Source organism: Devosia sp. 67-54, from assembly GCF_001899075.1.
GTDB lineage: Bacteria > Pseudomonadota > Alphaproteobacteria > Rhizobiales > Devosiaceae > Devosia_A.
This window is the reverse complement of record NZ_MKVA01000005.1, coordinates 502,384-944,672: the sequence shown is the minus strand read 5'-3', so window position 1 is coordinate 944,672 and position 442,289 is coordinate 502,384. Positions and strand designations below refer to the sequence as shown.

Here is a 442,289-nt window from a genome sequence, read left to right as displayed (position 1 = left end):
CCGCCCAGCACATCGACTACGTGCTCGCCCGCATCACCGTGGTCGGCGCCATCTACCTGACGGTGGTCTGCCTCATCCCCGAGGTGATCCACAGCCAGCTCAACGTCAGCCAGTTCATCGGCGGCACCTCGCTGCTGATCATGGTGACGGTGACGCTGGACACCATCAGCCAGATCCAGAGCCACCTGATTGCGCAGCAATATGAGGGCCTGGTGAAGCGGTCGCGGCTGGGAGGGCGCAAGCGTTGAGGCTCATACTTCTCGGACCCCCGGGCGTCGGCAAGGGCACGCAGGCCAAGATCCTGGTCGAGCAATTGCATATTCCGCAGCTGTCGACCGGCGACATCCTGCGCCAGGCGATCGCCAGCAGGACGCCGCTCGGCGTCGAGGCCAAGGCCATCGTCGACCGCGGCGATCTGGTGTCCGACGAGATCGTCAACGGCATCGTGTCGGAGCGCATCGACCAGCCCGACTGCGCCAACGGCTTCATCCTCGACGGCTTCCCGCGCACCATCCCGCAGGCCGACGCGCTGGGCGCCATGCTGGAGCAGAAGGGCCTGAAGCTCGACGCGGTGATCGAGATCACCGCCGACGCCGACACCCTGGTCGCCCGCGTCGCCAACCGGGCCAAGGAAACCGGCGGGGCGCGCGCCGACGACGACGCGCAGGTGATCCGCAAGCGCCTCGACGTCTATCGCGAGCTGACCGAGCCGCTGGTCGCCTATTACACGGGCAAGGGATTGCTCAAGACTGTCGACGGCATGCAGCCGGTGAACGAGGTCACGGCGGCCATCCGCCATGCGCTCGGAGCATAGGGCAGGGATCAAATTCGGGCTCTCCGGCAGTTGACTCTGCCGGAATCGGCCAATAGAACCGCGCCAGTCTCAAGGATTTTTGGGCTGGATTCGGTTCCTCGAAACGGGTGAGGGGTCGGAACCGGTCCCTTGTTGTTACACGAACGGCACCTATGTAACGGGATGCCGGCATGAAGGAGAGCAGACGTGGCTCGTATCGCTGGCGTCAATATCCCGACGAACAAGCGCGTGGTTATTGCGCTGCAGTACATCCACGGCATCGGCGACAAGTTCGCCGAGGATATCTGCAAGAAGGTGGGCATCCCGCCCGAGCGCCGGGTCAACGAACTGACCGACGCGGAAGTGATCCAGATCCGCGAGACCATCGACCGCGACTACGTCGTGGAAGGTGACCTCCGCCGCAACGTGGCGATGAACATCAAGCGGCTGATGGACCTGGGCAATTACCGTGGCCTGCGGCACCGCCGCGGCCTGCCGGTCCGCGGCCAGCGCACGCATACCAACGCGCGCACCCGCAAGGGCCCGGCCAAGCCGATCGCCGGCAAGAAGAAGTAAGGACGCTTCGGCGTCCTTTTTGGATAAGGGCGCGGATGCGTCCTTGATGTAGCTGCTGGAACTACGGCAGCGCCGATATCGAAACGAAGGAACAAAATTGGCAAAAGCTGAAGTCGCTCGCGTTCGTCGCAAGGAACGCAAGAACATCACGTCCGGCGTTGCGCATGTGAACGCCAGCTTCAACAACACCATGGTGACCATCACCGACGTCCAGGGCAATACCATTTCCTGGTCGTCGTCGGGCGTCATGGGCTTCAAGGGATCGCGCAAGTCGACCCCGTACGCTGCGCAGGTCGCGGCGGAAGATGCGGCCAAGAAGGCGCAGGAACACGGCATGAAGACCCTCGAGGTCGAAGTCCGCGGGCCGGGCTCGGGCCGTGAATCGGCGCTGCGTGCCCTGCAGGCGGCCGGCTTCAACGTCACCTCCATCCGCGACGTGACCTCGATCCCCCACAATGGCTGCCGGCCGCGCAAGCGCCGCCGCGTCTGATTGGGTTTGGCAACCGGCCGCGCCTCCCCCGGCGGCCGGTGTGCCCTTTTGGTACTTGCGGCCGAGCGGCGGGCGAGCGCCGCACTTTTGAAAGGACGTTACCGTGACCATCCAGAGGAACTGGCAAGAGCTGATTAAGCCGACCAAGCTGGACTTTGTTTCGGGCAGCGACAATTCGCGCGTGGCTTCGGTCGTGGCCGAGCCGCTCGAGCGCGGCTATGGACTGACCCTGGGCAATGCGCTGCGGCGCGTGCTGCTGTCGTCGCTGCAGGGCGCTGCGGTGACCGCCATCCAGATCGACGGCATCCTGCACGAGTTCTCCTCGCTGCCGGGTGTGCGCGAGGACATCACCGACCTCGTGCTGAACGTCAAGGAAATCGCCATCAAGATGCAGGCCGAAGGCCCCAAGCGCCTGACGCTGAACAAGCAGGGCCCGGGCGCCGTGACCGCCGGCGACATCAAAGTGACCGGCGACATCGAAGTGCTGAACCCCGAGCTGGTGATCTGCCACCTCGACGACGGCGCCGAGATCAACATCGAATTCACCGTCAACACCGGCAAGGGCTACGTCGCCGCCGACAAGAACCGCCCGGAAGACGCCCCGATCGGCTACATCCCGGTCGACTCGCTGTTCTCCCCGGTCCGCCGCGTCTCCTACAAGGTCGATGCGACCCGCGCCGGCGAAAGCCTCGACAAGGACAAGCTGACCCTGACGGTCGAGACCAACGGCGCCATCGCGCCGGAGGACGCCGTCGCCTTCGCCGCCCGCATCCTGCAGGACCAGCTCTCGGTGTTCGTGAACTTCGAGGAGCCGACCAAGGAAAAGGCGCAGGACAGCGTGCCCGAGCTCGCCTTCAATCCGGCGCTGCTCAAGAAGGTCGACGAGCTCGAGCTCTCGGTGCGTTCGGCCAACTGCCTCAAGAACGACAACATCGTCTATATCGGCGACCTCATCCAGAAGACCGAGGCGGAGATGCTCCGCACCCCGAACTTCGGCCGCAAGTCGCTCAACGAGATCAAGGAAGTCCTGGCGCAGATGGGTCTGCACCTCGGCATGGACGTTCCGAACTGGCCGCCGGAGAATATCGACGATCTGGCCAAACGCTACGAAGATCACTATTAAGCGCGGCCACTTGGTCGCACGCCCGTCGTGAGACGCCGCCGCTAGGGAGTTACAAATGCGCCACGGAAACACCAACCGGAAGCTGAGCCGCACCGCGAGCCACCGCAAGGCGATGTTCGCCAACATGTCGGCCGCGCTGATCAAGCACGAGCAGATCGTCACCACGCTGCCCAAGGCCAAGGAGCTGCGTCCGATCGTCGAGAAGCTGATCACGCTGGGCAAGCGCGGCGATCTGCACGCCCGCCGCCAGGCTGCGGCGCAGATGCGCGACGAGACCCAGGTGCAGAAGCTCTTCGGCGTCATCGGCCCGCGCTACAAGGACCGCAATGGCGGCTACACCCGCATCCTCAAGGCCGGCTTCCGCTACGGCGACAACGCCGCCGTGGCGGTGATCGAGCTGGTCGACCGCGACACCTCCGCCAAGGGCCTCGATTCCGGCCCGGTGCAGGAGAAGGCGGAAGAGACCGAAGCCGCATAAGCGGCCGCGGCGAACGAATTCTGTGGGCGGTCCGGGGGTCCGGGCCGCCCATTTTCTTTGCCCGCTTGCTCGCGGCGGCCTGAGCGGGTAAGTCCGCGCAACATTAACTTCGGGAGCCGGACATGGCGGCCAGCGACCTCATCCTCGTCACCGGCGCCTCCGGCTTCGTCGGCAAATGGTGCGTGGTGAAGCTCCTGGAAAAGGGCTATCGCGTGCGCGGCACCGTGCGCTCCGACGCCAAGGCGGCGCTGGTGCGCAAGACCGTTGCCGGGCTGGTGGGCGAGGCGGCGGCGGGCCGGCTCGAGCTGGTCAAGGCCGATATCCTCGACGACGCCGGCTGGCCCGAGGCGATGGCGGGCGTCACCGCGGTGATGCACGTCGCCACCATCATCCGCGGCGACGAGCCGAAGGACCCCAATATCGTTATCCGCCCGGCGGTCGAAGGCACCGAGCGGGTGCTGCGCATGGCGCACGCGGCCGGCATCAGGCGGGTGATCCTCACCTCCTCGATCGCGACCGTCGGCTACGGGCATGGCCAGACCAGCGGCCGGCGCGTCTATGACGAGACCTATTTCACCAATCTCGAGGCCATGCGCTGGACCTGGGCCTATTGCGTCGGCAAGACCCGGGCCGAGCGCGCCGCCTGGGACTACGCCAGGGCCAACGGCATGGAGCTGACCACCATCCATCCCGGCGCCATCATCGGCCCGGCGCTGGACGAGGACGCCTCGATCTCGCTGGGCATGGTGTCGGGGCTGCTCGACAATTCGACCCCGGCACTGCCCAGCAACGGCTTTTCCATCATCGACGTGCGCGACGTCGCCGACATGCATGTGGCGGCGCTCGAGCACAAGGAGGCGATCGGCCAGCGCTACCTTGCCACCGCCGAATACATGCCGTTCCCGAAAGTCGCCGCGGTGGTGCAGGAGCTCTATCCCGACCGCAAGGTGGTGCAGCGCACGGTGCCGGACTGGATCATCAAGCTCGTCGCCATGTTCGGCGGGCCGGCGCGCCAGATCATCAACGACATCGGCAACGAGAAGGTGTTCGACGGCCGCAAGGGCGAGGCGCTGATGGGCCACCCCTATATCAGCGCCCGCGACTCCATCCGCGACACCGCCGAAAGCGTCATCCGGTTCGGGCTCAAGCTGCAGATCAGCTGAGGCGCGCAATGGCGGAACCGGGGCAGTCAGGTAACTACAGCCGCAACAGCCTGTCGCTGGCAGCGCGTTTATGCGTCCTGGCCTTGGCACTTGTGGTTGGCCATCTGCTTCCCACGTCGGCGTATGCGCAGGCTCAGAGCAAAACACTTTCGAGCGCAGATCTCGAGATTCTGCTCACAAGATATCCTGCCACAGAGTTGTTTCCTGAATGTGCAGAAGGAGGAACGCGGGCTTGCACATTTGACCTGATTGTTCAGGTCAGAAAACTTGACCCCGGCAGTATACTCCCGCCGCAGAATAATGGTTTGGAGGTGCTACCTGTGCCTCTCTTGAGTGCCGTTCTGTTTAATCTTGATCGAGAGCCAGAGGCCTGTTCGATGGCCAAAATTCTGACGGAACTTTCTAACGAAAAGCGGAGATCATTAGAATTGGGTCAAATTGGCGTTGCTGTGGCCTCATCTCCTGATGTGTCAGTATGTTACGGAGTCAGCTCGCCCGATATTCAGCCAAGATTTGTGCTCTTGTGGGCGAGCGGGCAGATACATGGGTGGCTCTCATGCCACATGCAGCGTCAAACGATCCTAGGCTGCAGGATGTTTCTGTACCCCCCGCCTGCCGATCGGAACACAGAAAACCAAGTCTCCGTAGAAATTGATGGCTTGAGCAAGACCGCCGTTGTTCCGGCCCTCGAACATGCCAGTAAACTAGCAGCAAGAGTCAGCAACCTCGTCGCTGCGCATTCCGGACACACCTACGGGATTTCCAGCACTGACTATATCGCGGATTTCGACGAAGCGACCCGCAATTCATTTAAGTAGGGAGATGCGTCTATTGGGTTTCACAACCAACGAAACCTGCCTGATGCATACCAAGTTCTGCTCTGGCAGGCGACAACTACGCAGCTAGCTGAGCCAATGCAGATCGCGACGAAACAGCGGCGTCAGGCCGCCTGCCGCGGCGTCGGGCCGATATAGCGCGATTTCGGGCGGATCAGCCGGCCCGACATCGCCTGCTCGCGGGCATGCGCGATCCATCCGGCGGTGCGCCCCATGGCGAACACCGCGGTGAACGCCTCGCGCGGGAAGCCGAGCGCGTCGAGCAGCAGGGCGGTGAAGAATTCGACATTGGTTTCGAGCGGCCGGTCGGGCTTTTTCTGCTTGAGCAGCCGCAGTGCGCTGGCTTCGACGGCGAGGGCAAGATCCAGCCGGGGCGACGGCGGCAGCTTGCCGAGCGCCGCCTTCAGCGCGTCGGCGCGCGGGTCGCGCACACGGTAGATGCGGTGGCCGAAGCCCATCAGCCGCTCGCCGCGCTCGAGCATGGCGCCCAGCACCGCATCGGCGTGTTCGGGCGCGCCGACCGCATCGAGCATGTCGAGCACCGGGCCGGGCGCGCCGCCATGCAGCGGGCCCTTGAGCGCGCCATAGGCGGCGAGCACGGCGGAGGTGAGGCCGGCCTGCGTCGAGGCGACCACGCGGGCGGCGAAGGTTGAGGCGTTGAGGCCGTGGTCGGCGACGGTGACGAGGTAGGCGTCGAGCCCCTTGCCTTTGGCGGCATCGACCGTGCCGGACAGCATGCGGATGACGTCGGTGGCGTGCCCCAGCGCCGGGTCGGGGGCGATCGGCGCGTGTCCGGCCTTGAGCCGGATCAGCGCCGGCAGCACCGCGGCGGGGGTGGCGACCAGCAGCAGCGCCGTCGCCAGATCGGTGTCGTCGGGGAGCAGCGCCACCGCGGCGCGCACCCCGTCGAACAGCGGCAGCGTGGCGAGGGTGGGGAAGGTCGGCGACAGCCGCGCAAACGCCTCGGCCCGGGCCGCGCCGAGCGCGCGCGGCGTCACCGGCGTGTCGAAGACCTCGGCGAACAGCATCGCCAGCATCTCCTCGGCGCTGGTGCGGCCCGCCAGCTCGTCCAGCGAATGGCCGCGGATCACCAGCTTTCCGGCGAGGCCGTCGACATCCGAGAGGGTGGTTTCCGCGGCGACCACGTCATCGAGTCCGATGGCCATGAGAGGCTCCTTTTCTTCGTTCCGTCCGCAAGATAGGATCGGCAAGATTGACGTCAATCTTGATGGTATTGATCAATGTGGCTGAGCACCGAGGAGGCGCTGCGGCGGCTGGGCGTCAAGCCGCAGACGCTCTACGCCAATGTCAGCCGGGGCCGGATCAACGCGCGGCCCGACCCCGCCGATCCACGGCGCAGCCTCTATGACGGCGCCGACGTCGACCGCATGGCCCGCCGCCCGTCCGGCCGGCGGCGCGCCGACGCGGTCGCGGCCGGCGCCATCGACTGGGGCGACCCGGTGCTGCCGTCGGCGGTCTCGACCGTCGAGGGCGGCCGGCTGTTCTATCGCGGCCGCGACGCGGTGGAGCTGAGCCGCACGGCGACGCTGGAGCAGGTCGCCGACCTGCTGTGGGGCGGCTATGCCCTGGCCGCGGTTCCGGCCGCCGCCTGTGCCGGCGATACGCCCATCGCCTCGGCCCTGCTGGCGCTGGCCGGGCGGGTGGCGACCGATCCGCCGAGCCTCTACCGCTCGCCCCAGGCGCTGCGCGAGGACGCGGCGCAGGTGCTGGCGACGCTCGCCGATGCGCTGCTGGGGCCGGGGCCCGGCGAACTGCACCAGCGGCTCGCGGCCGCCCTCGGCCGGCCCGGCGCCGCCGACGATCTGCGCTGCGCGCTGGTGCTGCTGGCCGACCACGAGCTCAATGCCTCGACCTTTGCCGCCCGCGTCGCGGTGTCGACCGGCGCGCCGCTGGCGGCCGGGGCGCTGGCGGGGCTCGCGAGCCTGCTCGGTCCGCGGCACGGCCTCGCCTCCACCGCCGTCGCCGTGCTGGCCGAGGAGTTCGACGGCCCGCCGGCCGACCCGGCGCAGCGGCTGCGCGACTGGCTGGGGGAGGGCAGGGTGGTGCCCGGCTTCGGCCACCGGCTCTATCCGCGCGGCGACGCCCGCGCCGCGGCGCTGCTGCAGCGGGTGCGGCTGCCGCCGGCCTTCGCCGCCCTCGCCGAGGCGGCGGGGATCGTGGTGGCCGAGCCGCCCAATATCGACTTCGCCCTGGTGGCGCTGGCCGCGGCGCACCACTTGCCGGTATCGGCGCCCACCACCATCTTCGCGCTGGCCCGCGCCGTCGGCTGGCTGGCGCATATGCTCGAACAGGCCCAGAATGGGGTGTTGATCCGTCCGCGGGCGCGCTATACGGGCATCCGGCCGCCGCTGCGGTGAGTGTGCCCGATGCGGCACAGTCCGACCGCCTCGCCGGACGGGCAGGTTGACTTGTCTCACCACCGTGAGACCCTATTTAACAAGCAGAATCAGGCTGGCGGCCTCGTCGAGGCGTCGAACTGATTGCTGTTTGGGCGCGCATCCCTCCCATCTTCCTCCTGCGCGCCCCGGAAAGGAAAACATATGTCGGACGTCCCCTCCCACGGCGCCGAATTCGATCGCGACCGGGTCTATCCGGTCCTGCCGCTCAGAGACATCGTGGTCTTCCCCGGAATGATCGTGCCGCTTTTCGTCGGCCGGGAAAAGTCCGTGAAAGCCCTCGAAGAGGTCATGCGCGACGACAAGCACATTCTCGTCGTAACCCAGAAGAACGCTCAGGATGACGACCCGAAGCCGGGCGACATCTTCCCCACCGGCACCATCGCCTCGGTGCTGCAATTGCTGAAGCTGCCGGACGGCACCGTGAAGGTGCTGGTCGAGGGGCTCAACCGCGCCACCATCGACCATTACCTGCAGACCGACGAATATTTCGAGGCCGAGGCCACCAAGCTGCTCGAGCCCGAAGGCGATGCCGTCGAGATCGAGGCGCTGGCCCGCTCGGCGCAGACCGAGTTCGAGAACTACGTCAAGCTCAACAAGAAGATCTCGGCCGAAGTGGTCAATGCCGTCAGCCAGATCGACAATCCGAGCAAGCTGGCCGACACCATCGCCAGCCATCTGGTCATCAAGATCACCGAGAAGGAAGACCTGCTGGGCACCGTGTCGGTGGCCGAGCGGCTGCAGAAGATCCTCGGCCTGATGGAGGGCGAGATCGGCGTGCTGCAGGTGGAAAAGCGCATCCGCAGCCGCGTCAAGCGGCAGATGGAGAAGACGCAGCGCGAGTACTACCTCAACGAGCAGATGAAGGCGATCCAGCGCGAGCTGGGCGACGGCGAGGAGGGCTCCAACGAGCTCACCGAGCTCGAGGAGCGCATCAAGAAGACCAAGCTCAGCAAGGAAGCGCGGACCAAGGCCGAGGGCGAGCTCAAGAAGCTCAAGACCATGAGCCCGATGTCGGCGGAAGCCACGGTCGTGCGCAACTACCTCGACTGGCTGCTGTCGCTGCCCTGGGGCAAGAAGTCCAAGATCAAGCGCGACCTGAACTACGCCCAGGAGGTGCTCGACGCCGATCACTATGGCCTCGAAAAGGTCAAGGAGCGGATCGTCGAATACCTGGCGGTGCAGTCGCGCACCGGCAAGCTCAAGGGTCCGATCCTCTGCCTCGTCGGCCCGCCGGGCGTCGGCAAGACCTCGCTGGGCAAGTCGATCGCCAAGGCGACCGGCCGCGAATTCATCCGCATGTCGCTGGGCGGCGTGCGCGACGAGGCCGAAATCCGCGGCCACCGGCGGACCTATATCGGCTCGATGCCCGGCAAGGTCATCCAGTCGATGCGCAAGGCCGGCAAGTCCAACCCGCTGTTCCTGCTCGACGAGATCGACAAGATGGGCATGGACTTCCGCGGCGATCCGTCCTCGGCGCTGCTCGAAGTGCTCGACCCGGAGCAGAACGCGACGTTCAACGACCATTACCTCGAGGTCGACTACGACCTGTCCGACGTGATGTTCGTGACCACGTCGAACACGCTCAACATCCCCGGCCCGCTGATGGACCGCATGGAGATCATCCGCCTCTCCGGCTACACCGAGGAGGAGAAGTTCGAGATCGCCCGGCGGCACCTGATCCCCGAGACCCTCAAGGAAAACGGGCTCGAGGCGAAGGAATTCGTGCTGAGCGACGAGATGCTGACCAAGGTCGTGCGCGACTACACGCGCGAGGCCGGCGTCCGCAACCTCAAGCGCGAGATTTCCAAGCTGATGCGCAAGGCCGTGCGCGCCATCCTGCAGGCCAAGAGCAAGAAGGTGGAGATCACCCCCGAACTGCTCGAGGAGTATCTCGGCCCGCCCTATTATCGCAACGAGAAGGCCGATGCCGAGCCGCAGGTGGGACTGGTGACCGGCCTCGCCTGGACCTCGGTGGGCGGCGAGACGCTGACCATCGAAGCCATCATGACGCACGGCAAGGGCCGCATGACGGTGACGGGCAACCTCAAGGACGTGATGAAGGAATCGATCTCGGCGGCGAACGGCTATGTCCGCTCGCGGGCGGTGGATTTCGGCATCAAGCCGCCGCTGTTCGACAGCCGCGACATCCACGTGCACGTGCCGGAAGGGGCGACCCCCAAGGACGGACCGTCGGCCGGCATCGCCATGGCCACGGCGATCGTTTCGGTGATGACCGGCATTCCGGTGCGCCACGACGTCGCCATGACCGGCGAGGTGACGCTGCGCGGCCGCGTGCTGCCCATCGGGGGCCTCAAGGAGAAGCTGCTGGCGGCGCTGCGGTTCGGCGTCAAGAAGGTGCTGATCCCGATCGACAATGTGCGCGATCTCAAGGAGATCCCCGAGATCGTCACCAAGGGGATGGAGATTGTCCCGGTGAGCCGGATGGACGAGGTGCTGTCGCACGCGCTGATCCGGCAGCCCGAGCCGATCGAGTGGCGCTACGACGAGGAGGCCAAGCCGGCGGCGCCGGTGGTGGCCGATCTGTCGATCGACGGCGACGAGGCCGGAACGATCGCGCACTGACGCTCGGTGCGGCACAAGACATGGAACGGCGCCCGCGGGCGCCGTTCTGCTTTTTGCGGGTCAGCGGTTGTCGAACTCGCTGCGCACCAGCTCGAGGCCGCGCCGCGTGATGCGGTACGGCCCGCCGCCCTGCGACGCCACGGTGCGGCGGCGCTTGAGCTTCCTGAACAGCGCCATGTCGACGATGGGCAGCAGGAAGCCGTCGCGGTTGATACAGGTGATCCGCTCGATGCGGCCGCGGCCGTCCTTGCGCGGCTCGAGCACGCCACCCTGCGCCAGCACGTGCAGCACGCGCTGTTCTTCTCTCGAAATATCCATTGGTGTGAAGACCTGGGACGGGGCCATGCCCCGATTGCGCCAGGCAGCCGTCCGCATCGCGCTGGACGGCGCCTCGTTCCCATCAGCTCCGCCGGACGTTCGACGGAGCCCTAGCAGGTCTCCACAGGGCTGGTCATGTGCAGGCTCCGGGGCAGCCGCGCGAGGGGCGCGACCGCCGATCGGCATCTGCATAGCGCCGGCGCGGGCGCCGCGTCAAATCTACTTCTTGGGCGGAATGTCGGCGGGCGCCTGCGGGCCGGGATCGCCGGGCAGCGACTTGATGTACATGTAGAGCGAACGGCTCTCGAGCTCGTTGAACTCGTGCACGTTGAACCAGGGCATCGGCGGGCCGACGGTGAAGGTCTTGGCGAAGTTGACCCAGTCGTCCTCGCTCATGTTGGCGACGGTGAGCCGGAGGTTCTTGGCGAAGTTGGTGCCCCACGGCCCGTCGTAGCCGACGGGGTTGCCCTTCAGCGCCTTGTCGGGGTCGATCTGGCCGTTGCTCTCGGCATAACCGACGGTGTGGCAATCGTGGCATCCGCCGATGATCGAGACGTGCTTGCCGAAATCGACGGACGGCGAGTCCGCCGCCAGGGCCGCAGACGACAAGCTCGCCGCGGCGACGAGTACAGCCAGTCGAAACATGATTTTTCCCCTCTACTTCAGGCGCTTAGCGCCCGCATCACAGGCTACGCCCGTTCCTCGCCAACAAACAAGTGTCGTGGCGGTTGAAATCGTCGGCGGGGACGTGCAAACCAGAGGGAGTTCTCCGCCTGCGGCGAGTTGCGTCTTGAACAAACCTCCCTCCGATTGCACGACCAAAGAAGACGTGCGCGCCGAGCTCGATCGCATCGACCAGGCGCTGCTGAGCCTGTTCGCCGAGCGCCACGGCTATGTGACGCGCATGGCCGAGATCAAGACCGATCCGCACGAGGCGCACGACCCGGTGCGGATCAAGGCCATCCTCGACAAGCAGCGCAAGCGCGCCGAGGAGCTGGGGCTCGACGAGGACCAGGCCGAGCTGATCTGGAAGACATTGATCGACTGGAACGTGAACTACGAAAAGGGCATTATCGTCGCCCGACGCGGCGCGAAATCCTGATGTCCCTCAACACGCTCATTCGTGGAGCCTTGCCCAGCGAGATCGACACGCTCGCCGACATCGCGTTCATCGCCTGGGAGCGTGACCTGCTGCCCTTCCTCAACGGCGCGGCGGCCTCGCGCAGCGCCGAAAAGATCCGGCTGGAGGCGGCGGTGCGCGACGGCCTCGACCGCGTCATCGTCGCCGAGGTCAACGGCGTGTCGGTGGGCTGGTGCCAGCGCATGCGCGGCCGCGCCTACATCCCGTTCCTGTTCGTGACGCCGCTGCTGCAGAACCACGGCGTCGGCTCGGCGCTGCTGAGGCGCATGGAATCGATGCTGGAGCTCGAAGGGCACGAGCGCATCCAGCTCGACACGCTGGCCGACAATGTGCGGGCGGTGAATTTCTACCAGCACCAAGGCTACCAGATCCTGGCGCTGAAGAGCGAGGGCCAGCCCGGCCGCGAGACGCAGATGAGCGTGCGGCTGGAAAAGCGCCTCGACCCCTGGCACGGGCCCATCGACGACATCGGCTGACCAGATGTCCGCGATCGTGCTCCGCCCGGCGCGCGCCGACGAGGCCGAACTGCTGGGCGAGATCGGTTTTGCATCCTGGGCGGCCAGCGCCTTCGGCCGGAACGATGCCGGACGAACCGACCGGGCGGCGCTGCGGCGGGAGTTCTGCAGCTTCGCGGCGGAGGCGCCGGACACGGTCCTCGTGGCCGAAATGGCGGGCGAGATCGCCGGCTGGGGCGCGCGCGAACATCGCAACCAGGAAATTTCCGACCTCTGGATCGGCCCCGCCTGGCAGGGGCGGGGGATCGGCGCGGCGCTGCTGACCCGGCTCGTCGCCGATATTCGCACGCAAGGCTTCGCCATGGCGGAGCTCGAGACCCTCGCGGCCAACCGCCAGGCCGTCCGGTTTTACGAACGGCACGGCTTTGCCACCGTCTGGCACCGCGAGAAGTTTTCTCCGGCGCTCGGCTATGCCATAGACAAGGTCGGAATGAACAAGAGCCTCGTCCTTTGAGCATCATCGATACGCGTACCCCCAACCCCAAGAGCTTCATCAAGGGCCAGAGCGGCGACTGGGAGGTCATCATCGGCATGGAGGTGCATGCCCAGGTGACCTCCGAGAGCAAGCTGTTCTCGGGCAGCTCGACCGAGTTCGGCCGGCCGGCCAATTCCAATGTCAGTTTCGTCGACGCGGCGATGCCGGGCATGCTGCCGGTGATCAACGAGGAGTGCGTCAAGCAGGCGGTGCGCACCGGGCTCGGACTCAAGGCCGCGATCAACACGCGCTCGATCTTCGACCGCAAGAACTACTTCTATCCGGACCTGCCGCAGGGCTACCAGATTTCCCAGTACAAGGACCCCATCGTCGGCGAGGGCAAGGTGCTGCTCGACATGGGCGAGGGCGCCCCGATCCAGATCGGCATCGAGCGGCTGCATCTCGAGCAGGACGCCGGCAAGTCGATCCACGACCAGCATCCGAACATGAGCTTCGTCGACCTCAACCGCTCGGGCGTGGCGCTGATGGAGATCGTCTCGAAGCCGGATCTGCGCTCGGCCGACGAGGCCAAGGCGTATCTGAGCAAGCTCCGGACCATCCTGCGCTATCTCGGCACCTGCGACGGCAATATGGAACAGGGTTCCATGCGGGCCGACGTGAACGTTTCGGTCAGGCGCCCGGGCGGCGCGTTCGGCACGCGCTGCGAGATCAAGAACGTCAATTCGATCCGCTTCGCCGGCCAGGCCATCGAGTTCGAGGCGCGCCGCCAGATCGACATTCTGGAAGATGGCGGCAGCATCGACCAGGAGACGCGGCTGTTCGACCCCAAGAACGGCGAGACGCGCTCGATGCGCTCCAAGGAGGAGGCGCACGATTATCGCTATTTCCCCGATCCCGACCTGCTGCCGCTGGAGTTCGACCAGGCGTTCATCGACGCGCTGGCGCAGCACCTGCCGGAGCTGCCGGACGAAAAGCAGGCGCGTTTCGTCAAGGAGTATGGCGTGACGCCGTACGACGCGATGGTGCTGACGCTGGAGCGCGAGACGGCGGACTACTACGAGAGCGCGGTCCGGCACGGTAGCGGCAAGCGCGACGGCAAGGCGGTAGCCAACCTTGTGACCGGCGACATCGCCGCCTATGCCAACAGCCAGGGGCTGAGCGCCTTCGAGACGCACATCAAGCCGGCGCAGATCGCCGGCATCGTCGACCTCGTGGCGGCCGGCACCATCTCGTCCAAGGGCGCCAAGGACCTGCTGCAGGTGATCATCGCCGAGGAGCCCGAGGGCGACCCGGCCGAGATCGTCGAGCGGCGCGGCATGAAGCAGGTGACCGATCTCGGCGCCATCGAGAAGGTGGTGGACGAAATTATCGCCGCCAACCCCGACCAGGTCGCCAAGGTGCAGGCCAAGCCGACCATGATCGGCTGGTTCGTCGGCCAGGCGATGAAGGCCTCGGGCGGCAAGGCCAACCCGCAGGCGCTGAACGAGATCTTGAAGAAGAAGCTGGGGCTCGAGTGACGGCCAAGGGCTACTGGGTGGTGCATCTCGATTCAGTGCACACCCTGTGGGCAAGCCGGTGCCAGGGCTGGCGCCAAGGGACGGCATCCGACACGATTTGGCCATTGCTTTGATTGTTCATGATGCCAATTCGCCAGGTCGATCTCCGGCGATGAGCAACTCTACAGAATTGCCGGCGAGCAGGCGCGCCGCAATGCAGAGACCTATCTGCGCGAACTCTATCGCCTCGATCTGAGGATCACGTCGTTCGACGCGACTACACCTGATCGTTTGTGGTCGGCGCCAAGGTTCGCATGGGCAGAGATTGCAAGCCACGATTTCGGGCCGATCGCGTTGGAGATTGCCGTCTGGATCGGCGATGAGCTCGAGGCGCTGGCGGTCTGCACCGGTCACGGTCCTCAGGTAATTGTGCGACATGTCGAAGGACGGCCGGACAGCCATCCTCAACTCAAGGGGCAGCGACTTTGGGTCGTTCTGGAGGTTGCGGCGAACTTCGCGACCTCGCTTGGTAAGCGCGAAATCTGGTGGCACCCCGAAAGAGAGGAGTTCTTAAGGTATTGCGTCGAAACAATCGGAGCTGAGCAACGCGGCAGGCAATGCATGCTGAGGCTGGTGGAATGACATCAAACGCCGAAGATTTGTCCCGTCTCAAGCCGATGCGTGGTTTCTTTGCGATGCTGACGCCGCAGCAGCAGGCGCAGATTCTTGCCTATCGCGGATCGGACGCCGTGGCAGCCATGCCTGCGGCCGCAGAAGCACCCACCCGCTCGCCGGAAAGCAAGTCTTCCACGATCCGCTGACCCTTATTCGTGCGTGATGCCCGGGTCGGGTGTCACGTCGGGGAAGGGCTTGCGCTCGGGCGGGGTTTCATCGGGGCGGACGCCGGGGCGGGGCAGGTTGTCGATCTTGCCGGGCGGTGCGGCGCCGGGCGGGAACTGCGGCACCGGGCCTTCATCGGGGTTGGACGGCGCGGGGTGCGGGTCGGCGTTGCGGGCCATGGCGGGTCCTCCTTCCCGGGCCAAACGGTCCGGGGGGCGAGACGTTCCGGCTCAGGCCGCGGCCGGCCTCCGGCGTTTCACCAGCCTTCCGTCGATGAAGACGAGGCCGAGGAAGATCACCAGGATGCCGGCGACGTGCACGGGCAGGAAGCTTTCGTGCAGCACCAGCACGCCCAACAGGATCGCCGAGATCGGGGTGATGAAGGTGTTGAGCGACAAGTTGGTGGCGCCGACCTTGGGCAGCAGCCAGTAGACCAGAAGGAAGCTGAAGCTGGTCGAGAACACGCCGATGCCGATGAGCGCGCCCCAGGTCTCCGCCCGGGTGATCACCGGCGCGCCGGAGACCAGCAGCGCCACCGGGATCATGATCAGCGCGGCGGCGGTGAGCGAGCTCGAGGCGACGACGGTGGGGTCGATGGCCTTGAAGCGGCGGGCGTAGTTGAGCGTCAGCGCGTAGCAGAGCGTGGCGCCGAGCGCCGCGGCATAGGCCAGCACCTGGCCCGAGGCGCCATTGCCGAACGAGGGCGAGGCCAGCAGCACCGCGCCGGCGAGGCCGACGAGGACGCCCACGATCTTGTTCCAGGTCGCCTTCTCGCCGCCCGGCCAGAGCTGGCTGACGATCACGGTGGTCATCGGCGTCATGCCGTTGATCACCCCGACGATGCCGCTCGCCAGGTGCTCCTCGGACCAGGGGAAGAGCGCGAAGGGGATGGCGTAGTTGATGATGCCGAGGACCACGAGCTGCGCATAGATGCGCCAGTCGGTCGGCGCCGGCCGCCGCAGAGCGAAAAAGAAGGCCCAGCAGATCAGGGCGCCGATGCTCACGCGCCCGGCCGACACCCACAGCGGCGAGATCTCGCGAATAAGGATGGCGTTGAACAGGAACGAGCAGCCCCAGACGGCGCCCAGTGCAATGATGAGCGCCCAGTAGCGGATCGGCATGGTGGTCTCCGTTTGCGCGCAATCTAGGAGCGGGCCGGAGTCGGGTCGAACCGTTTTTGACGATGAGTCCGATCAAATCCGGTGATGCGGTTCAGGGGAAGCGCAGCACCATCAGATGTTCGTCGAAATCGCGCCCGTTGACGCGCAGGGCGTGCGGCTCGGTGCCGTAGCGCACGAAGCCGAGATGCTCGTAGAGGGCGACGGCGGCCGCGTTGCCGGCGGTGACGGCGAGGTGCACCTGCTCGACGCGGGTGCGGGCATGCGCCAGCGCGTATTCGACCACGCGGCGGCCGAGCCCGGCGCCGCGCGCCTCGGGCGCGACATAGACGCCCCAGAGGTCGCCGCGGTGGCGGGTTTTCTCGCGCTCGAGCGGCCGGAAGCCGGCGACGGCGACGAGCTGCCCGCCGGCGAAGGCACCGGCGACATAGACGGTGGCCAGGCGCTCGGCGAAGGTTTCGACCGGCGCGGCGGCTTCGGTGGCGACGTCGGAGCCGAAGGCCTCGGGCGATTCCGCGAGGCCGGCGAGGCGCAGCGCGCGATAGGCGGCGGCATCGGCGGCGCCAAGCCGGCGGAGGACGATATCGGTCACCAGCGGAGGCTCCTCAGAAAGTCGAGCAGGGTGGCGTTGAACGCGCCCGGCCGCTGCAGCGGGGCGAAATGGCTGACGCCGGGCAGCAGCAGGAAGCGGGCGCCGGGGATGGTGTCGGCGATGTACTGCAGGTGCTCGCGCCGGATGAACTCGTCGCCCTCGCCGAGCACCGCCCAGACCGGAACGGCGATCGAGGCGAGGTCGGCGGCGGTGTAGCTGGGCTGCGCCTTCTGCATGATGCCGAGATCGTCGCGCATCGGCTCGAACGCATCGGGCGTCGGCGACATCGCCGCGTAGTCCTTGACGTGCTGGCTGTAGATGCGGCCGATGCGGTCGGTGAAGACGAAGGGCAGGGTGCCGCCGGCATCGACGTTGCAGGCGAAGAAATAGACGCCGGCGGAGCGCTCGGGCGTCTCCCGCGCGAGGACGAGGGCGGTGTCGGCGCCGTCGCTCCAGCCGATGAAGGCGGCGCGGGCGATGCCGAGGTGATCCATGACGGCGCGGGTGTCGGCCGCCATCAGCTCGTAGCTGTAGGGCCGGTCGTCGCGGGTGGAGTGGCCCTGGCCGCGGCTGTCGAGGACGATCGCGCGGTAGCCCGCGGCGACCAGCGCCGGCACCTGGTGACCCCAATTGCCGGCATTGCCGAGGCCGCCATGCAAGAGGATCACCGGCGGGCCGCTGCCGAATGCCGCGTACCAGATGCGGGCGCCCTCGGCATCGACGAGTCCGCTGTCGGTGGCGGCCGGCAGAGGTGGAATGCCGTGGGTCTCGAGGTAAGTGAGGGCGTCGTCGGTGAAGGGCATCGCGGTTTCCGTGCGCAGTCTGCCTTTAGTCGATCCGCCGCCGCAAGGATCGACAAGTCAGAGCGCGATCTCGCCCCGCGCCACCAGGGCCAGGGCCTTGGGATAGAGCTTGTGTTCCTCCACCAGGACGCGGGCGGCGAGGGTGTCGGCGGTGTCGCCGGGCAGGACCGGCACGCTGGCCTGGAGGATGGTCGGGCCCTCGTCCATGCCCGGGGTGACGAAATGCACGGTGCAGCCATGGGTCGTGCTGCCGTCGGCCAGCGCCTGCGCGTGCGTGTGGAGGCCCTTGTGCCGGGGCAGCAGCGAGGGGTGGATGTTGATCAGCCGGCCGGCCCAGCGGGTGCAGAACGCTGGTGACAAGAGCCGCATGAAGCCGGCGAGGCAGACGATCTCGGTTTGCCAGCCGGCGAGGACCTCGTCCATCGCCGCCTCGAAGGCGGGCTTGTCGACATAATCGCGATGCGGGCGCGCCGCCGTCGGGATGCCCTGCGCGGCGGCAGTGGCGAGGCCCGGCGCGTCGGCGACGTTGGAGAAGACGCCGACGATCTCGGCGGGGTAGGCGGGGGCGCGGGCAGCCTCGATCAGGGCGGCCATGTTGGAGCCGCGGCCGGAAATGAGGATGGCGACGCGCTTTCTGGCCGTCACAGGGCGAGCTTGCCGGCGAAGGTGACCGGCTCGCCGGTGCGCTCGGTGACGCTGCCGATGATCGCCGCCTTTTCGCCCTGCTCGGTGAGGTGGGCGACGAGGTGGTCGGCCTCGGACGCGGCGATGGCGGCGACCATGCCGACACCGCAGTTGAAGGTGCGCAGCATCTCGCGCTCGCTCATGCCGCCGACGCGGGCGAGCCAGCCGAAGACTTTCGGCACGCTGACGGCGTCGAGGTTCACATGGGCCGCGACGGTGTCGGGCAGCACGCGCGGGATGTTGTCGATGAAGCCGCCGCCGGTGATGTGGGCCAGCGCCTTGATGCCGATGCCGGCCTTGAGGGCGCTGAGGATCGGCTTGACGTAGATGCGCGTGGGGGTGAGCAGGGCGCCCGACAGCGTGCGGTGCGGATCGAACGGGGCCGGCAGATACCAGTCGATGCCGGAGACTTCGACGATGCGGCGCACCAGCGAAAAGCCGTTGGAGTGGACGCCGGAGGAGGCGAGGGCCACCAGCGCGTCGCCGGCCTGCACGTCGGGCCGCGGCAGCAGCGTGCCGCGTTCGGCGGCGCCGACCGAGAAGCCGGCGAGGTCGTAGTCCTTGTCGTGGTACATGCCCGGCATCTCGGCGGTCTCGCCGCCGATCAGGGCGCAGCCGGCGATGCGGCAGCCCTCGGCGATGCCTTCGACGATGGCCCTGCCGGTGTCGACATCGAGCCGCCCGGTGGCGAAATAGTCGAGGAAGAACAGCGGTTCGGCGCCCTGCACGACGATGTCGTTGACGCACATGGCGACGAGGTCGATGCCGATGGTGGAGTGGTTGCCGGTGTCGATGGCGATCTTGAGCTTGGTGCCGACGCCGTCATTGGCGGCTACCAGCACCGGATCGATGAAACCGGCCGCCTTGAGGTCGAACAGGCCGCCGAAGCCGCCGATCTCGGCGTCGGCGCCGGGTCGCCGGGTGGAGCGGACCGCCGGCTTGATGGCCTCCACAAGGGCATTTCCGGCGTCGATGTCGACGCCCGCGTGCTTGTAGGAAAGCCCGTTTGATGGCAGGTTCGAGGCGTCGGACATGGGCGCTGATGCCGGCTCTTGGGAGGGCGAAATCTGTTCGCGCTGATAGCCGCTCAACCCGCGGGACGCAAGGGCACGACCAGTCGATGACACTCAGAACTCAGGTCTTCGTGTGGGTCGGCTTCACCGTCGTCGTGATCCTGCTGATCTGGCTGTTCCGGCCGATCCTGCTGCCGTTCGTGATCGGCATCGCGCTCGCCTACATCCTCAATCCGGCGGTGGTGCTGGTCGAGCGGACCGGCATCAACCGTGCCTGGTCGGCGGCGATCGTGCTGCTCGGCGTGCTGGCGGTGATCATCGGCGCGCTGCTGGTGATCACCCCGCTGATCGCCAGCCAGTTCGGCGGGCTGATCTCGCTGCTGCCCGGATATGTGAGCGATCTCAACAACCTCGTGCGTTCGCTGGCGCCGCAGCTCAACGAATGGCTGGGCCCGGAACGGGCGGCGCAATTGCAGGCGCAGCTGACGCAACTGATCGGCTCGGGCGTCGAATTCCTCGGCTCGATGACGGCGCAGGTGGCCCAGAGCGGGCTCACCGTGCTCAACACCATCGCCGTGCTGATCCTGACCCCGGTGGTGGCGTTCTACCTGCTGCTCGACTGGAGCGGCATGGTGAAGGGGATCGACGACCTGCTGCCGCGCGAGCATCGCCGCGAAATCCGCCAGGTGCTCGACCAGATCGACCGCTCCATCGCCGGCGTGTTCCGCGGCCAGGGCTCGGTGATCCTCGTGCTGTGCATCTACTACGCCACGGCGCTGACGCTGACGGGGCTCAATTTCGGCCTGGTGATCGGGCTGATGACCGGCCTGTTCAGCTTCATCCCGTTCTTCGGGTTCCTGACCGGGTTCGCGCTGTCGATGGGCATCGCGCTGGTGCAGTTCGCGCCGAACTGGTGGTTCGTGATCATCGTGTTCGTAGTCTACATCATCGGCCAGTTCCTCGAAGGCAACGTGCTCTATCCGCGGCTGGTGGGGCAGAGCATCAACATCAACCCGGTATGGCTGATGTTCGCGCTGTTCGCCTTCGGCTTCCTGTTCGGGTTCCTCGGCCTGGTGCTGGCGGTGCCGCTGTCGGCGATCACCGCCACGCTCGCGCGCTATGCGATCCGCCGCTACAAGGACAGCGCCCTCTATCGCGGCGAGCGGCCGGTGAAGTCGACGGCCGAGCCGGAGCTGGCGCTGACCGCGCCGGCGCCCGAGCCGGCGACCCCGGCCAGGACGCCGCCACGACGGGCGCCGCGCCGCAAATGAGCCCCGACCGCAGCGGCGGACAACTGCCCTTCGACTATGGGCACGAGCCGTCGCATCTCGAGGACGATTTCATCGAGGGCGACGGCAACCGGCTGGCGCTGGCGCATATCCGCGCCTTCCCGCGCTGGCCGCACCCGCTGACGCTGCTCGAGGGCCCGCCGAAGGCGGGGAAGTCGCATCTGGGCCGCATCTGGCAGGAGCGCGCCGGGGCGATGCCGGCCACGCCGCAGAGCGCCGAGGTGCTGGCGCACGCCGCCGGCCGGCAGCCGCTGCTGGTGGAGGACGTCGATCGCGCCGGCTACGCCGAGGCGGCGCTGTTCCACCTGCTCAACCAGTCGATGCGCGACGGCCGGCCGGTGCTGATGACCAGCCGCGCGCCGATTGCCAACTGGCCGTTCGCGACCGATGATCTCAAGTCACGGGCCCGACTCGCCCAGCATTTCACCCTCGCGCTCAGCGATGACATTCAATTGTCACAGATGTTCGTGAAGTTGTTCGGCGACCGGCAGGTGGCGGTGGATCCCAAGGTCGTCGCCTATCTGGTCCGGCGCATGGAACGCTCGCCCGAGGAGGCGGTGGCCCTGACCGACCTGCTCGACCGCATGGCGCTGGCGCAGGGCACTGCCATTACCCGCCGCATCGCTGCCGCCGCGCTGGCCGAGCGCGGTGTCGCGCAGCTCGAACTCGACCTGGAAGGCGACGACGATGAATGAGATGGGGGAAATCCTGCCCGACGAGGCCACGCAGCCGGACATCGAGGCGCTGCGCGTCTCGCCGGCGCGCTTCGTCAACCGCGAGGTGAGCTGGCTGCAGTTCAACATGCGGGTGCTGGAGGAGGCCAACAATCCCAACCATCCGCTGCTCGAGCGCATGCGCTTCGTGTCGATCTCGGCCAACAATCTCGACGAATTCTTCATGGTGCGCGTCGCCGGCCTCAAGGGGCAGCTGCGCGCCGGGATCACGACGCAGAGCGCCGACGGGCTGACCCCGGCCGAGCAGCTCGACGAGATCGCGACGCTGGCCCAGCATCTGCAGCTCGAGCAGCAGGACGCCTGGCAGACGCTGCGCGAGGAGCTGTACGACAAGGACGTGGTGATCCACGAGGCGGCCGACCTGTCGCCCGACCAGGTGCGCTACCTGCAGCGGCTGTTCCGCGAGGAAATTTTCCCGGTGCTGACGCCGATCGCCGTCGATCCGGCGCACCCGTTCCCGTTCATCCCGAACCTGGGGTTCACCCTGGCCTTCGAGCTGACCCGGCCGGGCTCGGTGCAGACGCTGACGGCGCTGGTGCGCGTGCCCTCCAACCTCGACCGCTTCATCACGCTGCCCTCGGGGCTGGCGAGCGAGGGGCGGATCGAGGTGGTGACCATCGATACGCTGATCAACCTGTTCCTGCACAAGATGTTCCCCGGCTACGAGGTCGCCGGCTCCGGCGCCTTCCGGGTGATCCGCGACAGCGAGATCGAAATCGACGACGAGGCGGCCGACCTGGTGGTCGAGTTCGAATCCGCGCTGCGCCAGCGCCGGCGCGGGCAGGTGATCCGGCTCGAGATCGAAAAGAAGATGCCGCGGGCGCTGCGGCGGCAGATTTCCGACCGGCTGGGCGCGACCGCCGCCGACACCTTCGAGGTCGAAGGCTTCCTCGGGCTGGCCGATGCCGCCAAGATCTGCGAGATCGACCGGCCGGACCTGAAATTCACCCCGTACATACCGCGTTATCCGGAGCGGGTGCGCGACTTCAACGGCGATCTGTTCGCGGCCATCCGCGCCAAGGATCTGCTGGTCCACCACCCGTTCGAGAGCTTCGACGTGGTGGCGCAGTTCCTGATGCAGGCGGCGCGCGACCCCGACGTGGTGGCGATCAAGCAGACGCTCTACCGCACCTCGCGCGACAGCCCGATCGTCAAGGCGCTGGTGCTGGCGGCGGAGGCCGGCAAGTCGGTGACGGCGCTGGTGGAACTCAAGGCGCGCTTCGACGAAGAGGCCAATATCCGCTGGGCGCGCGACCTCGAACGCGCCGGGGCGCAGGTGGTGTTCGGCTTCATCGAGCTCAAGACGCACGCCAAGATGAGCCAGGTGGTGCGGCGCGAGAACGGCAAGCTGGTGAGCTATTGCCACCTCGGCACGGGCAATTACCACCCGATCACCGCCAAGATTTATACCGACCTCAGCTACTTCACCACCGACCCGTCGATAACGCGCGATGTTTCTCGCGTGTTCAATTTCATAACGGGATATGCGCGGCCGACCGAGCTGGAGGCGATCGCGGTGTCGCCGGTCAATCTGCGCTCGACCCTGCTGGAGCATATCGGCCGCGAGGTGGCCTTCGCCGAGCGCGGCCAGCCGGCGAGCATCTGGCTGAAGATGAACGCGCTGGTCGACCCCGAGATCATCGACGCGCTCTACGATGCGAGCCAGAAGGGCGTGAAGATCGAGCTGATCGTGCGCGGCATCTGCTGCCTCAGGCCGGGAATCCCGGGCTTTTCCGACAACATCCGGGTGAAGTCGGTGGTCGGCCGCTTCCTCGAGCATTCCCGCATCTTCTGCTTCGGGCAGGGCGAGCCGATGCCGTCGCGGCGGGCCAAGGTCTACATGTCGTCGGCCGACATGATGCAGCGCAACCTCGACTGGCGCGTCGAGGTGATGGTTCCCATCCTCAACAAGACCGTGCATAAGCAGATTCTCGACCGCATGCTGGTGTCGTATCTGCGCGACAACCAGCAGAGCTGGGAGGTTCTGCCGGATGGCTCGTCGCACCGGGTGCCGCTCAAGGAGGGCGAGGAGCCGTTCAACGCGCACAGCTATTTCATGACCAATGCCAGCCTCAGCGGCCGTGGCAGCGCGCTCTCGCGGGAGACGCGCGAAAACGAAGAGAGTGATGATTGAACCAGCTCTGGGGCCATGACGCGGACCCGACGGCGCAGGGGCGCATCCAGGGCGCCAAGCCGGTCGCCGTGCTCGATATCGGCTCCAACTCGGTTCGCCTCGTGGTCTATGAGCGGCACGCCCGCTCGCTGACGCCGCTCTACAACGAGAAATCGTCGTGCGCGCTGGGCCGCGGCCTGGCGCAGAGCGGCCGGCTCGCCTACGAGAACATCGACCGCGCGCTCACCGCGATCCAGCGCTTTGCGCTGGTGGTGAAGCTGATGAAGGCCGGCGAGGTGCATATCCTCGCGACCTCGGCGGTGCGCGACGCCAGCAATTCCGATGCCTTCGTCAACGCCGTCGAGGCGACGATGAACGCGCCGGTGCACGTGCTGAGCGGCGAGCAGGAGGCGCATTTCGCCGCGCTCGGCGTCGTCGCCGGCATCCCCGATTTCACCGGCATCGTCGGCGATCTCGGCGGCGGCAGCCTGGAACTGTCGGCGATCGTCGACGGCAGCGATGCGCGCGGCGAAACGCACGAGCTCGGCGTCATCCGGCTGCAGGACGATTCCGGGCGCTCGCCGGCCAGGGCGCGCGAGGTGGCGCGGGCCCGGCTCGCCAGATCCGGGCTGCTGAGCGGCAAGCCGGGCGGGCAGTTCTGCGCCATCGGCGGCACCTGGCGGTCGCTGGCCAAGATGCATCAGGTGCTGCGCGACTATCCGCTGCACATGGTGCAGCACTACGCCGCCAAGGCCAGCGACATCGCGCGGCTGTGCGACGACATCGTCGACGCCGTGGGGGCGGGCAAGGCCATGCCGGGCGCCGACAGCGTCAGCTCGTCGCGCAAGGAACTGGTGCCGATGGGCGCCGCGGTGCTGAGCGAGGTGCTGCGCGCCGGCAAGTTCGACAGCGTGCTGTTCTCGGCGCTGGGCGTGCGCGAGGGCTATCTCTACGGGCTGCTGCCGGAGGCGGAGCAGCGGGTCGATCCGCTGCTGCAGGGGGCGGAGGAGATCTCCATCCTGCGCTCGCGCTCGCGGGCGCACGCCGAGGATTTGATCGAGTTCACGGCGGATTTCCTCGCCGCCATCCATGTGCGCGAGACGCCGGGAGAGGAGCGGCTGCGCAAGGTCGCCTGCTATCTCAGCGACATCGGCTGGCGTGGCCATCCCGACTATCGCGGCGAGCAGAGCGTCGACCTCGTGGCCTATGGCTCGCTCACCGGCGTCGACCACGCGGCGCGGGCGTTCCTCGCCGAGACGCTGGCGGTGCGCTACATGGGCCTCAAGCACAAGAGCATGAGCCAGTCGCTGATGGCCCTTGCCGGACCGGCGGCGAACATGAAGGCGCGGCTGCTCGGCGCCATCTTCCGCGTGGCCTATCCGATGTCGGCGGCGATGCCCGGCGTGCTGCCGCGCACGCACTTCACCCTGGAGGACGGCCGCCTGCGGCTGCATCTGCCGCAGGACCTGGCGTTCCTGTCGGGCGAGCATCTGGAGGGCCGGCTGGACCAGCTCGCCGGCGTCGCCGGGATCAAGTCGAGCGAGACGATCGCGGGTTAGCCTCGCGCCGCCGCTACCAGGAGACGTTTATGCCGGCGCGGCCGGCCATCGCGCCGCCCGAGCTGCTGCCGAACGCGGCATGGACCTGCACATTGTCGTTCACCGCCATTGCGGCGCTGAGGCCGAGCGCGAACTTGCCCTCGAACGTGCCGACATTGGCGCTGACGGCGAAGGTGTGACCGGAGGTCACGATCGCGGGCTGCATGGCGAGGCTGATCGCCACGCCGTCGATGGCCCGGTCCGCCCGGGCCTGCGCGTCGATCGCCTTGGCGAGGGCCTGCGTGCCAGTGCCCTGCGCGTCGACGACCCCCTGCTGCAGGGGCGACACGCCGTCGACATATTGGCCGGAGATGGTGTTGCCTTGGTCGTCCTTCGCCGGGGTCTTGGTTGCGCCCGTCATGACGTTGAGGCAGGTGTCCGTACCGGGAACGTAGGCCCACTGTGCGCCGAAGGCATCGCAGATCTTTACGAAATCGATTGCCTGCGCTGGCACCGGCGCGCCGAAGCTGCCCGCCAGTATCATGGCAGCAACGATAATTCCCTGAATTTTCATGCCAATGCCCCTGCACGCGTCGAGTCCGGGCATTGAGCCTAGCCGCAAACACCGTTGCGGGCTTGGACGGGGCGACAGCACGGCACGGACTGGACGGCAAACCTCCGCCGGGACGGAGCAGCGCGCCTAGCGGCTCTGGGCGTCGGCGATGCGGGCGTCGGACGGCGTCATGCCGAAGCGCTGGCGGAAGGCGCGGTTGAAATACGACAGATCGTTGAAGCCGCTGCCATAGGCGATTTCGCCGATGGTCCGGCCGGCCTGCCGCGGATCGGCCAGCAGCCGGCGGGCGTGCAGCAGCCGCTGCTCGCGCACAAAATGGGTGAGGCTGGTGTGCTCGTCCGCCAGCAGGGCGCGCACCGTCCGCGCCGAGATGCCGTGCCGGCTCGCCAGCCAGTCGGCGGAGAGGCGATGCAATGTGAGATGGGCGAGGATATCGGCCTTGAGCGCGGCGCATTGCGCGGTACGCAGGGCGCGGGTCTCCGCGCCGCGTCCCGCTGCATCGGTCGTACCGAGACAAAGCGCGGCGAGGTCGTGCAGGTGCAGCGTCACGCTGCGCCCGAGCTCGGGCGCCGCCATGACGTCGCGCCGACGCACCATCTCGGCATAGGCGGTCAGCAGGCGCAGCGGCGCGCTGCGCCGGTCGATCAGCAGCAGCAACCGGTCGTCGAAATGCCGCGCCTGCGCCGCGAACATGGCGCGGTCGAGCCGGATGTTGAGGACGCGCGAGGCGACGTGCCGCTGCAACGTGCCCGGTTCGCCGCGCGTGGTGAGCACGGCCTCGCCGGCCCGCACCGTGCACACACGCCCGGCCTGCTCCCAGGTGCACGCCCCGGAGGCGACGATGGAGAGCACCGGATCGTCGTCGTCCAGCATGGCCGCCGAATGCGTGTTGCGCGCCGCCGAGATGTAATTGCTGGCGACGCTCGCGCCGGGCAGGCGCTGGATGGTGATGTCCATCTCGAGGGCATGGCCGGGCAGGGGATCGATCTCGAAGCGCATGATCTCGCGCGCCAGCACTTCGCGCACCACGTCGAGGCGATCGCGCGCGGCCAGCGCGGTGCTCGAGAAGTGGAGCCGGCGGTCGGAGTTTGCGGCCGAAAGTGCGGGGTCCGTCATCGTTGCGCCCGCACGCTACAGCCGACAGGCGAATGTTTCATCCGGAATCTGGAACCCGGGCCAGGGCCGGCCGCGATCGGCCGGAGCCAGCGTCACTCGCCGATGGCGATCTCGCGGACGCCTTTGCGGGTGGCGGCGAGGGCGATCCTGCCGTGCTTGATGGCGAGGGCCTTGTCGCCGAACAGTTTTCGGCGCCAGCCGCGCAGGGCAGGCACGTCGGCCTCGTCGTCGAGCACCAGCGCGTCGATCTCGTCGGAGGTGGCGATGATGCGCGCGGCGACGCCGTGCTCCTCGCTCACCGCCTTGAGCAGGACGCGCACGAGGTCGCCGACGGCGCCCTTGGGCGAGGGGCCGCGATAGCGCTCGGCGGCGGGCGGCAGCTCGCCCTTTGGCAGTGCTTCGACCTGCTTCATGAGGGCGATGATCTCGGCGGCGGCGGAGGAGCGGCCATAGCCGCGCTGCACGGCGCGCAGCTTGTCGAACGCCTCCGGCGCGGTCGGGCGCTGCATGGCGATTTCGATCAGCGCATCGTCCTTGAGCACACGGCTGCGCGGCTGGTCGCCGTCCTGCGCGCGGCGCTCGCGCCAGGCGGCGAGGACCTTGAGCGCCGCCAGATCGCGCGGCCGGCTGAGCTTGGATTTGAGCCGCTCCCAGGCGTTCTCGGGCTTGACCACATAGGTGTCGATGGAGCGCAGCGTCTGCAATTCGTCCTCGACCCAGTCCCAGCGATGCGTCGCGGTGACCTGCTCGAGCAGCTTCACATAGATGTCGCGCAGATGGGTGACGTCGGCGAGGGCATAGAGCCGCTGCTTTTCGCTGAGCGGCCGGTGCGACCAGTCGGTGAAGCGCGAGGATTTGTCGAGATCGACCCCGGTCACCGAGCGCACGAGGTTGTCGTAGGAGACGCTGTCGCCGAAGCCGCAGACGGAGGCGGCGATCTGCGTGTCGAAGACGTTGCTGGGGACGCTGCCGGAGAGCTTGACGAAGATTTCGATGTCCTGCCGCGCCGCATGAAAGACCTTCACCACCTTGGAGTTGCCGAGGAGGTCGAAGAAGGGCTGCAGGCTGACGCCGTCGGCGAGGGGATCGACCAGGATCGCTTCCTCGGGGGTGGCGGCCTGCAACAGGCAGAGTTTCGGCCAGTAGGTGGTTTCGCGCAGGAATTCGGTATCGACCGTGACGAAATCGAATTTGCTGGCGCGCTTGCAGAATTGCGCGAGCGCGTCGGTCGAGGTGGTCAGCTCCATTGGTCCAGTCTTCATTCAGGCGTCCCGGGACACCGGGACTTAGCCTGTTGCTCTTAGCAGGCCCAAGCCCTTGGCTCCAGAACCGAATTCACGATGATTGCGGTCCGGCGGCGGGCAAAAGCCCCGGAATCTTGACAATCCCCCCCTTGCGTGCGCTTGTCCGGCGCCATTTCGGCCCGACTCCAACGCTTCAAGAGACCTGAAAATGCACCGCTACCGGACACATACCTGCGCAGCCCTGAGCCTGGGCGACGTGGGCAATAATGTGCGCCTTTCCGGCTGGGTGCACCGGGTGCGCGACCATGGCGGGCTGCTGTTCATCGATCTGCGCGACCATTACGGGCTGACCCAGCTGGTGATCGACCCGGATTCGGCGGCCTTCAGGCTGGCCGAGACGGTGCGCTCGGAGTGGGTGATCCGCGTCGACGGCGAGGTCAAGGCGCGCACGCCGGAAACGGTCAATCCCAGGCAGCCGACCGGCGCCGTGGAAGTGTTCATCCGCGAGCTCGAAGTGCTGGGCGAGGCCAAGGAACTGCCGCTGCCGGTGTTCGGCGAGCCGGACTATCCCGAAGACATCCGGCTGCGCTACCGCTTCCTCGATTTGCGCCGCGAGACGCTGCACGCCAATATCGTCAAGCGCACGCAGGTCATTTCGTCGATGCGCCAGCGCATGAACGCCGCCGGCTTTGCCGAATATTCGACGCCGATCCTGACGGCGTCGTCGCCCGAAGGCGCGCGCGACTTCCTGGTGCCGAGCCGCATCCATCCGGGCACCTTCTTCGCGCTGCCGCAGGCGCCGCAGCAGTACAAGCAATTGCTGATGGTGGCGGGCTTCGACCGCTATTTCCAGATCGCGCCCTGCTTCCGCGACGAGGACCCGCGCGCCGACCGGCTGCCGGGCGAGTTCTACCAGCTCGACCTCGAAATGAGCTTCGTCACCCAGGAAGACGTGTGGTCGACCATGCAGCCGGTGATCACCGGGCTGTTCGAGCAGTTCGCCGAGGGCAAGCCGGTCACCCGGGAGTGGCCGCGCATTCCCTATGACACCGCCATCCGCAAATACGGCACCGACAAGCCGGACCTGCGCAACCCGATCGAGATGCAGCAGGTGAACGCGCAGTTTGCCGGCTCGGGCTTCAAGGTGTTCGCCAGCCAACTCGCCTCGGACGACAAGGCCGAGGTGTGGGCCATCCCGGCCAGATCGGGCGGCAGCCGCGCCTTCTGCGACCGCATGAACGGCTGGGCCCAGTCGGAAGGCCAGCCGGGCCTCGCCTACATCTTCTGGCGCAAGGAAGGCGAGACGCTGGAGGGCGCCGGGCCGGTGGCCAAGAACATCGGGCCGGAACGCACCGAGGCCATCCGCACCCAGCTCGGGCTGGGCGAGGGCGACGCCGTGTTCTTCGTGCTCGGCCGGCCGGAGAAGATGTACCGCTTCGCCGGCGAGGCACGCACCAAGATCGGCACCGAGCTGAACCTCGTCGACAAGGACCGCTACGAGCTCTGCTGGATCGTCGACTTCCCGTTCTACGAGTGGAGCGAGGAGGAAAAGCGCCTCGACTTCGCGCACAACCCGTTCTCGATGCCGCGGGGCGGGCTCGAGGCACTGAACAATGAGGAGCCGCTGAGCATCAAGGCGTACCAGTACGACGCCGTGTGCAACGGCTTCGAGATCGCCTCCGGCTCGATCCGCAACCAGGAGCCCGAGACGATGGTGAAAGCCTTCGAGCTCACCGGCAAGTCGCGGATGGAGGTGGAGGAGCAGTTCGGCGGCCTCTATCGCGCCTTCCAGTACGGCGCCCCGCCGCATGGCGGCGCCGCCTTCGGCGTCGACCGCATCGTCATGCTGCTCTGCGGCGCCGAGAATCTGCGCGAGATCACGCTGTTCCCGATGAACCAGCAGGCGCAGGACCTGCTGATGGGCGCGCCGAGCCCGGCGACCGCCAAGCAGTTGCGCGAGCTGCATCTGCGGCTGAATGTGCAGGAGAAGTAGGAGAGCGCCACCGCCTAAGGGGATGGTTAACGGACGTTAACAGTCCCTTAAGCGGGCTTTCGTACCCTCGCGAGGACTCGCGGGGACTCGCTTGAAATCTCGGTACGCCCATATCCTGACGCTGGTGGCGGCGATCCTGGCGTTCGTGCCGGTCATGGGCGTCGACTATCTGCTCGACAACTACGTGCGGGTGCGCGAGCGCGCCCAGATGCAGCAGTCGATCGACGCCATCACCGAGCGCATCCAGGACGGGGCGTATGACGCCATCGACTCGCTGCGCAAGATCCTGGCGAACAGTCCGTCGCTATGCACCCCGACCTTCACCGCCAACGTGCATGCGGCGATGCAGGAGAGCCTGTATCTGCGGCAGGTGCTGGTCGAGGGCGCCGATGGCGCGCAATATTGCGACGCGTTCGGCGCGACGGTGAAATATTCGCCGCTGTCGGCCAGCCTCGCCATCCCCGGCCACACCGAGACCGTGGCGGTGGGCAAACTCGCCGGCCTGTCGCCGCCGGTGCTCAAGATCAGCCAGGCGTTCGGAGCGAGCCGCTCGGTCTCGGTGTTCGTGCCGATCGTGTCGAGCGATACGCGCGGCGTGCTCAGCCGCTTCAAGCCGACGGCGATGGTGCGCATTTCGCTGACCAACGGCACGCCGGTGATGGTCGCCGGCGATGCCGGCCCGTTCGACAACCGCAGGGACACGGAATTCATCTCCACTGAGGGGTTCGCCGGCGAACTGCCGATCCGGGTCGAGGCGGCGGTGCCGTTCGCCATCGTGCGCGCCGACTATGCCGACCTCGACATGATCCTGACCGTCGTCGCCTGCGCGATGAGCGGCGCCTTCCTGGTGCTGGCGCTGCAATATGTGCGGCGCAGCAAGCTGCCGGCTTTCGACCTCGAACGCGCCATCTCCGCGGGCGAGATCAAGCCCTATTACCAGCCGGTGATCAATCTCAGGACCGGGGCGCTGGCCGGGTGCGAGGTGCTGTGCCGGTGGGAGAAGCGCAACGGCGAGATCGTCATGCCGGGGGCGTTCATCGACTACGCCGAGGTCACCGGACTCGCCATCCCGATGACGCTGAGCCTGATGCAGCAGGTGCGGCACGACCTCAACGAGCTGTGCGCCGACATGCCCGAGCTGAAGGTGTCGATCAACCTGTTCGAGGGGCATTTCCGCGACCCGAGCATCGTCGAGGACGTGCAGGCGATCTTCGGCCCGTCGAGCATTTCGTTCCGGCAATTGGTGTTCGAGATCACCGAGCGCCACCCGCTCGGCAATTCGGCGGTCGCCAACAGCGTGATCGCGGGACTGCATGCGCTCGGCGTGCGCATCGCCATGGACGATGTCGGCACCGGCCACTCCAATCTCGCCTACATGCAGACGCTCGGGGTGGACGTGATCAAGATCGACCGGGTGTTCGTCGACATGATCAAGCCGGCAACGCAGCAGGTGCCGGTGCTCGACGGGCTGATCTCGATGTGCCGCGACCTCGGCACCGAAATCGTGGCCGAGGGCGTCGAAACCGAGGCGCAGGCGCTGTATCTGCGCTCGCGCGGCGTGCTGATGGCGCAGGGCTTCCTGTTCGCTCCGGCGCTGAAGATCGGCGCCTTCCGGGAATTGGCGCTGGGCCTCAACGGCAGCGCCCGGCCGGCGCCGGCCGCCCCCGCGACGCAGGTCGCGGCGGCCTGAAGCTGCACCCTTCGGCGCTCTTCCCTTGCTGGCGGTTTAGTGGCACCACACCCTTTGACTGCGAGGGGTTAGCCTATGTCCGACGTGAGTGAGCAGCTTTTGGCCCGCCGGGAGGCGGCGCTGCATTTCCATGAGCATCCCAAGCCCGGGAAGCTCGAAATCCAGCCGACCAAGCCGCTCGGCAACCAGCGCGACCTGTCGCTCGCCTATTCGCCCGGCGTCGCCGCGCCCTGCGAGGTGATCGCCGACGATCCGGAGGCGGTGTTCAAGTACACCTCCAAGGGCAATCTGGTGGCGGTGATCTCCAACGGCACCGCCGTGCTCGGGCTCGGCGCCATCGGCGCGCTGGCCAGCAAGCCGGTGATGGAGGGCAAGGCCGTGCTCTTCAAGAAATTCGCCGGCATCGACGTGTTCGACATCGAGGTGGACGAGACCGACCCCAAGAAATTCATCGAGGTGGTGCGGCCGCTGGAGCCGACCTTCGGCGGCATCAACCTCGAGGACATCAAGGCGCCCGAGTGCTTCGAGATCGAGGAAGCGCTGCGCGAGCGCATGAAGATCCCGGTGTTCCACGACGACCAGCACGGCACCGCCATCATTGTCGGCGCCGCCGTGCTCAACGGGCTCGAGCTTGCCGGCAAGAACATCGCCGAGGTCAAGATCTGCACCAGTGGGGCAGGGGCGGCGGCGATCGCCTGCCTCAACATGCTGATCGCGCTCGGCGCGAAGCTCGAGAACATCTGGGTGGCCGACAAGGACGGCCTGCTCACCTACAGGCGCAACGACGTCAACGACAAATGGCGCGGCAAGTTCTGCCGGCACGATACCGAGGCGACGGCGCTGGCCGAAGTGATCGACGGCGCCGACATCTTCCTCGGCCTGTCGGCGGCGGGCGCGCTCAAGCCCGAGATGCTGCAGCGCATGGCGCCCAACCCGCTGGTGCTGGCGCTGGCCAACCCCAATCCCGAGATCATGCCCGAGGACGCCAAGGCGGTACGCCCCGACGCCATGGTGTGCACCGGGCGCTCGGACTATTCGAACCAGGTGAACAACGTTCTATGCTTCCCCTTCATCTTCCGCGGCGCGCTCGACGTGGGGGCGACCGCCATCAACGAGGAGATGAAGGTTGCCGCGTCCTACGCCATTGCCAAGCTGGCGCATGACCCGGGGCTGGAGGTGTCGCCGACGGGGCAGCCGGCGGTGTACGGGCCCGAGCACATCATTCCCAATCCGTTCGACCAGCGGCTGATCCTGAGGATCGCGCCGGCGGTGGCGCGCGCGGCGATGGACACGGGCGTGGCGCGGCGGCCGATCACGGATTTCGTCGCCTACCAGGACAGCCTCAACCGCTTCGTGTTCCGCTCCGGGCTGGTGATGAAGCCGATCATCGACCGGGCGCAGGGCAAGGGCAAGCGTATCGCCTTCGCCGACGGCGAGGAGGAGCGGGTGCTGCGCGCCGTGCAGGTGCTGATCGAAGACCGGATCGCGAGCCCGATCCTGATCGGCCGGCCGCAGGTCATCGAAAGCCGCATCAAGCGGTTCGGCCTCAACCTCAACGTCGATCGCCTCGAGATCATCAATCCGGAAGACGATCCGCGCTACCGCGACTATGTAGCGCTGTTCCACTCGCTGGTCGGGCGCAGCGGCGTGACCCCGGAGACGGCGCGCACCATCGTGCGCACCAACACCACGACCATCGCCGCCCTGGCGGTGAAGCGCGGCGAGGCCGACGCCATGCTCTGCGGTTTGCAGGGGCGGTTCATCAAGCACATGCGCGACATCCGCTCGATCCTGGGCGTACAGGACGGCATCAGCAATTTGTCGGCGCTGTCGATGCTGATCATGCCGCGCGGGGCGTTCTTCCTGACCGACACCTACGTCAACATCGATCCGACCGCCGACGAGATCGTGGCCATTGCCCTGCAGGCGCGCAGCCATCTCAAGCGCTTCAACATCGAGGCCAAGGCGGCGCTGCTGAGCTATTCCAATTTCGGCTCGCGCGATGGCGACAGCGCCTTCAAGATGCGCGAGGTCTATCGCATGCTGCAGACCATCGCGCCGAACTTCATCGTCGAGGGCGAGATGCAGGGCGACCTGGCGCTCAACCAGGAACTGCGCGAGCGCTACATCCCCGACACCGTGCTGCGCGGCGAGGCCAATCTGCTGATCTTCCCCAACCTCGAAAGCGCCAATCTGTCGATGACGCTGCTCAAGGAGATGACCAACGCGCTGGCCGTCGGGCCGATCCTGATGGGCACGCGGGTGCCGGCGCACATCCTGGCGCCCTCGACGACCAGCCGCGGCATTGTCAATATGGCGGCGATCGCCGCCAGCGAAGCGGTTTCTCTCGACGCGGAGGCCTGAGATGATCCGCCATACCGTGGTGTTCAACCTCAAACATGCGCACGGCTCGCTGCAGGAGAAGGGGTTCCTGCGCGACGCGAGGCTGGCGCTCGAAAAGATCCCGGGTGTCGAGAGGTTCGAGCAGCTTCGCCAGGTCAGCAGAAAGACCGACTACCGCTTCGGCTTCTCGATGGAGTTCGCCGACCGGAAGGCCTACGACGCCTACGACCGCCACCCCAAGCACGTCGCCTTCGTGCAGGACCGCTGGAACCGCGAGGTCGACGCGTTCATCGAGCTCGACTACGAGCCGCTGTGATCGCGTGGGTCGAGGGGGCCGAGGGCGTCGATCAATGCGTAGAGGCGAGGCACGGACGTGTGCAGCGTCACCCAAATCGTGTCGAAATTCAGCTGCTCGTAGTCATGCGCGCTACGGTTGCGCATGGCGCGTATTTCGTTCCACGGCCAATCCGGATGGCCTGCAATGAAGTCCGGGAGGCGTTGCTCGATCCGTGCTGTTCCCTCACCGATGCGGATAAAGCACATGGCAACCGCAGCTTTGGTTTTCTCGTCCCTCAGGAACTCGTCTTTCGATAGACCTTCGACAAAGGCCATCGCGTGCGCCGAAGCGTCCTTCATTACATCGAGATAAACCGCGAGGCGTTCGTCGATCACACCGGCTGCGCCTCTGCGAGCACCTTGTCCTTGAAGAACCGGTGCAGTTCCTGCGGCGTGACCACCTGCACCCGCACGCCCAGCTTCTCCGTCAGTTCTTCCTCGAGTCCGCCCAGATCGAACAGCGTGGCGCCGGGCAGGGCGTCGACCAGGATGTCGACGTCGCTTCCTTCCTTGTCGGTGCCGTGCAGCACCGAGCCGAAGAGGCGCGGATTGGTGGTGCGGTACCGTCCGACCACCTCGCGCACCAGCGCCCGGTTGTTCTCGAAGGCCACGGACGGTTTCATCGCCAGATCTCCTGCCGCAGAAAATAGGCGTCCGGGCCGCGTCCGGCAACCCGGCCCTACTGGAACGCCGTCTCGGCGAAGCTTCTGAGCTTGCGGGAGTGGAGCTTTTCTGGCGGCTGGCTGCGCAGGATTTCCATCGCGCGCATGCCGATCAGCAGGTGCCGGTTGACCTGCGTGCGATAGAAGTCCGAGGCCATGCCGGGCAGCTTCAATTCGCCGTGCAGCGGCTTGTCGGAGACGCACAGCAGCGTGCCGTAGGGGACGCGGAAGCGGAAGCCGTTGGCGGCGATGGTCGCCGATTCCATGTCGAGGGCGACGGCGCGCGACTGGCTGAGCTGCTTGGTGATCTCGGCCTGGTCGCGCAGCTCCCAATTGCGGTTGTCGAAGGTGGCGACGGTGCCGGTGCGCATGATGCGCTTGGTCTCGATGCCCTCCATATGAGTGATTTCGGCCACCGCCTGCTCGAGCGCCACCTGCACCTCCGCCAGCGCGGGGATGGGGACGGTGACGGGCACGTCGGCGTCGAGCACATGGTCTTCGCGCAGATAGGCATGGGCGAGAACGTAGTCGCCAAGTTCCTGCGAGTTCCGCAGCCCGGCGCAGTGGCCAAGCATGATCCAGGCGTGCGGCCGCAGCACCGCGATGTGGTCGGTGATGGTCTTGGCGTTGGAGGGACCGACGCCGATGTTGACGAAGGTGATGCCGCGCGAGCCCGACATCTTGAGGTGGTAGGCCGGCATCTGCGGCGCGCGCCTGGCCGCGACGCCTTCGGTGCCGCCGCCCAGCCGCACATTGCGGGTGACGTGATTGCCCGGCTCGACGAACGCCTCGTAGTCGGGGTGGCCCTCGGCCATGTACTGCTTGGACAGCCGGCAGAACTCGTCGACGTAGAAGCCGTAATTGGTGAAGATCACGAAGTTCTGGAAATGGTCGGCGTCGGTGCCGGTGTAGTGGCTCAGCCGGTACAGCGAATAGTCGACGCGCGGCGCGGTGAAATGCGCCAGCGGGTAGGGGCCGCCCGGCGGCGGCACGAAGGTGCCGTTGGCGATCTCGTCGTCGGTGTCCTGCAGGTCCGGCACGTCGAACAGGTCGCGCAGCGGGATGGGCAGGGCGTTGATCGCCTCGCCGTCGATGCGCTCGTCCGGCGCGAGCGCGAAGTGCAGCGGGATGCGGGTGGCGGATTCGCCGATATCGATGGTGCCGCCATGGTTGCGCAGGATCACCGAGAACTGCTGGATCAAATAGGATTTGAACAGTTCCGGCGCGGTGACCGTGGTGCGGTAGATGCCCGGCGTGTGCAGATAGCCGTAGGCGAGGGTGGAATCGGTCTTGCCGTAGCTGCGCGAGGTGACCTGCACCTCCGGGTAGAAGGCGCGCACCCGGCCCTTGGGCACGATCCCCCGGCTGAGCCCGATCAGGTGCTGGCGGATGAACTCGGTATTGCGGTGGTAGAGCTCGGCCAGATAGGCCCACGCGTGCTCGGGGTTGGTGAAGGCCTTCTGCGGCGCCGGCGGCGGCGAAATGATGTCCATTCGGATCTCGTTGCAACGCCGGCTGCAAAGCTCGGCTTTGCGGTTTTCTCTTAGGGATTTTGTCCCCGCCGGGCAACCGGGCTTACAACTCGGACATGAACATCACACGTCGGTGAGAGGGCCTTTAATTGCCGCGCCAATCGTCCATCTATGCGGTGTTCGCTGGATTTCTGCAAACGACCCATGCACCGGTGAACCGCGAGGCGCCTGCCGCTGCCCCCAAGCCCTCAACAGTGCGGCGGGCGTCTCCACAACGGCCACAGTTCCGGCAACGGGGCTGTGGCCATTGTATTTTGGGCCGGGCGAACCGGAGCGCGTCCCGCCGGATCGGTGAGCCGCCTCAGGAAATGGCACCCGAGGATTCCAGCAGTTGCAGCATCGAGTCGGTTTTGTCCTCGGTGTAGGTGCCGTCGGGTTTCTGCCGGGCGTTGGGGCCATGGTAATTGCCGTCGCGGCCGATCTTCGAGCCTTCGATGTGCCAGGTGTTGTCCTTGCCCAGGAACGAGCCCTTGAGGTGATATTTCCGGTCGTTGCCGAGGAACGAGCCGGCCGGGTGATAATTGCCGTCGCGGCCGTAGAACGAGCCCTTGGCGTGGTATTTTCCATCCATGCCCTTGAACGAGCCGGCTGAATGCATCTTGCCGTCGGTGCCCTTGAAATATTGCGCGGCCGATGCCTGCAGCGACTGCAATTGCTGCAATCCGGCGAGGTTGTCGTCGAGAAAATCGGTGCCCGTGATCGCCATGGTCGAGTCCTGACTGCGTCCCGAAAACGCTAGTCCGGGGCCGTTAACGGAGTGCTAATCCCGGCGCGGCGCGGCGAGTTCGGGCGCGGCGCAAGACCGTTGCAAACCCGGCGCGTTTGGGGCAAACCATCGGCGACTGGCGATGGAACCGTTCCTCGCCGGGACCCCCGCCATGAATCCGGAATTCCACGATGCCGATGAATTTTTCCACTGCCTCCGCGGGCACGTTCGTTCGCATGCTCAGCAATCTGCATGCGGTGATGGACAAGGCCGAGGCCTATGCCGAGGAGCGTAAATTCAGCCCCGACAATTATGTCGCGATGCGGCTGGCGCCGGACATGCTGCCGTTCTCGTTCCAGATCCAGTCGTCCACCGATCGCGCCAAGCTGTTCCTGTCGCGCGTGAGCGGCGTTGCGGCGCCGACCTGGGCGGACACCGAAAAGACCTGGGCCGAGGTGAAGGCGCGGCTGGAGACCGGCCTCGATTTCGCCAGATCGGTCCCGGCGGCGCAGCTCGACGGCACCGAGGACAAGCTGATCCCGCTCAAGGTGCGCGGCGAGGAAGTGCAGTGGCCGGCGCAGAAATACCTGCTCGAAAACGCGCTGCCGAACTTCTTCTTCCACGTGACGACGGCCTACGACATCCTGCGGCACGCCGGCGTGCCGGTGGGCAAGCGCGACTTCACCGGCTGAGTCTTCCGGCCGGGTGGCCGCCCTCAGGAGTAGCGCTCCTCCCGCCACGGATCGGCGTGGTTGTGATAGCCCCGGACTTCCCAGAAGCCGGGGTGGTCGCGCGTCGCGAACTCGATGCGGCGGATCCATTTCGGGCTCTTCCAGAAATAGAGGTGCGGCACCACCAGCCGCACCGGCCCGCCATGCTCGAGCGGCAGCGGGGCACCCTCCCAGCTGTGGACGAGCAGCGCCTCGGGCGAGGCGAAATCCTCGATCGCCATGTTGGTGGTGTAGCCGTCATTGCTGGTGAACAGCACGTGCGTGGCCTCGGGCCGGGGCCGCACCGCGTCCATCAGATCGTGGGTGGTGACGCCGTCCCAATTGTTGTCGTAGCGCGACCACGAGGTCACGCAGTGGATGTCGCTGCGCTTGTGCGTCTGCGGCGCCGACATCAGCTCGTGCCACGTCCAGGTCGTGGGGGTCTCGATGGCGCCGGCAAGGTCGAGCCGCCAGGTTTCGCGCGCCACGTTGGGGGTCTGGCCGAGGTCGAGGACCGGCCAGTTGCGCACCAGATGCTGGCCGGGCGGCAGGCGGCTGTCCTCGGGACGCGAGGTCGTGCCGGTCAGGAATTTCCCGAGCTCGGCCCAGCGCGACTTGCTGCGGGTGAGCTTGCTGTCTTCGGGCGTATCGATCATCGGCGGCTCCGATCCGGCGCCGGCGGGTCAATACTTCTCGTAGAACGCGTTGCCGCCGGCGACCCAGGTGTAGTGCATGTTGGTATAGGGGAAGGTGTAGCCTTCCGTGTGGAAGAATTTTGCGTTTCCGACGCCGGGGTGGCGATAGCCATGCAGCACCCGATCGGCCATCGAGCGCGCCAGAGCGAGGCTGCGGCCTTCCTGCATCGGCTTCCACAGCACGCCGTCGGCGAACTGGTTGGACTGGCCGACCACCCCGCACACGGTGTGCGGATAGGCCGGATCGCTGACGCGGTTCATCACCACCGTGCCGACCGCCAGCATGCCTTCGGCGGAAGAGCGGTTGGATTCGAAATACATGACGCGGGTCATGCAGTCCGACGGCGACAGGAACGCGCCGAACGGCAGAATAGCGCAGCCGCCCATCAGCGGGGCGACCGCCAGGGCGGCGATGACGGGCAGTACGCGAAACAAGACCTGCTCCGGGATCGATGCGATCCCAGCATGCCGGAGCAGGGTTAAGAGGAGGTTCCGAGGCTAGCGGCGGCGCCCGAACAGCAGATTGGCGACGAGGGCGATGCCGATGGCGCCGACAATGATCGGCACCGGGTCGGCCTTGACGGCGCGCCCGACGCGCCTGGCCTGCACCGCCGCGGCCTCGGCGAGCACGGCGCTTTCGCGGCGGCCGTAGTCGACGAGCTCGCCTGCCGCCTCGCCGGCGGCATGGGCGTAGCGACGGGCGCGGTCGCGCATGTGGTCACGCAGGTCATGGGTGCGCTCCTGGGCGAGGCCGGCGTAGCGCTGCGCCTGCTCGCGCAGCACTTCGGCGCCGCGCTGGCGGCCATAATCGGCGACGTCGTGCGCGGTCCGGCCGGCGATGGCGCCGGCGCTGCGGGCAAAATCCTGCCAGCGATCCTGTGCCAGCTCGCCGGCTTCCGCGGCGTTGTGGCGAAGGACATGCGCGAGTTTTCGGGCGTTGCGGTCGTTCAGGCGTTCGAGCCAGGGCATGGAAAGCTCCGGGTTTGTCGTGCAACGCATTGATCTCAGTGGCGGTTCCACTCTTGCGCCGGTCGGGTGGCGCACCATATCGCTGGCATGAGCGACCTGGTGACCACGATGACCACCCCCCATGCCGAGTCCCGGCTGAACCGGCAGTTCGAGCGCATTGGCCGGCAGGTGCCGGCCACGGCCGGATTCCTGCGCTGGGTGCGGCGGCCGCACATGCACCTGGTGCGCATCCCGCTGGCGGTGCTGCTGATCCTGGGCGGCGTGTTCAGCTTCCTGCCGGTGCTGGGCCTGTGGATGCTGCCGCTCGGCCTTCTGGTGCTGGCCATCGACGTGCCGCCGCTGAAGCGGCCGGTCGGCAACGCCATCGTGCGGCTACAGCGCTGGCTGTCGACCACCCGCCGGCGCTGGCGCCGCCGCTGATCACTGCTTTTTCGGCACGTCGCAGCGCAGCACTTCGGATTTGAGGTTGTCGCGGTCGAGATAGGTGAGGTCGATGCCTTCGCCGCTCGGGGCGAAGATCGGCCGCATCTGGATGCGCTCGGTCGACGACTGGCCCTTGGCCGTGCAGCTCATGGTGGCGGTGTAGGTGCCGTCGCCATTGTCGTTGAAGCCGGTGATGTCGCAGCCGCTGCCGGGGCCCTCGAAGCGCGTCTTGCTGATCTTGAGGACCTGCGCGCCGCAATTGGCCGGATCGAGCCCCCAGGTGCCGAACAATGGTGCGAGGTCCTTGTCGCTGGCGGGCTTGCTCTGCGGCGGGGCGGCCGGCGCCGGGGCTGCGGGCGCGGCCGTCGACGGCGCAGCGGAGGGCTGTGCCGGGGGCGGATTGGAGTCGCCGCCGCAGGCAGCCAGCAGGAGCGCCGGAACAATCACGGCCGCGAGGCGCAGATATCGCATGGAGAATCCCTCATTGACCCAGTGCAGCAATGGATAGTCGCAATGAAGGTTCCCGCGCTAGTCGTTGCCGCCGAGCCTGCCGCGCAGGGCCGCGAGGATCGGGCGCTGACCCAGATGCAGCTTGTGCGCCGCCGTCTCGAGGTCGAACCAGCCGGCGCGGTCGATTTCCGGGATGGTGAGCGTTCGGCCGGAGCGGGGCGGCCAGACGATCTCGGTTGTGTTCGATTGGAGCGCCGCCGGGTCGAACTCGCCCTCGAGCGCGAAGGCGACGATGGTCTTGCCGCCCGACTGCCGGAAGCTGCCGAGCGGCAGCAATGCGCCGCCGGGAACGGCGCCGACCTCCTCGGCGAATTCGCGCCGTGCCGCCGCCTCGTGCTCCTCGCCGGCATCGGCGAGGCCCTTGGGAATCGACCAGCCGGCCTCGTCCTTGCTGGCCCAGAACGGACCGCCGGGATGGACGAGGAAGACGTCCACCCTGCCGGCCCGCCGGCGGAACAGCACGATGCCGGCGGAAATCGCGGGCATGGCGCCGGCGCGCCTCAGCGCGCGCCGGCGATGTTGACCATCCAGGACACGCCGAATTTGTCGGCCAGCATGCCGAAGCTGTCGCCCCAGGGGGCTTTTTCGAGCGGCACGAAAACCGTGCCGCCCACGCTGAGCTTGTCCCAATAGGCCTTGAGCGATGCCTCGTCGTCGCCGGACAGCGACACCGCGCCATTGGGGCGCGGCGCGCCCATGCTGGCGGGGGTGTCGGAGCCCATCAGCGTGTAGCCGGCCGGCGTTTCGAGCTGGCCGTGCATGATCTTGTCCTTGTCGCCCTCGGCCTGGGACATGCCGGCCTCGCCGAAGGTGGAGAGCGTCAGCGTGCCGCCGAACACCGATTTGTAGAACTCCATGGCGGCGCGGGCGCTGTCGTCGAAGCTGAGATAGGGGTTGAGCCGGCTGCTGGTCATCGACATCTCCTTTGGGGTGGGGGCCGGACGCTAGCCCGGCACCGTGACGGAGGAAAGGCAGCCGGTCAGGCCGGCTGCGGCGCGGGTGCCAGCCCCGCGGGCTTGCCGGGCGGCGGGAAGGCGAGGGCCATCAGCGCCGCGCCCAGCCCCACGGCGGCCGAGGCGATGTAGAGCCAGTGATAGGTGCCGAAGGTGTCGTAGAGCCAGCCGCCGCCCACCGGCCCGAAGGCCATGCCGATGCTCGACACCATGGTGGCGGCGCCGAGCACGGTGCCCATCATCGACTGGCTGAAATAGTCGCGCGCCAGCACCGAATAGAGCGGCATCACCCCGCCATAGGCCATGCCCAGCACCAGCGCCAGCAGGTAGAAATGCGGCAGCTGCGACACGTAGATGTAGCTGTAGATGCCGGCGGCCTGCAGCAGCAGCCCGCCCAGGATCAGCCGCCGTGCGCCGAAGCGGTCGGCGAGCACGCCGAAGATCAGCCGGCCGAACAGCCCCGACACGCCCTCGACGCTGTAGATGCTGGCCGCCGCCAGCGGCGTGGCGCCACAGATCATGGCGTAGCTGACGGTGTGGAAGATCGGCCCGGAATGCGCCGCGCAGCACAGAAAGAACGTTGCCGCGAGCACGATGAATTGCGGCGTGCGCAGCGCCGCCCCCACCGAAACCGGCTTCGCCGGCTCGGCCGCGGGCGCGCCGGCCGGCAGCTCGGCCGCGGCCGGGGCACGGCGGATCAGCAGCGCCGTGGGCAGGATCACCAGCACCGCGGCGAGGCCGATGGACAGCATCGCCAGGCGCCAGCCATAGCTGCCGATGAGGATGGAGGCGAGCGGCGTCATCACCATCGGCGCCACGCCGCCGCCGACCGAAACCAGCGACACCGCGAGGCTGCGGTGCTTGTCGAACCAGCCGACGGTGGCGGCGATGATGGGGGCGAAGAAGGCGCCGCCCGCGGCGCCGACGAGGCCGCCATAGGCGAGCTGGAAGACCAGCAGATCGCTGGCGCGGCTGGCGATGAACAGGCCGGCGCCGAGCATGGCGGCGGCGATCAGCACCACCGGGCGCGGCCCGATGCGGTCGCTGAGCGTGCCCCACAGGAAGCCGGCGACGCCCATGACCAGAAAGCCGATGGTCATGGCGAAGGAGATGCCGGCATGGCTCCAGCCGGTGTCCTCGGCGATGGGCTGCAAATAGACGGGCAGGGCGAACATCGCCCCCATTGCCACGCAGGTGATGAGCGCGCCCGCCGCGACGATCACCCAGCCGTAACGCGATGCCATTCCGAGATCCTCCACTGGCTAGTGTGCCGTGTTGACGAACGGCGAACCAGCGGATCGACATGCGCCGCGCAATTTTTTCGAGGAGGCTGAGGAGATTGGTGTCCGGCCGGCGGGGAAGAGGGACACCAGACGTATCTGGCCCGAAGAGGTGCGGCCGCCGACCGAACGCATTTAGAGTTGCTTCACAATCGTTAAGATCGCGTTAACGACGTTTGCTTTTGTGCACAGGGCGAGCGGACGCCTCGATACCGCCGTCCGCCTCGGCGGCGAGACGGCGGGTGGCGGCGTTTTCGTGGAAGCGAAGGCGGCCGGCCGGCCAACACGCCCTGCGACAGGCCCGGCAGCGGAGTGGCGCCGGCGGCGGCGGGAGGGCGTCAGGCGGCGGGGGCGGCAGGCTTGACGTGGTAGCAGAAATTGCAGTGGCCGTCGCCGGCCATGCAGGTGGTGGTGCGTTCGAGTTTGAGGCCGAGCTCGTCGGCCATGGCGAAATCGCCGTCGCAGATCAAAAGCTCGCCGAGGTCGCGGGCGCCGATGCGCTGCATGAACGCGGCATAGTCGCAATGTGTAACCTCGTTCCGGAGCGTCGTTTCAGTCTGCTCCAGCGTGGTGAACTCGTAGCGCACGCCCTCGCCGAAGCCGGCGAACTCGGCCGCGAGGGTGTCGATATCGAGCAGGCTCCCGCGCTTCGCCACCATGGCGCGGTTGGACTTGTCGAGCGCCGCGCGCACCAGCTTGTGCGCCTGCTCCCTGCCCAGCGCCGCCTCCATGGCGCGCACCAGCGGAATCTGGGCTTCGACGGCGAGGGTGATGCGCTCGAAGGGGGTGAGGTGGGGCATGAGGGGAGGATAGCGCGATGGCGACGGAGCGCAAGCGGCCGCGCCGGCAATCCTCTCCCCGTTTACGGAGGAGAGGAACAGGTGGATCGATTGCAGGGCCTGGGCTTCGCCCACCTCGATCGTCGTTCCCTGTATTTCCGACATCGTCATTCCCGCGCAGGCGGGAATCCAGACCGGGCTCGCGGACGTCCGAACACTCCGCCTGGAGTCCCGCCTGCGCGGGAATGACGATGTGAAGGACTGCCGGCGTCGGCGCCCGCCGGTCGCCAGCGCTTTGCCGTTTGGCCGCGCGTTAGAAATCGAGGCTACAGCTTGAGCCTGGCCACCGCCGCCACGGCGAGCGCGTTGCCGCTGGCGGCACGCTCCCTGAGCGCGTGGACGAGGCTGTTGTATTCGCCGATGTGGCCCGAGGCCTTCATCAGCGTGATCGCCTTGACGTAGTCGACCGCCACGCATTTCTGGCCCATCAGCGTGCCGTGAAAATACAGCTGCGCCGCATCGGCCATCGCCTGCTTGGAGCTGTTCTGCTTGGCGAGGATGTTCTTGCAGATCGCCGGAATGTCGGCGCCGGGCTTGGCCGCGGTGCTGTAGGCCCCGCCACTGCTGAGGATCTGCCCATGGCTCTTGGCGAGCGCGGGAGTGATGAGGAGAGCGGGGAGGAGGGCGAGGGTAAGGACGAGGCGGAGGGGCATGGCAATGATCCAAGTGAAACTGTGGACCAAAGAACCGCGCGCTCATGACGTGAACAAGATGGCAATGCGGTTATGGTGAACGGCACCGCGAGGAGTTCGACCGGCCGCCACCCGCACGGTTCATTGTGTTTTCGATTGATGAAACCTGTTGAAACCAGTTTGGCAGTTGTCGTGGCTCCCCAGCCTGCCTCAATGCCGCGGGTCACGGGTGTGAGTGCTCGTGTATAGGCTAGAACCACGGTGCCGGCTACTGACGGTAAGAGATGGTAGCTCAAGAAGGATCAATTCGATAGGAGCGTCATTCTAGAACGCGCCAATAATTGTCAATGAAAGCTTCGGCGCCAATGTCGTCCAGTACCAATTGCTTAACCAACTTGAAGTGCGCAGGAAGCTTATTTTCTATTACTTTTAGGTTGGTATTGGACATGCCCTGAGCGGTACCGAAGATGTCCACATGGGACGCTACCTGGGGCAGTACGTCGACGTTCTGTTCTTGAAAGGAAAAGCCGAGAAATATGATGCGAACAGCGTTGTCGAAAGCCGCGGCGATGTCATCAATCACCGCCGAGTCGTACCGCGCCTCGGTGAAAGTGGAGATAGTAGATGCAACATCGAAGAGATTGGCTTTGGAGAGGTCGCCAAATGGAACGGCGCTACTAGCGCCTCTCTGCCAGGGGAGTCTGCCGACTTTTCCATAGACATGGACTATTTGGAGGTTGCTGAGAGCTGAGATCACATCCTGCTCGGAGGCGCGGTAGTATCGCTGTAGCGCGTAAAATAGGTACTGCTCGATGCAACGGTCATAGTTAAACGTAACGATCGCTACGTTAGCAAAAACGCGCTCAATCTCCTCGCGGGGTATACCCTCGGTCACCTTCCTCAGGAATGCATTGAGCCAAGTGTTTTCTGATCTCGAAAAGTCAAACTGGTTGTAGATGTTTGAGCTATCCGGACTGGTTATGTTAGACGTCGCTTCGCGCTCAATGATCGCTTGGCAAATTGCCATCTTTCCCACGAGATTGATGACGGAATCTGCCCTGTGGGCATCGAGGTAGTTATCGATCGATTGAGCGATCGACATCGCTCCTCGTATCTCGCGAGCAGCATCAAGGACTACATTGAGATCAGGCATCTCCAGCCGCTTGTCTCGAGACGCTCGTTCCAGTGTAAAAAAGATCCTGCTGAGATTGCCGGAAACTGTCCGATCGACTTGATACTTCATCAAGGTCGCAATGTCTGACTTCAGCCCAGCGCCAGCAGGAAGTCCGAAGTTGGTGCTCGCACCGGCTCCAACCACAAGAACTGTTCGTCGGCGAATCACTTTTGGACGCCGTTGTGGTATCTAGTCCTCAACTACACCCCGTGGTCGTGCCGCAGTCCTCGCACACCATGCAGTGCCCGCTGACCTTCATGCGCATGCTGTTGCAGTTGCTGCACTGATCCCCCGTGTAGCCCTGCATCTGCGCTTGCGCCCTCAGTTTGCCCGCGTCCTGGCTGGGGGGCGGGGAGGGGATGGGGTCGAGCTCGCCGGCGTTGAAGACGCTGGGGTTGGGGTCGGCCTTGAGGGCGGTGGAGCTCTTGAGCGCCGTCACCGTGCTCTGCTGGATCGAGGCCACCGGGTTGAACTGGGCGTGCGGGCCGCCCTGCACCAAGAGCAGGTTCTGGCCCTGCAGCTTGCCGCGCGTCATGCCGCGTGAAACGACGTTCTGTGCCGGCACTGGGGCGGGGGCCGGGGCACGCACCGCGGCGTCCTCGGCGACGCCCTTGCCCAGCGACATGTTGCCGGCATCGGGATGGACGTGCGCCAGATCCTCGCGGTCGAGATAGCTCACCGCCAGCTCGCGGAACACGTAGTCGAGCAGCGAGGTGGCGTTCTTGATGCGGTCGTTGCCCATGACCATGCCGGCCGGCTCGAAGCGCGTGAAGGTGAAGGCCTCGACATATTCGTCGAGCGGCACGCCGTATTGCAGGCCGAGGCTGACGGCGATGGCGAAATTGTTCATCATGGCGCGGAAGGCGGCGCCTTCCTTGTGCATGTCGATGAAGATCTCGCCGAGCCGGCCGTCCTCGTATTCGCCGGTGCGCAGATACACCTTGTGGCCGCCGACGATGGCCTTCTGCGTGTAGCCCTTGCGGCGCGTCGGCAGCTTCTCGCGGTCGTGCGTGGCGACGATGCGCTCGACGATCTTTTCCACCACCTGCGGCACGCGCGCCGCCTGGCTGGCGGCGAGCAGGGTGTCGACGGCCTCGTCGTCTTCCTCGTCGTCATCGGCGATCAGCGAGGCGTTGAGCGGCTGCGACAGCTTGGAGCCGTCGCGGTAGAGGGCGTTGGCCTTGAGGGCAAGGCGCCAGCTCAGCATGTAGGACTGCTTGCAGTCCTCGACGGTGGCGTCGTTGGGCATGTTGATGGTCTTGCTGATGGCGCCCGAAATGAACGGCTGCGCCGCCGCCATCATCAGGATGTGGCTGTCGACGGAAAGGTAGCGCTTGCCGATCTTGCCGCACGGGGTGGCGCAGTCGAACACCGGCAGGTGCTCGGCCTTGAGCCCGGGCGCGCCCTCGAGGGTCATGGCGCCGCAGACATGGATGTTGGCGGCCTCGATGTCCTTTTTGGAAAAGCCGAGGAAGCTCAGCAGGTCGAAATTCATGTCGCCGAGCTGCTCGGCGGTGACGCCGAGGCCCTTGAGGAAGTCGGCGCCCAGCGTCCACTGGTTGAACACGAATTTGATGTCGAACGCGGCCTTGGTGGCGGCGTTGAGCGCGGCGATCTTGTCGTCGGTGAAGCCCTTGGCGCGCAGCGTGGAGGGGTTGATCGCCGGCGCCTGGTTGAGGTTGCCGTGGCCGACGGCATAGGCCTCGATCTCGGCGATCTGGCTTTCGCTGTAGCCCAGCGTGCGCAGCGCCGGCGGCACGGCGTTGTTGATGATCTTGAAATAGCCGCCGCCGGCGAGCTTCTTGAACTTCACCAGCGCGAAATCGGGCTCGATGCCGGTGGTGTCGCAATCCATCACGAGGCCGATCGTGCCGGTCGGGGCGATCACCGACACCTGGGCGTTGCGGTAGCCGTGCTGCTCGCCGGCCGCGACCGCCTCGTCCCAGACCGAGCGGGCGCGCGCCGACAGCGCCTTGTCCTTGAGCGAGCCGTGGTCGAGCGGCACCGGGTTGACCGACAGGCCCTCATAGCCGTCCGCCTTGCCGTGCGCGGCGGTGCGGTGGTTGCGCATGACGCGCAGCATGTGCGGGGCGTTGCGCTCGTAATCGGCGAAGGCGCCGAGCTCCTTGGCCATCTCGGCCGAGGCGAGATAGGAGGCGCCGGTCATCACCGCGGTGATGGCGGCGCAGATGGCGCGGCCTTCCGCCGAGTCATAGGGGATGCCCGAGGTCATCAGCAGGCCGCCGATATTGGCGTAGCCGATGCCGAGCGTGCGGTACTGGAACGAGCGCTCGGCGATGGCGCGGCTGGGGAACTGCGCCATCATCACCGAGATTTCGAGCACGATCGTCCACAGCCGGCAGGTATGCTCGAAGCGGGCGACGTCGAAGCTGCCGTCGGCATTGCGGTAGGGCAGCAGATTGACCGAGGCGAGATTGCAAGCGGTGTCGTCGAGGAACATGTATTCCGAGCACGGATTGCTCGCGACGATCGGGCCGGCGGCGGGGCTGGTGTGCCACTCGTTGATGGTGGTGTGGAAATGGATGCCCGGATCGGCCGAGGCCCAGGCGGCATAGCCGATCGACTCCCACAGATCGCGGGCCTTGAGCGTCTTGGTGATCTTGCCCGAGGTGCGGCCGACGAGGTTCCACTCGCCGTCGGTCTCGACGGCCTTGAGGAAGTCGTCGGTGACGCGCACGGTGTTGTTGGAGTTCTGGCCGGAGACGGTGAGGTAGGCCTCGGAATCCCAGTCGGTGTCGTAGATCGGGAATTCGATGTCGGTGTAGCCTTGGCGCGCGAACTGGATGACCCGCTGCACGTAGTTCTCGGGCACCAGCGCCTTCTTGGCGTCCTTGACGGCGCGCTTCAGCGCCGGGTTCTTGCCGACGTCGAAGCAGTCGTCGCCATTGCCGTCGCAGTTCACGGCGGCCTTCATGATGGCCTTGAGGTGCTTGCTGACGACCTTGGAGCCGGTGACCAGGGCGGCGACCTTCTGCTCCTCCTTCACCTTCCAGTTGATGTAGGCCTCGATGTCCGGATGGTCGATGTCGACCACCACCATCTTGGCGGCGCGGCGGGTGGTGCCGCCCGACTTGATGGCGCCGGCGGCGCGGTCGCCGATCTTCAAAAAGCTCATCAGGCCGGACGACTTGCCGCCGCCACTGAGCTTTTCGCCTTCGCCGCGCAACTGCGAGAAATTGGAGCCGGTGCCCGAGCCGTATTTGAACAGCCGCGCCTCGCGCACCCACAGATCCATGATGCCGCCCTCGTTGACGAGGTCGTCGTTCACCGACTGGATGAAGCAGGCATGCGGCTGCGGGTGCTCGTACGAGCTCTTGGACTGCACCAGCTTTTTGGTGAAGGGGTCGACGTAGAAATGGCCCTGGCCGGGGCCGTCGATGCCGTAGGCCCAGAACAGGCCGGTATTGAACCATTGCGGCGAATTGGGCGCCACCTTCTGCGTCGCGAGCATGTAGCAGAGCTCGTCGTAGAAGGCGCGGGCGTCGTCCTCGCTGTCGAAATATTTGCCCTTCCAGCCCCAATAGGTCCAGGTGCCGGCGAGGCGGTGGAATACCTGGCGGCTGTCGCTCTCGGAGCCGTAGCGCTCCTTTTCGGGCAGCGCCTTGAGCGCCTTGTCGTCGGGCACCGAGCGCCACAGCCAGGAGGGGACGTCGTTCTCCTCGACTTTCTTCAGCACCTTGGCGACGCCGGCCTTGCGGAAATATTTCTGCGCGATGATGTCGGCGGCCACCTGCGACCAGGTCGAGGGCACCTGCATGCCTTCGAGCTTGAAGACGACCGAGCCGTCCGGGTTGCGGATTTCGCTCGTGGTCGAGCGGAATTCGATGCCCCGATAGGCGTCCTGGTTGGCTTCGGTGTACCGACGATCGATGTGCATAGTCGCAATAGTCCCCAAATTCGCGGGCACGAAGGCCCTGCTGCCGCCGCCACGGCATCCGTCCTGCTTGACGCTTTACTGAAACCTCTCCGTCGCCACGGATCGGCTTTGCCCCGTGCCTCCAGGTGTGTCCGATCTGATGCCGAACTCTTCCGGGAGGACTTGGCCGCGGCGGCCGGAAACGCGACCGTTGCAGCGGGGCAAATTTGTGGTCCGATTCAGAAAAGGCGTCAACGGCGTAAACCGGCAAAACGACCATAGCTAGTGTTGGGCCATGCCGTTTTCGCTAGATTTAGTATAGGCATTGTGAATAGCGGGGACAACCGAAAGCGCCGAAACCGGCGTTCAAACCGCATCGATTCGGCGGCGCGAAAATGCCGCGCCGAGCTCAAAAGCGGCAACCGGAATCCGCGCTAAACCCGGTCAAAATCGAGGCGAATTTTCGACCTCACGCGGCACATGAAGTCGGCGTCCGCGACAGGCACGCCGAGCGGGCCGCACCGGCGAAACCTGTCAAGCGCAGAATTTTCGGCCGGGCTGGGGATAGCGGGGAGGCTGGCCGCGGCCACGAGGGAGGGTGGCGAGCGGAGCGGCAATGCTCCGCGGGACGGCGCTCGCGCTCGTGGCGCTGGCGATGATGGTGCCGGTGGCGCCGCTGGGCCTAGGCGCGGGCGGGGTCAGGTGCTAGAGGCTTGGGCACTGAAGATTCCGGTAGGTTCGCGCATGCCCCAGGGTGGTTGGAAAGACTTCTTCATCGAGATTTTCGCCTGGTGGCGCGGCAACACCTGGGGCACGCGGCTGTGGGCGGCGACGCAAGGCGTCTATGTCGGCTCGGACGAGTTCGGCAACCGCTACTACCGCAGCAAGAAGGCGACCGGCCCCAGCGGCATGGAGCGGCGCATGGTGATCTATGCCGGCGGCTATGCCGAGCCGACCACGATTCCGCCCGGCTGGTATGGCTGGATGCATTACCGGACCAACGAGGTCCCCAGGGACGGCGACTACACGCCGCGCGAATGGGAAAAGCCGCATATCCGCAACTATACCGGCTCGGCGCTGGCGTATCGGCCGGACGGCAGCCTGCTGAACAAGGGCGAGCGCCCCAAGGTCACCGGCGACTACGACGCCTGGTCGCCGGACGCCTGACGCCGGTGCGAGGACTTCTGGCGCTGGTGCTGGTCGCGGGACTGGCGAGCCCCACGGCGGCGGCCACCATCTCGAACCCGGTGGCCTCGTTCTCCGGGCTCGACAAGATCACCGGCCGGATCACCAATTTCGACGTCTATATCAACGAGACCGTGCAGTTCGGCGCGCTGCAGATCACGCCGCGCGTCTGCTACACGCGGCCGCCCACCGAGACGCAGCGCACCAGCGTGTTCGTCGAGGTGGACCAGGTGTCGCTGAAGGGCGGCACCGAGCGCATCTTCACCGGCTGGATGTTCGCAGAGAGCCCGGCGCTCAACCCCATCGACCACCCGGTCTACGACATCTGGCTGGTCGATTGTAAGCAGTCGAGCGACGTGCCGCCGCCGCCCGCAGCGGCCTCCGCCGAGACGCCGGCGCAATAGCCCGCGTCATCCACCAGGCGGTGGACGACGGTCCCGTCGCCGGATGCCATGATCGCTTCGGGGCGCGAACGAGGGACATACCGATCATGGCAATTCCGAAGACATTGGCGCTGGCGGTTGGGCTGCTGCTCGCCGGTTCGGCGGGCGTACTGGCCGATACGCGCACCAACACGCCGGGCGACGGCACCGGCACGGCGTTCGCCGCCGCCTGCGATCCGGGCGAGGCGCTGGTGGGGTTCGACTACAACAATGCCGAGCGGCTGCTGGGCGTCAGCGCCGTCTGCAAGCCGGTGCTGCCCGGCGGGCTCGGCACCGCGCATCGGCTCAAGCAGATGTTCGGCCCCACCGACCAGCATGCCCTGAGTGGCGGCTACAGCTCGACGCGCTGCCCCGACGACATGGTGGTGCGCGGGCTGCAGGTGTTCGTCGGTCTCAACCTGGCGGTCGAGCGGGTGCGGCTGTCGTGCCATGTCGCCTCCGGCAACAAGGTCGGCCTGCTCGTCAAGCCCACCACCTCGTCGGTGGGCACCTATTCGACGGCGTCCAAGAGCATCGACTGCCCCGGTATCCAATATGCCACCGGGCTGCTCGGGACCTACAAGGGCGGCGTGCGCAGCCTCGGCCTGCTCTGCCACGACGACACGCCGGCGGCGGGCCCCAAGGGCGGCGACGGCAAGGGCACGGGGCAGGGTGGCCCGTTCGGCAACGGCCAGGGCGGTCCGTTCGGCAAGGGGGGCGATCACGGGCCGGGGCACGGCCCTGCCGGCGGACCGTTCGGCAGGGGTGGCGGCGACGTGCCGCTGCAGTTCGAGATCCATATCGGCCGCGACGGCGCCTCGCTCGGCGCCAGGGGCCTGCCGTTCGGGCCCGCGGGCGGCCAGTTCGGGCCCAGGGGCAAGGTCCGGGTGCTGCGCGAAGCCTCCACGGTCTATGCCGACCGGCAGGGCACCGAGATCGCCTACCTCGACGCCGGCGCCCCTGTGACCGTGGTGGCCTGCGAGAATGGCGGCAAGGGCTGGTGCCGGATCAGCGGCCCGACGCCAGGGCTGATCTGGGGCGGCGACCTAAAATAGCGGCGGCGGCGGGCCGCCGCGGTCGATCGCCGCCCAGTCGGCGTCGTGCTTGAGGGCGTCCGCGAGGCGCAGTTCGTAGTCCTCGCGGGCGATCTCGATGCCGCCGAAGGTGCGCAGATGGTCGGTGATGAACTGCGTGTCGAGCAGGCGGTAGCCCCCCGCCTTCAGCCGGCCGAGCAGATGCGCCATGGCGATCTTGCTGCAATCGGTCTTGCGGTGGAACATCGATTCCCCGAAGAACGCCGCGCCGATGGAGACGCCGTAGAGCCCGCCCACGAGGTCGGCGCCGTCCCACACCTCGACCGTGTGGACGAAGCCGCGCCGGAACAATTCGCCGTAGAGGCGGCGGATGGCGGCGTTGATCCAGGTGCTGTCGCGGTCGGTCCCGGCGGTGGCGCAGCCCTCGATCACGGCCTCGAAATCGGTGTCGATGCGCACCGAATAAGGGTTGTGTTTCAAGGTCTTGCGCAGGCTGCGCGAGATGTGGGCGGCCTCCAGCGGAATGACGCCGCGGCGCTGTGGCGACACCCAGAAGAGGTCGTCCGAACTGGCGTCCTCGGCCATCGGGAAGATGCCGGCCTGGTAGGCGCGCAGGATCAGCCCGGGGGTCAGATCGACCGCAAAAGGGTCGGTTTTGCGTGACATGGGCGCTCCACTTGCCGTCACAGAGTCATATCGGCGCGACAACGTGTATTGCCAGCGTTCACATTTTATCGCCTAAGAAGGCGCCGTTTTTGCCCCGGAACCAATGCGAGTCCGCCCGCCAATGCCCGAAGCCGTGATCCAGACCGAAAAAGCCAACCTTGAACTGATGAGCGGCAAATCCATGCTGCACATCCTCAAGGATGTGACGTTCAAGGTCGCGGCCGGCGAGGTGACGGCGGTGGTCGGGCCGTCGGGCAGCGGCAAGACCTCGCTGCTGATGATCCTGGGCGGGCTGGAACGGGCAACCACCGGCAAGGTGGTGGTGGCCGGCCAGGACATTTCGACCGCCAACGAGGACCAGCTCGCCATCTTCCGGCGCAACAATCTCGGCATCCTGTTCCAGAACTTCCAGCTCATTCCCTCGATGACGGCGCTCGAGAACGTGGCGCTGGCGCTCGAGATCGCCGAGACCGGCGAGAGTTTTCGCGAAATCCGCGAGCACGCGGCGGCGGCGCTGGCCGAAGTCGGGCTCGGCGACCGGCTGACGCACCTGCCGAGCGCGCTCTCGGGCGGCGAGCAGCAGCGCGTGGCGCTGGCCCGCGCCATGGTGACCAGCCCCAAGCTGATGCTGGCCGACGAGCCCACCGGCAATCTCGACCAGGACACCGGCGCGCTGGTGATCGACCTGATGTTCAACCTCGCCCGCAAGAAGGGCACGGCCATTCTGCTGATCACCCATGACCGCTCGCTCGCGGCCAAGGCCGACCGCATGCTGACCATGAATCACGGCCAGCTCACCGAGACCACCAAAGAGGCCGTCCCGGCATGACCAAGCTCCGCAACTGGATCCGCGTCGCGCTGGTCGACCTGCGCGGCGACCTTCGCCGTTTCGGCATCCTGCTGGCGTGCCTGGCGCTGGGCACCGCGACCATCGCCGGCGTGAGCTCGGTGGGCGATGCGCTCAAGGGCGCCATCCTGCGCGACGCCAACACGCTGATGGGCGGCGACATCCAGGTCAACCGCGCCGACCGCCGCGCCAATCCCGACGAGCTCGCCTACATGAAGACGCTGGGAGAGGTGAGCGAGACGATCTCGTCGAACTCGCGCGCCGACGCCATGGACGACAGCGGCAACACGGCGTTCCTCGACATCTACGCGGTCGACGACCTCTACCCGCTCTACGGCAATGTGGTGAGCCCGCAGCTCAAGCCCGGCGAGAAGCCGGCCGACCTGCTGGCCCTCAAGGACGGCGCCTATGGCGCCATCGTCGATCCGGTGATCCTCGACCGGCTGGGGATCGACCTCGGCGGCCGCTTCACCGTCAACGGCACCCAATTCGAGGCGCGCGGGCTGCTCGGCTCGCTGCCCAACAGCGCCCTGCGCGGCCTGCATCTGGGCCTCACCACGCTGATGTCGGTGGAGGCGGAACAGGCCAATCCCGAGACGCGGCCGCCGCTGCCGGGGCTGCTGACGCAGTACAGCTACAAGATCAAGCTCAACCCCGACCAGGGCGACTACACCATCGCCAAGCCCAAGGTCGAGGCGCACTTCAAATCCGATCCCGAATGGAAGGTGCAGTCGCCCTACGACGCGGCGGGCACGCTGGCGCGCTTCTACGATCTGTTCGTGCGCTTCCTGCTGATCGTCGGGCTGAGCTCGCTGCTGGTGGGCGGGGTGGGCATCTTCAACGCCGTCTCCGCCTATATCCAGGAGCGGCAGCGCTCGATCGCGACGCTGCGCAGCCTCGGGGCCACCGGGCCGCGCATCCTCGTGCACTTCTTCACCCAGGTCGGCATCATGTCGCTGGCCGGCATCGTCATCGGCCTCGTGATCGGCGCGGCGCTGACCGCGGCGGCGCTGCCGGTGCTCGGCCGCATCCTCGCGGTCGATCTGCCGCCTTCGGTCGAATGGCCGGCGCTCGTGACGGCGCTGCTGTTCGGCATCCTCGCCGCCTTCGCCTTCTCCTACATCCCGCTGGTGCGGGCGGAAAAGCTGCGGCCGGCCATGCTGTTCCGCACCGTCGGCACCTCGATCCAGAACCTCAAGACGCGCGAATATTTCGATCCGTGGGTGCTGATCCCGCTGCTCGTCGCCGGGCTCGGCATCTTCGGGCTCGCCTGGTGGACGACGCAGGATCTGAGCCTCGTCGGCTACTACGCCATCGGCGTGATCGCCGCCTACCTGCTGCTGAGCCTCGCCGGGCGGCTGCTGCAAGTCGTGCTCCGCGCCATTCCGCCCCTGCCGAGCGCCACCTTCCGCAACGCCTTCCGCGGCATCTACCGGCCCGGCTCGCCGGCGCCGACGGTGATCATGTCGCTGGGCCTCGGCCTCGCGATGCTGCTGGTGATCGTGATCCTCAGCGTCAATCTGCGCGACCAGCTGCTGGGGCAGGTGACCAAGGACGCCCCGACCTTCGTTGCCACCGACCTGTTCGACGACGAAGTGACGGATCTGCAGGACTTCCTCAAATCGACCGGGCAGGTCACCGAGTTCCAGCACTCGCCGATGATCCGCGCCGCCATCACCAAGGTAAACGGCGTGCCGTCGGACCAGATCCGCGACCGCAAGGACATCTCGGGCGAAGCCGCCTACATGCTGACCGGCGAAATCCTGATGACCTGGCGGCCCGACCTGCCGGCCGATTCCAAGGTCACCGCCGGCGCCTGGTGGCCTGAGGATTATTCCGGCCCGCCGCTGGTGTCGCTGCGCGACCAGGACGCCATCAGCCTCGGCATCAAGCCCGGCGACAAGCTGGAGCTGACGCTGTTCGGCGAATCCTTCGACGTCACCGTCGCCAACCTGCGCGACTTCCAGTTCCAGAGCGGGCTCAACTTCCTGGTGACGGCGACGCCCGGCACGTTCGACGACTTCCCCGGCACCAACCTTGCGACCATCAAGGCCGCCGAGGGCCACGAGAAGGATGTGGAGCGGGCGCTGGCCAAGAAATATCCCGACATCACCTTCCTGCCGGTGGGCGAGGCGCTCAACCAGGCGGCGGGCATTCTCGGCCAGTTGTCGACGGCGGTGAACATCGTCGGTGCCCTGGCGGTGGTCAACGGCCTCCTGGTGCTGGCCGGCACCATGGCGGCGGGGCGCAAGCAGCGCGAGGCCGACGCCGTGGTCAACAAGGTGCTGGGCTCGACCCGCGGCGACGTGGTGAAGGTATTCGCGCTCGAATATGCGCTGCTCGGCGGCTTCGCGGCGCTGCTGTCGATGCTGGTCGGCATCGCCGGCGCCTACGCCATCGTCAAGGGCGCGCAGATGGACGTGGGCTTCGGCGTCAACCCGCTGCTGGTGCTGGGCGTGCTGGCCGGCTCGATCGTGCTGACCATCGTCACCGGCGCGCTGACCACGTGGAGCGCGCTGAGCACGAAGCCGGCGCAGTATCTGAGGTCGATGGGCTGACCCCCTTCGGGGCGGCTATGCCGCCTCGACGCTCACCACCAGGCGCTGGCCGAGCGCGCGCAACGCCTCGTCGAGGGCGGGAAGCTTCGTCGCGTGATACGGATCGAGCATGCGGCGCACCTCCGCCTCGTCCTTGCCGAGCTTGCGGGCGAGAGCCGATTGCGACAGGCCGGACCTCCGGAACGCACTGTAGAACGCCAGCTTCGCCGCGGCCTGCGCGGCGATGGGGACCGGGGCTCCTCCCCGGTAGGAGGGGGGAGGGAGGTCATCCCCGTCCTTCATCCGTCCAAGCAATGCGACTTCCAGCGCATCCGAGGCATTGACGGTCGCCTCCTGCCGCGTCGCGCCTTCCGTCAGCGCCTCGGGAACGTCGGGAAAGCGCACCAGAAAGCCGCCTTCGCCGTTGGCATCGAGTTCGCAGCGATACTCCATCTTCCGTCTCCTAGAGGCCGAGTTGCCGGCGCACGAGGGCCATGTAGGCCGGCGACAACTCGCCCGATTTGAGGGTCGTTTTGGCCACGAGCCGGTCGCCGTCCCGCACCTCGAGCCGGTAATGCGAGCCCTTGCCGAGCTTTTTGTCGACCACGAGCGCAAGGCCGGCCGCGCCGCAATCCTGCTTGAGCTGGCTGATGAACCGGTCCCGCTTCATGCCGTCGCCCCCGCTCGGCTGTGACATGAATATCGGACAAAAATGTCCGAGAGACAAGGGGTGGCGCAATATGTCGCCCCCACCCAGAACGGGTCTCGTGTCGAACTAGTGCTTCATCCCCAGATACTTTTCCAGCCAGTGGATGTCGTAATTGCCCGCGAGAATGTCGGGTTCCTTGATCAGGCGCTGGAACAAGGGGAGCGTGGTCTTGATGCCGTCGACGACGAATTCGTCGATGGCGCGGCGCAGGCGCATCAGGCACTCCTCGCGGGTGCGGCCGTAGACGATGAGCTTGCCGATGAGGCTGTCGTAATAGGGCGGGATGGCGTAGCCGCTGTAGATGGCGCTGTCGATGCGCACGCCGACGCCGCCGGCCGGGTGGTAGAATTTGATGGTGCCGGGCGAGGGCGCGAAGGTGTTGGGGTCCTCGGCGTTGATCCGGAGCTCGATGGCGTGGCCGGTGAAGGTGATGTCCTTCTGCCTGAGGCTCAGCGTCTCGCCCGAGGCGACGCGGATCTGCTCGTAGACGAGGTCGACGCCGGTGACGCGCTCGGTCACCGGGTGCTCGACCTGCAGCCGCGTGTTCATCTCGATGAAGTAGAACTCGCCGTTCTCGTACAGGAACTCGATGGTGCCGGCGCCCGAATATTTGAGCTTGCGCATGGCGGCGGCGCAGATCTCGCCGATGCGGTCGCGCTGTTCGGCCGGCACGGTGGGGGCGGTGGCCTCTTCCCAGACCTTCTGGTGGCGGCGCTGCAGCGAGCAGTCGCGGGTGCCCAGGTGCACCGCGTTGCCTTTGCCGTCGCCCATCACCTGCACCTCGATGTGCCGCGGCTGGCCGAGGTATTTCTCCATATAGACGGAGTCGTTGCCGAAGGCGGCCTTGGCCTCCGAGCGGGCGGTCGACCAGGCGGTGAGCACGTCGAGCTCGGTATGCGCCACTTTCATGCCGCGCCCGCCGCCGCCGGCGGTGGCCTTGATCAGCACCGGATAGCCGATCTCGGCCGCAGTCTTCTTGGCCTCGTCCTCGGTCTTCACCTCGCCCTTCGAGCCGGGGACCACCGGGATGCCGAGCTCCACCGCCGTCTGCTTGGCGGTGATCTTGTCGCCCATGATCTGGATATGGTGCTCGGACGGGCCGATGAAGGTGATCTTGTGCTCGGAAAGGATGCGGGCGAAGCGCGCATTCTCGCTGAGGAAGCCGTAGCCCGGATGCACGGCGTCGGCGCCGGTGATCTCGCAGGCGGCCAGCAGCGAGGGGATGTTGAGGTAGCTGTCCCTGGCCGGCGGCGGGCCGATGCACACGCTCTCGTCGGCCATGCGCACATGCATGGCGTTGCGGTCGGCGGTCGAATACACCGCGACCGTCGAAATTCCCAGTTCCTTGCAGGCGCGCAGCACGCGGAGCGCGATCTCGCCCCGGTTGGCGATGAGGACCTTCTGGAACATCAGTCGATGACCGCGAGCGGCTGGCCGTATTCGACCGGCGCGGCGTCGGTGACGAGGATGCGCGAGACGGTGCCGGATTTGTGCGCCGGGATCTGGTTCATCGTCTTCATCGCCTCGATGATGAGGATGGTCTGGCCCTCCGAGACCTTCGAGCCCACCGACACGAAGGTCGGCTTGCCCGGCTCGGGCGACAGATAGGCGGTGCCCACCATCGGCGAGGTCAGCGCATTGGGGTTGGAGGCGAGGTCGTCGGCCGGCGCGGCGGCGGCCTTGGCGGCGGACCCGGCCGGGGCGGAGGGCGCCGCGGCGGGAGCGGCCATCGCCATGGGCGCCGGAGCGGGCACCATCACCTGCTGCACGCCGGAATTGGCATAGGTACGGGTGACGCGGACGCGCAGATCTTCGCGCTCGATCTCGATCTCGGCCAGGTTCTGCTCGTTGAGCAGCTTGGCGATGGCCTCGATCAGGGCCTGATCTGCCGGAGCGTCCTTGGTCATCGATTTGCCTCCCTTGGGCACGTTTTCTTCTTCGGGTTCGGTTCAGGCGCCCAGCCGTTCGGCCAAAGCTTCGAGCGCCAGCCTATACCCCGCCGCGCCGAGGCCGCAAATCACCCCGATCGCGACCGCAGAAACATAGGAAAAGTGGCGGAATTCCTCCCGCGCATGGATATTGCTGAGGTGGACCTCGATGGTCGGAATGGCGACGGCGCTGATGGCGTCGCGGATGGCGACGGAGGTGTGGGAATAGCCGGCCGGATTGAGCACGATGCCGTGCGCCTTGCCGTAGGCCGCCTGGATCCACTCGCAGATTTCGCCTTCGCGATTGGTCTGCCGGCACTCGACCGTGAGCCCGAGGCGCTTGCCCTCGGCCTTGCACATGGCCTCGATGTCGGCCAGCGTCTGCGTGCCGTAGGTCTGGGGCTCGCGGATACCCAACATGTTGAGGTTGGGGCCGTTGATGACGAGGATACGCTTGGCCATGGTTTCGGCGTTGTGCACTGCCGGGACGTGCGGGTGCAAGCGGACCGTTCAGAATTGCACGGGAATCCGGCTCAGCCGGCCGGAATCGGGGCCGCCGCCGGGCACAATGTGGAGCCGCAGGCGCGCAGATTGGCGATCTTGGCGCGGAGCTGGTCGATGGGGACGGCGCCCGGGATCATCTCGTCGCCCAGGATGTAGGTGGGGGTGCCGCCGATGTTGAGCGCCTTGGCCAGCTTGTAGGTGGCCTGGATGGCGTCGGTGGCCTTCTTGCCGTTCATGTCGAGCATCAGCTCGGCGCGGTTGCCGCCCACCTGCTCGGCCACCTGCAGCGCCTGGCTGGCGCCGACCTCGCCGCGCTCGGCGAACATTTTCCGGTGGAAGTCCCAATAGTTGATCTTCGGATCCTCGCCCACCAGCACGGCGATGCGGGCGGCGTCGACCGAGCCGTCCGAAAGGATCGGGAACTGCTTGAGGATGACCTTGAGGTTGGGGTCTTCGGCCATCAGCGTCGCGAGGTCGGGCAGGGCGCCGCGGCAATAGCTGCAATTGTAGTCGAACATCTCGACCAGCGTCACGTCGCCCTTGGGGTTGCCGAGCACGACGTTGTCGGCGGCCTGATAGATCTCGGCGGCGTGGGCGTCGAGCTGGCTCTTCATCGCCGCGCGGGACGCGACCTGCCGCTCCGCGTCGAGCTTATCGGTCATCCGGGTGAGGATGGTCGGATCGCTCATCAGATAGTCCTCGATGAGCTTGTTGACCGCCGCCGGATCGAGCGCCGCGGCGGCCTTCGGCTTGTCCTGCTGCGCCAGCACTTCGGCGATGGCGGCCTTGAGCTCGGTCTGGTCGGCGCCGCTGCGCAGCAGCAGCGAACCGAGGCCGCCGGCCAGCAGGCCGACCAACAGCACGAGGACAAGGCTCAGGCGCGACATCGAATTCCCTCCGGCCGGCGGATGCTAGCACCGCGACGATAGACACGGCGCCGCGCCGGAAATCAATTTGTGTTGAGAGATTTGACCGGGGACGCTAGGCGAATGCCCTCATCGCCAGCGAAGACGACGAAGTTATGACCAGCCCGACCGCCGCCGGCATGGAGCCGTTCCATGGCCTCGAGATCAACGCGCTGGCCCGCGCGCTCGAGGCAGAGGGGCGCGACATCGCCTTCCTCGAGCAGGGGCAGCCCGCCGCGCCGCCGGCGCCCCGGGTGATCGAGGCGGTGCGCGGCGTGCTCGACGGGCCGCAGCGCTACACGCATTTCGCCGGCATGCCGGCGCTGCGGGCGGCGCTCGCCCGCTACTATCGCGAGCAGCACGGCGTGGCAGTGAGCGAGGACTCGATCATCGCCACCATGAGCTCGTCGTCGGGCTTCATCCTGGCGTTCCTCGGCGGCTTTGCACCCGGGGCCAAGATCGCGGTGACGCGGCCGGGCTATACCGCCTATCTCAACACGCTCTACGGCATGGGCTACCGGCCGGTGGAAATTCCGGTGAGCGCCGCCGAAGGCTGGCACCTGACGCCAGCGGCGATCGCCGCGGCGCATGCGCGTGAGCCGTTCGCCGGGCTGCTGCTGGCCTCGCCCGCCAACCCGACCGGGGCGGCGGTGGATCGGACGCAATTGGGCGAGATCGTCGCCGTTTGCGCCCGGCTCGGCGTGCGCTTCATCTCCGACGAGATCTATCACGGGCTCGACTATCGCGGGCCGTCGGTGAGCGCGCTGGAGTTCACCCGCGACGCCATCGTGATCAACAGCTTCTCGAAATATTACTGCATGACCGGCTGGCGCATCGGCTGGATGGTGCTGCCCGACGACATCCTCAGGCGCACCCAGATCCTGCAGCAGAATCTGTTCATCGCGGCGCCGACGCTGAGCCAGGTGGCAGCGACCGCGGCGCTGGGCGAGCGCGATTATGCCGAGGCGCAGAAGGCCCATTACGCGGCCAACCGGCCGCTGCTGACCGAGGGGCTGCGGGCGCTCGGCTTCGGCGTCGATGAAGGCGACGGCGCCTTCTACGCCTATGCCGACGCCAGCCGCTTCACCAACGACTCGCTGGCCTTCTGCAAGCGCATGCTGGCCGAGGCGGGCGTCGCGGCGAGCCCCGGCGTCGATTTCGACCGGGTGAACGGCGGCCGCTATGTGCGCTTCTCCTATGCCGGCAGCCGCGAGACCATGGACAAGGCGCTGGAGCGGCTGCGGCGGTTCCTCAAGGCTTAGGCCGAGGTTAAGGCCGCCCGGCTAGGCTGCGGGCGATGGAGTCTTCACCGGCATCGACGGGACCCGCGTCGCGCCGCGGCCTGCTGCGCTGGGCGGCGGGGCAGGAGCCGGCGCTGCTCGCGCTCGCCGTCTTCGCGCTGGTGCTGTGGCCGCTCAACCTGCTCAACGACGGCGACACCTGGTGGCATCTGAGCGCCGGCGACTGGATCCTGGCGCATCGGGCCGTGCCGCATGTCGACCCGTTCTCCTACACCTTCGCCGGGCAGCCCTGGGTGGCGCATGAATGGCTGTCGGAGGTGCTGCTCAGCCTGGGCTTTGCCGCTGCCGGCTGGCCGGGCGTGATGCTGCTGACGGCGGCGGCGTTCGGGCTCGCGACCTGGCTGCTGGCGCGGGAGGCGGGGCGGTCGCTGAGCGGCTTGCCGCTGGCGCTGACGCTGCTTGCGGGGCTGGCGCTGTTCGCGCCGCATCTGCTGGCGCGCCCGCATATCCTGGTGCTGCCGGTGATGGTAGTGTGGTTCGGGGGACTGCTGGCCGCCCGCCGGGAACGGCGGCGGCCGGCGTGGGGCCTGCTGGCAGCGATGGTGCTGTGGGCCAATATGCACGGCAGCTTCCTTGCCGGCATCGCGGTGATCGCGCCGTTCGCGCTGGAGGCGGTGCTCGAGGATCGCCGCGCGCTCGGCGGCTGGCTGCTGTTCGCGGCGGCCGCGGTGGCGGCGGCGCTGTGCACGCCGTTCGGCCTCGACGGGCTGCTGCAGCCGATCCGGCTGCTGGCGATGCACAATGTGCAGGGCATCGGCGAATGGTCGCCGCTGCGCTTCGATGCGGTGCAACCGCTGCATGTGGTGGTGCTGGCCTTCGCGGTGTTCTGGCTGCTGCGGCGCCCCCGGATCGGCTGGATCCGCTGGCTGCTGCTGCTCGGCCTGCTGGCGCTGAGCATCAGGACCGAACGGCACGAAATGCTGCTGGGGCTGCTGGGGATTTTGCTGCTGGCCGAGCCGATCGCCGCGGCGCTCGGCCGGACGGGGCGGATGCCGGCCGGCGGGACGGCGTGGGTGCTGCTGCCGGTGGCGCTGCTGGCCACGCTGCGGTTGCTGCTGCCGATCGCCGCGCCGGTGACCGGGCGCGACCCGGCGGCGGCGATCGCCGCGGTGCCGCCCGCGCTGCGGACGCAGCACGTCCTCAACGCCTACGAGTTCGGCGGCTACCTCATCCGGGCGGGCATCGCGCCCTACATCGACTCGCGCGCCGAGCTTTACGGCGACGCCTTCCTCGACCGCTACAACACGCTGCTCGCCGGCCGGCCGGCCGACGTCGCCGCCGTGCTCGCGGACAACGACGTCGGCTGGACCATGCTCACCCCCGGGACGCCGCTGGCGGCGGCGATGGCGGCGATGCCGGGGTGGCACCGGCTCTATGCCGATGCCGTGGCGGTGATCGACGTGCGCGGCGCCGCGCCGGATTAGGCCGCCGGCGCGAACACGCGCAGCCGGTGGCCGTCGGGGTCGGCGGCGGTGAAGGTGTAGCCGAAATCCATGCGGGTCGGCTCCTGCAGGATCTTGAGGCCGAGGCCGGCCCAGGCGTCGCGCGTTGCCGTCACCGCAGCGTCGTTCTCGACCGGAAAGCCGATCTCGGTGCCGCCGGGCAGGGTGGCGCGCGGCTCGACCTCGTCGCGGCTCCACAGCCCGAGCGCGAGGCCGTTGGGTAGCGCGAACAGGGCCCAGCCGGGCGAGGCTTCGACCGGCTGCGCCTCGAGCAATTGGCTGTAGAGCGCGGCGCTTCTTGGCGCGCTGGCGACATAGGCGAGAATGAAGTTCGGGTGGGTCATCGGGGGTACTCCGTGGCTGGAACGCCCCTCTGATGCACCCGCCGGCTGTCAGTTTCTGGCAGCGGCCTCGCGCTGCCAGCGGGCGCGCTCGAGATCCATCTTCTCGCGCCACTCCTTGAGCATCGCGTGGCGGCGGCGCGGCGCGCGCTCGCCGGTGGCGGCCGCCGAGGCGATGCGGTCGAGCCGGAAATGCCGGTAATCCTCGCGCAGCTCGCACCACGCGCCGACCACCTTGTGCTGCTCGAAAAAGCCGATGACGAACGGCCAGATGATGCGCTCGGTTTCGCGCCCGGCATCGTCGCGATAGCCGATCCGCAGCTTGATTTCCTTGCGGATGGCGTCGCGCAGCAGCGACGAGTCGACCTGCACCGGCAGATTGCGGCGGTTGGGCACGTAGAGCGTGCCGGCATCGAGCTCGCGCCGCAATTCGTCGGGCAGCACGGCGGCGATCTTGCTGAGGGTGTTGGCGGCGGCCTGGCTGAGGCGGCGGTCGTCGTCCTGCCGGCGCGCCCATTGCATGCCGATCACCAGCGCTTCCAGCTCGTCAATCGAGAACATCAGCGGCGGCAGCATGAAGCCGGGCTTCAGCACGTAGCCGAGGCCAGGCTCGCCGTCGATCTCGGCGCCCTGGCCCTGCAGCGTCGCGATGTCGCGATAGAGCGTGCGGATCGACACGTCGAGCTCGGCCGCGAGCGTTGCCCCCGACACCGGCGCGCGATGGCGGCGCAGGATCTGCAGCAAATCGAGCAGGCGTTCGGTGCGGGACATCGGGCCAGCATAGCCGGCCGGCTCAGTGCGGGCAAAGAAAAGGGCGGCCCGGAAGCCGCCCCTGTCCGATCAGCCCCCGAAGAAGCCGCGCTGCCACCAGCCGGCCTTCTTGGGCTTTTCGTCGGTTGCGGCGGGCGCCGAGGAGCTGACCACGATCTGGTCGGGCGGCAGCTCCTTCTTCGGGCGCGACGGGCGTTCCTCGAGGAGATCCGGCTCGGGCGCCGCCGCTGCGTCCGCAGCGGGCGCGGGCGCCGGCTCGGGCGATATCACGGCGATCGCCTCGGCGGCTTCGAGCGCCTCCGCCTCGCTGGGAGGCGCGGCCTTGGCGCGGCGCGAGCGGCTGCGCGGCCGGGCGGTGTTCTCGGCGCCATCGGTCACGGCGTCCTGCACCGCGGCGTCGGCGTCGGGCGATTTGCGGCTGCGGCGGGCACGGCGCGGCTTGTCCTCGCCGGCATCCTCCTCGGCCGCGATCACCGTGATCGCCGGCTCGACGCCGGCTTCGGCGGCGATCGCGTCCTGCGCCAGCACGGCGGCGACAATCCGCTCGGCGCCTTCCTCGCTGATGCCCGCGACGCCCTCGGCCGGCGCCTCGGCGCCATTGCCGGCATCGCCGTTCACCACATCGCCGCCCTCGCGGCGGTTGCGGCGGCCACCGCGGCGGCCGCGGCGGCGACGGCGGCGGGAATCCCCGTTTTCGTCATGCGCGCCATTGCCGTTGGCCTGCTGCGGCGCGGCCTCGTCGTCTTCGCCGTCGCCCTCGGCCTCGTCGGAGGCGTCGGCTTCAGCCAGTTGCGCCGGCTGCGGGCGGTCGTTGCGGTCGCCCCGCTCGCGGTCGCGGCCGCCACGGCGGCGGCGGCGACGGCGGCCATTGCGCTCGCCATTGTCGTCGGAGCGCGCCTCGCGGGCCTCGCCGTCCGCTTCCTCGTCGTCCTCGTCCTCGACCGCCTCGTCGTCGATCTCCTCGACGATGGCGCTGTCGACGCGCACATGCTGCGCCTGCGGCTGCTCGCCGGGAATGGCGCGCGCCTCGCCGCGCTCGATGGCGTAGTGCTGCGGGCCGACATGGTCGTCGGCGACGATGGTGATCGAGAGGCCGTATTTGGCCTCGAGATTGTTGAGCGTGGTGCGCTTGGAGTTGAGGATGTAGAGCGCCACGTCCACCGGCACGCGGACGTTGATCGACTGCCCCGGCTTCTTGAGCACGTGGTCCTCGACGTTGCGCATGACCATCAGCGCCACGCTCTCGACCGAGCGGACGAGGCCGGTGCCGTTGCAGGTCGGGCATTTGTGCGTCGAGCTCTCGACCACGCCGAAGCGGATGCGCTGCCGGCTCATTTCCATCAGGCCGAAATGGCTGATGCGGCCGACCTGGATGCGGGCGCGGTCGTTCTTCAGCGCGTCCTTGAGCTTGCGTTCCACCGCCCGGTTGGAGCGGTTCTCGATCATGTCGATGAAGTCGATGACGATGAGGCCGGCGAGGTCGCGCAGGCGGAGCTGCCGGGCGACTTCCTCAGCCGCCTCGAGGTTGGTCTGCAGCGCCGTGTCCTCGATATTGTGCTCCTTGGTGGAGCGGCCCGAGTTCACGTCGATCGAGACCAGCGCCTCGGTGGGGTTGATCACCAGATAGCCGCCCGAGGGCAGGGTGACCTGCGGCGAGAACATCTGGTCGAGCTGGCCCTCGACATTGTACTTCGAGAACAGCGGCTGATCGTCCTTGTAGAGCTGCACGTTCTTGGCGTGGCTCGGCATGATCATCCGCATGAAGTCCTTGGCTTCGCGGTAGGCGTCGTCGCCCGCGACCCACAGCTCGTCGATGTCCTTGGAATAGAGGTCGCGGATGGTGCGCTTGATCAGCGAGCCTTCCTCGTAGACGAGGCAGGGGGCGGTCGACTGCAGGGTCAGCGTGCGCACGCTTTCCCACAGCCGCTGCAGGTATTCGAAGTCGCGCTTGACCTCGGCCTTGGTGCGCGAGGCGCCGGCGGTGCGCAGAATGATGCCCTGGCCCTGCGGCACTTCGAGATCGCCGACGATGTCCTTGAGCCGCTTGCGATCGGCGGCGTTGGTGATCTTGCGCGAGATGCCGCCGCCCCGGGCGGTGTTGGGCATCAGCACGGAATAGCGGCCGGCGAGGCTGAGATAGGTGGTGAGCGCCGCGCCCTTGTTGCCGCGCTCTTCCTTGACCACCTGCACCAGCATCACCTGCCGGCGCTTGATCACTTCCTGGATCTTGTAGGCGTGACGGCGCGGCTGCCGCTGCCGGCGCTCGCGCGTCTCTTCCAGCAGATCGCCGCTGCCGCCCAGCGATTCGACCGGCTCGTTGTTGGCCGGCGCCTGCTCGATATGGCCGGGATCGTCGTCCTCGCCGGCCTCGTCTTCGGCGGCTTCGACCGGCCCGGGCACGGTGGATTGCGGGTCGGCCTCGGCATCCGCCTCGGTGGGGGCGTTCTCGGTCTGCTCGGCCGGATCGTCCTCGGCGCTGTCGACCGGCGCCGACACCGCCTCAACGGCCGGCGCCTCGGCGGCGGCGCTGCGCACCGGCTCGGGCTCGTCGGCGATCTCGGCGGCATGCTCCTCGCGCTCGGCCTCTTCCTCGGCGCGCATCAGCGCCTCGCGGTCGGCGACCGGGATCTGGTAGTAGTCGGGATGGATTTCGCTGAACGCCAGGAAGCCGTGGCGGTTGCCGCCATATTCGACGAACGCTGCCTGCAGCGAGGGCTCTACGCGGGTGACCTTGGCGAGGTAGATGTTGCCGCGCAATTGGCGGCGGCTCTGGGATTCGAAATCGAATTCTTCGAGGCGGTTACCGTTGGTGACGACGATCCGGGTTTCTTCCGGGTGGATGCCATCCACCAGCATTCTCTTGATAGCCATAAAGGGATACTCCAGGCCGTCGCGCGCCAACACTGGGGGCCCGGCGAACCGGGCGCCTCCGTCGTGCGCCATGCGCGGCCACAGGTTTGAGGGTTGAGGCGCGTACGAACGATGCGCCGAGGGGTATGCCGAGGCTGTCGACTGGCTGGGCAGCAATGACAAAAGCGCAAGCGGATAGGGGCATTGCGTCAGGTTTTGTCGACCCAGTGGTCATCCAACCTCTTCCTGTGTGGTCGCCGGAAACCCGGCGTACCGCTCGGTCCGGAACGAACCGAAAACTTGTCGAGGCGGTGGAATCTGCCGCATTCGGGACGTCGATGTTCCATCGTAAGTCCCTCTGCTGCCTTGCTTTCCGGGAACGGCCTACGCCGTGGTCGCGCGGGATGGGGCAGCAGTCCGCCTCAGCAACAGCGTGTAGGACCCTTGCCGCCGGTTGGCAATCGAAAACTCCCCGCTGTAACGAAACCATGAGGTTGTAAGCCGTTCGTGCGTGCGGATCGCTGCCGCCGGCGCCGCAGAATCGCCTAAAGACTCAGCTTGTGTCGCCACAGCCGATATGGGGAGCGCCCACCTGTTGTTCAATTCTGAGGGATCCGCGCGCGCGGGACGCGGACGCCTGCGGATGTGGGTGGCTGCGCTCCTCCTGGCGCTCTGGGCCCCCGCCGCCTGGGCCGCGGCGCGGCTGCCCGACGTGCTCGACGCGCGCGTGACGACGACCCCGGAGCGGGCGCGGCTGATCGTCGACCTCACCGGCACCACCGAATTTGCCATCGCCTCGCTCGATGCGCCCGAGCGCATCGCCATCGACATCAAGGCGCAGACGGTGGCGATCTCGAGCCCCGGCGCGGTCAGCGGCAGCGGCCTCGTCAGCGCCTTCGACACGGTGATGGCGGAAGACGGGCGGGCCCGCACGGAACTGACCCTGGCCCAGCCGGCGGTGGTGCAGCAGGCCTATGTGCTCGACCCGATCGGCGGCCAGCCGGCGCGGCTGATCGTCGACCTGATCCCGACCAGCGATGCGGATTTCAAGCAGCGCGCCGCGGCCGACCTGGCCCGCGCCATGGGTGGGGCCGACCCCGACCCGGCCTCGTCGGAAGCGCCCGCGGCGCCAGCGAGCGCGGCGTCGTCCAGCGTCGCCGCGGTGACGCCGCCGCCGGCCGCCGTGGCGGTGCCGCTGCGGCCCTCGGTCCCCGCGACGGGCGGCAGCCGGCCGCTGATCGTCCTCGATCCCGGCCATGGCGGCATCGACAACGGCGCCAGCGCCCCGAACGGCATCCACGAAAAGGACATCACCCTGGCCTTTGCGCTGCAATTGCGCGACCTGCTCGTCGGCACGGGGCTGTTCGACGTCGCCATGACCCGCGACGACGACACCTACCTGACCCTCAACGAGCGCGTCGACCTGGCGCGGCAGAACAAGGCGGACCTGTTCATCTCGCTGCACGCCGACACCTTCCAGGAGGCCGACATCCGCGGCGCCAGCATCTATACGCGCGACGCGCGGGCGACCGACATCCTCGACAAGGTGCTGGCCGACGGCGAGAACCACGCCGACATCGTCGCCGGCTATTTGCAGCCCGACACCAAGCCGGCGGCGGTCGAGATGCTGGTCGACCTGATGCGGCGGCAGGTGCGGCAGCAATCCTATCTCGCGGCGCAGGACATCGTGAACGCCATGCAGCCCTCGGTGGCGCTGCGGCGCTTCCCGCTGCGGCAGGCCGACTTCTTCGTGCTGCAGGCGCCCGACGTGCCCTCGATGCTGATCGAGCTGGGCTTCATGAGCAACAATGCCGACATCGCCAACCTCGAGAACGTCGACTGGCGCAACAAGGTGGTGAACGCCATCGCGGCCGGGGTGCAGCGCTATTTCAAGGACATCGGCTCCGATCTGGGGGCGCCGCTGACCGCGGCGAGCGGAGGATGACTTCCAGGCGTGGCTCGGCTAAAGCGCGAGGTGTCGTGCGGCTTCGTTCATATTTCCGCCCTTCTGAGATGATTTCCGACGGAGTTCGGGGTGCGCCTCCCGCGCCGCGACTCTTCGGGCTAGGGGTTTAATGTTCCGCATACTGGGCTGGCTGTTCGGCTTCGGCGTGTTCTGCGCACTGGCAGGCGTCGTCGCCGGCGCGATCTATCTCAACCAGATCGCGTCGGATCTGCCGGACTACACCGTGCTCAAGGACTACCAGCCGCCGGTGACGACGCGCATCCATGCCGCGGACGGCACGCTGCTGGCCGAATATGCGCGCGAACGCCGGCTGTTCCAGCCGATCGAGACCATCCCGCCGCAGCTCATCCACGCCTTCATCTCGGCCGAGGACAAGGACTTCTACAGCCATCACGGCATTTCCATCGACGGCGTGGTGCGGGCGCTGCGCGACAATCTGCTGGCGCGCGCCAATGGCGACGATTCCATCCAGGGCGGCGGCTCGACCATCACCCAGCAGGTGGCCAAGAACTTCCTGCTCAATTCGCAGCAGACCTGGGACCGCAAGATCCAGGAAGCCATCCTGGCGCTCAGGATCGACAGCACCTTCTCCAAGGACAAGATCCTCGAGCTCTACCTCAACGAGATATTCCTCGGGCTCAATTCCTACGGCGTGGCGGCGGCGGCGCTGAACTATTTCGACAAGGCGCTGTACCAGCTCGACCTGAGCGAGATGGCGTATATCGCCGGCCTGCCCAAGGGGCCGAACAACTACCATCCGTTCAAGCATCCGCAGGCGGCGATCGACCGGCGCAACTACGTGCTCGACCAGATGCTGGCCAATGGCTACATCACCAAGGCCGAGCACGACCAGGCCGCGGCCGAGGCGCTCAACGTCACGCCGCGCTCGTCCGGCACGCAGCTCTATTCGGCCGAATATTTCACCGAGGAGGTGCGCCGGCAGCTCTCGACCATCTATGGCGAGGACCAGCTCTATGGCGGCGGCCTCAGCGTGCGCACCACGCTCGACCCCAAGTTGCAGGAATATGCGCGCAAGGCGCTGATGGACGGGCTGGTGAGCTACGACCACGGGCACGGCTTCCGCGGCCCGGTGGCGACCGTCGACATCTCCGGCGACTGGGGGCCGGCGGTGGCCACGGTGAAGCCGCTCGACGACGTGCCGGAATGGACGCTGGCGGTGGTGCTGTCGGCCGACGGCAACCAGGACAGCATCGGGCTCAGGCCCGGCAACGACGTCGAAGGCAAGCTGCTGCCCGACCGCAAGACCGGCACCATCAGCACCGCCGACGCCAAATGGGTGGGCAAGAAGTTCTCGACCCTGAAGCCGGGCGACGTGATCTACGTGGCGCCGGTCGCCGGCAAGGACGGCAGCTACGCCATCCAGCAGGTGCCGCAGATCGAGGGCGCGCTGGTGGCGATGGACCCGCGCACCGGCCGCGTGCTCGCCATGGTCGGCGGCTTCTCCTATTCGGAGTCCGAGTTCAACCGGGCGACGCAGGCGCTGCGCCAGCCCGGCTCGGCGTTCAAGCCGATCGTCTATTCGGCGGCGCTCGACAACGGCTACACCCCGGCCTCGGTGGTGCTCGACGCCCCGATCGAGATCGTCAATTCCGACGGCTCGGTGTGGAAGCCCGACAATTACGAGAAGGACTTCCTCGGCCCGAGCACGCTCAGGCGCGGTATCGAGCTTTCCCGTAACGTCATGACGGTGCGGCTGGCGCAGGACATCGGCATGCCGCTGATCACCGAATACGCCAAGATGTTCGGCATCTACGACAAGCTGACGCCGGTGCTGGCGATGGCGCTGGGCGCCGGCGAGACCACCGACATGAAGATGACGGCGGCCTACGCCACCATCGCCAATGGCGGCCGCAAGATCGTGCCGACGCTGATCGACCGCATCCAGGACCGCTACGGCAAGACCATCTACAAGCACGACGAACGCGTCTGCGACGGCTGCAACGCCACCAGCTGGCAGCACCAGAGCGAGCCGCTGATCATCGACAACCGCCAGCAGGTGCTCGACCCGATGACGGCGTATCAGATCACCTCGATGATGGAGGGCGTGGTGCAGCGCGGCACCGGCACCTACGCCAAGCGGCTCAACCGGCCGGTGGCGGGCAAGACCGGCACCACTTCGGACAGCCGCGACGTGTGGTTCATCGGCTTCACCCCCGAACTCGCGACCGGCGTCTATCTCGGCTTCGACAAGCCCAAATCGCTGGGCGCGGAGGCGACCGGCGGCGGCCTGGCGGTGCCGGTGTTCACCGAATTCATGCAGGATGCGCTCAAGGGCAAGCCGCCGACACCGTTCAACATGCCGCCGGGCATGTCGCAGATCTGGATCGACCCCAAGACCGGCGTCAAGGCGACGGCCGGCGGCGCCGCCATTGCCGAGGCGTTCAAGCCGGGCACCGGCCCCAACCTCGTGACCTCGGTGATCGGCGTCAATTCCAACGCCTTCAACGGCATCGGCGACGATGGCGGCGGCGACGACGGCTTCGGCACCCCCGACACCAGCCGCGGCCGGCCGCAACCGCCGCAGAACATCGACGATGGCGGCGGCGACGGCTCGAACGATTCCGGCCGCGGCTTCCTGTTCGGCCGCGGGGGGCTGTTCTGAGCTAGGAGGCCTTGCGAGCGGCTTTCTCGAGGACGTCAGCCATGCGCCGCAGATAGTCGGGACCGGCCTTCTTGAACTGCTCGACCGCGGCCGATGCGACGTCCAGTTCCACGACCGTGCGATCCGGCCGGCGCACTGGCTTGGCGTTCCGCCAGAACTCATCATCGACCGGCAGGGCAGGGGCGTCGTCCGGCACAGGATAGTATTGCCCGGCCGCGATCATCTTTTCGATCTCAGCCATGGTGTAACGCCTGATCTTTTCGTCGCTCATCTGGATTCGACCTTCCACGCCGTGATGATGCGGCACACCTCGCCGCGCATGGTATAGACGACCATCAATCTGTTCGAACCTACCCAGCCCAAAGTCCTGTGGCGCACCTCGCCATAGTCCTTGTGGTTGTCGACCTCCTCGATGCGGTCCACATCCTTGAAGACCTGGGTTGCCAGCACGAAGTCGACGCCGCGAATGCGAATGACCTCGGTGCGCTTTTCCTCATCCCACTCGAACTCCATGGAAAAACATAGGTCCGTGGCCCGAGCAACTCAAGGTTGCGCCCGGCAGCCGGCTCCACTACATGGGCGGCAATCGACCGAAGTGAGTTCGTCCATGCGTGCCGAAACCGAAAAAGCCGTTGTCGAAATCGAGCAGGTGCTGAGCCTGCTGAGGAGGCATCTTTGACTGGGATACTGCGGAAGCCCGGCTCGAGGATCTGAACGCCCGCACGGAATCGCCCGATTTCTGGAGCGATCCCGACAAGGCGCGCGACATCATGCGGCAGCGCGACGAACTCGACGCGCAGGTGGGCGCCGTCAAATCGTTCGCCCGGCAGCTCAGTGACAATATCGAGCTGATCGAGCTCGGCGAGGCCGAGGGCGACGCGGCCGTGGTCAAGGAGGCCGAGAGGGCCATCGAGTCGCTGCAGGACACCGCGGCGCGGCTGCAGGTCGAAACGCTGCTCAACGGCGAAGCCGACCACAACGATTGCTACCTCGAAATCCACGCCGGCGCCGGCGGCACCGAGAGCCAGGACTGGGCCTCGATGCTGCTGCGCATGTACACGCGCTGGGCCGAGCGGCGGAAGTTCAAGGTCGACACCATGGAGATCCACCCCGGCGAAGAGGCGGGGATCAAGTCGGCGACCATCCAGATCAAGGGCCACAACGCCTATGGCTGGCTGAAGACCGAGGCCGGCGTGCACCGGCTGGTGCGGATTTCGCCCTATGACAGCGCCGCCCGGCGGCACACCAGCTTCTCGTCGGCCTGGGTCTATCCGGTGGTCGACGACTCGATCGACATCGAGATCCGCGAGGCCGACCTCAAGGTCGACACCTATCGCTCGTCCGGCGCCGGCGGCCAGCACGTCAACACCACCGATTCGGCGATCCGCATCACCCACGTGCCGACCGGCATCGTCGTCGCCTGCCAGCAGGAGCGCAGCCAGCACAAGAACCGCGCCACCGCCATGCAGATGCTGAAGGCGCGGCTCTACGAGCAGGAGCTGGAAAAGCGCGAGGCGGCGGCCAATGCCGAGGCGGCGTCCAAGACCGAGATCGGCTGGGGCCACCAGATCCGCAGCTACGTGCTACAGCCGTACCAGATGGTGAAGGATCTGCGCACCGGGCACGAGACGTCGAACACCGGCGCCGTGCTCGACGGCGACCTCGATCCGTTCATGGAAGCCTCGCTGGCGGCGCGCGTTGCCGGCTATGCCGATACCGTCAAGGATATCGACTAGCGGCCGATCCCGCCGTCAGCCGGTGACGATCTTCTGCAGCACCTTGCCGGCGTTGAGATAGCGCGCCGGATCGACGGCAGTGTCGGCGCGGCGCACCTCGAAATGCAGGTGGGGGCCGGTGGAGCGGCCGGTCGATCCGACGCGGCCGATGGGCGAGCCGGTCGAGACCGTGTCGCCCTCCTTGACGAGGAAGGCGCTGAGGTGGCCGTAGCGAGTGATGATGCCGCCCTCGTGCGTCACCTCGACGGCGTTGCCATAGCCCGACATCTGGCCGGCGAAGGTGACGGTGCCGGCGCCGGCGCTCATCACCGTGCTGCCCTGCGGCGCGGCGAAGTCGATGCCGGAATGGAAGGCGAGGCGGCCGGTGAACGGGTCCTTGCGATTGCCGAAGATCGAGCTCACCCGCGAATAGCTGCTCAGCGGCTTGTGCACGGGGGCGATGGCGGCGGCGTCGCGCGCCGCCTTGAAGCGGTCGAGCGCGGCGGCGATGTCGTTGGCGTCGTCGATCAGCGACGTGCCCTCGGCGCCGTCGACCGGCGGCAGCAGCGGCCCGCCTTCCGCCGTATCGTCGTCGGGCAGTTTCGGCTTGATGCCGATGGTCGCGAGGGTGCCGAGGATCTGGTCGGTCCGCGTGGTGGTTTCGTCCGAGAGCGCCGCGAGCGCGAGGCGCGACTCGTCCATCATCTTGTTGACGCTGGCCGTGGCCGCCGCGACCTTGGCGTCGGTGTCGCCATCGGTGCCGCCCAGCGAATCCTGCGCCGGGTCGGAGGGCGCGTCGACCGCGGGGGTCGAATCGTCGGCGGCCGGGGCGCCGGCCGGCTCGATGCCGAGTGCTGCGGCCTTGTCGGCGAGCTGCTTCACATATTGATGCTGCTCGGCCAGCACCTCCTGCGTCTGCGCCAGCTCCTGCAACTGCAGATTGATGTCGCCGGTCTGCGCGTAGTGGCGCGACTGCAGGCGGTCGACCTCGAGGCGAAGCTGGGCGATGCGGTCCTCATAGGCGGTCAGCACCGAATCGGCCTTGCCGGCAAAGAGCTTGGCGACGTCGGGCGCCATCAGGAAACCGACCAGCGTCAGTGCGTTGGTGGCCAGCAGCCCGGCAAAGCCGAGATAGAGGACGATGGGGCGGATGGAGAGCCGGCCGTCGGGGGAGGTCGCAACGGGCGCCGCGCCCTTGCCGAACGGCCTCAGGGAAACCTTCGCACGCACCGACCACTCCCACGACGCTAAAAACGCTGGGGACGATCATGGTCTGTTAAGGTTAATAAGGCGAAAAGGGTGCGCCGGCGTACCCTCAATCAGGCGAGGCGGCGAGCTGCCGCGCAGCGTCGAGGACCTTTTGTGCATGACCTTTGATGCGCGACGCTTTGAACACGCCGGCGATGCGGCCATCGGCGTCGATCAGATAGGTGACGCGCAGCACGCCCATGAATTCGTGCCCCCAGAGCTTCTTCTTCTCCCACAGCCCATAGGCCCTGATCGCCGCCAGCCCGGGATCGGCGAGGAGGGGATGGGCGAAGCCGTATTTGGCGCTGAATTTCTTATGCGACTCAATGTCCTGCGGGGAAATGGCGACGATCGGCACGCCGATGTCTCCGAACTGCGGCGCCAGCGCGCTGAACTCCTGGTTCTCGGTGACGCAGCCGCCGCTGTCGTCCTCGCAGTAGAAGGAGACGACCACCGGGTGGCCGCGATGGCGCTTCAGGCTGAAGCTCTGGCCGCGGTCGTCGGGGAGGGTGAAATCGGGCGCCGCAGCCCCCGTCTCGAGCATCGCCATGAGGCCTCCAAGCCCGGCCGGCCGGGCATTTTTCGCACCCAAGTGCCATATTGCAGCCGGACTCGTCGGACAAGAGACTGCGCCTGGAGGATGAGTCCGGGGGCCCCTTCGACTCGCCGTCACCAGCTTTCGGACCATAATTGAAACCAACGCCGCCACCAGGTCAGAGGGTCCGCAGGCGCTCTGTCGCCCGCACCGTCGGCTTGGCCGCCGCGTGGCTGTTCGGCATCCCCTTCGCACTGCTGCTGGCGCTCTACGTCGTGCTGCTGGTGCACCCGCTGCCGCTGCCGTTCCTCGCCGGCCAGCTCCGCAACGTCGTCGTCGCCTCGATGCCCAAGGGCACCGAGCTCGAACTGGGCGACATGGCGCTGGCGCTCGAAGGCTACGCCTGGCCGGTGATCCAGTTTTCGCCGGTGGTCTACAAGGACACCGCTTCGGGCGCCAAGATCGGCATGCAGGCGCTGGAGGTGGGCTTCTCGCCGGTGCGGGCGCTGATCGGCCAGCCCGGCGCCACGGTGACGGTGGTCGGCCCGCACATCCAGATCAACCAGGATTTGTTCGGCCCGCGCCTCGCCGACCTCGAAGTGGTGCCCGACCCCAATGGCGGGCCGGCCACCGTGCGCGTGCTCGAAGGCTCGACGGCGTTCCCCGACGCCGGCATCCACGCCGGCGGCATCGACGTGCGCGGCGAGCAGACCGAAGCCACGCACATGCGCTCGGACAATGACTGGCTGGTGTTCAACCTCGAAGCCGCCGAGGCGGGGATTTCCTCGATCATCGAGCAGGCCGAGATGGGCCGCTTCTCCCGGCTGGTGATCAAGAACGCCACCGTCGACATGAACGACGCCGTCTACGGCTTCTTCCGCACCTTCACCGACATCAACCTCGACATCGCCCCGACGCCCAACGGCAAGGCGGTGGAGGGCAGCTTCTCGGCCAATTTCGGCGGCACCGTCATGCAGGGCATGCTGGAGCGCGTGCTCAACGACAAGGGCGAGGCGCGCATGAAGGTCTCGCTCAACAATTTCGACCTCGCCTCCTTCGCCCCGATGATCAACGACCCCGATTCCATGGTCGGCATCGTCGGCGCCTCGGCCATCTCGCTCGATATCGGCTTCGACGCCAAGACCAGCAAGATCCACGACGGCGACTTCCACGTCGACATGACCGGCACCGATCTGCGCTTCGGCGACAACTACTTCCCCATCGCCAGCAACATCATCGAGGTGCGCTGGACGCCGCAGACCGGCACCTTCGACATGGACGCGGCGGCGCTGACCATGGGCGCGCTCTCGGCCAAGATGAAGGGCGTGTTCAAGCTCGGCCTCGACGAGCTCTACGGCCCGACGGTGGGCATCTCGATGAGCGCCAGCGACATCAAGGTGCAGTCGCCCGAACTCGGCGACACGCAGCCGGTCGAGAACATGAGCTTCAAGGGCTGGTCGGCGCCGCTCTACGGCGCCGTCGGCATCGACCAGGCGATCCTCAGCGGCCCGGACGGCACGCGCATCGAGAGCAAGGGCCGCCTCGACCTGCTGCGCAAGGGGCTCGGCTTCGACATGGCGGTCGCGGCGCAGAACGTCGACGTCAGCGCGCTCAAGGCGATGTGGCCGGATTTCCTCGGTCCCGACGCGCGGGCGTGGTTCCTCAAGAGCGTGGTCGGCGGCAAGCTCGAAAGCGCCAACATGAAATTCGCGTTCCCGGTGGGAACGCTCGACATGAACAACCTCACCAGGATTCCGCAGAACGGGGTGTTCGTCGAAATGGTCGCGGACGGCGTCAAGGTGAAGCCGTTCGACAGCATGGCGCCGATCGAAATCATCGGCAAGACGCGGCTGCAGATGCACGATTCCGAGATCACGCTGGCCGCCGATGGCGGGCAGATCCAGACCAGGCAGGGCAATATCGAAGTCGCCAACGCCGCCGTGGTGATGACCCCCGGCGCCAATGCCGGCGAGCAATTGGTCGAGCTCTCGGGCGACGTGTCGAGCAAGATCCCGGCGCTGTCGGCGATCCTCGCCCAGGTGCAGCCCGATCCGCTGCAGGGCCAGAAGCTGCCGGTCGACATCGACACGCTCGACGGCAACCTCAACGTGCGGCTGCTGTCGACGCTGACGCTCGACGCGCAGATGCAGACCAAGAAGATCGACTACACCATCAACGGCAATGTCGTCGATTTCGGCAGCTCGGCGCCGATCCAGGGGCACTCGTTCAGCGACGGCCAACTGTCCTTCATGGCGACGCCGGCCGGCTTCCGCGTCGGCGGCTCGGCGGCGATCGACGGGGTAACGGCGAGCGCCACGGTCGAGGGCGACCTCAAGGACCCGCGCAACCCCAATACGGTGATCAACGCCACGGTCGACCTCGGCGACCTCGGCAAGCTCGGCTACGACGTCAGCCAGTTCGCGACCGGCAAGGTGGCGCTGCTGGCCAAGCCGCTGTCGGACGGCTCGATCGACGTGGCGGTCGATCTCAAGAACGCCGCGCTCAACATCAAGGACCTCGGGATCAGCAAGGCGGCGGGCGTCGCCGGCAGCGCCTCGGGCAACATCAAGCAGGCGGGCAACACCACCGACGTCAGCAAGCTCCAGCTCGGCTTCGGCGACGTGAAGCTCGAGGGCGGGCTCGAGATCGACGCCAAGAAGGGCCTGCAATCGGCCGAGTTCACCAATTTCGCGCTGAGCCCGGGCGATGCGGCGCAGATTTCGCTGACCCCGATCAATGGCGGCTATGCGGTGCGCGTGCGCGGCGACCAGCTCGACCTGAAGCCGCTGCTCAAGCGCTCGTTCAGCCTCGAGCAGGGCTCGGCCGGGCCGCAGGCGACCAGCTTCACCCAGACCCTCGCCATCGACGCCGAGCTCAAGCGGGCGCTCGGCTTCTACGCCACCACCGCCTACAACATGTCGCTCAATTTGGCGCTCAAGGGCAGCGACCTCAAGAAGGTGAGCCTGCAGGCGCAGCTGACCGGCAATTCGACCGTCTCGGTGGTCACCAACCCGACGCCGGAAGGCCGCTCGATGTCGGTGGTGTTCAACGACCTCGGCACGCTGCTCAGGCTGGTCGGCGTCTATGCGCAATTGCAGGGCGGCGACGGCAGCCTGCTGCTCACCACCGACAGCGGCGCCAAGGTCGACACCGGCGTGGTCAACATCAAGAATTTCGCCATCGTCGACGAAAAGAACGTCGCCAATATCCTCGGCGGCCACCCCGAGGGCGTGCAATTGCTGTCGCGCGGCAACAACCTCGCCTTCCGCAGCGCGCAGGTGGATTTCACCCACCGCGTCGACCGCGTGCAGATCAACAATGCCGTGGTCACCGGCGACAGCATCGGCGGCAGCGGCAAGGGCTTCATCTACACCGACAGCAAGCAGTACGATCTGGTCGGCACGGTGATCCCGATGTTCGGCATCAACAACGCCTTCGGCAAGCTGTTCGGGCCGCTGGGCGGCGGCCCGGCGGGCGGGCTGTTCGGCATCACCTTCCAGGTGAAGGGGCCGCTCGACAAGCCGGACTTCCGCATCAACCCGATGTCGGCGCTGGCGCCGGGCGCCTTCCGCTCGCTGTTCGAATACCGCGCCAAGGAACAGCCCAGGGTCGAATAAGGAGACAGGACGATGGCAAAAGCCCCCGGCAAGAAGGCGGAGCCGACCTTTTCGGCCGAAGAGAAGGCGGCCATGCGCGAATACGCGGCCGAAAAGAAGGGCCAGGCCAAGGGCAGCGCCAATGGCGAGGCCGACCTGCTCGCCAAGATCGCCGAAATGACCGGCACCGACAAAACCATCGCGGAAAAGGTGCACAAGCTGGTGCGCGCCGCCGCCCCGGGCCTGACGCCCAAGACCTGGTACGGCATGCCGGCCTACGCCAACGCCGACGGCAAGGTGGTCTGCTTCCTGCAGCCGGCCGGCAAGTTCAAGGCGCGCTACGCCACGCTCGGCTTCAACGACGCGGCGAAGCTCGACGACGGCAACATGTGGCCGACCGTCTACGCGATCACCAGGCTCACCGCCGCCGAGGAAGCCCGCATCACCGCGCTGGTGAAGACGGCGGTGGGGTGAAAGGCGGCCGACGGTATGAAACCTTCATCCTGCCTGCTATGATGGTGGGGCCTTCTGGAGCAGCCATGCCAAACGTCATCAAGCGCACTTTCAGCCTTACGCAGGAGCAGGCGAAGTTCATCGACGAGAAAGTCGCCTCGGGCAGCTACGCCTCGGGCAGCGAAGTTCTTCGTGCCAGCATCCGGGGCATGCAGGACGAAGACGCCATGGTCGAGCGGTGGTTGCTGGAAGAGGTTCTGCCGACCGTCGATGAAATGGACGCCCATCCGGAACGCCTCGTGCCTGCAGATGAGGCATTCGACCGGATCGAAGCGAAGCTTCGCGCTCGTATCAAAGCGGCCGAGTAGTGCCCCGGCGGCCGGTCGTCCTGGCGCCTCGCGCCGAAGCCGATCTCGACCGCATCGCCTCGTGGATTGCGGACCAGGGAACTCCGCTGACGGCCCTCGACTACGTCACACGCCTGCGCAGCTTCATCACCAGCCTGGATCAATTTCCAGAACGAGGCGTGGACTACAGCCGGTACCGGCCGGGACTGAGGATCATTGCCTTCGAGCGCCGGGTGGTCATCGCCGTCGTCGTCCGCGCGAAGCGAGTCGATGTCCAACGCGTCTTCAGCGGTGGACAGCACTGGCAACGGGTGCTGCGCCTGCCTGAGGACTAAACAGCCCTGAGCAGCGCGTGGCGCTTCTTGCCCGAGCTCAGCTTCAGCACGCCTTCGGGCAGTAAATCGGCTTCGGTCAGGGTGAGCTTGTCGTCGCCGACCGGCTGGTCGTTGAGCCGGATGGCGCCGCCCTGGATGGCGCGGCGGGCGTCGCCATTGCTGGCGGCGAGGCCGGCCCTGACCAGCGCCGCGAGGATGCCGAGGCCGGCCTTGAGCTCGGCCCGCGGCACGTCGGCGGTGGGCAGCGACAGATCGAGCGCGCCGGCCTCGAAGGTCGCCGCGGCGGTCGCGGCTGCCTGCTCGGCGGCCTCGCGGCCGTGCACGATGGCCGTGATTTCGGTCGCGAGGATCTTCTTGGCCTCGTTGAGCTCGGAGCCGCCCAGCGCCGCGAGCCGGGCGATCTCGTCGAGCGGCAGGCGGGTGAAGATCTTCAGCCACTTGCCGACGTCGGCGTCCTCGGCGTTGCGGAAATACTGCCAGAACTCGTACGGGCTGAAGAGGTCGCCATTGAGCCAGACGGCGCCGGACGCCGACTTGCCCATCTTCTCGCCGCTCGACTTGGTGAGCAGCGGCGTGGTCAGCGCGTAGAGTTGCGCCCCGCCCATCTTGTGGCTGAGGTCGACGCCATTGATGATGTTGCCCCACTGGTCGGAGCCGCCCATCTGCAGCACGCAGCCATAGCGGCGGTTGAGCTCGACGAAGTCGTAGCCCTGCATGATCATGTAGTTGAATTCGAGGAAGGTCAGCGACTGCTCGCGATCGAGCCTCAGCTTCACGCTGTCGAAGCTCAGCATGCGGTTGACCGAGAAATAGCGGCCGATCTCGCGCAGGAACTCGACATAGTTGAGCTTCAGCAGCCAGTCCGCATTGTTGATCATGATGGCGTCGGTGGGGCCGTCGCCATAGCGCAGGATGCGGCTGTAGACCTTCTTGATGCTCTCGATGTTGCTGTTGATCTTGTCGATCGTCAGCACCTGCCGCTCGGCCTCGCGCCCGGTCGGGTCGCCCACCATCGAGGTGCCGCCGCCCATCAGGCTGATCGGCCGGTGCCCGGTCTCCTGCAGCCAGTAGAGCATGGTGACGGTGATCAGATTGCCGATGTGGATCGAGGTCGCCGTGGCGTCGTAGCCGACATAGCCGGTGATCGGCCCCTTGGCCGCGAGCGCGTCGAGGCCCTCGGGGTCGGAGATCTGGTGGATGAAGCCCCGTTGGTCGAGGACATTCAGGAAGTCGGATTTGTATTTGGCGGCCATTGCTTGCCCCGTGAATCGACCGGCTCGTCATGAGGGCGGTTGCCGCTCATGAGGACCTCGTCCCGAGCCTTCCGAAGGACGAGGTCCGGGGCGTGTGGCTAGCGCCCCTTGCCCGCCGCGATATCCGCGCGGCGACGGTCGAGATATTCGGCGCAGCGCTCGGTCAATTCGTCGATCTTGCCCTCGAAGAAATGGTTGGCGCCCTCGACGATCTGCTGCTCGATGGTGATGCCCTTCTGCGTCTTGAGCTTGTCCACCAGCTTCTGCACCGCGGCGGGCGGCGCCACGCGATCCTTCTCGCCATGGATGATCAGGCCCGAGGACGGGCAGGGGGCGAGGAAGGAGAAATCGTAGAGGTTTTCCGGCGGCGCGACCGAGATGAAGCCTTCGACCTCGGGGCGGCGCATCAGCAATTGCATGCCGATCCAGGCGCCGAACGAGAAGCCGGCGATCCAGCAGCCGCGCGATTCGCGGTTGAGCGTCTGCAGCCAGTCGAGCGCCGAGGCGGCGTCGGACAATTCGCCGATGCCGTGGTCGAACAGGCCCTGCGACCGGCCAACTCCCCGCGAATTGAAGCGCAGCACCGAAAAGCCGCGTTTGGCGAACATGTAGAAGAGGTTATAGACGATCTGGTTGTTCATCGTGCCGCCGAATTCCGGGTGCGGATGCAGCACGATGGCGATCGGCGCGTTGGGGTCTTTCCCAGGCTGGTAGCGGCCTTCGAGGCGGCCTTCCGGCCCGTTGAAAATGACTTCTGGCATCGGGTCTTTCCGTTGTCCGGGGCGGCGCCCGGAACCGGGTGGTCCGGCTTGACGAATGGGACGCTGCTCCCTAAAAGTAGGCTCGAAAAATCAGTTTAGAATAGTTCCAAACCGGTTTTTCGAAGCCGCAGGCAATGATGCCTGCGGGCGAGCTCGGCGAGCGCTCCTTCTAGAGGAAGCGCCCGCGAAAATTCAAGAAGTTTAGGCGGGTGGGCGCGTTCGGACGCGCCGGTGGCATTCGAATGAGCGTCGGTGTGACATATCTCGACCACAACGCCTCGGCGCCGCTGCTGCCCGAGGCGCGCGACGCCATCGTCGCGGCGCTGGCGCTGCGCGGCAATCCGTCCTCGGTGCACGCCCATGGCCGGGCGCTGCGGGCGCTGATCGACGATGCCCGCGCCAAGGTCGCGACGCTGGCCGGCGCGACGCGCGAGCAGGTGGTGTTCACCGGCTCGGCCACCGAGGCCATCACCCAGGCGATCGTGGGCGGCGCCAGGGCGCTGGACGTGGGCGGCATCGTGGTGTCGGCGGGCGAGCATGCCGCGGTGCTGAAGGCCGCCGAGGCCACCGGGCTGCCGGTGACCACGGTCGGGCTCGACGCCGACGGCCGCATCCGGGTCGAGGAGATCGCCGCCGCGATGGCGCGGGCGGATGCCTTTACGGCGAAGCTGCTGGTCGCGGTGCATCTGGTCAACAACGAGACAGGCGTGGTGCAGCCGGTCGACCGCATCGAGGTGCTGGTCGGCGCCTCGCCGCACTATCTGTTCGTCGACGCGGTGCAGGCCTTCGGCAAGATCGGGCTCGAATTTGCCGCCCGCGCTCCCGATATGATGGCGGTGAGCGCACACAAGATCGGCGGTCCGGCGGGCGTCGGGGCGCTGCTGATGAAAGGCCATGCCGACCAGGTTCGGCTGATTCCGGGCGGCGGGCAGGAGACCGGCCGCCGCGGCGGCACGGAAGCGGCGGCGCTGATCGCCGGCTTCGGCGCGGCGGCTGCTGCGTTCCCGCAGCGCTACTACGCCGCCGACGCCGCGGCGCTCATCGACAGGGCCGAGGCCGGGATCAGGTCGCTGGCGCCCGATGCGGTGATCTTCGGCGCAGCGGCGGAGCGGATCGGCAACACCAGCAATTTCGCCGTGCCCGGGCTCAAGAACGCCGTCGCCATGATGGGGCTCGACCTCATGGGCATTTCGGTCTCGTCGGGGTCGGCGTGCTCGTCGGGCAAGGTCGGGCCGAGCCACGTGCTCAAGGCCATGGGCGTGCCGGCCGGGCTGGGTGAGGCCGCCATGCGGCTGAGCGTCGGCTGGGACTCGACCCAAGCCGGGATCGAGGCCTTCCTCGAAGGATTCAACACGGTGCTGGAGCGGCACCGGCAACGCCGCGGCAGAGCGGCCTAGGGACTGCAGATGGCAGAGACGAACTACAAGGACGCCATTCCGACGCTGAAGGACGAGATCGAGCACGAGACCGTCGAGCAGGTGCTCGCGCTCGATGTCGACAAGTACAAATACGGCTTCACCACCGAGATCGAGACCGATCGCGCGCCGATGGGGCTGAGCGAGGAAACGATCCGCTACATCTCGGCCAAGAAGGGCGAGCCGGAATGGATGCTGGAGTGGCGGCTGGACGCCTATCGGCGCTGGCTGACCATGGACGAGCCGAATTGGGCGCGCGTCCACTATCCCAAGATCGACTTCCAGGACATGTATTATTACGCGGCGCCCAAGAACGCCAACCGGCCGAAATCGCTGGCCGAGGTCGATCCGGCGCTGCTCGAGATGTACGAGAAGCTCGGCGTGCCGCTGAAGGAGCGCGAGTTGCTCGCCGGCGTCGAGCAGCCCAGGGTGGCGGTGGACGCGGTGATCGACTCGGTGTCGGTTGCAACGACGTTCCAGGACGAGCTCAAGAGCCTCGGCATCATCTTCTGCTCGATCTCGGAGGCGATCCGCGAGCATTCCGAGCTGGTGCGGCAGTACCTGGGCTCGGTGGTGCCGCCGTCGGACAATTACTACGCCACGCTCAATTCGGCGGTCTTCACCGACGGCTCGTTCTGCTACGTGCCCAAGGGCGTGCGCTGCCCGATGGAGCTTTCGACCTATTTCCGCATCAACGAGGCCAAGACCGGCCAGTTCGAGCGCACGCTGCTGATCGCTGACGAGGGCGCCTATGTGAGCTACCTCGAAGGCTGCACCGCGCCGGCGCGCGGCGAGCACCAATTGCACGCCGCCGTGGTCGAGCTCGTCGCCCTCAAGGACGCCGAGATCAAGTACTCGACGGTGCAGAACTGGTACCCCGGCGACAAGGACGGCAAGGGCGGCGTTTACAATTTCGTCACCAAGCGCGGCGATTGCCGTGGGGACAATTCCAAGATCAGCTGGACGCAGGTCGAGACCGGCTCGGCCATCACCTGGAAGTATCCGAGCTGCATCCTGCGCGGCGACAACTCGCAGGGCGAGTTCTACTCGATCGCCATCTCCAACGGCTATCAGCAGGTCGACAGCGGCACCAAGATGCTGCATCTGGGCAAGAACACCTCGAGCCGCATCATCAGCAAGGGAATCGCCGCCGGCTTCTCCGACAACACCTATCGCGGCCAGGTGTCGGCGCACGCCAAGGCCAAGGGCGCGCGCAACTTCACCCAGTGCGACAGCCTGCTGATCGGCGACAGATGCGGGGCGCACACCGTGCCCTATATCGAGAGCCGCAACGCCTCCGCCGTGTTCGAGCACGAGGCGACGACGTCGAAGATTTCCGACGACCAGATGTTCTACTGCCAGCAGCGCGGCCTCGACGAGGAAGCGGCGGTGGCCCTGATCGTCAACGGCTTCGTGCGCGACGTGCTGCAGCACCTGCCGATGGAATTCGCCGTCGAGGCGCAGAAGCTGATCTCGGTCTCGCTGGAGGGGAGCGTCGGCTGATGGCGGACACGCTCAGCCCCGTGGCCACGCTGGCGGCGCTGCCGCTGACGCGCAAGGACCGCCGGCCGGGCCAGGGCTCGGACGAGACCAACGTCTCGCGAGCGCTGGGCCTGACGCGGCTGGGCGCGAGCTATTTCGTGGTGCGGCCGGGCGAGGCGGCGTTCCCCTATCACGTGCATTACGGCGAGGACGAGCTGATCTACATCGTCGAGGGCGAAGGCACCTATCGCTTCGGCGACGCCTCCTATGCGGTGAAGGCCGGCGACATGCTGGGCGCTCCCGCCGGCGGGCTCGACCGCGCCCACCAGCTGACCAATACCGGCACGACGCCGCTGCGCTATTTCTGCGTATCGGACCTGCCGCCGGTCAATGTCGGCGACCTGCCCGAGGTCGGCGAGCTGGTGATCAATGTGCGCAACCCGGACGGCACGCAGAGCCGGCCGACGCTCCGCTTTCCACGCCCGGAGAACGCAAGGTGACAAAGCCCGTCGTCAACATCGCCGACCTCGAGCTGGACCGCTGGAGCCGGAGCGAGTTCTATGGCGCCGCGGACGCGCGCATCGGGCCGATGATCGGGCTCAGGGACCTCGGCATCAGCTATTCCGAGGTCGAGCCCGGCCGGTCGAGCTGCCCGTTCCACAACCACCACGTCGAGGACGAGATGTTCATCATCCTCGAAGGCGAAGGGACGTACCGGTTCGGCGCCGAGAGCTATCCGATCAAGGCCGGCGACGTGCTCGGCGCGCCGGCGGGCGGGCAGGACACCGCGCACCAGATCATCAACACCGGCACCGGCGTGCTGCGCTACTATGGCATTTCGACCATGTCGGTTGCCGAGGTCTGCGAATACCCCGATTCCGGCAAGTTCGGCGCCTTCAGCCGGAGCACCCGCAATCCTTACGACAAGGCAACGGTCCGCCACCTCGACCGGCTCGGCAACGGCGTCGAGTACTGGGACGGCGAACCGAAGGCCTGAAGACTGTTGGAGATTTTGACGTGACCACCCCGATGCTCGAAATTCGTAACCTGCACGCGCGGATCGACGACCGCGAAATCCTCAAGGGCGTGAACCTCGTGGTTCCGGCCGGCGAGGTGCATGCCATCATGGGCCGCAACGGCTCGGGCAAGTCGACGCTGAGCTACGTGCTGGCGGGCAAGGAGGACTACGAGGTCACCGAGGGCGAAGCGCTGCTCGACGGCCAGGACATCCTCGGCATGGAGCCGTCCGAGCGGGCGGCGGCCGGGCTGTTCCTCGCCTTCCAGTACCCGATCGAAATCCCCGGCGTTGCGACGATGACCTTCCTCAAGGCCGCCATCAACGCGCAGCGCAAGGCGCGCGGCGAGGGCGAGCTGTCGACCCCCGATTTCATGCGCGCCGTGAAGGATGCCGGGCGCGACCTCCACATCGATGCCGACATGCTGAAGCGGGCGCTCAATGTCGGCTTCTCCGGCGGCGAGAAGAAGCGCGCCGAAATCCTGCAGATGGCGCTGCTGAAGCCCAAGATGTGCGTGCTCGACGAGACCGATTCCGGCCTCGACATCGACGCGCTGAAGGTGGTGTCGGACGGCGTCAACGCGCTGCGCGACCCGTATCGCTCGATGCTGGTGATCACCCACTACCAGCGGCTGCTCAACCACATCGTGCCGGACGTGGTGCATGTGTTCTCCGACGGCCGGGTGGTCGAGAGCGGCCCCAAGGAGCTGGCCCTGGAACTCGAATCCAAGGGCTATGCCGGTTTCGACGAGGCCGCAGCGTGACCGTGCATGTTCCCGTCAGGATCGGGCCGGCCGAGCAGGCCCTGATCGCCCAGCTCAACGCCAGCGGCAACGCCGCGGCCGCCGAGCGGCTGCAGGCCATCGGCCTGCCGACCCGCAAGGTCGAGAGCTACCATTACACCGATCTGAAGATGCTGCTGCGCGCCGTGCCCGAGCTGGCCGGCGCCGAGGCGGCGATGAGCGAGCCGGCGCTGCGCATCGCCGGCGCGCACCGCATTCCCATGACCAACGGCGTCGCCGACATCGCCGGCGAGATGCCGCCGGGCATGCGCGCCACGATCAGCAAGGGCGCGGCGCTGACCGAACGCGACGACGTGCTGGTGCGGCTCAACAGCGCGCTGGCGGCCGAGACGCTGAAGCTCGAAATCCGCAGCCGCATGCCGCAGGTGGTGCATGTCGACCGCCGCACCGAAGGCGAGGCGGCACACATGAACGACAGCGTCCACCTGTTCGTCGCCGACGGCAGCAAGGTCACCGTGATCGAGACGTTTTCGGGCAGCGACGAGGCGCACCTCAACAACCATGCGAGCTATGTCGCGGTGGGCGAGGGCGCCGAGCTGACGCACATCCTGCTCGATCTGAGCGGCGCCGGCGTCACCAGTTTCGCCACCGCCGAATACCATGTGGGCGCGAGCAGCAGGCTCCGGACGCTGACCATCCATGTCGGTTCGGCGCTGAGCCGGGTCAATCTGTTCGCGCGGCTCGAGGGCGAGGGCGCGCATGGCGATTTCACCGGCCTCAACCTCGCGGTCGACGGCCAGCATTCGGACGTGACGCTGGAACTGACGCATGCGGTGCCGAACTGCTCCAGCAAGCCACTGTTCAAGCAGGTGGCGCGCGGCCGCTCCAAAGCGGCGTTCCAGGGCAAGATCGTGGTCGCCCGCGACGCGCAGAAGACCGACGCCAAGCTGATGATGCAGGGCCTGATGCTGTCGGACGAGGCGGAAATCCTCAGCAAGCCCGAGCTCGAAATCTTCGCCGACGACGTGGTCTGCGGCCATGGCTCGACGGTGGGCGCGCTCGACGAGGACTCGATGTTCTACCTGATGAGCCGCGGCATCCCCAAGATGGAGGCCGAGAGCATGCTGGTGCGCGGCTTCCTCGAGGAAGTGCTCGACCCGGTCGAGGACGAGGAACTGCACCTGGTGCTCGAGGGCGTGGTGGAGCGGTGGCTGGGAGGGAACGCGGCGTAGGTTCGAGTCCTGCTCGCAGAGCCACACCCATGAGCTTCGATCTCGCCAAAGTAAGGGCCGACTTCCCGATCCTCGAGGAGAAGATCTTCGGCAACCGGCTGGTCTATCTCGACAGCGGGGCGTCGGCGCAGAAGCCGAACGCGGTGCTCGACAAGATGGACTGGGCGCACCGGCATGCCTATGCCAACGTGCATCGCGGCCTGCACACGCTCGCCAACCGCGCCACCGAAGCCTATGAGGACGGCCGCAAGGCGGCGCAGCGCTTCCTCAACGCGGCGCGGCCCGAGGAGATCGTCTTCACCAAGGGCGCGACCGAGGCGATCAACCTGGTGGCCTCGTCCTTTGCGGCGCCGCGCGTGGGCGCGGGCGACGAGATTGTTCTCACCATCATGGAGCACCATTCCAACATCGTGCCGTGGCACTTCCTGCGCGAGCAGCAGGGCGCGGTGCTCAAATGGATCGACGTCGACGACGACGGCGTGCTCGACCTCGACGCGCTGGAACGGGCCATCGGTCCACGGACGAAAATGGTGGCCGTCAGCCACATGTCCAACGTGCTCGGCACCGTCAATCCCATCGGCCGGATCGTCGAAATGGCGCATGCCAAGGGCGTGCCGGTGCTGGTCGACGGCTCGCAGGGGGCGGTGCACAACGCCGTCGACGTGCAGGCGCTGGGCGCCGATTTCTACGTCTTCACCGGCCACAAGCTCTACGGACCGACCGGCATCGGCGTACTTTACGGTCGGTACGATCTGCTCGCCGGCATGCGGCCCTACCAGGGCGGCGGCGAGATGATCGACACCGTGACGCTCGACACGGTCATCTACAACGAGCCGCCGCACCGCTTCGAGGCCGGCACGCCGCCGATCGTCCAGGCCATCGGGCTGGGCGCCGCCATCTCCTATGTCGAGGGGCTGGGGCGCGACGCCATTGCCGACCACGAGCACGAGGTGGCGGCCTACGCCGCCGACCGGCTGAAGCGCATCAATTCGCTGCGGCTGATCGGCGACGCGCCGGGCAAGGGCGGCATCTTCTCGTTCGAGCTCAGGGGCGCGCACGCGCACGACGTCGCCACCATCCTCGACCGCTACGGCATCGCCGTGCGCGCCGGCACCCATTGCGCCCAGCCGCTGCTGCAGCGTTTCGGCGTCACCTCTACCTGCCGGGCCTCGCTCGCCCTATATTCCGGCAAGGACGACATCGACGCCCTGGTGACGGGCCTCGAAAAAGCACAGAAGTTCTTCGCATGACCGACCAAGCGACCGAAAAGACAGTGGAAATGCCGGCTCCCGTGGCTGAACTCACCGAGCAGAACCGGATCGTGCCCAACATGTCCGCGGCCATCCCGCCCGAAGAGGTCGCGCGGATCACCGCCGACCTGATCGGCGTGCTGAAGACCGTCTACGACCCGGAAATCCCGGTCGACATCTACGAGCTCGGCCTCATCTACAAGGTCGACCTCGACGACGACCGGCACCTGACCATCGACATGACCCTGACCGCACCGGGCTGCCCCGTCGCCGGCGAAATGCCCGGCTGGGTGGAGAACGCCGCCATGTCGGTCGAGGGCATCCAGGGGGTGACGGTCAACATGGTGTACGATCCGCCCTGGGACCAGAGCCGCATGTCCGAGGAAGCGCAGGTTGCGCTGAACTGGTGGTAATTCTGCCGCGGCAGGCGTATATCGGTAAGTGACGATAGACGTAGCGGTTGGCCGGGCGAGCCGTCTTCGGATCGCCTGGACAGAGCAGGAAACGAAAATGCCCCTTCCGATCATGAGCCTCACCGACGCGGCCGCCGAGCGGGTGCGCGAGATCATGGCCGACAGCGACAAGCCGGTGATCGGCGTGCGCGTCGGCATCAAGAACGCGGGCTGCGCCGGGCAGGCCTACACGCTCGACTATGTCGGCACCCCGGTGCCGGGCGACGACCACGTGGTCGACAAGGGCGTCGACATCTATGTCGAGCCCAAGGCGACGTTGTTCCTGCTCGGCACGGTGATGGATTTCGAGGAGGACATCCTCAAGTCCGGCTTCACCTTCAGGAACCCCAACCAGACCGATGCCTGCGGCTGCGGCGAGAGCGTGACGCTGAAGCCGGCGGACCTCAAGGCACTGGCCGAGGCGCGGGCGGCGCATTAGGCGCGCCCGCCGGCCGTTCATCCATTTTCAACCACGTCGACAGATCAGCTGCGACCGATCGCGGCCGGCAGGCATTGCCCTCGCAGTGAATGAGAGGTTGCGATGAAACCTGCAATTGAACCGAACGCCAATATCTCGGACGAAGGCGTTGCCGAATTCCTGTCCCTCGCCCGCTCCGCGAACGTCTTCTTCGACATCGTGCACGACCGGCTGACGGTCCGAGCCGTCAATCCGAACTGGCGCATGTGGGCGCCGATCCGCCATCTGCTCGACGAGATCGGGCCGGCGCGCATCGAAGCCTGCGTGCGGCGCTCTGCCGGCCACGGATACACGGTGCACTGACGGCCGCTATCCCGCGCGCAGCAGCGGCAGCGCCAGATCCTTGCGGAACAGATAGAGCAGGGTGCGCAGCGCCTCGCCCTGCGGGCCGGTGAGGCCCCGGTTGCCGTTGAACGCGTTGCTTGCGTCCTCGTGCGCGTATTCCAGCAGGTGCCGGTGCACGTCCGGCACGGCGAGGCGGTAGCCGGGCATGCCGGACTGGCGGGTGCCCAGCAAATCGCCCTGGCCGCGCAGATCGAGGTCGCGCTCGGCGATCTCGAAGCCGTCCTCGGTGGATTTGATCGTCTCGAGCCGGGCCCGGGCGGTGTCCGTCAGCGGCTCTTTGTAGAGCAGCAGGCAGGCCGAGCGCTGCGTTCCGCGGCCGACGCGGCCGCGCAACTGGTGCAGTTGCGCGAGGCCGAAGCGCTCGGCATGCTCGATGATCATGATCGTGGCGTTGGGCACGTCGACGCCGACTTCGATCACGGTGGTCGCCACCAGGATCTTGGTCTCGTTGCGCTGGAAGCGGGCCATCGCCTCCTGCTTGGCGGTCGCCGACATGCGGCCGTGGACGAGGGCCACCTCGGCGCCGAACACCTGCTGCAGCGCCTTGAAGCGATCCTCGGCGGAGACGACGTCGAGCTCCTCGCTCTCCTCGACCAGCGGCGTCACCCAGAATGCCTGCGCCCCGTCGGCGATACGCGCCTGCAGCCGCTGGATCACGCGGTCGTATTCCCCGATCGACAGCACCGCGGTGTCGATCGGCTGCCGGCCGCGCGGCTTCTCGCGCAGCACGCTGACCGCCATGTCGCCGAAATGCGTGAGCACCAGGGTGCGCGGGATGGGGGTTGCCGTCATCACCAGCAGGTCGGCGTGCCGGCCCTTGTCGCTCAGCGCCAGACGCTGCTCGACGCCGAACCGGTGCTGCTCGTCGACCACCGTGAGGCCGAGATTGTGGAACTCGACCTGCGACTGGAACAGCGCATGCGTGCCCACGACGATGTGCGTGCTGCCGTCGGCGATGCCGGCGAGCACGGCCCGCCGCTCGGCCGCGGCCTGCTTGCCGGTGAGCAGGGCGACCCTGAGGCCCGCCGCCTCGGCCAGCGGCTGCAGCGTGCGATAGTGCTGCGCCGCGAGCAGCTCGGTCGGCGACATCAGCGCCGATTGCGCGCCGCTTTCGGCGACCGCCGCCATCGCCATCAGCGCCACCACGGTCTTGCCGGCGCCCACATCGCCTTGCAGCAGGCGCGACATGCGCTCGGGCTTGGCGAGATCGGCGCGGATGTCGTCGACTGCCATCTGCTGCCCCGGGGTCAGCGCGAAGGGCAGGGACTGCAGGACCCGGCCGGTGATCTCGCCGGTGAAGCTGCGGGCGATGCCGCGCGGCGAGATCAGCGTCGAGCGCACGATCAGCAGCGCCAGCTGGCCGGCAAGATATTCGTCATAGGCGAGCCGCATGCGCGCCGGGCTCCAGAGCTCGCTGTCGCCGGGCTCCTCGGGGGCGTGCATCTTGCTCATGGCCTCGTGGAAGCTCGGCCAGCGGAACTGCTCCATGCGCTCGGCCGCGATCCATTCGGGCAGCTCGGGCAGGGTGGCGAGCACCTCGCGCACCAGCTTGATCAGGGCCTTCGAAGTGAGGCCCTGGGTCAGCGGATAGACCGGCTCGACCAGCGGCATGGCCGCGAACTTGTCCACCTCGAGCACGTAGTCGGGGTGGGTGATCTGCTTCATCCCCTGGAAGAAGCCGATGGTGCCGGCGATGTAGCGCTCCCCGCCCACCGGCAGCAGCTTTTCCACCCAGCCGCCGGTGGCGCGGAAGAAGACGAGCTGGATCTCGCCGGTCTCGTCATGGGCGAACACGCGGTGCGGCCGCGTCGGCATGTTGCGCGGCACCGGCTCGTGCCGGTCGATGTGCAGCTTCAGCGTCGCCTGGTGGCCGACGAAGGTGTAGGCGACCCCGTCCATGCGCCGCCGGTCGATGCTGCCGACCGGCATGTGCATCAGCAGGTCGAGCGCCACCGCCTCGTGCTCGTCGCTGCCGAAATAGCGGTTGAGCAGCGCGCCAAGCTGCGGCCCGACGCCCTTGAACGAGCGCAGGGAGCGAAACAGCGGATCGAGGGCGGGGGGACGCGCCACGCTGGAGCTAGAGGCCGGCCGCCTTGCGCAAGGCGTCGTTCATCCGGCTCTGCCAGCCCGGACCGTCGGCCTTGAACTTGTCGAGCACGTCGGCGTCGACGCGCAGCGAGATGGCCTGCTTGGGGGAGTCAGACGGACGGCGGCCACGACGGATCAGCTTCTCGCCGTCGTAGAGGTCGGCCTTCTCGAACCACTCGTCAGTGAGTTCCGGCGCGTCATCCGGATCAATCCAGGAACTTTCCGTAGCGGACTTTTTCGCGGTCATTTGCTTTCCTCATCGAAATCACGTGCCGTGCGGCGCCCCGCGGCGTCCAGACCACAACCATCATGCGCTCATCCAGGTAGCCGATGGTGACGATGCGCTCCTCGCCGTAGTCGAACCGATCGTCCACGAACCGGTAGTTCGGTCCTTCGAAAATCTCGACCGCCCGCAGGAAATCCAGTTTCCGTTCGCGGAGCGTCTTGTTCCGCTTCACGGGATCGAACGTGATGTCCATATGCCCCTCAACATCGCTCAAGTCAATTATTGTATATACAAAAATGCGGCATTGCCGGACTCCATCCTAGGGCGTAAACAGCCCATCCACATCCCCCGAGACCACCCGCTCATGGCTCCCCAAAACGACGCCGGTGAAGATTTGGCTATGCGCCGCCGGCGCCTGCGCTATCGCGCCTGGCACCGCGGCACCAAGGAAATGGACCTGGTGCTGGGGCCGTTCGCCGACGCGCATGTCGAGCACTACGGGGCGCCGGAACTGGAGCGGCTCGAGGCGCTTATGGACGAGGAGGACACCGACCTCCTCAAATGGGTGATGGGGCAGGAGCCCGCGCCGCCCGATGCCGATTCCGACCTGCTCGAAACCATCATCGCCTACCGGCTGAAGACAGCATGACCGAGATCGCCCGCCCGACCCGCACCATCGTCAACGTCCCCGACGGCATGCAGCCGACGGTGCTGGCGCGCCTCGTCGAGGAGCGGCTGCGGGCCGAGCCCGACGCGCCGGTCGCCGCCGTGTTCGTCGCCCGCGACGGGCGCCGCCTGCAGCGGCTCGAGGACGTGCTGCGTGCCATGCTGCCGGGGCACACCATCCTGACGCTGCCGGCCTGGGACTGCCTGCCTTACGACCGGGTGTCGCCAAACGGCGTCACCCTCGCGGCGCGCATGACGACGCTGTCGGCGCTGAGCGATCCGGCGACGCGGGGCGCCGTCGTGCTGACGGCGGTCAACGCGCTGATCCAGAAGCTGCCGCCGCGCGACGTGGTCGAAGGCATGGCCTTTGCGGCGCGCGCGGGGCAGGTGGTCGACAGCGAAAAGCTGATCCAGTGGGCCTCGCTCAATGGCTATCTGCGCGTGCCGACGGTGCGCGAGACCGGCGAGTATGCGGTGCGCGGCGGCCTCGTCGACCTCTATCCGGCCAGCATGGAGACGCCGCTGCGCTTCGACTTCTTCGGCCGGCAGCTCGAATCCATCCGCACCTTCGATCCGGGCACGCAGCGCACCACCGGCAATCTGCCGGCGATCGCGCTGGCGCCGATGAGCGAAGTGCTGCTCAACGACGAAACCATCAAGCGCTTCCGGGCACGCTACACGGCCAGCTTCGGCGGCAACACCGTGGACGATCCGCTCTATGGCGCGATCAGCGCCGGCCAGCGCTTCCCCGGGCTCGAGCACTGGCTGGCGTTCTTCTACGACCACCTCGACCGGCTCGCGGACTACACCGGCGACGCCCCCTTCGTGTTCGACGACCAGGCGCGCGAGGCGTTCGCCGACCGCCAGGCGCAGGTGAAGGACTATTACGAGGCGCGCGAGACCGCCCGCACCGACAAGAAGCTGGCGACGGCGGGGGCGCCGTACAACCCGGTGCCGCCCGGCGAGCTCTACGAGGTCGACGGCCATCCCTATCGCCTCGGCCCGACGGCGGCGATCCAGCTCTCGGTGTTTGCCCACCCCGACGAGACGCGCACCGAGGACGCCGGCGGCCGGCTGGTGCACAATTTCGCCGCCGAACGGCAGGCCCAGGACGTCAACCTGTTCGAGGCGGTAGTGACGCTGCTCAAGGCCGAGAGCAAGGCCGGGCGGCGCACGGTGATCGCCTGCTGGTCGGACGGCTCGCGCGACCGCATGGCGCAACTGCTGCAGGACCATGGTCTCCGGCATCCGCGCCTCGCCGAGAACTGGCAGGACGCCGTCAGCACCTCGGCGGCCGTCACTGCGCTGGCGGTGCTCCCGCTCGAGAACGGCTTCGAGACGGCCGACCTCGTGGTGTTGTCCGAGCAGGATATCCTCGGCGAGCGGCTGCTGCGCCCGCAGCGGCGCAAAAAGGCGTCGGACGCGCTGACCGAGGCGACGAGCCTGTCGGCTGGCGACCTCGTGGTGCATGTCGACCACGGCATCGGCCGCTTCCTCGGCCTCAAGCAGATCGAGGCGATGGGCGCGCCGCACGATTGCGTCGAGATCCAGTATGCCGGGGAGACCAAGCTCTATCTGCCGGTCGAGAACATCGAGCTGCTGAGCCGCTACGGCTCGGACGGCAGCGACGTCGAGCTCGACAAGCTCGGCGGCGTCGCCTGGCAGGCCAAGAAGGCCAAGCTCAAGAAGCGCATCCGCGACATGGCGGAGCAGCTGATCAAGATCGCGGCGCAGCGCCAGCTCGCCAGGGCCGATCCGGTCGACATCAATTCGGGCGCCTATGACGAGTTCGCCGCCCGCTTCCCCTATGACGAGACCGAGGACCAGCTCGCCGCCATCTCGGCCGTGTTCGACGACATCGCGGCCGGGCGGGTGATGGATCGGCTGGTGTGCGGCGATGTCGGCTTCGGCAAGACCGAGGTGGCGCTGCGCGCCGCCTTCGCCGTGGCCATGTCGGGCAAGCAGGTGGCGGTGGTGGTGCCGACCACGCTCCTGTCGCGGCAGCACTTCAAGACCTTCACGGAGCGCTTCGCCGGCCTGCCGGTCAAGGTGGCGCAGGCGAGCCGTCTGGTGGCCGCCGCCGACCTCAAGGCGACCAAGGAGGGCATCGCCAGCGGCCAGGTCGACATCGTCGTCGGGACCCACGCGCTGCTCGGAAAATCCATCGAATTCAAGGATTTGGGGCTGCTTATTGTCGATGAGGAGCAGCATTTCGGCGTCGGTCACAAGGAGCGGCTCAAGGAGTTGCGCGGGAACGTGCACGTGCTGACGCTGACCGCGACACCGATTCCGCGCACCTTGCAGCTCGCCCTCACCGGCGTGCGCGACCTCAGCCTGCTGGCGACGCCGCCGGTCGACCGGCTGGCCATCCGCACCTTCATTTCGCCGTTCGACCCGATCTCGATCCGCGAGGCGCTGCTGCGCGAGAAATATCGCGGCGGGCAGTCGTTCTACGTGGTGCCGCGCATCAAGGACCAGCCGGACATCGCGGAGTTCCTGCGCGAGCAGGTGCCGGAGGTGAGCTTCGTCGTCGCCAACGGCCAGATGGCGGCGGGCGAGCTCGACGACATCATGAACAATTTCTACGACGGCAAGTTCGACGTGCTGCTGGCGACGACGATCGTCGAATCCGGGCTCGACATCCCCAACGCCAACACGCTGATCGTGCATCACGCCGATCATTTCGGGCTGGCGCAGCTCTACCAGATCCGCGGCCGCATCGGCCGCTCCAAGCAGCGCGCCTATGCACTGTTCACCGTGCCGCCGCAGCGCAAGCTGACCGACACCGCCGAGCGGCGGCTCAACGTGCTGCAATCGCTCGAGAGCCTCGGGGCAGGCTTCCAGCTCGCCAGCCACGACCTCGACATCCGCGGCGCCGGCAATCTGCTGGGCGAGGAGCAGTCGGGCCACATCAAGGAGGTCGGCTTCGAGCTCTACCAGGCCATGCTGGAGGAGGCGGTGGCCTCGCTCAAGGACGGCGCCGAGGCGTATGAGGACGCCAATGAATGGAGCCCGCAGATTTCGCTCGGCATGCCGGTGATGATCCCCGAGCATTACGTGCCGGATCTGCAGGTGCGCATGCAGCTCTACCGCCAGCTCGGCGACCTCAAGGATGCGCGCGAGATCGACGCCGCCGGCGCCGAGCTGATCGACCGCTTCGGGCCGCTGCCCGACGAGGTGGAGGCGCTGCTCAAGGTGATTCTGGTCAAGGCGCTGTGCCGCGCCGCCAATGTCGAAAAGGTCGATGCCGGCCCCAAAGGCGCCGTGATCACGCTGCGTCACAACCAGTTTCCCAACCCGGCCGGGCTGGTGCAGCTGGTGCAGGATCCGGGCATGGCCGTGCGGCTCAAACCCGACCAGAAGCTGGTGTTTTCGCGCGACTGGCCGAACGCGGCGTCGCGGCTCAAGGGCACCGCGGCGATCCTCAATCGCATGGCCAGGCTCGCCGAGGCCGTCGCCGCCTGATCACCAGAATTTGCCCGGCCCGGGTCAAATTGATGCCGAACATCTCCGGCAGTGTCCGGACTATTCACAGCAGCAGGGCGGTCCTCCCATGCAGTGCGGCAACAGCCCGCCGGAGAAAGATTTGGAAAGCCTTCCCGGTCATGTTATTGCCCGAATTCGCCCATTGAAGGGCTCGCAACGCAAGGCGGCCCAAAGAACCGCTGGATCGCTCGGGAACCCCAAGGAATATCGATGACGTTCAAATCGCTTCTCGCCGCCGGCGTGACTATTGCCGCGCTGACGCTTCCCGCGGGCCAGGTCTTTGCGCAGGCCAGTTCGAGCTCGCAGCCGGCCGCGTCGACCGCGTCGTCGCAGCAGCCGCCGGCCGCCGGCGACCAGGCCGCGGCCGCCGCGCCGAACCAGAACTGGCTCAAGATCTGCGACCCCGAGAAGGACGGCAAGCGCGCCTGCATCATGCGCCAGGTCGTGGTGACGCAGAGCAACCAGTTCCTCGGCTCGTTCCTGCTGCGCGACGACCCGGGCCAGGAGAGCCGCCTGCTTGCCGTGGCCGCGGTGCCGCTCGGGGTGCTGCTGCCGTTCGGCGTCACCTGGCAGATCGACGGCGGCAAGCCGGTGCGCGTGCCCTACATGCTGTGCGATCCGCAGAGCTGCGCCACCCAGCTCGTGGTCAACGAGGCCTATGTGAACAGCCTCAAGAAGGGCAGCAAGCTGACGCTGACCGCCAAGAACCGCAAGAACGAGGACCTCGTCATCACCATCAACCTCGCCGGCTTCACCGGCGTCTATGATGGCGAAGCGGCGCTGACCTTCGACGAATTCAACAAGAACGCCTCGGGCGAGGCGGCGCTGGAAAAGATCCTCGCCGACCGCGCCGAGCAGGCCCGGCAGAAGCTGCAGGGCGGCGACGCCAGCTCGAGCGCCTCGAGCTCGCAACCGCCGGCGAAGTAAAGCCAGGACGAGACCGGAAGGTTCAGGGGGCGCCTCGCGGGGCGCCCCTGTCGTTTTCAGCGCACGCCCATGCCGACGTCGAAGGCGGCCTTGCGCAGCGGCGGCACCAGCTTGAGCGCCCACAGGCCGCCGGCCCTGAGCACCTGCGCCGGCAGGAATTCGGCGAGCAGCGAGCGGAACAGCGCATCGACCACCGTGCCGGTGCGGCTGAGGTCGCCGGCGCGGCGGCGGGCATAGTCCTCGCTCAGCCCCCGGGCGAAGCCGGGGCGCGTGAGGTCGGCCGCAGCGAGGCTGGCGGCGAGGTCGGCCACGTCGCGCAGGCCGAGGTTGAGCCCCTGCGCGCCGATCGGCGGGAAGGCGTGCGCGGCCTCGCCCACCAGCACCACGCCGTCCTTGCCGGCGATGTCGACGGTCAGCGTCGAGAGGAGGAACATGTGGGCGGGCGTCAGCAGCTCGATCTTGCCGAACAGGTGCTGCGACTTGTCGGCGAACAGGCGGGCCAGCGCGTCCTTGCCGCTCTGCTGCGCCGTCTTGAGCGTGTCGCGCCGGTCGATCCAGACGAGGTTGGCGCGGTTGCCGCCGGCCGGCACCAGCGTGAACGGGCCGTGCTCGTAGTGGAACTCGACCGAGGCGCCGCCGACCGGGCGCTCGAGCCCGAGGTCGCAGACCAGCGCCGCCTCGGTGAAGCCGTTCTCGCGGGCGCGGAAGCCGGCGCTCTCGCGCACCCGCGATTTCTTGCCGTCGGCCCCGACCACGAGGTCGGCCGTGAGCGTGGCGCCGTCGGCGAGGCGCAGCGTGGCGTGGTCCGCGCCGATCTCGAGGTCGTCGAGCGTGGTTTCGCGGCTGCTGAGGTTGGGCAGCGCGCTCCGCGCCGCCTCGAAGCTCTCGGCGAGCCTGACGTTGGGCAGGTTCCAGCCGAAGGCGGGCAGGTCGAATTCGGCGCTGTCGAACAGCGTTTCGGGCGCCCGGACCAGCCGGCGCGTGCCGTCGATGATGCGTATGCGGGTGAGCGGCTGGCCGATGGCGGCCGGGTCGGGCAGCAGCCCGGCGGCCTTGAGGTAGTCGACCGCCGGCAGCATCAGCGCCGAGGTGCGGCGGTCGGGCGGCCCCTTGGGCACGAGGTGGACGGTGTCGAGCCCAGCCTTGGCGACGGCGACCGCCGCCGCCAGCCCCGCCAGCCCGCCGCCGACGACGACCGCGGTGCTCACCGCGCCGCCGCCAGGCGCCGGACGCGGCCGCTGGGGACGACGAGCGAGCCGCCATAGGAGCCGATGAACAGCGCCAGGAGATAGATCGGCAGAGCGTGCGGCCAGAAGGCGAGCAGCGAGATGGCCGGGCCTGGGCAGATGCCCGACATGCCCCAGCCGATGCCGAACAGCGCCGCGCCGGCCACCAGCGGCGTGTCGATGCGGTTGAATTCGGGCTCGTGGAAGGCGGTGTCGAACACCGGCCGGCCACGCCGGCGGCCGAGGCGCACGGCGACGAACATCACCACCACCGCCGGAACCATCACGAATGCCAGGCTCGGGTCCCAGCCGCCGCGCGGGATGGCGGCAAGATCGAGGAAGCGCAGCACCTTCAGCGGATCGACCATGCCGGAGATGTAGAGCCCGGCGCCGAACAGCACGCCGGCGACGGCAGCCACGGCCAGATAGGGCAGGTTGGACGACTTGGTCATCAGACGATTCCCGTCACGGTCACGGTGAGGATAGCAACAACGAAGAACACGCCCACCGCGACCAATGAGCGCTTCGACAGCCGCGCCAGCCCGCAGACGCCGTGTCCCGAGGTGCAGCCATTGCCGATCTTGGTGCCGAAGCCGGTGAACAGGCCGGCGAGCGCGATCCAGACGATGCTGCCGCCGCCGAACCAGGCCGGCGCCGCCACGAGGCTTTGCGGACGATGGCCGAGGCCGGGCAGCAGCGCCGCGGCGAGGGCGGTGCCGCCGACGAGGCAGGCGAGGAACACCAGCCGCCACACGACCGTCCGCGCCGGCGGCAGCAATTGCCCGAACAGGCCGGAGATGCCGGCGATGCGGCCATTGCCGAGCCAGAGCAGGGCCGCCGACAGGCCGATCAGCACGCCGCCGATCGCCGCCGGAATGGGGGTGAATGTATCCATCGCGGAAAGTCCTTGGGGATTTGCCTTGAAGCGTATCACCCGGACTCTCCGGCAACCAGCGGAGCGGACAGGTGTTTTTTGCGCCTCGCGGCGATGGACCGGAATGGAAATGTGCGAAATGCCGGCCGGGCGAGACTTCCAACGTCCGGGGCGGATACCTAGATTGGAGCACCTTCCCCGGCGGAGCCCCCGATGTTCGACCTGTTGCTCGACCCAAATGCCTGGATCGCGTTCGCCACTTTGACCCTGATGGAGGTGGTGCTCGGCGTCGACAACGTCATCTTCATCTCGGTGCTGGTGAGCAAGCTGCCCAAGGCGCAGGCCGACCGAGCGCGCACCATCGGGCTCAGCCTGGCGCTGATCTTCCGCATCGCGCTGCTGCTGGTGCTGAGCTGGATCATCGCCCTCAGCCAGCCGGTGTTCAGCGCCTTCGGCCACGGTTTTTCGTGGCGCGACATCATCCTGCTCGGCGGTGGCCTGTTCCTCATCTACAAGGCCGTGCACGAGATGCATGCCGAGATCGAGGAGCCGCACGAGCCGACGCTGCAGCAGCAGGCCAAGGCGATGATGTCGGCGATCGTGACGCAGATCATCCTGCTCGACCTGGTGTTTTCCATCGACTCGATCATCACCGCCATCGGCATGGCGCAGCACGTCGAGGTGATGATCGCCGCGGTGGTCGTGGCGGTGGCGCTGATGTTCGTCGCCTCCGGGCCGATCGCGAACTTCGTCGCCCGCCACCCCACCACCAAGATGCTGGCGCTCGCCTTCCTGGTGCTGATCGGCGTGTCGCTGGTGGCCGACGGGCTCGGCTTCCACATCGACAAGGGCTACATCTACGCCGCCATGGGCTTTGCCGTGCTGGTCGAGGGCATCAACATTTTCAGCAAGCAGCGCAAGCTCGCCGCCGGCAGCATCGCCCCCAAGCCGGTGCGGGCCGCCGCCAGCGGCGCCGTGCCGGTCGAAACGCTGACCGAGCCCGACAAGCCCAGGCCGCGCTCCACCCGGACGGGCCGCGCGCAATCGCGGCCGAAATCGGCGCCGAGGAAGAAATCATGAGCCGTGCCATCGTCATCCACGCCAATGGCGGGCCGGAGGTGCTGCGGCTCGAGGCGCGCGAGGTGGGTGCGCCCGGCCCGGGGCAGGTGAAGCTGCAGCAGGCGGCGATCGGGCTCAATTTCATCGACGTCTATCACCGCACCGGGCTCTACAGGATGGAGCTGCCCCTCACCCCCGGCGTCGAAGCCGCCGGCGTGGTGACGGCGGTGGGCGAGGGCGTCGCCGATTTCCATCCGGGCGACCGCGTCGCCTATGCCGGGACGGTCGGGGCCTATGCCGAGGAGCGGCTGATCGCCGCCGACAAGCTGGTGCGGGTGCCCGACGACATCGACTTCGAGACGGCCGCCGCGGTGCTGTCGAAGGCCGGCACGGCGCACTATCTGCTGTTCGAGGCCTGGCCGTTCAAGCCCGGCGATACCATGCTGGTGCATGCCGCCGCGGGCGGCGTCGGCTCGTTCCTGGTGCAGTGGGCGAGCTCGGCCGGCGCCACGGTGATCGCGCTCGCCGGATCGGACGAGAAGGTCGCCGGCGCGCGCGCCAACGGCGCGGCATTCGCCTTCAATTCGCGCGAGGACGGCTGGGTGCGGAAGGTGCGCGAGGCCACCGGCGGCCGCGGCGTCGACGTGGTCTATGACGGCATCGGCAAGGCGACCTTCGAGGCCTCGCTCGACTGCCTGAGGCCGCGCGGGCTGATGGTCAGCTACGGCAACGCCTCGGGGCCGGTGACCGGCGTCAGCCTCAGCATGCTGCAGACGCGCGGCTCGCTCTACGTCACGCGGCCGACCACGGCGCACTATTACGGCGACCCCGAAAGCCTGCGGCGGACCATGGCTCGGGTGTTCGGCGCCGTCGAAGCCGGGCACATCCGCCCCTCGATCAACCAGCGCTTCCCGCTGGCGCGGGCGGCCGACGCCCACCGCGCGCTTGAGGCGCGGGCAACCACCGGCACCACGCTGCTGCTGCCCTAATCTGGACTTGCGCAGCGTCCGCCGCTACATGGGCGGCCACGGGCAGGTGGCAGAGCGGTTGATTGCTCCGGTCTTGAAAACCGCTGGACTTGGCACCTGACGTGCATAAAAGTGAATTTGCTGCAAGGGGTTAGCAATGAACCGGCGGCTGCGCGAGGATCGCGAGTAAGCGTATCATAAGCAGCTCTCCCCTGAGGCGATATGGAAGTGTGGCCGAGTGGTTTAAGGCTCTAGTCTTGAAAACTAGCGTACGGGCAACCGTACCGTGGGTTCGAATCCCACCGCTTCCGCCACGCACCCCAGAACGGTTTCTTGTTTTGGCGACGGCTTCCAACCGTAACGCTTGAGGCGTTTGCGGACGATACACTATGCTGCACCGCATGTTCTCGTGCTTGAATTTGGGTTGAGCAGATTTCAATGATCACGGGAGACTTCGCCGAGGCGCTTGCCGCATGCCTGACGATGGATGCGGTCAAGGACTGTTTCAGGCAGCGGATCGCAGTCCACGGCTATACGGCCAGCGCCTGCGGCGCTTTCCTGCCGGCCGACAACGGGCCGGAGACACATTTCTTCTTTCAGGACTGGCCGCCGGCCTGGATCGAACTCTATGTCCGGCGCAATTTCGTCGCTGCCGACTATGTCGTCGCCGAATCCAGACGGCGCATCGCGCCTTTTACCTGGCTCGAAGCGAAGGCCGAGCGCACCTTGTCGCGCGCCGAACGGGACATTTGGGACACCGCCGCCGAGTGGGGCTGGACGGATGGGTTCTCGGTGCCGATCTACGGGCCGGGCGGCTATTTCGGGCTCGTCACGATGGCCGGCAAGGAACAGCCGATGCCGTCTGCGCTGCGCTGCGAATTGCACCAACTGGCGTTCCTGACGCATGAACGGTGCCGCACCTTGACCGGCGTTGCGCCCGTCGCCGACCCGCAAGCAACCCTTACCCACCGTGAGCTGGAATGCATCCGCTGGGTGGCGGCCGGCCAGACCGATGCGGCCATCGCCAATCTGCTCGGCGTGTCGCAGACCACCGTGCGAAGCCACATCGACCAGGCACGCCGCAAGCTCGGGGCGAGAACGCGCGCGCAGGCCATCGCTCGCCTTGTGCTGAGCGGGCTGTCGTAACCTTCCCTCGGTCGTGGAAACGGCGGGCTTTTTTTTTGGGCCCCCCTCTCATTTCCGAGGAGAGACACATCCCCCTGAAAACCGCATGCTTATCCGCAGTCGATGAAGGCGTGAAGCATCCGGGGTGCATTCGGCGATGAACGGCCGGCCCGGGATCGAAAGTGGCGCGAGGGTTCGCGTGCGTTGTCGCCTCTGCGGATATGCGGTCTTGCCATCGGGGGGCGAATGGCGATTTGTCATGATTACAATGGGGCCGCGCCGCACGCCGGATGCGGCGGCACTGGAATGCGGGCCGATCGCCGCACTTGCGCGCGCGCGGGCGGCACGGCGACGAAACTGATCGGGTATTGGAGGCTCGTCCCCGGACTCCTCGCCGGTACCGCGCTTGCCGGATTCGCCGCGTCATCGCCCGCCTTCGCCCAGACCTGGACCGGCGGAGCCGGGACCATGGACTGGTTCGCTCCGACCAACTGGTCGTCCGGCAGCGTACCCACATCCGCCCTCCCGGTCGTCATCAACAACGGCTCCACGGCGTCTCCCGTGGTCATAAACGCGGCCGGGGCGCAGTCCGCAGGGGTCAAGCTCGGCAGTACCGCCGGCACCGTGGGTGGGCTTCTGGTGACGGGCGCGGGCCGGATCACGGACACCGGCACCTATTTCATCGTGGGCGACCATGGCGAAGGCGCCGTCACCGTCTCGAACGGCGGGCAGGTCACGACCAAGCACACCGTCGTGGCCAACTTTCCCGGCACAGTCGGTTTTCCCGTCACGACCGGCAGAGTGCTGGTGACCGGCGCGGGATCGCAATGGACCGCCACGGAGCTCACCGTTTCCTATGACGCCAATGTGGGCTCCTTCGTGGTCGAAGATGGCGGCAAGCTCCAGATCGTCAATCCGGGCGGCAACGCCATCGTTACGCTGGGGCGTGATTCGACGGCGGCCGACGGAACGCTGACCGTCACCGGCACCGGCTCCTCCTTCGTCATCACGAGTGGCGTGAATTTCAATATCGGATCACCCGGCCGCGGCGTCTTCAACGTTCTCGACGGCGCCTCGGCGGACACGAGCGCCATCGTCAACATCAACAGCAAGAGCGAGGCGCTGGTTTCCGGAACGGGCTCGACCTGGTCGGCCAAGGGCGGCATCAGCAACTCCGGCACGCTGACGGTCACCGATGGCGGCACGCTCGACTCGAACGGCCGGGTCAGCGTGCTGGCCCCCGGCTCGGTGACGGTGACCCAGGGCGGCACCCTCACGGCGACCGAGGTCGAGATACTGAACGTCGGGACGGTCGACAGCGGCGGCACGCTCTCGTCCTCGAGCCGCATTTGGGTGGCCGGCGGCGTCCTGACGGTCGCCGACGGCGGGACGCTGCGCATCACCGATCCGGACCAGGGCATCATCATCGGCAACGGCACGGGGACCTCGGGAACGCTGATCATCGGCGCGGCGGCGGGGCAGCCGGCGGTGGCGCCAGGCGCCGTCGAGGCGCCCTACGTCGTCTTCGAAGGCTCGCCGAATCCGGGAACGCGGACGCTGGTCTTCAACCACAACGCGAACGACTACGTATTCGCGCCCTATATCACTGGCGGGAGCGGCAAAGGTAACGTCATCGTTCAGGCCGGCACCACCACGCTCGCCGGCGGCGTCTCGTCCTTCGACGGCACCATCGACATCTCCGCCGGCGCCACCCTCAAGATCGCCCAGACCGCCGTCCCCTGGTCGCTCCTGCCCGTCGCCACGAAGAACGACGGCACGCTTTTTCTCAACAGCACCGACTATTTCACCGATGCGACCGGCAATATCTCCGGCATCGGCAAGGTGGTGAAGACAGGCTCCGGCTGGCTCACGCTCAAGGGAGACAACGGCTGGACCGGTGGCACCGAACTACAGGAGGGCCGGCTCTATGTCGGCGCGCTGGTCGGGTCCGAACCGCAGGACGGCACGCTGGTCGGCGACGTGCTGAACAATGGCGAGATGATGTTCCGCCGCAAGACGGACTACAGTTTTGGCGGCGCCATCTCCGGCTCGGGCTCCTTCGAGAAGGAAGGCGCAGGCACGCTCACCCTCACGGGCCAGAGCAGCTATGCGGGGCCCACCACCGTATGGAGCGGCAGCCTGGCGCTGGGCGCCGACAACCGGCTGCCGACCACCACGACGCTCCGGCTCCTTGGGGGGACTTTCGACCTCAATGGCTACGCGCAGACCATCGGCGACCTGGGGGGGTTCGCAAGCGGCACCCTCGCCATCGGCACCGGTGCGCTCACCACCGTCACGTCGGTCACTACCACGCTTCCCTCCAGCATCACCGGCACTGGCGACTTCATCAAGCAGGGGTCCGCGACCCTCACGCTCACCGGCACCACCAGCTTTGCCGGCACCACCACCGTAGAGGGTGGCCGGATGCTGGTGAACGGATCCATGGCGGCGAGCCGGGTCGAGGTGAAGTCGGGCACGTCCCTCGGCGGCTCGGGCAGCGTGGGCGATACATTCATCGCCAATGGCGGCACGCTCGAAGGGCGCAGCGGTCAGGTGCTGACGATGGCATCGCTGGCGCTGAATCCGACCAGCCAGATCAACGTGGCGCTCAGCGCGCCCGGCGACACCACGGGGCTGTTCGAGGTCAACGGCAATCTGGTGCTCGACGGAACGCTGAACGCGACCGATTTCGGCGGCTTCGGCACCGGCGTCTATCGCATCTTCGACTATGCCGGCGCGCTGACCGACAACGGCCTCACTGTCGGGACGCTGCCATCGGGGTCGGGAACGGTGCAGACCGCGATGGCCAGTCAGGTCAACCTTGTCGTCAGCGGCGGTGCCGGCGGCGCCACGGAGTTCTGGAACGGCACGCAAATGTCGGCCGACAATACGATCCATGGCGGTAGCGGTACCTGGATCGCCGGCCCGACGAACTGGACCGACGCGAACGGCACGTCCGCCGCCGCCTGGGGCGGCCAGTACGCCATCTTCCAGAACAATCCCGGCACTGTGACGGTGGACAATTCGGGCGGCGCGATCTCGACCACCGGGATGCAGTTCATCGGCTCGGGCTGGCGCGTCACCGGCGATCCCGTCACGCTGAACGGCACGGGCGGCAGCACGTCGATCCGGGTCGGTGACGGAACGCCGGCGGGGGCGAGTTCTTCCGCGACCATCGCCTCTCAGTTGACCGGCGCCAGCCAATTGGTGAAGGCCGATCTCGGCGAACTGATCCTGACCGGCGCCAACAGCTACACCGGCGGCACGACGATCAGCGCCGGCTCGCTGCAGATCGGCGATGGCGTCAGCGGCACGAGTGGCTCCATCGTCGGCAACGTCACCAACAACAGCCTGTTGCGCTTCGGGCGCAGCGACGCCACGACTTTTGCCGGCACGATTTCCGGGTCGGGCATGGTGCAGGTCGTGACGGGGAGCGTCACTCTCACCGCCGACAACAGCTACACCGGCGGCACCAGTGTCCTCGATGGCGCGTCGCTGAGCATCGGCAATGGCGGCACGACGGGGTCGATCGGCGGCCCCGGCTATATTTTCGTCGGCGGTTCGCTCGTCTTCAACCGTTCGGACGATTTGACCATCGGAGGCTCGATGGTCGGCACGGGTTTGCTGCGCCAGATCGGCACGGGCAGGACCGATCTGACCGGCAATTTCAGCAGCTTCACCGGCGCGACCAGGGTCGAAGACGGCACTCTGGCGGTAGACGGTCAACTCGGCGGCACGATGAACGTGCTTGCCGGCGGCCGCCTTGAGGGCGTCGGCACGGTCGGCGACACCACCGTCACCGGCATCATCGCGCCGGGCAATGGCGGGTTCGGCACGCTCAACGTCGCCGGCAACATTACCTTCGACCCGCTGTCGATCTACGAGGTGAAGGTGGATGCGGGCGGACAACATGACTGGATTAGCGCGTCCGGCATGGCGACGATCAGCGGCGGCACGGTGGCGGTGCTCGCCGGCACGGGCAACTATGCGCCCGCAACCCCCTACAAGATCCTCACCGCCAACGGCCCCGGTGGAGTCGGCGGCACCTTCAGCGGCGTGACCTCGAACCTTGCGTTCCTCGACCCGTCGCTCAGCTACGACGCCAACAATGTCTGGCTGACGATGACCCGCAACGCTGTCGGCTTCCAGAATGTCGGCATCACCCCCAACCAGATCGCCGCCGGCGGCGGTGTCGAAAGCCTCGGCCTCGGCAACCCCGTCTACACTGCGGTGCTGGACCTGACGGCTCCGCAGGCGCGATACGCCTTCGACCAGCTGTCCGGCGAGGTCCACGCTTCGCTGCCCACGGTGATGATCGAGGACAGCGGCTTCGTCCGCAGCGCCGTCAACGATCGCCTGCGCGCGGCCTCCGGTGGCATGGGCGCGGCGGTGTGGGGACAGGCCTTCGGATCGTGGGGCCATTGGAACAGCGACGGCAATGCCGCCCGCCTCGAGCGTTCCACCGGCGGCGTCTTCGTCGGCGCGGATGCTCCAATGTTCAACGGCTGGCGCCTCGGTGCGGTCGCCGGCTACAGCCAGACGAGCTTCGCTGCCCGCGATCGGGCAGCGTCGGGGTCGAGCGACAACGTCCATCTCGGTCTCTATGGCGGCACGAGCTGGGGCGATCTCGCCTTCCGCACGGGCGCGGCCTATACGTGGCACGACATTACCACGAACCGCAGCGTTGCCTTCCCCGGCTTCGGCGACAGCCTGAACGGCAAATACGCTGCCGGCACCATGCAGATCTTCGGCGAACTGGCCTATGGCATGGACATGGGCGCTGCCCGGTTCGAGCCCTTCGCGAACCTCGCCTATGTCAACCTGCATACCGATGGCTTCACCGAGAGGGGGGGCGAAGCTGCACTGACCAGCCCATCGGCCATCACCGATGCGACCTTCACGACGCTGGGCCTTCGCGCCTCGACCTCCTTCAGGCTCGGCGAGGCGACCGTCACGGCGAAGGGCACACTCGGCTGGCGTCATGCCCTCGGCGATGTCACACCGGATGCGATGATGCGCTTCGCCGGCGGTGGCGATGCCTTCTCCATCGGCGGAGTTCCGATTGCCCGGGATGCTGCCGTGGTCGAGGCCGGGCTGGACTTCAACCTGTCGCCCAACGCCGTGCTCGGCATCTCCTATGGCGGCCAGTTCGGTTCCGGCCGCACCGACCAGAGCGTCCGTGCCAGCCTCAGCGTGAAGTTCTGACGCATGTGGCGACGCTATCGCGATGATGACCGCACCGTTCGGGTGGCGCTGCCGCACGCCTCCGATCGACAGCCGACCGAGGCACTGGCTCGAACGCTGGCGGCGTTCGAACAACCGGACCGGATCATGCCGCGCGCCGCCGATGATAGGTCAGCGCCATGGCCAGGCACATCGAAAGCTGTTCGGTCGGCAGCGGAGCGGATGGATCGAGCAGAAGAGCCCTGTTGCCCTGAAAGACGAATGCCTCGGCGAACTGCGCGCGAAACGTCTCGACCAGGGGTGTGCGGCAGTTGAACAGCACTGCCCCCATGCCCTCGGTCGATGCCGGCAGGCCGAGCCGGATCGTGCTGCCGCTTCCCGTTGCTTCGGTGAGATAGGCGGGCTCCCCCCATTTCAGCGTCTCGGTCAGCGGCTCGACGCCGCCGGTTTCAGCGGCTGTCGCGAAGATCAACCGCCGCACCTCGAGGAGCTGCGCGCGGACCGGCTCCGGGAACGCCGCGAAGGCCGACGCGACCTCCGCGGGGATGATCGGCACTGCCGGAGCGCCGCGCATCACGATGCCCGCAGCGGCAGGTGGATGTCGGTGACGAGCGCGTTCGGCGCGACCTGCTGCGGGCTGTTGAGATAAGCTTCGAACATCGGGGCATCGTCCGGCTCGTGGCCGGATTGCGGCAGCCACACGCCGAGCAGCCAGCGATACGCGCCTTTCATGTCGGCATAGGGGCCCTGGTAGCGCAGCCGCGCATAAAGCCCGCCGCGGAGCATCGCCTCCTCGATCGGCGGCGCCAGCGCGACGCCATCGGCAACCGGGGAACACGCGCGTGACCGCAGGTCCTCGACCGGCACGAGGTCGGGGTCGTCATAGAACACGGCCATCATCCGCCGATCCGGCGCCACGGCGTCCTGGGCGGCAAGCGCGCTGAACAGCCGTCCCATCGCGCGGTCGATCTGCATGTAGGAGCCGGCATGGGCGATGCTCACGCAGCGGATCGGAGCGAGCGTCTCCATCGAAACCGGAAACCCCGCGCCGTCCTCCGCCAGCAGGGCGGCCCTGAACGCCGCATGGCTGCCGGATTCGCGGTAGTCGGCCGGGCTCTTGCCGTAGGCGTCCTTGAACGCCCGTCCGAAGGCGTCGGCCGAACTGTAGCCGGCACGTCGGGCGATCGCGTCGAGGGCCAGGTCCGAGTTCGCCAGCCGCTCGGCTGCGCGCGACAGCCGAAGCCGGCGGATCGTCTCGGTGATGGTTTCACCGCGCATGGCGGTATAGACCCTATGCCAGTGCCAGGGTGACAGGCAGGCGATTTCCGCCAGATCGTCGAAGCGGATGTCGTCGTCCAGATGGTCGTAGATGTGGTCGATAACCCGGTTCAGTCGGGTCTGATATGCAATTGGTGCTTTCGATGTGTTCATGGCCGTCCAGTTCCGATGCATGAGCACGATGGCACGGGGCGAGCCGACAAATCTTGCGGAGTCTCCCGATTGCCGCACAATGCTGCCGTGGACAGACCGCCCGACCCGCGAGGCTTGACCGATGTCGCAATTGCTCGATCCGCACCAGATCACCGGCGCCTTGCTGCTCGGCGGCTTGTTCGCCCTGGTTGGGCTTGTCCTGTCGGCGCTGGTGCGGCGGCTGTTTCGTGAGGCGCTGCGCTACGATCGTTCGGACCGGATCGACCAGATCACGCTGTCCTTCCTCAGTCACCTGACGATCCTGGTGATCTGGATCGTCCTCGCGACGCTCTATGCGCATCTCATCCCGGCGCTCAACCGCCTCGGGACGGCGCTGCTCGCCGGCGTCAGCCTGGCGTCGGTGATCGTCGGCTTTGCGGCACAGACCACGCTGGGCAACCTCATCGCGGGCATAAGCCTGGTCCTGTACAAGCCGTTCCGCCGCGGCGATCGCGTGCAGGTCGCCGCCCCCACGCAGCACGCGTTCGAGATCGGCGAGGTCGAGGACATCTCGCTCGGCTACACGGTGCTCCGGACGGACGACGGCCGCCAGATCGTCATCGCGAACGGCACCATGGCGCAGCAGACGATGATCAAGCTCGTGCCCGGTACGGGCAATCCGCCTGCCGCGCCGGGAAGCGGCGCCCAGGGCAGCGGCTGACGGTCAGGCCGCCCATTCCTTGCGCAGGATGGCGTACTGCATCGTGTTCTCGTAGATGGGCGCGCCGGCATCGTCCGTGCGGAACGACACGAACTCCTTGAACAGCCCCTCCCGCCGCATTCCCAGCCGCTCGCACAGGCGCTGCGAGGCGAGGTTGTGGTCTTCCACATAGGCGTAGAGGCGGCGCCCCTGTTTGACCCCGAACAGGTAGTCGAACAGGGCGCGCGCCGCTTCGGACGCAAAGCCGGCGCCGGCGACGGCCGGGTTGAAGTTCCAGCCGACCGACCAGGTGTCCGTTTCGTCTTCCGGCACGGCGAACAGGTCGCCGATCAGCCGGCCGGTGTCCTTCAGGCATACGGCGATGTACTCGTCGCTTTGGCTGCGCGTTTCCGCCTCTGCTTCCGCCGCGCGCATGTCCTCGAGCCTTAAGGAGAAAAAGCAGCTCGCCACGGGGTCGTGCAGATAGGCGAAGAGATCGGCGGCGTCGTCCTTGCGGAAGTTTCTGAGGACCAGGCGGTCGGTTTCAATGACGTCCATCGAGGGCTCCCTGTGGTGAAGCGAGCCGGACGTTCGTGCGGCACGTGCTGTTCCGCGTCTCCGGGCTCCGCCCGTCGCGCCGCGTCGGCGTTCCTTGCACCGCCGCGGGCGGCTCGGCAATATGCACCGGCGTTGCCCGTCCGAGAATTGCCGCCGATGCCTTCCGTTGCCGATCTTGTGGACCTGAGCGCGCGCGGCGCGGGCGCCATATCGTGGTGACCCCTGAGCTCAAGCCCACATTGCTGCCGCTCGGCGACCGGGCGCTGCTGGTGCGATTTGCCGAGACGCTGTCGGAGGCGGCCAACCGGGCGGCGATCGCCCTGGCGCGGCGCCTGGCCGCGGAGCCGGTGCCGGGCGTCGCCGAAATGGCGCCGGGGCTGGTGTCGGTGCTGTTGCGGGTGGAGCAGGGGAGCAGTCTCGAGACGGTCCGGCGCGAGGTGATGCTGCGGCTGGGGGGGCCCGAGATTGCGGCGCCGCCGGCGCGGCATGAGATCGCCGTGAGCTTCGACGGCGAGGATCTGGCCGAGGTGGCGGCGGCGCTTCGGCTGACGCCGGCGTCGTTCGTCGCGCGGCACAATGCGCAGCCGCTGCGGGTGCTGGCGACCGGGTTTGCGCCCGGCTTCGTCTATTGCGGCTTCCACGACGCGGCGCTGCTGCTGCCGCGGCGCGAGGCGGTACGGCCGCTGGTGCCGGCGGGCACGGTGCTGTTCGCGGCCGGACAGACGGCGATCGCGGCGACGCCGATCCGCACCGGCTGGCACATTCTCGGGCGGACGGCGTTCCAGAATTTCGATCCACGAAAGCTGCCGCCGACGCGGCTCGCGGCAGGGGATCTGGTGCAGTTCCGGAGAGCGGCGTGAGCGCCCTCACCATCACCCGCGCCGGGCCGCTGGCGACGCTGCAGGATGCCGGCCGCTTCGGCATGCTGGCGCACGGCATCAGCGCCTCCGGTCCGATGGATCGCGGCGCCTTCGCCGCGGCCGGGGCGCAGCTCGAGCGGGCCGGCGCGACCGGCATCGAGATCACGGCGGCCGGCCTCGCCTTTCGCGCCGAGGGGCCGCTGCATCTGGGCTGCGCCGGCGGGACGTTCGGGCTCAGCGTCAACGGCAAGGCGCGAGACTGGCCGGGGCGGCTGGCGCTCGAGGCCGGCGACGTGGTGGAGGTGACGCCGGGGCCGGCGGGCAATTACGGCTATCTGCGCTTCGACCGCGAGATCGAGGTGCCGCCGCTGCTCGGCAGCCGGGCGACCAACCTCACGGTCGGGCTCGGCGGCTTCAAGGGCAGGGCGCTCCGGGCCGGCGACCGCATCGCCTTCGGCGGCGAGGGCGCGGCGGCCGTGGCTGCAAATGCGGTGGCGGGCGAGGGGCCGATCCGCGTGCTGTGGGGGCTGCATGCCGAGCTGTTCGACGCCCCGGTGCGCGCTGCCTTTGCCGGCGGCCGGTTCGCGATTTCGCCCAGTCTCGACCGCATGGGCGTGCGGCTGGCCGACCCCGACGGCGTGTTCCGCGCGCAGCGGCGGCTGAGCCTCGTCTCGGACGCCATCGTGCCGGGAGACATCCAGATCCTCGGCGACGGCACGCCCATCGTGCTGATGCGCGACCACCAGCCGACCGGCGGCTATCCGCGCATCGCCACCGTGGTCAGCGCCGATCTCGACCGCTTCGCGCAATTGCGGCCGGGGGCCGAAATCCGGTTCCGGCCGGTGACTTTGGAGCACGCACGATGACCGCCAGCCTCGATCTCAACGCCGATCTCGGCGAGGGCGTCGGCGACGACGAGGCGATGCTCGACATCGTGTCGTCGGCCAATATCGCCTGCGGCGGTCACGCCGGCGACGACGACAGCATGCGGGCGGCGCTGCGTGCCGCCAGGGCGCGCGGCGTCGTGGTCGGGGCGCATCCGGGCTTTCCCGACCGCGCCAATTTCGGCCGGACCCGCATGGTGCTGCCGCCCGAGGAGCTCGACGCCGCCATCCGGGCGCAGGTGCGCCGGCTGGTGGAGCTGGGCGAGGAGGAGGGCTGGCCGGTGCGCTACGTCAAGCTGCACGGCGCGCTGGCCAACATGGCCGCCGAGGAGCCGGCGGTTGCCGCGCTCTGCTTTGCCGCGGTGGAAGGGCTGGTGAGCGGCATGGCCATCCTCGCCATCGACAATTCGGCGCAGTCGGAAGTGGCCGAGGCGCTGGGCTTCACGACCATCCGCGAGGCCTATGCCGACCGGGCCTACCAGCCAAACGGCCTGCTGGTGCCGCGGCAGATGCCGGGCGCGGTATTGCACGACAAGGCGGCGATCGCCGCACGGGCGGTGCGGCTGGCCGAGCGCGGCGAGATCGTCGGCGTCGACGGCGGGGTGATCGCCACCACCGCGAAATCGCTGTGCATCCACGGCGATACGCCCGACGCGGTCGAGATCGCGCGCGCTGTCAGGGCCGGGCTCGCCGCCGCGGGGGTTGAGATACGGCCGGTAGTGTGAAATAGCCGCGCCCATGACAGCGACCGCAGCCCAGATCATCGACGGAAAATCCTATGCCGAGGGCCTCCGGGCCCGCATTGCCGGGCACGTGGCCCGGCTCAAGGCCGAGCACGGCGTCACCCCCGGCCTCGCCGTGGTGATCGTCGGGCACGATCCGGCGAGCGAGATCTACGTCGCCAACAAGGCCAGGCAGACCGTCGAAGCCGGCATGCATTCGGAAAAGTACGAACTGCCCGAGACCACCTCGGAGGGCGAGCTGCTGGCGCTGGTCGACCGGCTCAACGGCGATCCGAACATCCACGGCATTCTCGTGCAATTGCCGCTGCCCCGGCAGATCGACCCGACCAGGGTCATTCTCGCCATCTCGCCCGACAAGGACGTCGACTGCTTCACCCCGGCCAGCGTCGGCAAGCTGCAGATCGGCCTGCCCGGGCCGGTGAGCTGCACGCCGCTCGGCTGCCTGATGCTGCTGCGCGATTTCGTCGGCAACCTCGCCGGCAAGCACGCGGTGGTGGTCGGGCGCTCCAACCTCGTGGGCAAGCCGATGGCGCAATTGCTGCTGCGCGAGAACTGCACCGTAACCATCGCCCATTCGCGCACCGCCGACCTGCCGGGCATCGTGCGGCAGGCCGACATCGTGGTCGCCGCCGTCGGCCGCCCGCACATCATCAAGGGCGACTGGATCAAGCCGGGCGCGGCGGTGATCGACGTGGGCGTCAACCGCGTGCCGGCGCCCGACAAGGGCGAGGGCAAGACCCGCCTCGTCGGCGACGTCGACACCCAGGCGGCGCGTGAGGTGGCCGGCTGGATCACGCCGGTGCCGGGCGGCGTCGGGCCGATGACGATCGCCTGCCTGCTCGCCAATACCGTCACCACCGCCAGCCTGATCAATGGCTTGCCGCCGCCGCGCGACCTGACGCCTTAGCTCCGCCAGACATCCGCCGCGGTGTTTTCCCGGTGCCGGCGTAAGCAGTTCGGAAACGTCTTTGAGTCCACACTGCACCCGCGAGCTCCCAGAAGGGAGCCTGGGGGCGAAGAATTTGGCCGCGGCGTTGACGGCGATTGATTTGAGCGCGAGCCAGGGCGCGGCGGTGATCGGGCTGCTCGAACGCGCCCGGGTGCCGCCGCAGCCGGCGTTCTACAAGCTGCTCTACGACTACGTGTCGGGCGTGCAGGGGCTGTTCTCCGAGCGCGTGCGCGACATTCTGGCCGAAGGCGACCGCGGCAGCAGCGCCGTGGGCGAGCGGCTCTATGCCGAGTTCGTCGAGCCGTACGAGTCGCACGAAACCGTCGAGCGGGCGATCGCCCGCATCACCGAGCGGCTGCAGACGCTCGACGTGCTGCTGACGCAAAGCGTGCGCGCCTCGGCGGCACAGTCGGCATCGCTGGCACAGGCCTCGGCGCATTTCGGCGCCCCGACCCTCGACACCGGGCTGGTGCGCGACTGGGTCGGGCGGCTGCAGGCGACGCACGAGGCCATGCGACAGGCCAATGTGACGCTGGTCGGCGAGCTGCAGGCGGCGCAGGCCGAGCTCGACGGCACCCGCGCGGACATCGAACGCTCGCGCGAAAGCGTCCGGCGCGACCCGCTGACCGGCCTCGCCAATCGCGGCGGGCTCGACCAGGCGCTGGGCGCCGCCATCAAGGCCCATCACGCCTCGGGGGCGCCGCTCGCCTGCGCCGTGATCGACATCGATCATTTCAAATCGCTGAACGACCGCTACGGCCATCAGGTCGGCGACGAGGTGCTGCGCATCGTGAGCCGGGCGCTGCTGGCGTCGGCGCGAAGCGGCGACGTGGTCGGCCGGCCGGGCGGCGACGAATTCCTCGTGGTGCTGCCGGCGACGGATCTGCCGACCGCCAATGTGGTCGCCGACCGCATCCGCAGCGCCATCGCCGACGCCGACCTGCGCGGCGTGCTGGGGGCGGGAACGCTGGGCGGCATCACCGTGTCGGTGGGCGTGGCGCCGTTCCGGCCGGGCGACAGCCTGCGCAGCCTGCTCGATTGCGCCGACCGCTCGCTCTATGCGGCCAAGCGCCAGGGACGCAACCGCGTGGTGGTCGACCTCGCGGAAGCGGCCTGAGGCCTGCCGCCCGACCGCGCTAGATGACCCGCGCCAGGTGGAAGCTGCGCAGCACCGTGTGGTCGCGCAGGCCGAAGGCCGGCACCGTGCCGGTCTCGAGCCGGTCGATGATGGGTTTGCTGTCCTTGATGGCGGAGGCGTCGACCACCACCGAAAGCAGCGGCCGCTGCTCGCTGCGGGCTCTCTGCAGCAGGTCGAACAGCAGCGCCCGGACGTCGCCGCGGGCGGCGCAGGCGACGCATTCGCTGCCCGGCTGGTGCTCGTGCAGCGCCGGCTCGAGATGCAGAACGCGCGCGCCGGGCTCGACGGCGCCCAGCCCCGCCGGGCTGGTGACGACGGTCACGGGAATGGACGACGCGGTCCGGTCGTAGGGCGTCGCTATCACGACGCCTTCTCCGTCGCCGGGGTGTAGTTGAGGATCTGGCCGAGCCAGCGTTCCACCTCGCGCACCGCCATGCCCTTGCGTCTGGCGTAGTCCTCGACCTGGTCGCGCTCCACCTTGGCGACGCCGAAATAATAGGCCTCGGGGTGGCTGAGATAGAGCCCGGAGACCGACGAGCCGGGCCACATCGCATAGCCTTCGGTGAGCTCGACGCCGATCCGCTGCCGGGCGTTGAGCAGCCGGAACAGCGTGGTCTTTTCGGTGTGGTCGGGCTGCGCCGGATAGCCGGGCGCGGGGCGGATGCCGCGGTATTTTTCGAGGATCAGCTCGTCCGGCGTCGCGTGCTCGTCGGCGGCGTAGCCCCAGAATTCCTTGCGCACGCGCTCGTGCATCGCTTCGGCGAAGGCCTCGGCGAAGCGGTCGGCCAGCGCCTTGATGACGATGGCGGAGTAGTCGTCGTTCTTGCGCTCGAAGCGTTCGGCGATGAGGTGCTCCTCGAGCCCGGCCGTGACCACGAAGCCGCCGATATAGTCCGGCGTTCCAACCGGCGCGACGAAGTCGGCGAGGGCGAGGTTGGGCTTGTCCTTGAGCTTTCCGAGCTGCTGGCGCAGCGTATAGAAGGTCGCGAGCTCCTCGCTGCGGCTGTCGTCGGTATAGAGCCTGATGTCGTCGCCGACGCTGTTGGCCGGCCAGAAGCCGATCACTGCCTTGGGCCGGAACCAGTTCTTCTGCAGCACCTCGCGCAGCATCGCCTGCGCGTCCTCCCAGAGCTGGCGGGCGGCCGGACCGCGTTCCGGATCGTCGAGCACGGCGGGGTAGCGGCCGCGGATTTCCCAGGCCTGGAAGAACGGCGTCCAGTCGATGTAGCGATGCAGCTCGTTGAGGTCGTAGCTCTCGAACACGCGCGTGCCGAGGAAGCTCGGCTTGGGCGGCGTATAGGCCGACCAGTCGGTCTTGAAGGCGTTGGCGCGCGCCGCGGCGAGCGGCAGGCGCTGCTTTTCGGCCTCCGCCTCGGCATGGCGCCGGGCCACCTTTTCGTACTCGGCCTTCACGTCGGCGACGTAGGCCGGCCGCTGCTCCTTGCTGAGCAGCGCCGAGACCACGCCGACGGCGCGGCTGGCGTCGTTGACGTGCACGGTCGGGCCGCTGGTGTATTGCGGATGGATCTTCACCGCCGTGTGCACGCGCGAGGTGGTGGCGCCGCCGATCAGCAGCGGGATGTCGAAGCCCTCGCGCTCCATCTCGGCGGCGACATGCACCATCTCGTCGAGCGAGGGGGTGATGAGGCCGCTGAGCCCGATGGCGTCCACCTTTTCGGCGCGCGCCGTATCGAGGATCTTCTGCGTCGGCACCATCACGCCGAGGTCGATGATCTCGTAATTGTTGCAGCTCAGGACGACGCCGACGATGTTCTTGCCGATGTCGTGCACGTCGCCCTTGACGGTGGCCATCAGGATCTTGCCGGCCGACCTGAACTCGCCGCCGCCGTCCTTGTCGGCCTCCATGTAGGGCAGGAGCTTGGCCACGGCCTGCTTCATCACGCGGGCGGATTTGACCACCTGCGGCAGGAACATCTTGCCCGAGCCGAACAGGTCGCCCACGACGCTCATGCCGGCCATCAGCGGCCCCTCGATGACGTCGAGCGGCCGCGCCGCCTCGATCCGCGCCGCCTCGGTGTCCTCGTCGATGAATTCGGTGATGCCGTTGACCAGGGCGTGGCTGATGCGCTCGGCCACCGGCTTTTCGCGCCAGCTCATGTCCTTGGCCTTGCCCTCCTGCGCGGCGCCGCCCTTGTAGCGTTCGGCGAGGTCGAGCAGGCGCTCGGTGGCGTCGGCGCGGCGGTTGCGGATCACATCCTCGCAGGCCTCCCGCAGCTCGGGGTCGATGCTCTCATACACCGCGAGCTGGCCGGCATTGACGATGCCCATGTCCATGCCCGCCTGGATGGCGTGGTAGAGGAACACCGCATGCATCGCCTCGCGTACCGGCTCGTTGCCGCGGAACGAGAAGCTGAGGTTGGAGACGCCGCCCGAAATGTGGACGAAAGGCAGGGTCTGCCGGATGGCGCGCGTCGCCTCGATGAAGTCGACGCCATAGTTCCGGTGCTCGTCGATGCCGGTGGCGACGGCGAAGATGTTGGGGTCGAAGACGATGTCCTCGGGCGGAAAGCCGACCTCTTCGGTCAGCAGCTTGTAGGCGCGGCTGCAGATGTCGATCTTGCGCTGCTGCGTGTCGGCCTGGCCCTGCTCGTCGAACGCCATCACCACCACGGCGGCGCCGTAGGCGCGCACCAGCCGGGCGGCTTCGAGGAATTTGTCGACGCCCTCCTTCATCGAGATCGAGTTGACCAGCGGCTTGCCCTGCACGCATTTCAGCCCGGCCTCGATCACCTCGAATTTCGAGCTGTCGATCATCAGCGGCACGCGCGCGATGTCCGGCTCGGCGGCGAGCAGGTTGAGGAACTCGACCATCACCTTGGCGGAATCGATCAGGCCTTCGTCCATGTTGACGTCGATCACCTGCGCGCCGTTCTGCACCTGGTCGCGGGCGACCTCGAGCGCGGCGGTGTAGTCGCCGGCGGTGATCAGCTTGCGGAAGCGGGCGGAGCCGGTGACGTTGGTGCGCTCGCCGACGTTCACGAACGGAATCTCCGGCGTCAGCGTGAACGGCTCGAGCCCGGACAGGCGAAGCTGGCGCGGCACCTGCGGCACCTGGCGCGGCTTGTGCCGGGCGGCGACTTCGGCGAAGGCGCGGATGTGGTCGGGCGTGGTACCGCAGCAGCCGCCGACGATGTTGACCAGCCCTTCGCGCGCGAACGTCTCGATCTGGCGGGCCATGAACTCGGGCGTTTCGTCATAGCCGCCGAATTCGTTGGGCAGGCCGGCATTGGGGTAGGCGCAGATGAAGGTATCGGCGACGTCGCTGAGCTCGGCGACGTGCGGCCGCATGGCGTTGGCGCCGAGCGCGCAATTGAGGCCGATGGTGAAGGGCTTGGCATGCCGCACCGAATACCAGAACGCCGTCGGCGTCTGCCCGCTGAGGGTGCGGCCGGAAAGGTCGGTGATGGTGCCCGAGATCATGATCGGCAGCTCGAAGCCGCGCTCGGCAAAGATGCGCTGCGCCGCGAAGATGCCGGCCTTGGTGTTGAGCGTGTCGGTGATGGTCTCGAACAGCAGCAGATCGGCGCCGCCGTCGATCAGGCCGTTGATCGCTTCCGTGTAGGAGGCGGCGATCTGGTCGAAGGTGATGTTGCGATGGCCCGGATTGTTGACGTCGGTCGACATCGACGCCGTCTTGTTGAGCGGTCCGAGCGCGCCCGCGACGAACCGCCGCCGGCCGTCCTTGTCGAAGGCGAGCTGCGCCGCCTCGCGCGCCAGCGTCGCGCCGGCGACGTTGAGCTCGTAGGCGAGCCCCTCCATGCCGTAGTCCGCCTGCACGATCGAGGTCGACGAGAACGTGTTGGTCTCGCAGATATCGGCACCGGCGAGGAAGTATTCGAGGTGGATGTCGCGGATCGCCTCGGGCAGGGTGAGCACCAGCAGATCGTTGTTGCCGCGCACGTCCTTGTGCCAGTCCCTGAAGCGCTCGCCGCGATAGCCGGCCTCGTCCAGCTTGAGCTGCTGGATCATCGTCCCCATCGCGCCGTCGAGCACGAGGATACGCTCCCTCGCGGCGGCCGTGAGGGCGGCGCGGGCATCGGTATGGGGCGGCAGCGGCTTGGTCATGGCGAAATCTGTTCCCTTTGGCGGGCCTCATAGGCCCGGCCGGCGCGTCAACGCTAGGACACGGGATATAAAGATATCTTTATATCAACGCCAGAGGCCGGACAAGCCACGGTTTTTTGCGCTAAGCGGGACGGCGGAAACAGTCTTTCGCGTGTGCACCCCATGACCCCGTTCCTGCTCATTCCCGGCCTCAATTGCGATGCCCGCGTCTACGCGCCCGCCGCCGCTGCCCTGTGGCAGTACGGCCCGGTGACCATTGCCTGCCACCTCGCGGGCGAGGACATGGCGCAGATCGCCGCCGCGATCCTCAAGGACGCGCCGCCGGCGTTTGCGCTCGGCGGCTTCTCGATGGGAGGCTACCTCGCCTTCGAGATCCTGCGGCAGGCGCCGGAGCGCGTGCTGAAGCTGGCGCTGATCGACACCCGCGCCGAAGCCGATCCGCCCGACGTCGCCGACACCCGCCGCCGGCGTGCCGCGCTCGCCCGCGGCGGCAAGTTCCCGCTGGTGGTCGAGCAGTCCTTCCCCGACTCCGTGCACCCCGACAATGTCGCCGAATCGCGGCTCTATTCGCTGCACCGCACCATGGCCGAGGCCAACGGCCCCGGGGCCTATGTGCGGCAGCAGCAGGCGATCCTCGCCCGTCCGGACTCGCGGCCGATGCTGGCCGCCATCCGCGTGCCGACCACCATCATCGTCGGGGAGGGCGACCGGATCACCCCGCCGGCCTCCGCCGAGACCATGCACCGGGGCATTGCCGGCAGCGTGCTCGAGGTCATCCCGCGCGCCGGCCACCTGGCGCTGCTGGAGCAGCCCGAGCTGGTCAACGCCGCGTTGCGCGCCTGGGCCACGCGCTAGATCGGCGCAATTCGACACAAATTAACCCGGCTGCAACCACGATCCCCGATGTTCCGCGAACGTCCCGGCGGTGTTGCTAAAATACCGCCTCGATCGGGGTTGAGGTGCGTTGTTGTCGTTGTCGAGTCTGCGTGGCTGGCGCCTGCTGGCGCTGATTGTCGTGATGGCGCCGGTGATCGCCGCCTGCGCGACCAACCATGGGCACGTCAAGCGTGCCGCCTTCACCTCCAAGGAGTTCGGCGTCGCCGTCTCGCCGCGCGTGACCACGGCGAAATACCCGCCGCGCGGCGGCGGCCGGGTGATGCCCGAAACGCCCTATGTCGTGCGCGGCAAGACCTACAAGCCGGTGGACGGGCCGGGCTATGTCGAGACCGGCGAGGCCTCCTGGTACGGCCAGGATTTTCACGGCCGCCGCACCGCCAATGGCGAAATCTTCGGCGCCTACTACCTGACCGCGGCGAGCCCGGTGCTGCCGATCCCGAGCTATGCCCGCGTCACCAATCTCGAAAACGGCCGCTCGGTGCTGGTCCGCATCAACGACCGCGGACCGTATCTGCAGGGCCGCGTCGCCGACCTGAGCTACGAGGCGGCCTCGCTCCTCGGCTACGTCGACAAGGGCAGCGCCCATGTGCAGATTCAGTATGTCGGGCCGGCGCCGCTCAACGGCGACGACAACCGCATGCTGATGGCCTCGCTCAACACCACCTCGCCGATCGAGCAGCAGGGCGGGGGCGACATCCGCGTCGCCTATGCGGAGACGGCGCCCAGGGCATCCTCGCGCTCCGGCCCGCGCGACCGCGACCCGCTGTCGGGCGGCCTGATCGGCGGCATCGTCAGCCTGTTCGGCTATGCCGAAACGCCGCAGAGCGGCCGGGACATCAACGCCGCGGTCGACGCCGCCAGCGCCATGGCCACCCGCGCCGCGGCGCTCGACGACTGGAAGGCGGCGGTCGACGACGACGCCCGCAAGATCAGGCTCGAGCTCGGCACCTTCAGCGATCCGGTGGCGGCGCTCTCGGTCGAGGAATCGTTTGCCATGCTCGGCGCCGTGGACGAGGACGTCGTCCAGACCGGCGCCCGGCCGGCCACACGCTTGACACTTACCCATCTTAAGCCCGGTGTGGCGCGCAGCGATGTCCTGTCGCTTGCGCAACAACTTGGCCTCACCGACATAGTTCTTTATTAGTCGGACTGCGCCGCGGCGGCGCGTAAGTGATTGGACTCATGCGGTTTCGCTTCGGCCTGACCCTGCTGGCATGGATTTTGGCGATCGGCCTGGTTGCGCCCGCCTGGGCGCAGGAGTTCGACAGCAAGGCGAAATTCGCCGTGCTGATGGACTACGAGACCGGCTCCATCCTCTACGCCAAGAACGCCGACGAGCACCTCGAGCCGGCCAGCATGGCCAAGCTGATGACGCTGGCGGTGGTGTTCACCTACCTGCAGCAGAAAAAGCTCAGCCTCAACGACGAGTTCTTCATCTCCGAGCATGCCTGGCGCGAGGGCGGCGCCTCGTCGGGCGGCTCGACCATGTTCGCGGTGCTCAACTCCAAGATCCGGGTCGAGGATTTGCTCAAGGGCGTCATCGTGCAATCGGGCAACGACGCGGCGATCGCGCTGGCCGAGGGCATCGGCGGCACCGAGCAGACCTTCGCCAAGATCGAGAACCAGCTCGCCAGGCAGATCGGGCTGACCAATTCGAACTTCGTCAACGCCACCGGGCTGCCCGACCCGGACCAGTATTCGACGGCGCACGACCTCGCGATCCTCAGCCGCTACATCATCAAGACCTTCCCGGAATACTATCCGATCTTCGCGATGCCGGAGTTCACCTGGAACAAGATCCGGCAGTCGAACCGCAATTCGCTGCTCGAGGTCGGCATCGGCGTCGACGGCCTCAAGACCGGCCACACCGAGGAATCGGGCTATGGCGAGGTGGTGTCGGCGCCCAATGACGGGCGGCGGCTGATCGCCGTGCTGCACGGGCTCAAGACCATGCGCGAACGCGCCGAGGAGGCGCGCAAGCTGATCACCTGGGGCATGCGCGGCTTCGAGCTGCTGCCGGTCTATGGCGAAGGCAAGGTGGTGGCCTACGCCAATGTGTTCGGCGGCGAGAAGTCGAGCGTCGGCATGATCGGCAAGGGCAAGATCGATCTGTTCGTGCCCAAGGGCTCGAGCAACTGCCCGGCGGCGACGGTGACCTATCGCGGCCCGCTGCGGCCGCCGGTGCAGCAGGGCCAGGAGATCGGCAAGCTGCATGTGTTCTGCGACGGCAAGGAGGTGCAGACCACGCCGCTCTATGCCGAGGAGACCGTGGACCAGGGCGACCTGTTCCGCCGCTCGACCGATGCGGCCAAGCAATTGCTGCTCGGCTGGCTGCCCTGATGCCCGGCGATATTTCGCATGACGCGCGCTTCATCACGTTCGAGGGTGGTGAAGGGGTCGGCAAGTCGACCCAGGTGAAGCGCCTCGTGGCCGCGCTCGGCGACCGCGCCATCGAGGCCAGGCGCACGCGCGAGCCGGGCGGCACGCCCAAGGCCGAGGCGGTCCGCGCCTTCATCCTGCAGGGCCGTTCGGAAGCCTGGGGACCGGGCGCCGAGGCGGTGCTGTTCGCGGCGGCGCGGCTCGACCACGTCAACCAGCTCATTGCTCCCAATCTCGAGGCCGGGCGCTGGGTGATCTCGGACCGCTTCTCGGATTCGACCCGCGCCTATCAGGGGCTGACCGGCGGCGTCGACGTCAAGCTCATCGACGCGCTGGAGGAACTGGCGCTCAACGGCCACAAGCCGGACCTGACCATCGTCCTCGACATGGACCCGGAGCTGGCGTTCCGCCGCGTGCTGGCGCGCGAGACCGAAGCCGTGCTGGCCGAAACCGGCGACCGCTTCGAGAAGGAAGATCTCGACTGGCACCGCCGGCTGCGCGACGCCTTCCTCGACATTGCCCGGCGCAATGCCGAACGTTGCGTGGTGATCCCGGCCAACCAGTCCGAGGATGCGCTGCATCAGGAAATCTGGGACCTGCTGCTGCGGCGCTTTCCCGAGCTGCGGGTCGAGCAGACGGCGTGAGCGGCGAGGACGATCTTCGCGAGCCCGACCAGCTCGCCGGCGTCCCGCTGCCGGAAAGCCGTTCCAGCGTGGTCGGCCACGCCGCGGCGCGCGCCAAGGTCATGGCGGCGCTGGCGGCGTCCCGGCTGCCGGGCGGCATGCTGCTGCACGGCCCGCGCGGTATCGGCAAGGCCACCTTCGCCTTCGACATTGCCCGCGAAGTGTTCGGCCGCACCGGCGACGAGAGCCCCGAGCACGTCGCGGCGCAGATGGCGGCCGGCGCCTATCCGAATTTGCGCGTGCTGCGCAAGGCGCCGCGCGACACCGGCAAGGGCTTCTACACCGCCATCCGGGTGGAGGAGGTGCGCGGCCTGATCGAGGAGGCGCGGATGACGCGCGGCCGCGCCGGCTTCCGCATCGTCATCGTGGACTCGATCGACGACTGCAACCCGTCCTCGGCCAACGCGCTGCTGAAGATTCTCGAGGAACCGCCGCCCGAGACGCTGTTCCTCTTGGTCTCGCACAAGCCGGGCGGCCTGCTGCCCACCATCCGCTCGCGCTGCCAGCAGGTGGCGCTGCGGCCGCTGCCCGATGCCGAGGTCCGCAGCGTGCTGGGGGAGGGGCCGGGGGTCGAGCATGCCGTGGAACTGGCCGCGGGCCGGCCGCGGCGCGGCTTCGAGGCGCTGGCGCTGGGCGAAAATGCCGGGCTCACGGCGCTGCAGGGCTGGCTGCGCGGGCCCGCGAACGGCGGCGCCGCGGTGTATCTGGGCATCGCCGACGCGCTGGCGGCCGACAAGGACGGGGCGGCGTTCGCCTTCGGCCGCGAGATGCTGGCCGACTGGATCGCCGCCGAAGCCCGCAATGCCGCCGGTTCCGGGCAAAATGCCCGGCTTGCCTCGGCCACGGCGCTATGGGACAAGGCCACCGCCGCCTTTGCCGATGCCGACGAGTACAACCTCGACGCGCGGCAGACGCTGGTCTCGATCTTCGACGAGATCAGGCGGCACGCCCAGACCCATCTCGCCGCAGCCCCAGTCCGATGACCCGCAACGCCTATTACATCACCACTGCCATCGCCTATCCGAACGGGGAGCCGCATATCGGGCACGCCTACGAGATGATCGCGACCGACGCGATCGCCCGCTGGCGCCGGCTCGAGGGGCGCGACGTGTTCTTTCTCACCGGCACCGACGAGCACGGGCTCAAGATGGTGCAGACGGCGCAGCGCGAGGGGCTGTCGACGCGGGCGCTCGCCGACCGCAATTCGGCGCGCTTCCGCGAGCTGGCGAAGACGCTGGACATCTCCAACACCGACTTCATCCGCACCACCGAAGAACGGCATTTCAGATCGAGCCAGGAGATCTGGCGGCGCATGGCGGCGGCCAACAATGGCGACATCTATCAGTCCACCTACAAGGGCTGGTACTCGGTGCGCGACGAGGCGTATTTCGACGCGGACGAGCTCACCGACGGGGAGGGCGGCAAGAAGTTCGCGCCGTCCGGCGCCGAAGTGAAATGGGTGGAGGAGGACAGCTATTTCTTCCGCCTGTCGGCCTACCAGGACCGGCTGCTGCAGCTCTACGAGGAGCAGCCCGATTTCATCGCTCCGGCGGAGCGGCGCAACGAGATCATCTCCTTTGTCAAGCGCGGCCTGCAGGACGTCTCCATTTCCAGAACGACGTTCGACTGGGGTATTCCGGTGCCGAACGCGCCGGGCCACGTGATGTATGTGTGGATCGACGCGCTCACCAACTACATCACCGGCGTTGGCTTTCCCGACGACAAGGGCGCGCAGTTCCAGAAATACTGGCCGGCCGACCTGCACGTGATCGGCAAGGACATCATCCGCTTTCACACCGTGTACTGGCCGGCCTTCCTGATGAGCGCCGGCATCCCGGTGCAGAAGCGCGTCTTCGCCCACGGCTTCTTGACGTCGGAAGGCAAGAAGATGTCGAAGTCGCTGGGCAACGTCGTCGATCCGTTCGCGCTGGTGGACGAGTTCGGCGTCGATCCGGTGCGCTACTACCTCTTGCGCGAAGTGTCGTGGGGGCAGGACGGCGACTGGGGCCGCGACAAGTTCGTCAACCGCAACAATGCCGACCTCGCCAACAATTTCGGCAATCTGGCGCAGCGCTCGCTGGCGATGATCGCCAAAAATTTCGGCGGCGAGCTGCCGCCGCGGCAGGAGGGCTCGGGCGAGGACGGCAAGATCGTCGCCGAAACCATCGCCGCCGTCTCGCGCATGGAAGAGGCGATGGTCACCGAGCAGTTGCACGAAGCGGCCACCGAGCTGATCGGCGCGCTGAGCGCGGCCAACCTCTATTTCGCCGAGCAGGCGCCGTGGGGCAGGAAGGACGACCTCGCGCGCATGGGCGCGATCCTCGCCACCACAGCCGACGTGGTGCGCCGCTGCGCCATCGCCGCGCAGCCCTTCGTGCCGCAATCGGCGGCCAAGGTGCTCGACCTGCTGGCGGTGCCGGCCGGCGAGCGGCTGCTGCAGCACGCGCTCGATCCCGACCTTTTCGTTGCGGCCGGCACCAGGCTGCCGCCGCCCGAGCCGGTGTTCAGGAAGTTCGAGCAGGTGAAGGCCGGCTGAAGTGCTGATCGACAGCCATTGTCATCTGGATTTCCCCGAGCTCGCCGCCGACCGCGCCGGCGTCCTGGCGCGCGCCAAGGCCAATGGCGTCGACGGCGTGGTCACCATCTCCACCCGGGTGAAGCAGTTCGCGCAGCTACGCGCGATAACCAGCGAGGATGTCACGGTGTGGTGTTCCGTCGGCACCCACCCGCATCACGCCCACGAGGAGCTCGATATCACCACCGACGACCTCGTCCGGCTGGCCGAAACCCCTTGCTGCGTGGCCATTGGCGAGGTCGGGCTCGACTATCACTACGAGGGCGATCCGGTCGCCCAGGCCACCGGTTTCCGCCGCCACATCGCCGCCTCCAGAATCACCAGGCTGCCGCTGGTGATCCACGCCCGCGACGCCGACGACGACGTCGCCGCAATCCTCGAGGAAGAGATGGAGAAAGGCGCTTTTCCCTTTGTTCTGCATTGCTTTTCCTCCGGCATGGATCTGGCGCGCCGCGGCCTCGCCCTGGGCGGCTACATCTCCTTTTCCGGCATCCTCACCTTCAAGAACGCCCCCATCATCCACGACGTCGCAAAGCTGGCGCCCGCCGACCGCATCCTGGTCGAGACCGATGCGCCCTACCTCGCCCCGGTGCCGCATCGCGGCCGCACCAACGAGCCCGGCTTCGTGCTGCATACCGCCGAAAAACTGGCGGAATTGCGCGGCGTGCCGCTCGACGAGATCGGACGGGTGACGACCGAAAATTTCTACCGCCTGTTCTCCAAGGCGAAGCCGGCGTAATGGCGCGGGCGCAGAGCATCGTCGCCACCATCATGGGGTGCGGCTCGTCGGGCGGCGTGCCGCGCATCGGCGGCGCCTGGGGGGCGTGCGACCCCACCGATCCGCGCAACCGGCGGCGGCGCTGCGCGCTGCTGCTCGAAGGCCGCACCGGCGACAGCCCGCCGACCCGCATCGTCATCGACACAGGCTGCGACCTGCGCGAGCAATTGCTGGACGCCGCGGTCGATCGGGTCGATGCCGTGCTCTACACGCACGAGCATGCCGACCACACGCACGGCATCGACGATCTGCGCGTGCTGGCGCTCAACAACCGCCGCCGCGTCGACGTCTATTTCAGCCACGAGGCCGGGCAGCGGATCGTGCAGTCGTTCAGCTACTGCTTCACCGCGCCGCCGGGCAGCGGCTACCCGCCCATCCTCAACCAGAACGTCATTACGGCCGGCGTCCCGCTGACGGTTTCGGGACCGGGTGGTGACATCGACGTGCTGCCGTTCCGGCAGGAGCACGGCGAGATCTTCTCGCTCGGCTTCCGGATCGGCGATTTCGCCTATTCCTGCGATTTGAGCGGCATCCCCGCGGAGTCGAGCGACGCCGTGTCCGGCCTCGACGTCTGGGTGCTGGACGCCCTGCGGCCGGCGCCGCATCCGAGCCATCTGAGCCTCGCCGAAGCGCTCGAGCATGTCGACCGCTTCCGGCCGCGACAGGCGGTGCTGACCAATTTGCACATCGATCTCGACTACCGCGAAACCGAGCGGATCACGCCCGCCAACGTGCAGCCGGCCTATGATGGATTGCGCATCGATGTCACCTCGGGGCGGGTTCTGTCGTCCAGCTGAGGTACGTGCACATTTTCGCGCTTGCACCACGCTGCGAGGAAACTGGCAGCAATTTGAAGTTTTGCGACAAAACTCAGGCGTTTCAAGATGTTATCGTCACGAACACGAAGATTTGTATCGATACAGATTTTTCCTCGCCACGCGTTGACAGGCCCCGCAAGGAGCGCCGATAACACCCCACGCTTTGCGCTCGGGTCGAGACGACCGAAATTGTGCAAAGCAGGGAGGATTACTCATGCGTTACTTATCGACAGTTGCCGCTATTGCTCTGATGGCGGGTACCGTATCGCTCAGCGCGGGCAGTGGGGCGTTCGCCGCCGGCCTGACCGCGGCAGACCTTGCCGCGGGTGGCGGCCAGGACGCGACGTTCGCCAAATTGTCCGTGCTCGCCGACGCAGTGAAGGCCGGCAAGGGCAAGATCGCCGTGCTGCTGCCCGACACCCAGTCCAGCGCCCGCTGGGCCGGCGTCGACGCGCCGGGCTTCGAAGCCGCCTTCAAGGCCGCCGGCCTGAGCAAGGACGACTACATCATCACCAACGCCCAGGGTTCGCCGCAGACGCAGCAGACCCAGGCCGAGCAGGCCATCACGCAGGGCGCCTCGGTCCTCGTCATCGCCAACCTCGACTCCGGCTCGGCCGCTGCCATCCAGGCAAACGCCAAGGCGCAGGGGATTGTGTCGATCGACTATGACCGCCTGACGCTCAATGGCGATGCCGCCTACTACGTGTCGTTCGACAACGTGGCGGTCGGCAAGCTGCAGGGCGAGGGCCTCGTCGCCGCGATCAAGGATTGGGGCGTCAAGGACCCCAAGATCTTCGAGCTCGGCGGCTCGCCGACCGACAACAACGCCACGCTGTTCGAGCAGGGCTACGACTCCGTGCTGCAGCCGCTCTACGACGCCAAGAAGGCGACCCTGGTGAGCCGCATCCGCGTGCCCAACTGGGACAACCAGCAGGGCGCCACCATGTTCGAGCAGGCGCTGCAGGCGCACCCCGAGATCAACGCGGTGCTCGCGGCCAATGACGGCCTCGGCCAGTCGGCGATCTCGATCCTGAAGAACAACAAGGTTCCGCCCAAGACCGTGCCGGTCACCGGGCAGGACGCAACGCTTCAGGGCATCCAGAACATCCTCGCCGGCTACCAGTACATGACCGTGTACAAGCCGATCTATGAGGAAGTCGCGGGCGCTGCGACCCTCGCCATCCTCGCCCGTGCCGGCCAGACGCCGGACCCGGCGCTGCTGAACGGCGAAGTCGACGCGCAGAACCACAAGACTCCGTCGCTGCTGCTGGTGCCGCAATCGGTGACGGCGTCCAACATCCAGGCCACCGTGATCGCTGACAAGTTCATCGATCCGGCGCAGCTCTGCTCGGGCGATTTCGCCAAGCCCTGCGCCGACGCCGGCATCAAGTAAGGTCCCGAAACCGCGACCGCGCCGCCCGGCTCGTCACAGGCCGGGCGGCTTGCTAGTCTGAGCCAGTTTCGGGGGGGGCCATGGCCGACATTCCTTTGCTTGAACTGCGAGGTGTCAAGAAGCACTTCGCTGCCGTGGAGGTGCTGCGCGGCGTCGACATGACCGTCTATCCGGGCAAGGTCACGGCGCTGGTCGGCGACAACGGCGCCGGCAAGACCACGCTGATCAAATGCCTTGCAGGCATCTATGGCCTCGATGGCGGCGCCATCTTCTGGGAAGGCAAAGAGGTCAACATTCCCAACCCGAAGGCCGCCTCGGCCCTGGGCATCGAATTCGTGTACCAGGACCTGGCGCTCGCCAACAATCTCGACATCGTCCAGAACATGTTCCTCGGCCGCGAGCGGATGAGCGGTCCGTTCCTCAACGAGGAATCGATGGAGGATTTGGCGCGCGAGACGCTGGCCGGGCTCAACGTCACCACCATCAAATCCATCCGCCAGCAGGTCTCGAGCCTGTCGGGCGGGCAGCGCCAGTCGGTCGCCGTCGCCAAGGCGGTGATGTGGAACTCCAAGCTGGTGGTGCTCGACGAGCCGACGGCCGCGCTTGGCGTGGCGCAGACCGCGCAGGTGCTGGCGCTGGTACGCCGCCTGGCCGACCGCGGGCTTGGCGTGATCATCATTTCGCATAATCTCGAGGACGTGCTGAAGGTGGCGGATTCGATCGCCGTGCTGCGCCTCGGCGTGCTGGTGGCGCAGCCCGATAAGACCGACGTGTCGAGCCGCGAGCTGGTCGAACTGATCACCGTCGGACGCTCGGGAACGCGCTTCCCCGGCATCGCCGCAACGCCCGCGGCCGACGCCGCGAACGCCGTCTGAGCCGGGAAGGGGGCCTCATGACCGACAGCAATCCCGCGCCGCAGGCCACTGGATCCGGCCCCGCGCCGATCCCGGCCATCGTGCCGGCAACCGGCAATTTCAGCGACTATTTCGCCAACTGGCTCGCCCGTGTGCGGGCCGGCGACACCGGCGCGCTGCCGGTGATCGCCGGGCTCATCATCATCGCGGTGATCTTCCAGAGCCTCAACGGCAACTTCCTGACGCCGGGCAACCTGGTCAATCTGATGGTGCAGGGCGCCGTCTACATGCTGTTCTCGCTCGGCATGATCTTCATCCTGCTGCTCGGCGAAATCGACCTGTCGATCGGCTTCATCGGCGGCGTGGCCGGCGTGGTGATGGCGCTGCTGACCTTCGGCAACGACGCCTATCCCTGGTATGTCGGCGTCGGCGCGGGGCTGCTTTGCGGCGCGGCGATCGGCTTCATCAACGGTATCATCATCACCGCCATCGGCCTGCCGTCGTTCATCGTGACGCTCGCGGGCCTGCTGGCCTGGAACGGCGTGATGCTGATCATCCTGGGCAATGGCGGCACCATTCCGATCAACGACCAGATGATCGTCAACCTGGCGAACGGGCTGCTCACGCCGACGGCGGGGTGGATCGTCGGCGCCATTCTCGTCGTCTTGATCTGTGGTGACATGATCCTGAGCTACCGCCGCCGCAAGCACGCGACCGAGCCGGTGAGCGTGCTGGTGCTGAAGGTCGCCGGCATCGTGGTCGCTGGGATCGTAGTGATCGCGCTCTGCAACATTGACCGCGGCCGCGGCGCCATCTCCATCCAGGGCGTGCCGTGGGTGCTGCTGATCGTCTTCGGCTTCGCCTGGCTGTGGACCACCATCCTCAAGCGCACCAAGTTCGGCGTCTATGTCTATGCCATCGGCGGCAATGCCGAAGCGGCGCGCCGCGCCGGCATCAGCGTCAACCGTATCCGCGTGACGGTGTTCACCATTGCCGGATTCATGGGCGGCGTCGCGGGCATCATCTACGCCTCGCGGCTGCGCTCAGTGTCCACCAACCTCGATGGCGGCACGCTGGTCTTGTACTGCATCGCCGCGGCGGTGATCGGCGGCACCAGCCTGTTCGGCGGCCGCGGCCGCGCCATCAGCGCCATCCTCGGCGGCCTGGTGATCGCCTCGATCGATAACGGCATGGGCCTGCTGGGCCTGTCGGCGGCGGCACGCTACGTCGTCACCGGCATCGTGCTCGTCATCGCCGTGACCATCGACGCGCTGGCCAGCCGCGGACGTGCATCGTCCGGCCTCGGCTGAGACACTGCGACGATCCGCCGGCAACGCACCGGCGGATCGCATGCCGCGCAGCCTGAGGGGCGAAACTGCTGCGCGGCTTTCGGCGACGCAGAGCGGGCCGGCCCGACGACTTCGCCTAAAGTCCAAAGGATTTCCGGCCATAGCGGCGTCGGCGCAAGTTCCATAATATATATTATGCGAATCGCTGATGTGGGAAGACGGGTTGGTCTTTGCGGCGGCGGCGCGCTAACCTTGCTGCCTCTTCTCAACCGAGTCCGGACTCCTTTTCATGACTGAAGCCGAAATGATCGCGGCGCTCGCCGACGGGCAGCGTCGCGGCACGCACACTGTCGATCCCGCTCCCTATGCCGCGCTGGGTCGCGACGCCGCCAACCGCATCCAGCTCGGTGTGCTCGACGCCGTCGGCGCCAAGGTGGGCATGCTGAAGACCGCCGTGCAGGCCGATGGCGCCGGGGTCGCGTCGCCGATCTATGGGGCCAATGTCGGCCGCAGCGGCATGCGCCTGCCCCTTGCCAACGTGCTCGGCCTGGAGGTCGAGGTCGGCCTGGTGCTCGGCAAGGATGTCGGGCCGGAAACCGACGTCGCCGCCGCGGTGGACCACTACTTCACCGGCATCGAGGTCGTGGGCTCGCGCTTCAGCAATCGCACTGCCGCCGGCGTCAATGGCGGCCTCGCCGACAACATGTCGGCGCTGGGCTATGTGATCGGCGGCGAGCCGCGGCGCCTGAAGGATGCGATCGACGGGCTGACGGTCACGCTGGAGTTCGCCGACAAGCAGATCTACGCGGCGCCCGCCAAGCACGGTTTCGGCACCGTGCTGGCCTCGGTCGTCGCCTATGCCAAGGCGCAACTGCCGCAGCTGCCGCTCAAGGCCGGCACCATCATCACCACCGGGTCGCTGTGCGGGCTGGTGCTGACCGATGGTCCGGGGCATGCGGTCGCCCGGCTGGGCGACGACGTGGTGGAGTGCGACCTTGTCTGAGCTGCCGCCGATGCAGCCGTCGCGCGACATCGGACGGCTGCTCGAGATCATGGCGGCGCTGCGCAACCCCAAGGGCGGCTGCCCGTGGGACCTCGAGCAGGATTTCGACAGCATCCGGCACTACACGATCGAGGAAGCCTACGAGGTTGCCGACGCGATCGAACGCAAGGATTTCAAGGATCTGCGCGAGGAACTTGGCGACCTGCTGCTGCAGCCGGTGTTCCATGCACAGATGGCGGCGGAAGCCAGTTTGTTCGATTTCGGCGACGTGGTGCAGGCGATCACCGAAAAGCTGATCCGCCGCCATCCGCACGTCTTCGGCGAGCAGGCGGCACGCGATGCCGGCGGCGCCAAGGCGCGCTGGGACGACGTCAAAGAGGACGAGCGGGCGAAGAAGGCGGCGGCCAAGGGCGCCGACGCCGGACCGGCTTCGGTGCTCGACGACGTGGCGCACACCCTGCCCGCGCTGTCGCGCGCCGAGAAGCTGACCAAGCGCGCCGCCAAGGTCGGTTTCGACTGGCCGAGCTGGACCGAGACCATCGGCAAGGTGCGCGAGGAGCTCGACGAGGTCGAGGAAACCGTGACCTTGTCGCAGGAAAAAGCACGCATCGCCGAGGAGATCGGCGACCTGCTGTTCGCGACGGTGAACCTGGCGCGGCAGCTCGATGTCGATCCGGAGGCGGCGCTGCGCGACGCCAACGCCAAATTCACCCGGCGCTTCCACTATGTCGAGGCGCGCGCCCGCGACGACGGCGTGCCGCTGGCGGAAGCCGGCCTCGACCGGCTTGACGGCTACTGGAACGAAATCCGCGCGGCGGACAAGGCGCAGGGCTAGGCTGCCTCGATGCGGCCGGCGAAGCGCTGCGCGAAGCTGGCGCGATGGCGCGGGTCGATCCGCACTTCGTAGGTCTGCCCCTCGTCGTCCGGCGCGTCGCGGCCGATGATCTCGGCATGGCCATAGAGCCAGTTCACGTCGGCGCCGTTGGCATGCGGAACGCGCACGCGGAAGGTGCGGCTGCTGCCGGCGAGGACCGTTTCGATCGCCTGCAGCAGCGCGTCGATCCCCTCGCCCGTGGCGGCCGACACCGGCACCGTCGCCGCAACCGAGCCGGCAGGCATCACGTGCTGCAGCACCTCGCGCCGGGCGTCGGGATCGGGCCCCAGCAGGTCGAGCTTGTTCCACACCTCGATGATGGGCGTCTCTTCGCTGGAGACGCCCAGCTCGCCGAGGACCTTCAGTACGTCCTGCGCCTGCGCCGCGGTGTCGGGATTGGCGACGTCGCGCACATGCAGGATCAAGTCGGCCTCGATCACCTCTTCCAGCGTGGCACGGAAGGCCGCGACCAGCGTCGTCGGCAGGTCGGCGACGAAGCCGACCGTGTCGGACAGCATCACCTCGCGGCCGTGCGGCAGGGGGATCTTGCGCACCGTGGTGTCGAGGGTCGCGAACAGCAGATCCTTGGCCAGCACCCCTGCCCCCGACAACCGGTTGAACAGGCTGGACTTGCCGGCATTGGTGTAGCCGACCAGGGCGACGATGGGGAATTGCAGGGCGTCGCGATTGCCCTTCTGCTGCCCGCGGGTGCGCTTGACCTTGTCGAGGCGATCCTCGAGCAGCTTGACGCGATCCTCGAGCAGGCGCCGGTCGCTCTCGATCTGGCTTTCGCCGGGGCCGCCGAGGAAGCCGAAGCCGCCGCGCTGGCGTTCGAGGTGGGTCCAGGAGCGGACGAGGCGGCTGCGCTGGTAGTTGAGATGGGCGAGCTCGACCTGCAGCACACCTTCCCGGGTGCGGGCGCGGTCGCCGAAAATTTCGAGGATGAGCGCGGTGCGGTCCAGGACCTTGGCGCCGGTCTCGGTCTCGAGATTGCGCTGCTGCACCGGGGCCAGCGCGGTGTCGACCAGGAGCAGCTCGATCTCGTCGGCCGCGACGCGGGCCTTCAACTGCTCGACGATGCCGGCGCCGAGGAAGGTCGCCGGGCGCACTTCGCGGACGCGCACCACCTCCACGAACACCACCTCGACATCGATGGCGCGCGCCAGGCCCTCGAACTCCTGGCGCCGCATTTCGATCGAATGGCCGCTCGTCGTGCCGCGAACTTCGGGCACCACCAGCCCCACGCGCGTCGGTGCGACGCGGTGGTCAACAGGTTTGGGGCCACCGGGGCGGCCCTCTTCGGTTTCGTCCGACATGCGCTCTATCTAGTCTTCGACGTGCTCGGGATCAAAGAGCTGGATCGGCGCTCCGGGCATGATCGTCGAGATCGCATGCTTGTAGACCAGTTGAGACTGCGCATCGCGGCGCAGCAGCAGGCAGAAATTGTCGAACCAGGTAATCACGCCCTGCAACTTCACGCCGTTGACCAGAAATATGGTCACCGGGACTTTCTGCTTGCGAACATGATTTAGAAACGCGTCTTGTAGGTTTTGTGCCTTTTCGCCGGGCATTTGTGGCCTCTTGTCATTTTGGCGGTCTCGCCGCCGCCAACACATCCAAGGCCGGAAGGCACATCTGCCCGCCGGTCTCGATGGACTGGTCCGCCCCCCACGCGCGCAATATGGCATATCGGCGCCGGGCTGCCTACCCGAGCCCTCTACAGGCCGAGCGATTTGATCTTTCTGTGGAGAGCGCTGCGCTCCATGCCGACGAATTCGGCGGTCTTGCTGATGTTTCCGCCGAACCGCTCGATCTGCGCGAGGAGGTATTGCCGTTCGAAAACCTCGCGCGCCTCGCGCAGCGGCAGGCTCATCAGATGCGCCGACTCGTCGGTGTCGCCGACCGTGGGCAGCACTTCGCCGATGTCCGAGGGCAGCATCTGCGCGTTGATCACGCCGTTCTCCGGCGGCGCATCCTTGATCAGGATGAGCAGGCGCTCGATGGAGTTGCGGAGCTGGCGGGCATTGCCCGGCCAGTCCTGCGCCTGCAGGACCGCGACCGCGTCCTCGCCGATGGCGAGGCTCTTGAGATTGTGCATGCGGGCGATCTGGTCGATGAACAGCTCGACCAGCGCCGGCACGTCCTCGCGCCGCTCCTTGAGCGGGCTCAGTTGCAGCGGCACGATCGACAGGCGGTGGAACAGGTCGGAGCGGAAGCTGCCGTCCTCGATCAGGTGCGCGACGTTCTGCGAGCTGGCGGAAATGATGCGCACGTCGATGGGCACCGCCACGGTGCCGCCGACGCGGTTGAACTTGTTCTCGACCAGCGTGCGCAGCAGCGACGCCTGCGCCGCCGCCGGCAGCGCCGCAACCTCGCTGAGATAGAGCGTGCCGCCATGCGCCCGCTCCAGCGCGCCGACCTCGGTGCGCAGCGTGCCGGCCTTCTCGCGCGTTTCCCGGCCGAACAGCACGATCTGCACTTCGTCGGGCGAATACAGCGAGCAGTTGATCTCGACGAACGGCGCCTCGGCGCGCGGGCTGCGCTGGTGGATCAGCCGCGCCGCGAGGCCCTTGCCGGACCCGGAGGGGCCGGCAATGAAGATGCGCGAATTGGTGGGCGCCGACTTCTCGATCACCCCCCTCGCCTGCTGCAGCGCCGGCGACGAGCCGACGAGGTCGATCGACTGCGTGCTGGCGCGGCCGCGCAGCTCTTCGACCTCGGATTTGAGCCGCGTCGCCTCCATGGCGCGCTGCGTGATCAGCAGCAGGCGGTCGATCTTGAACGGCTTTTCAATGTAGTCGTAGGCGCCGCGGCGGATGGCCGAGACCGCCGTCTCGATATTGCCGTGGCCCGAGATCATCACCACCGGCATTTCCGGGTGCTGCGTCTGGAACACGTCGAGCAGTTGCAGCCCGTCGAGGCGCGAGCCCTGCATCCAGATGTCGAGGAACACCAGGCTCGGCCGCCGCCGCGCGATTTCGTTGAGGCCGGAATCGGCGTCGTGCGCCTGCCGGGTCTCGTAGCCCTCGTCTTCGAGGATGCCGGCGATCAGGTCGCGGATGTCGTCTTCGTCGTCGATGATCAGGATGTCACGTGCCATCTCAGGTCTTTTCGACCGCCATCACGGGCGGCTCCTCTTGGCCTTCGGGCTGGGGCGCTGCGTCGCCCTCCGCGGTTTGGGCGGGTGGTTCGGAAACCGCGCCGGCGTCCGATGTAGGAAGCGGCAGGGTAAAGGTGAAGCAGGCACCGACGCGGCCGTTGGCGTCGGGCTCGGAATCGATCAGGTCGACGCTGCCGCCGTGCTGTTCGATGATGCGGGCGACAATGGCAAGGCCGAGGCCGGTGCCCTTCTCGCGCGTGGTGACGTAGGGCTCGAGCAGGCGCTGCCGATTTTCCTTCGGCCAGCCCTTGCCGTTGTCGGACACCGCGACGCGCGCCTTGTCGCCCTCGGTGCGGATCTGCACGGTGATCACCGGGTCCTTGATGGCCTCGAGCCCGGCGCCCTCGATCGCCTCGACGGCGTTCTTGATGAGGTTGGTCAGCACCTGCGAGATCAGGCGCTGGTCGAACACCGCCTCGAGCGGCGCCTCGGGCAAATCCATGTTGATGGTGACGTCGGGCAGCCGGACGCTTTCGAGGAACACCGCCGAGCGCACCGTCTCCGACAGGTCGCCGCGGACCGGCTTGGCCTCGGGCATGCGGGCGAAGGACGAGAACTCGTCGACCATGCGGCCGATGTCGCCGACCTGGCGCAGGATGGTGTTGATGGATTTGTCGAACACCTCGAAATCGTCCTCGAGCTTTTTCGCATAGCGCCGCCGCAGGCGCTCGGCGGAAAGCTGGATGGGCGTCAGCGGGTTCTTGATCTCGTGCGCGATACGGCGGGCGACGTCGGCCCAGGCGCCGGTGCGCTGCGCCGACAGCAGGTCGGTGATGTCGTCGAGGGTGACGACGAAGCCCTTGCTCTCGGCCATCGAGCCTTCGCGCGTGAGCTGCACCTGGTAGGTCCGGTAGTCGGGGCCGGAGCCGATTTCGATCTGGTCGCGGATCTGGCCACGGCGCGACGACTTGGCGCGTTCGACCACCGGGCCGAGCGCCGGCACGACCTCGCCAACCTGCTGGCCGATCACCGAGATTTCGTCGCGGCCGAGCATTTCGACGGCGCGCGCATTGAACAGCGTGATGGCGCCGAAGGCGTCGAGCCCGACGATGCCGGCCGACACGCCCTCCACCACCGCCTCGGTAAACTGCCGTCGCTTCTCGTTGGTCTCGTTGGCATGGACGAGCGCCACGCGCTGCGTCTTGAGCTGCTGCGTCATGGTGTTGAAACGGTCGGACAGGTCGCGCAGATCGCCCCTGCCCGGCTGCACCGGCACCTGCACGTCGAGGTCGCCCTCCGAGACGCGGCTCGAGGCGATCATCAGATTGCGGATCGGGTCGACGAAACGGTTGGCGAGCGCGATGCCGATCCACAGCGCCGCCAGCATCAGCACCAGGGCGAGGCCCAGATACATGATGGTGAAGGTGATCTGGAACACCAGGCGGTTGGAGGCGTACTGGCGATACTCGGTGACGTTGTCGTCGGTGAGCCGCATGAACTCCAGCACTTCCGGGTTCACCGGCCGGGCGACGAACAGATAGGTGTTGGTGTAGCTGCGCAGCTTGATCACGGCGCCGATGAGCTGGGTGTCGCCCGGCGAGATCAGCGTCGGCACGCCTTCGACCACATGCGGGATCAGCCCGTCCGGAAGCTTCGGCGCGACGCCCTGCGCGTTGATCTGGGCGCTCATCAGCGTATCGCCGTCGCCGGAAATGAGCTCGGCGAACGGCAGCGAGCGGGTCACGGCCAGCGCGGTGAGGATGCGCTGATACTGTACGCGGTCGGTCTCGAAGGTGTTGCGCGCCTGCTCGAGCTCGCCCGCCACCCAGATCACGTCGTCGCGCAGCACCTGCGCGTGCTCGAGCATGTAGGAGCGCGCAACCTGGCGCGAGCTTTCCACCATGGTCTTGGTGCGCTCGGAGAACCACTGGTCGAGGCCCTGGTTGAGCGAGATGGTGGCCACCACGGCGACGATGATGGCGGGCACCGCGGCGGCGACGGCGAACATCGTCACCATGCGCAATTGCAGGCCGGAGCCCGCCTGCCCGAGGACGCGCGACTGCACCAGCAGCATCGCCTCGGTGACGACCAGCGCGATGACCAGCAGCACCAACAGGCCGTTCGCCACCCAGATGAGGGTCCAGACCTCGGGGGTCGGCTCGATGCTGGTCGCCCCGGTCATGATCAGGAACGAGCCGGAGGCGGTGAGCACCGACAGCACGACGACGATCAGGCCGACGGCGCGCAGGGCCTGCCGGCCGCGCTCGGTGAACAGGGATCGCGATTTCGACGAGGGCTCCTCGGCCGCGCCCGGGATGCCGCTCGTGGCCAGTGCTGTGTCGCTCATGTCACAGACCGTTTCCCGGAAAGCCGCCAAGTCGGCGTAAACTGACCCAATCGCGCCGACCCTTCAAGACAAATGTTGCTGAAATGTGACACTCGAAGTTGCCGCCCGCCGCTTCGCACAAGCGAAAGTGAGCGGCCGGCTGGAACGAAAATGAGTGCCTCGGGTTCGACAAGCACGCGGGCGTCGCGCGGCTTATCAGGTCTTCTCAAATGCACCTAATGAATATTCGGAACTCGGGTGACACTGCCATCTGGCTCGTCGCCCTGCTGGCGTTGCTTGCCTTCCTCGATTCCATCTTCAACTATTTCTGGACCGGCAACGGCATCCACGGCAGCGAAGGCGCGCTGCTGGTGGTGGTGTCCACCTTCCTGATGGGCGCCGCGGCGGTGCTGATCGGCACGCGCCGGGTCCGCGGCTGGGTGCGAACGCTGTTCGAAATCCTGCTGTTCCTCGATTTCGTCGGCACCGCGGCAGCCGCCTACCTGCTCGAAGCCTGGATCCTCCTTGCGCTGGTGGTGCTGGCCTTCGTTGCGTGGATCGCCCACCTCGTCCGTCCTTCCCGTCGCCTGACGCCCAACCTCGGCTAGCCCCATGCTCACCCACAAAATGCTTCCCGCCGTCCTCGCGACGGCCCTCTTCTGCTCATCCGCCGTCGCGGCGCAACCGGGGTCGGTCGCCGCCGACGGCAGCCAGGCCTGGTACACCTTCACCGGGCAGCTGAACGCGCAGAAATACGCCACCGCCGACCAGATCACGCCGGACAATGTCGGCAAGCTGCAGACGGCCTGGCAGATGCATACCGGCGACGTATCGGACGGCAAGGACCCCAACGGTCCCAAGGCCTCGGACTGGGGCGCGACGCCGCTGTTCGTCAACGACACGCTGTACGTGTCGACCGTGTTCGACCGCATCTTCGCGCTCGAGCCGGACACCGGCAAGACCAAGTGGATGTTCGACACCCACGTGCCGCTGGTCGATCCGACCCAGGGCGAACTCAAGAATCGCGGCCTCAGCTACTGGCAGGCCGAAACGCCGGTGGCCGGCCAGCCGTGCCAGAAGATCATCTACCTCGGCACCATGAACGGCAAGGTGTTCGCCGTCGATGCCGACAGCGGCCAGGCCTGCACCGGCTTCGGCCAGAACGGGGTTCTCGACATCAACCAGTGGAACACGGTCAACGCCAAATGGCCGCTGTCCATCCTGCAGCCCCCGACCGTCTACAAGAACCAGCTGTTCATCGGCTGGTCCGGACAGGACTGGACGCAGGCGGTGCAGCCGCCCGGCTCGGTGTTCGCAGTCGACGCGCAGACCGGCAAGCTCAACTGGAAGTTCGACGCCATTCCGCCCGACCTCGATCCCAAGACCGGCACCTCCAACGTCTGGTCGTCCATGTCGGTGGACGAGGCCAACAATCTGGTGTTCATGCCGGTGAGCTCGCCCAGTCCCGACTATTACGGCGGCGACCGCACCGCGCCGATGCCGCTGTCGACCTCGGTGACGGCGCTCAACGCCGATACCGGCGCGGTGGTGTGGAGCTACCAGATCGTGCATCACGACATCTGGGACTACGACACCAATTCGGCGCCCGTGCTGTTCGACCTGCAAAAGGACGGCAAGACCGTTCCGGCCCTGATCCAGTCGAGCAAGCAGGGCTTCCTCTATGTGCTCAACCGCCTCACCGGCCAGCCGATCTTTCCGATCGACGAAAAGCCGGTACCGGCGTCGGACGTGCCGGGCGAGCAGGCGGCGGCGACACAGCCCTGGCCGACGACTCCGGAAGCCACCACACCGGACCAGTTCCCCGGTATCTCCACGCTCGCCGACGTGCTCAGCGCCGGCTATTGCAGCCGCACCATGGCCGGTTTGCGCTATGAAGGGCGCTACACCCCGCCGAGCCTGCAGGGCACCCTCGCCTACCCGGCGACGGCAGGCGGCGTGGAATGGGGAGGCGGCGCGCTCGATCCGACCACCAATACCTATGTGGTCAATTCCTCGAGCGTGGCGCAGATCTACCGGCTGCTGAAGCGCGAGGACTACGACAAGGTCAACGCCGGCCTCAGCATCGGGCAGAAGAACGCCAACGGCTATTTCGCCCAGCTCGGCGCGCCCTACGGCTTCGAGCTGCAGACCTTCCTCAATCCCATGGGCATGCCGTGCTGGAACGGCCCCTACGGCACGCTGTCGTCCTACGACCTCAATACCGGCAAGCTGAACTGGCGCGAGCCGTTCGGCGAGGTGCAGAAATGGGGCTTCTATATGCCCGAAAGCTGGGGCTCGGTGACCATCGGCAGCCCGGTGATCACCAAGAGCGGGGTGATCTTCATCGGCGCCTCGATGGACAGCCGCGTCAGGGCCATCGACCTCAAAAGCGGCAAGGTGCTGTGGAGCTCGACGGTCGAGGCGCCGGCGGTGGCCGAGCCGGCCGTGTACACCTACAAGGGCAAGGAATATGTTGTGTTCGCCGTGGGCGGCAACTCGATCCTCGAGCCCAAGGTGGCCGACCAGCTCATCGCCTACGCGCTGCCGGAGTAAGCCATGTCGCGAGCCTTTGTGCGGGAAGACGGCGGCGGGGCGCCCATCGTGCGCTCTTCCCGCGACGGCGCCGAGAGCACCGCCGAAGTGTATCGCAGCATCGAGCCGGACTTTGCCTTCGAGGTGCGCGAGGGCCGTGGCGGCTTCATGATCGCGCGGCTGCGCCGGGACGGCAGCTTCGACTCCTGGGTCGAGGAATAGGCCGCAGGCTCTCTCAGCCGTTGCGGCGGCTGTGCTTGACGATCTCGATCGAGTGTGCGCGGATTTTCTTGCGCAGCGTGTTGCGGTTGAGCCCGAGCAGCTCGGCCGCCTTGATCTGGTTGCCGCCGCAGGCATTGAGCACCATGGCGATCAACGGCGCTTCGACCTTGTCGAGGACGCGCTGGTACAGGCCGGCGGGGGGCAGCTTCGGCTCGTGGTCGCGCAGCAGTTGCGCGATGTGGGTCTCGACGGCCGCCGAGACGTCGATCGGGCCGGCCGTGGCCGAGACCGCCTGCCGGTCGGAGATGTTGAGCTCGGCCTCGACGATCTCGCGCGAAATGCTCTCGTCGGCATAAAGCGCCGCAAGCCGGCGGACCAGGTTTTCGAGCTCGCGCACATTGCCCGGCCAGGCGTAGCTCTGCATCAGCTTGATGGCGTCAGGGGCGAGGGTCTTCAGCGGCTCGCCGTCGCGCTGCGCCGCCCGCAGGAAATGGGCGACGAGGTCGCCGATGTCGTCGCTGCGTTCGCGCAGCGGCGGCAGGCGGATGGGGACGACGTTGAGCCGGTAGTAAAGGTCCTCGCGGAACAGGCCCTGGCGGATCATCTGGCTCAGGTCGCGGTGCGTGGCGGCGACGATGCGGACGTTGGACTTGATGGGCGTGCGGCCGCCGACCATGGTGTATTCACCCTCCTGCAGCACGCGCAGCAGGCGGGTCTGGGCATCCATCGGCATGTCGCCGATCTCGTCGAGGAACAGCGTGCCGCCCTCGGCCTGCTCGAAGCGGCCGGACTGGCGGGCGGTGGCGCCGGTGAAGGCCCCCTTCTCGTGCCCGAACAGCTCCGCCTCGATCAGGTCGCGCGGGATGGCGGCCATGTTGATGGCGACGAACGGCCCGTTCCGGCGCTTGCCGAAATCGTGCAGGGCGCGGGCGACGAGCTCCTTGCCGGTGCCGCTCTCGCCGGTGATCATCACCGTGAGGTCGGTCTGCATCAGCCGCGCCAGGGCCCGGTAGATGTCCTGCATGGCGGCGGAGCGGCCGACCAGCGGCATGGTCTCGGCCGGCTCCTCGTCCTTGCGCGCCGCCGGTCCCGGCTTCCTGGCGTCGGCGAGGGCGCGGGCGACGACCGACAGCACCTCGGTGATGTCGAACGGCTTCGGCAGATATTCGTAGGCGCCCAGCTCGTTGGCGCGGATCGCCGTCATGAAGGTGTTTTGGGCGCTCATCACCACGACGGGCAAATCGGGCCTGAGCTTCTTGATTTTGGGCATGACGTCGAAGGCATTGCCGTCGGGCATCGCCACGTCGGTGATCAGGAGGTCCCCTTCTCCGCGGCTCACCCAGTTCCACATGGTCGAGAGATTGCCGGTGGGCCGCACGTCGTAGCCGGCGCGGGTCAGCGCCTGGTTCAGCACCATGCGGATGGCGGCGTCGTCGTCGGCGAGCAGGATGGTCTGGCTCATTGGGCGGCCACCTCGGCGGTCTCTTCGGGCATCTTCAAACCTCTTGCGACCGGCAGCAGCACGCGGAAGCGCGTCCGACCCGGGCGGCTGTCGCTGTCGATGACGCCGCCATGATCGCCGACGATCTTGGCGACCAATGCAAGTCCCAGGCCAGATCCGTTGGCCTTGGTGGTGACGAACGGATCGAACAGGATCGGCAGCAGGTCGGGCTGGATGCCCGGCCCGTTGTCCTCGATGACGATTTCGAGCGGCAGCGAGATGCGCTGCGTCACCCCCTGCACCGCGATGCGGATGCCCGGGCGGAACGCGGTGGAAATGCGGATTTCGGCCTTGGGCGTACGCTCCAGCGCCTCTGCTGCATTTTTCACCAGGTTCAGGAACACCTGGATGAGCTGGTCGCGGTTGCCGAACACCGGCGGCAGCGACGGGTCGTAATCCTCGGAGAACGTGATGTTGCGGGCGACGCCCGATTTGGCGAGCAGCTTCACCCGGTCGAGCACGACGTGAATGTTGATGGCCTCGCGCTCGATCGGACGATCGTCGCCGAACACCTCGACGCGGTCGATGAGATCGACGATGCGATCGACCTCGTCGCGGACCAGCCGGGCGAGCGGCAGTTCGTCGGGCGTCACCGACTGCTCGAGCAGTTGCGCCGCCCCGCGGATCCCCGACAGCGGGTTCTTGATCTCGTGCGCCAGCATCGAGGCAAGGCCGGTGACCGAGCGCGCGGCGCCGCGGCTCACCAATTGCCGGTCGATCTTGTCGGCCATGGTGCGCTCCTGGAACAGCAGCGCGACGCGGGCGTCGATCTCGGAGATGGGGCTCGCGAACACGTCGACGATACGGTCGTCGGCGGCATCGCCGAAGCGGGCCGAGCCGACGCTGACGCGATATTCCGTCATCGGCGCGCGCCGCTCCGCCACCGCCTGCGCCAGGGTAACGATGGGCGAGCCGAAGGCGATGAGGTCGTCGAGCCGCTGCCGGCCGAGCACGCTCAGCGAGGCGCCGAAGAACGATTCCGCCGCATAGTTGACGAACACAACCTTGCGGGCTTCGTCGACCACGATCACCGGCTGCGTCAGCGCCTGCAGCACCGAAAGCGGCAGGGTCGGCGGCATAAACCCGCTCATGCCGCTTGCCGCAGCTCGTTGGAAAAGATCGCGCGAACGAGGCCGATGACCTCGGCCGGCGCGGTGCATTCCAGCAGGCGCTTGCGCGTGTCCTTCGGCAACGCCACGGCGGCCGCTTCGAGATACCAGTCGAGATGCTTGCGGGCGGCGCGGACGCCGATTTCGGTCCCGTATTCGCTGAGCACGCCCTCATAGTGCTCGACCACGATCGCCGTGAGCTCGTCGCCTTCCGGGGCGGCCGGCGCCGGCGTCCCGGCGAGCCCGGCGGCGATCTGGCCGACCAGCCAGGGCTGTCCCTGCGCCCCGCGTCCGAGCATCACCGCGGCGGCGCCGGACTGGGCGAGCGCTTCGCGGGCAGCGTCGAGAGAGACGATGTCGCCGTTGACGACCACCGGCACATCGACGGCCTCGACCACCTCGCGCACCGGCCGCCAGCGCGCCTGGCCCTTGTAGAATTGCTGGCGCGTCCGGCCGTGGACGGTGATCATCCGCGCGCCGGCGTTGACGGCGCGGCGGGCGATGTCGGGAGCGTTGAGGCTGTCGTCGTCCCAGCCGAGCCGCATCTTCACGGTGACGGGTCGGGGGGTCGCGCCGACCACCGCCTCCACCAGGCGCTCGGCAAGGTCGGGCACGCGCATCAGCGCCGAGCCGGCATAGCCGTTGATCACCCGCTTGGCCGGGCAGCCGAAATTGATGTCGATGATATCGGCGCCCGCGTCCTCGGCGATCCGGGCCGCGGCGGCCATCCAGCCGGCGTCGCAGCCGGCGAGCTGCACCATGTGCGGCAGCCCGGGCGACGGCATCAGCTTGCGGCGCATGTCGTCGTTGCCGACGCTGAGCGCGCCGCTGGCGATCATTTCCGAGACGACGAGGCCGGCGCCATAGCGGGCGGCGAGCTGTCGCATCGGTCGGTCGGTGATGCCGGCCATGGGGGCGAGAAACGCCCGATTGCGGATCGCCTGATCGCCGATGCTCAAGCCGCAGGCAGGATCACGCAATGAATGCCCCACTTTTGCGCAGTTGGAAGGATTGCGCGAAGAATAACCAAAACGCCGCATTGCGCAACAGGTCAATACGCGCGGCCGGGTCGGCTTGCCCAGGGCGACGTGCCTCGTTAGACCAGCCGCATCACGCCGGAGGCATGCCGTGGGGGCCGACCCGAAAACCATCGCCGTCATCGTGGTCGCCGCCGGCCTCGGCGAACGCATGGGCGGCGCGCCCAAGCAGTACCGGCCGCTGGCCGGCCGCGCCGTGCTGGCCCGCACCATCGAGGCCTTCACCCGGCGGCGCGACGTGACCTGGGTGCTGCCGGTGATCCACCCCCAGCACGCGGAGCGCTACGCGGCGCTCGGGCTCAGCCATCCGCGGCTGCTCGACGCCGTACCCGGAGCGGCGACCCGCCAGGGCTCGGTGCTGGCCGGACTCGAGGCGCTGGGCGAACGCGCGCCGGACCTGGTGCTGATCCAGGACGCGGCGCGGCCGCTGGTGAACGACGCGGTGATCGACGGCGTGCTGGCGGCGCTGGGCGCTGCCGCCCTCCCCGTGGTGCCGGTGACCGACACGATCAAGCGATCGTCCGACGGGCGGATGGTGGACGGCACCGAGGATCGCCGGCAGCTGTTCGCGGCGCAGACGCCGCAGGGCTTTGCCTTCGCCGACATTCTCGACGCGCATCGCCGGGCGGCGGCTGCCGCGGACGACTTCACCGACGATGCATCGATCGCTGAATGGGCCGGCATTCCGGTGACGCTGACCGCCGGGTCGGCGCGCAACATCAAGCTCACCCATCCCGAGGATTTCGAACGGGCGGAGCGGCTCTTGGGAGGCGGCAGCATGGAAACCCGGACCGGCAGCGGCTTCGACGTGCATCCGTTCGAGCCGGGCGACGCGGTGTGGCTGGGCGGCGTGCGCATTCCGCACGGCGCGCGGCTCAAGGGCCATTCGGACGCCGACGCGGCGCTGCATGCCCTGACCGATGCGATCTACGGCGCGCTGGGCGAAGGCGACATCGGCTCGTTCTTTCCGCCGTCGGACCCGCAATGGAAGGGCGCCGCCTCAAGCGTGTTCCTGAAACATGCCGCCGGGCTGGTGGCCGAGCGCGGCGGGCGGCTCGTCAATCTCGACCTCACGATCGTCTGCGAAGCGCCCCGCATCGGGCCGCATGTGCAGGCGATGAAGGCCGCGATCGGCGCCGCGGCCGGAATTGCGCCGAGCCGGATCGCGGTGAAGGCCACCACCAGCGAGCAGCTCGGCTTCACCGGCCGCTCCGAAGGCGTGGTGGCCATGGCGACCGCGACGATCGAACTGCCACGGGAGGACTGAATGCGGCTACCGGACGACATTGCGCAACTGGCCAAGGAGGTCGGCGCCGCCGCGACGGCCAAGGGGGTTACCGTGACCACCGCCGAAAGCTGCACCGGCGGGTTGCTGGCGGGCGCCCTCACCGCCATTCCGGGGGCGTCGGACACGTTCTATGGCGGCTACGTTACCTATGCCAACGAGGCCAAGCTGGCGATGATCGGCGTTCCCTACGGCGTACTGCGCGAATTCGGCGCGGTCTCCAAGGAAACCGCCGAGGCGATGGCGGAAGGCGCCATGCACACCGCCGGCACGCATCTGGCGGTTGCCGTCACCGGCATTGCCGGCCCCGATGGCGGCAGCCGCGAAAAGCCCATCGGCCTCGTGCATTTCGCCGTGGCGACGGCGGATGCGACCCGGCATCTCAAGAAAACCTTCGATCCGAGCTGGAGCCGCGACGAAATCCGGCAGGCCAGCGTGATCGAGGCGCTGAAGCTGATGAAAAAGGCGATCGCATAACCGCGTTCCAAATCGCGCGAACACGCCGCTGCGATTTGGAACCGCCATCGCCGGATCAGTGGCGCAGCAGCGCTGCGGCAGAGACGTGGAACTGCTGGAGCTGGCCGTTGTCGCCCCCGGTCAGGGCCGGGCTGCCGCCGTTGCCGAGGCCGCCATTGGGGCCGCCGTCGGGCCCGGTGCCTTCGGGCGAACCATCGTCGCAGCTGCCGTAATATTTGCAGTCGTCGTCGCCCGGAGGCGAATCCGGCAGGCGGGTGGTGTTGACCTTGGGCAGTTTCGGGCCCGGGTTGGGATTGACGCAATGCGGCGTGCCGTATTTGCAGAGCGCAAAAGCGGGCGTCGCGCCGAAGGCCAGGACCGTGAGCGACGAGGCGATCACGAGGGTGCGGATCATGGACTGCATGGGGCTCTCCATCGATGTGCCGCTTGATTGCGGCATGCGCGGACGATGGAGCCGATGGCTTGAACCGGCACTGAACGGCAGCTTCAGCTTGGTCTGACCCGCGGCAATCCTAGTCGCCGAAGCGGCGGTCGGCCTCCTCGACGAAGGCGTCGAGGATCTCGTCCTGCTTGGCGGCGAAGGCGGCCTCGGCCACGGTGGCGATCAGCGGGTTCGAGAATTTGAAATCGATGTCGAAGCGGATGCGCGTCCCCGCCCCTTCCGGCGTGAAGGTCCATTTGCTGTCGAGATAGCTGAACGGCCCGTCGACCGCCCTGGCGGTGATGGTGTGGGCGCTGCGGTCGGCCGTCACCCGGCTGGTGTAGGACTGCGTCATCGGCCCGAACTGGATCGTCATTCTGGCGAAGCGGACGTCGCCTTCGGCGCCGTCGTCGCGCTTGACCTGCATATCCTTGCAGTTGGGGACGAACTCCGGATAGCTGTCGAGGTCGTTCACCAGGTCGAACATGCGGTTGACCAGATGCGGCACGTGCCGTTCGAGGAACAGATCAGGCATGCTTGGCGAGCCGGGCGGCCTTGAGGGCGGCGAAATCCTCGCCGGCATGGTGGGACGAGCGGGTGAGCGGGCTGGCCGAGACCAGGAGGAAGCCCTTGGTCCTCGCGATGGTGGCGTAGGACTTGAATTCGTCGGGCGCGACGTAGCGGATCACCGGATGGTGCTTGCGCGTCGGCTGCAGGTACTGGCCGATGGTGAGGAAATCGACATCGGCCGAGCGCAGATCGTCCATGAGCTGCAGCACCTCGTTCCGCTCCTCGCCCAGCCCGACCATGATGCCGGACTTGGTGAACATCGTCGGATCGAGCTCCTTGACCCGCTGCAGCAGCCGGATGGAGTGGAAGTAGCGGGCGCCGGGCCGGACCTTGAGGTACTTGCTCGGCACCGTCTCGAGGTTGTGGTTGAAGACGTCGGGCCTGGCCGCGACGACCACCTCGAGCGCCCCCTCCTTGCGCAGGAAATCGGGGGTCAGCACCTCGATGGTGGTCTGCGGCGTGCAGGCGCGGATCGCCCGGATCACCCTGGCGAAATGCTCGGCGCCGCCGTCGATCAGGTCGTCGCGGTCGACCGAGGTGATGACGACGTGGTTGAGGCCAAGCTTCTGCACGGCGTTGGCGACGTTCCCGGGCTCGTTGGGATCGAGCTGGGTCGGCAGGCCGGTGGCGACGTTGCAGAAGGCGCAGGCGCGCGTGCAGATCTCGCCCATGATCATCATGGTGGCGTGCTTCTTGGACCAGCACTCGCCGATATTGGGGCAGCCGGCCTCCTCGCAGACGGTGACGAGGTTGTGCTCGCGCACGATCTGCTGCGTCTCGCGATAGACCGGCGAGCCCGGCGCGCGCACGCGGATCCAGTCCGGCTTGCGCAGCACTTCGGTGTCGGGCCGGTGGACCTTCTCGGGATGGCGCGGGCGGGCGTCCAGCAGGGTGACCACGAAACTCCTTAGTGCCCGGCGATCAGCCGGGCGATGAGCACCACGATGATCGCGCCGACCGTCGAGGTGATGATCTGGCTGAGCCAGATGTTGCTGACAGGCAGCCTGATCTTCAGCAGCGAGAACAGATAGCCGCCGACGAACGAGCCGATGACGCCCGACAGCAGATAGGTCAGCAGCCCGTCGCCGCCGACGATCCAGCTCGCGAGCCAGCCGGCGATGGCGCCGATGACCAGGAATACGATGACGTGGCGCATGGTGTCGTCGCGCAATATCGATCCGCCCTCGCCGCCCTGCCGCTCCGGAATGCCCATGTTCAACCTCTCCTGCACCCGGCGCTGATATCGACATCCCGCCGCTTCGGATCAACCCCGCTCATTTGGCGACGATCCGGGCGATGATGATGACGATGATCGAGCCGATCACCGCGGTGACGAGGTCGTTGAGCCAGCCTTCGAGCGGCAGGCTGGTGTGGGTGAGCTTCAGCACATAGCCGCCTACCAGGGCGCCGATGACGCCGATGACGAGATAGCGCACCAGCCCGCTGCCGCCCAGGATCAGGCTCGCGATCCAGCCGGCGGCAAGGCCGGTGAGCAGGAAGATGACGAGCGAGGTGACTTCAGCCGACATGGTTCGCCTCAGATGTTGAGCGCCCGGCCGTAGGCGTCGAGCACGCTTTCCTTCATCATCTCAGACAGCGTCGGATGCGGGAAGATGGTGTGCATCAGCTCTTCCTCGGTGGTTTCGAGGTTCATGGCGACGACGAAGCCTTCGATCAGCTCGGTGACCTCGGCGCCGACCATGTGCGCGCCCAGCAGCTCGCCGGTCTTGGCGTCGAAGATGGTCTTGACCATGCCCTCGGGCTCGCCGAGCGCGATCGCCTTGCCGTTGCCGATGAACGGGAAGTGCCCGATCTTGAGCTCGCGCCCGGTCTCTTTCGCCTTGGCCTCGGTGAGGCCGACCGATGCGACCTGCGGCTCGCAATAGGTGCAGCCGGGGATCTTGCGCCTGTCGAGCCCGTGCACCTTGAGGCCGGCGATGGTCTCGACGGTGATGACGCCCTCATGCTCGGCCTTGTGCGCCAGCATCGGCGGACCGGCGACGTCGCCGATGGCCCACACGCCCGGCACGTTGGTGCGGCCATGGTCGTCGACGACGATGGCGCCGCGCTCGATCTTCACGCCGAGCTTTTCGAGCCCGAGATTTTCGGTATTGCAGACGACGCCGACGGCCGAGATCAGCGCGTCGCCGGGCACCTCCACCTTGCTGCCGTCCTTGAGCTCGACATGGGCGACGACGCCCGATTTGGACTTGTCGACCTTGGTGACCTTGGCCTCGATCATGAATTTGATGCCGCGCTTTTCGAAGCGCTTCTTCACCTGCGCGGCGATCTCGGCGTCCTCGACCGGCAGGATCTGCGGCAGCAGCTCGATGATCGTGACCTCGGCCCCGAGCGAGCGGTAGAACGAGGCGAATTCCATGCCGATGGCGCCCGAGCCCATCACCACCAGGGATTTGGGCATTGCCTTCGGGGTCATCGCCTCGAAATAGGTCCAGATGCGCTCGCCGTCGGGCTCGATGCCGGGCAGCACGCGCGGGCGGGCGCCGGTGGCGACGATGATATTTTTGGCCTTGTAGGTCCCTGCCCCGAGCGTGGCCTTGGGCGGCGGCACCTGCGGCTGCATGGCGGGCTTTTTGGTCGGCTCGACCTTGATCTCGCCGGGACCGGTCAGCACCGCCTCGCCCCAGATGATGTCGACCTTGTTCTTCTTCATCAGGAACTGGACGCCGTTGTTCATCTGCGCCGCGATCTGGCGCGAGCGCTTGATGGTGGCGGCGAGGTCGACGCCGAACTTGTCGGCGGTAAGGCCGTAATCCTTGGCGTGCGCCATGTGGCCGTAAATCTCGGCCGTGCGCAGCAGCGCCTTGGTCGGAATACACCCCCAATTGGAGCAGATACCGGCCATGTGCTCGCGCTCGACGATGGCGGTCTTCATGCCGAGCTGCGCCGCGCGGATGGCGGCGACGTAGCCGCCGGGGCCCGCGCCGATGACGATGAGATCGTAGGTATCGGCCATTGGGGCCTCCTAGAGTCCGAGGAGCTTGCCGACGAGCGGGGCCAGGGCCTCGCCGATGGCGCGCGTGTTGGCGGCGTCGAGATGCACGCCGTCGTTCGGGTCGGGGCGTGCCACGGTGGACGCATCGAAGAACGCGACCCCCGCCTCCTCGGCGCGCTGCCGGTACCATCTGGCGAACTGCCGCGATTCATCGATCGCCGGCTGGCCGCCGAAATGCAGCAGCATCTCGGGATGCTGCGTGTCGCCGATGTGCGGCGGCGCCACCAGCACGATGGGCATCGCCGCGCCGCAATGCGCCCGGACGATCTCGATCAGCCGCACGGCACCCTTGGACGCCTCCATGGCGGTGCGGCCGAGAAACGGCTTCAGATCGTTGGTCCCCAGCATGAGGACAACCATGTCGAGCGGCCCGTGCGAGTGCAGCAGCGTCGGCAGCACGCGCGCGCCGTTGCGGTCGGCGCTGGTGAACCAGTCGTCGTGCACCGTGGTGCGGCCGCCCAATCCCTCGGCGACCACCCGCGCCTTGCCGCCGAGCCCCGCCTCGAGCCGCGTCGGCCAGCGATCCTCATAGGCATGCCGGGCCCCGCCGGGGATCGGATTGGCGCCATAGGTCAGGCTGTCGCCGTAGCAGAGGATGGTTTTCATGCCAGCATCATCACCGGGGTTTCGATGAGCGCCTTGAACGCCGCGAGCAGCTCGGCGCCGAGGGCGCCGTCGACGGCGCGGTGGTCGCAGGCGCAGGTGACGGTCATGAACTGGCCGACCTTGACCTGGCCCTTGTCGGCATAGACGCGCTCCTCACCGACGCCGACGGCAAGGATGGTGCCGTGCGGCGGGTTGATGACGGCGGAGAACTGCGTGATGCCGTACATGCCCAGATTGCTCACCGAGGTCGAGCCGCCCTGGTATTCATGCGGCGCCAGCTTCTTGTTGCGGGCGCGGCCGGCGAGATCTTTCACCTCGTCCGAGATCTGGCGCAGCGTCTTCTGGTCGGCCGACTTCACCACCGGAGTGAACAGGCCGCCCGGCACCGCCACGGCGACCGCCACGTCGGAGCGCTTGTGGTAGAGGATCGAATCCACGGCCCAGGTGGCGTTCGCGGTGGGCACGCGCTGCAGCGCCATGGCCCACGCCTTGATCACGAAGTCGTTGACCGACAGCTTGTAGACGGGCTTGCCGTCCTTGAGCGGCGCGGCGGCATTGATCTTCTCGCGCGCCTCCATCAGCGCGTCGATCCGGCAATCGAGCGTCAGGTAGAAATGCGGGATGGTCTGCTTGGCTTCGGTGAGCCGCGCCGCGACGGTCTTGCGCATGCCGTCGTTTGGAACGACGTCATAGCTGCCCTCGGGGAACAGCGCCATCACCTGCGCCTTGCTCATGCCGGCGGCGAGCGCGCCTCCGGAAGTTGGCGCAGCCGCGGGGGCGGCCTTGAGCGGCGTCTTGCCGGATTTCGCGGCCTCGACGTCGGATTTCACCACGCGGCCATGCGGGCCGGAGCCGGCGATCGCGGAGATATCGATGTTGGCCTCTTTGGCGAACCGGCGGGCGAGCGGCGAGGCGAAGATGCGGGCGCCGTTGGCATTGGCTGCGCTGCTGCGCGCGATCTCAATGGTTTGGGCAACTTGCGCTCGGGCGTCGACTTCCTTTGCTGGGATGGCCGCTGTACCGGTCGTCACCGGAGCGGGTGCTGCAACGGGCGCCGGTGGCTTCGGTGCCTCAGCCGCCTTCGGCGCCGCAGGCGCCTTCACATCAGCCGCGCTCTCGCCCTCGGTCAGCAGCACCGCGATGACGGCATTGACCTTCACATTGTCGGTGCCTTCCGGGACGACGATCTTGCCGATCTTGCCCTCATCGACCGCTTCGACTTCCATCGTCGCCTTGTCGGTTTCGATCTCGGCGATCACGTCGCCGGAGGAGACGCTGTCGCCCTCCTTGACGTGCCATTTGGCGAGCTTGCCCTCCTCCATGGTGGGGGACAGCGCCGGCATGGTGATGTTGATGCTCATCCTCGCCTCACTCGCCGATGTCTTCGTTCCACACGGACGGATTGTTCCTGATGAACTCCGCCATCATGTGCTCGCATTTGGGGTCGTGGTAGTCCTTCACGGCCACCCCCGCGAGGGTCATGACGTCCTGAAAACCCTTGAAGTTCTTGCTCTCGGCCACGACCACGCGCGAGATGCCGAACTGAATGATCGTTCCAGTGCACATCATGCAGGGGCTGAGCGTGGTGTAGCAGGTGACGTCGCGATAGGTCTTCTGCCGGCCGGCGTTCTGGATCGCGTCCATCTCGCCATGCAGGATCGGGTCGCCCTTCTGCACCCGGCGGTTGTGGCCGCGCCCGATGATCTCGCCATTGCGCACCAGCACCGAGCCGATCGGAATGCCGCCCTCGCGCAGCCCCTGCTGCGCCTCCTCATAGGCGGCATCGAGGAATTTGCGGTCGATTTCGTCCTGCGTGGGCATGATCCTCATCCCCGATACGTCACGGCGTTCACCGCGGCGACGACGTCGTCGACGCTGGGCAGCGCCAGCTTTTCGAGATTGGCGGCGTAGGGCATCGGCACGTCCTTGCCGGTGATGCGGGTGGGCGGCGCGTCGAGATAGTCGAACGCCTCGGCGATGACCCGCGCGGCAAGCTCGGCGCCGATGCCGCCCTGCGGCCAGCCCTCCTCCACCGAGACCAGGCGGCCGGTCTTCTTGACGCTCTCGATGACGGTCGCCGAGTCCATCGGCCGCAGCGTGCGCAAATCGATGAGCTCGACGTCGACGCCGGCGGCGACCAGTTTTTCGGTCGCCTGCGTGGCGTAGCGCATGCCCATCGAGAAGCTGACGAGCGTCACATCCTTGCCGGCGCGGGCGATGCGCGCCTTGCCGATCGGCAGCACGTAGTCGTCGACCTTCGGCACCTGGCCGGTCGAGCCGTAGAGAATCTCGTTCTCGAGGAAGACGACCGGGTTGTTGGAGCGGATGGCGGCCTTGAGCAGGCCCTTGGCGTCGGCGGCCGAGAACGGGGCGACGACATAGAGGCCGGGCACGTGGCTGTACCAGGCCGAATAGTCCTGGCTGTGCTGCGCGCCGACGCGCGAGGCGGCGCCATTGGGGCCGCGGAACACGATCGGGGCATGCACCTGCCCGCCGGACATATAGAGCTGCTTGGCGGCGGAGTTGATCACCTGGTCGATCGCCTGCATGGCGAAGTTCCAGGTCATGAATTCGACGATGGGCCTCAGGCCCGCGAAGGCGGCGCCGATGCCGATGCCGGCGAAGGCATGCTCGGTGATCGGGGTGTCGACCACGCGCTTGGCGCCGAACTCGTCGAGCAGGCCCTGGCTGACCTTGTAGGCGCCGTTGTACTCGGCCACCTCCTCGCCCATCAGGAAGATGGTCTCGTCGCGGCGCATCTCCTCGGCCATGGCCTCGTTCAGCGCCTGGCGCACCGTCATCTCGACCATCTCGACGCCGGCCGGCAGGTCGGGGTCGGCGGCCGGCGTGAAGGCCGGCGCGGCCGCGGCGGCGGGCGCCTTGGCCTCGGCGGGGGCAGGCGCCGGCGCTTCCGCCGTCACCATCGACGGGGTGGCGGAGGCGGCGGGCGGCTTGGGCATCTCCTCACCGGGAGACTCGCCCTCTCCGAGCACGATGGCGATCGGGGTGTTGACCTTCACGCCCTCGGTCCCCTCGGGGATCAGCAGCTTCGACACCTTGCCGCTGTCGACGCTTTCGACCTCCATGGTCGCCTTGTCGGTCTCGATCTCGGCCAACACGTCGCCGGGATTGACGGTGTCGCCTTCCTTGACCAGCCATTTGGAGAGCTTGCCCTCCTCCATGGTGGGCGACAGCGCGGGCATCAGGATGTTCGGCATGATCGGCTGTCCTCAGGCTTCGGCGTAGATGTCGGTCCAGAGCTCGGCGGTATCCGGCTCGGGATCGTTGGTGGCGAAGTCGGCGGCCTCGGTGATGATGGCGCGCACCTCGGCCTCGACCTGCTTCAGGCTGTCCTCGGTGCCGTAGCGCTTTTCCAGAATGCGGTTCTTGACCTGCTCGATCGGATCGTGCTCGGCGCGCATGGTGGTGACCTCGTCCTTGCTGCGGTATTTCGCCGGATCGGACATCGAATGGCCGCGATAGCGATAGGTCAGCATTTCGAGGATGTAGGGGCCCTTGCCCTCGCGCGCGTGGGCGATGGCGCGCTTGGCGGCGTCGTGCGTCATGCGCACGTCCATGCCGTCCACCTGCTCGCCGGGAATGTCGAAGCCCTCGCCGCGGCGCGCGAGGTTGGTCTGGCCCGAGGCGCGCTCGAGCGAGGTGCCCATGCCGTAGCGGTTGTTCTCGATGATGTAGACCACCGGCAGCTTCCACAGCTTGGCCATGTTGAAGCTTTCGTAAACCTGCCCCTGGTTGGCGGCGCCGTCGCCGAAATAGGTGAGGCTGACGGTGTCGTCGCCCCTGAACTTGCTGGCGAAGGCGAGGCCCGTGCCGAGCGACACCTGGGCGCCGACGATGCCGTTGCCGCCGTAGAAGCGGTGCTCGTTGGAGAACATGTGCATCGAGCCGCCCTTGCCCTTGCTGAGGCCGCCGCGCCGCCCGGTCAGCTCGGCCATCACGCCCCTGGCCTCGAGCCCCATGGCCAGCATGTGGCCGTGGTCGCGATAGCCGGTGATCTGCGCGTCCTCGCCCTTGCGGCTGGCCATGGTGACGCCGGTGACCACCGCTTCCTGGCCGATATACAAATGGCAGAAGCCGCCGATCAGGCCCATGCCGTACATCTGGCCGGCCTTCTCCTCGAAGCGGCGGATGAGCAGCATGTCGCGATAGGCGGCGAGCTCCTGCTCCTTGCTGAATTCAGGGATGTTGGAGAGGGAAGCGGATTTTTCCGCTTTCGGGGCGGGCTTGCGCGCCATTCATCGTCTCCGGATGCCGCTTGTGAGCATGGCATTACGCCATCGGCTGCGAGGGTAGCGCAAGGCTTTCGTCGAGCGCAATGCAGTAATTGCAGCAGGAAACGGCGCTATCAGTCTATGCCGCTTTCGATTTTTGGCATTGCCCCAGATTCGGTTGACGTCGCCTGTGAACCGGAGACAGGTTTACCGGTGTTCGGATCGATCATCACCACCATGTCGCCCACCTGCGCCATCGACAGCATCGCCCGCGCCTTCTCGGTGAGAATGTCGGGGTCGAGGCTCTTGGGGGCAAAGAGCGACACCTTGTGGCGGTAGGAGTCGATGGCGGCCGCGAGCCCGCCCGACTGCACCTTCAGCGTGTCGATGTCGGCCAGCATCGTCTTGCGGCCCTCGATGCCGTAATTGCCCACCAGCGCGCTCCAGCCCAGATAGCCCTGGAAGGCGACGAGAGCGGCGGTGACCAGCAACTGGCGCCAGAGCGAGGGACGGCGGAGACGGGTGGACATGGACGACGATGGCCTCGCTGACGGTTGCGGCCATCTTAACACCCCCCGGTTGAAGGGGGATTAATGTGCCGCGCCGCGCCCCCTAAGCGGCTGCGGCGCCAGCGCAATCGAGGTGCTTATGCCAGCGCCCTGAAGGCGTCGCGGCCGGCATAGCGGCCGGAGCTGCCCAGCATCTCCTCGATGCGGATGAGCTGGTTGTACTTTGCCATGCGGTCGGAGCGCGACACCGAGCCGGTCTTGATCTGCCCGCAATTGCAGGCGACCGCGAGGTCGGCGATGGTCGAATCCTCGGTCTCGCCCGAGCGGTGCGACATCACCGTGGTGTAGGCGTTGCGGTGCGCCATATCGACGGCGTCGAGCGTTTCGCTGAGCGAGCCGATCTGGTTGACCTTGACCAGGATGGAATTGGCGACGCCCATCCTGATGCCCGAGCGCAGCCGCTCGGTGTTGGTGACGAACAAATCGTCGCCCACGAGCTGCAGCTTCTTGCCGAGCGCGGCGGTGAGCGCCTTCCAGCCCTCCCAATCGTCCTCGGCCATGCCGTCCTCGATGGTGATGATCGGGAATCTGCCGGCGAGGCCCTCGAGGAATTTGACGTTGTCGTCGGACGAGAGCGTCTTGCCCTCGCCGCTCATCTCGTACTTGCCGGCCTTGAAATATTCGGTCGAGGCGCAGTCGAGGCCGAGCGCCACGTCCTTGCCCGGCTCGTAGCCGGCGGCCTGGATCGACTTGACGATGTACTCGAGCGCCGCCTCGGCGGAGCTGAGGTTGGGAGCGAAGCCGCCCTCGTCGCCGACATTGGTGTTGTGCCCGTCGGCGTGCAGCGCCTTCTTGAGGGTATGGAACACCTCCGAGCCGATCTGCATGGCGTGCGCGAAGCTTTCGGCGCCGATCGGCAGGATCATGAACTCCTGCATGTCGATGGGATTGTCGGCATGGGCGCCGCCATTGATGATGTTCATCATCGGCACCGGCAGCACATGGGCGTTGGGGCCGCCCAGATATTTGTAGAGCGGCAGGTCGGAGCTTTCCGCCGCCGCCTTGGCCACCGCCAGCGACACGCCGAGGATGGCGTTGGCGCCCAGCCGGCCCTTGTTGGGCGTGCCGTCGAGCTCGATCATGGCGCGGTCGACGCTGATCTGGTCGAGCGCGTCGAGGCCCTCGATCTCGGAATAGATCTCGGTGTTGACGAAATCGACCGCCTTGGTCACGCCCTTGCCGAGGAACGGCTTGCCGCCGTCGCGCAGCTCGACGGCCTCGTGCGCGCCGGTCGAGGCGCCGGACGGCACCATGGCGCGGCCGAAGCTGCCATCGTCGAGCACCACGTCGACCTCGACGGTCGGGTTGCCGCGGCTGTCGAAGACCTGGCGGCCGGTGACATCGATGATGGAAGACATTGCCGAAACCTCTGCTGCAACCGATTGCCGCCCTTGTTAGACAAGCCCCGCGACAATCGGAAGGGCTCCGGCGGAATTTTTCGCCCGGTTCCGAGCGGGCATGGCGGAGCGGCCGACGGCCCTGCGGCCTCGGAGTCTGCCCTGCCGCGGGACGGACCGGTCCCGTGGACGGAGTGCGCCGGGCGCCTCCGAGACTGAAGACTGAGTGCGAGGCACCCAGCGCAGCTCCGCGGCGGGATTTTGGGAGCGGCCGGGCGGGAGAGCGCCTTTGAACGCCCTGCGACCCACTGCCGGACCCGGACGGCGCGACCGCCGTCCGCCCGTCTCGCCCACCCGGCCCCTCGTCAGGACCGCCACGGTGGCGGTGGGCGACGGCGACACTGTAGCGCCGCCCCGGGCGAGGCGGACCGGCGGACGCAAAGATTGTTGCAAGCGATTGCGGGGACTGCGGAATCCGGCGCCGGCGGCGGGGATATCGATGTCGATGCCGTACCGTCTGGATCGTTGTTCTTGGGCGCCGCGCGGCGGAAACGCCAAGGGCGGCCCGCGGCCGCCCTCGACGCAAGGCGTCCTGCCGGCTCAGTGCCAGTAGGGCTGGGCCTTGTAATAGTCGTAGGCGCGCTCGCGGATGCCGGCGCCGTCGTTCTTGGTCAGATCCTTGATCGAATCCGCCGGCGCCGCCTCGAGCTCGTCCTTGCTGAGCGGGATCACATAGGCGTCGAGCTCCGGGTCGAAATCGAGGGTCGACCACGGTACCGGATGGAATTTCTCGCCCATGCCGAGCATGCCGCCGAAGCCGACAACGGCGAACATGATGGCGTTCTCGGTCTTGTCGAGGATGAGGTCCTCGATCTTGCCGATGACGTTGCCGCTATTGTCCTTGACCTCGGTGCCGATGACGCGCGAGGCGCGAATGGCGGTGGTATGTCCCGATGCTGTCGGCATTTTTCCGTCTCCTTGAGGATGGATGATGCCGGGGTAACGGGTGGAGTCCGGGGGAGTTCCCCTGCCGCCTCGCCCACGGAGTCGAGCCGGACGCTCACGCCGGCTCACGCGCGGTGGCGGCACGATCACAACGGCGCCAGCGCGACTGGATTTTGCGCCGCGACGCGCCACATTACGGCGACACATGCGGGCGGACGGCTCCGCCTCGCGAGGGAGAGAAGCGATGATGGAGTTGCGCAGGATCGCCAAGGCCGCCATGGCGACGCTGATCGTGCCGGTGGCGGCGCTCGGCATCGGCATGGGGGCGTGGAGCAGCAGCGCCATGGCCGAGGGCCTGTTGCCGGTCGAGGCCCCTGCCCCGGCGATCGACGAGCCGGCGGCGACCGCGACTACCGAGACGGCGGTGTTCGCCGGCGGCTGCTTCTGGGGCGTGCAGGGCGTGTTCCAGCACGTCAAGGGCGTGAAAAGCGCCATCTCCGGCTATTCGGGCGGCACCGTCGACAACCCCACCTACGAGATGGTGGGCAGCGAAACCACCGGCCACGCCGAGGCGGTGAAGGTCGAGTTCGACCCCAAGGTGGTGAGCTACGGCAAGCTGCTGCAGATCTTCTTTTCGGTGATCACCGACCCGACGACGCTCAACTACCAGGGCAACGACCAGGGGACGAGCTACCGCTCGGCGCTGTTCGTCCTCAACGACGAGCAGGCCAAGGTGGCCAAGGCCTATATCGCCCAGCTCGACGCCGCCAAGGTGTATCCGAGCAGGATCGTGACGGAAGTGACGCCCTACAAGAACTTCTTCCAGGCCGAGGACTACCACCAGGACAACGCCTACACGATGAAGGTGAACCCGGGCTATCTGGCGTTCTTCGACGAGCCCAAGATCGCCGACATGAAGGCGAACTTCCCCGAATTGTGGATGGACAAGCCGGTGCTGGTGTTCGCCTCGAACGCCTGAGGCGGCGGGGACGGGATTGAGGCCGGGCCGCGCGCCCGGCCTTTTTGTTTGGCGGGGCGGCGTGGCGGGGCGGCGGTCGCGTGTCTGTCGCCGTCGTCCTTCCCACATTCCTCCCCATCGTCATTGCCGCGAAAGCGGGACTCCAGGCGAAGGTCTCGGACGTCCGTGAGCCCGGTCTGGATTCCCGCTTGCGCGGGAATGACGATGTGGATGGTTTCTCGGGACTGACGATGTGGCGGGGTTGGTCCTGCGTGCGGGGGCTGGTCCCGGCGAGGCCCCTTACAGCAGCGTTTCGATGTCCGGCGCGAGGTCGGCCGGCTGCACCTTGTCGGCGAAGCGGCGGACCGGGCGGCCGTCGCGGCCGACCAGGAATTTCGCGAAATTCCACTCGATGTCGCGGTCGGCCGAGCCCGGCGTTTCGTGCTTCAGCCAGGCGTAGAGCGGATCGGCGGCCGGGCCGTTGACCTCGAGCTTGGCGAACATCGGGAAATCGACGGCGTAGTTGAGGGTGCAGAAGGCGGCGATCTCCTCGGCGCTGCCGGCCTCCTGCCCGCCGAACTGGTTGCAGGGAAAGCCCAGAACCACGAAGCCGCGCGGGCCGTAGTTGCGGTACAGTGCCTCGAGCCCCTCATATTGCGGGGTGTTGCCGCACTGGCTGGCGACGTTGACGATGAGCGCCACCTTGCCGGCATAGGCCGAGAGCGGCTCGGGAGCCCCGCCGAGGCGGGAGGCGGTGAAATCGGAAAGAGTCGTCATGGGGCGGAATCCTGCGGTCAGTCGCTGTCGCGCCGATGCGCCTCGACCAGCTTTTCGGCCAGCGATTTTTCGGCGGCGTCCCGGGCCTTTTCGGCCTTGCTGCGGCCGAACCGCACGCGGTTCTCGGCGGCCTGCTGCTCGCGCTCGGCACGGGATTTCTGCTTGCGGGCGCGGTTGAGGTTGACGATGTCGGCCATGCCGCAAGCTTAGCCGCACGCCGCCGGCGGTCAAGCGCGCCGGTCGAGCTACACCAGCCGGCTCTGGTCCATGGCGGCGGCGATGAAGCTGGCGAACAGCGGGTGCGGCTCGAACGGCTTGGATTTGAGCTCGGGGTGGAACTGCACGCCGATGAACCAGGGATGGTCGGTGCGCTCGACGATCTCGGGCAGCGTGCCGTCGGGGGAAACGCCGGAGAACAGCAGGCCGTTCTTTTCGAGTACCTTGCGGTACGCCATGTTCACCTCGTAGCGGTGCCGGTGCCGCTCGGAGATGCGGGTGGTGCCGTAGATGTCGGCGACGCGGCTGCCGCGGGTGAGCTGGGCGGGATAGGCGCCGAGCCGCATGGTGCCGCCGAGGTCGCCTTCGGCGGAGCGGGTTTCCTTCTCGTTGCCCTTGGTCCACTCGGTCATCATGCCCACGATCGGCTCCTTGGTCGGGCCGAATTCGGTGGAGTTGGCGTTCTTGATGCCGGCGGTGTTGCGCGCCGCCTCGATGCAGGCCATCTGCATGCCGAAGCAGATGCCGAAATACGGCACGTCCTTGACCCGGGCGAAGCGCGCCGCCTGGATTTTTCCGCCCGAACCGCGCTCGCCGAACCCGCCGGGAACCAGGATGCCGTGGATGTGCTCGAGATAGGGCGCGGGGTCCTCGTGCTCGAAGATCTCGCTGTCGATCCAGTTGAGGTTGACCTTGACCTTGTTGGCGATGCCGCCATGCACCAGCGCCTCGCTCAGCGATTTGTAGGCGTCCTTGAGGCCGGTGTATTTGCCGACGATGGCGATGTTGACCTCGCCCTCCGGGTTGTGCAGGCGCGACGACACCTCCTCCCACTGGCCGAGATCGGGCGCGGGCGCGTCGGTGATGCCGAAGGCGGCCAGCACTTCGCGGTCGAGGCCTTCCTTGTGGTAGGCGAGCGGCACGTCGTAGATCGAGGCGACGTCGAGGCCCTGGATCACGGCGCTTTCGCGGACGTTGGTGAACAGCGCCAGCTTGCGGCGCTCCGAGCTCGGGATCGGCCGGTCGCAGCGCACCAGCAGCACATCGGGCGAGATGCCGATGGAGCGCAGCTCGGCCACCGAATGCTGCGTCGGCTTGGTCTTGAGCTCGCCGGCCGAGGGGATGTACGGCATCAGCGTCAGGTGGACGTAGACCGCGTGGTGGCGCGGCAGATCGTTGCCGAGCTGGCGGATGGCCTCGAAGAACGGCAGGCCCTCGATGTCGCCGACGGTGCCGCCGATCTCGATCAAGACGAAATCGTAGTCGTCATTACCCTCGAGCACGAATTCCTTGATGGCGTCGGTGACGTGCGGGATCACCTGCACGGTGGCGCCGAGGAACTCGCCCTTGCGCTCCTTCGAGATCAGGTCGGAATAGATGCGGCCGGTGGTGATGTTGTCGCGCTTGTTGGCGTGCCGGCCGGTGAAGCGCTCGTAATGGCCGAGGTCGAGGTCGGTCTCGGCGCCGTCGTCGGTGACGAACACCTCGCCGTGCTGGGTGGGCGACATCGTGCCGGGATCGACATTGAGGTAGGGGTCGAGTTTCCGCAAGCGCACCTTGTAGCCACGCGCCTGGAGCACGGCGCCGAGCGCCGCGGACGCGAGACCTTTGCCCAATGAGGAAACCACGCCACCGGTGATGAAAACGTACCGAGCCATGGGCCTTCACCTTACGGGCGCGCGCTTCTGATTCGGAAGAGCCGCGAGGCTGCGCCCACAGCCTCGACTCCATCAGACCATTTCGGGCCGGCCCGGACGGCGCGGCCAAATCCAAAAAGAAGAAGGGGATGTCGCCATCCCCTTCCGGTGTCCTGCGGTGGCGCCGCCTTATTGGGCAGGCGCGCTGCTGGCGGCCGGCGCCGCCTCGCTGCTGGCGGGCGCCGGAGCGCTGCTGCTCGGCGGCGCGGCCTCGCTGCTGGCCGGCGCGGCGCTGCTCGCGGCCGAAGCGCTGGCGGAGGGCTCGACGGCGGCGGACGCCGACGGCGCGGCGGTGACGGGGAGCGCGAGGCCGGCATCGGCGGCATCGGACGACGCCGTGGCCGGCGCGGCGGACGAGGTGTCGCCCTGCATCTGGCTCAGCGCGTCGAGCACGGTCGAGGGCTGCGGGCCGGTGCTCACGGCCTGGTCGAGAATGGAGTCGGTGCCGCGGTCGAGCTCGCTCATGATGGTGAGGCCGATGGCGGCGGCAAAGAACAGCGCCGCCAGGATCGCCGTGCTGCGGGTCAGCAAATTGGCCGAGCCGCGCACCGTCATCAGCCCGCCGGCATTGCCGCCCATGCCCAGGCCGCCGCCTTCCGAACGCTGCAGCAGGATCACGCCGATCAGCGCCAGGACGATGATGAGGTAGGCGACGAGCAATACGTTTTGCATAAGGGGACGGCTTTCAGTTCAGAGCCCGCAGCGGTGAGGCGTGCTGACCAAATCGGCGCGGGTCATACACGCCGCGCTCCCCAAATGCCAGCGGCTTGCGCCGATATTCGGGCGGGACGTGGGAATTACGCCGCGGAGATAATGGCGGCGAAGTCGTCCGCCAAGAGGCTGGCGCCGCCGACGAGGCCGCCATTGACGTGCGCGATGGCGAGGATTTCGCGCGCATTGGCCGGCTTCAGCGAGCCGCCATAGAGGATGCGGATCGCCGCGCCGCGTCCGCCGAAGCGCGAAATCAGCTGCTGGCGCAAGGAGTTGTGCATGGCGGCGATATCGGCGGCGGTGGGCGTGAGGCCGGTGCCGATGGCCCAGACCGGCTCGTAGGCGACGACCACGTCCTCGTCCGCCGCCTGGTCGGGCACCGAGCCGAGAAGCTGGCGCGCGCAGACGGCGTCGGCGGCGCCGGCCTCGCGCTCGGCCCGCGTCTCGCCGATGCAGATGATCGGGGTGAGGCCGGCGGCGAGGCCGGCGATGGCCTTGGCCCGCACCAATTCGTCGGTTTCGCCATGGTCGGCGCGGCGCTCGGAGTGCCCGACGATCACCATCTGCGCCCCGGCATCGGCCAGCATGGCGGCGCTGATGTCGCCGGTGTGGGCGCCGGAGGGCGCCGGGTGGCAGTCCTGGCCGCCGAGCACGATGCCGGCCGGCGCGGTGATGCGGTTCATCGGCCCGAGCAGCGTCGCCGGCGGGCAGATGGCGACGGTGCAGCGCGGCGCCGGGCCGGCGGTCAGGCGGCTCGCCAGCGTCTCCACCTCGGACAGCGCCGCGCGCAGCCCGTTCATCTTCCAGTTCCCGGCGATCAGGGGGGTAATATTCTGAGGCACTTGGCGGAAATCCTTGCTCTTGCGCGGCAACAGAGTTTGCCATAACCCCTTCGGGCCGCAACGTCACCGCCTGGATTGCCTGCCAATGCTGAACCTGATGCGCCGTTTCGCCACGACCCTGGTCGGCAAGATCCTGGGTGGCCTGCTGCTCATCGGCATGGCCGGATTCGGCATCTCCAACGTGCTGCTCGACCTCGGCTCGACCACGCTCGCCAAGGTCGGCAACGAGGACATCACCACCACCCAGTTCCAGCGCGCCTACCAGCAGCAGCTCAACCAGTTCGCGCAGCAGACCGGGCAGATGCCGACCTCGCAGCAGGCGCTGCAGATGGGCATTCCGACCGCGGTGATCGCGCGGCTGGCCTCGGACGCGGCGGTGAACCAGCTGGCGACCAGCTACGGCATCGGCGTCTCCGACGCGCAACTGGCCAAGATGGTGCGCGAGGACCCGAGCTTCGCCAACACGCTGGGCAATTTCGACCGCGCCACCTTCCAGCAGGTGCTGGCGCAGAGCGGCTATACGGAAGCGGAATATTTCGACCTGCAGACGCGGGCCGCCCGCCGCCAGCAGATCGCGATGGGCCTGTTCGCCGGCTCGCCGGTGCCCAAGACCGCCGCCGAGCTGCTCAACCGCTACCGCAACGACACGCGCACGGTGGAATATTTCACCCTCAACTCCACCAGCCTGCCCGACATCGCCGCGCCGACCGACGACGACCTCAAGACCTATCTCAAGGACCACCAGGCCGATTTCCGCACCAAGGAGACGCGCACCGCCGACGTGCTGGTGCTGACCCCCGACGCGCTGGCGGCGCTGCCCGACTACCAGCCGACCGAAGACGAGATCAAAGCCGAATACGACAAGACCAAGGACAGCCTGACCACGGTCGAAAAACGCCAGATCCAGCAGGTGGTGCTGACCGATCCGAGCAAGGAGGCGTTCTTCACGCCGGGCAGCAATTTCCTCGACGACGTCAAGGCGGCGGGGCTGACGGCGACCGATTTCGGGCTGCAGGCCAAGGCCGACGTGATCGACCCGGCCGTGGCCGACGCCGCCTTCGGGCTCGCCAAGGCAGGCGATTTCACCATCATCCCCGGCATCGGCGGCAAGCGCGTGATCGGCGTCACCAAGATCGAGGCCGGCGGCACGACCAGCTACGAGGAGGCCAAGCCGGCGGTGGCCAAGAAGCTGGCCATGGCCAAGGCCAAGGCGGCCTATGCGGACATCGAGGACCAGATCGAATCCCTCAGGGCCGGGCTGAAGCCGCTCAAGGAGATCGCCGACCGCTACAAGCTGCCGGTCGCGACCGTGAGCATCACCGCCGGCGGGCCCGAGCTGTCGTCGGTCGCCGCCCTGCCCGCGGCCGACCGCGCCCGGGTGGCGACGGCGATCTTTGCCGCGACCGAGGGCAAGCTGGCGCCGACCGTGGCGGTCAATTCCAACGAGAACATCTATTTCGACCTGAGCAAGGTCGAGGCGGCGCGCGACCAGACGCTCGACGAGGTGAAGGACAAGGTGACGGCCGCCTGGACCGCCGCCAAGACCGACGCGGCGCTCAAGGCCGAGGTCGACGCCATCATGAAGGAGCTCGACGGCGGCAAGTCGTTCCAGGACGTGGCGGCTGAGCGCACGCAGTTCGCGACCATCAGCCAGCCGATCACCCGCGACGGCGACAAGACCAATGTGCTGACCCAGCAGGTAGCGGCGGCGATCTTCTCCAAGGGCCCCGACAGCCATGGCTGGGCCATCGACGGCGACGGCGAATATGTCGTCTACCACGTCACCGACGTGACCCCGGCGCCGGGCGAGGGCGACAAGAACATCAAGGACTTCCTCGAAAATTCCGAGCGCGACGCGCTCTATGCCGAATTCGTCGGCGGCATCCGCGACGAGGCCGGCATCAAGATCAACCAGCAAGCGTTGAGCCAGCTGCTCAACCTTGACCAGCCGCAGTGATGCGATGGCGGGGGACAGCTTCGAGACCTTCGCGACGGCCTATGATGCCGGGCGCTCGCAGATCGTCTTCCGCCGCGTGGTGGCGGATCTCGAGACGCCGATCGGTGCTTACCTCAAGCTGAGCGAGGGGCGGCGCAACACGTTCCTGCTCGAAAGCGTGCAGGACGGCGCCACCAAGGGCCGCTATTCGATGATCGGGTTCGACCCCGACATCATCCTCAGGGTCGAGGCCGGCAAGGCCAGCATCAACCGCAACGCCAATGTGACGCCGGAGGCGTTCGCGCCGCTGGCGACGCCGCCGCTCGAGGCGCTGCGGGCGCTGGTGGCCGAGAGCCAGACCGACGTGCCCGAGGGCCTGCCCTCCACCGCCGCCGGCATCTACGGCTATCTCGGCTACGACATGGTGCGGCTGATGGAGGTGCTGCCCGACAGCAACACCGAAACCCTCGGCCTGCCCGACGCCATCCTGATGCGCCCTTCGGTGCTGGCGATCTTCGATACGCTCAAGGACGAGCTGTACCTGACGGCGCCGGTGTACCGGCGGGCCGGCATCACCGCCAGGCAGGCCTGGGAAAGCGCGCATTCGCGCATCGACGACGCCACGGCGCGGCTGAGCCGCACCCTGCCCTACGCCACCGGCCTGCCCGACCTCGGCGGCATCGCCATCACCTCCAACACCAGCAAGGAGCAGTACGCCGCGATGGTGGCGGCGGCCAAGGAGTACATCCGGGCCGGCGACATCTTCCAGGTGGTGCTGAGCCAGCGCTTCGAGGCCAGATTCGACCTGCCGCCGACGGCGCTCTACCGGGCGCTGCGCCGCACCAACCCGTCGCCCTACATGTACATGCTGGATTTCGGCGATTTCGCCGTGGCCGGCTCGAGCCCCGAAATCCTGGTCAAGGTGGAAAAGGGCCAGGTCACCATCCGCCCCATCGCCGGCACCCGCAAGCGCGGCGCGACGCCGACCCGCGACAAGGAGCTGGCCGACGAATTGCTGAGCGATCCCAAGGAGCTGGCCGAGCATCTGATGCTGCTCGACCTCGGCCGCAACGACGTGGGCCGCGTCGCCAGCATCGGCTCGGTGCAGGTCACCGACAAGTTCTTCCTCGAATATTATTCGCACGTGATGCACATCGTCTCCAACGTGGTCGGCACGCTCGATCCATCGAAGGATTTCGTCGACGCGCTGGCGGCGGGCTTTCCGGCCGGCACCGTCTCGGGGGCGCCCAAGGTGCGGGCGATGCAGATCATCGACGAGCTGGAGACGGCGCGGCGCGGCATCTATGGCGGCTGCGTCGGCTATTTCGGCGCCGACGGCACGATGGATACCTGCATCGTGCTGCGCACCGCCATCATCAAGGACAACACGCTCTACGTGCAGGCCGGGGCGGGGATCGTGGCGGATTCCAAGGCCGAGCTCGAACAGCTCGAATGCGAAAACAAGGCCCGCGCCCTTTTCAGCGCCGCTGAAGAGGCATTACGCTACGCCGGAGAAGCGAGGGTGGGACAGTGACGGGGAGCCGGCTATCTGACGGCCCCTCACCCGCCTCCCCCGGGACGAGCCCGGGGTCGGCACCCTCTCCCCGAAGGGGCGAGGGGACGACAGAACCGAAATTCCCAGTCGGGTCCCCTCGCCCCTCTGGGGAGAGGGTCGGCGCGCAGCGCCGGGGTGAGGGGCCGTGAGCGACGCATGAAACTCCTCATCATCGATAATTACGACAGCTTCACCTACAACCTCGTGCACTTCCTCGGCGAGCTCGGGGCGGAGCCGGTCGTCTACCGCAACGACAAGATCGGCCTCGACGACATCGCCGAAATGGCGCCGGAGGGCATCGTGCTGTCGCCGGGCCCGTGCACGCCCAACGAGGCAGGCATCTGCCTCGCGCTGATCGACCGCTTCAAGGACACGACGCCGATCCTCGGCGTCTGCCTCGGCCACCAGGCCATCGGCCAGGCGATGGGCGGCGAGGTTATCCGCGCCCCCGAGCTGATGCACGGCAAGACCAGCCGCATCAGCCACACCGGCAAGGGCCTGTTCCGCGGCCTCAATTCCGGCTTCGAGGCGACCCGCTACCACTCGCTGATCGTCAGGCGCGACAGCCTGCCGGCCGAGCTGGAGATCACCGCCAGCAGCGAGGACGGGCTGATCATGGGCCTGCAGCACCGGCGCTATCCGCTGCACGGGGTGCAGTTCCACCCCGAGAGCATCGCCTCGGAGAACGGCCACGCGCTCCTGCAGAATTTCCTGACCCTCAGCCGCGATTTCGGCGTGCGGAAGGCCGCGTGATGGACATCAAGGCAGCTCTCGGAAAGATCGCAGCGCGCCAGGACCTGACGGGCGAGGAAATGCGCTCGGTGATGACCGTCATCATGGCGGGCGAGGCGACGCCCAGCCAGATCGGCGCCTTCCTCATGGGCCTGCGGGTCAAGGGCGAGACGGTGGGCGAGATCGCCGCCGCGGTGTCGATCCTGCGCGAAAAGATGGTGCCGGTGGCGGCGCCCGACGACGTGGTCGACATCGTCGGCACCGGCGGCGACGGCGCGGAGACGCTGAACATCTCGACCGCCACGGCGCTGGTGGTGGCGGCGGCCGGCGTGCCGGTCGCCAAGCACGGCAACCGGGCGCTGTCGAGCAAATCGGGCGCGTCCGACGTGCTGCAGGCGCTGGGGGTCAAGATCGACCTCACGCCGGAGCAGATTTCGCGCTGCATCGCCGAAGCCGGCATCGGCTTCATGTTCGCGCCGGCACATCATCCGGCGATGAAGCATGTGGGGCCGTCGCGCGCCGAGCTCGGCACCCGCACGATGTTCAACCTGCTCGGCCCGCAGTCGAACCCGGCCGGGGCGCGGCGCTACATGCTGGGCGTCTACGGCAAGAACTGGGTGGAGCCGGTGGCCGCCGCCCTGCTCGCCAACCGCGCCGTCGCGGCCTGGGTGGTGCATGGCGATGGCGGGCTCGACGAATTGTCGACCACCGGGCCGAGCTTCGTCGCCTCGATCAAGGGCGGGAACCTGACGAGCTTCGAGGTGACGCCGGAGGATGCGGGGCTCAAGCGCAGCACCATGGCCGACCTCAAGGGCGCCGACCCGGCCTACAATGCCGGCCGGCTGCGCACCGTGCTCGACGGCGCGCGCGACCCCTATCGCGACGTCGTGCTGCTCAACGCGGCGGCCGCCCTCATCGTCGCCGGACGCGCCGATACGCTGAAGCTGGGCGCCGACCTCGCGGCGCGCGAGATCGACAGCGGCCGCGCCAAGGCGACGCTCGCAAAGCTGATCTCCGTGAGCAACGGCTGATGGAGGGCTGGACCGACTTCTTCGTGGCCGAGGTGGGCGCCGCTGCGGCGCTCGCCGGCCTGCTGGTCGTCGCCATGTCCATCAACATCAAGGAGATCATGGCCCTGCCGACGCTGCCGCCGCGCGCCGCGCAGACCCTGATCATCATCGCCGCCGCCCTGGTGCTGGCGAGCCTCGGGCTGTTCCCGCGGCAATCGCTCGCCGCCTTCGGCTGGGAGGCGGTCGTCACCGGCATCGTCGTGGCGCTGACCGGCGCGCTCGAGGTGCGCAACCTGTTCGCCCGCCGCGAAAAGGCCGACCCGCTGTTCTGGTCGCTCTATCCGCTGCTGCTGGTGATCATCACCGCCCTGCCCGCGCTGGTGGGCGGCCTGCTGCTCGTCAACGGCGACGAGACTGGCCTCTACTGGATCGCCAGCGGTATCATCATCCCCTTCATCACCACGCTCCAGGGCGGGTGGGTGCTTCTCGTCGAAATCCTGCGCTAGCCATGTCCGATATCCTCACCCGCATCGAATCCTACAAGCGCGACGAGATCGCGGCGGCCAAGGCGCTGCGCCCCTGGAACGAGGTGGTGGCCGAGGCGCACGACGCGCCGCCGGTGCGGCGCTTCCTCTCGGCGCTGCGCGCCAAGCGCCAGCAGGGCGAATTCGCGCTGATCGCCGAGGTGAAGAAGGCGAGCCCGTCCAAGGGCCTGATCCGCCCCGATTTCGAGCCGGCGGCGATCGCGCGGGCCTACGAGCTGGGCGGCGCGGCGTGCCTGTCGGTGCTGACCGACCGGCCGAGCTTCCAGGGCGCGCCGAACTACCTGATCGAGGCGCGGGCGGCGACGCAATTGCCGGTGCTGCGCAAGGACTTCATGTTCGAGACCTACCAGGTGGCCGAGGCGCGCGCCTGGGGCGCCGACTGCATCCTGATCATCCTCGCGGCGGTGACCGACGACGTGGCGCGCTACCTACTCGACGCCGCCGCCGAATGGCGCATGGACGCGCTGGTCGAGGTGCACGACCAGATCGAGATGGACCGGGCGCTGGCGCTCGACGCCGAGTTCATCGGCATCAATAACCGCAATCTGCGGACCTTCGAGACGACGCTGCAGACCTCGGTGACGCTGGCCGGCAGCGTGCCCGGGAGCGTGCATCTGGTCGCCGAAAGCGGCATCGGCAGCTATGCCGACGTGCGGCGGCTGCACGACGAAGCGGGGATCGGCACCTTCCTCGTCGGCGAAAGCCTGATGCGGCAGGACGACGTGACGCGCGCCACGCAATTGCTGCTGTGGGGCGACAAGGGCCGGCCATGACCGAGGCGCTCACCCATCTCAACCACAAGGGTGAGGCCCATATCGTCGATGTGGGCGACAAGCCGGCGACGGCGCGCCGGGCGGTGGCGCGCGCCACGCTCGAGGCCAGGCCCACCACGGTGGCGGCGATCGCCGGCGGCGGCCTCAAGAAGGGCGACGCCCTGGCGGTGGCCCGCATCGCCGGCATCATGGCCGCCAAAAAGACCAGCGAATTGATCCCGCTCTGCCATCCGATCGCGCTCGACCGGGTGGAGGTGGCGATTTCGGCCGAAGCCGGCACCATCACCATCCTTGCGACGGCCGAGACGCACGACCGCACCGGCGTCGAGATGGAGGCGATGACCGCGGCGTCCGTGGCGGCGCTGACCCTCTACGACATGGCCAAGGGCATCGACCGGGCGATGCGGGTGAGCGCCGTCGAGCTCATGGAAAAGTCGGGCGGCAAATCCGGGGATTTCAAGCGGTGATCAGTGTCGACGATGCGCTGGACCGGATCTTCACGCGCATCCCGACGCCGCTGCCCGAAACCGTCCCCCTCGCCCGCGCCCACAAGCGGGTGCTGACGCGGCCGCTGATCGCCCAGCATACGCAGCCGCCGTTCGACGCCAGCGCCATGGACGGCTACGCCGTGCGCGCCGCCGAGATCGTGCCCGGCCGGCCGGTGTTCCTCGCCGGCACCTCGCAGGCCGGGCAGCGCTTCACCGGCATGATGCAGTCGGGCGAGTGCGTGCGCATCTTCACCGGCGCGCCGCTGCCGATCGGTGCCGACGCGGTGATCATGCAGGAGGACGCCACCGCCGACGGCAACCAGGTGGTGTTCCACAGCACGGTGCGGCCGGGAAAATCGGTGCGCCGCAAGGGCTACGATTTCACCGCCGGCAAGGAGTTGCTGCCCGCCGGCGTGCCGCTCAATCCGGCGATGCTGAACCTCGCGGCGTCGGCGAACTACGCCCAGCTCGAGGTGACGCGGCGGCCGCGGCTCGCCGTGCTCGCCACCGGCGACGAGCTGGTGCCGCCGGGCAGCGAGATCGGCCCCGACCAGATCGTCGCCTCCAATTCCTACGGCCTCATCCCCCTGCTCTCCTCCTATGCCGAAAAGGTCGTCGACCTCGGCATCGTCGCCGACGACAAGCGGGCGCTGGAGACGGCGATCCTGGGCGCCTTCGACTATGGCGTCGAAGTGCTGATCACCTCGGGCGGCGCCAGCGTGGGCGAGCGCGACTTCGTGCAGGACGTGCTGCGCGACCTCGGCGTGCAGCTCGATTTCTGGAAAATCCTGATGCGGCCGGGAAAGCCGCTGATGTTCGGCACCCGCGGCAAGACGCTGGTGTTCGGCCTGCCGGGCAACCCGATCTCGGCATTCGTGACGGCGGCGGTGCTGGTGCGGCCGGCGCTGCGGCTGATGACCGGCCATACCGATCCGTTCTGGCCGTTCATGGGCGTGCCGCTGGCGGCGGACCTGCCGCCCAATGGCGAGCGCCGGCATTTCGTGCGCGGCAAGCTCAGCCGCAACGAGGTGGGCTTTCTCGAGGTGACACCGATCGCCGAGACCGACAGCAACCACTCCTCCTCGCTGGCCGAGGCCGACGCGCTGATCGTGCAGCCGGAGAACGACCCCGGCACCCCGGCGGGCGAAATCATCGAGATCATCCCGCTCAACATGCTGAGCTGACGCCGGCGCCGGCAGCCGCGAAGAGTCGACTGGCGGCGCGTCACTCGGCCGGCGTCTTGGGCACCGGAATTTTGGGCACCGGCACTTTGGCCGTGGGCGCCTTGGAGGCTGGGGCCTTGGGCGCCGGCCGCTGCCTGGCGGCGGCTTGCTGGCGCACCGCCTCGACGGCGGCGGCGATGTCGAGCAGGTCGCGCTGCAGCCAGGCGACGATGACCCGCGATTTGTTGCCCATCGTCTCGAACTCGATCGACGGGGCGAGGCCGAGCGCGAACGCCTCGGCCTGGGCGAAGCTCTGGCGCTCCAGCGGCGGCAAGGCGCGCCACAGCTTCAACACCTGCTTGCGGGCCTCGTCCTTGGTCACGGCGACACACTCACGCGCGGAAAAATGAGGCCAGCCCGAGGCGGGCGCCCGCAAGGCTGGCCAGGGTCAGTTAGCGTCGGTCAAAGACCCCGCGCAATCATGGTCTGGCGGTAACACTAACGAAACAAACAAAGACACGTCGCGACTTGCCGGTTTCGGCGCGCTAGCGCGGGCGCGAAAACACGTTGACGACGTTGCCGTCGGGATCGCGCAGCAGCATCGAGCGGTTACCCCATGGCATGTCGGTTGGCGGCATGGCGACGTCGGCGCTGTCGCCGAGGCGCGTGCGCACCGCATCGACGTCGGCCACCTCGAACTCGACGATGGCCGAGCGGTTGGCGGCCGCCACCGCCGCGCCGGCGTTGAAGCGCGCCACCAGCGTCTCGCTGGAGAGCGCGAGGGCGGCGGCGCCGAAGCGGAATTCGGCGAATTCCGGCGCCGGGCGGGAGGGCGTGGTTTCAGTGAGGCGGGAATAGAAGGCGACGAGGGCGTCGATGTCGGCGGTGACGAGGCGGACGGAGGCGAAGTGCATGGAAAGCTCCCTTTGCTGAACAGCGCCGTTCTGGAACGGCATGCTGTCAGGATGCGGCAGTGGCCGACGCGCGCCGCGCCTTAAGCCATTGTTTACCCCGATGTTGCAGAACAGAGCCGGAACATCTATACATCGTTCAGCCTTTGTTCTGATTCCCCAAGGGGGCCGCCGATGCTCACGCGCAAGCAGCATGAACTCCTCATGTTCATCCATGAACGCATGAAGGAGAGCGGCATTCCCCCCTCCTTCGACGAAATGAAGGACGCGCTGGATCTGCGCTCCAAATCGGGTATCCACCGGCTGATCACGGCGCTGGAGGAGCGCGGCTTCATCCGCCGCCTGCCCAACCGGGCCCGGGCGCTGGAGGTGATCAAGCTGCCCGATTCGATGAACCCGTCGCTGGGCGGCCGCAAGGCGCGCTTCGAGCCCAACGTCATCGAAGGCACGCTCGGCCGGGTGGCGGCGCCGCCGGCGCGCAGCGCCCCGCCGATGCCGGGCATGTCGGAAGCGGGCCGTCCGGTCTCCATTCCGGTGATGGGCCGCATCGCCGCCGGCACCCCGATCGAGGCGATCCAGAGCCACAGCCACACCATCGCGGTGCCGCCGGAAATGCTGACCGGCGGCGAGCATTATGCGCTCGAAGTGCGCGGGGATTCGATGGTCGACGCCGGCATCTTCGACGGCGACACCGTGATCATCAAGAAGCAGGATACCGCGGCGACCGGCGAGATCATCGTGGCGCTGGTCGACGAGGAGGAGGCGACGCTGAAGCGCCTGCGCCGGCGCGGCAATTCGGTGGCGCTGGAGGCCGCCAACCCGGCCTACGAGACGCGCATCTTCCCGCCCGACCGGGTGAAGGTGCAGGGCCGGCTGGTCGGCCTGCTGCGCAAATACTGAGCCTGGCGACTACGCGCGCCGCGGGCGTTTGATTTTCGGCAGGTTTTTCGCCCGCCGGTCCTGCTTGCCTGCCTGCTGAAGGTGCAGCGGATCGCCGGTCCATTGCCTCGGCGATCTGCTCTAAGCCTTTGTTCTGGCGTGTTTCCGGACCGGAAAACCATTGCCACTTTTCCTGGAAACGCTCTAGGGTCGCGCCGCGTTTTGGCGGAGTCGGACGGTGGCAGAAGCAGAGTGGGTGGCGGTCGACTGGGGCACCTCGAACGTGCGGGCCTGGGGCATCGCCGCCGATGGCGGACAGGCCTTCGCGGTCGGCGCCGACAAGGGCATGGGCAAGATCGGCCGCGCCGACTACCCCGCGGTGCTCGATGAGCTGATCGGCGACAAGGTCGCCGGCACGGTCGACGTCGTGGTCTGCGGCATGGCGGGGGCGCGGCAGGGCTGGCTCGAGGCCCCGTATTTCGAGACGCCCGCGGACCTGCACCAATTGCTGTCGCGTGCGGTGTCGCCCGAGGGCGCCGACGCGCGCTTCCGCGTCCGCATCCTGCCCGGCGTCTGCCAGCGGCAGGCCGGTTACGAGGACGTGATGCGCGGCGAGGAAACGCAGCTGCTCGGCCTATTGGGGCTGCGGCCGGGCTTCGAGGGCGTCGCCATCCTGCCGGGCACGCATTCGAAATGGGTCGAGATTCGCGGCGGCCGGATCGTGCGCTTTTCCTCGGCGATGACCGGCGAGCTCTACGAGGTGCTGTCGCAGCATTCGGTGCTGAGGCATTCGTTCGCGGGCGACGTCGACGGCGCCGAGATCGAGGCGGGCATCGCCGACGGCATGGCGGCGGGGCTGGCGCAGCCGGAATTGCTGAGCGCGCTGATCTTCCGCACCCGCGCCGCGGGGCTGCTGTCGGGCAAGGGCGCCGACTGGTGCTCGGGCTACCTCTCGGGGCTGCTGGTCGGCGCCGAGATCGGCGGGCACCGCGACTGGCTGGGGCCCGAGCCGGTGCCGCTCATCGGCTCGGCGCGCTTTGCCACGCTCTACGGCACCGCGCTCGCCCGCATCGGCGTCCAGAGCTTTGCGCTCGACGCCGCCGACGCCACCATCGCCGGACTGAAGGAGGCTCGCGCCCAATGACCCGCCAGATCATCGCCATCCTGAGGGGCGTGACGCCGGCCGAAGCCAACGCCGTGTGCGAGGTGCTGCTCGCCGCCGGCATCGGCATCATCGAGATTCCGCTCAATTCGCCCGACCCGCTGGTGTCGATCGCCAATGCCGCGCGCAGCTTCGCCGGCCGCGCCGAGATCGGCGCCGGCACGGTGCTGACGGTGGAGGACGCCGAGGCGGTGAAGGCGGCGGGCGGCCAGTTGATCGTTTCGCCCGACACCAACGAGGCGGTGATCCAGCGCACCCGGGCGCTCGGCATGAAGTCCTATCCCGGCGTGTTCACCCCGACCGACGCCTTCCGCGCCATCCGCGCCGGCGCCACCGGACTCAAATTCTTCCCGGCCGAGGTGCTGGGCACCAGGGGCATCAAGGCGATGCGGGCGGTGCTGCCCAAGGATATGCCGCTCTATGCGGTGGGCGGCGCCAACCCCGACAATTTCCGGGAGTATTTCGAGGCGGGCTGTGCCGGCTTCGGGCTGGGCAGCTATATCTTCAAGCCGGGCATGAGCCTGGACGAGATCGGCAAGCGGGCGCGCGCGGCAGTGGCGGCCTATGACGGGGGCAAGACCACATGACGGACACGGCGGAGCTGTTCATCGACAGCCGGTGCGAACTGGGCGAAGGCATTTTCTGGCATCCGCTGGTCGAACGCCTGTTCTGGTTCGACATCCTCAACAAGACGCTGTTCTCGGCGACCGCCGGCGGCATCATGGTCGACCGCTTCACCTTCGAGGCGACGGTGACGGCGGCGGGGGTGATCGACGCCGACAACCTCGCCATCGCCTCGGCGGCCGGCATCTTCAAGCTGAACCTGTCGACGGATGCGCGCGAATTGCTGGTGCCGCTCGATCCTGGCAGCACCGGCGTGCGCTCCAATGACGGGCGCGTCGGGCCCTCCGGCGCCTTCTGGATCGGCACCATGGGGCTCAAGGACCCGGGCAAGGTGGCGGCCGGCGCGCTCTATTCGGTGCGCGACGGCGCGGTGACCAGGCTGCTCGGCGACCTGCACATCCCCAACGCCACCTGTTTTTCGCCCGATGGCGGCACCGCCTATTTCACCGACAGCGCCACCCGCACCCTCCGCAAGGTGGCGATCGACCGGGACACCGGCCTGCCGAGCGGGGCGTGGCAGGATTTCGCCCGCGTCGAGCCGCCGGCCGAACCCGACGGCGCCGTGGTGGATGCCGCCGGCTATGTGTGGAACGCGCAATGGGGCGCCGGCAGCGTCATCCGCTTCGCCCCGGACGGCAGCGTCGACCGCGTGGTCAGGGTGCCGGTGAGCCGCCCCACCTGCCCCGCCTTCGGCGGCAAGGAGCTGAAGACGCTCTACATCACCTCGGCGCGCGACGGGCTGACGGCCGAGGAGCTGGCGGCCGAACCGCTGGCCGGCGGCGTCTTCGCCATCGATGTGGACGTGCCCGGCCTGCCCGAGAACCTCGTCAGGATCTGAGCCTCACGGCACCCGCCAGGGGCGGTCGAGCGCCGCGATCGCCGGCCGCACCTCGAACGCTTTCCGCCCGGCATCCCAGCGCAGCCAGTGGACGCCGTGCGCCAGCAGTTCCGGCGGATCGATGACGGTGCCGGCGGTGCACCAGGTCGGGGCGGCGATACGGGCGACGATCAGATCGGCGCGGCCGCATTCGTCGGCGAAGCCGGCCGGATCGTCGATGATGGCGTAGCTGAAGCCGACGGCGCTGTCGCCGATGCAGGCGATGGAATCGCAGCTGAGCGCCGCCGGCGTCGCGATCGGGTCGTCATAGGTCGCGCGCCAGACGTCGAGGGCGAAGCTTTTCGCCTTGCCGTCGCCGAGCTCGAGGCCGTTGCCGCCGCGGACGGCGAGCGCCTGCGTGGTGTCGGAGACCAGCACGTCCGGCGGCCGGTCGACGGCGAACAGCACCACCAGCGGCACGGCGAGCGCCGGTCCGGCGAGGCGCCAGCGGTCCTTGAAGAAGGCGAACCAGGCGAGCGCCGCGAGCCCGATCGCCAGCGCCCACGGGGTGAGCAGCGGCGTCGCCCGCAGATGCGCGCTCCAGCCGGCCACCAGCCCGGCCATGTCGAGCATGCGCTCGATCGACCAGCCCATGGCGTCGAGCAGCGGCGCGTCGAGCCCGAACGGCATCGCCAGCACGGCGAGCACCGCCGCCGGCATCATCACGAAGCCGACGAGCGGCAACGTCAGGAGATTGCCGACGACGCCCAGCGGCGAGGTCTGCTGGAAATGGTAGATCGAAAACAGCAGCGTCGCGGCGCCGGCGACGAGGCTGGTGATGACGATGCCTTTGACGTAGCCGGCGGCATGCGCCAGCACGCCGGCATCGCGGTGGCGCGACGAGCGAATGCTCTCATAGGCGCCGATCAGCGCCACCACGGCGGCGAAGCTGAGCTGGAAGCTCGGCCGGAACACGCTGGCCGGATCGGTGGCGACGACGATGATGCCGGCGATGGCGACGTTGCGCATGGTCAGCGCCCGGCGGCCGAACAGCACGGCGCCGAAGACCAGGAGGATCATCAGCGTCGAGCGCAGGGCGGCGACGTTGCCGCCCGAAATGCCGTAGTAGAACACCGCCGCAGCCATGCCGCCGCAGGCCGCGAAGCGCTTCACCGAAATGCGCCGGGCGAGGCCCTCGAAGCTGCCGAGCAGCAGCCGCAGCACCCAGAACACGCCGCCCGCGACGATGCTGAGATGCAGGCCCGAGACCGACAGCACGTGCGCGATGCCGGCGGTCGCCATGGTGGTGCGGGCGGCGTCGGTCACCGCACTCTGGTCGCCATTGATGATGGCGCGGGCGACGCCGGCGGCGGGCTCGGGCAGCACCGCATCGATGCGCGCCGAGATGCCGCGGCGGATGGCGTCGAGCGCGTGCGCCGGCGAGGTGGCGCTGCCCGACGACAGCAGGGTCGGCGGATGGATGGTGCTGCCATAGGCGCCGACCCCATCGAAATAGGCGTGGAACTGCGTGTCGAAGCCGCCCGGATAGACCGGCCCCGGCACCGGGGCGAAGCGGAATTTGCCGGCGATGACGTCGCCCGGCGCCAGATCCGGCCCGCCCTTCACCAGCACCCGGGCGCGGCGGATGGGCAGCGCGCGGTCGCTGCCGGTGGGCGCGATCGATGAGACGATGACGCGATGCTCGCTGGCCGTCTCGCTGACGATCTCGTCGACCTGCGCCCGGTAGTCGCCATAGGCCGGACGCGCCAGCATGGCGGTGCCGAACAGCGCGCCGTGCAGCGGCAGCAGGCAGAGGCCGGCCCACGCCGCCGCCAGCAGCACCGCGACGCGCATCCGCGCCAGCGACGCGAACGCCGCCGCGAGCAGCAGCGCCAGCCCGCCGGCGCCGGCGGCCAGCGCATAGGGATGCATCGGCGGCAGCACCAGGCCGGCGATGAGCCCGCCGATCATGGCGAAGGGCAGCAGCACGAACAGCCGGCGCTCGTCGAGTGCGACAATCGTGCTCGCGGCGAGGCCCTTGAAGCGGCGGCGCGGCGGCGCAACAACAGGCGGCACGGGGGCCGGCGGCGCCGGCCGCAACGGTCGCGCCTGAAGCTCGGGACCGCCGATTTCCAGGGTTTCCGCCATGAGCCCCCCGCCCTTGCGATCCCCGGGGGCCATGCTACACACGGCGCCGCATTCCCGCCAAGGACCTCCATGCCCCAGCCTGCCAGCAAGACCGTCGTTACCCGCTTCGCCCCCTCGCCGACCGGCTACCTGCACATCGGCAGCGCCCGCACGGCGCTGTTCTCGTGGGCCTATGCGCGACATACCGGCGGCCAGTTCCTGCTGCGCATCGAGGACACCGACCGCGAGCGCTCGACCGAGGCGGCGGTGCAGGCGATCTATGACGGGCTGACCTGGCTCGGCCTCGAATGGGACGGCCCGCCGACGCTGCAGTTCTCGCGCGCCGCCCGCCATGCCGAGATCGCCCGCGAGCTGCTGGCCCGCGGCCAGGCGTATTATTGCTACTGCTCGCCCGAGGAGCTGGCCGAGATGCGCGAGACGGCGCGGGCCAAGGGCCTGCCGCCGCGCTACAACGGCATGTGGCGCGACCGCGACCCGTCGGAGGCGCCGGAGGGCGTGGCGCCGGTGATCCGCATCAAGGCGCCGCTGACCGGCGAGATCGTGGTCAACGACCACGTGCAGGGCGAGGTGGTGTTCAAGACCGAGAACCTCGACGATTTCATCATCCTGCGCTCGGACGGCACGCCGACCTACATGCTGGCCGTGGTGGTGGACGACCACGACATGGGCGTGACCCACATCATCCGCGGCGACGACCACCTGACCAACGCGGCGCGGCAGATCATCATCTACAACGGCATGGGCTGGGACGTGCCGGAGATGGCGCACATCCCGCTGATCCACGGGCCCGACGGCGCCAAGCTTTCGAAGCGCCACGGCGCGCTGGGCGTCGGCGCCTACCGGCAGATGGGCTATCTGCCCGAGGCCATGCTCAACTATCTGGCGCGGCTCGGCTGGAGCCATGGCGACGACGAGCTGTTCTCGATCGAGCAGATGATCGAATGGTTCTCGCTCGAGGGGCTGAACAAGGGCGCGGCGCGCTTCGACTTCGTCAAGCTCGAGAACGTCAACGGCCACTACATCCGCGCCGCCAGCCCCGACTATCTCTATGGGGTGATGGTGGACACGGCCAACGAGATCGGCCGCACCACCGACCACGCCGGCCTCACGGCCAACAAGGCGACGGTGCTGGCCGCCCTGCCCGAGCTGCAGCCGCGCGCCAAGACCGTGCTGGAGCTGATCGATCTGGCGCAGTTCATCTATGCGGTGCGGCCGATCGCGGTCGATGCTACCGCCGCCGAGCAGCTCACCGCCGAGACGCGCGGCATGCTGGCCGGCGCGAAGGCCGTTCTAGAGGAGCTTTCCGACTGGAGCGTGCCGGCGATCGATGGCGCCATCCGTGCCTTCGCCGAAGGCCGCGGGCTGAAGCTCGGCAAGGTGGCGCAGCCGCTGCGCGTGGCCCTCACCGGACGCACCGTGTCGCCGGGGATTTTCGAGGTCATGGTGCTGATCGGCAAGGCCGAGAGTCTTGCACGAATTGGTGATCAGGCGAACGCCTGAATCCGCATCCTAATAGGTCAGTGCTATTCACCCATCGGTTGCAGAAACAGGGCAAATGGTCTAGGGCTGAGCCCATAAGCATCCGACCGCATCTGGCCATGATCTTGCTGTCCGCGAGGCCGATGGCCCACAAGGAGAGCACCCCATGTCAGACACCGTCGCCAAACTGGTCATCGGTGACAAAACCTATGAGTTTCCGATACTTACGGGCTCGGTCGGGCCTGAAGTCATCGACATAAGGTCGCTCTACGGGCAGACCGGGATGTTCACCTACGACCCCGGCTTCACCTCGACGGCGGCCACCGACAGCACCATCACCTACATTGACGGCGACAAGGGCGAGCTGATGTATCGGGGCTACCCGATCGACCAGTTGGCCGAGAAGTCGAACTTCCTCGAAGTCTGCTACCTGCTGCTCTACGGCGAGCTGCCGAACGCCGCGCAGATGAAGGATTTCGACAAGCGCGTCACCACCCACACGATGCTGCACGAGCAGATGCATCTGTTCTTCCGCGGCTTCCGCCGCGACGCGCATCCGATGGCGGTGGTGTGCGGCGTGGTCGGCGCGCTGGCCGCGTTCTATCACGACTCGACCGACATCACCGATCCGATGCAGCGCGAGATCGCCTCGATCCGGCTGATCGCCAAGATCCCGACGATCGTCGCCATGGCCTACAAATATTCGGTCGGCCAGCCGTTCGTCTATCCCAAGAACGACCTCGACTACGCCAGCAACTTCCTCAACATGTGCTTCTCGGTGCCGGCCGAAGAGTACAAGGTGAACCCGGTCATCGCCCGGGCGATGGACCTGATCTTCATCCTGCACGCCGACCACGAGCAGAACGCCTCGACCTCGACGGTGCGCCTCGCCGGCTCGTCGGACGCCAATCCGTTCGCCTGCATCGCGGCGGGCGTCGCCTGCCTCTGGGGCCCGGCGCATGGCGGCGCCAACGAGGCGGCGCTCAATATGCTGAAGCAGATCGGCACCCCCGACCGCATCCCCGAATTCATCGCCAAGGTGAAGGACAAATCCTCGGGCATCCGCCTGATGGGCTTCGGCCACCGCGTGTACAAGAACTACGATCCGCGCGCCAAGGTGATGCAGGAGACCTGCCGGCGGGTGCTGGACGAGCTCGGGGTAGAGAACAACCCGCTGCTGCAGGTGGCGCAGCAGCTCGAGCACATCGCCCTGACGGACGAGTATTTCATCACCCGCAAGCTCTATCCCAACGTCGACTTCTATTCGGGCATCATCCTCGAGGCGATCGGCTTCCCGACCTCGATGTTCACCGCCATCTTCGCCCTCAGCCGCACCGTCGGCTGGATCGCGCAGTGGAAGGAAATGATCGCCGATCCGCAGAAGAAGATCGGCCGGCCGCGCCAGCTCTACCACGGCTCGCCCGAGCGCGATTACGTGCCGCTGAACAAGCGCTAAGAGTCTTACGAGACGACGGAGCCGGGTGGTTTTGCCTCCACCCCCAGCCCCTCCCCGCAAGGGGGAGGGGGGGCGATGGAGCCGCAGGCATCGGCGTTTCAGTCGGGCTCCCCTGCCCCTTGCGGGGAGGAGCCGGCGCTCGCCGCCGCTGCGGGCTGACTGGGGACCGCCTTGCCGCCCGGCACGGCCGGCAGGTGCGCCAGCACCCGCTCGGCGGGATCGGTGCGGGGCGCCTCGGGCGCCCCTTTTTCCATGCCGGCGCGGATGCGGGCGAAGCCCTCGCGCTGGCGGGCGAGCGCCGCCTCGTCGGCGAGCAGCGCCTCGAGCGCCGCCAGCACCTCGCCGGAGCGGCGCTGCGGCCCGAGCAGCTCGGGCACCAATTCGTCCCCGACCAGGATGTTGGGCAGCGAGGCGAAGCGGAGCCTCGCCTTGCTGGCGCGGCTCCATTGCGCCCGGTCGGCGACGTAGGTGGTGACCATCGGCACGCCCGACAGCGCCAGCTCCAGCGTCACCGTGCCGGTGACGGCGACCGCCGCGACGGCCTCGCGGAACGCCTGCCATTTGCGCGCCGAGGCGCTGGTGACGAACACCGGCACGTCCCAGGCACGCACCGCGTCGAGCACGAATTCCTCCTCGTGGCGCGGCGTCGGCAGCACGAAATCGGTGATCCGCGGGTGCCGCTTCAGCGCCAGCGTCATCTCTTCCATCAGCGGCAGATGCCGCCGCAGCTCGCCGCGCCGGCTGCCGGGCAGCAGCAGCAGCGGGCCGCGCCCGGGCTGGGTGGCGCGCAGCAGCGTATGCTCGAGCGCGGGATGGCCGACATAGGTGGCGGGCGGCCCGTCGAGCCGCTTCATCACCGCCGGCTCGAACGGCAGCACCGCCAGCACCTCGTCGTAGAGCGGCTTCAGCAGCGGCGCGCGCTCCGGCTTCCAGGCCCAGACGCTGGGCGCGACATAGAGCAGGATGCGGCCGGCATAGCCGCGCTTGCGCAACTGCTCGGCGACGGTCTGGCAGAACACCTGCGAGTCGATGAGCACCACGAGGTCGGGCTCGGCGGCGAGGATGGCGCGGACCGTCTGGCGGATGCGCCAGAGCAGCAGCGGCGCGCGCTTCAGCACGTCCTGCAGGCCCATGACCGAAAGGTCGGACATGGGGAACAGCGATTTGAGCCCCTCCCCGACCAGGCCCTCGCCGCCGACGCCGAGCAGCGTCACCGGCCGGCTGATGCGCAGCCGGCGCACCAGATCGGCGCCGATGCGGTCGCCCGACGGCTCGCCGGCGAGGATGAACAGGCGGACCGGATCAACCATGGCGCAGGCCGACGATAGCGATGCCATGTGCCGCGGCGGCACGGGCGAGGCCCGGCCGGTCCATCAGCAGCGTGCCGCGGGCTTCGACGACGATCACCGAAATGCCGGCGGCGGCGGCGTTGGCGACGGTCTCGGCGCCGATGGTCGGCAGGTCGACGAAGCTCGGCTGCTTCGGCTTGCGCGCCTTGGCGAGGATCAGCGGCGCGCCGGCATTGCCGACCAGCCCCTGCCGGCGCAGTTCGGCCGCGCGAACGAGCAGCGCATCAGTGCCGCCGGCGTCCTCGGCGGCGACCGGCCGGGTGCCGGAGACGACCACGGTCTGGCCGAGATCGATGGTGCCGATGGCGCGCGCCGCGGCCAGCGCGGCCGCCGCCGGCGCGGCGAGCCCCGGCTCGAGCGGCGGGCCGGCGATGTGGCCCTCCGGCGCCAGCAGGTCGGGCGCGATCTCGTGCGCGCCGATCAGCCTGATGCGGTTCATCCTGCAGTAGAGCTGGATCATGCCGGCGAGCCCGACATCGCCGGCGATGCGCGCCACCTGCCCGGCCAGGCCGAAGGCGCCGGCGATGCCCTCGCGCTCGGCGTCGGAAATGTGGACGGCGCCGGCGAGCACCAGATGGGTGGTCGGAAAGCTGCGGACCGCCGCGATCAGGCGCGGCGCCTCGGCCAGCGGAATGTGCTCGACGCGATCGCCCTCGAGGTCGGTGCGGCCGACCAGATCGATGACCTGCAACGTATCGCCATGGCGCCGCGCGGCCTCGGCCATCAGCGGCGCAAGCGCTCCCGACCCTGCGATGAGGGTCAGCCGTCGGGGCATCAGTCCTCGTTGTGCCCGTTGCGGGGCAGCGTCAGCGGATTGTCCTTGGCGTCGATGATGAACTTCACCACGTCCTGCACCAGCACGTCGTTGGGGAAGATCGCCGCGGCGTCGTCGACGCGCTCGCGCAGCGTGCCCTCGACGGCAAAGATCATGCGGTAGGCGGTGCGCAGATTGTGGATCGCCTCGCGGTCGAAGCCGCGGCGCTTGAGCCCGACGAGGTTGAGCCCGCTCAGCTCGGCCGGATTGCCCACCGCCGTGCCGTAGGGGATCAGGTGCTTTTCGACCTTGCTGAGGCCGCCCACGAAGGCATGGGCGCCGATATGGACGAACTGCGTCGCCCCCGAATAGCCGCTCATCACCACGAAATCGTCGACCCGGCAATGGCCGGCGAAGGTGACGTTGTTGGAGAACACCACATTGTTGCCGATGATGCAGTCGTGCCCGATATGGACGCCGATCATGATCCAGCAATTGGAGCCGATCCGGGTGACCATGCCGCCGCCGGCGGTGCCCGGATTGATGGTCACGTGCTCGCGGATGGTGGTGTTCTCGCCGATCTCGAGGGTCGAGGGCTCGCCGGCATATTTGAGGTCCTGCGGGCGGTGGCCGATCGAGGCGAAGGGGTAGATGGTGGAGCGGGCGCCCACGCTGGTGCGGCCGGTAACGACCGCATGCGAGATGAGCTCGACGCCGTCGCCGAGCCGGGTGTCGCGGCCGACGATGCAGAACGGCCCGACCTTCACGTCGGCGCCCAGCACCGCGCCATCTTCGACGATGGCGGTCGGATGGATGTTGTGGGCCATCAGACGGAGGTCCCGGACATCACCATGGCGCCGACTTCCGCCTCGGCGATGAGGGTGGTGCCGACCATCGCCCGGGCCTCGTACCAGCCCATGGCGGAGCGGCGCCGGATCTTCTTGATGTGGTACTCGATCACGTCGCCGGGCCGCGCCGGCTTTCTGAACTTACATTTGTCGACGGTGACCATGTAGACCACGTGCGGGCCGTTGGTCTTGTCGGCGGCGATGGCGATGGCGCCGGCGGTCTGCGCCATGCCCTCGATGATCAGCACCCCCGGAAACACCGGATTGCCGGGGAAATGCCCCTGGAAGATCGGCTCGTTGACGCTGACATTCTTGATGCCGATGGCGGAATTGTCGCCGTCGATCTCGAGGATGCGGTCGATCATCAGGAACGGGTAGCGGTGCGGCAGGCACTGCAGGATCGCGTCGATATCCATCGATTCGAGCGTGGTGGGGGCGTCAGCCGCCGGGTCTTGGAGGTCCACGGTCAATCCTTCTTGCTCAGTCGCCGCAGGGTCGCAACTTCACGCCGCCACTCCCGCGCGTCGACGGCGGGGAAGCCGGCGAGGCGCGAGCCGGGCGGGAAGCTCTTGGTCGCCGTCGCCCGCGCAGCTAAGACGCTGCCGCGGCCGATGGTCAAGTGGCCGGTGGTGATGGCGGCCGCCCCCACCATGACGCTGTCCTCGAGCGTGGTGGTGCCGGCGAGGCCGGACATGCCGGCGAGGAGGCAGTTGCGGCCGATGCGGCAATTGTGGCCGATCTGCACGAGGTTATCGATCTTGGTGCCCTCGCCGATGATCGTGTCGCCCAGGGCGCCGCGGTCGACGGTGGAGTTGGCGCCGATCTCGACGCGATCCTGGATGATGACGCGGCCAAGCTGCGGGATCTTGCGGTTGGAGATGCCGTGGTCGAGCCAGCCGAAGCCCTCCGAGCCGATGCGGGCCCCGGCATGCAGCACGACATTGTTGCCCAGATAGGCGCATTCGACGCTGACATTGGAGCCGATGGTGCAGTTGCGGCCGATGCTGACCCCCGCCCCGATGACGGTGTTGGGGCCGATGACGGTGCCGCGGCCGATCTCGACGCCCGGGCCGAGCACCACGCCGGGGCCGAGCCGCACGTCGTTTTCCGTATAAGGCAGGCTGTCGTGCGGGCCGAGCAGGCCGAGCACGGTGCCGCGGGTGTCGTGCGGGTAGAGCCGGTCGAGCAGATCGGCAAAGCTCAGATGCGGATTGCCGGCGACGATGCCGATGGTGCCGGGCGGCACGTCCGACGACAGCTCGGCGGAGACGATCACCGCGCCGGCGGCGGTGGCGCGCAGCGCCTCGCGATAGTCGGCATGCGCAGCCAGCGCGATATGTTCGGGGCCGGCGAGCACCAGCTCCTCGACGCCGGAAATGGTCGGCCCGTCCCCGTCCGCAAGGTCGGCGCCGAGGCCGAGCGCGGCCAGCAGGGTGCCGAGCGGCGCCGGGCCGGCAAAGCTGTGGAAACGGGTATCGACCATTGCAATTGCGCCAATGAAAAGGGCCGCGGCGCTGAGGCCCCGCGGCCCTCGAACTGTTTCACGCCACCTGGATCAGAGCAAGGTCTGCAGGGTCAGCGCGAACATCTGCGTCTTGTCGTCGGTGGCCTTGGTCAGCACGTAGGCGAAGTCGCCACGCAGCGGGCCGAACGGCGAGTCCCAGATGATCGAGGCGCCGACCGAGCTCTTGAGCGGCTGGTTGATCGACGTCGGATCCACGGCCCCGGAGGCACCCTGCCCGCCGACCACCGCCGCATCCGCCCACACCGAGCCGCTGAGCCCGTAGGTCTCGGGCAGCATCGGGATCGGGAACGTCGCTTCCAGCGAGCCGCCGGCATAGGCGGTGTAGCCGACCGGCTGCGCGCCGATCCGCGGGCCCATGTTGGACGGCTGGAAGCCGCGCACCAGGGTATTGCCGTAGTTGAAGGCTTCCACCGGGTTGAGGCCCGAAGACCCGAACGTATTGATGATGCCCGCCTGGCCCTTAACGCTGCCCACCAGCCCCGCATCGGGGAAGATCGGCATGAAGTAGCGGGCCTTGGCTTCGGTTTTCACGAAGTTGTAGTTCCAGCCCACATATTGCTGCGTCAGCGTGGCGTAGAGGCCCTCCGTCGGGTGCTTCTGGTCGTCGAGCGTGTTGTAGGTCAGCGAGTACCCGACCCACGCCTTGTTGAGCTTCTGCCCGTCGGTGAAGAACGACGAATTGTGGTCCGAATCCGCGATCACCGTCTGGTCGAGGCCGGTGAAGAGCTGGGCCGACAGGTCGCGGGTGACCGGCAGGCCGAAGCGGAACTGCGCGCCGGTCGAGGTCGTGCCGTAGATGTTGGACGAGGTCTCGTCGTTGATGATGTGGTAGGCGTCCACGCCCGCCGACATCTTGAGGCCCATGAAGTAGGGCTCGGTGAACGAGAAGTTGAACGACTTGCCGGTCTGGCTCGCGCCCAGCGAGGCCTTGATGTACTGGCCGCGGCCGAGGAAGTTGCGCTCGGTGACCGAGAGCTCGCCCAAGATGCCCGACGAACTGTCGTATCCCGCGGTGATGCCGTAATCGCCGGTCGACTGCTCGGTGACGTTGATATTGAGGATCACCTTGTCGGCGGCGCTGCCGGGCTGCGCCGACACGTCGACCTTGGAGAAGAAGCCCAGAGCCTCGATGTGCTGCTTGCCGGCCGTCACCATGGCGCGGTTGAAGGGGTCGCCTTCGGCGAAGCCGAGCTCGCGGCGGATGACGAAGTCGCGGGTCTTGGCGTTGCCGGTGATGTTGATGCGCTCGACGTAGAGATGCGCGCCCTCGTCGACGAGGTAGGTCACCCCGAACGTGCCCGTGGCCGGGTCGCGCTCGACGCGCGGCCGCACGTCGGCGAAGGGATAGCCCAGATTGGTCGCTTCCACCGCCATGTCCTGCGCCGACTGCTGCAGCTCGGCCGACGAGAACCGGTCGCCCTGGCGGGTGCGGATGGTGTTGGTCAGATTGTTGGCGTCGAGGCCGGCGATGGAGGTCTCCACCCCGATCTTGCCGAAGGAATAACGGTCGCCTTCGACGATGGTGTAGGTGATGAAATAACCGTTGCGCTTGGCGTCGTATTCGGCGACCGCCGAGGTCACCTGCGCATCCGGGAAGCCGTGGTTGGCGTAGTATTGCTGGATCAGCACGCGATCGACGTCGAGCTGCTCCTGCGTGTAGTTGTCATCGCGCAGCAGCCAGCTCAGCCAGCCCGTCTCGTGCGTCTTGATGATCGATTTGAGGTTCCACGAGCTGATCGAATTGTTGCCGGTGAAGTTGATGGCGGCGATGCCGCTGCGGCCGCCTTCGTTGATGACGAAGACGACGCGGGTGCGGCCGTTGCCGGCCGGCTCCAGCCGGGTGGAGACGTCGACATTGGTGTAGCCGACATCGGTATAGGCCTTCTTGATGGTGGCGATGTCGCGGTCGAGGCCCGCCTGGTCGACGGTGCCGCGGTTCATCAGGTCGATCATCGCCACGAGGTTGGCGTCGGAGAAGCGCTGGTTGCCCTCGAACTGCACCGACGAGACGATCGAGTTCTCGACCACCTTCACCACCACGGTGGAGCCCTGCATGGTGACGCTGACGGACTTGAACAGCCCCGTCGCCTGCAGCGCATCGACCGAGGCGCTGAGCTTGGCGCTCGTCGCCTGCTCGCCGACCCGCACCGCCAAATATTTGATGACCGCGGCGTCGTCGACTTCCTTGTTGCCGATGACGGAGATCCTGGCGACGGTGGCCGCCTGCGCGGCTTCGACCCCCAACAGCGTGCCCCCGGCGCCGACCGGCGCCAAGAACAGGAGCGCCAGCGCCAAGAATGCACTGCGCAGCAGCCGGGTGGGATCGATCATGATTCTAACTGCCTCTCAGACGAAAGGCCGGGGGAATCGCCATGCACAGCCTCCCCCAGCTACTCCGGTTCGAAGCATTTACTGGTTTTTTAACCAAGGGCAAGCCGCAAGGGCTTGTTGCGTTAGCAAAAGCTTGGTCCCCGTGCATTTCAGCAACACCCCGAAAACCAAGGTTAACAGATACTTAGCGAGTCGGGGCCGGGCGGCGGGGGGATTGCCCCGCCCATATGGAGCGACGGGCGCGCGCCTCGCCCGGCGACCTGCTCAGGAGACGTGCCGGAAGGCCTCCAGCAGGGTGTCGTTGAGCAGCGTGAAGATCATCAGGCTGCCGACGATGGCGAAGCCGACGCGAAAGCCGATTTCCTGGGCTTTCTGGCTGAGCGGCCGGCCGCGGACCGCCTCGATGATGTAGTAGAGCAGATGCCCGCCATCGAGCACCGGCACCGGCAGCAGGTTGAAGATGCCGATGTTGAGCGACAGCAGCGCCGCGAGGTTGATCAGCGCCACGATCCCCAGCGTCGCCACCTCGCCCGAGACCTTGGCCACCTTGACCGGCCCGCCCAGCTGCTGCACGTCGCCCCGGCCGACGAAGAAATCGCCCAGGAACGCCGCGGTGCGGTCGACGATGAAGCGAATCTCCTCGCCCGTCATCGCCACCGCCTCGACCGGACTGGGCCGGTAGAGGGTGATGTCGCCCTGCTCGATGGTGCGGCTGACGCCGATGCGGCCGATGCGCTGGGCGTTGCCGAAGCGGTCGGTCTCGACCGCCACGTCGGGGGTCAGCACGATCGTCTTGTCGACGCCGGCGCGCTCCAGCACGATGCGCACCGGGCGCTCCGGCGCGGTCGAGATCAGGCGCTGGAAATCCTCGAAGCCGCGGACGTCGAAGCCGTCGACCGACAGGATGCGGTCGCCGGGCTCGAGGCCCGCCTGCTGGGCGACGCCGCCTGCCACCACGTCGCCGATCACCGGCGGGATGGTGTAGCGGCCATAGCCGAGCAGCAGCGCGTAGAGCACGAGGAAGGTGAACAGCACGTTCGCCAGCGGGCCGGCGACGACCACCGCGATGCGCTGCCACACGTTCTTGTTGACGAACAGCCGCGCCTGCTCCTCGGGCGGCAGGTCCCTGGTCGCCTCGGGATCCGGCATGCTCGCCGCGTTCATGTCGCCGACGAAGCGGACGTAGCCGCCCAGCGGAATCGCCGAGACGCGCCAGCGCGTGCCGTGCCGGTCGTTGAAGCCGACGAGCTCCGGGCCGAAGCCGAGCGAGAAGGTCTGGATGGCGATGCCGTTCCAGCGCGCCACGAGATAGTGCCCCATCTCGTGCACGAACACGATGATGGTCAGGACCACGATGAAGGCGGGGATGGCGTAAAGGACGGGAAGGCTGAGCAAAGGCAGTACTAACGCTCCTGGATCGCGCCCAACGCTAGGCGCCGATTGCGGTCACAGTTGGACATGGGAACGACGACTCGCCGCTCGATTGCCGCTTCCTTCCCGCATTGGCGGCGCGCATTGTAGCGCCATTACCTTGCCGATCCAGAGTTGAAATTATTGCCGTGAGCCAACCGATCATACCGGCTGAAACTGTGTTCGCACGCTGGCGGAAGGACCCCGCCTACGTCGCGGCCTATGATGCGCTTGAAGACGAGTTCGCCCTCGCCGGCGCGCTCATCAAGGCCCGCAGCGACGCCGGCCTGACCCAGGCACAGGTGGCAGAGGCCATGAACACGACCCAGGCCACGATCGCCCGGCTGGAAAGCGGCCGCAGCCCGCCCTCGACCCGTACGCTGCAGCGGTATGCAAAGGCGACCCGCACGAAACTCCGCATCAGCTTCGAGCCCGACTCCGAACCGAAGCGCGCCCGTCCGTGAGCCCTCGCCTCACCAATACAGGAATCCCGCGGCGACGGCCCAGATGCCGCCGTGGGCAAGGCCGATCAGGAACAGGGCCACGGCGCCGAAGCTGACGCTGTCGAGGCGGTCCATGAAGCCGCCATGGCCGGGGATGATGTCGCTCGAATCCTTGATGCGGAAGACGCGCTTGATGGCGCTTTCGGTGAGGTCGCCCGCCTGCCCCACCAGCCCCAGCACGGCGGAGAACACCAGCCCGACGAGCCATGGCGAGTCGGTGAACACCAGCCAGTAGAGGGTGCCGGCGAGGGTGCCGGCGACCCAGCCGCCGATGGCGCCCGACCAGGTCTTGGCCGGCGAGATCATCGGCGCCAGCTTCGGGCCGCCGATGACGCGGCCGACGAAATAGGCGCCGGTGTCGTTGAGGGCGATGACGATGCCGAGGTACCAGCCGGCGACGATGCCGGCGGAGGTGGTGCCGCGCATCCCCAGCACGGCGATCAGCAGCAGGCCGAAGAAGGCGAGCCCCCCTGCCCGCCACGGCAGCACCGCCTTGTCGCCGAAAGTGGCGACGAGCCCCCCCAGCGCCGTGAAGGCGATGACGCCGAGCGGCCCGAGCAGCGGATAGGTGACGGCGGCGAGCGCCAGCAGACCGATCAGCACCATGCCGAAGGGCGCCAGCGGCTGCAGCGTCACCATCTGCTCCCACTCGCGATAGGTGACCCCGACCACCACGGCGGCCAGCGCGGCGAAGACGTAGCCGCCGAAATAGAGGCCCGTGGCGATGACGGCGACGATGATGGCGGCGGACAGCAGGCGGGGCCCCAGATCGGTCCAGGATGGGCCGGAGCGTGCCGGCGGCACCGGATCTGATGGACCGGGTGACGTCACCGCCGCGCCTCGACGCCTCCGTAGCGGCGGTCGCGGCCGGAATAGTCCTCGAGCACCTTGACGAACGCGGCGTCGTCGAAATCCGGCCAGTTCTCCTCGACGAACGCCAGCTCGGCATAGGCGCCCTGCCACAGCAGGAAGTTGGAGAACCGCTGCTCGCCGCTGGTGCGGATGATGATGTCGGGGTCGGGCATGCCGGCGGTGTAAAGGGCGCGCCCGATGGTGTCCTCGGTGATGTCCTCGGCCTTGAGCCGACCGGCGGCGACCAGCGCCGCGATGCGGCGCACCGCCTCGGCGATCTCGGCCTTGCCGCCATAGTTGAAGGCGACCTGCAGCTTGAGGCCGGTGTTCTGCGCGGTGGTGGCTTCGACTTCGGCGATCAGCCGGCGCAGGCCGTCGTCGAGCCCCTCGCGCGCGCCGATGATGCGCACCCGCACATTGTTGCGGTGCAGCTTTTCGAGGTCGGAGGCGACGAAGCGGCGCAGGAGGCCGAAAATGAAGCTGATCTCGTCGCGCGGCCGGGTCCAGTTCTCCGACGAGAAGCTGAACACGGTGAGGTACTGGATGCCGTAATTGATGCAGCTCTCGACCAGCCCGCGCAGCGCCTTGACGCCGGCGACGTGGCCCTCGGTCCGCGGCTTGCCGCGCGCCTGGGCCCAGCGTCCATTGCCGTCCATGATGACGCCGACATGGGCGGGAATCCGCAGTTCCGACCTGGGATGAATGCGCGGCTGCGCGGCGGGCTCGGTGGACATGGTTTGGCCCTCCAGGGCCGGCGGCATAGGTGCAGGCTAAACCTGCATGATTTCCTGTTCCTTAGCGCTGAGCACCTGATCCACCTCGGCGATGGCGGCGTCGGTGGCCTTCTGCACCTGGTCGGATTTGGCACGGCTGTCGTCCTGGGCCATGACGCCGTCCTTTTCCAGCTTCTTGAGCAGGTCCATGCCGTCGCGGCGGATATGGCGGATCGCCACCTTGGCCTGCTCGGCATAATTGTGCGCCACCTTGGTCAGCTCGCGCCGGCGCTCCTCGTTGAGCTCGGGCAGCGGCACGCGGATGGTGGCGCCTTCCGTGGCCGGATTGAGGCCGAGGCCGGAATTGCGGATCGCCTTGTCGACGGCCTGCGCCATCGAGCGGTCCCACACCTGCACCGACAGCAGCCGGGCTTCCGGCACGGTGACGGTCGCCACCTGGTTGAGCGGCATCCTGCTGCCATAGGCCTCGACCATCACCGGCTCGAGCAGGCTGGCGCTGGCGCGGCCGGTCCTGAGCCCCGCCAGCTCGTCGCGCAGCGAAGCGATCGACTTCTGCATGCGCGTTTTCATCTCGTCGAGCGAGAATGTGGGAACCGGTGCCATCGAGCTACTCCTATTTCCTGGGGGTCCCGACCAGGGTCGAACGGACCTTGCCGCTGAGAACCCCCATCAGTCCTTCCTTGTCGTCCAGTGCATAGACCAGTATGGGCAGGCCATTATCGCGCGCAAGCGCGAAGGCCGCCGTGTCCATGACTTTGAGGTTGCGAGCGATGACTTCGTCATAGCTCACGGTTTCATACCGCGTCGCCTTCGGATTCTTCTTGGGATCCTCGGTATAGACGCCGTCGACCTTGGTCCCCTTGAGCAGCACGTCGCAGTCGAGCTCGATGGCGCGCAGCGCCGCCGCCGTGTCGGTGGTGAAGAACGGGTTGCCGGTGCCGCCGCCCAGAACGATCACGAAACCGTCGTCGAGCGCCGCCTTGGCGGCCCGCGCCGTATAGGTGTCGGCCACCGACGGCATGGTGGTGGCCGAAAACACCTTGGACTTGACGCCCTGCCGGGCGATCTCGCTGGAGAGCGCCAGCGCGTTGATGACGGTGCCGAGCGTGCCCATCATGTCGGCGGTGACGCGGTCGGCGCCCCCCGCCGCGGCCGACACGCCGCGGATGATGTTGCCGCCGCCCGGCACGATGGCGATCTGCACCCCGGCCTTGGCGGCATTGACGACCTGCCGTGCCGTCGCATCGAGATTGGCCATCTCGATGCCGAACGACTGGTCGCCGGCCAGCACCTCGCCGGAGACCTTGAGGAGGATGCGCTTGTAGGTGGGTTTGGCCATGCGGGCGCGCCTCGGGATTGGCCGCGCGGGCGATTCCGGCAGCGGCGAGAGATTTAGAGCATAACGCCTTCCGATCCCAGAACGCGCGATGCGGCAAGTGCTTATTTATCGGGGCCTTTTCGAGGATCGTGCGCCCGATAGCAAGAGGCCGGGCAACGGGCCCGGCCTCGACTGGCTCAATGCTTGGTCGGCGGCGTGTCTTTGGGCTGCTGTGGTACGCCCGAGGTCGCCGCCACCTCGGCAGCGAAATCGCTTTCCTGCTTCTCGATGCCCTCGCCCAGCGCATAGCGCACGAATTTGGTGACCTTGATCGGCGCTCCGGCCTCTTTCTCGGCCTTGGCGACGATGTCCTTCACCTTGCTCTCGCCATCGATGACGAAGGTCTGGGCCAGGAGCGTCGCTTCCTCGAAGAATTTCCGCACGCGGCCTTCCACCATCTTGGCGACGACCTCGGCCGGCTTGCCGGACTCCTTGGCCTGCTCGGTGTAGATCTCGCGCTCCTTGGCGACGATCGCCGGATCGATGTCGTCGGACGACACCGAGGCCGGATTGGTGTTGGCGATGTGCATCGCGAGCTGCTTGCCGAGCCCGGCCAGCACGCTCTTGTCGCCGCTCGATTCGAGCCCGACGATGACGCCCAGCTTGCCCATGCCCGGCTTCACCGTGTTGTGCACGTAGCTGCCGATGACGCCGTCCTTGACCTCGACCACCGCCGAGCGGCGCAGATTCATGTTCTCGCCGATCTTGGCGATGGCGTCGGTCAGCTCGGCCGCGACCGAGCGCCCGGTGCCGGGGAACGGCATCTCGGCCAGCTTCTCGACGCTGCCGGCGGCCTCGACCGCGAGCTTGGCGACATTGCCGACGATGCCCTGGAACTGGTCGTTGCGGGCCACGAAATCGGTCTCGGAATTGACCTCGACGATGGCCGCGCGAGTGCCCTCATTGGCCACGCCGACGAGACCCTCGGCGGCCACGCGGCCGGCCTTCTTGGCAGCCTTGGCGAGGCCGCGGGTGCGCAGCCAGTCGACCGCCGCCTCCATGTCGCCCGCCGTCTCCTCGAGCGCTTTCTTGCAATCCATCATGCCCACGCCGGTCATCTCGCGGAGCTCTTTGACCTGATTTGCAGTGATAGCCATTTCGATCACCTTTCCTGCGACCCCATAGGAGATGGGGCCGCGCCTGTCGGTTGAAACTGAACGCTGCCGTGCGTGCGGCTTATTCGGCGGCGACGGTGGGCTCTTCGGGCGCCACGTCGGCGGCCCCGAGGTCGACGCCGCGGCCGGCCGACGAGCGCGAGATGCCGTCGATGGCGGCCTTCGACACCAGCGAGGTGTAGAGCTCGAGCGCGCGGGCAGCGTCGTCATTGCCCGGGATCGGGAAATCGACGGTGTCCGGATCGGAATTGCTGTCGATGATGGCGATCACCGGGATGCCGAGGCGCCGGGCTTCCTTGATGGCGTTGGCTTCCTTGTTGGTGTCGATCACGAACAGCAGGTTGGGCAGATTGCCCATGTCCTTGATGCCGCCGAGATCGCGCTCCAGCCGCTCGCGCTCGCGGTCGAGCAGCAGGCGCTCCTTCTTGGTCAGGCCCTCGACCCCCTCGGCGACCTGCGCCTCGAGCTCGCGCAGCCGCGCGATCGACTGCGAAATGGTCTGCCAGTTGGTCAGCGTGCCGCCGAGCCAGCGCGAATTGACGTAATATTGCGCCGACTGCCGCGCCGCCTCGGCGACGAGCGGCGCCGCCTGGCGCTTGGTGCCCACGAACAGCACACGGCCACCATCGGCCACGGTGTCGGAGACGAGCTGCAGCGCCCGCTGCAGCATCGGCACGGTCTGGCCGAGGTCGAGGATGTGGATGTCGTTGCGCACGCCGAAGATGTAGCGTTCCATCTTCGGGTTCCAGCGGTGCGACTGGTGGCCGAAATGAACGCCGGCTTCGAGCAACTGGCGCATGGAAAAATCTGGCAATGCCATGTGAGGCGGTCCTTTCCCGGTTGAGCCTCCGCGAAGCGATGGAGCCGTTCGGCACCGGGTGGAGCGCTTTGACCATCTAGGTCGCGTCAGCGCGCCGGCTTCGCGTGTGAATTACGCCCGGATCAGGCTGGGCGCGGCGCGGATATAGGGGAATCGGGGACTAAGCGCAAGGCTCCGCCGTGCGGGCTACGGGCCACCGCTGTCCGCGCCGGCCAGGGAACTAGGCGTCACCGCGACCCCCGGGAGATCGCGGACGGCGTCACGCGCGGCCAGCAGCACTGCGCGCCGGGCGGTGTTCGGGAATGTCCGTTTCGCCGGACGCCATGAGCCGCCCACGCCAGAAATCCCAGGATTTGTCGTCGAACCAGCTCGGCTGCGACTGGCGCATGATGGCGGCGAGCATGGCGGCGCCGGCCAGGGCTTCGACGCGCCGCACATCCTCGTAGGTACCGAGATGCATGATCTGGGCGATCTTGCGGGGCGTCGAATGCACATGCCCCGCCACCGGCTCCCACCAGAGGTAGCGGGACGCCAATCGGTCGATCTCGGCAGTCGCTTCCGAGGAAATACCAAGCCTGTCCATGCCGCAATACTAAGCCACGGCGCGTGCCTGCGCCACGTACCGATGCCGACGTGACGTATTCGATCGGACCTTTGCCGGCGTCCCCTTCAGTTCAGCCGTACGTCCACCACACCGTCGAAGCTCTTGATTGCCCCCGCCAGCGCCGGGTTGATCTGCCAGTTGGCGCCGATATCGACCTCATAGAGCTTGCGGCCCTGGTCGCGCATGACCACGAAGGTGATGCGGCCGTTGCCGCCGGGCTTGAGCTGCGACTTGATCGCCACGAGGCATTTTGCGTCGCTGGTCTCGATCTTGAGGGTCTTGCCGGCCTTCTGCGCCGCCTCGTCGATGGGAACGGCCGACATCAGGCGCAGGCTGATGCCGTCGGGCCGTTCGTCGGCCTCGACGTTGAGGATCACCGAGGCGCCGGGCTGCAGCACCCGGCCGTACTGCTCGACCGCCTCGGAAAAGCCGATGACCTCGAAGCTGCCGGAGGGGTCGGACAGCGACAGCATCATCATCGGCGTCCCCTTCTTGGTACGCCGGTCGGCGCGGCTGGCGATGGTGCCGGCGAGCCGGCCGGCGGACAGGTCGCCCTCCTTCACCCCGTGCTCGAAGCGCACGAAGGGCATAATCTTCATGCTCTCGAACAGACCGGCATAGTCGTCGAGCGGATGCGCCGAGATGTGGAAGCCGATGGCGGCCCGCTCCCGTTCGAGCCGCTCGGCGAGGCCCCAGGGCGCGACGTTGGCGGTGAGCCGGATCGGCTCGGGCTCATCGGACGCGAACATGTCCATGATGCCGTCCGACGCGTTGGCGGCGGTGCGCTGCGCCGTGGCGACGATGGCGTCGATCGAGGCGAACACCTGCTCGCGCCGCGGATGCAGGCAATCGAAGGCCCCGGCATTGATCAGCGTTTCGAGCGTGCGCTTGTTGATGATGCGCGGATCGACCCGGGTGGCGAAATCGGCGAGGTCACGGAACGGCGTCGTGCCGCGCGCCTCGACGATGTGCTCGGCCACCGCCTGCCCCACGCCCTTGATGGCGCCGATGGCGTAGAAGATCTTGCCGTCGCGCGCCGTGAACACCGCGTCCGAGGTGTTGACCGACGGGGCGATGATCTCGATCCCGTGCTTCTTGGCGTCCTCGCGGAATTCGTTGAGCTTGTCGGTGTTGCTCATGACGTACGTCATCGACGCCGCCATGAACTCCTGGAAGAAGTGCGTCTTCAGGTACGCCGTCTGGTAGGTGATGTAGCCGTACGGCGCCGAGTGCGACTTGTTGAAGCCGTATTCGGCGAATTTGGCGCAGGCATCGAAGATGGTGTTGGCGAGCGCCCGGGGAATGCCGTTCTGCTCCTCGGCGCCCTTGAGGAAGCGCTCGCGCTGCGCGTCCATCTCGGCCTTGATCTTCTTGCCCATGGCGCGGCGCAGCAAATCGGCCTCAGCCAGGGTGTAGCCGGCGAGCGATTTGGCGATCTGCTGCACCTGCTCCTGGTAGGTGATGACGCCGTAGGTCGGCTCGAGGATGGGCTGGAGCAGCGGGTGCAGGTATTCCACCTCCTCCTCGCCGCGCTTGCGGGCGCAATAGGTGGGGATGTTGGCCATCGGCCCCGGCCGGTACAGCGCCACCAGCGCGATCAGATCCTCGAAGCGGTCGGGCCGCATGTCGACCAGCGCCCGCCGCATGCCCGGACTTTCCACCTGGAACACGCCGACCACGTCGCCCTTGGTGAGGTTGTCGAAAGTCTGCTTGTCGTCGATGGGGATGTCCGTGAGGGCGAATTTGGTGCCGTTGCGGTTGATCATCTCGACCGCCTTCTGCAGCACCGTCAGCGTGGTGAGACCGAGAAAGTCGAACTTCACCAGCCCCGCCGGCTCCACCCATTTCAGCGAATACTGCGTCACCGGCATGTCGGAGCGCGGATCGCGGTACATCGGCACCAGCTCGGTCAGCGGCCGCTCGCCGATGACGATGCCGGCGGCGTGCGTCGAGGCGTGGCGGTAGAGGCCCTCGAGCTTCTGCGCGATGGCGATCAGCTCCTTCACCTGCTCGTCGCCGTCGCGCATCGCCTTGAGCTGCGGCTCCATGTCCAGCGCCTGCGCCAGGCTCACCGGATTGGCCGGATTGGCCGGGATCAGCTTGGAGATGCGGTCGACCTGCCCGTACGGCATCTGCAGCACGCGGCCGACGTCGCGCACCACCGCCTTGGCCTGGAGCGAGCCGAAGGTGATGATCTGGGCGACCTGGTTCTCCCCGTATTTCTGCTGCACGTAGTCGATCACCTCGCCGCGCCGGTCCTGGCAGAAATCGACGTCGAAATCCGGCATCGACACGCGGTCGGGGTTGAGGAAGCGCTCGAACAGCAGGTCGTAGCGCAGGGGATCGAGGTCGGTGATGGTCAGCGCATAGGCGACCAGCGAGCCGGCGCCCGAACCGCGGCCGGGCCCCACCGGGATGTCGTGCGCCTTGGCCCATTGGATGAAGTCGGCGACGATCAGGAAGTAGCCCGGATATTTCATCCTCACGATGATGCCGAGCTCGAACTCCAGCCGCTCCTCGTACTGCGCCACGCTGAAGCGCTCATCGCGCCCGTATTTGTCGAAGCGGCGCTTGAGGCCCTCATGCGCCTCGACCCGCAGCCGCTCCGCCTCGGCCGCGAGGCCCTCCTCCTCCGTCTGGTCGGGCGAGGCGGCGAAGCGCGGCAGGATCGGGCCGCGGGTGCGCGGGCGGTAGGAGACGCGACGGGCGATCTCCACCGAATTGTCGAGCGCCTCGGGCAGGTCCGAGAACAGCGCCTGCATCTCGTCGCGCGACTTGAAATAGTGCTCGGGCGTGAGCTTGCGGCGCTCGGTCTGCGCCACCACCGACCCGGCGGCGATGGCGAGCAGCGCGTCGTGCGCCTCGTAGTCGGCGCGGGTGGCGAAATACGGCTCGTTGGTGGCCACCAGCGGCACGCCGCGGCGATAGGCGTAGTCGATGAGCTTGGCCTCGTTCGACTGTTCCTGCATCCGGCCGTGGCGCTGCAGCTCGACATAGAGGCGGTCGCCGAACAGCGCGCGCAGCGCTTCGAGCCGCTGCTCGGCCTGTCCGTCGAGCCCCTGCGCGAAATACGGATCGATCGCGCCCTCCGGGCCGCCGCTGAGGCACATGATGCCGCGCAGATCGTCCGGATCGAGCCAGTCGAGCTGGGCGGCCGCCCGGCCCGCCTCGCCCTCGAGATAGGCGCGGCTGACGAGGCGCGAGAGATTGGCGTAGCCGTCCTGCGTGCCGGCGACGAGCACGACGGAGCCCTTGCCGAACTGGCCGCGGTCGTGGCTGCGCTCCAGCATGCGGGTGGCGGCCGGCTCGAAATCCAGCGTCAGCTCGGCTCCGAGCAGCGGCTGGATGCCCTTGCCCGCCGCCTTCTCGGAGAATTCGAGCGCGCCGAACAGATTGCTGGTATCGGCAATGCCGAGCGCCGGCTGCTTGTCGGCCTTGGCCAGGTCGAGCAGCGCGCCGAGCTTCAGCGCGCCCTCGAGCAGGGAGTATTGCGAGTGGATATGCAGATGGATGAAACCGGGGCCGGGCATCAGAGGGTCCTAAACCTCCGTGCGGATCGGGCCAGCCCGGAGTGTCTTCAATCCACAGGTCACACGAGTCGGCTGGCCATATCCATCCAGGCCAGCGTCGCACCGGTGAAGCCGCAAAGCGCAACCATCGCCATGGCGTCCTTCAGGAACATCAGCATCTCGACCTCCGTTGTTGCTGTTTTGTTCTTATATGTTCTCAATCTGTTCTGGTCTAGCAACATCGCTGTAACCGTGAATCAACGGTAAATGACCGCCATGAGCGACGCGGCCGGCGACATCGCGTGGGAGGCGGACGGCGCGGTGCAGCGCGCCCGCTTCGTGTCGGCGCGCGGCGGCCCGGCGCCGAACCGCGCCGTCGCAGCCGGCGACGAGACCACCGCCGATGCGGCCTTCCGGCTGGTGTCGCAGGGCACCGCGCTGGTGTGGAGCGGCGACTATCACAACGCCCGGCAGATGCTGCAGGCGCTGGGCCGCCGCATCGACCGCCGGCGCAGGCCCCTGCCCCCGACGATCCGGCGGCCGCCTTCCACGCCTACCGGCAGGCACAGGCGCAGCGCGCCAACCTGCTCGGGCTGCTGCTGGTGCCGCTGCGCGACGGCCAGGTGCCGCTGCGGCGGGCCCCCGACGTGACCCTCGCCGTCGCCGAAGCGGTCGGGCCGCTCGCCGGCGAGGCGGTGCTGCCGCTGCGCGACCTGCTGGCGATGATCAGCGCGCACGAATGGCGCAAGAACGGTGTTCCGATCCGGGCGCTGGGTGGAACGAGGATCCACCCGCATTACGGCGTGTTCCCGCCGACCCGGCAGGACTATGTCGATCTCGTCGGCACGGCGCCGCTGCCCGCCGGGGTGGACGTTGCCTTCGACCTCGGCACCGGCAGCGGCGTGCTGGCGGCGGTGCTGCTGCAGCGCGGCGTGCCGCGGGTGGTGGCGACCGACATTGCCCCGCGCGCCCTCGCCTCGGCCGCCGACGCCTTCGCCCGGCTGGGCGTCGCCGATCGGGTGACGCTGGTGCCCGGCCGGCTCTACCCCGACGGCCGCGCCGCGCTGATCGTCTGCAACCCGCCCTGGCTGCCGGCCCGGGCCGGCACGTCGCTGGAGGCCGCGGTGTACGACCCGGACGGCGCCATGCTGCGGGCCGTCCTCGCCGGTCTCGGGGCGCATTTGCTGCCCGGCGGCGAGGGCTGGCTGATCCTGTCCGACCTGGCCGAGCATCTGGGTCTGCGCGCCCCCGGCGAGCTCGCCGCCATGATCGCCGCCGCCGGCCTGCGCGCCCTCGGCCGGCTCGACGCCGCCCCCTCCCCCAGAGGCGCCCGCGACCGCGCCGATCCGCTGCATTTCGCCCGGGCGCGCGAAGTGGTGTCGCTGTGGCGGCTCGGCACTTCCCCCTGACATCGTCCGTGCTATGACTGCGTCATGCTGAAAGCCGCTCTCGCCTCCCTTCTGCTTATCGCCGCCACCGCGCCGGCCGTCGCCGCGGTCGATCGGGCCACCGCCGTCTCGACACTCGCCGGCCTCTACAATTCGGCGGACGTGTGCAACCTCTCCATCTCCCGCGCCAAGGTCGACGCCTATCGCGACGCCAACGCGCCGTCGGGCGACGCCATGTTCAACGTCGACGTGTTCCAGGCGACGCACGCGCTCTATGCCAAGCAGAAGGACTGGACCAAGGACCAGACCGACGCCTACTGCAAGACCGCTGCCGAGACCGCCAAGACGCTCGGCATGAACCTGCCGTGAGCCAGGCGGAAAAGGCCCGCATCTTCAAGGCGCTGCATCACGGCCCCGGCCTGTTCGCCATCCCCAATCCATGGGACGGCGCCAGCGCCAAGATCCTTGCGGCGCAGGGCTTCAAGGCGCTGACCACCAGCAGCGCCGGCCTTGCTTTCGTCCTCGGCAAGCCCGATGGCGGCGTGACCCGCGAGCAATCGCTGTGGAACGCCAGACTGATCGTCGACTCGGTCGATCTGCCGGTGGCCGCCGACCTCGAGAACGGCTTCGGCCCGCGCCCCGAGGATGCCGCCGAAACCATCCGCCAGGCCGCGGCGGTCGGGCTCGTCGGCGGCTCCATCGAGGACGCGACCAACGCGCCGGGCGCCCCGATCTACGAGTTCAACCACGCCGTCGAGCGCGTCGCGGCGGCGGCCGAGGCGGCGCACAGCCTCGATTTCCCGTTCATGTTCGTGGCGCGGGCCGAGGGTTTCCTCTGGGGCCAGCCCGACCTCGACGAGATCATCCGCCGCCTGCAGGCGTTCGAGAAGGCCGGTGCCGACGTGCTGTTCGCCCCCGGCCTGCCCAGCCTCGACGCCATCCGCACCGTGGTGCAGTCGGTGACCAGGCCGGTCAACGTCGTCCGCGGCGGCCCCGGCCCCTCGCTGGCCGAGCTCGAGGCCGCCGGCGTCCGCCGCGTCAGCACCGGCGGCGGGCTGTCGCGCGTCGCCTACACGGCCCTGAAGAACGCGGCCGCGGAGCTGGCCGGACCGGGCACGTTCGGATGGACCGAAGGGATTTTGTCGACCGGCGCGGTGAACAGGCTGATGACGGGTCAGTGACCCGCCACATCGGGTTTACGCTCTGGATCACCTCTCCCCTGAGGGACGAGGGGACCGACTGCAAGTTTCAGAGCACCAGCGGCTGCACCAGACCGTCCTTGAGCGTCACGATGCGGTCGGCGCGGCGGGCCAGATCGTGGTTGTGCGTGGCGATGAGGCCGGCGGCCCCTTCGTTGCGGATCAGGTCCTGCAGGGCGGCGAACACCAGATCGGAGGTGGCGGGGTCGAGGTTGCCGGTGGGCTCGTCGGCGAGGATCACCTGCGGGTGGTTGGCGGCGGCGCGGGCGATGGCGACGCGCTGCTGCTCGCCCCCCGACAGCTCCGCCGGCCGGTGCGTGGCGCGGTTGCCGACGCCGAGCAGGTCGAGCAGGTCCTGGCTGCGCCGGTTCGCCTCGCTTTGCCCCTTGCCGGCAATGAATTGCGGCATCGAGACGTTTTCGAGTGCCGTGAATTCAGGCAGCAGATGGTGGAACTGGTAGACGTAGCCGATGGTGGTGCGGCGCAGCAGCGTGCGCCCCCGCTCGGACAAGGCGAAGGTTGGGGTGCCGGTGATCTCGATCTCGCCCGCCTGCGGCCGCTCGAGCAGGCCGCTCAGATGCAGCAGCGTCGACTTGCCGGCGCCGGACGGCGCAACGATGGCAACCAGCTCGCCGCTCGCCACGTCGAGGTCGGCCGCCTCCAGCACGCGCACCAGCGTCTCGCCCCTGCCGTAATGGCGGTGGACGCCGCGCAGCCTCAGATGCGGCTCACTCATAGCGCAGCGCCTCGACCGGATCGTATTGCGCGGCGCGCCAGGCCGGATAGAGCGTGGCAAGGAAGCTGAGCCCGAGCGCGAGGCCGGCGACGACGCTCACCTCGGTCACGTCGATCTTGGACGGCAGGCTCGAGAGGAAGAACACCTCGGGCGGAAAGATCGGTACGTTGGTGAGGTTGGAAACGAACGCGCGCAGCGTCTCGGCGTTGGAGGCGACGATCAGCCCGAGCACGAGGCCGATCAGCGTGCCGCCGACGCCGATGGCGGTGCCGGTCATCGAAAAGATGCGCATGATCGAGCCGCGCGTCGCGCCCATGGTGCGCAGGATGGCGATGTCGCTGCCCTTGTCCTTCACCAGCATGATCAGCGACGAGATGATGTTGAAGGCGGCGACCAGGATGATCATCGACAGGATGACGAACATCACCACGCGCTCGACCTGCAGCGCCGAAAAGAACGTCTCGTTGCGCTGCTGCCAGTCGTACAGGATCAGCGGCCGGTCGACCTGCTTCTGGATGCGGTCGCGCACCGCTCCGACATTGTCCGGGTTGTCGATGAAGATCTCGATCGCCGTCGCCTGGTACTGGCGCTGGTAGGCCGCATCGATCTCGGCGTCGCTGGCCTCCGGCCCGGGCGGCGTCACGCCCGGCTTCAGCACGTCCTCGTAGAGCTTGAAATAGCTCTGCGCCTGCTGCATCGGCATGTAGACGTAGAAGCTGTCGAACTCGACCATGCCCAAATTGAAGATGACGTTGACCGGGTAGCTGCGGATCTGCGGCGTCTTGCCGAACGGCGTATTGGCGCCGTTGGGGTTCACGATGGTGATCTGGTCGCCGATGGTCAGCCCCAGCTTTTCGGCGAGGCGCTGCCCGATGGCGACGCCCTTGGACTGGTCCCACTGGTCCCAGCCGCCCAGCACCGCCCCCTGCTTCAACAGCTTCAGCTTGTCGATCGAGGCCGCGGAGATGCCGCGCACCGACACGCCCGCCGATTCCTGCTGGCCGGAGGCGAGCGCCTGGCCCTCGACATAGGGGATGGCGAACAGCACGCCGTTCACCTTCTCGATCTTCATCGCCGTCTGGTCGTAATCGGTGAACTTGGCATCGATCGGATAGGCGGTGAAATGGCCGTTGAGGCCGAGGATCTTGGTGAGCAGCTCATCGCGAAAGCCGTTCATCACCGACATCACGACGATCAGCGTGGCGACGCCCAGCGCGACGCCGATCAGCGTCAGCGCCGAGATCACCGAGATGAAGGTGTCGCGGCGGCGCGAGCGCAGATAGCGCCCCGCCAGCATCCACTCGAAGCGCGAGAACGGGCCGGCGGTGTGGTGCGTGGGCGCAGCCGCGGCGTCGCTCAAACCGTGTTCCGCCTTTCGGGCTCGATCAGGGCCTTGAGCCGGTCGACGGCCGCGGCGACCGGCAGCGTCTCGCGCTCGCCGGTCTTGCGATGCTTGATCTCGGCGTTCCCCTCCTTGAGCCCGCGCGGCCCGAGGATCAGCTGATACGGGATGCCGATCAGGTCGGCGGTGGCGAATTTGGCGCCGGCCGGCTGGTCCCGGTCGTCGTAGAGCGTGTCGAGGCCGGCATCCTGCAGCGCGTCATAGAGCTTGTCGCAGGCGAAATCGGTGTCGTGGTCGCCAGCCTTGAGGTTGATCAGCTCGACCTCGAACGGCGCCACCGACACCGGCCAGATGATGCCGTTGTCGTCGTGGCTCGCCTCGATTATCGCCGGCACGAGGCGGGTCGGCCCGATGCCGTAGCTACCCATGTGCACGGTGACCTCCTTGCCGTCGGCGCCGGTGACGGTCGCCTTCATGGGATCGGAATATTTGGTGCCGAAGTAGAAAATGTGGCCGACTTCGATGCCGCGCGCGCTGAGCTGCTTGTCGGCCGGCACCTTGGCCCGGAACTCGGCCTCGTCGACCATCTCGTCGGTCGCCGCATAGAGCGAGGTCCAGTCCTTGAAGATCGGCGTCAGATCGGAGCGGAAGTCGATGTCGATGGGCGGGATGGGCTTGTGCACGAGGTCGGCGTCGAGGAACACCGCGCTCTCGCCGGTGTCGGCCAGCACGTGGAACTCGTAGCTCATGTCGCCGCCGATGGGGCCGGAATCGGCGCGCATCGGAATGCCCACCAGCCCCATGCGGTAGAAGGTGCGCAGATAGGCGACGAACATGCGGTAGAAGGCCTGCTGCGCCCCGGCGAAATCGAGGTCGAAGGAATAGGCGTCCTTCATCAGGAATTCGCGGCTGCGCATGGTGCCGAAGCGCGGCCGCACCTCGTCGCGGAACTTCCACTGCACGTGGTAGAGGTTGAGCGGCAGGTCGCGGTAGGAGTGCACGAAGGTGCGGAAGATGTCGGTGATCATCTCCTCATTGGTCGGCCCGTACAGCATGTCGCGCTTGTGCCGGTCCTTGAGGCGCAGCATCTCCTCGCCATAGGCGTCGTAGCGCCCGGATTCGCGCCAAAGGTCGGCCGATTGCAGCGTCGGCATCTTGAGCTCGATGGCGCCGGAGCGGTTCTGCTCCTCCTCGACGATGCGAACGACCTTCTCCAGCACCTTGTAGCCGAGCGGCAGCCAGGAATAGGAGCCGGCGGCCTGCTGCTTGATCATGCCGGCGCGCAGCATCAGCTTGTGCGAGACGATCTCGGCTTCCTTCGGAGAGTCCTTCAGGACGGGCAGGAAATAGCGGCTGAGACGCATGGAAACCCCTAAGAAGCCGGTCGACTCGCGGGCATTGGGTGCCCCAGTCAGACCGCATCGGTCAAGCCGTGTCCACCCCGCCGCCGGTCGCAAAATCGTCGCAGAATCTAGGTGACAGCACGTATCCGCCTTGTTAGGCTCTCGCGCAATAAATTACAGGCGGCCTCGAAGTCGCCGGACGTCGACAACGTCAAGGGAGGAGCGCTGGCCGCCGCTTCACTGCGTGCCTAAGACCAGCGTATTGTCGTCAAACTATTCACGGCAGGGCTTCGCGCCCTGCTTTTCTTTTGGACTTGCGCTCAGGCCGCCTCGTCGCGCGGCTGTACCAGCGTCGGCACTGCGCTGACATCGATGTCGCGCTCGGCATGCCAGACGTCGTATCTGAGTTGCAGATTGGCCCAGAGTTGGGGCCCATTGCCCAACAGCTTGCCCAGCCTCAGGGCCGTCGCCGCCGTCACGGGCTTCTTCTCGTTGAGAATATCGTAGAGATGCTGCCGGGAAATGCCGAGCAGCCCGGCGATCTCCTTCCGGCTTCGTCCAAGCGCCGGCAATACGTCCTCACGCAGCAGTTCACCCGGATGCATCGGCGGGCGGTCAGGATCTCGGGCAGCCGGATAGTCCATCGTCACCTCAGTGATATTGCTCGAGGTCGAGCCGGTACACGTCACCATCCTCGAACTCGAATGTCAGGCACCACGGTCCATTGACGTGAATGGAGTAGCGCGTTGGCTCGTATCCATGCAGGGCGTGGAAATCGAAGCCTGGAACCCGCAGCGCGTCCAACGATGCTGCGTCGCGCAGCGCCAGCAACCGTCGCATGATCCTCGCTTGCAACCGCGTGTCGATGTGGCTGCTGCGGTTGGTGGACCACAGCTCCGCCAGACCTTTGCTGCGAAAGCTGCGGATCACGCCTCAATGTAAGCAATCCGCTGACAGGTGTCAACGATCCGCTGACACTAGCGCCAGTACTCCTGCAGCCAGTCGGCGCTGATGGCCCAGAGCAGCAGCGCGGTGACCGGGATGGAGAGCAGCGTCGTCCACAGCACGCGCGCCCACCACATGGGCTTGACCGGCGCGCCCGGGTCGGTGCCGGGGACGATCTCGCCGGCGTCGACCTGGTTGTGCACGCCGAACGGCAGCACGATGAACAGGCACGTCCACCAGACCACGAAATAGATAGCGATGAAGGTGGCGGGAGCGATCATGGCGTGAGCCTATACCCGGTGCACGAACACCGTCACATTGGGCTTTTTGCCCCACCAGGCGCTGACCTCGCCGCGCACCGCGCGCTGCAGCGCGTTGTCGACCACGTCGGGGTCGGCGCGCCGCTTGGGCGGGATCGATTTGAGCGCGCCGTTGACGGTGTTGCGCACCAGCCGGGTCAGCGACTCGTCGTCGTCCTCGACCTCGGGCAGACCCTCGATGGAAAAATCGGGGCCGGAGACGATGCCACCGCTCCGGTCGACCACGACGCTCACCACGATATGGCCGCCGAAACTCAGGCGGCGGCGTCCCTTCACCCCGGATTCCTCGGGGGTGCACAGCACGTTGCCGTCGAGATAGAGCTCGCCGGTGCGCACCTCGCCCGGGAACTGCGTCACCTCGGGGAACAGCCGGATCATGTCGCCATTGCGGGCGTGCACCACGTTGGCGATGCCGTGCTGGCGCCCGAGCGCGGCATGCGCCTCGAGATGCGCCGCCTCGCCATGCACCGGCACCAGCGTCACCGGCTTCACCCAGTCGTAGAGGCGCTTCAGTTCCTCGCGGCGCGGGTGGCCGGTGGTGTGCACCAGACCGTCATGCTGGGTGATGACGTCGATGCCGCGATCGATGAACAGGTTCTGGATGTCGATGACTTCGCGCTCGTTGCCGGGGATGGCCCAGGACGAAAAGATCACCCGGTCGCCGGCGTTGAGGTCGATCGCCGGGTGCTCGCCGCGGGCGATGCGGGCGATGGCGGCGCGCGCCTCGCCCTGGCTGCCGGTGCACAGCACCACGATCTTGTCGCGCGCCAGCGTCTTGAACGCGTCCTGGTCGAGGAACGGCGGCAACCCCTCCAGCATGCCCAATTCGCGCGCGATGGTGGTGATCCGGTGCAGCGCCCGGCCCGACATCACCACCTGGCGGCCGGCCTTTGCGGCGGCGCGGGCGATGGAGATGACGCGCCCGACATTGGAGGCGAAGGTGGTGAGCGCCACCCGGTGCGGCGCCTCGGCGATGAGCGCGGCGAGCGTTGCCGCCACCTCGTCCTCGCTGGGGCTCTCGCCGTCCTTGAGCGCGTTGGTGCTGTCGCAGACGAGCGCGATCGGAATGCCCTCGGCGCCGAGCGCCCGGAAGCGCGCCTCGTCGGTGGGCGGCGCGGCGATGGGACGCGGATCGAGCTTCCAGTCGCCGGTGTGGATCACGCGCCCGACCGGGGTGGTGATGGCGAGAGCGCAGCTTTCGGGGATCGAGTGGGCGACGTTGATCGCCTCGATGGTGAACGGGCCGACGGTGAAGGGCTTGCCCACCTGCATCGGCCGCACCGCGACGTCGTCGACGATGTTGTCGGCGGCGCGCTTGGCGCTGAGCATCGCGGCGGTGAAGGCGGTGGCATAGACCGGCCGGTCGAAGGCCGGCCAGAGATCGAGCACGGCGCCGTAATGGTCTTCGTGGCTGTGCGTCAGGATCAGCGCCAGCACGTCCTCGGCATTGTCCTCGAGGAAGGTCGGGTCGGCCATGATCAGTTCGATGCCGGGCTGCGCCGGACCGGCGAAGGTGACGCCGCAATCGACCACGATCCATTTGCGGCCGCTGGGCGGGCCGAAGCCGTAGGCGGCCATGTTCATGCCGATTTCGCCGACGCCGCCAAGCGGCACGAACACCAGTTCGTCGGGACGGGGTGTCGGCATCAGGCCCTCACAGTGGCGGTCACGCCGAAATGCACGTCGCCGGCCGAGATGGCGATGCGCGAATTGTCATTGGCCCGAACGATCAGCCGGCCGCTCTCATCGATGTTTTCGAAGATGCCGCGCACCACGTCGGTGTCGCGCTTCACCGCCACCTCGGCGCCGATGCCGGCAGCGGCCGAACGCCACTCGGCCAGCACGGCACCGACATTGCGGCCGCCGTTCCACAGCTCGTAGGCGACGACCCATTCCTCCGCCAGCGTGGCGAACAGCGTTTCGGCGCTGGCCGCCAGGCCGAGATCGGCCAGGCTGGTCGCCGGATAAGGCAACCCGGAAGGTGCATATACGACATTGACGCCGAAGCCGATCACCACCGCCAGCGATCCATCGGGCCGCTTGTGCGCCTCGAGCAGGATGCCGGCGAGCTTGGCGCCGTCGGCGAGGACGTCGTTGGGCCATTTGAGCGCGAGACGGTGCCCTGCCCCGTCGGCGCCGTCGATGCCCTGCTTCACTACTCCGGCCGGCAGGGCGGCGATCAGCGCCCGGTTGAGCGCGATGCCGGCAACGAACCCCAGCGTCGCCGCGGCGGCCGGATCGCAGCCGGGCACCAGCAGCAGGCTCGCCGCGAGATTGCCGGAGGGCGTCTCCCAGACGCGGCCGCGGCGGCCGCGTCCCGCGGTCTGCCGCAGCGCCGCGAACCACACATCGCCGGCATCACCGGCCCCGGCCGCGCGCGCCGCCTCGGTGCTGGTCGAGCCGATCTCGTCGAAGCCGAAGACGCGGAAACCTCGCGCCGAGGCAACAGGCCCGAGCCAGAAACTGGCCAATTAGAACAGGCTTCCGGCCGCCGCGTGGGCAGCGTTGTAGAGCGGCGCTCCGACGGTGACGAAATACGTCACCAGCAGGAAGCCGGTCACGGCCATGACGGCGGTGAGTTCGGCCGGCGCAGCCTCGAACTCAGTGGTGGCCTCGTCGAAATACATCACCTTGACGATACGCAGATAGTAGAAGGCGCTCACGGCGCTCGCCAGCACGCCGATGATCGCCAGCGCGAACAGATGCGCATCGATGGCGGCGAGGAACACCTGCCATTTGGCGAAGAAGCCGGCGAGCGGCGGCAGGCCGATGAACGAGAACATCACCACCGCCATGATGGCGGCGACGAACGGCCGCTTCTGCGCCAGGCCGGCGAGCTGCGGGATGGTCTCGACATAGGCGCCGTCGGCAGTGCGCAGCGACAGCAGCACGGCGAAGAAACCGATGTTCATGGTGATGTAGATGGCGAGGTAGATCGCGACGCCCTCGACGCCCACCGCGGTGCCGGCGCTGAGCCCGACCAGCGCGAAGCCGACATGGCCGATCGAGGAATAGGCCAACAGGCGCTTGAGGTTGTTCTGGCCGATGGCGGCGAAGGCGGCCAGCACCATCGAGGCGATCGACAGGAACACCACGATCTGCTGCCAGTCATGCGTGATCGGCCCGAAGCTCACCGTCACCACGCGGATGATCAGCGCCATGGCCGCAACCTTCGGCGCGGTCGAAAAGAACGCCGTCACCGGCGTCGGCGCGCCCTCGTACACGTCGGGCGTCCACATGTGGAACGGCACGGCCGAGATCTTGAAGGCGATGCCGGCGAGCAGGAACACCATGCCGAAGATCAGCCCGATCGAGCGATGCTCGCCGGCGATAGCGCCGACGATCTGGTCGAGCTGGGTCAGCCCGGTGAAGCCATAGACCAGCGACGCCCCGTAGAGCAGCAGGCCCGAGGCGAGCGCGCCGAGCACGAAATATTTGAGGCCGGCCTCGGTGGCGCGGGAATCGTCGCGCTTGAGCGCGGCGACGACGTAGAGCGCGAGGCTCTGCAGCTCGAGGCTGACATACAGGCTCATCAGGTCGTTGGCCGACACCATGACCATCATGCCCAGCGTCGCCAGCAGCACCAGGATCGAATATTCGAACTTGTCGAGGCCGAACGGCTTGGCGGCCGAAGTCGAAAGGATCAGCGTCACCGCCGAGCCGCCCAGCACCAGAAGCTTCATGTAGCGGGCGAAGCCATCGACGATGAAGCCGCCATTGAACAGCGTGCCCTCGGCCGGCTGCCACAGGGCCACGGCGATCACCGCGATCAGCAGCACGATGGAAATGAGCGCCAGGCCGGTCGAGCGCTCCCTGGAGAACAGCACGCCGGCGAGCAGCAGCACCACCGCCCCGACCGCCAGCAGCAGTTCGGGATAGGCCGGCGCCAGGGCCGCGAAGCTCGTAAGATCGGAGGTCATCACTGTTCCCTAGTTCACCGACGCGACGAGCGCCGCGCCGGTGCTGATCGCCTTGCTGAAGTTTTCCGCGACGAGGTTCACCGATGCGGCGGTCGCATCGAGGATCGGCGCTGGATAGAAGCCGAAGAAGATGGTGAGCACGACCAGCGGCACCAGCACGGTGATCTCGCGCGCGTCGAGATCGAGCAGGCCCTTGAGCGACTCCTTGGTCAGCGCCCCGAAGATGATGCGCCGGTAGAGGTAGAGCGCATAGGCCGCCGACAGGATCACGCCGAACGCCGCGAAGAACACCACCCAGGTGTTGACCTGGAAGGTGCCGATCATTGTCAGGAACTCGCCGATGAAGCCCGAGGTGCCCGGCAGGCCGACATTGGCCATGGTGAACACCATGAAGGCGACGGCGTAGCGCGGCATGTTGGAGACGAGCCCGCCATAGGCGGCGATGTCGCGCGTGTGCAGCCGGTCGTAGACGACGCCGACGCACAGGAACAGCGCGCCCGACACGATACCGTGCGAGATCATCTGGAACACCGCGCCGTGCACGCCCATGACGTTGCCCGAGAAGATGCCCATGGTGACGAAGCCCATATGCGCCACCGACGAATAGGCGATCAGCTTCTTCATGTCGGTCTGCACCAGCGCCACCAGCGAGGTGAGCACGATCGCCGCGACCGAGAGCGTGAACACGAACGGCGCGAACTGCACCGAGGCGTCGGGGAACATCGCCAGCGAGAAGCGGATGAAGCCGTAGCCGCCGAGCTTCAGCAGGATCGCCGCCAGGATCACCGAGCCGCCGGTGGGCGCCTCGACGTGGGCCTCCGGCAGCCAGCGGTGGAACGGCCACATCGGCATCTTCACCGCGAACGAGGCGAAGAACGCCAGCCACAGCCAGGTCTGCAGCGCCGGATCGAAATGGAAGGCGAGCAGCTTGCGGATGTCGAGCGTGCCGGCCTGCCAGTACATCGCCATGATGGCGAGCAGCATCAGCACCGAGCCGGTGAAGGTGTAGAAGAAGAATTTGTACGCCGCCTGGATGCGCCGCTTGCCGCCCCAGATGCCGATGATCAGGAACATCGGGATCAGGCTGCCCTCGAAGAACACGTAGAACATCGCGAGGTCGAGCGCGGTGAACACCCCGATGCACAGCGTCTCGAGGATCAGGAACACCAGCATGTAGTCGCGCACGCGGGTCTGGATCGAGTTCCAGCTCGAGATCACCACCACCGGCGTCAGCAGCGCCGTCAGCACCACGAACAGAACCGACACGCCGTCGACGCCCATGCGGTAGCCGATGGACGAGCCGATCCACTCGTAGTTCTCGACGAACTGGAAGCCGGGGTTGGCATTGTCGAAACGCGACCACATCCACAGCGACAGGATGAAGGTCGCGGCGGACACGACCAGCGCCACCCAGCGCGCGGCGGTCTTGCCGCTGTCGCCGGCCGGCACGAACAGCAGGATGGCGGCGCCGAGCAGCGGCAGGAAAGTGACGAGCGTCAGGATCGAGTTCATCCCAGGAGCCCTCCGGCAACGATGGCCCAGGTCAAAAGCAGCGCGATCCCGATGAGCATCACGAATGCATAGGTATAGAGGTAGCCCGACTGCAGGCGGACGACGCGGTTGGTCACGTCCTTGACGCGGGCGCCGAGGCCCTCGACCAGCGTCTGGTCGACCAGCCAGTCGTCAAAGCCCTTCCACAGCGCGTTGCCGATCCAGAAGGCCGGACGCACGAAGATGCGGTCGTAGAGCTCGTCGAAGTACCATTTGTGGAGCAGGAACTGGTAGAGCCCGCGGTTCGACGCGGCGAGCCGCGCCGGCGCGGTGCGGTCCACCATGTACATGTACCAGGCGACGCCGAAGCCGATCAGCATGGCGATGGTCGCCGCCAGACTTGCCAGCACCGGCACGTGGTGCGCGGCCTCGTAGCGCTCGGTCACCACCGCGACGGCGCCGTTGAAGAAATGCTGCACCAGTTCGGGATTGGCGAAGAAATAGCCGGTGAACACCGTGCCTGACAGCACCGCGCCCGCCGCGAGGATGTAGAGCGGCACCAGCATGACGGTGGGGCTCTCATGCGCATGGTCGAAGGCGTGATGCGCATCGTGGCCATGGTCGTCATGCGCCGCGTGGTCGTCATGCGCCGCCGGCGCGTCGTGATGCGGCTCGCCGTGGAAGGTCAGATGGATCAGCCGCCAGGAATAGAAGCTGGTGAAGCCCGCCGCGATCACCAGCGACCAGAAGCCGAAGGTGCCCAGGTTCCCGCCCACCGAATAGGCGGCCTCGATGATGGCGTCCTTGCTGAAGAAGCCGGCGAAGCCGAGCGGCGTGAACGGAATGCCGACGCCGGTGAGCGCGAAGGTGCCGATCAGCATCATCCAGTAAGTGATCGGGATCTTGCGGCGCAGCCCGCCCATGTTCCGCATGTCCTGCTCGTGGTGCATGGCGTGGATCACCGAGCCGGCGCCCAAAAACAGCAGCGCCTTGAAGAAGGCGTGGGTGAACAGGTGGAAGATGCCGACCGAATAGACCCCAGCGCCCAGCGCCACGAACATGTAACCGAGCTGCGAACAGGTCGAATAGGCGATGACGCGCTTGATGTCGTTCTGCACCAGCCCGACCGTCGCCGCGAAGAACGCGGTGATGGCGCCGATCACGAACACCACGCTCATGGCGAAGGGCGAGGCCTCGAACATCGGCGACAGCCGCGCCACCATGAACACGCCGGCGGTGACCATTGTCGCCGCATGGATCAGGGCGCTGACCGGGGTCGGGCCCTCCATGGCGTCGGGCAGCCAGGTGTGCAGCAGGAACTGCGCCGATTTGCCCATGGCGCCCATGAACAGCAGCAGGCACACGACGGTCATCGCGTCGAGATCCCAGCTGAGGAAGTGGATGGTCTTGCCGCTGGCGCCCGAAACGGCCGCGAAGGCCTCGTCGAACCCCAGATGCCCCAGCACCATGTAGGCGGCGAAGATGCCCAGCGCGAAGCCGAAATCGCCGACGCGGTTGACCACGAACGCCTTGATGGCGGCGGCGTTGGCGGCGGGCCGCGTGTACCAGAAGCCGATCAGCAGGTATGAGGCGAGGCCGACGCCCTCCCAGCCGAAGAACATCTGCAGGAAATTGTCGGCCGTCACCAGCATCAGCATGGCGAAGGTGAACAGCGACAGATAGGCGAAGAACCGCGCCCGGTGCGGATCGTCGGCCATGTAGCCAATGGAATAGACGTGCACCAGGCTCGACACCGTGGTGACGACGATCAGCATGACCGCAGTCAGCGTGTCGACGCGCAGAATCCAGCGCAGGTCGAGGTCGCCCGAGGCGATCCAGCGCATGATCTCGACCTTGGTCACGGCGTGCTCGGCCCCTTCGGGCGCGAACCAGTAGCCGAAGAAGGTGATCCAGCTCAGGATCGCCGCGACGATCAGCAGGCCCGTGGTCACGTATTCCGACGTGCGGTGGCCGATGACGCGCCCGAGCAGCCCTGCCACCAGGGCGCCGATCAGCGGAAAGAAGACGATGGCCTGGATCACGAGGGTTAGCCCTTGAGCTGATTGACGTCCTCAACCGCGATGGTGCCGCGGTTGCGGTAGAAGATGACGAGGATGGCAAGGCCGATGGCGGCCTCGGCGGCGGCGACGGTGAGGATCAGCAGCGCGAACACCTGTCCGGCGAGATCGCCCAGCTGCGCCGAGAACGCCACGAAGTTGATGTTGACCGCCAACAGGATCAGCTCGACCGACATCAGGATGATGATGATGTTCTTGCGGTTGAGGAAGATGCCGAACACGCCCAGCGTGAACAGGATCGCCGCCACCGTGAGATAGTGCCCGAGGCCGATGCCCGCTGCGTCCAACATGGCTCAGACCCCCTGCCCCGATTTCACCTTGACCAGCTCCGTCGCCTCGGCGCGCGTGCGCTGCGTCTGGTGCGCGATGTTCTGCCGCTTGACGTTGGCCTTGTGCTGCAGCGTCAGCACGATGGCGCCCACCATGGCCACCAGCAGCACCGCGCCGGCGCCCTGGAACAGGAACACGTAGCGCGTGTAGATCACCTGGCCGAGGGCGCGGGTGTTGTCGACGGCGTGGTCGATCGGCACCGCCGAGGCGCCGCTCACCTGCGGCGCCATCACGAACGAGCCGCCCACCAGCAGCAATTCGAGCAGCAGGATCACGCCCACCACCACGCCCACCGGCGCGTATTGCAGCATGCCCTGGCGCAGCGAGGCGAAATCGACGTCGAGCATCATGGTGACGAACAGGAACAGCACCGCCACGGCGCCGACATAGACGACGATCAGGATCAGCGCCAGGAACTCCGCCCCGGCCAGCATGAACAGCCCGGCCGCGTTGACGAAGACGAGGATCAGGAACAGCACCGAGTGCACGGGATTGCGCGAGGCGATCACCATCAGCGCCGACGCCACCGCGATGATCGAGAACACGTAGAAGAAGAACAGCGCAAGGGTCATGTCATCTCACCTGTACGGCGCGTCCTGCGCGATGTTGCGCGCGATCTCGCGCTCCCAGCGGTCGCCATTGTCGAGCAGCTTGTTCTTGTCGAAATACAGCTCTTCGCGCGTTTCGGTGGCGAATTCGAAGTTCGGCCCCTCGACGATGGCGTCGACCGGGCACGCCTCCTGGCACATGCCGCAATAGATGCACTTCACCATGTCGATGTCGTAGCGCACCGTGCGACGGGTGCCGTCGTTCTGGCGCGGGCCGGCCTCGATGGTGATGGCCTGCGCCGGGCAGATCGCCTCGCACAGCTTGCAGGCGATGCAGCGCTCTTCCCCGTTGGGGTAGCGGCGCAGCGCGTGCTCGCCGCGGAAGCGCGGCGAATACGGCATCTTCTCGAACGGATAGTTGATGGTCTTTTTGGGCGCGAAGAAGTAGCGCAGCGACACCCAATAGGCGACGACGAACTCCTTGAGCAGCAGCCCGTTGATGGCGCGGAACACTCCCATCACATCGCTCCTCCGTGCCAGCCCCAGCCGGTGAGCTGCAGCACCCCGGCGACCACCACCACCGCGACCAGCGACAGCGGCAGGAACACCTTCCAGCCGATGCGCATCAGCTGGTCGTAGCGGTAGCGCGGCACGAACGCCTTCACCATGGCGAAGCCGAAGAACACGAAACAGACTTTCAGGATGAACCAGATCCAGCCGGGCACCCAGTTGAACGGCGGCAGGTCGATCGGCGACGCCCAGCCCCCCAGGAACAGGATGGCGGTCATGGCGCACATCAGCTGGATCGAGATGTACTCGCCGAGCTGGAACAGCAGGTACGGCGCCGACGAATATTCGACCATGAAGCCGGCCACCAGCTCCGACTCCGCTTCCGGCAGGTCGAAGGGCGGCCGGTTCGTCTCGGCCAGCGCCGAGATGAAGAACACGATGAACATCGGGAACAGCGGCAGCCAGAACCAGTCGAGAATGCTGAGCCACGGCACACCCAGCGCGTGCGCGATGCCCATCTGATGCTGCGCCAGCACGATGTCGGACAGGTTCAGCGAGCCGACGCAGAGCAGCACGGTGATGATGACGAAGCCGATCGAGACCTCGTAGCTCACCATCTGCGCCGCCGAGCGCAGCGCGCCCATGAAGGCGTATTTGCTGTTCGACGCCCAGCCGCCCATGATGATGCCGTAGACGCCCAGCGAGCTGATGGCGAGGATGTAGAGGATACCGACATTGATGTTGGCGAGCGCCCAGCCGGCATCGAGCGGGATCACCACCCAGGCCGAGAGCGCCAGCACCGACGTCACCAATGGCGCCAAGAGGAACACGATCTTGTCCGAGCTCGCCGGGATCATCGGCTCCTTGAGCAGGAACTTCAGCAGGTCGGCGAACGATTGCAGCAGGCCGAACGGCCCGACCACGTTGGGACCGCGGCGCACCTGCACGGCGGCCCAGATCTTGCGGTCGGCGAGCAGGATGTAGGCGGTGAAGATCAGCAGCGCGACGAGGAACAGCAGCCCCTTGTAGACGAAGCCGATCTGGTCGCCCCAGCCGAGGACCGGGATGCCGAGAAGGTAGTTGGCGGCGGCGGCGATGAACTGCATGCGCTTACTCCGCCGCCTGCTTGAGGCCAGCCTGGAGCTGCGAGCATTCGGCCATGATGGCCGAGGCGCGCGCGATCGGGTTGGTCATATAGAAATCGCCGATGGGTGAATGAAGCTTGGCCGAGCTGGTCTTGATCTCGCGGCCGGCGAGGTCGCGGATGCCCTCGATGCCGGCCGGCACGATCTGGTCGATCTGCGCCAGATGCGGGAATTCCGCATACATGGCGCGGCGCAGGTCGCGCAGCGAGTTGAACGGCAGCGGCATGCCGAGCACGGCGCTCAGCGCCCGGAAGATCGCCCAGTCCTCCTTGGCCTCTCCCGGCGGGAACACGGCGCGCTCGCCAAGCTGCACGCGGCCCTCGGTGTTGACGTAGGTGCCGGACTTTTCGGTGTAGGCGGCGGCCGGCAGGATGACGTCGGCGCGGTGCGCCCCGGCATCGCCATGCGTGCCCACATAGACCACGAAGGCGTCGCCCATGGCGCGCGTGTCGTATTCGTCGGCGCCGAGCAGGAACAGCACGTCGAGCTTGCCGTCGCCGGCCGCCTTGATCTGGTCGGCCGAGCAGACGCCGCCATTGTGCGGCACGAAGCCGATGTCGATGCCGCCGACGCGCGACGCCGCGTTGTGCAGCAGCGCATAGCCGTTCCAGCCCTCGGCGACCTCGCCCAGGGTCGCGGCCTTGCTGGCGAGCGCGATCACGTCGCGGCCGATCTGCTTGTTCCAGGCGGCGCCATGCGACACGGCGCCCTCGCCCACGATCACCAGCGGCTTCTTGGCGGCCTTCAGCTTTTCGCCGAAGCCCTTGCCGGCGGCGACCTCGGCCAGCACCGAGATGTCGTCGCCCAGATAGTCGTAGGGATAGGTCAGGTCGGCATGGTCGCCGATCACCGCGATCGGCGTGCTGCGCTGCCGCCAGGCCTTGCGGATGCGCGCATTGAGCACCGCCGCTTCCTTGCGCGGGTTGGAGCCGACGATGAGGATCGCGTCGGCCTCCTCGATGCCGGCGATGGTCGGGTTGAACAGATAGGCCGAGCGCGGCATCGACGGATCGATCCCCGACATCGGCGGACGCACGTCGGTCATGCCCGAGCCCATGGCGGTCATCAGCGCCTTGAGCGCGTACATGTCCTCGACGGCGGCGAGATCGCCGGCGACGGCGCCGACCTTGTTGCCCATGCCGGATTTTTTCACCGCCCTGGCGACGGCGGCGAACGCCTCGTCCCACGTCGCCGGCCGGAGCTTGCCGCCGACGCGCACATACGGCCGGTCGAGCCGCTGCGACTTGAGCCCGTCCCAGACGTGGCGGGTCTTGTCGGAGATCCACTCCTCGTTCACCGCGTCGTTGACGCGCGGCAGGAAGCGCATCACCTCGCGCCCGCGGCTGTCGACCCGGATGTTGGAGCCGACGGCGTCCATGACGTCGATGCTCTCGGTCTTGACCAGCTCCCACGGCCGCGCCTGGAAGGCGTACGGCTTGCTGGTCAGCGCGCCGACCGGGCAGAGGTCGACGACGTTGCCGCTGAGCTCGCTGGTCAGCGCCCGCTCGAGATAGGTGGTGATCTCGAGGTCTTCGCCGCGGCCGATGGCGCCCAGCTCGGTGATGCCGGCGACCTCGGTGGTGAAGCGCACGCAGCGGGTGCACTGGATGCACCGGTTCATCGAGGTCTTGACGATCGGCCCCATATATTTGTCTTCGACCGCGCGCTTGTTCTCGGCAAAGCGCGAACTGTCGACGCCATAGGCCATCGACTGGTCCTGCAAATCGCACTCGCCGCCCTGGTCGCAGATCGGGCAGTCGAGCGGATGGTTGATCAGCAGGAATTCCATCACGCCTTCGCGGGCCTTCTTGACCATCGGCGTGTTGGTGAAGATTTCCGGCGGCTCGCCGTTCGGGCCCGGACGCAGATCCTTGACGCCCATGGCGCACGACGCCTGCGGCTTGGGCGGCCCGCCCTTCACCTCGATCAGGCACATGCGGCAATTGCCGGCGACCGACAGCCGCTCATGGTAGCAGAAGCGCGGGATCTCGGCCCCCGCCGCTTCCGCCGCCTGCAGCAGCGTGAAGTAGTCCGGAACCTCGACCAGCTTGCCGTCGACTTTGATATTGGCCATGGCCTAGACCTTCTCCTCGAGCTCTCGGACACGGGCCCGAAGGTCACGTACTTCCAGCTCCACCTCGGCAAGCTGGGTCTGCACGCTATCGTGACGAACGTTTGCAATGGCGGCGGTGCCCAGGGCCTTGGTCGTCGCATCAATCACTTCGCCAAGCTTTCGGTCGACGCCGTCAAAGCGGTGGTCCATCTGGTGCTGCATGCGGTCAAACCGCCGGTCATGTTCGACCAGCTTGTCCTGAATCTGCCTCAAAATCTGGATGACAGCGTCGTCTGCTTCGTTTGCCATCTATCTATCCGCACCTCTGGGATTGCCAGAGCTTGACATGTTCCAGATGCGACCAGTCGAAGGCGTGGTCGCTGTTGCCGTGGGTCTCGAGATGGTCGAGCCGGGCCTTGGCCTCCTCGAGGCTCGGGATGTGCCCCTCCTCGACCGGCCACATCACGAAATGATGCGACTGCATCGGCTGGAACCACTCGGCCTTGCGGTTGTAGAACCGCTTGTGAACGGTGTTCCAGACATATTGCTCGAGCTGCTCGACCGTCTGCCAGACGCTCATGTTGACGGCCATCATCGGGTCGTTCGCATACGGCCTCAGATCGAGCGCGCCATCGTTGGAGCCGTCGCCGACCAGCCGCCAGACGAAGCCCGGCATGCGCTCCGCCATGGCGTTGACCCGCCCCAGATTGTCGACGAAATCCGCCATGCGCGGATCGTCGATCGGGTAGGTCAACCGGCCGATGTTGAGCTCAGCGACGTGCATCAGCGGCTCGGCTCCACCAGATCGAGCCGCGTTTCGATCCGATCCGCACGCATTTCAATTCGGTCCAGCCGACGGTTCACGCCGACCAACCCCTCTTCAACCGAGGTCATGCGAACCTTGAGATCGTGAACGTCATCGCCAAGCCGATCGAGCTTGGTGTCGATGCGGTTGAGCTTCTCGTCCATCCGGCGAAGCATCACGAGCACGATATTGTCCGGGTCATCGGCCATCGCTTACTCCGCCGCCACCGACGGCACGGCGTCGTCATTGTCCGACCGGTAGGTGTACTGGTCGATGCGCTCTTCCATGACGTGGCGGAAATTGCGGATGAGGCCCTGGATCGGCCACGCCGCGGCGTCGCCCAGCGCGCAGATGGTGTGGCCCTCGACCTGCTTGGTCACCTCGAACAGCATGTCGATCTCGCGCTTCTGGGCCCGCCCCTCGACCATGCGCTCCATCACCCGCATCATCCAGCCGGTGCCCTCGCGGCACGGCGTGCACTGGCCGCAGCTTTCGTGCTTGTAGAAGGCGCTGAGCCGCCAGATGGCGCGGATGATGTCGGTCGACTTGTCCATGACGATCACGGCAGCGGTGCCGAGCGACGAGCCGGCCTCCTTGAGGCCGTCGAAATCCATCAGCGCGTGGCGGATCTTCTCGGCGGGCACGCACGGCACCGAGGCGCCGCCGGGGATCACGGCCAGCAGGTTGTCCCAGCCGCCGCGGATGCCGCCGCAATGCTTTTCGATCATCTCGTCGAACGGGATGCCCATGGCCTCCTCGAACGTCGCCGGCTTGTTCACGTGGCCGGACACGCACATCAGCTTGGTGCCGGTGTTGTTCGGCCGGCCGATGCCGGCGAACCAGGCGCCGCCGCGGCGCAGGATCTCCGGCACGACGGCGATCGATTCGACGTTGTTGACGGTGGTCGGGCAACCATAGACGCCCATCGCCGCCGGGAACGGCGGCTTCAGCCGCGGCTGGCCCTTCTTGCCCTCGAGCGATTCCAGGAGCGCCGTTTCCTCGCCGCAGATATAGGCGCCGGCCCCGTGGTGGACGATGATGTCGAAATCCCAGCCGTTGACGTTGTCCTTGCCGATCAGGCGCGCGTCATAGGCTTCCTGCACCGCGTATTCGAGCCGCTGGCGCTCGCGGATGAACTCGCCGCGCACATAGATGATGGCGGTATGCGCATCCATGGCGCGGCTCGCCAGCAGCGCGCCCTCGACCAGATGGTGCGGATCGTGGCGGAGGATTTCGCGGTCCTTGCAGGTGCCCGGCTCGGACTCGTCGGCATTGATGACGAGGTAGTGCGGGCGGCCGTCCGACACCTTCGGCATGAAGGTCCATTTGAGCGCTGTGGGAAAACCGGCGCCGCCGCGGCCGCGCAGGCCCGAGCCCTTGACCTCGTTGGTGATCCAGTCGCGCCCGCGCTCGATGAAGGTCCTGGTGTCCTGCCAGCCGCCGCGCGCCCGGGCGCCCGCCAGCCGCCAGTCGCCCTGGCCGTACAGATTGGTGAAGATGCGGTCTTTGTCAGCGAGCATTACTTCGGATCCTTCCCGAAGACACGGCGGTATTCTTCGACGCCGCCGCGGGCGAGGACGTCTGCCTGCTGCAGCCAGTTGTTGCGGGCGATGCGGCCCTTGAAGCCGGCTTCGGCCTCCACCGCCTCGATCTGCTCCGGCGTCAGCGCCGCGACCTGCCGCCAGGTGGTGATGCCGATGGCGTTGAGCGTCTGTTCGAGCACCGGCCCCACGCCGTTGATCAGCTTGAGGTCGTCTGCCGGCCCGGCGGGGACGTCGAACAGCTTCTTCGGCGTGCGGGTGGATTTGCCGCCGTCGAGCTTGCCGGCCGGCGATTCCGCCCCGGTGGCGTCCTCGCGCATGGCGCGGTTGGGCTCGCCATTGGCGTTGGCGCCGGCATCGGCCTTGACGCGCTCGGCTTCCGCCTTGCCCTCGGAGACCTTGGCCTCGGCAGGCGTGCCCTTCACCGCCGGCGCATTCTCCTCGGAGACTTCGCTGCCCTTGCCCTTGTTGGTGGGCTCGGGTGCAGGAGCAGCCGGGGCCGGAGCCGCTGCGGGAGCAGTCGCCGGCGCCGCGGGCGCGGCCGGAGGTGGCGGCGGCGGGAACGGCTTGTAGGTCCGCTCGGCGGTGGGCCGTTCGAGCAGCGTCGTCGCCCCGCCTTCGGCCGCCGCGAACTGCCGCTTGATCTGCGGGCCAGGCGTCACCGATTTGCCGTTGCCGGCGCGGAAACTCTCGACGATGTGCTCGAAGCTCTCGACCGTCAGGTCCTCGTAGGTGTCGTTGCCGATCATGACCATCGGGGCGTTGACGCAGGCACCCAGGCACTCCGCCTCTTCCCAGCTCAGCTTGCCGTCGGCCGATACCTCGAGCGGGTCGTGCGCGATCTTGTGCTGGCACACATTGATCAGGTCGCCGGCGCCGCGCAGCATGCACGGCGTGGTGCCGCAGACGATGATGTGCGCTTCGCTGCCCACCGGCTTCAGCAGGAACTGCGTGTAGAAGGTCGCCACCTCGAGCACGCGGATGTACGCCATGCCCAGCATGTCGGCGACCGCCTCGATGGCGGCGCGGGTGACCCACCCCTCCTGCTCCTGCGCCCGCCACAGGATCGGGATCACCGCCGATTGCTGGCGGCCGGCGGGATAGCGCGCGATGACCTTCTCCGCCCAGGCCTGGTTCTCGGGCGAGAACGCAAAGCTTGCGGGCTGGACGGCATCGGCGGCGAGGCGGCGGACAGACATGGACTAGTTCACCTCGCAATAGAGGCTAGAGACGAGCGCGGGATTGGTCTTTGCCAAAGCCGATGCCTCGCGTCTTGTTCGTGGGACATCCTCGAAGCTCGCCTGGCACAGGCAGCGTCCATCGCTGAACGAAAAGACATCACCCACGCCCGCCACATCGGCCTGCCCGATCTCTTTGTAGCTCACAGGAAAGAAGCCCTGTGCCGCGACCTTCTGGCAATCCACTGCCAGATCGGCCGCGAGCGCCGGCCCGCAGGCGCAGCAGACGACCAAAGGTACCCCAGCAGCGACAATGTTGCGTGCAATCGCGATCACCGATCGACCTCACCGAAGACGATATCGAGCGAGCCCAGCACGGCGGAGACGTCCGCCAGCATGTGGCCGCGGCAGAGGAAATCCATGGCGCTCAGATGTGCGAAGCCCGGCGCCTTGATCTTGCAGCGATACGGCCTGTTGGTGCCGTCGGACACCAGGTACACGCCGAACTCGCCCTTGGGCGCCTCGACGGCGGCATAGACCTCGCCGGCCGGCACCTTGTAGCCCTCGGTATAGAGCTTGAAGTGATGGATCAGCGCTTCCATCGACTGCTTCATCTCGGCGCGCCGGGGCGGCACCACCTTGCCGTCGGTCGAGGTCACGGGCCCCTGCCCCTCCGGCGAATTGAGCAGCGCGATCACCTGCTTCATGATGCGGATCGACTGCCGCATCTCGTCCATGCGCACGAGGTAGCGGTCGTAGCAATCGCCGTTCTTGCCGATCGGGATGTCGAAGTCGAGCCGGTCGTAGCACTCGTAGGGCTGCGCCTTGCGCAGATCCCAGGCAACGCCGGAGCCGCGCACCATCACGCCGGAGAAGCCCCACTTCCAGGCGTCCTCGGCCGACACCACGCCGATGTCGGCGTTGCGCTGCATGTAGATGCGGTTGCCGGTGAGCAGGACTTCGAGGTCGTCGCAGACCTTGAGGAACGGATCGCAGAACGCCTCGATGTCGTCGATCAGCGCCTGCGGCAGGTCCTGGTGCACGCCGCCCGGCCGGAAGAAGGCCGCGTGCATGCGGCTGCCCGAGGCACGCTCGTAGAACACCATCAGCTTTTCGCGCTCGTCGAAGCCCCAGAGCGGCGGCGTCAGCGCCCCCACGTCCATGGCCTGGGTCGTGGTGTTGAGGATGTGGCTGAGCAGCCGGCCGATCTCGCAATAGAGCACGCGGATCAGCTGACCGCGGAACGGCACTTCGAGCCCGAGCAGCTTTTCCACCGCGAGGCAGAAGGCGTGCTCCTGGTTCATCGGCGCGACGTAATCGAGCCGGTCGAAATACGGCACCGCCTGCAGATAGGTCTTGCTCTCGATCAGCTTCTCGGTGCCGCGATGCAAGAGCCCGATATGCGGATCGACGCGCTCGACCACCTCGCCGTCGAGCTCGAGCACGAGGCGGAGCACGCCGTGCGCGGCCGGATGCTGCGGCCCGAAATTGATGGTGAAATTGCGAACGTCCGCCTCAGCCATGAGAGGCCTCCGGCTGAACGTGAATGGTGAATGGTGAATGGTGAATGGTCACTGCGAAGCGCCACGCTCTAGAGAACGGACAAACTGAACCAGCCGCCTGCCTAGCCGCTCGCTCCGATCGAGCAAGTCGGACAGACCCTCGACGTCCAACATGCCAATACGGGCCGCCAGTTGCGCCTGTGTTTCGAGTTCTTTCAAAGATCCCTGCGCGATCCTGAGGAATTGCACGAAGGAGCGACGCTGCGCCCGACCGAATCCTTCTGCGATGTTCGATGGAATGGAGACGGCGGAGCGGCGCATCTGCGAGACCAGCCCATACGCCTCCTCGCGTGGAAAGGCGCGAGTCAGCGAATAGACCATTTCGGCGATCTCCATCGCTTCCTGCCAGACGATCAGATCGCGATAGTCGCGTATCTCGTTCGTCTGCGTGACCATTCACCATTCACCATTCACCATTCACTGCTTCGCCTTCTCGTCACCCGGCAGCACGTAGTCCGTGCCTTCCCAGGGGCTCAGATAGTCGAACTGGCGGAATTCCTGCGCCAGCTTCACCGGCTCGTAGACCACGCGCTTGCGTTCCTCGTCGTACCTGACTTCCACGTAGCCGGTGGTCGGGAAATCCTTGCGCAGCGGATGGCCGTCGAAGCCGTAATCGGTGAGGATGCGGCGCAGGTCAGGGTGGCCCGAGAACAGGATGCCGTAGAAATCGTAGGCCTCGCGCTCGAACCAGTCGGCGCCGGGGAAGACCGGCGTGATCGAGGGGACCGGCGTTTCGTCGTCGGTGCGCACCTTGAGGCGGATGCGGGCGTTCCTGGTCGGCGACAGCAGGTGGTAGACGACGTCGAAGCGCTCGTCGCGCTCCGGGTAGTCGGCGCCGCAGACGTCGACGATGGAAATGAACGCCGTCCCCGGATCGTCGTGCAGCAGCCGCACCGCGTCGAGCACGGTTTCGCGGTGCAGCCGCACCGTCAGCTCGCCGAAGGCGATGGCCTGCTCGATGATGCGGTCGCCCAAAAGCTGGACAACGCGCTCCTGGATGGCGCTCAGGGTCGAAACATCCCCCATGTTTCGCTCCTAACGCTCGATGGTGCCGGTGCGGCGGATCTTCTTCTGCAACAGAAGCAACCCGTAGAGCAGCGCCTCGGCCGTCGGCGGACAGCCCGGCACGTAGATGTCGACCGGCACGACGCGATCGCAGCCGCGCACCACCGAATACGAATAATGATAGTAACCGCCGCCATTGGCGCAGCTGCCCATCGACACGACGTAGCGCGGCCCCGGCATCTGGTCGTAGACCTTGCGCAGCGCCGGCGCCATCTTGTTGGTCAGCGTGCCGGCGACGATCATCACGTCGGACTGCCGCGGCGAGGCGCGCGGCGCGAGGCCGAAGCGCTCGACGTCGTAGCGCGGCATCGACATCTGGATCATCTCGACGGCGCAGCAGGCAAGCCCGAAGGTCATCCACATCAACGAGCCGGTACGGGCCCAGTTGATCAGCTCGTCGGTGGCGGTGACCAGGAAGCCCTTGTCGGCGAGCTCGTTGTTGATCTCGACGAAATACGGATCGTCCGCGCCGATCGGCTTGCCGGTCCGCGGATCGAGCACGCCCCTGGGGGCCGGCGCGACGAGGGTTTCGGTCAATCCCATTCGAGCGCACCTTTCCGCCACTCATAGATGAAGCCGACGGTCAACACGCCGAGGAAGATCAGCATCGACCAGAAGCCGAACCAGCCCACATCCCTGAACGCCACGGCCCAGGGGAACAGGAACGCCACCTCGAGGTCGAAGATGATGAACAGAATCGCTACGAGGTAGAATCGCGCGTCGAACTTCATGCGCGCATCGTCGAAGGCATCGAATCCGCATTCGTAGGCGGACACCTTCTCGGGGTCGGGGCTCTTCACGGCGACGACGAAGGGGGCGAGGAGCAGGGCCAGGCCGATAACGCCGGACAGGCCGATAAAGATGACTATCGGCAGGTAGTTGCTGAGCAGATCGTTCATTCTGCGCCTATTCGGACGCCGGCGGAATACCGGCCGAAAACGCGTGGGCCAGAGGGCAATGATGGGCCCCGTGGACGGCGCGGTTTCGATGCACCGGGCTTAGCCCACGGCCTACCTCGATTCAAGGAAAACAAAACCTGATGGATTTGCTCATCTTACCATTGCGGGGAGCAGCTTTTTGCGCCTCCGGGGCAAACGAAAAGGCCCCGCTCGCGCAGGGCCTTCCGTGCATGGAATCGACGTCGCAGAAGAGCGTCAGTTGATGTGCCAGAGCAGCCCGGCAGTCGCCTTGGCGGTCGAGGGCAGGCCGCCGAACGCGCCGATGAACTGCAGGTCGCCGCGCAGGCTGAGTTGGTCGGTGAGCGCCATCTCGGCGCCGCCGCCCAGCGCATAGGCCGCCGAGCTGTTGAGGAAGCCGGCGCCCACATCGCCATAGAGCATGGTGTTGTCGGACACGAACCCGCCAATGCGGCCGAGCGCCAGGGCGTCGTAGGCGGTGAAGCCGCTGTTCCAGTACGCGTCGCCCTGGAACTCGACGCCGGCCATGATTCCGTCGCTGACGGCGAAATTGGCACCGACCACCACGCCGAGCGTGCCGTAGCCCGTGCCGCCCGACAGCGCGCCGCCGGCGGAGCCGCCGATATACAGGCCTTCGAAGTTGAACAGCGGGCTCGAATAGATCGGGTCGGCCGGCTTGAGCAGGTCGGCGGCATTGGCCGCCGAAGCCATGACGACCGCCAGTGCGGCGCCCGCCAGAAGTGAGTGCGCGATTTTCATGAGGTGTCCCCTGGAGGTCGGAATTTGGTGCCAGGGATTTTGCGCGACCACAGCTTTGCCGACAATTAGCGACAAAATTTAATTATCTCATAGGCTTAACGAGTGGTTACGACAGCCCGCGCGGGCAAAAGCAAAGGGGCCCCGCCAGCGGAGCCCCTTGCCAAATCGACGCCCGTGGGCGGGATTCTTAGAAGTGCCAGCTCAGACCGACCTTCACGGCCGCCGAATTCTCGGCGGTGTTGGTCAGGTCGAAGTTGTACTGCGCTTCCGCCTTGATGCCGAGATTGTCGGCCACGGCGAACTCGACACCGACACCGGCCGGAACGTACCAGCTGGTCACGGTCCGCGAACCGATACCGGAGAAGGCATAGAGCATCGCGCTGTCACCGAGGAGGCCGCCGACCTTGGCGGTCGCCTGGCCCGAGAAGTTCGAGCCGGTGGAGGCCACAGCTTCAATCTCGCCACCAAGGACGAGGTTGTCCATGAGGGCGTTCACGCCGAAATTGACGCCGAGGCCGAAGGCCGACGGAGCCGATTGGCCCTGGATGAAGGCGCCGATATAGGCTCCGTCCCAGTTGAAGCTGTTGTTCACGACCGGCGGAACCGTCGGCGTGTCGACAACCAGATCGGCAGCGAACGCCGCCGAGGAGAGCACAGCCGTAGCCGCGGTAGCGAGCAAGGCAAGCTTGAGAGAACGCATATCAAAGTCCTTTTACGTGTCTAAGTCGGAACTCGCTTGGGAGCCGCGAGTCACGAGAGCCCTTATTTAACGCCGATATCGTCCGAGCGACACCGCCCCCGCCCCGTTTTGGTCATTCATGTGCCCGATCCGCCACACTTGCCGGAATAGGCAACCTTTTGATTCCTCGTCACAAACCGCGCTCCGCCCAGGCGTAGCGCCACATGCCGCAGATGTGATCAAAGCCCTAGAAGTGGAAATTGGCCCCGATCGTGAACTGGTTCTTCGGATTCGCTCCCGTTACCGGGAAACCGTGAAGATATCGTGCGCCGACGCTGAGATTGTCGGCGAGCGCCAGATCGACGCCGCCGCCCGCCAGCAGATCGGTTTCGGACGGACCGCCCAGCGCCGTGCCCAGACCCACCGCGCCATAGGCGATGGCGTTGTCGGTGAGCGCGATGCCGGCCTTGCCGACGCCTTCGACATAGGCCGTGGTGCCGGCGCCGCCGCCCAGGGCCTGAATCGCCACTTCGCCGCCGACCAGCACGAATTCGAAGCGCGCATTGGCGCCCACGTCGAGGCCGAGGCCCAGCTGGCCGCCGCCCACCGTGCTGCCCTGCGCCACGCCATAGACGCCGGCGTAAAAGCCGTTCCAGTCGAAGCCGGAATCGGCGACCGGCAACGAATCGTTGCCCGAGGTGGGCACCGTCAGCAGATCCACCGCCTGCGCGGCGGGGCTGAGGGCGGCAAGCAGGGCCGCGAGGCTGGCGATCTTGAACAGGCGCATCCTGTTCTCCTTGGATATTCGGACCGACAACGCCGCCTCCTCTGCGGCAGTTCCGTCCCTCGAAACGCTGCGCCGCGCACCGGAATCGCTGGCTTAGAACGACTCTCCAGGCGCGCTGGCGACGTTGAGAATCCTAGGGATTTGTGAGGGCAATGGGTCGCCCGGGCGGCGAGAATGTGGCGGCCCACAGGTGTGGCACGAACGCCACAGATCGGGCGCCGTCGCGCAATCTCTCCAGCACTTTCGGGAAATGGCGCGAGTGACGGGACTCGAACCCGCGACCTTCGGCGTGACAGGCCGACGCTCTAACCAACTGAGCTACACCCGCTGACGGCGAAGCAGAGCCCCGCGCAACGTGGCGTCCGTGTATCGACGCGGTTGGGGCAAGTCAAGCAGGCAACAGGGCCTTTCGGCAGGCGTTCCGCGAGACCGCGATCGAAGGTGGAATGGTGGGCGGTGACGGTCTCGAACCGCCGACCCTCTCGGTGTAAACGAGATGCTCTACCACTGAGCTAACCGCCCGTCCGTGCGACGGCGAGTAACTAGGGTCTCGGCACGAAACCGTCAACGCTTGCGCAAAACGAACGGCCCTGCTGCGCGAGGCACACAGGGCCGCTCGAAATTCGGAAACTCCGACGGATCAGTTGATCGCGTCTTTGAGGCCCTTGCCGGGCTTGAACTTGGCCTGCATCGAGGCCGGGATCTTGATCTCGGCGCCGGTGGCCGGGTTACGCCCGATCGAGGCCTTGCGCTTGGAGACGGAGAACGTGCCAAAGCCGACCAGCCGGACCTCGTCGCCCTTCTTCAGAGACTTGGTGATGGCGTCGAAGACGGCGTCAACGGCTTCCCCGGCCTGGGCCTTGGTGATGCTCGCGCCGTCGGCGACCACGCCGATCAGATCGTTCTTGTTCATAGCGTTTCCTCACAGTGAAAAGCCCGCCCTCTCGGCGAAGCAGAAAGCGCGGCCATTCCTTTGATGATTCCGAGCGAAACGCAAGGAGTTCCGGGCGTTTTGCCCCGTCATGACCGCGCGACGTTAATGGGACGGCAATTTGGTGCGGTCAATCGAAAACGACTGCCGCATGAGCCCGAAACCCCCGGATTCCGGGGTTTTCCACCAAATCAGGCGGGCTGCGGCGCCGGTGGCGGCCGGCGGACGCCCAAAATCAGCGGAATCGCCAGCAGGTACACCGCGACGCCCGCCGCCCAGACGAGTCCGGGCCAGGTGTCGCGCACGCCGAAATACACCGCCGAAAAGAACAGCGGCCCGAAGATCGAGGCGACGCTGACGATCGAGGCCATGACGCCCTGCAATTGTCCCTGCTTGTCGGCATCGGCCTGCTGCGTCGTCAGCGATTGCAGCGCCGGCACGCCGACCCCGCCCAGCGCGTAGAGCGGAAGCACCGCGAACACCACCCAGCCCTGCGTCGCAATCGCCGTCAGCAGCAGCCCGATGATCTCGCAGGCCATGCCGACCAGCAGCGCGTTGCGCTCGCCGAGGCGCCGCGACGCCGGTCCGGGCAGCAGCGCCTGCACCGCGGCATGGAACACTCCGTAGCCGCCCAGCGACAGCCCGACCATAAGGCCGTTCCACTCGAACGCGTCGGTGCCGAACAGCGCCCACACGGTGCCGTACATGTTGCCGACGAAATTGAGGATGAAGAACACCGCGATCAGCGGCAGCAGCCCCTTGAGCGAGAACGCCCAGGCCAGCGGTACCAGCGGATTGAGGCTGCGCAGGTCGAACCTCACGTCGCGCCGGCCGGGCCGCGATTCCGGCAGCAGCAGCAGCGCCAGCAGGAAGTTGAGGCCGTTGAGTCCGGCGGCGGCGAGGAACGGCGCCCGCACCCAGATGTCGCCGAGCAGCCCGCCCAGCACCGGCCCGACGATGAAGCCGATGCCGAACATGGCGTGGAACAGCCCGAAGCGCTGCGCCCGCTGCGCCTCGGGCGTGATGTCGGTGATGTAGGCGGTGGCGATCACCATGTTGGCGCTGGTCAGCCCGGCGATGGCTCGGCCGACCACCAGCATCCACAGCTCCGGCGCGAACGCCATGAACAGGTAATCGATCGCGGCGCCGGCCAGCGACAGCAGCAGCACCGGACGGCGGCCGAAGCGGTCGCTCATCACCCCCAGCACCGGCGCGAACACGAACTGGATCGCCGCATAGAGCGCGTAGATTACCCCGACATAGGGGGCGACGTTGTCGGCATGCGTCACCGTCTCCAGCAGCCGCGGCAGGATCGGAAAGATCAGGCCGATGCCGATGGCGTCGAGCGTCACGGCGCCCAGGATGATGACCAGCGGTTTGTTCACGGGGAGATGCCCTCGACGGCGACGACGTGTCGGCGACATGTCGTTCGGCCGGCGCCGGAAATCAACACACGCCCGGGAGACCGCCGGCCGGTGCCAGCGCCAGAAGCGACAAGTTTATTGTCGTACTGCAAGTATATCCACCGATTCCGCACCGCGGCTCCGGCCCGTTCCTGTTTTGAGTGGCGGACTTCGCTCGCGTGTGTATGGTTACTTCAAGTCTTGGGCACGGCGATGGGGGTCGACATGAACATAGGCTCGAGCACATGGCGTGTGGCGCGGCGGGCCGCCGGGGTGCTGGCCGCCGCCGGGGTGTTTGCCGTGGCCTGGTGCGGCCCGGCACGGGCGGACGGTTTGTCACCCGGCATCGACGCCGCGATTGACAGTGCCCTGGACGAGGCGCTGGGGCAGCCGGACCATTCCCACAATATCGATTCGACCGATATTATCAGCACATCTGACGGCAGCATCCTGGCTTATGCCGGCAAGGTGTCGTATTTCTCTAACGGCACCTATGTGACGGTGCCGTTCACCGGGGAAATGTTCATAACAGCGACCGGGATGGGCTCGGGCACCGCGGCGACCATCCAATGGGATGCGGCGCAGTCGTTTGGCGGAGAAGGCGGCGCCACCGATGTTTCGGGCGACCCCTTCGTCACCGGCTATCTGGATCACGGCGACGGCACCTCCTATCACGCCTTTCGCTACGACACCGAAACCGCGCAAACGCTGGACCTCGGCGCTTTGACGGAGGACGGCACCAGCATTGGCCTCGGCGTCAGCGCCGATGGCGGCGTCGTGGTCGGCGCAGCGACGGTGGACGGCGGCTGGCAGCACGCCTTCCGCTGGACCGCGGCGAGCGGCAGCATGGTGGATTTGGGGTCTGCCTCCGGCGGCGCGCATGACCAGTCGCGGGCGATGGGCGTCAGCGACGACGGGAACGTCGTCTTCGGGGCCAGCGATTTCCAGAGCACGATCCACAGCGGCACGGTTTCGCACGCCTTCGCCTGGACCGTGACCGGCGGCTACCAGGACCTTGGCGTAATCGGCAACAACAATTCCATCGCCATGGCCGCGACGCACGATGGCAGCGTCATCGTCGGCGGCGGCGGCAACCGCGCCTTCCGCTGGACTGCGGCCACGGGCATGGTGGACCTCGGCGCGCCGGAAGGCGCCGCCGGCGCGGGATCGATCGCCACGGATGTCAGTGACAACGGCATGATCGTGGTGGGCGAATACTCCACCTCGAACGATTTCCTCGGCAGTGGCACCAGCGTGGACAATTTCGGCTACATCCTCGGCGCCGACAGCGGTGCCGGCACCATGCACGCCTTCCGCTGGACCGACGCGGCCCAGGGCGGCACCGGCATGGCCGATCTCAGGGCACTGATGATCACCTCGGGCGTCGACATGAGCGGCATCGACCTGGTCACCGCCGACTCCATCTCGGGCGACGGCCAGTACATTTCCGGCCAGATGACCACGGCAGCGACCGGGACCTCGCATACGGTGCCGTATCTGCTGCAATATTGCGACGCGTTCGTCGATGCCTGCACGAGCGGCGTCACCACGCCGCAGCAGCAGACGGTCTCGGTGCAGGAACTGGCCGACGCGAGGGCGGCCGTTTCCGGGCATCTCGACGCCACGGCAGGGCTGCTGCTCGGTTCGCTTGCGCCGGTTTCGGGACCCGCCGACGCCGAATTTTTCGCCGGCGCCGGCTCGATCACCGCCGGCGCCCATGGCCGCTGGGGCGATGACAACGTCATGCTGCTGGGCGGCGTGGCGCTGACGCAGCAGGAATACGGCGCGGTCGATGTCACGCAGGCGCTGGTTCTCGCCGGCGGGCTGCGGCACATCTGGACCGGCGGCGCGCTGCGCCCCTTCGTCGAGGCCGGCGGCTGGGCCGCGCCCGGCATCGCCATGACCTTCAGCCGCGACTATGGCAATGGCGCCACCACCGCGACGGGCACGGGCAGCACGTCGGGCCTTGCCGCCAGCCTCTACGCCAGGGGCGGCGTGATCTGGGCGCCGGCTGCCGGCAACGAGCTGGTGCTGGCCGGCGCCTATCAGCACAACTGGCTGCGCACCGACGCCTACACGGAATCGTCCGTGGGCAATCCGTTTCCGGCCACGTTCTCGGATGGCGCGCTGGCGACGGACATCCTCAAGCTGTCGCTCGCCTGGACCACCAGGATCAACGAGTCGCTCGATCTGACGCTCACGGGCGCGCTCGGCCACGCTTTTGCCTCCGGCCAGGTCGACGGAACGATGGCCGGCGGCGGCACGGTCGCGACCGCGGCGCAGGACTATACCCTCGCGGAAGTCGGCGCCCGCATCGGCTACAAGATGAACGACCAGCTCAGCCTCAACGGCTTCGGCTTCGCCAGCACCGGAACCAGCATCGGCACGCATTTTACCGTCGGCGGCGGGCTGTCGTTCAGGTTCTAGCCGGCCACAACCCGGCCTCATGCCGCCGCAGGCGCCGCCCGCCGTCGCCGCGACAGCCAGCCGAGGACGGGGATGGCGGGCAGATAGAGCGCCGCCGCCACCAGCCACACCGCGCCGGGAAAGGCCGGCGCCGTCAGCGCGAAGACCGTCGTTCCAATCAGCGGCCCGGCAATCGAGGTGAGGCTCTGGGCGCTCGCCAGCACGCCCTGCAATTCGCCCTGCCGGTCCTCCCCGGCCTGCGCCGACATCAGCGATTGCAGCGCCGGCAGGCCGACGCCGCCGAGCGCCGACAGCGGCGACAGCGCGAACGCCATCCAGCCCTGCGTCGCAAAGGCGAAGCCGAGGAACGCCAGCACGTCCGCGCCGATGCCGACGATCATCGTGCCGCGGTCGCCCAGCCGCCGGCTCAGCGGCCCGGTGACGAACGCCTGCGCCAGCGTGTGGCAGATGCCGAAGGTGGCGAGCCACAGCCCCACCGTCACCCCGTCGAAGTGGAACTTGGCCTGGCCGTAGAGCACCGCGATCGTGCCGGGGATGTCGCCATTGATGGCGAAGATCAGGAACAGCGCGAGCAGCGGCGCCAGCGCCGCGAAGCTGAACGCCCATTTGAGCGGCGCGAACGGGTTGAGCGTGCCGAGCTCGAATGTCTCGCGGCTGGGCGTCCGGCTCTCCTTCAGCACGGTCAGCGCCAGCACGAGGTTCAGCGCGTTGAGCCCGGCGGCGGCGAGGAACGGCGCGCGCAGGAAATACGTGCTCAGCAGCCCGCCCAGGATCGGCCCGACGATGAAGCCGACGCCGAACGCCGCGCTCATCCAGCTGAAGCGCTGCGCCCGCTCCTGCTCCGCCGAGATGTCGGCGATGTAGGCGCCGGCGACCGACATGCTGGCGCCGGTGATGCCGGCGATGATGCGGCCGGCGACCAGCACCCAGAGCGCCGGCGTGAACGCCATGATGAGGTAGTCGATGGTGGCGCCCGCCAGCGAGGCGATCAGCACCGGCCGCCGCCCGATGCGGTCGCTCAGCAGCCCCAGGATCGGCGCGAACAGGAACTGCATCGCCGCATAGGCCGCGATGATCACGCCATAGATGGTCGAAACCTCGCCATGTCCGGTGAGTTCGTCCAGCAGCGAGGGCAGGATCGGAAAGATCAGTCCGATGCCGACGGCGTCGAGCGCCACGACGCCGATGATGACCAAGAGCGAGCGGTTCATTCCCGCCTCCTTATCAACGATAAAGAAATTTATCGGTGATAAAGTTCCTTATCGATGATAAGTCAAGGCCCATGGCGATCGAACGCGAAAAAATTCTCGATGCGGCTTTCTCCCTGCTCGACGAAGCAGGGCTCGACCGCTTCACCACCCGCCGGCTGGCCGAGCGGCTGGGCGTGCAGCAGCCGGCGCTCTACTGGCACTTCGCCAGCAAGGCGGCGTTGCTCGATGCGCTGAACCACGAAATGCTGCTGCGCTTCCACAGCCGTCGCGTGCCGCGTCCGGACGAGCGCTGGGACGAGTTCACGCTGGCCTATGCCCGCGGCTTTCGCCGTGCCCTGCTCGCGGTGCGCGATGGCGCCCGCATCAACACCGGCGCCCGCCCCACCGACGCCGATTTCGCCGACTACGAACGCCAGCTTGAGCTCTATGTCGCCGCCGGCTTCACCGCCCACGAGGCGCTGGCCATCGCCCTCTCGGTGACCCGCTACGTCGTCGGCTATGTCCTCGAAGAGCAGAACGAGCGCGAGCGCGCCGAAACCGAGCCCGACGCGGTCGGCGACCCCCTCCAGGAAGTCGCCGCCTTCCCCCTGCTCGCCGAAGCCATGCGGCCATTGATGCGCGGCACCGACATCGACACCGAGGCGGTTTTCGAGCGCGGCCTCGCCTATCTGCTCACCGGCATCCGCCTCACGCTCGCCGCCAAGGCGAAGCCCGCCTCCGGCAACGGCTCAAAAGCAAAGCGTCGCAGCGCCCGCTGAGATCGATTCGAGCATGCCGGCCGCCCGGCGGTCAGTGCCGCGTGACGCCGCTCAGCGTCGCGGCGATCACGTCCCATTCGGCCTTGACGTTGGGGGCCGAGCGCTTCTTGCCGGCGCGGCGGTACCAGTAGTCGGCATTGCCCATGTCGGCCTCGATCCAGTGCAGCAAAGCATGCACCCAGTCGAACTCCATGGTGCCTTCCATCGCCTGCACGATGGCGTGCGCCTGCTCCCATTCGGGGCCGACGCGGAACTCGCCCTTGCGGATCCACCACAGCGCCTGCAGCGGCTTCGACATGTCCTTGGGCACGTCGCGCCAGTCGGCGGTCGAAAAGATGTCGGCTTCGGCCATGCTCACCACCACCGCTCCGGCGCGAACACCGTTCCAGCCGAGCGTTCCAGCACGCGGCCGGCGGCGAACAGCGTCTCCTCGTCGAACGGCCTGCCGATGAGCTGCAGGCCGAGCGGCAGGCCGCTCGCATCCTTGCCCGCCGGCACCGCGATGCCGGGCAGCCCGGCCATGTTCACCGTCACGGTAAACACGTCGTTGAGGTACATCTTCACCGGGTCGGCGTTCATGTCCTCGTCGCCGACGCCGAAGGCAGCGCTCGGCGTCGCCGGCGTCAGGATGGCGTCGACGCCGTCGGCGAAGGCGTGCTCGAAATCGCGCTTGATCAGCGTGCGCACCTTCTGCGCCCGCACGTAATAGGCGTCATAGTAGCCGGCCGAGAGCACATAGGTGCCGATCATCAGCCGCCGCCGCACTTCCGCGCCGAACCCCTTGGCGCGGGTCAGCTCGTACATGTCGGTGATGTCCTTGCCGCTGACGCGCAGCCCGTACTTCACCCCGTCGTAGCGCGCCAGGTTGGACGAGGCTTCCGCCGGCGCCACGATGTAATAGGCCGGCAGCGCGTATTTGGTGTGCGGCAGCGAGATGTCCTTGACCGTCGCGCCCTCGGCCTTCAGCCAGGCGATGCCCTGCTGCCACAGCGCCTCGATCTCGGGCGGCATGCCGTCCATCCGGTATTCCTTCGGAATGCCGATGACGAGGCCCTTGACGCCGCGCTCCACCGCTGCGGCGAAATCCGGCACCGCACGGTCGACGCTGGTCGAGTCTTTCGGGTCGAACCCCGCCATCGAGGTCAGCATGATCGCCGCGTCCTCGACGGTGCGGGCAATCGGTCCGGCCTGGTCGAGCGAGGAGGCGAAGGCGACGATGCCCCAGCGCGAGCAGCGGCCATAGGTCGGCTTGATGCCGACGGTGCCGGTGAACGCCGCCGGCTGGCGGATCGAGCCGCCGGTGTCGGTGGCCGTCGCCGCGGCGCACAGCCAGGCGCTCACCGCCGCCGCCGAGCCGCCCGACGAGCCGCCGGGCACGAGCTGGGCGTTGCTGCCGCCGCTGCGCCAGGGGTTGATCACCGGACCGTAATACGAGGTCTCGTTGGACGAACCCATGGCGAACTCGTCCATGTTGAGCTTGCCCAGCATCACCGCCCCGTCGCGCCAGAGATTGGCGGTGACGGTGGATTCGTATTCCGGCCTGAAGCCGTCGAGGATGTGGCTCGCCGCCTGGGTGTGCACCCCGCGGGTCGCGAACAGGTCCTTGATGCCGAGCGGGATGCCCTCGAGCGGCCCGCCCTGCCCCTTGCCCAGCTTTTCGTCCGACGCGGCGGCGCCGGCCCGCGCCTGCTCGGGCGTGGTGGCCACATAGGCGTTGAGCTTGGGGTTGGCCGCCGCGATCGCGGCCAGATAGGCATCGGTCAGCTCGGCGGAAGAAAAACTCTTGTCCCTCAGCCCCTTGCGGGCGGCGGCAAGCGTCAGCTTGGTAAGATCGGTCAACTCTGATGTCTCGTCGGAGAAATTCCCGCCTGACCTAGCGTCTTAGCGGGTTGCGGGCAACTCTGCCGTGGCGAGCCGCTTCTCGTAAAAGCGCGACCACGGGCTGTCCGGATAGTCGAAAAACGCGCCCCGCCGGCTGAAGCCGCCGCGCTCGTAGAGGCGCCAGGCCCCCTCGAATCCGGCGCCCTCGCCGGTTTCAAGCAGCAGCAGCGCGACGCCCTTCTGCCGGGCGAGCGCCACGATCGCGTCCAGCAGCGCCGAGCCCACCCGCCGGCCGCGCACCGAGGGGCGCGTGAACATGCGCTTCACCTCGGCCTCGCCATGGCCGGCGAGCTTGAGGGCGCCGCAGCCGACGGCGCCCCCCGCCTCGTCGCGCGCCACGAACACCGTGGTATCGGCGCCGGCCATCTGCTCGACGGTCATCTTGAACTGGAATTCGGGCGGCGACAGCGGCAGCAGATGCGCGCTCAGCTCGGCGACGAGGTCGCGGACGTCGTCCTGCAGCGGCGTTTCGACGGCGATGCGGACGGTCACTCGATGACCTTGGGCACCATGAAGAAATTGTCCTCGCTGAGCGGCGCGTTCTTGACGATCAGCTCGGGATAGCCGCCGTCGGTCACCTTGTCCTCGCGGCGCCGCAACTGCATCGGCGTCACCGAGGTCATCGGCTCGACGCCCTCGACGTCGACCTCGCCCAATTGCTCGACGAATCCGAGGATGGCGTTGATTTCGCCCTGGTATTTCTCGACCTCGTGCTCCTCCACCCGAATCCGGGCGAGGCGGCCGATGCGCTTGACGGTTGCGGCGTCGACGGACATGCAAAAGCTCCTGATTGGCCGGTTCTTAGCCGCGCTCAGACCTCGACCGCAAGCCCCGGCTCCAGCGATACCAGCCCGGCGCCGTCGAGATGCTCCGACAATTGCGCGATGGCGACGTCCAGCGTCTGCTCGTCCACCGCCAGCGCCACCAGCCGTGGCCGCGCCACGTCCAGCAGCACCGTCGCCTCGGCGATGAACGAGTCGCGCGCCGCCGTCAGCACGATCACCGCCTCGTCGGCCCAGCGTCCGAACTGCGGCGGCTGGCCCGAACCGAGGATCACCAGCGGCGGCTCCCCCGCCGCCGCGATCAGCAGCGCCGCCGGGCCGATGCCGTGGATGTCGAGCGGCGGCACGTCGTCGATGCCGCGCGCCGCCGGCCGGTTGCGCCAGAACGCCGGGTTGATCTCGGGCACCTGCCCCAGCGTCACCACCTGGTCGGCGCCGGCCAGCAATTCCCCCCGGTCGACGCCGGCAGGCGCCGCCGCGGCATCCACCACCACGATCTCGCCGCCGATATAGATCCGCAGCGTCGTTCCGCCGAACCATGTGAGCTTCACCAGGCGGCCCTGCGGCGTTCGAGCAGGTAGCGCGTGGCCAGCGCCACCAGCTTGGGGATCGGCTTGTCCTTCCGGTAGTCCGCAATCAACCGCCGCGACACCCCCAGATGCGCCGCCATGCCGTCGAGCGACATGTGCATCTCGTCCATCGCCTCGCGGAACTGCGCATTGTCCAGCGCCGCCTCCGCCAGCCGCTCGATCCACACGGCGGAAAGCTCCGCACCATCGGGCCATTCGAGCGCGTTGCCGTCCTCGTTGACGGCCAATTGCCGAAACAGATCGTCGTCCGTGCGAAGCCGCTTGAATAGGCGCAGATTGGCCAGCGCCGGAGCGATATCCACCACGATCGGAACCGAGCTACCCCGCCAGAGCAGCCGAACATTTCGCTCTTCCAGCGGCTCCGCCCATGAAATGCGCGGCAGCGGGCGGCCGACCTCAATCCAGTCATCTGCCTCATCTGCTATTGTATCTTCGCCAAGCATCGATCAAGTCCTCGCGGTGTTGGCTGGCCCACTGCAAAGCCCGCCTTGCGTCACGCCCCCTGACCTTGCCGGCCAGCACCCGAAAATCCGCCATCCTGACAAGGGCTTCCCCGTCCGGCGTGATAATGTGAAAATGCGGTGGCGCGTGGTCGTCGCCGAAAATCTGTATCTTCACATTGCCGAGCACAATGATGGTCGGCATCGATCAATCCTCAAAATAGTGCACTACGTGCACCAAAACAAGTGAAGTATGGACAGTCCTGAAACAGGCGCAGATTTGCCCAACCTCCCTCCTGCGGGCAAGCTGCTCGGTCTCGACCTGGGCACCAAGACCATCGGCGTCGCGGTGTCCGACGCGCTGCGCTACACGGCGACGCCGCTCGAGACGATTGCGCGGACGAAGTTCACCGTCGATGCGGCCCGCCTGCTCGAGCTCATCGCCGACAACAAGGCCGTGGCGCTGGTCCTCGGCCTGCCGCTCAACATGGACGGCTCCGAGGGCCCCCGGGCGCAGTCCACCCGCGCCTTCGCTCGCAATCTGAGGCAGAAGACGCCGCTCCCCATCGCCTTCTGGGACGAGCGGCTGTCGACCTCGGCGGTCACCCGCATGCTGATCGAGGCCGACACCCGCCGCGACCGGCGAGCCGAAGTGGTCGACAAGCTCGCGGCCAGCTACATCCTGCAGGGTTATCTCGACCGGCTAAGGATAAGTCCCTGAGCCGGGTTGCCCCACTTGGCCGCGTGCGCTAGACCCCGCCCGCATCGAGGACCGGAGCGAATGAGCACTCCAGCAGGTAACGGCCGGCGACCCTTTCCCCACCGCAACCTGCTCGGCATTTCCGATCTCAGCCCCTACGAAATCGTCGAACTGATCGACCGCGCCGAGGCGATGATCCCGGTGTCGCGGCAGCAGCGCAAATCGCTGCCCACGCTCAGCGGCAAGACGCAGATCAATCTGTTCTTCGAACCCTCCACCCGCACCCAGGCCAGCTTCGAGATCGCCGGCAAGCGGCTCGGGGCGCAGGTCACCAACATGTCGGTCAAGACCTCGTCGGTGACCAAGGGCGAGACGCTGGTCGACACCGCGGCGACCCTCAACGCCATGCAGCCGGACGTGATCATCGTCCGCCACCCGGCCTCGGGCGCGGTGGAACTGCTCAGCCAGAAGGTCGGCTGCGCCGTCATCAATGCCGGCGACGGCGCCCACGAGCACCCGACCCAGGCGCTGCTCGACGCCCTCACCATCCGCCAGCACAAGGGCCGGCTCGCCGGGCTGACCGTCGCCATCTGCGGCGACATCGCCAATTCCCGCGTCGCCCGCTCGAACCTGCTGCTGCTCGGCGCCCTGCAGGTACGCACCCGCGTGATCGCCCCGAAAACCCTGCTGCCGCGCGGCATCGAGGCGCTGGCGACCGAGGTGTTCACCGACATGCGCAAGGGGCTCGAGGGTGTCGACGTGGTGATGATGCTGCGCCTGCAGCACGAGCGCGCCGCCGGCCGGCTGATCCCCTCGGTGCGCGAATATTACCGCTTCTACGGCCTCGACGCCGACAAGCTGAGCCTCGCCAAATCCGACGCCATCGTCATGCATCCCGGCCCGATGAACCGCGGCGTCGAGATCGACCCGGCGATCGCCGACGGCCCCCGCTCGGTCATCACGCACCAGGTGGAGATGGGCGTCGCCGTGCGCATGGCGGTGCTCGATGCGCTGCTCGCCGACCCCACGCAGGTGGCCGCATGACCGCCCCCCTCGTCATCGCCAACGCCCGCATCGTCGATCCGGCCAGCAACACCGACCGCAAGGGCGCGCTGCTGGTCGCCGACGGCCGCATCGAGGGCCTCGCCGAAGGCGCGCCGCAGGGCGTGCCCGACGGCGCGACGCTGATCGACGCCCGCGGGCTGGTGGTCGCGCCCGGCCTCATCGACATGCGCGTGTTCACCGGCGAGCCCGGCCACGAATACCGCGAAACGCTCGCCACCGCCGCCGACGCCGCCGCCGCCGGCGGGGTCACCAGCTTCGTGCTGATGCCCGACACCACGCCCGTGGTCGACGACGGCGCCATCGTCGATTTCATCGTCCGCCGCGCCGCGGCCACCGCCAGGGTCAATGTGCTGCCGGCAGCGGCGATCACCCGCGGCCTCGCCGGCGAGGAGATCACCGAATTCGGCCTGCTGCGCGAGGCCGGCGCCGTCTGCCTCAGCGACGGCCGGCGCTCGATCCAGTCCGCCGGGCTGATGCGCGCCGCCATGACCTACGCCGCCAATTTCGACCTGCCGATCGTCCACCACGTCGCCGACGCCTCGCTCGCCGGCGAGGGCGTGATGAACGAAGGCACGCTGGCGACCATTTCCGGCCTCAAGGGCATCCCCGCCGAGGCCGAGACCATCCCGCTCGCCCGCGACCTGCAGCTCGCCGCGCTCACCGGCGTCCGCTACCATGCCGCGCAGGTGTCGACCGCCGGCGCGCTCGAGCTCGTCGCCGCGGCGAAGCGGCGGGCCAGGGTCAGCGCCGGCATCTCGATCAACAACCTCGCGCTCAACGAGAACGACGTTGCGCCCTACCGCACCTTCTTCAAGCTCTCCCCGCCGCTGCGCTCCGAGGACGACCGGCAGGCGATGATCGAGGGGCTCAGGGCCGGCACCATCGACGTCATCCACTCCGCCCACGATCCGCAGGACAGCGAAGTGAAGCGCCAGCCCTTCGCCGAAGCGTCCGAAGGCGCCATCGGGCTCGAGACGCTGCTGGCCGCGGCGCTGCGGCTGGTCCATTCCGGCGACGTCGAGCTGCTGACCCTGCTGCGCGCCATGACGCAGCGGCCGGCCGAGATCCTCGGCCTGAGCTCGGGACGGCTCGCCATCGGCGCCCCCGCCGACATCATCGTGATCGACCCCGACTATCCGTGGGTCGTGGCCGAACAGGACATCGTCTCGCGCTCGCACAACACCGCCTTCGAGGGCGCGCGAATGCAGGGGGCGGTGATGCAGACCTTCGTTGCGGGCCGCTCCGTCTTCCGCCATGCTCAGTGGCCGGAGGGGGACGCATGACCGGATACATCCTCGCTGCCATTGTCGGCTATCTGCTCGGCTCGATCCCGTTCGGGCTGCTGATCACGCGGGGCGCCGGGCTCGGCGACGTGCGCAAGATCGGCTCCGGCAATATCGGGGCGACCAACGTGCTGCGCACCGGCCGGCGCGAGCTGGCGGCGGCGACTCTCGTCCTCGACGCCCTGAAGGGCGCCGCGGCGGTGCTGGTCGCCCGCTATTTCTGGCCGGGCGACGCCGAGCTGGTGGCGGCCCTCGCTGCCTTCCTCGGCCATTGCTACCCGGTCTGGCTCGGATTCAAGGGCGGCAAGGGCGTCGCCACCATGATCGGCGTGCTGCTGGGCCTCGCCTGGCCGGTGGGCCTGATCTTCTGCGCCGTGTGGCTGGTCATCGCCCTCGCCCGCCGCCTGTCCTCGCTGTCGGCGCTGACCGCGGCGGTGACCGCCCCGATCTTTGCCTATGTGGCCTGGCTGATGGAGTGGACCGCGCTCGACGGCGTGCGCTTTGCCGCCACCGCCGCGGTGATCGCCGTGCTGCTGATCTGGAACCATCGCAGCAATATCGGCCGGCTGATGGCGGGCACCGAGCCCAAGATCGGCGCCGGAAAGCAAGCCGCCGGGCCGGGCTGATGGCGGGCCCGGCGGGCAAGAGGCTGACGCCGTCGCAGAAGATCGCCTGGCTGCGGCTGATCCGCACCGAGAACGTCGGCCCCGTCACCTTCCGCCAGCTCGTCCATCGCGCCGGCTCGGCCGAACAGGCCCTGCGCGACCTGCCTGGCCTCGCCTCCCGCATCGGCATCGGCTCGCGCATCCCGACCGTGGCCGAGGCCGAAGACGAGATCGCGGCGCTCGACAGGCTCGGCGGCCGGCTCGTCGCCAGCGGCGAGCCCGACTACCCGCCGCTGCTCGGCTACACCGCCGGGGCGCCGCCGCTGCTGTCGATGATCGGCGGCGACGGGCTCGAGCTCATGCGCACCGTCGCCATCGTCGGCGCCCGCAACGCCTCGGCGGCCGGCCAGCGGATGACCGAGCTGCTGGCCGGCGATCTGGCGGCGCATGGCTATGTCGTCGTCTCCGGCCTCGCCCGCGGCATCGATGCGGCGGCCCACAAGGCGTCGCTCGGCCCCGGCACGGTGGCGGTGCTGGCGGGCGGCGTGGACCGGCTCTATCCCGAGGAGAACATTCCGCTCGCCCGCGCCATCGTCGAACATGGCGGCGCGCTGCTGAGCGAGATGCCGCTCGGCTGGCAGGCGCGGGCGCAGGATTTCCCGCGCCGCAACCGCATCGTTTCCGGCATGTCGCTGGGTGTCGTCGTGGTCGAGGCGGCGAAACGCTCCGGCTCGCTGATCACCGCGCGCCTAGCGCTCGAGCAGAATCGCGAGGTGTTCGCCGTGCCCGGTTCGCCGCTCGACCCGCGCGCCGAAGGCGCCAACCATCTGATCCAGCAGGGGGCGCGGCTCGTGACCTCGGCCGACGACATCATCGAGGCGCTGCGCGAGGCCGACCCGTCGCGCGCCAGCCTGCTGGAACCCGAATGGCAGCCGGCCCCCGGCGAGGCCATCCTCGATGCCGAGCCGGGCGACAGCGAGCGCGACCGGCTGATCGACGCGCTGAGCGTCACCCCCATCGCCGTCGACCAGCTCATCGCCACCACGCGCCTGCCGGTCGGCGCGGTGCAGACGCTGCTGCTGGAGCTCGATCTGGCGGGCCGCCTCGAATGGTCGGCCGGGCAGCTGGTGGCGCTGCGGCCGTGACCCACGGTTTTCTTCCCCTTTAGGGGAAGGCCGCGGGGGCTTCGGTCCGCCGGTTGACAGCATCCGCCGGCTTCACCATTTTGCGCCGCGTTTGAAGACCCCTCGAAAGCGTTGCGGATGAAACTGGTCGTCGTCGAAAGCCCGGCCAAGGCAAAGACAATCAACAAATATCTGGGCAAGGATTATGAGGTCCTCGCCAGCTACGGCCATGTGCGCGACCTGCCGGCCAAGGACGGCTCGGTGCTGCCCGACGACGATTTCGCCATGAGCTGGGAGGTCGACACCGCCTCGCGCAAGCGGCTGAGCGACATCGGCAATGCCTTGAAGGACGCCGACGAGCTGATCCTCGCCACCGACCCCGACCGCGAGGGCGAGGCCATCTCCTGGCACGTGCTCGACGTGCTCAAGCAGAAGAAGCTGATCAAGGACAAGCCGGTCAGCCGCGTGGTGTTCAACGCCATCACCAAGAACGCCATCACCGAGGCGATGAAGAACCCGCGCAACATCGATGTGCCGCTGGTCGACGCCTACCTCGCCCGCCGCGCCCTCGATTATCTCGTCGGCTTCACCCTGTCGCCGATCCTGTGGCGCAAGCTGCCCGGCTCGCGCTCGGCCGGCCGCGTGCAGTCGGTGGCGCTGCGCCTCGTCTGCGACCGCGAATCCGAGATCGAGAAATTCAGGCCGGTCGAATACTGGTCGGTGCTGGCGAAGCTCATCGAAAAGGGCAAGGGCTTCGAGGCCCGCCTCTATTCCGTCGACGGCAAGGTCACCGACAAGCTCGACGTCAAGACCGGCGACGAGGCCGCGGCGCTCAAGGCCGCCATCGAGGCGGGCCGCTTCGAGGTGCGCTCGGTCGACAAGAAGCCGACCAAGCGCAATCCCTATGCGCCCTTCACCACCTCGAGCCTGCAGCAGGATGCGAGCTCGCGGCTGGGCTTTTCGCCGAGCCGCACCATGCAGCTCGCGCAGCGGCTCTACGAGGACGGCGTCATCACCTATATGCGAACCGACGGCATCGACATGGCGCCCGAGGCCATCGCCGCGGCGCGCAGCGCCATCGAGAAGAGCTTCGGCACCGCCTACCTGCCGAACACACCGCGCATCTACCAGAACAAGGCCAAGAATGCGCAGGAAGCGCACGAGGCCATCCGTCCCACCGACATGTTCCGCCAGCCCGACAGCGTCGGCGATGCGGACCAGCGCAAGCTCTACGGCCTGATCTGGCGCCGCACTCTGGCGAGCCAGATGCGTCCGGCCGAGATCGAGCGCACCACCGCCGATATCGCCGTGAATGCCCCCGGCCGCGACATCGTGCTGCGCGCCGTCGGGTCCGTCGTGACCTTCGCCGGCTTCCTCGCCGTCTATGGCGTCGCCGCCAAGGAGGACCGCGACGACACCGACCAGGACGACGACGACCGCGAGCTGCCGCCGCTGAGCGTCGGCGACACGCCGAAACTCGACGAAGCGGTGATCGAGCAGCACTTCACCCAGCCGCCGCCGCGCTACACCGAAGCCAGCCTCATCAAGAAGATGGAAGAGCTCGGCATCGGCCGCCCCTCGACCTATGCCGCCACCATCTCGGTGCTGCAGGACCGCAATTACGTGCGGCTGGAAAAGCGCGCGCTGGTCCCCGAGGATCGCGGCCGCGTCGTCACGGCCTTCCTGCAGAGCTTCTTCGCCAAGCTGGTGGAATACGGCTTCACCGCCGACCTCGAGGAAAAGCTCGACCAGATCTCGGCCGGCCAGTTGCGCTGGAAGGACGTGCTGCGCGATTTCTGGCAGGACTTCACCCGCCAGACCGACGAGATCAAGGATCTGCGCGTCTCGCAGGTGCTCGATGCGCTCAACGAGCTGCTCGCCGACCACATCTTCCCGCCCAAGGCCGACGGCTCCGACCCGCGCCGCTGCCCCAATTGCGGCACCGGCCAGCTCTCGCTGAAGCTGGGCAAGTTCGGCGCCTTCATCGGCTGCTCGAACTATCCCGAGTGCCGCTACACCATGCAGCTCTCTGACGCCGCGACCGGCGCGGCCGAAGCCACGCCCGGCGACGGCATACTCGGCACGGACCCCGAAAGCGGCCTCACCGTGTACTTGAAATCGGGTCGTTTCGGCCCATATGTCCAGCTTGGCGACGGCAGCGAGCCGAAGCGATCCTCCCTGCCCAAAGGCTGGACTCCCGATAGCCTGACGCTCGAGCGAGCGCTCAAGCTGCTGGCGCTCCCCCGCGCGGTCGGCCTTCACCCGGAAACGGGGAAGCCGATCAGCGCGGGCCTCGGCCGCTACGGTCCCTTCATCCTGCATGACGGCACCTACGCCAACCTCTCGGACGTCGACGAGGTGTTCACGGTCGGTCTCAACCGCGCCGTGGACCTGCTGGCGCAGAAGGCCGCCGGCGGCGGCCGCTTCGGCCGCAACAAGACGCCGATCGCCGCGCTCAAGACCTTCGAGCACGCCGACGGCGCCATCTCGGTGCGCGACGGCCGCTATGGGCCCTACGTCAACCAGGGCAAGGTCAACGCCACCCTGCCCAAGGAATTGAAGCCCGAGGACGTGACGCTCGAACAGGCGCTGGCGCTGCTCGCCGAGCGCGCCGCCAAGACCGGCGGCCGCAAGCCGGTCCGCAAGGCCGCCGCGAAAAAGGCGCCGGCCAAGAAAGCGACCGCCAAGAAGGCCCCCGCAAAGAAACCCGCGGCCAGGAAGGCCGCTGCAGGAACGAAGAAAGAAGACGCCTGACCGCAACATTCGTGTGGTTGGGCTTCGCACGATGACAAAGTCTCCCAAACCACAACCCAAACCGAAGCCGGCCCGGCGCTACCAGGTCGGCACCCTGCCCTCCCGCGAGGCCGTCCTCGAAGCGATGGCCAGCCGGCCCGACCTCGACGGCAAGCGCGACCTCGCGAAATATTTCGGCATCCATGGCGACATGCGCACGCCCTTCAAGCTCCTGCTCAAGGAGCTCGAGGGCGAGGGCCACATCGCCCGCACCCGCAAGACGCTGCGCCGCACCGCGGCCCTGCCGGCGGTGACCGCGCTCGACATTCCCGCCGACGCCGACCCCGACGACCTGCACGCCTTTCCCGCCAACTGGAACGACGAGGAGGGCGAAAAGCCCCGCGTCCGCCTCGAGATCGGCAAGACCACCCGCGTCGTGCCGGCGCCCGGCGACCGCATCCTCGCCCGCATCAGCGCCGGCGACGGCCCGCTGCCGCACTACACCGGCAAGCCGATGAAGATCCTCGACAAGCCGCGGCGCGGCCAGATCGGCATCGTGCGCATCGACGATGGCGGCGCCCGGCTGGTACCGGTCGACCGCAAGCTCAAGGAGATGCGCATCGACGGCGGCGACCTCGGCGAGGCCCGCGACGGCGACCTGGTGGAGGTCACCAGCAAGGCCAGCGGCCGGCTGATGATCCCCAAGGCCAAGGTGGTCGAGGTGATCGGCAATCCGCGCTCGGAAGGCGCGGTCAGCATGATCGCCATCCACAACCTCGACATTCCCTACCGCTTCCCCGCCTCCGTGCTGAAGGAAGCCGAGGAGGCCAAACCCGCCACCCTCAAGGGCCGCGAGGACTGGCGCCACATCCCGCTGGTCACCATCGATCCGCCCGACGCCAAGGACCATGACGACGCCGTGCATGCCGAGCCCGACCGCGATCCGAAAAATCCCGGCGGCCACATCGTCACCGTCGCCATTGCCGACGTCGCCGCCTATGTGCGCGCTGGAACGGCGCTCGACCACGAAGCCTATCTGCGCGGCAATTCGGTGTATTTTCCCGACCGCGTCGTGCCGATGCTGCCCGAGCGCATTTCCAACGACCTCTGCTCACTGAAGCAAGGCGAGAGCCGGCCGGCGCTGGCGGTCAGAATGGTGTTCGACTCCGAGGGCCGCAAGCAGAGCCACGGCTTCCACCGCGTGCTGTTCCGCTCCGCGGCGCGGCTCAGCTACCAACAGGTGCAGGCGGCGATCGACGGCCGCCCCGACGACCAGACCGCGCCGCTGCTCGAGCCCATCCTCAAACCGCTCTACCGTGCCTACGAGGCGATGGTGCGGGCCCGCGAAAAGCGCTCGCCGCTCGACCTCGACCTGCCCGAGCGCAAGATCGTGCTCGACGCCCGCGGCATGGTCGCCGACGTGCGCACGCCCGAGCGGCTCGAAGCCATGCGGCTCATCGAGGAGATGATGATCGCCGCCAACGTCGCGGCCGCCGAAACGCTGGAAAAGCGCAAGACCGCCCTGCTCTACCGCGTGCACGACGTGCCCAGCCGCGAAAAGCTCGACGCGCTGCGCGATTTCCTCGGCTCGCTCGACCTGAGCTTCAGCAAATCCGAGGCCGTGCGCACGCAGGATTTCAACCGCGTGCTGGCCCGGGCCCGCGCCGCCGGCAAGACCGAGCAGGTCAGCGAGATGGTGCTGCGCTCGCAGGCACAGGCGGTCTACGCGCACGAGAACCTCGGCCATTTCGGCCTCAACCTCGACCGCTACGCCCACTTCACCTCGCCCATCCGGCGCTACGCCGACCTGATCGTCCACCGCGCGCTGATCGCGGCGCTCGACCTCGGCAAGGACGGGCTCAGCGACGGCGAGATCGCCCGGCTGCCCGCCATCGCCGAGCACATCTCGGCCACCGAGCGGCGCGCCATGCTGGCCGAGCGCGAGACCTCCGACCGGCTGCTGGCCGAATTTCTGGCGGCCAGGATCGGCGCCGAATTCACCGGCCGCATCTCCGGCGTCACCCGCTCCGGCCTGTTCGTGCGCCTCGCCGACACCGGCGCCGACGGCTTCATCCCCGCCTCGACGCTGGGGCACGACTACTACCGCTTCGTCGAGCAGATGCAGGCGATGGTGGGCGACCGCACCGGCGAGACCTTCCGCATCGGCGACACCGTCCGGGTGCGGCTGCTGGAGGCGGCGCCGGTGGCCGGCGCGCTGCGTTTCGAGCTCTTGAGCGAGGGCAGCCGCGTCAAACCGTCATCTGTCAAACGCGCCGCGAAGCGGCCATCTCGAAGCTACGGCCCGCGGGGTCGAAAGAGGTAGCAATGCCCGTCACCATCACCGATCCCGAGCATCGCAACGTCGGCCAGGCCATCATGAACGGCATGCGCCTGCGCTGCCCGCATTGCGGCAAGGGCCATCTGTTCCGCGCCTATCTCAAGGTCGCCGACCATTGCGACGTGTGCGGCGAGGAGCTGTTCCACCACCGCGCCGACGACATGCCGCCCTACATCGCCATCCTGATCGTGGGCCACCTGATCGTCGGGCTGATGCTCGAGCTCGAGCTGCACTGGACGGTCGAGCCCTGGGTGTACCTCGTCACCATGGTGCCCGCGGCGATAATCCTGCCGCTGCTCCTGCTGCCCTCGATCAAGGGAGCGATCGTCGGCCTGCAATGGGCCAACCGCATGCACGGCTTCGATCCGGCGCAGCGCCAGCCCGACCCGGCGCTCCCCACCTATCCCTGAGCCGCCGCCGGCCGCCCGGCCGCGCTTGACAATCGGCCTCAAATCCGTAGTTTGCGCGCAAATTTCAGGGCTTTGGCCCGCTCTTCCCCAAGGATTCCGTCATGGCCAAAGCCGCCTCCATCAAGATCAAGCTCGTGTCCACCGCCGACACCGGCTTTTACTACGTGACCGAGAAGAACTCGCGCACCCAGACCGAAAAGCTGAGCTTCAAGAAGTACGACCCGGTCGTGCGCAAGCACGTCGAGTTCAAGGAAGCCAAGATCAAGTAAATCTGCCCCCCATCGGCAGCATGAAAAAGAACCCCGCGTCCGAGACGCGGGGTTTTCGTTTGGGTGCATGGGAGGAATTAGTGGCCGATCCGGAGTGGGTGCCGAAGAGGCCTCACAGCAGCTCCGGATCGGCCGCCCTACGGAACTCAGGAGTTGCGGCGGACCTGAGGTGAACCGTAGGGATTTGTGGGATGAGGTTCGTGTCTCATCTCGTTGGCGGCACCCTAGCGGAGGCCGTTACAAACTCAACCAAACATGTCGGGATTAGTGAAACAGTAACCTTACCTGCCGCGCATTTGTGTCAAATGCGGCAGGACGCCCGGCTCAGGCGGCGTCGAACACCACGCGGTTCCGGCCCTCGCGCTTGGCGCGATAGAGCGCCACATCGGCGCGCTTGAGGAGCATTTCGGGCGTGTCGAGCTCGTGCTCGTTGAGCGCCACGCCCACCGAGCAGGTGACGCTCAGCGGCCGCATGGCCGAGGTCTCGAAGCCCCGCTCGGCCACCGCCATGCGCACGCGCTCGGCCACGCCCTGCGCCTGCCGGTAATCGGTGTCGGGCATCAGCACCACGAACTCCTCGCCGCCGAAGCGGCAGGCGAGATCGACGCCGCGGATGTTGCGCTTCAGCCGCTGCGCGAACTCCTTGAGCACCGCGTCGCCGATATCGTGGCCGTGCGTGTCGTTGACCGACTTGAAGAAATCCATGTCGATCAGCATCACCGCCATGTCGCGTTCCTGCTCGCGCGCCTTGTCGAGCATCAGCGCCAGGTGCCGGTCGAAATAGCGCCGGTTGTAGAGCCCGGTGAGCTCGTCGGTCACCGCCAGCGCCAGCGTGTTGGTGACCGTCTGGCGCAGCTCGGCGGCATAGCGGTTGCGCCGCACCTGCGTACGCACCCGCGCCGCCAGCTCGTTGCGCTCCACCGGCCGCATGATGAAATCGTTGACCCCGAGGTCGAGGCCGCGCACCACGCGGGCGCGGTCCGCCTCCTCGGCGACCAGCAGGATCGGCAGCGTGCGGGTCTGCTCCAGCGTGCGCATCTGCGAGCAGACGCGCAGCGGGTCGAAGCCGCCGAGCGCCATGCTGACGATGGCGATGTCGTAGCCTCCCGTCGCGACCTGCAACGCGGCGTCGGCGGGCGTGGCGAGCAGGTCGACCTGGTTGGTCGGCACCAGATAGCCGCGGATGCGCTCGGCGCTGCGCGGATCGGTATCGACCAGCAGCACCTTGCCACCCTGCGCGTTGGCCGCGTCCATGGCGCGCATCGCGTCTTCGATGGCGATCTCCTCGCCGGTCTGCGCCCGGGCGCGCAATTCGTCGGTGAGCGCCTTGAGGCGCACCAGGCTGCGCACGCGCGCCATCAACTGCACGTCGTCGACCGGCTTGGTGAGGAAGTCGTCGGCGCCCGCCTGCAGCCCCTTCACCCGGTCCGACGGCTGGTCCAGCGCGGTGATCATCACCACCGGGATGTGCGCCATCGCGGGGTCGGCCTTGAGCCGCGCGCACACTTCGAAGCCGTCCATCTCCGGCATCATCACGTCGAGCAGCACGATGTCGGTCTGGCCCGCCGCGGCGATTACCAGCGCCTCGCGGCCAGACGCCGCGGTCTTGACCTCGAAATATTCCGCCGTCAGGCGCGCTTCGAGCAGGCGCACATTGGTGGGAATATCGTCAACGATCAGCACGCGCGCTGTCAAAGACCGGCCGCCCCTCGACGCAAATGACAAACCAGGAGTGAGGCCCGAAGGACCTAATTGGCCGGGCCAATGTAGCGCGCAATCGTTTCCAAAAAGTGAGGCACCGAAATGGGTTTGGAGATGTAGCCCTCGCAGCCGCCCTGCAGGATCCGCTCCTCGTCGCCCTTCATGGCGAAGGCCGTGACGGCGATCACCGGGATCGACTGCAGATCGTCGTCTTCCTTGAGCCATTTGGTCACCACCAGCCCCGACACTTCCGGCAGCTGGATGTCCATCAGGATCAGATCGGGGTGGTGCGCCCGGGCCAGCCCGATCGCCTCCATGCCGTTGCGCGTCTGGATGATCGAATAGCCGCGCGATTCCAGCAGATCGTTGAAGAGCTTCATGTTGAGCTCGTTGTCTTCGACGATCATCACGGTCTTGGGCATGGAATGGGCCTTCAGGCGCAAGGGCACTGTGTTCTGCCCCATGGCTCGGGTAACATCAACCGGCTTACGAAACCCGTAACGGACCGCCGCCTTTGCCGCTCAAAGCCTCCCTTCCGACCGCCCGCGAGCTCGCCGATCTCTGCCTGCAGCACCTCGCTCGCGATCCCGAGCAACTTGCTGAATTCATGATGCAATCCGGATTGACGCCGGATCAGCTGCGCAAGCTGGTCGGCACCGACGGCTTCGCCCGCGGCCTCATCGACTACGTCGTCGCCAACGAGCCGCTGCTGCTCGCCATCGCCGCCGACGCACGACTTTCGCCCGAGGCGATCATGCGCGTCTGGGGCAAGCTGCACGCGGCCGAGCACTGAGTCGGGCGATGCTGCAGGCGCTGTGCCGGAATTGCGGATGGATCGGGGAGCGCGACACGCCCCCCGCGCGCTGCCCGCAATGCGGCTCGCCGCGCCTCGTCGCCCATGCCGAGCTGACCGCGCTCAGCATCGCCCATGTCGACTGCGACGCCTTCTACGCCTCGATCGAAAAGCGCGACGATCCGAGCCTCGGCGACAAGCCGCTGATCGTCGGCGGCGGCACCCGTGGTGTCGTCTCCACCTGCTGCTACATCGCCCGCCAGTCCGGCGTGCGCTCGGCCATGCCGATGTTCACGGCGCTGAAGCTGTGCCCCGACGCGGTGGTGATCCGCCCGAACATGGCCAAATATGTCGGCGTCAGCCGGCAGATCCGGGCGCTGATGGACAAGCTCACGCCGCTGGTCGAGCCGCTCTCCATCGACGAGGCGTTCCTCGACCTCTCCGGCACTGCGGCCCTGCACCGCGCCTCGCCCGCCGAGGTGCTGGCGAAGCTGGCGCGCGACGTCGAATCGACGCTCGGCATCACCCTCTCGATCGGGCTCAGCCACAACAAATTCCTGGCCAAGACCGCCTCCGACCTCGACAAGCCGCGCGGCTTCGCCGTCATCGGCCGCGCCGAAACGTTGGGCTTCCTCGTCGGCCAGCCGGTCGACCTGATCTACGGCGTCGGCAAGGTATTCGCCGAGACGTTGCGCCGCGACGGCTTCGACACCATCGGCCAGTTGCAGCAGACACCGCCCGAGGACCTGATGCGGCGCTACGGCGAGACCGGCGCCCGCCTCGCCCGCCTGTCGCGCGGCGAGGACAGCCGCGCCGTCAGCATCGACGGCGAGGCAAAGACCATCTCCGCCGAAACCACCTTCAACACCGATCTCAGCGACTTCGACGGGCTGTCGACCGAGCTGCTGGCGCTGTCCGAGCGCCTGTCGGAGCGGGTGAAGGCCAGGAACCTCGTCGGCGACACCGTCACGCTGAAGCTCAAATCCGCCGGATTTCGCTTGCGCACGCGCGCCCGGCACCTGATGATTTCGACGCAACTTGCCAGCGTGCTTTACGAAACCGGCCTGCAGCTCCTGGCCCGGGAGGTCGACGGCACCGCCTTCCGTCTCATCGGCATCGGCCTTTCCGGCCTCGGCGAGGCGGACGGGCGCGATCCAACCGACCTGGTCGAACCGGGCGTGGCGCGCAAAGCCGCGGCGGAACGTGCTATGGACCTCGTACGGACTCGCTTCGGCAACGATGCGGTGATCCGCGGCAAGCTCTACGACCGGCGCAAGCCCAGGGCAAACGAAGACAAGATCGAAGAAGGCAAAAGCAGATGACCACCCCGCTCGAGAAACTGAGGCAATACGGCTACGAACTGCCGCAACCCAAGGCGCCGGTTGCGAGCTACGTGCCCGTCCGGCGGGTCGGCAACCTCCTCTACATCTCCGGCCAGATCTCGATCGACGCCAACGAGGTGGTGATGGAGGGCCTGCTCGGCGACACCATGAACGTGGTGCAGGGCGGCAACGCCGCCGAACTCTGCGCCGTCAACGTGCTGGCGCAGATCGTGCACACCGCCAATGTGCGGCTGGAAGACGTGGTGCAGATGGTCAAGCTCACCATCTTCGTCGCCTCGGCGCCGGATTTCCACGAGCAGCATCTGGTCGCCAATGGCGGCTCCAACCTGATCATCGGGGTGCTGGGCGACAAGGGCAGGCATGCCCGCTCCGCCATCGGCGTCCCGAGCCTGCCGCGCGGCGCGGCGGTCGAGATCGAGGCGATCGTCGAGGTCGCATGAGCACGCTGTTCCCCCGCCCCATCGCGCACCGGGGCCTGCATGACCGCAGCAAGGGCGTGATCGAGAATTCGCGCTCGGCCTTCGCCGCTGCGCTCGAGCAGGGCTACGCCATCGAATGCGACGTGCAATTGTCGAGCGACGGCGTGCCGTTCATCTTTCACGACGACGAGTTCGACCGCCTGACCGAGGCCACCGGCCGCTCCGACGCCCGCCCTATCGCCGAGGTGAAGACTCTCACGCTCAAGGGCAGCAGCAGCGGCGACGTGCCGCCGCTGTTCACCGAGTTCCTCGACCAGGTCGGCGGCCGCACCCAGCTCCAGATCGAGCTCAAGCAGCAGAAGGACGCCGCCGGCACCCGGGCGCTGGCCGCCACCGTCGCCGCCGCCCTCAAGGGCTACACCGGCCCCTACACCATCGAATCCTTCGATCCCAACCTGCTGATGGCGATGCGGCGCGAGGGCATCGCCGCGCCGCTCGGCATCATCACCTACGGCTATGACGAGCCGAACTGGGACCCCAGGCTCTCCGGCTGGCAGAAATTCGTGCTGCGCCACCTGCTGCACTGGCCGCTGACGCGCTTCGACTTCATCTCCTGCCGCAACGTCTCGCTGTATCTGCCGGCGGTGCGCTTCTTTCGCGCCCGGGGGATGGAAGTGACGGCCTGGACCATTACATCCGAACAGGCGGCGACGGCCTCGCGGCGCGGCGCCGACCAGATCGTGTTCGAAGGATTCCTGCCGGCAATTGCCTGACACCCTCACAGCGACGATCGCCGGCTCTGCCTCCGAGATCGACGCGAAGGTCTGGAACGGGCTGGCGGCCGCCACCGATCCGCATGCCAACCCCGTCCTCGACCACGCCTTCTTCGTCGCGGCCGAGGAGTCCGGCTCCGCCACCCGCCGCACCGGCTGGCAGCCGCGCCACCTGCTGCTGCGCGACGGCGACGCCGTCATCGGCCTGCTGCCGATGTACGAGAAATCGCATTCGCAGGGCGAATACGTGTTCGACCACGGCTGGGCCAACGCCTTCGAGCAGGCCGGCGGCCGCTACTATCCGAAACTGCAATGCGCCGTGCCGTTCACCCCGGTCACCGCCCCGAAGCTGCTGACCGCCACGGCCGATCCGGCGGTGAAGCAGGCCCTGCTCACCGCCGCCGCCGGCTTTGCCGAACAGCGCGGCATCTCGTCGGTGCACGCAACGTTCGTGCCCGAGGCGGAAGCGGCGCTCGCCGCCGACGCAGGCTGGCTGCTGCGCACCGACACGCAATACCACTGGCACAATGCCGGCTTCGCCTCGTTCGACGACTATCTCGAGACCATGTCGTCGCGCCACCGCAAGGTCACCCGGCGCGAGCGGCGCGAGGCGGTCGAAGGCCTCGCCATCCGCTGGCTCACCGGCGCCGACCTCACCGAGGCGGTGTGGGACGCCTTCTTCGAGTTCTACCAGGACACCGGCAGCCGCAAATGGGGCCGGCCCTACCTCAACCGCCGCTTCTTCTCGATGCTGGGCGACGCCATGGCCGACCGCGTGGTGCTGATGTTCGCCTATGACGGCAGCCGGCCGATCGCCGGCACGCTGTCGCTGCTCGGCGGGGACACGCTCTACGGCCGCTATTGGGGCGCCACCGAGAACATCCCGTTCCTGCATTTCGAGCTCTGCTACTACCAGGCCATCGACTTCGCCATCGCCCACGGCCTGCAGGTGGTCGAGGCCGGCGCCCAGGGCGAGCACAAGCTGGCGCGCGGCTACGCCCCCACCACCACCCGCTCCGTCCACTGGATCGGCCATCCCGGCCTGCGCGACGCCATCGACCGCTTCCTCCGCCAGGAACGCGCCGCGGTGCTGCGCGAACAGGAACAGCTCAGCGCCTACACCCCGTTCAAGCACGGCGACTGACGCATCGCCCCCCACACATCGCGTCCCCCGCACCTACCGCAGCACGTGCCGAAAGCCGCCCGTCGGAGGCTTGCCCCTCACTCCCCCGGGCGGATGTCCGTGTGCTCCTTCGTCGCCGGCTTGCCCGCGAACGTCACCCAGAAGAAGTTGAGCGTATAGGTCAGCGCCGTGCGGAACACGCCCTCCTCGGCCAGCCGCCGGCCCGAGGTCAGCATCTTCAGCTTGAAGATGAACTTGACCTTGCCGACCTTGCTCAGCCGCACCGCGACGTCCGTGTCCTCGCCGTAGAATTTGATCTCGCGGTTGTAGCCGCCGGCCTTGATCCAGGCGTCGCGGCGGAACACGAAATTGCCGCCCTGCACCACCGATCCGACCCGCAGCACGTAGCGGTTGACCCAGTAGATCAGCTTGGTGAGGCCGTAGAACATGGCGATGAGGAAGCGGTTCCAGGCGCTGAGGTCGTAATAGACGTAAGGGCCCGAGAGGCAGACCAGCCTGTCGTCCTTTTCGAACTCGGAGAACACCACGTCGAGCCAGCCGGGCGGCACCATGGTGTCGGCGTCGATATTGGCCACCAGTTCCGCCGTCGTCGCCTTGAAGCCGCCGTCGCGGGCCGACACCAGCCCCTTCTGCTTCTCGTCGACCACCCGCACCCCGGCATAGGCGCCCGCCACCTCGGCGGTGCGGTCGGTGGAATTGTTGTTGACCACCACCACGTCGATGCCGGTGCGGCCGCTGCGCTCGATTTCGGCGAGCACCGACTCGACGCATTTGCCGATCAGGGCCTGCTCGTTGTAGGCCGGGATGACGAAGGCGAGTTGCATGGCTCAAGCTCGAAATGGCAAGTTGCGGCCCGTCGGCCCCTCAGGGCCACATAGACTGGCCCTGCGATAAGGGCAACCTTTGGGCCGGAAGGTCGCGCGCGGCAATGGGATCAGGCAGTTGAACCTTGGAAATATCGGCGTCTGGGACGTGCTGGTGTGGATCGTCCAGGGGGTGGTGGCGTTCGCCATCTCCACCTTCATCTTCGACACCATCCACTGGGCGCTGCACCGCTGGAGCAAGTCGCGCTTCGCGCTGCTCAGGACCTTCGCCTCCTGGCACCACGTCCACCACCGCTTCCTCGACGGCAAGATGCAGGTGCACGCCGATCTCGCCATGACCAATTTCTGGGCCCATCTGCTGCCCGAATTCCTGACCTCGGCCGCCGGCACGGCGCTGTTCTACCTGGTCTTTCACTGGATTCCGGTAACCGCGGTGCTGGCGCTGCATGTGTGGAATTTCATCAACAACATCCGCACCGAGGGCATGGACGCCAACCACATGTCGATGGATCGCGTCAGCGGCCGGCAGAGCCTGTTCAAGGTCAATGCCGCCTACCACGCGATGCACCACATCACGCCCGACAATTTCTATTCGTCCTACCTCAACGTCTTCGACCTGGTGTTCGGCCGCTCCTGCACCATCCGCCACCGCCGCTTCCTGATCACCGGCGCCTCGGGCGCCTTCGGCTCGGCGATGAAGGCGAAGATCGAAGCGCTCGGCGGGCTGGTCGAGACGGCGCGGCACGGCGTCGATTTCGCCGCCGGCGACGTCGAGCGCATGCGCCCGAAGCTCGAGCACGCCGACGTGTTGATCCTCGCCCATGGCGCCAAGGGGCCCGAGGCGTGGGACGCCAACTACACCACTTTTGCCGAGCTCGCCGACCTGTTCATCGCGCTCGGCAAGGACCGGCTGGTGCCGCCCGAGATCTGGGCCGTCGGCTCGGAAGCCGAGTTCCATGGCGATATGGGCCAGGCGGATCTGGTGGACTACGCGGCGAGCAAGCGGGCCTTCGCCCGCCGCGCCCTCGGCTACTACCGCAGCCCCGACGTGCTCTACCGCCACATCGTGCCGTCGGCCTTCACCTCGGCCATGGGGCCGGGACCGATGTCGGCCGATACTGCCGTCCGCATCGCGCTCTTCTTCATCCGCCGCGGTTTTTCCTACGTGCCGGTCACTTTTACCACGCTGGCGCTGTGGAATTACTTCCGTTTCATCCGGCAAACGCCCGATCCGGCGGCGGTGCAGCCCCGTGTCGCCATTGACTCGGGCAGCGGGAGATAGTTTTTCCTGTCGCAAGGGCCATATGTAGGGCCTTGCGGCAGAACTGAACCATTCATGGCGAAACGCATAGCTATCGCGACCATCGGCACGCTGGGCGACGTCCAGCCCTTCGTCGCTTTGGCCATGACGTTGAAAAAGCGCGGCTATTCGGTGGTCATCGGCACCTCCGACGACTTCGAGCCGTTCGTCTCCGGCCACGGCATCGAGTTCTTCAGCCTCGGCGGCGACGTGCAGGCCTTCCTGCGGCAGGCGCAGTTCGACAGCGCCATGACCAAGAGCCTCATCCTCTACGCCCCGATGCTGCTGCGCGACGGCCAGAAGGTGCTGCGCGAGGCCGGCAAGCGCGCCTGGCTGATGGCGCAGGACGCCGATGCGATCGTCTTTCAGAACAACACCACCTTCTGCATCGACATCGCCGAGGCGCTGCGCATTCCGGTGCTGCTCACGGTGTTCCAGCCGCTCAACCCGACCAACGAATTTCCGTATTTCGAGTATGGGCTCGATCCGGTCGACCCCCTGCTCTACCGCTTCAACCGCGAGCCCTTCGCCAAGAGCCCGGCCTTCGATCCGCTGATCAACAGGCTGAGCTACACCGTGCAGAAGGTGCAGCAGACCTATTGGGACCTGCCGCGCGACCGGCTGCGCCGCTATCTCGGCCTCAGGCCGAAAAAGCGCGGCGGCTTCCGCGGCTCGCTGCGCGGCGAGCCGCTGCCGACGCTGCACGCCTATTCCGGCTCGATCTCGCCGGCCCCCGGCGACTGGCCGGAGAGCAACATCATCACCGGCTTCTGGCGTCTCGAGGACAGCACCGGCTGGACGCCGCCGCCGGCGTTCCTCGAATTCCTGAGCAAGGGCGACAAGCCGATCTATCTGGGTTTCGGCTCGATGTCGTGGGGCGCCCAGCGCAACACCGAGATCGTCGCCCGGGCGCTGAAGCAATGGGGCGGCCGCGCCGTCATCGGCAAGGGCTGGGGCGGCGTCCGCGAGGACGCGCTGCCCGATACCGTGTTCGTGATCGACCGGGCCCCGCACACCGAGCTGTTCAAATACGTCAAGGCGGTGGTGCATCACGGCGGCGCCGGCACCACCCACACCGGCCTCTACGCCGGCCGGCCGACCTTCGCCGTGCCGCAATTCTTCGACCAGCCCTATTGGGGCCGGCTGATCTACGAGCTCGGCGTCGGGCCGCAGCCGGTGCGGCTGCGCAAGCTGACGCCGCAACTGCTCGCCGGCGCGCTCGACGATCTCGCCTCCACCCCCGCTTATGCGCGCGCCGCCCAGGAGCTCAGCGACAAGCTCCGGCTCGAGGACGGCACCAACCTCGCGGTCGACGTGATCGAGGAGGTGATGGCCGAAGATGGCCGCGTGCCGCGCAGCACGCAATTGATGGGAGCCGCCTCGTGACCGACTACGACCCGCAGAACATTTTCGCCAGGATCCTGCGCGGCGAGATCCCGAGCACCAAGGTGTACGAGACCGACCATCTGCTGGCCATCATGGACGCCTTCCCGCAATCCCGGGGCCACGTGCTGGTGCTCCCTAAAACGCCCTCGCGCAACATCCTCGACGCCGATCCCGCCGCGGTGGCGCAGGTCGCCGCCGAGCTGCCGCGGCTCGCCCGGGCGGTCAAGGCGGCGATGCGGGCCGACGGGCTGCGCGTCGTGCAGTTCAACGAGGCGCCGTCGGGGCAGACCGTGTTCCACCTGCACTTCCACCTGATCCCCATCTACGAGGGCGTGGAGCTCGGGCGGCACGCCGGCGGCGGCCCGGCCGACGCCGGCGAGCTCGCGACGCAGGCGGCGGCCATCGCCGCGCAGTTGGCCTCGTGATTTTTCCCGATATGGCGTTTCGGCCGAGTCATGGTATTTTCGTGATAACTGATGTAATAAACATCAGGATGTCCGGACTGAACCTTACTTCTGCGAGTTCAAGCAGCATCGCATGATGACCTCCGGCCAGCTTCGCGCCGCCCGCGCCCTTCTGGGGATCGACCAGAAGACGCTGGCGGGTCTTGCCGACGTCTCGCTTCCCACCATCCAGCGGATGGAGAGCAGCGACGGCGTGGTGCGCGGCACGGTCGAGACGCTGACCAAGGTGATCGAGGCCCTGCACCGGGCCGGCGTCGACCTGATCGGCGACAATGCGCGCAGCGAAGCAGGCGGGCGTGGGGTTCGGCTTCGGGAACCGCCCCCGAAACCCTGATTGACCGCGCGTCAATCCACGACGACCACCCTCCGCGATGATCGCCGCGCCCTTTATGAAGGCCGTGTCATGGTCCCTGCGTCGACCCAGCGTCTCGAACCGCCGAGAGCTGCCGATCTGTTCACCCCCAAGCTCATCACCGTGCTGCGCGAAGGCTACAGCCTGTCGGATCTGCGCGCCGACGTCATCGCCGGGCTGACCGTCGCCATCGTCGCGCTGCCGCTGTCGATGGCGATCGCCATCGCCTCCGGCGTCACCCCCGAGCGCGGCCTCTACACCGCCGCGGTCGGCGGCTTCCTGATCTCGGCGCTCGGCGGCAGCCGCTTCCAGATCGGCGGGCCGGCGGCGGCCTTCACCGTGCTGGTCGCCGGCTGCGTGGCCCGCAACGGCGTCGACGGCCTGTTCCTCGCCACGCTGATGGCCGGCGCCTTCCTGCTGCTGATCGGCGTGCTGCGGCTCGGCAGCTACGTCAAATTCATCCCCTACCCGGTCACGGTGGGCTTCATCTCCGGCATCGCGGTGATCCTGTTCATCGGCCAGATCGGCGACCTGCTCGGCCTGCACATGGCCAGCAATCCCGCCGATATCGTGCCCAAGCTCGAAGCCATCGGCGCGGCGCTGCCGACGCTGAATTCCGCCGCCGTCGGCGTCAGCATCGGCACCGTGCTGGTGATCGTCGGCCTGCGCCGCTACGCCCCGCAGTTTCCGGGCATCCTCATCGCGGTGGTGCTGGGGGCGCTGGTGGTGGCGCTGCTGAAGCTGCCGGTCGAAACCATCGGCACCCGCTTCGGCGGCATCCCCAATTCGCTGCCGGCGCCGCACCTGCCCGCGATCTCCGTGGAGAAAGTCATGGCGGTGCTTCCCGACGCCGTCTCCTTCGCCCTGCTGGGAGCCATAGAATCCCTGCTCTCGGCAATGGTCGCCGACGGCATGACCGGCCGCCGCCATCGCTCCAACATGGAGCTGGTGGCGCAGGGCATCGCCAACATGGCCTCGGCCCTGTTCGGCGGTATCTGCGCCACCGGCACCGTGGCCCGCACCGCCACCAACGTCCGCTCCGGCGCCCGCAGCCCCCTCGCCGGCATGTTCCACGCCGTGTTCGTGGTGCTGTTCATGGTCGTCGCCGCGCCGCTCGCGAGCTTCATCCCGCTCGCCGGCCTTGCCGGCGTGCTGGCCGTGGTCGCCTGGAACATGATCGAGAAGCCGGCCTTCGCCGCCCTCGTCCGCACCTCCTGGGGCGACGCCATGGTGCTGCTGATCACCTTCGGGCTGACCGTGGTGCTCGGCCTCACGCCGGCGATCATCGTCGGCTTCGCGCTCGGCGCGCTGCTGTTCCTGCACCGCATGGCGCAGTCGGCGGGGGTCGAGGTGCATGTCCCGCCGATCGCCGAGGACGAGCCCGACGAACCGGGCCGGCCGCGCTACGACCCGGCTGCCTCCACCGATCCGGACGTCGCCGTCTACCGCATCACCGGCGCCTTCTTCTTCGGCGCCGCAGCGAGCGTCGGGGCTGTGCTCGACCGCATCGCCGACCGCCACAAGGCGCTGGTGCTCGATTTCTCGGCCGTGCCGTTCATCGACTCGACGGCCGCCAACACCATCGAGGGGATCGCCCGCAAGGCCCGGCGCAGCGGCGTCCGGCTGCTGATCTCGGGCGCCGGGGCCACGACCGCCGCGACGCTGGCGGCGCACGGCGTGCGCGCCCCCGAGGTCCAGTACGTCGCCTCGATCGATGCCGGCCTGTCGGCGGCCCACGCCGCCATCGCCGCCGCCTAACAAAACAAAGGGCCGGGATCGCTCCCGGCCCTGGCAAATTTCGAGCGCGCGCCCGTCAGCTCTTTTCGTCGGCCTTGGCCGGCTTCTTGGCGACGGCCTTGGGACCCACCAGCGCCTTGGGCTTAGCCGGGCGCGGCGGCGCCGCGACGAGCTCGAGCTTGGCGTCGGGGCCGATGCCAACCACCGCCACCGTGACGGTGCCGCCATTCACCAGCTCGCCGAACAGCACCTGGTCGGCCAACGGTTTCTTGACGTGCTCCTGGATGACGCGGCCGAGCGGCCGCGCGCCCATGCGCTCGTCATAGCCGCGCGAGGCCAGCCACTCCGCCGCCTCGGGCGTCAGGTTGATGGTCACGCCACGCTCGGCGAGCTGGCCCTCGAGCTGCAGCACGAATTTTTCGACCACCTGCCGCACGATCGCCGGCGGCAGCGGCGCGAACGAGATGATGGCGTCGAGCCGGTTGCGGAACTCCGGCGAGAACATGCGGTTGATCGCGTCCTCGTCGTCGCCCTGCTCGCGCTTGCGGCCGAAGCCGATCGGCGATTTCTGCAGTTCCATCGCGCCGACGTTCGACGTCATGATCAGGATGACGTTACGGAAGTCGACGGACTTGCCGTTGTGGTCGGTCAGCTTGCCGTGGTCCATCACCTGCAACAGGATGTTGAACAGGTCGGGATGGGCCTTCTCGATCTCGTCGAGCAGCACCACGCAATGCGGATGCTGGTCGACACCGTCGGTCAAAAGGCCCCCCTGGTCGAAGCCGACATAGCCCGGCGGGGCGCCGATCAGCCGGCTGACGGTGTGGCGCTCCATATATTCGGACATGTCGAAGCGCAGCAGCTCGACCCCGAGCGTATCGGCGAGCTGCTTGGCGACCTCGGTCTTGCCGACGCCGGTCGGGCCGGTGAACAGGTACGAGCCGATCGGCTTTTCCGGCTCGCGCAGGCCGGCGCGGGCGAGCTTGATGGCCGAGCTGAGGGCGCTGATCGCGGCGTCCTGGCCGAACACCACGCGTTTCAGGTTGTCCTCGAGGCCGGCGAGCAGCTCGGTGTCCGACTTGCTGACCGATTTGGGCGGGATGCGGGCCATCGTCGCGATGGTGGCCTCGATCTCGGGCACGTCGATCAGCGTCTTGCGCTCCTCGGCGAGCAGCAGCATCTGACTCGCCCCGGTCTCGTCGATCACATCGATCGCCTTGTCCGGCAGCTTGCGGTCGTTGATGTAGCGAGCCGAGAGCTCGACGGCGGCCTTCAGCGCGTCGTCGGTATATTTGAGCTTGTGGTAGTCCTCGAAATACGGGCGCAGCCCCTTCACGATCTCGATCGCGTCGGAGATCGTCGGCTCGGCCACGTCGATCTTCTGGAAGCGGCGGACCAGCGCGCGGTCCTTTTCGAAGAACTGCCGGTACTCCTTGTAGGTCGTCGAGCCGATGCAGCGCATGTTGCCCGAGGCCAGCGCCGGCTTCAGCAGGTTGGACGCATCAAGCGCTCCGCCCGAGGTGGCGCCGGCGCCGATCACGGTGTGGATCTCGTCGATGAACAGGATGGCGTCGGGGTGCTTTTCGAGCTCCTTCATCACCGCCTTCAGCCGTTCCTCGAAATCGCCGCGATAGCGGGTACCGGCGAGCAGCGAGCCCATGTCGAGGGCATAGATGGTGGCGCCCTTGAGCACCTCCGGCACCTCGCCTTCGACGATCTTGCGCGCGAGGCCCTCGGCGATGGCGGTCTTGCCGACGCCGGCATCGCCCACATAGATCGGATTGTTCTTGGAGCGCCGGCACAGCACCTGGATAGTGCGGCGCAGCTCCGGATCGCGCCCGATCAGCGGATCGATCTTGCCGGCCTTGGCCTTGGCGTTGAGGTCGACGCAGAAATCGGCGAGCGCCGACGACTGCCCGTTGCCCTGGCGCTGCTGGCCGCCGCCCTCCTCGCCATGCGCGCTACCCTGCCCGTCCTCGGCGCCGCGCACCGAGCGCTGCTCGTTCGGCCCGGACTTGGTGATGCCGTGCGAAATGAAATTGACCGCGTCCAGCCGGCTCATATCCTGCTGCTCGAGGAAATAGGCGGCATGGCTCTCGCGCTCGGCGAAGATGGCGACGAGCACATTGGCCCCGGTCACCTCCTCCTTGCCGGACGACTGGACGTGGATCACCGCGCGCTGGATCACGCGCTGGAAGGCGGCCGTCGGCCGCGCGTCCTGGCCGTTGGGCACCACGAGGCTGTCGAGCTCCTCGTTGATGAAATCCTCGAGATCGCCCTTCAGCGCCTCGACGTCGACGTCGCAGCCATTGAGCACGGCGATAGTGTCGCGGTCGTCGGTCAGGGCCAGGAGCAGGTGCTCGAGCGTCGCGAACTCATGCGCGCGCTCGCGGGCGAGGTTCATCGCCTGATGCAGAGCCTTTTCCAATCCGCGGGAGAAAGAGGGCATATGATGTTCCTATTGCTTTTCCATCACGCACTGCAGCGGATGCTGGTTCTTGCGTGCCGTATCCATGACGCGCGTGACCTTGGTCTCGGCCACCTCGTATGGGTAGACGCCGCACTCCCCTACGCCCTTGTTGTGGACGTGCAGCATGATGCGCATGGCGTCTTCGCGTGACTTGTTGAAGACGTCCTGCAGGACGAGAACGACGAACTCCATCGGGGTGTAGTCGTCGTTCAGCAGCAGCACCCGGTAGAGATTGGGCTTCTGCGTCTTGGGTTTGGTTCTGGTGATGGTGCCGGTGTCGTAGCGCGACCCACCCTCGCCCTGCCGATCATCGCGCGCCGCCTTTGGCGGCTGGCCCGGTCCAGCGACGGTCCGGGTCGTCTGATCGGAGAAAGAGCTAGGGCGATCGAAACGACGCAGCATGGTGGAGCCATTATGTAGGCAAAAGACACCCGGTGTTAAGGGGGGCCGTTCCTCCCCATCCGGGCAGGTCGAAACCCCTGTTTTCACAATCTGTTGCCGATGGATTCAATTGCTGCGGCATTTTACCCATTGGTAAGGGCGCGCCCCTATTCTGCCCCAACCGAAGGTGATGGCGCAGGGCTTGGGGGAAGCCGCGTCAGCCCTCGTTTCAGTTGCCAAGGAGGGCCAGAAGGCCCCGTTTGTTTGGAGTACCGGGGTTGGCTTCCCAAAGGGTCTATGATGTTTCGCGCCGTTCCCTGTGGCGCGCCGTTGCAGCAGTTTTCATCGGCATTTTCCTCCTCGCGCCCAGCGTCGCCGAGGCCAAGGCGCCACGCGCCTATGCCGGCATCGTCGTCGACGCCAAGTCGGGCAAGGTGCTCTACCAGAGCGACGCCGACGAGTATCGCTACCCGGCTTCCGTCAGCAAGGTGATGACCCTCTACATCCTGTTCCAGGAGCTGGCCGCCGGGAACATCAAGCTCACCGACAAGATGCCGGTCAGCAAATGGGCCGCCTCGGCGCAGCCGACCAAGCTCGGGCTGCGCGCCGGCTCGACCATCACCGTCGAGAACGCCATCAAGGCCATCTGCACGCTCAGCGCCAACGACATGGCGCGCGTGGTGGCCGAATATATCGGCGGCAGCGAGAGCAATTTCGCCAAGCGCATGACCGCGACGGCCCGGGCGCTGGGCATGTCGCGCACCACTTATGTGAACGCCTCGGGCCTGCCCGACAGCCGCCAGATCACCACCGTGCGCGACCAGGCGATGCTCGGCATCGCCATCTACGAGCACTTCCCGAAATATTACGAGTTCTTCCAGACCAAGAGCTTCAAATACGGCAAGCGCACCTACGGCAACCACAACAACCTGCTCGGCAAGAACGGCATCGACGGCATCAAGACCGGCTATACCGGCGCCGCCGGCTATAACCTGCTGACCGCCGCCCGGACCGACGGCCACCACATCGTCGTGGTCGGCTTCGGCTTCGGCTCGGCCGGTTCGCGCGACGCCAAGGTGCGCAGCCTTGTCAACGAATACCTGCCGCAATCGCGCTCCGGCAGCTATCTCGAAGCCGCTTTGATTCCGACGCCGGGCCGCAAGGGTTCGATGGCGATCCCGCCGCAGGATGCCGACGTGCAGGTCGCCTCCGCCAGCCCGGTGGTGCCGATGCCGGCGCCCGCATTCCGCGGCGCCGACGACGAAGCGCCGGCCAATCCGCAGATCGGCATCGGCGACGTCGACACCGTCGACAGCACCACGGTCGCGAGCCTTGCCCCCGAGCCGATCGAGCGCCCCGTGGACCTCGGCATGCCGCCCGCCGTGCAGGCCGTCAACGCCGCCGCCGGCGCTCCCAAGCGCAAGACGCTGGGCGACGTGGTCGGCGCCTTCACCGACAATTACTCGCTGGGTGCCGCGCCGGCCCCGCTGGGCCAAACCCGTCCGTCGGCGCCGCTGATCCCGCCGGTCGGCATCGGCCGCGACGGCCAGCCCGTCGACCTCATGACCTCGGGCAGCATCTCGACTGAAGCCGCCGTCGCGCCGCAGAGCGATGCCGCTCCGCAATCGCTCGGCTTCGACAAGGCCTCGACGCAGGTCGCCGAGGCGGCGCCGCAGCAGCCGATGCCCGCCGCTCTGCCGCAGGGCTGGATCGTCCAGATCGGCGCCTCGCCGACGCAGGACGGCGCCAACGGCCTGCTGCAGTCGGCGGCCGGCAAGGTCCGCTCGCTCGGCAAGCTCCAGAGCTTCGTCGAGCGCTTCGAGAAGGACGGCCAGATCTATTTCCGCGCCCGCTTCGGCGGTTTCTCCGGCCAGGGCGCGGCCAACGACATGTGCAAGCAGCTCAAGCAAGCCAAGATGAGCTGCCTCGCGATGCAGAGCTGAGGCGATGCATCGAAAGAGGTAGCCGAACCGGGAAGCGCGTTTGTGGCCTGTGTATGGAGTAGCCCAAATGAGCGACACGTCGAGCCTTACCGAACTAGCCCGCTTCGTGGGCCAGTCGCAGCTCGCAGACGCCTCCGCCAATCGCCAGGCGGTCAATGACATCGTCAACCATCTCAGCCGGCGGCCCGCCAGGCAGCGCGTCTCCGACCTGCTGTCGGTGGTGCTGACGCTGTCGGCGCGCACCCGGCGGATGATCATGCCCCCGGTCGAAGTCGACATCGACGTCTTCGGTCCCGGTGGCCAGCGCGCCGTGCGTATTTTGCTGCCCGCCACGGGCTGACGGCGAACCGGCACGTTCTCCGGGGCGGCCAGCGGCCCCTCACACCGGCAAGTGAGCTGAGCTTAGGCGCTGAGGCGGTCGGTCCGGCCGGGGTCCGGCAGCCGCCGCAGCGTGGACGGCTCGGCCACCACCACGCGATTGCGGCCGCGGGACTTGGCCTCGTAGACGGCGGCATCGGCCGCCGCCAGCAGCACCTCGACATCCACCGCGAACTGCGTCGCCGCAATGCCGATGCTGACAGTCGCCACCGCCGCCCCGTGCGCGGTCTCCACCGTGCAGGCGGCGACCGCATTGCGGATGCGCTCGGCCACGTTGATCGCCTCCTGCAGCGAGGTCTCCGGCAGCACAAAGCAGAATTCTTCGCCGCCCATGCGGAACAGCTGGTCCGACGGTCGCACATTGGCCTCGGCCACGTCGGCGAAGGATCTCAGCATGCGGTCGCCGACCTCGTGGCCGAAGCGATCGTTGACCGATTTGAAGTGGTCGAGGTCGAGCACCAGCAGCGCCATCGTGCTGCGGATGCCGGCGCGGCGCCGGTTCATGCGCGTCGCGAAATCGGCGAAGGCGCGCCGGTTCATCAGGCCGGTCAGCGGATCCGACAGCGCGAAGCTGCGCTGCTGCGCTTCGCGCCGCTCCAGCGTCATGGCGAGGAAGAACACCGCCGCGAAGGTCGCGTGGCCGAAGATCAGCCAGAGGAAAACCGCGAGCCAGATCGGATCGACCGGCGCGACCCCGAAGGGGAACGGCGCCCAGGGCGCCGCCACCACGCGGATGGCCATGAATACGGTGAAGCTGGCAAGGACGGCAAAGGTCGGCCAGCGCGAGGCGAGCGTTTCGTCGCGGTGACGCCAGACCTCGAAGGCCATCATCGCCGCCAATGCGCCGATCATGAGCGACGCGGCGACGATCCGCGCCACCATGCTGGTGACGAAGGCCGGGATGAAACACAGGCCGATCCACACCAGGCAGAGCAGCAGCAGGCGGCGCAACGCCGGCCGGCGGCCCTCGAAGACGCGGATGCCCTGCCAGAGCGAGCCCACCGCGAACAGGCGCGCGGCATTGCCGATGGCGATGGCAGTGAAATCGGTGTCCCAGTGCGGCAGCATGTAGACCAGCGCCGCGGCGCCGCCGGCCGCGAAGGGGAAGCTCCACCACAGGAGCTCCGGCGTGTTGCGATGGCGCAGCCAGACGACGAAGAACACCCCGCCCAGCAGGATGAGCAGCGACGATCCGGCAACAAGAAGAGTGAAGCTGTCGAGCTGCACGCACGGCTCCAGGGCGATTCTCTAAAGGCTAGCGTGCAGGTCTTTAACGAATCCGAAACCGGGAGCGGCAACCGTCAGGTGGTGCCGGCCATATGCTCGAATTTCGGCGTGGCGCCGGGCGTCATCGTTGCCGCCACCGCCCGCCGGGCGGCGACGCGATCGCTGATGGGCAGCTTCAGCGCCTCGACCAGTTGCCGGTATTCCTGCCGCGCGCTCAGATGCGACATCGACGGCAGCCCGCCCAGCAGTTCCTCGTCCAGCGGGTCGAACACCGTGAGCCCCATCGGGAACAGCGAGCGGAAGATGACCCGCTCGGCGATGCCGTCGGCCACGCGGCAGCCGAGCCGCACCGCGATCTTCTCGATCGCCGACTGCACCAGCCGCATCGAGCGCGACGACAGCATGGAGATGCGGTTGCGCACCAGGATCCAGTCGATGGTGCGCCCGTCGATGGCCAGCCGCTCGGTGCGCGCCCGCTGCACCAGCCGCGAATAATGGCTCATCTCGCGCGGATCGCCCGTCACCGGATCGACATGCGCCATCACGTCGAGATCGATCAGGCTGTCGTTGAGCGGCGTGATCAAAGTATCGGCCAGCGAATGCGCCAGCCGCGTCAGATGCGTGTCGAACCCCGGCGTGTCGACGACCAGGAAGTCGGCCACCCCCTCGACCTCGACCACCGCCTGGCGGAACAGGTCGAATTCGAGCTTGTGGTTCTCCTTGATCGAATCCGATTTCGTCAGCGGCAGGTGGAAATGCGTGGTGTGCGGCAGCGTCAGGTCGCGCGCCTGCGCCCAGTTGCGGCGGTTCTTGACGTAGTTGGTGAAGGTCTGCTGCCGGCTGTCGACGTCGATCGAGGCGACGCGAAACCCCTGGTACATGAGGTAGACGGCAAGGTGGAAGGCGGTGGTCGACTTGCCCGACCCGCCCTTCTCGTTCCCCACCACGATGACATGCGTGCCCGTGCGCCCCATGCGGCCTCCATGTCTCCGGCGACGGAATCTGCGGCGAAATCGTGATTTGGTTCAAGAGGCAGTTTCGCCACAAACCGCGGGCCAGCGAACAGTACCGCTGCAATTCACTTGACCGGCCAAAGCGGAGACGAGTCGGCGGCCTCCCCTGCCTTTCTTCAGATCAGGCCCAGCTTGCTCAGCTCCAGCGCCAGTTCCTCGTCGCCCTCCTCGGCGAAGCCGGCGCTGGCGAGATCGGGCAGGGCGTCCTTGGGCGTCAGGTAGCGCCAGCCCTGGAAGGGCGATTTCGGGCGCGGGGTGACGCGCACCATGTCGGGCGCCATGATGATGTCGCAGCAGGCGAGGCCCTGCTCGTCGCGCGCCTCGGCGAGCCTGAGGATCGGCTGCCGGCAGCGGATGACGCCCGAGATCACCCAGTAGATCGAGCCCTGCCCCTCGATCTCGTCGCGTCGCTTGGGCATCGTGCGCGTGCGGTGGACATGCACGTCCTCGCCGTAATCGGCCCCCCACCAATGCGCCCGCTCGCTGCGGTAGGATTCGAGCTCCTCCAGCGTCGCGACGCCGACGCAGAGCTTGATCATGTGCATCATTTCGCGGCGGCCCGTGCCTGGATCACGTCGATCTCGTCGTCCTCGACCACCCACGGCTCCTTGATCGCCTCGGCAAGCCACTCCTGGAACGCCGGCAGCCCGTAGATCGCCTCGACATATTCCATCGCCGCGTCGGAGACCGGCAGCGCGTAGGTGCGTATGCGCGTCGCCACCGGGGCGAACATGGCGTCGGCGCCGCTGAACTTGCCGAACAGGAACGGCCCGCCGGACTCGTCGGTCAATTCTCCCCAGATCTGCTCGATGCGGCGCAGGTCGGCCGCCACGGCATCGGCGTCGACCTTGCCCGGATGGCTGGCCCGCAGGTTCATCGGCGCGAGGTCGCGCAGCGCCCGGAAGCCGCCATGCATCTCGGCCGATACCGCCCGCGCCTGTGCCCGCTTCAGCCGGTCGGACGGCCAGATGCCCTTGGCCGGATATTTGTCGTTGAGATATTCGATGATGGCGATGCTCTCGGGCACCACCGCGCCGCCATCGACCAGCACCGGCACCCGCCCGGTCGGCGATTTCCGGCGCAGCGTCTCTTTCCAGCCCTCGCCGCTCAGCAGCACCAGCTCCTCGTCGAACGGGATGCCGAAATGCTTGAGCACCAGCCAGGGGCGCAGCGACCAGCTCGAATAGTTGCGGTTGGCGAAGATCAGCTTCATGGCAGGGATCCGAAGACACGTATCCAGAGGGCGGCGAGACCGAGAAAGCCGAAGAACCCGACCACGTCGGTGACGGTGGTGACGAACACCGACGAGGCCACGGCCGGGTCGACCTTGAGCTTGCTCAGCCCCAGCGGGATCAATACGCCGGCCGAGCCGGCAGCGATCATGTTGACGATCATGGCGAGGCCGATGACCAGGCCGAGCCCGGGGTTGAAGAAGCGCAGCCAGGTCAGCAGCCCCATCAGCAGCGCAAAGATCAGCCCGTTTAGGATGCCCACCAGCATCTCGCGGGCGATCAGGCGGCGGACCTTGTAGCTGTCGAGCTCGTCCATCGCCAGCGCCCGCACCGTCACCGTCATGGTCTGCGTGCCGGCATTGCCGCCCATCGAGGCGACCATCGGCATCAGCGCGGCGAGCGCCACCATCTGCTGGATGGTGGCGTCGAACAGCCCGATCACCATCGAGGCGAGTACCGCCGTCACCAGATTCACCACCAGCCAGGTGGCGCGGCCGCGCACCGTCTTCTGCACGGTGTCGGAAATCTCCTCGCCGCCAACGCCGGCGAGCAATTGCATGTCCTCGGTCGCTTCCTCGTGGATCACGTCGACGATGTCGTCGATGGTCAGCACGCCCACCAGCCGCTTGCTCTCGTCGATCACCGCGACCTCCACTAGGTCGTAGCGCTCGAAGGTGCGCGCGGCGCGCTCCTGGTCCTCGGTGGCCTGCACCTCGATGACGTTGCTCTGCATCAGATCGCCGATGCGGACGTCGCGCTTGGCCCGCAGGAATTTGTCGAGGGCGACGATGCCTTCGAGGCTGTAGGACGGGCTCACCACATAGATCTGGTAGAACTCGTCGGGCAGCTCCTGCTCGGTGCGCAGATAGTCGATCGTCTGCCCCACCGTCCAGTACGGCGGGATGGCGATGAAATCCGTCTGCATCAGGCGGCCGGCAGAATCCTCGGGGAAGTCGAGACTGCGCCGCAGGTTCAGCCGCTCGAACGCCGGCATCTGGGCGAGGATGTCCTCGCGCGCCGGCGTGTCGATGTCCTCGAGGATGTAGACCGCGTCGTCGTTGTCGAGCTCGGCGACGCCGCGCGCGACGTCGGCGGGCGGCAGTTCCTCGATCAGGTCGGTGCGCACCGACTCGTCGACCTCGGTCAGGGCCGAGAAGTCGAACTTGTCGCCCAGCAGCGTCACCAGCTTCAGCCGCTCGCCGGCGTCGAACGCCTCGAGCACGTCGCCCATGTCGGCGGCGTGCAGCGGCGCCGTCAGCGCCACCACGGCGTCCTTGTCGTCGGCCTCGAGCCGGGCCCGCAGCCGCGCCAGCCAGGCCGGATTGACCTGGTCGTCGGCGCCGCGCAGGTCATCCTTCCCGCCCTCGGGCTCCTTGGCGTCGGCGGTGGCGGGATCGCTGGTCATGGCGGCGGTGTAGCCAATCGAACCTCGATGCGCCAGACTTGGGCATGGCAAAGTCGGCAGCGAAAACTGGCGGCGGCGCGCCCGGCGCGGAAAGCCAAATGACGGGTCCGCCGGGCCCTTCCCGCCCGCCGAATAGTGCTTGTGACATCGGGAATCGTTTGCTACACGCTGCCTCGCTTCGCCGACGGCGTGGCCCCTACCATGGCGTGCGGTCGTGGCGGAATTGGTAGACGCGCAGCGTTGAGGTCGCTGTGCCGCAAGGCGTGGAAGTTCGAGTCTTCTCGACCGCACCATGATCTCCCGCGGAGATCGTCCCAAAACTCAGGATTGCGGTGGCCGGCGCCGGCAGATCAGCCGAGCTTGAACACCTTTTCGGTCACTTCGACCGACAGATGCCCGTCCTCGACCCGGATTTCGCCGTTCGCCACCAGCGTGTTGTTGGCGTAGATCTTCAGCGGATCGTGCTCGGTGCTGTTGAGCTCGATGATGGCGCCCCGGCCCATGCGCAGCAGGTGGTGGATCGGCATGATGGTCGAGCCGAGCTCCACGGTGATATCGACTTCAATCTGGTCGAGCGTATTCATATATAGACCTGACTTGCCTCCGCTGAATCAGTGCGGAGGGCCTCTTCGGAGCATCGGCCGGGCATGATTACCGAAGCGTTAACCTGCGTTGGGCCGGAGCGGCTGCGGCGCGCCGACGCCGCTCCCGTCGACTGGGTCGTGGCCGACGCTCCCGTCGACTATCCGTTCGCGCTGCAGGCCATGAAGGACCGCGCCGCCGCCATCGCGCGTGGCGACGCGCCGGAGTTGGTCTGGCTGGTCGAGCACCCGCCGCTCTATACCGCCGGTACCTCCGCCGACGCCGGAGACCTGCTCGATCCCGAGCGCTTTCCGGTCTACGAGGCCGGGCGCGGCGGCGAATACACCTATCACGGCCCCGGCCAGCGCGTGGCCTATCTGATGCTCGACCTCAGGGCCCGCGGCCGCGACGTGCGCTGCCTGGTGCAGGGGCTCGAAGGCTGGATCATCGATACGCTCGCCGGCTTCAACGTCACCGGCGAATTGCGCGACGGCCGCATCGGCGTCTGGGTCCGCCAGCCGGGCCGCCCCGGCGGCGAGAGCAAGATCGCGGCCATCGGCGTGCGCGTCAGCAAATGGGTGACGACGCACGGCATCGCCCTCAACGTTTCCCCCGATCTCGGCCATTTCGCCGGCATCGTGCCCTGCGGCATTGCCGACCGCGGCGTCACCAGCCTCGAGGATCTGGGGCAATTGGTATCGATGCCGGAGGTCGATGGCGCGCTCCGAACCGCGTTCGAACGGCGTTTCGGGCCGACCGTGAGCCCCGCCGCTGCCCCGCAAGCCCTTGTCACGGCGGCCTGAGGCCCTCATCTTGAGGGCAGTTTCACGAATCCCGCGCCGCTGGAGTGCCGAACATGACCTCCGATGACCTTCGCCGCATCTTCATGGGCTCGACGCTGTTCCGGCTCGACACGGTACTGTCGCCGCGGCTGATCCCCGTGCTCTACGTCACGGGCCTCGCCACCTTGCTGATGTGGGCGGTGACGCATCTCGTCCTCGCCTTCGCCAGCAGCTTCGGCGACGGCCTGTGGAGCCTGCTCGAGATCGTGGTCTATGGCAGCTTCGGCCTCGTGATGCTGCGCACCGTGTGCGAGGCGCTGCTGGTCTGGTTCAAGGCCAACGAGGCGGCGGCGGATTCGGTCAGCCGCACGCGCATTTCCACCTCGCTGCTCGAGGACGTGCGCGACGCCATCCACGAGATGGCCGACGAGGAGGACGAAATCGTGGACGTCGACGATTTGATCACGCCGGCGACGGACCCCGCCCCCGACGTCGAGATCACGCCGCCCCGCGGCCCCCGCCGCACCGCCCGGCGCACACCGTCACCGAAGCTTTAGGCCTTTCGCCTGCCGATGAGATTGTCGAGCGCGAAGGCGCCCGGCCCGGCGAACACCAGCAGCAGGAAATTGAAGCAGAACAGCACCGCGACCTCGCCGCCATTGCTGGCGGGAAAGATCGTGTGCGTGCGCCCCACATCCATCCACCAGAAGATCACGGCGCACTCGCCGGCGACGATGAAGGCGATCGGCCGGGTGAGCAGGCCGAGCACCAGCGCCAGGCCGCCGAAGGTCTCGAGGATGCCGGCCACCAGGAACAGCGTCTGCATCGACGGCGGCATGCCACCCTCCGCACCGCCCGGCGCGGTCCCGCCGGTCGGCGGCTGGACGCTGGACGCGATGCTGGACATTGTCTCGGCCGCATTGCCGAGCGCCGCGCTGGCCGCGTCCACGGCGCTGCTCGCCGCCGAACTCACGGCGTCGGCGCCCTGCTGCAGCGCCCGCGCCGCCGTCCGCCCGGCGCCGCCAGCGCCCCCGGGCGCGCCGAAACGCTCCATCGGCGGAAAATGGAACAGCTTCTGGGTGCCGTGCTCCATGAACACCAGAGCGGTCACGATACGGAAAATCCCGAGCATCCACAGCGTATATTTGGCGAGAGGCGTGGTCATGACGTCACCTGCTTTGTCGACATCGCATGTGCTAGCCGGCCTTCGCGGCCCCGAGTAGCGCCGCAACGCAGAATTGAGCGTTCGCGATCGATTGCCATCTAAAATTGCCGTAAGGTTGCGCCGCGCACGCCTGCCCTGCCTCTATCGCAAACTGCCGATCATTGCTTTTGCGGGGTTTTGCGCTATATCGGCGCCCCAATGACCCAATCCGCCCCGAAAATCGGCCTCGTCAGCCTCGGCTGCCCGAAGGCGCTCGTCGATTCCGAACGCATCCTCACGACGCTGCGCGCGCAGGGCTACGAGTTCAGCCGCGACTACGCCGGCTCCGATGTCGTCATCGTCAACACCTGCGGCTTCCTCGACAGCGCCAAGCAGGAGAGCCTCGAGGCGATCGGCGAAGCGCTCAACGAGAACGGCAAGGTGATCGTCACCGGCTGCCTCGGCGTCGAGGAGACGCTGATCCGCGAGACCCACCCCAACGTGCTCGCCGTCACCGGCCCGCACCAGTACGAATCCGTGGTCAACGCCGTGCATGCACATTTGCCGCCGGTGCCCAACAAATTCGTCGACCTCGTGCCGGAAGCCGGCTTGCGCCTGACGCCCAAGCACTACGCCTATCTGAAGATTTCCGAGGGCTGCAACAACCGCTGCTCGTTCTGCATCATCCCGCAGATCCGCGGCGACCTGAGCTCGCGCCCGCTCGCCTCGGTGCTCTACGAAGCCGAACGGCTGGTGAAGTCCGGCGTCAAGGAGATCATGGTGATCAGCCAGGACACCTCGGCCTACGGGGTGGACGTCAAATACGCGCCGAGCAAGTTCCACGGCCGCGACGTCACCGCCAAGTTCCAGACGCTGGCCGAGGAGATGGGCAAGCTCGATGTCTGGACCCGCCTCCATTACGTTTACCCCTACCCGCACGTCGACGCGGTGATCCCGCTGATGGCCGAGGGCAAGATCCTGCCCTACCTCGATATCCCGTTCCAGCACGCCTCGCCGAGCGTGCTTAAGGCCATGCGCCGCCCCGCCAACCAGGTGAAGACGCTCGAGCGTATCAAGGGCTGGCGCGCCCTCTGCCCCGACCTCACCATCCGCTCCAACTTCATCGTCGGCTTCCCCGGCGAGACCGAGGAGGACTTCGACTTCCTGCTCGATTGGCTGGAAGAGGCCGAGATCGACCGCGCCGGCTGCTTCAAATACGAACCAGTCACCGGCGCCCCCGCCAACGACCTCGAGGGCATCGTGCCCGACGAGATCAAGGACGAGCGCTTCGCCCAGCTCATGGAAGTGGCGCAGGGCGTATCCACGGCGCAGCTCGCCAAGAAGGTCGGGCGCACCATCGAGGTGCTGGTCGACGACGTGCGCCCCGCCGAGGGCCGCGCCATCGCCCGCAGCAAATGGGACGCGCCCGATATCGACGGCCAGGTGATCATCGACAACGCCCAGGGCATCAAGCCCGGCGACAAGCTGGCGGTCACCGTCACCGGCTCGGACGAATACGACCTCTTCGCCGCCCCTGTCGGCGTCGACGCAAGGCAACCCGCACTGGCCGGCTGATGTACCGCCCGCCCGCCTTTCGCGAAGATCGGCTGGAGGTGCTGCACGCCCTGATCGACTCCCACCGGCTCGGCACGCTGGTCACGCACGGGCCCGGCGGGCTCGAGGCGAACCTCGTTCCATTCACCCTCGATCGCTCGCGCGGCCAATCCGGCGTGCTGCGCGCCCACCTCGCCCGCGCCAACGAGCAGCGCCTGGCCCTTGCCGGCGGCGCCGAAGCGCTGGTGATCTTCCAGGGTCCCGAAAGCTACATCACGCCGAGCTGGTATCCGTCCAAGGCCGAGCACGGCAAGGTCGTCCCCACCTGGAACTACGTCGTGGTGCAGGCGTGGGGCACGCCGGTGGTGATTGACGATCCAGCCTGGCTGCGCGCCCAGATCGGCGAGCTGACGGCGGCGCAGGAGGCGGCTCGCGCCCATCCCTGGGCCATCGACGATGCGCCCGCCGCCTATATCGACGCCCAGCTCAAGGGCATCTTCGGCCTCGAAATCCCCATCGCCCGCCTCGAAGGCAAGTGGAAGGCCAGCCAGAACCGCCCCGACGCCGACCGGGCCGGCGTCGCCGACGGCCTCGGCGCTGCGGGCGCAACCGACATGGCGGCGCTGGTGGCGAGGCGCTAGGGGGCCGGCGGCTTCACCGGAAGCTGCTGCCCGGGCGTCGACTGTGAAATGGCCAGTTCCGCGTCGGTCATGTCGGCGGGGATGTCGGCGAACAGCGGCGTCGACAGATAGCGTTCGCCGGTATCGGGCAGCATGCAGAGGATGGTCGAGCCCGGGGCGGCCTTCTCGGCGACTTTCAGCGCCGCCGCGAAGGTGCCGCCGGCGCTGATGCCGACGAAGATGCCCTCCTTCTGCGCCAGCGCCCTGCTGGCCTTGATACCGTCGCCGCCCGGCACGCTCACGATTTCGTCGATCAGCCCGCTTGCCACGGCATCGCCGGTGATCTTGGGGATGAAATCGGGGCTCCAGCCCTGGAACGGGTGCGCCTTCCACGCCGGGTGCCGGGACGCGGGCGAGCCGTCGGCATTGCGCGCCTGCTTCTCATGCGAGGTGAGCATCGGCGCCGTCTCGGGCTCGGCCACCACGATCCGCGTCTCCGGCCGCTCCTGCTTCAGCACGCCGGCGACGCCCTTGAGCGTGCCGCCGGTGCCGAACCCGGTCACCCAATAGTCGAGCTGCTCGCCCTCGAAATCGCGCAGGATTTCCTGCGCCGTGGTCTTGGCGTGATAGGCCGGGTTGGCGTCGTTCTCGAACTGCCGCGTCATGAACCAGCCCTTGGCGGCGGCCAGTTCCTTGCATTTGTCGATCATGCCGGTGGCGCCCAGCGCCGCCGGCGTCAGCACCACCTTGGCCCCAAGGAACCGCATCAGCCGCCGGCGCTCCACCGAAAAGCTCTCCGCCATGGTGACTACCAGCGGATAGCCCTTGGCGGCGCACACCATGGCCAGCCCGATGCCGGTATTGCCCGAGGTCGCCTCGATCACCGTCTGCCCCGGCTGCAGCGACCCGTCCCGCTCCGCTGCCTCGATCACCCCCAGCGCCAGCCGGTCCTTGACCGAGCCGAGCGGATTGAACGCCTCGACCTTGACGTAGAGCGTCACGCCCTTGGGTGCGAGCGCATTGATCCGGACGACCGGCGTATTGCCGACTGTGCCGAGGATACTGTCGTATTTCATGTTGCTCTCCGCCGCTGCGACGCCCTCGCGCACAAATCTAGTCCCTGCGGCGGGGCAAGGCCAGCGGGGCTTGTCGTGGCGCTAGGTCGAATCGACATTCAGGTCATCCAGATCATAGCTGCAGCGAGGTGGATGAAGGCGAGGAAGTGGGTGGCGCGTCGGTCGTAGCGTGTAGCGAAGCGTCGGAAGTGCTTGAGGCGGTTGAAGCAGCGTTCGATGCGGTTGCGGCACCGATAGATGATGCGATCATGCGGGATGAGTGTTGAGCGGGAGCGGGTCGAGGGGATCACCGCCTCGGCTCCCACATCGGCGACGAGGCTGCGCAGGGCGTTGGTGTCGTAGGCCCGGTCGGCGAGCACGGCCTGGCAGGTGAAGCCTTCGAGCAGGGCTGGAGCGGCCAGGATGTCGTGGCTCTGGCTGGGCGCAAGCAGAAAGCGGAGTGGGCGACCGAGCGTGTCGCAGATCATGTTGATCTTGGTGGTCAGTCCGCCTCGGGAACGCCCCAGAGCCTGGTCCGAAGCCCCCCTTTTCCAGCCGCCGCCTGCTGATGGGCGCGCACCAGAGTGCTGTCGAGCATCAGATACTGATTATCCCGGTCGCGGGTGAGATCGTCGAAGACGCGCTCCCACACCTTAGCCCTGGACCAGCGTGAGAAGCGCTTGTGCAGTGTCTTCCACTTGCCGTAGCGCTCGGGCAGATCGTGCCAGTGCGCGCCTGAGCGCAGCACCCACAACACTCCGTTCACGAACAGCCGGTTGTCCGCTCCACTTCGGCCCGGATCGCCGGCCTTGCCAGCCAGCAGCGGCTCGATCCGCCGCCATTGTGCATCGCTCAACTCATACCGCTTCGTCGCCATCCTCAGTCTCCGCAAATCGCGGACACCTATGAATCACGCATCCCAGCACAACGGAATCCTGAATGTCGATTGGCGCTAGTTCGACCGCTTGGCAACGTAGACCACGCCCGGCAGGTCCTTGAAGTGCGCATCGCAGGTCAGCAGGTCGGCGCGATGCTCGCTCGCGCTCGCATAGATTATGGCGTCGGCGGTCGACAACCCGTGCAACGCGCACATCTCTGCCGCTATGAGCGCGATAGGAGTATCCAGCGGCACGACAACGCACCGCTGGGTCAGGGCAACAGCCCTGTCCGCAATTGCCTCGCCCCGCTCCCGAACCAGCCATTTAGACAATTCGAGTTGCACGATGGTGGGGACGATCCATTCGGCCAGCGGGGGAAGCTCAGCTTCCAAGGCCGCTCCCGTCGGCGAGTCGAGCAGCCACTCGATCCAGGCCGACGTATCGACAGTGCGCATCAATAGCGATCTTCGCGATCGCGGTACCCGGTCGGATCGGCGCCTCGGGCAATGCCGCGCAACTCCTCAAGTGTCGGGATCGGCACCAGCACGACTCCTTTGCCGCGCGGGATGAAGGCAAATTCCTGGCCCGCCCGCCACCCGTTTTCCTCCCGAACGGACTTCGGAATTGAAATCTGGAATTTGCTCGACAAACGGGTTGTGTTGCGGGCCGTCATACGTCGCCTCCATCGATGGGCACAACGTAAGAATATGACCTGTCGTCTTCAAAAACAAGAACGCCGGGCAACAGGTGCCCGGCGCTCATCACTTTCTGTCGGCAAGTTGCCTCAGGCGCTGGTCGACAGCGCCTCTTCCTTCTTGCGCTCCGAGTAGATGTAGAGCGGGCGGGCATCCTTGTTGTTCACCACGTCTTCCGAGATCACCACCTCTTCGACGCCGTCGAGCGAGGGCAAGTCGAACATGGTGTCGAGCAGGATGCCTTCCATGATCGAACGCAGGCCGCGGGCGCCGGTCTTGCGCTCGATGGCGTGCCGGGCGATGGCCTTGAGGGCGTCCTCGTGGAAGGTCAGCTCGGTGTCTTCCATGGCGAACAGCCGCTGGTACTGGCGCACCAGCGCGTTCTTGGGCTCGGTCAGGATCTGGATCAGCGCCGGCTCGTCCAGGTCTTCGAGGGTGGCGATCACCGGCAGGCGGCCGATGAATTCGGGAATGAGGCCGAACTTCACCAGATCCTCGGGCGCCACTTCCTTCAGCACGTCGCCGACGCGGCGGTCACGCGGGTCCTTGACCGTGGCGGCAAAGCCGATGCCAGAGCCCTCGGAGCGGGCCTGGATGATCTTTTCGAGGCCGGCGAAGGCCCCGCCGCAGATGAACAGGATGTTGGTGGTATCGACCTGCAGGAATTCCTGCTGCGGGTGCTTGCGGCCGCCCTGCGGCGGCACCGACGCCACGGTGCCTTCCATGATCTTCAGCAGCGCCTGCTGCACGCCCTCGCCGCTCACGTCGCGAGTGATCGAGGGGTTGTCGGACTTGCGCGAGATCTTGTCGACTTCGTCGATATAGACGATGCCGCGCTGCGCCTTCTCGACATTGTAGTCGGCGGCCTGCAGCAGCTTGAGGATGATGTTCTCGACGTCCTCGCCGACATAGCCGGCTTCGGTGAGCGTCGTCGCATCGGCCATCGTGAACGGCACGTCGAGGATGCGGGCCAGCGTCTGCGCCAAAAGCGTCTTGCCGGTGCCCGTCGGGCCGACCAGGAGGATGTTGGACTTGGCCAGCTCCACGTCCTGATTCTTGGCCGCGTGGTTGAGCCGCTTGTAGTGGTTGTGCACGGCGACCGACAGGTTCCGCTTGGCGCGTGACTGGCCGATCACGTAATCGTCCAGCACCTTGTAGATTTCCTGCGGGGTCGGCACGCCCTCGCTGGACTTCACCATCGAGGTTTTGTTTTCCTCGCGGATGATGTCCATGCACAATTCGACGCATTCATCACAGATGAACACGGTCGGTCCAGCGATCAACTTGCGAACTTCGTGCTGCGACTTGCCGCAGAACGAGCAATACAGCGTGTTCTTGCTGGATTCGCCGGTGGAAGTATCTTTGGACATCCGTCACTCCTCGGGGGCCTTGCCCCCGCCAACCCGCGCTGGACTCAAGCTAACGCGCGAGACTTAAACAATATGTTGCCGGGTCGAGCTTAGCGGCCGATCCGGCACCCCACAATTGCCCTGTCGACACAGTCCCGTGTCGCATCGCGATAGGCTTAACACCGACGATTTTACTGAGCGTCGGGCGCCGCCCGCTTCTCGTAGATCGCATCGATCAGTCCGAAATCCTTGGCCTGCTCGACCGTGAGGAAGTTGTCGCGCTCGAGCGCCTGGTGGATGGTGTCGTAGTCCTGCCCGGTGTGCTTGACATAGATCTCGTTCAGCCGGCGCTTCAGGCGCTCGGTGAACTGGGCATGGATCAGGATGTCCGTGGCCTGGCCCTGGTAGCCGCCCGACGGCTGGTGCACCATGATCGAGGCATTGGGCAGCGCCGCCCGCATGCCCTTTTCGCCCGCGCACAGCAGCAGCGACGCCGCCGACGCCGCCTGCCCGACGCACAGCGTCGCGACCTGCGGCCGGATGAACTGCATGGTGTCGTACATCGCCAGCCCCGCCGTCACCACGCCGCCCGGCGAGTTGATGTAGAGGCTGATCTCCTTCTTGGGGTTCTCGGATTCGAGGAACAGCAATTGGGCGATCACCAGGGAGGACATGTTGTCCTCGATCGGCCCGGTCACGAAGATGATCCGCTCCTTGAGCAGGCGCGAATAGATGTCGAAGGCGCGCTCGCCGCGGTTGGTCTGTTCCACCACGGTGGGCACCAGGTAATTGGTATAGGTATCGACGAGATCTCTCATTTTTCCAGATGCCCCTGAGCTGAATGCCGAATCGGCGCGCGATTGGCCGAGGTGAGACGAGCCGGTGTTAAGGCGCGGTAAAGGCAGAGATAGGCGGGACTGTGGCGGCCAGCAAGGGCGGTCACACCAGCGTACCTAACAGGCCAAATTGCCTCCCCGATGTCAGTTTACGGAAGCGGGGCAGTCTGCAAATGTGGTGCAGTAACCTTGGGGAACCTTCAATGAAACATCTCGTCCTGCTCGCCGCCGCGGGCCTGATGCTGGCCACGGCCATGCCGGCCTTCGCCGCCGGCTCCAGCGACACCGACAGCCTGAGCCCGAAAAACGCGCAGCCGCCGAACACCGCCTCCAGCGCGCCGGAAGACGACAATTCCAGCGCGCCGCCGGAGGACAATACCCAGCCGCCCGACACCAGCGCGCCGGCCGGTGACAACGTCACCGCACGCGACCCGCAGAGCGTGCTGACGGCGCTGAGCAATCTCGGCTACCCCGGCAAGCTCGAAAAGATGGATTCCGGCCGGACCTCGATCGCCGTCCGGATCTCAGGGCTCAAGACCTATATCGACTTCTACGATTGCGACGACAACCTGGCCGATTGCTACACGCTGCTGTTCAACGTCGCCCTCGATCTCAAGAAGGGCACCACGATGGACAAGGCCAACGAGTGGAACAGCAAGCAGATCACCGGCCGTGTCTGGCTCGACGACAACAAGGATCCGACGCTGGATTTCGCCTTCTCGACCTTCAACGGCGTGTCGGAGGACACGTTCGAGCAGAACGTCAAGCTCTGGGACAAGAAGATCAGCGATCTCAAGGAATTCTTTAACTTTTGATCCGGAGCACCAATCCGATCGAACCGCCGGCGGCGTCCCTTGGGGTGCCGCCGATGCCTTTGGGGGCGGGCAGAAACCGGTCAGCGGGGCAGTTGAATTCGCCACGCGCCCCAATATCCTCGGCGCATGAACCAACACGCCCCCGCCTTCGCCATTTCGGCCACCGACCGGCGCGCCAGCGCGCGGCCGCGCGACGCCGCCTTCTACCAGAACCCCTACGCCTTCTATTCGGCGCTGCATCTGGGGACGCCGACCTTCCTGTGGGAGGACTATGGCCACTGGTGCTTCACCGGCTTCCGCGAGGTGAACGCGCTGCTGCGCGACAAGCGCTTCGGCCGGCAGATCCTGCATGTGGCAAGCCGCGAGGAACTGGGCTGGCCGCCGCCCAAGGACCACACGGCGGCGTTCGACCTGACCGAGAAATACTCGCTGCTGGCGCTGGAGCCACCGGCGCACACGCGCCTGCGCAATCTGGTGAACCGTGCCTTTGTGTCGCGTAATGTCGCGCAGCTGCGCCCGCGCATCGAGCGGCTCGCCAACGAGATGATCGACCGGCTCGAGCCCGAAGGCGGCACCGAGCTGATCCGCAACTTCGCCGCGCCGATCCCCGCGGTGGTCATCGCCGAGATGATCGGGCTGCCGGCCGAGATGGCGCCGCAGCTCCTCAACTGGTCCAACCGCATGGTCCAGATGTACATGTACGGCGTCACGCGCGAGACCGAGCTCGACGCCAACCGCGCGTCCGAGGACTTCATGGCCTATCTGCGCGAGGTCATCGCCGAGCGGCGCACGGCGCCCAGGGAAGACCTGCTCACCCACATGCTGACCTCGGAGGTCGATGGGCAGAAGCTCAGCGAGGACGAGGTGATGTCGACCGCCATCCTGCTGCTCAACGCCGGCCACGAGGCGACGGTGCACACCACCGGCAATGCGGTAAAGACCATCCTCGAAAGCGGCCGCGACCCCAAAACGCTGTTCGCCACGCCCGAACAGACCGAAGCGACGGTCGAGGAGTGCCTGCGCTTCGACGCGCCGCTCCACATGTTCACCCGCTATGCACTCAGCGACGTGACGCTCGACGACGGGCAGAGCTTCAGGAAGGGCGAGGTCATCGGCCTGATGCTGGGCGCCGCCAATCGCGACCCGACGCGCTTCAGGGACGCCGACAGTTTCGATCCGTTCCGTACCGACGGACAGAACGTCAGCTTCGGCGCCGGCATCCATTTCTGCATCGGCGCGCCGCTTGCCCGCATCGAACTGCAGGTGGCGCTGTCGACGCTGTTCCGCCGCCTGCCGGGGCTCAGGCTGGCCGCGCCGCCGCGCTACAACAACGTCTACCATTTCCACGGACTGGAACGGCTCGACGTCGTTTGGTAAGCTCTCCGTATTTCAGGAGACCTTATTATGCTTCGTATTTTGATCCTCGCGGCGTTTGCCGCCATGCCTTCGCTCGCCCTTGCACAATCGCAGACCGGCCCCGAGCCGGTGGCGGCGCGGTGCCTGCTCGGCAGCAAGACCTTCTCGCCCGGCGCCACCATCCGCGCCGGCGCGACCGTCGAAACCTGCAACCCGGACGGCACCTGGGCGGCGACCGAAAAACCGGCCGCCGGCTGCTTCTTCGCCGACTCCTTCTATTCGGTGGGCGCGACCTCGTCGGTCAGCGGCAACAAGACCATGACCGCCACCTGCAAGCCGGACGGCACCTGGAGCACGGCCTCCGCGCCGGCCGCCGGCTAGAGCGCCGCCAGCACGTCGGGGATCAATCCCGGCAGATCCTCGGAAATGAGGCCCGGGCGGCCGAAGCGGCTGCCCGCCTCGCCATGCACCCACACCGCCGCGGCTGCCGCATCGAAGCCGGCCATGCCCTGCGCGAGGAAGCCGCCGACGATGCCGGCCAGCACGTCGCCCGCGCCCGCGGTGCCGAGGCCCGGCGGCGCGTTACCGTTGATCGCCGCCCGCCCGTCGGGCGCCGCGATCACCGTGTCGCTGCCCTTGTAGATGACGATCGCCCCCGACCGCCGCGCCGCCCCACGCGCCCGCTCGAGCTTGCTGCCGGGCAGCTCGCCGAACAGGCGCGTGAACTCGCCCTCGTGCGGCGTCAGCACCACGGGCCGATCGGCTCGCGCCCTGATTGCCTGGAACAATGTTTCAGGGTCGTCCTTGAACACGCTCATGCCGTCGGCGTCGATGACGACCGAGGGGACAAGCTCGAGCGCGGCAAGCACATGCTCGCGCGTCTCGGGCGTGACCCCGGCCGCCGGGCCGATGACCAGCGCGTTGACCTTGCCCGCGAGGATGTCGCGAAACTCGGCGAGCGAGGCGAACGGCTTGAGCATGATGGCCGTGACATGCGCGGCGTGAACCATCAGGGCGTCGCGTTCGCCGACAAGTGTAACAGCCCCCGCCCCCGCCCGCAGCGCTGCCGTCGCACTCAACCGCGTCGCGCCCGTCTGCAGGGCGCCACCGGACACGACGACACAATGGCCGCGGGAGTATTTGTGCGCCTCGCGCGCGACGTGCGGCACCGACCACAAATGCGGGCCATTCTCATGCGCCGTTGAGCGAATCTCAAGCAGCACCGACGCCGGAATACCGATCTGGCGCAACACCATTTCGCCGCACAGATCGCGACCCGGCGCGAGCAGATGGCCGGGCTTCCGCCGGAAGAACGTCACGGTGCGATCGGCCCGCACCGCCACGCCCCGAATAGCGCCACTGCCGCCATCGACCCCCGACGGCACGTCGATCGCCACGACTGGAACGCCGCTCTCGTTGACCCGCCGGATCGCCACCGCCATCTCGCCGGTGACGTCGCGGTCGAGCCCGGCGCCAAGCAGCGCATCGACCACGAGGCCTGCATCGTTCAGGTCGAACGACACTGTCTCGCCCCAGCGCGCGGCGTTCGTCGCGGCATCGCCCTTGAGGCGGGCACGATCCCCCAGCAGGCAGACACCCACCGGCCAACCCGCCTCGCGCAATTGCCGCGCCACCACGAACCCGTCGCCGCCATTGTTGCCGGGGCCGCACAGCACCAGCACCGGGCGCTTGCCGTAGCGGTGTAGAATTTCGTTCGTCACCGCCCTGCCCGCATTCTCCATCAGCACCAGCAACGGCGTTCCCGCCGCCTCGGCAAGACGGTCGGCGCGGGACATTTCGGCAGGAGCGAGGAGTTCGTGCATGCCACGGTCTTACCGCGAGTATCAGCCTCGCGAAAGTACGCGCAGTCGGCGCTCCTCTCCCGCTTGCGGGGGAGGGGAGCTCACTGCAGCCCCCTGCCCGCTTCAACGCCCCTGTATGAACTCCAGCCGGTTGCCCACCGGGTCGTGCGCGTAGAACCGCCGCACACCGGCAATGGCGTCGTCGAACGCAACGCTGACACCTGCGTCCTGCAGCGTCCGCGCCAGGCCGTCCAAATCTTCGACCGACAGCGCCGGATGCGCCTTGCGGGCCGGCCGAAAATCCTCCTCCACGCCGAGGTGCACCTGCCCCGCGCCGATGTCGAGCCACAGCCCGCCGCGCGCCGCGAGCGCCGGCGGCTTGTCGATTTCGCGCCAGCCAAGCAGCCCGCAATAGAACGCCCGGCAGACAGCTTCGCTGCCGCGCGGGATGGCGAGTTGCACATGGTCGATCCGCATCGGCCGCCTCCAAATGAAAAGGCCGCCCGGAGGCGGCCTTTGAGATAAGTCACCAACCTCAGTGGTCGTGATGATCGTGGTCGTCGTGGTGATGCTCGTCCGGCACGTCGTCGCCTTCGTCCTGGATGATCTTTGCCAGGTCCTCGCGGCTCATCGGTTTGTCGGTCTGCGTCGCGATGCCGGCGATGTAGTCGACCACCTTGTTCTCGAACACCGGGGCGCGCAGCCCGGCCAGCGCCTGCGGGTTCTTGCGGTAGTAGTCGTAGACCTGCTGTTCCTGGCCCGGGAAGCGGCGCACCTCGGCGATCAGCGCCTGCTGGTGCTCGTCCTCGGTCACCTCGACCTTGTTGGCGTTGCCGACTTCGGCCACCACCAGCCCGAGGCGCACGCGGCGCTCGGCGATCTTGCGATACTGCTCGCGGGCTTCCGCTTCGGTCGTTCCTTCGTCCTCGAACGACCGGCCGTGATCGGTCACCTCGTGCTCGACCCGCTGCCAGATGGTCTCGAACTCGGCATCGACGAGCTGCTCCGGCACCGCGAATTTGTGGCCTTCATCGAGCGCATCGAGGATCTGCCGCTTCACCGCCTGCCGGCTCATCGAGGCCAGCGCCGCCGTCATCTGCTCGCGCACCGCGGTGCGAAGCGCCTCGAGGTTCTCGAGGCCCAGCCGCTGGGCGAATTCGTCATTGAGCTCGCCGGCCATCGGCGCGTCGATGTGGAGGATGGTGACGTCGAAGGTCGCCTTCTTGCCCTGCAGCTCGGCATTGTTGTAGTCGGCCGGGAAGGTCACCTGGACCTCGCGCGTCTCGCCCTTCTTCATGCCCACGAGCTGGTCTTCGAAGCCGGGGATGAAGTCGCCCGAGCCGACGATCAAATGCGCATGGTCGGAACTGCCGCCCGGGAACGTCTTGCCGTCGATCTTGCCGACAAAGGACAGGCCGAGATTGTCGCCCTGGGCGACGACGCCGTCGTCGGGCTTGGGCTCGTAGCCGCGGTTCTGGCGGAACACGCGCTGCATTTCCTTGCTGACGTCCTCGTCGGTCACCTCGACCACCGGCCGGTCGAGCTTGAGCGTCGAGAAATCCATCAGCGTGACAGCAGGAAGCACCTCGTAGCTCACGTCGAAGGCGAGGTCGGATTCGCCGTCCAGCACCTTGTTGATGGTGCCCTGGTCTTCCGGCAGGTCGACCTTGGGCTGCGTCGCGGCGCGCTCGGACCGCTCGGTCAGCGCATTGCCCACAGTGGCGTTGATGGCGTCCTGCATCACCTCGGCCATCGCCGATTTGCCGTACATCTTCTTGAGATAGGTCGCGGGCACCTTGCCGGGGCGGAAACCCTTGATGTTGGCTTGGCTCTTGAGTTCGCTCAGCCGCGTCTCGAGGCGGCCGGTCAGGTCGCTCTTGGGGATGACCAGGCTCAGCTTGCGCTTCAGGCCTTCATTGAGGGTTTCGGTGACCTGCATTCAACAATCCGTTCCAAATTCCATCGGGGGCCGAAGGCAGGGATGTTTCGCCAAACTGGTGCGGGTGAGAGGATTTGAACCTCCACGCCTTTTGGGCGACGGAACCTAAATCCGTTGCGTCTACCAGTTTCGCCACACCCGCAACCGCCCATCGGCCGGGCTGGCTGCATCTATATGATGTTCCCAACCCAGTCAAAGCCTGAAAACCCCTCAGCTCCAATCGAGCAGCGAGCGGTGGCAGCCGACCCCGGCGATCATGCCGCCATGCATCGCGCCGTTGATGCTGTGGCGCGGCCCGGCCAGGTCGCCAGCGGCGAACACCCCGGGCACCGTGGTCTGGCCCTCGTCGTCGACCTTGAGATACGGCCCGAGCGGCGCCTCCAGCGTTTCGGCCCCCAGATCCTCGTGCAGCCGCGCCGACGGCAGCACTCGCGGATGCGCCAGCATGGCGTCGAGCCCGACCTCCCGGCCGCTTTCCATCCGCACCGCGCGCAGCCGGCCCGCCTCGTGCAGGAAGGCCGCCACCCTGCCCTCCAGCACGCCATTGCCGCGGGCCTTGATCCGCGCCTCCACGCCGTCCGGCAGATCGAGCCCGTTGGTGAACAGCGTCAGCGTGTCGGTCCAGTCGCGCAGCAGCACCGTCGCATGCAGCGACGCCGGGCTCGAATACAACAGCCCCAGCCGCCCGCCCGCCACCTCGTAGCCGTGGCAATAGGGACAGTGGATCACCGTCTTGCCCCAGCATTCGGCAAAGCCCGGAATCGCCGGAAGCTGGTCGGCGACGCCATAGGCGAGGATGATCCGGCGCCCGACGAGGCTCTCGCCGCCCGCAAGGCGCACCACGAAGTCGTCGCGCACCCCGCCAATGCCCACCGCCTCGGCCGCGACGTGCCGGGCCGTCGGATAGGCCAGCACATTGGCCAGCCCGGCACGGCGGATGTCGAGCGGCGGCACGCCATCGAAGCCGAGGACGTTGTGCGCCGCGGCCGCGTAGCGGTTGCGCGGCTGACCGGTGTCGACGAGCGTCACCCGCCGCCGCGCCCGCACCAGATGCATGGCCGCCGTCAGTCCCGCAAAGCTTCCCCCGATGATGATCGCGTCGTCCATACCGTCCTCGCAGCGTAATGTTATTACATGCCGCTATCGCAGCGACCGCCCGAGGTCAACGCCCGCGACTGCGCATTCCGTTTGCACGGCGCAATCGGCTCGGGCGACGTTTTGCCAATTTCGCCGGCACATTGCACAATGTTTGGGCGGCACAGCAGCAACCGGCGTGACTCGATTGCTGAGAATATTCGCCTAACCGACTGCAACATCGAGAAAAACCAACCCCCTGCGGACGCTGGCATGGCCCGTGCATGCTGATCGGCGACACCCGCAAGGGTCGAAGTGGAGGCCTGCATGAAGAAGATCGAGGCGATCGTAAAGCCGTTCAAGCTGGATGAAGTGAAGGAGGCGCTGCAGGAAGTCGGGCTGCAGGGCATCACCGTCACCGAGGCCAAGGGCTTCGGCCGGCAAAAGGGCCACACCGAGCTCTATCGCGGCGCGGAATACGTGGTGGATTTCCTGCCCAAGGTGAAGATCGAAGTCGTGTGCCCGGACGAGTTCGCCGACAAGGCGATCGAAGCCATCCGCACCGCGGCGCAGACCGGCCGCATCGGCGACGGCAAGATTTTCGTCTACTCGATCGAGCAGGCCATCCGCATCCGCACCGGCGAATCCGGCGACGACGCGCTCTGAGCGCCCTCGCCCAATCACACCAGGACTTTCAACGGGGAAAACCATGACTACTGGCAACGACATTCTCAAGCGGATCAAGGACGAGGGGATCAAGTACGTCGACCTGCGCTTCACCGACCCGCGCGGCAAGCTGCAGCACGTCACCTTCGACCAGACCATGATCGATGAGGACATCTTCGAGGAGGGCACGATGTTCGACGGCTCCTCGATCGCCGGCTGGAAGGCCATCAACGAGTCCGACATGGTGCTGATGCCCGATCCGAACTCGGCCTATCTCGACCCGTTCTTCGGCGCCTCGACGCTGGCCATCAATTGCGACGTGCTCGAGCCGCTCACCTACCAGCCCTACAACCGCGACCCGCGCACCACGGCCAAGAAGGCCGAGGCCTACGTCAAATCGTCGGGCCTAGGCGACAGCGTCTATTTCGGCCCCGAGCCCGAATTCTTCATCTTCGACGACGTGAAGTATTCCAACACCACCTACAAGGTCGGCTTCGAGGTCGACTCCTCCGAGCTGCCCACCAACAACGACGCCGACTACGAGATGGGCAACCACGGCCATCACATCGGCCTCAAGAAGGGCTACTTCCCAGTGCCGCCGCTCGACAGCGCCCAGGACATGCGCGGCGAGATGCTGGCGGCGATGGGCGCCATGGGCGTCACCATCGAGAAGCACCATCACGAGGTGGCCTCGGCCCAGCACGAGCTCGGCATCAAGTTCGCGCCGATCATCAAGTCGGCCGACGACGTGCAGATCTACAAATACGTGATCCAGCAGGTGGCGCATGCCTACGGCAAGACCGTCACCTTCATGCCCAAGCCGGTCTATGGCGACAACGGCTCGGGCATGCACTGCCACCAGTCGATCTGGAAGGACGGCAAGAACCTGTTCGCCGGCGACCAGTATGCCGGCCTCAGCATGGATGCGCTCTACTACATCGGCGGCATCATCAGGCACGCCAAGGCCATCAACGCCTTCACCAACCCCAGCACCAACTCCTACAAGCGCTTGGTGCCGGGCTTCGAGGCGCCGGTGCTGCTCGCCTATTCGGCGCGCAACCGCTCGGCTTCCTGCCGCATCCCCTTCGGCCAGTCGCCCAAGGCCAAGCGCGTCGAGGTCCGCTTCCCCGATCCGCTGGCGAACCCCTATCTCGGCTTCGCCGCCCTGCTGATGGCCGGCGTCGACGGCATCAAGAACAAGATCCATCCGGGCGACCCGATGGACAAGGACCTCTACGAGCTGCCGCCGGAAGAGCTGAAGCAGATCCCGACCGTGTGCGGCTCGCTGCGCGAGGCCCTCGAAAGCCTCGACAAGGACCGCGATTTCCTCAAGGCCGGCGGCGTCTTCGACGACGACCAGATCGACAGCTACATCGACCTCAAGATGACGGAAGTGATCAAGTTCGAGCACACCCCGCATCCGGTCGAGTACGAGATGTACTACTCGGCCTGATCGGCCGTGACATCGCGACGCTCAGGAAGGGCCCGCAGGGGCCCTTTCGCTTTCGGCGGAGCGGTATCGGAAAAGGCACGCCCGGCGCAGGCGCGCCGCGGTCAGACCAGCAGGAAAACGAGGACGAGCGCGCTCACCACGCCCGAACGCGGCAATCGGAGATGGGCAAGCCGGTACGCAAAACTACCAAACCCGGCCTGCAGCCACCCCAGATTCGAAAGCTCGAAAGCATGGCGAGCAGACGGCTCGATACGCAGGCCATCGCTGCTACGCATACGGCTACTCCAGACACAAAAACCGTATGCCCTCCTTGTAGCAGCCCAAGGTTACGGAAGTGTTTGAAAGGCCCGAAGCTTTGGTTAATCGGCTGCCTCGATTTGGGGCAGCGGTCACGCCGTAAGGCCTTGAGCACAAAACAAATCCCGGCCCACCGACAGGTGGACCGGGATGCTGGATCGGATGGCCTGAAGCGTCAGAAGCCGAAGTGCAGCGTGATGCCGACGCCGGGATCGCCGAAGCCCTTGTACTTGAGCGGCGCGCGCTTGATCTTGCCGGTGCAGCGGTCAACCAGCAACTGGTACCAGCTGCCCTTCCAGCTCGCGACCACCACCGCCTGGTAGCCCTTGGACTTCCAGATCTTGACCTTCTTGAAGCCCATGTCCTGCAGCTGCCAGTAGATCTGCTTGTCCGACAGGCACATCTTGCTGTGCTTGTTGCCGTAGTTGAACTTCATGCCCGGGCCGCCGCCGTTCCCGAAGTTGAACGAGAAGCTCACATTCGGCGGCGGCGGGCCCGGCGGGGGCGGCGGAGCGGCCAGTGCGGGCGCGGCGAATGCGCCGAGGGCCAGGGCGACGACGCCGGCCTTGACGGTGGTCATGAGGGTCATGGAGATCTCCTTGGTGGGGCTATTGCGCCGCTCCTTTGCGAAGCGTTGGGCACACCCTAGCGCCGGAGCCGTGAACAAAGCTATGCCGGCCCGTTCATCTGCCGTTCATGTGATGGAGCAGCCCGACCTGTCGTCCACGTGGGGCCTGTTCGCGATGCTGCAAACGGGTCGGCTCCGACCTGCCCACCGGGAACAGAGCGGCAACCTGCGGCTGCGACTATGCTAGAACCAGCGCTGCGATTCGATTGACCGGACCACGATGCCTCCCAAGGACGACCTTTTCGGCGACGCCCCGCCGCCCTCCCCCAAACGCAAGACCGACGAGCGGGCCACCGCCCATTCCTCCTCCTATTCGGCGGCGGACATCGAGGTGCTGGAAGGGCTCGAGCCGGTGCGCCGGCGGCCGGGCATGTATATCGGCGGCACCGACAGCAACGCGCTGCACCATCTGTTCGCCGAGGTCATCGACAATGCGATGGACGAGGCCATCGCCGGCCATGCCAGCCGCATCGAGGTGCATTTCGGCGCCGACGGCTATGTCAGCGTGGACGACAATGGCCGCGGCATCCCGGTCGAGAACCACCCGAAATTCCCGAAACAGTCGACGCTCGAAATCGTCATGACGACGCTGCACGCCGGCGGCAAGTTCGACTCCAAGGCATATGAAACGTCGGGCGGCCTGCACGGCGTCGGCGTGTCGGTGGTCAATGCGCTGAGCGACGATCTGGTCACGGAAGTGGCGCGCGGCGGCGTGCTCTATCGGCAGACCTATTCGCGCGGCAAGCCGACCGGCAAAGTGGTGGAAGTGGGCAAGGTGCCCAACCGCCGCGGCACCCGGCAGCGCTTCCACCCCGACCCGGAGATCTTCGGCAAGGACGCGCATTTCTCCGCGCAGCGGCTGTTCCGCATGACGCGCGCCAAGGCGTATCTGTTCGGCGGCGTCGAAATCCGCTGGTCCTGCGATCCCGAACTCGCCCGCGACGACGTGCCGGACAAGGCGACGTTCCACTTCCCCGGCGGCCTCAGGGACTTCCTCGCCTCGCGCATCGAGGGCGAACAGCGCATCGTCGACGACATCTTCTCCGGCCAGCACGGCAAGCCCGGCAGCAACGGCGCGGTGGAATGGGCCATCAGTTGGAACCTCGCCGACGGCTTCGTGCAATCGTACTGCAACACCATTCCCACCGGCGAAGGCGGCACCCACGAGCAGGGCCTGCGCACCGCCCTGCTCCGCGGCATCCGCTCCTACGCCGAACTCAAGGGCGAAAAGCGCGCCGGCAACATCACCGCCGACGACATCCTGGTGCAGTGCTCGGTGATGCTGTCGGTGTTCGTGCGCGAGCCGGAATTCGTCGGCCAGACCAAGGATCGGCTGAGCTCGCCCGAGGCTACCCGCATCGTCGACAGCGCGTTGCGCGACGCCTTCGACCACTGGCTGGCGGCGTCCCCGCAGCAGGCCAACAAGCTGCTCGACTGGACCATCGAACGCGCCGAGGAACGACTGCGGCGCAAGAAGGAAAAGGAGATCGACCGCCAGTCGGCGACGCGCAAGCTTCGCCTGCCCGGCAAGCTGGCCGACTGCACGCAATCGGCGGCGCAGGGCGCCGAGCTGTTCATCGTCGAAGGCGACAGCGCCGGCGGCAGCGCCAAGCAGGCGCGCGACCGGGCCAGCCAGGCCATCCTGCCGCTGCGCGGCAAGGTGCTGAACGTCGCCGGCGCGACGCGCGAAAAGCTCGCCGCCAACCAGCAGATCGCCGATTTGACGCAGGCGCTCGGCTGCGGCACGCGCGACCGCTACCGCGAGGACGATCTGCGCTACGACAAGATCATCCTGATGACCGACGCCGACGTCGACGGCGCCCACATCGCCTCGCTGCTGATGACCTTCTTCTTCCAGGAGATGCCCAAGCTCATCGACGACGGGCACCTCTACCTCGCAATGCCGCCGCTGTTCCGGCTGAGCGCCGGTCCCAAGGTCGCCTACGCCATGAACGAGGCGCATCGCGACGCCCTGCTGGAGACCGAGTTCAAGGGCAAGAAGCCCGACATCACGCGCTTCAAGGGCCTGGGCGAGATGCCCTATGCGCACCTGCGCGAGACCACCATGGACAAGCGCACGCGCTCGCTGCTGCAGGTGCGCGTGCTGCAGGATCGCGACGACACCCGCACCTCGGTCGACCGCCTGATGGGATCAAAGCCCGAAGCCCGCTTCGAGTTCATCCAGGAAAATGCCGAGTTCGTCACCGACCTCGACATCTGACGATCGCACCCCCACATTAAGCAAACGCTAGGGAATGCCGTTGACTCGCGGGTGATTCCCTCTATGTTCCCGGCCCGTCGGGAACCACTCCGCCGCTCGGCCGCAAGGCCTCAACGCCGGCTTCTCCCAACCCCCTGAGTGGACGAACACATTGCCAGAAGACTTTTCCGGGCTCGGCCTCAGCGCCAAGGTGACTGACGCGGTTATGGCCGCAGGCTACACCAAGCCCACCGAAATCCAGGCGCAGGCGATCCCGCACGTTCTCGAGCGCAAGGATCTGATCGGCATTGCGCAGACCGGCACCGGCAAGACGGCCTCGTTCGTCCTGCCCATGCTGACGCTGCTCGAATCCGGCCGCGCCCGCGCCCGCATGCCGCGCACCCTCATCCTCGAGCCGACGCGCGAGCTCGCCGCGCAGGTCGCCGAGAATTTCGAGAAATACGGCAAGAACCACCGCCTCACCATGGCGCTGCTGATCGGCGGCGTCAGCTTCGAGGACCAGAACCGCGTGCTCGACCGCGGCGCCGACGTGCTCATCGCCACGCCCGGCCGCATGCTCGACCAGTTCGAGCGCGGCCGCATCCTGCTGACCGGCGTCGACATCCTCGTCATCGACGAGGCCGACCGCATGCTCGACATGGGCTTCATTCCCGACATCGAGCGCATCTGCAGCCTGCTGCCGCCGCGCCGGCAGACGCTGTTCTTCTCGGCCACCATGCCGCCCGAGATCCAGAAGCTCACCAGCCGCTTCCTGCGCGATCCGGTGAAAATCGAGGTGGCGCGGCAGAACTCCACCGCCGAGACCATCGACCAGAAGCTGGTGAAGGTTTCCGGCAAGCCGGAAGAAAAGCGCGCCGCCCTGCGCGCCATCATCCGCAGCGAGAAAGACCTCAAGAACGCGATCATCTTCTGCAACCGCAAGCGCGACGTGGCGACCCTCGCCCGCTCGCTGCAGCGCCACGGCTTCTCGGCCAGCGGCCTGCATGGCGACATGGACCAGAAGAGCCGCATGGAGACGCTCGACGCCTTCAAGACCGACAAGCTGCAGCTGCTGATCGCCAGCGACGTCGCCGCCCGCGGCCTCGACATCCCGGCGGTGAGCCACGTGTTCAATTTCGACGTGCCGACGCACGCCGAGGACTACGTCCACCGCATCGGCCGCACCGGCCGCGCCGGCCGCTCCGGCACCTCGATCACCCTCGCCTCCCCCTCGGACGGCAAATATGTCGACGCCATCGTCAAGCTGATCCAGCGCGACATCCCCGAGGTCAAGCTCGACGGCCTCGAGCTCGCCGACGCCGGCGAGGCCGATGCGCACGAGGCGCGCCCGCGCCGCGACCGCCACCGCGGCGGCCGCAAGGCCGACGGGCACAAATCCGCCGACCACAAGCCGCGCGTGCACAAGGCCGAGGACCATCACGCCGAAGCTCCCCGCGCCGAAAAGCCGGAGAAGGCTGCCGACCGTCCGGCGCGCAACGAGGCCCAGCCGCCCCGCCGCACCCCGCCGGCGCCGCGTCCGCCCGGCGGCGGCGCGCAGTCGCCCTTCGGCTCCGACGGCCCGGTGCCGGCCTTCCTGCTGCGCCCCGGCAATGTTCGCTGATCCCTGTCGGATCGAATAGTTGCCGGCGCCAGATTTTGCGTAAATTCGCGCCGGCCGCGACCGGTCTTTTACCGCCCCTTAATTGACTCATCGGAAAACTACCGATGAAGACGATAAGGTCAGAAGACCGTTCGGGGGCACAGTGTCGGAACAGGAATTCAGGCGTGCCCTGGGTTATGCCAACTCGGCAATGGATTTGCTTCGCCGCGGGCAGATCCCCCCCTACCCACAATTCTACGAGCTGCTCTACACTTACGCGACCGGCGTAAATCCCTCGCTCAACCAGCGCGTCAACCAGATCTTCCGCGACGGCTCGGCGACGCAGGAGCTGGCCGAGCGCCTGTACAACGAATTCCTCAAATCGCAGGATGCCAACGAGCGCATCTCCAACGTCTCCGAGCGCATGGCGACGCGCATCGAGGCGGTGCACGACGCCATCGACACCGCCATGGCCACCGCCAACGCCTATTCCGGCACGCTGCAGGCGGCGAGCGGCGACCTCGGCCATGCCGACATGTCGGAAGCCGAACTGCGCACCTTGGCGCAACGCCTGCTCGGCGAAACGCGCCGCATGCAGGACGCCAACCAGGCGCTGGAGCAGAAGCTCGAAGCCTCGCGCGACGACATCGCCGCCCTGCAGCGCGACCTCGACGAGGTGCGCCGCGAGTCGATGCTCGATCCTCTGACCAAGATCTACAACCGCAAATCCTTCGACGAGGGCATGCTGAAGGCCTTCTCGGAGGCCGAGCTCGGTACCGGTTTCTGCCTGATGCTGGTCGACATCGACCACTTCAAGCGCTTCAACGACACCTGGGGCCACCAGACCGGCGACCAGGTGCTGCGCCTCGTCGCCATGACCCTCAAATCCAACATCAAGGGCAAGGACATGGCGGCGCGCTATGGCGGCGAGGAGTTCGCCGCCATCCTGCCCGAGACCGACCTCGAAGGCGCGGTGATCGTCGCCGACAACATCCGCCGCGCCGTGCAGGCCAAGGAATTGCTGAAGCGCTCGACCAACGAGAAGCTTGGCCGCATCACCGCCTCCTTCGGCGTGGCGATGTACCGCGCGGGCGACACGCCGTCGGCGCTGATCGAGCGCGCCGACCGCTGCCTCTATGCCGCCAAGCACGCCGGCCGCAACCGCGTGTTCAGCGAAACCGAGCTCAGGCTCGCCGAAGAGACCGCCGCCGCCTGACGCTCGGCTACGCCGTCGGCGTCAGCGTCACCCCCAGCGCCCGCAGCGCCTGCCAATAGCCGGGATAGGTCTTTCCCACGCAGTCCGGATCGAGGATGGTGATGCCGCCGATCCGAAGGCCCGCGAGCGCAAGGCTCATGGCGATGCGGTGGTCCTCGTAGGTCTCGATGCGCGTCGTGGCGTTGCGCTGCGCCGCCCCGCGCAGCCGCGGGTCGCCGCTGACCACCAGGTCGTCGCCCTCCTCATGCGCGAGGCCCGGCTGGATGCGCGCCAGCTCAGTGGCGAGCGCGCTGATCCGGTCGCATTCCTTGACCCGCAGATTGGCGATGCCGACAAAGCGCACCGGCGTGTCGTTGAACGCGGCCAGCACCGCCAGCGTCGGCACCGCATCCTGCATCTGCGAGCCGTCGATGACGGCCGGCATCTTCGGGAACATGCGGATGAACGCCGCCGCCTTGGCGTCGGGCTGCGTGAATGCCTCCATCGGCACGCCCAGGTCGATGCGGCCGCCGGTCAGCGCCTCCGCCGCCCACAGGTAGGTGGCCGCCGACGCGTCGGGCTCGATGCGGAAATCGGTCGCGGTGTATTTCGTCGGCGCCACGCGCCAGGTGGTGGGATCGAGCTGCGTGACATTGCCGCCGAACGCCGTCATTGCCGCGATCGTCAGATCGACGTAGCCGCGCGCATCGAGATCCTTGCCGGCAAGCGCCACGTCGATGGCGCCCTCGCCGAACGGCGCCGCCATCAGCAGCGCCGACACGTACTGGCTCGACAGCCCCGCATCGATCTCCACCCGGCCCGAGCCGAAATGGCCGTGCCCCTCGATCGTCACCGGCGGACAACCGGTCGACGCATCGGCCTTGATGCCGAGCGAGCGCAGCGCCACGAGCAGCGGCGCGATCGGCCGCTTGCGCATCGCCTCGTCGCCATCCACCACCACCGTGCCGTCGACCAGCGCCACGGCGGCGGTGAGGAAGCGCGTCGCCGTGCCGGCATTGCCCAAAAACAGCGGCTCCGCCGGCGCCGCGAGATAGCCTTCGCTCCGCACCACGAAGCTGGTCGCATCCGGCTCCTCGACGCTCACCCCCATCTGCCGCAGGGCAGCGGCCATCAGCGCCGTGTCCTTGCTCTTCAGCGCCCCCGTCAGCCGGCTCGTGCCCTTGGCCAGCGCCGCCAGCAGCAGTGCGCGATTGGTGATCGACTTCGAGCCGGGGGGCGTGACCCGCCCGACCAGCGGATGGTCCGGCGGCGTGATGGTGAGGGGTGGCGAACTCATGATGCCCGCGAGTTCGCATGTCGGGGGACCGGGCGCAAGACCCCGGCCGAAGGGAGGGGCGCCGCCCCTACTCCACCGTCACCGACTTGGCCAGATTCCGCGGCTGGTCCACGTCGGTGCCCATGAACACCGCCGTGTGGTAGGCCAGCAGTTGCACCGGGATCAGCGCCAGGATCGGCGCCACGAAGCTCGCGACTTTCGGGATGACGATCGTCTCGGCCACGCCCTGGCCGATGCGCGCCTGCCCGTCGGCGTCGGTGACGAGGATGATCTGGCCGCCGCGCGCCGCCACTTCCTGCATGTTGCTGAGCGTCTTTTCCTGCAGATCGTCGGACGGCGCCACCACGATCACCGGCATCACTTCGTCGACCAGCGCGATCGGCCCGTGCTTGAGCTCGCCCGCCGGATAGCCCTCGGCATGGATGTAGCTGATCTCCTTGAGCTTGAGCGCGCCCTCCATCGCCACCGGGAACATCTGTCCGCGGCCGAGATAGAGCACGTCCTTGGCTTTGCTCAGCCCCTTGGCGATCTTTTCGACCTGCGCCTCGGTGCCGAGCGCCGCGCTCACCGCGGCCGGCAGCTCGACCAGCGCCCGCACCATCTCGCGCTCCTGCGCCCTGTCGATGGTGCCGCGCGCCACGCCGGCCGCGACCACGAGGCTCGCCAGCGCCGTGAGCTGCGCCGTCAGCGCCTTGGTCGAGGCGACGCCGATCTCCGGACCGCAGAGCGTCGGAAACACCATTTCGCTTTCGCGCCCGATGGTCGAATCCGGCACGTTGAGCAGGCTGACGACGTGCTGCCCCGCCTTGGCGCAATAGCGCAGCGCCGCCAGCGTGTCGGCGGTCTCGCCCGACTGCGAGATGAACAGAGCCGCGCTGCCGGGCTCGACCGGCGGCTCGCGATATCGGAACTCGGAGGCGACATCGACCTCCACCGGCAGCCGCGCATAGCGTTCGAACCAGTATTTGGCGATCAGCCCGGCGTAATACGCCGTTCCACACGCCGAGATGGTCAGCCTGCTGAGCGTCTTGAAGTCGAACGGCAGGGCCTCGCGCAGCGCCACCCGCTCGGCGCCCATGTCCACGTAATGGCTGAGCGTGTGCGAGATGGTCTCGGGCTGCTCGTAGATTTCCTTGGCCATGAAATGGCGATGGTTGCCCTTGTCCACCAGCAGCGCCGAAGCCTGCGACACCAGCGTCTCGCGCCGCACGATGGCGTCGGCGCCGTCGCGGATGGTGACGCCCCTCGGCGTGATCACCGCCCAGTCGCCGTCGAGCAGATAGCTCAGCCGCGAGGTGAACGGCGCCAGCGCCATCGCGTCCGAGCCCAGATACATCTCGGTCTCGCCATAGCCGACGGCAAGCGGTGCGCCATGCCGCGCCGCGATCAGCAGATGCTCGTGTCCCTTGAACATGAAGGCGAGCGCGAAGGCGCCGCGCAGCTGCTTCAGCGTCCGCGCGACCGCCATCTCGGGGTCGAGCCCGCGGTCGATCTCGCGCGTCACCCACAACGCCACCGATTCCGTGTCGGTCTGCGTCCTGGGCAGATAGCCGTCTTTCGCCAGGTCCTCGAGCAGCTCGCGGAAATTCTCGATGATGCCGTTATGGACCACCGCCACCTTGTCGGTCGCATGCGGATGCGCGTTGGTCTCGGTCGGCGCGCCATGCGTCGCCCAGCGCGTATGGCCGATGCCGATATTGCCCGCCAGCGGCTCCATGCCGAGCTTGCTCTGCAGGTTGCCGAGCTTGCCCTCGGCGCGCCGCCGCGCAATGGAGCCATGTTCCAGCGTGGCGACGCCGGCGCTGTCATAGCCGCGATATTCGAGGCGCTTCAGCGCATCCACCAGCCGTGGCGCCACCGGCTCGACGCCGATGATCCCGACGATCCCGCACATCAGCTCTTTCCCTTCGCGGCCTGCTTGGCCGCCTTCCTGGCCAGGGCCTTTTCCCTGAGCTTGGCCGCATAGCCCGGCTTGTTCTCCTGCCGCGCCCGCGCGAAGGCCACCGCGCCGGCCGGCACGTCGTCGGTGATGACGCTGCCCGAGGCCGTATAGCCGCCGTCGCCGACCGTCACCGGCGCCACCAGCGCCGTCTGCGACCCGATGAAGGCGTTGGAGCCGATGGTGGTCGTGTCCTTGTTCACCCCGTCGTAATTGCAGGTGATGGTGCCGGCCCCGATATTGGTATTTTCGCCGATCGCCGCGTCGCCGAGATAACTCAAATGCCCGGCCTTGGTGCCGGCCCCAATGCGGCTCTTCTTGACCTCGACGAAATTGCCCAGATGCACGTCGGCGCCGAGCTCCGCCCCGCCGCGGATGCGGGCGAACGGCCCGATCGTCGCCCCCTGTCCGATCGTTGCATCCTCGATGTCGCAGAACGCCCGGATCTGGACATTGTCGGCGATCTTCACCCCCGGACCGAACACCACATTGGGGAAGATCGTCACGTCGCGGCCGATTTCGGTGTCGTAGGAGAAGTAGACGCTCGCCGGGTCCTTGAGCGTCACCCCGGCCTGCATGAAATCGTCGCGCCTCAGTTCCTGGAACTGCTGCTCGGCCTTGGCGAGCTGCGCCCGGTCGTTGACGCCCATCACGTCGCGCTCCGGCGCCACCGCATAGGTCACCTTGTGCCCGGCGGCGTTGGCGAGCTCGACGAGGTCGGTGAGGTAGTACTCGCCCGCCGCATTGTTGGGCTCGAGCTTGTCGATGAGAGCCCGGAACACCGGCGCCCGGAAGGCGAGCACGCAGGCATTGCACAGCCCGATCCGCCGCTCCGCCTCGGTCGCGTCCTTGTGCTCGCGGATGGCGAGCAGCCGCTCGCCGTCGGTGATGAGGCGGCCATAGGTCAGCGTGTCCTCGGGCGTGAAGCCGAGGATCGCCGCGTCCCAGCCGGCATCGAGCCGGTCCAGCACGTCGCGGAAATTCACCGCGCTCAGCAGCGGGTGGTCGGCATAGACCACCGCCACATAGCCCTCGGCGTCGGCATAGGCCGGCGCCGCCATCGAGGCGGCGTGTCCGGTGCCCTTGCGCTCGATCTGCTCGAAGAAGCTGGCGTCGGGGCAGAGCCGCCGGACGGCGTCGCGCACCGCCTCGTGCCCCGGCCCAGTCACCACCGCGATCCGGCCGGCTCCGGCGCCCATCGCGGCGCGGACGACGTGGCCGACGATGGGCAGCCCGCCCACCGGATGCAGGACTTTCGGGATCGCCGATCGCATGCGGGTGCCCTCGCCCGCCGCCAGAATGATCGACACCAGGTCAGCCATGCGCGCCCCGTTTCCACATGAGAGTTCGTTCGATTGTATAGCAGCGCCGGGTTGGGAAACCATTACGGCGCCACGATGGTAAAGTAGCCGAGATGGCCGCGATTCGAGCGGTTTCGCGGGATTTTGCATTTGGCGAAGGCGAGCGACCAGTTCCGCTCACGGGACGTGACCTTCTGGGGCGTTTTCGCGCTCGCGGTCTGGGCCGTGGCCGTGCTCGGCGCCAACCTCTCCGCCCTCATTCCCGATGGCGTGCTGGGCGGCCTGCACGCCTCCCGCCTCGACGGCGCCACCCTCAACCAGCTCCGCGCCGAAATGGTGTCGCTGAGAAGCGAGACAACCCGGCTCAAACAGGAGAATAGTGTCCTTGCACAACAGCACGTTCTCACCGAAGTGTCCGGCACCGATCTCGCCCGCCGCCTCGGCGCGCTCGAGCAGACCGTCCCCAACATCCTGGAATCGCTGAACAATCCCCCCGGCGTCGACCGCACTTTGGTCACCGCCTCCACCGGCGCCACGACAAAATCCTTCCCGGTCGAAGGCGGCTCCGTAACCTACACCACCTCCCCGCTGGCGAGCGCCACCGCCCCGGCCGCCGCCACGGAGCAGGCGATGCCCAAGCCGCTGGCGGCCGACGTCGCGCCGGACCCGGCCTCCTTCGGCATCGCGCTCGGCCCGCCGATCGACTCCGATGAAGCCGAGGCCACCTGGCAGGGAATGACCGGCCGGGTCGGCACGCTGCTGATAGGGCTCGGACCGCTGCTCGGCCACGTCGAAGGCGGCAGCGGCCGGCGGCTGGTGGCCGGGCCGATTTCCAGCGAAGCCGACGCCCGCGACCTCTGCGGCCGCGTCGCCAAGGCCGGCATCGCCTGCCAGAGCGTGCCGTTCATCGGCGATCCGCTGCCGCTGCTGAACTGACTGCGCGAAAAGATGGTAGGCCGGGCGGGAATCGAACCCGCGACCATTCGATTAAAAGTCGAATGCTCTACCCCTGAGCTACCGGCCCCTTGGGCGAGAACGTGCACGCCCGAAGTGCGGCGGAACATACTGTTGTCCCGACTTGAGTCAACCGCATAAGGCTGCAACCCCAAGCTGTTGACCTCGTTAGCCCCAAGGATGCGGCGCGCGTCAACCGGACGCGGCGGCAAGGGAAATGGCGCGATTTTTCCGGTTTCTCGCGCCGGCCAACGAAACGGCAGACGAGTCCATGTCCCGCCCGCGCTCGCATCCCTCTAGTTCAGGGTGACCACGATGGCGCCGCGGCGCGTCGCGACCACCGTGTGCTCGTACTGCACGCACAGCGCCGGCGGCCGCGACACCAGCGTCCAGGCGTCGTCGCCGCGCTCGTCGGCGGTTCGGCCGCCCAGCGACAGGAACGGCTCGACCGTAAACACCAGCCCTTCGGTGATGGTGCGGCGCTCGGAGCGATCCGGCCAGGTCGAGATTTCGCGCGGCTCGTCGTGCAGCGTGTCGCCGACCCCGTGGCTCGCGAGATTTTCGATCAGCGTATAGCGGTGCTTGCGCGCAAAGGCGCCGATGGCCATGCCGATGTCGGCGAGCCCGGCGCCGGTGCGCACGGCGCGGATGCCTTCCCACATGGCGCGCTTGCCGTCGCGGCAGAGGGCCAGCAGCTTTGGATCTGCGGCCGGCACCACATAGGACGCGCCGGTGTCGGCATAGACCCCGTCGAGCTCTGCCGAGACGTCGATATTGACCAGATCGCCCGAGGCGACGACGCGCCCGCCCGGGATGCCGTGCGCGATCTCCTCGTTCACCGAAATGCAGGTCACGCCCGGAAAGTCGTAGGCGAGCTGCGGCGCCGAGCGCGCGCCATGCGCCGCGAGAATACCGGCGCCGATGGCATCGAGCTCGGCGGTAGTGATGCCCGGCCGCAGCGCCGCCGCCATGGCGTCGCGCGCCAGCGCGCAGACATGCCCCACGGCCTTGAGCCGCACCAGGTCGTCCTCGCCGGTGACGGTCACTCCGAGACCTTGAGGCTGCGATAGTGCGCGAGCAGGCCCTTGGTCGAGGCGTCGTTGCCCTCGTTCCTGGCGGTACCCTGCACCTTGGGCAGCAGCGCCTTCGCGAGCTGCTTGCCGAGCTCGACGCCCCACTGGTCGAACGAGTCGACGTCCCACACCACGCCCTGCACGAACACCTTGTGCTCGTAGAGCGCCACCAGGCTACCGAGCATCTCCGGCGTCAGCTTGGGATACATCAGCGTGTTGCTCGGCCGGTTGCCGGGGAACAGCTTGTGCGGCGTCAGCGCCTTGATCTGCTCCTTGTCGAGGCCCTGCGCCTTGAGCTCGGCCACCACCTCGTCCTTGGTCTTGCCCAGCATCAGCGCCTCCGACTGCGCCAGCACGTTCGCCACCAGCTTGTCGTGGTGCGGCGGCATGTGCTCGTGCGGATTGGCGGCGATCAGGAAGTCACACGGGATCACCGAGGTCCCCTGGTGGATGAGCTGGTAGAACGAGTGCTGGCCCACCGTGCCGGGCTCGCCCCACACCACCGGGCCGCTGTCATAGGCCAGCGGCTTGCCCTCGAGCGTCACCGACTTGCCGTTGCTCTCCATATCCTGCTGCTGCAGATAGGCGGTAAAGCGGCTGAGCCGCTGGTCGTAGGGCAGCACCGCATGCGTCGCAAAACCCCAGGCGTTGCGATACCAGACGCCGAGCATGCCCATGATGACCGGCAGGTTGCGGTCGAGCCGGGTCTTGAGGAAATGCTGGTCCATCTCGTAGGCGCCCTTGAGGAACGCCGCGAAATTGTCGAAGCCGACGGCAATGGCGACCGGCAGGCCGATCGCCGACCACACCGAATAGCGGCCGCCCACCCAGTCCCAGAAGCCGAAGATGCGGTCCGGCCGGATGCCGAAATCGTCGCACGCCTTGAGGTTGGTCGAGACCGCCGCGAAATGGTCGCGCACCGCGGCGTCGCCCAGCGCCCGGGCGATCCACCCCCGCGCCGAATGCGCGTTGGTCATCGTCTCGTCGGTGGTGAAGGTCTTGGACGCGATGATGAACATCGTCCGCTTCGGGTCGAGCCCCTTGAGCGTGTCGTGCAGATGCGCGCCGTCGACGTTGGAGACGTAATGCGCCCGCAGGTCCGGCCGCGTATAGGGGGCGAGCGCCAGCGTCGCCATGGCCGGCCCGAGGTCGGAGCCGCCGATGCCGATATTGACGATGTCGGTGAAGCTCTCGCCGGTGGCGCCCTTGACCGTGCCGTCGCGCACCTGCCCCGCGAACAGCTTGATGTGGGCGAGCACCTCGCGCACCTCCGGCATCACGTCGCGGCCATCGACCTTCACCGGCCGGTCGCCCTGGTAGCGCAGCGCCATGTGCATGACGGCGCGGTTCTCGCTGACATTGATGTGCTTGCCGGCCCACATCGCCTTGCGGCGCCCCTCGACGTCGGCGGCGCGGGCGATGTCGAACAGCGCCTCCATCGCCTTTTCGTCGATGCGGTTCTTGGAATAGTCGAGCAGGATGTCGCCGGCGCTGGCCGAAAAGCGCCTGAAGCGGTTGGGATCGAGCGCGAACTGCACCCGCATCGGCACCGCCTCGAGGCGCTTGCGATGCTTCATCATGGTGTTGAGCAGCGATTTGCGGGTGGACGCCATGGTCTTGTCCTTCAGTTCAACGGCAGGTCGCCGCGCGCCCAGCCGGCGCGGGTAGCGGCAGCATAGTCGGCGAGCGCGCCCGACGCGATGGCCTCGCGCGCGCCCTGCACCAGCTCCTGATAATAGCCGAGATTGACCTGGCTCAGGATCATGGCGCCGAGGATCTCCTCGGTCTTGACCAGATGGTGCAGATAGGCGCGGGAGAAGCGCCGGCAATTGGCATTGGGCGACAGTTCGTCGAGCGGCCGCGGATCGTCCTTGTGCCGCGCGTTCTTGAGATTGATCACGCCGAACCGCGTATAGGCATGGCCGTGCCGGCCGGCGCGCGTGGGATGCACGCAGTCGAACATGTCGATGCCGCGCTCGATGCCGCCGAGGATGTCGTCGGGCTTGCCGACGCCCATCAAATAGCGCGGCTTGTCGGCCGGCAGCTCGGGCGTGATCTCGCTCAGCACGCGGAACATCGTCTCCTGCGGCTCGCCCACCGCCAGCCCGCCCACGGAGTAGCCGGAAAAGCCGATGGATTTGAGGCCCGCCGCCGATCTGGAACGCAATTCCGCGTCGTCGCCGCCCTGGTTGATGCCGAACAGCGCGCGATGCGGCTGCACCCCGAACGCATCCTTGCTGCGCTGTGCCCAGCGCAGGCTGAGCTCCATCGCCCGCTCCATCTCCGGGCGCTCGGAGGGCAGCGGAATGCATTCGTCGAGCTGCATGATGATGTCGCTGTCGAGCAGCGTCTGGATCTCGATCGAGCGCTCCGGCGTCAGCTCGTAGGCGGTGCCGTCGATATGCGAACGGAAGGTGACGCCCTGCTCGGTGAGCTTCCTGAGCTTGGCCAGCGACATCACCTGGAAGCCGCCGCTGTCGGTAAGGATCGGCCGCGGCCAGTCCATGAACACGTGCAGTCCGCCCAGCGCCGCCACCCGCTCGGCCCCCGGCCGCAGCATCAGATGGTAGGTATTGCCGAGCAGGATGTCGGCGCCGGTCTCGCGTACCTGCTCGGGATACATCGCCTTGACCGTGCCCACGGTGCCCACCGGCATGAAGGCGGGGGTGCTGATCTCGCCGCGCGAGGTATCGATCCGGCCGCGGCGCGCCATGCCGTCGGTGGCCAGCAGGGTGAAGGAAAAGTCGGTCATTGATCGTCCCCCTGCTCCGCGCGGAACAGCAGGGACGAATCCCCGTAGGAATAGAACCGGTACTTGAAGCGGATGGCGTGGGCGTAGGCCGCCTGCATCGTCTCGAGCCCGGAGAAGGCCGAGACCAGCATGAACAGCGTCGATTTCGGCAGGTGGAAATTGGTCATCAGCACGTCGACGGCGCGGAAGCGGAAGCCGGGGGTGATGAAGATGTCGGTTTCGCCGATGAACGGCTTCAGCGTGCCGGTCGCCCGCGCCGCCGTCTCCAGCAATCTGAGGCTCGTCGTGCCGACGGCGACGATGCGGCCGCCCCTGGCCTTGGCGGCCTCCAGCCGGTGCACCACGGCTTCGGTCAGCTCGCCCCATTCGGCGTGCATGACGTGGTCGTCGGTATCGTCGGCCTTCATCGGCAGGAAGGTGCCGGCGCCCACATGCAGGGTAACGCGCTCGATGCCGATGCCCCTGTCGCTCAGCGCCTGCAAGAGCCCTTCGGTGAAGTGCAGCCCGGCGGTCGGCGCCGCCACGGCGCCGTCCACGGCGGCATAGACCGTCTGGTAGTCGGTCTTGTCGCGGTCCTCGGTGTGCCGCTTGGCCTCGATATAGGGGGGCAGCGGCATGGCGCCGTGCGCCTTGATCGCCTCGTCGAGCTCAGGCCCGCCGAGGTCGAACTCCAGCGTCACCTCGCCGGTCTCGCCCTTGCCGGCGACGGTCGCCAGCAGCGAGCCGTCGTCGCCCAGCTCCAGCCGGTCGAGCAAATGCAGCCGCTTGGCCGGCCGCGCGAAGGCGCGCCAGGTCTGGCGATCGACCCGCTTGTGCAGGTTGAACGACACCGAGGCACGGGCCTCGCCGCGGATGCGCGTGCCCCTGAGCTCGGCCGGCAGCACTTTGGTGTCGTTGACCACCAGCACGTCGCCCGGCCGGAGGATGTCGACGAGGTCGGTGACGCGCCCGTCCGCGAGCGGCTCGCCCGGCCGCACCACCAGCATGCGCGCGCTGTCGCGCGGTTCGGCCGGATGCAGCGCGATCCGCTCTTCCGGCAACTCGAAATCGAACAGGTCGACGCGCATCAGCCGGGATCGCAGCTTACGGTCCAGGCGCCCTGCCCGACGATGCGCAGCGTGCCGCCCAGCGCCACCGCGTCAGCCTCGCCGGCCTTGAACAGCTTCAGCTCGGCGAGCTTGCCGAAATCCTTGTCCATGGCGTGGATCAGCACCATGGCGCCATCCTCATAGGCCTGGCCGACCGACACCGGGTCGCCCGGCCCGTTCGCCGGATCGCTGGCCCAGACCTTTTCCGCCGCCGTGATGGTGACGGCCGAAATCTGCAGCACGCCGGTGCCGTCGCCGGCGAGATAGTCGAAGCTCGCGGCGCCGCCGGCGTCGGCGCAATGCACCCACTCCGTCGCCATCGCGGGCGACGCAGCAACCACAGCAAGAAGAGCAATCGATCGCAGCATGAGAGCCTCTAGAGCAGCCGGATCATCAGCGCGCCGACCACCAGCAGGGCGGCACCCACGATGCGGCCGGGGGTGATGCCGTGCATCGGCGCGGCGAGAAAGCCGGTCTTGTCGATCACCAGCCCGGCGAGAAGCTGGCCGGTGACGATGAGCCCCATCACCGCCGCAGCGCCGATCTGCGGCGTCAGCACGATGGTCGAGGTCACGAACACCGTTCCCAGCGCGCCGCCGGCGATGAACAGCCACCAGGCGGGCTGCGCCCAGTGGATCTGGACCTGCAGCGCCGCGGCGGTCGCAAACGTCACCACCGCCAGCACCACCGTGCCGGCGGCGAACGACACGAAGGCTGCCGCGAACGGCAGCCCGAGGTCGCGTCCGAGCTGGGCATTGATCGGCGCCTGCACCGCAATGCAGGCGCCCGAGATGACGCCGAGGAGAACCCAGAGGATGGTCATCGGCTTCACCGCGCGCTCCGCTATTTGGCGTCGGCGGCGACCTTCACCGAGATCATTTTGTCGGGATCGCGCACCGGCTCGCCGCGCTTGATCTGGTCGACGTTCTCCATGCCCTCGATGACCTTGCCCCACACCGTGTATTGCTTGTCGAGGAAGCGGGCGTCGTCGAAGCAGATGAAGAATTGCGAATTGGCGCTGTCGGGGTTCTGCGCCCGGGCCATCGAGGCGGTGCCGCGCACATGCGGCTCTGCGCTGAATTCCTGCTTCAGGTTCGGATATTTCGACGAACCCGTGCCGGTGCCGGTCGGATCGCCGGTCTGCGCCATGAAGCCATCGATCACGCGATGGAACACGATCCCGTCGTAGAAGCCCTCGCGCGCCAGCTTCTTGATGTGGGCGACGTGGTTGGGGGCGAGGTCGGGGCGCATCTCGATGACCACCGGTCCCTTGGTGGTTTCGATCAGCAGCGTGTTCTCGGGATCTTTGATGTCAGCCAATCGCTGGCTCCTTCCTATTTGTAGACGATCTTTGCGGAAATGATCTTGTCGGGGTCCTGGACCTCGCCCGATTGCGGGTCGCCCTTCTTGATCTTGTTGACCGCGTCCATGCCGGACACGACCTTGCCGAACACCGTGTACTGCCCGTCGAGGAAACCGGCATCGGCGAAGGTGATGAAGAACTGCGAGTTGAAGGTGTCCGGATCGCTGGCGCGCGCCGCGCCGACCGTGCCCGGATCGTAATGGAGGTTGGAGAACTCCGCCTTCACGTCCGGCAGGTCCGAGCCGCCCATGCCGGTGCCGGTCGGATCGCCGGTCTGCGCCATGAAGCCGTCGATCACCCGGTGGAAGGTGAGGCCGTTGTAGAAGCCCTGGTTGGTGAGCGTGACGATGCGCTCGACATGCTTGGGCGCCACGTCGGGCAGCAGCTGGATGTCGACGTCGCCATCCTTGAGCGTCAGGATCAAATGCGGAGTGCCGTCCGCCGCCTTGGCGGGAGCAGCGAGCGAGGCGCCGAACACGGCAGCCGCGAGGATGGCCAGGATGCCGAAAATGGCACCGGCGCGCTTGAGCGGTGAGTTCATTTGGATTTGAGTGCTTCCAGAACGTTGGCCGGGACGAATTTCGAGATGTCGCCCCCAAGCTGTGCGATCTGGCGCACGAGCGTGGCCGAGATATGGCGGACCGGCGGCGACGACGGCAGGAACACCGTCTGCAGATCGGGCGCCATCTGCGCGTTCATGCCGACCATCTGCATCTCGTAATTATAGTCGGTGGTGTCGCGCAGGCCGCGGATGATGAGCTTGGCGCCGTGCTGGCGCGCCGCCGTGACCGCCAGGCCGTCGAAATCGACGATGCGCATCTCGGTATCGGTGCGCTTGCCCACCGGCTCGAGCGAGGCCTCGAGCAGCGCCAGCCGGTCGGCATGCGAGAACAGCGGCTGCTTGCTGGCATGCGTGCCCACCGCGACGACCAGCGTGTCGACGAGCTTGCAGGCGCGCTCGATGACATCGAGGTGCCCGTTGGTCAGCGGATCGAACGACCCCGGGTAAAATCCGATCAATTTGCTCACGTCGCCGCCCTCCCCAATGCCCCACGCGGTGTGCGCCGGGGTTCTGTCACGCCCCCGCCGCCAAGGCAAGCAGGCCCGCCTCGCGGTTGGCCGAACGGACGCTCTCGCGGCCGGTCGGCCAGAGCACGGACAAACTGCCGGTTGGCCGAGCAGACGCCCTCGCGGGCGGCTGGCCGGAGCACAAGCGCACTAGCGGCTGAGCGTTGCCAGCCAGATTGCGGCGCCGAGCAGGATCACGCCGGCGACGCGGTTGACCCAGACCAGCGCGCCGCCGGTCATTACGCTGCGCGCACCCACCGACAGCGCGATATAGCCGCTGTCGGTGATGAACGCCGCGCCGATCTCGATCAACCCGAGGAACAGCACCTGCGGCCAGGCCGGGTAGTTGGGATCGACGAATTGCGGGATGAAGGCGCCGAAGAACAGCATCGCCTTGGGATTGCTCCACAACGTGAAGAAACCGGCCGCCACCTGCCGCCACGGCGAGCGCCGCTCCTGCTGGGCGTTGAGCTTGATGCCGCCGCGCGAGGTCAGATAGCCGATGCCGAGATACAGCAGATAGGCCGCGCCGATATACTTGATGACGTCGAACAGCGTCGAGACGAGCCCCGCGACCGCCTGCAGCGCCACGGCCACCACCAGCACCATCGAGAACCGCCCCAGCGCCGCCCCGAGCTCGAACCAGTAGGCGGGCACCAGCCCGCGGGCGAGCGCGGTGCTGACCACGGTCGACACGGTAATGCCCGGCACGGCCACGACGACGAACGCCGCGATCGTGTAGGGGATCAGAACGGAGAGCGCAGGAATATGGAGGATGGCGACGACTCGCGCGGCGGGACGATCGCCTCTAGAGCGTTTCCGGGAGGACTGGCAACGGTTTTCCTGCCCGGACCCGAGCCGGCGAGCGAAACCGCGAAAATAGCAGGACCGTCAGGCCTTCTTGACCAGCGCCAGCCATACGCCGCCGGCCATCAGGAGGACACCCGAGATCCGGCTCAGCAGCCTCACCCGGGCGGCCGACAGCAGGCCGCGGGCGCGGCCGCCGAGGATCGCGTACATCGAATCCGACGCTCCAGCCACCAGCATGAAGAACAGGCCGAGCACCACGACCTGCGGGAACGCGGCGCCTTCGCGGCTGACGAATTGCGGCAGGAAGGCGCCGAGGAAGATCAGCGCCTTGGGGTTCGACCAGATCACCACGAAGCCGTCGAGCATCAGCCGCCGGTAGGACTTTGCCGGTCCGGTCGCGGCGGTGCCGAGCTCGCCCTTGCTCATCAGCATGTTGAAACCGAGCCAGACGAGATAGGCGGCGCCGGCGAGCTTGATCCAGTCGAAGGCGAAGGCCATGAAGCCCATCACCGCCTCGAGCCCGAGCCCGACCACCAGGATCATGGTGACGAGGCCGAGCTGCGTGCCGGCAATGATCGACAGCCCGGCCAGCGTGCCGGAGCGCAGCGCGTTGGCGAGGATCACGGTGACCGTCGGGCCGGGCACGATGGCGAGCACGAAGCAGGCGCCGAGATAGGGGATGAGTGTGGCGAGGCTGAACAAAATGATGCTCCTCAAAGGTCGCGGACATGACGCACCTCATGCGCCGCGATGTCCTCGGATTCGAACCGAAACCCCAGTTTTCGCAATAAGGCAAGCGAGGCGATGTTGTCCGGATCGAGCGTCGCGACGGCACGCGTTACGCCGTAGGCGCCTGCCAGTTCCTCCAGCATGGCCGAGCAGGCTGCGAACGCGATGCCCTGGCGCCAGAACCGCCGGCCGAGCACATAGGCGATCTCCGCCTCGCCGTGCGCCCGCACCGTCGCCTGCACGTAGCCGGTCACCGCGCCGGTCGCGTTCCGTACCACCCAGTTCAGCCACTGTTCCAACCCGTCCGGGGATTGACGGCTTTCCAGCCGGGCAAGCCGTTCGCGCAGCGCTGTTTCGCTCGCCGGCCCCTTGTCGTCGACAAAGCCATAGAGGTCCGGATCGTCGAGCACAGTGAACAGTTCGGCCGCGTGGGCCGCGACCTGCGGCTCGAGGACGATCTCCCCGATCCGCAGGCTGCGCATCAGCCTTCGGCCGGCGCCTCATCCGCCTCGCCGTCGCTGCCCTCGGGTTCGCTGATCCGTTCGACCGACACGACCTTTTCACCCTCGGCGGTACGAAACACCCGCACGCCCTTGGAGGCCCTCTTGGTGAACCGGATGCCCTCGACCGGCACGCGGATCAGTTGGCCGCCATCGCTGACCAGCATGATCTGGTCGCTCTCCTCCACCGGAAAGGCCGCCACCAGAACGCCCGTCTCGTCGATCTTGTCGAGGTCGGTCGCCTGAATGCCTTTTCCACCCCGATTGGAGATCCTGAAGTCGAACGACGACGAAATCTTGCCGAAACCGAGCTCGGTGAGGGTCAGCACGAATTGCTGCGACGCGTCCATTTCCGCATAGCGCTCGACCGACAGCGCGACCTCTCCGCCCTCGTCCTCGATCTCCTCGGCGGGCGTCGGCGCATCGATCTCTGCGGCATCCCCTGTCCGGGCACGCCGATAGGCGCCGTACTGCTTGAGGAAGGTGTTGCGCTCGGCCGGCGTCGCCTCGAAGTGCCGCAGAATCGACATCGAGATCACGTTCTCGCCCGCACCGAGCGTGATGCCGCGCACCCCCGTCGAGTCCCGGCCCTTGAATACACGCACGTCCCCGACCTCGAAACGGATCGCCCGGCCGCCCGACGTCGTCAGCAGCACATCGCTCTCCGCCGAACACGTCTCGACGCCAATGATCACGTCGCCCTCGTCGAGCTTCATGGCGATCTTGCCGTTCTTGTTGATCTCGACAAAATCGGCCAGCGAGTTGCGGCGCACCCCGCCCGAGCGGGTCGCGAACATGATGTCGAGCTTCTGCCAGTCCGCCTCGTCCTCGGGCAGCGGCATGATCGAGGTGATGCGCTCGCCATCGTCGAGCGGCAGCATGTTGATCAGCGCCCGGCCGCGGCCCTGCGGCTCGGCGATCGGCAGGCGCCAGACCTTGAGCTTGTAGACCTGCCCCGCCGACGAGAAGAACAGCACCGGCGTATGGGTGTTGGCGACGAACAGGCGGGTGACGAAGTCCTCGTCGCGCGTCGCCATGCCGGAGCGGCCCTTGCCGCCGCGCCGCTGCGCCCGATAGGCGCTGAGCGGCACGCGCTTGATGTAGCCGCCATGCGTGACGGTCACCACCATGTCCTCGCGGGCGATGAGATCTTCGTCCTCGAAATCGCCGGCGGCCTCGTCGATGCTGGTGAGGCGGGGCGTCGCGAATTCGTCCTTGATGGCCTGCAGCTCGGTGCGGACGATCTCCTGCACCCTCTCGCGCGAGCGCAGGATCGACAGGTATTCGGCGATGTCCTGGCCCAGCCCGTTGAGCTCGTCGCCGATCTCGTCGCGGCCGAGCGCCGTCAGGCGGCTGAGCGTCAGCGCCAGGATGGCCCGCGCCTGCTCGTCGCTCAGGCGGAACGTGCCGCTGTCGCTGATCTTGTGGCGGGGATCGTCGACCAGCGCCATCAGCGGCGCCACGTCGCTCGCCGGCCAGTCGCGCGCCATCAGTTCCTCGCGCGCCGCCGTCGGATCGGCGGCGCGGCGGATGACGGCGATCACCTCGTCGATATTGGCCACCGCCACGGCGAGTCCGACCAGGACGTGGGCCCGGTCGCGCGCCTTGCCCAGCAGGAACCGGGTGCGGCGAGTGACCACCTCCTCGCGGAATTCGACGAAGGCCGTGAGGATGCGCTGGATGCCCATCAACTCGGGCTTGCCGCCATTGAGGGCGACGAAATTGCAGCCGAACGAACTCTGCAGCGGCGTGAAGCGGTAGAGCTGGTTGAGCACCACGTCGGGCACCGCGTCGCGCTTGAGCTCGATCACCACGCGGATGCCGTGGCGGTCGGATTCGTCGCGGATGTCGGAAATGCCTTCGATGCGCTTGTCGCGCACCAGCTCGGCCATCTTCTCGATCATCAGCGATTTGTTCACCTGATATGGAATCTCGGTGACAATGATCGCCTCGCGGCCGCCACGCATCTCCTCGATGTTCGACTTGCCGCGAACGAGGATGGAGCCGCGTCCGGTTTCGTAGGCCTGCCGGATGCCGGCCCGGCCGAGGATCACGCCGGCAGTCGGAAAATCCGGGCCCGGCAAATGCTGCATGAGCTCCGGCACGGTGATGTGGGGATTGGCGAGCACCGCCAGCGTGGCGTCGATCACCTCGCCCAGATTGTGGCTCGGGATGTTGGTGGCCATGCCCACGGCGATGCCGCCGCCGCCATTGACCAGAAGGTTCGGGAAGCGCGCCGGCAGCACCGTCGGCTCCTGGCGCGAGCCGTCGTAGTTCTCGCGGAAATCGACCGTGTCGTTCTCGAGATCGTCGAGCAGCGAGCCGGTGATCTTTTCCATGCGCACTTCGGTGTAGCGCATAGCCGCCGGCATATCGCCGTCGATCGAGCCGAAATTGCCCTGCCCGTCGACCAGCAGCTGGCGCATGGAAAAGTCCTGCGCCATGCGCACCAGCGACATGTACACCGCCTGATCGCCATGCGGGTGATACTTGCCGATGACGTCGCCGACCACGGTCGCCGATTTGTGGTACGGCCGGTTCCAGGTGAAATTCTGCTCGTGCATCGAGAACAGGATGCGCCGGTGCACCGGCTTCATGCCGTCGCGCACGTCCGGCAGCGCCCGGCTCACGATCACGCTCATGGCGTAGTCGAGATAGGACCGGCGCATTTCGTCGGTGATCGAAATCGGGGCGATGTCGGAGGGCGGCACGGCAGCGCCGTCGTCGTCTGGAATGTCGGCCAAGGGGTGCTTTTTCGAGGTCGTTCGAACTGCTAGTGGGTCTATGCGATTCCCCCGGAAAAGCCTAATTCCACGGGGCTTTGGCGGCGATCGAACGCCTGCAATCCACTGCTATCGCATATGGTGCGGAATTGGGCCGTTTTCGAGGCCCACCGGGCCTGTGGGGACAGAAAAAAGCAAGTATTGCGGCCATCGTCCCGCGGACTTGCTGCAACAGCCAGTCCGGAATGCACGCAAACACCCCGCCGCTACCGGGAAACACCGCGCACGGCCTTGTTTACAGCGCTTTTTGTGGTAACGCTCGCCTCGCATTGCGGGGCATGGAGTCAGCCATCCTCGCACCCCTTCTGTCGCCGGGGGGCGAGTCTTCACCCTTGGAGGAACTTTGAAAATGAACCTGTTCGGACCCCTTATGCGGGCGGCTGTGCTCGGCGGCGCCATGCTGGTCGCCGGAGTCGTGCCCGCTCTGGCCGGCCCGGCTGAAATCGGCGCGCTCGAGAAATATCTCGGCACGTGGAACGGCAAAGGCCAGCTTTCGGGCTCGCAGACCCAGCCCGTGAGCTGCAAGATGGCGCTGAGCTCGGGCAATGGCGGCAAGCTCAACTACACCGGCCGCTGCTCGCTGGGCGGCGCCCAGCTCTCGGTGACCGGCACCATCGCCTATTCCGACGCCAACAAGCGCTACGAGGCCGTGATGAACTCCGGCATCGGCGGCTTCCGCGGCGTCGCCGTGGGCCAGAAGAGGGGCGACCAGATCGTGTTCGACCTGAAGCAGCGCGCCGACGACAACGAGGGCAACGACATTTCCATCGCCTCGACGGTGGTGCTGTCCGGCGGCAATTCGCTGAAGGTCGAGTTCCACGCCACCTTCAACGACACCGGCGACAAGGTCGACGCCAACATCCCCTTCACCAAGGCCTGAGCCTTCGGGAAATGCAGATGCAAAGGGCGGCCCCGGGCCGCCCTTTTCGTTTGCGGACCAGTACCGCTCAGAACGGAATGTCGTCGTCCATGCCGCCGGATTCGAAGGCTGGGGCGCTGGCTGAGGGGCGGCGGCCTTCGGAGCGGGCGGGCGGGCTCGAGAAGCCGCCGGACTCCCCGGCATTCTCGCCGCGGCCGTCGAGCATGGTGAGGTTCGAGTTGAACCCCTGCAGCACCACCTCCGTCGAATATTTGTCCTGGCCGGACTGGTCCTGCCATTTGCGGGTCTGCAGCGCGCCTTCGAGATAGACCTTGCTGCCCTTGCGCAGATATTGCTCGGCCACGCGGGCGAGGCCTTCCGAGAAGATCACCACCCGGTGCCACTCGGTCTTTTCCTTGCGCTCGCCGCTGTTCTTGTCGCGCCAGCTGTCGGACGTGGCGACGGAAAGGTTCACCACCTTGTTGCCGCTGGGCAGCGTCCGCACCTCCGGATCGGCTCCCAGATTGCCGACCAAAATCACCTTGTTCACGCTGCCAGCCATAGCTTGTCCTTTCGCTCTTACGCCGCTTCCGTGGAATGCGGCCGGCACTGTATCCGACCGCCCGGCCCCCTCTCAGCCCCGCGGGAGCTTTGTGCACAGTATAGAATGTTCGTATTTTGTTCTCAAGCCGGGGCCAACGTTTTCGCCGCATTCGCCGTGCATTGAGAACTGCGAGTCGATACAATAGTTTCAAGCACGAAAACCCGAGACCACGAGTCAGCTTTGACGACGCAAGACGACTCCGCCGCCCCGCCGCCGCGCCTGATGAACTCGCTGCTGGCGACGCGCGCCGCCAACACCGTGCGCTACTCGATGATGAACATCTTCATCCTCGTGGGCACCTACGCCATGGCGCTGGGCGGCGGCTGGACCTGGACCGGCATGCTTCTGTCCTTCGTGCTCATCGGCTTCGTCGACGAGCTGTTCGGCGATGCCGGCGACAAGGAGGCGATGCCGCCGGTCTGGTACTGCCAGCTCATGCTGTTCCTGACGCTGCCGCTGATCATTTTCACCACGCTGGTGACGCTCAACGTCACCTCGGCCACCGGCATCCCGGTGATGGACGCGCTGTCGCGGGCCCTCGGCATCGACCCGGTCGGCGCCCGCGCCGCCACCGCCACGATGAGCGGCCTCATCGGGCCGGGCGCCTGGGCCAGCCTCGGCATGTATTACGGCGCCGCCGGCGTGAACGTGGCTCATGAACTCGTGCACCGCACCGACAAGCCGTTCGACCGCCTGGTCGGCCGCTGGCTGCTGGCCTTCACCTGGGACACCGGCTTTTCCATCGAGCACGTGCACGGCCACCACCGCAATGTCGGCACCGAGCTCGACCCGGCGACGGCGCGCCGCGGCCAGTACATCGTCCACTTCGTGTTTTCCTCGACCATCGGCCAGTGGCTCGCCGCCAGGCGCTTCGAGGCCGAACGGCTGAAGCGCAAGGGCATTCCCAACACGCTCTGGAACAACCGCTTCTGGCGCGGGCAGTTGATGACGCTGGTGGTGGTCGCCTTCTACGTCTGGTTCCTGGGCCCCATCGGCATCCTCTATTCCGCCTATGCCGGCTTCATCGGCAAGATCTACCTCGAGGTGGTGAACTACATCGAGCATTACGGCCTGGTGCGCATCCCCGGTACCCGGGTGGAGGCGCGCCATAGCTGGGACAGCCACCGGCGCGTATCGACCGGCATGTTCTACAACCTGATGCTGCATTCCAACCACCACGCCATCGCCACAAGGCGCTTCTGGGAGCTCGAGCCGTCCCGGGACGACCAGGCCGTGACCCTGCCGCGCGGCTACATGGCGATGATCCTCTACGCCTTCCTCGGCCCGCCCTTCTTCCGCTACATCAACAAATCGCTGGCGCGCTGGGACCGCGAGCTCGCCAGCCCCGAGGAGGTCGCCTACCTCAAGCAGAAGGGCATCTATCTGGGTGACAGCGCCTAGGAACGCTTGCGCCCTTCGTGTGTTTATCCGGAACGGCGTGCGTCGCGCCGTGGAGACAACAACATGCTCAAATGGGCGCTCATCTTTTTCGTGATTTCGATCATCGCCGGCCTGTTCGGCTTCACCGGCATCTCCGCCGCAAGCGCCGGGATCGCCAAGATCCTGTTCTACATCTTCGTGGTGCTGCTGGTGATCACCCTGATCGTGGCTCTCGCCATCGGCCAGTTCGTATTCTAGCGGCCTGACATCGCTGAGATGGACGTCTCGACCCGGATGCCGATGCCGCACCGGGTCGAGACTGTTCGTGCCGGGCCTAGGAGGGTAGGCCGAGGTTTTTCCGCGCTTCCTGCTCGGTCGGCATATTGCCGCCCGGCGTCAGCGTATCGACGGTCTGCGGGATCGCGGTTGCCAGCCGCTTCAGCAGTTCGTCCTTCGACAGCCCGGTGGCCTGCGTCAGCCGGTCCAGATTGTCGGCGCCGACCGCCTGCTCCACCTGTTGCGGGGTCAGGCCCTGCGTGGGCACGCCGGGCGTCACCCAGGAATCGGCGACCGCACCGTGTCCGGCATCGCGGAAGCTGTTCATCAGGTCCCCGAGCCCGCCGGTGACGGTGCCGCCGCTGCCGAGCCCCGACAGGATCTCGCCGAGACCGCCTGCCGCGCCGGCTCCCGCGGCCGCACCCGAGGCCGCACCCGAGGCGCCCGTCACGGCGTTCTCGATCCCGCCGAGCAGGCCTCCGAGTCCACCGCCCTGCCCCGTCGCGCCGCCGCCGGACGTGCCGCCGCCAGAGGCGCCGCCGCCGAGATTGTTGAGCGCCGCGGCGATCTTGTCGCGGTTCTGGAAACCGGCCACGGCCAACAGGCCGAGCAGCGCCAGCATCGAGGGCATGCCTCTATTCGCCATTTTGTTCTCCCTGGAAATATGTCCGGATCACGCGCGACGCCGCGCGATGAAGCCCCAGACCAGCAGCACGATGACCGCGCCGACAATGGCGCCGATCAGCCCGGCGCCTTCGCCGGGCGCGTACCAGCCGAGCATCTGCCCGAGATAGGAGGCGACGAATGCACCGACGATGCCGAGGATGGTGGTGAGGATGAAGCCACGGGGCTCGTTCGGTCCCGGGACGAGGAATTTTGCGACGAAGCCGGCGATGGCGCCGATGATGATGGTCCAGACAATACCCAATTGACGCTCCTGAAGGGGTAGGTTGACGTGCTTCAATGCCGGTCGGCGCGAAAACGTTCCACGCCGGTCCCGTAGGGCTTGACCGACTCCTTTATGTTCCGCTTATGTTCTCGCCGGCGCGACGGGGTGTGAGATGACAGTCCCGGGGCGTCGTGGTTAGCTTGTGGAAGCGGTCGGCCCTGCCTATTTCTGTGGCTGCGCCTCTCCAGAACCCGAAACACTGACAGATGCTGACGGACCATGCGGCTATGGTCCCGCGCCTGCCGATGGATTGCCCGATGCCCGCCAAATCGTCCCCCGCCCAGAACCGTGAGATCGTGATCCGCGGCGCCAAGGAGCACAATCTCAAGAACATCGACCTGCGGCTGCCCCGCGACAAGCTGATCGTGATGACGGGGCTCAGCGGCTCGGGCAAGTCGTCGCTGGCGTTCGACACGATCTATGCCGAAGGCCAGCGCCGCTACGTGGAGTCGCTGAGCGCCTACGCCCGGCAGTTCCTCGAGATGATGCAGAAGCCCGACGTCGAGCAGATCGACGGGCTGTCGCCGGCCATTTCGATCGAGCAGAAGACCACGTCGCGCAATCCGCGCTCGACCGTCGGCACCGTTACCGAGATCTACGACTATCTGCGGCTGCTGTTTGCCCGCGTCGGCATCCCCTATTCGCCGGTCACCGGCCTGCCCATCGAGAGCCAGACCGTGAGCCAGATGGTCGACAAGGTGATGGCGCAGCCCGAGGGCACGCGCCTCTATCTGCTCGCCCCGATCGCCCGCGGCCGCAAGGGCGAATACAAGCGCGAGCTCAACGACCTGATGCGCAAGGGCTTCCAGCGCGTGAAGATCGACGGCGAGTTCTGGGACATCGAGGATGCGCCCAATCTCGACAAGAAGATCAAGCACGACGTGGAGGTGGTGGTCGACCGCGTCGTGGTCGGGCCCGACATCGCGCCGCGCCTCGCCGAGAGCTTCGAGACAGCGCTGAAGCTGGCCGACGGCATCGCCTTCGCCGAGTTCGCCAACGAGAAGGACGACAAGGGCGAGGCGAAGCGGCTGATCTTTTCCGAGAAATTCGCCGATCCGATCTCGGGCTTCACCATTCCCGAGATCGAGCCGCGGCTGTTCTCGTTCAACAACCCGTTCGGCGCCTGCCCGGTCTGCGACGGGCTAGGCACCGAGCAGAAGATCGACCCCGATTTGATCGTGCCCGACGTCACGCTGTCGCTGCGCGACGGCGCCATCCTGCCCTGGAGCAAGACCAGCGCGCCCTACTACCAGCAGACGCTGCAGGCGGTGACCAAGCATTTCGGCGCCTCGACCGGCACGGCCTGGGAAGAGTTGCCCAAGCAGGTGCAGGACGCCGTGCTGTTCGGCACCGGCAGCACGCCGATCCAGTTCACCTATGACGACGGCTTGCGCACCTACAAGACCAAGAAGGCGTTCGAGGGCGTGATCGGCAATCTGGAGCGCCGCTACAAGGAGACCGAAAGCGCCGGCATGCGCGAGGAAATCGAGAAATACATGTCCTCGAAGCCCTGCCTCGCCTGCAACGGCTACCGGCTGAAGCCGGAGGCGCTGGCGGTCAAGATCGACGGGCTGCATGTCGGACAGGTCTCAGACATGTCCATCCGCGCCGCGGCGGCCTGGTTCAAGGACCTGCCCAAGCGCCTGACCAAGCAGCAGAACCAGATCGGCGAGCGGGTGTTCAAGGAAATCCGCGAGCGGCTCGGCTTCCTCAACGACGTCGGCCTCGACTATCTGACGCTGAGCCGTGGCTCGGGGTCGCTGTCGGGCGGCGAAAGCCAGCGCATCCGGCTGGCGAGCCAGATCGGCTCGGGACTGACCGGGGTGCTCTACGTGCTCGACGAGCCCTCCATCGGCCTGCACCAGCGCGACAATGAGCGGCTGCTCGAAACGCTGCGCCGGCTGCGCGACATCGGCAATACCGTGATCGTGGTCGAGCACGACGAGGATGCCATTCTTACCGCCGACCATGTGGTCGATATCGGCCCCGGCGCCGGGGTCAATGGCGGGCACATCGTCGCCGAAGGCACCCCCGAGGACATCCTCCGGAACAAGAATTCGATCACCGGCCAGTATCTGAGCGGCAAGCTGCAGATCCCGACCCCGCCGGAACGGCGCAAGCCCACCAAGTCGAAGAAGATCCACCTCGACGGCGCCACCGGCAATAACCTCAAGAACGTCTCGGTGGACGTGCCGCTCGGCCTGTTCGTCGCCATCACCGGCGTGTCGGGCGGCGGCAAGTCGACGCTGATGATCGACACCATGTACCAGGCGATGGCGCGGCGGCTGAACGGCGCCCGGGTCAATCCGGCGCCGCATAGTCATCTGACCGGCCTCGAATTCCTCGACAAGATCATCGACATCGACCAGTCCCCGATCGGCCGTACGCCGCGTTCCAACCCGGCGACCTACACCGGCGCCTTCGGGCCGCTGCGCGAATGGTTCGCCGGCTTGCCGGAAGCCAAGGCGCGCGGCTACGGTCCAGGTCGCTTCAGCTTCAACGTCAAGGGCGGCCGCTGCGAGAAGTGCGAGGGCGACGGAGTCATCAAGATCGAGATGCACTTCCTGCCCGACGTCTACGTGACCTGCGAGGTGTGCAAGGGTCATCGCTACAATCGCGAGACGCTGGAGGTGCAGTTCAAGGGCAAGTCGATCGCCGACGTGCTCGACATGACCATCGACGAAGCGACCGAGTTCTTCGCGGCGGTGCCCTCGATCCGCGAGAAATTCGCCACCTTGCAGCGCGTCGGGCTCGGCTACGTCAAGGTCGGCCAGCCGGCGACGACGCTGTCGGGCGGCGAGGCGCAGCGCGTCAAGCTCAGCAAGGAATTGAGCCGCCGCGCCACCGGCCGCACCCTCTATATGCTGGACGAGCCGACCACGGGCCTGCACTTCCACGACATCGCCAAGTTGCTCGAGGTGCTGCACGAGTTGGTCGACCAGGGCAACACCGTGGTGGTGATCGAGCACAACCTCGAAGTCATCAAGACCGCCGACTGGATCATCGACATGGGTCCCGAAGGCGGCGACGGCGGCGGCGAGGTGGTGGGCGTCGGCACGCCCGAGGATATGATCGAGAACAAGCGCTCCTATACCGGCAAGTTCCTGCGAGACGTCATGGAGCGGCGCCCGGCCAAGCAGAAGCGCCCGGCCCGGCAGGCGGCGGAGTAGCCGGCGCGAAACCGGCCCGCCGCCGCGGGATTGCCCGGCGCCGGCAACTGTCCCATGATCCCTCCACATCTGAGGAGGAGCAGACCATGGCATCGACGCTGTTGCCGGCCCGCCCGTCGGGTATCGAGTTCGATACCGCGCACACCGCCGTCATCGTGGTCGATATGCAGCACGATTTCGGCAGCAGGGGCGGCATGTTCGACCGCGCCGGCATCGACATCGCGCCGATCCAGGCCATCGTTCCGGCGGTGGCCGCGGTGTTGGCCGCGGCACGTGCCGCCGGCCTGCCTGTCGTCTATCTCAAGCAGCAACACGCCGCCGACCTGTCGGATGCCGGCTCGGCCCGGGCGCCGCATTTCATCAAGCATCAGCGCATGCAGCTCGGCAAAGCGTTCCCCGCTCCCGACGGCAGCACCGGCCGCGTGCTGGTCGCCGACACCTGGAACACCGCGATCCTGCCCGAACTGGCCCCGCACCCTGGCGACGCCATCGTACCGAAAGCCCGCTACAGCGGCTTCTTCCATACCGATCTCGACGAGCGGCTCCGGGCGATGGGCGTCGATACGCTGATCATCACCGGTGCCACCACCAGCATCTGCGTCGAATCGACGGTACGCGACGCGATGTTCCGCGATTATCGCTGCATCGTGCTCGAGGACTGCACCGCCGAGCCGATCGCCTGGGACACGGCGCGCACCAACCACGAGGCGAGCCTGCTGACCATCGAGCTGCTGTTCGGCTGGATCAGCGACTCCAACGCGCTGATCGAGGCCCTGGCGCCGCGCCGCGCGGCCGCCGAGTAAGTCTTGCGGCGACTTTGCGTCCCGCGGGGCCATACCTGCACCGTATTTTGCATAGCTCGCACGGACAAGATGTCGCCCGTATGACGCTTGCCATGCGCATTTCGCATGGCGCAACTGCCATCTCGCCCATGGACCGCGGCGGCAAATCGCACAATGTTCGGCTGCCCTGCCACCGCTCCGAAGGGTGATTGCGATGTTCGTTCGAGCCGTCTGGCGCCAGCAGCGCCTCATCGATCCACGCCCGACGCGGCGGGAAATCGGCGCGCCGCCACGGCGAAACGTCGACAGCCTTGGCATTTCGGCACCGGATTTCCCGAAAATGACCCGCAGCCTGTTCGATCGGCAGTGCTGACCGATCCATCGGGCGGAAAAGCCGACCTGTTAGCTCGGCAATCTCTTAATTCCCGATGAACGACGCCGAAAAGAGCTATGCGTTTTTGGTACCGCTGTTCTGACCAATCACCCACTGCTCAGACTCCGCGATCGGCACTATCTCAGCACCGTAGCGAGCAGGAAGCATCCGGCCGCTAGCAGAAGGAGAAATGAAATGGGTATTCGTCAGACGTTCAAGAAGTGGGCCGCATATCAGCAGACCGTCCGTGAGCTCACCGCTCTCGACAACCGTCAGCTCAACGACCTCGGCATCAGTCGCGCCGACATCCAGAAGATCGCGCGCAATCATGCGCAGACCCTCTAAGGTCTCGGCGCAGAGCCGCCAGGTGGCCACGATCCGAACGCTCGCTTCCCTCAAGGTAGCGAGCGTTTTGATTCCGGGGCCCGGCCCCGCGATCAGGCCGAGCTTCGTCCGGCCAGCTCCGAATAATCCACCTCGACCCCCAGCCGATACGGCGCCCGCGCCCTGAGTTCGCCGTGCCACCGCGCGACGTTGTCCGGCAGGGCCATGTCGAGATCCATGGTGGTCAGGCGGTACATCGCCGTGCCGGCGACGATATCGGCATAGGTAAGATGATCGCCGGCAAGGAATCGGGTGCGCTTGAGCTGCCCGTTCATGATCCCGAGACAGCTCCCGGTGGCCGCAACGCCCTTGGCGATGGCGCTCTCGTCGCGCTGCTCCGGCGCCGTGCGGTAGAACCTCCAGAACAAGTCGATCCAGGCCGGCTGGAAGGTCGTCGCCGTCCAGTCCGTCCAGCGATCGCAATCGGCGCGGGCGACCGGATCGTCCGGCCACAACCGGCCGGGGCTGTAGCGCGCCGCGAGATAGCGCACGATGGCGTGGCTCTCCCACAGGACGAGATCGCCGTCGCGCAGCGTCGGCACCAGCCCGTTGGGGTTGAGCGCCAGATATTCCGGCGTGCGGGTGCCGCCATATTTGCCGCCGAGCGGGATGTGCTCGTAGTCCTGCCCGATCTCGGCGAGCGCCCAGCGTACCTTCTGGACATTGGCGGACGTCTCGCGTCCCCATAGCGTCATCGCCACGATAATCCTCCCGTTGCGACCATACCGACTGGCTGTTAGGACGGCCGCCATGTCCGATCAACCCATACATATTGTGGGGGCCGGCCTCGCCGGCTCCGAAGCCGCCTGGCAAGCCGCCGAGGCGGGCACGCAGGTCGTGCTGCACGAAATGCGGCCGCACAAGCTGACCGAGGCGCACCTCACGGGCGGGTTCGCCGAGCTGGTGTGCTCCAACTCCTTCCGTTCCGACGACCATGAGCACAATGCCGTCGGCCTGCTGCACGAGGAACTGCGGCGCTGCGGCTCGCTGATCATGCGCCTGGCCGACGCCCACAAACTGCCCGCGGGCGGGGCGCTCGCGGTCGACCGGGTGGGATTTTCCGATGCCGTCACCGCGGCGGTCCGTGGCCACCCCAACATCACCGTCGAATTCGGCGAGGTCGCCGGCCTGCCGCCCCCCGACTGGACCAATGTCATCATCGCCACCGGCCCGCTCACCTCGCGGCCGCTGGCCGAGGCGATCCAGGGCCTGACCGGCGAGGCGGAGCTGGCCTTCTTCGACGCCATCGCGCCGATCGTGCATGGCGAGTCGATCGACATGGACATCGCCTGGAAACAGTCGCGCTACGACAAGGTCGGGCCCGGCGGCACCGGGCAGGACTATCTCAACTGCCCGCTGGACGAAACGCAGTACAACCGCTTCGTCGATGCGCTGCTGGCCGGCGAGAAGCACGTCTACCACCAATGGGAGAATGTGCCCTATTTCGACGGCTGCCTACCGGTCGAGGTGATGGCCGAGCGGGGCCGAGAGACGCTGCGCTACGGGCCGCTGAAGCCCGTCGGCCTCACCAATCCGCGCAACCCGACGGTCAAACCCTACGCCGTCGTGCAGCTTCGGCAGGACAATGCGCTGGGCACGCTGTGGAACATGGTCGGCTTCCAGACCAAGCTCAAATATCGCGGCCAGGCCGAAATCTTCCGGCTCATTCCGGGGCTGGAGCACGCGCAGTTCGCGCGGCTCGGCGGCCTTCACCACAACACCTTCCTCAACTCGCCCAAGGTGCTCGACCGCCAGCTTCGGCTCAAGGCCGAGCCACGGCTGCGCTTCGCCGGCCAGATCACCGGCGTCGAAGGCTATGTCGAGAGCACGGCGATCGGCCTCGTCGCCGGACGCATGGCGGCGGCCGAAGCGCGCGGCGAACGGCTCGAGGCGCCGGGGCCGACCACGGCACTGGGCGGTCTCTTCGACCACATCCTCGGTGGCCATCTGGCAGCCGAGGGCGAGCCGGGGCCGCGCAGCTTCCAGCCGATGAACGTCAATTTCGGCCTGCTGCCGCCGGTGACGGTGAAGAAGCCGGAAGGTCTCGTCGGACGCTGGAAGGCCACGGAGAAGACGCTGGCCAAGCGCAAGGCAATGAGCGACCGGGCGCTGGCGGACATCGCCGCCTGGGCCTGACCGCTCAACCGTTGCGCAGCTTCCACCAGCCCAGCGCGGCGATCTTCCGCCAGTCGGCGAGATCGTCGGTACGGACGAATGGGGCGTCGGGGTCTACACGCCGAAGCTGCAGCCCGAGCACGGCGCGCGGTGCAAATACGGCGCGCAGCGGCCGCGGCAGCGCCGCGGTCCCGGCATCGGCCTTGCGCAGGTGCTCGGCGGCGGTCTCGCTGAGCTTGGTGAGCGCCACGGCGAGCCCGTCCGACGCCTGGCCGGCGAGCACCTCGCTTTCCTTGACGCCGCAGATCTCGAACACCTCCCACGGCAGGAAGATGCGTCCCTGGCTCGCATTGTAGCCGAACGCCCGCAGATGCCCGATCAGCGCATGGGCAACGCCCATATGCCCGGCCGCGTCGCCCGTCTCGACCGGCGCGCCGCCATTGAGGATCATTGCTCCGAGCTGGTAGAGCGCCGACACCGTCTCGCCAGCATAGCCCTCGAAGCTGGCCATGTCGGGCATCGGATCCTGGTAGAGGTCGAAGCGGCGGGCCGTGATCATCCGCGTCAGCGGCGGCGTCGGCAGGCTATAGTCGGCGATCACCGACAGCAGCGCGTCGGCCAGGGGGTTCTGCCGCACATTGCCGTGCCCCTTGCCGGCAAGCGCGTCGGCCCACCATTGCAGGCGGATTTCGCCGGCCGCCGGTTCGCGCGCCCGCTCGCGCACCGAGGCGATGTCGGCGTTGAAGGCGTAGAGCGCAGTGATCGCCTCGCGCTCCCTGGACGGCAGCACCAGCGTCGCGAGATAGCGGTCGCGGTCGATGTCGCGCAGGTAGCGCGTCGCGTAGGCAGCGCTCTCTTGCGTCACCGCGACGACTCGACGGCGATCAGCGCCGCGCCGACCGCCCGGTTCTCGCCCAGCAGGATGTTGTAGGTGCGGACAGCCCCGCCGGTGGCGATCGCCTCGACGATGATGTTGCGCTCCCGCAGCGCCTGCCTGATCGACTTGTCGAACCCGGCGATGTCCATGCCCAGCCCCACCAGCAGTACGTCGATCTGGTCGGCGGCAGCGAACACCGGCTGCAGATTGGCGCGGCTGATTTCCGCCGCGCTCGTCGCTTCCCAGGCATGCATGCCGGTGGGCAGGCAGAGCAGCGAGCCGCGGTGGCTCATGCCGGCAAAGCGGAAGCCGCCATTACCATAGCCCTCGATCACCGCCTGGTACGGGTAGAACCCCTGCCCCGGCTCGGCCATCTAGACGGCGGCGCCGTCGGCGCGCTTCGGAATCTTCGCCGCCTTACTGTCGGCCGGCGTGTCACCGCGCGCCTTGAGCCCGAAATAGATCAGGATCGGACCGCCGATGAACACCGACGAATACATGCCGAAGATCGACCCGAAGGTCATAGCGATGGTGAAGCCGCGGATCGATTCACCGCCGAAGAACACCAGCGGGAACAGCGCCAAGAGAATGGTGAACTGCGTCAGCGACGTGCGCACGATAGTCTGATTGATGCTGAGATCGATCAGCTCGGGCAGCGACATCTTCTTGTATTTTCGCAAATTCTCGCGAATGCGGTCGGAGATCACCACAGTTTCGTTGAGACTGAGGCCGACCAGCGTCAGTACCGCCGCGATGGACGAGGTGTTGAATTCGAGCCCCGCCACCGAGAACAGCCCGATGGTCATGATCACGTCGTGCGTCGTGGTGGTGATGGCGGCGAGCGCAAACTGCCACTCGAAGCGGAACCAGACATAGATCAGGATCGCAACCAGCGCGACCAGCACGGCGATCACGCCCTTGGTGGTGAGCTCGCCCGAGACCTGCGGCCCCACCGTCTCGACACGGCGGATGGAATACTGGTCGCTTTCGAGCGCCGCCGTCACCTTGTTGACCGCGGCCTGCTGCGCCGCGTCGCCGCCCGGCTGCGTCTGCACGCGCACCAGCACGTCCTTGGGCGTGCCGAACTGCTGCACCTGGATGTCGCCCAGTCCGAGCCCCGCGAGGTCTTCGCGAATCTTGCCCGGATCGGCGTCGCCATCGCCGCTCTTCTGCAGCTCGATGGCCGAGCCGCCGATGAAGTCGATGCCGAGGTTGAAGCCCTTGGTGAAGGCCGAGCCGATCGCCAGCAGCGAGATGATCACCGAGAAGACGATCGCGTAGTGCGAAATCTTCATGAACGGCACCTTGGTGCCGTCCGGAATGAAGCGGAAGACCTGGATCTTGATGGTCTTGGGCCGGCGCCAGCGATACCAGGCGCCGACGAAGTAGAGCGTCACCGTGTAGGAGGTGAACAGCGAGGTCAGGATGCCGAGCGCCAGCGTTACGGCGAAGCCCTGCACCGGACCCGAGCCCAGGAAGTACAGCACGACGGCCGCGATGAGCTGGGTCAGGTGGGAATCGATGATCGTGCCCCAGGCGCGCCGGAAGCCGGCGTCGATCGCCGCGAGGATCGACTTACCCGCCTTCAGCTCTTCGCGGATGCGCTCGTAGATCAGCACGTTGGCGTCCACCGACATGCCGATGGTGAGCACGATGCCGGCGATGCCGGGCAGCGTCAGCGTCGAGCCGAGCAACGACAGCGACCCGACGATGAGGACGATGTTGAGCACCAGCGAGATGTCGGCAAAGAAGCCGAACAGCCCGTAGGCGACAACCATGAAGGTCACCACCAGAATGGCCGCGACCACGCCCGCGGTGACGCCGGCATGGATCGAATCCGCGCCGAGGCTCGGACCGACGCTGCGCTCTTCGGCGACATCGAGGGTGGCCGGCAGCGCGCCGGCGCGCAGCAGCACGGCCAGGTCGTTGGCGCTCTGCGGCGTGAAATTGCCGGTGATCTGCCCCGAACCGCCGGTGATCGGCTGCTGGATGGTCGGCGCAGTGATCACCTGGTTGTCGAGCACGATGGCAAAGCGCTTGCCGACGTTCTTGGAGGTGATCTCGCCGAACACGATGGCGCCGTGGGTGTTGAAGCTGAAACTCACCACCGAGCGGCCGGTCTGCTGATCGAAGCCGGGCTGGGCGTTGGTCAGGTCTTCGCCGCCGAGCTCGACATTTTCGTTGATCAGCTCTTCGGGCGGGCCCGCGGCGCCCTCGGCGCTCGGCACGATCTCGTAGCCGGGCGGAATGCCCTGCACCTTGGCCTGCTCGGCCGTCATCGTCGGATTGACGAGGTGGAATTCGAGCCGCGCCGTCTTGGAGATCAGCTCCTTGAGGTGCTGCGAGTCGTTGAAGCCGGGGACCTGCACCAGCACGCGGTCGGTACCCTGCCGCTGGATGATCGGCTCGGTGGTGCCGACTTCGTCGATACGCTTGCGGATGACTTCGATCGACTGCGCGATCAGCGACGACATGCGGTCCTTGATGCCGGCGTCGCTGAGCGTGACGGTGAGCTTGCCGTCCGGCGTCTCGCCGAATTCGAGCTCCTGCGTGCCGCCGACGCCGAGAATGCCGTTGCCGGTCTGCAGCTTCTGCAGCGCCGCCTGCGCCGCCGCCTTCTGCGTCGGATCGGTGAGCTCGATGGTGAGCCCCTTGTCCGTGGTGGTGATGATGTTGCCGATGCCATTCTCGCCGGCGAGCAGTTGCCGGGCGTCACGGCGCAGCGTCTTCAGCCGCTCGGTGACCACCGATTGCTGGTTGACCTGCAGCAGCAGGTAGGACCCGCCCTGCAGGTCGAGGCCGAGCGTCATGCCGTTGTGCGGCAGCCAGCCCGGCCAGGTCGCGGTGGTCTCCTTGGGGAAGAAATTGGGGATCGCAAAGACGATGCCCAGCACGGCGACGAAGAGAATGATCGCGGTGCGGATGGGCGAGAACTGCAACATGCTGGGACGTCGTCCTTACTGGCGGATCAGGAGGCTTTGTTGTCGTTGACCGGGTTGGCGCGGTTGCGCACGTCGGCGACCGAACTGCGCGTCAGCTTGACCCGCACCCCCTGCGAGATCTCCACCTCGAGGTCCTCGCCATCGACCGCCTTGGTCACCTTGCCGACGATGCCGCCCGTGGTCACCACCGTGTCGCCGCGCGAGATCGAGGAAAGCATCGCCTGCTGCGCCTTCATGCGCTTCTGCTGCGGCCGGAAGATCAGCAGCCAGAAGATCACGACCAGCAGCAGGATCGGGGCGAACTGGATGAGCAGGTCGCTCATTCCGCCTGCGCCAGCGGCAGGGGCACCGGTGCTCTGCGCGAGAGCGGGTGTCACGAACATGGTGTACTCCTCAGATGGGTTGTCGGCTTGTCAAAACGCCGCGGTTGATCGCATATAGGCTGCGTTTCCGGCAATGGAACAATCCATCCGGTCAAAAGCGCGCGGACTATATAGTCCGCACCGATTCAATGCAAAGCCGTTCGAAGTGCCGCCGAGGCCATTTCGACGCAGGATTTTCCGAAATGCCTGACGACACCCTCACGCAGATTGCCGCGTCGCTGCAGCGTATCGCCGACCGGCTGGAGGCGATGGCGCCCGCGCCGGAGGCGGCGCGGCCCCTGCTCGGAGCGGAGGATGCGTACCATTGGGAGGCGGCGGAGAACCATCTGATCCCGGTGCCCAAGGTGGCGCGGGTGCCGTTCGGCCTGCTCAAGGGAATCGACAGCGTGCGCGACACGCTGCTTGCAAATACACTACAGTTTGCAAAGGGTTACGGCGCCAATAACGCGCTGCTCTGGGGCGCCCGCGGCATGGGCAAAAGCTCGCTGGTCAAGGCCGTCCATGCAGAAGTGTCAGGTTATCTCGCGCAACGGCTGATCCTGATCGAGATCTCGCGCGAGGACATCGAGTCCCTGCCCCGGCTGATGCGCATGATCGCCGCCGAGGACGCCCGCTTCATCGTGTTCTGCGACGATCTGAGCTTCGACAAGGACGAGACCAGCTACAAATCGCTCAAGGCCATCCTCGACGGCGGACTCGAAGGCCGACCGGACAACGCCCTGTTCTACGCCACCTCCAACCGCCGCCACATGATGCCGCGCGACATGATCGACAACGAGCGCGCGACGGCGATCAACCCCGGCGAGGCGATCGAGGAGAAGGTGTCGCTGTCGGACCGCTTCGGGCTGTGGCTCGGCTTCCACAATTGCGACCAGCCGACCTTCCTCAGCATGATCCGCGGCTATTGCGACGCCTACGGGCTCGAGATCGACGATGCGACCCTGAATGCCCGGGCCATCGAATGGGCCCAGACCCGCGGCGCCCGGTCCGGCCGCGTCGCCATCCAGTTCGTGCGGGCGCTGGCGGGCGAAATGGGCAAGGCGGTGTGAGTGAATGGTGAATGGTGAATGGTGAATGGTGAATGGTAAAGGAAACGGGGCCGAAGCCCCGTCTTACCATTCACCATTTGCCGAGCATCAGCCGGCCAGCAGCGGCACCGGATCGACCGGCGTGGCGCCCTGGCGGAGCTCGAAATGGAGCTGCGGGCGGCTCACCGAGCCGGTCATGCCGACCGAGCCGATATTGTCGCCGCGGCTGACCGTCTGCCCCTTGCTGACGCCGGTCGCCTTGAGGTGCGCATAGGCGGACACGTAGCCATTGGGGTGGCGGATCAGGATGAGGTTGCCATAGCCCTCGACCCCCGAGCCGACATAGATGACGGTGCCGTTCTCGGCGGCGCGGACGGCGCTGCCCTCGGGCGCATCGATGTTGATGCCGGTGCCCTTGGAGGCGATGAAATCGGTGGTGACCTTGCCCGATACCGGCCAGCGGAACTTGTCGGCGCCCGACATCTGCGGCGCGGCGGGCTGCGGGGTCTTGACCGGCGCCGGCTGCGCCGTGGCGACCTGCTGCACCGGCACGGTGGCCGGCGAGGCTTCGGGATCGACCAGCTTGGGATTGGTGATCGCCGCCGTCTTGTTGCCGGCGGGGGCACTCGCGACCGGCCTGGCGCCGAGCGGCGCTTCCACCGGCGCCAGCGACGCAACCTTGGTCGGCACCTGCTTGGCGAGATCGGCGCGGCCCGGAATGATCACCTTCTGGCCGACATAGATCTTTTCGGGCGAGGTGATGCTGTTGGCCTGCATGATCGCCTGCGCGGTGACGTTGTATTTGCGCGCAATGGTGTAGAGCGACTCTCCACTCTCGATCGTGTGGGCGTAAGCGTTGGCTGGAACCACGTTCAGGTTCGAGCTGGACGATTGCGGCGTGCCCAGCGAAGCGAGCTTGGGCGCCGGAGCCGGATTGGCAAGCTGGGGCTGGGCTGACATCGGTTTCGATCCTGTAAGAGGCGGCAAGGCGGACGAGGTGTATCCCGCGGCAACGGGCGCGCTGCCGGTGACGAGGCCACCGGAGCCACCGGAAATATCTTCGGGCGGAACGTAGGGGCCCATGGCGACCTGCGTCTTGGGCGAGATGGGTGAGAGCGCCGTCGGCATGGCCTGCTGCCCGCCGATCGCATTCGTCGGGCCGGTCGAGGCGGTGACATCGCCGCCCCCCATGCCGAGGCCCAGCGACGAACAGCCTGCGAGCGACGTCGCGGCCAACGCCACACCGGCGAACGCGGCGATCCTGAGCGCCTGACCGGCAACACGATTACTCATCAGTCCAACTCGTACGCAACCCATTCGATGGACCGACGATAGGCATTTTAGGTAAAGACGAGTTTAAGGCGCTTGCGTTTTGCGGCGACCGCCGCGCGGCGGATTCAGCGGCGGTTAGGGTTAAGCCGGAGCGGCGTTTCGACGGGGGCGGGGTGGAGGGGCCGGTGGTTGCGGCCCCCACCCTCGGTCCCTCCCCGCAAGGGGGAGGGAGGCGCAGGACCGGCGGGCCCGGATGGTGCAGCCGGGCTCCCTTCCCCCTTGCGGGGGGCAAGATGCGCGGAACTTCGGCGCGGCTACAGGGCGATGGTGCCGTCGAGCGCGGTGGCCAGATCGATATCGGTCGCCTGCAGCGACACCGGCGTCACGGTGATGGCGTTGCCGTGCATCAGCAGGTGGAAATCGTGGCTGGGGTCGAGCGGCTTCGGCGTTTCCGGGATGGCGATGAAGAATTTGCCCGGATTGTCCGAGGGAAAATACCTCATCGGCGAGCGCCTGAAGCGCTGCGTCGGCACCACGCGGATGCCGGTGACCTCGTCGACCGGGCAGAACGGGAAATTGACGTTGAACCACACGCCCGGCCGCGCGCCGGCCTGGATGCGCTCGACCACCCTGGCGCCGAGACGGCGGGACACCGCCCAATCGACGGCGGCGCCCACCTCGTAGTCGACGCCCTGGCTCATGGCGATGCCGATGGCGCCCTGCAGCGCGCCCTCGCGGGCCCCGGCGGCGGTGCCGGAGCAGTTGATGATGTCGCCCAGATTCTGGCCGTTGTTGACCCCCGACAGCACCAGATCGGCGGGATGGTCCTTGAGCAGGAACGTCATTCCGGTGACGACGCAGTCGGCCGGCGAGCCGCCGGGGATGGCGAAGACCCGCGGGCGCTTCTCGATCAGCTCGAGCTCGCGGCCGAAGGTGAAGCGGTGCGCGGCGCCCGACTGGTTGCCGTCCGGGGCGCACACCCAGACGTCGTCGCTGAGCGACCGGGCGATCGCCTCGAGCACGGCGAGGCCGGGCGCGTCGACGCCGTCGTCATTGGTGAGGAGGATACGCAGGCTCATTTGCCGGCGGCCGCGACGACCGTCAAGCCGTTCATGTAGGGCTGCAGCACCTCGGGCACGGCGATCGAGCCGTCCGCCTGCTGATAATTCTCCATCACCGCGATCAGCGTCCGGCCGACCGCCAGCGCCGAGCCGTTGAGCGTATGCACGTGCCTGATCTTGCCGTCCTTGCCCTTGACCCGCGCCTCCATGCGGCGCGCCTGGAAATCGCCGCAGACCGAGCAGGACGAGATTTCGCGGTAACTGTCCTGGCCGGGCAGCCAGACCTCGATGTCGTAGGTCTTCTGCGCTCCGAACCCCATGTCGCCGGTCGACAGCGTCATCACCCGGTAGTGCAGGCCTAGCTTCTGCAGCACCGCCTCGGCACAGCCGAGCATGCGCTCGAGTTCGTCGGCCGACTGCTCGGGCGTGGTGATCGACACCAGCTCGACCTTGTCGAACTGGTGCTGGCGCAGCATGCCGCGCGTGTCGCGCCCGGCGCTGCCCGCCTCCGAGCGGAAGCACGGGGTGAGCGCGGTGAAGCGCAGCGGCAAATCCTCCTCGCGCTGGATCGACTCGCGTACGAGGTTGGTGAGCGGCACTTCGGCGGTGGGGATGAGGGCCAGCCGGCCATCGCCGTGCGGCGTGAAGAACAGATCATCGGCGAATTTCGGCAATTGGCCGGTGCCGTAGAGCGCGTCGTCCTTGACCAGCACCGGCGGCTCGACCTCGATGTAGCCGTGCTGGTCGACATGCAGGTCGAGCATGAACTGGCCCAGCGCCCGCTCCATGCGCGCGAGCTGGCTCTTGAGGATGGTGAAGCGGGCACCGGAAATCTTGGCGGCGGTCTCGAAATCCATCATGCCGAGCGCTTCGCCGGTCTCGTAGTGCTCCTTCGGCTTGAACGAAAAGCTTGGTTTCGGCGGGCGCGCCTTGGCGGCGGTGGCGGCGTTGCCGTTGCGGCCGAAATACTCGACGTTGGCGCTCTCGTCGGCGCCGCGCGGCACCTCGTCCCGCGGCAGGTTCGGCATCACCAGCAGGGCGTTGCGCAGCCTGTCCTCGGCCTCGCGCCGCTCGGCGTCGCCGGCCTGGATCGAGTCCTTGAGCTTGCCGACCTCGTCCAGCAGCGCCTGGGCTTTCGCCTCGTCCTTCTGCGCCTTGGCCTGGCCGATCTGCTTGCTCAGCGCGTTGCGGCTCGCCTGCGCCTCTTCGAGGCGGGTGATGACGGTTTTGCGGGCATCGTCGAGGGCGATCAGCTCGGCGGCGGAAAAGGGCACGTTCCGGCGGTCGTGCAAAGCCGCGTCGACGGCCGCGGCGTTGGCCCTGATCCAGTTGATGTCGAGCATGACGAAAGTCCCGAGAAATGAGGGCTTCTTTTGCGGGAGAGGCGCACCGATGGCAAGAGGGGCGGCGAGCCGTCGGAAGGGGGCGGCCGCTTGCACCGAGCGTGGGGCCGCCCCCTCCACCACGCTTCGCGTGGTCCCCCTCCCCCGTAAACGGGAGAGGAGTCCCGACTGAAAGCTACGCCTTCGCCGCCTCCGCGGCGTCGCGCTGGGCACGCTGCTTTTCCACCCAGCGGACGGCGAAGATGGAGAATTCGTAGAGGGCGTACATCGGGATGGAGAGGCCGATCTGGCTGATCGGGTCGGGCGGGCTGAGCAGCGCCGCGATGGCCAGGATGCCGACGATGGCGTATTTGCGGCCCTTGCCGAGCTGCTTGGAGTTGACCAGCTCGATGCGCGCCAGCAGCGTCAGGATCACCGGCAACTGAAAGCAGATGCCGAAGGCGATGATCAGGGTCATGATGAACCCCAGATATTCGCTGACGCGCGTCTGCATCTCGATCTGCACGTCGCCCGTGGTCTGCTGCATGCCCAAGAAGAAATGCAGCGCCATCGGCGCGACGACGAAATAGACCAGCACCGCCCCGAGCAGGAAGAACACCGGCGTCGCCACCAGATAGGGAATGAAGGCGCGGCGCTCGCGCTTGTAGAGGCCCGGGGCGACGAAGGCGTAGATCTGCCCGGCGATGATGGGGAACGCGAAGAACAGCGCCCCGAACAGCGCCACGTTCATCTGCGTGAAGAAGAACTCCTGCGGCGCCGTATAGATCATGTTCTTGCCGCCGGCCCAGATGAAGGGCTGCACCAGAATGTCGTAGATCGGCTTGGCGACGATGAAGCAGAGGATGAACAGCACCACCACGGCGGCGAGCGAGTAGATCAGCCGCTTCCTGAGCTCGATCAGATGCTCGAGCAGCGGCGCTTCCGAGCCCTTGAGCTCGTCCTCGTCGGCGTCGGGCGGCGGCAGCGCGGTGGCGGTCATGACGCGTCGGCCTTCGGCTTGGGCGTGCGCGGCTTGCGCGGCGCGGCCGGCTTTTTCGGCTTGGCTGGAGCAGCGGCGGCGGGCTTGGAGGCCGGCGTTTCGGCGACCTTCTGCACCGGCTCGGCCGCAGCGGCGGCCGGCGCCTTCCTGGCCCGCGGCTTGCGCGGCGCCTTCGGCTTGGCCGCGGCGATCGCCTCGACCGGCGCCGGGCTCTCGACCGCGGCCGGCGGCTCGCCGGCCCTGGCCGCCATAGCGGGCACCGGCGGGGCGATGCTGCCCGGCCCGGCCGGGCTCATGCCGGTCTTTTCGTGGATTTCGGCGACCACGCTCTCGGCCGCCGGATCCTTGGGCGCGATGGCCCCGGACGGCACCACCGACCCACTCTCGGTGGTGCGGTTGAATTCGCGAGTGATTTCCTGCGCCGTCTGCTTCAGCGGCTCGGTGATCGAGCGGCGAAGGTCGGTGATCTGGTCGAGGCCGGTGGTCTTGTTGAGCTCGCGCTGGAACTCGCTGCCCATGCGCCGGATGCTGGCCACGACCTTGCCCAGCCGGTTCATCACCACCGGCATGTCCTTCGGCCCGATGACGACCAGCGCCACGACGCCGATCACCAGCATCTCAGTCCAGCCGACACCGAACATCAGTCTATCCTGTCAGAGGACGGCGGAGACCCGCCGCTCAGGCGTCCTTGGCTTTTTCGGCCGGGGCGGAAACCGGGGGAGCCTGCACCTGGGCGGTGGTGCTCGTCGTCTCGGGCTCGTCGCGCATTCCCTTCTGGAACGCTTTGATGCCCGACGCGAATTCACCCATCACACCGGAAATCTTGCCGCGGCCGAAGAGCACGACGACCACGACGGCAACGATAATGATGCCCCAAAGTCCTGGACCGTGCATCGAGAGTTCCTTTCACGCGGAGAGTTCAGTTACGCCGGAGGCCCAGAAATAGGTTCAAAGCGCGCCGAACACAAGGATGGGATTTGCCGCAGGGTTACTCCTCGCCCGGCTCGTCCTGGCCCTCGGTGTCGTCGGGATCGAGCGGATCCTCGTCCTCGCGCAGCGGGCCGTCGAAGGGCAGCGGAATCTGCATGTTGGGCGGCAGCCGGTTGCTGAGCAGGCCGGCGCCCTTCAACTCTTCGAGACCGGGCAGATCGGCCAGCGATTCGAGGCTGAAATGATCGAGGAACGCTTCCGTGGTGCCGTAGGTGACCGGCCGGCCCGGCGTGCGGCGGCGGCCGCGCATGCGAATCCAGCCTGCCTCCATCAGCAGGTCGAGCGTCCCCTTGCCGGTGGCGACGCCCCGCACCTCCTCCACCTCGGCGCGCGTCGCCGGCTGGTGGTAGGCGATGATGGCGAGCGTTTCGAGCGCCGCGCGGCTCAGCGGCTTGTTGTCGGTCTGCTCGCGGCGCAGCAGGTAGCCGAGGTCCTCGGCAGTGCGGAACGCCCATTTGTCGGCGCGGCGCACCAGATTGACGCCGCGCGGCCGATAGTCCTCGGCCAGCCGGAGCAGCAGCGCCTCGACGTCGACGCCCTCGCCCAGCTGCGGCGCGAGCTCGGCGACGCTCAGCGGCTCGGCCGAGGCGAACAGCAGCGCCTCGAGGATGCGCAGCGATTTGTCGGCGAGCTCGGGATGCTCGCTCGGTCCGGTTTCGACGGCGGGCGCCGCGTCGGTCTCGAGGTCCGATTCGGGATCGGGCGCGTTGGATGGGTCGGACATCAATTCTCGGTCGGGGAATGGTCGCTCTTGCGGCGGCGCACGAGCAGCGGCCCGAAGGCCAGCGATTGTTGCAATTCTACCTGTCCCAGCCGGACCAGTTCAAGGCTGGAGGCAAAGGTCGAGGCGAGCGCCGTGGTGCGCTCCTCCGGCGTCGCCAGGTACTCGACGAGGTAGGCGTCGAGCGGCACCCAGTCCATGTTGTCGCCGATCAGGCGGTTGAGGATGTCGCGCGCGTCCTGCAGCGACCAGACGTGGCGCTCGAACGGCGTGTAGTCGGTGGGGATGCCGCGCTCGCGCTGCACGGCGTAGGCCTTGAGCAGGTCGAACAGCGAGGCTTCCCACAGCGCCTTGCGGTGGATGGTGATGGGCTCGGGCGCGCCGCGCACGAAAACGCCGGCGCCCAGCAGCGGCCGGTTCATCAGCCGCTGCGCCGCGAGCCGCATGGCCTCGAGCCGCTTCAGCCGGAACTGCAGCAGCGCCGCCATCATCTCGCCGGTCGGCTCGTCGTCGGAAGCGGCCTGCGGCACCATCAGCCGGCTCTTGAGGTAGGCCAGCCAGGCCGCCATCACGAGATAGTCGGCGGCGATCTCGATGCGCTTTTCGCGCACCGTCTCGATGAAGCCCAGATATTGCTCGGCCAGCGCCAGCACGGAAATCTGGCTGAGATCGACCTTCTGCCGCCGCGCCAGATCGAGCAGCAGGTCGAGCGGCCCTTCATAGCCGCCGACGTCGACATACATGACCTCGTCGCCGGACGGCGCCGCCTGCGCGGCTTCGAGCCACTCGGATGTCTGGTCAGCGGTCAAGCGTCGGGTCCACACGCGTCACGGAAAGCGCCAGCCTAGGGGCTGCGCCGGAAAACGGCCGATTCTCCGTTACCCGAGCTTCAGCCCGCAGGAAACAGGCATTCCCGCCGGAGCGGGAATGTTGCTGTGGGTATCTTCTATGCGGCTCAGCCGTTGGTGGCGAAGCAGTCGCCGCCCTGCGCCTTGATCTGGGCGCAGATGCTGGTGGCGTCGGTGAGCGACGAGGTCGGCAGCCGGACGCGCCAGCGCACGCCCTTCTGGCCGAGATCGACCTGCTGGATCACCAGCTTGCCGCCGCCGAACAGCGCGCCGTATTTCGAGGTCATCGAGCGGGCCGACGCCTGCGCATCCGCCTGGCTCGGCTGCGAGCTGAGCTGGACATAGGCCGCAGCACCGCCGCCATCGTCGCTGGCCGCGGAAGTCCTGGCCGGCGACGGCGTCGCCGCGGCAACCTGCCGCGTGGCGCTGGAGGCCGGCGTGCCGCCGAGCAGATCGATCTGGCCGTTGGGCGTCTGCGCCCCGACCAGGGCGTTGACGCTCGAATTGGCGGGCGCGGTGGAGCGCGGCTGGCTGGCGCTGGCCGCTGCATGCACCGGGAACTGCATCGGCACCGGAGCGACGGCGGTCGGATCGATCACCGGCGCGACGTCCGCCACCTGCGTGCTGTCGGACGTGGACGGCGCCAGCGGCTGCGTCGACGGCGACAGCGCCGGCGCGCTGGCCGCGGCCGTGGGGCTGTCATTGCCCAGCAGATTGGTGGATTCGGCGCTCGGGACCGAGGGCACGTTCGGCCGGTCGACCGGCAGCTCCTCGCCGCCGGCGACGGCGTCGTCGCCCGAAACGATGGTGCCGTCCGGACGCACCGTCACGGTCCGCACCTTGCGGTTGGCAAGGCCGTTGTCGTTGTCGCTGGCGACCGGCGTCACGTCGCGCGTGACGCTGGCGGTCGCCTGATCGGTCGACACCAATTGCTCGCTGCTCGGCGTCGGCGTGGCGTTGTCCATCTTGGCGAGAACCGGCGATTTGGCCGCGTCCGTCACCGGCTTGCCGGTGGTGGCCGGCACTTCCTTGACCGGAGTGGTGTCGGCCGTGAGCTGCGGCGCCGTGGCGCCGGTGTTGCCGCCCAGCCGGCCCATGTTCAGCACCCAATAGAGGCCGAGACCGGCCGCCAGCAGCAGCGTGCCGGCGACAGCCATGCCGACATATTGCCTGACCCCGCCCGAAAAGAAGCCGCTGCGCTGCGGCTTCACCTTCAGGCGGCGATACGGGCTCTCGTCGCCGATGCTCGGCTCGACCCGATCCACTTCGGCGCCCGACGCGGCGGCAGCCGCGAGAATGGCGTCCTCGGCCGAACGGGCGGCGGTATCGTCCTTGAGATTGGCGCGGCGCGGCGCAAATTGCGTGGTCAGCGGCGGCACCACCGGAGCGGCCGGCGGCGCCGGCTCGGGATGGGCCGCGATCTCGTCTTCGAGCTCGTCCTCGGGCTCCAGCGACACCTGCGGCGCCACCGGTTGCGGGGCCTGCACGCGCACCGGACCGGGCGCGAGCTCGACGCGGACCGCCTCGCCGATCAGGCTCTCGATCTCGCTCATCGGATCGGACTCGTCGGTGGGCGGCTTCGGCTCGGGCGCCCGCTGCTGCGGGACCGCCAGCGGCTGGCCGGGCTGCGGCTTCATGTTGAGCCCGACGCCGGGCGAAATGGCGAAGCGGTCGCTCTCGGGCGGACGCGGCGCCACGCTGACCGGCTTCAGCGGGATCGGCGTGCTGGCGGCCGGCCGCGCCGCGCCGGGCGTGACCGGCGTGATGCTCGGCTTGGCCGGGGCGGCCGTGACGGGACGGATCGGCGTCACCACCTGCGGGCGGGATGCCTCGGGAGCAGCGTCGAGGTGCTCGGGCTCGCCCTCGTCGGCGTCGCCCGCGGTCTCGGGCTCCTCGTCCTCCATGTCGGCTTCGATCAGCGCCGCGATCGGATCGTCGGCGGCGGGCCGGTTGACCATCGGCGGCGGCCCGGGCTGCGCCTGGGGCGGGATGGCGCGCGGCGGCGTCGAGGACGCCGGCGGGTTCTGCGCGAACCCGAAATCGAAATGGAAATCGCTGCCGGTGGCCGGCGCGGCGGGCGTCGGTTCCGGCTTGGCGACGGACAGCGCCGGACCTTCGGCGAAGGAGCGGTTTTCGCTGACCGGGGTCAGGCTCGAGGGGATGCGGGCCGAGGGCGCCGGCTGCGGCGGCACCGGATCGTGCGCGGCAAGACGCTCCGACAGCGTCGACAGCGGCTCCTGCCGGATCGGCGTGGCGGCGCTGACCGGCTTGCCGAAATCGAACTTGCTCACCGGGGCGCTGGCCGACACCGGCGCCGGCTGGTCCATGCCGGGAATGCGGATGGTGCCGGTGGCGGGCGCCCGGGGCGCCTCGGCCTGCGGCGCCGGAGCGGGCGCGGCCGGCTTCGGCGGAATCGGGTCCATGCCGGGAATGCGAACGGGCATCGCGGCCGCCGGTGCGGCTGGTTGCGGCGGCGTGGCCGCCGGAACGCTGCTCAGCGGCGCCGGTTTCGGCACGGGGGCGACGGCAGGCTTCGAACCGCCGGGAGCAGCAGCCATGAGCTTCGCCAGTTCAGCGATAAGATCGTCGGTTTTATCGGCGGGATCAGACATCTGCTGCGGTCTCGCTGGCGGCATTGACTAGGCTCACGATGTTGTTGACACCCCTGCTCGACCCCCGCCGAGACGCTCGCCAACCATCACACCAATGCGCCCGAATTATGAAAGCTCATCTGGAGCGGACACCCCCAACACCGTGAGGCCATTGACCAAAACCTGCCTGACGGCGCCCACGAGCGCGAGTCGCGCCACCGTCAGTTTCAAGTCCTCAGGGTTAACAAAGCGTAAGGCCCTGTCGTCTTTGCCCTTGGCCCAGAAGGCGTGGAACGCCGCCGCCAGCTCGTACAGGTAAAATGCAATACGATGCGGCTCGTGCGCAAGCGCCGCCGCCGAGACCACGCGCGGCCACTGCGCCACGGCCTTGATCAGCTCGATGTCGGCCGGCGAAACCAGCAATTCCAGCGGCGCCCGGCTCAATTCCTCGGGCGACAGGTCGAGCGCCGGCAATTCGGTTTCGGCGGTGCGGAACACCGAGCAGGTGCGGGCATGCGCGTACTGCACGTAGAACACCGGGTTGTCGCGCGTGTGCTCCTTGACCAGCGCGAAATCGAAGTCCATCGCCTGCTCGTTGCGCCGGTAGAGCAGCATGAAGCGGGTGGCGTCGACGCCCACCTCCTCGACCACGTCGGAGAGCAGCACCAGATCGCCCGAGCGCTTGCTCATCTTGAACGGTTCGCCGTTCTTGAGCAGCCGCACCAGCTGCATGATCTTGACGTCGACCTCTGCCGCGCCGTCGGACACGGCCTTCACCGCCGCCTTGAGGCGGCTGACATAGCCCGAATGGTCGGCCCCGAACACATTGATCATGTGGGTGAAGCCGCGCAGGTATTTGTTGCGGTGGTAGGCGATGTCGGCGGCGAAATAGGTGTAGCTGCCGTCGGACTTGACCAGCGCCCGGTCGACGTCGTCGCCGAAATCGGTGGCGCGGAACAGCGTCTGCTCGCGGTCTTCGTAATCGTCGTCGACCTGCCCCTTCGGGCGGTCGAGCCGGCCCTGGTAGACGAGGCCCTGCTCGCGCAGCCAGGCGAGCGTCAGGTCGATGTCGCCGCCCTGCCCGTGCAGCGTCTTTTCGGAAAAGAACACGTCGTGCTCGACGCCCAGATTGGCGAGGTCGGTGCGGATCAGGTCCATCATCATCCGGAGCGCCAGGTCCTTGACCTTCGGCAGCCACTCGGCCTCGGGCATGTCGAGCAGCTCGCGCCCATAGCTGTCGGCGAGCTGTTCGCCCACCGGCTTCAGGTAGTCGCCCGGATAGTAGCCGGCGGGAATGTCGATGCTTTCGCCCAGCGCCTCGCGGTAGCGCAGGAAGGCCGAACGGGCGAGGATGTCGACCTGCCCGCCGGCGTCGTTGATGTAGTATTCGCGCGTCACGTCGTAGCCGACATAGCCGAGCAGCGAGGCGAGCGCGTCGCCGAACACCGCGCCGCGGGTATGGCCCACATGCATCGGCCCGGTCGGGTTGGCCGAGACGTATTCGACATTGACCTTGGCGCCCTTGCCCAGATCGCTCTGGCCATAGGCGCTGCCCAGCAGGTCGACCGATTTCAGCACCCGGTGCCAGACCGGCGCGTCGAGGCGGAAATTGAGAAAGCCGGGGCCGGCCACCTCGACGCTGTCCACGTCGGGATCGGTCCTGAACTGCGCCGCGAGCGCCGCGGCGATCTCGCGCGGATTTTTGCCCAGCGGCTTGGCGATGACCATCGCCGCGTTGGACGAGAGGTCGCCATGGCCGGGATCGCGCGGCGGCTCGACCACGGCGCGCGCGATCAGCTCGTCGGACGCCTCGGGGTAAAGGGTCTTGAGCGCAGCCGCGACGCGCGCGGCGAAATCGGCGAAAATGTCCATGATCGGTCCGTGATTGGCGGTGCGGAGCCCCTACTCCACCGGCCCCCTGCCGTCAAACAAGCGCGCATGCTCGGCCTCGGCGTAGGGATCGGTCATGCCGGCGACGAAGTCGGCGACGATGCGGGCACGCCCGGCTTCGGAGGCGGCCGCCGCGGCTGCGGCGCCCCAGCGGCCGGGCATGTCGGCCGTGGCGAGATAGCGGTCGAACAACTCCCCCACCAGCGCCTCCGAACGGCGCACCGGCGCCATCACCGGCTCGGAGCGATAGACGCGCTCGAACAGGACGGCCTTGAGCTGCTTTTCGGCGCCGGCCATGGCCGGCGAGAAATGGATCAGCGCCCGCCCGGCATGGCGGACATCGTCGGCCGACCGTGGTGCGACGGCCGCGAGCTCGGCTTCGGCGGTGGCGATGACGTCCTCGATGGCGCGGGTGATCAGCCGCCGCTGCACCTCGTGCGCCTGCCGGCTGCGCTCGATGTCGGGCCAGCGCCCCAGCACCTCGCCCACGATCGGGCCGACCAGCGGCACCTCGGCGAGGTCGGGCAGCGCCAGCAGGCCGGCGCGCAGGGCGTCGTCGATGTCGTGGGCGTTGTAGGCGATATCGTCAGCAATGGCGGCCGCCTGCGCCTCGAGGCTGGCATGAGTATGCGGCAGCAGATCGGCGCCGGGGGGCACATCGTCGACGGCCGGTCCGGCCACCGGGCCGTTGTGCTTGAGGATGCCTTCCAGCGTCTCCCAGCTCAGATTCAGCCCGTCATGCTCGGCATAGCGGTTCTCGAGCCGGGTGACGACCCGCAGCGCCTGGAGGTTATGGTCGAAGCCGCCGAAGCCCGCCATCCTGCGGTCGAGCACGCGCTCGCCGGCATGGCCGAAGGGGGTGTGGCCCAGATCGTGCGCCAGCGCCACCGCCTCGGCCAGATCCTCGTTGAGCCGCAGCGCCCGGGCGATCGAGCGCGCCATCTGGCTCACCTCCAGCGTGTGCGTCAGCCTTGTGCGGAAATGCTGCCCCTCGTGGTGCAGGAACACCTGCGTCTTGTATTGCAGCCGGCGGAACGCGGTCGAATGGATGATCCGGTCGCGGTCGCGCTGGAATTCCGAGCGAGTTGGGCTGTCGGACACGGGATAGAGCCGGCCCCGGCTGCGGGTGGGATCGGCTGCGTAGGGCGCCTGCGCGTTCATTCGGCCCTTTCCATCGGCAACCAACGATATTAGATTGGCAGCATGACCGAGGCCGCAATAGCACCAAATCCCGTCATTCTCACCGATCGCGCCGCGAAAAAGATCGGCCGCGTGCTGGCCAAGCAGCCCGACGGCACGGTGCTGCGCATCGTCGTGGCGGGCGGCGGCTGCTCGGGGTTCCAGTACGAATACAAGCTGGTGCAGGAAACCCCGTCCAGCGACGACCTGGTGCTGGCCAAGGACAATGCCACCGTGCTGATCGACTCGCTCAGCCTCGAATTCATGGGCGGCGCCGAAATCGACTATGTCGACGATCTGATCGGCCAGAGCTTCCAGATCAAGAACCCGAACGCCGTCGCCGCCTGCGGCTGCGGTACCAGCTTCTCGGTCGCGGTGTGATGGCGTAAAGCCTCCCGGCAGGAGGAGCCCATGAACCTGAGCGAACGAGTCAACGCCACGATCGACGCGGCGCTGGGAAGCCGCATCGTCGGCTGCGTGGTGCTGATCCACCAGGACGGCCAGCCCGTCTTTGCCCGCGCCGCCGGCTATGCCGACCGCGAGGCGGGACGCAGGACCGCCGACAACGAGATTTTCCGCCTCGCCTCCTGCACCAAGCCGATCGTGGCCACCGCGGCGCTGGTGATGGCCGACAGGGGGCTGTTGTCGCTCGACGATCCGGTGGCGAAATACCTGCCCTTCTTCACGCCCGAGGCGCCCGACGGCGCGACGCCGCGCATCCTGGTCCGGCACCTGCTGACCCACACCTCGGGCGTCACCTATGACGTGCCCGACGACGTCTCGACCGGTTCCGACCCCGGTCCGGCCATGGGCCTCGCGGAAAATCTGCGCCGGCTGGCCCGGGCGCCGCTCGCCTTCGCGCCGGGAACGACCTGGCAGTACGGCATGTCCATCGACGTGCTCGGCGGCGTGCTCGCGGCGATCAACGGTGACGGCGACGACCTCGAGGCAGTGGTGCTGAAATATGTCACCGGCCCGCTCGGGATGGACGACACCCGCTTTCATGCCACCGATCCGGGGCGGCTGGCCGTGCCCTACGCCGACGGCATACCGGAGCCGTTCCGCATGGCCGAGCCGCAGGCGATCACCGACGAGTTCGCCACCAGCATCTACTCGCCGGGCCGCATCTTCCTGCGCGACCGGCCGCAATGCGCCGGCTCCAGCATGGCTGGCACGGCGCAGGATTTCATCAAGCTGCTGGACGCCCTGGCGGCCGGCGACCTGCTGCGGCCGGCGACACGCGACGCCGCCTTCGCCAACCAGATCGGCAGCGTCGAGCGGCCGCGCGATCCGGGGCAGAAATTCGGCTTCGTCGGCGCCGTGATCGAGGATGCGGCGGCCTCCGGCTGGCACAAGCGCGGCCTTGTCCATTGGGGCGGCGTATGGGGCAACAACTGGATCATCGATCCGGCGACCCGGACCACCGTGGCGGTGATGACCAACACCATGCGCGAGGGCTGCAACGGCCCGTTCCGCGACCAGATCCGCAACGCCGTATTCGGCTGAGGTTGCCGGCCGCCGAGTCGACGTTTACGGTTTCGCCCATGCGTATCGCCACCTGGAACATCAACGGCGTCAAGGCCCGTATGGACGCGCTGCTGCGCTGGCTGCAGGAGGTCTCGCCCGACGTCGTCTGCCTGCAGGAGATCAAGTCGGTCGACGAGGCCTTCCCGCGGCTCGAGATCGAGGCGCTCGGCTACAATGTCGAGACCTTCGGTCAGAAGAGCTGGAACGGCGTCGCCATCCTCAGCAAGCACCGCTTCGACGACGTCACCCGCGGCCTGCCCGGCGACGATGGCGACGAGCAGTCGCGGCTGATCGAGGGGGTGTTCTCGACCGAAAGCGGCGCCATCCGCGTCTGCTGCATCTATCTGCCCAACGGCAATCCGGTGACGACCGACAAATTCACCTACAAGCTGGGCTGGATGGACCGGCTGATCAATTTCGTCGAGGCGCGGCTGGAGTTGGAGGAGCCGTTCATCCTGCTCGGCGATTTCAACATCATCCCGGCCGCGATCGACGCGACGTTCCCGGAGAAATGGGTGGGCGACGCGCTGTTCCGCCCCGAGAGCCACGAGCGCTGGCGGACGCTGCTGAACCTCGGCCTCACCGACGCGCAGCGCGCCGTGAGCGACGAGCCGCACTACACCTTCTGGGACTTCAAGACCTTCGGCTGGGACCGCCAGGACGGCATCCGCATCGACCACCTGCTGCTGTCGCCGCAGGCCGCCGACCGCCTCGACGATGTGCTGGTGCACCGCGAAGTCCGCGGCTGGGACAAGCCGTCGGACCACGTCCCGGTGGAAGCCAGCTTCGTGTTCTAGAACGGCCGTCAGCCGGCCGGGTCGAGCCAGGGGTTGAGCACCGGCACGTGCGCCAGTTCGAAATCCGCCGTGTTGCGGGTGACCAGCGTCAGGTCGTGCTCGAGCGCCTGCGCTGCGAGGATCAGATCAGGCTGCGGAAACGTATGCCCCAGCTTCCGGCCGCCTTCGACGAGATATCGCCATCGCAGCATGGTTTCTTCGCTGACGTCGAGGGTTCGGCCGACGAACATCGGACGAATTGTCCTGTCGACCCACCCACCGATTTCCGCTGCCTGTGCGGCGTCGACCGCCCGCGCGACCCCGTAGCGAAGCTCCGCCATCGTGACACAGGAAATATGCAGGGAATCGAGTCGCTGCGCTGACAGGAACCCAACCACCCGAGCATCTGGGCGGGAACGCCTGAGCTCGGAAACGACGTTGGTGTCGATCAGCCAGCGCGTGATCGCCATCTAGGGAAAGTCGACCTCGCGGACCGGCGCGCGCACTCCTTCGGGTTCAACCATGTCTTCCGGCCATGGGATCGCCCGCAGGGCGGCGACCAGGTCCGCCCCGGTGCGGCCGCGCCCCTGCAGGCGGGCGAATTCCTCGGACGACACCACCACGACCTCGTCGCGGCCGTGCACGGTAACGTGCTGCGGGCCGCTGCTGCGAGCGCGGCGGACCAACTCGCTGAAGCGGGCTTTGGCGTCCTGCAGCATCCAGTGATCGGACTGCGGACCAGTGGGCGATGTGGCACGATTTCTAGTCATACTGACCAGAATAGTGAACTTCAGGCCGGTTGAGAAGATCATCCGACCGCTGCTGTCGAATTTCCGATCGTTGCATCGACCAGCTTGCACATCCGGCAGGAGAGCGAGCCATGGACGATATCACGCGAACCGCCCTCGACCGGGCGTGCCGGTTCGGCATCGGCACCGTCATCCGCCGCGAGCGCGGCAAGTTGGCGGAGCATTTCCCCGACCCGCCGCGGGCGCCGCGCAATCGCGGCGGCATCGCCGGGCTGTTCAGCCGCGCCTGGGGCAGGTTTTCGGGCTAGAGCCCGGCGAATTGCGTGGCGAGCTGGTCGGCCATGCCGACGGCCTGCTTGCGCTCGTCGGGGGTCGCGACCGACATGTCGGCATTGAGCAGGTCGGCAATCCAGCCGGCATCGGCGGTGCCCTGCGCCAGCTGGTTGGCGACCGAGAGCCACATCAGGCCCTCGACGCGGTTGGCCTTGAGGCCGCCGTCGCCGTTGAACAGGATGTCGCCGAGCTTGGCCTGCGCCGGCACGTGCCCCTTCTTGGCCGCCAGCGACAGCCAGCGCGCGCTCTGGATGGGGTTGTCGCCGAGCTCGTTCTTGTCGAGGTACATCTCGCCGACGCGGTACTGGGCGTCGGCATCGCCGAAATAGCTGGCGGCATGCAGCAGGAGGCGGATCGAATAGTCCTCGTCCTTGGGGATGCCCGCCTCGGGCAGGCCGTCCTTGTAATATTCGCCCATCTTGACGAAGGAGTGGGCGACGATATCGGCTTCGACGCCGCGCGGCGCCGTATCGGCGTGCTGGTCGGCGATCTGGGCGAAATAGCCGAAGGCCTTGGCCTTGTCCTGCGCCACGCCCTCGCCGCTCTCATACATCAGCCCGAGCTGCCACTGCGCCATCGGATCGCCGGCGGTCGCCGCATCCTGCAGCGCCGCGATCTGCTCCGCCGAGGAGATGCCGCCGCCGGCGCCGTCCATGGCGCTCGCCATCGCCTGCGCGGCGTCGACCGCGGTGCTGGCATCGGGCATCGGCTGCGCCGGAGCGGTAGCCGCGGGGCCCGGAATATCGGCAGGCGGCAGCGGCGGCTTGTCCTGCGCAAAAGCCGGCGCCGCCCCAAGCAGCGCCGACAACACACTTACGGAAATGAGGGCCGAGGCACCTCTAGATATCCGCATACTGCTCCTTTTCGCCCTTCGCGCCCGGATTGGTCAGCGCCCCGTAGCGCGCCGGCCCCACGAGCTGGGCATACTTCCAGATCGCGCCCGAGCCATATTCGGACTCGCGCGGCGCCCAGCTCGTCCTGCGCCGGGCAAACTCGTCCTCGCTGACATTCACCGAGATTTCCCCGGTGACGGCGTCGAGGGTGATGATGTCGCCGTCCCTGATCAGCGCGATCGGACCGCCGACCGCCGCCTCCGGCCCGACATGGCCGATGCAGAAGCCGCGCGTCGCGCCCGAAAAGCGGCCGTCGGTGATGAGCGCGACCTTGTCGCCCATGCCCTGGCCGTAGAGCGCCGCCGTGGTCGACAGCATCTCGCGCATGCCCGGGCCGCCCTTGGGGCCCTCATAGCGGATGACGAGCACGTCGCCTTCCTTGTAGGTCCGCGTATTGACCGCCTCGAAGCAGGCTTCCTCGGTGTCGAAGACGCGCGCCGGCCCGACGAAGCGCTGGGTCTTGAGCCCGGCGACCTTCACGATGGCCCCGTCGGGGGCGAGATTGCCCTTGAGCGAGACGACGCCGCCGGTGGGCGAGATCGGGCTCCTGGTGGGGCGCACGACGTCCTGCTTGTCGTTCCATTTCACGTTGGCGAGGTTCTCGGCGACGGTCTTGCCGGTCACCGTCATGCAGTCGCCGTGCAGGTATCCGCCCTCGAGCAGCGCCTTCATCACCAGCGGGATGCCGCCGGCCTCGAACAGATCCTTGGCGACGTATTTCCCGCCCGGCTTGAGGTCGCCGATATAGGGCGTCCGGCGGAAGATTTCGCCGACGTCGAACAGGTCGAACGCGATGCCGGCCTCGTGCGCCATCGCCGGCAGATGCAGCGCCGCATTGGTCGAGCCACCGGTGGCGGCGACCGTCATGGCGGCGTTCTCGAAGGCCTTGCGGGTGACGATCTGGCGCGGCCGGAGCTGCGTCTTCAGCAGCTCCATCACCTGCTCGCCGGCGGCGGCGCAGAAGGCGTCGCGAATCTCGTAGGGCGCCGGTGCGCCGCAGCTGTAGGGGAGCGCAAGGCCGATGGCCTCGGCCACCATGGCCATGGTGTTGGCGGTGTACTGGCCGCCGCAGGAGCCGGCCGAGGGGCACGCCACGCGCTCCATCTCGTCCAGCGTCTCGTCGTCCATCTTGCCGACCGAATGCAGGCCCACCGCCTCGAACAGATCCTGCACCACGATGTCGCGGCCCTGGTAGCGGCCGGGCAGGATGGTGCCGCCATAGATGAAGATCGACGGCACGTTGAGCCGGATCATCGCCATCATCATGCCCGGCAGGCTCTTGTCGCAGCCGGCCATGGCGACCAGCGCGTCGTAGCTGTGGCCGCGCATGGTGAGCTCGACCGAGTCGGCGATGACGTCGCGCGACGCCAGCGAGGACTTCATGCCGGCATGGCCCATCGCCATGCCGTCGGTGACGGTGATGGTGGTGAATTCGCGTGGCGTGCCGTGATTGGCGGCGACGCCCTTCTTGACCGCCTGCGCCTGGCGCTGCAGCGAGATGTTGCAGGGAGCGGCCTCGTTCCACGCCGTCGCCACGCCGACCAGCGGCTGGTGAATCTGCTGGCTCGTGAGCCCCATGGCATAGAGGTAGGAGCGGTGCGGCGCGCGCTCCGGCCCTTCTGTCACATGCCGGCTCGGCAGCCGCGATTTGTCGACGTAGTTGCTATCCATCAGTCCACTCCCCTGGCGTCGCCCGCGTTTAGAGCGCTTCCAAACAAGCGCTTATCCGCGCGGCCCGCTAAGGGTGCAAGATCGGAACCGGCCACTCCGGTACGCTGCAGGCTCGTCGCGATCTTCGCCGCTTCGAGCCCCGTTCCCTGATCCCGTCCTCGCCTCCGTTTGGGGAGAGATTGTGGCGTCAGGACCTACCGAATGGTTGCCGGTTCAGCTCCCGTTCAGGATTCGCAATCGCTGTTGCAGGAATGGCACAAATGCCGCCGTGGCCCGGCGGCTACAGCCATTTGCGCGTGCGCATGAACCACACCATGGCGCTGCCGACGACGGCGAGCCCGACCACCACGAACCAGAACGCCTCGGGGCTCTGCGAGAACGGGATACCGGCGACATTCATGCCGAGGAGGCCGGACACCACCGTCATCGGCATGGCGATGACCGTGGCCGCAGTCAGCACCAGCATGGTGCGGTTCATCTGCTCGGCGCGGGTGTCGAGCACCTGCTCGTGCACCAGCGCCGCCCGCTCGGCCAGGATCTGCAGCTCGTCACCGAGCCGGGCGCTGCGGGCCGACGCCTCCCGCAGCCGCGCCCGGTCGCGGGTGGTGAGGAACGACAGATCCTCGATTTCGAGCGTGTTGAGCACGTCGCGCTGCGGCCACAGCAGGCGCCTGAGGCTGATGAGCGAGCGGCGCAGCCGGGTGAGGTCGTTGCGATGCTCGTGGCCGCGGGCGGCCATGATCGCCTCCTCGATGCTGTCGAGCCGGTCGCCCAGATGCTCGACCAGCGGCTCGGCGCGATCGGCGGCCCGCATGCCCATGCGCGCGATCAGGTCGGCGGGGCTGAGCGGCGCGTGCCGCGATTGCTGCCATTGCGCCACGCTCACCAGTTCGGTGAGCTGCAGCTTGCTGGCGATGACCACGCGGCTCTTTTCGAGCCACAGCGCCATGGTCTGCCGGCTGAGGTCGTCCGGGTCGCTTTTCGGCCGCACCACCTTGAGCACCACCAGCGCCTTGTCCTCGAGCACGGTGCAACGGGCGTGCTGGTCGACCGCGGTCAGCCCCTCGGCCGCGGGCGCTTCGAGATTGTCGTGCAGCCAGACGCGGAAGTCGGGCGAGGACAGGCTGCCGGCGATCAGCAGGAAGCCCTTGGCCGGCGGCTCGGCCGCGACGGCCGGGAAGTCCACCGGCTTCACCCCGCCCTTGCCGTCGAAGACGAAGGCGGTGGCGTCGAACTCGGTCGCCTCGCGGACGGTCGGCCTGCTGCGGCGGGAAGCTTTGGCGTCGTCCATCCGATCCTCCGCCGCCGCGCCTAGCTGAGGCGGGCCAGCGCCGCCTTCAGCCGCTCGAGCCGCGCCACCGCCTCGGCGCGCCGCTCGCGCTGTTCCTCGATGACTTCGGGCGGCGCCTTGGCGACGAACTGCTCGTTGCCGAGCTTCTTGTCGATCTTGGCGATCTCCACCTCTTCCTTGGCGATCTCACGCTTGAGGCGGACGCGCTCGGCGTCGAAATCGATGATGCCCTTGAGCGGCAGCGCGAAAGTCGCCTCGCCGATGACCAGTTGCGCCGAGCTCTCGGGCACCTCGTCGCCGTAGGACACCTCACCCAGCCGCGCCATGCGGCTGAGCGCGGCGAGCTGGCCCTCGACACGCGTGCCGGTCTCTTCGCCCGCCCCGACGATCACCAGCGGAATCTTGGCCGCCGCCGGCACGTTCATTTCGGTGCGCACCGAGCGGATGCCGGAGACGACGGCGATCAGCCATTCCACCTCGGCATCGGCCGCCTTGTCCTCGAGGCCGGTGAGCATCGGCCACTCGCTGAGCGCCAGCAGCCGGTCGCGCGGCGGCCCGGACTTGCCGGTCTCGCCCCAGAGCTCTTCGGTGACGAAGGGCATGAACGGATGCAAAAGCTTCAGGATCTGGTCGAGAATGTACGCGGCAGTCGCCTGCGTTTCCTGCTTTTCGGCCTCCGACTCGCCGGTCAGCACCGGCTTGGCGAGCTCGACATACCAGTCGCAATAGGTGCCCCAGACGAAATCGTAGGCGGCGTTGGCGGCTTCGTTGAACTTGTAGTCGCCGATGGCGCCCTGCACGGCGGCCACGGCGCGCGCCGTGGCACCGACGATCCAGCGGTTGAGCGGCAGGTTGACCTTGTTGGGCGCGAACGTCGCCTTGCGCACGCAGCCGTTCATTTCGAGGAAGCGCGCGGCGTTCCACAGCTTGGTGACGAAGTTGCGGTAGCCCTCGACGCGGCTCAAGGCGAGCCGCATGTCGCGGCCCTGCGCCGCCATCGCCGCCAGCGTGAAGCGGGTGGCGTCGGCGCCGTATTCGTCCACCAGGTTCAGCGGGTCGATGACGTTGCCCTTGGTCTTGCTCATCTTGAGGCCGTGCTCGTCGCGCACCAGGGCATGCACATAGACCGTGTCGAACGGCTCCTTGCCCATGAATTCGAGGCCCATCATCATCATCCGGGCGACCCAGAAGAAGATGATGTCAAAGCCGGTGACCAGCACGTTGGTCGGGTAATAGCGGGCGAGCTCGGGCGTCTGTTCCGGCCAGCCGAGTGTCGAGAACGGCCACAGCGCCGACGAGAACCAGGTGTCGAGCACGTCTTCGTCGCGATGCATCGGCACCTTGGAATCGGCGAGCTCGGCGAACGGGTCCTGCGCCTTGCGCGAAGCCCAGACCGACGGCGACTGCCGGTCGCGCTGGATGCGCTCGAACTCGGCCACCGCCTTCTGGAAGCTGCTGGAGCCGAGGCCGGAGGTATGCATCTCGATCTGCCGGCCGTAATAGGCGAGCGCGTCCTTGCGCGCCTGGTCCTCGGTGGCGGCGACGAAGATCTTCGGACCGGCATCGGGCTTGCCGAACTCGGGATCGGTATTGAGCCGCGGCCCGTACCAGGCCGGAATCTGATGGCCCCACCAGAGCTGGCGCGAGATGCACCACGGCTTGATGTTCTCCATCCACGAGAAATACGTGTTCTCCCACATCTGCGGGACGAATCTGGTGCGCCCGTCCTTGACCGAGGCGAGCGCCGGCTTGGCCAGCACCTCGGCGTTCACGAACCACTGGTCGGTGAGGAACGGCTCGATGACGACCTGCTTGGTCTTTTCGTCATAGGGCACCATGATCTTCTTGTCCTCGACCCAGAGGACGGCCCCCAGCTCCTCCAGCGCCTCGAGCACCTTCTGGCGCGCCTCGAACCGGTCGAGGCCGCGAAATTCCTTCGGCGCGTTGGCGTTGATGCGGGCGTCGGGGGTGAAGATGTTGATCGGCTTGAGGTGATGGCGCTGCCCAACCTCGAAGTCGTTGAAATCGTGCGCCGGAGTGATCTTCACCGCGCCCGAGCCCATTTCCGGGTCGGCGTAGTCGTCGGCGACGATCGGAATGCGGCGGCCGACCAACGGCAGGATGGCGTATTTGCCGACCACCCCCTTGTAGCGCGGGTCTTCGGGGTTCACCGCCACCGCCACGTCGCCGAGCATGGTCTCGGGCCGCGTCGTCGCCACCACGATCGTCTCGGTCGAGTTCTCGATCGGGTAGCTCAGGTGCCACATCTTGCCGTTGGTCTCGATGTTCTCGACCTCGAGGTCGGAGATCGCGGTCTCGAGCCCGGGATGCCAGTTGACCAGCCGCTTGGCGCGGTAGATCAGCCCCTTCTCGTAGAGCGAGATGAACACCTTGCGGACGGCCTCGCTGAGGCCTTCGTCCATGGTGAAGCGTTCGCGCGACCAGTCGGCCGACGCGCCCAGCCGCTTGAGCTGGTTGAGGATGGCGCCGCCGCTTTCGGCCTTCCACGCCCACACCCGCTCGAGGAATTTCTCGCGCCCCAGCTCGCGCCGCGACGGCTGCTGCCGCTCCATGAGCTGGCGCTCGACGATCATCTGCGTGGCGATGCCGGCATGGTCGGTGCCCGGCTGCCACAGCACGTCCTTGCCGCGCATGCGGTTGTAGCGGACGAGGATGTCCTGGATGGTGTTGTTGAGCGCGTGCCCGATATGCAGCGAGCCCGTCACGTTGGGCGGCGGGATGACGATGGTGAAGGTGTCGGCGCCCTTGCGCGCCCCCGCTCCGGCCTTGAACGCGCCGGCGTCCTGCCAGGTCTGGTAGATGCGGCCTTCGACGGCGCCTGGTTCGTAAGTCTTTTCGAGCATGATGGTCCAGCAGCAGCGGCCCGCCGCGGTGCCGGGCGGGCGAGAAATCGGGAGTCAGGGTCTAAAGCAAGGCCGGTGGCGCAAAGTCAACAGCCGCCAGCGTTCGGACGGCTACTTCACGCCGCGCGAAATGCGGGCGATTTCCTTTTCCACCATGCGCTCGACCAGCGCCGGCAGGTTTTCGTCCAGCCAGTCCTTGAGCATGGGCTTGAGCATCTCGCGGATCATCGCCTCGACGGTCATGCCGCCGATCCCCATGCTGGCGACGGCGCCGAGCCGCGACATCGCGCCCTGCACCGCCGCGTCGGTGGCGGGCGCCAGCAATTGCTCCGCCATGTCGTTCGACAGCGTCGGGTCGGGCAGCGGCGCGGCCTGCGAGACCGACATCGCCGGGCGCGGCGGCGGAACGGCAGCCGCCTCGACCCGGGGCGACGGCGCGGGCGGCGGCTCCGGCGCCGTTGCGACGGGCGCCGGCTCGGGCGCGCGTACGGGCTCCGGTGCAGGCGCCGGTTCGGGATCCGGCTCGGGCTCGGGCTCGAAGGCCACGTCTTCCGGATCGATCAGTTCCGGCTCGTCGGCGAGGAACGCGGCGGCCGGATCGGCGTCGGCCGGCTCCGGCTCGAACTCGGCCAGCATCGCCGAGAAGTCATTTCTGGCTGCGGCAGGTTCCGGATCGAGCATCTGCGCCGGCGACAGGGCCAGCGGCGCGGCCGGGGCCGGCTGGGGTGCGGACCTCGGCGCGGCGGCGGCCGGCGGCGACATTGCGGGCTTGATCGGCTGCGGCGCCGGCGCAGCGGCGGTGGCCGGCCGGGCCGGCGGCGGCGCGACCGCAGCGTCATCATCGGCAATGATCTGCCTGATGGACGACAGAATCTCGTCCATTGACGGCTCTTTGGTCGCCGGTTTGTTCATCAAGGCCTCATTCGAACACTGGACGAGCGCGCAATCCCGCAAAAACTGCGCTTGATTCGCCACCGGTCACTCTAGGCCGATATGGTGATTTTTGCGACGCAAAGCCTTGGCCCGCCGCGATCTTCCCCAGCCTTTGCGTCCGGATCGGCCGACCCGGACACGGGCGCCGCGCCGTCAGGCGTTGGTGAGGCCGGCCTTGTTGGTCCACACCGTCCAGCCGAAGATCAGCATCGACACCAGCACGAGGATCGAGCCGACGGCGGCGAGAATTTCACCCTTGCCGGTGACGGCCAGGGCGATGCCCGGAACGAATGTCAGCACGCCCAGCAGCGCCGTCCAGAAATGCACCACCGCCAGCGGCCTGGCGGCCGCCGCCGGCACCAGCCGGTAGTAGACCCCGTAGACGGCCATGACGACGAAGCCGACGAGGTTGTTGTGGGCGTGCGCCGGCGCCAGCGTGAAATCCTGCGTCATCGACATCTGGATGCCCCACGCCATCCCCACGATGACGAACAGCGTGCCCAGCGCCAGGAACCAGAACGGCAGCGTTTTCATAGAATTTTCCCCCAAGCTTCCTGCCGCAATGGGCAGGGCGCCTGAGGGCTAGCACCGCGACAGAGTCGGGTAAACGCGCGCTCAGTCGAGCGCGCGCAGTTCTGCCCAGACGTCTTCGACCTTGGCGATGTAGTCCTCGCCGGTCTTGACCTCGACGTTGAGCCCGAGATCGGCGGCGGTGAGATGGCCGGTCGCCGCGACCAGCGCAAACGAGGCGATCACCTTGCTGGCATTGGCCTGAATCAGCCCTTCCTTGACCGACGTCAGCTCGGACTGGGCGTTGAGCACGTCGAGCGTCGTCGCCTGCCCCACGTCGCGCTCCTGGATGGTGCCCTGCAGGCTGAGGTCGCCGGCCGACACCGCCGAATTGGCGGAGGTAATCTGGGCCGAGGCGTTCTGCAGCGTGCTCCAGGCGGTGATCACCGATTCCTTGATCTGGTCGCGCGCCGCCAGCGCGTCGACCTCGCTCTTGACCTGGTTGATGTTGGCCTTGCGGATGCTGGCGCCCAGCGCGCCGCCGCCATAGATCGGCACGGTGAGGCTGAACTTGACGCTCGCCGTCGGCACCGACGGCGTGGTCGCGCCGCCGCCGAACACGGTGGCGCCGAGCGAGCCGGCGGCCGTCAGCGTCGGCCCGAAGGCGGCGTTGGCGGAATCGGAATTGGCCTGCGCCGCACGGATCGCCGCCTTGGCCGAAAGGATGGCGGGATTGGCCGCCACCGCTTCCTTCACCGCCGCATCGACGCTGCGCGGCATCAGCTTGCCGAGGCTGTAGCTCGAGGTGAGGTTGCGCGGCTTATGGCCGACATAACGCTCATAGGTGGCCTGGCTGGTCTGCAGCGCCGACACCGCCGACTGGTACGACGCGGTGCCCTGCGCCAGACGCGCCTGCGCCTGCGACACGTCGATCTTGGTGCCCTCGCCGATCTTCAGCCGGTCGTTGGCGCTGTCGACCTGCGCCTGGTAGAATTTGACGTTGGCCTGGCGCAACTGCACGAGCTGGGTGTTCTGGATGACGCCCATATAGGCCTGCACCACCGCCAGAAGGACGTTCTGCTCGGCGTTCTGCAGCGCATAGCGGCTGGCCTCGGTCAGCGCCCGCGCCGCCTCGATGTCGGCATCGCTCTTGAAATTGTCGAAGATGGTCTGGGTGATGCTGGCCCCGACGGTTCCCACCGGCGGGGGCACCGCATAGCCCGGCACATAACTTTGCGTGACCGAGGCCGACGCCCCGATCGACGGCCGCTGCGCCGCCTTGGCCAGCGCAATATTTTCGGCCGTTGCCTTCACATTGAGCAACGACGACAGGATGGTCGGGTTGTTGAGATACGCACTGGTGAGGGCTTCGCGCAGCGTCTCCGCATGCGCCATCGCCGGCACCGAACACATCACAATTGCTAGCGCGCCCGCCCGCACACTACGAAAGAACACCATAAAACGGCCTCCAGCCCCGGCACCCTATGCCCGGCAGTTGGGTCGCACAACTTTCCGTCGCAAGACCTACCGAAATTTAACAGTCGATTCAGCGCCTGCGTGGTGCATGGGCAACACATGCTAAGCGCCGTTTAGTAAGCGGCGGCGAGGCTCAGAACACGAAGCTGTCGGTGTCGCTCTTGACCAGCGGCGGCAGCCGCCCGTCGAAATCGGCGCGCGCGGCGATCCCCTTGCCCGACTTGGCGAAGAGGTTGGCCACCGGCACCTTGCCCTCGCCGCCGATATAGGCGACGAGCCGCCCCTCGGGCTTGAGCTGGTCGAACAGGGCCTGGGGCACGTCGGCCATCGTGCCCTCGACCACGATCACGTCGTACGGCCCCTGCCCGCTGCCGGCGGTGGTGAGCTTGCCTTCGACGACACTGACATTGCCGGCGCCGAGCGCGGCCAGCGCCTTGCGCGCCGCCGAGGCCAGCGCCGCATCCTCCTCCACGGCGACGACGCGCTCGGCGAGCTCGCCAAGGACGGCGCTCGAATAGCCGGTGCCGCAACCCAGATCGAGCACCAGGTCGGTGCTCTCGATCGTCGCCAGCTGGATCAGCCTGGCGAACGGCGCCGGCGGGCCGAGCTTGCGCGTGGCGCTGATCGGCTGCGCCTCGTCGATATAGGCCAGCGGCCGCCGCACCGGCGGCACGAACAGCTCGCGCGGCACCTGCCCCATCGCCCCCAGCAGCCGCCGGTCGGTGATGCCATGGGTGCGAAGCTGGTTGTCCACCATGAGTTTGCGGGCATGCGCGAAGTCGGTCATCGGAAACGTCCTGCAACGGGAAGAACCCGTGCATAGCGCCGCGCCATCAGCCGGGCAAGGCGCGCCGCTAACCTTGCGGAAACGCCTCGACTGCCATAAACAGCGCCGCGTCGAGGCCACGTGGCGGAGTGGTTACGCAGCGGATTGCAAATCCGTGTATTCCGGTTCGATTCCGGACGTGGCCTCCACTCCTTTTCGCGGATCCGCGATGTCCCCGGCCTTCTCACCAGCGTCAACGCCGCGTGCCGCCGATGTCGCGCAGCCGATCCTCGCCGGCGTGCTGGCGGCGCTGGTGGGCTATGCCAGCACCTTCACCCTGGTGCTCGGCGGCCTCGCCCATGTCGGGGCCAGCCCCGACGAGGCCGCCTCGGGACTGCTGGCGGTCTGCGTCGCGCTCGGCCTGCTCAACGCCATCGTCGCCTGGCGGCTGCGCACGCCGCTGAGCTTCGCTTGGTCGACCCCGGGCGCCGCCTTCCTGCTGACGCTGCAGCCGATCGCCGGCGGCTTTCCCGCCATCACCGGCGGCCTGCTGATGACTGCGGCGCTGATCGTCGCCTGCGGCTTCATCAAGCCGCTGGCGCGGGCGGTGGCGATGATCCCCGCGCCGGTGGCCGCGGCGATGCTGGCCGGCGTGCTGCTCGATCTCTGCCTCGCCCCGATCCGGGCGGTGGGCGAGCTGCCCTGGCTGGCGCTGCCGATCCTCGCTGCCTGGGTGATCGGACTCAAATTCGCGCGCCGCTACGCCGTGCCGCTGGCGGTGGTCGCCACGGCGATCGTGCTCGGAGTCTCGGCCAACCTGCCGCCGGGGGCGCTGGCGGTGGCGCCACCATCGCCGCATCTGGTCATGCCGGTGCTCACGCTCGAGGCGCTGGTGAAGCTGGCGCTGCCGCTGTTCGTCATCACCATGGCGTCGCAGAACCTGACCGGCATCGCGGTGATGCGCGCCAACGGCTTCGAGGTGGCGCCGGGACCGGCCTTCGTTGTGACCGGCATCGCCAGCGCGCTGGTCGCCCTGCTCGGCGGCATCACCGTCAACCTCGCCGCCATCACCGCGGCGCTGATGGCCGGGCCGGAAGCGCATCCCGATCCGGCGCGCCGCTGGGTGGCGCCGGTGGCCTCCGGCGTCGCCTATCTGGCGCTGGCGCTGCTGGCGACGCTCGCCGCCGCCTTCATCGCCGCCTCGCCGCCGATCCTGATCGAGGCGGTCGCCGGCCTCGCGCTGCTGCCCAGCCTCGCCGCGGCGCTCGCCGGCTCGCTCCAGGCCGAGGACTCGCGCCTGCCGGCGATCCTCACCTTCGTCACCACCGCCTCGGGGGTGACCGTGCTCGGCATCGGCGGCGCCTTCTGGGGCCTGATCGCCGGAATCGTGCTGATGCTGGTGCTGCGGCGATGGCGCCCGAGCTAGGCCCTATCGCCGCGGTGATCCTTGCCGGCGGCAAAGGCGAGCGGCTGGGCGGCACCAACAAGGCGCTGCTCGAGATCGGCGGCCGCCCGCTGATCGAGCGCGCGCTTGCTGCGGTGGCGGGGTGCGAGCCGATCCTCGTCGCCGTGGGCCCGACCGGCTTCGCGCCGCCTGCCGGCCGCGCCATCGCCGACCTGCCCTGCGACTATGCGGGCCCGCTGGCGGGACTGGCCGCGGCGATCGACGCGCTGGCAGATACAAGCGCCGCCTGGCTGCTGAGCCTTACGGTCGACACGCCGTTCTTTCCGGCCGATTTCCTTGCGCGGGCCGTGGCGCTCGCGCCGAGGGCGGACTGCGTCATGGGCTGCTACGGCACGCAGGACTATCCGACCAATGCGCTGTGGCGACTCGCTGCGGTGCGCGACCTGCCGGCCGGGCTGCGCGCCGGCACCGCACCGCACAGCCTCAAGCGCCTTGCCGGCGGTTTGCGCACGGCGCGGCTCGACTACGCGGCGCTGCGCGACGACGACCCGTTCCTCAACGTCAACACCCCGCAGGACCTCGCAAATTTAACCCTGCGGGCGGCACGTGCAGATGGCCGGTGAATGCCCCTTGGCAAAGGAAATCAAATCCTCTACACGGGCGCTGCCTTCGGGCCTGCCAATGTTCCGCGATAGCTCAGTTGGTAGAGCAAGCGGCTGTTAACCGCTGGGTCGTAGGTTCGAGTCCTACTCGCGGAGCCAATTTTTCAGGACCCGAGACACAGAATACGTGAGCGTTTTCAATACGCTAAGCTATTGCATTGCGAATTAGGATTGATCCCGCAGCCGGAATTGGAGCACAAATCGGAGCACAAAATGGAGCCCATGAGGGCATCCAGCGAGGCCGATTTGCCAACTGCCAATCACATCGTTCGCCGCCCCGAAAACCAGATTTACGAGTATGTCCGGCGTGTGCCCAGATCGGTTGCGCACCTCGACCGGCGCCCCAAGGTGCGACACTCGCTGGGCACCCGCGATTTCAGCGTCGCCAAGGCGCGCGCCGCCGTCGTCGAGGAAGGTCTCAATCAGTTCTGGTCCGCGCTGCTGCAGGGCGATAAGGCCGTCGACGCCACGGACCGGTATCGCGCTGCGACCAAGCTCGCACACTCGCTGGGCTTTTCTTACCGCACGATGCAGGAAATCCTCAGCGAGGCCAATCCACGCGAGGTGCTGAGCCGCCTCGATGCTGCCCTCGAGCACGACACGCGCGGCACCGAGGGAGCTGTCGAGGCAATCACCGGCACTGCCGAGGAGCCGTCGCCGCGCCTGTCAGACCTGTGGTCGCTGTACGAACGCAACAGACGCGCCTACCTGAGCAGCCTCTCGCCCAACCAGTACCGCAAGCACGAGACGCCCCGGCACCGCGCCATCGACTATGCGATCAAGGTGATGGGCAACAAGGAGTTGCGCTACATCAGCCGCGCCGACGTGATCATGTTTCGCGACTGGTGGGTCGACAAGATGGAGCGCGAGCACCTGCGCGCCGACACCATCAACCGGTCATTTTCCGATCTCAAGGGCATGATCACGGTCGTCGATGAAACGATGCTGTCGCACTTCGGCGACGTGTGGGCCAAGGTCCGGGTGAAGAGCACCGCACGTACCAAGTCCAGGAAGTGGCTACCGTACGACGGCGACTTCATCTGCAAGAACTTCCTCGTCCCGGGCCGCCTCGACGGCCTCAACATCGAAGCGCGCACAGTCGTCTATCTCATCATCGAGACGGGAGCGCGGCCGAGCGAGCTGTGCAACCTGCGCGGTGTGGATTTCGTGCTGGACGCAAAGATCCCCTACATCCGCGTCACCGAGCGTGACGATCGCCGGGTCAAGACCGAGTATTCCTATCGCGAAATCCCGCTGGTCGGCTGCGCCCTCTGGGCCGCGAAAGAATTGATCAAGCAGCAGCCGGCGGGCTTCCTTCGCTACGCCGACAAGGAAGATTACCTCTCCAATGTGATCAATGCCTTTTTGCGCCAGAACAAGCTGCGACCGACCCCGCGGCACGTGCTCTACTCGTTCCGGCACAGCTTCCAGGATCGCATCCTCGCCGCCGGCGCGCCCGACCGGCTGCAGACCGACCTGATGGGCCACGAGTTCGACCGGCCCGACTACGGCGCCGGCGCCTCGCTGAAGCAGAAGCGCGACCTGCTCAACAAGATCAAGTTCCCCTGGCCGCTCGGCGACGTTAAAGCCGCAAACGAAGAGCCCCGCGCCGGCTAGGGCACGGGGCTCTTTGGGAAGCAGGCTCAGCGGCGGGGCGGCGGCGGGCGGTCTGACGGAGGCGGACGCATCGCCTGGTTGAGCAGCATCTGGTTTATCAGGTCCTTGAGCTCACGGAGGCTCGCCTCCACCCGGCCGAGGCCGTCGCTGACCCCGTCCTTGGTGGCATAGCGCTCGGCCACATGCGTCCGGAATTCGGCGAGCGCATCCTCCAGGCCCTTCTCGATCATTTTTGCACGCGCCGACTCGGCTTCGATCTTGAGGTCGCGGTCGGAGAGCTGCTTGCCGATCCAGTCGAGGATCCGCCACGCGACCACCAACACCACCCCATTGCTGCCGATCACCCACAGCAGCGTTTCCCAGCTGACGGTGCCGGTCATTTCGCGCCCTCGCATGCATCGAGCTGCTCGTAGTGCTTTTCGAGCCTGACCGACCAGGTGCCGGTTTCGGGATGTACCCTGGCGTCGGCGCGCAGCGCGGCCACTACCGATGGCGGCGGCGCCTCAAGCTTTGGGCAAACGCCCACCACTTTCGCCGGCCGCACCGTCGTCCAGTCGAGCAGCGGCTTCAGCTCGCCGCTGCAGCCGGTCAAAGGCGTCGTCAACGCTAAGATTGCTATTAGCGATCTCGTCATAGTGCTCCTCGAGCGCATCGGTGTTCTTGTGTTGACGCTGCACTTCATCCTCGCGGCCGCGCAGATATGCCGCGGCCGCGAGGATCAGGTTCACGAGCCAGCCCGGCAGGCTGATGATGCGAAACGACATCGGCCTAGACCTTGTCCGGCATCACGGCGGCCTGCGCCTTGACGGCGGCCGGCATGGTGCTGGCGTCGAGGGTGATGCCAACCTCGCCGAGGAGGGCGATAATCTTGTCCTTGATCGCCTCTTCCCCGCCGGCGAGCCCGACAAGGAAGCCAGGCGCATGCTCGATCACGTAGCGCAACGCCACGGCGACCGCGGCCGATCCGACATTCAGGTCGATCGTCTTGTTCTTGTCGAACCCTTCGATCGCCTGGATGGCGTACGCGATGCCCTGCCGGACAAAATTGGCGATCGCCGCCTGCACCGCGGTGGTCACCAGGGGCCGCAGCCAGTCGGGGAGCATCCGCGCGGCAATGGCGACGAGGCTGGCGACCGCTGCCATCAGAATGGCGCCGGCAATATCGAGGACATTGGTCGTCCAGTTGCCGAGAGGGACCGTGACAATGGTGTCGCCGGCCGGCGTGCCGGCCACAGTCGTCGCCGTTTCCTGTGCGATGGCCGCGAGCGGCGACAGCACGGCGAAAGCCGCGACGGACATGGCAGCGGCAAGCGCCGCCACCCTGAGAAAAGTACGCATTGAAGTCTCCGATGATGTTGAGGTTTTGCCCGGTGCCGCCGGGCGCGGGATTTGTCAGGCCTCGGTCGCGTCGATCGTGGCGCTGATGGTGGTTTCGGGCAGGCTGCGCGTCGGCCGCGGGTAGGTCAGCGGCCAGCGCAGCGTGCCGACCAGCGTCGACTTGGCGATCAGCGCGATGCAGATCGAATTGTTCTGATTGCCGGCCAACGCGTGGAAGTGCGTCTTGTCGTGGCCGACGACGAAGTACACATGGCCGCCGACCACCCTGCCCTTGCTGTCGAGCCGTTTCTTGGTGCCGACGGCGCCCAGCGGCACCATGCCTGCCGGTGCCGGCACGCCCCAGCCCGACCAGTTGAGCGCATAGAACGGGTTGGCCGGCAGCGGCTCGTCGGGCAGCGTCAGTGCCAGCGGCGTCTGCACCGCGTCCCCGCACCATGGCACCATCGCCGGATCGCCGACCGTCGAGCCGTCGCTGTCGAGATAGTCGCGCAGCTTCCGGCCGTCGCGCCGCTCCTGGAGGCCGAGATAGGGCCGCAGGTTTTCGATCCACGGCGGCGTGATGTCGGCGCTGAGCGGCGGAAACGCCGGTGACTTGATGACGATCGCGTTGAGCGCCGCCAGCGTCAGCGGCCCGACGATGCCGTCCGCAATCAGGTCGTGCTTGCTCTGAAACTGCCGCACGGCCGCGATGGTGCGGCGCCCGTAGATGCCGTCGGCCGGGCCCGGATCGTAGCCGAGCGCGGCCAGGCGCCGCTGAATGTCCAGCGTGGTGGTCATGGAAAATCTCCGATGTTGGGATTAAGCGTCCGCCATGGATCGGCTGACGTGGCGGCGGGGTGAGCAGCCCCATAGCTTTGCAGCGGACCTGCCAGGCGGCGGGACGGCGCTGATCTATCGTGGTTTCGGCGCCGACCAGGTCACGCCGGAATGGCGCTGGCGGATCGACATATCGGGCCTATGCGAGACGTCCTACGGCTCCCCTCCGGACGTTCAGGCCTGCGCCGACGAGGTGAACCGGGCGTGGCCGGCCGTAGCCGCCCGCGCCGCTGAGGCCCTCGCCGCACAGGAGGACGAGAAGGCCATCGTGGTGATGATCGAGGCCGGGCTCGACCATCCGGTGTCGATCGAGGCCTTCCAGATCGAAACCTCGTCCAGCGATCGCCTACGGACAATCATGTGGCATCTTCGGCGGCACATTGGGCAGTCCGGCGGGCCGCCCAATCTTCAACCCCTCATCGAGGCGATCTCGGCCGAGCTCTACCGGCGCCGGATCACAGATGCACGCAGGTGAGCACCGCCAGGTTGCGCGGCCGCGTCTCGGCCGCGCCGCTGAGGCCCACCGAAGTGGTGACCGTCACCGAGGTGCTGACCGAACCGGTTGGCGTGCCGGCGCTCACGCCGCTCGAGAACAAGGTCCGCGCTGAACCGGTCGCTTCCGACGAGTTCGGATTGTTGCCGGCCGCGCCATTCACGTCGTCGGTGAAGGTGTAGCTGTGGCTGTGCGGAGGCAGGGCGTTGCCGGTGAAGGTCGACGTCGCCGAGGCCGAGGACGAGGCGCTTGCCGTCACACCGCTGGTGCTGGTCGCAAACGCCTGGCTTGAGCCGAGCAGCCGGCTGGCATCGACGCCGCGGCCGTCGTCCAGCGAGCGCAGGAAGTAGCCGCGCGCGTCCGGGACGGTGAGGCGCTTGTGCGCCGCGAAATCGGCCGCAGCAGATGCCCCGCGTGTGCTCGCGCCCCCGCTCGAGGTGAGGATCGGCGCCACCGATGCGTCGAGCGCCCACATGGCGGCGTAGAGCGGTGCCGTGTCGGCATTGGCGCGGATCGACGCCCCCGAGCTCGCGTCGCCGATGGTGCCGCCATTCGGCTCGATTGAATTGGCAGGGCAGCTCGCCAGCAGATACTGGTCCACATGCCCCGTCGGCACGTCACCCGCGGCCGGCGTGTAGCTGACCACCACGGCGTTCCCGCCGCCCAGGGCGACCACCAGAGCCTTGTCGCCCACCGCGGTCTGGATGCTGCGCCCGCCCGGCAGGATGAGCTGGGTGGCATCATAGGTCAGCGTCGTCGCCCCCGCGAAGCTGATCGTCTTGAGCGTGCCGGTGACGGCGCCCGCGCCCGCCAGCTTGGTGATCGCCGTGGTACCCGTAATCACCACATAGCTCTGCGGGATCGACCACAGATCCGTGGTTGCCGCGCTCGCCAGCGTTCCGGCGCCGCCACCGATCGGCGGCAGCCAGGTCCCGGTGCCATCGTCGAGCGTGCCCTGCACCTCGAACTGCGTGCCGTCGAAGATCTTCGCCACGGCATTGCTGCCGCTGGTGTCGAGCCAGGGCTGGCCCAGCACCGGCGCCCCGGTGCAGTCGTTCCCCGGCGCCGACGAGCCGGCCGACGAGGTGGCCAAGGCCTTGAGCGCCGCATTCGCGCCCGTGACAATGGTGAGGCCTGACACCACGCCGCTGGTCGGCAGGCACAGCGAGGATTGGTCCGCGACCGCGGGCGCGGTCGGCAGCAGCAGGGCGAGCAAGAGCGCCGCTCCAGACAAGAGGCGTTTCATGGCCAGTCTCCAATGATGACGTGGAACGTTATTTCACGATGTGGTGCTGCTGCAGCCAGGTGTAGATCGGCCGCAGCAGCACCATCAGCGCGATGCAGAGGACGACGATCACCTCGGCCCACCCGGGCACGCTCGACGCTACGCAGTCGAGCAGCTGCCCGTCCGTTCCGCCGGCATCATGCTGCACGCAGCATTGGTGCCAGTCCCACGGTCCGAGGCTATCGGGAAACCCGGTGCACTGCCCATCGGCGCTGAGTACCGGAACCGATGGGCCATAGCTTGCTGCCGGCATGGAGCACCTCACTGGAGCACACGCGTGTTGCGGATAAGGGCGGAAGCGACACCGCGAGGCTCGCACCCAAGGCGCAGCGAGCCCCTCCGCTATCATTTTGCCGATTGCGGCGGAGGGCGAGAGGGCGAGACGGTACTACCAGTCAATCGTTCTCGCTGTTCAGGCGGTGGCGACCGCAGCAACGCAAGACTTTTCGGCGATGTTCAACTTCCCGACGCCGATGCGGACGACCCCCGCTAGCAGCACCGTCGCCGCAGGAATATCGGCGAACGCCTCGGCCACGAATGAAGCTGCCGCAAATTCGACCGGCGGATACTTCCAGATCAGGAGCGCCGCCGCCGGGGCAGCCTTCATCGTCAGTCGCATCAATGCGTACGACGCTGATCTCTAGGCGACCCGGGGCGACATTGCCCGGTCCAGTCCCTTTCCGACAACAGCGGTCAGGCGCTCGACCCAGACGAACGGCAAGGCCAGCACCACCACCGCAGCCACGGAGGCAATCGAGATCGCCACCGCGGTAATCTGGTTGAGGAACCCTCCACTTTCCGCCCCGACGATGAGCGTCGAGCTGAGGGTGATGAGCACCGGGAACTGCATCAGGTAGATCGGATAGGACAAACGCCCCACCGACCGGGATGCGGGCGTCGACAGCCATGCGCTAATCCGCTCACTCGATATCACGCCCGCGACGACAGCCGTCGCCGGCAGAACCATCATCCATACCGGCAGCGCCAACCATTGAACGGCGGCGCCGGCGAGGATCGCTATGGCGGAGAAAGCCACGGGCAGCCACCCGTGTGACGGCGCCAGCAACCCCTGCTGCCGCATGATTGCGAGGCAGCCTCCCAGCGCAAATGGTGCTCCCAGCGCCCAGAAATCGCCACCCGCCAGCATGGCGCCGGACATGATGCCCAGGAGCGCCAGGGGCGCGCGCACCACGCGTTCGGCGAGGCACACGAACAGGACCAGGTATGACCCGAGAAGCTCGTACGGCATGGTCCACAGGAACGCGTTGTAGCTGAGCTCCACCGGCACTGGCCAATAGGCCAAGGCCACCGCGAATTCCGATGCGCCGGCCCAAGTAGGCTCAAAATGCAGGAAGTTACCAAGCCAGTCGGGTCGATTGATCGCGGCGCCGGCCGCGAGCATCTGATCGTTGAGCCCGAGCTCGACCGCGATCATCGTCACTCCGACGGCGAACACAATGGGGATGGTCAGCCGGAAGTACCGCTTCACGAGCTGGCGCCGCACGCCCGCCTTGTCGGCGCCCCAGGAGCCGATGGTCAGGACGTAGCCGGTGAGTACGAAGAAGATCGAGACCGCGAGGCGGCCGTTGCAGAAGATGGCTGTCCCAAGGTTGCGGAATTCTGGGAACCGGGCTCCGAACAGCTCCCATATGAAGTGGTAGAGGCAGACCGCGATCGCCGCCCAGCCCCGTAGGCCATCGAGGGCGGTATCGCGCTCAGTACGCATCGGGCCCACGCCAGACGATGCTGAGCAGCAGGACGGTCGCAAGAAGTGGCCCGGTCAGGAACACGATCACCAGCGCGCCAGGCAAATCGCGAAACCTCGGCGGCGCCGACCGCGCGATCCGGCCCACGTCAACCGCGTGCCAGTGCAGGCACAGCAGGCTGACCGGGATGGACACCGCCCAGAGGGCCGCCAACGTGGGCAGGTTCAACACGCCGAAAAAGGCAGTGAGCATCGTCTTGAGCAATTCGGCAAAAAATTCCATTTCGTCGAATGCTTACAGCGGAGCTTTCTCGGTGGCAAATTAGCTCGCACCCAAGGCGCAAGTGCCGCCGCGGGCATCATTCTATCCTCGGCAGCGGAGCGGATGGCTGCGCTGCGCTATTACTACCTGCTGCCGAGCGGCAACCTGCGCATGTTTCCGCGCAGCGCGGCGGACACATCGCGCTTCCTGATCTTGCCCTGGCCCGTGCCGATGCGAGCGACCCCGTCAGTGACCGGCTCATACGGGATTGAGGGAGGCGGATCGGGCGCCGTCGTCGTCGAGGCGGCCAATACCGCTGCCACCGCAATCTATGCTGCGGCCGGGGGAACGACGCAATTTGTCGCGCTGACCAGTCTCGGGGCCGACAGCGACCTCTAGCTCGCACCCAAGGCGCGGTGGCGCCGAGTGCTATTGTCTTTCCGGTCGTCGCTGAGCTTTCTCAGGCGCAGCGCTACTATCGCGTGCTGAGCAACCTCTTGTGGAGTGGCTACGGGGGCGCCGGGTCGGCGGTCGATACAACCTGGATTTTTTCCACGATGCGGATACCGCCCAGTGCGTCAGTCGCCGGAACCTGGGGCGTCACAAACATCGGCCAACCTTCAGTGTGGTCCACATCTATCGCTGGGGTGACGCTCCGCGCACTGCCTTCGGCGACTGCCGCATGCACATTCTACGCAAATACGGCGGACGATCTTGTGGTGTTGGACGCCGACCTCTAGCTCGCACCCAAGGCGCCTCAATCGCTGCGCCGCTGATGCTGCCTGCGTCCGATGAGCGTCGGCGTGCCCTTTGGTTCTACGAGACATTCGAGAATGCCACTGTGTCGGGGTTCTCGACCACCCTTGCAACCGGAGCTATTTCGGTCGCCCCGAAGCGCTTGGCAGCCTGGTCTCTCATCACGCTGGTGACGGGGATACTTCTCGGCCAAAACAGTTCAGTCAGCGCCGGGACAATCTCCAAGCGTCAGAGCACGCTTAACGATGGGGCGTTGCTGTTTACCACCAGCGGGATCGTTCAGGGCTCCGCCTACACGTGGGAGACTGGCAAGATCGCCATCGATGCCGACTTGTAGCTCGCACCCAAAGACTCTCCCACCACCGGGCGCATCAGTTGGCCGGTAAGTCCTTGGCCTGCATCCAGTATTGATCGACCTGCTCGCTCGTGAGCCCGGCGCTCGCGGCCAGCTGCACCAGCAGCGGATCGTCGCGATTGAACGTCTGCACGTTCTCGAACCGCGACCGCGCGATGGCCCGCTGCACGGGGTCGCTGATGGCATCGATCTGCGTCTCCGCCGTGGTCAGCAGACCGGCGATGTCGAGCATCGCCATGAACTGGACGCGGGTGAGCGGATAGTCCTTCGGATCGGTCGACGGCGCCGGCGGAACGTAAGGCAGGATTGTGTTGCCGTCCGCCTCCCAGGCCGCGATCATCTGCCGGTGCCGGTTGGCCATGTCGTCGGGGACCGTCATCCGCTGCCCGTCGATGGTGGCGTCGATCGCCCCATTCTCGGTGTAGCCGTGGACGATCACCTGGTCGGCGAAGGCGGGCCAGATAAGCGCGAGCAGCAGCAGCGCGCTCGCCAGGATGCGTCTGATCATATGGTGTCCTCTTGGTGGTCAGTGACGCCTAGAGATCGGCGTCGAATTTGAAGGCAGGGCCGGCTCCGTAGGTGTTCGTAGCGTCGCCGCTGACGATGCCGCTCGCCACGGTAGCGCGCACCGACGACTGTGTTGCCGTCATGATGCTGCCGGTCCACGAAGTCACGTTGACGCCCGACCCGCCGCCATTTTCGATCTGGCCCAGTCCAAGCGCGGAAAAGGCCGGCACGGTGCGCATCGGCACCGGCATGGGAACCGCAACGTCGGCGAGCGTCGTGGTGTAAACCTGGCCGAAGAAGGCGGTCCCCGCCCCTGAGACGTAGAGATAGCGAAGCGCTCGACCCAGCTCCTCGGCGTAGGGCAGAACGACCGCCGTCTCCGCGGCTACGCCTTGGGTGCGAGCTACAAGTCTGCGTCCGCAATCGCACTGTCCAGGTAGATGTACGATGTGGAGCTACTTCCGGAGGCGTTCTGTGCGGCACCGTAGAGGGTGCCGAAAACTGTCGTCACGTCAAAGCCGACCGGGCTAAAAGCTGAACTTGCGCCGCTGGAGCTCATCGTGGGAATGGTGCGCTTCGCCACCATGAAGGGGATGCTGAAATTGGCCGGATACCCGTTGCCGGTGTTGACCACGTTAAAGGTATTCCGATAGGCGCCGGTGCGTTCGTAGTAGCGCTGCGCTCGACGTAGTTCCTGCTCAACAGCGAGGACTATCCCCTGCGCGCCGTTCGCACCTTGGGTGAGAGCCTACAGGTCCGAGTCCGCTGCATAGTCGGCGCTCGTGTATTGGGTGTTCGAGCTGTGCACGCCGATGATGGTAAAACTGGAAATCGTCACATCATCGGCCACGCTTCCTCCCGAGCTGTCGGCAGGAGTGCCGCCATAAACAGATGCTTTGGCATTCACCGTGACCTTGCCGGCCGTTCCGGCAACGCTCGATCTGATGGACACAGACGGAGTGGTGCGCATCGGAGGGAACGTAGCCAGGGCATACGACCGGAAGTTTCCGCCGCCATCGCTGGTAGCCGTCACTGGCGCGACAAGCTTGGAGCCTGTTCTATATAGCCGGTTGCAACGCTCCCATTCCTCGCTGACGGGGAGAATGATGCCCGGAGGGACGCTCGCGCCTTGGGTGCGAGCTACAGATCGGCGTCGACGGCGGGGATGCCGAAGAAGAAGATCGCACCAGTCGTGGTGCCGCTTGAGACTTTCTGCACCCGGAGTTGCGTGGGCGTGGCCGCATTGATGGTCGGCGCCGATGCCGGAAAACCATTGTTGGCAAGGTCGCTTAACGTAACCGACGGGCTCGTGCGGAGCGGAAACAACCACGCTAGCGAGTATTGATACGTGCCGCTCGTGACGTTGCCCGAGAATATGAACCCATCATTGTAGGTCTGGTAGTACCAAAGGCAGCGAACGCGCTCTGCTTCAATCGGCAGTACTATTGCGGGTGCTGCCGCGACGCCTTGGGTGAGAGTCACATATCCCCCAATTCTGAGGATGTCCGTGCTCGCGGTTGTGCTCCGGTCGTCGCTCCAGGCCATGACTCCAATGTTGGTGGCCGAGGAAGAGATCGAGACGTTTTCGAGCTTGTAGTCGGCCCACGACGTGGTGCCGAGGTTGCAGCTGTAGCCGGCGTAACTCCAGTTGGTGATCAGCGTCGGGTTGGTGCCGGCGGCACCCCAGCTCGAGATCGGGTCCGCCGCGACGCTGTCCGCGGTCCCCGTCCATTGCAGGAGGGCGATGCAGATGTGGCTGCCGCTGTCGAGCAGGCCCGAGGTCGCCTTGAGCGGCATCAGCAGGCTGGCCTTGCCGCCCCTCAGCTTGAGCATGTCCTTGTTCTCGATCGGCGAGAACAAGCCGAACTTGCCGTTGTTGCCCGACCCGACCGTGATTTTGGCCGCGTACCCCGCCCCGACCGGCACGTCCGCGGTGTCCTGCGATACCGACGCGCCGTTGGCGTTCTCCTCCTCGAGCCGCCAGCCATCCAGCGAATAAGCGTTGTCCGTGGTGACCGGCAGCGAGCGCTGCGCGATGGCGAACGATCCATTGCGGGCGATCTGCTGCGCCGCGAGGATCGAGGGATCGGCGGCGATGTTGGCCAACGTGGCATTGTAGGCCTGCACCGTGCTGCCGAGGTCGACATTGCAGGTGCCCGAGGTGGTGATCGTGCCGCCGGTGAGGCCCGTGCCGCAGGTGACGCTGGTCACCGTGCCGCTGCCGCCTCCGCCGCCGCCGGCGAGCGGATAGGTCCACTTGCTGACCCCGTCCGAGATCAGGTCGGCATAGGCGTACTGGCTGCCGAGCACGGCACTGGCGCTGCCGTTGATGGTGTCCGATCCGGCGCGCTGCAGCGTCAGGGTGTTGCTGCCGTTGATGCCGCCGGCCATGTCGGCGACCACCAGGTGCTGGCCGGCATTGACCGAATTCGCGGCCGGCAGCGTCCAGGTCCGCGCCGCCGTCAGGCTGGCCGAGGTGATGACCGACCGGTCGGTGGCGGCGATCGTGTAGTCGCTGTCGCCGTGCGTCGTCGCCTGGTCGATGTTGAGGCCGGACGCGCCGCGCGCTGCCGCCGCCGAGGCCTGCCCCGTGCCGCCATTGGCGAGCGGCAGGGTGCCGGTGACGCCACTGCCCAGCGGCAGTCCGGTGGCATTGGTCAGCGTCGCCGCCGATGGCGTGCCGAGGTTCGGCGTCGTGAGCGCCGGCGAGGTGCCGAACACCAGCGCGCCCGTGCCGGTCTCGTCGGTAACGGCCGCGGCGACATTGGCGCTCGACGGCGTCGCCAGCGCGGTGGCCACGCCGGTGCCGAGCCCGCTGATGCCGGTCGCAACCGGCAGTCCCGTCGCATTGGTCAGCGTCGCCGCCGAGGGCGTGCCGAGGTTGGGCGTGGTGAGGCTCGGCGAGGTGGCGAATACCGCCGCCCCGCTGCCCGTCTCGTCGGTCAGCGCACTCCGCAAATTTGCGGAATTGGGCGTTGCGAGCCAGGTCGCAACGCCGCTGCCGAGCCCGCTCACGCCGGTGCTGATCGGCAGGCCTGTGGCATTGCCCAGCGTGATGGTCGGCGCCGTGCCGAACACCAGCGCGCCCGTGCCCGTCTCGTCGGTAACGGCAGCGGCGACATTGGCGCTCGACGGTGTCGCCAGCGCCGTCGCAACGCCGGTGCCGAGCCCGCTGATGCCGCTCGCGATCGGCAGGCCGGTGGCATTGGTCAGCGTCGCCGCCGAGGGTGTGCCGAGGTCGGGCGTGGTCAGCGTCGGCGAGGTGGCGAACACGGCAGCGCCGCTGCCCGTCTCGTCGGTCAGCGCACTCCGCAAATTTGCGGAGGATGGCGTCTGCAACCAGCTGAGGACATTGCTGCCCAGGCCGCTGAGCGCCGACGAGTTGACGGTCAGCACGTGCCCCGTGGCGTCGATCGAGGCGAGGGTCAGCCACTGGCTGCCGTCATAGATCTTCAGCAGCCGCGGCGAGCTCGAGGTATCGACCCACCATTGGTACGTTCCCGGCTGGCCCGTCACCGCCGGCGCCGTGGTGCCCGAATTGTTGGTCAGGATCGCCGTCAGCGCCGGGTTGAGATAGCTCGACACGAACGTGCCGAAGCTCATCGGCCCGGTGGTCGGGGTCGAATAGGTCGCCTGGGCGCCAATGGCCGGAGTGAGCGACACCAGCGCGACAAGCGCGGCCGCCAGGAGCTTCTTGATCATGATTACCAGCCTTGCACTTCGATGTTGGCGACGCGGTCCTGCGGAGCGCCGCCGTTGAGGATTTGGATCGTCATTCCAGCGGTGCTGAGGTCCGACACCACCAGCTCATCCCCGGCCGTGTTGTTCCACGTCACCTGGTAGTGCGGCAGTGCGTCGGTCCCCGGCCCGGCCTTGAATTCCTTGGCGGTTGCCGAGCCGTTGGGCTTGAAGGTGATGCTCGTGCCCGCCGCGGCGATCGCCAGCCCTGAATAGTGGTCGATCCGGTCGGGAACATCGCCGGTGATGTCGAATTCTGTCAGCGCCGCATAGACCGCATCCGACAGGGACCGGAACGCGGCACGGAGCTTGAAGAAGCGCCCCTCGAACTCGCCCGGCGCAAACTTCTGGTACGGCCCGAACACCGCGCCGCCGGCAAACACGTCGGGCGCGACGAACACGTCGCCGGCGGCGAACACGTCGTTGTCCACGTCGCCCGCGACCGAGATTTCCACCCAGGCCTCTACGAAGGCCGAGCTGCCGGCGCTCAGCACGTCGGGGTTGTTGAGGAAATCCGGATCGTCGAGAACGTTCTGGGTCACCGGCACGCCGACCGCCTTCACCGCGGCGTCGATGCGCATCCGCCGCAGGAAGTTGATGTCGAAGATCTTGCCGGCCGCCAGCTCGTAATAGGCGATCGTGTTGGCGGCATCGGTCTTGAGCACCTCGCCGTCGATCGTGCAGTCGGTCAGCACCCCGTCCCAGCCGTCGGCATGCTCATGCAGCGTCGCCACCACATTGCGCACCAGGATGGCGCCGGCGATCGCGATCGACGACGGCACCGCCGAATAGATGGTGATGCCGGGCAGCGGCTGCGCCTTGGCGGCGATCCAGTAGGTGCCGTTGCCGGCGATCTTGAACCGCGGCTGCGCCAGATTGGGCCCGTAGAGCAGGCCGGTCTCCCAGCTCTCGCCCTTGCGCACCTCGTAGAACACGTCGAGCTTGGAAAACTTGACCGGGTCCCAACTGATCGTCGCCGTGGCATCATCGTAACTGGTCACCACATTCATCACGTTGGGCAGTTGCAGCCCGGCGCCCGACGTGATGGCCACGCGCGCCAGCTCGGCCCATTTCGACGCCGAGCCGTCGGCGAAGATGCAGCGCACCCGGAAGCTCCACGTGCCCTGCAGCAGGCCAGGCAGGAACGTCGCCTTCAGGGGCGCCACCACCGGGCTGCTCGCCGCCAACCGCCAGACCTTGTCGCCGTCGTCGTCGCGATACTCGACCTCGAACGACACCGGCCGCTCGCCCGCCACCGTCTCCCACGTGAGCAGCGCCCCGGTGGCGGTCGCTCCGTCCACACCCTCATAGGCCTCGGTCACCGCAAGGCCGACCGGAGCGGCGGTGAACGGATCGCTCGGGATGGTGATCTGGCTGTCGAAGGCCGGAATGGCGCCCTGGTCGGCCAGCGAGATTTCCGGCGCATCGTCGACCAGCGTCAGCACGGCGGAAAAGTCTGGGCCCGGGCGGATCGACAGCACCCGCAGCACCACCGTCTCGCTGCCGGTCTCGCCGAACATGAACAGATCGCCCGCCGCCGCCGGCAGGTCGTGATGGCCGTCCAGCGTGAGGGTCGTCCGATCGCCGGCATCGGTGATGACCGTGCGCAGGATCGAGGTGCCGTCCGCAGCGCGGAAGCGGATCGAATACGTCTTGTCGGCGACCATGGTCACCGGCTCGTCGAGCGTCACCTGGTCGTTGTCGCCTGCCGTGACGGATTTCACGCGCCCGGCGCCCAATCCCCACAGCACCACGTCGTGCGAGGCCCGCACGCGATCACCGCGCCGCGCCACCAGCCATTCGAAATCGGTGGTGAGCTGATAAGTCTCCGGCCGCAGCCGCGCCTGCGCGATGTGGAAACGGCCATGCCGCCAGATCAGGGCAGGATCGGTGACACCGGGAAACTCGATGCCGCTCTCGAACAGCGTCGCCGCCGTCAGCCCGCCGCTGCCGTCGGCATTGTAGCCGTCGTCATAGACGATCCGCTCGTCCTGCACATATCCGGCCGTCTCGTTGACGAAGCGGATGCGGAAGGCATGCGGCGGATTGAGATAGGCGCGCTGGCTCGAAAAGTCGCGCGAATTGCGCGGCGTGAAATGCTGCACGATCGGCGCGTCCGGCTCATCCCAGATCACGTCGTACATGCCGTCCGTGCGCGTCACCGCGGCGCGGCCGCAGGCCGCGATCGCCTTCAACCGGTCGAGCACGGATCCGGGACTGTCGAAGACGATGTTGCAGCGGAACCCCTTGGCCACGCAGTAGGCCCACCACCGCTCGAGGTTGGCGATGTTGATCCGGCTGTCGGGCTTCGGGCGCGCATTGGCCGGCCCCTGCAGCACATGGCGGAACAGGTCGGGTGGCCAGTTGCTGACCGTGTCGTCGGCCCATGCCGCACCGTTGAACGCCTTGCAGCGGGTGGCCACCATGCCGTTGAGGCTGTCGATCTGTCCGGTGAGCTGCGAGCTCGCCCGGATGCGGATCGCCGAGTGCGCCAGCGGCTTGTCGAAGCTGATCGGCTGGCTGCTGCGAAAGCCCCGCAGCGCCGTCCACACCACCTGCTCGCTCACCTGGTCGGTGCCGGCATAGTCGGTGCTGGTCTTGCTGACCTGCACGTCGTACTGCCCGGCCGCCACCGCGACCCGCAGGCATTGCCGGATCGGGTCGCCCGAACGGCCGGTAAATGTCAGCGTGCCGAGCGGCACCCAGGGGTCGGCGCTGCCGGCCGCGCGCGTGTCGACGCGCAGCTGCACGGTATAGGTCTGCGCCACGCCGTTGCCATCGACGCGCAGCATGCCCGAGGGCGCCACCACATCGACCGATATCACGTCGATGTCGGCCGCGGTCGTCCGCACCTCGGCGCCGCCCGTCGCGGTGATCTCGACGCTCAAATCCTCCTGCACCACCTCGCTCGGATAGAGCGTCACCGGCGCGTCGTCGGGATAGCCGAGCCGCGTCTCGATCTGCAGGTCGTCGAAGTTCTCGATCGGCGTCTCGCCGATCTTGATGCCGCTGACCTCTTTGGGGCCGTAGCCCCAGACCACGAGGCCGATCAGGTATTGGTCGGCGCCGACGAACTCGGTGTACCACTGCGCCCCGAGCTTGGGATAAACCCGGTGCCGGCCCTCGATCTCGGGCACCACGCCATAGGGGTCGGCAACGTTCTGCCCGCCGGAGATCGAATAGGTCGGCGAGCTGCTGGAGCCCACGCTCTGCTGCTTGGCGAGCACCGGCGGCGCCACCGGAAACAGCGCATTGATCGCCAGTTGCCCGCCGATGGTCACCGCCGCCCCGAGCAGCGGGTTGACCGCCGTGGCAAACAGCCCTGCGACCGTCACGGCGGCGCCGAGCACGGTGCGCACCAGCGTGTTGTCGCCGCCGAACTCGGCGACGCTGCGCACGACGACGATGGCGCCGGCCTTCGGCCGCACCCGCGTCCACAGCGCTTCCGGGACCACCCCGCCGTCGCCCAGCGTCACCTCGACGCGGCCGGGCAGGTCCGCAATATTGCGGGCGCGGCGCACCAGTTCGGCGAGCGAACGGCCGAGCGGCACCACGTCGATGCTGCGCCGCTGCTGCAATAGCGGGTGCGGCACGACGATCAGCGTCAGGCCCTCGCCGGGCAGGATGTAGTCCGGCGCGGGCTTCCCCCGTGCCGGCGCCAGAACCTGCATCACATCAGCCCTCGTCAGCCGGAGGTCAGCAGGCGGCGATGCCTGCAATAGGTGGCGCGCGGCAGGCGGCTTGCCGGCTCGATCACGCTGAGGCCATGGAATGGCATATGCAGCAGCAGCCCGCGCCGCACCACGAGCCCGATGTGGTAGCGCCGGCCGATCAGCATCACCGCGCCATCGAACGGCTGCTCCCGCTCCACCTCGATCCAGTCGCCCCGGCCGCCGGAGACGATGGCGGCCGTGGCATCGCGATCCGCCGCCGACGAATAGCCCTCGTCATGGCTGGGCAGCTCGATGCCGGTGCCGGCGGTAAACGCCGCGCGAAACAACCCCCAGCAATCATAGCCATCGGCCGTGCGTCCACGATCGCGCCACGGCAGCCCGACAAATGCCGACCAGTCCATCCGGAATATCTCTCTATCAGAACAGCCCGCCGAACCCGGCCGGGGTGAACAGGCCGGAGGGATACGGCTCGGCCGCGTCGGACTCGGTGCTCAGCGTCAGCTCGACGGTCAGGGCATTGGGCTGCGCCGCCACCAGGTCGAACTCCGGCCAGCTCGCCTCGACCGTGTCCGGCGCCGAGGCCAGCACCAGCTCGATCGTGACCTTCGCCGGCGTCTGTACCGACCGCAGCAGCGGCACGAGCTGCCGGGAAATGTTGTCGAGCACCCACTGCATGGCCGGCACCGTGTCCTCGCTGTCCTCGGGCAGCACCAGCGACATCGGGTAGAACTCGTAGGTGTCGCCCCGGCTGACGGTGCCATAGCGCAACGGGTCGGTGCCGAGCCGGGTCGTCGGATCGCTCGACACCCGGATCGGCGTCTCGAGGCTTTCGTGTGTCACCGTCGCCAGCAGCACCAGCACCTCGCCGGTCCGTTCGGCATGGGCCGCGGTGCGAAACGTCAGCGAGAGCGCGCTCACGGCAACACCTTCGGCGGTTGGCCGAGCGGGCGCCCTTGCGGCCGATCGGACAGAGCACTCACGGCAACACCAGCAACGACATCGTCACCGTCCAGCGATCGCCGCCGATGTTGACACGCGACGGCAGTGCGTTCTGCCGCAGCATCACCAGCCAGTCGTCACCGCCGTCGGGCGCCGGGATCGTGAAGGGCAGCGACCAGCGCGCCAGGTCATCGCGCCCGAACGCCGTCAGGATCGCCCACTGTGCCCCGCTCATCCGCATCGAGCCGGTGAAGCTGTCCGGCACCGCGCTGGAGCGCGGCCGCGACTTGCCCGGACCGGTGTCGGTCGCGCTCATCAACCGGGGGTCGGCGAGCTGATGCTGGTTGCCGGCGATGAGGAATCGCTGCGGCAGCGTCTCCGGCCAGGTTGCGGGCATCTATCGCCTCGTGAGGTCGGGAGTGAGAGCAAACGTCCGCCGCAGGGCCCGGTGGATCGGATTGCCGGGTGAGCTCACGCCTTCGGCAGCTACGCTGTAGACCAGGGCTTTGAGCTGTGCCGCCTCGCCGTCGCGCGTCGCCGTGACGCTGTCGGTTCCGGATCCGGGCATGTGCACGATCTGCACATTGAGGGCGAGCCCGCTACTGCCGCCCTTCAGCGTCACCGGGATGGTGCGGCCATCCGGCAGCGGCACCGCCGCCTCAGGGCCGGCATCGCCGAACAACGCCGGTCGGTCGCTGACACCGCCGCGGGCAAACAGCTTCGGGCCGGTGAGGCCGGGAACATAACCGCCGCCGGATTTGGCGCCGCCGAACAACCCCGCCAGCAGGCTGCCGAACACACCGCCGGGCTGGCCGCTCGTTGCGCTCTGCGTGCCGAGGATGCCGGCCAGCGGTCCGTCGCCCAGCAGCGCCGCCTGCAGCACCGCCTTTTCCATAGTGCTGACGAGGTCGCCGAGCGCGTCCTGCCATGACTCGGTACCATCGATCAGCTTTTCGAAGACCTGCTCGCCGGTCTGCGCCAGGAACATGGTCGCGTCGTTGGTCGCCTTCAGCGCCCGCTGCTGGTCGTAGAGCCGCCCGGTCAGGTCGGCGATTGTCTTTCCTTCCTTGCTCGCGGCATCCACCTTGGCCCGCGACAGATTGTTCGAGATTTCCGCCTCGCGGTCGGTCAGCCCGAGCACGGCAAGCTGCTGGCGCAGTGCGTCCGTCACATCCTTGATCCGCTTCGCGGCGGCATCTGCCGCGGAATTGCGGGGCGCAGGCAGAACGGTCGGGGCGGTGCTTCCGGAAGTGGTCGCCGGCTTGTCCTCATGGCTGCCGCCATGCACGGTGATGGAGACCGGGGGTCGACCCTCCAGCTGATCGATGAGCCCGTTGTAGTCGATATTGGCGCCCGGCGCGGTCAGCGACCGCGCCAAGGTCGCCAGCAGGCCAATGGCCTTGAGCGGATCGCCGCTGGCAATGCCGGCCAGCGCATCGCGCACGCGCTCGAGCCCGTCCGCAAAGGCGCTCATCGCCTCCACTTCCGCCGGGCCCAGAAGCAGCGCGAACCGATCCTTGGCGGCGTCGAGCTTGATGTTGAGCTCGGCGAGCTGCGCCGTCATCGCCCGCGCCTTTTCGACATCCGCCGCATCGAGCGCCGCGCCGAGCCGCTCGGCCTCGTCGGCCGCACGGCCGATCCCGACGCTGCCCTCCGACAGGAGATCGGCCATTTCCTTGCTGCCGCGTCCGAATGCCACCGTGGTCAGGTAGAGCTTGTCCTGCTCGGTGCGCGCGTTCTTCACCAGGTCGGCAAAGGCCTTGAGATCGGTCAGGGTGTCGCCGCTGATCTTCAGGCGGTTGGCGTCGAAAATGTCCTTGAGCGGCCCACCCTGCACCGCCGCCTTGCTGAGGTTCGCCGCGAACGTCTGCAGGCCGTTGTTGAGATCGGCAACGTCGTTCCCCGCCTCTTTGAACGTATCCTGCAGCCCCTGCAGCTTGCCGACATCGAGCCCGATCCGGTCCGCGATGTCGCCGAGTTCGGCGACCTGCTTCACCCGCTCGATGGCGTCGCGGAGCAACTCCATGGCGCCGGCGGCACTCCCAATAGCCGCGAGCGGCCCTAGGAAACTGCGCGTCGCTTCGACGGCGAACTCGCGGCTGTACTCCTTGCCCCACTGGATGGCATTGCTGAGCCGCAGAAGGCCGGCACTGGCCGGCACGCTCGCCGCCTCGATCCGCTTGATCGCGGCCTGCCCCTCGGCGCCGAACGTGGCGAGCGCGCGCTTGGCGAGATCGGCATCTTTGACGGACAGCCGGACGCCAACCTCACGTTCCTTCGCCATCGGTGTCGCCCCTGTCGTTGATGGCCATCATCGCGCCCAGCTCGCACGCCCCGAGCAGCTGCTCGCCGATCGAGGCCTCGACGCCGGCGGCATCGATCTGCCGCCGCAGCCCCTCGGTGTCGATCCACGCCGCGCCGGAAAATCCGCCGCCGCGCCTCATGCGCCAGGCGTTGGCCCGGAACGCTTCCCAAACCACGCGCCCTTCAAGAGAGCGCGGAGCGAACTGATGATACGGGCACTCATGCGTGCGCGTCGTGGCGCAGGCGGTGCCTTCGTCGCGGCAGGCATCGCAGTAGCTTCGTCCCCGCCCCTCTCCGAAATGCCACTCGGCGAGGCGGGAAATCCGTTTCCCTCGAGGTCCACTTCGTGCAGCGGCCCTCGCGCCTCCCTCAGGAAGCGCGCGGCGATCGTCTCGTCCTCGAACAGCACGACGATCAGCGCAGGATCGAAATCGAGATCGGTCCCATCGGCCGAACGCACGTTGCGCCAGTCGCTGATCAAGAGCTCGCCCAGCGAAATCACGAACAACGCCTCGAGGGTCGATTGCTCGCGCTCCGGCTCGCTCAGGTCGGGCACATTGACCACCTGCCCGCCGACCATAGACACGGCCGCGCCAGCATCCTTGAGATCGCTGAGCAGCGCCGCGGCGCGAGCCTGCGCGGCATAGACCTGGTAGATCGTCGCCGGTTCGATGCAGAGCTCGGCGCCGCCGCCGATCTCGATCCACCGCGGCTCGCGGCTGTAGACGAGCCGCAGCATCAATAGGCGGCCACGTCGTTGAACAGCGTCACCGACAGCATCGGCGCCGGCGTCTCGGCATCGTAGGCAGCGCGGAAATTCACCGTCGCCTGGATGCCGCCAGGGCCTTCGACCGGCTTCTTGGCCAGTTCGAAAAACACCCGCGGCATCGAGAACGTCAGTTTCCACGTCGCCGCCGACCGCAGCGCCAGCGAATATTCGATCGCGGCGGGCGTGGTCGTGTCGATCAGGTCGTCGATCGTGTGGTCGGTGCCGAGGCGCAGGTTGAGCGATCCGGTCAGCACGCGCTGCGTCTCGTCGACGCCGTCGATGAACATGTCCGAGCGGATGGTCGCAGCAGCGTCGAGCCCGTTGGAGAAATCGAAGGTCCCGCCCAGCACATTGGCGAGCGCATTGCCCCCGATCTTGACGCCGCCGGTGGCATTGTCGAACGGCCGGAAATCGAAGGCGAGCGGCGCCGCGTCGCGGGCCCCCGCCACGTCCTTGACTTCCGATTGCGCGATCATCGGCAAGGTCATCACCGCCCGGCCGTTGCGCTGCAGCGGCAGCGAAAAGCCGTTGGCCTTGGCGCCCAGAGCGGTCCGCCATTTCGGCGTTGTCAGCTTCGGATGCCCGGTCTGCACCGTGTAGGACTTGAGGTCTTTCCCCGACGCCCAGGTATGAGTGTAGGTGCCATCCTCGTGGTCGGTGGGCGCGGCCTCGGCGCCGAGCGCCATGGTCAGCCAGAACCCTGCCCCGCGTGCGTCGAGCGGCGCCGCGATCGGGCCGCTCACATCGAACGCACCCAGCGACGGGTCGGTGTCGTCGGGGTTGCCGGTGTTGATCAGCTGGTCGGCCTCGAGCGGCTGCGAGCCGCCCAGGCCGATCGACTTGAGGTAGGGCCGCGTATAGACGCCGCCGCCGGCACCATCGCGCGCCGTGCCGTACACCGCCTCGTCGCTGATGAGCGTGACAATATCCGAACCAACCGCGCGGGGCTTGGCCATGACAGTCTCCTGGTGATGGTGGGATGAGTGGTGGGGCGTTCACCCCGCGGTCGTTTCCGACCAGTAGTCGATCTCGATATCGAACTCGGCGCCCGACATGCCGGGCATGCCGAACAGCTCGCGCGGCGCCGCGCTCGGCGGCTGCGGCCGGATGTCGGTAATCAATCCGCCGAGATCCGTGATGCCGGCAATGGCGGCGGCAAGCGCCTGGTAGAGAGTGTCCACGGCCGCGTCGCGGGCCGCGTCGTCGCTGTTGACGACGATGATCTGCACGAACGGCCGCATGGTGAATTCGTACATCGGCGGATTGAGATACGCCTCTGTCTGCTGCGCCGGCGGACCGTCGAGCAGCCGCAGCACCTGGTCGATTGCCTCCGGCAGGGGCGTATTGCGCCCCAGTGCGGGCACCGCCGCCTGCAGCACCGCCTCGAGCGCCACGAGGATTTGCTCACCCTTGCGCGCGGCCATCGGCGTTCCACTCCCGAATGACATTGTCGACGAGCCGGTCGACGGCCTCGCCGTAGGCGCCCTGCGGGTCGACGCGCTTGCTGAGCTGCACCCGCGGCACCAGGAAGAACATCACCACCGTCTCGGCCCGCCCCTCGCGGATCGCCTTGGCCGAGGCCTTGCTGTAGCCCTTGCGCTTGCCGGTGTGCCGCCGCAGCTTGTCCACCACCAAGAGCGAGGCCTTGCCCGGCCGATAGACAAAATGCAGCGGCCCGAACCGGTCTTCGGGGAAGGTCGAGGGCGTCAGCCGGGCGCCACGCGGCCCGCGCGGACAATCGGGCGACGGGATGGCCAGCCAGAACCCGTCATGCGCGGTGATCACCGTCGCCTCGCTGAAGGCTTCGATAATGTGGGGCGCATTCGAATACACCACGCCGGCGGCATCGAGCCCCTTGTTGGGGTAAAACTTGCCGCGCCAGGTGTTGGCCAGGCGCTGCGATCCGAAGGCGTCCAGCACCTGCTGCCGCAGGGCGGTCTTCAGCCAGTCGAGCGTCTGCGAGGTCGCAGCTCTCACGGCTGTGGAACCGCGGTCGATTTCCTCTTCCATCATCTTGGCGAGGTCGCCGGTCAGCGCCGCACCGAGCTGCAGCCGGAAGTCGCTCATCAGCCAGCGACCACGAGGCTGATCAGCACCTCGAACCGCCCGTCGCCGACCGGCTCGAAATCGAGCACGCGATAGACCGCCACGCCATCGTCGATCAGGTCGCCGCGCGTGAGGTTCGGGAACTTGGCCTTGAGCGCCCGCGTCGTGTGGGTGGTGCCGCGCACCGCCTGCCCCGACCACTCTTCCCGCTCGGCCACGATCTCAACACCGAAGATCGCCTGCGAAACCGTCACCGGTCCCGCGGGCGCATGGGTGTAGAGAACGTCCTCGAACAATTCTTCGGCGGCCGCATCGAGCACGTCCTGCACCAGGTCGCGACGCATGTTGACCTCCGCCAAACAGCTGCCGCGCTCCGCAAAATTGCGGAGCGCGGCACGATCTTCAGTTCGAGCTGTGGGCGCGCACCACCAACTCGGGGCGCTTGACCAGAGCCAGGGGGTTCGACTCCGACCACAAATCGATACCCTTCTGGTGGTCGAGCACCTCCGACGACACGAAGATCTGGTCGCCCGGCGCGTTGAGCGTCGACATGGTGTCGGCGGGGGCGAACCAGGTCTTGAAGGTGTCGAGCGTGCCGGTCGGGTAGGCGTAGCCGGCGTTCGCCTCGATCGCCGCTTCGCCGGTCAGCGCACCGTTGACGCGAACCGGGAAGGTGGTCTTGTTCTCGCGCCACATGATGTTGGCGAACTCGAACACGCGGCCCCAATTGCCGCCCAGCCGGTTCCGCTCCATGTTGGCGAGCACGCCGGCCGAGTTGGTCTGCAGCCAGTACTTTTCGACCTTCGGATGCTGGATCAGCTTGTTGAAGAAGCCGCCATCCACCTGGACTTCGATACCGCTCGCGACTTCGCCCTTGAGGTTGGTGATGATGTAGTCGGTCACCTCCTCAGCCTTGGCAATCACGTCGGTTCCGGCAGTGCCCAGCACGAAGTCGACATCGTGCTGCACGATGTTGAACTCGTCGTAGAGGTCGTAGATCACCGCGCCGTTGCCGTCCTTGATCGTCCCTTTCAGGGCGCCCATGCGCACGTATTCGAGGGTGATCGCGTGGTTGTTGCGCAGATTGTTGAGGCGCTTGGCCACCTCGTCGGCCACGGTCGCGGGCCGCTTCATGCGACCCTGCATCACCAGCATGTTCTGGATATCGGCCGGCTTGATCAGGTCGCGGTGCGGGAAGTGCGGCACCTTGAAGAACAGCGTTTTTCCGGTCTCGCGACCGGCCAGGGTGCCCGGCGCGCCGCGCTCGGTCGCCGGAAGCACGACCAGGAGACCGTCCTCCATGCGGATTTCGACCGTGGTCGAGATCACGCCCTCTTCGGAGAACAGGCCCATGACGCGCAACAGGCCATAGGAGTTGGGGATGCGATTGATCTGCTCGGTGAGATCGGTCGCGCTGTAGGGAAAGTTGAAATCGGGGTCCATGCCGCCGCTCCTGGTTCAAGATGTTTCGGGTGGAGAAGATCGGCGGGTGCCCGCCGCGGGTCCTTACATGAATTGGGCGGCGACCATGCCCTGGTCGCCGCCCGTATTCGTCACGCGGTGAAGGGGCGCGTTACTGCACGAGGATGCCTTTGAGCTTCAGCGCTGCGATCGCCGCAGCCTTCTGATCGTCGGTCACCCCGGCGGGCCACACGATGCCATCGGCCTTGATGATGGCCGGGCCCCGCCGCAGCACCAGTGCGGGCGCATCCTCGCCGTCCGGAGCGGTCGTGCGCGCCAGCAACACGCTGTCGACGACGGCGCTGCCGTCGACGGCCGCAGGGTCCCAGTCGACGAGCTTGGTGCCCGTTGCGACGGTGATCGTCCAGCCATCGTTGGCCTTGAAGTCGGTGGCTCCGTCGGCGATCGTGAACTTCACGACGCCGTCAAACGCCACGCCGACGGCACCGTGGCCGATGGCCACACCGTCCGGGCCGAACACTTCGAAGCGGCCACCATCAGCGACAGCCTCCAGCATGATCACGCGATAGGCGCCCGGCACCACGCCGGCGGCAACCGCCGGATTGGCGAGGGTCAGAACGCCATTGCCGACATTGCCGGCGTCGGCCGCAGCCGCAACCGCGGTGTCAGTGCTGAAGCCGAGCAGAGTGCCCAGCTCATACGTCACATCGGCGCCGTCTCCGGCGAGCAGCGTCGCCATTTCTCGGCAATAGTTCTGGCTGACCTCATAGGCCAGCAGGGCAGTCAGCAGCTTGGGCGCTGCCACGGAAAAGGCGTGCATCGCGGCACTCTCCAGGTTTGGGTTCGGGAAAAGAACGGCGGGCAGCCGCCGGGCCGTATACAAACAAGGGCGGCAACCTCTTGCGAAGCGCCGCCCTCAAATCGCGTTCAGTCGCGCTGCCAGCTAGCCGACAGCCTTCTTGCCCTGCCGCGAAAGCATGCGATCGACGGCCGAGCCGAGCTCGGCATCGGCCTTGGCGGCACCGCCACCGGCATCGTTGCCGGGGTTGCGGTCGCGCCCTTGCATCGCATCGCTCAGCGGCCGGGCCTTCGGCGCATCGGCGAGCATGTCGACGGCCTCGCCGTAGCTCATCTTGCCGCTCACCACCTGCTCCGCCAGCCGATTGGCGAGGGCCGCCCTGCCCTTTGCTTCCTTGTGGCGAAGCAACGCGAAGCCGGCCTTGGTGCCGGTCGCCTTGGCGCTCGGCTCCTTGTCCTTGGTCTCGTCATCGCCCTCGTCGTCGGCCGGCTTGTCGGCATCGTCGTCAGCCGGCTTGTCGTCCTCAGCCGCTTCTTCGTCCTTCTTCTCCTCGTCGTCCTCCGACGCGGCCTTGATCGAAACGCCCATTTCGGCGAGCTCCGCCATTGCCGCCTTGTCGCCCTTGGCAGCCTTGTCGCGCAGGGCCGCGATCTGCTCTTTCAGTCCCATGTCACTCTCCGTGGTTGAGTTGGTGCGCCCGGCATCGGATGCCGCCTCAGACCCCGACCCGCTCGGCGCACCGCCGTTGGAATTGGCCAGGGAAGCCTTGAGCGCGGCAAATGCCGCCTCGTCGGTCGCGATATCGTCGACCAGGTGCAGCGCCAGCCCCGACATTTCGGGGTCATCATGGCGCGCCAGGAACCAGCGCGCCTGCAACGCGGCGATGTCGTCGGCCGAAATCCCGCGCCCAGCCGTCACCGTCGCCGAAAAGCGCCGCGCGATCTGGTCGACGACAGCCTGCAGGTGTGCCCGCGCATCCTCGCTGAGCGGCTTCCACTCGGCGCCGTCGGTCTTGCGCGGCGCGCTCTGGATCGCCTCGATCTTGATGCCGTGCTCGGCGTAAAAGCCGCTGACATCGACATGCAGCACCAGCACGCCGATCGACCCCACATCCGCCTCCGCCAGGGCGGTGATGTGGTCGCCGGCCGCGGCCAGAGCGTAGGCCGCCGAGCATGCCATGCGAGCGTTGACCCAAACCGGCTTGCCGCCCGCCTTGGCATTGCCAGCGGCGATCTCGTCGGCGAGGTCGAAGCAGCCATCGACGTAACCGCCGGGAGAGTCGATCCGCAGCAGGATCGCCTGCACGCGATCGTCGGCGCGCGCGGCACGGACGGCGCCGCGGATCTGCGAATAGCCGCCGACCCAGCACCAGCTCCACCAGTCGATGTAGCCATCGGGAGTGAGCACTCCCTGAATGTCGATGATCGCGATGCCCTCGACGATGGCATAGCCTTCGCCCCACTCCACTGTGCCGGCCCAGTCGATCTGGGGCAGCGCCAGCCGCGAGGTATCGATGCGCGGCTCGTTGCCATCATCGTCCTCCATGGCCCGCGGCTTCAGCCCGACCATGCTGAGCGCACGCGACAGCAGGCCGCCACCCGAATGTGGCGCCGGCCGACCATCCATCACGCGCTCGATCAACGCCTGCGCCGCACCACGCTCGAGCAGCAGCACCTGCCCCGGCCGACGCAGGTCGAGTTCGAAGTTTCGCATTTGCTGGCCTTTCGGAGATCGGACCTATTGCTGCGCCGGCAGCGTGTCGGTGGGCGCGATGATGCTGGTGTCGGTCTCGACGCCGCCCAGCTCGCGCATCGCTTCGTTCTCGCGGGCCTGCTGGGCGACGATGTCCTCCCAATCCTGCCCCTGCTCGGCGGCTTCGCGCTCGAGCGTCGAAATCCGGCCCCTGATCCGCAGCGTCGAGGCCTGCGCCTCCTTGACGGGATCGATGAAGCCGCGCGCCGGGCCGATCCAGTCGGCGTTGAGCCAGGCGGCAGGCGCCTCGTAGAAATCGGCGCAGCCCTTGGGCACGTCGATGACGCCGGCATCGAGCGCATCCTCGAGCCACGCCGCATAGAGCGGCACGGCGAAGCGGTAGATCAGGATCGAGCGCAGCCGCTGCACGCCGCGCCACACCTCGTTCAGCGCGGCGCGCGCCGACGAATAATTGGTGCTGCTCCAGTCCATGCTGAGCTGCTCGTAGCTGAGGCCTAGCGACGCCGCGAACGCCTGCAGAAACGCTTTCTGGAACGCCGGGTAACCGGCCGTCTGCCGCGGCTGCGTGTTGAGCTCGAGCCGGTCCGAGGGGAACAGCGTGACGAAGCGTGCATCATCGAGCACGCGCCGCTCGCCATAGAACTTCGCTCGCTGCGAGTTGAAGTCGTTCCAGTCGTTCCCCGGCTGGGCACCGCCGAGCCGATCGGCCGCATACTCCGCGCCGAGCTGCGTGTAGATGGCGCCGACGATGCTGCCGTTGATCGCCGCCGTGCGCAGCTCCGACTCCGAGTAGCGGCTGAGCATCCGCGACTTGACCAGGTTGGCCACCAGCCGCCCGACGCCGCGCGACTGGCCCGGCCGGCGCTTTTCGTAAAGGTGCAGCACCTTGGGCCGCTCCCAGTCGCCGATCCGGTCCCAGCGCTCGATCCGGTCCCACCGGAACGCGGCCGTACTTGCGCTCGATACGTCGGCGGGGTGTCCCTGCCGGATGTGATAGGCCACGGGAGCGTTGTTTTCGTCCTTTTCCACCCCTGCCCGCAAGCGGTCCGTGTCCGGCTGCCCCATGGGATTGGACAAGCGGTCGGGATCGACGATCTGCACCGCGGTGCGGAAGGTCCAGCCGGGCCGTTCGATCCAGCGGAGCACCGCGAGGCCCTCGCCGATGCCGACAAACTCGCGCGCCATGAGGCCGGCCTGCCCCGCGAAGGGCAATTCGCGCTCGGCGTCGCTGCGGAAGATCGGATCGTCGGCAAAAGCGAGCCATTGCGACTGGATTTGCCGCCCGAGCTCATGCGCAGCGTCGGTGTCGATGCCCAGGGCGGCCGCGCGCGGCTTCGGATTGATCCGCAGAGAGCCGCCGACCAGCATATCGACCTGCCGGTCGATGCCGGCCGAGGCCCAACCGTCGTTGCGCTCGACATCGCGCATGCGGCCGACCGAAATCGGCCGGTCGCGGAGCCATTCGGCGTCCGCCGACAGCGACGACGGCATCCAGCCCAGCATCGACGGGTGCCCGAGGTCACCGGCGGCATAGCTGGTACGGGCAGAGCCACCATGCGCGACCGGCCGAGCACTCGCCCCCACCGCATCACCCGCCTGCACCCGCACCCGCGGCTTGGAATTGCTCAATATCGCCTCCCGAAGCCGACATGGATGGGTCCGTTCCCGCTCGCCGTGCCGGTGAGACGCGACCGCATCACCTCGAGGCGGGCGATTTCGCCGTTGATCTCGTCCAACGAGGCGAATTGCTTCTCCACCGACCCGCTGACATAGGCGGTTTTGGTCCGGACGCCGCCCACCAGGCGCGATTGCTTGGCCGCGCGCAGATCCGTGAGCGCCTGGTCGATCTCGGCGAGCGTCATGTCGGCCATTTTCGCCTACTGGTTGAGTTTCGAGAGGGCGTCGAGCCCGTCGGACTGCGGCTTGGCGCGCAACGGCGCCGCCGGCGCCCCATCTGCAGCGTCGCCATCGACTGGCGCCGGCATCGCCACGGCTTTTGCCGAGTTAACGAACATGTCGGCCTGCGCCGGCCGGGTCATTTCGCTAAGCTCGCGGGCGCGAACGTCCCACTGCTCCTCGGACCACGACCACAGTTGCGCAAAGTGCGTCAGCGCATAGGCATAAACCAGGCAATCCAGCCAGTGGTTGGGGCCGCGCTGCTTGAACTCGCGACGCTGTTCGCCGTTCACGATGTATTCCGACGTGAGGTGGCGAAAGTACTGTTCCTCGGTGTCGCCGGGGAAATGGTGGTAGCCTGTCGGGAACCCGGCGCCTCCCTCCTTGGGCACCTTGCCCAGGAACGTTATCAGCGTCGCCTTGATGCTCCAGGTGCCCACCATCCACACCTTGATGCCATAGCGGCGGGCCTTGCCGGCGCTGAGCCCGTGCGTCTGCACCTCGGCGTTCTGCGAGCGGGAGATTGGGTTCTTGCTCCAGCCGTCGTCGCCCTTGACCGCAAGGGCATTGTGACGGCGCCGCACCCATTCGTACACCGCCTCGGCGTTGTAGCCGCTGTCGACCGCGATCATGTCGGCGCCGATGCGCACGCCGCCGAAACTGACGCCATGGTCGGCCACCATGTCGAGCTTGGGCCAGGCGCCGCCGAGCGGCTCGTCGGTGACGCCCGGCAGAAACCCCTGATCCATGTGCCAGGCCTGCTTCCCCGGACCCCACCCGACGAACGCCCAGTAGATACCGTCCGCCTGCACGTCGGCGGTCAGGGTCACGTAGAGCACGCCGGCGGGCAGCGTGCCGCGCCGCCAGTCGCCTTCCTTGCGCGCCGCGATGGTCTCCCACTGCGGACCCTCGCCCTTCGGCTCCCACGCCCGGCCGAGATCGCCGTTTTCGAACGGCTGCCGCTTTTCCGGATCGTCACCCGCCTCGGCCTCGAGCTGGGCGAGGCTGTCGAGCGTGTCGAACGCGTTCATGATGCCGGTGATCGCGTACCCTTTGGCGAGCCGCCCGGTGTGGCGATGACGCCAGACTTCAATCTCGCTCGCCGGGATCGTCTTGGGCGGCACAACGCCATCGGCATCCGGCGCCGTCGGCACCCAGCAGGCGCCGCTTTCCGGCGCCAGCATCCGCGGCTTGTCGCCCTCGTAGTGCTCGGTCCCGCAGGCAGGGCACACCAGATGGCTGCGATAGGGTGGAGTAGCGTTCTTCTGCACATCCTCCCATTCGTAATCCGTCAGCGCCCCGCACCCCCTGCACGCCATGTAGTACCGGCGCATGTCCGACTTCTGGTAGTCGGCGTCGATATCCTCGCCCTTGAACTTCGGCGACGACACGTCGAGCACCTTGGCAAGGCCGAACCGCCGATAGGTCTTGAGGCGCTTGCTGCTCAGTTCCTTGGGGTCGCCCTCGCCGTCGGCATTGTCCGTCCAGGCCGAGCGATCGTCGCGCACCATGAAGCGGATCGAGTGCTGCCGCAGCGACGCGGCGGAATTGGCGCCGGCCAACAGCAGAAAACCGCCCTTGAACTTTGTCCGGTTCGCCTTCGACCCGTCGCCCGCCCGCGATTTGCGCGGCATCACCACGCCGCCCTTCGCCGGCGACAGCACCTTGGTCGCCTCGATCGTGGGCTGCAGCTTCTCCTCGAACCAGTCCTTGGCCGCGATGACGGTCGGCCCGACATACATCGCGGGACCAGGCGTCCGGTGCATCACGAAGCCGAGCCAGTTTTCGGCAACGGCCGAGCCGCCCGACTGGGCTGGCTTGATGATGATCACCTGCTCGCACGGATCGTTGGGCGACAGCGCATCCATCGGCTCGACCAGGTAGTACGCCGTGCTGTTGCGCCATTCGCCGGCGACGGCGCCGCCCTCCGGCACCACCCGGTGGTTCTCCGCCCACACCGACACCAGTTCCTGCGGGTCCGGCATGATGCCCGCCGAGGCTGCGCGATAGACCACTGCGCCGTTACGCCTGATCCGGGTCTCGCTCTCCTGATGCAAGGTCAGCGAAGGCATCGGTCTCGTCGTCCTCGTCCAGGCCGCTCATGTCTTTGGCCGCCGACGCCAGCACGGCGCGAATTTCCGCGCTCAGGATGCCGCGAATGGCCAGAGCATCGGGGGCGCCGGCCAGGCGGTCGGCAATGACGGCCGGCAGCGCCAGGAAGCGGTCGCGAACCTTGCGCATGGCGGTCATTGTGCGGCGCTCGACATCGTCGACGTAGCAGAGCTTGCCCAGCCGCTCGTCGAGGTCGAGCCGCGCGCTCTCGGCTTGGTAGGTCTCGCGGCTGGCGCGCGCCGCGTGATAGCTCCTCGATCCACCCGACGCCGGCGACGATGCGCCCTGCCCGCTGTCGCCGTCGCCCTCCGGCTGTTCCGGCAGCTCGGGCTCATCGGGCGCATCGGGCACTGAGCCATTGCGCAGCGCCTGCGCCGGATCGGTCTCCGTCGCGATGACGCGATTGAGCGCCACGATGTTCACCAGCTTGGTGCCGCGCGGCCCGTCCTTGGTGGAGAGCCGGCCGGCGTCGATCAGTTTCGACACCCGCTTGTGCATCGCGGCGCGCGACACATCGTGCTGCCGCGCCGCTTCCGCGATCGGCACCCAGAGCGTCTCCGTCAACCCGCCGTCAACCGCCCCGAGCACGTCCGTCAACCCCGTCAACCCTGCCAAAAATCCCCAAAACTACCGCACACCTGCGCTAAGACGTCCCGCATGGGTTTGGCGGACGGGGAAGGACCCGCCGGGCCGTCGACCGTCCGCAATTTTGCGGCGCGGCGACGCTCTCACGAAAACGGCGCCGCCCGCGAAGGGCCGCGCCGTAGTGAGGAGGTCAGGAGGAACATCACCGCTGGGAGTGGATGGCTGGATACGCAGAGGTGGCGGTCACCAGTATCGACTGGCTGGGCCATTCGCCGCTCGGGAACCGCGCTCTGATCGAGCGGCCTGCGACGGGTCTCCGGTCATCCAGCGTCGAGGGCTAAGCTGATTTCTCCAGATTGGCAAGAGGCACCAGGACGTTGTGCGCACCTCCCCCGAACAGCAGGTCGAGCGTCACCTTGGCCTGCCTGCCGATCACGTCGTCGACCTTCACGATGTGCCCCTCGAACGGGCCGGCCGTGATCTGCGCCTCGTCGCCGATCTCGAACTCCTTGCCGCTCTTCACGTGCTTCTGCCACTTGGGCGCGATCACCTCGCCGAGGTCGCGCAGGAACACGGCGACCTCGCGCGCCACCATGCGGCGCGGCAGATCATCCCATCCGACAACCCCCTGCACCAGGGTCAGCCGGCGCATGATCGAGCAGATGGCCCGAACCTCGTCGTCATAGTCCGAGGCCTGCCCCGCGCCAAAGCCGACGAACACATAGCGCGGCAGCAGCGAATAGCGCACCTGCGCCTTGCGCTTCACATACCGGTTGATCCGGCGCCACTCGCGCCGGACGGGCACCACGGCCACGATCCCCTCCGCCGTCAGCAGCGCCTCGACATCGAGCTCGCTGCCGGCACGGGTGAGCAGCGCGTACCAGTGCAACCCGGTCGCCAGCATGAACGACAAATCCTTGGGTCCGGCAGTGCGATCCCCCCGATGCCGGACCTTGCCCCGCGGCTGGTCCTTGAGCCGCCGGTCTTCGGCCATATCCCCCAGTTTGCTCATATTCTCCCCTTTGCGAGGTTTAGCGAGGGTTGGTGATTAACCCTCGCAGATAAAAAACGCCGGAAACGCTGGGCCCAGCGAGGGTGGCGAGGGTGGCGAGGGTCCCCTATGTGACATGAGACACAAAATCGCCCGCCAGAACGCCCGCCTAGAACGCCGCTAAAAAGGCACCACCCCGCACCCCTTCCACATATACGCGAGGAACACCCTCGCAAACCTCGCAATAGCGGTGCAAAACCCTGAAATCATTAATGAAAGCCGCCGCGAGGTTTCGCATTTCACCCTCGCTCAACTCTCGCAACCCTCGTATCGCCGCGCGTCAGCGCGGGCGAGGGTTGCGACTGCCTTTTCTCTTTTCCGTGGAGGGGGTTGCGGGGCTTCGGGGTTGAAAAGGCCCGGCTGCCAGCGCTACTCGAACCCCTCGGGTGGCGCCCAGCCGGGGTCATCATCGGCGGCGGGCAGCGCCCGCAGGGTGATATCGGTGTACTCGTACACGCGGCCGGTCTTCTTGGCGTAGCCGAGCTCGCCCAGCCGCTCCCCGAACGTGCGCTGCTTGGCGGCCACCAGGCCATTCGCGGCGCACCATTGCTGATAGCGCTCGAACAGCTTGCCCGCCTGGATGTTGTGGCCGGGGTGCGGCACGATCATCGAGCTGGCGAACACCTCGATATTGTCGCGCTCCATGCGATAGTCCTCGGTGAAGGCCCGCGCCTCCTCCGGCTCGAACGCCATCAGGCTGCTGCCGAGGTAGAGCATGGCGCCCTCGATCAGCCAGTTGAGGATGCCCGAGCGCTCGGCCGCGAAGCGCCGCATCAGTTCGGGGAACTCGACGCGGCTGGGGTCTTTTTCTCCGATCGACACCTTCCAGTGGATGATCGACACGCGCCGCCAGATACCCTTGTCCGAGCCGGTGATCGCCGGCTTGGTGTTGCCCGACAGCACGGCGGTGAAGATCGGCGTGAACTCGAAAAACTCTTTCTGCAGGAACCGCGCCGTCAGCGGGCTGCCGCCCGACATGGCCTTGACCAGGTTTTCCTTGAGCGGCACGTTCTTGGGCAGCTCCTCCACCACCACGAACCGGGTGTTGAACAGCCGCGCGATGTCGGGGTTGGCCTGCTGGCCCTGCCGCTGCTGCCCGTCGCCCGTGATCGTCTCCGGCGAAACCGTCGTTCTATACGTCCCCGCGAGGGCGCCGATGGTTTCGAGCAGCGCGCTCTTGCCGTTGGCGCCGAGGCCGTAGTGGTAGAACAGCTTCTGCGCGCCATTGCCGCCGATGAGCAGCGAATAGGCCAGGCTGACTTTCAGCCAGGTCTGCATCTTCTCGTCGGGCATCATCCGGTCGAGGAACTTCTGGAACTCCGGGCAGGTCGCCTCGGGCGCGTACTCCACATCGGCGATCTTGGTCAGCATGTCCTCGCGGTCATGCGGGCGGATGTCGACGTGGCCGATCTTGCGCGGCACCACGTCGGCGCCTTCCGTGTCCTGTTCCGGATCGTCGATGCGGCTGAACACCAGTGTGCCGTTCAGCACGTTGAACAGCATGTGATTGGCGTCGAGCTTCTTCTGGTCGAACGCCTTGAAGCTCGCGGCCTGCGCCAGCATCGCCGTCGTGCGCCCGGAATTTCCCGAGGAAACCGCAAAATTGCGGCGCTTGCTGCGCCGGCTGTTCAGCTCCTTGCGCAGGGCGGCGGCGCGGCCGATGAGGTCATGCTGCGCCGGCGTCCGGTCGTCGGACTCCACCTTCATGGCGTGCGCCGCGGCATCGAGCAGACGCTGCTGCGCCGGCGTCGCGATGATGTGCGCCGGCTCGAGCTTGATCTTTTCGACCAGCAGCTGGCACAGCCGCCGTGCCTCGAGCTCGCCCTCGTCACGCTGCCAGTGCGTGCCGCGCCAGGTCAGCCACCCCATGCCCGAGACATAGCAGAGATTGGGGCCGAACCATGCGATCAGCCGCTGCGCGTTGCCGGCATCGTTCTGGTCGTAGCCGCTGCATAGCCGCGCGATCGCCGTCTCGACTGCGACCAGCTCGGGCGGCCGCGTATCGTCGGCGACGTCGGCCAGCTCCTCTTCGGTCCAGTTCGGCGCCTCGGCATCCGAGTCATCCCGATCGCCGGCATCCGGCGGCTCGGCCGCGGCCGCTTTGGGGCGCGGCTTGCGCGGCGTCCGCCGCTTTTGCGCGGCCGGCGTGTCACCCGCCACCTTGCTGGGGTCGAAAGGTTCGGCTGTCACAGCCTCGCCCTTGGCCATGGCATCACGCACCCGCGATGTCTTTTTGGTCATCGTGCCCCGTCTTCGCCTCTGCGCTCTGTCCGATCGGCCGCGATTGCATCCGCTCGTCCAACCGCCTGAGGTCCCCCGTCCGCCGCCGCGGTGGTGTCAGTCGCGTCGTTCCCCTCGCCCAGCTCGCGCCGGGCCAGATCGTTCATGTCGCTGTCGCCGTCGGGCGGCGGCACATAGATGCCGGTGAGCGCCGGCAGCTCCGCCCGCTCGAGCCGCGCGCGCTCGCGCAGCAGCTTGGCGCGCCGCAGCCCGCATAGGCTCTTTTCGCGGCTGTGCACGCTGGCATCGTCGCCCTCGCCCAGGAGCACGAATTCCTCCACCCAGTCGGGCGGAATGAAGCATTCGAGATCGTCGAGATCGGGCTCGTCCCAGATCTTGCGGCCGTCGACCTCCATCGGTGCGCCGGCGATGTTGCCGAGGTCGATGCCAGCCCAGTACGCGGTGTCGGGCTCGAACGCGTGCACCAGCGGCGTCAGCGTCGACTCGATCCCCTCGCCCATCACCAGCCGGCGCGCACCGGCCGGGGTGAACAGCGGGATGACGCAACCCTTCTTGCGCCCGCGCACCTTCTTGGTCGGCCGCGGCTTGCCCTTGCCTTCCCTGCCCTCTGCCGGAGCGTCGGGCAGCACCAGCCGTCCCTTCGGCGCCCCGAGGTCGATCCAGGTCATGTGCACGCCGCCGAAGCGGCCGAGCGGGTCGAGCCGCGCATCGAGCGGCGCCGCCTGCAGCCGCACCGGCAGCACGATGTGCGCCAGCATCGCCGGGCCCACATGCAGCGTGCTCCAGCCACGGTTGCCGGTCTCCGGGTTGATATAGGCCTCGGTCCAGGCCAGCTCCGGCGCGCACCGCAGCGCATGGAACATCGACAGCGGCGCCTGCTCCAGCCCGCGGATGTCGAGCGCGCGCCGCGCCAGGTAGTCAAGCACCGGCTGCGCCTCCGGCGCCTCGAGCGGCAAGCCGGCCGACCAGGTGGCGAGCCCGTCGCGCCGCGCCCGCTCGCGATAGGCTTCCGCCGCGCGCTCGCGCCTCGCCAGTTCGGCCGCGCGCTCCCGGCGCGCCCGTTCCGCCTTCGCCTCGTCGATCGGCTCGCTCACCGTGCGGCCGGTCACGATCTCGCAGGCGCGCACGAAATCGACATGCTCGGTGTCCATCACCAGCTTGATCACGCCCTCGCCCGAGATCCCGCATTTGCGGCAGTTGAAGACGTTCTTGACCGTGTTGATCGAAAACCGGTCGACGCCGCCGCCGCCGACGCACTCGGGGTTCGGGCAGGCACCCACCATTTCGTGCCGGCCGCGCAGACCCCACCGCTTCTGGATCGCCCACGACGCGCAGCTGGTCGCCATCGCCTCGTCGCGCAGGGCGGCAAGTTCGGGCGACAGGCTCATGCCGCCGCCTCGGCCGCCAGCGCGTCGAGCACACTGCCGATGATGGTGTGCGGCATCACCCGCACCCGGCCCATCGCCTGCACCTCGCCGCGCCCCATGGCATCGCGCAGCACCTCGATCGGCGCGCCGTACTGCAGCGCGATCGAGATCAGCACCGCCACGTCCTGCCTGAGCGCCGTGGTGCGCTGCGCCACCTTGCCCTTGCCCTTTTCCCGCCCGTCGATGAACACCTCGCCGATGCGGCCGTCGGGATAGCGGCCGATCGACACCAGCAGCGGCTCGACGATCTCCTGCGCCGTCGCCGGCGACCACACATGGTCGACCTCGATCATGTCGCAGGTGCGCCGCTCCTGCAGCCGCAGGCGCCGCTGCGGCGCACAGAGCAGCTTCTGCTCCTCGGTCAGCTCATCCCACATCATCCCGCTTCTCCCAGATAGCTCGCGGCGATCTTGACGGCGCTCACCAGCCCCTCGGCCAGCGTCTGGTTGTCGAGCGCCGGGGTCAGCCGCCGCCGCGATATGTCGTCGACCAGCGCCCCGTCCGGCGCCGGCAGCAGCGACGCCGGGTCGAGCTGCAGATCGCGCAGCATTCGGCGCAGCCGGTCGGCGTGAAACTGCAGCACCTCGCCGGTCATGCCGCCTCCAGCCGATGCGGAAAGCCGAGCTTTTCCGAGGTCCAGTTGAACTTGCTGACCACGGCCGCGCCGAGGTCGATATCGTGGACGAAGGCCAACTCGTCGAGCCGTTGCAACAGTATCCCGCCGCGATCCGCGCCGACTGTCTGCGCCAGCGCCTGGATCGCCGCCCGGCCGATGGCCGACGGCGAACGATCATCGAGATAGGCTGCGGTGAAATTGCGCAGCTCGACGAAGCTCCGATCTCCGATCTGCTGCTCGAACGTCGCATCGTCCCGCGCCATGAACAGGTCGAGATAGAGCACGGTGTCCGCCAGTTCCTCCGCCAGATCGCCCAGCAGCTCCGCCGCCGACCGATGGTTGCCCGGCATCCCGTCCCGCGCGCGGTTGAGCTTCTTGACGACGTTCAGCGTCTCGCCCAGTTCGCCGCCCAGGGCCACCGCCCAGTCGTCGCGCGACCAGCCATGCAGCGGCCGGTTCCACCCGTCCGGGCCCTGCCGCGCCAGGTTGGCGCGGCGCAGCTGCGCAAAAGTCAGTGTGCTCATGACCGCCCTCGACGGTCCAGCCGTTCGAGTTCGGCCAAGATCAGCGCGCCGGCCTTGACGAGGTTGCGGCGGTTCTGCTCGGAAGGCTTCCACCAGCCTGCATCCCACGGCCAGATCATCGGGATCGCGCGGCCCATGGACTGCGCCAGCGTCGTGAATTGCCTTGGCAGGCCGGCGAAGATCGCGTAGGCCGCCGCAGCCCTCGCAAGCTGCCCATCGTCGTGCTGGTCATCGTGCTCTGCCGTCCAGCCCTCAGCGGCGATCTGGCGGCTGCGTTCCATGAGAACATCACGCGCGGCTGGACTAAGCGATACGACATCGACCCGCTCAGCCTGCTCTTCAATGAGTTGCGCAGCCTCGGCCAAGACCCAGGCCGCGCGAGCGTTCTCAGTTCTGGCGGAGAGGCGATATAGCTCGCGTATAACGGCCTTGTTGCCATGCCGGGGGCAGGCCGGATCTTCACCCTGGATTTCCAAACAGGTGCAGGCTCCGCGTTCCTGCCCTGCGACCGCGCCGCTAGTCATTGTACACCCTCCCCGAGCTGCCGCTCGATCTCCTCGAACTCGCGCGCATGCGCGGCGATCTGCTGGGTTTTCGCCTCGATCAGCGTCGCCAGGCTGTCGCGCCGGTCGAGCAGCCGCAGCCGCTCGCGCGACGCCGCCACCTTGGCGCGCGTCGCCTCCAGCCGCTCGCGAAACTCCGGCGAATACACCAGGTGCCGGCGCGGCTCTATTTTAGAACGTGGTTTCACGTGGAACTCCGGTTGCCTGAAATCCGCCGCACGTGTTGATCGCCACCACGATCCAGCTGCACAGATGCACCACCTCGTCGTCCGGCCGCTCGCGGTTCACATCGACCACGCACACCTCGCGGCCCTTGGCGTCGACGATCTCGCCGACCTCCGTCTCGTGCAGCCGCACCGGCAGCGTCACGCCGGCATCGGCCATCAGCTTGACGAAGTCGCCGGTCAGTCGCGGGTTCTCGACACGCAGCTCAGCCATTTCCAGGCCTCCGGGAGCGGGCAGCACGGTCGAGCATGATGGCCTGCTCGGCAGCCAGCGAGATGGTCTTATTGAAGCCGAGCTCTACGAATGCTGGCCCGAGTGCAAACCTGCGCGCTCTGTCGGCGAGTTCGCGAACATCGGCCGGCGTCGCCGGCGCCTCGCCCTGCTCAGATGAAATGGCGGCGCGGTCATCGATCTTCGCCACCGGCTCGGCGCTAGATACTGTGGCTGGGCAGAGTGCGGCGATGACCTTGGCGGCTGCGGCCCGCGCCATTTCCCGGCGTTCGTCGTTGGCGTCGTCGTATGGGACCGATGATACCGACAGAATAATTCGCGCGACTTCGGCAATCGTCTGCTCTGGAGCTCCCGAGACAGGCAGCGCAGCGAGGCGTTCGTTAAAATCAGTCTGAGCGGCGACCTTTGCGGCATCCCAATCCGCGAAGATACCAATGTCCTCGCGGCGATTGCCCAGCCATTCCGAGCGGAGCACCTTCTGTCGATCGGCTCGCAGGGTGATGCGATACTGGAGCCAGAACGGCACGACGTTCGCCCACATTGCTGTGTTGTCGATGCTTTCCCATTCCAACGACACGAGCGCCACCAGCTCGGGTGCCTCTGTCGGGAGGGCGGCGCGGCGGGCGGCGTCCCATCCCAAGCGGCACGCCGAGAGGTCATATTTCGCCCAGCTCTGCTTGGGCAACGAAGCCACCCAAGCGTCGAAGGCCGCATCTGGTGTCGGGTCGGGGCGGTCGCCGGCGCTCGCCACCAAGCGGCGGTTCCATGCGGCGATTGCATCCTCCACGTGCGCAAACTGCGACACGTGCGGCCCCCAACAGGAGACGTTAGCGCACCAGATTGACGCACCGGCGACCAGGGGCGGCTCGCCGCAGAACGGGCATGGCAGCAGTTTGTCGTCGGTGCTCTTCGCTTCAGGCATCATCTTCGGCCTCCTCCGTTTCCAGCAGCCCGAACAGGTCCGGCACCGCCATGTCGCGCGCCATCGCTTCGACGTAGGCGAGGCCGTCGGCGAAGTAGCCGGGGTTGAGCTCGATGCCGATGCCGCGCCGCCGATGCTTGAGGGCGCGATAGGGCACCGACATCAGCCCGCCGAACGGGTCGAGCACCGTCTCGCCGGGCATCGAGTACTGCACCAGGCAGCGGTCGATGATGTCGAACTGCAGCGGGCAGAGGTGCTGCTCGCGTCCGGCCTGCGCCTGCAGCGTGTTCATGCTGAGCATGCGGGCGACATCGCTCCACACGTCGGGATGCCAGCTGTGCGGCGGGATCAGCATGAAGTCCGAAGGCAGCGACGATGCCGCCTCGAGCCCCTCGGCGACGCTGACGTGATGCTCGAAATCGTAGATGCTTCTCACGTTGAAGGCTTTCCACAGCTTGTAGATCACCTTGGCGTCGAGCCCGCGCAGCTCGTCGGGCATCAGCAGCCGGTTGCCGCTGACCCGCATGAAGCCATGTGCATCGAGCTGCCAGCGGCCGCGGCTGTAGCCCTCGGGATTGCTCCAGCCGTCGTCGCCCTCATAGAGCTTCTTGGCCTTGCGCACCGGCACGTCGGCGTAACCGTTGGAATTGTCCGAGGGCCGCTTGCGGAACACCAGCAGGTACTCCGGCAGGCCGTTGCCCATGCGCGAGCCGTCCTTGCACTGCTCGGTCCAGCCCAGCCGATAGGTCTGGTTGTTCTCGCGCACCACGTCGGTGATGATGGTCTTGCGGCTGAGGTAGGCGAAGCCGTGCTTGCCGAAGGCGCGCACCGTGTCGTCGCTGAACGGATAGAGCGTCTGGAAGCCGAGCCCGGTGAGCCCGCCCGGCACGATCCGGTCCTTGACGTGGATGGCGGCGATCCGCCCCGGCTTCAGCACGCGCAGCAGCTCGGGGATCAGGTAGTCCATCTGCGCGAAGAAATGCGCATTGTCGTCGGTGTGGCCGAAATCGGCGTAGTTGGGCGAATACTCGTACTGCGTCGAAAACGGGATCGAGGTGACGATCAAATCGACGCTGTCGGGCGCCATGGCGCGGCATTCCTCGACGCAGTCATTGTTGACCACGCGGTACGCATCGCCCGCTGCCTCGATCCGGGCCACGCCCATGCCGCGCCGCAGGGTCGAGGCCATCGCCGCCTGGCTGAGGCCGAACTCGCGGATGATGCCGGTCATGATGGCGCGCTGTTCGTCGTGCTGGCGCCAGCGTCGTTCGATCAGGTCGCGGATCGGCCGCTCGGCCTCGGTGTAGATGAAGTCGATCCGCACCTCCCGCCGCTGCAGGAACCGATAGCAGCGGTGCACCGCCTGGATCACGTCGTTGAACTTGAAGCCGATGCCGACGAAGATTTCCCAGGCGCAGTAGCGCTGGAAATTGCACCCCTGCCCGGCAATGATCGGCTTGGTGCTCAGTTCCTGCAGCCGCCCATAGGCGAAATCGTTGAGCCGCTGCTCGCGCTCGTCGAGGTCCTGGCTGCCCCACACCGACCGGGCCGAGGGAATGGCGACGGCAATGGCGTGGCGCTCGGCCTCGAGGTCGTGCCAGATCACCCGGTGCGCCCCCGGATCTATCGCGCGCAGCTCCATCAGCTTGGCGATGCGGGTGCCGAGGCTGTCGCGCTTTTCGCGCGCGGCGTCGGGCAGCGACGCAGCGGCGTTTTTGAGCAACCGCTTCTGGCCGCTCTTTTCCTCGCCCGCCGCGCTGTGGTCGCTCGGCAGCTCGTGCCAGTGCACCTGCAGCGCCGGCAAATCGTAGCCCTCGTCGTCAAAGCCGAGATCGCTCGGCCGCTCGACGAACAGCGCCCAGCTCGCCACCCACAGCCAGAACTCGCGCTCCTTGTGCGGGTGGATGGTGAGCGTGTCGGCCTTTTCGCTGTTGCGTTTGAAGAACCGCGTCTTGGCCTGGCCGACATCCATCACCTCGAGGAACGCCGAATAGGCCAGCAGCTCGATGTACTCGTTCGGGCTCGGCGTGGCCGTGGCCACGAACTTGTACGCCAAGCCGTCGAACAGCTTCATGAACTCGCGGAACGTCTTGGTGCCGCCCATGCCGCGCAGGCACGAGGCCTCGTCGAGCGAGGCCGCGGCGAACAGCGTCACGTCCAGCCGGCCGTCGCGCACGCTCTCGTAGTTGGCGAGGTAGAGCCCGCCGCCGGTCACCTGGTCGCTGCGCCGCACGAAGCTCAGCACCGGTGCGCGTTCCGGGTGAAGGTCGAGCCATGCCGCGAGCTCGGCGCGCTGCGCGTCGGTGATGTCGGGATGCTCGCCTGTCGCCAGCGTGCGAGCGTCCTGCAGGAACTCCTGCCGCACGCCAAGCGGCGCCACCAGCAGCACCGCCGCAATGCGCCCGAGGTGCTGCCGCACCAGCCGCATCAGCTCGATCTGGATGAAGGTCTTGCCCAGCCCGAACGCGGCAAAGATCGCCCGCCGCCCGCCGGCGCAGGCCCACTGCACCATCAGCTTCTGGTGCGGCTTCAGCAGCGGGTTGATCTCGCCGAGCTCGACATGGAACCCGCCGACCGGCGCGAACACCATCTTGGCGTCGAGGAAATCGCGATAGGAGAGAGGCAGGTTCATGCGTCTCTCCCCTCATCCAGGATCGCGCCGACCAGATCGTCCTCGACCACGGTCGACAGCAGCCGCGCCACCAGCTGCATCACCGACACCCCGCGCGGCGCCGCCGCACGGCGGAGGCCGGTCAGCGTTTCGTCGGGCAAGAGCTTCGCCAGCGGGTCGTGCGCCAGCGGCTCCAGCCGAAAGCCCGGCGCCCGCGGTGTGCCCCGGCGCTGCGCCGAACGCTCGAGCGCCGCGACGCAGCTGGGGTCGATGCCGATGCGCGCCGCGATGACGCGGCGATCGGTGATACCTTGCTCGCGCAGCGCCAGCACCGCGTCGGTGCGCGAGGCAAAGCCCAGGGTTGGTTTGCGACTGCCCATCGCTCACACCCTCATCGGCATCAGCAGCCGCACCATCGTCCCGTCCTCGTCGAGGATGGTGATCGGCGCCGCCGCATCGATCTGCTTGATCTGCAGCTTGCCGGCGCAGCTTTTCAGAACGTCGCGCAGATACCGGCCGTTCGCCCCGAACGTCACGCCGCCCTCGGGCCAGGCGAACGGCGTCACCACCTTCGACGCCCCATAGTCCAGCGTCATGTTGGCGACCGCGATCAGGCCCGTCGCCTCGTCGCGGCTGAAGCTGATCATCTTGCCGCCCTTGGTGCTTTCAGCCAGGACCAAGGCGCGATCGACGGCACCAGCCAGCCGGTCGGCCGGCAGCTCGAAGCGCGCGACATGGTTGCTCGGCTTCGGGATCACCCGGTCGATGTCGGGATAGGTGCCCTCGACCAGCTTGGCGCGGATCGTCACCTTGCCGGCATCGATCTCGATCGCATTGAGACCGGCGCGGCCGGGCGCGTCCGACAGCACGTCGAACACATTGAGGTTGGGCATGGGCAGGCGCTCGAGCAGGCCGACCAGCTTGATGGGCAGGATGCGCGTCAGCTGTTGCCCCGCGGTGTCGATGGGGTCGTAGGAGCAGAGCGCCAGCCGGTGCCCATCCGTCGCCGCGAGCCGCCGGCCCAGCGGTCCACCCACCTGCCAGGCGACGCCGTTGAGGTAATACCTCGTCTCCTCGGTGGACATGGCCCAGGACACGCGGCGCAGCAGCTCGGCCATGCGCCCATTGCCGAAGATCTCGATCAGCTCGCCGCGCTTGCCCCTGATGTCGGGGAAGCTGTCCGACGCCAGGCCGTCGATATCGTACGACACCTCCTGGAACAGGTCGCCCTGGTCGAGCGACACCTGCACCTTGGTCGCATCCGACGGGTTCGGCCGGATGACCACGCCGTTGCTTCCGGCGAGGCGCGCGATGCTGGCGAGCGGATGCGCCGGCAGGCAGATCGTCCAGTCGGCCGTGCCGCACCCGATCGGCGCGCAGACGACGCTGAGGTCGATATCGAGATCGGTCGCCGTCAGCGTCAGCACCGCGTCGTGGTAGTCGAGCTTCACCATCGCGAGGATCGGATAGGTGTTGCGCTTTTCGACGACGTAGGTGCAAAGCTGCAGCGCCTCGCTGAGCTGGGTCCCGTCGATCCTGACATAGCGCTCGTCCATCATGCCGCCCTCGCTGTGGGTTGCGACCGCGCCGCCCGCGGCCGGTAGTTGGCGGCAACCAGCGCCCGCGCCACGCCGGGGCAGACCGAGTTGCCGATCTTGTGCCGCTGCTCGGTGTCCGACAGCACGCCCTTGCCGTAGGGCGCCGCCAGCACGTAGCGCTCGGGGAAGCCCTGCGCCCGCGCCAGCTCGCGCGCCGTCAGCATGCGCATGCCGATATCGACGACGATGTAGGTGACGCCCCTGATGACGAGGGTGACCAGCTCGCGCTCGTCCCAGCAGCCATATTGCCTGAGGAACGCCGCCACCTGCCGGGCGCGCGCCAGTTGCGCCTCGGTCAGCGGCGGTGTAGCCGCCGCGCCCTCCACCACGCCGAAGCGGTCGCGGGTCGATGCGGTGCGCAGCGGAGTGTCGATCGTCCCGGCGCTCTGCTCGTTGCCGTAGTAGGCCGTCACCAGTGGCAGGGTGACGAGGTTCGCATGGTTGCCTGTCAGCACCGTCTTGATCGGCTTGCCAGGGTCCCCCTCGCCGCCGGCGGTGTTGGAGGTATAGGCGTGCGACAACATTGCCACTGCCAGCGACTGGGTCGAGCCCTTGCCGACGATGGTCGACACGCTCTCGCGCAAATCATGGCCGACGACATCGGTATTGTTCTGCGCCAGATAGGCCACCACCTGCTGCGCCTGCGTGCCGCGCGTCGTGCTGGTCGGGAGCGGCTCGTCCATCGGACGGCCCGGCCGTGCGCCGTCCTGTCCATCGGCGCGCGGGTCGCCATTGTGCTGCGCCAGATAGGCAACAGCCAGATCGCCGCCATTGCCCGTCGGGACCGTCGTCGGCATCGGCTCGTCGATCGCGCGGCTGCGCGGCTGCTGCCCCACCCGCTCGCCATAACGCGGCACCAGGAAGGCCTGCGCCAGCTGGTCGGTGTTCTTGGGCGAGGCCTCCACCGTATGCATGGGCTCGCCCGCCTCGCGTGAGCGCCCGCCATGCTGGCCATGCGTCACGAACGGGACGATCGCGCCTTCGACAAGGCTCAGGCCCGCGCCGCCCGCTGTCACCGAATGGGCAGGTTCGTCGGCGCCGTTGAACGGCTTTTCGGCATTGCGCATCGTCATCACATGCGGAACGACCACGGCGTGCTTGTTGCCCGTCGCTTCGACCGTCGTCAGCGGCTCGTCTCCGCCGAAGCTGCGCCGCCCGCCGCTGTCACCGTGCGACAGGTGAACAACGAATGGTTCGGCCGCATCGAGCGCATAGCGCTTGAAGCCCCTGGCAATCCTCGCTTCCGAGTTCGTCGCCAGCGGCCGGACCAGCCGGATGCCCGTGGCCTTGGTGTAGGCGCGCGCCTCGTCGCGCGTCATCAGGATCGACGGACATGGCAGGTCGAAATCGATGATGTCGGCCGCGACCGGCCACGGCTTCAGCCGGCCCGACGCGACGGCCTCGGACTTCGGATCGCCATGCGTCGGCTCGGGCCAGACGATCGGCTCGCCGTCGCAGCGCATGATGATGTAGAGCCGCTTGCGGATCGTCGGCACGCCATAGTCGCAGGCGCGCAGCTGCCTGAGCTCGACGCGGTAGCCCATGCGCACGAACTTGTTGAGCCAGGTGTCGAACGTCTGCCCCTTGCGTGCCGGGTCGGGCTTGTACACGCCCTCGGCGATCCGCAGCAGCGGACCCCAGTCGCGCATTTCCTCGACGTTTTCGAGGAACAGGATGCGCGGCCGCACCTGTTTGGCCCAGTACGCCACCACCCAAGGCAGGTCGCGCACCGACTTGCTGACCGGCCGGCCACCCTTGGCCTTGGAATGATGCCGGCAATCGGGCGAGAACCAGCCGAGTCCGACGCGGATGCCGTTGGTGACGCGCAGCGCGTTGACCCGCCAGATGTCGTGCGGCAGGTGCAGCGTGTGCGGATGGTTGATCCGATGCATGGCGATCGCCGCATCGTCGTGATTGATGGCGATCGACACATGCTCGGGCACATCCATCCCCTGCGCGATCAGGTCGCCCAGCGCCTGCTCGATGCCTTCCGACGCGCCGCCGCCGCCGGCGAAGCCGTCGACGATCAGCTCGTCCGGCACGGCCTCGCCGCGCGCCGCCGCAAACTCCCGGAAGCTGTCGGGCAGGATCGCGTTCATGCTGCCGCCTGCTGTTCGCTCTTGCGGCCGCGCGGCGCCGACCGGCCCGTACCCTTGCCGGTGAGGCCGAGCTTGAACGACCATCCCTGCACGGTCCCGAGCGGGTGGCCGATATCGTCGGCGATCCGCTGCCACTCGATGTCGGCGCCCCGCCCGGCCCTGAGGATCGGCTCCGCCGACGCCTTGGTGTGATGGCCCTTGCGCTCGCCCTGCTCCGCCACCAGCGCGTCGTAGTCGAGCTGGAGCCCAACCGCGCCGGCGACGATGTCGAGAACCTCATCGACCGCGTCCGACACCGGATCGGGAAGCGCGATCCCCCATTCGTCGAGCTTGTGCTGGAGCCAGTCGGCGCCCGCCTTGGCCGAGCGTCGCGTCACGTCGGAGGTGACGCTGTCCTCCCGATCGTGAATGTCGCGCAGTGTATGCAGCAACTCGCCGGCCGCTGCTGCGATGGCAGCATGAAAATCCGGGTAACTGCCGGCGAACGGTCCACCTCCGCCCGTCGTGGCGAAGCTGTAGTGCACCGACACCGAGAACGTTTCATCTTCCTCATGAAAGACCGCGATCGATGCCGTGTCCCTGCCGCTCAACCCACCGATCTGCTGCGACCACTCGCCACCGAGCGGCGGTACCGTCGGCCCGAGCAGATCGGGCTCGCGCTTGGGCGCCTTCGCCGGCTTGTCCGGCATGGTGTCGCGCAGCTTGTTGAGCGCCAGCAGCATCGGGCGCGTAAAGCCGAACTCGCCGCTCTGCTGGATGAGGCCAAGATCGCGCGCGAACTTCAGCACCTTGTCGGCCGAGATCGAGGCCCCTGCCCCGCCATGCTTCTTCGCCGCCTCATGCGCGAGGTTGCACACCGCCTCGCTGAACAGCGCCAGGTCGGTGCGGCTGAGCGGCGGCGGCAGGTCCGGTGCCTTGGCCGCCTGCACCTTGCGCTTGGCCGCCTTGCGGTCCGCCGCGGCAGCGATCTCGGCCTGCTGCTCCTTGGCCAGGCGGGCCGCCTCGGCGGCATCGGTCACCGACACGCGCCCCTCGTCGACGGCCTGCACCAGGTCGGGCTCGGCATTCTTCAGCACGGCATTCGCCGAGTTGAGCAGCCGCTCCGACACGCCATGTTCGGCCGCCAATTCGGCGTCCGATTTCCGCAATTTTGCGGGATCGGCCACCTGCTCCAGGAATTTCTTGTAGCGCGCCGCGGCCATGGCCCGCTCGCCGGCACTGTCGTGGCGCCGCTGCTCGTTGAGCATCCAGACGCGCTCCAGCGCCTCCTGCGCGGTGCCGTCGAACGCGGTGAACAGGTCCGGGTAGCCGCGCCAGTCGAGCGCCGGATCGACGATGCCGGCATCGACCAGGGCGATGTAGCGGTTGCGCCCGTCGAGGATCGCATCCTCGAACATCACGATCTTGTTGAGCAGGCCCTTGATGCGGATCGACTCGTCGAACTCGTGCCGCTCCTCGCCCTGCAGCATCCGGAAGATGCCGGCGAAACGGTGCGGCCTCGGGCCCGCCTCCGGCCAGGTCAACGGCAGCTCGCTTTCGGGCATGGCGCCACGCGGCGGTTGGCCGAGCGAGTGCTCTCGCGCTCGATCGGCCAGAGCGTTGTCCAATCCCAATAGATCACTCATCACGATCATCCTCACTGTTGGAGACGCGCCCCTCGCGCGCGAGCCGCGAGCGAGCAGAACGGCGCTCTTAAAGGGGTTTGGCCGTTTGAAGCCACCGACCCGGTTGAGGTGCACCCAGATTGCGGCCCAGTAACCGAACATTTGGAATTTGTAGCGAGCGAGCGCATCCCAAGCCTTGCGTTCGGCCTCATCCATTTCCTCGCGGACAGCGCGCCGGGTCAGGTCGGGCGTCATTCGTGCACCGCCGCCTTGATCGCCTCGGCCAGCGCGGCCAGTTCGATCATCAGGTCGCGAATGTCCTTGAGCAGCTGCTGCTTTTCGGCGGGCGTGATGCGACCGTCGCGCTTGGCCGACATGATCGCGGCCACCATGTCGGCATAGTCCTTGGCCGTGCGGATGGTGTGTTCGTCGATCGCATCGCTCGCCCGACCCTCGGGCAGCGGCACCAGCAGGCAGCCGCAGAGGTCGGCCACGGTGCGCAGCAACTGCGTATCGCCGCTCGCCTGCACCAGGTCGACGACAACGTCGATCGGCATGAAGCTTTCGGCCGCCGTCTTGTTGCAGTAGTCCGAGATCGCCTGCTGCTCGACCCGCGTTGCCGCGGCCGCCAGCTTCTGCACCCCGAACGCCTCGCGCACGAAGCTCGCGGTAGAGGCCTTCAGCGCCGCATAGATCTCGGCCCCCAGCCGGCGCGTGCTAGCCATGGCGTAACTCTCCCGAATTTACGCAGTGACGGCCGCAATTCGGCCATGCGAGAACGTCCCCGACGACGGATAAGGGACGCCGCGCGAGCCATGGGAGGTCTCCACACTCGCGCGGCGCTCCGCCTCGGCGCGCCGCAGGAAGAGGACGTGCGCCGGTTCGGAAAGGGGAACAGGAATGGCTGAGGATCGGCCGAGCGTCGAAACGCTCTATGTCGGCCAGGCAATGGCGAACGACGTGCTGTTCAAGCTGCTGCTCAGCGTCAGCACCAATCTGGTGCATACCTCGCCCGAGGAGCGCGAAGCCGAAAGCGCCGACCTGGTGCGGCGCACGCTGAGCGACTACGCCGCGGCGGCCGTGTTCGACGATGCCGTCGCCGGCCTCGAGCCGGGAACCTACGACCGGGACGCCGCGCACCAGATGGCGCTTGACGCGCTCGACGAGGCGCTGACCACCATCCGCACGCGCGTGCTGGGAATGCGGGAATGAGCGCCCCATCACGCTCTCCCCAGCCAGTCGCGCCACGAGACCCACAGGCCCTTGCGGCGGTCGAAGTATTCTGCCGTGCCGGTGGCGCGGCTGATCCGCCGCGGCGCCAGCTCCAGGCGCAGCACCCGCTCGGCCGGCGTGTCGTCGATCGACCGGGCGGCGCGGCGCAGCAGGTCCGCAATTTTGCGGCGCGCGCTCATGGCTCCACCGCCTGGTCCAGCACGAAATCATTGGGCGTCACTTGCCCGTCGGTGATTTCGTAGATGCGACGCTGCTGCTCGACCCGCGGAACGCGCTCGCCGCGTGACCACTTGAGCACGGCCGAAGCCGAGCAATCCTCGATCTTGATTGCCATGTCCTCGGGGGAGAGATTGTGTTGCGACATGTAGAGCGCGAGCTTCATGAGCCCATCTTGTTACCCAATTTGGGTAACATTGCAACCCCATATTGGGGAACGACGCAGCCCAGCGATCACGGCACGATACCCAGCATGGGTAATCGCCTCAGAGCTCTGCGGGATGGACGTGGTTGGACGCTTGATCAAGCGGCCGACGCCATGGGGATGTCGCGATCCGGCTACATCAAGCTCGAGCGCGGCGAGCGAAAACTTACCGACGTTCACATCGACAAGGCGACGCAGATATATGGTGTCCAGCCTTCAGACGTTTTGCCCGAACATACTGTTGAGATTATTGGCCTAGCGGGCGCGGGACCTGACGGGTCCGTGTTGTTCGCGTTGGGCGACCAGAATTTTGGCGAGGTGCCGGCTCCGGCCGGGGCCAGTGAGAACGCCAAAGCGCTAGAGGTTAAAGGGACTTCAATGTACGGCTTGGCAAACGACGGATGGCTTTTGTTCTATGATGAGCGCACCGAACCTCGGGATGAGCACTTGGGCGAACCATGCGTCTGTTGGCTCCCGGACGGCCGGGTCCTGGTGAAGGTCCCTCAGCGCGGCCGAAGTCGGGGCCTCTTTGACCTCGAAAGCACCAATGCACCGACAATGCACGATGTGGCGGTCGATCTGATGGCCCTGATTACGGACATTAAGCCGAGAAGGGCCGCACAGAAATTCATTCGGCGAAATCCCGATGCGGCGGTCAAAGATGTAGCCGTCGGACGTTAGTTACCCAATTTGGGGTTGTGCGATTACCCAATTTGGGTAACAATGGTTTCCTCTCATGGAGGAACCCAGGATGCTCGACACACTCTCCTCTTCCGTCTCGGCTTCACAGACACCCGCCTGGCTGGCGCTCGATATCCCGCACCGCATGGCGCTCGTCATCGAGCGGCGCCGGCACCTGCTCGATGGCACCGTCACAGAGCGTGATTTCGAGGCCGAGCCCGAAACCTGCGACCTGACCGCCGAGGACCTGCACCGCAACATCGGCCGCGCCACCCAGCTCGTCGAAGCACCGGCGGAACTCTCCGTCGCCTATAACCGCGCCCAGCGCCTGACGGCCGCACGCGCCCTCGTCCTCGGCCTGATGCCGCTGGTCGGCGACGTGCACTCGGCACTCCGCCGCCAGGACTTCGGCAACGCCGAGATAGCCGACCTTTGGCCCGACCTGGTGCCGGCCGTCGCCGAGGACTTCACCGTCCGCTGTGGCCAGCCGGTCGAGCGCCGCGCGTCCCGGCAGGCCGGCGAGGTGTTCGGCGTGCCCGAGGCGCCCGGCCTGCCCGATTGGGCCCGCGACCAGCTCGCCCGGAACGCCGAGTAAATGCGCCCCGGCAGGCTCCTCTGGTCGCTGCGGCACGCCATCGCCCACAGCGGCCTCGACCGCGACGATCGCCGGCAGGCCGGCATCGATCGCGATGCGGTCGACGCGATCCAGGCGGCGGCGGTCGATGCTGCCCCGTGGGAACGTCGGGCCGCGCTCGGCGCGCTCTGCGCCATCTACGGGTTCGACGCCCCGCACGAGGTGTTCAACGCCCTGCGCGATATCGTCATCAGCGCCGAGTATTCGCGCACGCCCGAGGTGGCCATCCAGGCCACGCGCGACGCCTACGCCGAGGCCTGCCGGCTGTTCGGCGAACCGATGCCGCCCGAGGGCGACGATGGCGGCCACCGGCCGCGGCGGGCCGCAGCATGATGGTCCGCCGCACCATCCGCGCGCCGCGGCGCCACGGGGAAAACCGCTGGCTGCTCGTGCTCGCCGGCCTCTGGACGCTGGCGGGCCTCGCCGGCGTGATCGCCATCATGCTCGGCCGCGCCCGGGGGTTGTCCCTGTGAGGCACCGTCCCGACATTCCGACCACGGCCGAGTTCGAAAAGAGCCTCACCGCCTGCGCCACGCTGATCCAGCGTGGCTATACCCAGCTGATCCCGTACTACGAGCTGGTCGAGAAGATGCTCGCCGAGAGCCGCGTCCGCGACGCCGCCATGGCCCGCGTCAAAGCTCACTTGCGCAACAAGGCCGCCTGAGCGGCCACCCTCCCCGTCACGCTTTGCGGTCGCACCTCTTCGGACGGGGCGCCGGCCAAACCATGGCTCCGATCGCCGAAAAACTGGCGCACATTCTGGAGCACCTTTGAGCCGATACCGCCTTCGCAGCGCGACAAAACCCCAAGGAAACTCGGGCTCCCGGAGGGGCCAACCCGTGGCTCATACTCCTACTCGCGGAGCCACTTTCCCTCAGACCGGATCGGCCAGCCGACGCAACCGCGTCGGACGAGGTTGGTGCGCCCTCAGCGCTCGCCGTGCCATGTCATGTGCATGTAGATGCCGCCGCGCTCGAGTTCGTCCAGCATCTGCGCCAGCCGCCTGGCCCGCGTCGCCGGCAGCTTGGCGCGCGTGATCCAGCCGACATAGTCGTTCTGCTGGTACGGCGGACGGCGGCGGTAGGCTTCCATCACGCCGCGCGTCGACAGCGCCTGCCGGATGTCGTCAGGCATCGCGTGGATGTCGCGCGTCAGGCGGCTGCGGTCGCTCTCGTCGCTGCTCATGTCGTCCTCAATCAGAACAAACAACGAACATTTTGGCGCGTCAAGCTGCCGCGCGCCGTGGTGACGCGCGGCGGAACTGCGTATCGGAACCACAGCACGATTCAACTATTCACGAGAGCATAGGTGAGCGAGGATCAGCGTTCACCCGAACGGAGGCAGCGTCATGTCGTTTGGCCAGACCGCGGAGCTTCTCGCCCGCATCCAGTTCGCGTTCACCATCTCGTTCCACTTCATCTTTCCGGCCTTCTCCATCGGCCTGGCGAGCTACCTCGCGGTGCTGAACGCGCTGTGGCTGTGGAAGCGCGACACGGCCTACCTCAAGCTGTTCGACTACTGGAAGACGGTGTTCGCCATCGTCTTCGGCATGGGCGTCGTCTCCGGCATCGTCATCAGCTACCAGTTCGGCACCAACTGGGCCCGCTTCGCCGACAAGGCCGGGCCGGTGATCGGCCCGCTGATGGGCTACGAAGTGCTGACGGCATTCTTCCTCGAAGCGGGCTTCCTCGGCATCGCGCTGTTCGGCCGCAAGCGCGTCGGCGACGGCCTGCACATGCTGGCCGTGGCAATGGTGGCCATCGGCACGCTGATCTCGGCCACCTGGATCATCTCGGCCAACAGCTGGATGCAGACGCCCGCCGGCTACGCCACCAATGCCGCCGGCCAGTTCGTGCCGGTCGACTGGTGGGCGATCATCTTCAACCCGTCCTTCCCCTACCGGCTCGTGCACACGGTGCTCGCCGCCTTCCTCACCACCGCCTTCGCCGTGGGCGCGGTGGGCGCCTACCACCTGCTGCGCGACAGCTCCAACCGGCAGGCCCGGGTGATGTTCTCGATGGCGATGTGGATGGCCGCGCTGGTGACGCCGGTGCAGATCATCGCCGGCGACCAGCACGGGCTCAACACGCTGGAGTACCAGCCGCAAAAGATCGCCGCCATCGAGGGCCACTACGACACCACGCCGACGACGCCGCTGATCCTCGTCGGCATCCCCGACGACAAGGCCGAAGAGACCAAATTCGCCATCGAGATCCCGCTGCTGGGCGGCCTCATCCTGGCGCACAACCCGAATGCCTCGATCAAGGGGCTCAAGGACTTCCCGCCCGACCAGCGGCCGCCCGCCCTCATCCCGTTCTGGACCTTCCGCATCATGGTCGGGCTGGGCGTGCTGATGCTGATCACCGGCCTCTGGTCGCTGTGGGCGCGTTACAGAAAGACGCTCTACACCAGCACCTGGCTGCATCGCGCCGCCATCGCCATGGGCCCGTCGGGCTTCGTCGCCGTGCTCGCCGGCTGGTACACCACCGAGGTCGGGCGGCAGCCCTATACCGTCTATGGCCTGCTGCGCACCGCCGACAGCCTGTCCAACGTCGACGCCGAGGCGGTGGGCGCCTCGCTGGTGGCGTTCATCGTGGTATACTTCGTCGTCTTCGGCGCCGGCGTGTTCTACATCCTGCGCACCGTCAGCAAGACGCCCGAGGGCGAGCAGGAGGAGCTGACCGACGGGCCGACACGCGCCGCCGGCATCACCCCGGCGCAGCAGATCGCGGAAGGCGCCAGCCATGGTTGATCTCAGCTTCATCTGGGCCGGACTGATCGCCTTCGCCGTGCTCGCCTATGTGGTGCTCGACGGCTTCGATCTCGGCGTCGGCGTGCTGTTCCTGTTCTTCGAGGACCAGCACGAGCGCAACCTCATGACCAATTCGGTGGCCCCCGTGTGGGACGGCAACGAGACCTGGCTGGTGCTCGGCGGCGGCGGATTGATGGCGGTGTTCCCGCTCGCCTACGCCACGGTGCTGCCGGCGCTCTATGCCCCCATCATCCTGATGCTGCTCGCCTTGATCTTCCGCGGCGTCGCCTTCGAGTTCCGCTTCCGCACCAGGCGCTGGCGGCCGGTGTGGGACTGGGGCTTCGCGCTGGGCTCGATCGTCGCCGCCTTCACCCAGGGCATTGCGCTCGGGGCGCTGGTGCAGGGCATCAAGGTCGCCGACCGCCACTATGCCGGCGGCTGGTGGGACTGGCTGACGCCGTTCTCGCTGCTGACCGGCGTCGCCGTGGTGGTGGGCTATGGCCTCCTCGGCGCCACCTGGCTCAACCTCAAGACCAGCGGGCCGCTGCAGGCCAAGGCGAAGCGCTTCGCCATCTACGCCGGCGTCGGCACGCTGGTGCTGATCGGCGCGGTGAGCCTGTGGACGCCGTTCCTCGACCCGATCTACTTCACCCGCTGGTTCCAGTGGCCCACGGCGTATTTCTCCGCCATCGTGCCGTTGCTGCTGGCCGTCTGCGCCTTCGGCTTGTGGCAGGGGCTGACCGCCGACAAGCACCTGCAGCCGTTCCTCAGCGCGCTCGGGCTGTTCGTCATCAGCTTCATCGGCATTGGGATATCGTTCTACCCATACATCGTGCCGGGCGCCCTCACCATCAAGGAAGCGGCGGCGCCGGATGCCTCGCTCGGCTTCCTGCTGGTCGGCGCAGCGGTGCTGGTGCCGATCATCCTGATCTACACCGGCTATGCGTATTGGGTGTTCCGCGGCAAGGTCGATCCGAACGAGGGGTACCATTGATGGCGCCCCTCGCCTCGCGGCTGATGTGGTTCGTCGGCCTGTGGTTCGCCGGCGTGCTGGCCGTGGCCGTGGTCGGCTATGCCATCAAGCTGATGCTGGGGCACTAGTGCGGCGTCAGATCGAGTAGCTCGGCCCCCAGCCGAACACCCGCTCGAACAGGTCCTCGGCCATCTTCTGCGGCGTTTCGGTGGCGCCGTGCAGCACGATCTCGGCATGCTCGGGCGGCTCGAACGGGCTGTCGATGCCGGTGAAATTCTTGATCTCGCCGCGCCGGGCCCGGGCGTAGAGGCCCTTGGGATCGCGCGCCTCGCAGACGGCGAGCGGCGTATCGACATAGACCTCGGTGAAGCTCACATCGCCGGCGATCTCGCGCGCCAGCCGCCGCTCGTTGCGGAACGGCGAGATAAACGAGACCAGCACGATCAGCCCCGCATCGGCCATCAGCCGCGCCACCTCGGCGACGCGGCGGATGTTTTCGACGCGCGCTTCCTCGGTGAAGCCGAGGTCCTTGTTGAGGCCGTGCCGCACATTGTCGCCATCGAGGATGTAGGCGTGCTTGCCCTCGGCCGCGAGCTTCTTTTCGACGAGGTTGGCGACGGTGGATTTGCCCGAGCCGGAAAGCCCGGTGAACCAGACGATCGCCGGCTCCTGCCCCTTCATCTCGGCGCGCACCTTGCGGTTCACGTCGAAACTCTGCCAGCTCAGATTCTGCGCCCGCCGCAGGCCGAAATCGATCACCCCGGCGCCGAGCGTCGCATTGGAGATGCGGTCGATCAGGATGAAGCCGCCGGTGAGGCCGTTGCTCGCGTAGGAGTCGAAGGCGATCGGCTTGTCGGTGGCGATGGTCAGCGTGCCGACCTCGTTGAGCTCCAGCGTCTTGGCGGCGCTGTGCTCCAGCGTGTTGACGTTGGTGCGGAACTTGAGGTCGGTGATCGCCGCCGGCACCTGCTGCGTGCCGAGCTTCAACAGATACGAGCGGCCGGGAATGGCCGGCTCCTCGTTCATCCAGATCATCCGCGCCTGGAACTGGTTGGAGAATTCCGGCGTCTGCCCGGGATGCGCCAGCATGTCGCCGCGCGACACGTCGATCTCGCGATCGAGGACGAGGGTCACGGCCTCGCCGGCCACCGCCTGCTGCAGATCGCCATCCATGGTGACGATGCGCGTGACCTTCGCCGGCTTGCGCGACGCCGCCACCAGCACGTCGTCGCCGACCGCCACGACGCCGGAGGCGACGGTGCCGGCAAAGCCACGGAAATCGAGGTTCGGCCGGTTCACCCATTGCACCGGAAAGCGCAGCGGCTTGCCGGCCCGGTCGGACGCCACCTCGATGGCTTCGAGATAGGGCACGAGCTGCGGCCCGCAATACCACGGCATCGCCGCGGACGGCCCGAGAATGTTGTCGCCCCTGAGCGCCGACACCGGGATCGCCACCAGCGTCTCGAAGCCGAGATCCCGGGCGAAGGCGCGGTAGTCCGCCTCGATGGCGTTGAAGACATCGGCGTCGTAGCCGACGAGGTCGATCTTGTTGACCGCGAGGACGACGTGCTTCACCCCGATCAGGCTGAGGATGAAGCTGTGCCGGCGGGTCTGCGTCAGCACGCCCTTGCGCGCGTCGATCAGCACCACCGCGAGGTCGGAGTTCGACGCCCCCGTCGCCATGTTGCGCGTATATTGCTCGTGGCCCGGCGTATCGGCGACGATGAACTTGCGCTTGTCGGTCGAAAAGAACCGGTAGGCGACGTCGATGGTGATGCCCTGCTCGCGCTCGGCGACCAGACCGTCGACCAGCAGCGAGAAGTCGATGCCTTCATCGCCCACCTGGCGGTTGCGGCTTTCCTTGCGCAGGCTTGCCAGCTGGTCGTCGAGGATGAGCTGGCTGTCGTAGAGCAGCCGGCCGATCAGCGTCGACTTGCCGTCGTCGACCGACCCGCAGGTCATGAAGCGGAGCAGGCTCTTGCCCGTCTGCTGCGCGAGCCAGCGGTCGAGGTCGGTATCGGCGGACCGGAAGGGCGCGGGGGCGTTCATCAGAAATACCCCTCCTGCTTCTTCTTTTCCATCGAGCCGGCGCTGTCGCTGTCGATCAGCCGGCCCTCGCGCTCGGAGGTGCGCGAGGCCTGCATCTCCATGATGATGGAGGGCAGGTCGGCCGCCGTGGAGCGGATGCCGCCGGTCAGCGGGTAGCAGCCGAGCGTGCGGAAGCGCACCATCTCCTCGTGCGCCGTCTCGCCCGGCTCGAAGCGGAAGCGCTCGTCGTCGACCATGATCAGCGTGCCGCTGCGCTCGACCACCGGCCGCCGGCGCGCGAAATACAGCGACGGAATCTCGATCTGCTCGGCGTAGATGTAGGTCCAGACGTCGAGCTCGGTCCAGTTGGAGATGGGAAAGACGCGCATGCTCTCGCCCGGCGCGAGGCGGGTGTTGAAGATGCGCCAGAGCTCGGGGCGCTGGTTCTTGGGGTCCCAGGCATGCTGGGCGTTGCGGTGCGAGAAGATGCGCTCCTTGGCGCGCGACTTCTCCTCGTCGCGGCGGGCGCCGCCGATCGCCGCGTCGTAGCGGCCGGCATTGAGCGCCTGCCGCAGCGCCTGCGTCTTCATGATGTCGGTATGGCGCGCCGAGCCATGGTCGAACGGGTTGATGCCGGCGGCGAGGCCCTCGGGATTGGTGTGCACGATCAAGTCGAGATCGTGCTCGCGCGCCATGCGGTCGCGGAAGGCGATCATCTCCCGGAACTTCCAGGTCGTATCGATGTGGAGCACCGGGAACGGCACCCGCCCGGGAAAGAACGCCTTGCGCGCCAGGTGCAGCAGGACCGAGGAATCCTTGCCGATCGAATACATCATCACCGGCCGCTCGAAGCTCGCCGCCACCTCGCGCAGGATCTCGATGCTCTCGGATTCGAGGGCCTTGAGGTGGGTGAGCGGCTTGGCTTCGGTCATGGCCGCGGGAAATACGCTTTCGGCCCAAGGCGGGCAAGCAAGCAAAACGCGCCGCGGACGGCCAGACGGAATGTCGTTTCTACTGCCGGCGGCGAAAGCAGAAATCGTATGCCGACTGGGGCTTTATCGCTTGTTCCTGAGACGGAGCCTTTCTACAAGCCCTTGCATGAGCAAGTACCGCGACGTCCTTTCCGCCATCGGCAACACTCCGCTGATCCGCCTCAACCGCGTTTCCGACGAGACCGGCTGCGAGATCTGGGGCAAGGCTGAGTTCCTGAACCCAGGACAATCGGTGAAGGACCGGGCGGCGCTGTTCATCGTGCGCGACGCGCTGGACAAGGGCCTGCTGCGCGCCGGCGGCACCATCGTCGAGGGCACCGCCGGCAATACCGGGATCGGGCTGTCGCTGGTCGCCAACGCCATGGGCTTCAAGTCGGTGATCGTCATCCCCGACACGCAGAGCCAGGAAAAGAAGGACGCGCTGACGCTCTTCGGCGCCGAGCTGATCCAGGTGCCGGCCAAGCCCTACAAGAACCCCAACAATTACGTGAAGCTCAGCGGCCGGCTGGCGGACAAGCTCAACGCCGAGCTGCCCAATGGCGCCATCTGGGCCAACCAGTTCGACAATGTCGCCAACCGCCGCGCCCATATCGAGACCACCGGCCCCGAAATCTGGGAGCAGACGCAGGGCAAGATCGACGGCTTCATCTGCGCCGTCGGTTCAGGCGGCACGCTGGGCGGCGTGTCCATGGCGCTCAAGCAGCGGAACAAGGATGTACAGATCGGCCTCGCCGATCCCGAGGGCGCAGCGCTTTACAACCACTACGCCCATGGCGAGCTCAAATCGTCGGGCAGCTCGATCACCGAGGGCATCGGCCAGGGCCGCATCACCGCCAACCTCGAAGGCGTCGAGGTCGACCACGCCTACCAGATCCCCGACAGCGAAGCCCTGCCCTATCTGTTCGACCTGCTCGAGCACGAGGGCCTGTGCCTCGGCGGCTCGTCGGCCATCAACATCGCCGGCGCGGTGCGGCTGGCCAAGGAGCTCGGGCCCGGCAAGACCATCGTCACCGTGCTCTGCGACTACGGCAACCGCTACCAGAGCAAGCTGTTCAACCCCGCGTTCCTCAAGTCCAAGGGCCTGCCGGTTCCGCATTGGCTTGCGACCCCCGAAACAGTAGATTGGCGCGCCGTCGTTGAACCCGACCCCGCCTGATGCTGAGACTCGAGAGCTGGCTCGTTGAACTGCTCCCCTACCGGGGCATTCTGTACTGGCTCTTTGCAGCCAATTACGTCCTCGCCATCGGCTTCGTGATCAGCGAGATTTTCCGCTCGCGCACCTCGCAGGGCTCGATCGCCTGGATCATCACGCTGCTGATCCTGCCGTTCCCGATGACGCTGATCTACGCGGTGTTCGGCGTCAAATCGTTCGACGACTATGCGGCGGTGCAGACCCATTCCGGCCGCGTGCTGCGCCGGGTGCGCGCCAGCAAGCAGAAGATCCTCGACCAGCCCTCGGCCGAGGAATTTCCGGTGCTGACCAACGTCTCGCAACTGCCCTTCCTCAAGGGCAACGAGGTCGAGCTGCTGATCGACGGCGAGGCGACGTTCAAATCGATGTTCGAGGGCATCAGCCGCGCCACCGAGACGCTGCTGGTGCAGTTCTACATCATCCACGACGACGAGCTCGGCCGTGAATTCGCCGAGCGACTGCTCGAGCGCGCCCAGGCGGGCGTGCGCATCTACCTGCTCTACGACGATGTCGGCAGCTTCTGGCTGCCGCGCGCCTACAAGCAGCGGCTGCGCGACGCCGGCATCCGCGTCCACGGCTTCAACCACCGCCACCGCTTCCTGCGGCTGCTGGGCCCGACCCGCATCCAGTACCGCAACCACAGGAAGATCGTGATCGTCGACGGCAAGGAGGCCTGGATCGGCGGCCTCAATGTCGGCGACGAATATGTCGGCCGCTCCAAGGTCTTCGGCCACTGGCGCGATACCCATGTGCGCTTCAAGGGGCCGGCGGTGCTGGCCGCCGAGCTCAGCTTCCGCGAGGACTGGCAGTGGGCGACGGGCGAGGAGATCACCGGCCTGCCGACCAGCATCGAAACCGCGGGCGACCAGTCGATGCTGATCATGCCGACCGGGCCCGCCGACGAGCTCGAAAGCTGCGCCATCGCCTTCGACGACGTGATCGGCCAGAGCCAGAAGCGGCTGTGGATCGTCAGCCCCTATTTCGTGCCCGATTTGTCGATGGAGACGGCGCTGTTCGCGGCGCAGATGCGCGGCGTCGACGTACGCATCCTCATACCGGAAAAGCCCGACCACAAGATCGTCTGGCTGGCCAGCATCGCCTATGCCAACCGCATGGTGCATCACGGCATGGACATCTACCGCTATCCGAGCGGCTTCCTGCACCAGAAGGTGATCCTGGTGGACGACAAGATCGCCGGCGTCGGCACGGTGAATTTCGACAACCGCTCGTTCCGCATCAATTTCGAGATCACCATGTGGTTCACCGGCGAGCAGATGATCAAGGACGTCGAAAAGATGCTGCGCCGCGACTTCAGCGACGCCAACAAGGTGGACCGCGTCGTGCCCGGCTCGCAGGGTGTGGTCATGCGCTTCCTGGCCCAGGCGGCGCGGCTGTTGTCCCCAATCCTGTGAGGCCCCGATGACCGAATATCTGTTCCGCTCCCAAAGCTACCTGAAGACGCTGCCCGCCATCGTCACCGCGACCACGCCCGAAGGCGGCATCGTGCTCGACCGCACCATCTTTTACGCCGCGTCCGGCGGGCAGCCCAACGACAGCGGCCGCATGGTCGCCGCCGACGGGCGGGTGGTGCCGATCGTCAACGTGGTGCATCCGGAGGGCGACAAGTCGCGCATCGTCCACGTGCCCGCCGACGGCGCACCGGCGCTCGCCGCCGGCGACGCGGTGACCCTCGAGATCGACTGGGACCGCCGCTACCGGCTGATGCGGATGCACACCGCCCTGCACCTGCTGTCGGTGGTCTTCCCCTTCCCCGTCACCGGCGGCTCGGTGGGCGAGGACAAGGGCCGGCTCGATTTCGACATGCCCGAGGTGCCGGCCGATCTGCCGGCGCTGGAGGCAGCGCTCAACGCCATGGTCGCGGCGGCCCATCCGGTCAGCGACCAATGGATCACCGACGAGGAAATGGCCGCCAATCCCGGGCTGATCAAGACCATGAAGGTGAAGCCGCCGATGGGCCAGGGCCGGGTGCGGCTGGTGCGCATCGGCGATGTGGACCTGCAGCCCTGCGGCGGCACGCACGTCGCCAACACCTCCGAGATCGGTCCGCTCAAGCTCGGCAAGATCGAAAAGAAGGGCGCCCAGAACCGCAGGGTGGCGCTGCTCTTCGCCTAGATTAGAACCCCCCGACCCCGTCGGTATCGACATTGGGGGCGTAGATCAGCCCGCCATTGCTCCACAGCGCATTCTGCCCGCGCGCCACGCCCGCGCCGGTGCCCGGCCCGAAATTGCGGTCGAAGATTTCGCCGTAATTGCCTACCGCCGCAATGACATTGCGGATGAAGAAATTGTCGAGCCCGAGCGACGCGCCGAAATTGCCCTCCAGCCCGAGCAGCTTGCGGATGCGGTGCGTCTTGGCGGCGGTGAGCGATTGCGCGTTGAGCGAGGTGATCCCCGCCTCTTCGGCGTCGATCAGCGCGTAGGCGGTCCATTGCACGATCTTGAACCACTGGTCGTCGCCCTGCCGCACCACCGGGCCGAACACCGATTTGCTGATGCGCTCGGGCAGGATGCGCTGGCTGCCCGGATCGTCCATGTTGCGCCGGATGGCGTTGAGCCACGAGGCCGGCGCCGAGACCGCGTCGCAGAGCTGCTTGCGGTAGGCGACCGCCAGATCCTCGCGATCCTCGTACAGCACCTCGGTGTAGCTCGCCTGATTGACGAAGCCGAACTCGCGCAGATTGGCGAGCTGGTCGCTCTGGTCGAGAACGCAGACCCTGAGGTTGTCGAGCTGATAGGCCGAGACGATGTTGAGCGCCTGCGGCACCATGAAGGCCTGGCCGTCGTAGAAGATCGGCGCCACATAGCTCGCGCCGTACCGGGTGTCGCGGCGCATGGTCCAGTCGGCATCGCGGGCGACGACGTCCACCTCGCCGGTCTGCAGCTCGGCGAAGCGGGCATCGCCGGAGAGCGCGCGGAATTCGAGCTTGCTGGGATCGCCGAACACGGCGGCGGCCACGGCGCGGCAGAAATCGACGTCGAAGCCGGTCCACAGCCCCTGCGCATTGACCTGCGCGAACCCCGGCAACGGGTCGCTGCCGGCGCAGATCAGGTGCCCGCGCGCCCTTACCGCCGCCAGCGTCGGCCCATCCGCCGCCGGCGCCTGTGCCATCGCTGCGCTGCCCAGCAGGAGCAGGCCGAGAAGCGCCGATAGTGCCTGCCGCGCGACTGCCAAACCCACCGGCAATTGCTCCCTAAAGCGTTTCCAGGAAAAGTGGCTCCGGTTTTCTGGTCCGGAAACGCGACAATAGAAGCGCCTGCCGCATCTTCACCAGCGCGGCAGGTCGGTCAAGCGCAGCGGTGCCGCGGCCTCAGTGCAGGATCTGGCTGAGGAACAGCTTGGTGCGCTCGTGCCGGGGATGCAGGAAGAACTCCTCGGGATCGTTCTGCTCGATGATCTGGCCCTGGTCCATGAAGATCACGCGGTTGGCGACCTGCCGGGCAAAGCCCATCTCGTGCGTGACGCACAGCATGGTCATGCCGCTTTCGGCGAGACCGATCATCACCTCGAGCACTTCCTTGACCATTTCCGGGTCGAGCGCCGAGGTCGGCTCGTCGAACAGCATCACGTGCGGGTTCATGCACAGCGAGCGGGCGATGGCGACGCGTTGCTGCTGCCCGCCCGACAGCTGGCCGGGATATTTCTTGGCCTGCTCCGGAATCTTGACGCGCTCGAGATAGTGCATCGCCACCTCTTCCGCCTGCGCGCGCGGCATCTTGCGCACCCAGATCGGGCCGAGCGTGCAGTTCTCGAGGATCGTCAGATGCGGAAACAGGTTGAAGTGCTGGAACACCATGCCGACTTCCTTGCGGACGTCGTCGATCTTCTTGAGGTCGTTGGTGAGCTCGATGCCATCGACGATGATCTTGCCCTTCTGGTGCTCCTCCAGCGCGTTGATGCAGCGGATCATCGTCGACTTGCCCGACCCGGAGGGGCCGGCGATGACGATGCGCTCGCCCTTCATCACGCGCAGATTGATGTCCTTGAGCACGTGGAATTCGGCATACCATTTGTTAACGCCGATCAGGTCGACGGCGACCTCGTCGGAAACCTGCATCTTCGAGGTGTCGACCCGCTGGTCGGTGGCGGCTTCGGGCAGCGACATGGGCGTTCGTCCTATCGTTTGTAGCCGACACGCAGCCGGTCTTCGGTGAATTTGGAATAGCGGCTCATGCCGAAGCAGAAGATCCAGAACACGAGCGCCGCGAACAGCAGCCCCGACGCCGGCGTCGTCGAGGTTGCCCACACCGGATCGGTGAAGCTGTTGCGCACCGTGTAGAGCAGCTCGAAGATCGAGATGATGTAGACGAGGCTGGTGTCCTTGAAGAGGCCGATGAAGGTGTTGACGATGCCCGGGATCACGATGGTGATGGCCTGCGGCAGGATGATCAGCCGCATCATCGTCCAGTAGCCGAGGCCGAGCGACTTGGCCCCTTCGTACTGGCCCTTGGGGATCGCCTGCAGCCCGCCGCGGATGACTTCGGCCATGTAGGCCGCCGCGAACAGCGACAGCCCGAGCAGCGCGCGCACCAGCTTGTCGAAGTTCACGCCGGTGGGCAGGAACAGCGGCAGCAGGATGCCGGCCATGAACAGCACCGTGATCAGCGGCACGCCGCGGCAGACCTCGATGAAGAACACGCAGACCCACTGCACGATCGGCATCTTCGAGCGCCGGCCGAGGGCGAGGATGATGCCGAGCGGCAGCGACATCGCCATGCCGACATAGGACACCACCAGCGTCAGGAACAGGCCGCCCCACAGCGCCGTCTCGACCACCGGCAGGCCGAACATGCCGCCGACCAGCAGGCATCCCGACAGCACCGGAAAGATGATGAAGACGTAAAGCAGGTTCAGCCGCTTGAACGGCGCCGACGGAATGGCCATCGGAATGATGCCCGCCGCCAGTAGCACGAAGGTGACGTTGACGCGCCAGCGCTCGGGATCGGGATAGCGGCCATAGATGAACTGGCCGAAATTGGCCTTCACGAAGGCCCAGCACGCCCCGACCGTATTGGGCGCACAGGCCTCGCGATTGTCGCCGGTCCAGGTGGCGTTGAACAGCGACCATTGCAGCACCGGCACCACGATCGCCAGCGCGAGGATGGCCCCGATGATGCTGAGGATGGTGTCGCCGACGCTGCCGAACAGGTTCTTGCGCATCCACGGCCAGACGCCGCGCACCCGCATCGGCGGCGGTGAGGCCTGCACCATCTCCTGCCGGACGAAGAAGACGTCGGTCTGCGACTGCATGTCGGTCATCGCCGCTCCTATCGCTCGGTAAGCGCGATGCGCGCGTTGAACCAGTTCATCGCCAGCGAGATGATGATCGACAGCCCCAGATAAAAGGCCATCCATACGGCCACCACCTCGATCGACTGGCCGGTCGGGTTGAGCACGTTGTTGCCCACCGCGACCAGGTCGGCATAGCCCACCGCCACCGCGAGCGAGGTGTTCTTGGTGATGTTGAGGTATTCGCTGGCGAGTGGCGGAATGATCACGCGCAGCGCCTGCGGCAGCACCACCAGGCGCAGCACGAGCCCGTCGCGCAGCCCCAGCGCCCGCGCCGCCTCGGTCTGCCCCTGGCTCACCGCCATGATGCCGGAGCGCACGATCTCGGCGATGAACGAGGCCGTATAGACGCCGAGCGCCAGGAACAGCGAGGCGAATTCCGGCGTCACCGTCCAGCCGCCGACGATGTTGAAGCGCGTCTTGACCGGCAGCTCGAAGGTCAGCGGATCGCCGGTGGCGAGAAACACGCCGCCGGTCAGCACCACGACGATGCCGAGCCCGACCCAGCCGGACGGAAAGCCCTGGCCGGTCGCCATGCGCCGCGCATGCGCCCAGCGCCGCACGGCCCAGGCGATCACCAGCGACAGCACGAAGGCGATGATGACGATGTGGAAGTTCGGCCCCAGTACCGGCCGCGGCATGAAGATGCCGCGATTGGACAGCGAGAAATCCGGACCGATCTGGATGGCGTCGCGGATGTTGGGCAGCGTCGCGAGCACGCCCAGATACCAGAACAGGATGACGATCAGCGGCGGGATGTTGCGGAAGAACTCGACATAGACCGTCGCGATGGTGCGGATCAGCCAGTTCGACGACAGCCGCGCGATACCGACGACAAGGCCCAGCACGGTGGCGATGGCGATCGCGAGGATGGCCACGATGATCGTGTCGACCAGTCCGGCGAGCAGCATGTAGCCGTAGGTGCTCTCGGAATTGGTATTGAGGAACGTCGTCATGTCGAAGCCGGCGCGCTTCCCCAGGAAGTCGAAGCCGGACGCGATGCCGCGTTCGCGAAGATTGGTGACCGTGTTGTTGGCGAACCAGGCGATCGTGCCGACCACGGCGACGATCAGGATGATCTGGACCGCTATGCTGCGAACCGTTGGATTGTTGTACCAGCGATCGCGCGGACTGCTGATCCGCCCAGCATCGGCTACTGCCATTGTTTTCTACCCCCGATCGGTGGAACGCCCGCGCGGGGACGTTCGGACGATCGAGGCCGGACGCAAGGTCCGGCCTCGAAGGCGAAGGATCAGAGGATCGGCATGCCGTACTGGATGCCGCCGTTGTTCCACTGCGCGTTCACGCCGCGCTCGAGTCCGAGCGGGGTCTTGGGTCCGAGGTTGCGGTCATAGACCTCACCGTAGTTCCCCAGCGCCTTGACGATGTTGTAGGCCCACTTGGCGTCGAGGCCGATGGACTTGCCGAAATTGTTGTCGCCAACGCCGAGGAAGCGCTGCACGGCCGAGTCTTCCGACTTCAGCATGTCATCGACATTGGCCTGGGTGATGCCGAGATATTCGGCGTCGAGCAGCGCGTTGCTCACCCATTTGACGACCTGGAACCATTGCACGTCGTTGTTGCGCACCACCGGGCCGAGCGGCTCCTGCGAGATCACCTCGGGCAGGATGATGTGGTCGTCGGGGTTCTTCATCTGCAGGCGGTTGGCGGCCAGGCCCGAGCGGTCGGTCGTCAGCGCGTCGCAACGGCCCGCCTCATAGGCGGCGTTGACGTCGGCCAGCTTGTCGATCACCAGCGGCGTGTATTCGAGGCCCTTCTTCTTGAAATAGTCGGCCAGGCCGGTGACGGTGTCGGTGCCGCCCTGCACGCAGATCGTGGCGCCCTTGAGCTCGTCGACGTGGGCGACGCCCAGCGATTTGTGCACCATGAAGCCTTCGCCGTCGTAGTAGTTCACACCCGCGAAGGTGAAGCCCAGCGTCGTGTCGCGCGACATCGTCCAGGTGGTGTTGCGCACCAGCAGGTCGATTTCACCCGATTGCAGCGCCGGGAAGCGCTCGGTGCCGTCGAGCGGCGTGTACTTGACCTTGTCAGGATCGCCGAAGATGGCGGCGGCGACGGCGCGGCAATAGTCGACGTCGAAGCCGGTGTACTTGCCGCTGGCATCGGGATTGCCGAAGCCCGGCAGGCCGGTGTTCACGCCGCACTGGACGAAACCCTTGGCTTTGACGTCATCGAGCGTGCCGGCGTAGGCGGCCGATGCCCCCAATCCGAGCGTCGCGGCAATCGCGAAAGAGACGAGCAGTTTTTTCATTGAGTATGACCTTGTTTCCTGACCCTGTTTTGTCCCGAGAGAATAGTTGCAAGTCCCCCCGGCGGCACCTGCCGACCATTTGGTGACAAGGGTGCTGTTGTCATGGAAGCGGCAAGCGGCGAGCGCGTCAAGCCACGCTTCCGTCCTCTCGGCGCAAAATATCTGTATTAGGTCAGTATTGGTGTCTTTTTGAGCGTCGTGCCGACCTGCTTCGCCTCAATTATAGGCAATCAGCGGATCGGCGGCGCATACTGGATGCCGCCATCCTTCCAGATGGCGTTGAGGCCGGGCTGCAGCCCGAGCGGCGTATTGGGCCCGACATTGCGGTCGAACATCTCGCCGTAATTGCCGACGCCCTTGATCACCCGATAGGCCCAGTCCTTGGTGAGCCCGACGGGGGTGCCGAAATCGTCGTCGCTGACCCCGAGCAGCCGCTTGATCTCGGGGTTGTCGGAACCGACCATCTCGTCGATGTTCTTCTGCGTGACGCCCAGCTCATCGGCGTCGAGCAGCGCGTAATAGACCCAGCGCACCACCTTGAACCAGCCGTCGTCGCCCTTGGCGACCACCACCGCGAGCGGCTCCTTGGAGATCACCTCGGGCAGGATGATGTAGTCGGCCGGATCGGTGAATTTCGAACGGTCCGCGGCGAGACCCGACGAATCCGAGGTATAGGCCATGCACTTGCCGTCCTGGAACGCCTTTACGGTCTCGTCGTGGCCGGGGAAGCTCAGCGGCGTGTAGCTCAGCTTGTTGATGGCGAAATAGTCGGCGAGGTTGAGCTCGGTGGTGGTCCCGTCCTCGATGCAGATGGTCTGCTTGTCGAGGTCGTGCACCGTGGTCGCCCCGGAATCCTTTTTCACCATGAACGCCTGGCCGTCGTAGAACAGCGTGCCGACGAAGGTGACGCCGAGCTGCGTGTCGCGCTGCATGGTCCAGGTGCTGGTGCGGGCGAGCACGTCGATCTGTCCCGAGCTCAGGGCCTGCCAGCGGTCGGCGGAGGTCGTGGTGGTGAAGCGCACCGCCTTGGGGTCGTTGAACACGGCCGAGGCGATGGCGCGGCAGAAATCCACCTCGATCCCCACCCAGTCATTGTTGGCGCTGAGCTCGGAAAAGCCGGGAACCCCCTCGGTCACCCCGCATTGCAGAAAGCCCCGGGCTTTGACGTCGGCCAGGCGGTCGGCATAGGCGCTCGTGGCGCTCAGCGCGGCAAGAATGACGGCAAGGGCGGCGACGTGCTTGATCATTGGCGTTCCCGGTGCTCATTGCACGGAAACGGGTCTTGCGGGATACGTCAAGCCGCACAGGACAGTTAGATGAACGAAAAGCTCGCCAAGCCGGCCTCCCCCGAGACCATCCTCACTCATTCCGGACGTCATCCCTTCGAAAACCGCGGCTATGTGAACACGCCGGTCTATCGCGGCTCGACCATCGTGTTCCCGACGCTCGACGCGCTGGAGGACCCGGCGCCGCGCTTCGACTACGGACGCACCGGCAATCCGTCGGCCGACAGCGTCGAGACCCTGGTGAGCGAGCTCGAGGGCGCCAAAGGCACCGTGCTCGCGCCATCGGGCCTCTCCGCCATCTCGCTGGCGCTGATGAGCGTGCTCAACGCCGGCGACGAGGTGCTGATCACCGACAGCGCCTACCAGCCGACGCGCCGCGTCTCCGACGGCGTGCTGGCCCGGATGGGGGTCACCGTGCGCTATTACGATCCGCGGCTGGGCGCCGGCATCGCCGGCCTCTTCACCGAGCGCACCAGGGCGATCTTCGTCGAAAGTCCCGGCTCGCTGACGTTCGAAGTGCAGGACCTGCCGGCCATCGCCGCCGTGGCGCGGCCGCGAGGCATCGCCATCATCGTCGACAATTCCTGGGCGACGCCGCTCTACTACCGGCCGCTGGCGCTCGGCGCCGATATCGTCGTCCATGCCGGCACCAAGATGTTCGTCGGCCATTCCGACGCGATGTTCGGCACCGCTTCGGCCAACGAGGCCTGGTGGGGGGCGCTGCGCGACACGCATCTGCGGCTCGGCCTCTGCGCCTCGCCCGACGACTGCTTCCTCGCTGCGCGCGGGTTGCGCACGCTCGCGGTGCGCATGAAGGAGCATTCGACCCGCTCGAGGGAAATCGCCGGCTGGCTCGCCGAGCAGCCCGGCGTGACGAACAGCATCCACCCGGCCCTGCCCTCGCATCCGGACCACGCGATCTTCGCGCGCGACTTCTCGGGCGCCGGCAGTGTCTTTTCGGTCGTGCTGGAGCCGAAGCCGCGGGCCGCATTGGCGGCGATGGTCGACGGCTTCGAGCTGTTTTCGATGGGCTGGTCGTGGGGCGGCTATGAGAGCCTGTGCCTGCCCATCCATCCCGAAAAGGTGCGCACCGCGGTGCCCTGGACCGAGGCCGGAACGATGCTGCGGCTGCATATCGGGCTCGAAGCGCTCGACGACCTCAAGGCCGATCTGGCGGCTGGGCTGGCGCGCTACCGCGCCGCTTGAGCGCCAGATAGCGCTTCAGCGACGACATCGGCCGGGCGTGGATGCGGCCGTCCGGCCGCCGCACGAACATCCAGCCCTGCCGGGCGAACAGCCAGCGCGCGCAATAGGCGCCGAGCAGCCCGACGACGGCGCCGGCCAGCACGTCGCTCGGATAATGCACCCCGAGCGCCACCCTTGACACCCCGATGACGCCCGCCAGCGCCAGCGCCGGATAGAACCAGCGCTCGGAGAGGAAGCCGAGCACCGCGGCGAGTGCGAAGGCGGTGGTCGCATGGCCGGAGGGGAAGCTCTGGTAGGTCCAGTCCCAGAGGTTCGCGGCGCGGCCGAAGAGGCCAGTGTCGTCGAAATGCATCGGCCGGCCGCGGCCGATCAGCCGCTTGGCGATGGTGGTGAACAGGCTGGGCAGCCCCACGCCCACGAAAATGAAGGCATAAAGCCCGGCGAACTGCCACAGCAGGGTCCGCATCAGCCGCCAGCGCACGGCCAGCGCCAGCAAGGCCGTCACCACGAACAGGCCGGCGGCGGGGATCAGGATCCAGCCCGACTCGCCGTAGCGGGTGATCTGCCCCAGCGGCACCAGCACCGCTTCGGGCCAGCCCTGGGCAAACAGGGAAACCCGCCGGTCGACGGCAAAGCAGGCGGCGAGCAGCAGGACGATCGCGCCGACCGTGATCCACCAGCGCTTTTCGCCCACGCCCAGCGGCCAGGGTCTCGACAGGTCAGCCATGCGGGCATGGTCTAGAGGATTGCGGCCCGGCGTCAATCGGCCCGGCTTGCCCTTTTTCCTGCGCTCCGGTAACGGATCAAGGCGGAATTCGGGGTATAGCTCAGCCTGGTAGAGCACCGGTTTTGGGAACCGGGGGTCGAGTGTTCGAATCACTTTGCCCCGACCATCTTGAAGAGGACTCGATGACGACCGCTCGGATTTTCCGCCCCGCTCCCAACGCGATGCAGTCCGGCCGCGGCAAGTCGAAGGATTGGGTGCTGGACTACGGTCCGCAGAGCGCGCGCGGCATCGAGCCGCTGATGGGCTACACCTCGACCACCGACACCCAGACCCAGGTGCGGCTGAGCTTCGACACCCTCGAAGAGGCGGAAGCCTACGCGCGCGACAACGGCATCCCCTATGTGGTCCTGCCGCCGCACACGCCCACGCCGAAGCGGAACAGCTACTCCGACAATTTCCGTTTCGACCGCAAGACTCCCTGGACGCACTGACCTGCGGACGCTGCTGCCGCGCTGGATGCTCGCCGCGGCGTTCGCCGCCATGCCGGTCGCGGCGTCGGCGGCACCGGCCCTGTGGGAGGTCAGCGACGCCGACAGCAAGGTCTGGCTGTTCGGCTCGATCCACGTGCTGCCCAAGGACGTCACCTGGCGCACGCCGGAATTCGACGACGTGCTGGCCCATGCCGACGCGGTCTATTTCGAGGCCGATATCGGACCGCTCGGCCAGCTCGCTTTGGTGATCAGCAGCATCCGCATGGGCTTCGGCGCCAAGGCCGACTGGCTCGCGACGCTGTCGGCCGAGCAGAAGGCCAGGCTCGAGGCGGCCGCGGCGCCGCTCGGCCTCGGCATAACCCAGCTCGCCGGCTACCAGCCCTGGCTCGCCGAAGCGATGATCGAGGAAAAGCTCATCGAAAAGCTCGGCTACAGCCCGGCGCTGGGCGTCGACACGATCCTGCAGGGCGAACTGCCGAAGGAAAAGAAGGCGTATTTCGAGACCGTCGGCGCGCAGATGGCGCTGCTCGGCGCCGATCCGGTGGACCAGCAGGTCAGGCGGCTGCTGACCACGGTGGACACGATCGCCGACGTGCCCAAACAGATGGCGGACATGACCGCCGCCTGGGTCGCCGGCAACACCGACGCCCTCGGCAAGCAGATCGCGGACGACCCCACCATGGACGAAGGCTTCACCCAGGCGCTGGTCCTCGACCGCAACGCCAATTGGCTGAAGACCATCGAGGGCCTGCTTGCCGACAACCGCCAGGACCTGATCGTCGTCGGCGCCGGACACCTTGCCGGCGACGGCAGCGTCGTCGAGCTTTTGGGCAAGGCCGGCTTCACCGTGCAGCGGATTCAATGATAGGCGCGTTGAGCGCCGAAGGAGTCCGCCCCGTGTCCGTTGCCTCAGAACTCACCCGCCTCAAGCGCGACATCGACTCGCTCAACGAGGAGATCGCGGTCAACACCGGTCCGCGCGCCAGGGCACCGCTGTCGAGCGGCGAGCGCCGCACGCTGCGGGCCGAGCTGCAGGGGCTGATCCAGCGCCTCGACGAATTGAGCGGCAAGCTGGGAAGCTAGCGCGCCGCGCGGGCATTCGATCCCCAGGCTTTGCCTGCCGGCGGGCGCCGCACCGCGCCCGTCGACGGATGAAGCGTATCAGACGTCGCTGAGCTTGGTCCATTTGCCGTCGGCCTTGCTTGAGGCGATGGCGGCGGTGATGAATTCGACGCCTTCGACGCCGTCCGCCAGGCTCGGCAGCAGGCCGGCATAGGCCTTGCCCTCGCCGCGGATCACCGCCGCGAACTGGCTGTAGAGCGTGGCGAAGGCCTCGAGATAGCCCTCGGGGTGGCCGCCCGGAATGCGGATGTTCATCGAGGCGGCCGGCGGCTGGCTGATGGCGCCCCCGCGGGTCAGCAGCGTCTTGGGCTTTCCGAGCTCGCTGAACCACATATAGTTCGGGTTGTCCTGCCGCCATTCGAGGCTGGCCTTTTCGCCATAGACGCGCAGTTGCAGGCCGTTCTCGTTGCCCGGCGCCACCTGGCTCGCCCACAGCATGCCGCGCGCCCCGCCCTGCATGCGCAACAGGATGTGGACGTTGTCGTCGACCTTGCGGCCCTTGACGAAGCTCGTGAGGTCGGCGCTGACGGCGTCGGTCTTGAGCCCGGTGACGAAGCGCAGTAGATTGTAGGCGTGCGTGCCGATATCGCCGATGGCGCCGCCGGCGCCGGAGCGCTTCGGATCGGTCCGCCACGCCGCCTGCTTGTTGCCCGGGTCGGCCGGCGTCGACAGCCAGTCCTGCGGATATTCGGCCTGGATCACCCGGATCTTGCCGAGCGCCCCCGACTTCACCAGCTCGCGCGCCTGCCGCACCAGCGGATAGCCGGTGTAGTTGTGGGTGAGCAGGAATTTCGCGCCGTTCTTCGGCTTGATCGCCGCCAGCTTGCGCGCGTCGTCCAGCGTCGAGGTCAGCGGCTTGTCGCAGATGACGTGGATGCCGGCTTCGAGGAACGCCTTGGCCGGCCCGTAATGCACGTTGTTGGGGGTGACGATCGACACCGCCTCGATGCCGTCCGGCCGTGCGGCCTCCTTTTTCGCCATCTCCTCATACGAGGTGTAGATGCGATCGGGCGCGAGCCCGATGTTCTTGCCCGATTCCCGCGCCACGTCGGGGCGCGAGCTCAGCGCTCCCGCCACCAGCTCGTAGTCGCCGTCGAGGCGCGAGGCGATGCGGTGCACGTAGCCGATGAAGGCCCCCGTGCCGCCGCCCACCATGCCCAGCCTGATCTTGCGCGCGCCTGTTTCCGCCATCTGTACCTCCTACCGATCGAGCCCGAGAATCTTGCGGTTCGCCGCAAGATCGGTGCCCGCTGCCGCGAAATCGTCAAACGCCTTCTCGGTGACTTCGATGATATGCGCGGCGATGAACGGCGCGCCCTCCGCCGCCCCCTGCTCCGACGATTTGATGGCGCACTCCCATTCGAGCACGGCCCAGCCGTCGAACCCGTACTGGCTGAGCTTGGAGAAGATCGCCCCGAAGTCGACCTGGCCGTCGCCCAGCGAGCGGAAGCGCCCGGCCCGGTTCACCCAGCTCTGGAAACCGCCATAGACGCCCTGCCGGCCGGTCGGATTGAACTCCGCGTCCTTGACGTGAAACATCCGGATACGGTCGTGGTAGATGTCGATGTAGTCGAGATAATCGAGCTGCTGCAGGATGAAGTGGCTCGGATCGTAGAGCAGGTTCGCCCGCGGATGGTTCTTCACCCGCTCGAGGAACATCTCGTACGTGACGCCGTCGTGGAGGTCTTCCGACGGGTGGATCTCGTAGCAGAGGTCGACGCCCTGCCTGTCGAACTCGTCGAGGATCGGCGTCCAGCGCCGCCCTAGCTCATCGAACGCCTCTTCGACCAACCCGGCCGGGCGCTGGGGGAACGGATAAAGATACGGCCAGGCGAGCGCGCCCGAGAAGGTCGCGTGCGCCTTGACGCCGAGGTTCTTTGACGCGCCGGCGCACCATTTGAGGTGCTGCACCGCCCATTCCTGCCGCTTCTTCGGATTGCCGTGCACCGCCGGGATCGCGAACCCGTCCGACAGCGTGTCGTAGGCCGGATGCACGGCGACGAGCTGGCCGACGATGTGGCTGGCAAGGTCAGTGATGGCGATGCCGTGCTTGGCCGCCGTCGCGTTCAGGTCGTCGGCATAGGCCTTGCTGGTCGCTGCCTTCTCGACATCGATGTAGGCACTGACCCAGGTCGGGATCTGCACGCCCTTGTAGCCGAGGTCCGCCGCCCATTTGCAGATATGGTCGAGCGTGTCGAACGGCGGCGTGTCGCCCGCGAACTGGGCGAGGAAAATCGCCGGGCCCTTGATGGTCTTCATGCTGTGCTCCCTTGGGTCGGACCGTGCCGCGCGCCGGCCCTTGATGTACGTGCCGCGACCCTTGCCAGATGGGGGTGAACTGTCAAGCGGCGCCGACCGGACGAACCAGTCCATACCGCCCGACGATCAGCATCCTCACGGTGTCCACGGACCGGGCGGATTGGCGATGAAATCGAACTCCTCGCCGGCCACCGCATAGCAGAGCCTGATCCGACCAACGAGGCGGCGAAGCTCGGTCTGCATCACCGCCATATGGGGGGTATGGCGATGTGCTTCGTGCGCCGCTTCGTTCCGAAAACCTTCGATGAGGATCACCACGTCCGGATCGTCCGAATGCAGGTGGTACTCGAAGAAGACACAGCCCTCTTCGCGCCGCGTCTGCTCCGCCGGTATTCGCATCACCGAGAGGAACTCATCACGGGTTCCCGGTCTGCAGGTCAGCCATCCGGTGATGAATTTCACACCTGTCCCCTACTTCAGCAGCGCCAGCGCGTCCTTCGGCTTGAGGGCGGCGGGGCGGACGCAGGTGGTGGTGAGCGTCACCACCTTGCCGGCCTCGCCGGCCTTGAGCAGCGAGGTCATGACGTCCACCGCGTGCAGCGCAACGTCGAGGCCGCAGCGGGCCGGCCGGCCCTTCTCCAGCGCCTGGATCATGTCGGCGAGGCCGGCCGTGCGGTAGTTGGCGCGCGGCATCGGCGTGTCGAGACCCTGGTTCGCCTTGCCGAACGGATGGTCCCACGGCTCGACCTTCTGCTTGGTTCCCGACTGGTCGGAAATCAGGATGTCGCCGCCGAAGAAGTTCGGGTCGGGCACGTAGACCGAGCCCTCGGTGCCGTAGAGCTCGATGTTGTGGTGGCCGTGGCTGTACGTGTCCCAGCTCGCCCCGATGGTGATGATCGCCCCGCTCTCGAACTCGAGGATGCCGTGGATGGTGGTCGGCGTGCCCACCTTGATCTTCTTGCCGTTCATCGGCGAGCCGGGGGTGGTGACGACGCGGTGCGTCCGGGCGCTGTTGGTGAACGAGGTGACCCGCTTCACCGGTCCGAGCAGTTGGATGAGGTCGGTGACGTAATACGGCCCGATGTCGAGGATCGGCCCGGCGCCCGGCTGGAAGAAGAAGTCCGGGTTGGGGTGCCAGTGCTCCATGCCGCGGCTCATCACGTGCGTGGTGCCGTGGGTGATCTTGCCCAGCGCCTTGGAGTCGATGATCGAGCGCACCTGCTGATGCGCGCCGCCGAGGAAGGTGTCGGGCGCCGAACCGACCACGAGGCCGCGCGACTCCGCCGCCTTCTTCAGCGCCTTGCCTTCCTTCAGGGTCAGCACGAACGGCTTTTCCGAATAGGAATGCTTGCCCGCCGAGATGGCGTCCATCGACACCTTGTAGTGCGTCGCCGGCACCGTGAGGTTCACGATCACGTCGATCTCGGAGTTCTTCAGCATCTCGTCCGGCGTCATGGCGTGGACGTTGAACTCCTCGCCACGCCGCTTGGCCGCCGCCGGGATAATGTCGGCGACGCCGCGCACTTCGAGCCCCTTGAACAGCGGCGCCAGCCGCAGATAGGCGCTCGAAATGTTGCCGGCCCCCATGATGCCGATGCCGTAAGTCTTGCCCTTGGCCATGATGATGTTCCCCTAAGGCTCCCCGCTCAGAGCCAGGCCTTGACCGCATCCATCGACCGGCGCGCGAACCGGATCGCGTCGGACGGCTTGTCGTGCTCGGCGACGAAATACTGCGCCTTGGTCTTCTGCTTGATGGTCTGCAGCAGCGACTTCCAGTCGAGCGTGCCCTGCCCCACATCGGCCCAGCCGTCTTCGTCGAGCGCCTGGCCGGCCGGCGCGATGTCCTTGACGTGCACGGCGGTGATGCGGTCGCCGAGCTTGTCCATCCAGGCCACCGGATCCTCGCCGGCCTTCACCACCCAGGCGAGGTCCATCTCCCACTGAATGTCGGGCGAAGCGCCCAGGATGATCTCGATCGGCGCCTTACCGTCGGCGCCGCGGGCGAATTCCCAGTGATGGTTGTGGTAGCCGAAGCCTTTGCCGGCCGCCTTGAACGCCGCTGCGATCTTCGCGAGGCCCGCCGCGAGCTTGTTCCAGTCGCCCTTGCCCTCGCGGTAGTCGGCCGAGGGCGGCGCCGGGCAGTAGACGGTCTTGATGCCGACGGCATCGACGATCTTGAGCGTCGCCGCGGTGTCCTCGAGCTGGGTGAAGCCCATATGCGCGGTCGGCATGCTGAGTCCTGCCGCCTCGAGGCTTTGCACCAGCGCCGCCGGATCGCCGAACTGCCCGCCCCAGCCCTCGACCTGGGTATAGCCCAGCGACTTCAAGGTCTTGAGCGTGTCGTCGAGCGACTTTTCGTTGCGGGCGCTGTAGAGCTGATAGGAAAAATCCATGATGTCTTCTTTCTAGATGCCCGCCCGCCGCGGTGGTGACCGAAGCGGGACAGTCCGTTGTAACGTTGTGATTGCCGCACAAGAAAGAGCCGCCGAAGCGCGTCCGGCGGCTCGAAGATTTCAGACGCGCACGCCGCTCTGGGCGTCGAACAGGCTGCCCCGCGCCGGATCGAAGCCGATGGTGATCTTCTGGCCGGGCGCCAGCGGAATGTCGGAAGAGCAGCGGAAGGTCACCGACTGGCCGGCCACCTTGGTCCAGCCCACCGTGTCCGAGCCCATCGGCTCGACGATCTCGATCTCGCTGTCGAGCTGGAACGGCATCTTCTTGGCGTCCTCGCCGACCGCGATGTGCTCGGGGCGGACGCCGAGGATGCCGTCGAGCTTGCCGACGCCGTCCTTTTCGAACTTGTAATTGCCCAGCGGGATGTTGAGCGCGTCGATGCTGAACGTCGACCCGTCGATCCGGCCGTTGAGGAAATTCATCGTCGGCGAACCGATGAAGCCGGCGACGAACAGATTGACCGGGTTGTTGTAGACGGCATGCGGCGTGTCGAGCTGCTGGATCACGCCGTTGCGCATGATGGCGATGCGGTCGGCCAGCGTCATCGCCTCGATCTGGTCGTGCGTGACGTAGATCATGGTGTTCTTGAGCCGCTGGTGCAGCCGCTTGATCTCGACGCGCAGATCCGAGCGCAGCTTGGCGTCGAGGTTGGACAGCGGCTCGTCGAACAGGAACACGTCGACGTCGCGCACCAGGGCGCGGCCGATGGCGACGCGCTGCCGCTGCCCGCCCGACAGCTCCGCCGGCTTGCGCTTCAGCAGCGGCTGGATCTGCAGGATTTCCGAGGCGCGGGCGACGCGCTTTTCGATCTCTTCGCGCGGCATGCCCGAGACGCGCAGGCCGAAGCTCAGATTGCGCTCCACCGTCATCTGCGGGTAGAGCGCGTAGGACTGGAACACCATGCCGATGCCGCGGTCCTTGGGCTCCTCCCAGGTGACGTTCTTGCCCGAGATGAAGATCTGGCCCTCGGAGATTTCCAGCAGGCCGGCGAGGCAGTTGAGCAGCGTGGACTTGCCGCAGCCCGACGGCCCCAGCAGCACCAGGAATTCGCCCGTGCCGACGTCGAGGTTGAGCCCCTCGAGCACCTTCACCGCGCCGAAGGCGAGGGTCAGATTCTTGACCGAAACGCTAGTCTGCACTGTGCCTTACCCCTTTACCGCGCCGGCGGCGATGCCGCGCACGAACCATTTGCCAGAGACGAAGTAGATGATCAGCGGCACCAGCGCGGTCAGCATGGTCGCGGCCATGTTGACGTCGTACTGGATCGTGCCTTGCGTGGTCTTGACCATGTTGTTGAGCTGCAGCGTCATCGGAATGTTCTCCGTGCCGGCAAACACCAGGCCGAACAGGAAGTCGTTCCAGATACCGGTGACCTGCAGGATGACCGCCACCACCGTGATCGGCACCGACATCGGCAGCATCACCTTGAAGAAGGTCTGCCAGAAGCCCGCGCCGTCGATGCGCGCCGCCTTGAAGATTTCGATCGGCAGCGACGAGTAGAAATTGCGGAACAGGATCGTCAGCAGCGGCATGCCGAAGATGGTGTGCACGATGATGATGCCCGGCAGCGTGCCGAACAGGTGCACTTTGCTCATGCCGATGATGATCGGGTAGATCACCACCTGGTAGGGCACGAACGCACCGAACACCAGGAGGTTGAAGAAGAACTCGGCGCCCTTGTACTTCCAGAAGCTGAGCGCGTAGCCGTTGATCGAGGCGATGATGATCGACACGATCACCGACGGCACGGTGATCTTCACCGAATTCCAGAAGCCCGGCGACAGCCCGGTGCAGTTGCGTCCGGTGCAGGCGTTGAACATGGCGTCGATCCACGGCTGGATCGTGGGTTCGCGCGGCAGGTTGAAGATATGCGCCTCGCGCACCTCGGGCATGGATTTGAGCGAGGTGACGAGCATCACATAGAGCGGCACGAGAAAGAACAGCGCCGCGATGACCAGGAAGGCGTAGATGCCGACCCGGCCCCACGACAATTGCTTGGGCTTGGCCCCGTGCGGGCCGGCGAAGCCGGTTGCGTCGAGCGCCTCGGCGGTCATGCGTTGATCCCCCTGCGGCGCGCCTGCACCGTGGTGACGATGGCGCGGATGATGAGTATCAGTGCGATCGGCAGCAGCAGCATGGTCGCTGCCGCCATGCCCTGCCCGACATTGAGGCGCACCGTGATGAAGCTGATGACGTACATGGCCGGCATCTGCGTCGCGATGCCCGGGCCGCCCGAGGTCATGGCGTAGACGAGGTCGAACGTCCTGACGATGCCGGTGAGTTGCAGCAGCAGCACCGTGCCCAGCGCGCCGCGCATCATCGGGATGACGATGAACAGATAGGTCCGCCAGGTCGGGATGCCGTCGATCTTGGCGGCCTTCCAGACCTCCTGGTCGACGCCGCGCAGGCCGGCGAGCATGATCGCCATGGTGACGCCCGAACCCTGCCAGATGCCGGCGACCACGAGGCCGTAGATCGCGGTTTCGCGGTGCACCAGCGGCGCCAGCGCGAAATCGGTCCAGCCGAGGTTGCGGATCGATTCCTGCAGCCCGAGGTTGGGATCGAGGATCCACTGCCAGGCGAGGCCCGTCACCACCAGCGACATCGAGAACGGATAAAGGAAGATGGTCCGGAACACGCTCTCGTGTTTGATGTTCTGGTCCATGAACACGGCCAGGAGGAAACCGAACACCAGGTTCACGCACAGCGACATGACGCCGAAGAACCAGATGTTGTTGACCGCCACCTGCCACAGCGAGGTCGACCACAGCCGGGTGTATTGCGCCAGGCCGACGAAATTGAAGCCGGGGAACATGCCCGAATTGGTGAACGACCAGATCACCACGAAGATGATGGCGACGAAGAACACGCTGAACGACACGATGATCATCGGCAGCGTCCCGATGATCGCGGCGTACGGGATCCGCCGTTTGCGCCTTGCCGGCGCCTCCACGGCAATGGCCGTGGTCGCAACGTCCGTCATCCGAGCTTCCCCCACCCCGCGGGCCGCGGCCCGGGTCAGTACTTATAGCTGAAACAGAACCGGGCGGCCCCGTTGCGGGGACCGCCCGGCGGAGATGGTCCGCTTACTGAGCGGCAGCCAGGATGTCAGCGTACTTCTGCTGCGCTTCCTCGACGGTCATCGAATCGTCAGTCCAGAACTGGCTGATCAGGTCGTTGAACGCCGACTGCGTGTCGGGGGTGAGCCAACGGTTGGAGTCGATCTGGATGTTGGCCGGATCCTTGATGATCGACAGGCCCTTGAGCATGCAGGGGTCGGCGAGCGACATGTCGACGTCGTCACGCACCGGCATGGAGCCCTTGGCGTTGTTGAAGTTCGCCTGCACCTTCGGCGAGAGCAGCAGCGAGGCCAGACGGAGCTGAGCCGCCTCGACATCGGGGTTGCCCTGCTTGGGGAACACGATCACGTCGCCCGAGGTGGTCACGAGCGGGTGGTCGGCCGGGAGAGCCCAGCAGACATAGTCCTTGTCCGGCACCTTGCCGGCAGCGCCGAATTCGCCACGAGCCCAGTCGCCCATGATCTGCAGCGCGGCCTTGCCCTGGATGACGAGCGCGGTGGAGTCGTTCCAGTTGCGGTTCGGCAGGCCCTCGTCGGTGTACTGCTTGAGGGTGCGGAAGTCGGTGAAGGCCTTCTTCATGCCGTCGCCCAAGGCGATCGACTGGTCCTTGTCCTTCAGCAGCTTGTCGCGGTTGGCCTGGCCGAGATCCTGCGTCTGGATGACGCCGAACGCCAGGTTTAGCTGCCAGCCGCCGCCGTCGCCGCCGGCCGCAAAGCCGATGATGCCGGCGTCCTTGAGCTTGGGCAGGTCGGCGATGTACTCGTCCCAGGTCTTGGGCACTTCGAGACCGGCGGTCTTGAACGCCGCCGGGGACACCCACGCCCAGTTGTTGGAGTGGATGTTGACCGGCACGCACCACCATTTGCCATCGATATGGCACGGATCGGAGATCGTCGCCGGACGGATGATCTTGTCCCAGCCTTCCTTGGTCGCAAGGTCGGTCAGGTCGAGCAACTGGTTGTTCTTGATCAGTTCTTCGTACTGACGGCCCGGATTGAACTGGGCGGCGCCCGGCGGGTTGCCACCGGCCACGCGCTGCATCACGGCCGCGCGGGCGGTCTCGCCCAGGGCGATCGCGTTATCGACCCAATGGTCGCCTGCACCGTCATTGTCGAAGGCCTTGGCAAACTCGTTGACGGCCCGTGACTCACCCGGCGACGTCCACCAGTGAATGACTTCGAGGTCCGTCGCCTTGACGGCCGTGCCGCCAAGCAGCGTGGCGACCGCAATGGTCGCCAGCGTAAACTTCATCATCTATGTGTCCTCCCAACATTGATTGGAAGCGGATGCCCCAACCCCTGCTGCCGGCCCGACGGCGACCCTGTTCAGGGTTCTCCCGGCCGGCGGCGTGAAATCGATTACACGAAACCGTCATCGAGTTCAATGCAATCGATTGCACGAGTGTCAGACACTTCTTGCTTGGCTGTCAAGATCGAATTACAGAGGCAGCCATGAGGCAGCGGAGAGGGGCGCTGTCACGCATGGAAACCACCAAGAAAATCCCGACAATTCAAGACGTTGCCCGGCATGCTAAAGTCTCTGCCGCAACCGTCAGCCGTGTCTTGAGCAGCCCCGACCGCGTCTCGGAACCGACCCGCGAGCGTGTGCACGTCGCCGTGCGCGAAACCGGCTATACGATGAACCAGGCGGCGCGCACTTTGCGCCTGCAGCGGGCCAAGACGATTCTGACGGCGATGCCCGGAATCGGCAATCCGTTCTACTCCACCATCCTCGACGCGGTGGTCACCGAGGCGACCAGCCGCGGCTACGGCGTGCTCGTTACCGGGCGGCTGGGCGACGACCCGTCCAAATGGCTGTCCGACTATTTCCTCTCCAACCGGGCCGACGGCCTGCTGCTGTTCGACGGCTTCCTCGACACCCGGCGGCTGCACGCCATCGCCGGCCTGGGCGGCGCGCTGCCGCTGGTCGCCGCCTATGACGAACTGCCCGATCCGCAGATCAATTCCGTCATCACCGACAATCTGCAGGCCGCCGAACGCGCCGTGGCGCACCTCTACGAACTCGGCCACCGCAGGATCGGCCACATCGGCGGCCCGTCGCGCAACACCTTCCCCAACGAGCGGCTGGTGGGCTACCGCAAGGCGCTGTTCGAGCACCGGCTGCCGGCGCGCGAGGAATGGGTGGTGTCGGGCGACTACAGCATGGAAAGCGGCAAGGCGGCCGCCGCGCATTTCGCCGCCCTGCCCGAGCGGCCGACGGCGGTCTTTGCCGGCAACGACGAGATGGCGATCGGCCTCATCGCCGCCCTGCGCCGGCACGGCATCGAATGCCCGCGCGACATCTCGGTCATGGGCTTCGACGACATCTCGGTGTCGCAGAACTACGCCCCCGCCCTCACCACCATGCGCCAGCCGCGCGAGCAGATCGGCCGCATCGCCACGCGTACGCTGGTCGATATCCTCGAGGGCACCCGAAACCGCCCCGAGCCGGTGCGCGTCGTGCTGAAATCCGAGCTTGTCGTGCGCGACAGCACCGCGCCGCCCCCCGAGGCGTGACGCGGCCGGGAGAACCGGCTACACCCCGACGCGACGGCCCCGTAGCTCAGCGGATAGAGCAGTAGCCTTCTAAGCTATTGGTCGGAGGTTCGATTCCTCCCGGGGTCGCCAACGAACACGTGATTTGCCGCGATCGCGCCGCGACACCACATCTGGCCGGCAAATCAGGACAATGGAGGGACGAATGGCTTCACGGACCGAGCGTGCAGTACTGGCCGGCGGGTGCTTCTGGGGGATGCAGCAACTGATCCGCCGGCAGCCCGGCGTGATCTCCACCCGCGTCGGCTATTCCGGCGGCGACGTGCCCAACGCCACCTACCGCAATCACGGCACCCACGCCGAGGCGATCGAGATCGTCTTCGACCCCGACAAGACGAGCTTTCGCAAGATCCTCGAATATTTCTTCCAGATCCACGACCCGACCACCAGGAACCGCCAGGGCAACGACCTCGGCACGTCCTATCGCTCGGCGATCTTCTACACCAGCGACGAGCAGAAGGCGGTGGCGCTCGACACCATCGCCGACGTCAATGCCTCCGGCCTGTGGCCCGGCAAGGTGGTGACCGAAGTGGCGCCGGCCGGCCCGTTCTGGGAGGCCGAGCCCGAGCATCAGGACTATCTCGAGCGCTATCCGGCCGGCTACACCTGCCATTTCCCGCGCTCCAATTGGGTGCTGCCCAGGCGGAGCGCGACGGTCGCCGCGGAGTAGCGGATTATCGCCCTGCCCCGGCTCGAGCTGCTGGCCTGGGACGACAGCGGCCTGGCGCTGCTCGAGGCCCTCAACACGCCTGAGGAAAAGCAACATCTTGGCGGCCCCGAAAGCGCCGCCAAGACCCTCGACCGGCACCGGCGCTACCTGACCTATCACCAGCCCGGCGAGGTGGAGATGCTGCGCATCGCGGCCGGCGACGACATCGTCGGGTCGGTCGGCTACTGGGCGCGTAACGACCGGGCCGAGACGGATTACGAGATGGGCTGGGAGCTGCTGCCGGCGGTGCACGGCCGCGGCTACGGCACCGCCGCCGCCCGGGCCTTGCTCGAGCGGTTGCAGCCGCTGGCGCGCTATCGCTACGTCTACGCCTATCCGACGCCGATCAACGCCGGCTCGAACGGCATCTGCCGCAAGCTCGGCTTCGAGCTCACCGGCGTCGAGGATTTCGAGTACCCCAAGGGCGTCGTGTCACCGCACAATGTGTGGCGGCTGGATCTGCCTAGCTGGACTCCGCCAGCCGCTTGAGTCTGGGCAGCACGTCCTCGGCCCAGCCGCGCGCCAATTGCTCGTAGAAATCCTCGATCGCCTCGCGCTCGAAATCGTCCCAGCCGTCATGCATCAGCCGCACGAAGCTGCGGTTCGTCCCCTCGGCGAACAGATTGATGTGCACCATGGTCTCCGGCGTCCCCGGCAGGTACCAGGAGAACTCGAATCTGAGCGGCTTCTGCAGCACCAGCACGTCGCACCAGGTCGACCCCTCGGTATCGCGCCTGGCCTTCTTGTCCGGGTCCTGCTGCATGAAGAAGGTGGTGCCCACCTGCGGCTTGTAATCCATGGCGCCAAGCCATTGCGGCACCGTCGATTCTCCCACCAGCACGTCCCAGACCCGCTCGACCGGCGCGGCGATCGAGATTTCGGCGATGATCGGCAGCAGCGGTTCGCCCATGGCGTTCTCCCTAACGGATGGTATGGCTCCCGCGCCGTGATTTCCCATTCGTTCACGACACGGAAAGATTGCCGACCATGTTAAGCCATATTCGTCGCCTTCCTGTCATGCTGGAAGCGAGGAGAAACCCGTGAATATCCCGGCGCACTATGCTGAGGTCCGTCCCTGGTGGCACCGCCGCCGGCAGTTCTCGCTGGCCGAGCTGATCACCGACGGCATCGTGCACGGCATCGGCCTCGCCTTCGCCATCGGCCTGGGCACGGTGCTGATCGTCTTCGCCGCCATCGGTACCGCCCGCCAGGAGCTGCCGGCCATCATCGTCTACGTGTCGACGCTGCTGACCGTGCTCTGCGTGTCGCTCGCCTTCAACCTGGCGCCGGTCTCGGGCTTCAAGAAGCTGATGGCGCGGCTCGACCAGGCGGCGATTTTCCTGTTCATCGCCGGCACCTACACGCCGTTCCTCGCCGTGCTCGGTGGCACCCGCGACGGCCAGTTGCTCACCGTGCTGGTGTGGGGCGCGGCGCTGGTCGGCGTCGCCCTGAAGCTGATCGTGCCGCAGCGTTTCGGGCGCCTCGCCATCCTGCTCTACCTGGCGATCGGCTGGAGCGGTGTTCTCGTCTTCCAGACGCTCGCGGCAGCCCTGCCGCCGGTCAGCTTCTGGCTGCTGGTCGCGGGCGGCATCACCTATTCGACCGGCATCGTCTTCCATCTGTGGGAGAAGCTCAAATTCCAGAACGTGCTGTGGCACGTCTTCGTGGTGGCCGGCTCGATCCTGCATTTGTGGGCGATCTTCGACTGCATGGTGCTGAGCCGGCTCGGAGCCTGATCCTCCCATAGCGGTTGGCCGAACGACCCTTCTTAAGGGTCGATTGGCCAGAGCGCAGAGAAAACTTGGTTGGCCGAACGACCCTTCTTAAGGGTCGATTGGCCAGAGCGCAGAGAAAACTTGGTTGGCCGAACGACCCTTGTTGAGGGGCGATCGGCCAGAGCGCAAGGAACTACTTTCCGACCCGCGAATTCTCGAACCTGTCGCCGACCTTGAGCCCGATCTCCTGCGACCGGCCGCCCGCGATCTCCACCACGAAGCGCACCGGCACCTCCGACGGAATGCTGGTCGGATCCATTGGCCGGGCGTTGACGTGGATGGTCTTCACCGTGCCGTCGGCGGCGATGAAGATCATGTCGAGCGGGATCAGCGTGTTCTGCATCCAGAACGCCGCCTGCTGCTCCTGATGATAGTCGAACAGCATTCCAGCATCGGGCGCGAGCGAGGTGCGGAACATCAGCCCGCGCTCGCGCTGCGCCTCGGTGTCGGCGATCTCGAGCGTGAAGGCGAAATCGCCCTTGGCGGTATGGAACACGCCCCGATTGTCGGCGCTGCAGGCCGCCGCCGCGCTCAGCAGCACGAGCGTCATGGCCAGGCGAACGGCGAACCAGGCCGATCGCAAATGGCGGAAAACTGTCATGTGAATGAAGGGGTTAGTGCGACGACGGCGCCTCGCCCCAGCCGTCGGGGCGAATTTCGGCGACCATCAGCCCCTTGGGGCCGGTGCCGTAGCGAACCAGCACGAACTGGCCCGGCCGGAGCTCGGTGATGCCGAAGCGGCGCAGCGTCTCCATGTGCACGAACACGTCGGGCGCGCCGTCCCCAGCCGACAGGAAGCCGAAGCCGCGGATGCGGTTGAACCACTTCACCTCGAGCCGCTCGAGCTTGCTCGTCGGCTCCACCGTGACATGGGTGCGTGGCGCCGGCATCTGCGCCGGGTGGCGCGCCGTGGATTCGTCCATCGACAGGATGCGGAACGCCTGCAAACCGCCGGGGCGGTTGAGCGCTTCGACCACCACGCGCGCGCCTTCGTAGGCAGTCTGATAGCCGTCGCGGCGCAGGCAGGTCACGTGCAGCAGCACGTCGGACCGGCCATCGTCGGGCACGATGAAGCCAAACCCCTTGGCCACGTCGAACCATTTGATGGCACCGGAAATCTCAATGACGTCGAGAGGGGCATTGGCATCGACCACCGCCGCATCATCAAGCGGACGGACTCCGGGCTTGTCGCCACCGGCTGGAAGTTTAGCCGCCATGCCCCCAACGCCTCTTCGAACTTGCCCGGTCGCAAACCCGGGTTACGCAGTCAATGGACTCACCTTGGCCGATTCAGATTCAAAAGTTAAGGAGTCCTTGCGATTTTGTTGAGTGGCCCCTTACCAATTCACAGCACTGTTGCGCCGATAGCGCAGAGCGCTGCATCGAACCGACCGGACACACAAGGAGACGAGCCGATGAAATATCTCCACACCATGGTGCGCGTCGCCGACATCGAAGAGGCCAAGCGCTTCTACTGCGACGGGCTGGGCCTGCGCGAAGTGCGCCGCAGCGACAACGACAAGGGCCGTTACACGCTGGTGTTCCTCGCCGCGCCGGGTGACGACGATGCGCAGGTCGAGCTGACCTTCAACTGGGATCCCGAGGTCTACACCGGCGGCCGCAATTTCGGCCATCTCGCTTATCTCGTCGACGACATCTACGCGCTCTGCCAGCACCTGAGCGAGCTCGGCTACACCATCCATCGCCCGCCTCGCGACGGCCACATGGCCTTCGTCAAATCGCCGGATGGCATCTCGGT

At 67.2% G+C, this 442,289-nt stretch carries 452 protein-coding genes, 10 tRNA genes and 2 pseudogenes (2 of these 464 only partly in view); 181 read left to right on the top strand and 283 right to left on the bottom strand.

What is annotated here, in order from left to right:
- From secY to BGO82_RS09755, 8 genes are all read left to right on the top strand, one after another.
- A protein-coding gene (gene secY, locus BGO82_RS09790) for a preprotein translocase subunit SecY (RefSeq protein ID WP_291305368.1) crosses the window boundary here: on the top strand, positions 1-248 show its final stretch. The gene continues 1,087 nt to the left of window position 1, outside the view; the window shows 248 of its 1,335 coding nt (coding positions 1,088-1,335); its start codon lies beyond the left edge, outside the window; it ends in the stop codon at positions 246-248.
- Positions 245-814, top strand: coding sequence for an adenylate kinase (locus tag BGO82_RS09785; protein ID WP_291305367.1), 570 nt, complete (start codon positions 245-247; stop codon positions 812-814). Before secY ends, BGO82_RS09785 begins: the two co-directional genes overlap by 4 nt.
- Positions 815-1,000: 186 nt before the next feature.
- Positions 1,001-1,369, top strand: a complete 369-nt coding sequence (gene rpsM, locus BGO82_RS09780) for a 30S ribosomal protein S13 (protein WP_291305366.1) — start codon at positions 1,001-1,003, stop codon at positions 1,367-1,369.
- 97 nt (positions 1,370-1,466) lie between these two features.
- Positions 1,467-1,859: a 30S ribosomal protein S11 gene (gene rpsK, locus BGO82_RS09775; protein ID WP_291305365.1), complete on the top strand. Its 393-nt coding sequence runs from the start codon at positions 1,467-1,469 to the stop codon at positions 1,857-1,859.
- A gap of 103 nt (positions 1,860-1,962) precedes the next feature.
- Entirely contained in the window at positions 1,963-2,982 is a 1,020-nt protein-coding gene (locus tag BGO82_RS09770; protein WP_291305364.1) for a DNA-directed RNA polymerase subunit alpha, read from the top strand.
- Between the two features lie 55 nt (positions 2,983-3,037).
- A complete protein-coding gene (rplQ, locus tag BGO82_RS09765; RefSeq protein WP_291305363.1) occupies positions 3,038-3,460 on the top strand; it encodes a 50S ribosomal protein L17 in 423 nt (140 codons plus the stop codon).
- Between the two features lie 122 nt (positions 3,461-3,582).
- On the top strand, positions 3,583-4,623 hold the full coding sequence (locus BGO82_RS09760; RefSeq protein WP_291305362.1) for an NAD-dependent epimerase/dehydratase family protein: 1,041 nt from the start codon (positions 3,583-3,585) through the stop codon (positions 4,621-4,623).
- Positions 4,624-4,631: 8 nt separating this feature from the next.
- Positions 4,632-5,441 carry a hypothetical protein gene (locus BGO82_RS09755; protein WP_291305361.1) on the top strand — a complete coding sequence of 270 codons (810 nt, stop codon included), beginning with the start codon at positions 4,632-4,634 and terminating at the stop codon, positions 5,439-5,441.
- A gap of 122 nt (positions 5,442-5,563) precedes the next feature.
- Here BGO82_RS09755 and BGO82_RS09750 read toward each other — a convergent pair whose 3' ends face one another.
- Positions 5,564-6,625 carry a citrate synthase/methylcitrate synthase gene (locus tag BGO82_RS09750; RefSeq protein ID WP_291305360.1) on the bottom strand — a complete coding sequence of 354 codons (1,062 nt, stop codon included), beginning with the start codon at positions 6,623-6,625 and terminating at the stop codon, positions 5,564-5,566.
- Between the two features lie 75 nt (positions 6,626-6,700).
- Here BGO82_RS09750 and BGO82_RS09745 point away from each other — a divergent pair, with 75 nt between their 5' ends.
- Positions 6,701-7,837 (top strand): citrate/2-methylcitrate synthase, encoded by a 1,137-nt coding sequence (locus BGO82_RS09745; RefSeq protein WP_291305359.1) that lies wholly within the window; start codon positions 6,701-6,703, stop codon positions 7,835-7,837.
- Between the two features lie 183 nt (positions 7,838-8,020).
- A complete protein-coding gene (lon, locus tag BGO82_RS09740; protein WP_291305358.1) occupies positions 8,021-10,462 on the top strand; it encodes an endopeptidase La in 2,442 nt (813 codons plus the stop codon).
- A 60-nt stretch (positions 10,463-10,522) separates the two neighbouring features.
- Here the strand turns inward: lon and BGO82_RS09735 are convergent, their stop codons facing one another.
- Positions 10,523-10,780, bottom strand: coding sequence for a YjhX family toxin (locus BGO82_RS09735; protein ID WP_291305357.1), 258 nt, complete (start codon positions 10,778-10,780; stop codon positions 10,523-10,525).
- A gap of 219 nt (positions 10,781-10,999) precedes the next feature.
- Positions 11,000-11,425, bottom strand: coding sequence for a hypothetical protein (locus BGO82_RS09730; protein ID WP_291305356.1), 426 nt, complete (start codon positions 11,423-11,425; stop codon positions 11,000-11,002).
- A gap of 145 nt (positions 11,426-11,570) precedes the next feature.
- Here BGO82_RS09730 and BGO82_RS09725 point away from each other — a divergent pair, with 145 nt between their 5' ends.
- The 6 genes from BGO82_RS09725 (at position 11,571) to BGO82_RS09700 (ending at position 15,189) form a co-directional block, all read left to right on the top strand.
- Positions 11,571-11,882, top strand: coding sequence for a chorismate mutase (locus BGO82_RS09725; RefSeq protein WP_291305355.1), 312 nt, complete (start codon positions 11,571-11,573; stop codon positions 11,880-11,882).
- Positions 11,882-12,397, top strand: coding sequence for a GNAT family N-acetyltransferase (locus BGO82_RS09720; protein ID WP_291305354.1), 516 nt, complete (start codon positions 11,882-11,884; stop codon positions 12,395-12,397). The genes BGO82_RS09725 and BGO82_RS09720 overlap by 1 nt, the downstream gene beginning before the upstream one ends.
- A gap of 4 nt (positions 12,398-12,401) precedes the next feature.
- The gene (locus tag BGO82_RS09715; RefSeq protein WP_291305353.1) at positions 12,402-12,890 is read left to right on the top strand and encodes a GNAT family N-acetyltransferase; all 489 of its coding nucleotides are present in this window, start codon (positions 12,402-12,404) and stop codon (positions 12,888-12,890) included.
- The gene (gene gatB / locus BGO82_RS09710; RefSeq protein WP_291305352.1) at positions 12,887-14,389 is read left to right on the top strand and encodes an Asp-tRNA(Asn)/Glu-tRNA(Gln) amidotransferase subunit GatB; all 1,503 of its coding nucleotides are present in this window, start codon (positions 12,887-12,889) and stop codon (positions 14,387-14,389) included. The genes BGO82_RS09715 and gatB overlap by 4 nt, the downstream gene beginning before the upstream one ends.
- Before the next feature lie 333 nt (positions 14,390-14,722).
- A complete protein-coding gene (locus BGO82_RS09705) occupies positions 14,723-15,010 on the top strand; it encodes a hypothetical protein (RefSeq protein ID WP_291305351.1) in 288 nt (95 codons plus the stop codon).
- On the top strand, positions 15,007-15,189 hold the full coding sequence (locus BGO82_RS09700; RefSeq protein WP_291305350.1) for a hypothetical protein: 183 nt from the start codon (positions 15,007-15,009) through the stop codon (positions 15,187-15,189). The genes BGO82_RS09705 and BGO82_RS09700 overlap by 4 nt, the downstream gene beginning before the upstream one ends.
- 3 nt (positions 15,190-15,192) lie before the next feature.
- Here BGO82_RS09700 and BGO82_RS09695 read toward each other — a convergent pair whose 3' ends face one another.
- The 6 genes from BGO82_RS09695 to purM form a co-directional block, all read right to left on the bottom strand.
- Positions 15,193-15,387, bottom strand: a complete 195-nt coding sequence (locus BGO82_RS09695; protein WP_291305349.1) for a hypothetical protein — start codon at positions 15,385-15,387, stop codon at positions 15,193-15,195.
- Between the two features lie 51 nt (positions 15,388-15,438).
- Positions 15,439-16,329 carry a DMT family transporter gene (locus tag BGO82_RS09690; protein WP_291305348.1) on the bottom strand — a complete coding sequence of 297 codons (891 nt, stop codon included), beginning with the start codon at positions 16,327-16,329 and terminating at the stop codon, positions 15,439-15,441.
- Between the two features lie 91 nt (positions 16,330-16,420).
- Positions 16,421-16,918, bottom strand: a complete 498-nt coding sequence (locus tag BGO82_RS09685) for a GNAT family N-acetyltransferase (RefSeq protein ID WP_291305347.1) — start codon at positions 16,916-16,918, stop codon at positions 16,421-16,423.
- Positions 16,915-17,721, bottom strand: coding sequence for an alpha/beta hydrolase (locus BGO82_RS09680; RefSeq protein WP_291305346.1), 807 nt, complete (start codon positions 17,719-17,721; stop codon positions 16,915-16,917). Before BGO82_RS09680 ends, BGO82_RS09685 begins: the two co-directional genes overlap by 4 nt.
- A gap of 57 nt (positions 17,722-17,778) precedes the next feature.
- Positions 17,779-18,366, bottom strand: a complete 588-nt coding sequence (gene purN / locus BGO82_RS09675) for a phosphoribosylglycinamide formyltransferase (protein ID WP_291305345.1) — start codon at positions 18,364-18,366, stop codon at positions 17,779-17,781.
- Positions 18,363-19,439: a phosphoribosylformylglycinamidine cyclo-ligase gene (gene purM, locus BGO82_RS09670; RefSeq protein ID WP_291305344.1), complete on the bottom strand. Its 1,077-nt coding sequence runs from the start codon at positions 19,437-19,439 to the stop codon at positions 18,363-18,365. Before purM ends, purN begins: the two co-directional genes overlap by 4 nt.
- A gap of 86 nt (positions 19,440-19,525) precedes the next feature.
- On the opposite strand from purM, the gene BGO82_RS09665 reads away from it, so the two are divergent.
- Genes BGO82_RS09665 through BGO82_RS09650 form a run of 4 tightly spaced genes read left to right on the top strand, consistent with a single transcriptional unit; the run spans position 19,526 to position 25,113 of the window.
- The gene (locus BGO82_RS09665; RefSeq protein ID WP_291305343.1) at positions 19,526-20,689 is read left to right on the top strand and encodes an AI-2E family transporter; all 1,164 of its coding nucleotides are present in this window, start codon (positions 19,526-19,528) and stop codon (positions 20,687-20,689) included.
- On the top strand, positions 20,686-21,402 hold the full coding sequence (locus BGO82_RS09660; protein ID WP_291305342.1) for a hypothetical protein: 717 nt from the start codon (positions 20,686-20,688) through the stop codon (positions 21,400-21,402). Before BGO82_RS09665 ends, BGO82_RS09660 begins: the two co-directional genes overlap by 4 nt.
- A gap of 1 nt (position 21,403) precedes the next feature.
- Positions 21,404-23,575: an RNA degradosome polyphosphate kinase gene (locus BGO82_RS09655; protein ID WP_291305706.1), complete on the top strand. Its 2,172-nt coding sequence runs from the start codon at positions 21,404-21,406 to the stop codon at positions 23,573-23,575.
- Positions 23,572-25,113 carry a Ppx/GppA phosphatase family protein gene (locus BGO82_RS09650; RefSeq protein WP_291305341.1) on the top strand — a complete coding sequence of 514 codons (1,542 nt, stop codon included), beginning with the start codon at positions 23,572-23,574 and terminating at the stop codon, positions 25,111-25,113. The genes BGO82_RS09655 and BGO82_RS09650 overlap by 4 nt, the downstream gene beginning before the upstream one ends.
- Positions 25,114-25,126: 13 nt before the next feature.
- Here the strand turns inward: BGO82_RS09650 and BGO82_RS09645 are convergent, their stop codons facing one another.
- The 3 genes from BGO82_RS09645 to rnd form a co-directional block, all read right to left on the bottom strand.
- A complete protein-coding gene (locus BGO82_RS09645) occupies positions 25,127-25,699 on the bottom strand; it encodes a porin (RefSeq protein WP_291305340.1) in 573 nt (190 codons plus the stop codon).
- A gap of 93 nt (positions 25,700-25,792) precedes the next feature.
- Positions 25,793-26,782, bottom strand: coding sequence for an AraC family transcriptional regulator (locus BGO82_RS09640; protein WP_291305339.1), 990 nt, complete (start codon positions 26,780-26,782; stop codon positions 25,793-25,795).
- A 92-nt stretch (positions 26,783-26,874) separates the two neighbouring features.
- Positions 26,875-28,044: a ribonuclease D gene (gene rnd, locus BGO82_RS09635; RefSeq protein WP_291305338.1), complete on the bottom strand. Its 1,170-nt coding sequence runs from the start codon at positions 28,042-28,044 to the stop codon at positions 26,875-26,877.
- A 190-nt stretch (positions 28,045-28,234) separates the two neighbouring features.
- Here rnd and aspS point away from each other — a divergent pair, with 190 nt between their 5' ends.
- The 4 genes from aspS (at position 28,235) to BGO82_RS09615 (ending at position 34,368) form a co-directional block, all read left to right on the top strand.
- A complete protein-coding gene (gene aspS, locus BGO82_RS09630) occupies positions 28,235-30,019 on the top strand; it encodes an aspartate--tRNA ligase (RefSeq protein ID WP_291305337.1) in 1,785 nt (594 codons plus the stop codon).
- Between the two features lie 91 nt (positions 30,020-30,110).
- Positions 30,111-31,709 (top strand): EAL domain-containing protein, encoded by a 1,599-nt coding sequence (locus BGO82_RS09625; protein WP_291305336.1) that lies wholly within the window; start codon positions 30,111-30,113, stop codon positions 31,707-31,709.
- Between the two features lie 75 nt (positions 31,710-31,784).
- The gene (locus tag BGO82_RS09620) at positions 31,785-34,073 is read left to right on the top strand and encodes an NADP-dependent malic enzyme (RefSeq protein WP_291305335.1); all 2,289 of its coding nucleotides are present in this window, start codon (positions 31,785-31,787) and stop codon (positions 34,071-34,073) included.
- A 1-nt stretch (position 34,074) separates the two neighbouring features.
- Complete coding sequence (locus BGO82_RS09615; protein WP_291305334.1) at positions 34,075-34,368, top strand: Dabb family protein; 294 nt, start codon at positions 34,075-34,077, stop codon at positions 34,366-34,368.
- On the opposite strand, the gene BGO82_RS09610 is transcribed toward BGO82_RS09615, so the two are convergent.
- From BGO82_RS09610 to BGO82_RS09595, 4 genes are all read right to left on the bottom strand, one after another.
- The gene (locus tag BGO82_RS09610; protein ID WP_291305333.1) at positions 34,353-34,724 is read right to left on the bottom strand and encodes a HepT-like ribonuclease domain-containing protein; all 372 of its coding nucleotides are present in this window, start codon (positions 34,722-34,724) and stop codon (positions 34,353-34,355) included. The genes BGO82_RS09615 and BGO82_RS09610 overlap by 16 nt on opposite strands.
- Positions 34,721-35,011: a nucleotidyltransferase family protein gene (locus BGO82_RS09605; RefSeq protein WP_291305332.1), complete on the bottom strand. Its 291-nt coding sequence runs from the start codon at positions 35,009-35,011 to the stop codon at positions 34,721-34,723. The genes BGO82_RS09610 and BGO82_RS09605 overlap by 4 nt, the downstream gene beginning before the upstream one ends.
- Before the next feature lie 56 nt (positions 35,012-35,067).
- Entirely contained in the window at positions 35,068-36,543 is a 1,476-nt protein-coding gene (locus BGO82_RS09600) for an AMP nucleosidase (protein WP_291305331.1), read from the bottom strand.
- 340 nt (positions 36,544-36,883) lie between these two features.
- Positions 36,884-37,288, bottom strand: a complete 405-nt coding sequence (locus BGO82_RS09595; RefSeq protein WP_291305330.1) for a hypothetical protein — start codon at positions 37,286-37,288, stop codon at positions 36,884-36,886.
- Between the two features lie 191 nt (positions 37,289-37,479).
- Between BGO82_RS09595 and BGO82_RS09590 the strand changes: the two genes are divergently transcribed.
- Positions 37,480-37,980, top strand: a complete 501-nt coding sequence (locus BGO82_RS09590) for a DUF1993 domain-containing protein (protein ID WP_366246936.1) — start codon at positions 37,480-37,482, stop codon at positions 37,978-37,980.
- Between the two features lie 23 nt (positions 37,981-38,003).
- Here BGO82_RS09590 and BGO82_RS09585 read toward each other — a convergent pair whose 3' ends face one another.
- From BGO82_RS09585 to BGO82_RS09575, 3 genes and pseudogenes are all read right to left on the bottom strand, one after another.
- Complete coding sequence (locus BGO82_RS09585; RefSeq protein WP_291305328.1) at positions 38,004-38,654, bottom strand: sulfite oxidase-like oxidoreductase; 651 nt, start codon at positions 38,652-38,654, stop codon at positions 38,004-38,006.
- A gap of 33 nt (positions 38,655-38,687) precedes the next feature.
- A pseudogene (locus BGO82_RS09580) lies at positions 38,688-39,080 on the bottom strand (cell wall hydrolase); the annotation flags it as partial.
- A gap of 111 nt (positions 39,081-39,191) precedes the next feature.
- Positions 39,192-39,662, bottom strand: coding sequence for a hypothetical protein (locus tag BGO82_RS09575; RefSeq protein WP_291305327.1), 471 nt, complete (start codon positions 39,660-39,662; stop codon positions 39,192-39,194).
- A gap of 87 nt (positions 39,663-39,749) precedes the next feature.
- Here BGO82_RS09575 and BGO82_RS09570 point away from each other — a divergent pair, with 87 nt between their 5' ends.
- Positions 39,750-40,082, top strand: a complete 333-nt coding sequence (locus BGO82_RS09570; protein ID WP_291305326.1) for a hypothetical protein — start codon at positions 39,750-39,752, stop codon at positions 40,080-40,082.
- Here BGO82_RS09570 and BGO82_RS09565 read toward each other — a convergent pair whose 3' ends face one another.
- The 8 genes from BGO82_RS09565 to BGO82_RS09530 form a co-directional block, all read right to left on the bottom strand.
- Positions 40,083-40,556, bottom strand: coding sequence for a hypothetical protein (locus tag BGO82_RS09565; protein ID WP_291305325.1), 474 nt, complete (start codon positions 40,554-40,556; stop codon positions 40,083-40,085).
- A 57-nt stretch (positions 40,557-40,613) separates the two neighbouring features.
- Entirely contained in the window at positions 40,614-41,081 is a 468-nt protein-coding gene (locus BGO82_RS09560; RefSeq protein ID WP_291305324.1) for an NUDIX domain-containing protein, read from the bottom strand.
- Positions 41,082-41,095: 14 nt separating this feature from the next.
- Positions 41,096-41,509 carry a VOC family protein gene (locus BGO82_RS09555; protein WP_291305323.1) on the bottom strand — a complete coding sequence of 138 codons (414 nt, stop codon included), beginning with the start codon at positions 41,507-41,509 and terminating at the stop codon, positions 41,096-41,098.
- Between the two features lie 65 nt (positions 41,510-41,574).
- Positions 41,575-42,792 (bottom strand): MFS transporter, encoded by a 1,218-nt coding sequence (locus BGO82_RS09550; protein WP_291305322.1) that lies wholly within the window; start codon positions 42,790-42,792, stop codon positions 41,575-41,577.
- Positions 42,793-43,166: 374 nt separating this feature from the next.
- On the bottom strand, positions 43,167-43,628 hold the full coding sequence (locus BGO82_RS09545) for an L-2-amino-thiazoline-4-carboxylic acid hydrolase (protein WP_291305321.1): 462 nt from the start codon (positions 43,626-43,628) through the stop codon (positions 43,167-43,169).
- 305 nt (positions 43,629-43,933) lie between these two features.
- A complete protein-coding gene (locus BGO82_RS09540; protein ID WP_291305320.1) occupies positions 43,934-44,320 on the bottom strand; it encodes a hypothetical protein in 387 nt (128 codons plus the stop codon).
- Between the two features lie 298 nt (positions 44,321-44,618).
- The gene (locus BGO82_RS09535) at positions 44,619-45,542 is read right to left on the bottom strand and encodes an SIR2 family protein (RefSeq protein WP_291305319.1); all 924 of its coding nucleotides are present in this window, start codon (positions 45,540-45,542) and stop codon (positions 44,619-44,621) included.
- Between the two features lie 127 nt (positions 45,543-45,669).
- On the bottom strand, positions 45,670-49,371 hold the full coding sequence (locus tag BGO82_RS09530) for a vitamin B12-dependent ribonucleotide reductase (protein WP_291305318.1): 3,702 nt from the start codon (positions 49,369-49,371) through the stop codon (positions 45,670-45,672).
- Between the two features lie 723 nt (positions 49,372-50,094).
- On the opposite strand from BGO82_RS09530, the gene BGO82_RS09525 reads away from it, so the two are divergent.
- The 3 genes from BGO82_RS09525 (at position 50,095) to BGO82_RS09515 (ending at position 52,012) form a co-directional block, all read left to right on the top strand.
- A complete protein-coding gene (locus BGO82_RS09525; protein ID WP_291305317.1) occupies positions 50,095-50,517 on the top strand; it encodes an NADH:ubiquinone oxidoreductase subunit NDUFA12 in 423 nt (140 codons plus the stop codon).
- Positions 50,514-50,939 (top strand): DUF2155 domain-containing protein, encoded by a 426-nt coding sequence (locus tag BGO82_RS09520; RefSeq protein WP_291305705.1) that lies wholly within the window; start codon positions 50,514-50,516, stop codon positions 50,937-50,939. Before BGO82_RS09525 ends, BGO82_RS09520 begins: the two co-directional genes overlap by 4 nt.
- A gap of 86 nt (positions 50,940-51,025) precedes the next feature.
- Entirely contained in the window at positions 51,026-52,012 is a 987-nt protein-coding gene (locus BGO82_RS09515; protein ID WP_291305316.1) for a hypothetical protein, read from the top strand.
- Here the strand turns inward: BGO82_RS09515 and aat are convergent.
- Positions 52,004-52,657, bottom strand: coding sequence for a leucyl/phenylalanyl-tRNA--protein transferase (gene aat / locus BGO82_RS09510; protein ID WP_291305315.1), 654 nt, complete (start codon positions 52,655-52,657; stop codon positions 52,004-52,006). The genes BGO82_RS09515 and aat overlap by 9 nt on opposite strands.
- Positions 52,658-52,778: 121 nt before the next feature.
- Here aat and BGO82_RS09505 point away from each other — a divergent pair, with 121 nt between their 5' ends.
- Entirely contained in the window at positions 52,779-53,486 is a 708-nt protein-coding gene (locus BGO82_RS09505; RefSeq protein ID WP_291305314.1) for an ABC transporter ATP-binding protein, read from the top strand.
- On the top strand, positions 53,483-56,062 hold the full coding sequence (locus tag BGO82_RS09500) for an FtsX-like permease family protein (protein WP_291305313.1): 2,580 nt from the start codon (positions 53,483-53,485) through the stop codon (positions 56,060-56,062). Before BGO82_RS09505 ends, BGO82_RS09500 begins: the two co-directional genes overlap by 4 nt.
- A gap of 15 nt (positions 56,063-56,077) precedes the next feature.
- On the opposite strand, the gene BGO82_RS09495 is transcribed toward BGO82_RS09500, so the two are convergent.
- From BGO82_RS09495 to BGO82_RS09470, 6 genes are all read right to left on the bottom strand, one after another.
- A complete protein-coding gene (locus BGO82_RS09495) occupies positions 56,078-56,494 on the bottom strand; it encodes a type II toxin-antitoxin system HicB family antitoxin (protein ID WP_291305312.1) in 417 nt (138 codons plus the stop codon).
- Between the two features lie 10 nt (positions 56,495-56,504).
- Entirely contained in the window at positions 56,505-56,711 is a 207-nt protein-coding gene (locus BGO82_RS09490; protein WP_291305311.1) for a hypothetical protein, read from the bottom strand.
- Between the two features lie 105 nt (positions 56,712-56,816).
- A complete protein-coding gene (gene accC / locus BGO82_RS09485; protein ID WP_291305310.1) occupies positions 56,817-58,160 on the bottom strand; it encodes an acetyl-CoA carboxylase biotin carboxylase subunit in 1,344 nt (447 codons plus the stop codon).
- Positions 58,160-58,657, bottom strand: coding sequence for an acetyl-CoA carboxylase biotin carboxyl carrier protein (gene accB / locus BGO82_RS09480; RefSeq protein ID WP_291305309.1), 498 nt, complete (start codon positions 58,655-58,657; stop codon positions 58,160-58,162). The genes accC and accB overlap by 1 nt, the downstream gene beginning before the upstream one ends.
- Positions 58,658-58,699: 42 nt before the next feature.
- Complete coding sequence (aroQ, locus tag BGO82_RS09475; protein ID WP_291305308.1) at positions 58,700-59,140, bottom strand: type II 3-dehydroquinate dehydratase; 441 nt, start codon at positions 59,138-59,140, stop codon at positions 58,700-58,702.
- Positions 59,141-59,211: 71 nt separating this feature from the next.
- Positions 59,212-60,069 carry a DsbA family protein gene (locus tag BGO82_RS09470; protein ID WP_291305307.1) on the bottom strand — a complete coding sequence of 286 codons (858 nt, stop codon included), beginning with the start codon at positions 60,067-60,069 and terminating at the stop codon, positions 59,212-59,214.
- Positions 60,070-60,203: 134 nt separating this feature from the next.
- Between BGO82_RS09470 and BGO82_RS09465 the strand changes: the two genes are divergently transcribed.
- Both BGO82_RS09465 and BGO82_RS09460 read left to right on the top strand, forming a co-directional pair.
- Positions 60,204-61,349, top strand: a complete 1,146-nt coding sequence (locus tag BGO82_RS09465; RefSeq protein WP_291305306.1) for an aminotransferase class I/II-fold pyridoxal phosphate-dependent enzyme — start codon at positions 60,204-60,206, stop codon at positions 61,347-61,349.
- Between the two features lie 35 nt (positions 61,350-61,384).
- A complete protein-coding gene (locus BGO82_RS09460; protein ID WP_291305305.1) occupies positions 61,385-62,812 on the top strand; it encodes a hypothetical protein in 1,428 nt (475 codons plus the stop codon).
- On the opposite strand, the gene BGO82_RS09455 is transcribed toward BGO82_RS09460, so the two are convergent.
- The 3 genes from BGO82_RS09455 to BGO82_RS09445 form a co-directional block, all read right to left on the bottom strand.
- Entirely contained in the window at positions 62,809-63,174 is a 366-nt protein-coding gene (locus BGO82_RS09455; protein ID WP_291305304.1) for a VOC family protein, read from the bottom strand. The two genes, BGO82_RS09460 and BGO82_RS09455, sit on opposite strands and share 4 nt — an antisense overlap.
- 48 nt (positions 63,175-63,222) lie before the next feature.
- The gene (locus BGO82_RS09450; protein WP_291305303.1) at positions 63,223-63,942 is read right to left on the bottom strand and encodes a YafY family protein; all 720 of its coding nucleotides are present in this window, start codon (positions 63,940-63,942) and stop codon (positions 63,223-63,225) included.
- Between the two features lie 69 nt (positions 63,943-64,011).
- Positions 64,012-66,813 (bottom strand): ribonuclease E/G, encoded by a 2,802-nt coding sequence (locus tag BGO82_RS09445; RefSeq protein WP_291305302.1) that lies wholly within the window; start codon positions 66,811-66,813, stop codon positions 64,012-64,014.
- A gap of 628 nt (positions 66,814-67,441) precedes the next feature.
- On the opposite strand from BGO82_RS09445, the gene BGO82_RS09440 reads away from it, so the two are divergent.
- Positions 67,442-68,737, top strand: coding sequence for an N-acetylmuramoyl-L-alanine amidase (locus BGO82_RS09440; protein WP_291305301.1), 1,296 nt, complete (start codon positions 67,442-67,444; stop codon positions 68,735-68,737).
- 130 nt (positions 68,738-68,867) lie between these two features.
- Positions 68,868-71,381 (top strand): penicillin-binding protein 1A, encoded by a 2,514-nt coding sequence (locus BGO82_RS09435; RefSeq protein ID WP_291305300.1) that lies wholly within the window; start codon positions 68,868-68,870, stop codon positions 71,379-71,381.
- A 1-nt stretch (position 71,382) separates the two neighbouring features.
- Here the strand turns inward: BGO82_RS09435 and BGO82_RS09430 are convergent, their stop codons facing one another.
- A complete protein-coding gene (locus BGO82_RS09430) occupies positions 71,383-71,652 on the bottom strand; it encodes a hypothetical protein (RefSeq protein ID WP_291305299.1) in 270 nt (89 codons plus the stop codon).
- Positions 71,649-71,894 carry a BrnT family toxin gene (locus BGO82_RS09425; RefSeq protein WP_291305298.1) on the bottom strand — a complete coding sequence of 82 codons (246 nt, stop codon included), beginning with the start codon at positions 71,892-71,894 and terminating at the stop codon, positions 71,649-71,651. The genes BGO82_RS09430 and BGO82_RS09425 overlap by 4 nt, the downstream gene beginning before the upstream one ends.
- Positions 71,895-71,988: 94 nt before the next feature.
- Between BGO82_RS09425 and prfB the strand changes: the two genes are divergently transcribed.
- Positions 71,989-73,117 (top strand): peptide chain release factor 2 gene (prfB, locus tag BGO82_RS09420; protein WP_291305297.1). Its coding sequence is split into 2 segments (ribosomal slippage): positions 71,989-72,057 and positions 72,059-73,117, totalling 1,128 coding nucleotides; the frame shifts between segments, so codons are not numbered across the junction.
- Between the two features lie 15 nt (positions 73,118-73,132).
- On the opposite strand, the gene BGO82_RS09415 is transcribed toward prfB, so the two are convergent.
- Together BGO82_RS09415 and BGO82_RS09410 are read right to left on the bottom strand one after the other, a co-directional pair.
- Positions 73,133-74,326 carry a M23 family metallopeptidase gene (locus BGO82_RS09415; RefSeq protein ID WP_291305296.1) on the bottom strand — a complete coding sequence of 398 codons (1,194 nt, stop codon included), beginning with the start codon at positions 74,324-74,326 and terminating at the stop codon, positions 73,133-73,135.
- A gap of 85 nt (positions 74,327-74,411) precedes the next feature.
- The gene (locus BGO82_RS09410; protein WP_291305295.1) at positions 74,412-74,894 is read right to left on the bottom strand and encodes a peroxiredoxin; all 483 of its coding nucleotides are present in this window, start codon (positions 74,892-74,894) and stop codon (positions 74,412-74,414) included.
- A 203-nt stretch (positions 74,895-75,097) separates the two neighbouring features.
- Between BGO82_RS09410 and BGO82_RS09405 the strand changes: the two genes are divergently transcribed.
- The 4 genes from BGO82_RS09405 to BGO82_RS09390 all read left to right on the top strand — a co-directional run bounded on the left by BGO82_RS09405 (position 75,098) and on the right by BGO82_RS09390 (position 79,610).
- Positions 75,098-78,496: a hypothetical protein gene (locus tag BGO82_RS09405; RefSeq protein WP_291305294.1), complete on the top strand. Its 3,399-nt coding sequence runs from the start codon at positions 75,098-75,100 to the stop codon at positions 78,494-78,496.
- A 12-nt stretch (positions 78,497-78,508) separates the two neighbouring features.
- Positions 78,509-78,949, top strand: coding sequence for a DUF1801 domain-containing protein (locus BGO82_RS09400; RefSeq protein WP_291305293.1), 441 nt, complete (start codon positions 78,509-78,511; stop codon positions 78,947-78,949).
- Between the two features lie 65 nt (positions 78,950-79,014).
- The gene (locus BGO82_RS09395) at positions 79,015-79,296 is read left to right on the top strand and encodes a type II toxin-antitoxin system ParD family antitoxin (protein WP_291305292.1); all 282 of its coding nucleotides are present in this window, start codon (positions 79,015-79,017) and stop codon (positions 79,294-79,296) included.
- The gene (locus BGO82_RS09390; protein ID WP_291305291.1) at positions 79,296-79,610 is read left to right on the top strand and encodes a type II toxin-antitoxin system RelE/ParE family toxin; all 315 of its coding nucleotides are present in this window, start codon (positions 79,296-79,298) and stop codon (positions 79,608-79,610) included. Before BGO82_RS09395 ends, BGO82_RS09390 begins: the two co-directional genes overlap by 1 nt.
- Here the strand turns inward: BGO82_RS09390 and tyrS are convergent.
- Entirely contained in the window at positions 79,607-80,863 is a 1,257-nt protein-coding gene (gene tyrS, locus BGO82_RS09385; protein WP_291305290.1) for a tyrosine--tRNA ligase, read from the bottom strand. The genes BGO82_RS09390 and tyrS overlap by 4 nt on opposite strands.
- A gap of 98 nt (positions 80,864-80,961) precedes the next feature.
- The gene (locus BGO82_RS09380; RefSeq protein WP_291305289.1) at positions 80,962-81,624 is read right to left on the bottom strand and encodes an alpha/beta hydrolase; all 663 of its coding nucleotides are present in this window, start codon (positions 81,622-81,624) and stop codon (positions 80,962-80,964) included.
- A 242-nt stretch (positions 81,625-81,866) separates the two neighbouring features.
- Here BGO82_RS09380 and BGO82_RS09375 point away from each other — a divergent pair, with 242 nt between their 5' ends.
- The 10 genes from BGO82_RS09375 to BGO82_RS09330 all read left to right on the top strand — a co-directional run bounded on the left by BGO82_RS09375 (position 81,867) and on the right by BGO82_RS09330 (position 89,994).
- On the top strand, positions 81,867-83,021 hold the full coding sequence (locus BGO82_RS09375; protein WP_291305288.1) for an aminotransferase class V-fold PLP-dependent enzyme: 1,155 nt from the start codon (positions 81,867-81,869) through the stop codon (positions 83,019-83,021).
- 9 nt (positions 83,022-83,030) lie between these two features.
- Positions 83,031-84,542 (top strand): Fe-S cluster assembly protein SufB, encoded by a 1,512-nt coding sequence (gene sufB, locus BGO82_RS09370; protein ID WP_291305287.1) that lies wholly within the window; start codon positions 83,031-83,033, stop codon positions 84,540-84,542.
- The gene (locus tag BGO82_RS09365) at positions 84,542-85,021 is read left to right on the top strand and encodes a cupin domain-containing protein (RefSeq protein ID WP_291305286.1); all 480 of its coding nucleotides are present in this window, start codon (positions 84,542-84,544) and stop codon (positions 85,019-85,021) included. The genes sufB and BGO82_RS09365 overlap by 1 nt, the downstream gene beginning before the upstream one ends.
- The gene (locus BGO82_RS09360; protein WP_291305285.1) at positions 85,018-85,518 is read left to right on the top strand and encodes a cupin domain-containing protein; all 501 of its coding nucleotides are present in this window, start codon (positions 85,018-85,020) and stop codon (positions 85,516-85,518) included. The genes BGO82_RS09365 and BGO82_RS09360 overlap by 4 nt, the downstream gene beginning before the upstream one ends.
- A 32-nt stretch (positions 85,519-85,550) precedes the next feature.
- On the top strand, positions 85,551-86,300 hold the full coding sequence (sufC, locus tag BGO82_RS09355; protein WP_291305704.1) for a Fe-S cluster assembly ATPase SufC: 750 nt from the start codon (positions 85,551-85,553) through the stop codon (positions 86,298-86,300).
- A complete protein-coding gene (gene sufD / locus BGO82_RS09350) occupies positions 86,297-87,511 on the top strand; it encodes a Fe-S cluster assembly protein SufD (protein WP_291305284.1) in 1,215 nt (404 codons plus the stop codon). The genes sufC and sufD overlap by 4 nt, the downstream gene beginning before the upstream one ends.
- 29 nt (positions 87,512-87,540) lie before the next feature.
- Positions 87,541-88,761 (top strand): cysteine desulfurase, encoded by a 1,221-nt coding sequence (locus BGO82_RS09345; protein WP_291305283.1) that lies wholly within the window; start codon positions 87,541-87,543, stop codon positions 88,759-88,761.
- A gap of 80 nt (positions 88,762-88,841) precedes the next feature.
- Positions 88,842-89,174, top strand: a complete 333-nt coding sequence (locus tag BGO82_RS09340; RefSeq protein WP_291305703.1) for an SUF system Fe-S cluster assembly protein — start codon at positions 88,842-88,844, stop codon at positions 89,172-89,174.
- A 97-nt stretch (positions 89,175-89,271) separates the two neighbouring features.
- Complete coding sequence (locus BGO82_RS09335) at positions 89,272-89,652, top strand: iron-sulfur cluster assembly accessory protein (RefSeq protein ID WP_291305282.1); 381 nt, start codon at positions 89,272-89,274, stop codon at positions 89,650-89,652.
- A 102-nt stretch (positions 89,653-89,754) separates the two neighbouring features.
- Complete coding sequence (locus tag BGO82_RS09330) at positions 89,755-89,994, top strand: hypothetical protein (protein WP_291305281.1); 240 nt, start codon at positions 89,755-89,757, stop codon at positions 89,992-89,994.
- A gap of 6 nt (positions 89,995-90,000) precedes the next feature.
- Here BGO82_RS09330 and recG read toward each other — a convergent pair whose 3' ends face one another.
- From recG to BGO82_RS09315, 3 genes are read right to left on the bottom strand one after another with little or no spacing between them, the layout of a single operon-like run.
- A complete protein-coding gene (gene recG, locus BGO82_RS09325; protein ID WP_291305280.1) occupies positions 90,001-92,106 on the bottom strand; it encodes an ATP-dependent DNA helicase RecG in 2,106 nt (701 codons plus the stop codon).
- Positions 92,107-92,113: 7 nt separating this feature from the next.
- The gene (locus BGO82_RS09320) at positions 92,114-92,371 is read right to left on the bottom strand and encodes a BrnA antitoxin family protein (RefSeq protein ID WP_291305279.1); all 258 of its coding nucleotides are present in this window, start codon (positions 92,369-92,371) and stop codon (positions 92,114-92,116) included.
- Positions 92,331-92,603: a BrnT family toxin gene (locus BGO82_RS09315; RefSeq protein ID WP_291305278.1), complete on the bottom strand. Its 273-nt coding sequence runs from the start codon at positions 92,601-92,603 to the stop codon at positions 92,331-92,333. Before BGO82_RS09315 ends, BGO82_RS09320 begins: the two co-directional genes overlap by 41 nt.
- Before the next feature lie 147 nt (positions 92,604-92,750).
- Between BGO82_RS09315 and BGO82_RS09310 the strand changes: the two genes are divergently transcribed.
- From BGO82_RS09310 to BGO82_RS09300, 3 genes are all read left to right on the top strand, one after another.
- On the top strand, positions 92,751-92,999 hold the full coding sequence (locus BGO82_RS09310) for a succinate dehydrogenase assembly factor 2 (RefSeq protein WP_291305277.1): 249 nt from the start codon (positions 92,751-92,753) through the stop codon (positions 92,997-92,999).
- A complete protein-coding gene (gene mfd, locus BGO82_RS09305) occupies positions 92,996-96,481 on the top strand; it encodes a transcription-repair coupling factor (protein ID WP_291305276.1) in 3,486 nt (1,161 codons plus the stop codon). Before BGO82_RS09310 ends, mfd begins: the two co-directional genes overlap by 4 nt.
- A 231-nt stretch (positions 96,482-96,712) precedes the next feature.
- A complete protein-coding gene (locus tag BGO82_RS09300; RefSeq protein ID WP_291305275.1) occupies positions 96,713-97,429 on the top strand; it encodes an invasion associated locus B family protein in 717 nt (238 codons plus the stop codon).
- A gap of 56 nt (positions 97,430-97,485) precedes the next feature.
- On the opposite strand, the gene BGO82_RS09295 is transcribed toward BGO82_RS09300, so the two are convergent.
- The 3 genes from BGO82_RS09295 to BGO82_RS09285 are packed head-to-tail and all read right to left on the bottom strand — an operon-like array spanning position 97,486 to position 99,550.
- The gene (locus BGO82_RS09295) at positions 97,486-98,637 is read right to left on the bottom strand and encodes an FAD-dependent monooxygenase (RefSeq protein WP_291305274.1); all 1,152 of its coding nucleotides are present in this window, start codon (positions 98,635-98,637) and stop codon (positions 97,486-97,488) included.
- Entirely contained in the window at positions 98,634-99,107 is a 474-nt protein-coding gene (locus tag BGO82_RS09290) for a DUF6691 family protein (protein WP_291305273.1), read from the bottom strand. Before BGO82_RS09290 ends, BGO82_RS09295 begins: the two co-directional genes overlap by 4 nt.
- Complete coding sequence (locus tag BGO82_RS09285) at positions 99,107-99,550, bottom strand: YeeE/YedE family protein (RefSeq protein ID WP_291305272.1); 444 nt, start codon at positions 99,548-99,550, stop codon at positions 99,107-99,109. The genes BGO82_RS09290 and BGO82_RS09285 overlap by 1 nt, the downstream gene beginning before the upstream one ends.
- 192 nt (positions 99,551-99,742) lie before the next feature.
- Here BGO82_RS09285 and BGO82_RS09280 point away from each other — a divergent pair, with 192 nt between their 5' ends.
- The 5 genes from BGO82_RS09280 (at position 99,743) to BGO82_RS09260 (ending at position 107,886) form a co-directional block, all read left to right on the top strand.
- Positions 99,743-100,609, top strand: coding sequence for a TerC family protein (locus tag BGO82_RS09280; RefSeq protein WP_366246934.1), 867 nt, complete (start codon positions 99,743-99,745; stop codon positions 100,607-100,609).
- Positions 100,606-101,577, top strand: a complete 972-nt coding sequence (locus BGO82_RS09275) for a quinone oxidoreductase (protein WP_291305271.1) — start codon at positions 100,606-100,608, stop codon at positions 101,575-101,577. The genes BGO82_RS09280 and BGO82_RS09275 overlap by 4 nt, the downstream gene beginning before the upstream one ends.
- A gap of 203 nt (positions 101,578-101,780) precedes the next feature.
- Positions 101,781-101,870, top strand: a tRNA-Ser gene (locus tag BGO82_RS09270).
- A 124-nt stretch (positions 101,871-101,994) separates the two neighbouring features.
- Positions 101,995-102,702 (top strand): LuxR family transcriptional regulator, encoded by a 708-nt coding sequence (locus BGO82_RS09265; RefSeq protein ID WP_291305270.1) that lies wholly within the window; start codon positions 101,995-101,997, stop codon positions 102,700-102,702.
- Positions 102,703-103,149: 447 nt separating this feature from the next.
- Positions 103,150-107,886: an autotransporter domain-containing protein gene (locus BGO82_RS09260; RefSeq protein ID WP_291305269.1), complete on the top strand. Its 4,737-nt coding sequence runs from the start codon at positions 103,150-103,152 to the stop codon at positions 107,884-107,886.
- Between the two features lie 124 nt (positions 107,887-108,010).
- Here the strand turns inward: BGO82_RS09260 and BGO82_RS09255 are convergent, their stop codons facing one another.
- Both BGO82_RS09255 and BGO82_RS09250 read right to left on the bottom strand, forming a co-directional pair.
- A complete protein-coding gene (locus BGO82_RS09255; protein ID WP_366246933.1) occupies positions 108,011-108,421 on the bottom strand; it encodes a DUF1801 domain-containing protein in 411 nt (136 codons plus the stop codon).
- Between the two features lie 17 nt (positions 108,422-108,438).
- A complete protein-coding gene (locus BGO82_RS09250; protein ID WP_291305267.1) occupies positions 108,439-109,296 on the bottom strand; it encodes an AraC family transcriptional regulator in 858 nt (285 codons plus the stop codon).
- A gap of 121 nt (positions 109,297-109,417) precedes the next feature.
- On the opposite strand from BGO82_RS09250, the gene BGO82_RS09245 reads away from it, so the two are divergent.
- The gene (locus BGO82_RS09245) at positions 109,418-109,996 is read left to right on the top strand and encodes a mechanosensitive ion channel family protein (RefSeq protein WP_291305266.1); all 579 of its coding nucleotides are present in this window, start codon (positions 109,418-109,420) and stop codon (positions 109,994-109,996) included.
- 3 nt (positions 109,997-109,999) lie between these two features.
- Here the strand turns inward: BGO82_RS09245 and BGO82_RS09240 are convergent, their stop codons facing one another.
- Positions 110,000-110,533, bottom strand: coding sequence for a GNAT family protein (locus BGO82_RS09240; protein ID WP_291305265.1), 534 nt, complete (start codon positions 110,531-110,533; stop codon positions 110,000-110,002).
- Between the two features lie 212 nt (positions 110,534-110,745).
- Between BGO82_RS09240 and BGO82_RS09235 the strand changes: the two genes are divergently transcribed.
- The 5 genes from BGO82_RS09235 to BGO82_RS09215 all read left to right on the top strand — a co-directional run bounded on the left by BGO82_RS09235 (position 110,746) and on the right by BGO82_RS09215 (position 115,086).
- Positions 110,746-111,393: a carboxyltransferase domain-containing protein gene (locus BGO82_RS09235; RefSeq protein WP_291305264.1), complete on the top strand. Its 648-nt coding sequence runs from the start codon at positions 110,746-110,748 to the stop codon at positions 111,391-111,393.
- Positions 111,390-112,259, top strand: coding sequence for a biotin-dependent carboxyltransferase family protein (locus BGO82_RS09230; protein ID WP_291305263.1), 870 nt, complete (start codon positions 111,390-111,392; stop codon positions 112,257-112,259). The genes BGO82_RS09235 and BGO82_RS09230 overlap by 4 nt, the downstream gene beginning before the upstream one ends.
- On the top strand, positions 112,256-113,002 hold the full coding sequence (locus BGO82_RS09225; RefSeq protein ID WP_291305262.1) for a 5-oxoprolinase subunit PxpA: 747 nt from the start codon (positions 112,256-112,258) through the stop codon (positions 113,000-113,002). The genes BGO82_RS09230 and BGO82_RS09225 overlap by 4 nt, the downstream gene beginning before the upstream one ends.
- Before the next feature lie 13 nt (positions 113,003-113,015).
- Positions 113,016-113,927: a bifunctional methylenetetrahydrofolate dehydrogenase/methenyltetrahydrofolate cyclohydrolase gene (locus tag BGO82_RS09220; RefSeq protein WP_291305261.1), complete on the top strand. Its 912-nt coding sequence runs from the start codon at positions 113,016-113,018 to the stop codon at positions 113,925-113,927.
- A gap of 142 nt (positions 113,928-114,069) precedes the next feature.
- The gene (locus tag BGO82_RS09215; protein ID WP_291305260.1) at positions 114,070-115,086 is read left to right on the top strand and encodes a GGDEF domain-containing protein; all 1,017 of its coding nucleotides are present in this window, start codon (positions 114,070-114,072) and stop codon (positions 115,084-115,086) included.
- A 19-nt stretch (positions 115,087-115,105) separates the two neighbouring features.
- On the opposite strand, the gene BGO82_RS09210 is transcribed toward BGO82_RS09215, so the two are convergent.
- Both BGO82_RS09210 and metH read right to left on the bottom strand, forming a co-directional pair.
- Positions 115,106-115,471 (bottom strand): hypothetical protein, encoded by a 366-nt coding sequence (locus BGO82_RS09210; protein WP_291305259.1) that lies wholly within the window; start codon positions 115,469-115,471, stop codon positions 115,106-115,108.
- The gene (metH, locus tag BGO82_RS09205) at positions 115,468-119,193 is read right to left on the bottom strand and encodes a methionine synthase (RefSeq protein WP_291305258.1); all 3,726 of its coding nucleotides are present in this window, start codon (positions 119,191-119,193) and stop codon (positions 115,468-115,470) included. Before metH ends, BGO82_RS09210 begins: the two co-directional genes overlap by 4 nt.
- A gap of 162 nt (positions 119,194-119,355) precedes the next feature.
- On the opposite strand from metH, the gene BGO82_RS09200 reads away from it, so the two are divergent.
- The 13 genes from BGO82_RS09200 (at position 119,356) to mazG (ending at position 132,697) form a co-directional block, all read left to right on the top strand.
- Complete coding sequence (locus BGO82_RS09200) at positions 119,356-120,048, top strand: alpha/beta hydrolase (RefSeq protein ID WP_291305257.1); 693 nt, start codon at positions 119,356-119,358, stop codon at positions 120,046-120,048.
- Positions 120,049-120,166: 118 nt separating this feature from the next.
- Positions 120,167-121,234, top strand: coding sequence for a septal ring lytic transglycosylase RlpA family protein (locus BGO82_RS09195; protein WP_291305256.1), 1,068 nt, complete (start codon positions 120,167-120,169; stop codon positions 121,232-121,234).
- Between the two features lie 38 nt (positions 121,235-121,272).
- The gene (locus tag BGO82_RS09190; protein WP_291305255.1) at positions 121,273-122,430 is read left to right on the top strand and encodes a D-alanyl-D-alanine carboxypeptidase family protein; all 1,158 of its coding nucleotides are present in this window, start codon (positions 121,273-121,275) and stop codon (positions 122,428-122,430) included.
- The gene (gene tmk / locus BGO82_RS09185) at positions 122,430-123,113 is read left to right on the top strand and encodes a dTMP kinase (protein ID WP_291305254.1); all 684 of its coding nucleotides are present in this window, start codon (positions 122,430-122,432) and stop codon (positions 123,111-123,113) included. Before BGO82_RS09190 ends, tmk begins: the two co-directional genes overlap by 1 nt.
- Positions 123,110-124,135: an AAA family ATPase gene (locus BGO82_RS09180; protein WP_291305253.1), complete on the top strand. Its 1,026-nt coding sequence runs from the start codon at positions 123,110-123,112 to the stop codon at positions 124,133-124,135. The genes tmk and BGO82_RS09180 overlap by 4 nt, the downstream gene beginning before the upstream one ends.
- Positions 124,132-125,688 (top strand): methionine--tRNA ligase, encoded by a 1,557-nt coding sequence (metG, locus tag BGO82_RS09175; protein WP_291305252.1) that lies wholly within the window; start codon positions 124,132-124,134, stop codon positions 125,686-125,688. Before BGO82_RS09180 ends, metG begins: the two co-directional genes overlap by 4 nt.
- 1 nt (position 125,689) lies before the next feature.
- Positions 125,690-126,466, top strand: a complete 777-nt coding sequence (locus BGO82_RS09170) for a TatD family hydrolase (RefSeq protein ID WP_291305251.1) — start codon at positions 125,690-125,692, stop codon at positions 126,464-126,466.
- Positions 126,466-127,302: an MBL fold metallo-hydrolase gene (locus tag BGO82_RS09165; RefSeq protein WP_291305250.1), complete on the top strand. Its 837-nt coding sequence runs from the start codon at positions 126,466-126,468 to the stop codon at positions 127,300-127,302. Before BGO82_RS09170 ends, BGO82_RS09165 begins: the two co-directional genes overlap by 1 nt.
- 235 nt (positions 127,303-127,537) lie before the next feature.
- On the top strand, positions 127,538-128,716 hold the full coding sequence (locus tag BGO82_RS09160; protein WP_291305249.1) for a substrate-binding domain-containing protein: 1,179 nt from the start codon (positions 127,538-127,540) through the stop codon (positions 128,714-128,716).
- Positions 128,717-128,796: 80 nt separating this feature from the next.
- Positions 128,797-129,591: an ATP-binding cassette domain-containing protein gene (locus tag BGO82_RS09155; protein ID WP_291305248.1), complete on the top strand. Its 795-nt coding sequence runs from the start codon at positions 128,797-128,799 to the stop codon at positions 129,589-129,591.
- A 17-nt stretch (positions 129,592-129,608) separates the two neighbouring features.
- Positions 129,609-130,880: a sugar ABC transporter permease gene (locus BGO82_RS09150; protein WP_291305247.1), complete on the top strand. Its 1,272-nt coding sequence runs from the start codon at positions 129,609-129,611 to the stop codon at positions 130,878-130,880.
- 268 nt (positions 130,881-131,148) lie between these two features.
- Positions 131,149-131,862 (top strand): fumarylacetoacetate hydrolase family protein, encoded by a 714-nt coding sequence (locus BGO82_RS09145; RefSeq protein ID WP_291305246.1) that lies wholly within the window; start codon positions 131,149-131,151, stop codon positions 131,860-131,862.
- A 10-nt stretch (positions 131,863-131,872) separates the two neighbouring features.
- The gene (mazG, locus tag BGO82_RS09140) at positions 131,873-132,697 is read left to right on the top strand and encodes a nucleoside triphosphate pyrophosphohydrolase (protein ID WP_291305702.1); all 825 of its coding nucleotides are present in this window, start codon (positions 131,873-131,875) and stop codon (positions 132,695-132,697) included.
- On the opposite strand, the gene hflX is transcribed toward mazG, so the two are convergent.
- The 4 genes from hflX to BGO82_RS09120 form a co-directional block, all read right to left on the bottom strand.
- Positions 132,694-134,052: a GTPase HflX gene (gene hflX / locus BGO82_RS09135; RefSeq protein ID WP_291305245.1), complete on the bottom strand. Its 1,359-nt coding sequence runs from the start codon at positions 134,050-134,052 to the stop codon at positions 132,694-132,696. The two genes, mazG and hflX, sit on opposite strands and share 4 nt — an antisense overlap.
- Positions 134,053-134,061: 9 nt before the next feature.
- Positions 134,062-134,307 (bottom strand): RNA chaperone Hfq, encoded by a 246-nt coding sequence (hfq, locus tag BGO82_RS09130; protein WP_291305244.1) that lies wholly within the window; start codon positions 134,305-134,307, stop codon positions 134,062-134,064.
- Between the two features lie 146 nt (positions 134,308-134,453).
- Positions 134,454-135,836, bottom strand: coding sequence for a sigma-54 dependent transcriptional regulator (locus tag BGO82_RS09125; protein WP_291305243.1), 1,383 nt, complete (start codon positions 135,834-135,836; stop codon positions 134,454-134,456).
- Position 135,837: 1 nt separating this feature from the next.
- Positions 135,838-138,183 (bottom strand): PAS domain-containing sensor histidine kinase, encoded by a 2,346-nt coding sequence (locus BGO82_RS09120; protein WP_291305242.1) that lies wholly within the window; start codon positions 138,181-138,183, stop codon positions 135,838-135,840.
- A gap of 218 nt (positions 138,184-138,401) precedes the next feature.
- Between BGO82_RS09120 and BGO82_RS09115 the strand changes: the two genes are divergently transcribed.
- From BGO82_RS09115 to BGO82_RS09105, 3 genes are read left to right on the top strand one after another with little or no spacing between them, the layout of a single operon-like run.
- Positions 138,402-138,770: a hypothetical protein gene (locus BGO82_RS09115; RefSeq protein WP_291305241.1), complete on the top strand. Its 369-nt coding sequence runs from the start codon at positions 138,402-138,404 to the stop codon at positions 138,768-138,770.
- Between the two features lie 4 nt (positions 138,771-138,774).
- Entirely contained in the window at positions 138,775-140,715 is a 1,941-nt protein-coding gene (locus tag BGO82_RS09110) for a pyrroloquinoline quinone-dependent dehydrogenase (RefSeq protein ID WP_291305240.1), read from the top strand.
- Between the two features lie 3 nt (positions 140,716-140,718).
- A complete protein-coding gene (locus tag BGO82_RS09105) occupies positions 140,719-140,916 on the top strand; it encodes a hypothetical protein (protein ID WP_291305239.1) in 198 nt (65 codons plus the stop codon).
- A gap of 13 nt (positions 140,917-140,929) precedes the next feature.
- Here BGO82_RS09105 and ntrC read toward each other — a convergent pair whose 3' ends face one another.
- From ntrC to dusB, 3 genes are read right to left on the bottom strand one after another with little or no spacing between them, the layout of a single operon-like run.
- Positions 140,930-142,378 carry a nitrogen regulation protein NR(I) gene (ntrC, locus tag BGO82_RS09100; RefSeq protein WP_291305238.1) on the bottom strand — a complete coding sequence of 483 codons (1,449 nt, stop codon included), beginning with the start codon at positions 142,376-142,378 and terminating at the stop codon, positions 140,930-140,932.
- The gene (locus BGO82_RS09095; protein WP_291305237.1) at positions 142,375-143,496 is read right to left on the bottom strand and encodes an ATP-binding protein; all 1,122 of its coding nucleotides are present in this window, start codon (positions 143,494-143,496) and stop codon (positions 142,375-142,377) included. Before BGO82_RS09095 ends, ntrC begins: the two co-directional genes overlap by 4 nt.
- Before the next feature lie 8 nt (positions 143,497-143,504).
- Complete coding sequence (gene dusB / locus BGO82_RS09090) at positions 143,505-144,566, bottom strand: tRNA dihydrouridine synthase DusB (RefSeq protein WP_366246932.1); 1,062 nt, start codon at positions 144,564-144,566, stop codon at positions 143,505-143,507.
- An 88-nt stretch (positions 144,567-144,654) separates the two neighbouring features.
- Between dusB and BGO82_RS09085 the strand changes: the two genes are divergently transcribed.
- Both BGO82_RS09085 and BGO82_RS09080 read left to right on the top strand, forming a co-directional pair.
- Positions 144,655-145,830, top strand: coding sequence for a bifunctional 2-C-methyl-D-erythritol 4-phosphate cytidylyltransferase/2-C-methyl-D-erythritol 2,4-cyclodiphosphate synthase (locus BGO82_RS09085; RefSeq protein WP_291305235.1), 1,176 nt, complete (start codon positions 144,655-144,657; stop codon positions 145,828-145,830).
- Positions 145,831-146,325 carry a CinA family protein gene (locus BGO82_RS09080; protein WP_291305234.1) on the top strand — a complete coding sequence of 165 codons (495 nt, stop codon included), beginning with the start codon at positions 145,831-145,833 and terminating at the stop codon, positions 146,323-146,325. It begins immediately after the preceding gene.
- A 55-nt stretch (positions 146,326-146,380) separates the two neighbouring features.
- Here the strand turns inward: BGO82_RS09080 and BGO82_RS09075 are convergent, their stop codons facing one another.
- The 14 genes from BGO82_RS09075 to BGO82_RS09010 form a co-directional block, all read right to left on the bottom strand.
- Positions 146,381-146,728 carry a hypothetical protein gene (locus tag BGO82_RS09075; protein ID WP_291305233.1) on the bottom strand — a complete coding sequence of 116 codons (348 nt, stop codon included), beginning with the start codon at positions 146,726-146,728 and terminating at the stop codon, positions 146,381-146,383.
- 109 nt (positions 146,729-146,837) lie between these two features.
- Entirely contained in the window at positions 146,838-147,281 is a 444-nt protein-coding gene (locus BGO82_RS09070) for a type II toxin-antitoxin system RatA family toxin (protein WP_291305232.1), read from the bottom strand.
- Positions 147,274-148,215, bottom strand: coding sequence for a lipoyl synthase (lipA, locus tag BGO82_RS09065; protein WP_291305231.1), 942 nt, complete (start codon positions 148,213-148,215; stop codon positions 147,274-147,276). The genes BGO82_RS09070 and lipA overlap by 8 nt, the downstream gene beginning before the upstream one ends.
- Before the next feature lie 8 nt (positions 148,216-148,223).
- A complete protein-coding gene (locus tag BGO82_RS09060) occupies positions 148,224-148,529 on the bottom strand; it encodes a GlsB/YeaQ/YmgE family stress response membrane protein (protein WP_291305230.1) in 306 nt (101 codons plus the stop codon).
- Between the two features lie 61 nt (positions 148,530-148,590).
- Complete coding sequence (locus BGO82_RS09055; RefSeq protein ID WP_291305229.1) at positions 148,591-148,845, bottom strand: GlsB/YeaQ/YmgE family stress response membrane protein; 255 nt, start codon at positions 148,843-148,845, stop codon at positions 148,591-148,593.
- Positions 148,846-148,853: 8 nt separating this feature from the next.
- Positions 148,854-150,293: a dihydrolipoyl dehydrogenase gene (gene lpdA / locus BGO82_RS09050; protein WP_291305228.1), complete on the bottom strand. Its 1,440-nt coding sequence runs from the start codon at positions 150,291-150,293 to the stop codon at positions 148,854-148,856.
- A 9-nt stretch (positions 150,294-150,302) separates the two neighbouring features.
- Complete coding sequence (locus BGO82_RS09045; RefSeq protein WP_291305227.1) at positions 150,303-150,938, bottom strand: SGNH/GDSL hydrolase family protein; 636 nt, start codon at positions 150,936-150,938, stop codon at positions 150,303-150,305.
- Positions 150,935-152,299 carry a pyruvate dehydrogenase complex dihydrolipoamide acetyltransferase gene (locus BGO82_RS09040; RefSeq protein ID WP_291305226.1) on the bottom strand — a complete coding sequence of 455 codons (1,365 nt, stop codon included), beginning with the start codon at positions 152,297-152,299 and terminating at the stop codon, positions 150,935-150,937. Before BGO82_RS09040 ends, BGO82_RS09045 begins: the two co-directional genes overlap by 4 nt.
- A gap of 7 nt (positions 152,300-152,306) precedes the next feature.
- The gene (locus BGO82_RS09035) at positions 152,307-152,759 is read right to left on the bottom strand and encodes a nucleoside deaminase (protein ID WP_291305225.1); all 453 of its coding nucleotides are present in this window, start codon (positions 152,757-152,759) and stop codon (positions 152,307-152,309) included.
- 5 nt (positions 152,760-152,764) lie between these two features.
- Positions 152,765-154,156 carry a pyruvate dehydrogenase complex E1 component subunit beta gene (locus BGO82_RS09030; RefSeq protein WP_291305224.1) on the bottom strand — a complete coding sequence of 464 codons (1,392 nt, stop codon included), beginning with the start codon at positions 154,154-154,156 and terminating at the stop codon, positions 152,765-152,767.
- 12 nt (positions 154,157-154,168) lie between these two features.
- Positions 154,169-155,194, bottom strand: coding sequence for a pyruvate dehydrogenase (acetyl-transferring) E1 component subunit alpha (gene pdhA / locus BGO82_RS09025; protein ID WP_291305223.1), 1,026 nt, complete (start codon positions 155,192-155,194; stop codon positions 154,169-154,171).
- Positions 155,195-155,304: 110 nt separating this feature from the next.
- Positions 155,305-155,700 carry a hypothetical protein gene (locus BGO82_RS09020; protein ID WP_291305222.1) on the bottom strand — a complete coding sequence of 132 codons (396 nt, stop codon included), beginning with the start codon at positions 155,698-155,700 and terminating at the stop codon, positions 155,305-155,307.
- Between the two features lie 116 nt (positions 155,701-155,816).
- Positions 155,817-157,097: a phosphopyruvate hydratase gene (gene eno / locus BGO82_RS09015; protein ID WP_291305221.1), complete on the bottom strand. Its 1,281-nt coding sequence runs from the start codon at positions 157,095-157,097 to the stop codon at positions 155,817-155,819.
- A gap of 579 nt (positions 157,098-157,676) precedes the next feature.
- Complete coding sequence (locus tag BGO82_RS09010) at positions 157,677-158,042, bottom strand: PRC-barrel domain-containing protein (protein ID WP_291305220.1); 366 nt, start codon at positions 158,040-158,042, stop codon at positions 157,677-157,679.
- Between the two features lie 223 nt (positions 158,043-158,265).
- Here BGO82_RS09010 and msrA (BGO82_RS09005) point away from each other — a divergent pair, with 223 nt between their 5' ends.
- A complete protein-coding gene (gene msrA, locus BGO82_RS09005) occupies positions 158,266-159,000 on the top strand; it encodes a peptide-methionine (S)-S-oxide reductase MsrA (RefSeq protein WP_291305219.1) in 735 nt (244 codons plus the stop codon).
- Between the two features lie 279 nt (positions 159,001-159,279).
- On the opposite strand, the gene BGO82_RS09000 is transcribed toward msrA (BGO82_RS09005), so the two are convergent.
- The 5 genes from BGO82_RS09000 to tpiA all read right to left on the bottom strand — a co-directional run bounded on the left by BGO82_RS09000 (position 159,280) and on the right by tpiA (position 163,222).
- On the bottom strand, positions 159,280-159,756 hold the full coding sequence (locus tag BGO82_RS09000) for a glutathione peroxidase (protein ID WP_291305218.1): 477 nt from the start codon (positions 159,754-159,756) through the stop codon (positions 159,280-159,282).
- Between the two features lie 17 nt (positions 159,757-159,773).
- Complete coding sequence (locus tag BGO82_RS08995; protein WP_291305217.1) at positions 159,774-159,953, bottom strand: DUF4169 family protein; 180 nt, start codon at positions 159,951-159,953, stop codon at positions 159,774-159,776.
- 48 nt (positions 159,954-160,001) lie between these two features.
- Positions 160,002-161,630: a CTP synthase gene (locus tag BGO82_RS08990; RefSeq protein ID WP_291305216.1), complete on the bottom strand. Its 1,629-nt coding sequence runs from the start codon at positions 161,628-161,630 to the stop codon at positions 160,002-160,004.
- A gap of 168 nt (positions 161,631-161,798) precedes the next feature.
- Positions 161,799-162,341, bottom strand: a complete 543-nt coding sequence (secG, locus tag BGO82_RS08985; RefSeq protein WP_291305215.1) for a preprotein translocase subunit SecG — start codon at positions 162,339-162,341, stop codon at positions 161,799-161,801.
- A gap of 125 nt (positions 162,342-162,466) precedes the next feature.
- Complete coding sequence (gene tpiA, locus BGO82_RS08980; protein ID WP_291305214.1) at positions 162,467-163,222, bottom strand: triose-phosphate isomerase; 756 nt, start codon at positions 163,220-163,222, stop codon at positions 162,467-162,469.
- 85 nt (positions 163,223-163,307) lie between these two features.
- Here tpiA and BGO82_RS08975 point away from each other — a divergent pair, with 85 nt between their 5' ends.
- The 8 genes from BGO82_RS08975 (at position 163,308) to glp (ending at position 171,445) form a co-directional block, all read left to right on the top strand.
- Positions 163,308-165,179: a peptidylprolyl isomerase gene (locus tag BGO82_RS08975; protein ID WP_291305213.1), complete on the top strand. Its 1,872-nt coding sequence runs from the start codon at positions 163,308-163,310 to the stop codon at positions 165,177-165,179.
- 4 nt (positions 165,180-165,183) lie between these two features.
- A complete protein-coding gene (trpE, locus tag BGO82_RS08970) occupies positions 165,184-166,692 on the top strand; it encodes an anthranilate synthase component I (protein ID WP_291305701.1) in 1,509 nt (502 codons plus the stop codon).
- 177 nt (positions 166,693-166,869) lie between these two features.
- Positions 166,870-167,466 (top strand): aminodeoxychorismate/anthranilate synthase component II, encoded by a 597-nt coding sequence (locus tag BGO82_RS08965; protein WP_291305212.1) that lies wholly within the window; start codon positions 166,870-166,872, stop codon positions 167,464-167,466.
- Positions 167,463-168,476, top strand: coding sequence for an anthranilate phosphoribosyltransferase (trpD, locus tag BGO82_RS08960; protein ID WP_291305211.1), 1,014 nt, complete (start codon positions 167,463-167,465; stop codon positions 168,474-168,476). Before BGO82_RS08965 ends, trpD begins: the two co-directional genes overlap by 4 nt.
- Positions 168,476-168,961 (top strand): hypothetical protein, encoded by a 486-nt coding sequence (locus BGO82_RS08955; RefSeq protein ID WP_291305210.1) that lies wholly within the window; start codon positions 168,476-168,478, stop codon positions 168,959-168,961. Before trpD ends, BGO82_RS08955 begins: the two co-directional genes overlap by 1 nt.
- A gap of 2 nt (positions 168,962-168,963) precedes the next feature.
- Entirely contained in the window at positions 168,964-169,773 is an 810-nt protein-coding gene (trpC, locus tag BGO82_RS08950; protein ID WP_291305209.1) for an indole-3-glycerol phosphate synthase TrpC, read from the top strand.
- Positions 169,770-170,240: a cyclic pyranopterin monophosphate synthase MoaC gene (moaC, locus tag BGO82_RS08945; RefSeq protein WP_291305208.1), complete on the top strand. Its 471-nt coding sequence runs from the start codon at positions 169,770-169,772 to the stop codon at positions 170,238-170,240. Before trpC ends, moaC begins: the two co-directional genes overlap by 4 nt.
- Positions 170,237-171,445 (top strand): gephyrin-like molybdotransferase Glp, encoded by a 1,209-nt coding sequence (glp, locus tag BGO82_RS08940; protein WP_291305207.1) that lies wholly within the window; start codon positions 170,237-170,239, stop codon positions 171,443-171,445. Before moaC ends, glp begins: the two co-directional genes overlap by 4 nt.
- 40 nt (positions 171,446-171,485) lie before the next feature.
- On the opposite strand, the gene BGO82_RS08935 is transcribed toward glp, so the two are convergent.
- Both BGO82_RS08935 and BGO82_RS08930 read right to left on the bottom strand, forming a co-directional pair.
- A complete protein-coding gene (locus tag BGO82_RS08935; RefSeq protein ID WP_291305206.1) occupies positions 171,486-171,806 on the bottom strand; it encodes a hypothetical protein in 321 nt (106 codons plus the stop codon).
- A gap of 163 nt (positions 171,807-171,969) precedes the next feature.
- Positions 171,970-172,338, bottom strand: coding sequence for a VOC family protein (locus tag BGO82_RS08930; protein WP_291305205.1), 369 nt, complete (start codon positions 172,336-172,338; stop codon positions 171,970-171,972).
- Between the two features lie 171 nt (positions 172,339-172,509).
- On the opposite strand from BGO82_RS08930, the gene lexA reads away from it, so the two are divergent.
- From lexA to BGO82_RS08910, 4 genes are all read left to right on the top strand, one after another.
- Positions 172,510-173,235 (top strand): transcriptional repressor LexA, encoded by a 726-nt coding sequence (gene lexA / locus BGO82_RS08925; protein ID WP_291305204.1) that lies wholly within the window; start codon positions 172,510-172,512, stop codon positions 173,233-173,235.
- Between the two features lie 217 nt (positions 173,236-173,452).
- Complete coding sequence (locus tag BGO82_RS08920; protein ID WP_291305203.1) at positions 173,453-174,358, top strand: 2-dehydro-3-deoxygalactonokinase; 906 nt, start codon at positions 173,453-173,455, stop codon at positions 174,356-174,358.
- Complete coding sequence (locus BGO82_RS08915; protein WP_291305202.1) at positions 174,355-174,963, top strand: 2-dehydro-3-deoxy-6-phosphogalactonate aldolase; 609 nt, start codon at positions 174,355-174,357, stop codon at positions 174,961-174,963. Before BGO82_RS08920 ends, BGO82_RS08915 begins: the two co-directional genes overlap by 4 nt.
- Positions 174,960-175,838 (top strand): SMP-30/gluconolactonase/LRE family protein, encoded by an 879-nt coding sequence (locus BGO82_RS08910; RefSeq protein WP_291305201.1) that lies wholly within the window; start codon positions 174,960-174,962, stop codon positions 175,836-175,838. Before BGO82_RS08915 ends, BGO82_RS08910 begins: the two co-directional genes overlap by 4 nt.
- A 3-nt stretch (positions 175,839-175,841) precedes the next feature.
- On the opposite strand, the gene BGO82_RS08905 is transcribed toward BGO82_RS08910, so the two are convergent.
- Positions 175,842-177,965, bottom strand: coding sequence for a ComEC/Rec2 family competence protein (locus BGO82_RS08905; RefSeq protein ID WP_291305200.1), 2,124 nt, complete (start codon positions 177,963-177,965; stop codon positions 175,842-175,844).
- 69 nt (positions 177,966-178,034) lie between these two features.
- Here BGO82_RS08905 and gltX point away from each other — a divergent pair, with 69 nt between their 5' ends.
- A complete protein-coding gene (gltX, locus tag BGO82_RS08900; RefSeq protein ID WP_291305199.1) occupies positions 178,035-179,465 on the top strand; it encodes a glutamate--tRNA ligase in 1,431 nt (476 codons plus the stop codon).
- Between the two features lie 145 nt (positions 179,466-179,610).
- Positions 179,611-180,900: a citrate synthase gene (gene gltA, locus BGO82_RS08895; RefSeq protein ID WP_291305198.1), complete on the top strand. Its 1,290-nt coding sequence runs from the start codon at positions 179,611-179,613 to the stop codon at positions 180,898-180,900.
- 98 nt (positions 180,901-180,998) lie between these two features.
- Here gltA and BGO82_RS08890 read toward each other — a convergent pair whose 3' ends face one another.
- From BGO82_RS08890 to rseP, 7 genes are all read right to left on the bottom strand, one after another.
- A complete protein-coding gene (locus BGO82_RS08890; protein WP_291305197.1) occupies positions 180,999-182,210 on the bottom strand; it encodes a lipid-A-disaccharide synthase in 1,212 nt (403 codons plus the stop codon).
- Entirely contained in the window at positions 182,203-183,024 is an 822-nt protein-coding gene (gene lpxI / locus BGO82_RS08885) for a UDP-2,3-diacylglucosamine diphosphatase LpxI (RefSeq protein WP_291305196.1), read from the bottom strand. The genes BGO82_RS08890 and lpxI overlap by 8 nt, the downstream gene beginning before the upstream one ends.
- Complete coding sequence (gene lpxA, locus BGO82_RS08880) at positions 183,024-183,830, bottom strand: acyl-ACP--UDP-N-acetylglucosamine O-acyltransferase (RefSeq protein ID WP_291305195.1); 807 nt, start codon at positions 183,828-183,830, stop codon at positions 183,024-183,026. Before lpxA ends, lpxI begins: the two co-directional genes overlap by 1 nt.
- The gene (gene fabZ, locus BGO82_RS08875) at positions 183,830-184,267 is read right to left on the bottom strand and encodes a 3-hydroxyacyl-ACP dehydratase FabZ (protein ID WP_291305700.1); all 438 of its coding nucleotides are present in this window, start codon (positions 184,265-184,267) and stop codon (positions 183,830-183,832) included. The genes lpxA and fabZ overlap by 1 nt, the downstream gene beginning before the upstream one ends.
- Before the next feature lie 50 nt (positions 184,268-184,317).
- On the bottom strand, positions 184,318-185,334 hold the full coding sequence (gene lpxD, locus BGO82_RS08870) for a UDP-3-O-(3-hydroxymyristoyl)glucosamine N-acyltransferase (RefSeq protein ID WP_291305194.1): 1,017 nt from the start codon (positions 185,332-185,334) through the stop codon (positions 184,318-184,320).
- A 72-nt stretch (positions 185,335-185,406) separates the two neighbouring features.
- Complete coding sequence (gene bamA, locus BGO82_RS08865; protein ID WP_291305193.1) at positions 185,407-187,707, bottom strand: outer membrane protein assembly factor BamA; 2,301 nt, start codon at positions 187,705-187,707, stop codon at positions 185,407-185,409.
- 264 nt (positions 187,708-187,971) lie between these two features.
- Complete coding sequence (gene rseP, locus BGO82_RS08860) at positions 187,972-189,102, bottom strand: RIP metalloprotease RseP (protein ID WP_291305192.1); 1,131 nt, start codon at positions 189,100-189,102, stop codon at positions 187,972-187,974.
- A gap of 164 nt (positions 189,103-189,266) precedes the next feature.
- On the opposite strand from rseP, the gene BGO82_RS08855 reads away from it, so the two are divergent.
- The gene (locus BGO82_RS08855; RefSeq protein WP_291305191.1) at positions 189,267-189,581 is read left to right on the top strand and encodes a helix-turn-helix transcriptional regulator; all 315 of its coding nucleotides are present in this window, start codon (positions 189,267-189,269) and stop codon (positions 189,579-189,581) included.
- Positions 189,582-189,590: 9 nt separating this feature from the next.
- Here BGO82_RS08855 and BGO82_RS08850 read toward each other — a convergent pair whose 3' ends face one another.
- The 8 genes from BGO82_RS08850 to dnaE all read right to left on the bottom strand — a co-directional run bounded on the left by BGO82_RS08850 (position 189,591) and on the right by dnaE (position 198,653).
- A complete protein-coding gene (locus tag BGO82_RS08850; RefSeq protein ID WP_291305190.1) occupies positions 189,591-190,451 on the bottom strand; it encodes a phosphatidate cytidylyltransferase in 861 nt (286 codons plus the stop codon).
- Complete coding sequence (locus BGO82_RS08845) at positions 190,448-191,206, bottom strand: isoprenyl transferase (RefSeq protein WP_291305189.1); 759 nt, start codon at positions 191,204-191,206, stop codon at positions 190,448-190,450. The genes BGO82_RS08850 and BGO82_RS08845 overlap by 4 nt, the downstream gene beginning before the upstream one ends.
- Positions 191,207-191,242: 36 nt before the next feature.
- Positions 191,243-191,809: a ribosome recycling factor gene (gene frr, locus BGO82_RS08840; RefSeq protein ID WP_291305188.1), complete on the bottom strand. Its 567-nt coding sequence runs from the start codon at positions 191,807-191,809 to the stop codon at positions 191,243-191,245.
- Between the two features lie 10 nt (positions 191,810-191,819).
- Positions 191,820-192,545, bottom strand: coding sequence for a UMP kinase (pyrH, locus tag BGO82_RS08835; protein WP_291305187.1), 726 nt, complete (start codon positions 192,543-192,545; stop codon positions 191,820-191,822).
- 176 nt (positions 192,546-192,721) lie between these two features.
- Positions 192,722-193,681 (bottom strand): translation elongation factor Ts, encoded by a 960-nt coding sequence (gene tsf / locus BGO82_RS08830; protein ID WP_291305186.1) that lies wholly within the window; start codon positions 193,679-193,681, stop codon positions 192,722-192,724.
- Positions 193,682-193,760: 79 nt separating this feature from the next.
- Entirely contained in the window at positions 193,761-194,519 is a 759-nt protein-coding gene (gene rpsB / locus BGO82_RS08825; RefSeq protein ID WP_291305185.1) for a 30S ribosomal protein S2, read from the bottom strand.
- A 259-nt stretch (positions 194,520-194,778) separates the two neighbouring features.
- The gene (locus BGO82_RS08820; protein ID WP_291305184.1) at positions 194,779-195,102 is read right to left on the bottom strand and encodes a hypothetical protein; all 324 of its coding nucleotides are present in this window, start codon (positions 195,100-195,102) and stop codon (positions 194,779-194,781) included.
- 86 nt (positions 195,103-195,188) lie between these two features.
- Positions 195,189-198,653 (bottom strand): DNA polymerase III subunit alpha, encoded by a 3,465-nt coding sequence (dnaE, locus tag BGO82_RS08815; protein ID WP_291305183.1) that lies wholly within the window; start codon positions 198,651-198,653, stop codon positions 195,189-195,191.
- A 246-nt stretch (positions 198,654-198,899) separates the two neighbouring features.
- Here dnaE and BGO82_RS08810 point away from each other — a divergent pair, with 246 nt between their 5' ends.
- The 4 genes from BGO82_RS08810 to BGO82_RS08795 are packed head-to-tail and all read left to right on the top strand — an operon-like array spanning position 198,900 to position 201,201.
- Positions 198,900-199,283, top strand: coding sequence for a hypothetical protein (locus BGO82_RS08810; protein ID WP_291305182.1), 384 nt, complete (start codon positions 198,900-198,902; stop codon positions 199,281-199,283).
- The gene (locus BGO82_RS08805; protein WP_291305181.1) at positions 199,235-200,041 is read left to right on the top strand and encodes a methyltransferase; all 807 of its coding nucleotides are present in this window, start codon (positions 199,235-199,237) and stop codon (positions 200,039-200,041) included. Before BGO82_RS08810 ends, BGO82_RS08805 begins: the two co-directional genes overlap by 49 nt.
- A 24-nt stretch (positions 200,042-200,065) precedes the next feature.
- Positions 200,066-200,389: a hypothetical protein gene (locus BGO82_RS08800; protein WP_291305180.1), complete on the top strand. Its 324-nt coding sequence runs from the start codon at positions 200,066-200,068 to the stop codon at positions 200,387-200,389.
- Entirely contained in the window at positions 200,386-201,201 is an 816-nt protein-coding gene (locus BGO82_RS08795) for an isocitrate lyase/phosphoenolpyruvate mutase family protein (protein ID WP_291305179.1), read from the top strand. Before BGO82_RS08800 ends, BGO82_RS08795 begins: the two co-directional genes overlap by 4 nt.
- Positions 201,202-201,268: 67 nt before the next feature.
- Here BGO82_RS08795 and BGO82_RS08790 read toward each other — a convergent pair whose 3' ends face one another.
- The 34 genes from BGO82_RS08790 to BGO82_RS08625 all read right to left on the bottom strand — a co-directional run bounded on the left by BGO82_RS08790 (position 201,269) and on the right by BGO82_RS08625 (position 229,589).
- Positions 201,269-201,955, bottom strand: a complete 687-nt coding sequence (locus BGO82_RS08790; protein ID WP_291305178.1) for an ABC transporter ATP-binding protein — start codon at positions 201,953-201,955, stop codon at positions 201,269-201,271.
- The gene (locus BGO82_RS08785; protein WP_291305699.1) at positions 201,948-203,252 is read right to left on the bottom strand and encodes an ABC transporter permease; all 1,305 of its coding nucleotides are present in this window, start codon (positions 203,250-203,252) and stop codon (positions 201,948-201,950) included. The genes BGO82_RS08790 and BGO82_RS08785 overlap by 8 nt, the downstream gene beginning before the upstream one ends.
- Positions 203,253-203,311: 59 nt before the next feature.
- The gene (gene proS, locus BGO82_RS08780) at positions 203,312-204,661 is read right to left on the bottom strand and encodes a proline--tRNA ligase (protein ID WP_291305177.1); all 1,350 of its coding nucleotides are present in this window, start codon (positions 204,659-204,661) and stop codon (positions 203,312-203,314) included.
- 299 nt (positions 204,662-204,960) lie between these two features.
- On the bottom strand, positions 204,961-205,284 hold the full coding sequence (locus BGO82_RS08775) for a HigA family addiction module antitoxin (RefSeq protein ID WP_291305176.1): 324 nt from the start codon (positions 205,282-205,284) through the stop codon (positions 204,961-204,963).
- A gap of 7 nt (positions 205,285-205,291) precedes the next feature.
- Positions 205,292-205,570, bottom strand: coding sequence for a type II toxin-antitoxin system RelE/ParE family toxin (locus BGO82_RS08770; protein WP_291305175.1), 279 nt, complete (start codon positions 205,568-205,570; stop codon positions 205,292-205,294).
- A gap of 47 nt (positions 205,571-205,617) precedes the next feature.
- The gene (locus BGO82_RS08765) at positions 205,618-205,866 is read right to left on the bottom strand and encodes a DUF1467 family protein (protein WP_291305174.1); all 249 of its coding nucleotides are present in this window, start codon (positions 205,864-205,866) and stop codon (positions 205,618-205,620) included.
- 9 nt (positions 205,867-205,875) lie between these two features.
- The gene (locus tag BGO82_RS08760; protein WP_291305173.1) at positions 205,876-207,552 is read right to left on the bottom strand and encodes a ribonuclease J; all 1,677 of its coding nucleotides are present in this window, start codon (positions 207,550-207,552) and stop codon (positions 205,876-205,878) included.
- Positions 207,552-208,376, bottom strand: a complete 825-nt coding sequence (locus BGO82_RS08755) for a biotin--[acetyl-CoA-carboxylase] ligase (RefSeq protein WP_291305172.1) — start codon at positions 208,374-208,376, stop codon at positions 207,552-207,554. The genes BGO82_RS08760 and BGO82_RS08755 overlap by 1 nt, the downstream gene beginning before the upstream one ends.
- Positions 208,377-209,825: an NADH-quinone oxidoreductase subunit NuoN gene (nuoN, locus tag BGO82_RS08750; protein ID WP_291305171.1), complete on the bottom strand. Its 1,449-nt coding sequence runs from the start codon at positions 209,823-209,825 to the stop codon at positions 208,377-208,379.
- 9 nt (positions 209,826-209,834) lie between these two features.
- Positions 209,835-211,337 (bottom strand): NADH-quinone oxidoreductase subunit M, encoded by a 1,503-nt coding sequence (locus tag BGO82_RS08745; RefSeq protein WP_291305170.1) that lies wholly within the window; start codon positions 211,335-211,337, stop codon positions 209,835-209,837.
- Positions 211,334-213,358: an NADH-quinone oxidoreductase subunit L gene (nuoL, locus tag BGO82_RS08740; protein WP_291305169.1), complete on the bottom strand. Its 2,025-nt coding sequence runs from the start codon at positions 213,356-213,358 to the stop codon at positions 211,334-211,336. Before nuoL ends, BGO82_RS08745 begins: the two co-directional genes overlap by 4 nt.
- Positions 213,359-213,363: 5 nt before the next feature.
- On the bottom strand, positions 213,364-213,684 hold the full coding sequence (nuoK, locus tag BGO82_RS08735) for an NADH-quinone oxidoreductase subunit NuoK (RefSeq protein WP_291305168.1): 321 nt from the start codon (positions 213,682-213,684) through the stop codon (positions 213,364-213,366).
- Between the two features lie 3 nt (positions 213,685-213,687).
- Entirely contained in the window at positions 213,688-214,296 is a 609-nt protein-coding gene (locus tag BGO82_RS08730; RefSeq protein WP_291305167.1) for an NADH-quinone oxidoreductase subunit J, read from the bottom strand.
- Between the two features lie 6 nt (positions 214,297-214,302).
- The gene (gene nuoI, locus BGO82_RS08725; RefSeq protein WP_291305166.1) at positions 214,303-214,794 is read right to left on the bottom strand and encodes an NADH-quinone oxidoreductase subunit NuoI; all 492 of its coding nucleotides are present in this window, start codon (positions 214,792-214,794) and stop codon (positions 214,303-214,305) included.
- On the bottom strand, positions 214,791-215,888 hold the full coding sequence (nuoH, locus tag BGO82_RS08720) for an NADH-quinone oxidoreductase subunit NuoH (protein WP_291305165.1): 1,098 nt from the start codon (positions 215,886-215,888) through the stop codon (positions 214,791-214,793). Before nuoH ends, nuoI begins: the two co-directional genes overlap by 4 nt.
- Positions 215,889-215,892: 4 nt before the next feature.
- Entirely contained in the window at positions 215,893-218,001 is a 2,109-nt protein-coding gene (gene nuoG / locus BGO82_RS08715; protein WP_291305164.1) for an NADH-quinone oxidoreductase subunit NuoG, read from the bottom strand.
- 3 nt (positions 218,002-218,004) lie between these two features.
- Positions 218,005-218,289, bottom strand: coding sequence for a hypothetical protein (locus BGO82_RS08710; protein WP_291305163.1), 285 nt, complete (start codon positions 218,287-218,289; stop codon positions 218,005-218,007).
- Between the two features lie 4 nt (positions 218,290-218,293).
- The gene (locus BGO82_RS08705) at positions 218,294-218,764 is read right to left on the bottom strand and encodes a DUF3291 domain-containing protein (protein WP_291305162.1); all 471 of its coding nucleotides are present in this window, start codon (positions 218,762-218,764) and stop codon (positions 218,294-218,296) included.
- The gene (locus BGO82_RS08700) at positions 218,764-218,994 is read right to left on the bottom strand and encodes a hypothetical protein (RefSeq protein ID WP_291305161.1); all 231 of its coding nucleotides are present in this window, start codon (positions 218,992-218,994) and stop codon (positions 218,764-218,766) included. The genes BGO82_RS08705 and BGO82_RS08700 overlap by 1 nt, the downstream gene beginning before the upstream one ends.
- A 3-nt stretch (positions 218,995-218,997) precedes the next feature.
- Positions 218,998-220,305 (bottom strand): NADH-quinone oxidoreductase subunit NuoF, encoded by a 1,308-nt coding sequence (gene nuoF / locus BGO82_RS08695; protein WP_291305160.1) that lies wholly within the window; start codon positions 220,303-220,305, stop codon positions 218,998-219,000.
- Entirely contained in the window at positions 220,305-221,525 is a 1,221-nt protein-coding gene (gene nuoE, locus BGO82_RS08690; RefSeq protein WP_291305159.1) for an NADH-quinone oxidoreductase subunit NuoE, read from the bottom strand. Before nuoE ends, nuoF begins: the two co-directional genes overlap by 1 nt.
- Before the next feature lie 3 nt (positions 221,526-221,528).
- A complete protein-coding gene (locus BGO82_RS08685; protein ID WP_291305158.1) occupies positions 221,529-221,840 on the bottom strand; it encodes a hypothetical protein in 312 nt (103 codons plus the stop codon).
- Positions 221,837-223,027: an NADH-quinone oxidoreductase subunit D gene (locus BGO82_RS08680; protein ID WP_291305157.1), complete on the bottom strand. Its 1,191-nt coding sequence runs from the start codon at positions 223,025-223,027 to the stop codon at positions 221,837-221,839. Before BGO82_RS08680 ends, BGO82_RS08685 begins: the two co-directional genes overlap by 4 nt.
- Before the next feature lie 48 nt (positions 223,028-223,075).
- The gene (locus BGO82_RS08675) at positions 223,076-223,462 is read right to left on the bottom strand and encodes a four helix bundle protein (protein ID WP_291305156.1); all 387 of its coding nucleotides are present in this window, start codon (positions 223,460-223,462) and stop codon (positions 223,076-223,078) included.
- 21 nt (positions 223,463-223,483) lie between these two features.
- Positions 223,484-224,092: an NADH-quinone oxidoreductase subunit C gene (locus tag BGO82_RS08670; RefSeq protein WP_291305155.1), complete on the bottom strand. Its 609-nt coding sequence runs from the start codon at positions 224,090-224,092 to the stop codon at positions 223,484-223,486.
- A 9-nt stretch (positions 224,093-224,101) separates the two neighbouring features.
- A complete protein-coding gene (locus BGO82_RS08665; protein ID WP_291305154.1) occupies positions 224,102-224,674 on the bottom strand; it encodes an NADH-quinone oxidoreductase subunit B in 573 nt (190 codons plus the stop codon).
- Positions 224,665-225,030, bottom strand: a complete 366-nt coding sequence (locus tag BGO82_RS08660) for an NADH-quinone oxidoreductase subunit A (RefSeq protein WP_291305153.1) — start codon at positions 225,028-225,030, stop codon at positions 224,665-224,667. Before BGO82_RS08660 ends, BGO82_RS08665 begins: the two co-directional genes overlap by 10 nt.
- 255 nt (positions 225,031-225,285) lie before the next feature.
- Positions 225,286-225,807, bottom strand: coding sequence for a hypothetical protein (locus tag BGO82_RS08655; protein WP_291305152.1), 522 nt, complete (start codon positions 225,805-225,807; stop codon positions 225,286-225,288).
- A 187-nt stretch (positions 225,808-225,994) separates the two neighbouring features.
- Positions 225,995-226,507, bottom strand: coding sequence for a hypothetical protein (locus BGO82_RS08650; protein WP_291305151.1), 513 nt, complete (start codon positions 226,505-226,507; stop codon positions 225,995-225,997).
- Between the two features lie 226 nt (positions 226,508-226,733).
- The gene (locus BGO82_RS08645) at positions 226,734-227,273 is read right to left on the bottom strand and encodes a porin family protein (protein WP_291305150.1); all 540 of its coding nucleotides are present in this window, start codon (positions 227,271-227,273) and stop codon (positions 226,734-226,736) included.
- Positions 227,274-227,524: 251 nt separating this feature from the next.
- A tRNA-Asp gene (locus BGO82_RS08640) sits at positions 227,525-227,601 on the bottom strand.
- 119 nt (positions 227,602-227,720) lie between these two features.
- Positions 227,721-227,795 (bottom strand) — tRNA-Val (locus BGO82_RS08635).
- A 118-nt stretch (positions 227,796-227,913) separates the two neighbouring features.
- Complete coding sequence (locus tag BGO82_RS08630) at positions 227,914-228,186, bottom strand: HU family DNA-binding protein (protein WP_291305149.1); 273 nt, start codon at positions 228,184-228,186, stop codon at positions 227,914-227,916.
- Positions 228,187-228,395: 209 nt separating this feature from the next.
- On the bottom strand, positions 228,396-229,589 hold the full coding sequence (locus BGO82_RS08625) for a TCR/Tet family MFS transporter (protein ID WP_291305148.1): 1,194 nt from the start codon (positions 229,587-229,589) through the stop codon (positions 228,396-228,398).
- Positions 229,590-229,832: 243 nt separating this feature from the next.
- On the opposite strand from BGO82_RS08625, the gene BGO82_RS08620 reads away from it, so the two are divergent.
- Positions 229,833-232,034 carry a hypothetical protein gene (locus BGO82_RS08620; RefSeq protein WP_291305147.1) on the top strand — a complete coding sequence of 734 codons (2,202 nt, stop codon included), beginning with the start codon at positions 229,833-229,835 and terminating at the stop codon, positions 232,032-232,034.
- Between the two features lie 17 nt (positions 232,035-232,051).
- On the opposite strand, the gene BGO82_RS08615 is transcribed toward BGO82_RS08620, so the two are convergent.
- Positions 232,052-233,245: a TCR/Tet family MFS transporter gene (locus BGO82_RS08615; protein WP_291305146.1), complete on the bottom strand. Its 1,194-nt coding sequence runs from the start codon at positions 233,243-233,245 to the stop codon at positions 232,052-232,054.
- Positions 233,246-233,316: 71 nt separating this feature from the next.
- Here BGO82_RS08615 and BGO82_RS08610 point away from each other — a divergent pair, with 71 nt between their 5' ends.
- A complete protein-coding gene (locus BGO82_RS08610) occupies positions 233,317-234,003 on the top strand; it encodes a TetR/AcrR family transcriptional regulator C-terminal domain-containing protein (protein WP_291305145.1) in 687 nt (228 codons plus the stop codon).
- Positions 234,004-234,034: 31 nt separating this feature from the next.
- Here BGO82_RS08610 and BGO82_RS08605 read toward each other — a convergent pair whose 3' ends face one another.
- The 7 genes from BGO82_RS08605 to BGO82_RS08575 all read right to left on the bottom strand — a co-directional run bounded on the left by BGO82_RS08605 (position 234,035) and on the right by BGO82_RS08575 (position 237,901).
- The gene (locus BGO82_RS08605) at positions 234,035-234,355 is read right to left on the bottom strand and encodes a hypothetical protein (RefSeq protein ID WP_291305144.1); all 321 of its coding nucleotides are present in this window, start codon (positions 234,353-234,355) and stop codon (positions 234,035-234,037) included.
- A gap of 2 nt (positions 234,356-234,357) precedes the next feature.
- Positions 234,358-235,842: an Asp-tRNA(Asn)/Glu-tRNA(Gln) amidotransferase subunit GatA gene (gene gatA, locus BGO82_RS08600; protein WP_291305143.1), complete on the bottom strand. Its 1,485-nt coding sequence runs from the start codon at positions 235,840-235,842 to the stop codon at positions 234,358-234,360.
- Positions 235,843-235,884: 42 nt separating this feature from the next.
- Positions 235,885-236,376, bottom strand: a complete 492-nt coding sequence (locus tag BGO82_RS08595) for a GNAT family N-acetyltransferase (RefSeq protein ID WP_291305142.1) — start codon at positions 236,374-236,376, stop codon at positions 235,885-235,887.
- Complete coding sequence (gene gatC / locus BGO82_RS08590; RefSeq protein WP_291305141.1) at positions 236,373-236,660, bottom strand: Asp-tRNA(Asn)/Glu-tRNA(Gln) amidotransferase subunit GatC; 288 nt, start codon at positions 236,658-236,660, stop codon at positions 236,373-236,375. The genes BGO82_RS08595 and gatC overlap by 4 nt, the downstream gene beginning before the upstream one ends.
- A 35-nt stretch (positions 236,661-236,695) precedes the next feature.
- Positions 236,696-237,217: a hypothetical protein gene (locus BGO82_RS08585; protein ID WP_291305140.1), complete on the bottom strand. Its 522-nt coding sequence runs from the start codon at positions 237,215-237,217 to the stop codon at positions 236,696-236,698.
- Positions 237,214-237,561: a hypothetical protein gene (locus tag BGO82_RS08580; RefSeq protein ID WP_291305139.1), complete on the bottom strand. Its 348-nt coding sequence runs from the start codon at positions 237,559-237,561 to the stop codon at positions 237,214-237,216. Before BGO82_RS08580 ends, BGO82_RS08585 begins: the two co-directional genes overlap by 4 nt.
- Positions 237,562-237,670: 109 nt before the next feature.
- Complete coding sequence (locus BGO82_RS08575; RefSeq protein ID WP_291305138.1) at positions 237,671-237,901, bottom strand: DUF4160 domain-containing protein; 231 nt, start codon at positions 237,899-237,901, stop codon at positions 237,671-237,673.
- Positions 237,902-237,949: 48 nt separating this feature from the next.
- Here BGO82_RS08575 and ruvX point away from each other — a divergent pair, with 48 nt between their 5' ends.
- From ruvX to rpmG, 9 genes are all read left to right on the top strand, one after another.
- Positions 237,950-238,417 carry a Holliday junction resolvase RuvX gene (gene ruvX, locus BGO82_RS08570; protein WP_291305137.1) on the top strand — a complete coding sequence of 156 codons (468 nt, stop codon included), beginning with the start codon at positions 237,950-237,952 and terminating at the stop codon, positions 238,415-238,417.
- Between the two features lie 60 nt (positions 238,418-238,477).
- Entirely contained in the window at positions 238,478-239,440 is a 963-nt protein-coding gene (locus tag BGO82_RS08565) for an aspartate carbamoyltransferase catalytic subunit (RefSeq protein WP_291305136.1), read from the top strand.
- Complete coding sequence (pyrC, locus tag BGO82_RS08560; protein WP_291305135.1) at positions 239,437-240,744, top strand: dihydroorotase; 1,308 nt, start codon at positions 239,437-239,439, stop codon at positions 240,742-240,744. Before BGO82_RS08565 ends, pyrC begins: the two co-directional genes overlap by 4 nt.
- A complete protein-coding gene (gene plsY, locus BGO82_RS08555; protein WP_291305134.1) occupies positions 240,741-241,370 on the top strand; it encodes a glycerol-3-phosphate 1-O-acyltransferase PlsY in 630 nt (209 codons plus the stop codon). The genes pyrC and plsY overlap by 4 nt, the downstream gene beginning before the upstream one ends.
- Positions 241,370-242,494 (top strand): DNA-processing protein DprA, encoded by a 1,125-nt coding sequence (gene dprA, locus BGO82_RS08550; protein ID WP_291305133.1) that lies wholly within the window; start codon positions 241,370-241,372, stop codon positions 242,492-242,494. The genes plsY and dprA overlap by 1 nt, the downstream gene beginning before the upstream one ends.
- Positions 242,495-242,611: 117 nt before the next feature.
- Positions 242,612-245,227 carry a type I DNA topoisomerase gene (topA, locus tag BGO82_RS08545; RefSeq protein ID WP_291305132.1) on the top strand — a complete coding sequence of 872 codons (2,616 nt, stop codon included), beginning with the start codon at positions 242,612-242,614 and terminating at the stop codon, positions 245,225-245,227.
- Between the two features lie 31 nt (positions 245,228-245,258).
- Positions 245,259-247,529 carry a ribonuclease R gene (gene rnr / locus BGO82_RS08540; protein WP_291305131.1) on the top strand — a complete coding sequence of 757 codons (2,271 nt, stop codon included), beginning with the start codon at positions 245,259-245,261 and terminating at the stop codon, positions 247,527-247,529.
- Positions 247,530-247,531: 2 nt separating this feature from the next.
- On the top strand, positions 247,532-247,954 hold the full coding sequence (locus BGO82_RS08535) for a DUF983 domain-containing protein (protein ID WP_291305130.1): 423 nt from the start codon (positions 247,532-247,534) through the stop codon (positions 247,952-247,954).
- 101 nt (positions 247,955-248,055) lie between these two features.
- Complete coding sequence (rpmG, locus tag BGO82_RS08530; RefSeq protein WP_291305129.1) at positions 248,056-248,223, top strand: 50S ribosomal protein L33; 168 nt, start codon at positions 248,056-248,058, stop codon at positions 248,221-248,223.
- A gap of 324 nt (positions 248,224-248,547) precedes the next feature.
- Here rpmG and BGO82_RS08525 read toward each other — a convergent pair whose 3' ends face one another.
- Both BGO82_RS08525 and BGO82_RS08520 read right to left on the bottom strand, forming a co-directional pair.
- Positions 248,548-249,918 (bottom strand): PleD family two-component system response regulator, encoded by a 1,371-nt coding sequence (locus BGO82_RS08525; RefSeq protein ID WP_291305128.1) that lies wholly within the window; start codon positions 249,916-249,918, stop codon positions 248,548-248,550.
- A 53-nt stretch (positions 249,919-249,971) separates the two neighbouring features.
- Positions 249,972-250,346: a response regulator gene (locus BGO82_RS08520; protein ID WP_291305127.1), complete on the bottom strand. Its 375-nt coding sequence runs from the start codon at positions 250,344-250,346 to the stop codon at positions 249,972-249,974.
- Between the two features lie 92 nt (positions 250,347-250,438).
- On the opposite strand from BGO82_RS08520, the gene BGO82_RS08515 reads away from it, so the two are divergent.
- From BGO82_RS08515 to BGO82_RS08495, 5 genes are read left to right on the top strand one after another with little or no spacing between them, the layout of a single operon-like run.
- Entirely contained in the window at positions 250,439-250,717 is a 279-nt protein-coding gene (locus tag BGO82_RS08515) for a DUF3572 family protein (RefSeq protein ID WP_291305126.1), read from the top strand.
- Positions 250,718-250,725: 8 nt separating this feature from the next.
- On the top strand, positions 250,726-252,039 hold the full coding sequence (locus BGO82_RS08510; RefSeq protein WP_291305125.1) for a DNA polymerase IV: 1,314 nt from the start codon (positions 250,726-250,728) through the stop codon (positions 252,037-252,039).
- Complete coding sequence (locus BGO82_RS08505; protein ID WP_291305124.1) at positions 252,036-252,500, top strand: RidA family protein; 465 nt, start codon at positions 252,036-252,038, stop codon at positions 252,498-252,500. The genes BGO82_RS08510 and BGO82_RS08505 overlap by 4 nt, the downstream gene beginning before the upstream one ends.
- Positions 252,497-253,252 carry a glycerophosphodiester phosphodiesterase family protein gene (locus BGO82_RS08500; protein ID WP_291305123.1) on the top strand — a complete coding sequence of 252 codons (756 nt, stop codon included), beginning with the start codon at positions 252,497-252,499 and terminating at the stop codon, positions 253,250-253,252. The genes BGO82_RS08505 and BGO82_RS08500 overlap by 4 nt, the downstream gene beginning before the upstream one ends.
- On the top strand, positions 253,245-254,396 hold the full coding sequence (locus tag BGO82_RS08495; RefSeq protein ID WP_291305122.1) for a GNAT family N-acetyltransferase: 1,152 nt from the start codon (positions 253,245-253,247) through the stop codon (positions 254,394-254,396). The genes BGO82_RS08500 and BGO82_RS08495 overlap by 8 nt, the downstream gene beginning before the upstream one ends.
- Positions 254,397-254,473: 77 nt before the next feature.
- On the opposite strand, the gene BGO82_RS08490 is transcribed toward BGO82_RS08495, so the two are convergent.
- The gene (locus tag BGO82_RS08490) at positions 254,474-255,220 is read right to left on the bottom strand and encodes a glycosyltransferase family A protein (protein ID WP_291305121.1); all 747 of its coding nucleotides are present in this window, start codon (positions 255,218-255,220) and stop codon (positions 254,474-254,476) included.
- 118 nt (positions 255,221-255,338) lie between these two features.
- Between BGO82_RS08490 and BGO82_RS08485 the strand changes: the two genes are divergently transcribed.
- From BGO82_RS08485 to BGO82_RS08465, 5 genes are all read left to right on the top strand, one after another.
- The gene (locus BGO82_RS08485; protein WP_291305120.1) at positions 255,339-256,502 is read left to right on the top strand and encodes a hypothetical protein; all 1,164 of its coding nucleotides are present in this window, start codon (positions 255,339-255,341) and stop codon (positions 256,500-256,502) included.
- A 54-nt stretch (positions 256,503-256,556) separates the two neighbouring features.
- Positions 256,557-257,906, top strand: coding sequence for a glycosyltransferase (locus BGO82_RS08480; RefSeq protein ID WP_291305119.1), 1,350 nt, complete (start codon positions 256,557-256,559; stop codon positions 257,904-257,906).
- The gene (locus tag BGO82_RS08475; protein ID WP_291305118.1) at positions 257,903-258,331 is read left to right on the top strand and encodes an HIT family protein; all 429 of its coding nucleotides are present in this window, start codon (positions 257,903-257,905) and stop codon (positions 258,329-258,331) included. Before BGO82_RS08480 ends, BGO82_RS08475 begins: the two co-directional genes overlap by 4 nt.
- Positions 258,332-258,443: 112 nt before the next feature.
- On the top strand, positions 258,444-258,704 hold the full coding sequence (locus BGO82_RS08470) for a helix-turn-helix transcriptional regulator (protein ID WP_291305117.1): 261 nt from the start codon (positions 258,444-258,446) through the stop codon (positions 258,702-258,704).
- A 69-nt stretch (positions 258,705-258,773) separates the two neighbouring features.
- Positions 258,774-260,480: a SulP family inorganic anion transporter gene (locus BGO82_RS08465; protein ID WP_291305116.1), complete on the top strand. Its 1,707-nt coding sequence runs from the start codon at positions 258,774-258,776 to the stop codon at positions 260,478-260,480.
- A 55-nt stretch (positions 260,481-260,535) separates the two neighbouring features.
- On the opposite strand, the gene clpA is transcribed toward BGO82_RS08465, so the two are convergent.
- On the bottom strand, positions 260,536-262,908 hold the full coding sequence (gene clpA, locus BGO82_RS08460; RefSeq protein WP_291305115.1) for an ATP-dependent Clp protease ATP-binding subunit ClpA: 2,373 nt from the start codon (positions 262,906-262,908) through the stop codon (positions 260,536-260,538).
- A 9-nt stretch (positions 262,909-262,917) separates the two neighbouring features.
- On the bottom strand, positions 262,918-263,331 hold the full coding sequence (gene clpS / locus BGO82_RS08455) for an ATP-dependent Clp protease adapter ClpS (protein WP_291305114.1): 414 nt from the start codon (positions 263,329-263,331) through the stop codon (positions 262,918-262,920).
- Between the two features lie 257 nt (positions 263,332-263,588).
- Here clpS and BGO82_RS08450 point away from each other — a divergent pair, with 257 nt between their 5' ends.
- Both BGO82_RS08450 and BGO82_RS08445 read left to right on the top strand, forming a co-directional pair.
- Positions 263,589-265,253 (top strand): serine hydrolase, encoded by a 1,665-nt coding sequence (locus BGO82_RS08450; RefSeq protein WP_291305113.1) that lies wholly within the window; start codon positions 263,589-263,591, stop codon positions 265,251-265,253.
- A gap of 67 nt (positions 265,254-265,320) precedes the next feature.
- Positions 265,321-265,593: a hypothetical protein gene (locus BGO82_RS08445; RefSeq protein WP_291305112.1), complete on the top strand. Its 273-nt coding sequence runs from the start codon at positions 265,321-265,323 to the stop codon at positions 265,591-265,593.
- A 62-nt stretch (positions 265,594-265,655) separates the two neighbouring features.
- On the opposite strand, the gene BGO82_RS08440 is transcribed toward BGO82_RS08445, so the two are convergent.
- The 5 genes from BGO82_RS08440 to mgtE form a co-directional block, all read right to left on the bottom strand.
- Positions 265,656-266,858 carry a GGDEF domain-containing protein gene (locus BGO82_RS08440; protein ID WP_291305111.1) on the bottom strand — a complete coding sequence of 401 codons (1,203 nt, stop codon included), beginning with the start codon at positions 266,856-266,858 and terminating at the stop codon, positions 265,656-265,658.
- Positions 266,859-266,932: 74 nt separating this feature from the next.
- The gene (locus BGO82_RS08435; RefSeq protein WP_291305110.1) at positions 266,933-267,832 is read right to left on the bottom strand and encodes a division plane positioning ATPase MipZ; all 900 of its coding nucleotides are present in this window, start codon (positions 267,830-267,832) and stop codon (positions 266,933-266,935) included.
- Between the two features lie 155 nt (positions 267,833-267,987).
- Positions 267,988-268,410, bottom strand: a complete 423-nt coding sequence (locus BGO82_RS08430; RefSeq protein WP_291305109.1) for a DUF1489 domain-containing protein — start codon at positions 268,408-268,410, stop codon at positions 267,988-267,990.
- A 5-nt stretch (positions 268,411-268,415) separates the two neighbouring features.
- Positions 268,416-269,084 (bottom strand): glutathione S-transferase family protein, encoded by a 669-nt coding sequence (locus BGO82_RS08425; RefSeq protein WP_291305108.1) that lies wholly within the window; start codon positions 269,082-269,084, stop codon positions 268,416-268,418.
- Positions 269,081-270,508: a magnesium transporter gene (mgtE, locus tag BGO82_RS08420; RefSeq protein WP_291305107.1), complete on the bottom strand. Its 1,428-nt coding sequence runs from the start codon at positions 270,506-270,508 to the stop codon at positions 269,081-269,083. Before mgtE ends, BGO82_RS08425 begins: the two co-directional genes overlap by 4 nt.
- A 208-nt stretch (positions 270,509-270,716) precedes the next feature.
- Here mgtE and BGO82_RS08415 point away from each other — a divergent pair.
- Positions 270,717-270,801: transfer RNA gene (locus tag BGO82_RS08415), tRNA-Leu, on the top strand.
- Positions 270,802-270,858: 57 nt separating this feature from the next.
- Here the strand turns inward: BGO82_RS08415 and BGO82_RS08410 are convergent.
- On the bottom strand, positions 270,859-271,092 hold the full coding sequence (locus BGO82_RS08410; protein WP_291305106.1) for a FliM/FliN family flagellar motor switch protein: 234 nt from the start codon (positions 271,090-271,092) through the stop codon (positions 270,859-270,861).
- A 63-nt stretch (positions 271,093-271,155) separates the two neighbouring features.
- Between BGO82_RS08410 and lipB the strand changes: the two genes are divergently transcribed.
- The gene (lipB, locus tag BGO82_RS08405; protein ID WP_291305105.1) at positions 271,156-271,893 is read left to right on the top strand and encodes a lipoyl(octanoyl) transferase LipB; all 738 of its coding nucleotides are present in this window, start codon (positions 271,156-271,158) and stop codon (positions 271,891-271,893) included.
- A 53-nt stretch (positions 271,894-271,946) separates the two neighbouring features.
- On the top strand, positions 271,947-272,429 hold the full coding sequence (locus BGO82_RS08400) for a DUF4282 domain-containing protein (RefSeq protein ID WP_291305104.1): 483 nt from the start codon (positions 271,947-271,949) through the stop codon (positions 272,427-272,429).
- On the opposite strand, the gene BGO82_RS08395 is transcribed toward BGO82_RS08400, so the two are convergent.
- On the bottom strand, positions 272,426-273,037 hold the full coding sequence (locus tag BGO82_RS08395; RefSeq protein WP_291305103.1) for a DoxX family protein: 612 nt from the start codon (positions 273,035-273,037) through the stop codon (positions 272,426-272,428). The two genes, BGO82_RS08400 and BGO82_RS08395, sit on opposite strands and share 4 nt — an antisense overlap.
- A 198-nt stretch (positions 273,038-273,235) precedes the next feature.
- Here BGO82_RS08395 and rimO point away from each other — a divergent pair, with 198 nt between their 5' ends.
- Positions 273,236-274,591, top strand: a complete 1,356-nt coding sequence (rimO, locus tag BGO82_RS08390) for a 30S ribosomal protein S12 methylthiotransferase RimO (RefSeq protein ID WP_291305102.1) — start codon at positions 273,236-273,238, stop codon at positions 274,589-274,591.
- A complete protein-coding gene (locus tag BGO82_RS08385; RefSeq protein WP_291305101.1) occupies positions 274,591-275,211 on the top strand; it encodes an FMN-binding negative transcriptional regulator in 621 nt (206 codons plus the stop codon). The genes rimO and BGO82_RS08385 overlap by 1 nt, the downstream gene beginning before the upstream one ends.
- Here BGO82_RS08385 and cysK read toward each other — a convergent pair.
- The 6 genes and pseudogenes from cysK to BGO82_RS08355 all read right to left on the bottom strand — a co-directional run bounded on the left by cysK (position 275,208) and on the right by BGO82_RS08355 (position 279,985).
- A complete protein-coding gene (cysK, locus tag BGO82_RS08380) occupies positions 275,208-276,266 on the bottom strand; it encodes a cysteine synthase A (protein WP_291305100.1) in 1,059 nt (352 codons plus the stop codon). The two genes, BGO82_RS08385 and cysK, sit on opposite strands and share 4 nt — an antisense overlap.
- A gap of 98 nt (positions 276,267-276,364) precedes the next feature.
- A pseudogene (locus tag BGO82_RS08375) lies at positions 276,365-277,122 on the bottom strand (IS5 family transposase).
- A gap of 75 nt (positions 277,123-277,197) precedes the next feature.
- A complete protein-coding gene (locus BGO82_RS08370) occupies positions 277,198-277,578 on the bottom strand; it encodes a type II toxin-antitoxin system VapC family toxin (RefSeq protein ID WP_291305099.1) in 381 nt (126 codons plus the stop codon).
- Positions 277,578-277,796, bottom strand: a complete 219-nt coding sequence (locus BGO82_RS08365; RefSeq protein WP_291305098.1) for an AbrB/MazE/SpoVT family DNA-binding domain-containing protein — start codon at positions 277,794-277,796, stop codon at positions 277,578-277,580. Before BGO82_RS08365 ends, BGO82_RS08370 begins: the two co-directional genes overlap by 1 nt.
- A 111-nt stretch (positions 277,797-277,907) precedes the next feature.
- A complete protein-coding gene (clpX, locus tag BGO82_RS08360; RefSeq protein WP_291305097.1) occupies positions 277,908-279,188 on the bottom strand; it encodes an ATP-dependent Clp protease ATP-binding subunit ClpX in 1,281 nt (426 codons plus the stop codon).
- 170 nt (positions 279,189-279,358) lie between these two features.
- A complete protein-coding gene (locus BGO82_RS08355; RefSeq protein WP_291305096.1) occupies positions 279,359-279,985 on the bottom strand; it encodes an ATP-dependent Clp protease proteolytic subunit in 627 nt (208 codons plus the stop codon).
- 221 nt (positions 279,986-280,206) lie between these two features.
- Here BGO82_RS08355 and BGO82_RS08350 point away from each other — a divergent pair, with 221 nt between their 5' ends.
- From BGO82_RS08350 to BGO82_RS08340, 3 genes are all read left to right on the top strand, one after another.
- The gene (locus BGO82_RS08350; RefSeq protein ID WP_291305095.1) at positions 280,207-280,818 is read left to right on the top strand and encodes a YbjN domain-containing protein; all 612 of its coding nucleotides are present in this window, start codon (positions 280,207-280,209) and stop codon (positions 280,816-280,818) included.
- 126 nt (positions 280,819-280,944) lie between these two features.
- Positions 280,945-282,195: a cytochrome P450 gene (locus tag BGO82_RS08345; RefSeq protein ID WP_291305094.1), complete on the top strand. Its 1,251-nt coding sequence runs from the start codon at positions 280,945-280,947 to the stop codon at positions 282,193-282,195.
- A gap of 27 nt (positions 282,196-282,222) precedes the next feature.
- Positions 282,223-282,555 (top strand): hypothetical protein, encoded by a 333-nt coding sequence (locus BGO82_RS08340; protein WP_291305093.1) that lies wholly within the window; start codon positions 282,223-282,225, stop codon positions 282,553-282,555.
- On the opposite strand, the gene BGO82_RS08335 is transcribed toward BGO82_RS08340, so the two are convergent.
- The 5 genes from BGO82_RS08335 to BGO82_RS08315 all read right to left on the bottom strand — a co-directional run bounded on the left by BGO82_RS08335 (position 282,552) and on the right by BGO82_RS08315 (position 287,022).
- On the bottom strand, positions 282,552-283,997 hold the full coding sequence (locus BGO82_RS08335) for an NAD(P)H-hydrate dehydratase (RefSeq protein WP_291305092.1): 1,446 nt from the start codon (positions 283,995-283,997) through the stop codon (positions 282,552-282,554). The genes BGO82_RS08340 and BGO82_RS08335 overlap by 4 nt on opposite strands.
- Positions 283,998-284,099: 102 nt before the next feature.
- Positions 284,100-284,453: a VOC family protein gene (locus tag BGO82_RS08330; RefSeq protein WP_291305091.1), complete on the bottom strand. Its 354-nt coding sequence runs from the start codon at positions 284,451-284,453 to the stop codon at positions 284,100-284,102.
- Between the two features lie 58 nt (positions 284,454-284,511).
- Positions 284,512-285,915 carry a trigger factor gene (tig, locus tag BGO82_RS08325; RefSeq protein WP_291305090.1) on the bottom strand — a complete coding sequence of 468 codons (1,404 nt, stop codon included), beginning with the start codon at positions 285,913-285,915 and terminating at the stop codon, positions 284,512-284,514.
- Between the two features lie 56 nt (positions 285,916-285,971).
- Positions 285,972-286,057, bottom strand: a tRNA-Leu gene (locus tag BGO82_RS08320).
- A gap of 68 nt (positions 286,058-286,125) precedes the next feature.
- A complete protein-coding gene (locus BGO82_RS08315) occupies positions 286,126-287,022 on the bottom strand; it encodes an NAD(P)/FAD-dependent oxidoreductase (RefSeq protein WP_291305089.1) in 897 nt (298 codons plus the stop codon).
- A 294-nt stretch (positions 287,023-287,316) separates the two neighbouring features.
- Between BGO82_RS08315 and BGO82_RS08310 the strand changes: the two genes are divergently transcribed.
- On the top strand, positions 287,317-287,655 hold the full coding sequence (locus BGO82_RS08310) for a P-II family nitrogen regulator (RefSeq protein ID WP_291305088.1): 339 nt from the start codon (positions 287,317-287,319) through the stop codon (positions 287,653-287,655).
- 43 nt (positions 287,656-287,698) lie between these two features.
- A complete protein-coding gene (gene glnA, locus BGO82_RS08305; RefSeq protein WP_291305087.1) occupies positions 287,699-289,108 on the top strand; it encodes a type I glutamate--ammonia ligase in 1,410 nt (469 codons plus the stop codon).
- A gap of 101 nt (positions 289,109-289,209) precedes the next feature.
- On the opposite strand, the gene BGO82_RS08300 is transcribed toward glnA, so the two are convergent.
- Positions 289,210-289,383 (bottom strand): hypothetical protein, encoded by a 174-nt coding sequence (locus tag BGO82_RS08300; RefSeq protein WP_291305086.1) that lies wholly within the window; start codon positions 289,381-289,383, stop codon positions 289,210-289,212.
- A gap of 197 nt (positions 289,384-289,580) precedes the next feature.
- The gene (locus BGO82_RS08295; protein ID WP_291305085.1) at positions 289,581-289,994 is read right to left on the bottom strand and encodes a hypothetical protein; all 414 of its coding nucleotides are present in this window, start codon (positions 289,992-289,994) and stop codon (positions 289,581-289,583) included.
- Positions 289,995-290,253: 259 nt separating this feature from the next.
- Between BGO82_RS08295 and parE the strand changes: the two genes are divergently transcribed.
- The 3 genes from parE to BGO82_RS08280 all read left to right on the top strand — a co-directional run bounded on the left by parE (position 290,254) and on the right by BGO82_RS08280 (position 295,049).
- Positions 290,254-292,254 (top strand): DNA topoisomerase IV subunit B, encoded by a 2,001-nt coding sequence (parE, locus tag BGO82_RS08290; RefSeq protein ID WP_291305084.1) that lies wholly within the window; start codon positions 290,254-290,256, stop codon positions 292,252-292,254.
- A gap of 205 nt (positions 292,255-292,459) precedes the next feature.
- Positions 292,460-293,854 carry a DEAD/DEAH box helicase gene (locus BGO82_RS08285; RefSeq protein WP_291305698.1) on the top strand — a complete coding sequence of 465 codons (1,395 nt, stop codon included), beginning with the start codon at positions 292,460-292,462 and terminating at the stop codon, positions 293,852-293,854.
- A 190-nt stretch (positions 293,855-294,044) separates the two neighbouring features.
- The gene (locus BGO82_RS08280; protein ID WP_291305083.1) at positions 294,045-295,049 is read left to right on the top strand and encodes a GGDEF domain-containing protein; all 1,005 of its coding nucleotides are present in this window, start codon (positions 294,045-294,047) and stop codon (positions 295,047-295,049) included.
- A 7-nt stretch (positions 295,050-295,056) separates the two neighbouring features.
- On the opposite strand, the gene BGO82_RS08275 is transcribed toward BGO82_RS08280, so the two are convergent.
- From BGO82_RS08275 to glmU, 3 genes are all read right to left on the bottom strand, one after another.
- On the bottom strand, positions 295,057-296,325 hold the full coding sequence (locus BGO82_RS08275) for a 3-phosphoshikimate 1-carboxyvinyltransferase (RefSeq protein ID WP_291305082.1): 1,269 nt from the start codon (positions 296,323-296,325) through the stop codon (positions 295,057-295,059).
- Positions 296,326-296,392: 67 nt separating this feature from the next.
- The gene (gene glmS / locus BGO82_RS08270) at positions 296,393-298,219 is read right to left on the bottom strand and encodes a glutamine--fructose-6-phosphate transaminase (isomerizing) (RefSeq protein WP_291305081.1); all 1,827 of its coding nucleotides are present in this window, start codon (positions 298,217-298,219) and stop codon (positions 296,393-296,395) included.
- Positions 298,219-299,586: a bifunctional UDP-N-acetylglucosamine diphosphorylase/glucosamine-1-phosphate N-acetyltransferase GlmU gene (glmU, locus tag BGO82_RS08265; RefSeq protein ID WP_291305080.1), complete on the bottom strand. Its 1,368-nt coding sequence runs from the start codon at positions 299,584-299,586 to the stop codon at positions 298,219-298,221. The genes glmS and glmU overlap by 1 nt, the downstream gene beginning before the upstream one ends.
- A gap of 129 nt (positions 299,587-299,715) precedes the next feature.
- Between glmU and BGO82_RS08260 the strand changes: the two genes are divergently transcribed.
- Positions 299,716-300,501: a hypothetical protein gene (locus BGO82_RS08260; protein WP_291305079.1), complete on the top strand. Its 786-nt coding sequence runs from the start codon at positions 299,716-299,718 to the stop codon at positions 300,499-300,501.
- A 13-nt stretch (positions 300,502-300,514) separates the two neighbouring features.
- On the opposite strand, the gene BGO82_RS08255 is transcribed toward BGO82_RS08260, so the two are convergent.
- From BGO82_RS08255 to gyrA, 14 genes are all read right to left on the bottom strand, one after another.
- Positions 300,515-300,589 (bottom strand) — tRNA-Lys (locus tag BGO82_RS08255).
- Between the two features lie 226 nt (positions 300,590-300,815).
- Entirely contained in the window at positions 300,816-301,565 is a 750-nt protein-coding gene (map, locus tag BGO82_RS08250; protein WP_291305078.1) for a type I methionyl aminopeptidase, read from the bottom strand.
- A complete protein-coding gene (pgi, locus tag BGO82_RS08245; protein ID WP_291305077.1) occupies positions 301,562-303,205 on the bottom strand; it encodes a glucose-6-phosphate isomerase in 1,644 nt (547 codons plus the stop codon). The genes map and pgi overlap by 4 nt, the downstream gene beginning before the upstream one ends.
- 11 nt (positions 303,206-303,216) lie before the next feature.
- Positions 303,217-304,344, bottom strand: a complete 1,128-nt coding sequence (gene tgt, locus BGO82_RS08240; RefSeq protein WP_291305076.1) for a tRNA guanosine(34) transglycosylase Tgt — start codon at positions 304,342-304,344, stop codon at positions 303,217-303,219.
- Positions 304,341-305,411, bottom strand: coding sequence for a tRNA preQ1(34) S-adenosylmethionine ribosyltransferase-isomerase QueA (queA, locus tag BGO82_RS08235; RefSeq protein WP_291305075.1), 1,071 nt, complete (start codon positions 305,409-305,411; stop codon positions 304,341-304,343). The genes tgt and queA overlap by 4 nt, the downstream gene beginning before the upstream one ends.
- Positions 305,411-305,800 (bottom strand): hypothetical protein, encoded by a 390-nt coding sequence (locus BGO82_RS08230; protein ID WP_291305074.1) that lies wholly within the window; start codon positions 305,798-305,800, stop codon positions 305,411-305,413. Before BGO82_RS08230 ends, queA begins: the two co-directional genes overlap by 1 nt.
- Before the next feature lie 8 nt (positions 305,801-305,808).
- A complete protein-coding gene (locus BGO82_RS08225) occupies positions 305,809-306,255 on the bottom strand; it encodes a DMT family transporter (protein WP_291305073.1) in 447 nt (148 codons plus the stop codon).
- Positions 306,256-306,275: 20 nt separating this feature from the next.
- Positions 306,276-306,752, bottom strand: a complete 477-nt coding sequence (locus BGO82_RS08220; protein ID WP_291305072.1) for a peptidylprolyl isomerase — start codon at positions 306,750-306,752, stop codon at positions 306,276-306,278.
- Between the two features lie 14 nt (positions 306,753-306,766).
- Complete coding sequence (locus tag BGO82_RS08215; RefSeq protein ID WP_291305071.1) at positions 306,767-307,336, bottom strand: peptidylprolyl isomerase; 570 nt, start codon at positions 307,334-307,336, stop codon at positions 306,767-306,769.
- Positions 307,333-307,815, bottom strand: coding sequence for a pantetheine-phosphate adenylyltransferase (gene coaD / locus BGO82_RS08210; protein WP_291305697.1), 483 nt, complete (start codon positions 307,813-307,815; stop codon positions 307,333-307,335). Before coaD ends, BGO82_RS08215 begins: the two co-directional genes overlap by 4 nt.
- 198 nt (positions 307,816-308,013) lie before the next feature.
- Positions 308,014-308,580, bottom strand: a complete 567-nt coding sequence (locus tag BGO82_RS08205; protein WP_291305070.1) for a LysE family translocator — start codon at positions 308,578-308,580, stop codon at positions 308,014-308,016.
- 174 nt (positions 308,581-308,754) lie between these two features.
- Positions 308,755-309,375: a LysE family translocator gene (locus BGO82_RS08200; protein WP_291305069.1), complete on the bottom strand. Its 621-nt coding sequence runs from the start codon at positions 309,373-309,375 to the stop codon at positions 308,755-308,757.
- Positions 309,376-309,386: 11 nt separating this feature from the next.
- Positions 309,387-309,884 (bottom strand): GNAT family N-acetyltransferase, encoded by a 498-nt coding sequence (locus BGO82_RS08195; RefSeq protein ID WP_291305068.1) that lies wholly within the window; start codon positions 309,882-309,884, stop codon positions 309,387-309,389.
- On the bottom strand, positions 309,884-312,637 hold the full coding sequence (gyrA, locus tag BGO82_RS08190) for a DNA gyrase subunit A (protein WP_291305696.1): 2,754 nt from the start codon (positions 312,635-312,637) through the stop codon (positions 309,884-309,886). The genes BGO82_RS08195 and gyrA overlap by 1 nt, the downstream gene beginning before the upstream one ends.
- A 397-nt stretch (positions 312,638-313,034) precedes the next feature.
- On the opposite strand from gyrA, the gene BGO82_RS08185 reads away from it, so the two are divergent.
- Complete coding sequence (locus BGO82_RS08185) at positions 313,035-313,565, top strand: hypothetical protein (RefSeq protein ID WP_291305067.1); 531 nt, start codon at positions 313,035-313,037, stop codon at positions 313,563-313,565.
- Positions 313,566-313,632: 67 nt separating this feature from the next.
- Here BGO82_RS08185 and ssb read toward each other — a convergent pair whose 3' ends face one another.
- Entirely contained in the window at positions 313,633-314,106 is a 474-nt protein-coding gene (gene ssb, locus BGO82_RS08180) for a single-stranded DNA-binding protein (RefSeq protein ID WP_291305066.1), read from the bottom strand.
- A gap of 222 nt (positions 314,107-314,328) precedes the next feature.
- Here ssb and BGO82_RS08175 point away from each other — a divergent pair, with 222 nt between their 5' ends.
- Together BGO82_RS08175 and BGO82_RS08170 are read left to right on the top strand one after the other, a co-directional pair.
- A complete protein-coding gene (locus tag BGO82_RS08175) occupies positions 314,329-315,549 on the top strand; it encodes an alkane 1-monooxygenase (protein ID WP_291305065.1) in 1,221 nt (406 codons plus the stop codon).
- A 63-nt stretch (positions 315,550-315,612) separates the two neighbouring features.
- Positions 315,613-315,786, top strand: coding sequence for a DUF1328 domain-containing protein (locus BGO82_RS08170; RefSeq protein ID WP_291305064.1), 174 nt, complete (start codon positions 315,613-315,615; stop codon positions 315,784-315,786).
- A gap of 76 nt (positions 315,787-315,862) precedes the next feature.
- On the opposite strand, the gene BGO82_RS08165 is transcribed toward BGO82_RS08170, so the two are convergent.
- Together BGO82_RS08165 and BGO82_RS08160 are read right to left on the bottom strand one after the other, a co-directional pair.
- On the bottom strand, positions 315,863-316,450 hold the full coding sequence (locus BGO82_RS08165) for a YidB family protein (protein ID WP_291305063.1): 588 nt from the start codon (positions 316,448-316,450) through the stop codon (positions 315,863-315,865).
- Between the two features lie 27 nt (positions 316,451-316,477).
- The gene (locus tag BGO82_RS08160; RefSeq protein ID WP_291305062.1) at positions 316,478-316,732 is read right to left on the bottom strand and encodes a GlsB/YeaQ/YmgE family stress response membrane protein; all 255 of its coding nucleotides are present in this window, start codon (positions 316,730-316,732) and stop codon (positions 316,478-316,480) included.
- Between the two features lie 278 nt (positions 316,733-317,010).
- Between BGO82_RS08160 and uvrA the strand changes: the two genes are divergently transcribed.
- The 3 genes from uvrA to BGO82_RS08145 all read left to right on the top strand — a co-directional run bounded on the left by uvrA (position 317,011) and on the right by BGO82_RS08145 (position 321,423).
- On the top strand, positions 317,011-319,923 hold the full coding sequence (uvrA, locus tag BGO82_RS08155) for an excinuclease ABC subunit UvrA (RefSeq protein WP_291305061.1): 2,913 nt from the start codon (positions 317,011-317,013) through the stop codon (positions 319,921-319,923).
- A gap of 86 nt (positions 319,924-320,009) precedes the next feature.
- Complete coding sequence (locus tag BGO82_RS08150) at positions 320,010-320,726, top strand: cysteine hydrolase (RefSeq protein ID WP_291305060.1); 717 nt, start codon at positions 320,010-320,012, stop codon at positions 320,724-320,726.
- A 547-nt stretch (positions 320,727-321,273) separates the two neighbouring features.
- Positions 321,274-321,423 (top strand): DUF1127 domain-containing protein, encoded by a 150-nt coding sequence (locus BGO82_RS08145; protein ID WP_291305059.1) that lies wholly within the window; start codon positions 321,274-321,276, stop codon positions 321,421-321,423.
- A gap of 92 nt (positions 321,424-321,515) precedes the next feature.
- Here the strand turns inward: BGO82_RS08145 and BGO82_RS08140 are convergent, their stop codons facing one another.
- On the bottom strand, positions 321,516-322,157 hold the full coding sequence (locus tag BGO82_RS08140; protein WP_291305695.1) for a glutathione S-transferase family protein: 642 nt from the start codon (positions 322,155-322,157) through the stop codon (positions 321,516-321,518).
- 55 nt (positions 322,158-322,212) lie between these two features.
- Between BGO82_RS08140 and trmFO the strand changes: the two genes are divergently transcribed.
- Positions 322,213-323,598: a methylenetetrahydrofolate--tRNA-(uracil(54)-C(5))-methyltransferase (FADH(2)-oxidizing) TrmFO gene (trmFO, locus tag BGO82_RS08135; protein ID WP_291305058.1), complete on the top strand. Its 1,386-nt coding sequence runs from the start codon at positions 322,213-322,215 to the stop codon at positions 323,596-323,598.
- Positions 323,599-323,602: 4 nt separating this feature from the next.
- Here the strand turns inward: trmFO and BGO82_RS08130 are convergent, their stop codons facing one another.
- From BGO82_RS08130 to yajC, 4 genes are read right to left on the bottom strand one after another with little or no spacing between them, the layout of a single operon-like run.
- Positions 323,603-324,442, bottom strand: a complete 840-nt coding sequence (locus BGO82_RS08130) for a phytoene/squalene synthase family protein (RefSeq protein ID WP_291305057.1) — start codon at positions 324,440-324,442, stop codon at positions 323,603-323,605.
- Complete coding sequence (locus BGO82_RS08125) at positions 324,439-324,828, bottom strand: MTH938/NDUFAF3 family protein (RefSeq protein ID WP_291305056.1); 390 nt, start codon at positions 324,826-324,828, stop codon at positions 324,439-324,441. The genes BGO82_RS08130 and BGO82_RS08125 overlap by 4 nt, the downstream gene beginning before the upstream one ends.
- Positions 324,829-327,396, bottom strand: a complete 2,568-nt coding sequence (gene secD, locus BGO82_RS08120; protein ID WP_291305055.1) for a protein translocase subunit SecD — start codon at positions 327,394-327,396, stop codon at positions 324,829-324,831.
- A gap of 26 nt (positions 327,397-327,422) precedes the next feature.
- Entirely contained in the window at positions 327,423-327,779 is a 357-nt protein-coding gene (yajC, locus tag BGO82_RS08115) for a preprotein translocase subunit YajC (protein WP_291305054.1), read from the bottom strand.
- A 182-nt stretch (positions 327,780-327,961) separates the two neighbouring features.
- Between yajC and BGO82_RS08110 the strand changes: the two genes are divergently transcribed.
- Entirely contained in the window at positions 327,962-328,828 is an 867-nt protein-coding gene (locus BGO82_RS08110; RefSeq protein ID WP_291305053.1) for an ATP-binding protein, read from the top strand.
- 87 nt (positions 328,829-328,915) lie between these two features.
- Here BGO82_RS08110 and BGO82_RS08105 read toward each other — a convergent pair whose 3' ends face one another.
- The 11 genes from BGO82_RS08105 to BGO82_RS08055 form a co-directional block, all read right to left on the bottom strand.
- Positions 328,916-330,100 carry a M23 family metallopeptidase gene (locus BGO82_RS08105; protein ID WP_291305052.1) on the bottom strand — a complete coding sequence of 395 codons (1,185 nt, stop codon included), beginning with the start codon at positions 330,098-330,100 and terminating at the stop codon, positions 328,916-328,918.
- Between the two features lie 293 nt (positions 330,101-330,393).
- Entirely contained in the window at positions 330,394-331,158 is a 765-nt protein-coding gene (locus BGO82_RS08100; protein WP_291305051.1) for a 5'/3'-nucleotidase SurE, read from the bottom strand.
- On the bottom strand, positions 331,155-332,483 hold the full coding sequence (gene serS / locus BGO82_RS08095) for a serine--tRNA ligase (protein ID WP_291305050.1): 1,329 nt from the start codon (positions 332,481-332,483) through the stop codon (positions 331,155-331,157). The genes BGO82_RS08100 and serS overlap by 4 nt, the downstream gene beginning before the upstream one ends.
- A 175-nt stretch (positions 332,484-332,658) precedes the next feature.
- Positions 332,659-333,462, bottom strand: coding sequence for a twin-arginine translocase subunit TatC (gene tatC / locus BGO82_RS08090; protein WP_291305049.1), 804 nt, complete (start codon positions 333,460-333,462; stop codon positions 332,659-332,661).
- Positions 333,459-334,103 carry a Sec-independent protein translocase protein TatB gene (tatB, locus tag BGO82_RS08085; RefSeq protein WP_291305048.1) on the bottom strand — a complete coding sequence of 215 codons (645 nt, stop codon included), beginning with the start codon at positions 334,101-334,103 and terminating at the stop codon, positions 333,459-333,461. Before tatB ends, tatC begins: the two co-directional genes overlap by 4 nt.
- A 37-nt stretch (positions 334,104-334,140) precedes the next feature.
- Entirely contained in the window at positions 334,141-334,356 is a 216-nt protein-coding gene (locus BGO82_RS08080; protein ID WP_291305047.1) for a twin-arginine translocase TatA/TatE family subunit, read from the bottom strand.
- Between the two features lie 94 nt (positions 334,357-334,450).
- Positions 334,451-335,176 carry an SMC-Scp complex subunit ScpB gene (scpB, locus tag BGO82_RS08075; protein ID WP_291305046.1) on the bottom strand — a complete coding sequence of 242 codons (726 nt, stop codon included), beginning with the start codon at positions 335,174-335,176 and terminating at the stop codon, positions 334,451-334,453.
- The gene (locus BGO82_RS08070) at positions 335,176-335,916 is read right to left on the bottom strand and encodes a ScpA family protein (RefSeq protein WP_291305694.1); all 741 of its coding nucleotides are present in this window, start codon (positions 335,914-335,916) and stop codon (positions 335,176-335,178) included. The genes scpB and BGO82_RS08070 overlap by 1 nt, the downstream gene beginning before the upstream one ends.
- Positions 335,917-336,128: 212 nt before the next feature.
- A complete protein-coding gene (locus BGO82_RS08065; RefSeq protein ID WP_291305045.1) occupies positions 336,129-338,465 on the bottom strand; it encodes an SPOR domain-containing protein in 2,337 nt (778 codons plus the stop codon).
- A 273-nt stretch (positions 338,466-338,738) separates the two neighbouring features.
- A complete protein-coding gene (argS, locus tag BGO82_RS08060; RefSeq protein ID WP_291305044.1) occupies positions 338,739-340,484 on the bottom strand; it encodes an arginine--tRNA ligase in 1,746 nt (581 codons plus the stop codon).
- Positions 340,485-340,514: 30 nt separating this feature from the next.
- Positions 340,515-341,663 (bottom strand): deoxyguanosinetriphosphate triphosphohydrolase, encoded by a 1,149-nt coding sequence (locus BGO82_RS08055; RefSeq protein ID WP_291305043.1) that lies wholly within the window; start codon positions 341,661-341,663, stop codon positions 340,515-340,517.
- A 42-nt stretch (positions 341,664-341,705) separates the two neighbouring features.
- Between BGO82_RS08055 and BGO82_RS08050 the strand changes: the two genes are divergently transcribed.
- From BGO82_RS08050 to xth, 3 genes are read left to right on the top strand one after another with little or no spacing between them, the layout of a single operon-like run.
- Positions 341,706-342,062: an iron-sulfur cluster assembly accessory protein gene (locus BGO82_RS08050; protein ID WP_291305042.1), complete on the top strand. Its 357-nt coding sequence runs from the start codon at positions 341,706-341,708 to the stop codon at positions 342,060-342,062.
- 30 nt (positions 342,063-342,092) lie between these two features.
- The gene (locus BGO82_RS08045; protein WP_291305041.1) at positions 342,093-343,187 is read left to right on the top strand and encodes a serine hydrolase domain-containing protein; all 1,095 of its coding nucleotides are present in this window, start codon (positions 342,093-342,095) and stop codon (positions 343,185-343,187) included.
- 38 nt (positions 343,188-343,225) lie between these two features.
- Entirely contained in the window at positions 343,226-344,005 is a 780-nt protein-coding gene (xth, locus tag BGO82_RS08040) for an exodeoxyribonuclease III (protein ID WP_291305040.1), read from the top strand.
- An 8-nt stretch (positions 344,006-344,013) separates the two neighbouring features.
- On the opposite strand, the gene BGO82_RS08035 is transcribed toward xth, so the two are convergent.
- Both BGO82_RS08035 and BGO82_RS08030 read right to left on the bottom strand, forming a co-directional pair.
- Positions 344,014-344,454, bottom strand: coding sequence for a type II toxin-antitoxin system VapC family toxin (locus BGO82_RS08035; protein WP_291305039.1), 441 nt, complete (start codon positions 344,452-344,454; stop codon positions 344,014-344,016).
- On the bottom strand, positions 344,455-344,754 hold the full coding sequence (locus BGO82_RS08030; protein WP_291305693.1) for a type II toxin-antitoxin system Phd/YefM family antitoxin: 300 nt from the start codon (positions 344,752-344,754) through the stop codon (positions 344,455-344,457).
- A gap of 110 nt (positions 344,755-344,864) precedes the next feature.
- On the opposite strand from BGO82_RS08030, the gene BGO82_RS08025 reads away from it, so the two are divergent.
- Positions 344,865-345,041 (top strand): hypothetical protein, encoded by a 177-nt coding sequence (locus tag BGO82_RS08025; protein ID WP_291305038.1) that lies wholly within the window; start codon positions 344,865-344,867, stop codon positions 345,039-345,041.
- Here the strand turns inward: BGO82_RS08025 and BGO82_RS08020 are convergent.
- The 8 genes from BGO82_RS08020 to BGO82_RS07985 form a co-directional block, all read right to left on the bottom strand.
- The gene (locus BGO82_RS08020; protein ID WP_291305037.1) at positions 345,038-345,772 is read right to left on the bottom strand and encodes a tetratricopeptide repeat protein; all 735 of its coding nucleotides are present in this window, start codon (positions 345,770-345,772) and stop codon (positions 345,038-345,040) included. The genes BGO82_RS08025 and BGO82_RS08020 overlap by 4 nt on opposite strands.
- A gap of 133 nt (positions 345,773-345,905) precedes the next feature.
- Entirely contained in the window at positions 345,906-347,630 is a 1,725-nt protein-coding gene (gene ilvD / locus BGO82_RS08015; RefSeq protein WP_291305036.1) for a dihydroxy-acid dehydratase, read from the bottom strand.
- 280 nt (positions 347,631-347,910) lie between these two features.
- Positions 347,911-348,921 (bottom strand): CorA family divalent cation transporter, encoded by a 1,011-nt coding sequence (locus BGO82_RS08010; RefSeq protein ID WP_291305035.1) that lies wholly within the window; start codon positions 348,919-348,921, stop codon positions 347,911-347,913.
- 20 nt (positions 348,922-348,941) lie between these two features.
- The gene (locus BGO82_RS08005) at positions 348,942-351,785 is read right to left on the bottom strand and encodes a valine--tRNA ligase (RefSeq protein ID WP_291305034.1); all 2,844 of its coding nucleotides are present in this window, start codon (positions 351,783-351,785) and stop codon (positions 348,942-348,944) included.
- A gap of 111 nt (positions 351,786-351,896) precedes the next feature.
- Complete coding sequence (locus BGO82_RS08000) at positions 351,897-352,760, bottom strand: DUF2497 domain-containing protein (RefSeq protein ID WP_291305033.1); 864 nt, start codon at positions 352,758-352,760, stop codon at positions 351,897-351,899.
- Positions 352,761-352,871: 111 nt separating this feature from the next.
- On the bottom strand, positions 352,872-353,252 hold the full coding sequence (locus BGO82_RS07995) for a hypothetical protein (protein ID WP_291305032.1): 381 nt from the start codon (positions 353,250-353,252) through the stop codon (positions 352,872-352,874).
- Positions 353,253-353,333: 81 nt separating this feature from the next.
- The gene (locus BGO82_RS07990) at positions 353,334-354,686 is read right to left on the bottom strand and encodes a TolC family outer membrane protein (protein WP_291305031.1); all 1,353 of its coding nucleotides are present in this window, start codon (positions 354,684-354,686) and stop codon (positions 353,334-353,336) included.
- A 151-nt stretch (positions 354,687-354,837) separates the two neighbouring features.
- Positions 354,838-355,491: a protein-L-isoaspartate O-methyltransferase gene (locus BGO82_RS07985; RefSeq protein ID WP_291305030.1), complete on the bottom strand. Its 654-nt coding sequence runs from the start codon at positions 355,489-355,491 to the stop codon at positions 354,838-354,840.
- A 114-nt stretch (positions 355,492-355,605) separates the two neighbouring features.
- On the opposite strand from BGO82_RS07985, the gene BGO82_RS07980 reads away from it, so the two are divergent.
- From BGO82_RS07980 to BGO82_RS07960, 5 genes are all read left to right on the top strand, one after another.
- Positions 355,606-355,679: transfer RNA gene (locus BGO82_RS07980), tRNA-Cys, on the top strand.
- Positions 355,680-355,699: 20 nt separating this feature from the next.
- The gene (locus BGO82_RS07975; RefSeq protein WP_291305029.1) at positions 355,700-356,896 is read left to right on the top strand and encodes a benzoate/H(+) symporter BenE family transporter; all 1,197 of its coding nucleotides are present in this window, start codon (positions 355,700-355,702) and stop codon (positions 356,894-356,896) included.
- Positions 356,881-357,498 (top strand): molybdenum cofactor guanylyltransferase, encoded by a 618-nt coding sequence (locus BGO82_RS07970; protein WP_291305028.1) that lies wholly within the window; start codon positions 356,881-356,883, stop codon positions 357,496-357,498. Before BGO82_RS07975 ends, BGO82_RS07970 begins: the two co-directional genes overlap by 16 nt.
- Before the next feature lie 62 nt (positions 357,499-357,560).
- Positions 357,561-357,636 (top strand) — tRNA-Asn (locus BGO82_RS07965).
- A 114-nt stretch (positions 357,637-357,750) separates the two neighbouring features.
- The gene (locus tag BGO82_RS07960) at positions 357,751-359,154 is read left to right on the top strand and encodes a site-specific integrase (RefSeq protein WP_366246928.1); all 1,404 of its coding nucleotides are present in this window, start codon (positions 357,751-357,753) and stop codon (positions 359,152-359,154) included.
- Between the two features lie 26 nt (positions 359,155-359,180).
- On the opposite strand, the gene BGO82_RS07955 is transcribed toward BGO82_RS07960, so the two are convergent.
- The 4 genes from BGO82_RS07955 to BGO82_RS07940 all read right to left on the bottom strand — a co-directional run bounded on the left by BGO82_RS07955 (position 359,181) and on the right by BGO82_RS07940 (position 361,269).
- Positions 359,181-359,534, bottom strand: a complete 354-nt coding sequence (locus BGO82_RS07955) for a hypothetical protein (protein ID WP_291305026.1) — start codon at positions 359,532-359,534, stop codon at positions 359,181-359,183.
- A 123-nt stretch (positions 359,535-359,657) separates the two neighbouring features.
- Complete coding sequence (locus tag BGO82_RS07950) at positions 359,658-359,918, bottom strand: hypothetical protein (RefSeq protein ID WP_291305025.1); 261 nt, start codon at positions 359,916-359,918, stop codon at positions 359,658-359,660.
- 4 nt (positions 359,919-359,922) lie between these two features.
- Positions 359,923-360,492 (bottom strand): hypothetical protein, encoded by a 570-nt coding sequence (locus tag BGO82_RS07945; protein WP_291305024.1) that lies wholly within the window; start codon positions 360,490-360,492, stop codon positions 359,923-359,925.
- 54 nt (positions 360,493-360,546) lie between these two features.
- Positions 360,547-361,269, bottom strand: a complete 723-nt coding sequence (locus BGO82_RS07940) for a peptidoglycan-binding protein (protein ID WP_291305023.1) — start codon at positions 361,267-361,269, stop codon at positions 360,547-360,549.
- Between the two features lie 34 nt (positions 361,270-361,303).
- On the opposite strand from BGO82_RS07940, the gene BGO82_RS07935 reads away from it, so the two are divergent.
- Positions 361,304-361,783: a hypothetical protein gene (locus BGO82_RS07935; protein ID WP_291305022.1), complete on the top strand. Its 480-nt coding sequence runs from the start codon at positions 361,304-361,306 to the stop codon at positions 361,781-361,783.
- On the opposite strand, the gene BGO82_RS07930 is transcribed toward BGO82_RS07935, so the two are convergent.
- The 5 genes from BGO82_RS07930 to BGO82_RS07910 all read right to left on the bottom strand — a co-directional run bounded on the left by BGO82_RS07930 (position 361,764) and on the right by BGO82_RS07910 (position 365,074).
- Positions 361,764-363,047, bottom strand: coding sequence for a hypothetical protein (locus BGO82_RS07930; RefSeq protein ID WP_291305021.1), 1,284 nt, complete (start codon positions 363,045-363,047; stop codon positions 361,764-361,766). The genes BGO82_RS07935 and BGO82_RS07930 overlap by 20 nt on opposite strands.
- A gap of 28 nt (positions 363,048-363,075) precedes the next feature.
- Entirely contained in the window at positions 363,076-363,339 is a 264-nt protein-coding gene (locus BGO82_RS07925) for a hypothetical protein (RefSeq protein WP_291305020.1), read from the bottom strand.
- A gap of 159 nt (positions 363,340-363,498) precedes the next feature.
- On the bottom strand, positions 363,499-363,705 hold the full coding sequence (locus tag BGO82_RS07920) for a hypothetical protein (RefSeq protein WP_291305019.1): 207 nt from the start codon (positions 363,703-363,705) through the stop codon (positions 363,499-363,501).
- Between the two features lie 21 nt (positions 363,706-363,726).
- Positions 363,727-364,812: an acyltransferase gene (locus BGO82_RS07915; protein WP_291305018.1), complete on the bottom strand. Its 1,086-nt coding sequence runs from the start codon at positions 364,810-364,812 to the stop codon at positions 363,727-363,729.
- Positions 364,802-365,074 carry a hypothetical protein gene (locus tag BGO82_RS07910; protein ID WP_291305017.1) on the bottom strand — a complete coding sequence of 91 codons (273 nt, stop codon included), beginning with the start codon at positions 365,072-365,074 and terminating at the stop codon, positions 364,802-364,804. The genes BGO82_RS07915 and BGO82_RS07910 overlap by 11 nt, the downstream gene beginning before the upstream one ends.
- Positions 365,075-365,176: 102 nt before the next feature.
- On the opposite strand from BGO82_RS07910, the gene BGO82_RS07905 reads away from it, so the two are divergent.
- Together BGO82_RS07905 and BGO82_RS07900 are read left to right on the top strand one after the other, a co-directional pair.
- A complete protein-coding gene (locus tag BGO82_RS07905) occupies positions 365,177-365,452 on the top strand; it encodes a hypothetical protein (RefSeq protein WP_291305016.1) in 276 nt (91 codons plus the stop codon).
- A gap of 283 nt (positions 365,453-365,735) precedes the next feature.
- Positions 365,736-366,146 (top strand): hypothetical protein, encoded by a 411-nt coding sequence (locus tag BGO82_RS07900; protein WP_291305015.1) that lies wholly within the window; start codon positions 365,736-365,738, stop codon positions 366,144-366,146.
- A gap of 34 nt (positions 366,147-366,180) precedes the next feature.
- Here the strand turns inward: BGO82_RS07900 and BGO82_RS07895 are convergent, their stop codons facing one another.
- The 39 genes from BGO82_RS07895 to BGO82_RS07705 form a co-directional block, all read right to left on the bottom strand.
- Entirely contained in the window at positions 366,181-366,672 is a 492-nt protein-coding gene (locus tag BGO82_RS07895; protein WP_291305014.1) for a hypothetical protein, read from the bottom strand.
- 28 nt (positions 366,673-366,700) lie between these two features.
- On the bottom strand, positions 366,701-366,901 hold the full coding sequence (locus tag BGO82_RS07890; RefSeq protein WP_291305013.1) for a hypothetical protein: 201 nt from the start codon (positions 366,899-366,901) through the stop codon (positions 366,701-366,703).
- A 173-nt stretch (positions 366,902-367,074) separates the two neighbouring features.
- Complete coding sequence (locus BGO82_RS07885) at positions 367,075-367,305, bottom strand: hypothetical protein (protein WP_291305012.1); 231 nt, start codon at positions 367,303-367,305, stop codon at positions 367,075-367,077.
- A 114-nt stretch (positions 367,306-367,419) separates the two neighbouring features.
- The gene (locus BGO82_RS07880) at positions 367,420-367,641 is read right to left on the bottom strand and encodes a hypothetical protein (protein ID WP_291305011.1); all 222 of its coding nucleotides are present in this window, start codon (positions 367,639-367,641) and stop codon (positions 367,420-367,422) included.
- Between the two features lie 170 nt (positions 367,642-367,811).
- The gene (locus BGO82_RS07875) at positions 367,812-370,373 is read right to left on the bottom strand and encodes a hypothetical protein (protein ID WP_291305010.1); all 2,562 of its coding nucleotides are present in this window, start codon (positions 370,371-370,373) and stop codon (positions 367,812-367,814) included.
- A gap of 2 nt (positions 370,374-370,375) precedes the next feature.
- Positions 370,376-374,080: a host specificity factor TipJ family phage tail protein gene (locus tag BGO82_RS07870; RefSeq protein ID WP_291305692.1), complete on the bottom strand. Its 3,705-nt coding sequence runs from the start codon at positions 374,078-374,080 to the stop codon at positions 370,376-370,378.
- A gap of 14 nt (positions 374,081-374,094) precedes the next feature.
- The gene (locus BGO82_RS07865; RefSeq protein ID WP_291305009.1) at positions 374,095-374,484 is read right to left on the bottom strand and encodes an NlpC/P60 family protein; all 390 of its coding nucleotides are present in this window, start codon (positions 374,482-374,484) and stop codon (positions 374,095-374,097) included.
- A gap of 16 nt (positions 374,485-374,500) precedes the next feature.
- Positions 374,501-375,001 carry a DUF1833 family protein gene (locus BGO82_RS07860; protein ID WP_291305008.1) on the bottom strand — a complete coding sequence of 167 codons (501 nt, stop codon included), beginning with the start codon at positions 374,999-375,001 and terminating at the stop codon, positions 374,501-374,503.
- A 58-nt stretch (positions 375,002-375,059) separates the two neighbouring features.
- Positions 375,060-375,419: a hypothetical protein gene (locus BGO82_RS07855; RefSeq protein ID WP_291305007.1), complete on the bottom strand. Its 360-nt coding sequence runs from the start codon at positions 375,417-375,419 to the stop codon at positions 375,060-375,062.
- Positions 375,420-377,306: a hypothetical protein gene (locus BGO82_RS07850; protein WP_291305006.1), complete on the bottom strand. Its 1,887-nt coding sequence runs from the start codon at positions 377,304-377,306 to the stop codon at positions 375,420-375,422.
- Positions 377,290-377,466, bottom strand: a complete 177-nt coding sequence (locus tag BGO82_RS07845) for a hypothetical protein (RefSeq protein ID WP_291305005.1) — start codon at positions 377,464-377,466, stop codon at positions 377,290-377,292. Before BGO82_RS07845 ends, BGO82_RS07850 begins: the two co-directional genes overlap by 17 nt.
- Positions 377,463-378,065, bottom strand: a complete 603-nt coding sequence (locus BGO82_RS07840) for a hypothetical protein (RefSeq protein WP_291305004.1) — start codon at positions 378,063-378,065, stop codon at positions 377,463-377,465. Before BGO82_RS07840 ends, BGO82_RS07845 begins: the two co-directional genes overlap by 4 nt.
- Complete coding sequence (locus BGO82_RS07835; RefSeq protein WP_291305003.1) at positions 378,065-379,051, bottom strand: phage tail tube protein; 987 nt, start codon at positions 379,049-379,051, stop codon at positions 378,065-378,067. Before BGO82_RS07835 ends, BGO82_RS07840 begins: the two co-directional genes overlap by 1 nt.
- Before the next feature lie 39 nt (positions 379,052-379,090).
- Positions 379,091-379,519 (bottom strand): hypothetical protein, encoded by a 429-nt coding sequence (locus tag BGO82_RS07830; RefSeq protein WP_291305002.1) that lies wholly within the window; start codon positions 379,517-379,519, stop codon positions 379,091-379,093.
- Complete coding sequence (locus BGO82_RS07825) at positions 379,500-380,162, bottom strand: DUF6441 family protein (protein WP_291305001.1); 663 nt, start codon at positions 380,160-380,162, stop codon at positions 379,500-379,502. Before BGO82_RS07825 ends, BGO82_RS07830 begins: the two co-directional genes overlap by 20 nt.
- Positions 380,162-380,485, bottom strand: coding sequence for a hypothetical protein (locus BGO82_RS07820; protein ID WP_291305000.1), 324 nt, complete (start codon positions 380,483-380,485; stop codon positions 380,162-380,164). Before BGO82_RS07820 ends, BGO82_RS07825 begins: the two co-directional genes overlap by 1 nt.
- A gap of 58 nt (positions 380,486-380,543) precedes the next feature.
- Entirely contained in the window at positions 380,544-381,584 is a 1,041-nt protein-coding gene (locus BGO82_RS07815; protein WP_291304999.1) for a major capsid protein, read from the bottom strand.
- A 130-nt stretch (positions 381,585-381,714) separates the two neighbouring features.
- Positions 381,715-382,383: a head decoration protein gene (locus BGO82_RS07810; RefSeq protein ID WP_291304998.1), complete on the bottom strand. Its 669-nt coding sequence runs from the start codon at positions 382,381-382,383 to the stop codon at positions 381,715-381,717.
- Between the two features lie 123 nt (positions 382,384-382,506).
- Positions 382,507-384,075, bottom strand: a complete 1,569-nt coding sequence (locus BGO82_RS07805; RefSeq protein ID WP_291304997.1) for a S49 family peptidase — start codon at positions 384,073-384,075, stop codon at positions 382,507-382,509.
- Between the two features lie 24 nt (positions 384,076-384,099).
- Entirely contained in the window at positions 384,100-385,704 is a 1,605-nt protein-coding gene (locus tag BGO82_RS07800; RefSeq protein WP_291304996.1) for a phage portal protein, read from the bottom strand.
- Entirely contained in the window at positions 385,701-385,946 is a 246-nt protein-coding gene (locus BGO82_RS07795) for a hypothetical protein (RefSeq protein WP_291304995.1), read from the bottom strand. Before BGO82_RS07795 ends, BGO82_RS07800 begins: the two co-directional genes overlap by 4 nt.
- A 6-nt stretch (positions 385,947-385,952) precedes the next feature.
- Positions 385,953-388,043: a terminase gpA endonuclease subunit gene (locus tag BGO82_RS07790; RefSeq protein WP_291304994.1), complete on the bottom strand. Its 2,091-nt coding sequence runs from the start codon at positions 388,041-388,043 to the stop codon at positions 385,953-385,955.
- The gene (locus BGO82_RS07785; protein WP_291304993.1) at positions 387,994-388,680 is read right to left on the bottom strand and encodes a hypothetical protein; all 687 of its coding nucleotides are present in this window, start codon (positions 388,678-388,680) and stop codon (positions 387,994-387,996) included. The genes BGO82_RS07790 and BGO82_RS07785 overlap by 50 nt, the downstream gene beginning before the upstream one ends.
- 325 nt (positions 388,681-389,005) lie before the next feature.
- Positions 389,006-389,680, bottom strand: a complete 675-nt coding sequence (locus BGO82_RS07780) for a transcription termination/antitermination NusG family protein (RefSeq protein ID WP_291304992.1) — start codon at positions 389,678-389,680, stop codon at positions 389,006-389,008.
- A gap of 408 nt (positions 389,681-390,088) precedes the next feature.
- Entirely contained in the window at positions 390,089-391,960 is a 1,872-nt protein-coding gene (locus BGO82_RS07775) for a phage/plasmid primase, P4 family (protein WP_291304991.1), read from the bottom strand.
- Positions 391,957-393,348, bottom strand: a complete 1,392-nt coding sequence (locus BGO82_RS07770; protein ID WP_291304990.1) for a hypothetical protein — start codon at positions 393,346-393,348, stop codon at positions 391,957-391,959. The genes BGO82_RS07775 and BGO82_RS07770 overlap by 4 nt, the downstream gene beginning before the upstream one ends.
- The gene (locus tag BGO82_RS07765; RefSeq protein ID WP_291304989.1) at positions 393,345-393,767 is read right to left on the bottom strand and encodes a hypothetical protein; all 423 of its coding nucleotides are present in this window, start codon (positions 393,765-393,767) and stop codon (positions 393,345-393,347) included. The genes BGO82_RS07770 and BGO82_RS07765 overlap by 4 nt, the downstream gene beginning before the upstream one ends.
- The gene (locus tag BGO82_RS07760; protein WP_291304988.1) at positions 393,764-393,982 is read right to left on the bottom strand and encodes a hypothetical protein; all 219 of its coding nucleotides are present in this window, start codon (positions 393,980-393,982) and stop codon (positions 393,764-393,766) included. The genes BGO82_RS07765 and BGO82_RS07760 overlap by 4 nt, the downstream gene beginning before the upstream one ends.
- Entirely contained in the window at positions 393,979-394,527 is a 549-nt protein-coding gene (locus BGO82_RS07755; protein ID WP_291304987.1) for a hypothetical protein, read from the bottom strand. The genes BGO82_RS07760 and BGO82_RS07755 overlap by 4 nt, the downstream gene beginning before the upstream one ends.
- Positions 394,524-395,051: a hypothetical protein gene (locus tag BGO82_RS07750; RefSeq protein ID WP_291304986.1), complete on the bottom strand. Its 528-nt coding sequence runs from the start codon at positions 395,049-395,051 to the stop codon at positions 394,524-394,526. The genes BGO82_RS07755 and BGO82_RS07750 overlap by 4 nt, the downstream gene beginning before the upstream one ends.
- On the bottom strand, positions 395,048-395,278 hold the full coding sequence (locus tag BGO82_RS07745) for a hypothetical protein (protein ID WP_291304985.1): 231 nt from the start codon (positions 395,276-395,278) through the stop codon (positions 395,048-395,050). Before BGO82_RS07745 ends, BGO82_RS07750 begins: the two co-directional genes overlap by 4 nt.
- Complete coding sequence (locus tag BGO82_RS07740) at positions 395,262-395,528, bottom strand: hypothetical protein (RefSeq protein WP_291304984.1); 267 nt, start codon at positions 395,526-395,528, stop codon at positions 395,262-395,264. Before BGO82_RS07740 ends, BGO82_RS07745 begins: the two co-directional genes overlap by 17 nt.
- Complete coding sequence (locus BGO82_RS07735) at positions 395,521-396,471, bottom strand: Lar family restriction alleviation protein (RefSeq protein WP_291304983.1); 951 nt, start codon at positions 396,469-396,471, stop codon at positions 395,521-395,523. The genes BGO82_RS07740 and BGO82_RS07735 overlap by 8 nt, the downstream gene beginning before the upstream one ends.
- Positions 396,461-399,100: a DNA methyltransferase gene (locus BGO82_RS07730; RefSeq protein ID WP_291304982.1), complete on the bottom strand. Its 2,640-nt coding sequence runs from the start codon at positions 399,098-399,100 to the stop codon at positions 396,461-396,463. Before BGO82_RS07730 ends, BGO82_RS07735 begins: the two co-directional genes overlap by 11 nt.
- Positions 399,097-399,459, bottom strand: coding sequence for a hypothetical protein (locus BGO82_RS07725; RefSeq protein WP_291304981.1), 363 nt, complete (start codon positions 399,457-399,459; stop codon positions 399,097-399,099). The genes BGO82_RS07730 and BGO82_RS07725 overlap by 4 nt, the downstream gene beginning before the upstream one ends.
- 3 nt (positions 399,460-399,462) lie before the next feature.
- Entirely contained in the window at positions 399,463-400,638 is a 1,176-nt protein-coding gene (dnaN, locus tag BGO82_RS07720) for a DNA polymerase III subunit beta (RefSeq protein ID WP_291304980.1), read from the bottom strand.
- On the bottom strand, positions 400,635-402,776 hold the full coding sequence (locus BGO82_RS07715) for a DNA cytosine methyltransferase (protein ID WP_291304979.1): 2,142 nt from the start codon (positions 402,774-402,776) through the stop codon (positions 400,635-400,637). Before BGO82_RS07715 ends, dnaN begins: the two co-directional genes overlap by 4 nt.
- Positions 402,773-404,320: a hypothetical protein gene (locus BGO82_RS07710; RefSeq protein WP_291304978.1), complete on the bottom strand. Its 1,548-nt coding sequence runs from the start codon at positions 404,318-404,320 to the stop codon at positions 402,773-402,775. Before BGO82_RS07710 ends, BGO82_RS07715 begins: the two co-directional genes overlap by 4 nt.
- Before the next feature lie 311 nt (positions 404,321-404,631).
- A complete protein-coding gene (locus tag BGO82_RS07705; protein ID WP_291304977.1) occupies positions 404,632-405,105 on the bottom strand; it encodes a phage regulatory CII family protein in 474 nt (157 codons plus the stop codon).
- Positions 405,106-405,280: 175 nt separating this feature from the next.
- Between BGO82_RS07705 and BGO82_RS07700 the strand changes: the two genes are divergently transcribed.
- A complete protein-coding gene (locus BGO82_RS07700; RefSeq protein ID WP_291304976.1) occupies positions 405,281-405,592 on the top strand; it encodes a hypothetical protein in 312 nt (103 codons plus the stop codon).
- Between the two features lie 8 nt (positions 405,593-405,600).
- On the opposite strand, the gene BGO82_RS07695 is transcribed toward BGO82_RS07700, so the two are convergent.
- Both BGO82_RS07695 and BGO82_RS07690 read right to left on the bottom strand, forming a co-directional pair.
- Positions 405,601-405,792, bottom strand: a complete 192-nt coding sequence (locus tag BGO82_RS07695) for a hypothetical protein (protein WP_291304975.1) — start codon at positions 405,790-405,792, stop codon at positions 405,601-405,603.
- Positions 405,789-405,995 carry a hypothetical protein gene (locus BGO82_RS07690; RefSeq protein WP_291304974.1) on the bottom strand — a complete coding sequence of 69 codons (207 nt, stop codon included), beginning with the start codon at positions 405,993-405,995 and terminating at the stop codon, positions 405,789-405,791. The genes BGO82_RS07695 and BGO82_RS07690 overlap by 4 nt, the downstream gene beginning before the upstream one ends.
- 87 nt (positions 405,996-406,082) lie before the next feature.
- On the opposite strand from BGO82_RS07690, the gene BGO82_RS07685 reads away from it, so the two are divergent.
- From BGO82_RS07685 to BGO82_RS07665, 5 genes are all read left to right on the top strand, one after another.
- Complete coding sequence (locus BGO82_RS07685; protein WP_291304973.1) at positions 406,083-406,715, top strand: XRE family transcriptional regulator; 633 nt, start codon at positions 406,083-406,085, stop codon at positions 406,713-406,715.
- A 70-nt stretch (positions 406,716-406,785) separates the two neighbouring features.
- The gene (locus tag BGO82_RS07680) at positions 406,786-407,310 is read left to right on the top strand and encodes a hypothetical protein (RefSeq protein ID WP_291304972.1); all 525 of its coding nucleotides are present in this window, start codon (positions 406,786-406,788) and stop codon (positions 407,308-407,310) included.
- Entirely contained in the window at positions 407,311-407,682 is a 372-nt protein-coding gene (locus tag BGO82_RS07675; protein WP_291304971.1) for a hypothetical protein, read from the top strand. It begins immediately after the preceding gene.
- Complete coding sequence (locus BGO82_RS07670) at positions 407,679-407,822, top strand: hypothetical protein (protein ID WP_291304970.1); 144 nt, start codon at positions 407,679-407,681, stop codon at positions 407,820-407,822. The genes BGO82_RS07675 and BGO82_RS07670 overlap by 4 nt, the downstream gene beginning before the upstream one ends.
- Positions 407,819-408,013 (top strand): hypothetical protein, encoded by a 195-nt coding sequence (locus BGO82_RS07665; protein WP_291304969.1) that lies wholly within the window; start codon positions 407,819-407,821, stop codon positions 408,011-408,013. The genes BGO82_RS07670 and BGO82_RS07665 overlap by 4 nt, the downstream gene beginning before the upstream one ends.
- 263 nt (positions 408,014-408,276) lie before the next feature.
- Here BGO82_RS07665 and BGO82_RS07660 read toward each other — a convergent pair whose 3' ends face one another.
- On the bottom strand, positions 408,277-408,534 hold the full coding sequence (locus tag BGO82_RS07660; RefSeq protein WP_291304968.1) for a YdeI/OmpD-associated family protein: 258 nt from the start codon (positions 408,532-408,534) through the stop codon (positions 408,277-408,279).
- A 163-nt stretch (positions 408,535-408,697) separates the two neighbouring features.
- Between BGO82_RS07660 and BGO82_RS07655 the strand changes: the two genes are divergently transcribed.
- Positions 408,698-410,101, top strand: a complete 1,404-nt coding sequence (locus BGO82_RS07655; RefSeq protein ID WP_291304967.1) for a cytochrome ubiquinol oxidase subunit I — start codon at positions 408,698-408,700, stop codon at positions 410,099-410,101.
- Positions 410,094-411,095 (top strand): cytochrome d ubiquinol oxidase subunit II, encoded by a 1,002-nt coding sequence (cydB, locus tag BGO82_RS07650; protein ID WP_291304966.1) that lies wholly within the window; start codon positions 410,094-410,096, stop codon positions 411,093-411,095. The genes BGO82_RS07655 and cydB overlap by 8 nt, the downstream gene beginning before the upstream one ends.
- Positions 411,096-411,209: 114 nt before the next feature.
- Here the strand turns inward: cydB and cysN are convergent, their stop codons facing one another.
- Positions 411,210-413,123 carry a sulfate adenylyltransferase subunit CysN gene (gene cysN / locus BGO82_RS07645; protein WP_291304965.1) on the bottom strand — a complete coding sequence of 638 codons (1,914 nt, stop codon included), beginning with the start codon at positions 413,121-413,123 and terminating at the stop codon, positions 411,210-411,212.
- Positions 413,123-414,034, bottom strand: a complete 912-nt coding sequence (cysD, locus tag BGO82_RS07640) for a sulfate adenylyltransferase subunit CysD (protein WP_291304964.1) — start codon at positions 414,032-414,034, stop codon at positions 413,123-413,125. Before cysD ends, cysN begins: the two co-directional genes overlap by 1 nt.
- Positions 414,035-414,200: 166 nt before the next feature.
- On the opposite strand from cysD, the gene BGO82_RS07635 reads away from it, so the two are divergent.
- From BGO82_RS07635 to BGO82_RS07625, 3 genes are read left to right on the top strand one after another with little or no spacing between them, the layout of a single operon-like run.
- Positions 414,201-415,250 (top strand): cysteine synthase A, encoded by a 1,050-nt coding sequence (locus BGO82_RS07635; protein WP_291304963.1) that lies wholly within the window; start codon positions 414,201-414,203, stop codon positions 415,248-415,250.
- Positions 415,250-416,698, top strand: a complete 1,449-nt coding sequence (cls, locus tag BGO82_RS07630) for a cardiolipin synthase (RefSeq protein ID WP_291304962.1) — start codon at positions 415,250-415,252, stop codon at positions 416,696-416,698. Before BGO82_RS07635 ends, cls begins: the two co-directional genes overlap by 1 nt.
- Positions 416,699-416,705: 7 nt before the next feature.
- Positions 416,706-417,419 (top strand): alanyl-tRNA editing protein, encoded by a 714-nt coding sequence (locus BGO82_RS07625; RefSeq protein ID WP_291304961.1) that lies wholly within the window; start codon positions 416,706-416,708, stop codon positions 417,417-417,419.
- A gap of 1 nt (position 417,420) precedes the next feature.
- On the opposite strand, the gene BGO82_RS07620 is transcribed toward BGO82_RS07625, so the two are convergent.
- The 6 genes from BGO82_RS07620 to BGO82_RS07595 form a co-directional block, all read right to left on the bottom strand.
- On the bottom strand, positions 417,421-418,485 hold the full coding sequence (locus BGO82_RS07620; protein ID WP_291304960.1) for a transporter substrate-binding domain-containing protein: 1,065 nt from the start codon (positions 418,483-418,485) through the stop codon (positions 417,421-417,423).
- 130 nt (positions 418,486-418,615) lie between these two features.
- Positions 418,616-419,410 carry an amino acid ABC transporter ATP-binding protein gene (locus tag BGO82_RS07615; protein WP_291304959.1) on the bottom strand — a complete coding sequence of 265 codons (795 nt, stop codon included), beginning with the start codon at positions 419,408-419,410 and terminating at the stop codon, positions 418,616-418,618.
- Between the two features lie 11 nt (positions 419,411-419,421).
- Positions 419,422-420,564, bottom strand: a complete 1,143-nt coding sequence (locus BGO82_RS07610) for an amino acid ABC transporter permease (protein ID WP_291304958.1) — start codon at positions 420,562-420,564, stop codon at positions 419,422-419,424.
- Positions 420,565-420,572: 8 nt separating this feature from the next.
- Entirely contained in the window at positions 420,573-421,757 is a 1,185-nt protein-coding gene (locus BGO82_RS07605) for an amino acid ABC transporter permease (RefSeq protein WP_291304957.1), read from the bottom strand.
- A gap of 89 nt (positions 421,758-421,846) precedes the next feature.
- On the bottom strand, positions 421,847-422,866 hold the full coding sequence (locus tag BGO82_RS07600) for an amino acid ABC transporter substrate-binding protein (protein ID WP_291304956.1): 1,020 nt from the start codon (positions 422,864-422,866) through the stop codon (positions 421,847-421,849).
- Between the two features lie 230 nt (positions 422,867-423,096).
- The gene (locus BGO82_RS07595) at positions 423,097-424,113 is read right to left on the bottom strand and encodes an amino acid ABC transporter substrate-binding protein (protein WP_291304955.1); all 1,017 of its coding nucleotides are present in this window, start codon (positions 424,111-424,113) and stop codon (positions 423,097-423,099) included.
- A 69-nt stretch (positions 424,114-424,182) separates the two neighbouring features.
- Here BGO82_RS07595 and metC point away from each other — a divergent pair, with 69 nt between their 5' ends.
- Positions 424,183-425,358 carry a cystathionine beta-lyase gene (gene metC, locus BGO82_RS07590; protein ID WP_291304954.1) on the top strand — a complete coding sequence of 392 codons (1,176 nt, stop codon included), beginning with the start codon at positions 424,183-424,185 and terminating at the stop codon, positions 425,356-425,358.
- Here metC and BGO82_RS07585 read toward each other — a convergent pair.
- A complete protein-coding gene (locus tag BGO82_RS07585; protein WP_291304953.1) occupies positions 425,312-426,085 on the bottom strand; it encodes a phosphatase PAP2 family protein in 774 nt (257 codons plus the stop codon). The genes metC and BGO82_RS07585 overlap by 47 nt on opposite strands.
- A gap of 89 nt (positions 426,086-426,174) precedes the next feature.
- Here BGO82_RS07585 and BGO82_RS07580 point away from each other — a divergent pair.
- The 4 genes from BGO82_RS07580 (at position 426,175) to BGO82_RS07565 (ending at position 427,659) form a co-directional block, all read left to right on the top strand.
- Positions 426,175-426,251, top strand: a tRNA-Pro gene (locus tag BGO82_RS07580).
- A 16-nt stretch (positions 426,252-426,267) separates the two neighbouring features.
- Positions 426,268-426,576 carry an ETC complex I subunit gene (locus tag BGO82_RS07575; protein WP_291304952.1) on the top strand — a complete coding sequence of 103 codons (309 nt, stop codon included), beginning with the start codon at positions 426,268-426,270 and terminating at the stop codon, positions 426,574-426,576.
- Positions 426,577-426,601: 25 nt separating this feature from the next.
- The gene (locus BGO82_RS07570; RefSeq protein ID WP_291304951.1) at positions 426,602-427,441 is read left to right on the top strand and encodes a TraB/GumN family protein; all 840 of its coding nucleotides are present in this window, start codon (positions 426,602-426,604) and stop codon (positions 427,439-427,441) included.
- A gap of 32 nt (positions 427,442-427,473) precedes the next feature.
- Positions 427,474-427,659 (top strand): hypothetical protein, encoded by a 186-nt coding sequence (locus BGO82_RS07565; protein WP_291304950.1) that lies wholly within the window; start codon positions 427,474-427,476, stop codon positions 427,657-427,659.
- Positions 427,660-427,737: 78 nt separating this feature from the next.
- Here BGO82_RS07565 and BGO82_RS07560 read toward each other — a convergent pair whose 3' ends face one another.
- The 9 genes from BGO82_RS07560 to BGO82_RS07520 form a co-directional block, all read right to left on the bottom strand.
- On the bottom strand, positions 427,738-428,889 hold the full coding sequence (locus BGO82_RS07560) for a Gfo/Idh/MocA family oxidoreductase (protein ID WP_291304949.1): 1,152 nt from the start codon (positions 428,887-428,889) through the stop codon (positions 427,738-427,740).
- A 9-nt stretch (positions 428,890-428,898) separates the two neighbouring features.
- Positions 428,899-429,957 (bottom strand): sugar phosphate isomerase/epimerase, encoded by a 1,059-nt coding sequence (locus tag BGO82_RS07555; RefSeq protein ID WP_291304948.1) that lies wholly within the window; start codon positions 429,955-429,957, stop codon positions 428,899-428,901.
- 135 nt (positions 429,958-430,092) lie between these two features.
- A complete protein-coding gene (locus BGO82_RS07550; protein WP_291304947.1) occupies positions 430,093-430,419 on the bottom strand; it encodes a putative quinol monooxygenase in 327 nt (108 codons plus the stop codon).
- Positions 430,420-430,428: 9 nt separating this feature from the next.
- Positions 430,429-431,577 (bottom strand): Gfo/Idh/MocA family oxidoreductase, encoded by a 1,149-nt coding sequence (locus tag BGO82_RS07545; protein ID WP_291304946.1) that lies wholly within the window; start codon positions 431,575-431,577, stop codon positions 430,429-430,431.
- A 26-nt stretch (positions 431,578-431,603) separates the two neighbouring features.
- Entirely contained in the window at positions 431,604-432,350 is a 747-nt protein-coding gene (locus tag BGO82_RS07540; protein WP_291304945.1) for a sugar phosphate isomerase/epimerase, read from the bottom strand.
- Positions 432,351-432,470: 120 nt separating this feature from the next.
- Positions 432,471-433,550 (bottom strand): ABC transporter ATP-binding protein, encoded by a 1,080-nt coding sequence (locus BGO82_RS07535; RefSeq protein WP_291304944.1) that lies wholly within the window; start codon positions 433,548-433,550, stop codon positions 432,471-432,473.
- A gap of 6 nt (positions 433,551-433,556) precedes the next feature.
- Positions 433,557-434,465 (bottom strand): carbohydrate ABC transporter permease, encoded by a 909-nt coding sequence (locus tag BGO82_RS07530; RefSeq protein WP_291304943.1) that lies wholly within the window; start codon positions 434,463-434,465, stop codon positions 433,557-433,559.
- Positions 434,462-435,394: a sugar ABC transporter permease gene (locus tag BGO82_RS07525; RefSeq protein WP_291304942.1), complete on the bottom strand. Its 933-nt coding sequence runs from the start codon at positions 435,392-435,394 to the stop codon at positions 434,462-434,464. The genes BGO82_RS07530 and BGO82_RS07525 overlap by 4 nt, the downstream gene beginning before the upstream one ends.
- A 103-nt stretch (positions 435,395-435,497) precedes the next feature.
- Positions 435,498-436,745, bottom strand: coding sequence for an ABC transporter substrate-binding protein (locus BGO82_RS07520; RefSeq protein ID WP_291304941.1), 1,248 nt, complete (start codon positions 436,743-436,745; stop codon positions 435,498-435,500).
- Between the two features lie 197 nt (positions 436,746-436,942).
- Here BGO82_RS07520 and BGO82_RS07515 point away from each other — a divergent pair, with 197 nt between their 5' ends.
- The 4 genes from BGO82_RS07515 to BGO82_RS07500 all read left to right on the top strand — a co-directional run bounded on the left by BGO82_RS07515 (position 436,943) and on the right by BGO82_RS07500 (position 439,244).
- The gene (locus BGO82_RS07515) at positions 436,943-438,007 is read left to right on the top strand and encodes a LacI family DNA-binding transcriptional regulator (protein ID WP_366246926.1); all 1,065 of its coding nucleotides are present in this window, start codon (positions 436,943-436,945) and stop codon (positions 438,005-438,007) included.
- Positions 438,008-438,042: 35 nt separating this feature from the next.
- A tRNA-Arg gene (locus tag BGO82_RS07510) sits at positions 438,043-438,118 on the top strand.
- Between the two features lie 73 nt (positions 438,119-438,191).
- A complete protein-coding gene (gene msrA / locus BGO82_RS07505) occupies positions 438,192-438,716 on the top strand; it encodes a peptide-methionine (S)-S-oxide reductase MsrA (protein ID WP_291304940.1) in 525 nt (174 codons plus the stop codon).
- 3 nt (positions 438,717-438,719) lie between these two features.
- Positions 438,720-439,244 (top strand): GNAT family N-acetyltransferase, encoded by a 525-nt coding sequence (locus BGO82_RS07500; RefSeq protein WP_366246940.1) that lies wholly within the window; start codon positions 438,720-438,722, stop codon positions 439,242-439,244.
- Here BGO82_RS07500 and BGO82_RS07495 read toward each other — a convergent pair.
- On the bottom strand, positions 439,219-439,665 hold the full coding sequence (locus BGO82_RS07495) for an SRPBCC domain-containing protein (RefSeq protein ID WP_291304939.1): 447 nt from the start codon (positions 439,663-439,665) through the stop codon (positions 439,219-439,221). The two genes, BGO82_RS07500 and BGO82_RS07495, sit on opposite strands and share 26 nt — an antisense overlap.
- A gap of 130 nt (positions 439,666-439,795) precedes the next feature.
- Between BGO82_RS07495 and BGO82_RS07490 the strand changes: the two genes are divergently transcribed.
- Positions 439,796-440,491 carry a hemolysin III family protein gene (locus BGO82_RS07490; protein WP_291304938.1) on the top strand — a complete coding sequence of 232 codons (696 nt, stop codon included), beginning with the start codon at positions 439,796-439,798 and terminating at the stop codon, positions 440,489-440,491.
- A 172-nt stretch (positions 440,492-440,663) separates the two neighbouring features.
- Here BGO82_RS07490 and BGO82_RS07485 read toward each other — a convergent pair whose 3' ends face one another.
- Both BGO82_RS07485 and BGO82_RS07480 read right to left on the bottom strand, forming a co-directional pair.
- Positions 440,664-441,080: a DUF192 domain-containing protein gene (locus tag BGO82_RS07485; RefSeq protein ID WP_291304937.1), complete on the bottom strand. Its 417-nt coding sequence runs from the start codon at positions 441,078-441,080 to the stop codon at positions 440,664-440,666.
- 64 nt (positions 441,081-441,144) lie between these two features.
- Positions 441,145-441,747: a cold-shock protein gene (locus tag BGO82_RS07480; protein ID WP_291304936.1), complete on the bottom strand. Its 603-nt coding sequence runs from the start codon at positions 441,745-441,747 to the stop codon at positions 441,145-441,147.
- 198 nt (positions 441,748-441,945) lie between these two features.
- Between BGO82_RS07480 and BGO82_RS07475 the strand changes: the two genes are divergently transcribed.
- A protein-coding gene (locus BGO82_RS07475) for a VOC family protein (RefSeq protein ID WP_291304935.1) crosses the window boundary here: on the top strand, positions 441,946-442,289 show its 5' portion. Its footprint extends 73 nt past the window's final position; only the first 344 of its 417 coding nucleotides appear in the window; its start codon is at positions 441,946-441,948; the stop codon falls past the right edge of the window.

What these genes read in the sequence shown, in the direction of transcription:
- pyrH (WP_291305187.1), bottom strand. Translation starts at nt 192,545, where the DNA reads ATGGCCAAACCCACCTACAAGCGCATCCTCCTCAAGGTCTCCGGCGAG.
- lpxD (WP_291305194.1), bottom strand. Translation starts at nt 185,334, where the DNA reads ATGGTCGATACCCGTTTCCACAGCTTTGCCGGCCCGGCGCCGCTCGGC.
- BGO82_RS08150 (WP_291305060.1), top strand. Translation starts at nt 320,010, where the DNA reads ATGGCATCGACGCTGTTGCCGGCCCGCCCGTCGGGTATCGAGTTCGAT.
- BGO82_RS08915 (WP_291305202.1), top strand. Translation starts at nt 174,355, where the DNA reads ATGACCCGCCAGATCATCGCCATCCTGAGGGGCGTGACGCCGGCCGAA.
- BGO82_RS09470 (WP_291305307.1), bottom strand. Translation starts at nt 60,069, where the DNA reads ATGTCGCGCCTGAGCCTTGTCCTCGTGCTGTTGGTCGGCCTGCTGGCC.
- BGO82_RS08930 (WP_291305205.1), bottom strand. Translation starts at nt 172,338, where the DNA reads ATGCACTTCGCCTCCGTCCGCCTCGTCACCGCCGACATCGACGCCCTC.
- pdhA (WP_291305223.1), bottom strand. Translation starts at nt 155,194, where the DNA reads ATGGCGCGCAAGCCCGCCCCGAAAGCGGAAAAATCCGCTTCCCTCTCC.
- BGO82_RS08215 (WP_291305071.1), bottom strand. Translation starts at nt 307,336, where the DNA reads ATGAACTCACCGCTCAAGCGCGCCGGTGCCATTTTCGGCATCCTGGCC.
- BGO82_RS08005 (WP_291305034.1), bottom strand. Translation starts at nt 351,785, where the DNA reads ATGCTCGAAAAGACTTACGAACCAGGCGCCGTCGAAGGCCGCATCTAC.
- BGO82_RS09750 (WP_291305360.1), bottom strand. Translation starts at nt 6,625, where the DNA reads ATGGCCATCGGACTCGATGACGTGGTCGCCGCGGAAACCACCCTCTCG.
- BGO82_RS07790 (WP_291304994.1), bottom strand. Translation starts at nt 388,043, where the DNA reads ATGCCTTCGCTGACCTTGCATCAGGAGAGCGAGACCCGGATCAGGCGT.
- trpE (WP_291305701.1), top strand. Translation starts at nt 165,184, where the DNA reads ATGGCGGGGGACAGCTTCGAGACCTTCGCGACGGCCTATGATGCCGGG.
- nuoN (WP_291305171.1), bottom strand. Translation starts at nt 209,825, where the DNA reads ATGACCTCCGATCTTACGAGCTTCGCGGCCCTGGCGCCGGCCTATCCC.
- BGO82_RS07600 (WP_291304956.1), bottom strand. Translation starts at nt 422,866, where the DNA reads ATGAAAAAACTGCTCGTCTCTTTCGCGATTGCCGCGACGCTCGGATTG.
- ssb (WP_291305066.1), bottom strand. Translation starts at nt 314,106, where the DNA reads ATGGCTGGCAGCGTGAACAAGGTGATTTTGGTCGGCAATCTGGGAGCC.
- BGO82_RS09245 (WP_291305266.1), top strand. Translation starts at nt 109,418, where the DNA reads ATGTCGCAATTGCTCGATCCGCACCAGATCACCGGCGCCTTGCTGCTC.
- nuoK (WP_291305168.1), bottom strand. Translation starts at nt 213,684, where the DNA reads ATGTTGGACGCAGCGGGCATCGGCCTCGGGCACTATCTCACGGTGGCG.
- BGO82_RS09535 (WP_291305319.1), bottom strand. Translation starts at nt 45,542, where the DNA reads ATGAAGTATCAAGTCGATCGGACAGTTTCCGGCAATCTCAGCAGGATC.
- BGO82_RS09540 (WP_291305320.1), bottom strand. Translation starts at nt 44,320, where the DNA reads ATGCCCCTCCGCCTCGTCCTTACCCTCGCCCTCCTCCCCGCTCTCCTC.
- BGO82_RS09145 (WP_291305246.1), top strand. Translation starts at nt 131,149, where the DNA reads ATGACTGAAGCCGAAATGATCGCGGCGCTCGCCGACGGGCAGCGTCGC.
- BGO82_RS07775 (WP_291304991.1), bottom strand. Translation starts at nt 391,960, where the DNA reads ATGACCAAAAAGACATCGCGGGTGCGTGATGCCATGGCCAAGGGCGAG.
- BGO82_RS07595 (WP_291304955.1), bottom strand. Translation starts at nt 424,113, where the DNA reads ATGATCAAGCACGTCGCCGCCCTTGCCGTCATTCTTGCCGCGCTGAGC.
- BGO82_RS09365 (WP_291305286.1), top strand. Translation starts at nt 84,542, where the DNA reads ATGGCGGACACGCTCAGCCCCGTGGCCACGCTGGCGGCGCTGCCGCTG.
- BGO82_RS08370 (WP_291305099.1), bottom strand. Translation starts at nt 277,578, where the DNA reads ATGCGCACTGTCGATACGTCGGCCTGGATCGAGTGGCTGCTCGACTCG.
- BGO82_RS07730 (WP_291304982.1), bottom strand. Translation starts at nt 399,100, where the DNA reads ATGAACCTGCCTCTCTCCTATCGCGATTTCCTCGACGCCAAGATGGTG.
- rpmG (WP_291305129.1), top strand. Translation starts at nt 248,056, where the DNA reads ATGGCCAAAGCCGCCTCCATCAAGATCAAGCTCGTGTCCACCGCCGAC.
- BGO82_RS07555 (WP_291304948.1), bottom strand. Translation starts at nt 429,957, where the DNA reads ATGAAGACCATCAAGGGCCCGGCGATTTTCCTCGCCCAGTTCGCGGGC.
- BGO82_RS08680 (WP_291305157.1), bottom strand. Translation starts at nt 223,027, where the DNA reads ATGGCTGAGGCGGACGTTCGCAATTTCACCATCAATTTCGGGCCGCAG.
- yajC (WP_291305054.1), bottom strand. Translation starts at nt 327,779, where the DNA reads ATGTTCGTGACACCCGCTCTCGCGCAGAGCACCGGTGCCCCTGCCGCT.
- BGO82_RS07625 (WP_291304961.1), top strand. Translation starts at nt 416,706, where the DNA reads ATGACCGAATATCTGTTCCGCTCCCAAAGCTACCTGAAGACGCTGCCC.
- BGO82_RS09070 (WP_291305232.1), bottom strand. Translation starts at nt 147,281, where the DNA reads ATGCCTGATCTGTTCCTCGAACGGCACGTGCCGCATCTGGTCAACCGC.
- BGO82_RS08730 (WP_291305167.1), bottom strand. Translation starts at nt 214,296, where the DNA reads ATGACCCTTGCGCTGTTCTTCTTCTACGTGTTCTCGATCATCGCGGTG.
- BGO82_RS08145 (WP_291305059.1), top strand. Translation starts at nt 321,274, where the DNA reads ATGGGTATTCGTCAGACGTTCAAGAAGTGGGCCGCATATCAGCAGACC.
- BGO82_RS09030 (WP_291305224.1), bottom strand. Translation starts at nt 154,156, where the DNA reads ATGCCGAACATCCTGATGCCCGCGCTGTCGCCCACCATGGAGGAGGGC.
- cysN (WP_291304965.1), bottom strand. Translation starts at nt 413,123, where the DNA reads ATGAACGCCCCCGCGCCCTTCCGGTCCGCCGATACCGACCTCGACCGC.
- secG (WP_291305215.1), bottom strand. Translation starts at nt 162,341, where the DNA reads ATGCAAAACGTATTGCTCGTCGCCTACCTCATCATCGTCCTGGCGCTG.
- glnA (WP_291305087.1), top strand. Translation starts at nt 287,699, where the DNA reads ATGACTACTGGCAACGACATTCTCAAGCGGATCAAGGACGAGGGGATC.
- BGO82_RS08575 (WP_291305138.1), bottom strand. Translation starts at nt 237,901, where the DNA reads ATGCCGACCATCATTGTGCTCGGCAATGTGAAGATACAGATTTTCGGC.
- BGO82_RS09505 (WP_291305314.1), top strand. Translation starts at nt 52,779, where the DNA reads ATGCCCGAAGCCGTGATCCAGACCGAAAAAGCCAACCTTGAACTGATG.
- BGO82_RS08845 (WP_291305189.1), bottom strand. Translation starts at nt 191,206, where the DNA reads ATGTCCACCGAGCCCGCCGCGCAGCCGCGCATTCATCCCAGGTCGGAA.
- BGO82_RS09575 (WP_291305327.1), bottom strand. Translation starts at nt 39,662, where the DNA reads ATGCCCTGGCTCGAACGCCTGAACGACCGCAACGCCCGAAAACTCGCG.
- moaC (WP_291305208.1), top strand. Translation starts at nt 169,770, where the DNA reads ATGACCGAGGCGCTCACCCATCTCAACCACAAGGGTGAGGCCCATATC.
- BGO82_RS07765 (WP_291304989.1), bottom strand. Translation starts at nt 393,767, where the DNA reads ATGATGTGGGATGAGCTGACCGAGGAGCAGAAGCTGCTCTGTGCGCCG.
- BGO82_RS09410 (WP_291305295.1), bottom strand. Translation starts at nt 74,894, where the DNA reads ATGGCGATGCTCGAGACGGGGGCTGCGGCGCCCGATTTCACCCTCCCC.
- BGO82_RS08705 (WP_291305162.1), bottom strand. Translation starts at nt 218,764, where the DNA reads ATGCACGTCGCTGAGCTCAACATCGGCCGGTTGACCTACCCGATCGAC.
- BGO82_RS07605 (WP_291304957.1), bottom strand. Translation starts at nt 421,757, where the DNA reads ATGGCAGTAGCCGATGCTGGGCGGATCAGCAGTCCGCGCGATCGCTGG.
- rpsB (WP_291305185.1), bottom strand. Translation starts at nt 194,519, where the DNA reads ATGGCATTGCCAGATTTTTCCATGCGCCAGTTGCTCGAAGCCGGCGTT.
- BGO82_RS08670 (WP_291305155.1), bottom strand. Translation starts at nt 224,092, where the DNA reads ATGGGGGATGTTTCGACCCTGAGCGCCATCCAGGAGCGCGTTGTCCAG.
- BGO82_RS07675 (WP_291304971.1), top strand. Translation starts at nt 407,311, where the DNA reads ATGCGCCCCGGCAGGCTCCTCTGGTCGCTGCGGCACGCCATCGCCCAC.
- BGO82_RS08480 (WP_291305119.1), top strand. Translation starts at nt 256,557, where the DNA reads ATGGCGAAACGCATAGCTATCGCGACCATCGGCACGCTGGGCGACGTC.
- cydB (WP_291304966.1), top strand. Translation starts at nt 410,094, where the DNA reads ATGGTTGATCTCAGCTTCATCTGGGCCGGACTGATCGCCTTCGCCGTG.
- BGO82_RS09220 (WP_291305261.1), top strand. Translation starts at nt 113,016, where the DNA reads ATGACAGCGACCGCAGCCCAGATCATCGACGGAAAATCCTATGCCGAG.
- BGO82_RS09565 (WP_291305325.1), bottom strand. Translation starts at nt 40,556, where the DNA reads ATGCGATATCTGCGCCTCGCGGCCGTGATTGTTCCGGCGCTCCTGCTG.
- BGO82_RS07815 (WP_291304999.1), bottom strand. Translation starts at nt 381,584, where the DNA reads ATGGACCCCGATTTCAACTTTCCCTACAGCGCGACCGATCTCACCGAG.
- BGO82_RS07930 (WP_291305021.1), bottom strand. Translation starts at nt 363,047, where the DNA reads ATGAAACGCCTCTTGTCTGGAGCGGCGCTCTTGCTCGCCCTGCTGCTG.
- BGO82_RS08990 (WP_291305216.1), bottom strand. Translation starts at nt 161,630, where the DNA reads ATGGCTCGGTACGTTTTCATCACCGGTGGCGTGGTTTCCTCATTGGGC.
- scpB (WP_291305046.1), bottom strand. Translation starts at nt 335,176, where the DNA reads ATGTCCGACCCATCCAACGCGCCCGATCCCGAATCGGACCTCGAGACC.
- BGO82_RS08820 (WP_291305184.1), bottom strand. Translation starts at nt 195,102, where the DNA reads ATGGACAGGCTTGGTATTTCCTCGGAAGCGACTGCCGAGATCGACCGA.
- BGO82_RS09055 (WP_291305229.1), bottom strand. Translation starts at nt 148,845, where the DNA reads ATGTCGGCTGAAGTCACCTCGCTCGTCATCTTCCTGCTCACCGGCCTT.
- BGO82_RS08490 (WP_291305121.1), bottom strand. Translation starts at nt 255,220, where the DNA reads ATGCAACTCGCCTTCGTCATCCCGGCCTACAACGAGCAGGCCCTGATC.
- dusB (WP_366246932.1), bottom strand. Translation starts at nt 144,566, where the DNA reads ATGCGGCGTTTTGGTTATTCTTCGCGCAATCCTTCCAACTGCGCAAAA.
- BGO82_RS09020 (WP_291305222.1), bottom strand. Translation starts at nt 155,700, where the DNA reads ATGTCCACCCGTCTCCGCCGTCCCTCGCTCTGGCGCCAGTTGCTGGTC.
- BGO82_RS07655 (WP_291304967.1), top strand. Translation starts at nt 408,698, where the DNA reads ATGTCGTTTGGCCAGACCGCGGAGCTTCTCGCCCGCATCCAGTTCGCG.
- BGO82_RS09660 (WP_291305342.1), top strand. Translation starts at nt 20,686, where the DNA reads ATGAGCCCCGACCGCAGCGGCGGACAACTGCCCTTCGACTATGGGCAC.
- BGO82_RS09115 (WP_291305241.1), top strand. Translation starts at nt 138,402, where the DNA reads ATGAATATTCGGAACTCGGGTGACACTGCCATCTGGCTCGTCGCCCTG.
- BGO82_RS08650 (WP_291305151.1), bottom strand. Translation starts at nt 226,507, where the DNA reads ATGCGTTCTCTCAAGCTTGCCTTGCTCGCTACCGCGGCTACGGCTGTG.
- BGO82_RS08890 (WP_291305197.1), bottom strand. Translation starts at nt 182,210, where the DNA reads ATGGTTGATCCGGTCCGCCTGTTCATCCTCGCCGGCGAGCCGTCGGGC.
- sufB (WP_291305287.1), top strand. Translation starts at nt 83,031, where the DNA reads ATGGCAGAGACGAACTACAAGGACGCCATTCCGACGCTGAAGGACGAG.
- cysK (WP_291305100.1), bottom strand. Translation starts at nt 276,266, where the DNA reads ATGAAATACGACAGTATCCTCGGCACAGTCGGCAATACGCCGGTCGTC.
- BGO82_RS07740 (WP_291304984.1), bottom strand. Translation starts at nt 395,528, where the DNA reads ATGGCTGAGCTGCGTGTCGAGAACCCGCGACTGACCGGCGACTTCGTC.
- BGO82_RS09320 (WP_291305279.1), bottom strand. Translation starts at nt 92,371, where the DNA reads ATGACCGCGAAAAAGTCCGCTACGGAAAGTTCCTGGATTGATCCGGAT.
- BGO82_RS07755 (WP_291304987.1), bottom strand. Translation starts at nt 394,527, where the DNA reads ATGAGCACACTGACTTTTGCGCAGCTGCGCCGCGCCAACCTGGCGCGG.
- BGO82_RS09150 (WP_291305247.1), top strand. Translation starts at nt 129,609, where the DNA reads ATGACCGACAGCAATCCCGCGCCGCAGGCCACTGGATCCGGCCCCGCG.
- lipB (WP_291305105.1), top strand. Translation starts at nt 271,156, where the DNA reads ATGATTACCGAAGCGTTAACCTGCGTTGGGCCGGAGCGGCTGCGGCGC.
- glmS (WP_291305081.1), bottom strand. Translation starts at nt 298,219, where the DNA reads ATGTGCGGGATCGTCGGGATCATCGGCGTCGAGCCGGTGGCGCCACGG.
- BGO82_RS07615 (WP_291304959.1), bottom strand. Translation starts at nt 419,410, where the DNA reads ATGTCGCTGCCCGAAGCCGCCACCGACCAGCGGGTCGACACCTCGAAG.
- BGO82_RS07945 (WP_291305024.1), bottom strand. Translation starts at nt 360,492, where the DNA reads ATGCGTACTTTTCTCAGGGTGGCGGCGCTTGCCGCTGCCATGTCCGTC.
- BGO82_RS09680 (WP_291305346.1), bottom strand. Translation starts at nt 17,721, where the DNA reads ATGCCCTTCACCGACGACGCCCTCACTTACCTCGAGACCCACGGCATT.
- BGO82_RS09605 (WP_291305332.1), bottom strand. Translation starts at nt 35,011, where the DNA reads ATGAAACCGTCCGTGGCCTTCGAGAACAACCGGGCGCTGGTGCGCGAG.
- BGO82_RS07525 (WP_291304942.1), bottom strand. Translation starts at nt 435,394, where the DNA reads ATGACGGACGTTGCGACCACGGCCATTGCCGTGGAGGCGCCGGCAAGG.
- BGO82_RS09400 (WP_291305293.1), top strand. Translation starts at nt 78,509, where the DNA reads ATGGCAAAAGCCCCCGGCAAGAAGGCGGAGCCGACCTTTTCGGCCGAA.
- BGO82_RS09285 (WP_291305272.1), bottom strand. Translation starts at nt 99,550, where the DNA reads ATGGATACATTCACCCCCATTCCGGCGGCGATCGGCGGCGTGCTGATC.
- BGO82_RS09425 (WP_291305298.1), bottom strand. Translation starts at nt 71,894, where the DNA reads ATGGAGTTCGAGTGGGATGAGGAAAAGCGCACCGAGGTCATTCGCATT.
- clpS (WP_291305114.1), bottom strand. Translation starts at nt 263,331, where the DNA reads ATGCTGCGTCGTTTCGATCGCCCTAGCTCTTTCTCCGATCAGACGACC.
- BGO82_RS07540 (WP_291304945.1), bottom strand. Translation starts at nt 432,350, where the DNA reads ATGGATTTTTCCTATCAGCTCTACAGCGCCCGCAACGAAAAGTCGCTC.
- BGO82_RS09155 (WP_291305248.1), top strand. Translation starts at nt 128,797, where the DNA reads ATGGCCGACATTCCTTTGCTTGAACTGCGAGGTGTCAAGAAGCACTTC.
- BGO82_RS07835 (WP_291305003.1), bottom strand. Translation starts at nt 379,051, where the DNA reads ATGGCCAAGCCCCGCGCGGTTGGTTCGGATATTGTCACGCTCATCAGC.
- BGO82_RS09375 (WP_291305288.1), top strand. Translation starts at nt 81,867, where the DNA reads ATGAGCGTCGGTGTGACATATCTCGACCACAACGCCTCGGCGCCGCTG.
- BGO82_RS08615 (WP_291305146.1), bottom strand. Translation starts at nt 233,245, where the DNA reads ATGAACCGCTCGCTCTTGGTCATCATCGGCGTCGTGGCGCTCGACGCC.
- metG (WP_291305252.1), top strand. Translation starts at nt 124,132, where the DNA reads ATGACCCGCAACGCCTATTACATCACCACTGCCATCGCCTATCCGAAC.
- bamA (WP_291305193.1), bottom strand. Translation starts at nt 187,707, where the DNA reads ATGATCGATCCCACCCGGCTGCTGCGCAGTGCATTCTTGGCGCTGGCG.
- BGO82_RS08465 (WP_291305116.1), top strand. Translation starts at nt 258,774, where the DNA reads ATGGTCCCTGCGTCGACCCAGCGTCTCGAACCGCCGAGAGCTGCCGAT.
- BGO82_RS07820 (WP_291305000.1), bottom strand. Translation starts at nt 380,485, where the DNA reads ATGCGTCGCGACCTGGTGCAGGACGTGCTCGATGCGGCCGCCGAAGAA.
- BGO82_RS08310 (WP_291305088.1), top strand. Translation starts at nt 287,317, where the DNA reads ATGAAGAAGATCGAGGCGATCGTAAAGCCGTTCAAGCTGGATGAAGTG.
- BGO82_RS07830 (WP_291305002.1), bottom strand. Translation starts at nt 379,519, where the DNA reads ATGGCCGCGCGCAAGGGTGAGCAAATCCTCGTGGCGCTCGAGGCGGTG.
- accB (WP_291305309.1), bottom strand. Translation starts at nt 58,657, where the DNA reads ATGACCAAGGACGCTCCGGCAGATCAGGCCCTGATCGAGGCCATCGCC.
- BGO82_RS09335 (WP_291305282.1), top strand. Translation starts at nt 89,272, where the DNA reads ATGCCCCTTCCGATCATGAGCCTCACCGACGCGGCCGCCGAGCGGGTG.
- tsf (WP_291305186.1), bottom strand. Translation starts at nt 193,681, where the DNA reads ATGGCTATCACTGCAAATCAGGTCAAAGAGCTCCGCGAGATGACCGGC.
- aat (WP_291305315.1), bottom strand. Translation starts at nt 52,657, where the DNA reads ATGTCACGCAAAACCGACCCTTTTGCGGTCGATCTGACCCCCGGGCTG.
- BGO82_RS07855 (WP_291305007.1), bottom strand. Translation starts at nt 375,419, where the DNA reads ATGCCCGCAACCTGGCCGGAGACGCTGCCGCAGCGATTCCTCATCGCC.
- BGO82_RS09720 (WP_291305354.1), top strand. Translation starts at nt 11,882, where the DNA reads ATGTCCCTCAACACGCTCATTCGTGGAGCCTTGCCCAGCGAGATCGAC.
- BGO82_RS08350 (WP_291305095.1), top strand. Translation starts at nt 280,207, where the DNA reads ATGAAACATCTCGTCCTGCTCGCCGCCGCGGGCCTGATGCTGGCCACG.
- BGO82_RS07845 (WP_291305005.1), bottom strand. Translation starts at nt 377,466, where the DNA reads ATGAGGCGCGGCGGCGGATTTTCCGGCGCGGCGTGGATCGACACCGAG.
- argS (WP_291305044.1), bottom strand. Translation starts at nt 340,484, where the DNA reads ATGGACATTTTCGCCGATTTCGCCGCGCGCGTCGCGGCTGCGCTCAAG.
- BGO82_RS09395 (WP_291305292.1), top strand. Translation starts at nt 79,015, where the DNA reads ATGCCAAACGTCATCAAGCGCACTTTCAGCCTTACGCAGGAGCAGGCG.
- BGO82_RS08050 (WP_291305042.1), top strand. Translation starts at nt 341,706, where the DNA reads ATGACCGAGGCCGCAATAGCACCAAATCCCGTCATTCTCACCGATCGC.
- BGO82_RS08665 (WP_291305154.1), bottom strand. Translation starts at nt 224,674, where the DNA reads ATGGGATTGACCGAAACCCTCGTCGCGCCGGCCCCCAGGGGCGTGCTC.
- BGO82_RS07940 (WP_291305023.1), bottom strand. Translation starts at nt 361,269, where the DNA reads ATGACCACCACGCTGGACATTCAGCGGCGCCTGGCCGCGCTCGGCTAC.
- BGO82_RS09555 (WP_291305323.1), bottom strand. Translation starts at nt 41,509, where the DNA reads ATGACCAGCAGCCGGCTCAACCCCTATCTCAGCTTCGACGACAGCGCC.
- tatC (WP_291305049.1), bottom strand. Translation starts at nt 333,462, where the DNA reads ATGACCGCCACCGCGCTGCCGCCGCCCGACGCCGACGAGGACGAGCTC.
- aroQ (WP_291305308.1), bottom strand. Translation starts at nt 59,140, where the DNA reads ATGGCCAAGCGTATCCTCGTCATCAACGGCCCCAACCTCAACATGTTG.
- BGO82_RS07950 (WP_291305025.1), bottom strand. Translation starts at nt 359,918, where the DNA reads ATGTCGTTTCGCATCATCAGCCTGCCGGGCTGGCTCGTGAACCTGATC.
- BGO82_RS07795 (WP_291304995.1), bottom strand. Translation starts at nt 385,946, where the DNA reads ATGGCCGACATGACGCTCGCCGAGATCGACCAGGCGCTCACGGATCTG.
- metC (WP_291304954.1), top strand. Translation starts at nt 424,183, where the DNA reads ATGAACGAAAAGCTCGCCAAGCCGGCCTCCCCCGAGACCATCCTCACT.
- BGO82_RS09550 (WP_291305322.1), bottom strand. Translation starts at nt 42,792, where the DNA reads ATGGCATCGCGTTACGGCTGGGTGATCGTCGCGGCGGGCGCGCTCATC.
- BGO82_RS08910 (WP_291305201.1), top strand. Translation starts at nt 174,960, where the DNA reads ATGACGGACACGGCGGAGCTGTTCATCGACAGCCGGTGCGAACTGGGC.
- BGO82_RS09515 (WP_291305316.1), top strand. Translation starts at nt 51,026, where the DNA reads ATGGCAATTCCGAAGACATTGGCGCTGGCGGTTGGGCTGCTGCTCGCC.
- BGO82_RS08775 (WP_291305176.1), bottom strand. Translation starts at nt 205,284, where the DNA reads ATGGACTATCCGGCTGCCCGAGATCCTGACCGCCCGCCGATGCATCCG.
- BGO82_RS08295 (WP_291305085.1), bottom strand. Translation starts at nt 289,994, where the DNA reads ATGACCCTCATGACCACCGTCAAGGCCGGCGTCGTCGCCCTGGCCCTC.
- BGO82_RS07635 (WP_291304963.1), top strand. Translation starts at nt 414,201, where the DNA reads ATGAGCAAGTACCGCGACGTCCTTTCCGCCATCGGCAACACTCCGCTG.
- BGO82_RS09560 (WP_291305324.1), bottom strand. Translation starts at nt 41,081, where the DNA reads ATGCCCGCGATTTCCGCCGGCATCGTGCTGTTCCGCCGGCGGGCCGGC.
- BGO82_RS09040 (WP_291305226.1), bottom strand. Translation starts at nt 152,299, where the DNA reads ATGAGCATCAACATCACCATGCCGGCGCTGTCCCCCACCATGGAGGAG.
- BGO82_RS09300 (WP_291305275.1), top strand. Translation starts at nt 96,713, where the DNA reads ATGACGTTCAAATCGCTTCTCGCCGCCGGCGTGACTATTGCCGCGCTG.
- BGO82_RS07530 (WP_291304943.1), bottom strand. Translation starts at nt 434,465, where the DNA reads ATGACCGCCGAGGCGCTCGACGCAACCGGCTTCGCCGGCCCGCACGGG.
- uvrA (WP_291305061.1), top strand. Translation starts at nt 317,011, where the DNA reads ATGCCCGCCAAATCGTCCCCCGCCCAGAACCGTGAGATCGTGATCCGC.
- BGO82_RS07545 (WP_291304946.1), bottom strand. Translation starts at nt 431,577, where the DNA reads ATGGCCAAGGGCAAGACTTACGGCATCGGCATCATGGGGGCCGGCAAC.
- BGO82_RS08020 (WP_291305037.1), bottom strand. Translation starts at nt 345,772, where the DNA reads ATGCCCGATGCCAGCACCGCGGTCGACGCCGCGCAGGCGATGGCGAGC.
- dnaN (WP_291304980.1), bottom strand. Translation starts at nt 400,638, where the DNA reads ATGATGGACGAGCGCTATGTCAGGATCGACGGGACCCAGCTCAGCGAG.
- BGO82_RS08645 (WP_291305150.1), bottom strand. Translation starts at nt 227,273, where the DNA reads ATGCGCCTGTTCAAGATCGCCAGCCTCGCGGCCCTGCTTGCCGCCCTC.
- BGO82_RS07915 (WP_291305018.1), bottom strand. Translation starts at nt 364,812, where the DNA reads ATGCGTACTGAGCGCGATACCGCCCTCGATGGCCTACGGGGCTGGGCG.
- BGO82_RS07905 (WP_291305016.1), top strand. Translation starts at nt 365,177, where the DNA reads ATGGCTGCGCTGCGCTATTACTACCTGCTGCCGAGCGGCAACCTGCGC.
- BGO82_RS08080 (WP_291305047.1), bottom strand. Translation starts at nt 334,356, where the DNA reads ATGCACGGTCCAGGACTTTGGGGCATCATTATCGTTGCCGTCGTGGTC.
- BGO82_RS09120 (WP_291305242.1), bottom strand. Translation starts at nt 138,183, where the DNA reads ATGAGCGACACAGCACTGGCCACGAGCGGCATCCCGGGCGCGGCCGAG.
- BGO82_RS08710 (WP_291305163.1), bottom strand. Translation starts at nt 218,289, where the DNA reads ATGGCAAACGAAGCAGACGACGCTGTCATCCAGATTTTGAGGCAGATT.
- BGO82_RS09645 (WP_291305340.1), bottom strand. Translation starts at nt 25,699, where the DNA reads ATGCCCGGACTCGACGCGTGCAGGGGCATTGGCATGAAAATTCAGGGA.
- BGO82_RS08140 (WP_291305695.1), bottom strand. Translation starts at nt 322,157, where the DNA reads ATGACGCTATGGGGACGCGAGACGTCCGCCAATGTCCAGAAGGTACGC.
- BGO82_RS07955 (WP_291305026.1), bottom strand. Translation starts at nt 359,534, where the DNA reads ATGACCGGCACCGTCAGCTGGGAAACGCTGCTGTGGGTGATCGGCAGC.
- BGO82_RS09570 (WP_291305326.1), top strand. Translation starts at nt 39,750, where the DNA reads ATGAGCGACCTGGTGACCACGATGACCACCCCCCATGCCGAGTCCCGG.
- BGO82_RS09665 (WP_291305343.1), top strand. Translation starts at nt 19,526, where the DNA reads ATGACACTCAGAACTCAGGTCTTCGTGTGGGTCGGCTTCACCGTCGTC.
- BGO82_RS08790 (WP_291305178.1), bottom strand. Translation starts at nt 201,955, where the DNA reads ATGAGTGAGCCGCATCTGAGGCTGCGCGGCGTCCACCGCCATTACGGC.
- BGO82_RS09380 (WP_291305289.1), bottom strand. Translation starts at nt 81,624, where the DNA reads ATGCCAGAAGTCATTTTCAACGGGCCGGAAGGCCGCCTCGAAGGCCGC.
- BGO82_RS09225 (WP_291305262.1), top strand. Translation starts at nt 112,256, where the DNA reads ATGACCGCCAGCCTCGATCTCAACGCCGATCTCGGCGAGGGCGTCGGC.
- BGO82_RS08700 (WP_291305161.1), bottom strand. Translation starts at nt 218,994, where the DNA reads ATGGCCGATGACCCGGACAATATCGTGCTCGTGATGCTTCGCCGGATG.
- BGO82_RS09275 (WP_291305271.1), top strand. Translation starts at nt 100,606, where the DNA reads ATGAGCCGTGCCATCGTCATCCACGCCAATGGCGGGCCGGAGGTGCTG.
- mgtE (WP_291305107.1), bottom strand. Translation starts at nt 270,508, where the DNA reads ATGACCAGCGATCCCGCCACCGCCGACGCCAAGGAGCCCGAGGGCGGG.
- fabZ (WP_291305700.1), bottom strand. Translation starts at nt 184,267, where the DNA reads ATGGATATCGACGCGATCCTGCAGTGCCTGCCGCACCGCTACCCGTTC.
- BGO82_RS07750 (WP_291304986.1), bottom strand. Translation starts at nt 395,051, where the DNA reads ATGACTAGCGGCGCGGTCGCAGGGCAGGAACGCGGAGCCTGCACCTGT.
- serS (WP_291305050.1), bottom strand. Translation starts at nt 332,483, where the DNA reads ATGCTCGACATCAACTGGATCAGGGCCAACGCCGCGGCCGTCGACGCG.
- BGO82_RS07610 (WP_291304958.1), bottom strand. Translation starts at nt 420,564, where the DNA reads ATGACCGACATGCAGTCGCAGACCGACGTCTTCTTCGTCCGGCAGGAG.
- BGO82_RS08660 (WP_291305153.1), bottom strand. Translation starts at nt 225,030, where the DNA reads ATGAACGATCTGCTCAGCAACTACCTGCCGATAGTCATCTTTATCGGC.
- tyrS (WP_291305290.1), bottom strand. Translation starts at nt 80,863, where the DNA reads ATGGCCGCCAAATACAAATCCGACTTCCTGAATGTCCTCGACCAACGG.
- nuoH (WP_291305165.1), bottom strand. Translation starts at nt 215,888, where the DNA reads ATGCAGTTCATCGCCGCCGCCGCCAACTACCTTCTCGGCATCCCGGTC.
- BGO82_RS09600 (WP_291305331.1), bottom strand. Translation starts at nt 36,543, where the DNA reads ATGGACATCATTTCGCCGCCGCCGGCGCCGCAGAAGGCCTTCACCAAC.
- BGO82_RS09250 (WP_291305267.1), bottom strand. Translation starts at nt 109,296, where the DNA reads ATGAACACATCGAAAGCACCAATTGCATATCAGACCCGACTGAACCGG.
- BGO82_RS08065 (WP_291305045.1), bottom strand. Translation starts at nt 338,465, where the DNA reads ATGCCCGTTCGCATTCCCGGCATGGACCCGATTCCGCCGAAGCCGGCC.
- glmU (WP_291305080.1), bottom strand. Translation starts at nt 299,586, where the DNA reads ATGGCTGACCTGGTGTCGATCATTCTGGCGGCGGGCGAGGGCACCCGC.
- BGO82_RS08395 (WP_291305103.1), bottom strand. Translation starts at nt 273,037, where the DNA reads ATGACCACGCCTCTCGCCAAATATACGCTGTGGATGCTCGGGATTTTC.
- BGO82_RS08630 (WP_291305149.1), bottom strand. Translation starts at nt 228,186, where the DNA reads ATGAACAAGAACGATCTGATCGGCGTGGTCGCCGACGGCGCGAGCATC.
- tatB (WP_291305048.1), bottom strand. Translation starts at nt 334,103, where the DNA reads ATGTTCGGTGTCGGCTGGACTGAGATGCTGGTGATCGGCGTCGTGGCG.
- BGO82_RS09700 (WP_291305350.1), top strand. Translation starts at nt 15,007, where the DNA reads ATGACATCAAACGCCGAAGATTTGTCCCGTCTCAAGCCGATGCGTGGT.
- BGO82_RS09435 (WP_291305300.1), top strand. Translation starts at nt 68,868, where the DNA reads ATGTTCCGCATACTGGGCTGGCTGTTCGGCTTCGGCGTGTTCTGCGCA.
- BGO82_RS09690 (WP_291305348.1), bottom strand. Translation starts at nt 16,329, where the DNA reads ATGCCGATCCGCTACTGGGCGCTCATCATTGCACTGGGCGCCGTCTGG.
- ilvD (WP_291305036.1), bottom strand. Translation starts at nt 347,630, where the DNA reads ATGGATAGCAACTACGTCGACAAATCGCGGCTGCCGAGCCGGCATGTG.
- BGO82_RS07515 (WP_366246926.1), top strand. Translation starts at nt 436,943, where the DNA reads ATGAGGCAGCGGAGAGGGGCGCTGTCACGCATGGAAACCACCAAGAAA.
- BGO82_RS08445 (WP_291305112.1), top strand. Translation starts at nt 265,321, where the DNA reads ATGAGCGACACGTCGAGCCTTACCGAACTAGCCCGCTTCGTGGGCCAG.
- BGO82_RS08335 (WP_291305092.1), bottom strand. Translation starts at nt 283,997, where the DNA reads ATGCACGAACTCCTCGCTCCTGCCGAAATGTCCCGCGCCGACCGTCTT.
- BGO82_RS09595 (WP_291305330.1), bottom strand. Translation starts at nt 37,288, where the DNA reads ATGGCGATCACGGGCACCGATTTTCTCGACGACAACCTCGCCGGATTG.
- BGO82_RS09045 (WP_291305227.1), bottom strand. Translation starts at nt 150,938, where the DNA reads ATGAAAACCATCCTCTGCTACGGCGACAGCCTGACCTATGGCGCCAAT.
- BGO82_RS09240 (WP_291305265.1), bottom strand. Translation starts at nt 110,533, where the DNA reads ATGGACGTCATTGAAACCGACCGCCTGGTCCTCAGAAACTTCCGCAAG.
- purM (WP_291305344.1), bottom strand. Translation starts at nt 19,439, where the DNA reads ATGTCCGACGCCTCGAACCTGCCATCAAACGGGCTTTCCTACAAGCAC.
- BGO82_RS09445 (WP_291305302.1), bottom strand. Translation starts at nt 66,813, where the DNA reads ATGGCTATCAAGAGAATGCTGGTGGATGGCATCCACCCGGAAGAAACC.
- BGO82_RS07920 (WP_291305019.1), bottom strand. Translation starts at nt 363,705, where the DNA reads ATGCGACTGACGATGAAGGCTGCCCCGGCGGCGGCGCTCCTGATCTGG.
- rnr (WP_291305131.1), top strand. Translation starts at nt 245,259, where the DNA reads ATGACAAAGTCTCCCAAACCACAACCCAAACCGAAGCCGGCCCGGCGC.
- BGO82_RS09060 (WP_291305230.1), bottom strand. Translation starts at nt 148,529, where the DNA reads ATGGGCATTCCGGAGCGGCAGGGCGGCGAGGGCGGATCGATATTGCGC.
- BGO82_RS07695 (WP_291304975.1), bottom strand. Translation starts at nt 405,792, where the DNA reads ATGAGCGCGCGCCGCAAAATTGCGGACCTGCTGCGCCGCGCCGCCCGG.
- BGO82_RS07520 (WP_291304941.1), bottom strand. Translation starts at nt 436,745, where the DNA reads ATGATGAAGTTTACGCTGGCGACCATTGCGGTCGCCACGCTGCTTGGC.
- BGO82_RS07715 (WP_291304979.1), bottom strand. Translation starts at nt 402,776, where the DNA reads ATGAACGCGATCCTGCCCGACAGCTTCCGGGAGTTTGCGGCGGCGCGC.
- aspS (WP_291305337.1), top strand. Translation starts at nt 28,235, where the DNA reads ATGCACCGCTACCGGACACATACCTGCGCAGCCCTGAGCCTGGGCGAC.
- mazG (WP_291305702.1), top strand. Translation starts at nt 131,873, where the DNA reads ATGCAGCCGTCGCGCGACATCGGACGGCTGCTCGAGATCATGGCGGCG.
- BGO82_RS08675 (WP_291305156.1), bottom strand. Translation starts at nt 223,462, where the DNA reads ATGGTCACGCAGACGAACGAGATACGCGACTATCGCGATCTGATCGTC.
- BGO82_RS09715 (WP_291305353.1), top strand. Translation starts at nt 12,402, where the DNA reads ATGTCCGCGATCGTGCTCCGCCCGGCGCGCGCCGACGAGGCCGAACTG.
- BGO82_RS09310 (WP_291305277.1), top strand. Translation starts at nt 92,751, where the DNA reads ATGCGCCGCCGGCGCCTGCGCTATCGCGCCTGGCACCGCGGCACCAAG.
- BGO82_RS09450 (WP_291305303.1), bottom strand. Translation starts at nt 63,942, where the DNA reads ATGTCCCGCACCGAACGCCTGCTCGATTTGCTGCAGATCCTGCGCCGC.
- BGO82_RS08385 (WP_291305101.1), top strand. Translation starts at nt 274,591, where the DNA reads ATGTACCGCCCGCCCGCCTTTCGCGAAGATCGGCTGGAGGTGCTGCAC.
- trmFO (WP_291305058.1), top strand. Translation starts at nt 322,213, where the DNA reads ATGTCCGATCAACCCATACATATTGTGGGGGCCGGCCTCGCCGGCTCC.
- BGO82_RS08605 (WP_291305144.1), bottom strand. Translation starts at nt 234,355, where the DNA reads ATGGCCGAAGCCGACATCTTTTCGACCGCCGACTGGCGCGACGTGCCC.
- BGO82_RS07995 (WP_291305032.1), bottom strand. Translation starts at nt 353,252, where the DNA reads ATGAAAACGCTGCCGTTCTGGTTCCTGGCGCTGGGCACGCTGTTCGTC.
- BGO82_RS07935 (WP_291305022.1), top strand. Translation starts at nt 361,304, where the DNA reads ATGGATCGGCTGACGTGGCGGCGGGGTGAGCAGCCCCATAGCTTTGCA.
- BGO82_RS09495 (WP_291305312.1), bottom strand. Translation starts at nt 56,494, where the DNA reads ATGGAGTATCGCTGCGAACTCGATGCCAACGGCGAAGGCGGCTTTCTG.
- mfd (WP_291305276.1), top strand. Translation starts at nt 92,996, where the DNA reads ATGACCGAGATCGCCCGCCCGACCCGCACCATCGTCAACGTCCCCGAC.
- BGO82_RS09500 (WP_291305313.1), top strand. Translation starts at nt 53,483, where the DNA reads ATGACCAAGCTCCGCAACTGGATCCGCGTCGCGCTGGTCGACCTGCGC.
- BGO82_RS08355 (WP_291305096.1), bottom strand. Translation starts at nt 279,985, where the DNA reads ATGAGAGATCTCGTCGATACCTATACCAATTACCTGGTGCCCACCGTG.
- BGO82_RS09160 (WP_291305249.1), top strand. Translation starts at nt 127,538, where the DNA reads ATGCGTTACTTATCGACAGTTGCCGCTATTGCTCTGATGGCGGGTACC.
- BGO82_RS07880 (WP_291305011.1), bottom strand. Translation starts at nt 367,641, where the DNA reads ATGCGCACCACTCCGTCTGTGTCCATCAGATCGAGCGTTGCCGGAACG.
- BGO82_RS09260 (WP_291305269.1), top strand. Translation starts at nt 103,150, where the DNA reads ATGGACTGGTTCGCTCCGACCAACTGGTCGTCCGGCAGCGTACCCACA.
- BGO82_RS09075 (WP_291305233.1), bottom strand. Translation starts at nt 146,728, where the DNA reads ATGCAGTCCATGATCCGCACCCTCGTGATCGCCTCGTCGCTCACGGTC.
- BGO82_RS09265 (WP_291305270.1), top strand. Translation starts at nt 101,995, where the DNA reads ATGATCACGGGAGACTTCGCCGAGGCGCTTGCCGCATGCCTGACGATG.
- BGO82_RS07495 (WP_291304939.1), bottom strand. Translation starts at nt 439,665, where the DNA reads ATGGGCGAACCGCTGCTGCCGATCATCGCCGAAATCTCGATCGCCGCG.
- BGO82_RS08315 (WP_291305089.1), bottom strand. Translation starts at nt 287,022, where the DNA reads ATGGACGACGCGATCATCATCGGGGGAAGCTTTGCGGGACTGACGGCG.
- cysD (WP_291304964.1), bottom strand. Translation starts at nt 414,034, where the DNA reads ATGACCGAAGCCAAGCCGCTCACCCACCTCAAGGCCCTCGAATCCGAG.
- BGO82_RS08800 (WP_291305180.1), top strand. Translation starts at nt 200,066, where the DNA reads ATGCTGAAAGCCGCTCTCGCCTCCCTTCTGCTTATCGCCGCCACCGCG.
- BGO82_RS09105 (WP_291305239.1), top strand. Translation starts at nt 140,719, where the DNA reads ATGTCGCGAGCCTTTGTGCGGGAAGACGGCGGCGGGGCGCCCATCGTG.
- BGO82_RS08510 (WP_291305125.1), top strand. Translation starts at nt 250,726, where the DNA reads ATGCTGCAGGCGCTGTGCCGGAATTGCGGATGGATCGGGGAGCGCGAC.
- BGO82_RS07575 (WP_291304952.1), top strand. Translation starts at nt 426,268, where the DNA reads ATGACGACCGCTCGGATTTTCCGCCCCGCTCCCAACGCGATGCAGTCC.
- BGO82_RS07895 (WP_291305014.1), bottom strand. Translation starts at nt 366,672, where the DNA reads ATGATCAGACGCATCCTGGCGAGCGCGCTGCTGCTGCTCGCGCTTATC.
- BGO82_RS08165 (WP_291305063.1), bottom strand. Translation starts at nt 316,450, where the DNA reads ATGGCGAATAGAGGCATGCCCTCGATGCTGGCGCTGCTCGGCCTGTTG.
- BGO82_RS09165 (WP_291305250.1), top strand. Translation starts at nt 126,466, where the DNA reads ATGGCGCGGGCGCAGAGCATCGTCGCCACCATCATGGGGTGCGGCTCG.
- BGO82_RS09200 (WP_291305257.1), top strand. Translation starts at nt 119,356, where the DNA reads ATGACCCCGTTCCTGCTCATTCCCGGCCTCAATTGCGATGCCCGCGTC.
- BGO82_RS09290 (WP_291305273.1), bottom strand. Translation starts at nt 99,107, where the DNA reads ATGACCAAGTCGTCCAACCTGCCCTATCTGGCCGTGGCTGCCGTCGCC.
- rnd (WP_291305338.1), bottom strand. Translation starts at nt 28,044, where the DNA reads ATGAAGACTGGACCAATGGAGCTGACCACCTCGACCGACGCGCTCGCG.
- BGO82_RS09530 (WP_291305318.1), bottom strand. Translation starts at nt 49,371, where the DNA reads ATGCACATCGATCGTCGGTACACCGAAGCCAACCAGGACGCCTATCGG.
- proS (WP_291305177.1), bottom strand. Translation starts at nt 204,661, where the DNA reads ATGCGTCTCAGCCGCTATTTCCTGCCCGTCCTGAAGGACTCTCCGAAG.
- BGO82_RS07850 (WP_291305006.1), bottom strand. Translation starts at nt 377,306, where the DNA reads ATGGCGAAGGAACGTGAGGTTGGCGTCCGGCTGTCCGTCAAAGATGCC.
- xth (WP_291305040.1), top strand. Translation starts at nt 343,226, where the DNA reads ATGCGTATCGCCACCTGGAACATCAACGGCGTCAAGGCCCGTATGGAC.
- hflX (WP_291305245.1), bottom strand. Translation starts at nt 134,052, where the DNA reads ATGTCGGACGAAACCGAAGAGGGCCGCCCCGGTGGCCCCAAACCTGTT.
- rplQ (WP_291305363.1), top strand. Translation starts at nt 3,038, where the DNA reads ATGCGCCACGGAAACACCAACCGGAAGCTGAGCCGCACCGCGAGCCAC.
- BGO82_RS07770 (WP_291304990.1), bottom strand. Translation starts at nt 393,348, where the DNA reads ATGAGCCTGTCGCCCGAACTTGCCGCCCTGCGCGACGAGGCGATGGCG.
- BGO82_RS08995 (WP_291305217.1), bottom strand. Translation starts at nt 159,953, where the DNA reads ATGGCCGACATCGTCAACCTCAACCGCGCCCGCAAGCAGAAATCCCGT.
- lpdA (WP_291305228.1), bottom strand. Translation starts at nt 150,293, where the DNA reads ATGGCCGATACCTACGATCTCATCGTCATCGGCGCGGGCCCCGGCGGC.
- BGO82_RS09080 (WP_291305234.1), top strand. Translation starts at nt 145,831, where the DNA reads ATGCGGCTACCGGACGACATTGCGCAACTGGCCAAGGAGGTCGGCGCC.
- BGO82_RS08125 (WP_291305056.1), bottom strand. Translation starts at nt 324,828, where the DNA reads ATGGCCGAGCCGGGGCAGGGGTTCTACCCGTACCAGGCGGTGATCGAG.
- BGO82_RS07670 (WP_291304970.1), top strand. Translation starts at nt 407,679, where the DNA reads ATGATGGTCCGCCGCACCATCCGCGCGCCGCGGCGCCACGGGGAAAAC.
- plsY (WP_291305134.1), top strand. Translation starts at nt 240,741, where the DNA reads ATGACCGGATACATCCTCGCTGCCATTGTCGGCTATCTGCTCGGCTCG.
- BGO82_RS08195 (WP_291305068.1), bottom strand. Translation starts at nt 309,884, where the DNA reads ATGCGCAGCCTGCGGATCGGGGAGATCGTCCTCGAGCCGCAGGTCGCG.
- queA (WP_291305075.1), bottom strand. Translation starts at nt 305,411, where the DNA reads ATGCGCGTCGACCTGTTCGATTTCGAGTTGCCGGAAGAGCGGATCGCG.
- BGO82_RS09735 (WP_291305357.1), bottom strand. Translation starts at nt 10,780, where the DNA reads ATGGATATTTCGAGAGAAGAACAGCGCGTGCTGCACGTGCTGGCGCAG.
- BGO82_RS08765 (WP_291305174.1), bottom strand. Translation starts at nt 205,866, where the DNA reads ATGATCGCTCCCGCCACCTTCATCGCTATCTATTTCGTGGTCTGGTGG.
- BGO82_RS07870 (WP_291305692.1), bottom strand. Translation starts at nt 374,080, where the DNA reads ATGCAGGTTCTGGCGCCGGCACGGGGGAAGCCCGCGCCGGACTACATC.
- msrA (WP_291304940.1), top strand. Translation starts at nt 438,192, where the DNA reads ATGGCTTCACGGACCGAGCGTGCAGTACTGGCCGGCGGGTGCTTCTGG.
- BGO82_RS08110 (WP_291305053.1), top strand. Translation starts at nt 327,962, where the DNA reads ATGCCTGACGACACCCTCACGCAGATTGCCGCGTCGCTGCAGCGTATC.
- BGO82_RS08520 (WP_291305127.1), bottom strand. Translation starts at nt 250,346, where the DNA reads ATGCCCAAGACCGTGATGATCGTCGAAGACAACGAGCTCAACATGAAG.
- accC (WP_291305310.1), bottom strand. Translation starts at nt 58,160, where the DNA reads ATGTTCCAGAAGGTCCTCATCGCCAACCGGGGCGAGATCGCGCTCCGC.
- topA (WP_291305132.1), top strand. Translation starts at nt 242,612, where the DNA reads ATGAAACTGGTCGTCGTCGAAAGCCCGGCCAAGGCAAAGACAATCAAC.
- lpxA (WP_291305195.1), bottom strand. Translation starts at nt 183,830, where the DNA reads ATGGCCCACAACATCCATCCGACCGCCATCGTCGAAGATGGCGCGGTG.
- BGO82_RS08785 (WP_291305699.1), bottom strand. Translation starts at nt 203,252, where the DNA reads ATGCTGGCGGGGCGCTATCTGCGCTCGCGCCGCCGCGACACCTTCATC.
- BGO82_RS07485 (WP_291304937.1), bottom strand. Translation starts at nt 441,080, where the DNA reads ATGACGCTCGTGCTGCTGAGCGCGGCGGCGGCCTGCAGCGCCGACAAT.
- BGO82_RS08230 (WP_291305074.1), bottom strand. Translation starts at nt 305,800, where the DNA reads ATGCTGCGATCGATTGCTCTTCTTGCTGTGGTTGCTGCGTCGCCCGCG.
- BGO82_RS07805 (WP_291304997.1), bottom strand. Translation starts at nt 384,075, where the DNA reads ATGCGAAACTTCGAACTCGACCTGCGTCGGCCGGGGCAGGTGCTGCTG.
- BGO82_RS08535 (WP_291305130.1), top strand. Translation starts at nt 247,532, where the DNA reads ATGCCCGTCACCATCACCGATCCCGAGCATCGCAACGTCGGCCAGGCC.
- BGO82_RS07560 (WP_291304949.1), bottom strand. Translation starts at nt 428,889, where the DNA reads ATGGCGGAAACAGGCGCGCGCAAGATCAGGCTGGGCATGGTGGGCGGC.
- BGO82_RS07780 (WP_291304992.1), bottom strand. Translation starts at nt 389,680, where the DNA reads ATGAGCAAACTGGGGGATATGGCCGAAGACCGGCGGCTCAAGGACCAG.
- BGO82_RS09110 (WP_291305240.1), top strand. Translation starts at nt 138,775, where the DNA reads ATGCTCACCCACAAAATGCTTCCCGCCGTCCTCGCGACGGCCCTCTTC.
- BGO82_RS07705 (WP_291304977.1), bottom strand. Translation starts at nt 405,105, where the DNA reads ATGGCTAGCACGCGCCGGCTGGGGGCCGAGATCTATGCGGCGCTGAAG.
- BGO82_RS09010 (WP_291305220.1), bottom strand. Translation starts at nt 158,042, where the DNA reads ATGCCGACAGCATCGGGACATACCACCGCCATTCGCGCCTCGCGCGTC.
- BGO82_RS08435 (WP_291305110.1), bottom strand. Translation starts at nt 267,832, where the DNA reads ATGGGGCGCACGGGCACGCATGTCATCGTGGTGGGGAACGAGAAGGGC.
- BGO82_RS09430 (WP_291305299.1), bottom strand. Translation starts at nt 71,652, where the DNA reads ATGAGCGACGAAAAGATCAGGCGTTACACCATGGCTGAGATCGAAAAG.
- BGO82_RS07910 (WP_291305017.1), bottom strand. Translation starts at nt 365,074, where the DNA reads ATGGAATTTTTTGCCGAATTGCTCAAGACGATGCTCACTGCCTTTTTC.
- BGO82_RS08365 (WP_291305098.1), bottom strand. Translation starts at nt 277,796, where the DNA reads ATGACGGCCCGCAACACAACCCGTTTGTCGAGCAAATTCCAGATTTCA.
- BGO82_RS08565 (WP_291305136.1), top strand. Translation starts at nt 238,478, where the DNA reads ATGAGCACTCCAGCAGGTAACGGCCGGCGACCCTTTCCCCACCGCAAC.
- BGO82_RS09745 (WP_291305359.1), top strand. Translation starts at nt 6,701, where the DNA reads ATGTGGCTGAGCACCGAGGAGGCGCTGCGGCGGCTGGGCGTCAAGCCG.
- BGO82_RS08225 (WP_291305073.1), bottom strand. Translation starts at nt 306,255, where the DNA reads ATGACCATCCTCTGGGTTCTCCTCGGCGTCATCTCGGGCGCCTGCATT.
- BGO82_RS07925 (WP_291305020.1), bottom strand. Translation starts at nt 363,339, where the DNA reads ATGCCGGCAGCAAGCTATGGCCCATCGGTTCCGGTACTCAGCGCCGAT.
- BGO82_RS08185 (WP_291305067.1), top strand. Translation starts at nt 313,035, where the DNA reads ATGAACCTGTTCGGACCCCTTATGCGGGCGGCTGTGCTCGGCGGCGCC.
- BGO82_RS09315 (WP_291305278.1), bottom strand. Translation starts at nt 92,603, where the DNA reads ATGGACATCACGTTCGATCCCGTGAAGCGGAACAAGACGCTCCGCGAA.
- dnaE (WP_291305183.1), bottom strand. Translation starts at nt 198,653, where the DNA reads ATGCCCGGCCCCGGTTTCATCCATCTGCATATCCACTCGCAATACTCC.
- BGO82_RS09620 (WP_291305335.1), top strand. Translation starts at nt 31,785, where the DNA reads ATGTCCGACGTGAGTGAGCAGCTTTTGGCCCGCCGGGAGGCGGCGCTG.
- BGO82_RS09465 (WP_291305306.1), top strand. Translation starts at nt 60,204, where the DNA reads ATGACCAGCCCGACCGCCGCCGGCATGGAGCCGTTCCATGGCCTCGAG.
- BGO82_RS08500 (WP_291305123.1), top strand. Translation starts at nt 252,497, where the DNA reads ATGAGCACGCTGTTCCCCCGCCCCATCGCGCACCGGGGCCTGCATGAC.
- BGO82_RS08610 (WP_291305145.1), top strand. Translation starts at nt 233,317, where the DNA reads ATGGCGATCGAACGCGAAAAAATTCTCGATGCGGCTTTCTCCCTGCTC.
- BGO82_RS07975 (WP_291305029.1), top strand. Translation starts at nt 355,700, where the DNA reads ATGTCCCCGGCCTTCTCACCAGCGTCAACGCCGCGTGCCGCCGATGTC.
- BGO82_RS08745 (WP_291305170.1), bottom strand. Translation starts at nt 211,337, where the DNA reads ATGAACTCGATCCTGACGCTCGTCACTTTCCTGCCGCTGCTCGGCGCC.
- BGO82_RS08340 (WP_291305093.1), top strand. Translation starts at nt 282,223, where the DNA reads ATGCTTCGTATTTTGATCCTCGCGGCGTTTGCCGCCATGCCTTCGCTC.
- BGO82_RS08345 (WP_291305094.1), top strand. Translation starts at nt 280,945, where the DNA reads ATGAACCAACACGCCCCCGCCTTCGCCATTTCGGCCACCGACCGGCGC.
- frr (WP_291305188.1), bottom strand. Translation starts at nt 191,809, where the DNA reads ATGGCACCGGTTCCCACATTCTCGCTCGACGAGATGAAAACGCGCATG.
- BGO82_RS08430 (WP_291305109.1), bottom strand. Translation starts at nt 268,410, where the DNA reads ATGATCAAGCTCTGCGTCGGCGTCGCGACGCTGGAGGAGCTCGAATCC.
- BGO82_RS08965 (WP_291305212.1), top strand. Translation starts at nt 166,870, where the DNA reads ATGAAACTCCTCATCATCGATAATTACGACAGCTTCACCTACAACCTC.
- BGO82_RS07585 (WP_291304953.1), bottom strand. Translation starts at nt 426,085, where the DNA reads ATGGCTGACCTGTCGAGACCCTGGCCGCTGGGCGTGGGCGAAAAGCGC.
- gltA (WP_291305198.1), top strand. Translation starts at nt 179,611, where the DNA reads ATGTCAGACACCGTCGCCAAACTGGTCATCGGTGACAAAACCTATGAG.
- BGO82_RS09345 (WP_291305283.1), top strand. Translation starts at nt 87,541, where the DNA reads ATGAGCTTCGATCTCGCCAAAGTAAGGGCCGACTTCCCGATCCTCGAG.
- BGO82_RS08810 (WP_291305182.1), top strand. Translation starts at nt 198,900, where the DNA reads ATGACCGCCATGAGCGACGCGGCCGGCGACATCGCGTGGGAGGCGGAC.
- BGO82_RS07990 (WP_291305031.1), bottom strand. Translation starts at nt 354,686, where the DNA reads ATGGTGTTCTTTCGTAGTGTGCGGGCGGGCGCGCTAGCAATTGTGATG.
- BGO82_RS08105 (WP_291305052.1), bottom strand. Translation starts at nt 330,100, where the DNA reads ATGAGTAATCGTGTTGCCGGTCAGGCGCTCAGGATCGCCGCGTTCGCC.
- BGO82_RS08620 (WP_291305147.1), top strand. Translation starts at nt 229,833, where the DNA reads ATGAACATAGGCTCGAGCACATGGCGTGTGGCGCGGCGGGCCGCCGGG.
- tgt (WP_291305076.1), bottom strand. Translation starts at nt 304,344, where the DNA reads ATGACCGACTTTTCCTTCACCCTGCTGGCCACCGACGGCATGGCGCGC.
- clpX (WP_291305097.1), bottom strand. Translation starts at nt 279,188, where the DNA reads ATGTCCAAAGATACTTCCACCGGCGAATCCAGCAAGAACACGCTGTAT.
- BGO82_RS07970 (WP_291305028.1), top strand. Translation starts at nt 356,881, where the DNA reads ATGGCGCCCGAGCTAGGCCCTATCGCCGCGGTGATCCTTGCCGGCGGC.
- BGO82_RS09615 (WP_291305334.1), top strand. Translation starts at nt 34,075, where the DNA reads ATGATCCGCCATACCGTGGTGTTCAACCTCAAACATGCGCACGGCTCG.
- BGO82_RS07865 (WP_291305009.1), bottom strand. Translation starts at nt 374,484, where the DNA reads ATGGACTGGTCGGCATTTGTCGGGCTGCCGTGGCGCGATCGTGGACGC.
- BGO82_RS09190 (WP_291305255.1), top strand. Translation starts at nt 121,273, where the DNA reads ATGCGGTTTCGCTTCGGCCTGACCCTGCTGGCATGGATTTTGGCGATC.
- pyrC (WP_291305135.1), top strand. Translation starts at nt 239,437, where the DNA reads ATGACCGCCCCCCTCGTCATCGCCAACGCCCGCATCGTCGATCCGGCC.
- BGO82_RS07900 (WP_291305015.1), top strand. Translation starts at nt 365,736, where the DNA reads ATGCACATTCTACGCAAATACGGCGGACGATCTTGTGGTGTTGGACGC.
- BGO82_RS08300 (WP_291305086.1), bottom strand. Translation starts at nt 289,383, where the DNA reads ATGCGTAGCAGCGATGGCCTGCGTATCGAGCCGTCTGCTCGCCATGCT.
- BGO82_RS07690 (WP_291304974.1), bottom strand. Translation starts at nt 405,995, where the DNA reads ATGAAGCTCGCGCTCTACATGTCGCAACACAATCTCTCCCCCGAGGAC.
- BGO82_RS09035 (WP_291305225.1), bottom strand. Translation starts at nt 152,759, where the DNA reads ATGCCCACGCAGGACGAAATCGACCGCAAATTCCTCGATGCCGCCTAT.
- lexA (WP_291305204.1), top strand. Translation starts at nt 172,510, where the DNA reads ATGCTCACGCGCAAGCAGCATGAACTCCTCATGTTCATCCATGAACGC.
- BGO82_RS07725 (WP_291304981.1), bottom strand. Translation starts at nt 399,459, where the DNA reads ATGGGCAGTCGCAAACCAACCCTGGGCTTTGCCTCGCGCACCGACGCG.
- BGO82_RS09330 (WP_291305281.1), top strand. Translation starts at nt 89,755, where the DNA reads ATGAAACCTGCAATTGAACCGAACGCCAATATCTCGGACGAAGGCGTT.
- dprA (WP_291305133.1), top strand. Translation starts at nt 241,370, where the DNA reads ATGGCGGGCCCGGCGGGCAAGAGGCTGACGCCGTCGCAGAAGATCGCC.
- pgi (WP_291305077.1), bottom strand. Translation starts at nt 303,205, where the DNA reads ATGGCGTCCACCCGCAAATCGCTGCTCAACACCATGATGAAGCATCGC.
- BGO82_RS09490 (WP_291305311.1), bottom strand. Translation starts at nt 56,711, where the DNA reads ATGAAGCGGGACCGGTTCATCAGCCAGCTCAAGCAGGATTGCGGCGCG.
- BGO82_RS08285 (WP_291305698.1), top strand. Translation starts at nt 292,460, where the DNA reads ATGGCCGCAGGCTACACCAAGCCCACCGAAATCCAGGCGCAGGCGATC.
- BGO82_RS08045 (WP_291305041.1), top strand. Translation starts at nt 342,093, where the DNA reads ATGAACCTGAGCGAACGAGTCAACGCCACGATCGACGCGGCGCTGGGA.
- secD (WP_291305055.1), bottom strand. Translation starts at nt 327,396, where the DNA reads ATGTTGCAGTTCTCGCCCATCCGCACCGCGATCATTCTCTTCGTCGCC.
- BGO82_RS08975 (WP_291305213.1), top strand. Translation starts at nt 163,308, where the DNA reads ATGCTGAACCTGATGCGCCGTTTCGCCACGACCCTGGTCGGCAAGATC.
- BGO82_RS07825 (WP_291305001.1), bottom strand. Translation starts at nt 380,162, where the DNA reads ATGAGCGACTTCCGGCTGCAGCTCGGTGCGGCGCTGACCGGCGACCTC.
- BGO82_RS07735 (WP_291304983.1), bottom strand. Translation starts at nt 396,471, where the DNA reads ATGATGCCTGAAGCGAAGAGCACCGACGACAAACTGCTGCCATGCCCG.
- BGO82_RS07985 (WP_291305030.1), bottom strand. Translation starts at nt 355,491, where the DNA reads ATGACCGACTTCGCGCATGCCCGCAAACTCATGGTGGACAACCAGCTT.
- BGO82_RS09525 (WP_291305317.1), top strand. Translation starts at nt 50,095, where the DNA reads ATGCCCCAGGGTGGTTGGAAAGACTTCTTCATCGAGATTTTCGCCTGG.
- BGO82_RS07840 (WP_291305004.1), bottom strand. Translation starts at nt 378,065, where the DNA reads ATGCTGCGGCTCGTCTACAGCCGCGAGCCGCGGTGGATCGAGATCGGC.
- BGO82_RS08955 (WP_291305210.1), top strand. Translation starts at nt 168,476, where the DNA reads ATGGAGGGCTGGACCGACTTCTTCGTGGCCGAGGTGGGCGCCGCTGCG.
- gatC (WP_291305141.1), bottom strand. Translation starts at nt 236,660, where the DNA reads ATGTCCGTCGACGCCGCAACCGTCAAGCGCATCGGCCGCCTCGCCCGG.
- rimO (WP_291305102.1), top strand. Translation starts at nt 273,236, where the DNA reads ATGACCCAATCCGCCCCGAAAATCGGCCTCGTCAGCCTCGGCTGCCCG.
- BGO82_RS09545 (WP_291305321.1), bottom strand. Translation starts at nt 43,628, where the DNA reads ATGCCCCACCTCACCCCCTTCGAGCGCATCACCCTCGCCGTCGAAGCC.
- BGO82_RS09585 (WP_291305328.1), bottom strand. Translation starts at nt 38,654, where the DNA reads ATGATCGATACGCCCGAAGACAGCAAGCTCACCCGCAGCAAGTCGCGC.
- BGO82_RS08470 (WP_291305117.1), top strand. Translation starts at nt 258,444, where the DNA reads ATGATGACCTCCGGCCAGCTTCGCGCCGCCCGCGCCCTTCTGGGGATC.
- BGO82_RS08410 (WP_291305106.1), bottom strand. Translation starts at nt 271,092, where the DNA reads ATGAATACGCTCGACCAGATTGAAGTCGATATCACCGTGGAGCTCGGC.
- BGO82_RS07570 (WP_291304951.1), top strand. Translation starts at nt 426,602, where the DNA reads ATGCTCGCCGCGGCGTTCGCCGCCATGCCGGTCGCGGCGTCGGCGGCA.
- BGO82_RS09455 (WP_291305304.1), bottom strand. Translation starts at nt 63,174, where the DNA reads ATGACCCACCCGAACTTCATTCTCGCCTATGTCGCCAGCGCGCCAAGA.
- hfq (WP_291305244.1), bottom strand. Translation starts at nt 134,307, where the DNA reads ATGCCCGGCGAAAAGGCACAAAACCTACAAGACGCGTTTCTAAATCAT.
- BGO82_RS07685 (WP_291304973.1), top strand. Translation starts at nt 406,083, where the DNA reads ATGGGTAATCGCCTCAGAGCTCTGCGGGATGGACGTGGTTGGACGCTT.
- nuoG (WP_291305164.1), bottom strand. Translation starts at nt 218,001, where the DNA reads ATGGCCAATATCAAAGTCGACGGCAAGCTGGTCGAGGTTCCGGACTAC.
- tig (WP_291305090.1), bottom strand. Translation starts at nt 285,915, where the DNA reads ATGCAGGTCACCGAAACCCTCAATGAAGGCCTGAAGCGCAAGCTGAGC.
- BGO82_RS07875 (WP_291305010.1), bottom strand. Translation starts at nt 370,373, where the DNA reads ATGATCAAGAAGCTCCTGGCGGCCGCGCTTGTCGCGCTGGTGTCGCTC.
- BGO82_RS09640 (WP_291305339.1), bottom strand. Translation starts at nt 26,782, where the DNA reads ATGACGGACCCCGCACTTTCGGCCGCAAACTCCGACCGCCGGCTCCAC.
- lon (WP_291305358.1), top strand. Translation starts at nt 8,021, where the DNA reads ATGTCGGACGTCCCCTCCCACGGCGCCGAATTCGATCGCGACCGGGTC.
- BGO82_RS08010 (WP_291305035.1), bottom strand. Translation starts at nt 348,921, where the DNA reads ATGGACGACGCCAAAGCTTCCCGCCGCAGCAGGCCGACCGTCCGCGAG.
- BGO82_RS09125 (WP_291305243.1), bottom strand. Translation starts at nt 135,836, where the DNA reads ATGGCACGTGACATCCTGATCATCGACGACGAAGACGACATCCGCGAC.
- BGO82_RS09280 (WP_366246934.1), top strand. Translation starts at nt 99,743, where the DNA reads ATGTTCGACCTGTTGCTCGACCCAAATGCCTGGATCGCGTTCGCCACT.
- BGO82_RS08280 (WP_291305083.1), top strand. Translation starts at nt 294,045, where the DNA reads ATGGATTTGCTTCGCCGCGGGCAGATCCCCCCCTACCCACAATTCTAC.
- tmk (WP_291305254.1), top strand. Translation starts at nt 122,430, where the DNA reads ATGCCCGGCGATATTTCGCATGACGCGCGCTTCATCACGTTCGAGGGT.
- BGO82_RS08100 (WP_291305051.1), bottom strand. Translation starts at nt 331,158, where the DNA reads ATGAGCCTGCGTATCCTCCTCACCAATGACGACGGCGTCGACGCGCCC.
- BGO82_RS08655 (WP_291305152.1), bottom strand. Translation starts at nt 225,807, where the DNA reads ATGAAAATCGCGCACTCACTTCTGGCGGGCGCCGCACTGGCGGTCGTC.
- gltX (WP_291305199.1), top strand. Translation starts at nt 178,035, where the DNA reads ATGCCCCAGCCTGCCAGCAAGACCGTCGTTACCCGCTTCGCCCCCTCG.
- eno (WP_291305221.1), bottom strand. Translation starts at nt 157,097, where the DNA reads ATGTCTTCCATCATCGATGTCACCGGCCGCCAGGTCTTCGACAGCCGC.
- BGO82_RS07680 (WP_291304972.1), top strand. Translation starts at nt 406,786, where the DNA reads ATGCTCGACACACTCTCCTCTTCCGTCTCGGCTTCACAGACACCCGCC.
- lpxI (WP_291305196.1), bottom strand. Translation starts at nt 183,024, where the DNA reads ATGCCCCGACGGCTGACCCTCATCGCAGGGTCGGGAGCGCTTGCGCCG.
- BGO82_RS09000 (WP_291305218.1), bottom strand. Translation starts at nt 159,756, where the DNA reads ATGACGACTCTTTCCGATTTCACCGCCTCCCGCCTCGGCGGGGCTCCC.
- parE (WP_291305084.1), top strand. Translation starts at nt 290,254, where the DNA reads ATGCCTCCCAAGGACGACCTTTTCGGCGACGCCCCGCCGCCCTCCCCC.
- BGO82_RS08055 (WP_291305043.1), bottom strand. Translation starts at nt 341,663, where the DNA reads ATGAACGCGCAGGCGCCCTACGCAGCCGATCCCACCCGCAGCCGGGGC.
- BGO82_RS09760 (WP_291305362.1), top strand. Translation starts at nt 3,583, where the DNA reads ATGGCGGCCAGCGACCTCATCCTCGTCACCGGCGCCTCCGGCTTCGTC.
- nuoE (WP_291305159.1), bottom strand. Translation starts at nt 221,525, where the DNA reads ATGTCTGTCCGCCGCCTCGCCGCCGATGCCGTCCAGCCCGCAAGCTTT.
- BGO82_RS08170 (WP_291305064.1), top strand. Translation starts at nt 315,613, where the DNA reads ATGCTCAAATGGGCGCTCATCTTTTTCGTGATTTCGATCATCGCCGGC.
- ruvX (WP_291305137.1), top strand. Translation starts at nt 237,950, where the DNA reads ATGGACAGTCCTGAAACAGGCGCAGATTTGCCCAACCTCCCTCCTGCG.
- BGO82_RS08275 (WP_291305082.1), bottom strand. Translation starts at nt 296,325, where the DNA reads ATGAGTTCGCCACCCCTCACCATCACGCCGCCGGACCATCCGCTGGTC.
- nuoF (WP_291305160.1), bottom strand. Translation starts at nt 220,305, where the DNA reads ATGCTCGCTGACAAAGACCGCATCTTCACCAATCTGTACGGCCAGGGC.
- BGO82_RS09460 (WP_291305305.1), top strand. Translation starts at nt 61,385, where the DNA reads ATGGAGTCTTCACCGGCATCGACGGGACCCGCGTCGCGCCGCGGCCTG.
- BGO82_RS08030 (WP_291305693.1), bottom strand. Translation starts at nt 344,754, where the DNA reads ATGACTAGAAATCGTGCCACATCGCCCACTGGTCCGCAGTCCGATCAC.
- msrA (WP_291305219.1), top strand. Translation starts at nt 158,266, where the DNA reads ATGATGGAGTTGCGCAGGATCGCCAAGGCCGCCATGGCGACGCTGATC.
- BGO82_RS09095 (WP_291305237.1), bottom strand. Translation starts at nt 143,496, where the DNA reads ATGCCGCCGACCCTGCCGCTTTCGGTGCTGCAGGCGCTGACGCAGCCG.
- BGO82_RS08400 (WP_291305104.1), top strand. Translation starts at nt 271,947, where the DNA reads ATGACCTCCGATGACCTTCGCCGCATCTTCATGGGCTCGACGCTGTTC.
- BGO82_RS09755 (WP_291305361.1), top strand. Translation starts at nt 4,632, where the DNA reads ATGGCGGAACCGGGGCAGTCAGGTAACTACAGCCGCAACAGCCTGTCG.
- sufC (WP_291305704.1), top strand. Translation starts at nt 85,551, where the DNA reads ATGCTCGAAATTCGTAACCTGCACGCGCGGATCGACGACCGCGAAATC.
- BGO82_RS07960 (WP_366246928.1), top strand. Translation starts at nt 357,751, where the DNA reads ATGGAGCCCATGAGGGCATCCAGCGAGGCCGATTTGCCAACTGCCAAT.
- BGO82_RS08905 (WP_291305200.1), bottom strand. Translation starts at nt 177,965, where the DNA reads ATGGCGGAAACCCTGGAAATCGGCGGTCCCGAGCTTCAGGCGCGACCG.
- BGO82_RS07480 (WP_291304936.1), bottom strand. Translation starts at nt 441,747, where the DNA reads ATGGCGGCTAAACTTCCAGCCGGTGGCGACAAGCCCGGAGTCCGTCCG.
- BGO82_RS08070 (WP_291305694.1), bottom strand. Translation starts at nt 335,916, where the DNA reads ATGTATGTCGACGTCGGCGGCTATGAAGGGCCGCTCGACCTGCTGCTC.
- BGO82_RS08025 (WP_291305038.1), top strand. Translation starts at nt 344,865, where the DNA reads ATGGACGATATCACGCGAACCGCCCTCGACCGGGCGTGCCGGTTCGGC.
- BGO82_RS08760 (WP_291305173.1), bottom strand. Translation starts at nt 207,552, where the DNA reads ATGCCGACACCCCGTCCCGACGAACTGGTGTTCGTGCCGCTTGGCGGC.
- trpC (WP_291305209.1), top strand. Translation starts at nt 168,964, where the DNA reads ATGTCCGATATCCTCACCCGCATCGAATCCTACAAGCGCGACGAGATC.
- metH (WP_291305258.1), bottom strand. Translation starts at nt 119,193, where the DNA reads ATGACCAAGCCGCTGCCGCCCCATACCGATGCCCGCGCCGCCCTCACG.
- BGO82_RS09730 (WP_291305356.1), bottom strand. Translation starts at nt 11,425, where the DNA reads ATGTTTCGACTGGCTGTACTCGTCGCCGCGGCGAGCTTGTCGTCTGCG.
- BGO82_RS09655 (WP_291305706.1), top strand. Translation starts at nt 21,404, where the DNA reads ATGGGGGAAATCCTGCCCGACGAGGCCACGCAGCCGGACATCGAGGCG.
- cls (WP_291304962.1), top strand. Translation starts at nt 415,250, where the DNA reads ATGCTGAGACTCGAGAGCTGGCTCGTTGAACTGCTCCCCTACCGGGGC.
- BGO82_RS07760 (WP_291304988.1), bottom strand. Translation starts at nt 393,982, where the DNA reads ATGACCGGCGAGGTGCTGCAGTTTCACGCCGACCGGCTGCGCCGAATG.
- BGO82_RS07660 (WP_291304968.1), bottom strand. Translation starts at nt 408,534, where the DNA reads ATGAGCAGCGACGAGAGCGACCGCAGCCGCCTGACGCGCGACATCCAC.
- BGO82_RS09340 (WP_291305703.1), top strand. Translation starts at nt 88,842, where the DNA reads ATGTCCGCGGCCATCCCGCCCGAAGAGGTCGCGCGGATCACCGCCGAC.
- BGO82_RS09695 (WP_291305349.1), bottom strand. Translation starts at nt 15,387, where the DNA reads ATGGCCCGCAACGCCGACCCGCACCCCGCGCCGTCCAACCCCGATGAA.
- clpA (WP_291305115.1), bottom strand. Translation starts at nt 262,908, where the DNA reads ATGCCCTCTTTCTCCCGCGGATTGGAAAAGGCTCTGCATCAGGCGATG.
- BGO82_RS08505 (WP_291305124.1), top strand. Translation starts at nt 252,036, where the DNA reads ATGACCACCCCGCTCGAGAAACTGAGGCAATACGGCTACGAACTGCCG.
- BGO82_RS08425 (WP_291305108.1), bottom strand. Translation starts at nt 269,084, where the DNA reads ATGAAGCTGATCTTCGCCAACCGCAACTATTCGAGCTGGTCGCTGCGC.
- BGO82_RS07710 (WP_291304978.1), bottom strand. Translation starts at nt 404,320, where the DNA reads ATGCCCGAAAGCGAGCTGCCGTTGACCTGGCCGGAGGCGGGCCCGAGG.
- ntrC (WP_291305238.1), bottom strand. Translation starts at nt 142,378, where the DNA reads ATGAGCCAGACCATCCTGCTCGCCGACGACGACGCCGCCATCCGCATG.
- BGO82_RS07810 (WP_291304998.1), bottom strand. Translation starts at nt 382,383, where the DNA reads ATGCACGCCTTTTCCGTGGCAGCGCCCAAGCTGCTGACTGCCCTGCTG.
- BGO82_RS09590 (WP_366246936.1), top strand. Translation starts at nt 37,480, where the DNA reads ATGCCGATGAATTTTTCCACTGCCTCCGCGGGCACGTTCGTTCGCATG.
- BGO82_RS07700 (WP_291304976.1), top strand. Translation starts at nt 405,281, where the DNA reads ATGGCTGAGGATCGGCCGAGCGTCGAAACGCTCTATGTCGGCCAGGCA.
- BGO82_RS08035 (WP_291305039.1), bottom strand. Translation starts at nt 344,454, where the DNA reads ATGGCGATCACGCGCTGGCTGATCGACACCAACGTCGTTTCCGAGCTC.
- BGO82_RS08330 (WP_291305091.1), bottom strand. Translation starts at nt 284,453, where the DNA reads ATGCGGATCGACCATGTGCAACTCGCCATCCCGCGCGGCAGCGAAGCT.